The following is a 450,093-nucleotide window of genomic DNA, read 5'->3' on the forward strand; positions in this document are numbered from 1 at the left end:
TTCGAGAGGCTCCTGGATGCGCGAAAAGGAGACGCGACGGGGACCAGCGGGTACGGCGGAGGCGTTGCGCGAGGCTGCCAACAGATGTCCTTCCGGAGAGCACGGATGGAATCGAACTGCGCGCACGCCGAACGCCCCGGAAGAATCCAGGGCGTCAAGAGGCAGCGCGAGGGAGCAGCATAACGTAAATGAGAAACGGGTGTCTACTCATAAGATAGATGTCAACCTCGGTGCCGCCATCAGAATGGCACAGCGCGGGTGAACTCGTCAACTCTTACGGTTCGCGGCACGCAGTCGCATCCGTGCTCGGGACCGATGGCGGGGGTGACCGGTGTCGGCTTCACCCTTTTGCACCTGCGTACCGGAAGCCTTCTGTCGCCGATCGGGCGGCACATCACGGTCGACTTCGTCGCGCTCGTCCCGATCCCCTCGGCCGGCGTGGGTTCGTTCACACGCACTCGTCGGCGGGTCTCGGCCCGTGCGGCCGCCGGAGAGCGGTGACCGCACGGGCCCGTACGGGCTCCAGGTCGCTCTAGGTCCGGACCACGGCCACCGGGCAGTGCGCGTGGTGCAGCAAGCCGCGGCTGACCGAGCCGAGCAGCATCGAGCCCAGCGCGCCACGCCCGTGCGATCCCACCACCAGCAGGTCCGCCCGCCCCGACGCCTCGACGAGGGCGTCCACCGGCGTTGCCGAGACGTCGCTCTCGACCACTGTCACCTGCGGGTACCGCGCGTGGGCGGCCTCCAGCCTGTCGCCGACCACCTTGTGCTGGGCGGTGCGGAGCTCGTCCACGTCGTACGGGGCGTCCATGGCGAAGGCGGGCACCAGAAGCTGCCAGGCGTGCACGGCCCTCAGCGTGGCGCCGCGCAGGGCGGCCTGCTCGAAGGCGTAGGCCAGCGCCGGCTCGCACTCCGGCGAGTCGTCCACCCCGACCACGACCTCCCCGTACACCGGACGGTGCCCGCCGAGCACCACCACGACGGGGCAGCGGGCGTGTCCGGCGACGTGGGCGCTGACCGAGCCCAGCAGCGCGCCGGCGAACCCGCCCAGGCCGCGGCTGCCGATGACCAACTCGGTGGCCTCCTTCGCCTGCTCCTGCAGCACCGCGGCGGGCGTGCCCTCCACCTGCCGGGTCGTGACCTCGACCGTCGGCCGGCGCTCGTGGACGAGCGCCTCCGCCTCGCGCAGGGTCCTCGCCCCTTCGATCAGCAGCGCATCGGGCCGATCCGGAAATTTGCTGATTTGGTACGGCGTGCGGTCCACGGCATGCACGATCCGCAGCGGCAACCGCATGCGGAAGGCGTCGTTGGCCGCCCACTCCACCGCGGCCCTTGCGGTCACCGAGCCGTCGACTCCTACGATGATCATGGCGTCCTCCTTCGTCCGCGTCTCCATCCCATCTCGCCCGCACCTGTGCGGTGCAGGGCCGGAGGTCGGTCACGCGCAGGCCGAAGGACCCTGCCATCCCCGAGCCGGTGAGCAGCCGCACGCCACGTCCGCCGCCGCCGCCCGCACGGCCCAGGACAGGCAGCGGCGTTCGTGTCACCGGACCCGGGCCAGCTCCGCGAAAGTGCGAGGTGCGGCCAGGTCCGTCGCGGGCACCACGACGACCGGGCAGGGCGGCCCGGCCAGGCACGACCGCACGACCGCGCCCAGCCCGCCGTCGTCCCGCCGCGCCGCGGAGCCGAGCACCAGCAGGTCGGCCCCCTGCGCGTGTTGCGGGAGGACGGACTCCGGCCGGCCTTGGGCGAGCCGGGGCTCGACGGGGACGCCGGGGTGGCGGTCCCGCACGAACGCGGCCGCGCGATCCAGCGCCGCGGCCGCGCACTCCTGCTCGAAGGCGAGGTCGGCGTGCGGCGAGTACGGGGCGTACGGCGCTCTGTGGCCGAGGTGGCCTCCCCACGCGTGCACGATGACGAGCCGCCCCCGTGCCTCGGCGGCCTCGGCCGCCGCCCACAGCAGAGCGGCCTCCGATTCCGCGGTGCCGTCGGCGCCGACCACGATCTGGTGTGCTCTCATATCACCATCATCGAACGGCACAATCCGGTCATACACGGACGTTGTTCCATCATTACCGGCCTTTGGTCCGTGCCGTACCCGGAGACCGAGGCGGCTCATCACTTGGCGGGCTCCACATCCACGAGGCCTCGGCTTCGCGCGGCGGGGCGACCGACCGACCGACCGGGCAGGGTGCCCGGGAAACCTTCCGTCGCACTCGGTCATCTGTGCCAGATGACGTCGTTGGCGGTGGGTACGTATCCCGCGAACGGGGGTTGGCACCATGGAGATCCGACGAACGGCTTTGCCCCGGATCGGAACGCGGCACGACTGCACCACGCGGTCCGGACAACGGCTGGGCGTGGTCTGCCACCGCGACGGCCGCCGAGATCTGGTGATCTACGACCCGGACGATGCCGACCTCGCCGGTGAGACCGTCGAGCTGGACGGCGACGAGGCGAACGCGGTCGGGCGGTTGCTCGGCTCCCCATGCGAGGACCGAGGGCTCGGCGACCCTCATGGCACGGCCGAGGAACCGGTCAGCGTGAAGCTCACGATCGGGGACGGCTCACCGTACGCCGGCCGACCCATGGGGGAAGCGCGGGTGCGGACCCGTACCGGTGCCTCCGTCGTCGCGGTGGCACGCGCGGGCTCGCTCTTCATCAGCCCGGCCCCGGACTTCGTCTTCGCCCCCGGCGATCTGGTGGTCGTCATGGGCAGCACGGAAGGCATCAGCGCGGCGGCCGACATCCTGGCCGGAGGGTGACGACAGCCGCTACGTCCCTGAGCGGCCGGGACCAGCGGGCCCGTCGGAGCCCGCGGGGTATTCCTGCAGCGGAACGACGTCTCCGGCCCAGGCCGAGATGACCGGGGCGAGCACGCGCCACGCCTCTTCGGCCTCGTCGCCCCTGATGGACAGCGCGGCGTTCCCGTGCAGCACGTCCAGGAGAAGCCGGCCGTAGGGCGGGAGGCCGGGCGGCTCCATCCGCGCGGTGAGCGTGAGCGGTGCGAGGGTGCGCGCGCCGGAGCCGGTGCCGGTCAGGGCCAAGGTCATGCTCTCGGGTTCGAGCCCGAAGCTCAGCACGTTGGGCGCGGCCTCCCCGTTCTGCTCGAACGGCAGGTGGGGCACGGGCCGGAAGCGTACGGCGACCTCTTTGCGATCGTCCGCGAGCGCCTTGCCGCTGCGGAGCCGGAAGGTCGTGCCGGACCAACGCCAGCTTTCGAGTTCCAGCTCCACCTCCGCGAACGTCTCGGTCCGGCGCCGGGGGTCCACGCCGTCCTCCTCGACGTAGGAGGGGACCTCGCGCCCGCCGATCCGGCCGGCCAGATACCGGGCCCGGCGGGTACGGCGTACGACATCGTCGTCCGTGAAGGGCCGCACGGAGCGCAGCACGTCGATCTTCCGGTCGCGCAGATCGCGTTCGCCGAGGCTGAGCGGTGGTTCCATGGCGACCAGGCACAGGACCTGGAGCAGGTGGTTCTGCACCATGTCCTTGAGCGCGCCGACGCCGTCGTAGTAGCCCGCCCTGCCCTCCAGGGCGAGCGTCTCGTTCCAGACGATCTCCACCTCGGAGATGTGCGCGCTGTTCCAGATGGGCTCCAGCACGCGGTTGGCCAGCCGGCTGCCGAGCACGTTCTGGACGGTCGTCATGGCCAGGAAGTGGTCGACGCGGAACACCGCCTGCTCCGGCAGCACGCCGGACAGCAGCCGGTTCAGTTCCACCGCGCTGTCCAGGTCTTCGCCGAACGGCTTCTCCAGCACGAGCCGGCTACCCGGCGGCAGGCCCGCCTGGTGCAGGGCGGTGACCGTTCTGGGGAAGATCGCCGGTGGGAGGGCGAGGTAGACGGCGACGGGCCCGTCACCGGCGACGAGCGACGCGACGTCGGCGGCATCGGTGGCGTCCGCCTGCCGATAACGGACGGAGTCCGCGATCGCCTTCCTGACGTCGGCCGGCTCGGCCGGGCAGTGCCGTTCCAGCTGCGCGGCCGCCCAGCCCCGGAACTCCTCGCCGCTGCGCTCCCCCCTGTCGGCGCACGTCAGCTCGAACCGGTCGTCGAGGTGTCCGCCCGCTCGCAGGGCGGCCAGTGCCGGCAGGAGGTAGCGGGCGTTGAGGTCGCCCGTGGCGCCGAAGACCACGAGTCTGTTGATCATGTCGTGATACCCGCCTTCGCTCGTGCGAGGTTGACGCCGCTCGCGATGATCCCGATGTGGCTGAACGCCTGCGGGAAATTGCCCATGAACGTGCCCGTCGACGGCTCGATCTGCTCCGGCAGCAGGCCGAGCGGGCTCGCGCGGGCGCACAGCGAGGCGTACAGTTCCTCGGCCCGTTCGAGGTGGCCTTGCAGGATCAGGTTGTCGACCAGCCAGAAGCTGCACAGCAGGAAGGCGCCCTCGTCCCCGGGCAGGCCGTCGGGCGAGCGGTCGTGCAGGTACCGGTAGAGCAGGCCGTCACCGGCGGACAGGCGTTCGGCGATGGCCGCGGTGGTGGCCGCCATCCGCGGGTGGTCGGCCGGGATGACCTTCCGCAGCGGCAGTGCGAGCAGGCTGGCGTCGAGACTGCCGCCGCCGTCGAGGTGCTCGCTCAGGCACTGCGCCTTCTCGTCCCAGGACTGGTCGAGGATGAGCCCGCGCAACGTCTCGGCGGTGGCGCGCCACGTCGCGATCGGCCCGGACAGCCCGAGCCGCTCACCGATCGCCGCGGCCCGGTCCAGGGCCACCTGGCACATCCCGGCCGAGTAGGTGAAGACCCGGCCTTCGCCGCGGATCTCCCAGATGCCCTGATCCGGCTGCCGCCACGTGTGCGCGGCCGCCTCGGCGAGCTCCGTCAGGCCGTGCCACAGCGTGGGCTGCAGCTCGCGGCCGGGGAGCAGCCACTGGTCGGCGCAGTCGAGCACCTCGCCGTAGACGTCGTGCTGGCGCTGGTCGGCCGCCCCGTTGCCCCACCGCACCGGAGCGGAGCGCCGGTAGCCTTCCAGCTCCCCGTCCTGGACCTCCTCGGGTACGGGGTTGCCGCGGAGGGTGTACATGATGCGCGGGAGACCGCTCTGTTCGAAGGCGTCGAGGACCCAGCCGAGGAAGGCGTCGGCCTCTTCGTCGAAGCCGACCCGGCGCAGAGCGAACACGGCGAAGGCGGCGTCCCTGATCCAGGTGTAGCGGTAGTCCCAGTTGCGGACACCTCCGATCGGGGCGGGCAGCGAGGAGGTGGGGGCCGCGACCACGGAGCCGTTGACCCAGTCGTCCAGCAGTTTCAGCGTGATCACCGAGCGCCGGACCAGCGCTTCGTGCGGGCCGGTGTACGTGCAGGAGCGCATCCAGCGGCGCCAGGCGTCGGCGGTGTCCCGCAGCATCGCCTCGGGGTCGAACCGGTGATGGCGGTGGATGCGACCCCATGAGAGCACCAGGTCGAGCCGGTCTCCCTCGACCAGGTCGTGCTGGGTGCGCAGCCCGGTCAGCGGACGGTTGGAGCGCAGGTGCAGGCGCAGGTCGGGATGGCGGAAGGCACGTATTTCCAGGCCGCTGCCGAGGACGCGGGACTGCCCGCCGCCGCGCGGCGCCAGCTCCGCCCGCAGCCGTACGGCGCCGTTCAGGACGACGGCGGAGCGGACGAGCTCCGACCGGCCGCCGCCCGAGTCGTCGGTCAGGTCGGCGCCCGCCCGCAGGACCAGCGCGTCGGTGATCCTGACCACGCCGGTCGCGCCGCGCAGTTCGGTGACCAGCACCGCGGTGTCGGGCTCGTAGCGCTGCCTGGCCTCCCTCAGGTCCTCGACGGTCAGGGTGAAGTGCCCGCCGCCGGCGTGGTCGAGCAGGCCGCACAGCACGGGCTCGCTGTCGAAGCGGGGCAGGCACAGCCACGGGATCGAACCGTCCAGGCCGACCAGCGCGGCCGTCGCGCCGTCGCCGATGATGCCGAGATCCTCCAGCGGCAGGTAGCCGTCGAGCCGGCGGACCGGACGGAACGGCGGGTCGAGCTCAAGCATGCCGGCCTCTCAGAACCTGATCAGCACCTTCACGACGTCCTCGAGTTTCTTGTCCGACACCTCGAAGGCGCGCTCCATCTCGTCGAAGTGGAAGGTGTGGGTCGTCATCGGGGTGGGGTCGAGCCGCTTGCCCGCGAGGACGCGCAGCAGCCGCTCCATGCGCAGCCGGCCGCCCGGGCACAGGCCGGTCGCGATCGTCTTGTCGGCCATGCCGACCCCCCACTCGACGCGGGGGATGCGAACGAATTCGCCCTCCCCGTAGTAGCCGGTGTTGGAGACCGTGCCGCCGGGCTTGGTGATCTTGATGGCGGTCTGGAAGGTCGCGTCGGCGCCCAGGGCCTCGATGGCGGTGTCCACGCCCTGACCGTCGGTCAGGGCGAGAACGCGCTCGACGACGTCCTCGGTGGTGAAGTCGACGATCTCGTCGGCACCGTAGAAGCGGGCGAGCTTCTGTCTGCTCGGGACCGACTCGATCCCGATGATCCGGCCGGCGCCGCGCAGCCGGGCGCCGGCGGTCGCCATGAGGCCCACCGGGCCCTGCGCGAGGACGGCGACCGTCCCGCCGATCGGGATGTCGCCCTTCTCCGCGCCCATGAACCCCGTCGAGAGCATGTCGGCGCAGTAGACCGCCATCTCGTCGGGGACCTCGTCGGGGATCTTCGCCAGGTTGGCGTCGGCCTCGTTCACGTGGAAGTACTCGGCGAAGACGCCGTCCTTGATGTTGGCGAACTTGAACCCGCCGAGCGGCCCGCCGGACTGCGACGGGTGCCCGTTCTGGGAGGCGAGGTCGCCCCAGTCGGGGGTGATGGCGCCCACGAGCACCCGGTCGCCGGGCTGGAAGCCCCTGACCTGGTCGCCTGTCTCGTGCACCACGCCGACCGCCTCGTGACCGAGCGTCAGGTTCTCGCGGGGGCCGATGCCGCCCTTGACGGTGTGGGAGTCGGACGTGCAGATCAGGGCGTTGGTGGTCCGTACGACGGCGTCGAGGGGACCCGGTCGCGGGAGCGGCTTGTCCACGAGACCGACGTGGCCGATCTCCTTCATCACGAACGCTTTCATGTCGCCCCCGTAGCACGCCGCTGTCTCCGATACAGCCCGATACCCTCCCAGGCTCGGCGCCTTACGCCACATTCCTCGCTCCAGAGCACCTGCCGCCCAAGTGTTTGGCCTCTCGCACGGGTCGATGCCATCAAAGGGAAGGAACTTTAGGGACAATGCCCGAAATGCTCCGAATATCCTTGAGGCCTCCGAGGGTGGTCCTGGCCAGACCTAGTCACGAACGGGCCAGGTGAAGCCCTGGATCCGGCCTCCTTCCCGCGTTGCACTTCGGTGAGTACCCGACCATCCTCGGAGACCGAAATGTCCGCGCACCCGGCATGCACACCCAGCCAGCTCGACCAGTGCTGGATCCTTCCGTCCGAACCCCGGTCCGTCGCCCTGGCACGGAGGCTCACCCGCACCACACTGGCCGAGTGGCACGTGATGCCGGCGACGATCGACGACGCCACGCTCGTCGTCAGCGAACTCGTCACCAACGCCCTCAGCCACGCCCTGCCGCCCGTCACCTTCAGCCTCGGGCGGACGCCGGGCGGCCTGCGGGGCGAGATCACCGACCACGGCCCGCTCACCACGCTGGCGCCGCTCCCGGGCGGTTCCCTGGCCGCGTGCGGCCGCGGGCTCAAGATGGTCGACGATCTGACCGACCGGTGGGACGTCGACCGGAGCCCGGGGTGCGGCCGCAAGACGGTGTGGTTCGAGATGGCCACCGGCTGAGACGGATTCACCGGCGCAGGGCGGTCTCCCGCTTCATGTGCGACAGCTTCTCGGGATTGCGCACGGCGTAGAGCCCGGTGATGACGCCGTCGTCGACGCGCACCGCGATGACGGTCTCGATCTCGCCGTCGAGCCGGACGATCAGCGCCGGGTGCCCGTTGGCCTGTGCCGGCTCCATCGACACCGTGCGGGAGATCCTGCCGAGCCACTCGATCACCCGGTCGGCTCCCATGACGGGCTCCAGCGCGGCCCGCTTGATTCCGCCACCGTCGGTCAGGAGGACGACATCCGGCGCGAGCACGTCGAGCAGGCGTTGCAGATCGCCCGTTTCCACCGCCCGCTGGAACGCCTTGAGCGCGTCGCGGGACTCGGCCTGGGAGACGGCCCCGCGCGGCCGGCGGGCGGCGACGTGCGCCCGGGCCCGGTGGGCGATCTGGCGGACCGCGGCCGGGTTCTTGCCGACGGCTTCGGCGATCTCGTCGTAGTCCAGGCCGAACACCTCGCGCAGCACGAACACCGCCCGCTCGGTCGGCTGCAGCGTCTCCAGCACCAGCAGCATCGCCATCGAGACGCTCTCGGCGAGCTCGACGTCCTCGGCCACGTCGGGCGTGGTGAGCAGCGGCTCGGGCAACCAGGGGCCGACGTAGGACTCCTTGCGCCGGCCGAGGGTGCGCAGCCGGCTCAGCGCCTGCCGGGTGGTGATCCGGACCAGGTAGGCACGCTGATCCCGTACGGCACCGAGGTCGACCCCCGCCCACCGCAGCCAGGTCTCCTGCAGGACGTCCTCGGCGTCGGCGGCCGAGCCGAGCAGCTCGTAGGCGACGGTGAAGAGCAGGTTGCGGTGGGCGAGGAACGCCTTGGTCGCAGCGTCCGGGCGGTCGTCCTGGCTCATGTCCCCGCCGCGATCTTCGGGCGCGGTCGACGTGCCGGCCATGGGTGGCTCCTCTTCACTTTCCGACTGTGTCACCCATCAGACCCCGGGCCCCGCCGTTTTGTGACAGCCGTGCGCCGCCGGAGCCGCCTGCCTGTGGCGTACGTCACACGGGCGCGCTGTCACAAGGACCGGGCCGTCGGCATCTTGTGGTCGTTCACTGCGGCACACGACAAAGGAACGTCATGAGTTCAGCGCTTGAAACCCTTCGCCGTGACTTCGGCGGCGACATCATCGAACCGGGCGCAGCGGAGTACGAGGCGGCCGGCCGCTCGGTGCTGGCTTCCGGCAGCCCGGCCTACGTCCTGCGGCCCAAGAGCGTCGGCGACGTGCGAGCCGGCGTCAGGTTCGCCGCCGGCGCGGGGCTGCCGCTGTCCGTACGCGGCGGCGGCCACGCCTTTCCCGGCTTCGGCACCAACGACGGCGGCATCGTGATCGACCTCGGCGGACTCGCGAACGTGGAGATCGTCGACGGGGAACGTCACCTCGTGCGGATCGGCGGCGGCGCCACCTGGGGTCAGGTCGCGGCCGCCCTGGCCCCGCACGGCCTGGCGATCTCCTCGGGCGACACCAAGAGCGTCGGCGTCGGCGGGCTGACGTTGACCGGCGGCATCGGCTGGAAGGTCAGGAAGTACGGCCTGGCCCTGGACAACGTGGTCGCCGCCGAGCTGGTCACGGCCGGCGCAGAGGTCGTGCGGGCGAGCGCGGCGGAGAACCCGGAGCTGTTCTGGGCGATCCGCGGCGGCGGCGGCAACTTCGGGATCGTGACCGCCTTCGAGTTCGCGGCGCACCCGACGACGGACGTCTTCTACGGCAGGATCACCTTCCCGGCGGCGGAGGCGGCCACCGTGCTCCAGGGATGGGCGGACCACCTCCGCACCGCCCCCGAAGAGCTCACCTCCATCGCGAACGTGGCCAATCCGTTCGCCGGCGGCGCCGAAGCGCCGGTCGAGATCTGCGTCTCCTTCGACGGCGACGACCCGGGGCTCGCGGCCAAGGCGATCGACCCGATCCGGCGGCTCGGCACAGTGATCGACGACGATGTCGCGCTGACGCCCTATGCGGACACCCTGGTCGACGGCATGATCCCGCCGCCCGGCATCCGGCTCGTCACCCGAAGCGCGTTCGTCGGGAAGGAGTCGGTGGCCGAGGCCCTCGGGGTCCTCGCCGAGGTAGGGACCTCAGGGCGGCCGCCGGCCATCTCCGTGCGCAGCGTCGGCGGCGCGGTGTCCCGGGTCCCCGGCGACGCCACCGCCTACGCGTATCGCCAGGCGGAGTTGATGGTCGTCACCACCATCGTGGGTCCGGAGCCGGTCGTCGAGGCCGCGGGTCCCGCCCTGGCGGCGATCTGGCGGCGACTCGCACCGCACGTCAACGGCGCGTACGCGAACTTCCTCGCCTCCGCCGCCGAGGAGGACGTCGCCGCGATCTATCCGACGGAGACCTACCGGCGGCTGGCGGCGGTCAAGCGGCAGTACGACCCTGGCAACCTGTTCGCCGGCAACCACAACGTCCGGCCTCGGTAGGCTCCGCCGCCCTCATCGCGTCAGGGCCGATGCCGCCAGCGCCGCGAGTTTCTCCTCCGCCGGGGAGCCGGTCGGAGCGGTGTACAGCACGAGGAACAGGTCGGGGTCGGCGGTGGGTGCGAACGACTCCCAGTTGAGCGCCATCGTGCCCACCGCCGGATGGCGGAGACGCTTGACCCCGTACGTGCAGTACGTCACGCGGTGCTCGGCCCAGAAGCGGACGAACTCGGCGGACCGGGCGGTCAGCTCGTCGACCAGCTGACGCGGTCGGGGGCTGCTGCCGGCCCTGCCCAGCGCGCCTCTGAGCCAGGCCGTGGTTTCGATCGCGATGTCCTCCCAGTCGGCGAAGACGTCGCGGGCCCGCGGATCGAGGAACAACCAGCGGATCTCGTTGCGTTCGGCGAGGGGCATGGCGCCGAAGTCGGCCATGAGGACGGCGCCCATCCGGTTGATCGCCACGATGTCCAGGACCTCGGTCATCAACAGCGCCGGCACGGGGTCGAGCATCGTGAGCATGTCCCGCAGCGCGGCCCGCGGCCGGATCGGTGAGGGGCCCGGCGAATGCGCCGGCGTGTCACGGCGGCCGTTGACGAGCTCGCGCAGATGACGCAGCTCCTCGGAGGTGAGCCGCAGGACACCGGCCACCGCCTCCAGCACCTGGTCGGAGACGTTGCCGACGCGCCCCTGCTCCATCCTCGTGTAGTAGTCGACGCTGACCCCGGCCGCCAGGGCGAGCTCCTCGCGGCGCAGCCCCGCGACCCGGCGGCCGTTGGCGCGCCACGGCAGCCCCACGTCCCGCGGCGTCACCCGGGCCCTGCGGGAACGCAGGAACTCGCGCAGCTCATCCGGCTGCTTCATGCTGCCAGTATCGCATGTGCGCAGGTCAAGCCATGGGCCGCATCCGGACGCTCACCTCGGCGCGAACCGCCTGAGCCGCTCGCCGTACCCGCCGGCTTCGAGCACGGCGACGGACGGACCGGCGAGCAGCTGCAACTGCTCGATGACCTCCTGGAGCCGTCCCACGGCGCTGAGGGTGCGGCTCAGCAGCTCGTCCAGATCGACGTGGCCCCGGTTCAGCACGGCCTCCTCCAGCTCCGCGCGCAGGGCGGCGACCGGCGTACGCAGCGCGTGCGCGGCATCCGCGCCGAGCCGGCATTGCTCCTCCAGCAGGCACCGGGCGCGTTTCTCGGCCTCCTCGCTCCGGGCGAGCGCGGCGTTGATCGCGCGGACCAGCCGGGTCGCCGCGGCATCCGCCGCCTCCGTCATCCGCCGGCCGGTGTCGCCGTGGTTGATCAGTTCGAGCTCGCCTGCCATGGCGTCCAGCAGGTAGGTGCACGGTCGCGGCTCGGAGGTGCTGATGGCGCTCACGTCGATCCCCTTTTCCGATCACTGGGCTTCCGGGCGTCCCATGAGATGAAACGCCGGAAGTCATGCGCACGAGCGGCCGCAGCTGGCCTTCCGGTGACTAGGTCCGGCCAGGACCACCTTCCGAGCGTTCCGTACGTCTCGGCTTTCTGGACGACGGCGCAAGTAAGTCGGACTCAAGGCCATTCCACGTCCAGCCCGTGGTGGTTACCGTGACTGTCGTGACACGTATCAGCACACCTTTCGATGCCAAGACGACGGCCGCCGAGATCCTCGCCGGCGTCGACCTCACCGGACGCCGGATCATCGTCACCGGCGGCGCCTCCGGGATCGGCCTGGAGACCGCCCGCGCTCTACGGGACGCGGGGGCCGAGGTGACCGTGGCGACCCGCAACCCCGCCGCCGGCCAGCGGGCCATGGACCTGAGCGACCTCCGCTCGGTGCGCGCGTTCGTGGCCGGGTGGACCGGGCCGGTGCACGCGATCGTGGCGAACGCCGGGATCATGGCGCTGCCCACCCGCGAGGTCGCCGCCAACGGCTGGGAGCTGCAGCTGGCGACGAACTTCCTCGGGCATTTCGCGCTGATCGCCGGCCTGCGCGACAACCTCCGCCAGGCCGGCGACGCGCGGGTGGTCATGGTGAGCTCGGGCGCTCAGCTGCGCTCGCCGTTCGACTTCGACGACCCGCACTTCGAGCGCCGCCCGTACGACCGCTGGGTGGCGTACGCGCAGTCGAAGACGGCCGACGTGCTGCTCGCGGTCGGCATCGCCCGGCGTTGGGCCGCCGACGGCGTCACCGCGAACGCGCTCGACCCGGGCAGCATCCACACCAATCTGCAGCGGCACCTCGACGATGCCACCATGCGCGCGATGGGCGCGATGGACGACGAGGGAAACCTGCTGACCCCGGACCGTTTCAAGACCCCGGAGCAGGGCGCCTCCACCTCGGTGATGCTCGCGGCGTCCCCGCTGCTGGACGGCGTGACCGGCCGGTTCTTCCGCCCGGACAACCAGGAGGCCGACGTGGTGCCGGGCGGCCCCGACGCGACCGGCGGCGTCGCGGCCTGGTCCGTCGACCCGGTCGCCGCCGACCGTCTGTGGGACTACGCGGTCGAGGCAGCGCGGGAATGACGCGGACGTGCGGCGTGGGGGGTCAGCTGTGGAGTGGTCGTGGTCCTGGGTGGCGGCCCAGGCGGACAGGAGGCGGAGGGAGTCGGCGCTCGGCGCGCCGGGGGCCGCGGTGTAGCCGACGAGGGTGAGGCCCGTCAGGAACGCATGCCCGCGCCGTCGAGCAGGGCGGCGGCCGTCACGACGGCGAGTCCGTCGAGCGGCTGCGCCTGTACAACGGCGCGCGCCCCGCAACCGTCGAACACCACGGTCAGCTGGCGGGCCAGCAGGGCGGCGTCCCCGGCCCCGCCGCGTTCGGCCTCCCCCTGGAAGAACGCGGTCAGCGCGTTCTTGGCCCGGCGGGCGACCAGGCTCGCCGGATGCTCGGGCGACTTGACCTCCACGGCCGCCGCCACGAAGGGGCACCCCCGGAAGTCCGCTTCCGCCGTCATCACCTCCAGGCGTTCGAACACGTGCAGGATCCGCGCCCGCGGCGGGCGGTCGTCGTCGGCGGGCGGCAGCAGGAACGCCTCCGAGACGGGCAGCCTGCGCTCCAGGCTCGCCGCGACCACCTCGTCCTTGCTGCCGAACAGCTGGTACATCGAGCGTTTGGACACCCCTGCCGCGCGGCACAGCACCTCGACGCCCACGCCTACGCCGTCTCGGTAGAAGAGCTCTGCCGCGGTGTCGAGCAGGCGATCACGGGTCGAGGCTGGAGCCGCCTGCGTCGTATCCGTCATGTGCCAAGGCTAACCGCTCCGCTTGCCATCTGGAAACCGATCGGTTTACAGTGAGCTGGAAACCGATCGGTTTCCTTGCGTGGGAAGGTGTCTCATGACCAGCATCAAAGGCTCGGTGGCGTTCGTCAGCGGCGGCAGCCGCGGCATCGGGAAAGCCCTGGTGGAGCGGCTCTACGAGCGCGGCGCCGCGAAGGTCTACGCGACGGCCCGCGACCCGCGCGCGGTGACGCACCCCGACGCCGTCCCCGTGGCGTTGGAGGCCACCGACGCCGCCTCCGTGGCCGCGGCGGCCGCCCAGGCGCAGGACGTGACCATCCTGATCAACAACGCGGGCGCGGCGATCCGCGGCGAGTACCTCGGCCCCTCGATCGACGACGTGCGGCAGGAGTTCGAGATCAACTTCTACGGGCCCCTGCTCGCCACGCGCGCCTTCGTGCCGATCATCGAGCGCAACGGCGGCGGCCACATCCTCACCATGCATTCCGCCCTGTCCTGGTTCACCGACGGCACCTCCTACAGCGCCTCCAAGGCCGCCCTGTGGTCGCAGACCAACGCACTGCGCCTGCGGCTGCGCCCGCGCGGCATCGCCGTCACCGGGCTGCACGTCGGCTACGTCGACACGGACATGGCCGTGGGCGTCGACGCGCCCAAGGCGGACGCCCACGAGGTCGCCGCGCTCGCGCTCGACGGCATCGAGCAGGGAGCCCATGAGGTGCTGGCCGACGACGTCTCGCGGCACGTGAAGGCCGCGTTGTCCGCGGACCTGGAGGCCCTGTACCCGCAACTGGCAGAGTAGGGCCGAGGACGCAGGGCGGGGGAACGCTCAACCGGCGCCGGCCCGTGCGAGACTGACCTCAGGCATGTGACGTAGGCACGAAGGGGTTCGATCATCAGCAGCGATTCCTTCCCGCCCGATTCGCCACGACCGCCGCGCCGCCGCGTCGTCGAGTCCGCGATGTTGAACGCCCGCGACCACCGGCAGGCCGACGTCGCCCAGTGGACGTGCCCGCACGGTGAGCACGCCGGTGACGGCTGCGTCAGCTGCTACCACGCCTCCGCCGAGCCCGATCTGTCCCTGCCGCTGTGGGACGTCGCGGCGTGGTTCACCACCGCGCGGCCGATCCCGATCAGGGCCCTGCAGGACATCCACCGCCATGACCGCAGCTTCGCCCTCACCCAGCCGTCGACGCCGCTCGTCTACCTCCTGAGCGGCCAGGTGCGAGCGGCGGTGGCCGCGGAGGCGGTGGCGGGCGTCGTCGGGTTCCTGGTGCAGAACCGGCACGTCGTCGACGAGTTCACCGTCACGGAGATCCGCGCCGTACACCCGTGACCGGCTCCCGCGGGCAGGTCGGCCGGTGGTCGTAGTGCGGGAAGTAGGTCTCCCACTCCTGGGGCGACAGCCCGCCGCCGGCGCGTTCGCAGACGCGGGCCGCCGCACTGTCCGGGCTGATCTCGTACGTCTGCAGCGGCACGCGTTGTCCCGAGGCGTACACGGTGCGGCCATCGGGGCTGAAGGCCAGCGCGAGGATGTAGTCGCCGGCCGTCGGCAGGCTCGACCCGATCGGCCGGCGCGCGACGGTGTCCCAGAGCTGCACCGACTCCCTGCCTCTGGCGACGGCGAGCACGCGGCCATCGGGCGAGAACGCCAGCGCGGTGACTCCCGCTCCGGGCGAGGCGGCCGCGTCCGGTGGGGTCAGTACGCCGAGCCGCCGGGTGAGCCGGCCGTCCCACATGGCGACCCGTCCTGAGTCGTCGCCCGCGGCGAGGTGGCCGCCGTCGGGGCTGAAGGCCAGCACGCTGTTCTCCCCTGGGCTGCCGGAGCCCTTGACCGGCGAGCCGGACGGCAGGTGGACGACATGCCCATGGGTGGTGACCAGGACGCCGTGCCGCGGGTGGAACGCGGGTCCGTATCCGGTGACGCCACCGTCGACCTCGACGCTGGTCCGCCGCCGCAGATCCCACAGTCGCGTGGCGCCCGACGACAATCCCGCGAGGACCAGCAAGGACGCGGAGGTGGAGCCGAAGATCACCGCCCCGGCGGGCGAGCCGTCGTCGGGGACGGCGAACGTGTCCGTCACGCGCTGCTCGACGGTGTCCCAGAGGACGAGCCGCGGTGGTGGCTGATCGTCGTCGCCTCCCACCATCATGTACGCGAGCTTTCGCCCGTCCGGGCTGAACGCCAGCAACGGGGCACAGCCCCAGAAAGGATCCGGTTCCGGCGGGCAAGGGCTCCGCGGCAACTCGACAGGGCGTCGCCCGCTGTCCGGACGCCACATCTGGACGCGGACGTCGTCCGGATCGTTCCGGTGGTAGGCGCGCGCGAGGCTTGCGCCGCCGGGGCCGAAGACAGCAGCCACGGCGACGGAGTCGTGCCATTCCGCGGTGGTGGCCCTGCCCGGATGGAGCGTTCTGACGCTCGTGCTCTGGAGACCCGCGGGGCCTGAAAGGTAGCGGATCCAGTTCGCGTGCGGATCGACCCTCAGGTCGGTGGCCTGCTCACCGGCAAGGACGTGCCGGAACGCGGGCAGGTCAGGAGTGCCAGGGGCGGCGGATCGCCACAGCCTGATCTCGGAGTCGTCGGCGGTGACGACGAACACGCCGTCGGCGCTGAACCCGATGTCCCGCACGTCCGGGTGGCGGATGTGTCTCAGCTCCGCCCCGGAGCCGATGTCCCAGACGCGCACCTCGGACTCGGCGATGACCGCCAGCCCCCGGCCGTCGGGTGTGAAGCGCACGTGCTCGTACTGACACTGCCGGAGGGTGACCTCGGGCGCCCAGGGCGCGGTCAACCGGCGGCCCGCACGGACGTCCCACAGCTGCAGCCGCTCGCCGGGAACGCACAGCGCGAGCAGACGGTCGTCCGCGCTGAGCGTCGCGTCCGGGACGAGCCCGTCCGTCATGTAGCGGCCGTCGTTGCTGCTGAGCTCCATCGGGGCCCCGAGGCCCCATACGGTCGGTCGTGCGCGGACCCCCGCGGCGGCGTCCCGCGGGGTGCGCACCTGGAACAGGGTGCGCCGGTCGGCCGTGTCCCACACCTGGATCTCGTACCGGGAGCCGATGGCGCGATAGCCGATGAGGCTGCGCCCGCTCGTGCTCAACTCGGTCCCGTCGGTGACGACGCCCAGGGCCTTGTCGTCCTGGCGGGCGGTGGGCAGGTCCCACAGCCTCACCTCGCCCGCCGGTCCCACGATGGGCAGCCTCTGCCCGTCGCCTTTGAACGTGCCCGTCTCGTGCAAGCCGGAGCCCCGCAGGGAGGCGGTCCTACGGCGGGTCCCCACGTCCCAGACGGAGATCTCGGACGTGCCGACACTGGTCAGCGTGCGGCCGTCGAGGCTCAGGTGATGCCTGGCGTGTCGTTCGCTGACGGGGACGAAGGTGTCCTGCTGCCGCTGGCCGCTCGCGGTGAGCAGGGCCGAGCGGGTCTCCGGGAGGTCGGCCAGCTGCCAGGCGGCGAGGCTGAGCCGCATCGCCGTGACCGGGTCGAACTCGCGCAGGCTCTCGGCGACGCCGACGGCCTGGCGGGCGTCGGCCTCGCGCTGGCGCCGCTGGCCGATCTGGCTCTGCTGCCAGGCCAGCGTTCCCGTCACCAGGGCCAGGACCAGCAGCACCGACACGGCCGCGGTGCGCCGTCTCCTGCGGCGCCGTGCGCGGTCGTGAGCCGCGATTCCGGCGGCCAGGAACTCGTGTTCCAGCGGCGTGAGATCGCCGCGTCCGGCGAGGTGCTCGCGTGCGACGGACAGCCGCGTCCCGCGATACAGGGTGCCGGGGTCGCGGTCGAGCTCCAGCCAGGCGTTGGCCGCCTCCGTGAGGTGCCGCTGCAGCCGCATCCGCTCGCGGTCTTCCTCGATCCAGCCGCGCAGCCGGGGCCAGGCGGTCAGCAACGCCTCGTGCGCCACCTCGGCCCGGTCCTGCTCCACCGTGATGAGCCGGGCACCGGCCAGCCGCTCCAGCAGCAGCTCGTCCTCGGCCTGCGTCACCAGCTCGGCCCGTTCGGCCGGGCGGCGGGTCTCGGGGGCGTCCTGGCCAGGGGTGACCAGGCGCAGCATGAGGCGCCGTAACCGGCGCCGCTGGTCCTCCGACAAACCGGCGTAGAGCTCCTCCGAGGTACGGGCGATCGCCCCGTGGATGCCGCCGGCCGCCTCATAGGCGGCCGTCGTCAGCGCTCTGCCATGGCGGCGGCGCCAGGTTTCGAGCAGCACGTGGGACATCAACGGCAGGCCGCCGGGTTCGCCGTCGATCTCCTCGACGATGCGGGCGGTCAGCTGCCGCTCCACGATCAGCCCCGCGGCGGCGGCCGGTCTGACGATCGCCTCGCGCAGCTCCGCCCGGCTCATCGGGGTCATCAGGACGGTGGCGTCCTTCACCGCCTCGGCCAGCGCCCGGTGGCCGGCGCAGTGGCCGGCGAAGTCGGCGCGTACGGCGATGACGACCCGTGCGCCCGCGGCGGCGCGGGTCAGCAGCGCGTCGATGAACGCGGCGCGTTCGTCCGGCCTGCCTTCCAGGGTGAAGACCTCCTCGAACTGGTCCACGAGGATCGCGTCGTCATCCGGTACGGCTGGATGCCGTCCCGGCGTCAGCACGCTCACCGATCCCAGCTCCCTCAGGCGGGCCAGCAGCCCGGCGCGCAGCAGCGAGGACTTGCCGCTGCCGGACGGGCCGAGCAGCAGCACCACCCGATGCCGCCCGACGAGCGCGCAGAGTCGCTCCACGAGCGCGTCACGCCCGAAGAAGAGATCGTGATCGGTGTCCTCGAACCGGGCGAGCCCGCGATAGGGCGCCCGCGCCCCGGCCCGGTCGGCCGTGTGCTCCCGGCCGGCTTCGTGCCAGCGCTGCTCCCAGTCCTCCGGGTCCCCGCCGCAGGCCTGGACGTAGGCGAGGGTGACCGGCAGGGACGGCATCTTGTGGCCGGCGGCCGCCTGCGCCAGCGTCGCGGCCGCATAGTGCACCCTGGCGGCCATCGCCCGGTAGGTCGGGCCGCCGGCTTCCTGACGGAGCTTGCGTAGCTCGAACGCGAAACGTGCGATGGGCCCCTCGGACGGATCCAGCGGTTGCTCACGCCGCCCCACAGCACCCCCGACCAGCTCCGCAGATCAACTTTCACAAAAATAGGCATCCCTCACAGGGTCGGGCAAGACCACGATGTCGCCACTGAAGCCCTGGATCCAGACCGTCCCATCGGCTACGTGTCGACGACGTCGCGCGCCCGCCCCGGCTCGACGAGATCCCGTTGGCCACGGCCGAGGCGACCCGCTCCGTCCACCCCGCTCGTCAGCGCCGGCCCAGGCGCAGACACGCCCTTCTGAGGTCAGGGCCCGCCGGCCCCCGGGCCGGCGGGCCCTGACCTCACCCCCACAGTTCCTCGTCCAGATGGCGCTCGCGCCACTCCTCCGGCGGTTCGGCGAGCCAGTCGTGGCCGAAGATCGCGTACGGGGGGTGGGCGCATTCCAGCTCGTGGTGGCCCAGATATCGCATCAACGGCCGCCACAGCGGCCCGTTCGCCACGACCAGGTACGAGGCAGCCGTGCCCGGTTCGTGCAGCCAGTCGCGCAACAGCCGGGCCTGGAAGAGGTCCGTGATCGGGGACGGTCCGGCCTCGACGGCGGGGCGGATCAGGTGCCGCGCGACCGCGATGTGCAGGCCCTGGGGCACGGCCATGCGCCGGCTCACGTCCTCCCAGATGCCGGCGACGACGGGGTCCGCCTCCAGCTCCTCCCGCTGCGGCTCGCCCAGGGTGAGCCGGCTCATGAAGGCGCGCAGCGCCCCGGTCGTGCGGCACCGCAGCACGGAGAACGCTCCCGGCCGGCGGCCCAGCCAGAACCGGACGGACGCCGCCGTGCACTCGCCGTGGTGGTCGCGGGCCATGGTGACGAGCTCCTCGTGGTCGGCGGGGGTGACCGGCGATTCCCGCACGCCCGCGTCGCCGGCCTGCGAGACGTACCGGTTCACGACACCGCCGCGCCGGCGCAGGTGACCGATCGTCCGCATCACCGCGACGCTCGCCCGGGGTTCGCGGGCGTCGCGCAGGAGCCGTCCCATGACGTAGCGGCGGATCCGCAGGTGCATCTGCTCGTAGCCGACCGGGTCACGCCACCTCAGGTGGTGGTCGAGGGCTTCGCGCAGCACACCGTTGATCTCCAGGCCGTGGACGGCCGGCTCGACGTAGGCCTGCGCACGGAGCCAGTCGAACAGCTCCGCCGCCGGGCCGCCCGGCACCACCGCCCTGAGGAGGTCCTCGGTGGTGTGGCGCGCGTGCGCGCACACGTGCAGGGCCCAGCGATGCGCGGGCGTCGGCACGTCGCCGGTCAGCCGCGCGAGCACGGTGTCCACGACATACCGCGACGGCATGGCCGGCGTGTCCCTGCTGACCTCCGCGGCGAGCGACAGGGCGAACGGGTTGCCTGCCGCGAAGTCCACCAGGGACGTCCGCAGGCCGGGGTCGACGCCGCGGGCTTCGAGCAGCTGCGCAGACTCCGCGGCGGTGAGGGCGTCGAGGTGCCGGATCACGATCGTGCCCGACCAGGCCGGATCGGTGAGCCAGCCGGGGCTGGGCCCGTTCGTGCCCTCCAGCACGACGACCGAGCCACCGGGCAGCTGACGCAGGCACTCGTCGCGCAGCCACGGTTCGAGGTCGTCCAGCCGTTCGAAGGCGTCGACGAGCAGGACCGGGCCTTCGGCACCGGAGAGCTCCCGGGGGCATCGCCGGAAGCGCTCGCGCGCGTCGTGGGCCGAGCCGTCGAGGTGCCACACCCGCCGGCCGGCGGCGGTGGCGTCGGCGGCGAACGCGCGCAGCAGCGCCGACTTGCCGATCCCGGTGGGGCCGCGGACGAACAGCAGCGGAGACCCGCCGCCGCGGTCGTCGCGCAGCAGCTCCAGGAACGTGGCCCGCTCCGCGGCCCTGCCGACGAAGTGCCGGTCCGGACGTGCGCCTCCGCCGGTCCACGGAGTCGCGAACTCGTCGTGGTCGGCGTCGGCCCGCAGGATCCTCTCGTGGATCGCCCGCAGCTTCGGCCCGGGGCCGACGCCCAGCTCCTTGTCCAGCAGGTCGCGGACCATCCGGTAGGCCTCCAGCGCCTCCGCCCGCCTGCCGCCGCGGTACAGGGCGAGCAGGTAGATCTCGTAGAGCGGCTCCTCCAGACGGTTCAGCTCGATGAGCGGCGGGACCTCGGCCGCCACTTCGGCGTGCTCGCCCATGTCCAGCTGGAGCCGCAGCAGCTCCTGCGTGGCGGTCAGCTTCAGCCGCTCCAGCCGGTGCCGCTCGCGTTCGGCGGCCTCGCCGGGCACGCCGGCCAGCGCGGTGCCCGTCCACAGGCAGAGCGCCTGCTCCAGGCGTTTCGCCGCCACCATGAGGCGGCCGTCCGCGCGTTCGCGCCGGGCGGTCTCCACCAGCTCGTCGAACTCGCCGGCGTCCAGCGCGAACGACGACGGGTCGAGCATGTAACCGCCGGACCGCGAGGAGATCGCCGAGTCCAGGCCGTGCTCCGCCAACAGCCGCCGGATGCGGGAGACGTACGTGCGGATCACCGGTTCGCAGCTGACCGGCGCGCGCTCGCCCCACACTCCGTCGATCAGCTCACCGATCCCCACGAAGCCGCCGCCGTGGGCCAGCAGCAGCATCAGGACGGCCTGCTGTTGCGGCGATCCGAGATCCAGCCGCGTGTCCCCGCAATGAAGACCGGGCGGCCCGAGGATGGTGAACCGGGCCGAGACACCGGCCGGTTGTCCGATCACGATCGGGATGCGTCCCTTCAGGAGAGGTGGACCCGACGTGTGGGTCCGCTACATCCGGCAACGCTAGGCTCGCGCGGCCGGCCGCCGCGACCGTCACGTGACGCTGTCCGTGTACGTCACTCGCCCCCATGACGTACGCCTGCGGGGTCATCCGGCCGCCGCGGGAGCAGTCACTCCCCCAGCGTCCGCAACATGCGGGCGAGATCGGCCCGGGAGCTCGCCCCGAGTTTGGGGAAGATCCGGTGCAGGTGGGTGCCGACGGTCCGGTGCGACAGGTAGAGCCGCTGGCCGATCTCCCGGTTCGTCAGCCCCTCGGCGGCCAGTTGCGCGATGCCCAGCTCGTGCGGGGTGAGCTTCTCCCGCGCGTCGGGGCCCCGGTTCGGGCTCGACTCCCCCGCGCCGCGCAGCTCGCGGCGGGCGCGCTCGCTCCACGCGGCCAGGCCGAGCGCGTCGAAGGTCTCCCTGGCCGTACGCAGGTGCGCCCGCGACTCCACCACCCGGCGCCGGCGCCGCAACCATTCGCCGAACGCCAGGTGCAGCCGCCCGCGCTCGGCGGGCCACCCGGTCAGGTCGGCCCGCAGCGCGGCCGTGAACAGGGCCTCGGCCTTCTCGTTCGGGGCGAGCACGGCCCGCGCGTAGCGCAGCCCGATGTGCAATGCCGGCGACGGCGTCGACGCGGCCAGCGGCTCCAGCTCGCGCAGGATGCGGCGCATGGCGTCGGTCCGCCCGGCGCGTACGGCGGCCTCGGTGAGCTCCGCGACGCAGTAGGCGCGCAGGGCCAGCTGGTAGGCCGGGTCGGCGGGATCGAGCAGCCGGCTCAGCCCGGCGAACGCGTCGTCGAAGCGCCCTTCGCTCAGGGCCGCCAGGCCGCGCGCGAGCTGGACGGTGGCCAGGACCGGCCGGGCGCACGGCGCGAGCGCGAGGCGTTCCGCCTCGCCGGCGAGCCTCTGCGCCTCCTCGTGGTCGCCCCGCAACGCGGCGATCTCCGCCTGGACGGCCCTGGCCAGCCCGTACATGAACGGCTGGCCGGTCTCCTGGGCGAGCCTGGCGGCCTCCGCCGCGGCGGGCACGGCCGTGGCCAGGTCGCCGAGCCTGGCCCCGCTGCACGCCTGGACGGCCAGCGCCCGGGGCAGGAGCCCGAGCCGGCCCTGGGCGCGCAGGCCGGGCGCGGCCGCCACGGAGAAGCGGACGGCCAGGTCGAACGCCCCCACCTGCAGGGCCGCGCTGCCCAGGTAACGATCGACCTCGGGGTCCGCTCCGGCGGCCCCGGCCAGCGTACGGAGCCCGTCGAGCACGGCGGCGCCCCGCTCGAACGGCGCGACGTACGCGCTGATCGCGACCATGCGCGGATCGCCGCCGGGCAGGGGCAGCCGGTCGGCCACGGCCAGCAGCGCCCGGCGGGTGGCGGGGCCGGGTTCGGACCAGAAGCAGCGCATGGCGGCGCCCCACAGGATCCGCGTGGCCGGCTCGGCGTGTCCTTCCGCGGCGACCGAGGCGGCCAGCTCGGCGAGTTCCGGCACGCGGGAGACGTCCTCGCGCACGCCGTCCTCGAAGCCGCTGAGCAGCCAGGCGGCGGTGGCGCGCCGGCGCGGGGTGAGGTCGAGGGCCTGGGCGTCGCGCACCAGGCGTTCGGCTGTGTCGCGGCGGCCTGACTCGACCGCGAGCTCGGCCGCTCGCAGCAGCCTGCCCGCCCGCGGGCCCTGGCCTTCGCTCAGCCGGGCCGCCTGCTCCAGCGCCGCGACCGCCGCGGCGACCCCGCCTCTGCGCAGGGCACGGTCGGCGGCGCACTCCAGCTCGGCCGCCACGCTCTCGTCGGCGCCGCCGGTCGCGGCGGCCCGGTGCCAGGCCCGCCGGTCCGGCTGTTCGCGCAGCGTGCCGGCGAGGGCGAGGTGGGCCTGCCGGCGCTCGGCGAGCGTCGCAGCGGCCGGGACGGCCGCGCGGATCAGGGGGTGGCGGAACGTCACCGTGCCGGCGCCCAGCTCGATCAGCCGTGCCTCGACGGCCGGTGCGAGGATCTCCGGCTCGGCGGCCTGGCCCAGGAGCAGACCGGCGGCTGCGAGCGTCTCGGCCACCGAGTCGCTCTGGTTCAGCGCCGCGACCAGCAGCGCCGTACGGGCCGGCGCCGGCAGCGCGGAGATCCGGGAGGTGAACGTGCGCTCCAGCCGATCGCTCAGCGGCAGCACCGGGCCGGGCCCGGCGAGGTCCCCCACGGCGGCGGGGAGTTCGGTCAGCGCCAGCGGGTTCCCCGCCGCCTCCTCCAGCAGCCGCGCCCGCGCCTCCGGGGCGAGGCCGGGGGCGACCGAGCCGAGGACCTCGGCCGCGACCTCGTCGGAGAGCCGCCCGACGTGCATCGGTGTCAGCCCCGCGTCCCGCAGGGGTGAGCGCTCGTCCTCCCGGAGGGTGGCGATCAGTATGACAGGCTCGGACTCGATACGGCGCGCCACGAAGGCGAGGACGTCCACGCCGGCGCGATCCAGCCACTGCACGTCTTCGGCGACGACCAGCAGCGGCCGGTCAGCGGCCGTGTCGGCCAGCAGGCTCAGCGTGGCCAGCCCGACGAGGTAGGCGCTCGGCTCGCCCGGATCGGCGAGGTCGGCGCCCGGCCTCGCCGGGTCGGGGAGGCCCAGGGCGGTGTGCAGGGCGGTGCGCTGTGCGGCGGGGAGCGCGGCCGCGGTCGCCCGGATCGGGTACAGCAGCTGATGCAGGCCGGCGTAGGCGAGGTTCTGCTCGGCTTCCACGCCGGTCGTCGTCAGCACGCGGAAGCCGGCGGCCGTCGCCGCCGATACGGCGGTCTCGGCCAGCGCGGTCTTGCCGATGCCGGGCTCCCCGTGGATGAGGACGCCGCTGCGTTCTCCCGGCCGGTCGATGAGCTCGGCCAGGGTTTGCAGCTCGGTTTCCCGTCCGAAAAGCGACATGGTGCGGCACCCCCCGTTGTGTCCGCGTCAGTCCCCCGAGGGCGACACTACCGAAGTGGCCGGGGTACGCCGCGTCCCGGTGCCGAGCGGGGACGTATACGTTCCGCAGAGGCGATCCGGTGCGGACGTCGATCATTCGTCGACGTCCTGCTCCTAGGCTTCCCCCCATGCCGAACCACACCGACACCTCCGGTTTCCGCCGGCGCGCCACGGCGTGGCCGGCCGGGGCCGCCATCGTTGTCCGGTCCGGCGTCACGGCGGGTGAGCGGCCATGACGCTCGGACTCGCGGTGCCCTTCACCGACCCGGCCGCGCTGGTCGCGTGGGCTCGACGTGCGGACGAAGGTCCGTACGGCAGGATCGGCGTGGCGGACCGGATCGTGTACGACAATCCGGAGCCCATGGTCATGCTCGCCGCGATGGCGGCGGTGACCGGGCGGATCCGGGTGCAGTCGGAGGTGGTGCTCGCGCCCCTGCGCGACCCGGTGCTGCTGGCGAAGCAGAGCGCGACGCTCGACGTGTTGTCCGGTGGCCGGTTCACCCTCGGCCTGGGGGCCGGCGCGCGGGAGGACGACTTCCGCGCGGTGGGCGCCGACCACGCCACCCGCGGGCGGCGGATGGACGAGCAGCTGGCGACCATGTGCCGGGTGTGGGCCGGCGAACCGGTGGCCCAGGGGATCGCGCCGATCGGTCCGGCGCCGGTGAGCGAGGGCGGCCCCGAGCTGCTGTTCGGCGGGTTCGTGCCGCGGGCTCTGGCGCGGGTCGCCCATTGGGGCGCCGGTTACGCGTGCCCGGCTCCGCCGCGCTCCGCGGGGGCACTGTTCGAGCTGGTCAGGCAGCAGTGGCGGGACGTGGGCCGCCCGGGCGAGCCGCTGCTCGTCGCTCAGGTGAACGTCGCCCTGGGTCCTGAGTCCACGGTGGCGCAGGCGCGGGCGGCGCTGCTGCGCTATTACGCGTTCGCGCCGGACCTGGCCGAGCAGACGCTGCAGGCGATGGCGACCACGCCCGCGGAGATCCGGGCGATGGTCGCCGCCCATCGGGACCTGGGCGCCCACGAGGTGATGCTGAGCTGCTGGTCCGGCGACATCGAACAGGTCGACCGGCTCGCCGACCTGCTGGCGTGACCGCTCAGCCGCCCGCGGCGAGCGGGTGACCTCGACGGGCCGGGACAGGAACGGCGAACGGCCGCCGGGCAGGCGCCGGACCAGCCGGGCCCGGCTGCCACCTGTCGCCGTCGCACACGATCGGCGCCGAAGGGGGCCGCGGCCCTCCGGCTCGGGTTCCAGCCGGTCCCGGCACCAGCGCATCCATCCGTGCAGGAAGCCGTAGGCTGGACTGTCACGTCCAATCTGGAGGGGTCATGCGTCCGCTGACGCGCAAGGGTGCCGCGACGCGGCAACGCATCCTCGAAGGCGCGGCCACGCACATCCGCGAGCACGGTGTGGCCGACACGACGCTCGACGACATCCTGGCCAGGACATCGACGAGCAAGAGCCAGCTCTTCCACTACTTCCCCGGCGGCCGGGAGGAGCTGCTGCTGGCCGTGGCCCGCCTCGAGGCCGACCGTGTGCTGGAGGACCAGCAGCCCCAGCTCGGCGACCTCACGTCGTGGGACGCCTGGGAGCAGTGGCGCGACCGGGTCGTCGAGCGCTACCGCAGCCAGGGCAGCCAGTGCCCGCTCAACTCCGTCATGTCGCAGGTGCGCGGCAACACGCCCGGCGCCCAGGCCGTGGTCACCGAGCTGATGAACCACTGGCAGGCGGAGATCGCCGCCGGCGTACGGCACATGCAGGCCGCGGGCCAGATCGACCCGGGCCTCGACCCCGACCGGGCGGCGGCCGCGCTGCTCGCGTGCATTCAGGGGGGTGTGCTGATCCAGCTGTCCACCGGCCGCACCACGCACCTGGAGGCCGCCCTCGACATGGGCCTCGCCCACCTCCGAGCCGGCCGCCCACCGTCGTCCTGACGTCTCAGGTCTGGACTTGTAAGTCCATTTTTCGCCGCGCAAGCTGTGGTCCGCACAGTACGGCACGCCTGCGAACGGAGTAACACCCTCATGCCCGTGGACCACTACTACCTGCTCGGACGTTCGGGGCTGCGCGTCAGCCGGCTCGCGCTCGGCACGATGAACTTCGGCACCGGCGGCTTCCACGCCGCGTACGGCAAGACCGAGCAGGAGGCCCGCCCCATCTTCCGCCGCTACCTCGAAGCGGGCGGGAACCTCCTCGACACCGCCGACTTCTACACCGCCGGAGAGAGCGAGACCATCCTCGGCAACCTCATCGCGGAGGCCGGGGTGCGCGACCGGGTGGTGCTCACCACCAAGTTCACCAACAGCGTCGACCCCGCGGACCCGAACGCGGGAGGCAACGGCCGCAAGCACATGATCCGGGCGGTGGAGGCGTCACTGCGCCGCCTGCGTACCGACTACATCGACCTGTACCTGCTGCACACCTGGGACCGCATCACGCCCGTCGAGGAGGTCATGCGGACCTTCGACGACCTCACCAGGGCCGGGAAGATCCGCTACGCGGGCCTGTCGGACGTGCCGGCCTGGTACGCGGCCCGCGCCCAGACCTTCGCCGAGGCCAACGCGCTCGTCCCGGTGGTCAGCCTGCAACTGCCCTACTCCCTCGTCAACCGGACGATCGAGCTCGAACACGTCGACATGGGGCGCAGTCTGGGGCTCGGCATCACCGCGTGGAGCCCGCTCGCCGGCGGCTTCCTGACCGGCAAGTACCGGGCCTCCGACCAGGGCCTGGCCGGGGAGGGCCGGCTCGCCGGCGACGACCCGTCGGGTGGCTCCTGGACGGACCGGGACTGGCGGCTGCTGGCGGCGCTGGAAAGCGTCGCCGGCGAACTCGGCGTGAGCATGGCGCAGGTAGCGCTCAACTGGGTCGCCACCCAGCCCGGTGTCGCCTCGGCGATCGCCGGGGCGAGCAGCGCGGAGCAGCTCGACGCGAACATGGCGGCACTCGGCTTCGAGCTGCCGGCCGGCCTGCGCGCCAAGCTCGACGAGGCGAGCGCGGTGCCGCCTCCGTCGGTCTACCGCATGTTCACACCCGCCTACCAGAGCTGGTTGATCAACCCCGGCCTGAAGGTCGCCGACAAGCCCGCCGGCTACGCCCCCGCCGTACGGAACTGGGTGCCGGGCAGCGCCACCTGACGCCGCACGCCTGCGCACACGGGCACACCTCATAATGGGGAACCTTGGTGTGAAGGAGGAGGTCGGGTTGGTTCGTCCCACATCGGACGGCGGGACGGCCGGCCCTGCCGAACCGGTCGCCGGCCGCCGCGAACGCAAGAAGCAGGCCACCCGGGCCGCGCTCCGGGAGGCCGCCCTGCGCCTGTCCCTGCGCCACGGCGTGGAGAACGTCACCGTCGAGCAGATCGCCGAAGAGGCCGACATCGCGCTGCGCACTTTCTTCAACTACTTCTCCAGCAAGGAAGAAGCGGTCGTGGCGTCCGTGTCATCGGCCGCGCAGGAGCTCATCAGCCAGTTCAGAGCCAGGCCGCGGACGGAGACGGTGCTGCGGGCGTTCCGCGAGGCGGTGATGGTCGTCATGAACGAGAGCGACACGGCCGGCCGCGACCACATCCGGGCGCTGCGGCTGATCCGCTCCACGCCCACGCTGGTGCCCCAGCAGCTGGCCGTGCTCGCGGCCCAGGAGAGGGCTCTGGCCGAGGCGATCGCCGAACGCGTCGGCCTGCCCGTCGCGTCGCCCCGCGACTCGATCTATCCGGTCGTCTGCGCGGCCGCCGTCCTGACCTCGCTCCGCGTGGTCCTCGACCGATGGCTCCAGCAGCCGGCCGACCCCGACCAGCCGCCGGACATGACGGCGCTGAGCCGCCAGTTCGACGCGGCGATCGGCGAGCTCGCCGCGGGCCTGGACCGCCCGGGCCGCGTGAGCGGCTAGCCGCTCGTGGTGACCAGCGGGCCGGCGACCACGGCGAGCCGCAGCTTGGTCTCGTCCTCGCTGCCGGGCTCCGGAGTCATGATCACGATCTTGAACTCGGAGTCGCCGTCCGTCAGCACGTCGCAGTCCACCATGACCGGCCCGACCGAGGGGTGCTCGATCGTCTTGTGGTCCTCACGATGAGCGGCCACCGTGCCCATCGCCCACAGCTCGGCGAACCGTTCGTTGCCTGTGTTCAGTTCGCGGATCAGCGCCGCCAGGCGCGCGTCCTGAGGGAAGCGGCCGGTGGCGCGGCGCAGGTCGGACACGACGGCGACGTCGGCGACCTCCCCGTCCCGTTCGATCACCGGCCATTGCGCCAGGCGAGGCTCTGCGCCCACCGGGAACCTCTCACGGGCGAAATTCCGCAGCCGCGGCGGCGCCGACGACGGATCGCCCAGCAGGGCGGCCCAGCTGCGGTTCCACCAGATCAGCTGCCAGTCCGCCGCGAACACGGCGACCGCGACGTCTCCAAGCCGGGACAGCACGCGGTGAACGCCCGGGGGGATGTGGTCGGAGATCGCGCCGTCCGCCGGCGGGATGAGGTTGGCCAGCCGGTACAGGTGGTCCCGTTCGGCGACGGTCAGCTGCAGGGCCCGCGCGAGGGACGCGACCACCTGCGCCGAGGGCGTCGTGGCGCGTCCCTGCTCCAGGCGCACGATGTAGTCGACCGACACGCCGGCGAGTTCGGCGAGCTCCTCGCGGCGCAGCCCGGTCGCGCGGCGTGACCGGCCCACCGGCAGCGCCGCAGCCGACGGGGGCAGCCGATCCCGCCACGTACGGATCATCGCGCCGAGCCCGGCCCCAGGTTTCGTCGTCATGGCATCCATCTTCCGTCAGAACGCGACGTCGATGATGGTACTGCTGCTCCTACCGTCAAGGCGTCCCTGGCCGAACGCCTCAGGCGAAACCGACAATGGCCACATGACGATTACTTTCATCACCGGGGCGAACAAGGGGCTCGGCCGTGAGACCGCCCGCCGCCTCGTCGGCCTCGGCCACACCGTGCTGGTCGGCGCCCGCGATCCCGAGCAGGGTACGAAGGCCGCCGCCGAGCTCGGCGCGCGGTTCGTGCAGATCGACGTGACCGATGACGCGTCCGTCGCGGCCGCGGCCGCAGAGGTCGCCGAGCACGAGGGCCGGATCGACGTCCTCGTCAACAACGCCGGCGTCCACGGCCCCCTCGGCGATCCCGGCACGCTGACGGGCGCCGACGCCCTCAGCGTCTTCGACGTCAACGTCGCCGGTGTGGTGCGGACGACCACGGCGTTCCTGCCGCTGCTGCGCCGATCATCGGATCCGGTCATCATCAACGTCAGCAGCGGCATGGGCTCGCTCGCCTACACCCATGACCCGTCGCGGGCCGAGTCGTCGGTGGTCGCGCCGCTCTACACCGCCTCCAAGGCGGCGCTCACGATGCTGACCACCCAGTACGCCAAAGGCCTGCCGGACATCCGCGTCAACGCCGCCGATCCCGGCTACACGGCGACCGCCCTCAACGGGTTCAGCGGCCCGCAGACCGTCACCGAGGGCACCGACGCCATCGTCGGCCTGGCCATCGAGGAACCCGGCGCCGGCTCCGGTCGCTTCGTCGGCCGTACCGGTGAGATCGCCTGGTCCTGACGGCTCAACGAGGCGACGGCAGCACGGACAGCTCGCAGGGGTAGGAGTCGGCGGGGGCGCTCAGCACCCAGACGATCATCTCGGCCAGCGTCCGCGGCCGGATGCACGCCTCGGGATCGTACGGACGCCCGAAGGCACTCCTGACCTCGCCCAGCAGATCCGTCGCGGTCGCCCCGGGATAGACGGTGGTGACGCGGATCCCGTGGGCGGCCTCCTCCTCGCGCAGGGAATCGGCCAGCTCCCGCAGCGCCGCCTTGCTGGCCACGAACGCCGACCAGCGGGGGACGCCGGTCAACCCGGCCGAGGCGTTGACGAAGATCACATGGCCTCTGGACCGCCGCAACGCGGGCAGCGTCAGCCGTACCAGCTCGGCGGCGGAGGCCACGTTCACCGCCATCGTCCGCCGCCACGTCTCAGGGCCGGCGTCGGCGACGGCCTCGACGGGGGAAATGCCCGCGCAATGCACCAGCGCCTGCACCTCTCCCCATTCCCCGGCGCCGGCCAGCGTCTCGGGGTCGGCCAGATCGGCCTCGATCCCCCGTACGCCCAGCCGCCCGACGTCGCGCCCGACGGCGGTCACCTGATGCCCTGCCGCTGTGAGCGCGCCGACCAGCGCCGTCCCGATTCCCCCGGTGGCCCCGGTCACCAGCACATGTCCCATGACGACTCCCTCCGTGCCGCCTGATCATCGCAGAGGCGTGCGGCACGCGGTTCAGGCGCGGGCGCCGCCGTCGACGCGCAGGACCGCGCCGGTCACGTACGACGCCCGGTCGGACAGCAGCCAGGCGGCGGCCTGGGCGATCTCGTCGGGGTCGGCCGCGCGGCGCAGCGGGGTGTGCGCCGCGAGCCGCTCGCTGAGACCGGGCGAATGCGTTTCCCACGTGCGGATCATCTCGGTGGCCGTGTTGCCGGGGGCGATCGCGTTGACGCGGATGCCCTCGGGCCCGTACGTGATGGCGGCCGACTCGGTGAGGCTGTTGACCGCCCGCTTCATCGCCCCGTAGACGGGCAGCTCGGGGTTGCCCATCAGGCTGCCGACGGACGAGTTGTTGACGATGGCCCCCGTCCCCGCGGTGGCGCGGATGGCGGCGACCTCGGCGACCATGGCCAGCCACGGGCCCCTGAGGTTCACGGCGTAGACGTGGTCGAAGACGGCCTCGCTGACCTGGTCCATCGGGCCGGGCGGCGTGATGGTCGCGCCGTTGTTGAAGGCGACGTCGAGCCGGCCGTACAGGTCCACGACGCGGTCGACGGCGGCGCGCACGCTGGTCGCGTCGGCCAGGTCGCACACCACGTGGTCCGCGACGCCGCCGGCCGCCCGCACCTCCTCGGTCACCGCTTTCAGCTCCTCCTCGGTGCGGGCCGCGAGCAGCACCCGGGCGCCCTCCCGGGCGAACAGCCGCGCCGCGGCGGCGCCGATCCCGCGCCCCGCACCGGTGATGAAGGCGACCTTGTCTGCCAGCAGGCCCTGAGTGGTGAAGGTGTTGTCCATGTCTTCGAGCCTGCGGGACTCCGGGCCGCTCATCCAGGCATCGGCGGTACCTGGCTGGGCTCGGCGGGCGCCCGCGCATACTGGAAGGGTGGACAGACGAGAGCTGGCGGCCTTCCTGCGCAGCAGGCGGGAGCGGATCACGCCCGCCGACGTGGGTCTTCCCGCGGGGTCGCGCCGGCGCACGCCCGGGTTGCGGCGTGAGGAGGCGGCGCAGCTGGCCTTTATCTCGACCGAGTACTACACGCGGCTGGAGCAGGCCCGCGCCCCGCGCCCGTCGCGGGAGGTGCTGGCCGGGCTGGCGCGGGCGCTGCGCCTGTCGGACGCCGAACGCGACCACCTGCACCACCTCGCCGGCGCCCCGCCCGGCCCTCCGCCCGGGCCCTCCCGTGAGGTGCGGCAGAGCATCCTCGACCTGCTGCGGCGGCTGCCGCAGTCCGCCGCCTTCGTGATCTCCGCGACGTACGAGGTGATCGCCTGGAACGATCTGGCGGCCGCCCTCATGGAGGACTTCTCGGCCTTGTCGCGGCGCGACCGCAACCTGGTGCGCCGGGCGTTCCTCGGGCCGCACCCGCAGGGGCGGAGGTTGTTCGGGGTCTCGGACGCGGACGACTTCGCCCGCCTCGCGGCCCGGGATCTGCGCGCCGCCGCCGCCCGCTACCCCGACGACCCCGAGGTGGCCGCTCTGGTGGCCGAGCTTGTCGACGGAAGCGCGGAGTTCGCCCGGCTCTGGTCCTCTCACGACGTGTCCGCCGAACTCACCCTGCGCAAGACCTTCCAGAACCCGCTGGTCGGCCCGGTCACCGTCAACTGCGACGTCCTCGACATCACCGACCGCGACCAGCGGGTCGTCATCTACACCGCCGATCCCGGCTCTCCGTCGGAGGAGGCGCTGCGGCTGCTGTCGGTCGTCGGCACGCAGCGCATGGACGCGCCCCGCTGAGCGGCGCCGGTCACAGCACGCGGTAGTCGTCCGGATCGGGTCGGCGGGTTCTCTCCCAGTACTCCATGAGGGTGAACGGCCAGTTCTGCGAGACCCGGCCGAGGGCGTTCTTGTACCAGCTGTTCACTGTGGACGCCCCCCAGGCCCGTTCCCGGTTGGCGGCGTCGATCAGCTCGTTGTACGTGTCGTGCACGTCCTCACGGCACTCCAGCGCCCCGTGTCCGTCGCGCAGCAGCAGGCGCAGGCATTCCAGGATGTAGTGCGCCTCGCATTCGGAGAAGAAGATGATGCTGCCGTTGATCACGATGTTGGTGTTCGGCCCGTACATCAGGAACAGGTTGGGGAAGCCGGGCACGGTCATGCCGAGGTAGGCGCGGGCGTCGCCGTTCCAGCGCTTGTGCAGGTCCGCGCCTTCGCGGCCGGTCACCGTCATCGGCACGAGGAAGTCGGAGGCGGCGAACCCGGTGGCGTAAACGATGACGTCGGCGTCGTAGGTCCGCTCCGCGGTGACGATCCCGTGTTCGGTGATGCGGCTGATCGGGTCGGTGACGAGTGTGACGTTGTCGCGTTTGAGGGCGGCGGCCCACACGCCGTTGTCGCGCAGCATGCGTTTGGCGCCGGGCGGGTAGTCGGGGACGGCGGCGCGCAGCAGGTCCGGCCGGTCGGCGAACAGGTGCTCCAGGTACGCGGTGAGCAGGGCGCGGCGTTCGTCGTTGACCGCCGAGACCGCGCGCCGGCCCGCGGGCCAGGCGGGGTCGACGTACACGCTGGGCAGGCCGCCTTCGACGTTGGCGGTGAACAGCCAGAAGCGGTACCACTGCGCGTAGCCGGGCACGTGCCGGAACAACCAGCGCAGGCCGTCGGCGACGGGGTCGTGGTAGTGGGGCGTCGGCGCGAGCCATGGCGCGGTGCGCTGGAAGACGACCAGGCTTGCGGCGGTGCGGGCGATCTCGGGCACGAACTGGAACGCGCTGGCCCCCGTGCCGATCACGGCGACGCGTTTGCCGGTCAGGTCGACGTCGTGGTCCCAGCGCGCCGAGTGGAAGCTCGGCCCGGCGAAGTCGTCCCTGCCGTCGATGTCCGGGTAGCGGGGCCGGTTGAGCTGGCCCACCGCGGAGACGACGGCGTGGGCGGCGAGCACGTCGGTGCCGCCGTCAGGGGTCCGCACGCGTACCGCCCACGTGCGGGTGTCGTCGTCGAAGTCGGCGGACAGCACCTCCGTGCCGAATCGGATGTGCTCGCGGACGCCGGCGCTGTCGGCGAAGCGCCGGAAGTACTCCAGCAGCACGTCGCGGGTCGAGAAGTACGACGGCCATGCGTCGTGCTCGACGAACGAGTAGCCGTACAGGTGGCTGCTGACGTCGACGCGGCAGCCGGGGTAGGCGTTCTCCAGCCAGGTGCCCCCGACGTCGTCGTTCTTCTCCACGATCGTGTACGGGACGCCGGCCTGGCCCAGCCGGTGGCCGGCGAGCAGGCCCGACATGCCCGCTCCCACGATGACGACGTGGAACGGCCGGTCGGGGGCCAGGTCGTCCTTGTGCCACCGGGGTGCCGCCGGGTCGTCCGGGGCGGCGAGCTCGTCGAGCAGCAGCGGCAGGTAGCGGTCGGCGTCGCCGCCGGCCAGGAACCGCACGGCCCGCATCGTGGCCTCGCCGTCCGCCGGGTCCTGCCCGAGCGGGAGCAGTCCGTCGCGGGCGGCGGTGAGCGCGGCGAACGCCAGCGAGCGCGCCTCGTCCTGTTCCCGCGGCGTGTAGCCGCCCTGCGGCAGCAGCCTCTTGGCCGGGGACGGGCGCAGCCGCTCCGGCAGCAGCGCCGGATCCCCGGTGGCGGCGGCGAGCGCGGCGAGCAGCGACGGGAGCTCGGCGTCGAGGAGGGCCCGCCGGATGACGTCGTCGCCGTCGGTGATCGGTTCCGCGGCCCGGGTCACGCGGTCATCTCCGCCACGACGCCGCGCGCCGCGCGGACGGCCCCGACGACCTTCTCACGGGCACGATCGGCGGAGCGGGACACCCGGCTCCGGTGGAGGAGGTCGCGCACCCGGACACCGTCGCGCACGACGGCGGGCGGCAGCCCGCTCAAGGGGGCGGCGCGCTCTGGCATGGCGCGGATCTGCGGATCAAGAGGCATGAAGGCCCCTCTCCAGTAGCGGTTCACGCCTTTCCCGGCACGCTAGTACATTTTGGAATCCCGTTTCAAGAATGGTCAGCCGTTCGGCAGGATGACGGCGCGGCCGTGCACCTTGCCGTCGTGCAGCCGCGCGTACGCGTCAGGCGCCCGGTCCAGGGTGTAGGTCTCGACGTGGACCTCGACGGCGCCCGTCCGGGCGAGGTCGAGCACCTCGATGAGCTCGGCGCGGGTGCCCCAGTAGGTGGTGGTGACCGTCGTCCCGTACGGGAGCGCGCCGAAACCGACGGGAAGCCGCCCCCCGCCCAGCCCGGCGATCACGATGTCGCCGTCCAGGCCGGCCACCGCCCCGGCGAGGGCGACGGTCGCGGGGGCGCCCACGAAGTCGAAGACCGCGCGGGCTCCCAGCCCGTCCGTCAGCGCCCGGACGGCCGCCGCGGCGTGCTCGTCCGGCAGGAGCGTCTCGTGGGCGCCGACCTCGCGGGCCAGCGCCAGCTTGTCCTCGGAGACGTCGAGCGCGACGACCGTGGCGGGGCTCAGGGCGCGCAGGAGCTGCACGCCGACGTGGCCGAGCCCGCCGACGCCGATGACGACGGCGGTGCCGCCGGGCCTCAGCTTCGGCAGCGTGCGTTTGATCGCGTGGTACGGCGTCAGCCCCGCGTCGGTGAGCGGCACGGCCCGCACCGGGTCCAGATCGCCGAGCGGCACGAGGTGGCGGGCGTCGTCCACGAGCAGGTACTCGGCGATCGCCCCCGCCGCGCCCAGCCCCGGCGGGAAGATGCCCAGCCCGGCGGCCCGCGGGCAGTAGTTCTCCCTGCCCTCGGCGCACGCGGCGCAGAGGCCGCAGCCCCACGCGCCGTAGACGGCGACCGCGTCGCCCACCTGCCATCGGGTGACGCCCGCGCCCAGCGCGGCGACCGTGCCGGCGCCCTCGTGGCCGAGGACCAGCGGCAGCGGGAAGGGCAGCGCCTCGCCGGGCACGCTCATCACGGCGAGGTCGGAGTGGCAGACCCCGGCCGCGGCGACCTTGACCAGCACCTGCCCGGGGCCCGGCTCCGGATCGGGGACGGTGACCACTTCCGGCCCGCCGCCGTCGCCGCGGAAACACAGCGCTCTCATGACTCTCCTAGCGCGCCGAGTAGGCGCCGTCGACGAGGTGGTACCCGCCGTGGACGAACGACGCGCGCGGCGACAGAAGGAACGCCACCAGCTCCGCCACCTCCTCGGCGCGGCCGAGGCGCCCGGCGGCGTGCAGGCTCGCCAGCACCTGCTTGGCGTCCTCGCCCACGCCGTCCAGCAGCGGCGTCTCGATGAATCCCGGCCCGACCGCGTTGATCCGCACGCCCCGCGGCGCGTACTCCAGCGCGGCCGTCTTCGTCAGCCCGACGACGCCGTGCTTGGCGGCGACGTAGGCGGCCTGGCCGGGGAAGCCGTTGACGCCCAGGGCGGAGGACATGTTGACGACCGCGCCGCCGCCGCAGGCCAGGATCGCCGGCAGCTCGTGGTGCAGGCAGTAGAAGACGCCGTCCAGGTTCGTGGCGATCACCCGCCGCCAGTCCGCGAGGTCGTGGTCGCCGACGTGCCCGCCGGCGCCGGACACTCCGGCGTTGTTGACGGCCAGGTGCAGCCCGCCCAGCCCGTCCACCGTGGCCTCGACCGCGGCGCTCACGGACTCGGCGTCGGTCACGTCGACCGGCACCGCGAGCGCTCGCGCCCCTGCCGCGGTCAGGTCACGCACGGCCCGCTCGGCCCCCGCCTTGTCGAAGTCCGCGACCGCGACGGCCGCGCCCCCGGCGGCCAGGCGGCGGGCGACGGCCAGGCCGATCCCCGACGCGCCGCCGGTGACGAGGGCGGCGCGCCCCTCGAACTCCGTCGCGTACTCGCCGCTCGGCAGCGCCATGTGCACCTGCTTTCTCGGATGTCAGAACATGATCAGCGAGCGGATCACCCGGCCCGACGTCATGGCCGTGAACGCCTCGCCGACGCCGTCGAGGGTGATGCGCCTGCTGATCAGCCCGTCCAGGTCGAGCCGCCCGGCCCGCCACAACCGCAGCATGCGGACGAAGTCGGTGCGTACGTCGCCGGAGCCGTACACGCAGCCGAGCAGCCGCCGCTCGCCGGCGAACAGTTCCCCGGCGGTGAAGGTCACCTGCTCGGTGAAGCTTCCCGCGCCGACCACGACGGTGGCGCCGCCGCGCCGGGCGGCGTCCCAGGCCTGCCTGATGGTCGCCGAGCGGCCGACGACCTCGAAGGCGTAGTCGAACCCGCGCCCCTCGGTCAGCTCCTTGACCGCCTCGGCCAGCCCGTCCGCAGTGGCCGTGTGGGTGGCGCCGAAGCGCCGGGCGGCCTCCAGTTTCGCGGACAGGCGGTCCACGGCCAGCACGGTCGCGGCTCCGGCCAGCGCGGCGCCCTGGATGACGTTGATCCCGACGCCGCCGCAGCCGATCACCGCCACCGAGGACCCGGGACGCACCCGCGCGGTGTTGATCACCGCGCCGACGCCGGTCAGCACCGCGCACCCGACGACGGCGGCCACGTCGAACGGCACGTCGTCCGGGATCGGGACGGCGGCCCGAGCGTCCACCACGGTCTCCTCGGCGAAACAGCCCACGCCGAGCGCCGCGTGCGCCGGCCCGTCACCGAGGCCCAGCGTGGGCGCCGCCGTGGAGGCGCGGGCCGCTGTGCACAGGTTCGGCTGCCCGCCCAGGCAGAAGAAACAACTCCCGCACGGCGGGATCCAGGACAGGATCACGTGCGTGCCGACCGGCGGGCCGCTCACGCCCGGGCCCAGCTCGACCACCTCTCCCGCGCCTTCGTGGCCGGGCACCAGGGGCAGTTGCGCGGGCAGGGTGCCGTCGCACATCGACAGGTCGGAGTGACACACGCCGGCGGCGCGCAACCGTACCCGCACCTGGCCGGGGCCCGGCGGCCGCAGGGTCAGCTCGTCGCTCACCTCGACGGGCTTGCCCACTTCCCGCAGGACGACGCCTCGCATCGCGCCTCCCGGGCCTAGAGCTGGACGGTCGTGGTGGTGAGGAACTCCTCCAGGCCGAACCGGCCGTACTCGCGGCCGTACCCGGACTGTTTGAACCCGCCGAACGGGGCCAGGCCGTTGTGCGCGCCGTCGTTGACGCGGATCTGCCCGGCCCTGATGCGCCGCGCCACCCGGTGGGCGCGCTCGGCGTCGGCGCCGCGCACGCCGGCGGCCAGCCCGTAGGCGGTGCCGTTGGCGATGCGGACCGCCTCGTCCTCGTCGGCGTACGGCAGGATGACCAGGACCGGCCCGAAGATCTCCTCCTGGGCGATCCGCGACTCGGGGGCGACGCCGCTCAGCACGGTGGGCCGTACGTAGAAGCCGCGCTCCAGCCCGTCCGGCGCGCCGGGGCCGCCGGTGAGGGTGGTGGCGCCGTCCGCGGCGGCGGCGCGCAGGTGCTCGCGGACGCGTTCGCGCTGCACGGCCGAGACCAGCGGCCCCAGCCGGGTGGCCGCGTCGCGCGGGTCGCCCGGCGTGTACGTCTCGGCCTCCTCGGCCGCGATCCGCTCGGCCCGCGCCAGCCGCCCGCGCGGGATGAGCAGCCTGGTCAGCGCCGAGCAGGTCTGGCCGGAGTTCAGGTAGCACGCCGCCACGCCCTTGCGCACGGCGTCCTCGAAGGCCGTGTCGTCCAGGTCGTCGAGCAGCACGTTCGGCGACTTGCCGCCCAGCTCCAGCGCGGTGCGCTTCACCGTCGCGGCGGCCAGCTCGGCGACCCGCCGCCCGGCGCGGGTGGAGCCGGTGAACGACACCATGTCGACCAGCGGATGCGCCGCCAGCGCCTCGCCCGCCTCCGGCCCGACGCCGCACACCAGGTTGAACACGCCCGGCGGGAACCCCACCTCGTGCATCACCTCGGCCAGCGCGAACGCGTTGAGCGGGGTGACCTCGCTCGGCTTGAGCACCACCGTGCAGCCGGCGGTCAGGGCGGGAGCGACCTTGGCCGCGATCTGGTGCAGCGGATAGTTCCACGGGGTGATGGCGCCGACGACGCCGATCGGGTCCCGGTGGACCACCGCGCCGCCCAGCCGCTCCTCGAACTCGACGCTCGAGGCGACCTCCGGCATCGAGGCGAACGTCCTGATGGGCGCGCCCACCTGGATGAGCCGCGTCAGCCGCAGGGGCATGCCCAGCTCGTCGACGATGGTGTCCGTGAGCTGCTCGGCGCGCTTGTCCAGCGCGGCGGCGACGGCGGCGCAGAGCGCGGCCCGTTCGGCGGCCGGGCGCGCGGACCAGGCGGGCAGCGCGGCCGCCGCCGCCTCCACGGCCCGCGCGACGTCCTTGGCGTCGCAGCGCGGAACCTCGGCGATGACGTCCTCGGTGGTGGGATTGACCACGGGGATGACCTCGCCGCCGCTCGCCTGCACCCACTCGCCGTCGACATAGATCCGGTGCGGCATGCCCTCACCTCGGAAGATTCTAGATTCTCATTCTAGAAGGATTAGATCACGGTGTCCGCGAGCTGGGAAGACCCGTCCGCTCACCCTTGACAGAACAAATAAATGGATTTTCGATACCTGCAGGAAACGCATCACGGGTGTCCCGCCCGCGATGCCGGTCAACCGGGCGCGCAGCGGTGATCGCCCTCAAGGAGCCGCACCATGACCGTGGACGACCGCTTCGGCGACGACCTCCAGCGCACCCGCAGGCAACGGTTCCTCAGCGGCCACCAGAGCGAGATCGTCACCGATCCCGTCTCCGACTGGACGACCGACTTCTCCCACGTCGACCCCGAGTGGGCCGCGGACCCGTACCCGATCCAGGACGAGCTGCGGCAGCGCTGCCCGATCGCCCACACCGACCGGTTCGGCGGCGCGTGGCTGCCCACCCGCTACGACGACGTCGCCGCCATCGCCTACGACACCGAGCACTTCACCTCCCGCGCGATCATCGTCAGCAACATCCGGCCGCCCGCCGACCTGGCCCCGGTCGGCGGCGCGCCGCCGATCTCCTCCGACCCGCCGTTCCACCACGACGCCCGCAAGCTGCTGCTGCCCGCCTTCACCAAGAACGCCGTCGCCCGGCAGGAGCCCGGCACCAGGGCGTACTGCCACGCCCTCATCGACGCCTTCGACGGGCGCGACGTCGTGGACGCGGCCCGCGAGTACGCCAAGCAGATCCCGATGCGGGTCATCGCCGACCTGCTCGGCTTCCCGCAGGAGGACAGCGAGAAGTTCGGCGCGTTCGTCGAGAACACCCTGGAGGACATCAACGCCCCGGCCGAGGTACGCCTGCAGCGCATCACCAGGCTGTCGGAGTACCTGCTGGAGCAGATCCACGACCACATCGCCCACCCGCGCGACGACCTGACGTCCCACCTGCTCGACGCCGAGCTCCACGGGCGCAGGCTCGAGCCCGGCCACGTGCTCGGCACGATCAACCTGCTGCTCATCGCGGGCATCGACACGACGTGGAGCGCCATCGGCGCCTCCCTGTGGCACCTGGCCAAGACCCCCGCCGACCGCGAACGCCTGGCCGCCGAGCCGGAGCTGCTGCCGACCGCGATGGAGGAGTTCCTGCGCGCCTACGCGCCGGTCACCATGGCCCGGCTGGTCAAACAGGACATGCACTGGAACGGCGTGGACATGAAGGCCGACGACTGGGTGCTGCTGCCGTTCCCCGCGGCCAACCGCGACCCCGCGCAGTTCGACCGCGCCGGCGAGGTGGTCATCGACCGCGAGGTCAACCGGCACGCCGCCTTCGGCCTGGGCATCCACCGCTGCGTCGGCTCCCACCTGGCCCGCATGGAGCTGCGGGTGGCCCTGGAGGTGTGGATGGAGCGCATCCCCTCCTTCACCCTCGCCGACCCCGGCGCGGTCACCTGGGCGCCCGGCCAGGTCCGCGGCCCCCGCACCCTGCCCCTGCGCATCGGCTGACCACGAACGACACCCCCACAGCGACCCGAGAGCGGAGACCAGGGATGGCCCGACTGCTGCGCCCGTTCGCCGAGACCCGGCCCGAGGCACCCGCACTGACCGACGAGGACGGCGTCACCACCTGGCGCGAGCTGAACGAGCGCGTCGACCGCCTGGCCCGCGCGCTGCTCGACGCCGGGCTCGGCGCCGGCGACACCATCGCCGTCCACTCCGCCAACCGCCGCGAGTACTTCGAGGTCATGGCCGCCGCCAGCCACATCGGCCTGCGCTACGTCCTGGTCAACTGGCACTGGACCGCCGACGAGCTCCGCTACGTCCTCAGGGACGCCGGCGTGCGGGCCCTGTTCTCCGACCCGGCCTTCGCCGCGCAGGCGGGCCCGGCCGTGGACGGGCTCGACCTGCCCACGCTGATCTCCTTCGGCACCGGCATGCCGGGCTTCACCTCCTACGAGGGGTTCCTCGCCGCCGCCCCGGACGGCGAGCCGGAGGAGCAGGTGATGGGCGGCCCGATGTTCTACACCTCCGGCACCACCGGCCGGCCGAAGGGCGTCAGCCGCAAACGGCCCACGGCAGGAACCCCCGTCGAGGCCCTCAGCCTGGCCTCCGGCCACTTCGCGACGACGTTCTCCCTGCCCGGAGAGGCCCGCACGCTGCTGGCCGGCCCCGTCTACCACTCCGCCCAGTGGATGTTCTCCTTCCTGGCGCTGCTCGGCGGCAGCTCCGTCGTCATGCGCCGCTCGTTCGACCCCGCCGAGACGTTGCGCCTGATCGACCGGCACGCGATCACCAACGTGCACCTCGTGCCCACCCAGTTCGTCCGCCTGCTGCGCCTGGACGCCGCCACCCGGCGGTCCTTCTCCGGCGAGAGCCTCGTCGCGATCTGGCACGGCGCCGCCCCCTGCTCGCCCGAGGTCAAGCGCCAGATCATCGAGTGGATCGGCCCGGTCGTCAACGAGTACTACGGCTCCACGGAAGCGGGCGTCAACACGATCATCGACTCACAAGAGTGGCTGGCCAAGCCCGGCAGCGTCGGACGCCCGCAGCCCGCCACGGAGATCCACATCCTCGATTCCGACGGCGACCCGGTCAAACCCGGGCAGCAGGGCCAGATCTGGTTCCGCTACGCCAACGGCGACGACGTCGAGTACTGGGGCGACCCGGACAAGACCGCCTCCATCCACCGGGCCGGCCTGTTCACCACGGGCGACATCGGCTACTTCGACGAAGACGGCTACCTGTTCCTCTGCGACCGCACCATCGACATGATCATCAGCGGTGGCGTGAACATCTACCCGGCCGAGATCGAGAACGTGCTGATCACGCATCCGGCCGTCCGGGACGTCGCGGTCTTCGGCATCCCGGACGACGAGTTCGGCGAACAGGTCAAAGCCGCCGTCGAACTGGTGGACGGCGTGCGGGCCACCGACGGCCTGCCCGCCGAGCTGATGACCTTCTGCCGCGGCCTGCTGGCCGGCTACAAGGTGCCCCGCTCGATCGACTTCGTGCCGGAGCTGCCGCGCACCCCGACCGGCAAGCTGTACAAGCGCCTGCTGCGCGAGCCGTACTGGCAGGGCGTCTCCCGCCGGATCTGACCCGCCACCGCCACGTTCAGCCGGGCTCCACGGCGCAGGACGGTGCGACGGACGCACGGCCGCGAACGGGCATCGCGACCCGATGCACCTCGCCCACCCCGTCGGTGTCCGAGCGATCGCGGTCCATCTCGGTGAACAGCACGTCCACAGCCCCGCGGCCCAGCTCGTAGTGGGGCAACGCCACGGTGGTCAGCTTCGGCCGCATCCACGAGGCGATGGGATGGTCGTCGAAGGAGACGACGGAGACATCCGCGGGCACCTTGAGCCCGAAGTCGTCGAGCGCCTGGTAGGCGCCCATCGCGATCCGGTCGTTGAAGCAGATCAGCGCACGCGGCTTGGCGGTTCGCAGGAGGTCCCGCGTCGCCGCGAGGCCGTACTCCGGCTGCCAGTCGGGGCAGGTACGAGCGCCCGCCACCTTGACTCCCGCCTCGCCGAGCGCCTGTCTGATCCCGACGAGCCGCTCCACCGCCGCGACGCTCTCCGAGGGCACGTCGCGCAGGCCGGGACCGGCGCCGATCAAGTAGATGCCGTCGCGGTGGCCGGCGTCCAGCAGCACGCGGGCCGCGCAGCGGCCGGCCTCGACCTCGTCGGGCAGGACCGCGGGCAGGGGGAAGGCTGCTTGGGCAGCGCGTTGAGCAGCACGGCGGGCGCGGCCGTGACGCCTTTGGGCACCTTGATGGTCCTGGTGAACATCGAGGCCAGGATGAGCCCGTCCACCTGGCGGTCATGCATGGCCTGAAGCAGGAGGCGTTCGAGTGCGGCGTCGCCTTCGGTCTCACCGATGAACAGCATGAAGCCGCGGTCGCGGGCGGCCTCGAGCGCTCTGTTGATCATGTCACCGGCCAGTCGTGAGGTCGCGACGGTGTCGGAGACGAAGCCGATCGTCCGGGAGGTGCCCGTACGCATGCCCACGGAGACGATGTTGGGCCGGTACTGCAACTCGTCGGCGGCTCTCAGGAGCGGTTCTTCCAGGACCACCGGACGCTCACCGCGCTCGGCATGGGCAGCTTCGGCCCTGTCGATCTGCGAACGGGCTCACCGACGTACGGCCACATCCTGGCCACGCCGAAACCCGGCTGGGCCTGCACCGACGTCGTCTCCCCGCTGCGCACCGCGCTGAACGTCCCCGTCGCCCTGGACACCGACGTGAACGCCGCCGCGCTCGGGGAGTGGCGGCACGGAGCCGGACGGGGACGGGAGACGCTCGCCGGTCACACCAGGGCGGGGATCCGCGGCATGCGGAGGCGGCGCACGCACGAGCCGACTTCGGCGGAACCATCGCGCCGATGCTCAAGCTCACCCTGGACGGGATGGCCACGTCCGTCATCGCCGCTTCGGGCTGTGCCCGCGGAAACGTTTGACCTCCCCCCGTAGGTGAATGCGCGCTCACACTCTTGCTACTCTGCGATCGGCGTTTGAGAGCGGACATTCAAATATTCTGGGGGAACGATGCTCGACGGGTTTCGCGACGGCTACGCCGACGTCAACGGGACCAGGCTGCACTACGTCGCCGGCGGCGCGGGAGAACCACTCCTGCTCCTGCCGGGATGGCCGATGACCTGGTGGGAGTTTCACAAGATCATGCCCGTCCTGGCGCGGCGGCGCCGGGTGATCGCCGTCGACCTGCGCGGCATGGGCGACTCCGCCAAACCCGAGGGCGGATACGACAAAAAGACCATGGCCCGCGACGTGGCGGAGCTGGTCCGCCATCTCGGCCACGACCGCGTCGACGTGGCCGGCATGGACATCGGGGCGATGGTGGCCTTCAGCTTCGCCGCCAACCACCCCGAGCTCACCACCAAGGTCGCCCTGCTCGACGTGCCGCACCCGGACACGTTCTTCTACTCCTTCGGCGTGCTGCCCCGGCCGGACCAGCCGCACCTGTGGTGGTTCGCCTTCAACCAGGTCCGCGACCTGCCCGAACGGCTGCTGGAGGGCCGGTCCCGGCTGCTCATCGACTGGTGCGTGCAGAACATGGCCAAGGACCCGGACGCGATCAGCGAGCAGAGCCGGGCCGTCTACGCCGCCGCCTACGATCAGCCGGGCGCGATCCGGGCGGCCAACGGCTGGTACCAGGCGTTCGCGCAGGACATCGCCGACATGCAGACCTACGGCAAGCTCTCCGTGCCGGTGCTGGCGCTGGGAGGTCTCTACTACGAGGCGCTGCCGCTCGCGCTCTCGGACCGGGCCGACGACATCCGGTTCGTGCAGCTGGCCGGCGCCGGCCACTACCTGTCCGAGGAACGACCCGACGACGTCGCGAACGCGCTCATCGAGTTCTTCGGCTGATCTCCTGGCGAGGCGAACGGGCCGGCCTAACCCGGGCCACCGTCGTCCGCCGGTCGCCGATAGACGCCGTGCCACCAGGTCAGCGCCAGCTCGCGGGCGAACGCGGCGTCACGACCGGGGTCGCCGGCGGTGACGTGGTCGACGAGAGCCCGTTCGCCACCCATGACGATCACCCGGGCGGCGCTCTCCAGGTCGAGGTCGGCGGGGGTGCGGCCCGCGTCCTGCTCGGCGCGGAGCAGCGTGAGCGTCCAGTCCGTGAACTGGGTGAGTTCTCTGCCCCAGAAGTCACGCACCGTCGCGTCGTAGGCGGCGACCTCGGCGAGCGCCCGCCGCACGGCGGCGTGTTGGCGATAGACCCGCACCACCTGCGAGAAGACCTCCGCGAGAGCTTCGACGCCCTCCGACGGATGCCAGGCCGAGGTGACGTCGAAGGAGGAGCTCATGAGCTCGGTGGCCAGGCGCATGAGCAGGTCGACCTTGTCGCGGAAGTGGTTGTAGAAGGTCGAGCGGGCGACGCCGGCCTCGGTGGAGATCTGCTGCACGCCGAGCTCGGTGAAATTCGCACCGTCGATCAGGAGACGCTGGGTCGCGGCCAGGATCTCCGCCTCGGCCGAGGTGGGCCGGCCGACATTCGCGGTGCGTCGTCGAGTGATCGAAGGCATGTCCGGATCCTAGGCGTCTCGGCAACGTCCCTCACACTACAGCGCGTCTGGACATCGTGTAGCGTAATTTCCGGACACGATGTCCAGACGTGGCGATCGAAAAGTTGCCCGGTCGCCTGCCGGCGGACCGGACGGATCTGTTGGAAGGAATAGCTGGTGAAATATCGTCTGCTGGGACGTACAGGAGTCTGGGTCTCGGAGATCTCCCTGGGCACGATGACGTTCGGCGGCAAGGAACACCCGGTGTACCGCACTCATGGCGCACTCGGGCAGGAGGAAGTGGATCGCCTCGTCGGCACGGCACTCGACGCCGGGATCAACTTCATCGACACCGCCGACGTCTACGCCGACGGCGAGAGCGAGGAACTTCTCGGCCGCGCGATCGGGCAGCGCCGCCGGGACGTGGTGCTCGCCACCAAGCTGATCGCTCCGGTCGGGCCCGGGCCCAACGACCAGGGGCTTTCCCGCCTGCACGTGATGCGGGCCCTGGAGGACAGCCTGCGCCGGCTGAACACCGACTACATCGACCTCTACCAGATCCACAACCACGACCACCTGACGCCGATCGAGGAGACGCTGAGCGCGCTCGACGACGCGGTGCGGCAGGGCAAGGTCCGCTACATCGGCTCCTCCAACCTTTCCGCCTGGCAGATCAGCAAGGCGTTGGGCGTCTCCGCGCTGCACGACCAGGCGAAGTTCGTCGCCAATCAGGCGTACTACTCGCTGCTGTCTCGTGACGCCGAGCGTGACCTGGTGCCCATGGCCGAGGACGCGGGGCTGAGCCTGACGGTGTGGCAACCGCTCGCCGGCGGCTTCCTCACGGGCAAGTTCGACCGCGGCGGAGCCACCACCGAACCGGACTCCCGCCGAGCCCTGAACGGCTTCGACTTCGTGCCTTTCGACGAGGAGAAGGGCTTCCAGGTGCTCGACGTGCTGCGGGCCGTCGCCGCGCGGCACGACGTGAGCCCCGCACGGGTCGCCATCGCCTGGCTGCTCGCCCAGCGCGCCGTCACCAGCGTCATCGTCGGCGCCCGCAAGCTGGAACAGCTCACCGACAACATCGCCGCCGTCGACCTGACCCTCACCGAGCAGGACCTCGCCGAACTCGACGAGGTCAGCCGGTCGCCGCTCGCCTACCCCAACTGGATCCAGGGGTGGTTCGCTCCGACCCGGACCCCGGCCGGCAACCAGGCCTGACCAGGACGTCGAGCATCTCGGCTCCCCTCCCTACCGGATGCTCGGCGAACCCGCACCCGCCCTCAGGGGCTTTTTCCTCGTACGTCGAGTTGGCATGCTGAGTGCCATGAGCGTCGAGCAGCAGTTCGTGCGGATCCGGCCCATTCGTGAAGAGGACCGCCACGCCGTCATGGCACTCGCCCACCGGCTGACCGAAGGCGTGGCGGAATGGCGGGACCCTGAGGCGGTCGTGGAGGCGGCCAGGCAGTGGCTCGCCGGATCCCTCGCCTCGGCGCGGGAACAGCGCGGCGCCGTGTTCGTCGCCGAGACCGACGACGGCGTCGTCGGCGTGGTCTCCGTCAACACCCAGAAGCACTTCACCGGAACGGTCGACGCCTACGTCGGCGAACTGGCGGTCGCCCCGCACGCGGCACGCGGCGGGGTCGGCCGGCAGCTGATGGCCGCGGCCGAGACCTGGGCCCGCCGGCAGGGCGTGCGCCACCTGACACTGGAGACGGGCGCCGCCAACACGACCGCCCGCCACTTCTACGCGGCTCTGGGCTACCGGGAGGAGGCGATCCGCCTGACGCGCACCCTCGATGACGAGCCGGTAAGAAACGTGTCATGAGCCCCAAACGGCGTTGATCTTGTTGTGACTCGCCCGGTCAATGCTGGGCGGCAACCCCGACGCATATCGACGAGTCGGTCGAGCACTGGACGATCCTGGACGAAGAGCGCGACCTCCTCGCCGGCAAGCGCGGCGCCACCCGCCTCACCTTTGCGATCTTGCTGAAGTTCTACCGCCCGGAAGAGCCGATGGGTACGACCTCGGCCTGCGCCCGTGGGGCGGCATCCCGTAGCCCGGCGTGCCCGGCTTCGTGGCCACCCACCACCCCAGGGAGGACCTGCTCAGCGACAACGGCGGGACGTTCGCCTTCGACGGCCTGGAGGCCGCCATCCGTCGCGCCAGGCAGACCGCGGGCGACGAGCACGTCCTGGACATGGACGCGAACGTCGCCCGCGCCTGCTCGACGAGATCTGGCTGCACATCGCGCCCCTGCTGCTGGGCGGCGGCACGCGGCTGTTCGACGGGGAGCAGGTGGAGCCGCGGCGCCTCTCTTGCCCCCCGGCAGCGGATGATCGATACTGCCCATTACCGGGGGGAAAGCGCCATGCACCATCACCGTCCACGAGCAGGAGTGATCGCTGTGGCCCCTTCGCACCGCTACGTCCCCTCACGCCGCGACCTGCTGAGGTCCGGCATCTCGCTCGGCGCCGCCACGGGTGTCGCCGGCGTCGGCACCGCCGACGCCTCGACCGCCTGGGAACCGCCGCGCGCCCAGGGCGAGCGCAGCATGGTGAACGTGCCGTTCGAGGGTTTCGAGAACGTCCGGGTCGGGCTCATCGGCCTCGGCAACCGGGGCGGGAGCCAGGACGTGCGCTGGGGCGCCGTCTCCACCGTCACCGCCGTGTGCGACATCCGTCCGGAACGGGTCAGCCGCACCATCGCCCGCATCATGCAGCAGGGCTTCCAGGACGTCGAGCCGGTCGGCTACTCCGCGGGCGAGCAGGACTTCCTCAAGCTCGTCCAGCGCGACGACATCGACCTGATCTACATCGCCACCCCGTGGGAATGGCACTACCCGCAGGCCATGGCGGCCATGGAGCACGGCAAGCACGTCGCCGTCGAGCTGCCGATCTCCCCGCATCTGGACGAGATCTGGAGCCTGGTGCGCACGTCCGAGCGGACCCGCAAGCACTGCATGCTCCTGGAGAACGTCAACTACTTCCGTCCCGAGCTGCAGATGTTCAACATGGTCCAGGCGGGGCTCTTCGGCGACCTGCAGCACGGCTCCGGCGGCTACATCCACGATCTGCGCTGGCCGTACCTGTTCGGCGGCGCCTACCACCCCGAGCACTGGCGGCGGCGCTGGCAGACCCGGATGAACGCCCTGCACTACCCGATGCACGGCCTGGGGCCCGTCTCGGCCGCCATGGGCATCAACCGCGGGGACCGCTTCGACGAGCTGGTCGCCGTGGCCTCCGTACCCAAAGCGCTGGCCCTGTTCCGCGAGGAGGACCCGCGGGTGGCCCCGGACCACTCGTCCTGGCAGGACAGGCCGTACATCTCGGGCGACCGGCACACCTGCTTCGTCACCACCGCCGGCGGCCGGTTCATCCGGGTCGAGCACGACGTGAACTCCCCCCACCCGTACACCAGGGAGACCACGCTCACCGGCACGCGGGGGTCGATCGAGCTCGACAACGCCCGGGTCTACCTCGAATCGCTCGGCCACAACGACCACACGTGGCGGACCGGCAGCGCCTACACCGCCATCCGCCAGCAGCACGACCACTGGTTATGGCCGTTGCTGGAAGGGCTGGCCGACCAATACGGCGGGCACGGCGGCGGCGACTTCGTCTCCATCTTCCGCCTCGTCCAGTTGATGCGGCTCGGTATGACGCCCGACATCGACGTCTACGACTCGGCTGCGTGGTGCTCGGTGGTTCCGCTCAGCCACGAGTCGCTGAGGTCCGGCCGCCTGCGCCCGGTCAAGGTGCCCGACTTCACCCGCGGCCACTGGAAGGAGGCCCGCCCCACCTTCGACCGCCCGCAACCGGAGGACCCGCAGCTCAGGGCCGGTTCGACCGCCGGCCGCCGCGCCAGCGGGATCATCGAGCCGGGCAGCAGCGAAGCGAACGGGGACGCCGACCCCGCACCGGGCGCCCGCAGCGGCCAGGAAGGCGGCCGACCGGCCCTGGACGGCCAGTGACCGCGATCACCCGGAACTCCCGAGGCTACGGCGAACCGCCCACTCGGGGTGGGATCGGCTGCGGGAAGCACCACGTTCCCAGTAGAGCAGTGCTCCCGGCAGTGGGGCAGCGCTGTGGCTCTCGCCGTTGCGTGTCCCGCAGTTGTGGGGTGCGACCTCTCGGCAACCGCCCGAAATTCTTACTGGCACCCCTTGATGAGGAGCCGGGAAACGAGTGAGCCGCTCATTCGGCGGGGCAGACGGTGCCCGGCCCGGGGAGCTTCAGCTCGATCAGGTATCGGGTGGCGTGCCTGATCGGACACTGCTTGCCCGACAGATACATGACGTGCCCAGGCCCGTCATAGCCGACCGTGACCGAACCCGGGATCATCCTGGTGAAGCTTTCCGTGAGCGCCTGATCCCCCCACGTGCTGCCGACCCCCAACACCGGCGGCAGCCCACGAACAGGCAGCGGCCGTGACGGGTTGGCCACCTTCAGCGGCCAGCCCGCGCAGCCCAGCGCGTCGAACGACACACTCGCCAGGTTCGCCGAGATCTTCCCGGCCTCGCGACGGGCCTGCGTGAGCTCCGCGTAGCCGGTGTACCCGCGCTCGTCCGCGCACGTCATCGCGAGCGCCCCCGGCATGGCCCAGACACGCACATTGCCGAGCACCACATCGGCGAAACCGGACCCGTCCCCCTGCCGGGCCCGGTTTACCGCGTCGGCGAAGGCGAGCCAGCGGGTGTTCCCCGGCCCCGGGTCCCCGAATCCGGCGAAACCGAAGGTCTTCAGCCGCGATCCGGTCAGCTCGCCCTTCCCGAACTCCGGTGAGGTGACCGGGATCGGCCGGCGGTCGGCTTCCCGGGTGAGCTCGCGCCAGACCGCTCCGGCGTCCTCACCGTGCAGGGCACAGGCCGGGGTCGCCGAGCACCACGCCGTGAACCTGCCGAACACCTGCTCGGCGCGCGACAGGGCCAGCGACCTCTGCCGCGGCCAGCCGACGGTCTGGTTGACCACCCCGTCGACGTACAGGGCCCGGATGCGGTGCGGGAACAGCCGGGCGTACGCGGCCGCGGGTACCCCTCCGTAGGAGTTGGCCATGAAGCTCAGCCGCTCCTCGCCCAGCGCCCGGCGGACCGCGTCCATGTCCCTGGCCACCGACAGCGAATCCAGGTGCGCGAACAACCCGGTGCCGTCCTCGGCCCGGCACGCCTCGAACGCCCTGGTCATCTTCGCGGCCAGCGCCTCGTACTGCCTGCGGCTGCGGGGCTCGTCCGGCGACGTCCCGGGCCGCAGGCACGACGGGGGCAGCCGATCCTGCCAGACGGTGTTACGCGGGTTGTAGGCGACCAGGTCGAACCGTCCGCGCAGTTCGGTGAGATCGCCCGCGGCGTGTTTCAGGTCCTCGATCCCCTTCCTGCCCGGCCCGCCCGGAACGCCCAGCACGCTGCCGATCCGGCGGTCCGGCTCCGTGGCGGGCAGCCGTGCCAGCTCCAGCGGGATCTTCCGCCCGTCAGGCTCGGCCCAGTCCACGGGCACCTCCACCGCCGCGCACTCCATCCCGGCGGGAACGCCCTGCCCCTCGCACGCGCGCCAGCTCAGCCGCTCCTCGCCCCGGACGGCCGACGCCGTCGACGCCAGCAACACCGGCACCATCGCCGCGACCAGCCATCTGCTCATCCTCATGGCTCCAGCGTGCTCGCGCGGCCGCCCGGTTTCCTCCTCCCTCGGAACCGTTGCCGCGGCGGCGATCTGGGACCCCGCTCCTCCCCCTCCGGAAGGACCGGGGTCGGCGCAGGGTGCGCGGGGTCCCGGATTCGACGCGGGTCAGCTCCTCGGCGGCGGCAGCCGTCAACGACCCGAGGCACGCCCCCGGATCGCCTCGAACAGAGCCGAAGCCGACCGGCTCAACTCACGATCCACCGCGATCCTGCTGCCCCAATCCGCAGGACAATCAGCGAACGTCTCTCTCTCCCCCCCGCAACTCGCGCAGATCCACCCGCCCACGCCCCGCCAGCCGATGCCCCGCAGGACACGCCAACCGCATCGTCTGCCCCCCGATCGGCACCAGCCCCAACCCCGGCGCCACCGCCTCCGGAAGGGACACGAACGCCAGATCCAGCCGCCCCTCCCGCGCGTGCAACGCACTCGCCCCGCACCGCAACTCCACCGTCACCTCCGGATACTCCTCCCAAGAACCCGGCCAGCAACCGCGGCACACTCGCCCACGCCGGACGCTGCGACTGCAACGCACCCAGCCGCACCGTCCCGCGCGACCCACCTTTCAACTCATCGACGACCCCGCGTATCGACTCGGCGGCCACCAGCGCCCGCCGCGCCACCGGCAGCAACACCCGCCCCGTCTCGGTCAGCATCACCACATGCGTCGTCCGCTCGAACAACGCCACACCCAGCTCCCGCTCCAGGCTCCGCACAGCGGCCGACACCGCCGACTGCACCACATACAGCCGCTCCCCCGCCCGGGTTAACCCACCCTCCTCGGCGACCGCCACAAAAGCCGCCAGGTGACGAAGCTCCATCACCCATCGCGATAAGCGCCAACTAATCTCTTCATCTCCTGACACGGCCACCCCAAGCCACCATGGAGAACGCGGGACGACACCAGCACCCGGCCCGCGAGCACCAACGGGGGAACATGTATGGGGACATTTCACGAAGCCACCGCCGTCACCCTCCGCGGCCACGCCTACGAAACCGCTCTGGACCCACAATGGACCGTCGCCGGCAAACCCCACGGCGGCTACCTGCTCGCCACCATGACCCGCGCCGCCTGCCACAGCGCGGGCCCCCACCACCCACACCCCGCCACCGTCACCGCGGCCTTCCTCACCGCACCCACGCCAGGCCCCGCCGACATCCACATCGACCACCTGCGAACCGGCCACGGCACCACCCAGACCCGGGCCCGCCTCACCCAGAACGACACCCTCCACGTCGAAGCGCTCATCGCCCTCGAGCACCTGACCCACGACGGCCCCACCTGGTCAGGCCTCGAACCCGTCCACCTGCACGCCGAACACCGATGCCCACGCACCCCACCACGAGAACCCGGCGGAACCACCCCCGTGCCACTCATGGAAGTCATCGAGCAACGCCTCGACCCCCTGTCCGACACGCCGTCACACCGCGGATTCATCGCAGGCTGGCAACGCCTCGCCGACGGCACCGACTGGGACCCGCTCTCACTCCTCGTCGCCCTCGACCTCGTCCCGTCCGTCACCTACGACCTCGGCCTGCCCGGCCGCACACTCACCATCCAGTTCAGCGCCTACATCCGCCGCATCCCCGCACCCGGCCCACTCCGCTTCAGCATGCACGCCTCGGACATCACCAACGCCCGCATGGACGAAACCACGTACCTCTGGGACAGCGAAGACCGCCTCGTCGCCCAAGCCACCCAACTCGCCGCCATCCGCACGCCGGCATGAACAGAGAAGCCCCCGGCCTCATCCCGGCCGAGGGCTTCCCCTGTCATCAGTGATCGTTGCGCATCCTCGCGGATGCACTACCCACCCCACCGCGGTTACACCAGAAGGGGCCCATCAGGCCCCCTCTCCACGGTTCCGAAGAGCCCCGGCGAAGGGCACGCTGTTCCCACACGCAGGGCACACCCGCCCTTCACCACCGACCACGACCACAAGAACTCCCGAGGGGTGAACTCGTGAGCGCCGAACCGAGCCGACTGACGCTGACGGAGAGATCCGGCCTGAGCCGAGACCCCGAAGCGGTACGCGAAGCCCTGTACACACACCGCACCAGACTCGCCGGCCGGCTCGCCGAGCTCTCCCCCGCCGACTGGACGGCCCCCACCCGATGCGCCGAGTGGACCGTCCACGAAGTCGCCCGTCACCTCGTCGACGTCGCCGAGTTCCACGTCGCCTGCCTCACCGGCCGGCTGGTGCACAGCCGCTTCGGCGGCTTCCGCGAGTTCGACCCGACCTCGACCCCCGGGGAATGGCTGCGCGACTCCGCCGGCCGGTCACCGGAACAGACGATCGACGCGCTGGTCACGCTCACCGAGGCCGAACACGACAGCCTGGGCCGTCTCATCGACGCCGGCGCCTCCGCCACGGTGACCAGCCCCCTCGGCGGACGATGGCACTGGTCCGTGCTCTCCCTCCACATCCTCTGGGACGCGTGGATGCACGAGCGCGACATGTCCGCGACCCTGCGGGCCGGCCGGCCGCAGAGCGCCGCGATCCAGCGACTCGTCGCCCTCTACGGCCTGCTGGTCTCCGCCAGTGCCGCCGCGAGGTCCGGTGAGGTGCCCCAGGTGACCGTCCGTCTCGCCGGCAGCCCAGACGACATGTACGAAATTTCCGGCCCCCCGGGCGATGTGCGGGTCACCGCCGGAGCCACCTCATCCCCGCACCTCAGCGGTCCCTTCGAAGCGGTCCTGGAGAGCGTCGCCGGACGCGGGCCGCGCCTCGCCGAGGTCGTCGGCGTCTCGAACCCCGCGGTCGAGCACCTCTCCCGGCTGACGGCCATCATGAAGTAGCGGCGCGGGTCCGCAGGCGACGGGCGGAGCCCGTCCTTCGGTGATGTCGTGGACGGGTAGCCCGCAGAGGGCGCCTTTACATTGTAGATCCAGAAGACGACGCCGGCCCTGACCCGCCGATGGGGGTCAGGGCCGGCGTGCGGGATCACCAGGTCAGCGGCCGGTGTCCTTCGTCTTCACCTTGCAGGTGGCCGTGGCCGTCTTGGCCGGGTCGCTCACCGAGGCCGCGGTCAGCGTGACCGTCCCCGCGTGGGCGCTGTCCGGCGTGCGGGTCACGAACACCGGCACCTCCACCGACTCCCCGAACGCCGCCGTGGCGAGGTCGTTCGGCAGCTGAGCCTGCCAGCCCTCCCCCGCGGCCGAGGCCGACAGCCGGTAGACGTCGTTCTTCAGGTGCGCCCGCTCGTCCTGCGGGTGCAGCGCCGGATCGGTCGCCGCGTCCTTGCCGGTGTTGGTCAGCCGGAACGAGCAGTTGGTCGCGTGCGCCGGGGCCCCGCCCACGGGCTTGCCCTTCGTCAGCGCCACACCGCGCTGCTGCGGCCCGGCGCCCTCCGGGTTCTGCACGCCGATGACGTAGTGCAGCAGGCCCTTGTCGTCCTCGTAGTTGTCGAGGATGTAGAAGCGCAGGCCGTTGGCGGCGTCGACGTACTCGTTCTTGGAGCCCGAGTTCGTGCCGGCGTGGAACAGCGCGTCGTTGAGCTGCCGGTAGTCGCCGATCGTGCGCATCACCTTGGTGCCGTCGGGCCGCACGTAGTCGACCATGTCGATGTCCTCGGGATGCGCGTCCACCACCCACGTGAAGCAGTTGTAACCGCAGGTGGAGCCCTCCTCGCCGTCCTCGCCCGGCTCGAAGGTCTTGTTCTTGGCGATCAGCACGCCGTTGTCCGGCTGGAACGAGCCGTACCCGATCCGCTGCACCGTCTCCAGCGTGTAGTTCTTCCACTCGCCTGCGGGGCCGCCGCCGTCGCACAGCGGGTCGGTGCCGACGTCACACGCCGGCGAACGGTCGACCGGCGCGGCGCCGTCCAGCAGCACCTGGACGCCCGCCCGGGTGCCCTTGGGCAGCTCGCCCGCGTTCACCGCCCGGGCGACCACGTCCACGACGGCCAGGCCCGACTTCGCCAGCCCGTCGCGGTTGAGCCGCAGCACCGAGGAGTACGGGACGAAGCCCATCCCGATCTTGCTGCGCAGCGTCAGCTCGGCGCCCATCGAGGCGCCCTGCTGCGCGGGCACCTGCCAGCGGTTGTGCGGGCCGCCCGGACCGTTGAACGAGCCGCGGTCCATCATGTCCCACGTGCCGGAACCCGCCCGGTGGTAGGGCTGGATGTACGGGTTGTTGTTGTTGTCGCCGATGCTGAAGAAGAAGTGGGCCAGCTCGTGCGTGATCGTGCCCGAGCTCTCTCCCTGCCGGACCGTCGACTGGCCCCACAGCTGCGAGCCCGCCAGCCAGGACGTCCAGGGCACGTACCGGCTGCGCACGGCGTTGGGCTGCTCCGGGTTCGGGTTGCCCCAGATCTCGCGCGGCACGTCGTCCGGCGAGTTGAACTTCATCTCCCCGAACTCCTGCCACACCGAGGTCTCGTCGTAGCCGCCGTAGATGCGCAGCACCACGTCGAAGCCGCAGTTACGGGTGCAGTCGGCGTCCTCGTGCCAGAGCCGGTCGGCGTCGGTCTCCAGGCGGGTGCCGGCGCAGTTGTTGATGGCGGCCTTGTCGGCGACCGTCACCGCGCCGTCGAGGACGAGGTGCGTGCCGTCGGGGATGCCGGTGACGACCCGCTGCCCGGCGGGCGAGACCCCCGCGATCGTGATGAGGTCGCCGACCTTGAAGAACTTCGTCGAGGCCACCGCGAGGGTGGTCACGCCGTTCTGGGCGCCGGTGACCGTGGTGGTGCCGGGGCAACCCTCCTGGTTCGGCTGGCCGATGTCGTTGAGTCCGTACTGCGAGGAGTTCTTCGGCATCCGGTACGGCCCGAACGACGTGATCGAGGAGACGCCGATCTTGCCGCCGCTCTGCTCCATCCAGTACCCGTTGATGGTCTGGAAGTTGTTCACCGGGCTCGGCTTGTTGAAGAAGTCGGCGTAGAACTGCGGGACGTCGTCCCGGCTGACCGGGTCGATCTGCGGGTTGCCGAACGGGTCGGACTGCTTCGGCTTGGTGATCACGAACGGCTGGTCGGGGAAGTCGACCGCGACCAGCGCCACCCGCAGCGCCCGGTCGGTGGGGACCGCGCCGTCGGTGGCCCAGCTGACCCCGGGGATCGGCTTGTAGTCGGCCCAGGTCATGTCCTCCTGGTCCTGCACCCGCTGCGGGTCGATCGGCTGCATCGCGGGCGGGCTCCACGCAGCGGCGGTGGTGGCCTGGCTGGCCTGCGTCATGTTCAGCGATAGGACGAGTACGAGAGTGCCGAGCACCGCCAGGGTCTTGCTCGACATTCGTCGGGATGGACGGCGGCCGCGGTTTAAGAGCACAAACAACACCTTCCTCAACGAACCTGCCGACGCCGAACCCTACGGTCCGCCGACGCCCGCGTCACTGTGCAGATGCCGAAACCGCGCCGCCGGCCGTCCCGACGTATGTCGAGATTCCACGCTCCAACTGTTTGACGGAACGCATGATCCGGCACATACCCGGAGAACCTTCCTACGTCCGTCGAAAGCGGTGCGATGCTGTCGGAGCTGCAAACGATCGTGGACTCGCTGGCGAGCCGCGTCGGCCGTCCCGCGCTGATCGAGGACCACCGCCAGCGGGTCGTCGCCTACAGCGAGCAACTCGAGCCGATGGACGAGGTGCGCCGGATGTCGATCCTGCGCCGCCAGACCACACCCGAGGTCATCGCGTTCTTCAGGAAGGTCGGCATCACGCAGGCCAAGGGCGCGATCCGCACCCCGGCCTGCGACGAGCTGCAGATGCTGCCCAGGATCTGCGTGCCGATCCGCCACGGCGACATGCTGCTCGGCTACGTCTGGGTCATCGACGCCGACCAGTCGATGACCGCCGACGAGATCGCCGCGGTCTCCACCACCACCGACGACCTGGCGCTGGCCCTGTACCGCGAGAACCTCGCCGGCGAGCTGGCCTCGCAGCGGGAGACGGAGGCGATCCGGCTGCTGCTCGCCGACGAGCGCGACGCCCGCCGGCACGGCGCGATGACGCTGCTGGAGGGCGGCCTGCTCGCCGGCGGCGACGTCCCGACGGCCGCGGTGGTCGCGCGGCTGATCCTGCGCCCCCACGTACGGCTCGACGACCTGGCCCGCATCGCCCTGGAGCAGGCCCTCATCGCCAGCCGCCGCCGCTGCGGCCCCAAGGAGGCCGTGCACCTGGTGCGCTACGACCACGGCGTGCTGCTGGTCCACGACCGCGACGGCGCCGCCCTGGCCGTCGCCGAGCACCTCAACGACGCCCTGCAGACGACCATCCGGGGCCTGCACTGCGTGGCCGGCGCGGTGGTGGGCGTGGGCCGGCCGCGCGCCGAGCTGCCGGAGGTGCGCCTGTCCTACGACGAGGCGGCACTGGCCGCCCAGGTCGCCGTGCGGCTGCCCGCGGTCGGGCCGGTGGCCAGCTGGTCGCAGCTCGGCATCTACCGCCTGCTGTCGCAGCTGTCCGGCGAGGTGCTGAGCAACGCCGGCATCCATCCCGGCCTGGAGAAGCTGATCGCGGACCCGTCGAACCGGCCGCTGCTGGAGACCCTGGAGACGTACCTCGACCTGGCGGGCAACGCGCACGCCACCGCCGTACGGATGAACCTGCACCGCGCCTCGGTGTACTACCGGCTGCAGCGGGTCGAGCAGCTCGCCGGCACCGACCTGAGGAACGGCAGCGAACGGCTGTCGCTGCACATGGCGCTGAAACTGGCCCGGCTGGCAGGGCCGGCGTGACACCGGCCCTGCCACGGACGGATCAGGGCTCCGTGACCCTGTTCTCGAACGTCAGCGTCCGCGTCTGCTCCTGGTTGCCGTTGGCGTCCACGGAGCGGAAGTCGAGCGTGTGCGTGCCCTTGCGCAGCACCCGGAACGGCTCGCCGTAGGTCCTCCACTTCCCGCCGTCCAGCCGGTACTGGGTCCGGGTCACGCCGGAGCCCCAGCCGTCGTCCGCCGTGAGCGTCACGAACGGGTTGACGTACGTCTCACCCTGGCGGGGCGGCCGCTGGGTCAGCGCCGCCTCGGTCGTGGGCGGGTCGACCTCGATCGCCTTCAGCGCCGCCCGCACATCGGGCAGCGGGCCGATGTGCTCGCCCGCGGACGCCGAGCCCTGCGGGGTGCCGGTGCGCTTGAGCAGGTCGGCGATCTCCGCCGCCGTCCACGGCTCCTGCCCGGTGGCCTTCAGGTACGACTGGACGGCCACGACCGCGCCGGTGACGATCGGCCCGGCGCCCGAGGTGCCGCCGAACGTCCTGGTGTAGCGGGCGTTCACGTTGGCCGGGTCGGTGCCGCCCTGCAGGTTGCCGTTGCCGCCGGAGGTGACGATGTTGTGTCCCCAGCCCTGCAGGTCGAACCTGGAGCCGTAGTTGGAGAAGTTCAGCCGCTCACGTGCGGTGCTGCTGCCGGCGCCGACCATGATCGCGCCGGAGTCCTGGACGCTGCGGTCGAACCACTTGATGCCGTTCTGCAGGTACAGGTCGGAGTCGACGTTCTGGTTGCCGTTGCCGCCGGTCTCCACCACGGTGACGCCGAGCCCGTCGAGCAGCTTGATCGCGTCGAAGACCGACGGGATCCACTCCAGCGGGGCGTAGTTGCTGCCGCCGAGCGGGCCCGACGTCTGCTGCTCCAGCAGCACCGCGTCGCCGGGCGCGAGCGCGCCGAGCCCGGCCAGGTACGCCAGCGCCGCCCCCGGGCTCCACCGGGTGCCGCCGGAGGGCAGCGCCTGCGTGGGCGAGATGCCGTACATCGTGGCCTCGGGCACGCTGCCGGTCACGCCGTAGCCGTTGTCCTGGCCGACCAGCTCGCCGAAGACCGCCGTGCCGTGCTCGTCGGCGAAGCCCGTGTAGCGCGGGAACACCGAGCCGCCGAGGTCGCTGGACGCGTCGAGCCGCAGGTCCTCGTGGGAGACGTTCCAGTCGTACTCCAGGTCGACGATCTTGATGCCGGCGCCGCGGGCGCGCGGGTCCTGGTGGGAGAAGTCGGCGTCGATGCCCTGCGGCGCGGGCCGCAGGTAGCCCTGCTGCTCGCTGAAGTCGGGAGTCGCCGACGCCGATACCGACGCCGCTACCGACGACGGCGGCGGGGCGAGGTCGGGGGCCGGGTAGGCGAAGGCCACCTCGGGGAGCGCGCGCAGGTCGGCGACCGCCTGCTCCACGTCCACGTCGGCGGGCAGCACCACGGTGTACCAGGAGGCCATGTCGGGCACCGCCTCGCCGCGCGTCCTGGCCCTGGCGCTCGTGTCGTCCAGCTTCGCCACCGCGGCGCCGGGCAGCAGCGGCGTGACGGAGCGGGCGCCGTGGCGGTCGAGGACGGCCTGGACGGGGTCGAGGTCCTCGCCGCGGGCGCTGCGCAGGCTCTGGCCCGTGCCGCGGACCCGGAGCGCTTCGGTGAACTTGACCTCCAGGACGACCTCGGGCGTGACCGCGGCCGAGGTCGTGAAGCCCCGGCCGTCACCCAGGGACCCGGTCACGGTGAGCGCGTCGGTGCCGGGGCCGAGCCCGGCCCGGGCCAGCTCCTCCTTGTCGGCGTGCACGACGAGGTCGGCCCGCCCGTCGTGGTCGGTGTCGGCCGTGGAGGTGAGGTATCCGCCGTCGTCGCGGGCCACCGGCGCGCCGTCGCCCAGCCGGACGGTGGCCGGGTCGACCGCGGTGGCGTCCACGCCGTCCGCGCTCAGCAGCGTGACGGGGACGAATCCCGGCCCGGCGATGTTGACGCCGGCCGGCAGGACGGCCTTGATCGGGAGTGCGGGCGGGGTCGCGGCGTGCGCGGGCAGAGCCACGACAGCGCCGGCGGCTAAGGTTGCGAGGGCGGCCAGAAGAGCCGGACGTTGCGGCATGACGTATCCGTTCCATGCGAGGGGGGCTGGCGGGGGGTCGGTGCCGATGGAAAGGGGTCGGCAGCATCTAATCCCGAGCGGGCCGCGTCGCGCACTGGCGCATCTGACGGAAGAATCGACGCCCGGGACCTACCGTTGTCGAAAAGGTGTTCCCGGCCGATGAGACGCTCGGGTAGCTTGCTCGGCATGCCCGCATACCCGGCCAAGCCCGAGCCCGGCGACAAGGTCGCCGTCCTGTCCCCCGGCGCGGCGGCGCCCGCGATCTTCCCGGAGCCGTACGAGCTGGGTCTGGCCCGCCTGCGGGACGACTTCGGGCTCGTGCCGGTCGAGTACCCGACCACCCGCGAGCTCGGGGCGTCGCCGGCCGCGCGGGCCGCCGACGTCAACGCCGCCTTCGCCGACCCCGAGATCAGGGCCGTGCTCACCTCCATCGGCGGCGACGACCAGATCAAGGTGCTGCGTCACCTCGACCCCGACGTGCTCCGGGCGAATCCGAAGCCGTTCTTCGGCATCAGCGACAACACCAACCTCTGCAACTACCTGTGGAATCTGGGCATCGTGTCCTACTACGGCGGCACCGTCATGACGGTGTTCGGCCGCGGCGGCCGGATGAACCCGCAGGCCGAGCAGGCGGTGCGGGCCGCGTTGTTCACCCATGACGTCCACGAGCTGCGCCCCGCGGACTTCTACGGCGACGTCGACCAGGACTGGAAGAACCCCGCGCTGCTGGAGCACGAGCCCGACATGTTCCCCGGCGACGGCTGGCGGTGGCACGGCCCGAGCCGCGCGGTGACCGGCCCGTCCTGGGGCGGCTGTCTGGAGCTGGTCGACTGGAACCTGCGCGTCGGCACCCACATCCGCGAGCCCGCCGCCTACGACGGGTGCGTGCTGTTCCTGGAGACCACCGAGGAGCTCCCCGACGCGGGCTACGTCTACACCGTGCTGATGTGCATGGGCGAGCGCGGCCTGCTCGGCCGGTTCGCCGCGGCCGTCGTGGGGCGGCCCAAGGCGTGGTCGCTGGACTCACCGCTCCCGCCGGAGCGGAAGGCCGCGTACGCCGAGGCGCAGCGTGCGGCCGTGCTCCGGGCGTTCGCCGAATACAACCCGGACATTCCGCTCGTCCTCAACGTGGACATCGGTCACACCGATCCCCAGCTGGTCGTTCCGTACGGGGGCGAGATCACCGTCGACGCGCCCGCCGGCCGCGTCACCGTGCGGTACTGATCGACTACGGGCCCGCACCACCACTCCTGAGGACCTCGCCGAGTGGGAGAACGCTCCCCGCTGCCGCGGCCGGGCCTGGCACGAGCGCGCTCTGGCCGACCCGGCTCATCACGGTCCATCGGCCACGATGAGCCGGCGCGGGCTCAGCGTCAGCCGGCCTTGCCGTCGGTGACGATCCGGCCGCGCAGCATGGCCTCCATGACCTGCATGAAGCGCTGCGCGCGCGGCTCGCCGACGACGAACGGGTTCGACGCGCCGCCGCGGCGCAGTTCCTCCAGGCGTTGCAGGCCGTGGTCCGACATCAGGTGGTTGTTCAGCTCGACGTCCACGCGCGCCCGCCGCATGTGGGCGGCGAAGGCGAGGACGGAGGCCACGTACGTGCGCTTGTCCTCGGTCGCGGCCGGCGGGTTCGTCCCGCCCCACAACATCGCCGTGTGCGGCCGTCCCTTCCAGCGCACGGGGAAGATCATCGAGACGGTGCCCGGGGTGTGGCCGGGCGTGTGGTGGAAGGTCACGGTGGTGTCGCCGAGGGTCAGTCTCCGGCCGTCGGCGATGTCGAGGTCCGGGGTGAGAGCGCCGCCGGCGAGGGCCCGGTCGGCCTTGTGCATCATGACCCGGGCGCCGAACCGGCGGGCCAGGTACCCGGCGCCGCCGAAGTGGTCGCGGTGCCCGTGGGAGACGACCACATACTTGATCGCCGAGGGGTTCACCCCGACCGAGCGCAGCTGGGGGACGAGGATCTGCTCGGCTTCGTCCGCCGAGTTCAGCGCGTCGATGAGGATCACCCCCCGGGAGGTGACGATCGCGGTGGCCGACACCAGGGAGGTGCTGACCACCGCCACGTTGTCGAAGGTCCTCAGCGGCTTGGGCGCCTTCACCTGCGGCACCTCGGCCCCGGGAGACAGCGCCCTGATGAGGTTCCGCAGGACCGGGTCCTCGCCGGCCAGCCGGGCCGCCCGCTCGTAGTAGTCGGGAGCGCTCGCGGCCCGCGCCTCCGCCCGCCCTCCCGCGAGGGGCAGGAACAGGGCGCCGGCCAGCACGGCGCGGCGGGACGGGCTCGGCTGCTCGATGGGCATGCGGAGGTCACCTTCTTTCCGGTACGGCTTGTGGCACCGCCCAGCAGAGCAGAGCCGATCACGTGGCGTCCAATAGCGAGATCACCCGCGCACCGATAGAGGAGTCGATATCACCCCTGGTCGAACGATCACTTGGGACAGCAGTGAGCGCAGCGGTCGCGCGGCGGTGTCGGCGCACACTTCGCCGGGCGTGAGGGTGCTACGTGACCGTCATGGTGATCCCCGGCATCCTGCTCTTCGTCGGCTGGGCCGCCCTGGCCGACCGGATGCGCGCACGGTTCGACCGGTGGCAGGACAAGCGCTCCTCCGGATGCCGCACGACACTGAGCTGGATCGTCGGGACAGCCGGCTTCCTGCTCCTCCTGGACGCACTGCCGGACGAGATCGCCATCATGAGCCGGTGACCGCTCCGGCCTACCCGCGCCTGCCCAGTGACGCCAGGGTGTCGATCAGCCGGCCGACGCGGCAGTACAGGTGCGGCGGCAGGTGGGCGACCAGCGGGGAGTGGCGCTGGCCGAGCAGCATGACGAGCTGCCGCGGTGGCAGGTCGATGTAGCGCGGCAGGTTCTCGTACCAGCGGGCGCTGTAGCGGGCCGCCTTCTGGCTGACGCGGACCGCGGATCGGCGTGTACGGGCGTAGCGGCGCAGGCTCACCGGGACGCGCGGGTCCTCCATCAGCGCACCGGCCAGGCAGGCGGCGTCGGCCAGGGCCAGGGCGGTGCCGGCGCCGATGGAGTAGTGCGTGGTGTGCGCGGCGTCCCCGGCCAGGACCATGTTGTCGCGGTACCAGGCCCGGTTGGTCAGGGTGCGGAAGTGCACCCAGCGCGCGCCGCCCTGCCCCCCGCTCATCAGCGGATGCCCGTCCAGGACGTCGGCGAACAGCTTCTCCAGCAGGCCCAGGCAGTCGGCGTCGTTCATCTCGTGCAGACCGAGCCCCCTCCAGGTCTCCGGCGGGCACTCGACGACGCAGGTGCTGTGGGTGGTGCTGAACGGATAGCCGTAACACCAGATCCAGCCGTGCTCCGTCGGCACGAAGGCGAAGAGGAAGGACTCGAAGACCTTGGTGGTGCCGAGCCAGGTGTAGACGTTGCGCCCGGCCGCGAAGCGCGGGCGGAAGTGGCCGGCGTGCCGCTCGCGCAGCACACTGTTGACGCCGTCACCGGCGACGACGAGATCCGAGCCGGCCAGCTCCGTCTCGTCGGTGATCTCGTGCTCGAACTCGATGCGCACACCGAGGGAGTAAGCGCGCTCGGTGAGGATACGGAGCAGCTCGTGCCGGCCGATGCCGAAGCCGTCGTCCCAGCCCTCCACCGTCACGACCGCGCGGTCCTGCAGGTGCATCCCCCACGTCTCCCAGCGGACGGAGGCGTCCCTGATGGCGCACGCGGACTCCGGGTCGCTGTCGTAGAGGGCGTCGAGCAGCTCGGCCCAGTAGGTCACGCCCCAGCCGTACGTGGAGCCGGCCGGATTCCGCTCGTACACGGTGATGTCATGGGACGGGTCCGCCCCTTTCATCAGGATCGAGAAGTACAGACCGGCCGGTCCGCCGCCGACACAGGAGATCTTCACTGGAGCTCCCCACCATCACACATTGCGACAATATGTAACAGACTGTAGCAGCGAAGGTTGCCGGCTCCGTTGAGCCGCCGGTCAGGAGATGGCCAAGTCGAGGGCCTTATAGGGAAATACCGGCTTTCATGGTTCGGCTTGACTGTTGATCTTAGATGCACAAGATTGTTCGCGTCTTTCCAGACCATCCAAGGAATCCCATGAAGCGAACCATCGTCGGTGTCGCCGTGGTCGCGGGCCTGGTGCAGCTCAACGCCACCCCCGCGCAGGCAGCACCCGAGATCGACCCGGTCAAGGCACTCAAGACCGCGCTGGTACGCGGCCAGGCCGTCGACATCGTCGCCACCGTCAAGGCGGACTACGGCCACGGCGTCTCCCTCACCTCCGGCATGGACGGCACCATCGGGTTCGGCCCCCGAGGCGAGATCGCCTCCGACCTGTCCCAGACCCTGCGGTACAGCAAGACGGCGATCAGCAGCGCCAAGAAGCTCGGCCTCGGCGACGACGCCGAACTCCAGCAGACGCCCGTCAGGACGATCTCCTCCGCCGGCGACGACTACGTCTCCGGGCCCGTCGTCGACGAGGCCCTGCCCCAGGACACGAGCTGGGTGCGCTACCGCGACACCGACCTGCCGGCCAGCAACATGCTGCTCGAAGTCCTGGAGCCCGGCACGCTCAAGGCCCTGCTGATCTCCCGCACCTCCTCCAGCGACGGAGTGCTCAAGGGCACCATCAGGGCGGACAAGCTGGCCAAGGTGTCGCGTTCGTTCGCCTCCCGCTTCGGTAAGCCGTCGAAGGCCGCCAACGTCTCCTACACCCTCTGGTTCAGCGGCGACGGCCTGGTCGAGCGGGTCGCCGCCAAGGCCGTCCTGCCCTCCAGCGACGGCTCCCTCCGCGTCGAGTCCGACACCCGCTACTCCGGGTGGGGCCGCCAGGTCACCATCCTGCTGCCCCTCGAAGGCGACGTGATCGATCGGGACCAGCTCGGCGACAAGGCGCCACGCCAGGTGCCCGGCGTCTGGAGCTGACCGCTATCGTCGTGGCGCCGCACCACCGACAGCAACGAGGAACGCCATGACCGACGCAGCCCCGCAGGGACGCCTCCGGGCCCGCTCGCTGGGCGTCGTCGCCGGGGCGCTGCCCACCGGGCCGCTCAACGCGATCACCGACGTCGACGGCGTGCTGGTCGGGCACGCCACCGTCGACGACGGCGCCGATCTGCACACCGGGGTCACCGCCGTCGTCCCCCCGCGGCTCGGGCTGCCGGCGGCGGTCCACACCGGCAACGGGTACGGCAAGCTCGTCGGCTCGACCCAGGTCGACGAGCTCGGCGTGCTGGAGTCGCCCATCGTGCTGACGGCCACGCTCTCGGTGTTCCGGGCGGCCGACGCGGTGCTGACGTACCTGATGAGGCTCCGCCCGGACGGGCTGTCGTTCAACCCGCTCGTGGGAGAGACCAACGACGGGTTCCTGTCCGACATCCGGCGCCGGCCCATCACCGAGCAGCACGTCCTCGACGCCCTCGAAGGCGCCTGCGGCGGGCTCCCCGCGGAAGGCTGCGTGGGAGCCGGCACCGGCACGACAGCCCTGGGCTACAAGGCCGGGATCGGCACCTCGTCGCGGCGGCTCGTCGCCGACGGCGTCCCCGTGACGGTCGGGGCGCTCGTCCAGGCGAACTTCGGCGGCGTGCTCACCGTCCAGGGCACGCCGATGCCGGTGGAGGAGGTCCTGCCGGGCGTACGGCACGAGGAGCCGCCAGGAAACTCGTGCATGATCGTGGTCGCCACCGACGCCCCGCTCGACGCCCGCCGGCTCGGCCGCCTCGCCCGCCGGGCGATCTTCGCCATGGGACGTGTCGGAGCGTCGTACGCCCACGGGAGCGGCGACTACGCGATCGCCTTCACCACCGCGCCGCCACGACGCCCGCCGCTGCCCGACGACCGGCTCGACCCCGTCTTCGCCGCCGTCATGGACGCCGTCGAGGAGTCCCTGCTCAACTCCCTGTTCACCGCGACGACGACCACCGGCGTCCACGGCCACACCAGCCACGCGGTCCCCTACGACCGGCTCCCGATTCGCCCCGGCACGGACGGGTAGAGGCGGGGGCAGCAGCTCGGTGCAGGGGGAATCGGATGGACGTCGCACACCATCGTGCCGAGACCAACGGAGTCCGGCTCCATTACGTCACCGCCGGATCGGGCCCGGTCGTCCTGTGCCTGCACGGCTGGCCGGAAACCCACCGCGAATACCTGATCCTCATCGAACGGCTCGCCCACCGCTACCGCTTCATCGCCCCCGACCTCAGGGGCTTCGCCGACAGCGACAAACCGTTCAGCGGATACGAGCCCAAGACGATCGCGGCCGACATGCTCGGCCTGCTCGAAGCCGAGAACGTGGAGCGGTTCCACATCCTCGGCCACGATCTCGGCGGTCCGCCCGCCGTCGCGCTCGCCTACCTGGCCGCCGGCCGCGCCCTGTCGCTCGCCACGATCGAGACGCCCTTCTTCGGCCTCGACTACCCCGGCTACGTCGACCCGCGCGTCGCGTACTGGCACCTCGGCATGCACATGAACATGGACATCACCCGCTTCCTGGTCGAGGGACGCGAAGAGCAGTACCTGCGCCACTTCTTCCGCGACTTCGCCTACGACCCGACCGCGGTGCCCGAATCCGAGATCCAGGCGTACGCCATCCAGATGCGCCAGCCCGGCAACCTGCGCGCCAGCCTCAACCTCTACGGCTACATCCCGCAGATGGCCGAGCAGACGAAGGAGCTCACCGCCGAGAAGCTGACGGTGCCGATGCTGGCGTGGGGCGGCCGCACGTCGTTCGGCTCCCACTGCATCGACAGCGCCAACGCCATCGCGACGAACGCGCGGGGCGGGGTCATCGAACAGTGCGGCCACTGGGTGTTCCAGGAGCAGACCGATTTCATCTGCGACGAACTGGACCGGTTCTGGTCCGCTACGTGACGCCCTCGCGGTACGCGCCCTTCGCGGCAGGCTGATACATTCATGCGCATGTATGGTCGATGCGTCTTTTTCATGAGGCCTCGCAGCCGCGCCTGACGGCGCGGCACCGAGCACTCCTTGTCACGTGCCCGCCGTCCCGGCTGATCATCGCCGGGCGGCAGCTTCGTGCTGCCCGGCTCCGGAACGAGCTGCGGAGCGCACCGTGGAAACCACTCCCTCGACCCGTGAACTTCTCACCGACCTCACCCTGACCGGCCGCCTGCCCGCCGGCGCGGGCGCGCACATCCGCGCCCGCGGCATCCGCGTCGTCCTCGGCGGACGTCTCGTGCTGGCCGACGCCGACGCCACCATCTCCCACCGCTCGCGCACGGCCATCGTGGGCGAGAACGGCCGCGGGAAGAGCACCCTGCTGCGCGTCCTGGCCGGCGACCTCGCCCCCGACGACGGACACGTCGAACGCGCGGGCACCATCGGCGTGGTCCACCAGACCCTGCCCGCCCACGACGGCGAGACCGTCGCCACCCTCGTCGCCGAGTCCCTGCGCCCCGCGCACCTGGCCCTGCACGCCCTGGACCGGGCCACCAGCGGGCTCGAGAACGGCGACGCGGACGCCGACACCCTCTACGCCACCGCCCTCGACGCCGCCATGCGCCTGGACGCCTGGGACGCCGAACGCCGCATCGACCTGGCCCTCGACGGACTGCGCGCCTGCACCGACCGCGACAGGGAGCTCGCCACGCTCTCCGTCGGCGAGCGCTACCGCGTACGCCTGGCGTGCGTCCTCGGCGGCGGGCACGATCTCCTGCTGCTCGACGAACCCACCAACCACCTCGACGCCGACGGCCTCGACTTCCTGGCCGCCCACCTGTGCTCCCGCGCGGGCGGCCTGGCGATCGTCACCCACGACCGCGCGCTGCTGCGCGAGGTCGCCGACGAGTTCCTCGATCTCGACCCCAGCCGCGACGACCGTCCTCGCCGCTACGCCGGAGGCTACTCCGGCTGGCACGAGGGCCGCCGCCGCGAACGTGAACGCTGGGCCCAGGACCACGAGGCCCAGCAGGGCGAGCACACCAGGCTCACCCAGGCCGTGCACGAGGCCCGCGATCGGCTCAGCACCGGATGGCGACCCGACAAGGGCACCGGCAAGCACCAACGCCAGTCGCACGCGCCCGCGGTCGTCCAGAACCTCAAGCGGCGGCAGCAGCAGCTGGACGAGCACCGCGTGACCGTGCCCCCTCCCCCGCCGGCCCTGCGCTGGCCGCAGTTGCGGACCCGTCCCGGGACGCCGATCGTGCGCTGCGACGAGGTCACGGTCACCGGACGCCTGCACAACCCGATCACCCTCGACCTCGACGGCGGCGACCGGCTGCTCGTCACCGGGCCCAACGGCGCCGGCAAGTCCACGCTGCTCGCCCTCCTGGCCGGCGAGCTCACGCCGACCGGCGGGACCGTACGCCGCTCCGCCGGCGCCACGATCGCCCATCTCTCCCAGGAGGTGCCGCCGTGGCCGGCCGGACTGCAGGCGCACGAGGTCTACCGCGGGCACGCCCCCGAAGACGCCGAATCCCTCACCGCCATGGGCCTGCTCGACGCCGAGGCCCTGCGCACCCCCGTCGGGCGCATGTCGCACGGGCAGCGACGCCGCCTGCACCTCGCCCTGTGCCTGGCTCAGCGGCCTGACTTGCTCATCCTCGACGAACCCACCAACCACCTGTCCGCCCTGCTCGTCGACGAGCTCACCGACGCCCTGCGGACCACACCCGCGGCCGTCGTCGTCGCCACGCACGACCGCCAACTGCTCGCCGACCTCGCCGGATGGCCGGTCACGACCGTTTCGAGGAATCCGTGAGGCCCAGCGCCTTTACAATGTAGATCAGTAATTTGTGGTTGACTGATTTTCATCATCAGTCATCCGGTCAGGAGGCCTTGTGGCGGGAGTCTCGGAGCGGGGCGGGTCGCGCCTGCGGTACTGGTGGAACGGGCCGGAGAACGGCCCCGTCGTGGCGCTCACCCACGGCGCCACGATGGACCACCGCATGTTCGATCCCCAGGTGCCCGTCCTGACCGAGGCCGGTTACCGGACCCTCGCCTGGGACCTGCGGGGTCACGGCGAGTCGAAGCCGCTCGGTGAGACCCCGCTGACCATCGCCGACCTGGCGGGCGACCTGCTGGCGCTGCTCGACGAGGCAGGCGTCAGCCGGCCGGTCTGCCTCATCGGCCAGTCGCTCGGCGGCTATGTCGCCCAGGAGGCGGTCCTGAGCCGGCCCGAGCGGGTCGGCGCCCTGGTCGTCATCGGGTCGACGTGCACGACCATGCCCGTCGCCCGCTGGGAGGCGTGGGCGCTGAAGAGCTCGCCCTGGTGGTTCGCGGCGTGGCCGTTCGGGGATCTGCGGCGCCGGATGGCCGCCAGGACGGCCGAGACGCCGCGGGCCCGCGCCTACGCGTACGAGGCGATCGGGCGGCTGTCCCGGCGCGAGTTCCTCGAGGTGTGGCGGGCGGTCGCCGGAGCCGTACGGCCGCGGCCCGGCTACACCATCGAGCAGCCGCTGCTGCTCACCCACGGCGAGCACGACACGACGGGGAACATCGCGACAACGGCGCCGAAATGGGCGGCGAGGGACCCGAACTGCCGCTACGAGGTCATCCCCCGCGCCGCCCACAACGCCAACCAGGACAACCCTGCGGAGTTCAACCGGATCCTGCTCGAGTTCCTGCGGGAGCACCATCCCGTCGCCGGCCGCCGGTGACGCCCGGCCCGGCCGCCTCACCGGCTCCCATCGCCGCCCACGCGAGGGCGACGCCGGCCGTCCCGACCGGCTCCGTCACCGCGTCCTCTCGGCCTGCGTCACCGCCGGATGGGACAGAGCCGTTCACCGGACGGATCCCGCGAGCGCGTCGAGCATGTCCGCCCTGGCGGCGGCCGTTGCCCGTGCTCGCTCGTCGACCCCGTCCCGGTCGGCAGTGGTCTGTGCGCGGATCGTCCGGATGCTGAGCGCGCTCGCTTCGGCTTGGTAGCGGCCCGTGGCACGCGCGGCGGTTCGGCCCGAGCGGCGACGTACGTCTCGCCGCCAGCGGCGGCGTTCCGCGAGGTTCGCGAGGAGCGCCACCTCCTCCGGAGCGATGTGTCCGTCGCGTGCGAGAGCCGGCAGGGCCGCGACGATCATCTTCCCCTCGCGGTTGCGTAGGACGAGCGCCACGACCAGCATCGCAAGGAACACCGGCACCATCACGGCTCCGTAGATCTTGAAGATCAGCAACGGATCGCTCCCGGCGAGCCCCGCCCAATCCCATGCGCCGTGCAGGACGATCGCGACGAGCAGCCCGGCAAGGGCGAGTCCCACGCGTGCGCCTCGGCCGCGCTTGTTCGCGGCTGCGGCGATGCCGAGTCCGAACACGGCGACCATGAGCGGGTGGAAGAACGGCACCATCACCACGCGCAGGAAGAAACTGGCCCCGAGCAGGGCGATGGCGTCGAACGCGTCCGACGCGGCGAAGGTCGTGATGATGCGGCCGAAGTAGAGGATGTTCTCCGTGAACGAGAACCCCGCGCCGACGAGTCCGGCGTAGACGACACCGTCGAGCAGACCGGTGATCTGCTCGCGGCGACAGATCAGCAGCCACACCAGGAACAGGCCCTTGAGGACCTCCTCGGTGACCGGGGTGATCACCAGCGGGCGGAACCATGCGCCGAAGTCGGCACCCATGGTGGTGTCGGCGAGCGCTTGCAGCCCTTCTTGCGACCAGATCGAGCAGAAGGCCGCGAACGAGGCACCCCACGCGAACGCCGAGACCAGGCGGCGCGGACGCTCGCGCTCCCAGCGGTCGAGCCAGAGGAACGCGCCCACGATCGGGACAGCGACGAGGGCGGACAGCACGAGGCCGACGGCCACCCCTTCCCACCCGACCTGGCCGGCCACCCAGGCCACGGCCGCCAGCCATGCGGCAGCTGCCGGCACGGGCCAGAGGATCCACATCCGCCGTCGCTCGGATCTCAAGAACGCTCGCATTCCTGTTCCTTCTCCTCATCTCGACGCCGCCGTACGCGGCCGGCCTTCAGGAGACACCGTGCCGTTGCGGCATACTCAAGCCCGACGGTCGCGAGGCGCGGACGGGAGGGGCCGCATGGGCTGGAGCACGCGGGAGATCGCGCGGCTCGCCGGGACGACCCTGCGAGCCGTGCGGCACTATCACGAGATCGGCCTGCTCGACGAACCGGAACGGCTGCCGAACGGCTACAAGGTCTATCGCACCGAGCATCTGGTGCGGCTGCTGCAGATCCGCCGTCTCACCGGGCTCGGCTTCACACTCGCGACCATCGCGGCGATGGACGACGACTCCGAGCATCTCGAAGCGGCCCTGCGCGCAGTGGATGCGGAACTCGCCGCTACGATCACGCGGCTGGAGGAGGCGCGGGAGGAGATCGCCAGGCTGCGACGTCGACCCGTGCCGACCGATCTCCCTTTCGACCTGTCGGTTCCGGCGACCGCCGCCCGGCTGTCACCGGCGGACCGGTCGTTGTTCGCCGTGATCTCCCACGTGATCGACGACGACAACTCACCGCACTGGCAAGCTCTCTTGCAGGACTACGAGCCGGACGACGCGACCCGCGAGTTCGACGCGCTCCCGCCTGATGCCGACGAGGAGACACGCGAACGGCTCGCCCGACGCATCGCTCCGCAGATGCTCGCGCTGGTCGACAAGCACCCGGCGCCGCCACGGACCGTCGAGCGAGCGGCAGCCGGCACCATCGTCGAAGCGTTGCGCGATCTCTACAACCCGGCGCAGCTCGACGTGTTCGTACGCATCTGGAAATCGGCACGTCTGATCTGAGCCGTCTTCACCGGCGGACACCGGGAACGCCGCTCGATTTCGCCTTACGCGGCGCCACCGTGCTCATCGATCTCCCGCTTCCTCGGTGCACGATCCTCCGAAAGCGCACGCCAGTGGCCCGTGTTTGCCCGGGGGGTACCGGCGGTCAGTCGAACATGATGCGGCGCAGGACGCGGGACAGGTGGGTGGTCAGTTCGGCGGCGGTCATCGAGGCGAGCGGGCCGGCCCTGACGATGTAGCGGTTGAAGGCCACGCCGATCAGCTGCGTGGCCATCAGGTCCACGCGGACGTCCACGTCGTCGCCGTCCAGCACCGTCCGGTATGCCGCGACACTGCGCCGCTGCATCGCGGTGTAGAGGTCGATCGCGGCCCGCTCGTCGGAGGCGGCGCTGCGGACCAGGGCCACGAACGGGTCGTCGGCGGCGTTCGTCTCCATGCGCGCGACGAACGCCCCGGCCACCCGCTCGGGCAGGAACGCGGGGTCGCCCGCGACGACCTCGTCGATGTCGCGGGTGCCGGGCACGGCGCACAGGAACAGGCGTTCCTTGGACGTGAAGTGGCGCATGACGAGCCCGTGGGTGACCCCCGCCCGGCGGGCAATGTCGCGGATGGTGGCGCGGGCGTAGCCGCGCTCGGCGAAGGCCTCGCGGGCGGCCTCGAGGATCGCCACCCGGTGGGCGTCCGGATCGCGCCTGCGGCTGCGGGCCGGCTCGCCGGGGGGTGTCGCGTCCGGAGCAGAGGTCATGCCGCTAATGTACGCCTGGTCATTATCTGTGATTCGGGGGAACCACCATGAGCAACGCCCGCACCGAGCCCATGTCGATCATCGAGACGCGGCTCACCCACGACTTCCACCGCGAGGCCACGTCCTTGCTCGCGGACGCCGCGCGGCGCCCCGGCGTCCCGCTCCCCGCGGTCGCCGTGCTGCGCGACTTCCTGGTGGCCCAGCTGCATCACCACCACGAGAGCGAGGACGACCTGCTGTGGCCGCGGCTCGCGGCCGCCGACGCGCAGGTCGCGGCCGGGCTCGCCGGGCTGTCCGAGGAGCACGAGCAGCTGGACGCGTCCCTCGACGCCCTGGCCGCCGCCCCGGCGCAGGACGACGGCGACCGCGCCAAGCTGGCGGAAGCCGCGTCGGCCGTCCGCGACCTGGTCCACCGCCACCTGGAGCACGAGGAGCCGCTGCTGTTCGCGGCGCTGCGCGCCCACATGCCGGCCGAGGACTGGGCGGAGTTCTCGCGCCAGGTCATCGCCACCTCGCCGATGGACGCCGCCCACCTGCTGATCGGCTTCTTCGACCTGGTGGGCGACCCGCGCGAGGTCGAGCTGGTGCTCGCCGGGCTGCCCGAGCCCGCCCGCGCGGCCGTGCCGCTCATGCGCGCGCAGGCGGAGACCGACCTGCGCGTGCTCCGGGCGGCGAGCTGAAACCCGGAGGCGGGGTGGAGCGACGGGCGGGCGGGGAAGTAGCCTGCCGTCGGCGCGCCGAGATCACGGCGGCTCGATCGCTGGACAGGAGATCACCATGACCGACCGGGCAGAACAGACGATCCGCGAACTTCGCGCCGAGTTCGACGAGCTGGCCTCGATGGCGAAGGGGTTCGGCCCCGACGACCTGATCCGGCCGTCGGGCGCCTCCGAGTGGGACGTGTCTCAGGTGCTGAGCCACCTGGGCAGCGGAGCCGAGATCATGCTGGCCGCGATCGACGGCGCGGCGAACGGCACCGGCTCCCCCGGCATGGACGCCATCCGCGGCGTCTGGGCCCGCTGGGACGCCATGCCGCCCGCCGAACGGGCGCGGGCGTTCGGCACCGCCAACGAGGCGCTGCTGCGCCGCTTCGCGGAGTTCGACGCGCGGGCGCGTGAGGAGCTGCGGATCGAGCTGTGGTTCCCCACCGAGCCGGTGAGCCTGGCCTCGCTGACGGGGATGCGGCTGAGCGAGTTCGCCAACCACGCCTGGGACGTCAAGGTGGCCTTCGACCCGGCGGCGACGCTGGCCCCGGGAGCCGCCGAGCTGCTGCTCGACCAGGTCGGCGGCATGCTGGGGTTCGCCGCCAAGCCGGAGGGGCTGGGCGGGCGGCGGGCGTCCGTGGCCGTGCGCACCACGTCGCCCGACCGGTCGTTCGGGCTGGAGGTCGGCGAGGCGGTGCGGATCGGCGACGTCCCGGCCGAGCCGGACGCCGTGCTCACCGCGCCCGCCGAGTGGTTCGTGCGCCTGGTCTACGGCCGCCACTCCCCCGACCACACGCCGTCCACGGTGAGCCTCACGGGTGACGGCGTCACCGTGGACGACCTGCGCCGGGTCTTCCCCGGGTTCTAGGAGTCGCGGGCCTGCTCCAGCACGCGGGCCGCCTCCTTCTCGTAGAAGCCGCGGGAGGCCAGCACCACCAGACCGCCGAGCACCATGGGCACGATCAGCACGTACATGGCGGTGATGAGCGAGCCGGTGGCGTCGGAGGAGATGCCGACGATGAGCGGGCCGAACGCGGCGCCGAGGGTGAGCAGGAACTGCAGGACGGCGAAGCCGACACCGCGCGACTTGGCGCCGACCACGTCGGCGATGGAGGCCGTGCACGTCGGGATCGCGGTGGACGAGATCGCCGCGGCCAGGAACACGAGGGGCACCATGGTGTACGGCGAGTTCATGAGCAGGGCGCAGCCGAGCAGCGCCGACCCGACGGCGATGCCGGTGCCGCCGACCAGCAGGCGGCCGCCCTTGACCCGGCCGTGCAGCCGCTTGGCGATGCGGGCGCCGGCCACGGTGCCGGTCACCACGGCGATGATGGTGGTCGCGCCGGTGAGGCTGCTGGCCGCTCCGGCGCCCAGGCCGAAGGTGCGAACGAGGAGGGACGGCAGCCAGTAGTAGACCCCGCCGAGCCCGAGCGTGAGGATCATCACGCCGAGGGACACCATGATCAGGGTGCGGATGGCGAGGACCTCGCGTACCTGCGGCCAGAACGGCGGCTTCACGGCGGTGCCGGGCTCCGGGGCGGGGTCGGCGTCGATCGGGCCGGGCTGCGGCGGCACCATCCCGCCGGGTGGCGGGGCCTGCGCCGGCTCCTGCTTCCCGGCCGCGGCGGTGGCCATCATCCTGTCGATCACCCCGCGTTCCGGCTCGCGCAGCCGCCACACCAGGAAGGCGGTCAGCGCGCCCGGGATCGCCATCAGCAGGAACGCCGCCCGCCAGCCGAACGCCTGGCCGATGACGCCGCCCAGCAGGGTGCCGACGCCGCCGAGGTAGGTGGTCATGCGGGTCCAGCCGTACACCTGCATGCGGGTCGCGGCGGGGTAGAAGTCGGCGAGCAGGCTGCCGACGGCGGGGTTGTCGATGTTCTCGGCCGCGGCCAGCAGCACGCGCATCAGATAGAAGATGGCGAACCCGGCGGCCAGGCCGGAGCCGAGGGTGGCCAGTGCCCAGCAGAACACCACGATCGCGATGATCCGGGTACGGCTGTAGCGGTCGGCGAGATAGCCGGCCGGGAGCGCGACGGCGGCGGCGGCCAGGGCCGAGGCGGTCGGGATGGATCCGGCCGCGGTGTCGCTGAACCCCCACTCGGCCTGCACCAGGGGCAGCACGCCGGACATCAGGTTGGCCTCGATGCGGTCCACCATGCCGACGATGAACAGCACGATGAAGGGTCCCCATCCGAAGGGGTTGGGATCGGTGGGGCTGATGCCGTCGGGGGGTGGGGATCCGAGTCTGCGGCGTTCGCGGCTGACGGCCTTGACCATGTTTCTCCTCCGCTGTGGTGATCCCCGTGACGGCATGAGACTTCTAGAACTGTGTTCTAAAACACAGTTCTAGAGCGAGTGTCGTACATCACACCCGGATGCACCAGGGGCCAAATGTGACGGTGTGATAACGCGCACATTACGGAGGGGCGAGTCTTGGACCGGAGCCCACCAGATGCTCTACTTGCCGTAGTACTACTCGAAGTAGAGGAATGTGGATGCGTGTTCTCATCGCAGGAGCCGGGATCGCGGGCCTGGCCGCGGCCCGGGGCTTACTCGACGCCGGGCACGAGGTCACCGTGCTCGAACGGGCGCCGGCGCCGCGCGACAGCGGCTGCGCGCTGACACTCTGGAGCAACGGCACGGCCGTACTGGCGGATCTCGGCGTGCGGCTCGACGGATTGGGGCGGCGCATCGAGGCGCTGCACGTCAGCAGCGCGCGGGGGCGGCGGCTGATGGTGGTCGACACCGGCCGGCTGGAGGCCCGTTTCGGCGCCCCGGTGCTGGTCGTCCCCCGCCGGTCGCTGCTGGCCCGGCTCGCCGAGGGCCTCCCGGAGGGCACCGTGCGGTACGGCGCCGCCCTCACCCGCCTGCACGACGACGGCCGGTCCGTGCGCGCCGGGACCGAGGACGGCGCGGAGCACATCGGCGACCTGCTCATCGGCGCCGACGGCGTGAACTCCCGGGTGCGCGCGGCGCTCTTCGGCTCCGGCGACGGCGCGCACGCCCGCCCCACCGGCGCGGCCACCTGGCAGGGCCTGATCCGCGCGCCCTTCGACCTCGGCCATCGCGGCCTGCTGTTCATCGGCCGCCAGGGTCTGGTCGGACTGAGCCCGGCCGGCGACGGCCTGCTGCAGTGGCTCATCGACCTGCGCTCACGGCCAGGCGCCGAGCACCAGCACCCCGGCCGCGCGCTCGCCGCCCTCCGGAGCCGGTACGCGGCGTGGGCCTCCCCCGTCCCCGACCTGCTGGCGGCGCTGTCGGAGCAGGACCTGGAACTCTTCCCGCACCGCCGGCACCACGCCCCGCTGCGGATGCGGCGCGGCCGGTGCGCCCTGATCGGCGACGCGGCGCACGCGATGCCCCCGATCCTGGCGCAGGGCGCCGGCCAGGCGCTGGAGGACGTCGCCACGCTGCTGCGCGGCCTCGCCCGGTCGGATCCGGGTCCGGCGCTGCGGGAATACGAGCGCAGCCGCAGGTGGCAGGCGGCGCTGGCCTCCGAGGCGGCCACCCGGGGTGTCGCCACCGCCGGGCCGCGGACCCTGTTCCAGAGCGAACCCGCGCTGCGCGCCGCCGCCGCCCTGCCGGACCGCCTGGCGACATGGTCGTTCGGGATGCTGATCCGCGGAGTCAGCGACCGGCTCTGAGCACCGGAAAAAGCGGTAAAAGGGGGAAACGGGGGTTCGGGACAGGGTAGGTCGGGGTGGTGGGCAAAGACGCGCCGTACCCGATGCTCGACGTCACCGCCGCGGGCGTCGTCGAGCGGCTGAACGACGCCGCCCAGGAACTGCTCACCGGCGCGTCCCCCGGGGTGCCGCTGGCGCGCGCCGCCCCGGCATGGCTGGCGCAGGCCCACCGCGCCGTCGCGAGCGGCCGCGCCAGGCCCGGGGCCGGGCCGGCGCACGGGCCGGTGGGCGATCGGGTGTTCGAGGCGCATCCGCTGCACGCCGACGCCGATCGGGTCGTGTGGTGGCTGCTCGACGTCACCGGCCACCGGCGGGCCGCCGAGGCGCTGCGGACCGAACGGCAGTGGACCGGGTTCCTCGTCGAGGCCTCCCGCGAGCTGACCTCGTCGCTGAACCTCGACCGCTGCCTGGAGGCCGCGGCGCGCCTGGCGGCGCGGCACCTCGCCGACGCGGCGCTGGTGATCATGCCGATGGCGGGCCGGCGGCACCGGGTCACCGCCTGCGACCCGCACGGCAGGATCGTCCGCGAGGACCTCGGCGTCGACGTGCGTACGGTGCCGGGGCTGGACGGGGCTCTGCGGGCGTTCCCGCCGGTGCCCGCGCGCTGGATCGACCCGGCGCGGGCGCCCGGCTGGGTGCTGCGTGAGGAGTTCGGCGCGATCGGGTCGGCCGTGGTCATGGCGCTGCCCGGGCACGGGCTGCCGGCGGGCGCGCTGGTGCTGCTGCGGCGGCGCCGGCAGCAGGGGTTCGCGCCGCGTGAGGAGGTGTTCGCGCGGCTGTTCGCCGCCTGGGCGGGCGCGGCGATCTCCGTCGCCCGCCTGTACACCGAGCAGGCCGCCATCACCGAGACCTTGATGGCCGAGCTGCTGCCGCCCGTCGAGCTGCGGGTGAACGGGGCCGAGGTGGCGGCCCGCTACCGTCCGGCCGGGGTGGCCGAACTGGTCGGCGGCGACTTCTACGACGTGCACCCCGCCGCGGGCTCCGGGCGGGAGGCGCTGGTGGTGCTCGGCGACGTGGCCGGCAAGGGCCTGGAGGCCGCCGTGCTCACCGGGAAGATCCGCAACACCCTGCACGCCCTGCTGCCGATGGCCGACGACCACCACCGGGTGCTGGAGCGGCTGAACGACGTGCTGCTCGCCCGGGAGAACCCGACGCGGTTCGTCACGCTCGTGCTGGCGTCCGTGGCGCCCAGCGGTCCGCGGGTCGCGTTGCGGATCACCAGCGCCGGGCATCCGGCGCCGCTGATCCTGCGCAACGACGGGCGGGTGGAGGCCGTCGAGGCGGCGGGCACGCTGATCGGCCTGATCGGCTCGATCACCAGCTCGACGCAGGAGGTGCTGCTCGACCCCGGCGAGACGTGCCTGCTCTACAGCGACGGCATCATCGAGGCCAAGGGCGGCCCGTGCGGCGACGAGCTCTTCGGCGAGGAGCGGCTGTGCGAGAAGCTGCGCCACTGCGCCGGGATGCCGGCCGACGCCGTGGCCGAACGCGTCCAGATGCTGGCCTCGCAGTGGGTGGGCGGCGGCGAGCACGACGACATGGCGATCGTCGCGATCAGCGCGCCCCGGGGGGAGCGGACATGAGGATCGAGGAGCGCGTCGAGGCGTTGTGGGCGGCGGCGATCGCCGGCGACGAGTACGCGGCGGCCGACGTGGTGCTGGCCGCGCTGGACGCCGGCGTGCCCATGGAGAGCGTGCTGCTGGACGTCGTCGCGCCCGTGCAGGCGCGCGCCGGCCGCGAATGGGCCGCCAACCGCATCACGGTCGCCCAGGAGCACACCGCGACCGCCGTCAACGACCGCGTCCTCGCCATCCTGGCCCACCACCCTTCCGCCGGAACGCACATCGGCTCGTCCGGAGGGCGGGGGCGGGTCGTGGTGGCCTGTGTGGACGGGGAGTGGCATGCGTTCCCGGCGCGGTTGCTGGCCGAGGTGCTGCGGTTGCGGGGGTGGCGGGTGGACTACCTGGGCGCGCAGGTGCCGACGCCGCACCTGATCGCGCACCTGCACAGGATCGCGCCCGACGCGGTGGCGCTGTCCAGCTCGCTGGCCGTCCGCCTGCCCGCCGCGCACACCGCGATCACCGCGTGCCAGTCGACCGGCGCGCCCGTGCTGGCCGGGGGCGCCGCGTTCGGCCCGGACGGCCGCTACGCCCGCCTGCTCGGGGCCGACGCCTGGGCGCCCGACGCCCGCGCCGCCGCCGACCTGCTGGCCCAGGGGTTGCGGCCGCACCGGCCGGAGGCCGGGCCGCCGCATCTGCCCGGGCACGAGTACACCGTCCTCACCGAGCGGGCGCCGGACCTCGTACGGAACGTCATGGCCGACCTGGCCCGGCGCGTCCCCGAGATGGCCGGCTACACCAGCGAGCAGCGGAACCGCACCGCCGAGGACGTCGCGCACATCGTCGAGTTCCTGCGGGCCGCGCTCTACGTCGCCGACCCGGAGCTGTTCACGTCCTTCACCGGCTGGATGACGGGCGTGCTGACCTCACGCGGCGTCCCTGCGGGCGCCTTGTCGGCCGGCCTGCGGACGATCGCCGGCCGCCTGCCCGATCTCCCCCAGGCCCGCGAGATGCTGGAACGCGCCCGGGCGGCGCTGCGCGCCGGGACCCGGTGAGCGCGGCCCGCTTTGCCGCCGCCCTGCCGGGACATCGCCTGCCAGACACGTTTGCCCCATCGAGGCGTCAACAACACGCCAAGCAGTGGCCCCCGCCATAGCGACGACATAGCGCGCGACATACCGTCCTTTAATGGGCCAAAAGGGAGCTTCCCAGCAGAGGCCATGTGACATGGAGATGAAGCCGGAGACCAGCGACGCGGGCCCGGCCCCGGACACCCACGAGCCCGCCCCGGTCGGGGTGGCGGTGACCAGGGGCCGCGACCACCGGGTGATCTACGCCGACGTCGCCTTCCAGGGCGCGGTCGGCCTGCCCGGGCTGCCCCTCCAGGAGCTGCTGCGGCGGCTGCGCCGCGAGCACGCCGCGCTGCTCGACCAGGTACTGGACGGCGGACGGCCACTGTGGCTCCGAGACGTCGCTCTCGACCCGGCGGGCCGGCGGCGGCTGTCACTCCATCTGTCGAAGATGTCGCTGGCCGCCGGTGGCGACGGCGTGCTGGTGGTCGCCGTGGAGAACGCGGCGCCGGACGACTCCGTCGCGGAACGGCACAGGTTCCTGCAGCACTACCGGGGCCTCATCCAGGACGACGCGCAGATCGTGTGGGTGATGGCGCCACTCGGCCGGGTGATCGAACCCAGCCGGTGCTGGGAGGACGTGACCGGCCAGAGCTGGAAGGACTACCACGGCGACGGCTGGCTGCGGGCCGTCCATCCCGGGGACCGTCAGGCGGTCCGCAGGTCGTGGCGGCAGGCCGCGAGGCTCGGCCAATGGGAGCACGTCTTCCGGGTGCGGTCCGTGGACGGCCTCTACCGGCACGTCCGCGCCCGCGCCGTACCCGTGGACGAGCGTGATCCGCCGGTCGAGTGGGTCGGCACCTGCTCCGACATCGAGCAGGAGTGGCAGGAGGCCCGGCGCGGCAGGCTGCTGGAGCAGGCCGCCGCGGCGACGGCGGACATCGCCGGCCTGGACGAGGTGCTGCGCATGCTCACCAACGTGATCGTGCCCACCGTCCTGGACGGCTGCGGGATCTACCTGGTGCCCGACCTCGAAACCCGGCAGCAGCCGCTGGTCGCCGAGAGGTTCGTGAGCATCGTGCGCAAGGACCTCCGGCCGGAGCCGCAGCCGGGGACGGTGTCCTTCCCGCCGCACTGCGGGTTCGTGGAGGCGGTCATGACCCGCCGTCCGGTACACCGGGTCTTCCCTCAGGGCGAGCCGCCACCCGATCTGGCGCCACCCGGCGCGGAGGAGTGGTTCAGGCGGGTCGGGGCCAACAGCGTCGCGCTGGTCCCGGTGATCGTGGACGGTGCCGTGGCGGCCGTGCTGGACGCGGTGATCTGCGGCGACAAGGAGCCGATCACCGAGGCGGACGTCGAGCTGCTGCGGCGGATGCTCGACCACGCGCACGCCCACCTGAGCAACGCCATGCGCTTCCAGCGGACGCAGCGGGTGGCGCTCGCCCTGCAGGACTGCCTGCTGCCCGATCCCCCCGACGTGCCGGGGCTGGAGATCACCGCCCGTTACCGGGCGAGCGCCAGTGCGGTGGAGATCGGCGGCGACTGGTACGACTCCTTCATGCTGCCCGACGGCGCGGCCATCCTCACCATCGGCGACGTCGTCGGGCACGACCTGGCGGCGGCGGTGACCATGAGCCAGCTGCGCAACATGCTCAGAGGGCTCGCCATGGACCGCCGTGAGCCGCCCGGCGACATCCTGCGCCGCCTCAACATCGCCACCGAGTCCCTGTACTCCGACGGCACCGCGACGTGCGTCCTGGCCCGGCTGAAGGCCGACGACGGCGCGTGGGAGCTGGAGTACTCGGTGGCCGGACATCCGCCGCCGCTGCTGGTCACCGGCGACGGCACGGCGCGTTTCCTGAGGGGCGCGCGCAATCCGCTGCTCGGCATCGGCTACGACCAGCCCCGTACCAGCGCGGTCGCGGAGCTGCCGCCGGGCGGCACCCTGCTGCTCTACACCGACGGCCTGGTGGAGGTGCCCGGCGAGAACCTCGCCAGGGGTCTCGACCGGCTGCGCCGCCACGCCGCCGCCCTGGCCCGTGCGCCCGTCGGCGACTTCTGCGACGAGCTGCTCGTCCGGATGCCGCTGTCCATGAAGGACGACATCGCCATGATCGCCGTACGGCTGCCCGCGCCCTGAAACTCACACGTGCTTCCCCCAGCGATCAACCGCCCGATATGTACCGTTCGTCCCACTAGTTCACTCTGCTGGATTGACCAGCAACCGACAGAGGGTGCCCAACAAAAGGGGGACATATGCGTACATGGTGGAAGGTCGCGGTGGTCGCGGCGCTGGGCGGCGTGGTGGCGGCGGCCCCGAGGACGGCCAGGCGGTCGTCACCCACGACCGGCGGATCGACGGCCGCAAGTGCCAGGACACCGGCCCGGCCTTCGCCGGCGACCCGGAGTACCCGTACGCGGGCAAGCTCGTCAAGACGCTGAACCTCCGGCAGATCAGGACCCTCGACTGCGGCTCGCGGCCGCTGCCGGAGTTCCCCGGCCAGCAGGCCGCGCCCGGCGCGCGGATGCCGCTGCTGCGCGAGGTCTTCGACCTGGTCAAGCGCTATCGCGCCCACCAGGTGAAGCTGAACGTCGAGACCAAGGTCGAGGCGGGCGCGCCGCAGGAGACCGCGCCGCGTGAGCAGTTCGTCCAGGTGGCGGCGAAGGAGATCCGCGCGGCGGGGATGCTGCGGCAGGTCACCATCCAGAGCTTCGACTGGGGCGCCCTGATGCGGATGCGCGAGGTCGAGCCGCGGCTGCCGCTGGTGGCGCTGACCAACCCCGACTACCAGGGGGCGCCCGGCATGGAGGTGTGGCTCGGCGGGATCGACCTGGACGACTTCGGCGGCGACCCGCTGAAGGCCGTCAAGTCGTTCGGCGCCGGCGCCTTCTCCCCACTGCCCGGCTCGCCCGAGGGCAGCGGCGTCGGCGACCCGGAGTACCGGCCGTACGTGACCAAGGAGCTCGTGGACGAGGCGCACCGCCTGGGCCTCAAGGTCATCCCGTGGACCGCCGACGACGAGGCCACGATGAACGCGATGATCGACGCCGGCGTGGACGGCGTCATCACGAACTACCCTGACCTGCTGCGGAAGGTCATGGCCGAGCGCGGTTTCACGCTGCCGAAGGCGTACCGGCCGCACGGCAAGCGCTGACGACGAGTCAGTCCCCGATCGTGCCGCCGTCCCCCTTGCGGGCGGGGGCGAGCTCGCCCCGCGCGGGATGGAGGTGCACGGGTCCGTCCGGCCGGTCCGCGAGCGGCAGGCGCAGGACGAACCGGGCGCCCTTCGGTGAGTCCTCCACGCGCAGGGTGCCGTGGTGGGCGCGGGCGATGTCGCGGGAGATGGCCAGGCCCAGCCCGCTGCCGCCGGGATCACGGCGGCGGGAGTCGTCGAGCCGGACGAACCGCTCGAAGATGCGCTCACGGTTGGCCGGGGCGACTCCGGGGCCGTCGTCGGTGACCGCGACGACGGCCTGGTCACCGTCCTGCTCGACGGTGATCTCGACGGACGACTCCGCGTGCCGCTGCGCGTTGACCATCAGGTTGTCCAGGACACGGATGAGCTGCATCCGCGAGCCGCTGATCATCAGGCCGGTGGTGGCGCGGACGTTCATCGGCAGGCGGTGCGGCTGGAGCTTGACCTCGGCGGAGACGAGATCACCGAGGTCGATCGGCTCGGGCGGCGCGTCGGTGACCCGCAGCCGGGCGAGGACCAGCAGGTCGTTGACGATCGCCTCCAGCCGGTCGGCGGACGTCAGCGCGGTGCGGATCGTCTCGCGGGGATCGACCTCGTCGGGGTACGTCAGCGCCTCCTCCAGCTGCGTGCGCAGCCCGGCGAGCGGCGAGCGCAGCTCGTGGGAGGTCGTGGAGGCGAACTCGCGCTGCTGCCGTACGGCGCTCTCCAGGCGGGCGAGGGTCTGGTTGGCGGTGACGCTGAGCTGCGCGAGCTCGTCCCTGCCGGGAGGGACGGGCACCCGCAGGCTCAGGTCGCTCACGGTGATCTCGGAGATCCGCGCCCGGATGGCCTCGACGGGCCGCAGCGTACGCCCGACCAGCGCCCACGTGGTCCACGCCGCCACGGACACCAGCAGCAGGATCCCGCCGACGATGATGTGCTCCAGGCGGTGCGTGGACAGCACGGACGGCTCCGGCAGCCCGGCGAACACCACCCCCGCGTCCGCCTCGGGGGTCAGCCGGATGGCCATCAGCATCACGCAGTGGTGATCCTCGCCGCACTCGATGCGCCGCTGGAACCGGTCGTCGGGCGGGGGGCGCAGCGTGCTGAGCGGCACGGTGTCGGACGCGGCCTTGCTGGAGTCGACGACCCGCATGTGAGAGTCGACGATCTGGACGAGATCGACCGGAGGGTAGGCGGGCATGCGGTGCGGGACGATGCCGTTGCGTGCCGCCGCGCTCCACTGGCTGGCCACCCGTTCGGCCTGGTCGAAGGAGTCGGCCTGGACCTTGTAGCGGATCGTGAGATCGAGTGTCACACCGAGCAGCGTCAGAATGACCATTGAGAACACGGCCGCTACTACCGTGTACCGCGCCCGGATGGAGCGTGGCCGTGGCAGTGGTGACAATCCGGGTTCCTCCCCCGTCTTCCCCGTTCGGCGTCCTCGGCACCCCTCGGAGGTACCACACCATAAGGTGCGTATAAGGGACGTAGGGCCCCATAAAGGTGCAATAAGGACTTATATCCCCGAACCACTAGAGACGCATGACCATTCCTTGGCCAAGGAAGGGTCGAGATGAGCAAAGGACAAAGTCCGCCACCGGCCCCGCTCGGGACGCGTGACCGGATGAGCCGCAGGCGCACCCCCAGGTCCCACTACTCTCCCTTAGGACGGGTTTTGTGAGGGCGGAGGGATGAGTGACGGTCAACGGGGCGGCGGATCATCAGGCGGCGGATCATCAGGCGGCGGGCCCTCCGACGGGCAGGCGGGCCGGTGAGGCGGTCGGGCGGGTGCTCGGCACCCAGGCGGCCTCGCCGCTGTCGTTCTGGGTCGGCCTGGAGCCGGGCAAGGTCGTCCAGCTCGACGACGTGGTGGTGACCAGACGCGACGTGCCCGGCTACGGCCCCGTGCTGGTGGCGGGGGTGGTGACGACCGTGGAGGCACGCCACGAGGGCGCCGCGTACGACTCCGACGTCTTCCTGATCGCCGACGGCGCGCTGCCGGCGGCCGTGGTCGAGGTCGCCGAGGTGCGGGTGACGCGGGTCGAGCCGGAGGTGTTCGTGCCACCGCTGCCCGGCGCCAAGGTCTACCTCGCCGGCTCGGACGACCGCGACCAGGCGCTCTACTTCGACGTGATGGACCGCCGCATCCCCCTCGGGATGGGCCGCGACGGACAGCCGCTCTACGTGAACTTCGACTTCCTCGACGGCACCCGCGGCGCCCACGTGTCGATCTCCGGCGTCTCCGGCGTGGCCACGAAGACCTCCTTCGCCACGTTCCTGCTGTTCTCGATCTTCAACTCGGGGGTGCTGGCGGGCGAGGCGGCCAACACCAAGGCGCTGATCTTCTCCGTCAAGGGCGAGGACCTGCTCTTCCTCGACCACGACAACCTCCGGCTGGACGAGCGGGCCAGAGACGTCTACGGCCGGCTGGGGCTGCCCGCCAAGGCGTTCGGCAGCGTCCACGTGTTCGCGCCACCGCGCCCCGGCGACCCCAACGGCGTGCCGCACGTCGCCTCCCGCACGCAGGGGGTCAGCGCCTTCTACTGGACGCTGGTGGAGTTCTGCGAGGAGGAGCTGCTGCGGTTCGTCTTCGCCGACGCCGACGACGAGCGGGCCGGCTACTCCCTGCTGGTCGGCCAGGTCGCCGCGCGGCTGAAGGCGTGGGCCGAGCCGGTGGGCGACGGCGGCGCGGTCAGGGTGCGCGGCACGTCCTGCCGGACGTTCGGCGACCTGGTGGAGCTGCTGTCCGACGAGCTGCAGGAGGAGGAGGCCCGGCGCGAGTGGACGGGCGCGCAGACGCCCCTCGGCACGGTCAACGCCTTCCTGCGCCGGCTGCGCAGCGCCGTGCGCCCGCTGTCCCCGATCGTCCGCGGCGACCTGCCGTTCTTCCGCAACCACCAGGTGCGCACGTCCGACGCGCAGGTGTCGATCGTCGACCTGCACAACCTGCCCGAGCGGGCGCAGCGGTTCGTGGTCGGCGTGGTGCTGCGCGGCGAGTTCCACCGCAAGGAGTCCTCCGGCACCGCCCGGCCGCTGCTGTTCGTGGTGCTGGACGAGCTCAACAAGTACGCCCCGCGCGAGGGCGACTCCCCCATCAAGGAGATCCTGCTCGACGTCGCCGAGCGGGGCCGCTCGCTCGGCGTCATCCTCATCGGCGCCCAGCAGACCGCCTCGGAGGTGGAGCGGCGCATCGTCTCCAACAGCGCCGTCCGCGTCGCCGGCCGCCTCGACCCGGCCGAGGCCGCCCGCTCGGAGTACGGCTGGCTGCCTACGGCCGTCCGCGAACGCGCCACGATCGCCAAACCGGGCACCATGTTCGTCGCCCAGCCGGAGATCCCGGTGCCGCTGGCGGTGGTCTTCCCGTTCCCCGCCTGGGCGACCCGGCCCTCCGAGGCCGCGGCGCGACCGTCGGCCCGCACGACGGCCACGGGAGGCGACCCGTTCCAGGGCCTGCCCGGCGTCGAAGACGACATCCCGCCCTTCTAACCCCCAGGTGGTCTCGTGAAGATCCTGCACACCGCGGACTGGCACGTGGGCAAGGTGCTCAAGGGCCGTCCCCGCCTCGACGAGCACCGCGAGGTGCTGCGCGAGCTCGTCGGCGCGGCACGCACGCACGACGTCGACGCCGTCATCGTGGCCGGCGACCTGTTCGACACCTCGGCGCCGACGCCGGAGGCGCAGTCGCTGGTGCTCAACGCGCTCATGGCGCTGCGCGGCGACGGCCGCGACGTCGTGGTGCTGGCCGGCAACCACGACAACCCGCAGCTGCTTGAGGTCTACCGGCCCGTGCTGGGCAAGCTGGGGCTGCACGTGCTCGGCACGTTCCGGCGCCCCGACGCGGGCGGCACTCTCGCCTTCACCGCGCGCTCGGGCGAGCCGGTGCGCCTCGCGGTGCTGCCGTTCCTGTCGCACCGGTACGTCGTACGCGCCGCCGAGGTGCTCACCGGCACCGCCGCCGATCACAACCGCGACTACGCCTCCCGCGTCGGCGAGCTGATCGGCGCGCTCACCGCGGGCTTCCACGCCGACACCGTCAACCTGGTCACCACCCACGGCACGCTGCCGGGCGGCGCGTTCGGCGGGGGCGAGCGCGAGGCGCAGTCGATCTTCTCCTACTACTTCGAGCCGACCGCGTTCCCGCCCGTCACCCAGTACGCCGCCCTCGGCCACCTGCACCGCCGCCAGCAGATTCCCGGCCCTTGCCCGATCTGGTACAGCGGCTCGCCGCTGGCCGTCGACTTCGGCGAGGAGGGCAACACGCCGGGTGCGCTGCTGGTCGAGGTCACGCCGGGCCGGCCGGCCGTGGTGGAGGAGCTGGCGTTCGCCTCGGCCCGCCGGCTGCGCACCGTACGCGGCACGCTGGAGGAGCTGGAGGCCATCGAGCCGGGCGACGACTGGCTCAAGGTGATCGTGGAGGAGAAACCCCGCGTCGGCCTGGCCGACGACGTGCGCGGCGTGCTGTCGGGCGCCGTGGACGTCGTCCTGGACGAGCGGTTCAGGCCCGTTCCCGCCACCCGCAAGGCCGGCTCCCCCGACCGCAGCCCGCGCGAGCTGTTCCGCGAGTACCTGAACGCCACCGGCCGCCACGACGAGCAGGTGGCCACCCTGTTCGACCGGCTCTACGACGAGGTGACCGGCTGATGCGCCCCCTCCTGCTGCACCTGGACCACTTCGGCAGCTTCCGCGAGCCGGTGACCGTCGACTTCTCCGACACGGAGTATTTCGCCCTCGTCGGACCCACCGGCGCCGGCAAGAGCACCATCATCGACGCGATCTGCTTCGCGCTGTACGGCACCGTGCCGCGCTGGGGCCGGGAGAACGCCGTCGCCCACGCCCTGGCCCCCTCGGTCGCGGCAGGAAAGGTGGCGATGGTGTTCGACAGCGACGGCCGCCGCTACGGCGTGGCCCGCTCGATGGTGCGCGACGCCAAGGGGGCGGTGCGCACCAAGGAGGCCAGGCTCGACGAGCTCGACCCGGCCGCGCCGCTCGACCAGGTCTTCGACGCGGTGGTGCGGCCGATCGCCGAGGGTGAGAACGTCACCCCGGAGGCGCAGCGGGTGACGGGGCTTGAGTACCGGTTCTTCACCCAGTGCGTGGTGCTGCCGCAGGGCCGCTTCGCCGAGTTCCTGCACGCCGCGCCGCGCGAGCGGCAGGACCTGCTGGTGCAGCTGCTCGACGCCGACGTCTACGAGCGCATCCGGCAGAGCGCGGCCCGCGAGGAGGAGGCCGCCAAGCAGGCCGCCTCGTTCGCCCGCGACCAGCTCGCCAAGCTGTCCGGCGCCACCGACGAGGCCGAGCGGGAGCTGGCCGACCGGCTCGCGGCGCTGCGCCGGCTGTCCGACACCATCGGCTCCGACCTCGGCCTGCTGCGCTCCCGCGAGGACGACATCCGCCGCGCCGAGCAGGAGCGGGCCGCCGTCGCCGAGCGCCGGTCGGTGCTGGCGTCGCTGCGCATGCCCGCCGCGGTGCCCACGCTGGCCTCGGCCGGCCGCGCCGCCACCGAGGCGGCCGAACGGCTGGCCGCCGAGGTCGAGACCCTGGAGGCCGACGACCACGAGGCGTACGAGGAGCTGACCGCGCTGGGCGACCAGGGCGCGCCGCGCGCGGCGCTGGCCGCGCTGGACGCCCGCGAACGCCTGGCTGCCGAAGCCGCCCGCGCCCGCGCCGAGGCAGGCGCCGCGGCGGCGTCGCTCGGCGAGCTGGCCACCGCGCGGGAGACGGCCGAGCAGGCGCTGGCCGCCGCCGAGGCCCAGCGCGAACGCCTGCGCGACGCCCACGCCGCCGCCCACCTGGTCGCCCGGCTGGCCGTCGGGGAGCCGTGCCCGGTCTGCCGGCACCCGGTCGCCGAGCTGCCCCGTCACGACGCGCCCGCCGACATGCGCACCGCCGACCGGGCCCTGGCGGGCGCCCGCGAGCGGGCGGAGCGCGCCAGGTCCGCGCACGCCCGCGCCGAGACGTCGGCGTCCATGCTGGCGGCGCAGGCCGACCGGCTGGAGTCGGAGCTGGCCGCGCTGCCCGCCTCCGCCGACCGGGCCGCGCTCGAAGGCACGCTGGCCGCCATCGCCAAGGCCGAGGAGGTCGCCGGCGAGGCCCGCCAGGCGCTGCGGGCCGGCCGCGCCCGCCTCGACAAGGCGCGGGCCGCCGCCGCGCAGGCCGAACGCCAGGCCGAGACCGCCTGGCGCGACCTGGAGGCCGCCCGCGACCGGCTGCTCGTCTCCGGCCACCAGGACGACCCGCCGCCACCCCTCGACCGCGACGACCTGCACCGCGCCTGGACCGACCTGCTGGGCTGGCGCGACCGCGCCGCGCGGGCCGCCCAGGCCGCGCTCACCGAGCGCGAGGAGCGGCTCACCCGGGCGCGCGACCTGCTCGCCGCCCACCGCCGCCGGCTGACCGAGCGGCTGGCCGAGCACGGCGTGGTCGCACCTCCCGACGCCTCGCCCGACCAGCTCGGCGCCGCCGTCGCCACCGCCGTCGCCCGCGCCGACGCCGCCCTCGAACGCCTGCGCGAGGAGCGCAGGCGCGCCGCCGACCTCGAACGCCAGGTCGCCGCCAAGGAGCACGAGGCCAAGGTCGCCCACGAGCTGGCCCTGCGGCTGCGGGCCAACGCCTTCGAGCGCTGGCTGTGCGCCGAGGCCCTCGCCGTGCTGGTCGCCTCGGCCTCCGACACGCTGCGCGAGCTGTCCGACGGCCAGTACGAGCTGGCCCTGGCCGACAAGACCGGCGACATCGAGGTCATCGACTACGGCGAGGCCGGCATGCGGCGCAGCGCCCGCACGCTGTCCGGCGGCGAGACGTTCCAGGCCGCCCTGGCCCTGGCGCTGGCGCTGTCCGGCGCCGTCGCCCGCGGTCTCGACTCGATCTTCCTGGACGAGGGCTTCGGCACGCTCGACCCGGCGACCCTCGACACCGTGGCCACCACCCTCGAACGCCTCGCCGCCGGCCAGGAGCGCATGATCGGCGTCGTCACGCACGTGCCCGCCCTGGCCGACCGCGTGCCGGTGCGCTTCGAGGTCAGGCGCGACGGCAACGGCTCCCACGTGCGGAAGGCGGCCATCGCTCCATGACGGGCTTCACCGTCGACCCGTGGGATCCCGGCTACGCGGCCGCCCTCGCCGTCGAGAACCTCGCCGAGATGGGCTCCACCAGCGCCGAGCTGGTCCTCGACATCGAGCGGCCGGCCGGCGACTGGAAGCCCGTCACGCCCGGCCCCGGCGCGTCGGCCCCCGGCACGCTGCTGGTGGCCGACGGCGTGCGCAGGATCGACGCGCGGGTGTGGGTGCACGACCCGGACGCGCCGATGCCCGTGCCCGGCATCGCCGCCTCGTACGCGGCCGGGATCGTCCGGTGCGGGCCCGGCGGCGCCGACCTGGTGGACGTCCAGGTCAACCGGACGCTGATCTCGGCCTCGCCGCACGCGCCCGAGGTCAAGACCACGCACGCCACCTACCAGCCCGGCCGGGCCGCCGACGCGAGCTTCGAGGAGCTGTCGCTGGCGCTGCAGCGGCAGGTCACCCAGTTGGAGGTGGACCTGGCGGTGCGGCACCGCTCGCACGGCGACGACCTGCTGCTGGTGGACGGGCCGCTGCGGGGGCGTACGCACCTGCCGCGCACGGTGGGCTACATCAAGACGCACCACACGGCGTACCTGCCGCCGGCGCAGTCCGCGGTGGTCGGCGCGCTCGCCGCCGGGCAGCGCACACCCGTGTTCCTCATGGGCACGAGCTGGCGGCGGCACGCCTGGTACGTACGCCTGCCCGTCCAGTCGTCCGCGCCGTGGGCGGGCGTGGCGCGCTGCGAGGCCGGCGCCGACCTCGACCCGGCCGAGGCGGTACGGCTGGCCGACGCGGTCACCCTCGCCCTGCCGCCGCTGGCCGGCGTCGACTACAAGGACCCCCGTGCGCCGCAGAACCTGATCCCGATCGGCGGCCTGGAGAAGCTGCTGCGCCACCACCTGGGCGACGGCCGGCTGCTCTATCGCGCGCTGCGCACCGCGGCCGGATAGTCAGGGCTCGATCAGTCCGGCCCGGATGGCGTGGCGGGTCAGCTCCAGCCGGTCGCGCAGGCCGAGCTTGGCCAGGATGTTGGCGCGGTGCCGGTCGACGGTCTTGACGCTGATCACCAGCATGTCGGCGATCTCCTTGCTGGAGTGGCCCTCGGCGATGAGCTTGACGATCTCCTCCTCGCGCGGCGTCAGCACGGAGTCGGGGATCGTCTCGCCCTGCCGGTGACGCTGCAGGTAGTCGCGGATGAGCGCGGTGATCGCCCCCGGGTAGAAGAACGGCTCGCCGCGCATGGCGGCCCGGCACGCCTCCAGCAGGTCGCGGTCGGCCACCGACTTGAGCACGTACCCGCAGGCGCCGGCCTTGAGCGATTCGAAGAAGTACTGCTCGTTGTCGTACATCGAGAGCATGAGCAGCCGGATGCCGGGCGCGCGGCGGGAGATCTCGCGGGCGGCCTGGATGCCGGTCAGGCGTGGCATGGCGATGTCGAGGATGGCAAGGTCGACGTCGGCGCCGGCGTGGGTGGCCAGCTCGATCGCCTCGGCGCCGTCGCCGGCCTCGGCGACCACGGTCAGGTCGGGCTCGGCGTCGAGGATCATCCGCAGGCCGTGGCGCACCAGGGCGTGGTCGTCGGCGAGCAGGATGCGGGTCGCGGCGGTCACGACGACACCTTTCCGGTGGGAAGGGGAACGGTCAGCCGCACTTCGGTGCCGCCGCCTGGGCGGGCGTCGACGGTGAGGTCGGCGCCGATGAGCATGGCGCGTTCGCGCATGCCGCGGATGCCGGTGCCCTCCTCGATGGGGCCGCCGCGGCCGTTGTCGGCGATGCGCAGCAGCACGGTGCCGTCGCCGGCCGTCAGGGACAGCTCGGCGGCGGAGGCTCGGGCGTGGCGGGCGATGTTGGTCAGTCCTTCCTGGGCGATGCGGTAGATCACCAGCTCGGCCTCGCCGCCGAGGCCGGGCAGCCCCGGGTCGAAGCGGCGCCTCACGGGTACGCCGCTGACGTCGGTGAACTCGCCGGCCAGCTGGTTCATGGCGGCCATCAGGCCGAGGTCCTCCAGCACGCCGGGCCGCAGCCGCCGGGCGATGCGGCGTACCTCGTCGAGGCTGGCGCGGACGGTCTCCTGAGCGGTGCGCAGCTCCTCGCGCAGCTCGGCGGGGGCGCGGTCGAGGGTGCGCTTGAGCCCGAGCAGGACCACGGTGAGGCTCTGGCCGATCTCGTCGTGCAGCTCGCGCGCGATGCGCTGCCGTTCGGCCTCCTGGACGGCCAGCGCGTGGGCGGCGCTGGCGCTGCGCTCCGCCTCCAGCCGGTCGAGCATGGCGTTGAAGGTGGCGATCACCGCTCCGAGGTCGCCCGTCCCGCCCTGCGCGATGCGGGTCTTGGGACGCAGCAGGTCCACCCGCTCCATCAGCGTGGTCAGCGCGCTCAGCGGCGCCAGGCTGCGGCGCAGCAGGTACGCGTTCGCGGCCAGCATCAGGGCGAGCCCGGCGGCGAGGATCGGCAGCTCGGTCAGCAGCACCGGCGAGGACACCGTGGCCGGCGACAGCGCCAGCACCGTCAGCCCGGTGGTGAACACCAGCCCGTTGATGAGGGTGATCCGCCGGAACAGCGCCGAGGCCGTCGGACGCCCGCCCGCGTCATGGCGGGGTGCGGAGTACCTGGTCGCTGCAGCATTCATACCCTCCACCCTGCCCGTGACCAGCGGGTACTGTCCATCCGAGTCATCCCCCATACCGCACGCCGTCTCTACATGTCCGGCACCGGCCTGAATGGGTGGCAGCACCGATGGCGGAGGTGGGGTGTGGTCCCTGAGACTGGCGGGGGGATCCCCACCAGAACGAACAGAAGGGGCCCAGGCAGAAGGGGCCGGGAGAACACGCGTGACTTTGCAGCAGTTGTACGGCGTCCTGCTCGCCGGGGGCGTGGTCCTGCTGGCCTCGATCGCCGCCGCGCGCACCGCCACGCGGCTCGGGCTGCCGAGCCTGCTGCTGTTCCTGGCCCTCGGCCTGCTGCTCGGCGAGGACGTCCTCGGCATCGACTTCGACAACGCCCAGGCCGCCCAGACGCTGGGCACCGCCGCGCTGGCGATCATCCTGATCGAGGGCGGGCTGAGCACCCGGTGGAGCGACCTGCGCCGGATGCTGGCCCCGTCGGCGCTGCTGGCCACCTTCGGCGTGGCGGTCAGCGTCGTGGTCACCGCGGCGGGCGCGCACCTGCTGCTGGGCATGGAGTGGCGGCTGGCGCTGCTGCTGGGCGCCATCGTGTCCTCCACGGACGCCGCCGCGGTGTTCGCCGTGCTGCGGGCGCTGCCGCTGCCGCGGCGGCTGGCCGGCATCGTGGAGGCCGAGTCGGGGTTCAACGACGCGCCCACCGTCATCCTCGTGCTGGTCTTCAGCACCACGGCCGGGCTGCCCGATCCGGCGGACGTGGCCGGGCAGGTGGGCTACCAGCTGGCCGTGGGAGCCGTCGTCGGGCTGCTCGTCGGCCGGATCGGGGTGGCCGCCCTGCGGTACGTGGCCCTGCCGGCCAGCGGCTTGTACCCGCTGACGACGCTGGGGCTGGGCATCCTCGCCTTCGCCGCGGCCGGCGCCGCGAACGCCTCGGGGTTCCTGGCCGCGTACCTGGCGGGGATCGTGCTGGGCAACGCGGTGCTGCCGCACCGGGCCGCCACCCGGTCGTTCGCCGAGGGGCTGGCGTGGCTGGCGCAGATCGGCCTGTTCGTCATGCTGGGGCTGCTCGTCGACCCGAGCGAGCTCGGCTCGGCCGTGGTGCCGGCGCTGCTGGCCGGGCTGGTGCTGCTGCTGGTGGCCCGGCCGCTGTCGGTGGTGGCGTGCCTGGCGCCGTTCCGCGTGCCGCTGCGCGACCAGGCGTTCATCTCGTGGGCGGGGCTGCGCGGGGCGGTGCCGATCGTGCTGGCCACGTTCCCCATCGTGGCGGCCGTGCCGGGCAGCGGCACGCTGCTGAACCTCGTGTTCGTCCTGGTGGTCGTCTTCACGCTGGTGCAGGGGCCGACGCTGCCCGCCGTCGGGCGGTTGCTGGGGGTGGCGCGGGCCGACCAGCCGCAGGAGGTGGACATCGAGTCCGCGCCGCTGGACACGGTCGGCGCCGAACTGCTCACCGTGTCCGTGCCGCCCGGCTCGCGGCTGCACGGCGTGGAGATCTTCGAGCTGCGCCTGCCGAGCCCCGCCGTGGTCACGCTCGTCGTACGGGAAGGCCGGACGTTCGTGCCGGACGGCGGCACCCGGCTGCTCCAGGGCGACCAGGCGCTGATCGTCACCACCGGCGCCACCCGCACGGCCGTGGAGGATCGTCTGCGCGAGGTGGGCCGGGGCGGGCGGCTGGCCCGCTGGCACACGGCCACCTCCACAAGCCGGAACCCGCGCCCGCCTCGCCCCCGGCCCTCGTCCGGCGAAGCGGGCTCCCGGGGCCCGTCCGGCGAAGCGGACTCCCGGGCCTCATCAGGCGAAGCGGACTTCCGGGCCTCGGCCGGTGGTGCCGGCTCCCGGGCCGCAGCCGATGGGGCGCCTTCTCCCCCGCCGGACCGGACCGCCCGTTCGGAGCGGCCCGCCCGCCCTGAGGCCGCGCGACGTCCCGTGTCGGACACCGCGCGGCCCGGCGCACGCCCGAGGGGCCGAGGCGGAGAGTGAAGGGCTTCCCCCGGCGGCGCGTCCAGGACGGGCGCGTCAGGCGGTGATGAGGTCGGCGGCGCGTTCGGCGATCGCGATGACGGTCGCGTTCGGGTTCGCCGCGACGATCGACGGCATCACCGAGGCGTCCACCACCCGCAGGCCGTCGATGCCGTGGACACGCAACCTGGTGTCCACGACGCCGAACAGGTCGTCGCCGATACGGCACGTCCCGACCGGGTGGAAGTACGGCCCCGTCACGCTGCGCACGTAGGCCGCGAGCCCGGCGTCGTCCTGGACGGCGGCGCTGGGCAGCTCCTCCTTGCCCCGCCACCCGGCCAGCGCCTCGGCCTCGCCGACCTCCCGCGCCATCCGCAGCCCGGTCACCATCGTCTCGACGTCCCGCTCGTCGCCGAGGAAGTTGGGGTCGATCAGCGGGGCGGCAGCGGGGTCGGCGCCGGTGAGCCGGACGCTGCCCCTGCTGTGCGGCTGCATGAGGCTGAACCCGATCGTGTACCCGTGCTCGGGGCCGATCAGTGTCGGCGGGTGGTACATGATGTCCAGGAAGATCAGTTGGAGGTCGGGGGACATCAGCTCCGGGCGGGTGCGCACCATGGCGATGAGGTCGCTGTGCTGGTTGGCCGTCGGCGGGACGGGCTTGGTCGCGGAGTAGGTGATCCCGGCCAGCGGGTGGTCCTGGAGATTGCCGCCGACCCCCGGCAGGTCGGCCAGGACGTCGAGGCCGTGCTCGCGCAGGTGGGCGGCGGGGCCGATGCCGGAGAGCATGAGCAGCTGCGCCGACCCGATCGAGCCGGCGCTGAGGATGACCTCGCGTTCGGCCCGCGCGCTGCGGAGATCGCCGTTGATCGAGTACTCGATCCCGGTGCACCGGCCGTCCCTCACGACGACCCGGTGGACCAGCGCGCTGGAGATCACAGTGAGGTTCGGCCGGGTGAGGATCGGGCGCAGGTAGCCCTCGGCCACGGAGAAGCGCCGCCCGTCGACGATGTTCGTCTCCAGCCAGGCCACGCCCTCCTGGTGCTCGCCGTTCAGGTCGGGGGAGGTGGCGTAACCGGCCTCGACGGCGGCCTCGAGGTAGTCGTACGCGAGGGGGTGGCCGTTCCTGGGTGGCGCCACCGTCATCGGGCCGTCGGCGCCCCGGTGGCGCGGATCGCGCCCGGCTGCCCGCTCGGAGCGCTTGAAGTAGGGCAGCAGGTCGTCGTACGCCCAGCCGGTCGCGCCGTTCGCCGCCCAGGCGTCGTAGCTGCTGCGGTGACCGCGCAGGAACGCCATGGCGTTGATACTGCTGCTTCCCCCGAACACCTTGCCCCTGGGATAGGGGTGGACGACGTCCATCGTGCCGGACTGCGGCACGGTGACGAATCCCCAGTCGGCCGAGCTGCCGATCAGCGTGGGCCAGGCGGGCGGGACGGCCATCGACTCGGGACCGTCCGGCGTGCCGGCCTCCACGAGGAGGACCCTGGTCCGCGGGTCTTGCGACAGTCGCGCGGCGACCACACAACCGGCGCTCCCCGCCCCCACCACCACGTAATCGAAGGAGTGCATGTCTCTCCAGTCTCAGGTCCCCGGCGCTGGCCTCCCGTGCGAACCCCCGCAGGGCACGGCGAGGCAGCCGGGCGACGGGTGCCCCGTGCACCCGGATCTCCAGCCAAGCAGAGAGATCAACGTCATAGGAGGACGAGGATGCGCCCATCGTTCATAGGACCCGCAGAGCTACTCTTTGGGACGAACGGGGACGACAAGGCAGGTGAAATACGGTGAAAGCGGTCACGCTGGGGGAATTCCTGCGCACGCGGCGAGCAACGGTGGTGCCTGACGGGGAGGGCATCCCGGCCGCCCGGCGGCGGGTGCCGGGGCTCCGCCGCGAAGAGGTGGCACAGCGAGTCGGGATGAGCGTCGACTACTACACCCGGCTCGAACAGGGGCGGAAGATCGCGCCGTCGGAGAGCGTGCTGAACGCGCTCGCCGACGTGCTGCAGCTGGATCCCCCGGCCAGGGAGCACCTGTGGGACCTGGCGTGGGGGCACGCGGGTCCGGCGCGGCAGAGCGGTTCGGGGGTCCAGCACGTACGCCCGGGGATGCTGCGTCTCATGGAGTCGTTCGGGACGGTGCCCGCCGTGCTCACGGGCCGGCGGATGGACGTCCTGGCGGCCAACCGCACCGCGCGCGTGCTGCTCACCGACTTCTACGCGCTGCCGGCGCGCGAGCGGAACGCGGTGCGCTGGGCGCTGCTGTCGGAGGAGGCGCGCCGCAGCCACGAGGACTGGGAGAACGCCGTGGCGGGACTGGTGGGGATGCTCCGCATGGACGTCGGCAGGTATCCGGACGACCCGCGCACGGCCGAGCTCCTGCGCGAGCTGAGGGATAAGAGCGCGGTTTTCACCCGGATCTGGGACAACTGCCACGTGGCCACGAGCGTGGTCCGCGAGCGCAAGGCGATCGTGCACCCGGTCGCCGGCCGCATCAGCCTGGAGGTGGAGGTGGTGACCTTCCCCGAGGACCGGGACCGGTTCCTGCACGTGCTCTTCCCGGCCGCCGATCCCGCCTCCCAGGCGGCCATGCGCCGGTTGGAGGCGCTGGCCGATGTCTGAGCCTGGGGTTGTGAACCCCTTCTTCGTGCCGGGGCCGCTGTCTAGGCTGCTGCGGCAAGGATCCCCAGACGTGTCGGGACGCGCGGCGAACCCGGGAGGGCGGTGACATGGCACGACCGGAGATCGCGGTCATCGGGGCGGGGGCCATCGGCGTCGTCGTCGCGGCCGCCGCGGCCGAGAACGGCGGCCACGTGCAGCTGTGCGTACGCACCCGGCCCGAGCAGGTGGTCGTGGAGCGCGACGGCGAGCTGCACCGGCCGCCGCTCGACGTGGTCGGCGAGCCGGGCACGGCCAGGCCCGCCGACTGGGTGCTCGTGGCCACGAAGGCCCAGGACACCCCGGGCGCGGCGGCCTGGCTGCGCGCGCTCACCGGCCCGGACACCGTCGTGGTCGTCCTGCAGAACGGCGTCGACCAGCGCGAACGGCTGGCGCCGCTGCTGCCGCCGGACACCCCCGTGCTGCCCGCACTGGTCTATGTCAACGCGGAGTCGATCGCCCGCGGCCACGTGCTGCACCGCGAGAAGAACCTCGTGGAGCTGCCGCCGGACCCGGACGCCGAACGGTTCGCCGCGTTGCTGGCGGGCTCGGCGCTGTCGGTGCGCACGGTGCCCGACTTCACCACCGCCGCCTGGCGCAAGCTGCTCATCAACGTGGGCGCCAACCCGGTCACCGCGCTGACCCTGCGCCGGATCGGCGTGCTGCGCGAGCCGGAGGTCCGCGCGCTCGTCGAGGGCCTGCTCACGGAGACCGCGGCGGTGGGGGCGGCGGCCGGAGCGACGTTGTCCGGCGAGGACGTGGCGTGGGCGATGGCGTTCTATGACAGCCTGTCCCCCGACGCCGGGACGTCCATGTTGTACGACCGCGTCGCAGGACGGACGACCGAACACGAGGTGATCACGGGTGCGGTCGTCCGCCTCGGCTCCGCGCACGGCGTTCCGACGCCGCTCAACCAGACGCTGCTCACCCTGCTGCGCGCTCTGGAGATCAACGCTTCGGCCACAAGGGCGAGCTGAGCGCCGGTCAGCGGGCGTGGACGGGCTCCGGGGCGGCCAGCATCATGTGGCGGGCGACACCGGCCATCCAGACGAAGGTGAAGGCGATCACGGTCGGGTTCTTGATCGCGACCACGACGGCCGTCACCCACTCGCGCGCGTCTTCCGGGGCCAGCGCCTGGATGGCCAGGCCGGGCACGAGGTCGAAGAGCGCGAAGGCGGCGCCGAGGACGGCGAACTGGATCAGGAAGTCGGCCCGCCGGTGATCGACGAACCACGCGACCCGCTGCCGGCGTTCGCCGAGCCCGGCGACCTCGGGGTCGCGGACGAGGGCCAGGCGGCAGATCAGGAAGAGCAGCAGCGCGCGGACCGCGCCGGTGAGCACCTCGCCCGCGACGCCGGCGGCCGCGGGCAGCTCGTCTCCCCAGGCCACCGCGACGAACCGCTGCACCGTGGGGATCATGGACAGCCCGACGATCATGCCGGCGTGCCGTCCGTGGAAACGCAGCCCCCAGCGCGCCGACTCGCGGCTGAGGAGTAAGCCGGTACGTAGACTCATGCGACGGAGACTACTTCAATACAGTGAAATATTCACTTCATCGAAATACCGGAGGGCTGATGGACGGTGCGGAGCTGGGCCGGGAGCTGAGCACGGCGGTGGTGCTCTTCCACGAGGCGGTCGCGCGGCGGCTCGGCCTCAACGCCGCCGACCACAAGGCTCTGAGCATCATCACCAGGAACGGCCCGCTGCCCGCCGGGGCGCTCGCGGCGGAGCTGCGGCTGGGCGCGAGCGCGATCACCGCGCTGGTCGACCGGCTGGAGCGGGCAGGTTACGTACGGCGGGTGCCCGACCCCGGCGACCGCCGTCGCGTGCTCGTCTGCGCCGAGACCAGCGGGGCCCCCGACCTCGGCGCCATCTTCGCCGATCTCGGCCGCGAGATGAGCGCCCTCATGACGAAGTACGACGAGCGCGAGCTCACCGCGATCGCCGACTACGTCGTCAACACGATCGCCGTGCTCAAGGCCCAGACCGCGCGCCTGTCGGAGACCGAGTGACTCATCGGCGGGGAGCCGCCAGCTCGTCGCCGAGGGCGCTGCGGCGGTAGAGGACCTGACGGCCGTCGCGGGCGCGGGTGACCAGGCCGGCGGCGTACAGGACGCGCAGGTGCTGGGAGACGGCGCTCGGGGTGACCCGCACGCGGCGGGCCAGCTCCACCGTGGGCAGCGGCTCCTCGAGCAGTCGCAGCAGCCGCGCCCTGGGCGCGCCGAGCAGCGCGGTCAGCGCGGACGGGCCGGCGGACGGCGCCGCCTCCCACAGCGTGGCCACCCCGCGACTGGGGTAGACGAGCGACGGCGGCTCCCCCGCGCTGACCGGCGGGGCCGGCTTGTGGGCGAACACCGAAGGGATCAGCAGCAGCCCGCGCCCGGAGACGACGACGTGATGCCTGCCGATCATCTTGTCGATGTGCAGCACCCCCTCGTGCCAGCGCAGGTTGGGATGCATGTCGGCGAACAGCAGCCGCGCGCCGCCCAACGCGAGCTGCCGGGCGCGGTAGGTCATGTCGGCCTCCAGCAGCAGCCGCATCCGCTGCCACAGCGGCGCGACGAACGGCTCCCAGAAGCGCGCCAGCGCGTCGCAGACGGCGTCGCGGAGCCGGCCGGCGGCGGCGTCGTCCTCGGGGAGCGGCCCGGCCACGAGCGCGGCCTCCAGGTCGTGGCGGACGACGTGCGGGGCCGTACGCCGGACGATCGCGAGCTCCTCGTCGAAGGACGGCGCGAAGACGGCGGGCCGGGGTGTGAGGAAGTCGGGCAGCGCGAGCTTCTCCCCCACCACGGACACCAGCAGGGCGGCGTCGGCCGGGTCGAGCCGGGCGAGCGCCGACCTGCGCCACGGCAGGTGCAGTGCGTGGAGGCCGGGGTCGCGCAGGACCCGCAGGCTGAAGATCGTCTCGTGGAGCGGCGAGATCGCGAAGCGGGTGTCCGCGAGGTCCTCCACGCTGAGCTCGAAGCTGATCATCAAGCCGTACGCTACATCCATGGGCGGCCGGCGGACATCGCGCGCGGAACGATCTCGACGCCTTCGCGGGCATGACTACAGTGGGGCCCCGAGGGAAAGCAGAACGACGGGGGACGACGGGGGACACGGTGGATCTCGCTGAACTGGGGGCGTTCCTGAAGTCGCGCCGAGGCCGGCTTCGCCCCGACGACGTCGGCCTGCCGCCAGGCTCAAGGCGGCGGGTCCCCGGCCTGCGCCGCGACGAGGTGGCGCGGCTGGCCAGCATCTCCGTCGACTACTACTCCGAGCTGGAGCAGGGCCGCGGGCAGAACCCGTCCGATCCGGTCCTGCACGCGCTGGCCCGCACGCTGCGGCTCGACGGCGACGAGACCGACCACCTGTTCTACCTGGCGGGGCGGACGCCGCCGTTCGGCTCGGAGCCGCTGCAGACGCAGGCGGCGCTGCGCCAGCTCATGGAGCGGCTCGACGACACCCCCGCCATGGTGATCACCGATATGCACCAGGTCGTGGTGCAGAACCACGCCGCGCAGGTGCTGGTCGGGCCGCAGTCGGGGCTGAGCGGGATCGAGTCCAGCTTCATCTACCACTGGTTCACCGACCCTGACACCCGCGTGCTCTATCCCGCGGACGAGCACGACTACCACTCCCGGTTGCTGGTCTCCGACCTGCGGGCCGCGGTGGGCCGGCGCGGGCCCTCCGACCGGGTCAGCGGCGACCTGGTCCGTCACCTGCTGCGCGCCAGTCCCGAGTTCGCGGGGTTGTGGCAGGCGCGGGAGGTGAGGGTCCGCCACGAGGAGGACAAGCGGATCGTCAATCCGGTCCTCGGTGTCCTCCATGTCATCTGCAACAACATCATCACGGTCGACGCCGCCCAGCGGCTGCTCTGGTTCGTCCCGGACGACCCCTCGATCGTCCCGCGGTTGCGGGAGCTCGATCCGGCGCAGGTGTGGCGGCACACCCGTGGGCCCGCGTTCGGCAGGGTCCCAAGCTGGGGTTGACCACCCATGGCTGATCGTCTTCGGCGCGGTACGGGTGCGGCACGCTGGATGAGGCGGATCTGCGGGGCATGACCCCTGACATCCCAGAAGAACGGTGACCGGAGTCTCTCCGATCAGCTTTGGCCGAGGAGGAATCGATATGCGTGCAGCACTCGCCACCGCCGTGGGCGCCCCGCTGACTCTGACCGAACGGGACGTCCCTGAGCCGGGTCCCGACGAGGTCGTGGTGAAGGTGACGGCCTGCGGCGTCTGTTTCACGGACCTCAACCTGATCCGTGGGCATTTCCCGTTCGCGCGATTCCCGGTGATCCCCGGCCATGAGATCACCGGCACGGTGGCCGCAGTGGGCAGCGGCGTGTCGGGCCTGTCCGTGGGCGACGCGGTGGGCGGCCAGTTCTTGTACGACTCGTGCGGGCACTGTGACTACTGCGTCTCCGGCGACCAGATCCTCTGCCCGTCCAAGCGCATCACCGGCATTGTCAAGGACGGCGGCTACGCCGAGTACGCGCTGCTCAAGGCCGGCTTCGTGACGCCGCTGCCGGCCGGGCTCGACCCGGTGGCCGCGGCGCCGCTGATGTGCGCGGGGCTGACCGCGTTCAACGGCCTGCGCAGGGCGGGGGCCACGCCGAGCTCGCGGGTGGCGGTCGTCGGGGCCGGCGGCGTCGGCGCGCTCGCCATCCGGTACGCGCTCGCCATGGGCGCGCGCGTGGCGGTGGTCGGCCGCTCGGCGCGCGGCGAGGCGAGCGCCAAGGAGCTCGGCGCCGAGCTGTACATCGCCGGCGGCGAGACCGACGCCGCCGCGGCGCTCAAGGCGTGGGACGGCGGCGCGGACGTCATCCTGAACGCCGCCCCGTCCAACGCGGCTGCCGCGGCCGTGCTCGGCGGGCTCGCGCCCGACGGGACGCTCGTGCTCTGCGGCTACGACAACACGCCGCTCACCCTGCAGGCCCAGCCGATGGTGCTCAACCGGCTGCACGTGATGGCCTCGCCGTCGGGCTCGCCGCACGACACCCGCGACACGCTGGCCTTCTCCGCGCAGCACGGCATCCTCCCGCCGGTCACGCCGATCACCCTGGACGAGGCCCCCGCGGCGCTCGACGCCATGGCGAGCGGCGCCGGCGGCAACCGCCGTGTCATCACCTTCGACTGACACCACCCCGGCGACGGACCGCCCGTCAGGGCGGTCCCGCCGCCTTCACACCCGGCGACGAGGCACCTGCGTCACCGTCCCGTCGCCCCCCGCTGTCCTTCATGACACCGTTGGCGAAGTAGATCAAAAAGCAGCGGCCTCATGATCACATCCGCGATCATGGGGCCGCTATCGTTGTTCCTGCTCACGGATGGAGTCGTGGGTGTCGCTGCGTTCGACTGGTTCAGACCAGATCCCGGCCGCCACTCTGGCGGTGGCCCGGGCGGCCTTCCCGAACGGCAGCCTGGCGATTCGAACACGGGATGCGCTGGGCGTCCTATTTGAGGACGCGGACTTCGCGGCAGCCTTCTCCACCCGCGGTCGCCCGGCACTGTCCCCTGCCCGTCTGGCGTTGGTGTCGATCCTGCAGTTCGGAGAGGGATTATCCGACCGGCAGGCGGCCGAGGCCGTGCGCGCGCATCGACTGGAAGTACGCACTCGGGTTGGAGCTGACCGACGCCGGCTTTGACTACTCGGTGCTCAGCGAGTTCCGTGATCGCCTGATCACGGGATCGCTTGAACAGGGCCTGTTCGACACGATCCTGGAGCGTGCCGACACCGCCGGGCTGCTACGAGCCGGCGGCCGACAGCGCACCGACTCCACTCACGTGCTCATGGCCACGCGCACGATGAACCGGCTGGAGCAGGTGCACGAAACAGCACGAGCCGCTCTGAACGCGCTGGCCGTGGCAGCGCCGGATTGGCTGCTGACCCAGGCCGAACCCGGATGGTTCGACCGGTACGAGGCGCGCATCGAGGACTTTCGGCTGCCGAAGAACAAGGCCGAGCGCATCCAGCTCGGCCACGAGATCGGAGCTGATGGGTACGGTGTGCTGCGCGCGGTCTACTCGGAGAGCGCACCTGCATGGCTGCGCGACATCGCCGCGGTGCAGAACTTACGCCACGTGTGGATCCAGCAGTACGTCACCATCCACGATCACCTGCGCTGGCGGGCCCCTGACGAGCAGCCGCCAGGCACGATCCGCCAGATATCGCCCTACGACGGCGACGCCCGAACCGGAACCAAGCGCGACTCCCACTGGGACGGCTACAAGGTGCACCTCACCGAGACGTGCGACACCGACGCTCCACATCTGATCACCAACGTGATCACCGCCTCATCGCCCGGCAGCGACTACGAAGCCACCGAACAAGTCCACGAGGCACTGGCCACGCGTGAACTGACGCCGGCGGTGCACCTGGCTGACCGGGGCTACATGAGCGCCCACAACCTCGCGCGAGCAGGTCGCCGCGGCATCGAGCTGCTGGGACCGATGATGCCCGATAACGCCTGGCAGAGCGCCGAGGGCAACGGCTTTGCCGTCAGTGACTTCACCATCGACTGGGACAACCGCGTCATGATCTGTCCCGCCGGGGCCACCAGCTTGCCCTGGGTCAACGAGGTCGACCAGGGCGGAACTCCGGTCATCCGGCTGCGCTTTTCGATGCGTGACTGCAAGGACTGTCCCAGCCGCGACCTGTGCACCCGCGGGGCCAAAGGCCGGCGCATCACCCTGCGCCCACGGGAAGAGCACGAAGCCTTGCAACGCGCGCGGGTCAGGCAGAGCACCGACGAATGGCAGCAACGCTACGCCCACAGGCAAGGCATCGAGGGCACCATCGCCCAAGGCGTCAAAGGCTTCAGCCTGCGGCGGTCCCGTTACCGCGGGACCGCCAAGACCCATCTCCAGCATCTGCTCACCGCCGCAGCGATCAACCTTACGCGGATCGACGCGTGGCTGATGGGCGTGCCCCTCGCCCCGACGAGGACCTCACACTTCGCAGCGCTCGCTGCGTAGGCCGGGGTGCCGTTAGCCGCGTTAACTTTCGTAGGGGGTGCCGGGTGACGATCGGCAGATGAGTCACCCGGCTCGCCCCTGACAAGCTCACCGTCGTGAACACCTACTTTCCTGGACGGTGGATCGGTGGCGCGACGCTCGTCCTGGGCCCGGTCGTCCTGTGCGCCGGATACCTGCTGCGCTACCTGAGCACGATCACCGCTCTCACCCCTCAGCAGCAGGCCTGGGCCGAGGCGCAGCCGTTCGCCGCCTACGGCCAGCTCTTCGCCTACGCCTCGGATCCCGCCCTGCTCACCCTCGCCTACGCGATCTTCGCGCTGGGGGCGCTGGTGCTCTTCCCCGCTTTCGTCGCCCTGGCTCAGCGGGTTGGCGGCGGCCTCGCCTTCTGGGGCGCCACCCTGCTGGTCGCCGGGCTCTTCGCCCGCCTGTACTTCGCCGGTGCCGACCAGACCGCCTTCCAGCTCACCGAGGTCCTCGGACTGGACCAGGCGACGAACGCGATCATGAAGGAATACGTCGATATCTCCTACGGACCGTGGCGAGTACCGGTCTGGGCCTCGGTCGGCCAGTACGCGGGCTCGCTCCTCCTGGCCGTCGCCGCCTGGCGCTCAGGCGTCTTCGGCACCGCCCGCGCCGCGATGTTGCTGCTGGCAGGAGGCACGTGGATGGGCGTGCTGAAGGGCTCTTCCATCCCCGACGTGCTGGTCACCGGCCTGCTCTGCGTGGCCCTGGTCCCGCTGGGCGTGCGGATGCTGCAGGACCGGCTGACGGTTCCGGCCGGACGTCCGAAGTTGCTGAGCTGGTGAATGGACTCATCCATACCAAGCGGCGGACGTTCCATGCCCCTATGCGGCCCGTGACATGTCGACTAACGGCACCCCAGGGCACGAAACCCAATTCGCCAACAGCGTCCCTTCATCGGGCGGGGGAACGCGTCGCCGCGGGGGCCGGTCCTGCCCCGGCCCCGCTCGGCGGCGGATGTGTCGCAGCCCAGGGCCGAGCCTGCCCAGGCCCTGGCGGGCGACGCCGAAGAGCCGGTGACCGGCCGGGACAGACCTGACCCTTTTTGTCATGCGAGTGTCCTGCGAGGCCGCCATCCCGGCGGCCTGACCGGCCTGGGCCGGAACGGCGCCCGACCGGCGCCACCCGGGCCCGAGCGGGAGCGACACGCAAGCTCCCGAGAAGGCCGTCAACCCGCGCCTGCCGGTCACCGGGCGCCGGCCTGGAGCACGTCACCGACGCCCACCCGGGCCCGAGAACGGCGGCACGCCACCGCGAGCCGTTCTCCGGAGTGGGCACCAGGCACTGACCGAGCTGCGATCACGGTACGCGCCGCCGTCCCGACCGGCCCTTCCGTCGCCAGGTCATCCTCGGCCGGGCCGGTAGCGGAGACCGTCGATCAGCAGGCCGGCGAGCCGCCGCGCCTGCTCCCGCTGCTCCGGCGCGCCCGCCGCGAGCGCGATCCCGCTCAGGGTGATGAGCACGTCGTCCGCGTCCGCGTCCGCACGGATCTCCCCGGCCTCCCGTGCGGCGGTCAGCAGCCGGCCGATGGCCTCGTCGAGGAGCGTGCGGCTCTGCGCGTACGGGTCGCCGCCGGAGGCGATCACCGCGCGCAGCGCGTCGGCCATGCCGATCTTGGTGGTCATGTAGTCGAGGAACCGATCCATCCACACCCGCATGGCCTCCAGCGGCGGATGAGCCTCCAGCACGCCGGTGACCGCGTCGCACACGGCGGTCAGCTCGTTGCGGTAGGCCGCCTCGATCAGCGCCTCACGCGTCGGGAAGTGACGGTAGAGCGTGCCGATCCCGACCCCGGCCTCCTTCGCGACGAGGTTGACGCTCGCCTCGGGACCGTGCTCGGAGAAGGCGCGTACGGCTGCCGCCAGCACACGCTCGCGGTTCCTCTGCGCGTCGGCCCGCCGGGCGCGCGGAGGGGTGTCGGACATGCACGGTCTCCTTCTCTGCTTGCAAGCGGAGCATGCTCCGGATAATCTGGAGCGCATTCCGGAGCTTGCTCCGCTTATCTTATCGTGCCCGCGTGTCCGGGCACGGTTCCAGCAGAGGATCGCACCATGTCCCTTGTCACCACTCCTTTCGGCCCGAAGTCGACCACCGACGAGGTTCTCGCCGGGGTGGACCTGTCCGGCAGGCGCGCCGTCGTCACCGGGGCCGCCTCCGGCATCGGCGTCGAGACGGCCCGCGCGCTGGCCGCCGCCGGCGCGCAGGTCACGCTCGCCGTGCGCGATCTGGAGGCGGGGCGCGAGACGGCCGCCCGCATCACCGCGGCGACCGGCCGCGCGGACCTCACCGTGGCCCCGCTGGAGCTGACCGACCCCTCCTCGGTGGATGCCTTCACCCGTTCGTGGCAGGGCACCCTGCACATCCTGGTGAACAACGCCGGCATCATGGCGGTGCCGGACCTGCGCCGTACCCGTGAGGGGTGGGAGCTGCAGTTCGCGACCAACCACCTCGGCCACTTCCGGCTGGCGCTCGGGCTGCACGGCGCGCTGGCCGCCGCCGAGGGCGCGCGGGTGGTGTCGGTGAGCTCCAACGCCCACCGCAGGGCGCCGGTCGTCTTCGACGACCTCCATTTCGAACGCCGCCCGTACGAGGCGTGGGCGGCCTACGCCCAGTCCAAGTCCGCGAACGTGCTCTTCGCCGTCGAAGCCGCCGTGCGCTGGGCGGACGACGGCATCACGGCCAACTCGCTCAACCCGGGAGGCATCCGTACGGGGCTCCAGCGCCATGCCCACCTCACGCCGGAGATGCAGGCCGTTTTCGACGAGTACGAGTGGCGGACGCCCGAGCAGGGCGCGGCCACGTCCGTCCTGCTGGCCGCCTCACCGCTGGTCGAGGGCGTGTCCGGCCGCTACTTCGAGGACTGCGCCGAGGCCGCCGTGGCCGCGGGCCCCCACGTGGCGACCGGCGTGCAGCCGCACGCCGTCGATCCCGACGCCGCCGCCCGCCTCTGGAAGGTGTCGTCGGAGCTCCTGGGGCTGTGACGCCGCCGTAGAGTCGCGGCATGACCGGCCACGCACGGCCGCCGTGCCCGCGCCAGGCGGAGGCACAGAACGTGGGGGCTCCGCTGCCCAACGCGGTGCCGTTCCCCGTCGCATGGGACGGCACGACGTGGCGGTGCCCGTCGTGGCCGGCCTGATCGGCTGGGAGGATGTCCGGATGCGAGAGCTCGGTGAACTGATCGACGTGGCAGAGCCGGCCTGGCCGGTGTTACAGGAGGAGTTCGCCAGGACCTCCGTACCGCTGGAGGTCCTTCCCGGCGACCCCGGCCAGGGCCGCGCCTGCCTGCTGCAGCTGCAGGTGGGCGCCGGATCGGCGCTCGGCGCGATGGCTCTGCACTGCGGCGGGCTCGTGCTCGACGGCGGGTGGCTGCGGGTCTTCGGCGGCACGACGGCGGGCGCGCTGCCGGGGCTGGCGCGGGTGAACGGCTTCCCCGAGGCGTTCGACCCGGCGTGGCGTCCGCCGGACGGGCTGGTCGTGGCCCACGACGTGCTCGGCGGGGTCTTCGTGCTGAACGGGCCCGACCCGGCGGCGGCGGGACGCCCGGGCGTGCCGGGCCAGATGCTTTACTTCGCCCCCGACTCCCTGGAGTGGGAGGCCATGGAGATGGGCTACGGCACGTGGCTGACCTGGCTGCTGTCAGGCCGGCTCGACCTCTTCTACGACGGGCTGCGCTGGCCGGGCTGGCGCGACGAGGTCTCCGCCCTGGCCCACGACCAGGGCGTCGCCTTCTACCCCTTCCTGTGGTCGGAGGAGGCCATGGCCGACCTGGGGGGCGCCACCCGCAGCCCCGTCCCGATGCGGGAGCTGCTCGGGCTCAACGCGAGCTTCCGCGACCGGTCCGGGCTGCCGGGCCCCGGGTTTCTCGGCGACGTGTGAGGCCGCTCACGGCTCCCCGGCCGGCAGCAGGCCGGTGTGGTGCAGCCGCTCGCGGGCGGCGGCGATGGCCTCCGGGGTGGTGGCGAACACCTGGCCGGCCGCGTCCAGGCGGGCGATCACGCCGAGTGCCCGCAGCGGCTGGTGGTGGCCGTCGCGGATGCCGGAGACGTACACGGTGATGCCGCGGCGTTGCAGCCGGTCGATGGCGTCGCCGAGCACCAGGGCGCCGCTGGCGTCGATGGTCGTCACGCGCGACATGCGCAGGATGACCACGGCGACATGGGCGACCTCCGACAGCTCCAGCAGGAAGCGGTGGGCGGCGGCGAAGAACAGCGGCCCGTCCAGCCGGTAGGCGACGATGTGCTCGGCGAGCAGCTCGTGCTCGGCCTCGGTATGGTCCTGCGGCAGGTCAGGGCGGAGCGGCACGGTGTCCAGCCGGACGTTGCGCGCGATGGCCCGCAACGCGAGCGCGCCGGCGGCGATCAGCCCGAGGATGACGGCCTGGACCAGGTCGAGCGCCAGGGTGGCGACGGCGGTGAGCACCAGCACCACGGCGTCGCCCCGGGTGGAGCGCACCATGGCCTTGACCGAGCCGACCTCGACCATCCGGATCGCGGTCGCGAGCAGCACACCGGCGAGCGCGGCCAGCGGGATCCTGGCGACCAGGCCCGCGGCGGTGAACACGATCACGGTAAGGATCGCCGCGTGCGCCAGCGCGGCCAGCCGCGACTGCGCGCCGGAGCGCACGTTGACCGCCGTACGCGCGATCGCGCCGGTGGCCGGGACGCCGCCGAACAGCGGCGCCGCCAGGTTGGCCAGCCCCTGCCCGAACAGCTCCCGGTCGGGGTCGTGGCGGTGGCTGACGCTCATGCCGTCGGCGACCGCGGCCGACAGCAGCGACTCCAGCGCGGCCAGGGCGGCGACCGCGACGGCCGGGGCCAGCAGGGAGCCGAGGGCGGAGACGTCCAGGAAGGCCAGTGAGGGCGCGGGCAGGCCGGCGGGCAGCCGGCCGATCCTGGCCGCGTCCAGCCTGGCCAGCTCGGCGGTCAGGGTCGCGGCGACGACGGCGATCAGCGAGAACGGCACGGTGGGCCGCCACCTGCCGCCGGCCAGCATGAGCACGGCCACGCCGGCCGCGATGGCCACGGCCTGCCACTGCGGCTCGGCCAGGAAGTCGAGCACCGCCTGCCAGGCCACCGCCACCACCTGGTCGCCCTCCGGGGTGGGCACGCCGAGCGCGGCCGGGATCTGCTGCAGGCCGATCACGCAGGCGATGCCGAGGGTGAAGCCCTCGACCACGGGCGCCGGCACCAGCGCCATGTATCGGCCGGCCCGGGCCAGCGCCAGCCCGACCAGCATCACCCCGGCCAGCAGCCCCACCGTCAGGACGCCGGAGGCACCGTGTTCGTGCACGATCGGCACCAGCACCACGGTCATCGCCCCGGTGGGGCCGGACACCTGCAGGCCCGAGCCGCCGAACACGGCGGCGAGCGCCCCGGCGACCACGGCGGTGGCCAGCCCGGCCTCGGCGCCCAGGCCGGAGGAGATGCCGAAGCCGAGCGCCAGCGGCAACGCGACGATCGCGACGGTGAGCCCGGCCAGCAGGTCGCGGCGCGGGCGGCGTCCCATGGCGGCCAGGTCGTCGCGCGCGGGCAGCACGGCTCGCAGCCGGGCCAGGCCCGCCGCCATCAGGGCGCTCACCTGGCGCCGCTGTCCAGCTTCTCGGCCAGCAGCTCGCCCAGCAGCTCGTTCTGCCCGGACAGTTTCTGGGTGAGCAGCTCGCGCGCGGCCCGCAGCAGCTCGGCGACGCCGCCGCCGGCCAGCGCGTACACGACGGTGGAGCCCTCGCGCTGGGCGGTCACCATGCCGGAGCGGCGCAGGACGGCGAGATGCTGGGACAGGCCGGTGGCCTCCACCTCGATCTCGGCCAGCAGCTCGCGCACCTGCATGGAGCGGACCTGCAGCAACTCCAGCACCCGGATGCGCACGGGGTGACCGAGCAGCCGGAACAGCTCGGCCTTGGCCTCGTAGAGCGGGACGGACATCACGCGCTCAGGTCGTCCTTGCCGTCGGTGATGTCGCCGAGGTTGACGCCATGGGCGCGGGCGAGGCGCTGGACCTCGTCCCAGTCGTCCGCGGCCAGGAGCACGGCGTGAGCGTCGTTGTCACGGCGGGCTTCTCCCAGCGACCGCCAGACCGACCGTGCCCGCTCCCGGATCGCGGCCGCCACTGCAGTGGTCATGTCACCCCTTGTACTCGCTTTATCAATGCAATTACGAAACTTCGCAATTACGATACCCGCCGGGGAGGCAGCCCCTACGTCCGGGTACCTCCGGCAGACCTGGCCGTGACCCGCGATCACCGTCGACGGATCGATCACCGGATCAAGGCGCCGGACGCCGAAGCGGTGCCGGCGGCCGGCAAACCACTTGTCCGCCCTGCGCGCGGTTCAGCAAGATCGAGCATGCACGTGACACGGGAGCTGCTCGCCTACTACGAGCAGGACAGAGAGCACGACCGGTTGCGCGAGGGTCACGGCCGGCTGGAGTTCTGGCGCGCGCAGGACGTGCTGCGCCGCAGGCTGCCGCCGCCACCGGCCCGCGTGCTCGACGTCGGCGGCGGCACGGGGGTGCACGCCGAGTGGCTGAGCGCCGACGGCTACGACGTGGAGCTGCTGGACCCCGTACCTCTGCATGTGGAGCGGGCGGCGGCGCTGGCCGGGGTGCGGGCCCGGCAGGGCGACGCGCGGTCGCTGCCGGCGGCCGACGCGAGCGTGGACGCGGTGCTGCTGCTGGGGCCGCTCTACCACCTGGCCGAGCGGGCCGACCGGGTGCGGGCCCTGGCGGAGGCGCGGCGCGTCGTACGGCCGGGCGGTCTGGTGGCGGCCGCGACCATCAACCGCTACGCGGGCATCCACGAAACCGTCGGCCGGGGCAGCTACCTGCGGGACGACGAGCGCCGGGCGGCGCACGCGGCCGCCGCGGACGGGATCATGTTCTCTCCACGGCGCGGCTTCACCGCCTACTTCCACCATCCCGAGGAGGTGCCGGGCGAGTTCGCCGACGCCGGGTTGCCCGAGGTGGCGCAGTACGGGCTGGAGGGCGCGTTCTGGCTGATGGGCGACGTCGGCGACTGGCTCGACGATCCCGAGCGCCGGGCGCTGCTGCTGGACGCGCAGCGGTCCGTGGAGTCGGTGCCGTCGCTGCTCGGCGTCAGCGGCCACCTGCTGACAGTGGCGCACCGCCCCCGCTAGCACCGTGGCGCCGCGCCCGCCGGCGCCGTCCCCGCTAGCGCCGCGCCCGCCGGCGGCCGCCTGCCGAGGCCGGCGCGCAGCTCTCGGCCGGCCACTCGGCGACGACCTCGCGCCCCTGCGGGATCGCGAGGTCGAGCAGGCCGGGGAAGCGGGCGTCGAGGTCGTCGCGGCGCAGCCGGTTCAGCCGCCGCGTCCCCTCGTCGCGCTGGCGGATGACGCCGGCCTCGCGCAGGACCTTGAAGTGGCCGCTCTGGGTCGACTTGCTGACCGGCAGCGCGAACGTCGTGCACGCCAGTTCGCCGTCGGGCCAGACGTCGGCGAGCCGGGCGACGATGGCCAGCCGGATCGGGTCGCCCAGGGCGGCCAGCACGGCGGAGAACCGCAACTGGTCACGGCCGGGGTGGACGAGCTCTGTCGCGGTACGGCTGGCCATGCCGCCCAGCATACCCCTATGTTCGCATATCCCGAACATGTGTTATGTTCGGAAATATCGAACATGGGGAGGGAACAACGCATGACGTGTCGCGCAAGCCGATGGCGCGCCGTTCAGTCGTTCACCTGCGCGGTGGCCGTGCTCTGCCTGGTGGCCCTGCTCATCCGTACCCGCGTGCGCGCCCAGGGAGAGACCATGAACACGACCGCGCTCCGCACCGCCTACGACGGCCTGCTCGCCGTGGCCGAAGCGATCGGCGCCACCCCGCTCACCGCGGACGTGAGGTCCGCCGTCGACTGGACGCTGAGCCACGTCGCGCTCAGCGACCGCCTGCTCGCCGCCGCGGCACGCGACGTGCTGTCCGGCCGTCCGGTCACCGTCGACAACCGCGACGCGATGGACGAGGCCGCCATCGCGTCCCTGACCGGCTCGACCACCCACGCCGAACGCGTGGACCTGGTACGCCGCCACGCGGCCGGCCTTCGCGCCCTGGTCGAGGCGATGCCCGACGAGGCCGCCGCCACGCCCGTACGGATCCGCCTGGTGGGTCGCGACGGCCGGGCGCACCCCGACCAGCGGATCACGTGGAGCGAGCTGATCCGGCTTCGCGCCGAGGAGCACGTCCCCGGGCATGCCGCCCGGCTCAGGGCACTCGCCGCCGGAGGCGTGGGTCAGGAGCGCTCGGGCTCGTAGTGCAGGGCGGTGATCCCGCAGTCGAACGGGCGGGCGGCGACCAGGCGGAAGCGCTGCCGGCTGTCGGGGAAGACGGGCAGGCCGCCGCCCACGGAGACCGGGTTGACGAAGAGGTGGAGCTCGTCGATCAGGCCCCCGGCGATGAGGCCGGAGACGAGGGTCGCGCCGCCGTACGTGATGAGGTCACCGCCGGGGCCGCTCTTGAGCCGGTTGACGGTCTCCGTCAAGTCACCCCCCTCGACGACGGCGTTCTTCCACGGGGACTCAGTGAGGCTGCGGGAGATCACGACCTTGGGGGTGTCGTTCATCCAGTCGATCGACTTCTGGTCCTCCCCCTCCGGGCGGGACTCCCACGCCGGGATGAACCCCTCGGCGAGCCTGCGGCCCAGCACGATGCAGTCCACCGAGTCCGTCAGGGCGTCGACGTGGGCGTTCATGTCGTCGGTCCACGGCATCGTCAGCCAGTCCATCCGACCGTCCGGGCCGGCCAGGTAACCGTCGATGGTGGTCTGGACCTGGAGCTTCAGCTTGCGCATGGGGGTCGTTCCCTTCAGGTTGTGCGGTGCCTCATGTGCCTTCAGCGTCGCCGAGCCCTCTTACGGCGCCCTTACGGTTTCCTTCCCGCCCACCGATGCAGCCGGTGCAGTGATGCATCTGCTGTAGCATGTGGCGCCGTGGGCGAGGAGCCGGGGCGCCGGGAACGCAAGAAGCAGCGCACGCGCGAGGCACTCGTCGCCGAGGCGATGAGACTGTTCGAACAGCAGGGCTACGACGAGACCACCGTAGCCGAGATCGCCACGGCGGCCGACGTGTCCACCCGCACGTTCTTCCTGCACTTCCCCACCAAGGAGGACGTGCTGCTGGCCAACACGCAGGTGCGCGTCGACCTCGGCGCCGACGTGATCGCCGGCCGCGGCCCCGGCGAGAGCGCCGCCGACGTGCTGGGCCGGGCGATCGAGGAGATGATCGTCAACACCTGGAACACCGACCTGGCCAGCGGGCTGGCGGGGCTGCGGGCCGGCCTGCTCACCTCGTCCCCGGCCGCCCAGGCCCGGCTGCTGCAGCGTTTCCTCGCCGCCCACGCCGACCTCACCGAGGCGCTGCTGCGGGCGTACCCGGACGAACTCGACCCGATCGAGGCCGCCGCCCTGGTCGGCGCGGTGGTGGGCGCGGTCGGCGCCGCCGCCCTGACGAGCCTGCGCCACGGCGACCCGCCGGAGCAGGTCCGCGACGCCATGCGCCGGGCCACCGCCCTCGCCGTCCACCCCCGCTGACCGGCCCCCGGGACCGTGGCGAACCGCCGCGGGTACGCGGTCTCGTCGGGATGCACCAGCCGGCGCGGGCCAGGCTGTCGACCACCTGGGCCAAGGGGTGGCGGTCGCGGCCCTGCTCAAGCCGCAGGTAGTACGCGGTGCTGATGCCGGCTAGCAGCGCGACCTCCTCGCGCCGCAGTCCGGCCACCCGCCGCGGCCCGACGGAGGGCAGGCCGACATCCTCGGGACGGACCCGGTCGCGCCGGGAACGCAGGTGGTCGCCCAGCTCGCTCGCTCGTGCCCTGGGCTCCACGGTATGCGCCGGGCGCGTGGCGTTCCTGTCCCCGTCACCGCCACCCGCGAGGAGCGCCGGGGAGACTACAACCTTTCGCCCGCCGGGCAGCGTTGGGTACGGGCGAGAGGAGATCATCACCTTGGATCGTCACGACGGCTTCCGCGAGTTCGTGCTCGCCCGCCAGCAGGCGCTGATGCGGACGGCGTACTTGCTCACGGGAGACGCCCACCTCGCCGAGGGCCTGCTGCAGACCGTCCTGGTCAAGGTCGTGGGGCACTGGGCCAAGCTGTCGCGGTCCGGCAACCCCGAGGCGTACACCCGCAAGGCGCTGGTCAACCAGTACAGCTCGTGGCGGCGGGAGCGTTCCGAGCTGCCCAGCGCCGTGGTGCCCGACCGGGCCACGGGAGGCGACGAGTCAGCGCTCGACCGCATCGTGCTGCGCCAGGCGCTGGCCAGGCTCGCGCCCCGGCAGCGCGCCGTGATCGTGCTGCGCTTCTGGGAGGACCTCACCGAGGCGCAGACCGCCGACGTTCTCGGCTGCTCGGTCGGCACCGTCAAGAGCCAGACCCACCACGCGCTCGCCCGGCTGCGCGTGATCGCCCCCGAGCTGGCACACCTGCTGGACGATCCCGAGATCGTGGAGGTGGCCGGGCCTGTCTGACCGTACGGGCCGGTCCGACCGGCGCCCAGCGGCGCGACGGCCAGGACAGGCGACCGTCCCGTGCGCGGGACGCCGGGCAGCGGCGGCCACCACGAGGGCTCAGGAAGAGGGGCCACGCAGGAGGTCGGTGACCGTGCGGGCGCGCATCACGCCCGGGTGCAGCACCTCGGCGCGGGCGCGTGGCATGCCACCGGCCAGGGCGGCCTCGACGAGCGCCGCGGCCACCCACCGCGTGTCGGCGGGGCCGATGAGCGGCTCCCCCAGCGCACGCGTGCCGGACAGCTCCCGCAGCAGGGGCCGGACCGGCTCCGGGACGGGAAAGGCGACCAGGTCCCCGTGGCCGTCCCGCACGGTGAGGAGAACGGGCCCGCCGTCGTCGGCGATGCCGCGCAGGTCCTGCACGGTCAGGTCGGCCAGCGCCGCCACGGGAGCGCCGGTGGCCTCCAGCAGCGCCACGGCCACGGCCTCGGTGGCGCGCCCGCCGGCGGCCAGCCGGGCCACGCCCCGGCGCAGCAGCCGCCGGTCGTCGCGGGTGAGCGGCCGCGGCTCACCGGCCGGGTGGACGGCGTGGGACACGGCGCCGGTCCGCCAGGCGAAGGCGTAGAAGGACGACAACACGGCGCGCCTGCGGTTGACCGTCGCGCCGGACAAGGGCTTGCCCGGCCTGCGCACGCCCACGGTCAGGGTGCCGGTCAGCGCGGCGTCGCAGTAGGCGTCCAGGTGGGCGCCGGTGGCCGCGAGCGGGTCGAGGGCCGGTTCACTCGCGTTCAGCCAGCGCAGGAACGCCGCCAGCACCTGCAGGCGGGCCTGCCGCGCGGCGGCCGACGGCCGGTCGAGCAGCCAGGCCCGCACGACCTGCCTGGCCGCGGGGGTGAGGCCGTCGACCAGGTCGACGTCGGGGCCGGACACCTCTCCCCCGTCGCCGGGACGCCTGCGCGGCCGCAGCCCGGCGATCTCCCCTACGCTCTCCGGGGCTGGGGCGGTGTCGTCCGGGCGGGGCTGGGCCGGGGGCTGGGGGGAAGGTTCTGTCACGGTGTTCCTCGGCGACATGCTGGGGTGCTGGGCTGAGGGCTGATCTGGGGGCTGGTCTGGGGGCTGGTCTGAGGGCTGGGCTGAGGCCTGGACGGCGCTGGGTGGCGGCCGCTCCGGCGAAGACACCGGTAAGGCGTCCAGGACGGCCGTCGCCGCGCCGGGGGTGTCGGTTCGCGGCATGCTCAGCACGTGACCGTACCCGCCCTCATGGTGGGCGTCGAGGACGGGTCGGTGGCCGTCGGGCAGGCGGGAGCGCCTCGACGGCCTGTGCCAGGCAGTCCAATCATGATCTCGATCTTCTCACGGCATGCTGCGCCCGCGCGCGCTTCGCTACGATGATCGGCCATCTACCGGGAGCAAACGGGGAGATCATGGCGGACTTCGGCCTTCTGTGCGTACACGCCCATCCCGACGACGAGGCCGTCTGGACGGGCGGCGCCCTCGCCCGCTACGCCGACGAGGGCGCCAGGACCGCCGTGGTCACCTGCACCTGGGCCGAGGGCACGGTACGCGCCGCCGAGCTGGAGCGCTCCCTCGCCATCCTCGGAGCAGGCGAGCCGCGCCTGCTCGGCTACGCCGACGCGCGCAAGCCCGAGTCCGCGCCCGGCCGGCCGAGATTCCTCGACGTCCCGCTGGAGGAGACGATCGGCCGCCTGGTGGCCCACATCAGGGACGTACGGCCCGACGTCGTGCTGACCTACGACGGCTACGGCTCCTACGGCCACCCGGACCACGTGCACGCGCACCGGCTCACGCTGGCGGCCGCCGAGGCGGCCGGGTACGACCAGCTCTACCCGGAGGCGGGCGAGCCGTGGCGGCCGCGCGCGGTCTACCTGGCGACGATCCCGCGTTCGGTCGTGGTCTCGCACTGGCGGGCGGTGTTCGGCGACGACCCGCCGGCCGGCCAGGCGCTGCCCGGTGTCCCGGACGACCAGATCGGCGCCCATCTCGACGTGGCGGCGTGGGCCGAGCGCAAGTGGGCGGCCATGCACGCGCACGAGTCGGAGGTCGGCCGCGGCGCCTCGATGACCCTGCTGACCTCGCTGCCCGAGCCGGCCCGCGCGCAGCTGCTGGGCAACGAGTGGTACCGCCGGGTGTCCTACACCGGCGACGCCGAGGTCACGCTCGGCTGACTAGCCGCGCGGGGCGTACATGATCACTGCCACGCCCACCAGGCAGATCAGCGCGCCGGCGACGTCCCAGCGGTCGGGGCGGAAGCCGTCCACGACCATGCCCCAGGCCAGCGAGCCGGCGACGAAGACGCCGCCGTACGCGGCCAGGATGCGCCCGAAGTGCGGGTCGGACTGGAAGGTGGCGACGAACCCGTACGCGGCCAGGGCCAGCACTCCGGCGCCGATCCACAGCAGGCCGCGCTGCTCGCGCCAGCCCTGCCAGATCAGCCACGCGCCGCCGATCTCCGCGACGGCGGCCAGGACGAACAGGGCGATCGAGCGCAGCACGGTCATGCGGCTCACCCTAGGGGAGCCTCACGGTGGGCCGAGGTCGCGCCCGCACCGGCTCAGGCGGGGGCGTCGCCGGCGAGGAGCACCACCAGGGTCAGGGCGGCCGACGTCAGGAGCACCGCGCACAGCACCGCCAGTAGCTCGCGCCTGCTGGCCTGGGCGGCGAACCGTTGCGGCCCCTCCCGCTCGGCCCTTGCGGTGAACTCCTCCAGGCGCCGGGCCAGCCGTGATCCGCCGCGCCGCAGCTCCCGTTCGATCGCGGCCAGGATCTGCTTCTCCTGACGCGAGAGCCCCACGGCCGTCACTCCGTTCCCGCGGCCCCGCCGGTATGCGGGTGGTGCAGGTCGAAGGCGGGCCGTTCGGAACGGATGCGCGGCAGGCTGGTGAAGTTGTGCCGGGGCGGCGGGCAGCTCGTGGCCCACTCCAGCGAGTTGCCGAATCCCCAGGGGTCGTCCACGGTGACCTTCTTGCCGCGCCGCGCGCTGTACCAGACGTTGAAGAAGAACGGCAGCGTCGAGGCGCCCAGGATGAACGCCCCGATCGAGGAGATCAGGTGCAGGTCGGTGAAGCCGTCGACGGCGCTGTAGTCGGCGTAGCGGCGCGGCATGCCGGCCACGCCCAGCCAGTGCTGGACGAGGAACGTGGTGTGGAAGCCGATGAACAACATCCAGAACTGCAGCTTGCCGAGCCCCTCGTTCAGCATCCGGCCGGTCATTTTCGGCCACCAGAAGTAGAACCCGGCGAACATGGCGAACACCACCGTGCCGAACACCACGTAGTGGAAGTGGGCCACCACGAAATAGGTGTCGGTGAGGTGGAAGTCGAGCGGCGGCGAGCCCAGGATCACGCCCGTCAACCCGCCCAGCAGGAACGTGATCAGGAATCCGACCGCGAACAACATCGGCGTCTGGAACGTCAGGTGCCCCCGCCACATGGTGCCGGTCCAGTTGAAGAACTTCACCCCGGTGGGCACCGCGATGAGGAAGGTGAAGAAGGAGAAGAACGGCAGCAGCACCAGCCCGGTGCCGAACATGTGGTGCGCCCACACCGTCATCGACAGGCCGGCGATGGCGATGGTGGCGCCGACCAGGCCGACGTACCCGAAGATGGGTTTGCGGCTGAAGACCGGGATCACCTCGGTGATGATCCCGAAGAACGGCAGCGCGATGATGTACACCTCGGGGTGGCCGAAGAACCAGAACAGGTGCTGCCAGAGCATCGGGCCGCCGTTGGCCGGGTCGTAGACGTGGGTGCCGAGCTTGCGGTCGGCCTCCAGCGCCAGCAGCGCGGCGGCCAGCACCGGGAACGCCATCAGCACGAGCGTGCTGGTCAGCAGGACGTTCCAGGTGAAGATCGACATGCGGAACATGGTGAGACCGGGCGCCCGCATGCAGATGATCGTCGTGATGAAGTTGACCGAGCCGAGGATCGTGCCGACGCCCGCCAGCGACAGGCCCATCACCCACAGGTCCCCGCCGATGCTCGGCGTGAAGATCGCGTCCGACAGCGGCGTGTACGCGAACCAGCCGAAGCTCGCCGCTCCCTGTGGCGTCAGGAAGCCGGAGACGGTGATCAGCCCGCCGAACAGGAACAACCAGTACGACACCGCGTTCAGCCGGGGGAAGGCCACGTCGGGCGCGCCGATCTGCAGCGGCATGATGACGTTGGCGAAGCCGGCGAACAGCGGGGTGGCGAACAGCAGCATCATGATCGTGCCGTGCATGGTGAACAGCGCGTTGTACTGCTCGGCGTTCACCAGCTGCAGGTTCGGGTGGACCAGCTCGGCCCGGATGATCAGGGCCATGATGCCGGCGATGACGAAGAACAGGAACGAGGTGATCAGGTACAGGTAGCCGATCACCTTGTGGTCCGTGGTCGACAGCCAGTTCGCCAGCAACCGTCCCTTGCGGCCGGCCCTGAGCGGCGCCGCCGCGGATGTGAGCGGCTCGTCCGCGCGTGATTCGTCGATGCTCACCGGAGATCCCCCTGTGGTGCCGCCGGCGCTCCTCCCCGGAAGGTGCTCTGGCAGGTCAGCGCCACTACGATGTGTGCCTTACCCGTCACTCTCGGGTGATATGCCCCGCTTCAGGCAACCGTCCCACAAGCCCCGACTGTCCCGCATTTCCTAGTCGTACCGGGATGGGCCTTTCCGGATGCGCTCCGATAACCTCCAGAAACGTCCAGTTCGGGAGGTATGGGGTTGTCGGGGGTTGTCGCGGCGTTCGCCGCCCTGGTGTCGGTCGCCGTGCTCGGCTACGTCATCGGCGCCGTCAAGGTGCTGAGGGCCAGCGACGAGCTGGTGCTGTCGCGCCTCGCGTTCTTCGTGGCCACCCCGGCGCTGATGTTCGCCACCGTCTCGCGCGCCGACCTGGCGGCGCTGCTCTCCCCCGTGCTGCTGACCGAGGTCATCGCGGTGATCTGCACCCAGCTCGTGTTCGTGCTGGTGGCGAAGCTGGCCTGGCGGCGCGGCACCCGGCAGGCCACGATCGGCGCGCTCGCCTCCTCCTACGTCAACGCCGGCAACCTGGGCGTGCCCATCTCGCTGTACGTGCTCGGCGACGCCGCCCTCGTCGCGCCCATCCTGCTCTTCCAGCTCCTGGTGCTGACCCCGGGCGCCTTCCTCATCCTGGACAAGGGCTCCCGCTCGGCGCGGGCGGTGCTGCTGCTGCCGCTGCGCAACCCGCTCACCGTCGCCTCCCTGCTGGGCCTGGCGTTCGCGCTCACCGGGGTCTCGCTGCCGGTCACGGTCATGCGCCCGATCGAGCTGCTCGGCGGCGCGGCCGTGCCTGTCGCGCTGCTGGCCTACGGCCTGAGCCTGTACGGCTCCCGCAGCGCCCCCGCCGCCCCCGAGGAGGCCGGCGTCGGCAAGGACATCGCCCTGGCCGCCGCGCTCAAGGCGTTCGCCCAGCCCGCCGTCGCGTACGTGACCGCCCGCTTCCTGCTCGGCCTCGACGGCACCCCGTTGCTGGCCGCGACCCTGTTCGCCGCCCTGCCCACGGCCCAGAACATCTACGTGTACGCCGTCACCTACGACACCGGCCGGCGCATGGCACGCGGGACGATCCTGCTGACCACCGGCCTGTCCATCCCGATCATGACCGCGATCGGAGCCGTTCTCGGCTGACCCGGAAAATTTCTCCGGCACGGTGTCGATTCCGCGCCCGGGCGTTCGACGCGTTGGCGAGAACATCACGAGCGACGCCCCATGGAGGGACACGCCATGCAGAAGATCACCACGTTCCTGTGGTTCGACGACCAGGCCGAGGAGGCCGCCTCCTTCTACACCTCGCTGTTCGCGGACTCCCGCATCGTCGAGGTCCAGCGCCGCGGCGACGGCGAGCCGGCCATGATGGTCACGTTCGAGCTGACCGGCCAGCGGTTCCTGGCGCTCAACGGCGGTCCCGCGTACCGGTTCACCGAGGCGGTCTCCCTGTACGTCGACTGCGAGACGCAGGAGGAGGTCGACGAGCTGTGGGCCAGGCTGACCGAGGGCGGCGAGGACTCGCAGTGCGGCTGGCTGAAGGACCGCTGGGGCCTGTCGTGGCAGATCATCCCCCGCCGCCTGTCCGAGCTGCTGACCCACCCCGACCCGGCCACCGCCCAGCGGGCCGCGCAGGCGATGATGGGCATGCAGAAGATCGACATCAAGGCGCTGGAGCAGGCCGCCGGGGTCTGACCACGCTCGGCGGGGGCCTGGCCGGCCAGGCCCCCGCCCGCGGGCCCGGAGGCGACCCACTACCGTGATCCCATGGCGTCATGGGCTGAGCGGACGGTGTTCTGGCACGTCTACCCACTCGGGTTCACCGGGGCGCCCAGCGCGGCCGGCGGTCCCGTACGCCATCGGCTGCGCCACCTCGAGGCGTGGCTCGGCCACGCCGCCGAGCTGGGCTGCACCGCCCTCATGCTGGGCCCGGTCTTCGCCGCCGAGACGCACGGCTACGACACCGTCGACCACTACGTCCTCGATCCGCGTCTGGGCGACGACGCCGACTTCGACTCCCTGGTCGCCCGGGCCCGCGAGCACGGCCTGCGGATCGTCCTCGACGGCGTGTTCAACCACGTCGGCCGCTCGTTCGCCGGGGACCACGGGTGGCTCAGGAAGGGACCGGACGGCGCGTACGACACCTTCGAGGGGCATGGTCGCCTGGTCGCGCTCGACCACGGGCAGGAGGCCGTGCGGCGGCACGTCGTCTCGGTCATGGACCACTGGCTGAGCAGGGGCGCGTCCGGCTGGCGGCTCGACGCGGCCTACGCCGTGCCGCCCGAGTTCTGGAGCGCGGTGCTGCCGGAGGTGCGGGCCCGCCACCCCGAGGCGTGGTTCGTCGGCGAGGTCATCCACGGCGACTACGCCGATTACGTCACCCGCTCCGGCCTCGACTCCGTCACCCAGTACGAGCTGTGGAAGGCCATCTGGAGCTCGCTCAACGACCGCAACCTGTACGAGCTGGCGCACGCCCTGGGCCGGCACGACGACCTGCTCGCCACCTTCGCCCCGCTGACCTTCGCCGGCAACCACGACGTCACCCGCCTGGCCACCCGTCTGGACGACCCGCGTCATCTCGGCCACGCCCTGGCGGTGCTGTTCACCGTGGGCGGCGTGCCGAGCGTCTACTACGGCGACGAGCTGGGCCTGCGCGGGGTCAAGGAGGAACGCGAGGGCGGCGACGACGCCGTGCGCCCCGCCTTCCCGGCGTCCCCCGCCGAGCTGGACGGCTCGGGGCGGGAGGTTCTCGAGCTGCACCGGCGGCTGATCGCGCTGCGGCGGCGGCACCCGTGGCTGGCCAGGGCGCGCACGCGGGTCACCCACCTCGACAACCGCACCGCCGCCCTGCACACCAGCGCCGGCGGGCCGGCCCTGCACACCCTCCTCAATCTGGACGACAACCCGTACCGTTTCCCGCTGCCGGACGACGGCCCCTGGGCCGCGGGCGACGACGGCGATCCGGCCCTGGTGCCCGCCCACGGCTGGCGGGTCCTCACCACTCCCCCGGGCGCGGGAGAGCCTTGATGGCGCGGCGTGCGTCCATGGCCCGGTAGCCCTCGGCGGCCTGCTCCAGCGGCAGGGTGAGGTCGAAGACCCTGCCGGGGTCGATCTTCCACTTCCGGATCAGGTCGATCAGCTCGGGCAGGCCGGCGCACCGGGGCCGGGCCGCCGAGCAGGCTGACCTGGGCGGAGAAGAGCTCGTCGCCGCTGAGCGCGACGGTTGACGCCCACGAAACCGACGTGGCCGCCGGCGCGCGGCGCGGACGGCCTGCCGCATCGACTCCCACTCCACGGGCCTGCCCGCCGACGGTCTCACCCTCGTGGCGTACGGCACCACACCGCCCGCTTCCGGCCGGCCGTCCGCGGGCAGGGCTCGGCCTTGTCGAAGGACCTCCCTGCTTCCGGGGGAGTAGCACCGAATGACTCCGCCCGTACGACGACGCGGCCTGGTCGCGGCGGCGATAGTCGATGTCCCCTGACCACTTCAGAAGGGCATCTGACATGTCGTCTCTCATCCGTCACATCACCCCGGTCTCCCCCGACCGCGCCGACGGCGTGCTGGCCGAGGTGTACGCGCAGGTCGACGCCGAGTTCAGCAGCATCGGACCGGCGGTGATGATGATGTCCCCGGCGCCGCAGCTGATGGCGGCGGGCTGGTCGCTGATGCGCGAGGCCCAGCTGGCCGGGGACGTGCCGCCGGTGGACCGGACGGTGGTGGCCCTGGGGGCGGCGCGGGCCAACGGGCTGGCGTACGACGTCGAGGCGTACCTGTCGGTGCTGCGGCTGCTGGGCGAGGCGGAGCTCGCCGACGCGGTCGCGCGCTGGGAACGCCCGGCCGACGACCGGCTGGCGGCGCTGCTGAGCTGGGCGTCCTCGACCGGCGTGGCGGGCGGGGAGCCTGAGCCGTTCCCGGGCGGGCCGGTCGCCGAGCACGTCGGCACGCTGCTGTTCACGCACTTCGTGGACCGGGTGGCCGCCGCCATGCTGCCCCCGGGGCTGACGCCGGGCACCATGGACCCGGGTGACGAGCCCGCGTTCGAGGGCGCCCCGGTGCTGCACGGCCTGCGCCAAGCGCTGCCGCCCGGCACCACGCTCCCGCTGCTGGCGGGTCTGCCCGCCGGGAAGGAGCCGGCGTGGGCCGCCGGGCTGCCGATCGGCACCGCGTACGCCGCCCTGACGGCCACCGCCGCCCAGGGCGCCGGCCTCCTCTCCCCCGCGGCGTCCGAGACCGCCGAACGTGTGCTCGCCGACCACCGCGGCCGCCGCCTGACCGCGGACGCCTCCCCGGACGACACGCCGCCGGGCGGCCCGCTGGACGACGCGCTGCAGGGCTTGCCGGTGGCGGAACGGGCGGGGGCGCGCCTCGCGATCCTGGCCGGGCTGGCCCCGGAGACCATCACGGACGCGGAGGTCGCCGCCTGGCGGGCCACCGACCGCCGCCTCAGCGACCACTGCACGGTCCACCTGCTCGCGTACGGCGCCATGACGGCGGTCACCCACATCGAGTCCGACCTCACCCTCTGACCCACGGCGGATGCGGTGCGCCTCGCGCTTCGGTCGGCTGGGATGCTCCGGGTGAGCCGGGTGGCCGGTGGCCCTCGGGAGGGATGCTCCGGGGAGCGGTCTGGTCCGTTGCCCCAGCCGCGTCCAACGCAGTACGCAGAGACCGCAGCCCCACGCCCCTGCTGAAGGACCTCAGCCGAACGACGCAGAGCACCGCAGCCCCACACCCCTCCCTGAAGGACCTCAGCCGAACGACGCAGAGCACCGCAGCCCCGTACCCCTCCCGAAGGACCTCAGCCGAGGGACGGCCGGCTGGTGGAAATCATCGCCTTGGACCCGGATCGCCCCGGTGTGCGCGGTTAAGCTGATCGCTTAACTCATATATCGCGCAAAGGGAGACGAAGTGGCGCCTCTGCCGAAGGGCTCGGCCCTTGTCGTGGAGTCGATCGCGGACCAGCTCTACCGGATCCTCTGCCACCGGATCACCGGCGGGACCTACGTCCCCGGCTCCCGGCTCGACCCGCAGGCGATCGCGACGGAGTTCGGCGTCTCCCGCACCCCCGTCCGCGAGGCGCTCGCCCGCCTCGAACACGACCAGCTCATCGTCACCCGCCCCCGCTCGGGCACCTTCGTCGCCCGGCCGGGCGTCACCGACGCCCGCGAGGTCTGCCAGCTGCGCAAGGGCATCGAGTGGGTCGCCACCGGGATCGCGGCGAAGACGATGCCCCAGGATCGGATCGCCGACCTGCGCGACGAGGCCGTCGAGGCGCTGCGGCGCGCCGAACGCGGCGACTACGAGCCGTTCTTCGCCAGCGACAGCCGCCTGCACAACGAGATCGTCGCCGCCACCGGCAACGCCCGCCTGGTCAAAGCACGTTCATCCGCCGAGCCGTTCGTCCAGTGGCTGCGAGCGCTCGGCGCGACCGGGCGGCGCCGCGTCGCCGGCTCCACCCGGCGTCACCTGGAGATCCTCGACGCCATGGCCGCCCGGGACGTCGAGGCCGCCCAGCGCGCCGCCGCCGCGCACCTGGACGAGGTGGAGGAGCAGATGATCGCCGACCTGGGCTGAGCTCACAGCCCGTCCAGGAACTCGCGGACGGCACGGGCGAACCCGGCGGGATCGTCGTCGTGCACCCAGTGGCCGCAACCGGGGAACTCGCGCAGCACGGCGCCCGGCCGGCGTGCGGCCATCCGCCTGGCCAGCACGGTGGGCAGCACGAAACTGTCCAGGCCGTGGACGAGCAGCGCCGGGCAGGCGGAGCCGAGCCAGTCGGCCCACCAGTCGCCGACGAGCGCCCGCTGCGAGGCCATCATGTCGTCGAGGTCGAACAGCAGCCCCCATCCGTCGGGGCGCTCGACGGCGCTGTCCAGGAAGTAGCCGGCGTCGGGGATCCCGCGCGCCTCGATGGCCCGGCGCAGCGCGTCCAGCGTGGGGGCGCGGCGCGGCCAGTCGCTCACGTCCAGCACGGGGTCCGGCACGTCCGGCGGCCGGTTGACCGCCCCGCCCTCCTCCACGACCAGCGCCCTGACCAGCTCCGGGTGCCGGGCGGCCAGCCGGAACGCGACCACCCCGCCCATGGAGTGCCCGAGCACCACCACGGGCCCGGCCCCGAGATCACGCAGGAACGCGGCGGCGTCGGCCACGTACGCGTCCGGGCCGAAGTCGCCGTCGCGGCCCGAGTGCCCGTGCCCGCGCTGCTCCAGCGCGATCACCCGGTAACGCGGGCCCAGCGCGCCGGCCAGGTGCGCGAACATGCGCGCCCGCCCGAAGTGCCCGTGCAGCGCCAGCACGACCACGTCACCGGCGCCCGCGTCCAGCCAGGCCAGGCGCAGCCCGCGGACGGTCGCGTACCTCTCCGTCATGAACGTCATCGGACGGTCGCTCCTTTCGCCAGCCGCGAGCATAACGACCGTCATGTGAATGGCGCAAACAGTCGTCATGCGAATAGGCTGACCGCCCCGCAGTCCGACAGGGAAGGTGACGACGTGGCCAGGCCCCGCGATCCGCAGCGCCGCACCGAGCTGCTCGACGCGATCCTCGCCTACCTCACCGAGCACGGCATCGCCGGCCTGTCCCTGCGTCCCCTCGCCAAGGCTCTGGGCCACAGCACGTACGTGCTCACCCACCACTTCGCCGGCAAGGACGAGCTCATCAGCGCCGTCCTCGCCCATCTCGACCGGCGGCAGCAGGAACGCCTGGCCGCCCTGCCCCGGCCGGGCGAGACCGGCGGCGGCCTCGGCGACGTCGTCCGCGCCTCCTGGGCCTGGCACATCACCGAGGACCTGCCCATGGTGCGGCTGCTGCACGAGATCGAGGGCCTGTCCGCCGCCGGCCGCCTCACCGGGCCGTACGTGCCCAGGATGCTGGGCGAGCGCGCCGACTACGTGGCCGAGGTGCTGCGCGCCCACGGCGTGCCCGGCGACGTGGCGCTGCGCAACGCCACCCTGCTCAACGCCGCCTACACCGGCCTCCAGATCGACTACCTCACCACGGGTGACAAGGAACGCGTCGAGGCCGCCCTCGGCGCACTGGCCGACACCGCCGACTCCTGGACCCGCTGACCCCGGCCTCAGCCGTTCGCCGCGCGCCCGTGGAGCGCCGTGATGGCCAGGCCGTACCCGGCGATGCCCAGGCCCACGATGATCCCGGTCGCCACGGGCGAGATGTACGAATGGTGACGGAACGGCTCGCGCCGGTGGACGTTCGAGATGTGCACCTCGATGACCGGCAGCTCGACGGACTCGATCGCGTCGTGCAGCGCGACCGAGGTGTGGGTGAACGCGCCCGCGTTGAGCACCGCGCCGATCGACTCCCCCGCCTTGACCCGCGGCCCCTCCTCCTGGATCCAGTCGATCAGCTGCCCCTCGTGGTTGGACTGCCGGAACTCCACGTCCAGCCCCAGCTTCTCGGCCGTGCCGCGGCACAGGCGTTCGACGTCGGCCAGGGTGGCCGAGCCGTAGATCTCCGGCTTGCGCGTGCCGAGCAGGTTGAGGTTGGGGCCGTTGAGGACAAGCACCGAAGGCATGGAGTCTCGCTTCACGATCGTGCGGGCGCGCCGCCGGCGCGCTGACCTTGATGGAACCGCTTGCACCCTAACGACCCGCCGATCCCCCCGCCACCGCACGGACCCTCTTGTCGACGTATGCCACGATCCAGCTATCATCGCTATATGGCGATGAATCATGATCCGATGCTCGCGTCGAGTCCGGGGCGGCGTGCCGTGCTGCGGCACCGCATCCGGCTGCTGGTCGCCGCCACCATCGTGTACAACGTGATCGAGGCGGTGGTGGCCATCACCGCCGGCACCATCGCCTCCTCCGCCGCGCTGATCGGCTTCGGCCTCGACTCGGTCGTCGAGGTGGCCTCGGCCGCCGCGGTCGCCTGGCAGTTCTCCGCGACCGACCACGAACGCCGCGAGAGGACCGCGCTGCGGATCATCGCGGTGTCCTTCTTCGCCCTGGCCGCCTACGTCGCCTTCGACGCCGTCCGGGCGCTGCTCGGCGCCGGCGAGGCCGAACCCTCCACCCCCGGCCTCATCCTGGCCGCGCTGTCCCTGGCGGTCATGCCGTTCCTGTCGTACGCGCAACGCCGCGCCGGCCGCGAGCTCGGCTCGGCCAGCGCGGTGGCCGACTCCAAGCAGACCCTGCTGTGCACGTACCTGTCGGCGGTGCTGCTCGCCGGGCTGGCCCTGAACAGCGTGTTCGGCTGGGCCTGGGCCGACCCGCTCGCGGCCCTGGTGATCGCCGGCGTCGCGGTCAGGGAAGGCCGCGAAGCCTGGCGCGGCGACACCTGCTGCGCCGTCCCGACCACCTCCGCGCCGCCCTGCGATTGTTGCTCGTCCGCTCAGGAGGACCCGCGATGAGCGGGTCGTCAGTCTCCGGCGTGCCGCTGGAGCATCGCCTGGGTCAGGACGTCCCCGCCGATGCCCCAGCCGCCGTCGGCGACCTCCTCGACCAGGACCATGGTGTTGGCCCGGGCGCGCTCGCCGTAGATCTCGACGTACAACTCGGTGGCACGGGTGACGATCGTCTGCTTCCGCTTGTCGTCGAGGGTTCCGGCCGGGACCTTGAAGTTGGCGAACGGCATGGTGGCTCTCTTTCGATAGGCGCTCACGGGAAAACCGCCTGCGCTGTGCAGGCCGTCCAGCCAGAGTGGCCCGATGGGCCCGTCGCAGCCAGGGCGGCGCCCACCCAGGGGTTACGATCCCACGGCTACCGCCTTTACGGCGTAGATCTGCTCACGCGCGGTGATCATGAACCATCGGCATGTGATATGATCATGTGGTCATGACCCTTCATGACGATGCTCAGCCTCGCCTGGTGCTCACCGGCGACCCCGGCAATCCCGCCGTGCAGTTCGTCGCGGCGATGAACTCCGGCGATCCCGACGCGTTGGACCACGTCTACGAGGACGGCGCCGTCCTCGTGCCGGTGCCGGGCCACCCCGTCAGCGGTCCCGGCCTGGCCGCCGCCAACCGTCACCTGCAGGGCTTCGGCCTGCCGATCGAGGCCCGCCCGCGGCACGCGTACGTGGCCGGGGACATCGCCCTGCTCATCGTCGACTGGTCGATGCGCGGCACCGCGCGCGACGGCAGCGCGGTCGACCTGGGCGGCACCGCCACCGACGTCGTCCGCCGCGGCCCGGACGGCCGATGGCGCTACGTCATCGACAACCCGCACGGCACCGCGTGACCACCTGTCACGATCGTGAGTCCGCCAGGAGCCGGGACCGATCCACCTTGCCGGTCTGGTTCCTGGGCAGGGACGGCACGAACACCACGTCGCGCGGCACCTTGAACCCGGCCAGTTCCTCCTTGACGGCCTGCTTCAGCTCGTCCGCCGACAGCGTGACCCCTTGCCCGGCCACCACGTACGCGGCCAGTCGCTGCCCGAACTCCTCGTCCGGCACGCCGAGCACCGCCACGTCGGCGACGCCGGGGCGGCGGGCGAGCAGGTTCTCGACCTCCTGCGGGAACACGTTCTCGCCCCCGGAGACGATCATGTCGTCGTCGCGGCCGTCGATGAACAGCAGGCCGTGCTCGTCCCGGTGGCCGAGGTCGCCGGTGGCCAGCAGGCCGTCCTCCCCGCGCGGGGCCGTCCCGAACGTCAGGCCGCCGCCGACCAGAACCCGTCCCACCTCGCCGGCCGGCTGCTCGCGCCCCTCAGGCCCTTCGACGCGCACGGTCGCTCCGCGCGGCGGGCGGCCCACCGTCTCAGGGGCGGCCCGCAGGTCGGCGGGCGTGGCCAGGGCCGCCCAGCCGGCCTCGGTGGAGCCGTACAGGTTGTAGAGGACGTCGCCGTAGGCGTCCATGAACGCGGTGGCGAGGTCCGGCCGCAGCGCCGAGCCGCCGCAGAGCACCACGCGCAGGTGCGGCAGCCGCCGGGGCGGGAGGGCGAGCAGCCGCTGCAGCATCACCGGCACGGCGACCATGCTGCCCGCGCCGGTGCGTTCGAGCGCGTCGAGCACGCCCTGCGGGTCGAAGCGGCGTATGAGCACGACCGGGCAGCCGAGCACGAGCGCGACCGCGTACCACAGGATGCCGAGCCCGTGGAACAGCGGCGGCGCGACGAGCATCGGCTCCCCGCCGCGCACGGGCACGGTGGCCAGCATCGACACGAACGGCTCCGCCACCGCCCCCAGCGAGAGCCTGCGCGGGGCGCCCTTGGGCACGCCGGTCGTGCCGGAGGTGAGCAGCACCAGCCGCCCCGGCCGGCGGGGCCTCGGCGCGGGCGGCCCGCCCTCGCTCACCAGGTCGTCGAGGTCGCTGACGCGCGGTCCGCCGAACTGGACCCGCGCGAGGCCCGGGTCCGCGATGAGCACGTGGACGCCCTCGCGGCGCAGGATGTCCCGCAGCTGCGGCCCGGCCAGCCCGGTGTTGAGCAGCAGCAGGTCGGCGCCGAGTCGGGACACGGCCGCGGCGGCCGTGACGAAGCCGCGGTGGTTGGGCCACATGACCGCCACCGTTGTGCCCGGCCCCGCTCCGTAGCGGGAGCGCAGCCCGGCGGCCAGCGCCGCGGCGCGGGCGTCCAGCTCGGCGAACGTCAGCGTCCCGTCCTCGTCCAGCACGGCGGGCCGCTCCGGCCAGCGGGCAGCGGCCGCCGCCACACCCGCCGCGAGCGACACGTCGAAGGTCCGGTACGCCTCCACCACGCGGGCCAGCACGCCGGGCGGCAGCGGGCGCAGCAGCCCGTTGCGGGTGAGCGTGACAGCGGCCTCCATCCCGAAGCCGCCCAGCTCCATCAGCTTTCCGATCATGGGCTCATCAGGCCTTTCTTCCCCGAGACGAGGTACGCCTGCCCGCCCGCACGCCTCCGGAACCCGTCGCTCAGCGACGGCGGCGCGTCACTGCTGACCCGGCCGGCGCGCCGGGACGGGCGCGGGACCGTCCGTGCCGTCGGCGAAACGCCCGAGGACCCGGAAGGTCCATGGTGGCGGGCGTTCCCAGGTGCGGTGGAGCTGGGCGCTGACCTGGACACCTTCTGGGAGCGGGGCGCCGCGGACGGCCTGCGCGGCCGCCTGGCTCGGCCGCGGCGGCTGGGCCGCGCTCCGGCAACGCTCGGCCCGCCACCGCGGGCCCCACCCGAACCGGCCGAGGGGATCTCGCGGTCCGGCGGTGAGCTGCCTAGGCTGAGCGCATGGACATCGCCACGGCCGTCAAGCTCTGGGACGCGGACCCGGGCTGGCTGAACACCCCTTCCTACGGCATCCCCCCGCGCCGCGCGTTCGACGAGTTGCAGACCGCCCTGACCCAGTGGCGGCACGGAAGCAGCGACTGGAAACCGTGGGACGCCTCCGTCGGGCGCTCCCGTTCCGCGTTCGCCCGCCTGGTCGGGGCCTCCCCCGCCGACGTGATGATCAGCTCGTCGGTCTCCCAGATCATGTCCGTCGTGGCCACCGCCCTGCCGGCGGGCGCCGAGGTCGTGGCGCCGGAGGAGGAGTTCACCAGCAACCTGTTCCCGTGGATGGTCAGCGCCCGGGTCCGGACGGTGCCGGCCGACCGCCTCGCCGACGCGATCACCCGTGACACCGCCGCCGTCGCGTTCAGCCTGGTGCAGTCCGCCACCGGGTACGTCGCCCCGCTCGCCGACATCGTCGCCGCCGCCCGCGCCCACGACGCGCTGGTGATCGCCGACGGCTCGCAGGCGTGCGGCTGGCTGCCCGTGGACGTGGCGGGCGTGGACGCGCTGGCCTGCGCCGCGTACAAGTGGCTGATGGCGCCGCGCGGCGCGGCGTTCGGCTACCTGTCGCCGGGCCTGCGCGAGCGGATGCGCCCGCTGGCCGCCAACTGGTACGGCGGCGCCGACGAGGGCGGCTCCTACTACGGCCCGCCGCTGCGCCTCGCCGACGACGCGCGCGCGTTCGACCTGTCGCCCGCCTGGTTCTCGTACGTCGGCGCGGCCCCCGCCCTCGAACTGCTCAACGAGATCGGCGTGGAACGGATCCACGAGCACGACGTGACTCTCGCCAACCGCTTCAGGACGGGCCTCGGCCTGGAACCCTCGGACACCGCCATCGTCTCGGTCGACGCCCCTGGCGAACGCCTGGAGGCGGCCGGGATCAGGGCGGCCGTGCGGGCGGGCAAGGTCCGAGCCGGCTTCCACGTCTACACGACGACCGACGACGTGGACCGTGCCCTCAATGCCCTGACGTGAGCGTCAGGCGCTGCTGCCGGCGCCCCGGAGGTAGGCCACGGTCATCTCACCGACCATGCGGCGCAACCGTTCACGATGCTCGGGGGCGGTCATGTCGCGTCCGAACAGCGCCCCGAACGTGTGCTGGTTGGACACCCGGAAGAAGCAGAACGCGCTGATCATCATGTGCACGTCGATGGCGTCGGCCTCGGTGACGAAGTCGCCGGAGGCCCGCCCCGCCTCCAGGATGCGCGAGATGAGGTCGAGCACCGGCGCCCCGAGGTTGGCCAGCACCTCGGACGTGCGGATGTGCTCGCCCTGGTGGATGTTCTCGATGGCGACGAGCTTGATGAAGTCGCGGTGGGCGTCGTGGTGGTCGAACGTCAGCTCGGCCAGCGTGCGGATCGCCTCGACCGGCGCCAGGTGCTCGACGTCGACCGTGCGCTCGACGGCGCGCACCTCGGAGTACGCCTTCTCCAGCACCGCGACGTAGAGGCGCTCCTTGCTGCCGAAGTAGTAGTAGATCATGCGCTTGGTCGTGCGCATGAGCTCGGCGATCTCGTCGACCCGCGCCCCGGCGTAGCCGTGGCGGGCGAACTCGCTCTGCGCGACCGCGAGGATCTCCGCGCGGGTGCGCTCGGCGTCACGCCGGCGCGGCCTGTCGGCCGGCTGGGTGGCAGGCTGGGTGGCCGGCTGCGAGGTCATTCGCCCATAGTAATGACCGCTCGCGACACCGTACGGCGACCGGTCCCTTGACAGCCGCCGCGCGGCCCTGCAGCATTGCCGCGACATTAATTAACTATCTAGTACGTAAAACGCGGGTAATCGGCGCGTCGGGGGCCGCCGGACCGCGCTCACCGAGGAGAGCAACCGTGACCGACAGCTCACCGGACACCCCCCTGAGCCGGGGCACCCCCCGCAAGGCCGCCGTCGCCGCCTGGATCGGCAGCGCTCTCGAGTACTACGACTTCTTCATCTACGGCAGTGCCGCCGCGCTGATCTTCAGCAGGGTCTTCTTCGACGACTCCGACCCGGCCACCGCCACCCTGCAGTCGCTGGCCAGCTTCGGCGTCGCCTACGCCGCCCGGCCCGTCGGCGCGTTCATCCTGGGTCACGTGGGCGACCGGTTCGGCCGCAAGAAGATCATGGTGTTCACGCTGGTGCTGATGGGCGTCTCCACGTTCCTCATCGGCTGCCTGCCCACCCGCGACCAGATCGGCAACCTCGCGCCGGCGCTGCTGGTGCTGCTGCGCATCCTGCAGGGTCTGTCGGCGGCGGGCGAGCAGGCCAGCGCCAACTCGATGACCCTGGAGCACTCCCCGAGCGACCGACGCGGCTACTTCACCAGCTTCACGCTGAACGGCACGCAGTTCGGCCAGATCCTGGCCACGTTCGTGTTCATCCCGGTGGCGGCGCTGCCGGAGGAGCAACTGCTCAGCTGGGGCTGGCGGGTGCCGTTCTGGCTGAGTGTGGCCGTCGCGGTGGTCGGCTGGATCATCCGCAGGCGGCTGGAGGAGACCCCGGCCTTCGAGGCGGAGCTCGCCCAGGGCACCGTGCCGCGGATGCCGCTGGCGGTGCTGTTCCGCGACCACTGGCGCAGTGTGGTGCGCGTGGTGTGCGCGGCGCTCATCGCCACCGTCAGCACGATCTTCACCGTGTGGGCGCTCAACTACGCGACCAGCGACGAGATCGGCCTCGACAACGCCACGATGCTCTGGGTGAGCATCGCCGCGAACGCCGTCGCGCTGGTCGCGATCCCGCTGTGGGCCCGGCTGTCGGACCGGATCGGCCGCAAGCCCGTCTTCCTCGTCGGCGCGATCGGCAGCCCGATCATGATCTTCGCGTACCTGGCGGCGATCAACTCGCGCAACTACGCGCTGGTCTTCGTGGTCGGCATCCTGACGCTCGGCGTCGTCTACAGCGCCTCCAACGGCATCTGGCCGGCGCTGTACGGCGAGATGTTCAGCACGAAGGTGCGCCTGTCGGGCATGGCGATCGGCACCCAGATCGGCTTCGCGGTGGCCGGGTTCGCGGTGGCCTCGGCCGCGGGCATCGTCTCGCCGGAGGGCTGGCTGGGCCTGCGGGGCTGGGTCGGCGTGGGCGTCTTCACCGCCGTGCTCTGCGCGATCAGCGCCGTCGCGGTGGCCACGGCGCGGGAGACGTACCGTGTGCCGACCGAGGAGCTCGGCCTGCCCGCGCCACGCGAGCAGGCCCCGGCCCGAGGCTAGGCCGGGTAGGCGTGGGTCTCGGTGGCCTTCACCGCGGCCCACACCTGCCGGCCGGGGCTCAGGTCGAGGTCGGCGAGTGCGGCGGGCGTGATGTCGACGAACGCGGCGATGGGCCCGCCGAGGTGGACGCGGACGTTGTCGCCGTGGCGTTCGACGCCCTCGACGGCGGCCTGCCACAGGTTGCGCGGGCTGCCGTCGGGCCGGGTGCGGTAGAGCGCGACGGCGGCCGGCGAGAACGCCACGAACGCCGGCCCGTCGACCTGCTCGATCGTGCTGAAGAGCAGCTCGCCCACCTTGACGCGGGCCCCGTCGCCGCTCCCCCGGTACAGGTTGAGCCCGACCAGCCGCGCCACGTAGTCCGTACGGGGGCGCCTGGCCACCTCGGCGGGCCCGCCCTGCTGGACGACGGCGCCGTCCTCCACCACCACCAGCCGGTCGGCGAGCACCATGGCGTCGAGCGGGTCGTGCGTCACGAGCACGGTGGCACCGTCGAACCCGGTCAGGTGGCGGCGCAGCTGGGAGCGGATCTCCAGCCGGGTGTGCGCGTCGAGCGCGGCGAGCGGCTCGTCGAGCAGCAGCAGCCGCGGCCGTACGGCCAGCGCCCGGGCGAGCGCGACCCGCTGCGCCTGGCCGCCGGACAGCCGGCGCGGTTTGGCGCCGGCGTGGGCGGCGAGGCCGACGCGTTCGAGCAGGTCGGCCGCGACGCGGCGGGCCTCGGCCTTGGAGGCGCCGCGGCAGCGCGGCCCGAAGGCGACGTTGTCGAGCGCGGACAGGTGGGGGAAGAGCAGGTAGTCCTGGAACACCATGCCGATGGGCCGCCGGTCGGGGGGTTCGGTGTGCAGGGGGCGGCCGTCGAGGGTGATGTGCCCCTCCGCGGCCAGGCCGGTGAGTCCCGCGAGGGCGCGCAGGGCGGTGGTCTTGCCCGCGCCGTTGGGGCCGAGCAGCGCGACGACCTCACCGGGGGCGGCGTCGAAGGAGACGTCGAGCCGGAACGCGGGCCGGGTGACGACGAGCCGGGCGCTCAGGCCGGGCGCGGTCATGCGGCGTTCACCCACCGGTCGCGCAGGCTCGCCAGGATGACCACGGAGACGGCGAGCAGGACGAGACTGAGCACGATGGCGGCCTCCGGCTCGGTCTCCAGGGCGAGGTAGACGGCCAGCGGCATGGTGCGGGTGGTGCCGGGGAAGTTCCCGGCGAACGTGATCGTGGCCCCGAACTCGCCGAGCGCCCGCGCCCAGCACAGCACCGCCCCGGCCACGATGCCGGGGGCGACGAGCGGCAGGGTGACGCGGCGGAAGACCGTCCAGCGGGAGGCGCCCAGGGTGGCCGCGGCCTCCTCGTAGCGCTGGTCGGCCGCGCGCAGCGCGCCCTCCACACTGATGACGAGGAACGGCATCGCGACGAACGCCTCCGCGATGACCACGCCGGCGGTGGTGAACGGCAGCGTGACGCCGAACGCCGACTCCAGCCACTGGCCGACGAGCCCGCGCCGGCCGAGGACGAGCAGCAGCGCCACGCCGCCCACGACCGGGGGCAGCACGAGCGGCACGGTGACGAGCGCCCGCACCACCCGCTTGCCGGGCAGGTCGACCCGGGCGAGCAGCCAGGCGAGCGGCACGCCGAGCAGCAGGCACACGGCGGTCGCGATGGTGGCCGTCACCAGCGACAGACGCAGCGCCTCCAGGATCTGCGGCTCGCTCAGCCGCTGGAGCAGCGTCGGCCAGGGGGCCCGGATCAGCAGCCCGGCCAGCGGCAGCACGAGGAAGGCCAGCCCGAGGAGCGCGGGCACCACGAGCACCCACGGCAACCGCCCGGCGACGACACGCCCGCCGCCGCGGGACGTCGTCGTCATGGGGCCTCGAATCCGGCCTCGGCCAGCACGTCCTTGCCCTGCGGCGAGCGCACGAGCTGGACGAACTGCTTGGCGAGGTCACCCGCGGGTGCGTCGTCGAGCACCGCGATCGGGTAGTCGTTGACCGCCCGGTCGGCCTCGGGGAACGGGATGCCGCGCACCTCGCCGGCCGCCGCCAGCACGTCGGTGCGGTAGACGAGCGCCGCGTCGACCTCGCCGAGGCGGACCTTGGTGAGCGTGGCCTTGACGTCCTGCTCCAGCGTCACGGGCGTGACCCGTATGCCGGCGGCCTTGAGCGCCTGGGCGGCGGCGACCCCGCACGGCACCTGCTCGGCGCAGAGCGCGACCTTCACCCCCGGGTCGGCCAGATCGGCCGGCGTCCGGACCTTGGCCGGGTTGCCGGCGGGGACGGCGATCTCCAGCTTGTTGCGCGCGAACGTGACCGGCGCACCGGCCAGAGAGGCGTCGGTGACGGTCCGCATCGTGGCGGGGCTGGCCGCGGCGAACACGTCGGCCGGAGCACCCTGCACGATCTGCTGGGCGAGGGTCGCGCTCGACCCGAAGTTGAACGTCACCGCCGTGCCGGGGTGCGCGGCCTCGAACTCCGCACCGAGCCGGGTGAAGCTCTCGGTCAGCGACGCCGCCGCGAACACCGTCACCTTCCCGCCGCCGGACGCCTCCGCCCCGCACCCCGCGAGGGCGAGCGCCGCCGCGAGGGCCGTCAGCAGGACGCGTCTCACGAGGCGTTCCCCGCGCGCTCGCGGCCGGGGACCTCGACCACGACATTGGTGGACTTGATCACGGCCTCGGCCATGACGCCCGGCGCCAGCCCCAGCTCGTCGGCGGCCTGCCGGCTCATCAGCGACACCACGCGGTACGGCCCCGCCGCGATCTCCACCTGCGCCATCACCGCGTCCTTCAGCACGTCGGTGACGATGCCGCGCAGCCGGTTGCGGGCCGAGGACCGCCCGCTCTCCGGCGACTCCACCTGGGATCGGGCGAACGCGGCCAGGTCGGCGCCCCGCACCCGCCGATGGCCGTGCTCGTCACGCTCGGCCGCGAGCCGCCCGGAGTCGACCCACCGGCGCACGGTGTCGGCGCTGACCCCGAGCAGCGCCGCGGCCTCGCTGATCCTGAACGTCGTCACAGTCCACACCATACTCTCGCACAATCCACCCCAGAAGGGTCCAGGCCTCAGTATTCGCACCCCTATTCCGCCCACAGGCCTGGCACATACGCGCTCACACGCCGGGCGGCCCTCCGGTAGACTCGCGGGTGCGCAGCCGGGCGCATCCAGTCCGCGGGGCAGGGACGATCCCACCGGCAGCACCGCACACCTGGTCGACGGACCTCGGCCCGCAGACGCGGACACGGGCAGACGGAGGTTCGCCGTGCCTGACCTTCCCCAGCGCCCTTCCCTGCAGCACCTGCGCAAGCAGGCCAAGGCGCTCGCCCGCGCCCGTGGCGTGCAGCTGAGCCGGGCGCAGTTCGACCTCGCCCGCGACCACGGCTTCCCCAGCTGGCCGAAGCTGGTGGCGTACGTACGCGCGACGGGGCTGGAGGGAGTCGAACGGGCGCTCGCCCTGGCCGACGCCGACGCGCTCGCGGCGCTGCTGGCCGCCGAGCCCGAGGCGGCGACGGCGCCGGTCGGCGGGCTGCCGCCGCTGCTCGCGCTGCTACGGCACGGCACCGGCCCCGCCGAGCGCATCCGCGCGTGCGTACGCGTGCTGCTCGACGCCGGAGCCGACCCCGCCTGCCACACCGTCGAGTGGAACGGTGAGGGCAGGCGGAGCGCGCTGTTCGACGCCGTGGCGCGCGGCGACCTGGCTCTCGTCCGCCTGCTGCTCGACCGCGGCGCGCCGCCGGACGAGGACGCCTTCTACCGCGCCTGCGAGCACTCCGGCGGCGCGTTCCTCGACCTGCTCCACCGGCCGGGCTTCGAACGCCTGATCGTCCGCAAGCTGGACTTCGAGGACACGGCGGGCCTGCGCTGGTTCCTCGGCCACGGGGCCGACGTGAACGCGTGCCGCGCGCTGCACCACGCGATCGCCCGGGGTCGCGGCACGCCCGTGCTGACGATGCTGCTGGACGCCGGCGCCGACGTGAACCTGCCGTGGGACCGCTGGGACGTCGGCCGCCGCCCGCTCGCGCTGGCCGCCCGGTGCGGACACCTGGCGGCGTACGAGCTGCTGGCCGAGCGCGGCGCGCGGGCGGACCTCGACGCGGTGGACGCGGCGGTGCTGGCGGTGGCGCGCGGCGAGTCCGCGCGCCTGCCGGCCGCTCCCCCGCCGGTCCTCGGTGTGCCGGGCGGCGGCTCCGGCTGGCTGCTCGGGCAGTTCGCGCAGCTGGGCCGCACGGAGGTGGTGCGGGCGCTGCTGGACGCCGGCATGGCGGTGGACACCCGGGGCTGGAGCAACTTCACCCCCCTGGACCAGGCCGCCATGCACGGCCGGGCGCCGACCGTGCGGTTGCTCATCGAACGCGGGGCGGACCTCGACGACCGCGCCTTCGACGAGGAGGGCCCGACCCCGCTCGACTGCGCCCTGTGGGGCCTGCGCCACAACCGCGCCGCCGACGGCGACTACCTCGGCACGGTGGCCGCCCTCGTGGCCGCCGGCGCCCCCACCCGCCTGACCCCGCCGACCGGTGACGCCGCGATCGACGCCCTCCTGACAGGAGGAGGGACGGCGGGTCGCTCATGAGGTGGAAATCCGATTGCTGGGTTCTGTGCGGTCCTGAATAGTCGCGAGGATGGAACGAGAGTCGATCAGTCACATCGCTCACGGCGACCACCCCATCGCCGCTCCCCTCAGTGAGACCGCCGTGGAACGCCTGCTCGCCCGGGCGAAGCCGCCGCGCGGGGCGCGCATCCTCGACCTCGGCTGCGGCGAGGGCGCCTGGCTGACCAGGGCGCTGGCCCGTTATCCCGACGCGACGGCCGACGGGGTGGACGTCTCGGAGATGGCGCTCGCCGCGGCCGCCCGCGAAGCGGACCGCCGCGGCGTCTCCGACCGGCTCCGGCTGCACCGCACGCCCGCCGCCGACTTCGCCGCCGGGCAGTCGTACGACCTGGTGCTGTGCGTGGGGGCGACGCACGCGTTCGGCGGGCTGGCGCCGGCGCTCGCGGCCGTCCGCGGCCACCTCAGCCCGCGCGGCCTCGCCCTGGTCGGCGAGGGCTTCTGGGAACGCCCGCCCACGCCGGAGGCCCTTCGCCTGCTGGACGCCAAGCCGGAGGACTTCACCGACCTCGCCGGCACGGTGGAGTCCATGGAGCAGGCCGGTTTCGCCGCCGTCCACGGCCACACCAGCACCCCCGGCGAGTGGGACGCGTACGAGTGGTCGTGGACCGGCACCCTCACCTCCTGGGCGCTTGACCACCCTGGACCGGACGGCGACGCCGCCCTGGCCGCCGCCCGCGGCCACCGCGACATGTGGCTGCGCGGCTACCGGGGTGTGCTCGGGTTCGTCACCCTGCTGCTGCGCCGGGTGTGACGTCCTCCTCGGCCGGGTCGACGGCGAAGTTGTCGCGGAAGACCTTGGCGGGGTCGTAGCGGCGCTTGAGTGCGCGCAGCCGCCGCAGGGTGTCGCCGGGATAGGCCTCGTGCACGCGTTCCGGGCGCCGGTCGGTCTCGAAGTTGATGTACTGGCCGGAGAAGTGCGGCAGCAGGGCGTCCCAGGCGGGATCCAGGTCCCTGCGGCTGAGGCCGAACGCGACGAGCTGGAAGTTGGCCGAGCGGCCCGCGTAGGCGGTCGCGTCAGGGGCGACGTCCGACGCGGCGCCGCCCACCGACCGGATGTGGAAGAAGTACGTCAGCCCGCTGCGGACCAGCCGCGCCGCCGCCGCGGACAGCTCGGGTGTGAGGTGGTCGGCGAGCGCGGCGCGGGTCACCGGCTCCCCCTGGGCGTCGTGCGTGCCCGGCGGGACGTGCATGACCGCCGCGTACGGCAGCACCTGGATCGAGTAGTCGAGCAGGGGCGCGGTCGCGGCGAGGGGCTGCAACCGGCTGACGATCGTGTCGGCGTCGTCGGAGTCGACGACCGCCATCATCTGGGCGATGAGCGGCCGGCCCGGGCGGGGCCGGCCGAGGATGACCGCGCTGGTCACGTCGCGCGGCGCGGCCTCCATGGCGGCTCCCCAGCGTTCCAGGAAGCCCGCCGTGTCGGTGGCGTCCAGGACGAACTGGGCGAATCCCACGTCACCCACCTCGTCGACCTCGAACTCGAACGACGTGACGATGCCGAAGTTGGCCCCCGCGCCGCGTACGCCCCAGAACAGCTCGGGGTTCTCCTGCTCGTCGGCGCGCACCTGGGAGCCGTCGGCGAGCACCATCTCGACCGCGCGCAGGTGGTCGATGGTGAGGCCGTGCTCGCGGACGAGCCAGCCGATGCCGCCCGCGGTGGCCAGGCCGCCGACGCCGACGCCGCCGTAGTCGCCGGAGCTGAGCGCCCACCCGTGCGGGGCGAGCGCGGCGGCGACGTCGCTCCAGCGCGCGCCCGGCTCGATGCGCACGCGGCGGGTCTCCTTGTCGAGGACCTCGATGGCGTTGAGGCGGGAGACGTCGATGACGATGCCGCCGTTGTTGGTGGAACGGCCGCTGATGCCGTGGCCGGCGCTGCGGATCGACAGCTTCACCGGCTGCGTGCGGGCGAAGCGGATGGCGTCGCCGACCTCGGCCGGCGTGCCGGGCCGCAGGACCAGGCCGGGCGAGCCGCCGCGCAGGTAGGTGGAGCGCACGCGCGCGTACGCGGCGTCCCCGGGCTCGACGGCCGTGGCGGCCAGGGAGGCGGGGACGGCGTCGTAGTCGATGTCCTCGCGGCGCTTGCTCCGTACGAACGCGCTGCGCGCCGGCGCGGACTCCGCGACGCCGCGGGCCCGGCGTTCGCGGTCGACGGCCGTGCGCAGGACCGGTGCGACCTCGGCGGCGAAGCGCCGCACGGTCTCGGGGTCACCGGCCGCGAGGACGAACGTGGCGAAACCGGCGTCGAGGACGAGCGGGAGAAGGTCGGCGACCCACTTCTCGGGCGGGCCGGTCAGGAAGCCGCCGCGGTCCGCTGTGAAGCGGCCGGCGATCCGGGCCAGGCGGCGGATCTCGCGGGGGTCGCGTCCCGCCTCGGCCGCCGCCGCGTCGATCACGCGCTGCGCCGCCACCAGCTCCCCGAACCACACGCCATCCGGCACAGACCCGTCCGGCGCCGGGCCGGCCGCGGTGCCGTCCTCCGCGTGGCCGCCGGGGTGGGCCGGTGGGGCTCCGAGGGCGAGCGGGGCCGCCCAGCCGTCGGCCTGCCGGCCGGTCAGGCGCAGGAGGGCGGGGTCGGCGCCGTCGATCCACAGCGGGACGGTCCGGGACGGAGCCGGCCCGCGATCCGCGCCCGCCACCCGGTGGTGCTTCCCCTCGACGTACAGCGGCGACCGTTCGGAGGCCGACCAGATCCCCCGGATGACGTCGATCGCCTCCCCCACGGCGTCGGCGTCCGGCGTGTGCGCGGGGGCGAGGGCCAGGTCGACCCGGCCGGCCGCGAGGAGGTCGAGACTGGCCGCGGCGCGCGCCACGACGGCGGGGTTGCCGTCCCGCGCGGGGGCGGCGAGCAGCCGGACGCGGCTCGTCCGGCCGGCGGCCCAGCTCGCGAGCGTCCAGGGGTCGGCCTGCGCGGGCCCGCCGGAGAACGTGACGAGGTCGTAGCCGAGCTCCTCACTCAGCTCGGCCAGGTCGACGAGGTCCTCCAGCGCCTTGGCGCCGACGTGCTCGCCGGGGGTGAGCAGGACTCCGAAGCGTAGGGGGTGACCGTAGTCCATGATCAACGCACCGTCCCGCGCGCGGCGCGCTCCTTGGCCACCAGGTCGCGGACGAGCGGGGCGACCTCGCCGCCGAAGGTCCGGATCATGGCCGGGTCGTCGCCCATCAGGATGTACGACGAGAAGCCGTACTCGAGGGTCAGCACCGCGAGCTGCTCGGCCCACTGCTCCGGCGGCCCGGTCAGCAGCCCGTCTCCGGCGGCCCCGAAGCGCCCGGACACGTTGAGCAGGCGGCGGACCGCCGCGGGCTCCCGCCCGGCCCCGTCCGCGGCCTCGTCGATGATCGCGTTGGCCGCGGTGATCGCGTCGAGGCTCTCCATGTACGACAGCGACGGCAGCCACCCGTCGGCCTTGGCCCCGGTGAGCCGGAGCATCTTCGGCTTGTACGCCCCCAGCCAGATGCCGATGTCATGGGCGGGCGCCGGACCGCGTTTGGCCCCGGCGACCTGGTAGTACGTGCCGTCCACCCGGAAGCGCGACGTGTCGGACGGGTCCCACACGCCACGGATGATGTCGATCGCCTCGCTCAGCGCGTCCACGGCCTGGCCGGGGGTCAGCCGCCGGCCGCCCATGGCCTCGATGGCGTCCCAGAACCCGCCGGCCCCGAGGCCCAGCTCGAACCGGCCCCCGCTGAGCAGGTCGAGGCTGGCCGCGGCGCGGGCGAGCACGGCCGGCGGGCGGAGCGGCAGGTTGATGACATTGCCCGACAGGCGGATGCGCTCCGTCCGCGCGGCGACGTACGACAGCAGCGTCCAGGTGTCGAGGAAGGCCGCCTGGTAGGGGTGGTCCTGGAAGGTCACGAGGTCCAGCCCCGCGGCCTCCGACTCCTGCGCCAGGGCGACGACCTCGTGCGGCGTGGCGTTCGCCGGGGTGATGAACGACCCGAACAGCAGGTCGTGGCCGTAGTCAGGCATGCGCGCTCCTCCTCTGCCCCCACAAGGCAGATATGTTGTCCCGAAGAATATCCAATGCCAGACGATCGGCAGAACAGCAGGTTCTGTCCGGTTATTCCGGCCCGGTCATTCCACGGTCAGCGGCGAGTGCCGTCGGACAGCATCTCCTCGGCCACGGAGCACGGGTCGTCGGCGGGCTCGATGTCGCGCACGTCGCAGGCCACCCGCGTGAGCAACCTCCGGAACGTCGCCCGTTCGGCGGAGGTCAGCGCGCCGAGCAGGGCGTCCTCGGCGTCGTGGACGCGCCCTTCCAACTCCCGGAACGCGCGCTCGCCCTCAGGCGTGGCCACGATGCGGCGCCGGCGGCGGTCGGCCGGGTTGAGCCGCCGCTCCACGAAGCCCGCCCCCACCAGGTCGTCGATCAGATACGTCAGGACGGTCCTGTCGATGCCGAGATGGGCGGCCAGGGCCAGCTGGGTCGGGTGGTCGCCACCCACGACGGCGGCGAGCGTCTGGTAGCCCCGCGGCCCGTGCGGGAAGTCGCCGATCGCGGAGACCACCGAGCCGTGGTACGCGCGCAGCAGCACCCCGAGCGTCCAGCCGAAGTTCTCCGACACGTCGCGGGAGATTTCCTCAGGGGTGGTTTCTGGCCGCTCGCTGCTCATGCGCGCATCCTACCCATCGTCCGTGCGGCGTCAGATTTTCCGCCTGCCGAAAGATCTGTCACACCACACATCTCAAGGATGACTCGCGGTTCATCCTTGAGTCGGATGGACCTGTAAGACGTTCTGCTCAATGATCGGATTTTCCCGATGATTGGGCGTGATATGCGAAGAACAGCACTGATCCTCAGCCTCTTAGGCTCCCTCTCCCTGTCCCTCCTCCCCGCGGTCCCGGCCGCCGCAACGACCACGACCATCGCGTGGGCCCCGTGCCCCGAGGACGCCACGGCCGAGTGCGGCACGCTCACCGTTCCCGTGGACTGGGACGAACCGGACGGCGAGACGTTCGAACTCGCCGTCGCTCGCCGCAAGGCTACCGACCCCGAGGCCCGCGTCGGCTCCCTCGTGATCAACCCGGGCGGCCCCGGCGGGTCCGGCGTGAGCGCCGTGCTCGGCGGAATGGGCTTCACGCCGGAGCTCACCAGCCGCTTCGACATCGTGGGCTTCGACCCGCGCGGCGTGGCCCGCAGCCATCCGATCCTGTGCTCCCTGGAGCTCGCCAGGCAGGCCCCCGACACGCTGTCCATCGACAGCCAGGCCGACTTCGACGCGCTGCTGGCCCACAACGAGCGCTACCGGCAGGACTGCCGGGAGCGCACGGGCGCGCTGTACGACCACGTCGACACCGGCAGCGTCGTCCGCGACCTCGACGCCCTGCGCGCCGCCCTCGGCGACGACAAGCTCACCTACTACGGCATCTCGTACGGCGCCCTCATCGGCCAGCTGTACGCCGAGCGCTACCCCGGCCGGGTGCGCGCCCTCATGCTCGACAGCAACATGGACCACAGCCTCGGCACGAAGGCCTTCCTCGACACCGAGGCGTGGACCGCGCAGGACTCCTTCGACGAGTTCGTCTCCTGGTGCGAGGCGACCGCCTCGTGCGCGCTGCACGGACGCGACGTGCGGGCGGTGTGGAAGGAGCTGCTGGCCCGGGCCGACCGGGGCGAGCTGGAGTTCCCCGGCGAGCCCGGCCTCACGCTCACCAAGATGACTCTCGTCTCTCAGGCGTTCGGCGCGTTCTACGGGCCGGCGTACCAGCAGCTGGCCGAGCTGCTGGCGGCTCTGGAGAGCGGTGAGGGCACGGCGCGGGCGATCGTGACGCCGCCGGCCGCCGGCCGGCAGGAGCAGGTGATCAACGACTCCACCCGGATCTTCTGCCAGGACTGGCTGCTGCCCGTCCGCGACCACCGCGAGTGGGCGCGGCTGCTGGAGCGGTCGGCCAGGATCGCCCCGGACATGCTGGTCAGCGCGGCGGCTCACCCGATCACGGCGGCCTGCCTCGGCACGCCCGCCCCCATCCCGAACCCGCAGCACCGCCTGCGCGTGTCGGGCACGCCCACGCTGCTGCTCGGCAACGCCCTGCACGACCCCGCCACCGGCTACCCGTGGGCGGTCAACGCGGCGCGGCAGATCGGGCACGAGGCCAGGCTGCTCACGTACGAGGGCTGGGGGCACGGCATCTACGGCCGCGGTCCCTGCCCGACGGAGGCCATCGACGCGTACCTGACCTCGCTCACCGTGCCCGCCAAGGGCGCGCGATGCGAGGCCGTACCGCCCGCCGAGGTGAGCCCGCTGCGCGCCCGGCCGCTCCCGGGCCCGATGCCCGGGCTGCCCGGCTGGACGTACAACCTGTCGTAGGAGAACGGACACGGGAACGGCGCGTCGCACAGCGGCGCGCCGTTCCGCTGTGCACGGCGTGCATGGGGTTGATCCGCCGTTTGTTCAGAAGGCGGTCAGCCGCTGGGTGGTGCCGTGCACGGTGAACGAGATGTCCCCCGGGGAGTCCATGCCGCCGATGTCCACGGAGACCCGGCGTCGGCTCGTCAGCGAGCTCCGCTCGACAAAGTGCGAACGCGACGGCAACACTCGCTCAGGCGCAGGGCGGCGGCCGGCTCGGCGTTGCACAGACCCTGGCCGAGCAGCGTGAGGGCCTCGCGCTCGCGCGGCGTCAGGGCGGCCAGGTCTCAGTCGACGGCGGCGGGCGGCGGCGTAGCGTTCGACGAGGCGGCGGGTGATCGAGGGGGCGAGCAACGCGTCGCCGGTGCCGACCAGGCGCACGGCGGCGGCCAGGTGCTCGGGGGTGACGTCCTTGAGCAGGAAGCCGCTGGCGCCGAGGCTGAGGGCGGGGTAGACGTACCGGTCGAGGTCGAAGGTGGTCGGCATGATCACGCGGCAGTGCGGATCGTGGGCCGGCACCCGGCACGCCGCCTCCAGGCCGTCCATGACGGGCGTGCGGATGTCCGTCAGCACGACGTCAGGGGCGAGCCGGCGGGCCACCGCCACCGCCACGGCCTCGGCCCCGTCGACGGCCTCGCCGGCCACATCGATCCCACGGGCGGTGAGGATGAGCCGGAAGCCCGCCAGCTCCTGGTCGTCGGCGGCCATGGCACGGGAGGCCGACATCGTGATGCCCGCGTTCGTGATCGAGATGCCCGCATTCATGATCGAGGTCGCGCCGTCGCTCGTGCCGCTCGCGCCGGCGGGGGTCGCGGTGCTTGGTGCGTACGTGCCGGCGCGGTCGCCTGCGCGGCTCACGATCGCGACCGTCCTGCGGGGTGAGCGAATCGGCGTTCACACATCCGGTCGGCGCTCGGTAGATTAGTAAACGAATCAACATTTATTAATCGGAGGCACGCATGTCCGTACCCTTCACCTGCTCCGTGTTCATCGGCGTCAGCCTCGACGGGTTCATCGCGCGGGAGGACGGCGACCTCGAGTGGCTCGTCAGCCGGGGCGAGGCGGCCGGCGACGACCTCGGCTACGACGCGTTCATCGCCGGCATCGACGCGGTCGTGACCGGGCGCGGCACGTACGAGGCGGGGCTCTCCTTCGAGACGTGGCCGCACGAGGGCCGGCACTGCGCGGTGCTCAGCACCACCCTGGAGGAGGGCGCCGACCCGCGCGTCACCGTCTACCGCGACCTCGACTCGTGCCTGAAGGGCCTCACCGAACGCGGCGTCAAGGGCGTGTACGTCGACGGCGGCCAGGTCATCCGCACCTTCCTGCGGGAGGGGCTGATCGACAGGATGACGATCACGACCGTTCCGGTGCTGATCGGGTCCGGGCTGCCGCTGTTCGGGCCGGTGGGCGGCGACGTTCCGCTCGTGCACGTGTCCACCCGGACGTTCGGGGCGGGCGTCGTGCAGTCCACGTACGCCATCGAACGCCGGAAATAGCGGTATAGGCACAGGTCAGGCGGGTTTGTCGGAGCAGGGGGCCGGTGCAAGACTGGAACTGACGGAAGGGGGCACGTCATGATCGAGGTCAAGAGCATCGACAAGCCGGACGAACGCCGCGACTTCCCGAGGGGTCACCTGGAGCTGTGCAACCTCAGCGGCCTGACGTTCGCGGTGGCCACGTACGAGCCCGGCTGGCGCTGGTCGGAGTCGCTCCGGGAGATCAGCGGCACGGACTCCTGCCAGGTGCACCACTACGCGTTCGTCGCCACGGGACGCATGCGCATCCGCATGGAGGACGGCGCCGAATCCGAGGTGGGCCCCGGCGACGTCTTCGACTGCCCGCCGGGACACGACGCCTGGGTGGTGGGCGACGAGCAGGTCGTCATCCACGACTTCTCGGGCCGCATGACCGACTACGCCAAGGCCACCGGCGTCTGACCACGGGGACACCCACCCGGACGCACCGGGTGCCACGATGAGCGCCCGGTCCGGGACCGGCGCGCCCCTTCGCGACGAGGGCCGGAGGTGGGTACGCCGGCCGTCGTGGTGGAAGACGCCCAGGATCTCCGCCGGGCCGCGGTGCGCCCTGATGACGTGCGGGATCACGCGTCCACCGCGCGCTACGCCCGGTCCCTGCGGCGCATCCGGTCCCACCTCGACGACCAGGTGAGCGCCGACGACCCGGCCACACTCGACACCCTCATCGACAGCGACGGGCCCGTCGGCGTCCTGCGGCGCGACGACCTCACCGTCCGCACCACCAGGACCGCATGGCTGGCCGAGCGCCCTTGAGACAACGCCCTTCCTCGTCACGCAAAGGCCATGAGCGCCTGCGTCTGGCCGCCGCTCGTGAAACCCGGGCGGCGCCCTTCGCGGGGCGGCCGTACGGGTGGGACCTCCTGCCGGGCAGGGAATCCGCTCCGTGCCAAAATGCGCCCTATGTCTGTTTTTTCGGATTTTGCCTTTCGTCCTGTGCGCCGAGACGACATCGGTCCGGCGGCCGACCTGCTCATGCTGACGAGCGCCTCAGGCGTCCCGCACCACGTGACCCTCCAGTTGACCGCCGCCGAGGCCGGCGAGCAGGGCCACGCGTTCGTGGCGGAACGGGACGGCAGGATCGCCGGCGCGGCGCTCCTGTCGAGCGACCCCGTGTTCCCCGGTCTTGTCATCACGCTCGTGGCGGTCGCCGAGCCGTACCGCGGGCGAGGAGTGGGCGGCGCGCTGGCGGACCTGCTGGACGAGCGGCTCGCGCACGAGTCACTCCCCGCGTCCTGTCATCTCCGTGACGACCGGGCCGACGGCCGGCGTTTCGCCGAACGGCGGGGTTTCGCGGTGCAGGGCGACAACCTGGGATGGAGCTTCGACCTCGCCGCCGAGGACGGCACGCTCGAGACGCGGGCCCGCGAGGCGGCCCGCTCGGCCGGGGTGAGGATCCGCCGGGCCGACATGGTGACGGAGCCGGAGACCGTGCTGGAGTGCGCCCTGCGGTGCATGCCCGGCCTGCCGAGCGACCAGAGCGCCGATCCCGAGCAGGGGCGCCACTATTTCCCGCCCGACGCCATCCTGCTGCTGGCCGAGCAGGAGGAGCCGGACGAGAGCGCGCCGCGCGCCCTCGGCATCACGGTCGTCGCGCCCCGGATCGAGGGGGGCGTCTGGTACACGATGTTCACCGGGGTCGACGCCTCGTACCGGCGGCGGGGCATCGCCCGCGCGCTGAAGACGGAGGCGTTCCTGCGCGTCCGCCGCGCCGGCGGCCGGTCCGTGGTGACGCACAATCACGAGACGAACGAGTCCGTGCTCCGGCTCAACAAGTCGTTCGGCATGCGGCCGACGACCGGCTACTGGGACCTGCGGCGAGCACCGCTGAAGTGACGCGCCGGGGCGGGGGCGCGGCGGGCGCCCCCGCCCCTACAGCAGCAGGTTGATGACGACGGTCAGCACCACGGACAGCAGGATCGACACGGCGATCATCAGCAGGCACCCCACCCAGCCGCCGAGCGGCCGCACGTCCCAGTTCCCGAACCTCATGACCGGACGGCTACCCGGGCGAAGACCCGGTACGCGGCGGGCCACCTGGTCACGGAGGGTTCAGGTTCCGGTCATCCGGAAGGCGACGACGGGTCATCCCACCTCAGGACACTGCGCCCCATGCGTACCACCACTGCACTCTCCCTGGCGGCGGCGAGCCTGTCCGTCCTGTCGGCATTCCCGGCCGCTGCCGCATCCGCCCAGGTCAGGCCCTCCGGCCTGGAGCTGTCCCTGCTCGGCCGGTACTCCGCCGGCGCGGTCGGGGCCGGCGCGGCGGAGATCACCGCGTACGACGCCAAGACCCGGCGGGTCTTCGTGGTCAACGCGGAGCGGGGCACGGTGGACGTACTCGACCTGCGCGACCCGCGCAGCCCGCGCAAGGTCGCCACCCTCGCCACGCCCGGCGCCAACAGCGTGGCCGTGCACGACGGGCTGGTGGCGGTCGCCCAGCAGGCCGCGGACAAGACGGCCGCGGGCAGCGTCGCCTTCTTCCGGGCGTCCACCGGCGAAAAGCTGCGCCAGGTCACCGTCGGCGCGCTGCCGGACATGCTGACCTTCACCGAGGACGGCAGGAAGGTCGTCGTCGCCAACGAGGGCGAAGCCGCCTCGTACTGCGCCGGCGCCGTGAACGACCCCGAGGGCTCGGTCAGCGTCGTCGACGTACGCACCGGCGCCGTCCGCACCGCCCGCTTCACGGCCTGGAACGGCAAGGAGCAGCAGCTGCGCGCCGAGGGCGTGCGGATCAGCGGCCCCGGCGTGAGCGTCGCCCAGGACCTGGAGCCCGAGTACATCACCACCGAGAAGGGCACCGCCTGGGTCACCCTGCAGGAGAACAACGCCCTGGCCGTCGTGGACCTCGACCGGGCCGCCGTGCGCGACATCGTGCCGCTCGGGCTGAAGGACCACGCCAAGCCGGCCAACGCGTTCGACGCCTCCGACAAGGACGACAAGATCGACATTCGTCCACATCCCGTCAAGGGCGCGTACATGCCGGACGCCGTCGACCACTTCCGCAGCCGCGGCCGGACGTACCTGGTGACGGCCAACGAGGGCGACAGCCGGGAATGGGAGTGCCACGCCGACGAGGTACGGGTCAAGGACGCCGAGCTGTCGCCTGCGGCGTTCCCGGACGCGGCGCGGCTCAAGCAGGACTCCGAGCTGGGCCGGCTCACCGTGCTGGCCGACTCGCCCAAGGACGCGCAGGGCAGGTACACCGAGCTGCGGGTCTTCGGCGGCCGCTCGATCTCGGTGCGGGCCACCGACGGCTCGCTGGTGTGGGACTCCGGCAGCCGGCTGGAGCAGCTGATCGCGCGCGAGCTGCCCGGGCAGTTCAACTTCGACAACGAGGAGAACGACTCCTTCGACTCGCGCAGCGACAACAAGGGCCCCGAGCCTGAGGGCGTCACGGTCGGCACCGTACGCGGCCGCCCGTACGCCTTCGTGGGCCTGGAGCGGGTCGGCGGCGTCGCCGTGTTCGACCTGTCCGACCCGCGCGACCCCCGCGAGGCCGGGTACGTCAACACCCGCGACTTCACCGGCGACGTCGAGGCCGGCACCGCGGGTGACGTCGGTCCCGAGGGCGTGCTCTTCATCGACGCCCACGACAGCCCGACCCGCACCCCGCTCCTCGTCGTCGGCAACGAGATCAGCGGCACCACCGCCGTCTACGAGATCAACCCCTGACCGCCCCGCGCCGCCGGTCAGCTCTCGCGGCGGAGGGTGAACGTCAGGACGGTGGCGGCCACCGCTCCGAGCAGCACCACGGGGAAGGAGGGCGCGTACAACGGCGCGAGGTGGAGGAGGAGCGCCCCGGCGGCGGCACCGCACAGGAGCGCCGTCAGGCGGGCGAGGCCGCCCGCCACGCCTGCTCGTTCCGACGGGGTGCCGGTGAACGCGCCCACGACCCCGGTCAGGGTGCCGGTGAGGAACGTGGTCGACGCCGCCAGCATGCCCGACCCGAGAGACAGGGCGCTCTGCACCCCCATCGCCAGTGAGCTGAGCACGAGGAGCACCACCACCACGTCCTCGCCCGGCCGGCCGCCGGTGACGGCCCACGTCACCGCCACGCCGGCCAGCAGGAGGCACTCCCCCGCCGCGACGGCTCCGGCCCTGCGGCCCCATCCGCTGCCGCGGTGCGGCCGTCCGCAACGCAGGCCGACGTTGGCCGCCGCGACACCGGCGGCGTAGCCCACCACGGCGACGGCGGCCGCGAGCGCGAGCTCGCCGTCGCGCGTCGCCACGGCCCTGCCGACGTGCACCAGGTTGCCGGTGATGACGCCGGCGAACACGCCGCCCAGTCTCATCAGGCAGAACGCGTCCACGGCACCGGCCGCGGCGGCGAGCAGCAGGAGCAGCCACGAGACCAGCCGTCCGGGCACCAGGCCACTCCCGTGATCCACGGGTTCAGCCGGTGTGCCCGTTGGCGAGGCGGCGGTCGTACCACGACGGGGCTTCGTCGATCTGTCGCATGCACCAGGTGTGCCCCGTCACGCCCGTTCACGCACCCCTCGTCACGTACGGCGGCGGGCGCGGTAGGCGGTGGCCTTCGCGCGGTTCTGGCAGGAAAGCCCGCAGAACCGGCGGGAGGCGTTCCGCGTGACGTCGAAGAACACCAGCTCGCAACCGTCCGCCTCGCACGAGCGCAACCGCCGTCCCTGCCCCACCCCGATCACCATGGCGAGGGCCGTGCACGCGTCGGCCGCCCAGGCGTCGACGAGGTCCGTCCCGGGCCGGTGGAAGGCCAGCACCGGCGGGTCGCCGTGCAGGCTCGGCACCGCGCCGTGGCGGACCAGCGCCCGGTTCAGCGCCGCCACGTCGCCGCCGAAGGCCGGGTGAAGCTCCGCGGCCACACCGGCAAGACGATCGGCACTTTCCTCCGTCAATCGCACACGGCCCTCCCCCACCGCGGGGACGGGGGTCCAGTCGTGGCGGGTGAAGGCGGCTTCCAGGGCGGCGCGGCGGTCGGCGGGGTGCTCGACGGGACGGCCGCGCGCCTGCGTGACGTGCAGGGCGTTCACGAGGAGGACGGCGAGCCCCGCCCATCTGCCGACATAACTGTCTATTTGCGATTGACCAGTGATGCGCCACGCCTCTATCGTCACTGGCATAGCTTATCTAGACAGTGAGGAAAGCCGTGAGCGCATCGCCCGCACTTGCCCGCCGCATGTGGCACCAGCTTGAGCCCCTCCACGCCGTGCTCTACTTCGCCCCGCAGGCGTTCGAGGAGGCGGCGGCGCTGGGCTACGACGTGGAGTCACGCTGGCCCGCCTATTTCGCCTACCGCACCGCGCCTCTCGGCAGGACGGGCACCCACCTGGCCACGGCGGCGTACTACAGCTTCAGCCCCCGCATGGTGGCCGAGCACGTGCCCGCCGTCTGGGACGTCGCCGCCCCCGACAAGGTGCTGCGGGCCCGCGTCGAGGCGGTCGACCGCACCTACCGCGCGCTGCTCGGCGACGCGGTCGCCGGTGACGCCATGGCCGAGGCGGCCGAGCTCGCCATGAGGGCGGCGCAGAGCGTCCAGGCGGCGGGGCGCCCGCTGGCGGCGGCCAACCTCGACCTGCCCTGGCCCGGCGAGCCCCACATGGCGCTCTGGCACGCCGTCACCGTGCTGCGCGAGCACCGCGGCGACGGCCATCTGGCGGCACTGGCCGCCGCCGAGCTGGACGGGTGCGAGGCCCTGGTGTCGTTCGCCGCGATCGGCGCCGCGCCGGCGCCGAACTTCGCCGGCCGCGGCTGGAGCGAACAGGAGTGGAACGAGGCCGCGGAACGTCTCGCCGCCCGCGGGCTGGTCCACCCGGACGGCACCGCCACCGACGAGGGCCGGGCGCTGCGCGACCAGGTGGAGCGGATGACCGACCAACTGGCCGCCGAGCCCTGGCGGCGCCTCGGCGAGGAACGGGCGGCCCGCCTCGGGCAGCTGGTCGCGCCGTTCCTGGGCGCGGTCTTCGAGGCCGGTCTGCTGCCGATGACCAGCACCCTCGGCATCGCCACCGTCCAGGTCGCCTACTGAGCACCGGGCGGCGCGGATCAGGCGCCGGTCCGCCGATCAGCGGACCGGCAGAGCGTCACTGGCGGCCGTACTTCTTGTGCACGGCCTGCTTGCTCACGCCGACCGCGTCGGCGATCTGCGACCAGGCCAGCCCCGCCACCCTGGCGCGCCGCACCTGCACCGCCTCCAGGCGCTCGATCTCGCGGCGCAGCGCGGTCGTGGCGTGCAGGGCACGCAGCGGATCGTCGTCCTGCGCCTGCTTCATGAGGGCCGCCAGGTCGTTCGTCATGCACTAAAGGTAATCCAGCAGCAGTGCGTTGATCTCCTCGGGACGTTCGAGGGCGGGCAGGTGCCCGGCCCACTCCAGCTCCAGCAGCCGCGAGCGGGGCAGCTCGGCGGCCACGTGCCGGGCGCTCTCCCGGAAGTACGGCAGGTCGTGGCCGCCCGCCACCACCAGTGCGGGCACGTCGATGCCGGGCAGCGACAGCTCGCCCTCGGTCTGCTCGGGCTCCGGGTCGGCGGCCAGCTGCACCTCGAACGCGTGCCGCTGCATCGCCACCAGCCGCCGCCGCGCGTCGCCGGTCGCCTCGGGCCCGAGCAGGGTGCGGGCGTTCAGCTCCGCGGCCCCCTGGACGTCGCCCTGCTCCAGCAGCCGCCGTTCCTCCGCCCAGTACGCCCGCAGGTCCGGCGTGGGCTCCAGGTCGGCGACGGGGTTGAGCAGCACCAGCCGCCCGGCCAGCCCGGCCGAGGCGAGCTCCAGCGCCACCCGGGCCCCGCCGGACGCGCCGACCATGGCCGCCCGTGTTATCTCCAGCGCGGCCAGCACCTTGGCCACGTCGCCGGCGTCACCGTACGGCCCGTCCGCGCGGTAGGGCGTGCGCCCGTACCCGCGGAAGTCCACCGTGATCACCCGGAACCGCTCGGACAGCGCGTCCACCTGCGCCTGCCACATGCCGGAGTCTGCGGCCGTCGAGTGCAGCAGCACCACCGGCTCGCCCGCGCCCTTCTCGGCGTGCCAGATCCTCATCGCGACTCCACCGCCATCCGCACGCCGAGGCCGATCAGCAGCACGCCGGACAGCTGCTCCAGCCGCCGCCGGACCGCGGGCCGGCCCAGCAGGTCGCGGGCCTTGGCCACGGCCCAGATGAGGGCGCCGTACCAGAGCAGGTCGACCACCACCCAGACGACGGCCAGCGTCACGAGCGTCAGCGGCACGTTCTGCCCGGCGGGGACGAACTGCGGCAGGAACGCCATCGCGAAGACCGCCGCCTTGGGGTTGGCCAGGCACGTGCCGAGACCGGCCAGGTACGGGCCGCGCCACCCGGGCACCGCCTTGCCCTCGGGCGCGGGCGGCGCCCCCTCGCGGGCCTGCCACAGCGCCTGGGCCCCCATGACGACCAGGACGACGGCCCCGGTCACGCGCATGACGTCGTAGGCCACCTGGGAGGCCACGAGCAGCGCCGACAGGCCGAACGCGGCTGCCAGGCCCCACAGCAGGATGCCGGTCTCGTTGCCCAGGGTGGCGGCAAGGCCGGAGCCGCGGCCGGCGCGCAGGGTCTGGCGCAGGATGATGGCCGTGCTGACCCCGGGCACCATGGCCACCAGGACGCACGCGCCCGCGAACGCGAGAAGATACATGCCGTACATGCTGGCAGAACGCCTCGACGGATCGCGTCTGGTTATTCAGCCGTACAGCTTGGCCAGCTCCTCGACCGCCTCGCACATGAGCGCGCGCAGCTCCGGCGGCTCCAGCACCTCGACGCCGGCGCCCAGGCGCAGCAGCAGCCAGCGCGCGTGGGTGATCGACTCGACGGGCACGGTGAGCGTGGTCCAGCCCTCGGGGTCGGGCTCGCCGGCCGCGGCCAGTGCCGCGCCGACGACGTCCTGCCCCATGGTGTACGCCAGCAGGCTCTCCAGGCCGGGCGCGAGCTTGATGACGGCCTCGGCGGTGTACATCCGCTCGCGGAACTCCTTGGCGTACGCCCGCCAGAACTCGCCCAGGTCGAACCCCTCAGGCCGGGTGAACCGCCCGGGCAGCGTCTCCACGGTCAGGATCCGCGCCACCCGGTACGTGCGCGGCGAGCCGCCGGGCGGCGCGGCCACCATGTACCAGGACCCGCCCTTGAGCACCAGCCCGTACGGGTGGACCACCCGCTCGACCTCCTGGCTCCCCCAGCGCCGGTACGTCATGCGCAGCGGCCGCTGGTCCCACACCGCCTCGGACGCCTCGCCGAGGTGGGGCACGTCGTCGGCCGAGCGGTACCAGCCGGGCACGTCGAGCAGGAACCGCTCGCGCATCCGGGAGGCGTGGGAGCGCGGCTCGGGAGGCAGCGCGGCCAGCAGCTTCAGCTCGGCGTTGGCCGCGACCTCGGCCAGCCCCAGCTCGGCGGCGGGGCCGGGCAGCCCGGCCAGGAACAGCGAGGAGGCCTCTTCGGCGGTGAGCCCGTTGAGGCGGGTGCGGTAGCCGTCGAGCAGCCGGTAGCCGCCCGCCGGGCCCCGGTCGGCGTAGACCGGGACGCCGGCCGCCGACAGCGCCTCCACGTCGCGGTAGACCGTGCGGACCGACACCTCCAGCTCACGCGCGATCTCGGGCGCGGTCATACGCCCGCGTGTCTGCAGGAGCAGCAGCAGCGAGAGCAGACGGCTGGCACGCACCCCTCCATTATCGCCCCGCCGGCGGCGGCTCAGCCGAACTGCTGCCAGCCGAGCCTGATCACCATCGCCACGACCACGACCAGCAGCACGATCCGGACGAACGCCGCCCCGCGCCTGAGCGCCATGCGGGCGCCGAACTGGGCGCCGGCCACGTTGCAGACCGCCATGCCGAGGCCGAGCGCCCAGTGCACGTGCCCCTGCGCCCCGAACACCGCCAGCGCGCCGAGGTTCGTCCCGACGTTGATGATCTTGGCGGAGGCCGAGGCGGCGACGAAGTCGAGCCCGAGGATGGTGGTGAAGGCGATGATGAGGAACGTCCCCGTGCCCGGCCCCATGATGCCGTCGTAGAAGGCGATCCCCACGCCGGCCGTGGCCACGGCGGCCGCCACCCGCGGCCCGGTCCGCAGCCGCGGCTCCGGCACGGCGCCCATCGACGGCCGCAGCGTCACGAACACGGCCACGGCGACCAGCACCACCATGACGGCCGGGCGCAGCACCTCGGCGGAGATGGCCGCCGCAGCCCACGCGCCCAGCCCGGCGCTCAGCGCGGCGAGGGCGGCGCCGGGCAGCGCCACCTGCCGGTCGACCTTGGCGGAGCGCGAGTACGCGACGGCGGCGGAGGCGGTGCCGAACACCGAGGAGAACTTGTTGGTGGCCATCGCCTCGACCGTCGGCATGCCGGTCACCAGGAGGGCGGGAAGCTGCAGGAGACCGCCGCCGCCCACGACGGCGTCGACCCAACCCGCTGCGGCCGCCGCTGCCAGCAACACCAGAAACTGCTCCAGCGGCACGCGCCACTCCCCCGAAATCCCCCAATAAACCCCAAGAGTGTATAAGTCGGGTTTTAGTGGCTGGACACTGGGCGGATCACTCGGACTTCCCCAGCTCGGCGAGGTGGTCCTCGCTCATCGGAGCCCGTCCCGCCTCCACGTCGGCCAGCCGGGCGAGCAGGCCGCGCAGCAGCGGCACCGGCGTCCCGTCCGCCTCGGCCCGCGCCAGGACGGGCCGGTAGTGCTCGTGCACCTCGACCGGGCGGCGCCGCACGGCGATGTCGCGCCAGATGCCGCTGCGGTCCTTCGGCTGGGTACGCAGCCACGCCGTGAGCCGGTCGGTGGCCTCCTCCCGCGCCCGCTCGGGCGCACCCGGCGCGTACGCGGCGGCGTCGAAGGCGTCGAACGGCTCCAGCCGCAGGCCGAGCGCGCCCGCCACCGCGAACACCTCGGCCACCAGAGCGTGCATGAGCGGCCGGTGCCGGTCGATCAGGTCGGCCATCGGCGCGTCGGCCAGCGCGGTCGCGCTCAGCATGGCCCCGAACCCGAGCTTGGCCCACAGATGGCCGTGGACGTTGCCGGTGGCCTTCGCGCCGGCCCCGGCCAGGTCGGCGACCAGCCGGTCCACCCGCTCGCTGGAGCGCCCGTCAAGCTCGCCGATCACGAACGCCCCCAGCCCGCCGTCGCGCACGACGCCCGGCTCGACCACGTCGGCGAAGATGTTCACGAACGAGCCCACGACGCGTCCGGCGCCGACGTACTCGGCGATGAGCTGCTCGTTGAGCCCGTTCTGCACCGACACGACGTGGCCGCCGGGGTCGAGCCGGGGGGCGATCCAGGCCGCCGCCTCCGCCGTGGCCTGCGCCTTCACGCACAGGAGCACGCTGTGCAGCGGCCCGTCCACCTCCTCGGGGGTGGCCGCGCGCAGGCGGACGCGTTCGTCGCCCCCGGCCCGCCGCAGCACGAGGCCGTCGCGGCGGACCGCCGCCACGTGGGCGGCGTCGGCGTCGACGAGGAGCACCTCGTGTCCGGCCCGCGCCAGGTGGAAGGCGATGGTCCCGCCGATGGCGCCGCCGCCGACGATCGTGTAGGGGGCGTTCATGCGCGTTGTACCTCGCTCGTTCCGTTCCAGTGCAGGGGCAGCGCGGTGGTGCCCGCCGACGCCCCGCCGTCGACCCGCAGCACGGTGCCCGTCACCCACCCGGCCTCCTCGCCGGCCAGCCAGCGCACGGCCCCGGCGACGTCGGCCGGCAGCCCGCGCCGGCCGAGCGGGTTGGCCGAGACGGCGGCGGCGTACTCCTCGGTGACGGGGTTGGCGGGGCTGTCGACGGTGACGAAGCCGGGGCTGACCGCGTTGACGCGCACGCCGAGCGGGCCGAGCTCGACGGCCGCGGCCTTGGTGAGCATCTCCAGCGCGGCCTTCGACGCGCAGTAGTGGGCGGCGCCGGGGCGGGCGCGCAGGGCGGCTCCCGAGGCGATGTTCACCACCGCGCCGGAGCGCCCCTCGGTCGCGCAGGCCCGGCCGAAGGCGGCGGTGACCAGCATGGGGGCGCGGACGTTGACGTGCTGCACGCGATCCCACTGGGCGGCGGTCATCTCCAGGAACGGCGTCGCCGGGTAGATGCCGGCCGCGTTCACGACGACGTCCACCGGGCCGTGCTCGCGCCAGGCCCGTTCCACCAGGCCCGCGGCCTGCTCCGCGTCGGCCAGGTCGGCGACGATCCGCCCGGCGCCGGTGCGGGCGGCGACCTCGGCCAGGGGTTGCGGCCGCAGGTCCACGGCGGTGACGCGGTCGCCGGTCGCGAACAGCTCGCAGACGGCGGCGCCGATGCCGCTCGCCGCGCCGGTGACCAGGACGTGGCGGGTCATGTCAGCTCCTTTCCCCGGGTCTCGGGCATGGTGGCGTAGACGGCCACGCCGACGAGCGCGGCGGCGGCCACGTAGAGCCACACCTTGTCGCCGTGGCCGCTGGAGCTCAGCCAGGTGGTGACGTACGGGGCGGTGCCGCCGAAGATCGCGACGGCCAGCGCGTACGGCAGCCCGATCCCGGTCGTGCGGACCTCGGCGGGGAACTGCTCGGCCATGATCACCGCGCAGTTGGCGGAGTAGCCCACGAGGAACACCATGCCGACGAGCTCGATGGCCAGCAGCGAGCCGAACCCGCCGTCCAGGAACTGGAACGCCGGCCAGGCCAGCACCAGGAAGCCCACCGCGAAGGCGAGCATGGTGGGCTTACGCCCGACCAGGTCCGACAGCAGCCCGCCGAACGGCAGCAGGATCAGGAACACCAGCACCGCGATCGTGTTGGCCAGCAGCGCCTGGTTCAGCGGAATCCCGGTGGCCACATGGGCATATGTCGGCATATAGCTGACCCAGATGTAGTACAGCAGCGTCCCGGCGATCGTCACGCCCGCCACCCGCAGCGCCGCCCGCGGATGGTCCCTGACCATCGAGACCAGCGGGTTGGCGCGGGTGCGGCCGGACGACCGAACCTTGGCGAACGCCTCCGTCTCCGGCACCGAGACCCGCAGCCAGAGACCGACCAGCCCGAGCAGGCCGCCGAGGAGGAACGCGATCCGCCAGCCCCAGCTCTGCAGCGCCGCCTCGTCCAGCGTCGAGGTGAGCACCGTGCCGAGCGCGGAGGCGATCAGCACGCCGCCGCCCACCGAGACCTGCTGCCAGGAACCGGCGAACGCCCGCCGCCCGCGCGCCGCCGACTCGACGAGGAACGCGGAGGAGGTGCCGAACTCGCCGCCTGCCGAGAAGCCCTGGACCAGGCGGGCCAGCACCAGGACGATCGGCGCGGCGATGCCGATGGTCTCGTAGCCGGGGCAGATCGCGATGGCGAACGAGGCCCCCGCCATCAGCGAGATCGTCAGCGTCAGGCCCTTCTTGCGGCCGTGCCGGTCGCCGTACGCGCCGAGGATGGCGCCGCCGATGGGCCGCATGAGGAACCCGACGGCGAAGACGGCAAGGGTGGACAGCAGGCTCGCGGTGGAGTCGCCGGAGGGGAAGAACTGGCGGGAGAAGATCGAGGCGAACGTGGTGTAGATGGCCCAGTCGACCCATTCGACGGTGTTGCCGATCGCGCCGGCGACGATCGCCTTGCGCTGTGCGGGGGTCAGTTTGGTGGGGGCGGGGGAGGCGACCGTCATGCGTGCTCCAGGACGTAGTCGGCGATCTGGGCATGGGTGGCGTACCAGACGCCCTCGTGGGCGTCGATGTGCTCCAGCAACTCCGTGAGCGCGGCCATGCGGGAGCGGTGGCCGATGATGTGGGGGTGCATGGTGAGCTGGAACAGCCCGCCTTCGGCGTGGGCGGCGTCGAACTCGTCGCGCCAGATCCCGGCCACCTCGCGCGGCGGCGTGTACGGCCGCAGCGAGCCGTAGCGCTCCATCATCAGGTAGGGCGCGTCGTCCCTGATCCACTCCACGGGGATCTCCACGATGCCGGTCGGCTCGCCGCCGGCCAGCAGCTCGTACGGCTCGTCGTCGGCCATCAGCGAGGAGTCGTAGGTCAGGCCCAGCTCGCGGGTGATGGCGAGGGTGTGGTCGGAGAAGTCCCACGACGGGGTGCGGATGCCCACCGGGCGTGTGCCGGCCAGCCGCTCCAGCGTGTCGGCGGCGCGCAGGGCGAGCTCCCGCTCCTGCGCCGGCTCCAGCAGCATGTTGCGCTCGTGGATCCAGCCGTGCATCGCGACCTCGTGGCCGGCGGCGACGTAACCGCGCACCTCCTCCGGGTGCAGCAGCGCGGAGACGGCCGGCATGAAGAACGAGGCCGGGACGCCGAAGCGCTCCAGCAGGCGCAGTACGCGCGGGGCGCCGACGCGGGAGCCGTACTCGCCCTGGGCGAGTTTGCCGGGGCTGGTCTCGCCGTCGCGCAGCGGGATCGTCTCGTGGTCGGAGTCGAACGACAGCGCGACGGCGACGCGGGCGCCGCCGGGCCAGGTGCGGGGGCGCAGGCTGCGCCCGGCGCGGACCCGCTCGACGTGGCCGCGCCAGGTCTGCTCGTCCCACTGCCAGGGCTGCTGTTCGGTCATGATGCGGGGTTCTCCGTCCGTGCGGCGGGGGTGGGCGCCCACGCGCGTTTGAGCGTGGTCAGCTGGAGGGTCACGTCGGCGGCGCGCAGGCCGGGCAGGGAGCCGACGTCGCCGGTCAGGTAGCGGAACAGGCCGCCGTAGTGGCGCAGCGCCACCTGCGCGACCAGGTTGAAGCGGCCGGTGGTGGCCGACAGGTAGCGGGTCGAGGGATGCGCGGCGAGCTGCTGCCCCGCCCGCTCCAGCAGGCCGGGCTCGACCTCCAGCCAGAGCATGAACTCCACCGCGTACCCGAGCACCTCCGGCTCGGCCAGTGTGCGGAAGCGCAGGCAGCCGCGGCGCACCAGCGACTCGACCCGCCGTTTGGCGGTCGACTCGCTGCTGCCCACGGCCCGGGCCAGCGTCTTGTACGGCATGCGGCCGTCCTCGCCGAGCGCCTGGATGATCGCCAGCTCCAGCGCGTCGAGCCGCTCCGGCGTGCCCTCGCCGAGGCAGTCCTCGAACGGTGGCTCGGCCGCGTCGCGCAGCTCGGCGGTGGCCCGCTCGTCGAGGACGCCGGGGTTCCAGTCGTGGTTGGAGACGAACGTCCGCATGACCGCGTGCGTCTCGCTCCCGGTGACGCGGTCGCCGCCCGGCACGTCGGCCACCATGATCCGCCCGATGTCGGTGTGGGAGGGCACCACGAACTCGGCCACGCAGTCGGCGCTGCCCGACACCACCGTGACGAACCTGGCCTGCGGCCGGCCGGCGATCGCGGCGGCGACGTCGTACGTGGTGCCGGGCCGGCAGCGCAGCCGGCTCAGCACCGGCACGCCGAGCCCGCAGCGCAGGACGTCGGCCACGCCGATGACCTTCAGCAGCCCGCTGTCGCCGAGCAGGCCGGCCCGGCGGACGACGGTGGACTCGCTCGCGCCGACGAGCCGGGCGATGAGGCTCCACGGGGCCCGCCCGTTCAGCTGCAGAGCCGCGACGATCGCCCGGTCCAGCTCGTCGATCTGGCCGCCTTCTTGCATGGATTCCATGCTTACTGGCGGAATCCCTCAAAATCAAGGCAAAGCTGACTCGATCCCCACAATCCGCCCATATTTTGCCATCGGCACCAGGCACCAGAAAGGGGAGCCCCGTGCCCTGACCAGGACACGGGGCTCCCCTGGGGACCCGCCGCCGGAATCAGCGGCGAGCGGCGAGGGTGCGCTTCCTGGAGGCGTAGACGTCGTCGATCAGCCCGTACGTGCGGGCCTGCTCGGCCGTGAGGATGCGGTCGCGCTCGATGTCCTTCCTGATCTCCAGCACGCCCCGCCCGGTGTGCCGCGACAGGATCTCCTCCTGCTGGTCACGCATCCGCAGGATCTCCCTGGCGTGGATCTCCAGGTCGCTGCCCTGCCCGCGCCCGCCCTCGGTGTGCGGCTGGTGCAGCAGCACCCGCGCGTGCGGCAGCGCCGCCCGCTTGCCGGGCGCGCCGGCCGCGAGCAGCACCGCCGCCGCCGAGGCCGCCTCGCCGATGCAGACCGTGTGGATCTCCGGCCGGACGAACTGCATCGTGTCGTAGATCGCCGCCATCGCCGTGAACGACCCGCCGGGCGAGTTGATGTAGATGTTGATGTCCCGGTCGGGGTCGAGCGACTCCAGCGTGAGCAGCTGGGCCATCACGGCGTTGGCCACGCCGTCGTCGATCGGGGTGCCGAGGAAGACGACCCGGTCTTCGAACAGCTTGGTGTAGGGGTTCAGCTCGCGCACGCCGTAGGAGGTGCGCTCGGTGAACGACGGCAGGATGTAGCCGCTCATGTCAGTTCATCCCTTCGGCGATGTGGTCGACGATGCCGTACTCGAGCGCCTCCTGGGCGGTGAACCAGCGGTCGCGGTCGGAGTCGGCCTGGATGCGCTCGAGGGGCTGGCCCGTGTGGTGGGCGATGATCTCGGCCATCCGGCGCTTGGTGTAGAGCATGTTGTCGGCCTGGATCTGGATGTCGCTGGCCGAGCCGCCGATGCCGCCCAGCGGCTGGTGCATCACGACGCGGGCGTTGGGCAGGGCGTAACGCTTGCCCTTCGCGCCCGCCGACAGCAGCACCTGGCCCATGGAGGCGGCGAAGCCCATCGCCACCGTCGCCACGTCGCACGGAATGAACTGCATCATGTCGTAGAGCGCCATCCCGGCCGACACCGAGCCGCCCGGAGAATTGATGTAAAGAGTTATGTCGCGCTTGGGGTCTTCGGCCGCGAGCAAAAGCAGCTCGCCGCAGAGCCGGTTGCAAATGTCATCGTCGACCTCTTGCCCGAGGACGACGATGCGCTCCTTCAGCAGGCGCTGACTCAGCTGGTCAGGCCAGGCCGCGGCGCGCTGGGTCTCCGTCATGCCGGTCGCCTTTCTTCGCGGGTATATCCACGAAAAACGCTAGACCCACGCGCCGCGCATTCTGCAATCTTTTCGCTGGCGGCGCATTTCTCTAAGGGCGCATTACTCCCTCAGCGAATTTCCATCGACATGCAATCCCGAATATGAGAATGAACGCCCGGCCTACGGCCGCAGCCCGGCGCGCCGCATCAGCTCGCCCGCCGGCACCACCGTGGCCTCGGCCGCGCTCAGCCCGGTGGCGGCCAGGGCCCGGTCGACCAGGTGCAGCCCCACGGCGTACCCGGCCATGTCGGGGATGCCGCGCGGCTCCTGCCCGAAGTTTCGCATCGGGCCGTCCCCCAGCACGTACGCCGGCGTGTTGGCCATCCCCTCCAGGTCGAAGTCCGCCATGATCCGCGCATACGCCCGCTCGAACGCCTCTCCCCGCACCATCGACGACCACGGCCCCATGGCCTGCGGCCCCGACAGCTCCCGGACGAACGCCTCGGCCAGCCCCTCGGCCACGATGTGCTCGCCGACCGTCACCGTGGCCGGGTTCCACTCGACGGTCTGGTAGCGGACGTTGTGGTGGAGCTCGTGCACCGCCAGGTGCCCGATCCGGCCGATCACCTCGTCCGACGGCCAGGCCAGCAGGTAGAGCAGGCCCGGCAGGCCGCCCATGCCGTAGTAGCCGCCCGCGGTCGTCATCAGGTGCTCGTTGCCCGGGTCGCCGAGCACGAACATCACCTGCAGCCGCTCCGGCTGCGCCGCCCCGCTCAGCCGTGCGGAGGCGCGCTCCAGTTCGCGCCGCACCTGGCCGAGCACGTCGGACTCGATCATGCGCTGGACGGCGGCCGGATAGCGCGGGTCGTCGGCGTCGACCCGGAACCCGCCGCCCTGATGGTGCATGTGGAGGATGTCGCCGGGCATCGGGAGGACCTCGCTCATGGGAGCGAGCATCTCCCGCAGCGCGCCGGGCCGCTCGTCGAGAGGCCGGGCCAGCAGCGCGGCCGTCGCTGTCAGGGTGTCGTGAACGATGAGCTCCATGCCGCCCGACGCTAGAACCTCACGCTACGTCAGGCTCAAGCCGGCGTCACAGGTCCGATTCGCCGCCCGGCTCGTCACCCGGCGTCACAGGTCCGATTCGCCGCCCGGCTCGTCACCCGGCGTCACAGGTCCGATTCGCCGCCGCCCGGCTCGTCACCCGGCGTCCCCGGCGTGCCGGGCGCGCTCTGGCTCGGCGACTCCGACGGCGACGGCGACGGCTCCGGCTCGGGGGTCTCCGGAGTCGGCGGCGGCGTCGGCACGAACACCGTCGGCGGCAACTGCCGGGGCTGCGGCTCGCTGTCGCCGCGGCCGAGCACCATGAGCAGCAGGATCGCCACCACCAGGAGCAGCAGCAGGATCACCGCCAGCGCGGCCATCAGCACCCGCCTGCGCGTCTCGGTCAGCGGCGGCCGCCGCCGCACGCCCGGCAGCGCCGGCGCCCGGTCGGTCACCCAGAACGGCACGAAGTCCGGCCCGTGCGGCTCCCCGATGAACGTCCCGCCCACCATGACGGGCTCCAGGAACCGCTCGGCCCCCGGCCGGCCCGGCGCGTACGGCACCGCCACCCACGGCGCCCGCCCACCGTCGAAGGCCAGCACCTCGGGTGCGCCGTCGATCACCGCGCCGCGCCCCCGCGCCGGCCGCCCCAGCCAGCCGCGCACTCCCGACCGGTCGCGCCCACCCGCCTCCTTGACCGCGGCCAGGAACCGCTCGCGCGCCGCGGCGTCGAACGCGGCGCCGCGGGTGAGCACGGCAAGGGACACGGGCCGGCCGTCCTGGGCCTGGCCCAGGTAGACGAAACCGGCCGGCGCCGTCTGCAGGCGCGCCTGGACCACGAACGGCCCCAGCCGGGGAGGGTCGCCGTACTGCAGGGGACTTGCCACGTTTGCCATGAAAGCACAGACGTGGCGTCGTGCACGTTTGCGGCGCGTTTGGTGGAATGGCCTCTATGAGCGTCGCCGAAGAGTTGCCAGGCGGAAACGACGCGGCCCTGCTGCGTCAGAGTCTCGACGAGGTCCGGCGTGTCATCGTCGGCCAGGACCACATGGTCGAAAGGCTCATCGTGGCCCTGCTGGCGCGCGGGCACTGCCTGCTCGAAGGCGTGCCGGGCGTCGCCAAGACCCTCGCCGCCGCCACCCTGGCCACCGTCGTGGGCGGCACGTTCGCCCGGATCCAGTTCACACCCGACCTCGTGCCGAGCGACATCATCGGCACCCGCGTCTACCACCCGTCCAACGAGAAGTTCGACGTCGAGCTCGGCCCCGTGTTCGTCAACTTCCTGCTGGCCGACGAGATCAACCGCGCCCCGGCCAAGGTCCAGTCGGCGTTGCTGGAGGTGATGGCCGAGCGCCAGGTCACCCTGGCGGGCGTCACCCACCCGCTGCCCAAGCCGTTCATCGTGCTGGCCACCCAGAACCCCATCGAGTCCGAGGGCGTCTATCCGCTGCCCGAGGTGCAGCGCGACCGGTTCCTGTTCCGGGTGCGCGTGCGGCACCCGACCGCGCAGGAGGAGCTGCAGATCCTGCAGCGGATGAGCGTCACCCCGCCGGTCCCCGAGCGGGTGCTCGACCCGCAGCGGTTGCTGGCCCTGCAGCAGGCCGCCGAGGAGGTCTCGGTGCACCAGCTCGTCGCCGACTACGTGGTCCGCCTCGTCATGGCCACCCGCGCCCCCGCCGAGTACGGCCTGGCCGACCTGAGCGACACCATCGAGATCGGCGTCAGCCCGCGCGCCACCCTGGGACTGGTCTCGGCGGGGCGCGCCCTGGCGCTGCTGCGCGGCCGCGACTACCTGCTGCCCGACGACATCCGCGACGTCGCCGTGGACGTCATGGGCCACCGGCTCATGCTCACCTTCGACGCCCTGGCCGACGGCGTCGATCCCGAGCAGGTCGTCCGCCAGATCCTGCAGGCCGTGCCCCCGCCCCTCGTGGTCTGGAACCAGAACCGTTGACCATCAATGAGCTGACCACCACGGGCCGGCCGATGAACACCGCGGAGCAGGCGCTGCGGCGCCTGGAGCTCACCGTCACCCGCCGGCTGGACGGCCTGCTCCACGGCGCCCACCAGGGGCTGCTGCCCGGCGCGGGCACCGAGGCCGGCGACAGCAGGGTCTACGTGCCCGGCGAGGACGACGTGCGCCGCATGGACTGGGCGGTCACCGCCCGCACGACCATCCCGCACGTCCGCGACCTCGTCGCCGACCGCGAGCTGGAGACCTGGGCGCTCGTCGACCTGTCCCCCAGCATGGACTTCGGCACCGCCGACACCGACAAACGCGACCTGGTGGTGGCCGCCGTCGGCGCGATCGGCTTCCTGTCCAGCCGCCTCGGCGACAGGTTCGGCGCGTTCGTCATCCACGACGAGTACGTTCACCGTATGCCCGCACGCACCGGCCGCCCCGCGCTCTACGGGCTGCTGCACTCCCTCATGGACGCCCCGCGCGGCCGGATCGTGGACGACCCGCCCGACCTGGCCGAGGGCATCGAGATCCTGTCGGCCGCACGCAGGCGGCGGGGCATGCGGGTGGTCGTCTCCGACTTCCTCGACGCCCGCCCCGACCTCGACCCCGACACCGAACGCCCCTGGGAGCGCCCCATCAGGCGGCTGTCGGCCCGCCACCAGGTGCTGGCCATCGAGATCATCGACCCGCGCGAGCTCGAACTGCCGGACGTGGGCCGCGTCGCGTTCGCCGACCCCGAGACCGGGAACGTACGCGAAGTGCACCTTTCGCCCAAAGTGCGGCAAGCGTACGCGGAGGCCGCGGCCCTGCAGCGCGAGGGCACTCAACGGGCCCTGCGCAGGGCCGGCGTCGCGCACCTCGTCCTGCGCACCGACCGCGACTGGGTGTTCGACGTCGCGCAGTTCATCCTGCGCCAGCGCCGCATGAGCCACCTGTCCCCCAGGAGACCGACGTGACCGACGTGAGCAAGACGACGACCAGCCACGGGGCGGAGGCGACGCCGTGACGTTCCTCGCGCCCGGCTGGCTGTGGTTGTTCGTCCTGCTGCTGCTCCTGGTGGCCGGCTACATCATCGCGATGTTCGCCCGCCGCCGCTACACCGTGCGCTTCACCAACCTGGCCCTGCTCGACCTCGTCGCCCCCGCAGGGCCCGGCTGGCGCCGGCACGTGGCGCCCGGGTTGTTCCTCGTCATGATGGCGCTGCTGGTCATCGGCGCCGCCAAGCCCGCCGACCAGGTGCGCGTGCCGCGCGACCGCGCCACCATCATGATCGCCCTGGACGTGTCGCTGTCCATGGAGGCCGACGACGTCCAGCCCGACCGCATCAGCGCCGCCAAGGCCGCCGCGCAGGCGTTCGCCAAGGAACTGCCCGACCGGTTCAACGTGGGCGTGGTCTCCTTCGCCCGCTCGGCCAACGTGATCATCGCCCCCACCACCGACCACGAGGCCGTGGTCACCGCGATCGGCAACCTCAGCACCCGCCCCGGCACCGCGATCGGCGAGGCGGTCTTCAACGCGCTGGAGTCGGTCCGCTCGTTCGACCAGCAGGCCGCGACCGACCCGCCGCCGTCCGCGATCGTGCTGCTGTCCGACGGCGACAACACCTCCGGCCGCACGGTCACCGAGGCCATCGAGGCGGCCCAGCAGGCCCGCGTCCCCGTCTCCACCATCGCGTACGGCACCCAGGAGGGCACCGTCAACATCGACGGCCGCCCGGTGAACGTGCCGGTCAACAAGCAGACCCTGCAGTCGTTGTCCGACGGCACCAGCGGCCGGGCCTACACCGCCGAGTCCGGCAGCGAGCTGCGCGAGGTCTACGAGCAGATCGGCACCTCCCTCGGCTACCGGCTGGTCAGCCAGGAGATCACCCAGTGGTTCATCGTGGCCGCGATCATGGCGGGGCTGGTGGTGGCGGGCGCCGCGGTGCTCTTCGGTTCGCGGATCCCGTAACGTTTGGCGACGTGGCCCACTACTTCTCCGAGCAGCCGAAGACCGCGAGCAGGCCGGGCACGGTCGATCTGGTGCTGCCCGACCTGCATCTGCGGCTGGAGACCGACAGCGGCGTGTTCTCCCCCGAGCGCGTCGACGTCGGCACCCGCGCGCTGCTGGAGACCGTCCCGGCGCCGCCGCAGGAGGGCGACCTGCTCGACCTGGGCTGCGGCTACGGTCCCATCGCGCTGACGATGGCGTCGCGGGCGCCGGGGGCGACGGTGTGGGCCGTCGACGTGAACCGGCGGGCCCTGGAGCTGACCGAGCGGAACGCCCAGGCCGCCCGCCTTGACAAAGTAAGATCGGTACATGTCGATGAAGTGCCGGATGACGTGAAATTTCGGGCCATCTGGTCTAATCCTGCGATCCGTATCGGGAAGCAGGCCCTGCACGACATGCTCACCAGGTGGCTCACCCGGCTGACGCCCGACGGCGTGGCCTACCTGGTCGTCCAGAAACACCTCGGCTCCGACTCCCTGCAGCGCTGGCTCGGCGAGCAGGGCTGGCTGGCCTCCCGCGAGGCCAGCCGGGCCGCCTACCGCATCCTGAAGGTGACCCGATGAGAAGGCAGCTGCGCCCCACCGACGTCAAGCGGCTCAACCGCACCTGGCGCAGGAACACCGGCAACCGCCTCAGCCTGATCATCGAGTCGGTCACCGGCCCGTTCAACATCGGCTCGATCTTCCGCAGCGCCGCCGCGTTCGGCGTCGACCAGATCTGGCTGGCCGGCAACGCCACCCCGCCCACCAACCCCAAGGCGGGCAAGACCGCGCTCGGCACCGAGCGGCTGGTCACCTGGCACGAGCCGATGCCGGCCACCGAGGCCGTCAAGGCCGCCAGGGAGGACGGCTACGCGGTGCTGGCCATCGAGCTGACCGCCGAGGCCGTGCCGCTGCACCGGGCCGGCCTGGCGCGCGACGTGTGCCTGGTGGTCGGCAGCGAGGACCATGGCTGCTCCCCCGCCCTGCTCGACGCCGTCGACGGCGCCTGCTACATCCCGCAGGTCGGCCGGGTGGGCTCGTTCAACGTCGCCGTGGCGGCGGCCATCGCGCTGGCGGAGGCGCGGCGTCAGGAATGGCAGAATCTCCCCGATTCGTAACCTCACCGTTCACCCGGGAAGGGCATACTTCCTGTCGTGCCGATCCGCCGATTCGCCTTCCTCGACCATCCGGCTCCGCTGGCCTTCGCCCACCGCGGAGGGGCGCTGGAAGGAGCGGAGAACTCCATGGCCGCCTTCGAGCGGGCGGTCGAGCTCGGGTACGTCTATCTGGAGACCGACGCGCACGCCACCGCCGACGGCGTGCTGCTGGCCTTCCACGACCACACGCTCGACCGGGTGACCGACCGGCGCGGCCGCATCTCCGAGCTTCCCTACCGGGAGGTCAGGCACGCCCGCATCGGCGGGGTGCACGAGATCCCGCTGCTGGAGGACCTCCTCGGCACCTGGCCGGAGGCGCGCTTCAACATCGACGTCAAGGAGGCGGCCGCCATCGCGCCGCTGGCCGAGGCGGTGCGCCGCACCGACGCCTACGACCGCATCTGCCTGACCTCGTTCTCCGACGAGCGCCTGGCGCTGGCCAGGGCGGCGCTGGGCCGTGAGGTGTGCTCGGCGCTCGGGCCGCGCGGCGTCGCCGCGCTGCGCGCCGCCGCGACCACCTCCGGCTACGGCCGCCTGCTGGCAAGCCTGTCGCGCGCCGGGGTGCCCTGCGCGCAGGTGCCGATCGGCTTCCGCGGGCTGCGCGTCACCACGCGCGCCCTGGTCCGCACCGCCCACGCCATCGGCATGCAGGTGCACGTGTGGACCATCAACGACAGCGCGCGGATGGAGCGCCTGCTCGACCTCGGGGTCGACGGCATCATGACCGACGACCTCACCGGCCTGCGCGACGTGCTGCGACGGCGCGGCGTGTGGCATCCCGGCCGCCAGGTCGCCTGAGGGCACGACACCCTTCTCCGTAGACCCCCACCGGGCGGCCGCCTCCCCGGCCGCAGAGAGCGACACCAACGATGCCCGAACCCGCACCCCCAGCGGCTCTTGACGACTCACCCACGGCGCGCCGGCGCGAGCAGCGCGGCTGGTACGTCTACGACTGGGCCAACTCCGCCTTCTACACCACGGTCATCTCGGTCTTCCTGGGCCCGTACCTGATCCCGGTGGCCAAGACGGCGGCCTGCGCGCAGGACTTCCCGTCGGTGGCCTCCGCCACGTGCGTGGACACCTTCGACCAGCTGGCCGCCGCCAACCCCGGCCTCGGGTACGTCGACGTCTTCGGCGCCGACATCCGGCCGGCCGCGTTCTTCGGCCTGATCACGACGGTCGCGGTGTTCCTGCAGATCCTGTGGCTGCCCATCGTGGGGGCGCTGGCCGACCACACCGGCCGCAAGCGGGAGATGCTCGGCGGGTTCGCCTACCTCGGCGCGCTGGCCACGATGGGGCTGTTCTTCGTCGAGGGCGACCGCTACATGCTGGGCGGCGTGCTGTTCGTGCTGGCCAACCTGGCCTACGGCTCCTCGATCGTGGTGTACGACTCGTTCCTGCCGCAGATCTCCAGCGCGCAGGAGCGCGACGCGGTCTCCTCGCGCGGGTGGGCCATCGGCTACCTCGGCGGCGGCCTGCTGCTGGCGCTCAACCTCGTGCTGTTCCTGCAGCACGAGAGCCTCGGCCTGGACGAGGGCATGGCGGTGCGCATCTGCATGATGTCGGCGGGCCTGTGGTGGGCCACGTTCACGATCGTGCCGCTGCTGCGGCTGCGCAACCGGCCCGTGCCCCGGCACGAGACCACGGCGCTGGCCTCGGTCGGCGGCAGCTTCCGCCAGCTGTGGCGGACGCTGTCCGGGCTGCGCCGGTATCCGCTGACGCTGCTGTTCCTGGTGGCGTACCTGGTCTACAACGACGGCGTGCAGACGGTCATCGGCAACAGCGCGGCCTTCGCCTCCGAGGCGCTCAAGCTGGACCAGACCGTGCAGATCACCGCGATCCTCATGGTGCAGTTCGTCGCGTTCTTCGGCGCGCTGCTGCTCGGCCGGCTGGCCCGTACGTACGGCACCAAGCGGACGGTGCTGGCCAGCCTGGTGCTGTGGACGGTGATCGTGGCCATGGGCCTGTTCGTGGCCGAGGGGCAGGCGCTGCAGTTCTACCTGATGGCGTTCGCGATCGCGATCGTGCTGGGCGGCACGCAGGCGCTGTCGCGGTCGCTGTTCTCGCTGGTGATCCCGAAGGGGCGGGAGGCCGAGTACTTCAGCCTGCTGCAGATCAGCGACAAGGGGTCGGCGTTCATCGGCTCGCTGACGGTCACGATCGCGCTCCAGCTGACCAACAGCTACCGCATCGCCATCGTGTCGATGGTCATCTTCTTCGTCGTCGGTTTCGTGCTGCTGGCCCTGACGAACCTGCCCAAGGCCATCCGGGCGGCGGGCAACGAGGTGCCCGACCGCGTCTGACCGCGAGACGCCCTGCCGCCCAGAGTCGCCCGGAAGAACACGGTCACCGATCCATGGCGAGAGCACCGCTCTTGACAGGAGCGTGCGAACCGGAGAGCATTGCTCTCGTATTGGAGCGATGACCTCTTCAAGGAGCGCCGAATGGCCACCCGACCCGCACCCTTACTCACCGCCGCGGCCTTCGCCGTCGGCGGTGTGCTCTTCTTCCTCTATCCGGCGATCCGCCCCTCAGGCGACGACGCCATGGCGATGGCCTCCACCGGCTGGGTGGCCGGGCACGCCGCCGCCATGGCCGGGTTCGTGCTGCTCGGCCTGGCCGTGCTCGGGCTGCACCAGCTGCTCGGCGACCGCCTGTCGCTGCGGGCGGCGGCGGTGACCTGGGCGGGCGCGGGCCTGACGCTGCCGTACTACGGCGCCGAGGACTTCGGCCTGAACGTCATCGCCCAGCGCTCCCTGCGCGACGGCACGCCCGCGCTGATGGAGCTGGCCGAGCAGTTCAGGTACGGGCCCGTCGCGATGCCCATGTTCGCCGCCGGGCTGCTGCTGCTGGCCGCCGGGACCGTCATGGCGGCGGTCGCCGTGTGGCGCTCCGACGTGCTGCCGAAGTGGAGCGGGACGGCGCTCGCGGTGGCCTTCGTGCTGTTCGTCCCGCAGTTCTTCGGGCCGTACCCGCTGCGCGTGGCCCACGGCGCCCTCATCATGGTCGCCGGCCTCTGGATGGCGGCCGTCGTGGCCCGCTTCCGCGGATCGCCGGGCCCGTCGGCCGCGTAACCCCTGTACGGGCGGCCCATCAGTGATCTCGTGAAGAACCGAGGCCCGAAGCGAGATTGGATCACCTCACGGATGGGAATCCCATCACGGTACCAAGCGTTAACCACCGTGGGAGACAGACCCCCCACGCAAGGGGGCCCTGTAGGAGGCATTTAAACATGGGCGAGCGCGCGCTTCGTGGCACCCGGCTCGGGGCAACCAGCTACGAGAACGACCGTAACACGGATCTGGCCCCACGCCAGGAGGTGTCTTACACCTGTCCCAAGGGCCATCGCTTCGAGGTTCCGCTTGCCGCTGAGGCTGAGATCCCCGCGACGTGGGAGTGCCGCATGTGCGGCGCCACCGCGGTTCGCGTGGACGGCGAGCAGCCGGAGTCGAAGAAGACCAAGCCCCCGCGGACGCACTGGGACATGCTCCTGGAGCGGCGGTCCATCGAAGACCTCGAGGAGGTGCTCAACGAGCGGCTCGCAGTCCTGCGGGCCCAGCGTCGCAAGAGCGCCTGATTTCCTCTCACGGTGAAACCCCCGGGCAGCCCGCCCGGGGGTTCTGCTTTTCTCTCAGGCCTCTCAGCTGACCTCTCAGCTGACGAAGCTGACCTCTCAGCTGACCAGGGCCTGCGTCGCCGACTCCTTCAGCCGCGCGTTGGCCCACCGCACCTGGCGCAGCGTCTGCGGATGGCAGCGCTGGGCGAGCGCGAGCAGTTCGGCCTGCCGGGCGCCCTGCGCGGCCTGCGCCAGCAGCTCCCAGTCCAGCGACACCCCGGACGCCACCCTGTACAGGTGCCGCAGGTCGGCCAGCAGGAGCAGCGCGGGCTCGGGGCGGCGGCCCAGCCACTCCGCGGCTTTCTCCCGCAGCCGGTCCATCGGCCCGTGGTCGCCGGAGGGCGACGGGTCGAGGTCGAGCCCGTAGGCGCGGCCGATCTCGGCGAGGTCGCGTACGTGGTCGGCGCACCAGCGGGCGAGGTCGCGGGCGACGTGATACGTCTCGTGGTCGGCCTTGTGCCGCTCCGACATCCGCAGCAGCGCCTGCCGCAGCTCGTTCTCGGAGCGATGGAGTTCGCGCACCACCAGGTCGAGCTTCACGCCGCGCCTCCTTCCCGCACTCGGCCCGACACGCGGCCGGCTCCCGGTTCCTGTCCCGACTCCCCCGCCAGCGCCTGCGGGCCCCCGGTCGTGGCCGGCACGCCGGCGCCGGCGGGCCGGGCGGCCGCGGTCGTCGGCGCCGCGGACGGCCCGCCGGCGCCCGGCTCCACCAGCGTGACCCGGGCCGCGGCGGTCTTGAGGAGCGGCTGCTTGGAGACCGGGTCCCAGTCGGTGGCCGTCAGTTCGTTGGCCGCCCTGCCGGACCGCTCGTCCTCGGGCCGGTGCCCGCCGGGCCGGTCCCAGTAGCCGTAGTGGAAGGGCAGGAACACCACTCCGTCGCGCATGCCGGTCACCCGCAGCCGCGCCCGCACGGCGCCGCGCGACGTCGCCACCTCCACCAGGTCGCCCTCCGCGAGGCCGAGGCGGCGCGCGTCCGCGGGCGACAGCTCGGCCCACGGCTCCGGGGCCGCCCGCTGGAGCTGGGGCACGCGCGCGGTCTTCGTCCGGGTGTGGAAGTGGTAGACGGTGCGGCCGGTGATGAGCCAGAAGGGGTGCTCACCGCCGGGCTCCTCGTGGGCAGGCAGGTACTCGGCGGCCTTGATGATCGCCCTGCTGCCGGGGTTGAGCGCGCGGTACTCGGTGTCCGACAGGGGTGCGCCGGTGACGAGGTCGTGCCCGAAGTCCTCGCAGTCGCCGGGCGCGCTGCGGAACCGGCCGTCCGCGTACAGGCGCTCGGTGCCGCCCGGGTTCCGCGCGTCGCACGGCCACTGCACACCGCCGCCGCGGAGCAGTTCGTACGTCAGCCCGCTGTAGTCGCACGGCCGGCCCCGCGAGCACTCCTTCCACGCCTCGAACGCGCCCTCGGCGTCGTGCCACCTCACCAGCGGCGCGCCGTCCTTGTCCGTCAGCTCCAGGCGGCGGGCGAGATCGAGGAGGATGTCGAGGTCCGGACGGGCCTCGCCGGGCGGATCGACGGCCTTGTCCGACAGGTGGACCGTGCGGTCGGCGTTCGTCAGCGTGCCGGTCTTCTCGCCCCACGTCGCGGCGGGGAGCACCACGTCGGCCATGAGCGCGGTCTCCGACGGGAAGATGTCCTGGACGACGAGGAACAACCGCTCCTGCTCCAGGATCGACCGCACGCGGGCCAGCTCGGGCAGCGACACGGCCGGGTTGGTGCCGGTCACGTACAGGAACCGCAGCGAGCCCTCCTCGGCGTAGCGGAGCATCTGCATGACGTGCGTGGGCGGCGCGTAGTGCGGGATGACCATCGGGTCGACGTTCCAGACGCGGGCCAGGTCGCGTACGTGGTCGTCGTTCGACCAGTTCCTGAAGCCCGGCAGGTCGCCGTCGGCGCCGCACTCGCGGGTGTTCTGGGCGGTCGGCTGGCCGTTCATCTGCAGCACCCCGCAGCCGGGACGGCCGAGCATGCCGCGTACGAGGTGGATGTTGTTGACCTGGACGGCGGCGGCCGTGGCCTGGTGGGACTGGTAGAAGCCCTGCAGGACGGTGGACAGCAGCCGGTCGGCGGTGCCGATGAGCCGGGCGGCCTCCCGCAGGTCGTCCACCGGCACGTCGCAGAGGCGGGCGGCCTCCTCGGCCGGGAAGTCGCGCACCCGCTCGCGCAGTTCCTCGAAGCCGACCGGGTGCTCGCGGATGTAGCGCTCGTCGATCCAGCCGTTGGCGATGATCTCGTGCAGCAGGCCGTTCATCAGAGGCACGTTGGTGCCGGGCCGGTTGGCCAGGTGCACCGCCGCCGCGCGGGCCACGGCGGTCTCACGGGGGTCCACGCAGACGAGCCTGGGCGGGTTCGGGCCCGCGAGCCGGTCGAGGACCCGGCTCCACAGCACGCTCTGGGTCTCGGCCATGTTGTGGCCGTACAGGGCGATGACGTCGGCGTGGTCGACGTCGGTGTACGAGCCGGGCTGCCCGTCACAGCCGAAGGACTCCTTCAGCGCGGCCGCCGCCGTGGCCGTGCACAACCGGGTGTTGCCGTCGACGTGGTTGGTGCCGATGCCGCCGTGGGCGATGAGGGCCAGCGTGTAGTACTCCTCCAGGAACAGCTGGCCGGTGGTGTAGAAGCCGATGGCGCTGGGCCCCTGCTCGGCCAGGAGTTCCCTGGCGCGGCCGGCCACACGGTCCATCGCGGTGTCCCAGTCCGTCTCTACCAGGCGGCCGTGCTCGCGGACCAGCGGGCGGCGCAACCGGTCGGGGGACTGACCGGCCTGCCACCCGTACAGATCCTTCGGGCCGAGACGGCCGCGGTTGACACGGTCCCCGGCGCGCCCGCGGACCCCGGCGATGCGGCCGTCCTTGACGGCGATGTCGAGAGCGTCGCCGTTGCTGTGCAGGATGGTCGCGCTCGGCACCCAGCGATCCACGTCATGCTCGGCGAGCCCCGGTTCGAGGAAGGAGTCGACGCGCACCGGCCAGGTCTCGCCCGGCCCGTACGGCGTCCGCGTCCCCCAAGGCTCGGCGATCCTGTCGATCTGTGGCATGCGTCCTCCCGGGAGTCGTAGATCCCGGATCGCATGCCCGCGGACACCGGCCCCATACGTACACGGGGCGCGAGAAACCGGAGGAAAGACGTCAGGAGTCGCGGTCCTCGCGGATCACTTCACCGTGCACCACGCGCCCGCCCTGCGGCGCGCCCGCGTCCGGGGAGCCGGTGGACGGCGGAAAGCCCGCGGACGGCGGGAACATCCCGGCGTACGGGGAGGCGGCCGCCATGCGCTTGACGCGGCGCTGGAAGAACCACGCGCCCAGGCGGCGCATCGTCGGCCGGGTGAACGGCAGCACGCACAGGAACCCGAAGATGTCGGTGAAGAAGCCCGGCGTCAGCAGCAGCGCGCCGCCCACCAGCACGAGCCCGCCGTCGGCCAGCTCGCGGTCGGGCATGCGCCCGGTCTGCAGCGCGCTCTGCAGGGCGCGCCAGGCCCTGCGGCCCTCGCGCCGCACGATCCAGGCGCCCAGGAGGCTGTCGGCGATGAGCAGGGCGACGGTGAGCGGCCCGCCGATCACCGAGCCGATCTGGATGAGCAGCCAGACCTCCAGGACGGGGACGACCAGGAAGGCCAGGAAGAGCAGCAGCCGCATCATTTCCTCGTTTCCGCACGCGCGTGTCATGGAGAACAACGCGCGGACGCCCCGATGCGTTCCGGCGGCGAGGCCGTCGGTCAGTGGCGGTTGGCGCCTTTGATACGCCCGGGCAGGCCGGTGACGCCCCACAGGCCGATCCGCCACAACGCCTCGGACATGACCTTGCCGCTCATCTTGCTCTTGCCGACCGTCCGCTCCACGAAAGTGATCGGCACCTCCACCACCCGCAGCCCGTGACGGGACGTCCGCAGCGTGAGGTCGACCTGGAAGCAGTAGCCCTGCGACTCGACCCCGGCCAGGCCGACCTTCTCCAGGGTGGCGGCGCGGTAGGCGCGGAAGCCGGCGGTCGCGTCGCGCACCGGCAGGCCGAGCATGACGCGGGTGTAGATGTTGGCGCCCTTGGACAGCAGCTCGCGCCGCTGCGGCCAGTTGACGACCCGGCCGCCGGGCACGTAGCGGGAGCCGATCGCCAGGTCGGCGCCCTCCGCCACCGCCTGCAGCAGCTTGGGCAGCTCCTCGGGCTGGTGGGAGCCGTCGGCGTCCATCTCCACCAGCACGTCGAAGCCCTCGCCGAGGCCCCAGCGGAAGCCGGCGATGTAGGCGGCGCCGAGCCCCTGCTTGCCGGGCCGGTGCAGGACGTGCACCTGGTCGTCGTCGCCGGCGAGCCGGTCGGCCACCTCGCCGGTGCCGTCGGGGCTGTTGTCGTCGGCGATCAGCACGTGGGCGTCGGGCACCGCGGCCCGCACCCGCTCGACGATCGCCGGCAGATTGTCACGCTCGTTGTAGGTGGGCACGACGACGAGCACCCGGCCGAGAGTCTCCATCATCCGTCGTTCCTCATATCCGGTCGCCTCGCCGCCTGCCACGCCACACGGCGGCTCCCACCGCCGCCGCTCCCATCACCATCAATGCCCATTCGGGAAGGGCGCCCACCTTCGTGGCGATCGTTTCCTTCGTGCGCACCGGAACCGTCACCACGTTCATGTCCGCGACCAGCTCCTCGGTCTGCCAGGAGACCTTACCGTCAGGCGTGACGTACGCCGAGATCCCCGTCGTGGCGGCGGTCACCACGGCCCGGTTGTGCTCGACGGCGCGCAGTTTCGACATGGCCAGCTGCTGGGACGGCAGGTTGGACAGCGCGTAGCTGGCGTTGTTGGTCTGCACCACCAGCGGGGTGCCGCCGGCGCGCACGGTGCCGCGCACGGTGTCGTCGTAGGCGACCTCGTAGCAGTTGACCGCGCCGATCGTGACCGGGCCCAGCTTCAGGTCGCCCGGCCGGTTCCCCGGCACCGACTGCCGGCCCACCAGGTTGGCCCGCTCCGACAGCGCCAGCACGATGTCCTTGAACGGGGTGTACTCCCCGAACGGCACGAGGTGCTGCTTGTCGTAGTAGGCGCCCGGCCCGGTCACCGGGTCCCACACCAGGCTGCGGGTGGCGCGGTTCTCCTCGCCGATCGCCACGACGGCGCCGACGAGCGTGGGCACGCCGACGTCGCTCACGGAGTCCTGGATGATGGCGCGGGCGACCGGGTCGCGGTAGGGGTCGATGTCGGTGGAGTTCTCCGGCAGCACGACCAGGTCGGGCTTGGGCAGCCTGCCCTCGCGTACGGCCTGGGCCAGGCGCTTGGTCTCGTTGGCGTGGTTCTTCAGCACGACGGCCGGCTCGTCGCCGAGCGCGTACATGCCGCGGCCGGGGACGTTGCCCTGCACGATGCCGATGTTGACGCTGCGGCCCTCGTCGCCGTGTCTGGGGACGGCGAGCCCCAGCACGGGCACGGCCAGGGCGAGCGCCAGCGGCACGGCCCTGCGCACGGCCCGGCCCCGGGACAGAACGGCCATGGCCAGCAGCCCGCCGCTCAGGGCGACGGCGAACGACACCAGCGGCACGCCGCCGAGCGCGGCGTACGGGGTGAACATCGACTCGCCCTGGCTGAAGGCCGCCCGCGCCCACGGGAAGCCGCCGATCGGCACGAGACTCCTGGCCCACTCCATGGCGACCCACAGGCAGCCGAACCACAGGGGCCAGGCCCGCAGCCGGAACACGAGCGCGGCCAGGGACGCCATGGCGGCGTAGAAGACGCTCTCGATGCCGACCAGCATGAACCAGACGTCGTCACCGATCGAGCGCACCCACGCGAGGGTGGGGAAGAGGAAGACGGCGGCGGCCAAGTAGCCGAGCCAGGCGGCCCGCTTCGGGCGGGTGCCGTACAGGCAGGCCGCGATGAGGCCGATGCCGAGCGGGGCGCACGGCCACCAGTCGAGCGGCGGGAAGGCGGTGAAGAGCGCCAGCCCTCCGGCGACGGCCGCCGCGATCCTGCCGGGCAGCACCCACCGCGACTCGCGCTCCCCCGCGCCGGCCGAGGTACCGCCCTGGCCGGTGTCGCGGGACACGGGAGACGGCGCGTCGTCCTGGGCGCCGGCCGGGGGTGCGGGAGTGTCGCCCGCCGGGTCCGGCCCGGCCGCGGGGGGAAGGCTCGTGCTGTCCTGAACCACTCCGGGGTCTCCTCGCCACTTCGCAAAGCCTGCTTGCGAAAACGCTACCGCCCCGCGGCGGCGCTCAGGTCGGCGCCCGCGCCGGATGATCGGACGGGAACAGGCGGCAGGGTGATCCCGCTGCTGACGGGACCACCCGGCGCACAGGCGGGTCCTGCGCACGAGAACGGGAAGAGGGCCCGGAAACCCTTCGGACCGGACCCGTCTCGTCGGCGGCGAGCGCGGAATTCCGTTGTCTACTGGGCTCCCGGGCCCGTCCCGGGTCCAACCCCCCGCCCGGTTGGGGTGCCCCGACTCGACGGACCGACGGCCCTGCACCTGGCTGTGTGGACGAAGTCACGCTCCGTCACGGACGCAGGATCCGGCGATGTCAGAGACGGCCAACCGGCCAAGTCCCGTGCTGGACTGCGCAGCAAACTACCGACTCCACCTCAGATGTCAACCGTGTCCCGATCAGCAGAAACATCAAGTTTTCGCAGGTAGGACATGTTCGGCCGGTGGCTTTAAACCCGGTCAAACCCCATTTGCGGACAGCGTCGAACGGCTTGGCAAGTCCCGCAGAGCGTCCGACAGCGGCCCCTCGTGGACCACCCCGAGCCGCTGTGTCGCGCGCGTGAGGGCGACGTACAGGTCGCTCGGTCCGCGCGGCGACTGGGCGGCGATGAGGCCCGGCTCGGCCACGACCACCGAGTCGAACTCCAGGCCCTTGGCGTCGGCCACGCCGAGGACGGCGACCGGCGCGTCGAGGGCCTCCGCTCCCCCGGCCCGGCCCGCGCCCGGTCGTACGACCACGGCGCCGGGCACCGCGCCGGCGACCTGCTCACCCAGGTCGGGCAGCAGCGCGTCGGGCACCACGACGGCGACCTTGCCGCCCTCGCCGACCTCGGCCTTGACGATCTCGGGCAGCGCCGCCAGCGGCGCCGACCAGGGCCGCGCGCCGGACTCGCGCACCGACGTGGGCGCCTCCAGCGCGGGGTCGACGGTGGCCAGGACGCGGGCGGCCACCTCCATGAGCTCGACCGGCGTGCGGTAGTTGACCGTCAGCCGCTCCTGCCGCCAGCGCCCGGCGACGTACGGGTCGAGGACCTCGCCCCACGAGCGGGCCCCGGCCGCCGAGCCGGTCTGCGCGATGTCGCCGACGATCGTCATCGACCGGGTGGGGCAGCGCCGCATGACCGCCCGCCACGCCATGGGCGACAGCTCCTGGGCCTCGTCCACGATCACGTGCCCGTACGCCCAGGTGCGGTCGGCGGCGGCGCGCTCGGCGGTCGTCAGGCGGGGGCCCTCGCCGCGCTGGCGCTCGGCCAGCCGTTCGGCCTCCATGACGTCGGACAGCCCGGTCAGCTCCAGGACCTCGCGGGCGTAGGCGAGCTCGGCCTCACGCTCGTGCTCCTCGGCCTGCCGGGCGGCGGCCAGCTCCTCCTCGGCCTGGAGCGCGGTGGCGCGCAGCACCTGCTCGTCGATCTCGCCGAGCAGATCGGCGGCCTCGTCGAGCAGCGGCACGTCCGAGTCGGTCCACGGGCCGCCGTCGCGGCGCAGCAGGGCGCGCTCGCCGGGGGTCAGCGCGGCGGCCGCGTGGTCGAGGCGCTCCTGGGAGCCGTACAGACCGAGCAGGAGACGCTGGGGCGTCAGGTACGGCCACAGCCGGTTGAGCGCCGCCTTGACGACCGGCTCGGTACGCAGGTCCTCGCGCAGGTCGGCGAGGTCGTCCTCGTCGAGCAGCCCCTTGCCTATCTTGCGGGCCTGCTGCCTGGCCAGCGCGTTCAGCAGCGAGCGCACGAACACGGCGCGGGCCTGGTTGTGCGGCCGGCGCAACCGGGTGGCCTTGTTCTTCGCGGCGTCCAGCATGGCGCGGTCGATGGTGAGCGTGACGCGGCCGAGGGGCAGCTCGATCGGCTTGCGCGGCACCCGCTGCCGGTCACGGACGGCCTTGGCGATCACCTCGGTCATCCGCAGGTCGCCCTTGAGCGCGGCCACCTCGGGGCGTTCGCGGGCGGTGGCCGTCACGCCCGGGTAGAGCTCGCCGACGGTGGACAGCAGCACGTCGGTCTCGCCGAGCGAGGGCAGCACCTGCTCGATGTAGCGCAGGAACGTGAGGTTGGGGCCGAGGATGAGCACGCCGCGGCGCTCCAGCCGCTCCCGGTGGGTGTAGAGCAGGTACGCCGCCCGGTGCAGGGCCACGACGGTCTTGCCGGTGCCGGGGCCGCCCTGCACCACGAGCACGCCGTTCAGGTCGCTGCGGATGACGCGGTCCTGCTCGGCCTGGATGGTGGCGACGATGTCGCGCATGCGGCCGGTGCGGCGCTCGTCGAGCGCGGCCAGCAGCGCGGCCTCGCCGTTGAGCGTGGCGCGGTCGTCGTCGGTGAGTGCGTCGAGGTCGAGCAGGTCGTCGTCGACGCCCACGACGCTGCGGCCCTTGGTCTGCAGGTGCCGGCGCCTGGTCACGCCCATCGGAGCGGCCGGCGTGGCGCGGTAGAAGGGCTGCGCCACCGGCGCCCGCCAGTCGATGAGCAGGCGCTGCTGGTCGTCGTCGGTGAGGCCGAGCTTGCCGATGTAGAGGCGGCCCTCGTCGGTGTGGTCGAGCCTGCCGAAGACCAGGCCGCGCTCGACCGCCCACAGCCGGGCGAGGCGGGTGGCGTACATCTCGGCGAACGTGTCGCGTTCGGACCTGTTCTGCATCGTGCCGACGGCGCCGGCGGCCAGCACCTCCTTGAGCTGACTCTGGGTGCGCTCGCGCAACGTGTCGAGCCGCTCGTAGAGGCGGGTGACATACTCCTGCTCTCGGGCGAGCTCGGTTTGACGAGCCGCCACCTGACCATTAATGTGGTTAATGGGACACTCCGGGCCATTCTGCTTGTTGTTACGACAAACGATGACATTAGCATGCCCGTCGCGGCACTCCCATCACTTTCCCCTTTCCGGACGAGCGCTCGCACCCCTTGACCGGCCCGCACGGATCTTTTTATGGTCGTCTCCCGTATTAGGAAAGTTTCCTAATACTGACCCGACGGAGACGCCGTGACCGGACCGGTTCCGGGGACCCCCAGTCTGCTACGCGCCATCAATGATCGCGCCGCCCTGCGGGCCCTGCTCGAACGCGGCCCCCTGACCCGTCCCGAGATCGGCGCGCTCACGGGGCTGTCCAAGCCGACGGCGTCCCAGCTGCTGCTCCGGCTGCGGTCCGTCGGGCTGGTGGTGCTCGACGGCGTACGGGAGGGCCTGCCCGGCCGTACGGCGGAGGTCTACCGGATCAACCCGGCGGCGGCCTACGCCGGCGCGCTCGACGTCACCCCCGGCCGCATCCAGGCCCGGGTGGCCGACATCACCGGCACGGTCGTCGGCGAGCACACGCTGGTCACGCCGCATCCGCCGCGGGGCACGCTGGTCGACCGGCTCGCCGCGGCCCTGCGCGGCGCCCGCCCGCCGGACCGCCTGCGCCGCGTCGTGATCGGCGTGCAGGCCGCGATCGACCCCTCCACCGGCGCCCTGGGGTACGCCGCCGCCGAGGACGTGCCCGGCTGGCAGATCCCCGGCCTGGTCCCGGCGCTGAGCACGGGGCTCGGCGTCCCGGTGGACGTGGAGAACGACGTCAACCTCGCCGCCGTGGCCGAGCGGGCGCACGGCGCCGCCCGCGGCCGGGCGGACTTCGTGCTGCTCTGGGCCGACCAGGGCATCGGCTCGGCGATCGTGCTGGGCGGGCGGATGCACCGGGGCGCGACCGGCGGCGCGGGCGAGGTCGGCTACCTGCCCGCCCCTGGCGCGCCGACGGCCCGCGAGACCGGCCGTTACGGCCGCCACGGCCTGCAGGCGCTGACCGGCGGGGCCGCGGTGCTGGAGGTGCTGCGCTCGTACGGCGTGCCGGGCGCGGACTTCCGCCAGGCGGTCGCCAACGCCGCACGGGAGGCCGAGGGCAGGTCGCTGGCGGGGTTGCGGGACGTGGCCGCCCGGCTGGCCGTGGGGCTGGCCGCGATCACCTCGGTCGTCGATCCCGCGCTGATCGTGCTGACCGGCGGCGTCCCGCTGGCGGGCGGGGAGCTGCTGCGCCGGCTGGTCGAGGAGGAGCTGCACGCGCTCACCATCCCGCGGCCGCCGGTCCGGCTGTCCGCCGTCGGCGGCAATCCCGTCCTCGCCGGGGCCCTCAGTGTCGCACTGGACGCCGTGCGGGAGGACGTGCTCGGCTCGCCGGTCCCCGCGTGAGGAGCCTAGGCGCCCAGGCCACGCCCACGAGGAACGCGGCCGCCGGTCGGCGTCGGCGTACCCCGCCACGGCCGCTGGGTTCGCCGTTCCACAGGACGTGGAACGGCACGGCCGCGACGGCTCCCACGTCGCCCTCATCCGGCGTCCTGGTCTACAGGTCGACTCGGCCGCGTGGACCCGCTCCGCGCCCTTACGGATCGTGACGCCGAATGTGATCACCCTCGGGGCCCGGTCAGGCGATGCCGTCCTGCCGGGCCTCCGGCTCGCCGGCCTCCTCGGAGGGAGCCAGCTCAGGGGCGCGGTGCTCGTACGGGGTGCTCAGCACGACGGTGGTGCGGGTCGAGACGTTGGCGGAGGCCCTGATCTGCTGCAGCAGGTCCTCCAGGGCCACCGGCGAGGCCACGCGCACCTTGAGGATGTAGCTCTCGTCGCCGGCCACGCTGTGGCAGGCCTCGATCGCCGACAGGTGCGCCAGCCGTTCCGGGGCGTCGTCGGGCGCCGCGGGGTCGATCGGCTTGATGGACACGAACGCGGTCAGTGGCAGCCCCACCGCGTCGTGGTCGATGATCGCGGCGTAGCCGCGGACGACTCCGCGCTTCTCCAGGCGGCGTACGCGCTGGTGGACGGCCGACACCGACAGCCCGGTCTCCCTGGCCAGGTCGGTGAAGCTCATGCGGCCGTCGCGGGCCAGCAGCGTGACGATCCGGCGGTCGATCTCCTCCATCGGTCAAAGGTAGCCGGTCATGGTCATGACATGGTCCCGACCGGGGCGACGCCCCTGCGCATCGCGTGCTCCATCAGCGTGATGAGCACCTCTCTGCCCGAGTCGCGGCGCCGGGCGTCGCAGCGCACGACGGGGATGCCGGGCTCCAGGCCGAGCGCCGAGCGCACCTGCCCGACCGTGAACGGGTCGCTGCCCTCGAAGCAGTTGAGCGCCACGATGAACGGCTGGTCACGCTTCTCGAAGTAGTCGACCGACGGGAAGCAGTCTTCCAGGCGGCGGGTGTCGGCCAGCACGACGGCGCCGAGCGCGCCCAGCGCCAGCTCGTCCCAGACGAACCAGAAGCGCTCCTGGCCCGGGGTGCCGAACAGGTACAGCATGTAGTCGTTGCGCAGCGTGATGCGGCCGAAGTCCATGGCCACGGTGGTGGCGAGCTTCCGCTCGACTCCGGACAGGTCGTCGACCTGGGCGCCGGCCTGGGTCAGAGCCTCCTCCGTGCGCAGGGGACGGGTCTCGGAGACCGCGCCCACCATGGTGGTCTTGCCGGCGCCGAACCCTCCCGCGATCAGGACTTTGACGGCGGTCGGCAGCCGCCAACGGTCATGACGACCGAATTCCATTCAGCACCGCCTGTACATTTCCGCGCATGTACAACCCCACCCCTGAGGTGCCGTGGTCAGTGGTATGTGTCAAGGCGCGTCGAGATCCACTTGCCTGGCACCGAGACACCCTAGCAACGCCACATTTCCCACTCAAGCCGCAGTTCTTTACAAGAATGAAATGTCCCTATTTGTCGCTTTAAGCGTGGCAGCTGAACGTACCAAGAAGTTAAAAGTCAAGAGAGCCTGTCAAGCTAGGACCACCGCAACCCCGAAATTCCGGTGAACCCGGCACTGAACCCCATCTGCCGCTGCAGGTAGGCGGCCGTCCGAGGGCTGTGCTCGCGGATCTGCCCGACGAGGGCGTCCGCCTCGCGGGCCAGCCGCTCCATCTCCGCGGTCACCTCGCCGCGGCTCACACCCAGCGCCAGCACGTTCAGGTCGCCCCAGCTGACGTCCCTGCGATAGGAGGCCACGTCGCCGAGCAGGAGCAGGTAGCGCTGCACGTGGCCGCTGACGGCGCGCAGCTCGTCCAGGTGGGCCCTGGCCCAGTCGTCGGCGGTGTAGATCCAGTGCGAGACGTCCACGAAGCACGATCCCCGGCTGTCCGCGTTCTCCAGGAAGCGGTCCAGCGTCGGCAGGGCGCCCGAGTCGCGCCACACCCACGCCCTGGCCATGCCCGCCAGCGTCCGGGCGAGCTGGTCACGCCAGAGCCCCCGCAGGTCGTGGAAGGCCTTGACGGTGGCCAGCTCGTCGCGCAGGTCGGCGAGGAAGCGGGTGATCGCCGAGCGCGGCACCGCCCCGTCCGCGACCGACAGGCACTCGCGGGTCAGCCGGTCGACCTGCTCCCGGGTGGTGGCCGTGTGGTCGACCAGCCGGTCGAGGGCGGCGACCCACAGGGCGGTCCGGTTGAGGATCTTCAGCCGGTCGGCGGCGGCCCAGGGGGCGCTGAAAGCGGAGGCCAGCGTGAGGGCGGTGAAGAAGTCGCTGCGGAAGGCCGCCGCGGGGAACAGCCCGCCGTACATCTGGGCGCAGCGCCGCAGGTCCCTGCCGCACTCGGCGGCCAGCGCGCACGTCCGCCCGAGCGCGTACGCCTCGCCCAGCTCGTCGTCCGGCATCTAGGGCCGCTCGATCTGCTCGCGGATCATGGGCGAACGACCCCCCATAAACGGATATACACCTGTGGCGGGAATTGTTTCATGATCACGTACTATCGATCAAGGTATCAGCAGCGTGACTGATCAGTCCGTTTCGCTCCCCGTGACCGACAGCTCCGCGCCGAGGCGGCCCCAGACGGCCGTGGCGTCGTCGTGCGGCTTGCCCTGCACCGGTCCCCTGGCCGTCTCCAGCTCGCGCACGGCGCCGATCACCGCCGCCGGCCCGCGCTCCGCCAGCAACGCCAGGACGGACGCCCAGCTCCACCCGTACCACTCGACCAGCCGGGACACCCCGTCGGTGAAGACTCCGGCCCCGCGCAGCGCGCCGGCGTCCACCTCGCCGGTGACCGCCTCGCGGGCGGCCTCCGGGCGGGCCGCCGCCACCCAGAACCCGCCGGGCGCGTTGCGCATCCGGCGTACCAGCTCCACGCTGTACGGCCGCCCGCCCGGCAGCCGTTCCAGCCGGTCGTCGGCCACCACCCGCAGCCCGCCGTCCGCGAACGCCAGCACCACCGGCGAGTCGCCCAGCACGAGGTACTCCAGCCGCCCGGAACGAACGCGCACCATGGCCACGGTCGCGGACGGCGAGTCGGGGTTGCCCAGGTCGCAGGTGCCGGCGTGGGCCCGCGCCGTGCGTTCGATGGCCGCCTCCAGGATCGCCGCCGGCGACCCGCCGTCACCGACCGACAGCGCGGCCGCCAGCTCGCCCCCGAGCCGCCCCACCAGCCACGCGACGTCGTGGACGCACCCGGACTCGACCCCGCCGGCCGCCGTGGCCCCGTCGAGCACGACGATCCAGGACGGCCCGGCCACCACCAGGTCCTCGTTGGGCCGCCCGGACCCGGGCCGGGTGGCGTACCTGATCTCCGCGAACATGACAGCGACTCTGCCACGGCGCCCAGGGTGGCGGCGTGACAGCCCTCCAGCGCGCCCTCAGCGACCCGCCCCTGCGCCCGCTCCCGCCCGAGGCGGCCGGGCTGCTGCGCGACCTGGACGCCCCGCCCCGCCCGGCGGCCCACCTGCGCGCCGTCCACGACGCCGCCTGCGAGATCCTCACCTGGCTGACGGCCCGCCATCCGGAGGTCGCCGTGGACGGCGACGCCGTGCGCCACGGCGCCGCCACCCACGACATCGGCAAGTGCCCGCACCCGGGCGAGCTGACCGGCCCCGCTCGGCGCACGAACGCGCCGGCCACCGCCTCCTGCCGGCCCGGGGCGTCCCGGAGCGGCCGGCCCGCTTCGCCCGCACCCACGCTTCATGGACCGCGCCGGGCACAACGTTGGAGGACCACCTGGTCAGCCTGGCCGACAAGGTGTGGAAGGCGAAGCGCGAGCCCGGCCTGGAGCGGCTGGTCGTCGACCGGCCGGCCGGCTCGTGAAGCCGGCCCGTGAAGCCGGCCCTGGAGTCGGCGCTGCCCCGGCCTGGCAGGTGTTCATGGAGTTGGACGACCTGCTCACCGGCGCATCGCCGGCCGCGCCGACGCCCGGCTCGCCTTCCAGAACGGCTATCCCGTCAGATGACCACCAGCTCGCGCGTGGTGTTGTTGAGGCGCTCGACGCCGTCCTCGGTGCACACGACGATGTCCTCGATGCGGGCGCCGTGCCGGCCGGCCAGGTAGATGCCCGGCTCCACCGAGAACGCGAACCCGGCCTCCAGCGGCTCGCCGTTGCCCGCCACGATGTACGGGTCCTCGTGCCCCTCGATGCCGATGCCGTGGCCGGTGCGGTGGATGAAGTACTCGCCGTATCCGGCCGCGGCGATGACGTCGCGCGCGGCGGCGTCGATCGACTCGCACGACACCCCCGGCCGCACGGCCGCGCAGGAGGCCTCCTGGGCGCGGTGCAGCACCTCGTAGTACGCGGTGAACTCCGCGGGCGGCTCGCCCACGCTGTAGGTGCGCGTGGAGTCGGAGCAGTAGCCGTTGGGCAGGTGGCCGCCGATGTCGACCACGACCGGCTCACCGGCCTGGATGACGCGGTCGGAGACGTCGTGGTGCGGGCTCGCGCCGTTGGGCCCGGAGGCGACGATCACGAAGTCGGCGGCGGCGTGCCCGGAGGCCAGGATCGCCTCGGCGATGTCGCGGGCCACCTCCCGCTCGGTGCGCCCGGCCCGCAGGAATTCCGGCACCTGCCGGTGCACGGAGTCGATCGCCTCCCCCGCCTGGCGCAGCGCGGCCACCTCGGCGGGCGACTTGCGCATGCGCAGCTCGCGCAGCACGCTGCCGGCCAGCACCTGCTCGGCGCCCGGCAGCGCGTCGCGGAAGCGCAGCGACGCCATCGCCCACATACGGTCGGCCAGGCCCACCTTGGCCGCCCGGCCCAGCCGCGCCGCGGCGATCGCGTACGGGTCGTCGGTCTCGTCCCACGCCACGAACTCCAGCCCCAGGCGGGAGGCCGGCGAGGCCTGCGCGGCGGGCAGCTCCAGCCGGGGCACCATCATGTACGCCTCGCCGGAGGCGGGCACCACGAGGCACGTCAGCCGCTCCAGCTGCTTGGCGTCGTAACCGCTGACGTAGCGAAGGTCGGGACCGGGCGTCAGCAGCAGGGCGTCGAGGCCGGCCTTGGCGGTGGCCTCCTGCACGGCGGCCAGACGGGACACGGGATACAGGTCTGAGGACGTCACAGGCTCAATCTACTCGTAATCGCGCCGCCTAAAATCCGCGAAAAGGACTTACAACACGGCCGTCCAGCACCACGCTCCGCACATCATCGACCACGTAGTGTGGGGCCAATTGTCCAGTTCCACTGCGCTTTGAGAGTGAGACATGGTCGACGTCATTGGCGCGGCGGGGCTGCTCGGGGCCGAGACCGACGCCGAGATGCTCGCCGTACGGCTGGCCCACGCCCAACGGCTCGGCAACATGGGCTGGGCGGAGTGGCACCTGCACACCGGCGAGACCACCTGGTCGGAGCAGGTGTACGCCATCTTCGGCCGCGACCCGGGCCAGGGCCCGATCGCCCTGCCCGACCTGGCCGGGCACGTCGAGCCCGGCGACGCCGCCACGCTCGACCGGCTGCTCTGGTCGGTGCTGCAGGGCGAGGAGCAGGTGCACGCGGAGTTCCGCATCCGGCGCGGCCCCGGAGACCTGCGCGACCTACGGGTGGTGCTGGAGCCGCTGGCCGGCCCGGGGGGCCCGGTCGGCATGCACGGCGTCATCCAGGACATCACCGGCCGCCGCCGCGCCGAGCGCATGGTCTCGGAGTCGCGCCGCCAGCTCCTGGAGGCCCGCGAGCAGGCCGCCGAGGAACGCCACGTCATGCTCGCCCTGCGCGAGGCCATCCTGCCCGCGCCCGCCGGCTGCCTCGATCTGCCGAACACCGGCATCGCGGTGCGCTACGTGCCCGCGGAGAAGACCGCGAACCTCGGCGGCGACTGGTTCGAAGCCGCCCAGGCCGCCGACGGCCGCCTGCTGCTGGCCATCGGCGACGTCTCCGGCCACGGCCTGCCCGCGATCGCGCGCATGGCCCAGCTGCGCCACGCCCTGGTGGGCCTGGCCATGACCGGGCAGGCCGCCAACCGGCTGCTCGACTGGCTGAACGAGCTCGTCCTGCACCAGCTCACCGACACCACCGCCACGGCGGTCATCGGCCACCTCGACCCGGAGACCCGGGTGTTCGCCTGGGCGCAGGCCGGCAACCTGGCGCCCATCCTGGTGCGCGACGGCGCGGCCGCCCATCTCGGCCAGCCGCGCGGCGTGTTGCTCGGCGCCGTCTCCGGGCGGCCGTACGAGCTGGCCACGACGCGGTTGCTGCCCGGCGACGTGCTGCTGATGTTCACCGACGGGCTGGTCGAGCGGCGCACCCGCGACATCGAGGCCGGTCTCGCGCTGGCCCTGGCCGCCGCCCGCCGGATCCGGGGCGAGGATCTCGACGGCGGGCTCGACCGCCTGCTCGCCGACATCGGCGGACCCAACCCGGAAGACGACGCGTGCCTGCTCGGGGTGGGCATACTGGGCTAGTGCTGATGCTTCTGGACACCCCGTCCCTCTACTTCCGCGCCTTCTACGGCGTCCCGGAGTCGATCAAGGCTCCGGACGGCTCCCCCGTCAACGCGGTACGCGGCCTCATCGACATGATCGCCACCCTCGTGCGCACCCACTCCCCCGCCGAGCTCGTGGCCACCATGGACGCCGACTGGCGGCCGGCGTTCCGGGTCGCGGCGATCCCGACGTACAAGGCGCACCGGGTGGCCGAGGGCGACGCCGAGGAGGTGCCCGACGCGCTCGTGCCGCAGATCGCGGTGATCCAGGAGGTGCTCGACGCCGTCGGCATCGCCCGCCTGGAGTCGCCCGGCTACGAGGCCGACGACGTGATCGGCACGCTCACCCATCAGGCCTCCGGCGCGGTCGACATCGTCACCGGCGACCGCGACCTGTTCCAGCTCGTCGACGACTCGCGGCCGGTGCGCGTGCTCTACACCGCGCGCGGCATCCGCAACCTGCAGATCGTCGACGAGGCGTTCGTGACCGCCAAGTACGGCATCCCCGGCCGTTCGTACGCCGACTTCGCCACGCTGCGCGGCGACCCCAGCGACGGCCTGCCCGGCGTGCCCGGCGTCGGCGACAAGACGGCCGCCGCCCTGATCACCCGCTTCGGCACGCTGGATGCGCTGCTCGACGCCCTCGACGCGGGCTCGGCCGACGGCTTCCCGGCCGGCAGCCGCACCCGCCTGGCCGCCGCCCGCGACTACCTGCGGGCCGCCCCCGCCGTCGTCGCGGTGGCCCCCGACGCGCCGCTGCCCGCCGCCGACCTGACGCTGCCGGCCAAGCCACGCGACCCGGAGGCGCTCGTCCGCCTGGCCGACCGTCACGGTCTCGACAGCCCGCTCAACCGCCTGCTCGACGCCCTGGGCGGCTGACCCTCAGCCCGCCAGGAACGCGCGCACGGCCTGCTGCGCGGCCTCGGTGAGGCGGGCGTGCACGAGCGCGTTCTCCTCGCGGTCCGTACGCACCTCCACCACCCGCGGCCCCTCGCCGCGCAGCGCCTTGGGCAGCTCGCTGACGTCGCCCACCAGCGTGTACGGCGTGCCCGTCGCCGCGGCGACGTATCCGAGCTCCACGCCGTGCGGCGTGCCGAAGACCCGCTCGAACGGGTCGCGCACGGCCGCCTGAGGCAGCAGCGAGAAGATGCCGCCTCCGTCGTTGTTGACCACCACGAGGCACAGGTCGGGCCGCGGCTCGCGGGGCCCGAGCACGAGCCCGTTCTGGTCGTGCAGGAACGACAGGTCGCCCATCAGCGCGTACGACGGGCCGTTGTGGGCCAGCGCCGCCCCCATCGCGGTGGACACCAGCCCGTCGATGCCGGAGGCCCCCCGGTTGGCCATGAGCCGCAGGCCGCGCCGGGGCCGCATGGCCTGGTCGAGGTCGCGGATCGGCATCGAGGAGCCGCAGAACAGCAGCGAGCCGTTCGGCAGGGCGTCCGCCAGGTCGCGGGCGATGCGCGGCTCGCTGGTGCCCGACAGGTCGAGCACCTCGTCCACCGCTCCTCTGGCCGCCCGGTCGGCCTGCCGCCAGGCGTTCAGCCAGCTGTCGTCGCCCGCGGCGACCGGGATCTCCACGGCCTGCGCCACCTGCGTGGCCGAGCGGGTCGGGTCGGGCCAGCGGTCGAGGCCGGGCGCCACCACGATGTGCTCCCCGGCCTGCCGCAGCCAGGCCAGCAGCGGCTTCGACAGCCCGGGGCGGCCCAGCGTGACGACCACGTCGGGCCGGTAGGCGCCGGCGAACTCCGGCGTGCCGAGCAGGTGGTGGTAGGTGGAGATGGCGTGGTCGCCGTAGCGCCCGCCGCCGTTCGGCTCCGACAGCACCGGCCAGCCGGCCATGCCGGCCGCCGCGACGTAACGGCGCACGTTGGCGGCGCCGTCGCCGACCACGAGCACGCCGCGCCGGGTGGGCGGCAGGTGCAGGGCCACGGGCGGCGGCGCGACCCGGGCGCGCACCCAGGGCCCGCCCGCCGCGCCTTCGAGCGGCTCGCTCCAGCTCGGGTCGCCGTCCGGTATGAGCGGCTCCCTGAAGGCCAGGTTGAGGTGGACCGGGCCGGGGTCGTACGGGCCGGCGGCGCGCTGGTAGGCGCGGCAGGCCAGCGACCGCCAGTAGGCCACCTGGCCGGGCCGGTCCTCCGGCACGCCGACCTCGGCGAACCAGCGGGCCGCGGCGCCGTACAGCTTGAGCTGGTCGATCGTCTGGTTGGCGCCGGTGCCGCGCAGTTCGGGCGGCCGGTCGGCGGTCAGCACGAGCAGCGGCACGCCGGACTCGGCGGCCTCGATCACGGCCGGGTGGAAGTTGGCGGCGGCGGTGCCGGAGGAGCAGATCAGCGCGACCGGCCGCTCGGAGCGCCTGGCCAGCCCCAGCGCCAGGAAGGACGCCGAGCGCTCGTCGATGCGGACGTGCAGCCGCACCCGCGACTCGGCGTGCAGCGCCATGGCCAGCGGGGCGGAGCGGGAGCCGGGCGCCAGCACCACGTCGGTCAGGCCGCAGCGCACCAGCTCGTCGATCAGCACCGTGGCGAGCGCGGTGGCGGGGTTCAACGTGACGCCTCCTGCATCCGGCGAAGCCACTGGGGAGATTCGATCTCAAATGCCGACAAATGCTGAAAATTCACCGGGGGACGGCGGACCGCCAGCTCGCCGTTCACCGGCACCAGCGAGTCCTCCACGACGTCGCCCGCAAGCAGGGACATCGTGCCGAGCCCGCACGCGTACGGCAGCGACGGCAGCGCCGCCGCCAGCGCCACCCCTGCGGCCAGCCCCACGGACGTCTCCACGGCGCTGGAGACGACCGCGGGCAACCCGCACGCCTCCACCACCCGCAGCGCGTCGCGCACCCCGCCGAGCGGCTGCACCTTGACCACGGCGATGTCGGCGGCCTCGGCCGCCCGCACCCGCAGCGGATCCTCCGCCCTGCGGATGGACTCGTCGGCCGCGATCGGCACGTCGCACGCCCGGCGCACCGCCGCCAGCTCCTCCAGCGTTGCGCACGGCTGCTCGGCGTATTCCAGGTCGAAGCGGTCGAGCCGTTTGAGCCGCCGCACGGCCTCGTCGACCTCCCAGGCGCCGTTGACGTCGACGCGCAGCTTGCCCGAGGGGCCCAGCGCGTCGCGTACGGCCTCCACCCGGGCCACGTCGTCGTCGAACGTCTGGCCGCGCTCGGCCACCTTCACCTTGGCCGTGCCGCACCCGGAGCGGCGCACGATGTCGTAGGCCTGCTCGGGGTCGACCGCGGGTACGGTCGCGTTGACCGGCACGCGGTCGCGCACCGGCTCCGGCCAGCCCTCGAACGCCGCCTCACGGGCGCACGCCAGCCAGCGGGCGCACTCGCGCGGGCCGTACTCGGGGAACGGCGAGAACTCGCCCCACCCCGCCGGGCCGTGCAGCAGCACCCCTTCCCTGACGGTCTGCCCCCGGAACCGCGTACGCATCGGGATGCGGAAGACCACGGGAGAACGCGTCACGACCCTCCCTGCGCCTGTGTTCGAAACTGTCGCCACTAACCTTACGAGCATGTGGAGGAACCCGTCGCATCCGGACCGCCCGCTGCACGCCCTCGTGCGGCCTCCGGGCCCCGCCCTCTTCACGGCGATCCGCGATGCGCTCGACGGCGACGGCCCGGCCGTGCTCCCGCTGTCACCCGGCCACTCCATCGGAGCGATCGCCTCGCTGCGCCCCACTCACGCCGACGGCGAGGCGCTCGACGGCGGCGCCGGCGTCCCCGATGACGTCGCGGTCGTCATCGCCACCAGCGGCAGCACCGGCGCCCCCAAGGGCGTGATGCTGTCGGCCACGGCGCTGCGGACCTCCGCGGCGGCCTCGCTGCGCCGCGTCGAGGCCTCGAAGGGCGATCGCTGGCTGTGCTGCCTGCCCGTCGCCCACGTCTCCGGCCTGCAGGTCCTCGTCCGGGCCCTGCTGTCAGGGAGCGAGCCGATCATCCACTCCGGCTTCGACCCGCACGCGGTGCTGTCCTCGGGCGCCGACCACGTCTCGCTCGTGCCGACCCAGCTCCACCGGCTGGTCGAGCTCGGAGCCGACCTGTCGGTGTTCAGGACGATCCTGCTCGGCGGCGCCGCGCCCCGTGCGGGGCTGCTCGATCAGGCCCGCGACCTCGGCGCACGGATCGTCACGACGTACGGGATGAGCGAGACGTGCGGCGGCTGCGTGTACGACGGCCTGCCCCTTTACGGCGTAGATCTCAAAATCGGCGACGACGGCCTGATCAGGATCTCCGGGGCGGTGCTGTTCTCCGGCTACCGCTTCGCCGACCCGCCCATGCCGCTGGACGGCGGCTGGTTCGTCACCTCCGACCTGGGCGAGCTCCACGGCGGCCGGCTGCGCGTGCTGGGCCGGGCCGACGACGTCATCAACACCGGCGGCGAGAAGGTCGTGGCCGGCGCCGTGACCGCCGTCCTCGCCACCCACCCCGAGGTGGCCGACGTGGCCGTGATCGGCACGCCCGACCCCGAATGGGGCGAGGCGGTCACCGCCGTCGTGGTCCCCGTCACGCCCGACACGCCCCCCACGCTTTCGCAATTGCGGGCATATTGCCGCGATAGGCTTCCCCCGCATGCGGCGCCCCGTGGCCTGCGGCTGGTTCCCCGGCTGCCTCTGCTGCCCAACGGCAAAACCGACCTGATGCGCCTGAGGGCAGGAACCTGACGAGTTGCGGCTGCGTCATAGAGGGAGAAGGAGGGAGCCTTTTATGGACGAGACCCGCAAGATGTGGGCATCCGCGGCCATCGTCGGCGTGATCGTCGTCGGGGGAGCCTCAGTCGCGGCGGCCGCTTCGGCGGGCAAGCTCGACCAGGTGGCGAGGGAGACCCGGGCCGTGGTGGAGAAGGCCCCGCAGGGCTCGACGACCCCGTCCGCAGGGCCGTCCGAGGACGACATCGTCGTCTCGACGCAGGTCAACCCCAACCCCGGCGAGGTCCTCGAACACTGGACCGACGAGCGCATGGAGCACGCCGAGCCCATGCCGATGCCGGTGATCACCTTGGACGAGGAGCAGCTCGCGGAATAAGTCCGGGCCGCGCACGGTTGGCATAGTGGGCGTTCTGTCCCTTTTTTTACCCTGCAACGTGCGCACGGGAACAAATGACGGCGATTGGCGTTATTGCTACTGGTGCGCCGTGCGAGCAACGAAGCCGCCCCACCACAACAAGCCTGATCGCTTCGACTCCGTACGGAGGAGGTGTCCTCATGCCCAGAACCGCCGTGGCGACCCCACCAGCAACTCTCGACCAGCTCCTTGAACGAGGGCGAGCCCAGGGTCACCTTTCTCTGGCGGAGCTGCGTGACGCGTTCGCGAAGACCGGCATCAGCCCCTCTGAAGGCCGCACCATCCTGCGGGAACTGTCAGAGGCCGGCGTGAGCCTGGCCGCCGAGAACGAGGCGTCCGCCAGCACTGCCCCCAGGAAGACCAGCCAGAAGAATACGGCGACGACCAAGAAGACCTCGCGCTCGAAGACTACCGGCCGCAAGGCCGCGGAGGCAAAAACCGCCGACGCCGCCAGGGGCGTCACCCCATCGGAGCCCAAGCCCGAGCACCTCGAGGACGTCCCCGACGACGTGGCGCTCACCGAGGACGTCGACAACGAGCAGATGGACCTCGACGACACCCAGTCCGTCATGGGCGACTCGGTGCACACCTACCTGAAGTCCATCGGCCGCCGCACGCTGCTCACCGCGGCGCAGGAGGTCGAGCTGGCCCGCCGGATCGAGGCAGGCCTGTACGCCGAGTACAAGCTGGAGACCCACCCCGACCTGCCGGACTCCCTCAAGGACGACCTGTACATGGTCGTGGAGGACGGCAAGGAGGCCAAGGACCACATGCTGGAGGCCAACCTCCGCCTGGTGGTCTCGGTGGCCAAGAAGTACACCGACCGCGGCATGTCCCTGCTGGACGTCGTCCAGGAAGGCAACCTGGGACTGATCAGGGCGGTGGAGAAGTTCGACTACACCAAGGGCTTCAAGTTCTCCACGTACGCCATGTGGTGGATCAGGCAGGCCATCCAGCGCGGCTTCGCCGACTCGGCGCGCACCATCCGGCTGCCCGTGCACGTACTGGAGATGCTGTCGAAGCTGTCGCGGATCGAGCGTGACATGCACCAGCGCCTGGGCCGTGAGCCCACGCCCGAGGAGCTGGCCGTCGAGCTCGACAAGACCCCCGACCAGATCGAGGAGCTGCTGCGCACGAGCCGCCAGCCGATCTCGCTGAACGCCACGATCGGCGAGGACGGCGAGACCACGATCGGCGACCTCATCGAGGACGTCGACTCGCCGGAGGCGTCGGAGATCGTCGACCGCCAGCTGCTGGGCGACCAGCTGCGGGGCGTGCTCGACAACCTCTCGCCGCGCGAGTCGAAGATCATGGCTCTGCGCTTCGGCCTGGTGGACGGCAAGCCGCACACCCTCGACGAGATCGGCAAGCACCTGGGCCTGACCCGGGAGCGGATCCGCCAGCTGGAGAAGGAGTCGCTCTCCAAGCTGCGCCACCCGAGCAACACGCGCCCGCTGCTCGACTGGGCCAGCTGAGACACCGAAGAGCCCCGGCCTCCCCGGCCGGGGCTCTTTCGCGTGCTGGGACGCTAGCGGGTGGCGGGGACCGGGCGCGGGATCCTCGGGATGCCCCACATCCGGTTCTCCTCGCGCAGCGTGCGCAGCCGCTCGACCTCGGAGGTCCACATGGCCCCGGCCGGCGTGGCCTTGGCCTTGCGGCGCGCGATGCGGTCGTCGTAGGACTTCACGCCGAACGTGGCCCGCTGGCCCGCCTCCGCCGCCCGCAGCGCCTCGGTCAGCGCCTTGTCGAAGGCGATGCCGGCGGCCATCAGCTCGAGGTCGTCGGCCCCGGCCGCACGCAGCTCACGCAGCGTCGCCTCGGCCTCGCGGGCCTTGTCGAGCAGCTCGGGGAACCCCTTGGAGATCTCCTGGTCCGCGTGGTAGCGGACCTCTGCCTCCCGGCTCACCCGCGGACGGAAAAACGCCATCGAACCGGCCCCTTCACGCTGTACGTTCACTCGTTCACCGGCAAGAGTACGCCGTCGCGCGACACGGGCGGAAATCGCCCTGGAGCGACCGCCTTTACATAGTAAGATGATCACCATGCCCGCCAAACGACCGTCCGTCCCCCTCTCCCGCGAGCGCATCATCGAGGCCGCGCTCCACATCGCCGACAGCCAGGGCCTGCGCCGGCTCACCATGCGCCGCCTGGGCGACGCCCTGGAGGTGGAGGCCATGGCGATCTACCACCACCTCCCCCGGGGCAAGGAGGCGCTGATGGACGCCCTGGCCGAGCACGTCACGGCCGTCCACGTCGAGCCGGGCCCCACCTGGCAGCAGACGGCCAAGGCGTGGTGCAGGGCGGGCCGTGAGCTGCTGCGCGAGCATCCCGGCGTGCTCGCGCTGGCGCTGACCAAGCCGCCCAAGGGAGCCACCGCCGTGGCCGTCAGGGAGCAGACCGAGCAACTGGCCGAGGCGGGCCTGGACAACGCCGCCGAGGCCGTACGCGCGCTGCGGGCGTTCGTGTTCGGCAGCGTGGCCGTCGAGGTGCAGCAGTCCGGCTGGGCCGACCCCGCGGTCGACCAGTGGGTCAGGCGGGACGAAAGAGCCGATATGGACTTCGAGCGCGGACTCGACGCTTTGCTCAAGGGATTGCAAACGTGATGCGCGTGTCGCGCTTGGCCCGTTATCCTGCATAAGGCACGCTGTGTCAAAGGTCACACGTTCCGGGGATCCTCCTGTAACAGTCAAAAGGGGCTATGTCCGAACGCGTGGCACGCGTCGCACACTTGCCAGGAACAACCCGAGCCAGGCTCCCACCCCAGGTCACCGGGAGCACCCACGAGATATCCGGAGGCACGATGATGTGCCCGCACGACCCACCCTGTCCGGACGCCGAGGCACCGGACCGTGAGGCGGCACGCACCCTCGCCTGCCACCCCGAGCAGGGGTGGAGCCTTCTCTGCAACGGCGTCGTCCTGTTCGAGGACACCGGTGAGCTGCTGCCCAGCGGCATCGTCATCGCGCCGCACCGGCCCGTGGCCGGCGCGGTCTGACTCACCCGGAGGCGATCCCGGCTACGCGTAGCGGGTGATCCACTCCGCCACGATCTCACCCACCCGGGCGGGGTCACGCTTCAGGTCGTGCCCCTCCCCCGGCAGCACCACCAGGCGCGCGGCGTCCTCGGCGTCGGGCACGCCGAACGGGTCACGGTCCCCGTTGACGACCAGCACGTCCACTCCGGCGCCGCGCAGCTCGCCGGCCCGGGAGCGATCCGGCTTCCCCGGCGGGTGCAGCGGGAAGGCCAGCGCCACGACCGCCGCCGCGCCGACCGCCTTCGCCGTACGGCAGGCGACCCGCGCCCCGTTGCTCCGCCCGCCCTGCACGACGGGCAGACCGGGCAGGCGCGTACGCAGCTCGTCCAGGACGGCCTCCCACGCCTCGTCCTGCCGGGCCGGCGAGCCGGGCGCCCGCGCCCCCGCCACCCGGAACGCCTGTGTCACCCTGGCCACGCTGGCGCCCACGGCGAGCGCGGCGTCGCGGACGGCCAGCAGGTCGGGAGCGTCGACGCCGCCGGCCGACCCGTGGGTCAGCACCAGCAGCAGCCGCGGCCGCGCGGCCTCGTCGATCTCGACCAGCGCCGGCCCCCGCGGCGTCATCACCTGCATGCCAGCACCGTACCTGGGGAGGATGCCAAGTTGGCTCTCAGGTCTGATGACGGCGAGGCTCCCAGGCTGGATGATGCACTCATGCCAGACACACGCCCGCTCCGGGACGAGCTGCAGGCCACTCTCGACGCGCGCCGCGACCTCGGCCCCGACTACGAGCCCGCGCTCATCGACTCGTTCGTCGACCGCATCGACGCGACGATCACCGCCCGCGTACGCGCGGAGCTCGACCACCACGGGGCCGCCCCGCGCAGGAAGCCGCCGGCCTCGCAGCTGATCCCGCTCGCGCTGGGCTCGATGGGCCTCGGCATCCCGCTGACGGCCATCGGGGCGGCGCAGGCAGGAGGGGTCGGCCTGTTGATCGTGTGGCTGGCGATCGTGGTCATCAACGTGGCCGCCGCGGTGGCGATCATCCGCCGCCCCTGAGACCGGTCAGGCGTCGCGCTGGTAACGCAGCCGCACCTCCGCGGCCAGCGTCTCGTCCTCGTGCTCCAGCCCGTACGTCCAGACCCGGTCGGCGTCGTCGGCGCGCCCGCGCAGCGGAAGCGTGCGCGCCAGCAGCTCGATCGCCAGGGCGCCCGTGCGCGGGTCGGCGCCGTCCTCCAGGCTCTCGGCGAACTCGGCGCAGGCCAGCTCCAGATGCGCGATGCCGAGCTGGACGCGCAGCCCCGGCATCTCGTCCGCGGGCGCGAACTCCAGGGCGTCCAGCAGCACCTCGGCGGCCGCCCCCGGCTCGCCGTGCTCCATCATCAGGTCCGCGAGCTGCTGCGCCGCGTGAGCGCCGACCCCCTCGTCACCCGCCTCCATGCTCGTCTCCATGGCGGCGCGGAACTCCCGCTCGGCCTCCTCCAGGTTCTGCGCCCGCACGGCCAGCCGGGCCAGCGCGAGGTGGGCCAGCGGCACGTACGCGGCCGTGCCGACGCCCAGCACGGCCTGCCAGGCGGCCCTGGCCTGGTCGTCGCGCCCCTCGCGTTCGAAGCCCTGGGCGAGGTGGCAGGCGGCCTGGGCGGCGAACTCGGGATGCCCGGTGGCCAGCGCGGTGCGGGCGGCGGCCCTGGCGGCCTCGACCTCGCCGCGTTGCTCCAGCACCACGGCCAGCCCGACGGCGGCCTGCGCCCGGTCGGGCTCCTCGTGGTCGGCGGCGAGCTCGGACAGGATGGCGGCGGCGCCCTCGAGGTCTCCGCGTTCGGCGAGCAGGCGGGCGGTGTCGAGGGGCGAGGTCTGCAGCTCTGATGACGTCAAGGAGGCTCCTCGGGGCGACGGTCGCCCCGAGCCTAACGATTTCCGGCGATCATGTCTGCCCACTTGCCGCCGAAGGACTGGCCGGATCGGTCGGCCCCGGCCGGTCCTTCGGCGCGCGGGCTCAGTCCTCGTACGCCTCGAGGGGCGGGCAGGAGCAGACCAGGTTGCGGTCGCCGTAGGCCTGGTCGATGCGGCGCACCGGCACCCAGTACTTCCCGTCGCGCAGCGAGGGCACCGGGTAGGCCGCCTCGCTGCGGGTGTACGGGTGCGGCCACTCGTCAGCGGTGACCGCCGCGGCCGTGTGCGGGGCGTTGCGCAGCGGGTTGTCGCTCTTGTCGTAGTCGCCGGAGGCCACCTTGGCGATCTCGCCGCGGATGGCGATCATGGCGTCGACGAACCGGTCGAGCTCGCCGAGGTCCTCGCTCTCGGTCGGCTCGATCATGAGCGTGCCGGCCACCGGGAACGACATGGTCGGCGCGTGGAACCCGTAGTCGATGAGCCGCTTGGCCACGTCGTCCACGGTGACGCCCGTCTCCTTGGTGATCTGCCGCAGGTCGACGATGCACTCGTGCGCCACCAGGCCGCCGCGGCCGGTGTAGAGCACCGGGTAGTGCGGGGCCAGGCGCCTGGCCAGGTAGTTCGCCGACAGGATGGCCTGCTCGGTGGCCGCCTTGAGGCCCTCGCCGCCCATCATCCTGGCGTACGCCCACGAGATCGGCAGGATGCCCGCCGATCCGTACGGGGCCGCCGAGACCGGACCGACCGGGGCGCCGTCACGCAGCGGGTGGCCGGGCAGGTAGTCGGCCAGGTGCGCGCGCACCGCGACCGGGCCGACGCCGGGGCCGCCGCCGCCGTGCGGGATGCAGAAGGTCTTGTGCAGGTTGAGGTGGGACACGTCGGCGCCGAACGCGCCCGGCTTGGCCAGGCCGACCAGGGCGTTGAGGTTGGCGCCGTCGACGTACACCTGGCCACCGGCCTCGTGCACCTTCTCGCAGATCTCGGTGATGGTCTCCTCGTACACGCCGTGCGTCGACGGGTACGTCACCATGATCGCCGCGAGGGCGTCACGGTGCTTGGCGATCTTGGCGTCGAGGTCGGCTAGGTCGACGTTGCCGTTGTCGTCGCAGGCCACGACGACGACCCGCATGCCGGCCATGACGGCGCTGGCGGCGTTCGTGCCGTGGGCGGAGGACGGGATGAGGCAGACGTCGCGCTCACCCTGGCCGCCCGCGCGGTGGTAGGCGCGGATGGCCAGCAGGCCGGCGAACTCGCCCTGGGAGCCGGCGTTCGGCTGGATGGAGACGGCGTCGTAGCCGGTCACCTCGGCCAGCCAGCTCTCCAGCGTGCCGATCAGCTCGCGATAGCCCTCGGACTGCTCCTCCGGCGCGTACGGGTGGATCGCGGCGAACTCCGGCCAGGTGATGGGCTCCATCTCGGTGGTCGCGTTCAGCTTCATCGTGCAGGAGCCGAGCGGGATCATGGAGCGGTCGAGGGCGATGTCCTTGTCCTGGAGCTTGCGCAGGTAGCGCAGCATCGCCGTCTCGGAGCGGTACTGGTGGAAGACGGGGTGCGTGAGGTAGTCGCTCTCGCGCAGCAGCGTGTGAGGCAGCGCGTCGGCGGCGCCCTCGATGTCCACACCGGCGGCGGGCGCGCCGAAGGCGGCCCACACCTTGGCGATCTCGGCGGCGCCGGTCTTCTCGTCGCAGGAGACGGAGACGTGGTCGGCGCCGGCCTGCCAGAGGTTGACGCCCCGCTCGGCGGCGGCGGCCACGACCTCGGCGGCCCGGCCGGGCACGCGGGCCAGCACGGTGTCGAAGAACTCGTCGTGCACGACCTCGACCCCGGCCCGGCGCAGCCCGTCGGCCAGGACGACGGCGTACCGGTGCACCCGGTGGGCGATGCGGCGCAGGCCCTCGGGGCCGTGGTAGACGGCGTACATGCTGGCGATGACGGCGAGCAGGACCTGGGCGGTGCAGATGTTGCTGGTGGCCTTCTCGCGGCGGATGTGCTGCTCGCGGGTCTGCAGGGCCAGCCGGTAGGCGGGGCCGCCGTCGGCGTCCACCGACACGCCGACCAGGCGGCCCGGCAGCTGCCGCTGCAGCCCCTCGCGTACGGACATGTAGGCGGCGTGCGGCCCGCCGAACCCGAACGGCACGCCGAACCGCTGCGAGGAGCCGATCGCGATGTCGGCGCCCAGCTCCCCTGGGGCGGCCACGAGCGTCAGGGCCAGCAGGTCGGCGGCGGCCACGACGAGCGCGCCCGCCTCGTGCGCGGCGACGGCCACGGCGCGGAAGTCGCGCACCCGCCCGGAGGCGCCCGGATACTGGACGAGCACGCCGAAGCACTCGGGCAGCTCGCCGTCCAGCGCGTGCTCCACGAGGGTGATGCCGAGCGGCTCGGCGCGGGTGGCCAGCACGGCCTTGGTCTGCGGCAGCGCGTCGGCGTCGATCACGAACACCGAGCTCTTCGACTTGCCCGCCCGGCGGGCCAGCGTCATGGCCTCGGCGGCGGCCGTGCCCTCGTCGAGCAGCGACGCGCCGGCCACCGGCAGGCCGGTGAGGTCGGAGACGACCGTCTGGAAGTTCAGCAGCGCCTCGAGACGGCCCTGCGAGATCTCCGGCTGGTACGGCGTGTACGCGGTGTACCAGCCCGGGTTCTCCAGCAGGTTGCGCCGGATGACGGCGGGCGTGACGGTGTCGTAGTAGCCCAGGCCGATCATGGAGGTGAGCACGCGGTTGCGCCCGGCCAGGGCGCGCAGCTCGGCGATGGCCTCGGCCTCGCCGATCGCGGCGGGCAGCTTGAGGCTGTCCTTGGCCCTGATGGCCTCGGGCACGGCCACCGCCACCAGGTCCGCCACGGACTCGAAGCCGACGGCCTCGAGCATGCGCTGCTGCTCGGACTCCGAGGGCCCGATGTGCCGGGACGAGAAGGGCGGTGCGGTCAGGTCGGTCATGGAGGTGCCTCCCGAGGCTATGGAGACCGGCGCCAGGGCGCGGGCGAGTGCCGGATCTCCCCCTCTGTCAACGGGACCTGAGAGCTTCACCCCGGTGGGGCTTGCACCGTCGGTGAGGCGCGTCTGGCGAACGCGCCTGCTTTCCAGAGTTGCCTCGCCCAGCGGTACCGGATGCCTGAGAGATTCCGGGGAGGGTTGCTCCTTCGGCGCCCCGGGATCAGTGCCCGGGGACTCTCCCGCACGGGGTCGTCAGCCTTACCCGTCCTAGATTACTACGGTGCGCCGGGATGGTGAGGATCGGCCGGGTTCGCCGGCCTGTCGCGGGAGCCCGGATCAGCCGATGCGGCGCGCGCGGCGCCGGCGGGCGAGTTCGTCAGCGGGGTGGTCGGCCGGGACGGTGTCCTCGACCGCCGCGCGTTCCCCCGGCAGCTCCGCGAGGGAGCCCTCGACCTCTCGCCAGACCCGGCCGAGCGCGATGCCGAACACGCCCTGGCCGCCCTGGAGCAGGTCGATCACCTCGTCTGCGGAGGTGCACTCGTAGACGCTGACGCCGTCGCTCATGAGGGTGATCTGCGCGAGGTCGGCGACGCCGCGGTCACGCAGGTGCTGCACGGCCGTGCGGATCTGCTGCAGCGACACTCCCGTGTCGAGGAGCCGCTTGACGACCTTGAGCACCAGGATGTCGCGGAAGCTGTAGAGGCGCTGCGAGCCCGAGCCCTGTGCGGCCCTTATCGTGGGCTCGACCAGGCCCGTGCGCGCCCAGTAGTCGAGCTGCCTGTAAGTGATGCCGGCCGCCGCGCAGGCCGTCGGCCCGCGGTATCCGATGTCGTCCGGCAGCGTCGCCGGCTGCTCGTCGAAGAGCAGGCCCTGCTCCCCGGCACGCTGCCGCGCACTCTCGCGCCGCACCGGATCTTCCTGGCCGGCCGTCTTACCCTCGCCGCTGCTGACCGCCACGCGGACCTCCGGCTTTCTCTCATCCCGTGGCCTGATCTGGGGGTTGGTAAAGTGCGGCCACGGGTTTCACTTGCACCGTAGGACCGTGACCATGCTCAGTCAACGATCCGGCTCGGCGCGTCGTGAAGCGTAAATGCACTGAAATACCTACCCCGCCCGGCCGAAGTCCTCGGGAGTGATCGTGTCAAGGAACTCCCTGAACTTCTCCACCTCGTCCTCCTGGTCGTCGGGGATGATCACGCCCGCCTCCTGCACGACCTCCTCGCTGGCGAAGATGCGCGCCCCCGTGCGCAGGGCGAGCGCGATGGAGTCGGACGGCCGGGCGCTGACCTCCACGCCGTTGGAGAAGACGAGATCGGCGAAGAAGATGCCGTCGCGCAGCGCGACGATGTTGACCGCCCGCAGGCCGACGCCGAGGGCGCTCAGCACGTCGCGGAACAGGTCATGAGTGAGTGGCCGCGGCGGCGGCTCCTCCGCCTGGGCGAGGGCGATGGCCGTGGCTTCGGTCATGCCGATCCAGATGGGCAGGAACCGTTCCCCGTGTGCCTCCTTGAGCAAGACGATCGGCTGATTTGTGGGCATCTCAACTCTTACGCCCACGACCTCCATCTGCAACACGGGCTGCTCCGTAATCCTGACCGGTCACCCGGCACAGCTCTTCGAACATCGCTTCTGGCTGAATGGCTCTTCGTTTCAACGTAACACCCGCAGGGCCCGGAATGTGCCCCCGCCTCCCAGCTCGCCCCGGCCTCAACCTCCGAGGACCGACCGGACTCCCGTGCGCACAAGGGACGCGTGCAGATCGAGCAGGAGCGTGGACAGCTCCCTCGCCGCCTCGTCGGCCTCGCCGATGGCGCCGGGGGCGCGCCGCTTGAGTATGGGGGCGACGGTCTGCTCGACCAGGCCGCACTCGCGCTCGGCCGCCGCCTTGACCGCGCGCAGGTGGCGGGCGTGCAGGCCGAAGCGGGACAACGAGCCGACGGTGCGGGCCACGGTGAGGGCCTCCTCGTCGTAGCGGCGGGCCACCGGGGCGAGCAGGCCGTAGTCTTCGAGCTCCTCGAGGGTCTCCTCGTCGATGCCGGCAGCCTCCAGCAGCTCGGCCCGGCTGAGCCTGACCTCCTGCTTGTCCTGCAGCACGCGGGGGCGGCCGAAGCTCTCGGCCATCTTGTCCTTGATCACCCGCAGCGGCAGGTAGTTGTCGCGCTGCTCGGTGAGGATGAAGCGGAGCTGCTCGACGTGCAGGTGGGTGAACTTGCGGAAGCCGGACGGGCTGCGCTCGGGCTCGATCAGGCCCTCACCCTCGAGGAACCGGATCTTGGAGACGGTGACATCGGGGAACTCGCCCTGCAGCAGGGCGAGCACCTCCCCGATGCTCATGTGCGAGCGTGCGGCCTGTGAGCTCATGCCGCCTCCCGCAACGGCTCCCCCGCTGGGGACGTCTCCATGGGTCGCTCACTCCGCCCGCTCATGCGCCTGGGTTGCCGCGCATCAGGAAAAGAAGGCGGAACTTGCCGATCTGCACCTCGTCTCCGGAGTGCAGCGGAACCTCCTCGATCCGCTCGCGGTTGACGTAGGTGCCGTTGAGGCTGCCCACGTCGCGCACGGAGAACTGGCCCCCGCGGTGCCGGTAGAACTCGACGTGGCGGCGGGAGACCGTGATGTCGTCGAGGAAGATGTCGCTCTCCGGGTGGCGCCCGGTCGTGGTCAGGTCTTTGTCCAGCCTGAAACGGCTGCCCTGGTTGGGGCCCCTGGTCACCGTGAGCAACGCCGCGCCGGGCGGGAGCTGCTCGACGAGCGCCCGCTCGGCCAGGAGCATGTCGCCTGTCTCAGCCTCGTACGCCTCGATTCCCGCGACGGAGATCGTCGACGTGGTGTCCCCGGAGACCTCGGGTCTGGTCAGCGGTGACCCACAGCGGGAACAGAAACGGGCATCCTCGGGGTTGGCGTGCCCGCACTGCGTGCAGTAGACGCTCGGCATCGATCGGCTCGGCCTCCTACCGCGAAGACACGGTGCTTTCGGGCGCGCCTGCCTTCGCTCTTTCACGTTTGCGAATGCCGCAACTTACGCTGATCAGCGGCAAAGGTCAAGGCGGGGCGCTGGACTCGGGTGTCGGACGCAGACAAAGTTACCGCTGCGCCCGCCCCGTGGTCCATGCCGCCGCGCGTTTCAACATTACGATCTTGCGGCACTCCGCGCGCACGTCGCGGGCATGGATTTTTCCGGGATCAGGTGGCGGCCTGCTCGACGATGCGGGCCCAGCGCTCGAGCAGGGTCTGGGCGGCGTCCACGTCCCACGCCTCGGCCCACAGGTCGGTGACCGGCTCGGCGGCGGCGGGCAGCACGAGCACCCAGCTGCCGTCGTCACGGGCCACCCGGACGCCGTCGGTGGTGTCGATGCGGCAGCCGTCGGGCTCGGCCTCGGCGGCCTCCATGACCGAGCGCATGACGGCGCCCTTGGCCGCCCACGGCGTCGGCACGGCGCGTTTGAGCAGCTTGACCTCCGGGATCCGCGCGTCGATCTGGCTGAGCGACAACCGGGTGCGGGCGACCAGGCCGAGCAGCCGCATGAACGCGGCCAGCCCGTCGATGGCGGGGCTGAACTCCGGGACCACGAAGCCGCCGCGCCCGTCGGCGGCGAAGATCATGTCCGGGCCGGCGGCCGCCGAGGTGAGGGCGTCGAGCGAGGTGGTGGTCCACTGCACCTGGACGCCGTGGAAGCGGCAGACCTGCTCGGCGACCCGGGTCGTGGTGACCGGCAGGGCCACCCGGCCGCCCTGGCGTTCGGCGGCGACCAGGTCGAGCACGACGAGCAGGGCGCGTTCCTCGCTGATCAGCTGGCCCTTCTCGTCGACGAGGGCGATGCGCTCGCCGACCGGGTCGAACCGCACGCCGAACGCCGCCCGCGAGGAGCTGACCAGCTCCGACAGGCGTTGCAGGTCGCGGCGGCGGCCGGCCAGCGTCTCGGTGGGCGAGACGTCGTCGAGGCGCGCGTTGACGGTGAGCACCTCGACGCCGACCCGCCCGAGCAACGTGGGCAGCACGAGCGAGGAGGTGCCGCCGGCGCAGTCGACGACCACCTTCATGTCGCGTACGCCGCTCACGCCGACGTGGGTGAGCAGCTCGTGGGTGTAGTCCTCGACGGCCCTGGACGGGTAGGTGAGCTCGGCGATCTCGCCGGGGAAGGCGCGGCGGAACTCCTGGCGGGAGAAGACCCGCTCCAGCTTGCGCTGGGCGGCCGGCGGCAGGTCGGCGCCGCGGCCGTCCATGATGACGATGTCCACGCTCTGCGGGTCGCCCGGGGTGGTGCGCAGGGCGATGCCGCCGGCCGCCGACTCCCTGGCGGTGTGGAAGCGGGTGACGGGCATCGGGGCGGCCTCGAGGTCGAGCACGTTGATGGCGCTGGCGGTCAGCGCGGCGTTGACGGCCCGCTTCAGCGCCCTGGCGGCCAGCGAGCAGTCGCGGGAGGTGACGACGTGGGCGCCCTTGCGCAGGGTGGTGGCGTACGCGCTGGCCAGGCGGACGCAGAGCTCGGTGGTGATCTCGACGTTGACCAGGCCGCTGACGCCGCGCGGGCCGAACAGGTTGCGCTGGCCGCGCGACTCCCAGATGACGCTGGTGTTGACGACCGCGCCGGCCTCGATGGTCTTGAACGGGTAGACCTTGACGCCGCTGGAGACGTACGCTTCGGCCTCGATGACGCACTCGTCGCCGATGACGGCGTTCTCCTCGATGCGGGCGCCGGCCATCACGTCGGTACTCTTGCCGATGACGCAGCCGCGCAGGTGGGCGCCGGGGCCGAGGTAGACGTTGTCGTGGACGACCGCGCGGTGCAGGAAGGCGCCCTCGCGGACGACCGCGTTGTTGCCGAGCACGGTGTACTCGCGCAGCTCGGCGCCCGCCTCCACCTTGGCGTAGTCGCCGACGAGCAGCGGGCCCTTGAGCACGGCGTCGGGGTCGACCGAGGCCGAGTCGGCCACCCAGACGCCCGGGGAGACCTCGAAGCCGCCGATGTCGAGCTGGACCTTGCCCGACAGGGCGTCGGCCTGGGCCTTGAGGTAGCTCTCGTGGGTGCCGACGTCCTCCCAGTAGCCGTCGGCCACGTAGCCATAGATGGCGGCGCCGCCGGCGAGCAGGGCGGGGAAGACGTCGGCGGACCAGTCGACCGGCACGCCCTCGGCGACGGCGTCGAGGACCTCGGGCTCCATGACGTAGATGCCGGTGTTGACGGTGTCGGAGAAGACCTGGCCCCACGTGGGCTTCTCCAGGAAGCGCTGCACGCGGCCGGAGTCGTCGACGATGATGATCCCGAATTCGAGCGGGTTGGGGACGCGTTTCAGGCCGATCGTCACCAGCGCCCCATTTTCCCGATGAAAACGGATCATGTCGGACAAATCAATATCCGTCAGGGCGTCGCCGGAGATGACGAGGAATCGGTCGTCGCGGAGCCGGGCGGCGGCGTTCTTGACGCTTCCCGCGGTGCCGAGGGGGACGTCCTCGGTGGCGTACTGGAGATGCATGCCGAGCTCGTCGCCGTCGCCGAAGTAGTTGCGCACGAGGGCGGCGAGGAACTGCAGCGTCACCACGGTCTCGGTCACGCCGTGCCGCTTGAGCAGGCGTAACACGTGTTCCATGATCGGGCGGTTGGCCACGGGGAGCAGGGGCTTGGGCTGGTTGGCGGTCATCGGACGCAGCCGAGTGCCCTCCCCGCCCGCCATGACGACCGCCTTCACCCGATCACTCCTTCTTGGCCGCGGTTACGAGTTGTCGCACCTGTACCACATACAGCACCCCCGCCCACCAGTACAGGCCCGTTCCCCAGAGCGCGAATGCCCACCCGACGATCTGGGCTATATCGGCATACCACCCAGCATGGGAGCCAAGGAAGAGGAGCGGGAAGGCGTACATGAGGTTGAACATGGCCGCCTTGCCCAAAAAATGCACCTGAAGTGCCCTATATCCGTATTTGCGGAGTACGAGGATGGAACATCCGACGAAGGCCTCGCGCAGGAGGATGGCGGCGACGAGCCACCAGGGGATGATCTCGCGCACCAGCAGCGCGAAGATCGTGGAGAAGACGTAGAGCTTGTCGGCGGCCGGGTCGATGAGCCGGCCCAGGCGGCTGGTCTGGTTGAACGCGCGGGCGATCTTCCCGTCGAGCCAGTCGGTGAAACCCGCCACCGCGAGCACGCCGATGGCCCAGCCGTCCTCCCTGGGCCCGAGCACGAGCCAGAGGAACACGGGCACACCAAGCAGGCGCAGGAAGCTCAGCAGGTTGGGGACCGTCCAGATACGGTCCTCGGCGGAAGTTTCACTCACGCAGCAGACCCTACTGCGTGGAACTCGGTCTCAGCGGTCTCGGATGGGCACATCTGTTCCATCCGTTTCCGCAGGTGGTGTCCGGTTTTCTGACCGGGGTGGGTCAGGTGCGGAGGAAGTCGTGCGTGCGGCCTTTCTCCTCGAAACCGAGACGGGCGTAGAAGCGGCGGGGCCAGCCGGCGGAATCGGCCACCAGGAAGATCAGTTCGGCTCCGGCGGCCGCCGCGAGCATGGCCGCCATCAGGGCCCGCGCGTATCCCCTGCTGCGGTGCCGCTCGGTGGTGAAGAGGTTCTCGATCTGGGCGACGCCGCTGTGGACGTACAGGTCGGCGCGGGCGGCGATCTCACCCTCGGCGGTGCGGATCGCGTGGAAGCCGACCGTGCCGGCGCCCCGCAGCCGTGCCTCGGCCCGCCGGGCCAGCTCGTCGATCACGTCGGCGGGGGCCTGCGGCAGCGTACGGCGCCAGTCCCGGCGCAGCACCGGCACCAGCTCGTCGAGGCCGAGCCGCTCGGCTCGCGGCGGATCCTGGGGGGCGTCGCCGCGGAAGGCCATGACCAGGTTCGTCTCGTGTGCGTAGCCGGCGGCGGCGAAGGCGGGAGCGAGCGCCGTGCCACGGCGGTCTTCGTGAACGCACACCAGCCGGTGCGCGCGCTCGGCCGGCACCTCATCGGCTGCGGCGAGCAACCGCCCGGCCGCATCGTCGCCCGCCGTCCGGCCCCTGAGCTCGGTGTCGTCGGCCGCTGTCCGCACCATGAGCTTGTTGTCGTCGTACGAGCCGGGGAAGCGGTCGTCGAGCACCGCGAAACCGCCGGGCGCCGGCACCACGCGAGGGGCCTTGCGACGGGCGAAGTCGTGCAGGAAGCCGACGGCGCGGGCGAGGCCGACGGCCCGGGCGGGCTCATCCACGCGGGGCGGCTGCGCGTACGGCCCTCAGGAACGCCTTGATCAGGGTGGAGTCCTTCACTCCCGGGGACGTCTCCACCCCGCTGGAGACGTCGACGCCCCAGGGATCGGCGGCGGCGATGGCCTCGGCCACGTTGGCCGGGTCGAGGCCGCCCGCCAGCATCCACTGCCCCGAGGGGCGGCCGCGCACGGCGGACCAGTCCCACGGCTGACCGGAGCCGGCGTGGGGGGCGTCGACGATGAGCAGGTCTTCGTCGTAGGCCCCGCAGCCCAGGTCGGCCTGGGCGTCCACGGCCCGCACGAGGCGGACGCCGAGGTCCTTGAGCGCGGTGAAGTCGCCGTGGGGGTGGCGGCCGTGCAACTGGACGCCTCGCACCCCGGAGGCCAGCGCCGCCGCGCGCACGGCCGCGGGGTCCTCCCCGCGGAACACGCCGACGGTGAGGACGTGTGCGGGCACGAGGGCGGCCAGCTCGGCGGCCCGCTCGGGCGTGACGCGGCGCGGGCTGCGGGTCATGACGACCCCGACGGCGTCGGCTCCGGCCTCGACGGCGGCGGCGACGTGTTCCGGCTCGCTCAGGCCGCAGATCTTCACATACACGCCTCCGACCTTAGCGGCGGCGGGCGGCCGCCGGTGACCACGCCCAGATCAGCACCGCGGTGATGAGACCGAACAGCGCCACCCCGTTGGGCACGTGCGCGCCGAGCCACATCCAGGTGACGTGCTGGGCGCCGCCGATGAGGAACAGCGCGACGCTGGCCAGCGCCGGCCAGCCCGCCCCGCGTCCGGGACGCCAGACGAGCACCGCCAGCACGGTCTGGACGAGGGCCAGCAGATGCACGACCATGCCGGCCATGAGGTGGCTCTCGAGCATCGAGTCGGACTCCACCGACTGGCCGGCGAACGAGGCGGCCACCAGCAGCGCAGCCGCGTGGGCGGTGACGGCGACGCGCAGGCCGTAGAGCAGCCCGGAGGAGACCTGGCCGCCCGGCTCGGTGCGGGGGGCGGCGGCGGTTTCTCGCATGATGATCCTTTCGGGGACTGTCAAGGACCACATGGTCGCCGCGCGGACCCCGGCCGGTCGTCAGCCTGGGGGATGACCCGCCGCTACACCTCCGGGCGGACCCGCCCCGATCAGCCGCCGCGTCTGGGGCGTACGGGGCGGAAGGAGGCGTCGACGAGGCCGGTGCGGTGGGCGACGACGGCGGCCTGGATGCGGTTGCGCAGGCCCAGCTTCTCCATGGCCGCGGCGATGTGGGTCTTGACCGTGGTGACGCCGACGTGCAGCTCCTCGGCGATCTCCGCGTTGGACAGGCCCGTGCCGACCAGGGCGAGCACCTCCAGCTCGCGCTCGGTCAGCCCCGGGGGCGCCGACGGGGCGGCGGCCTGCTCCTCCGCGTCGAGGAAGCGCTCCACGACGCGGCGCAGCACCGACGGGGCGAGCAACTGCTCGCCGGCCGCGGCCCTGCGGACGGCGTCGACCATGCGCTCGGGGTCGTCGTCCTTGACCAGGAAGCCCACGGCGCCGGCGCGCAGCGCGGCGTAGACGTTGCCGTCCTCGGCGAACGTGGTCAGCACCACGATCCTGACGCCGGGCCGGGCGGCGAGCACCCGCCTGATCGCCTCCAGGCCGTCGACCCGCGGCATGCGCAGGTCCATGAGGATCACGTCGGGCAGGTGGCGCTCGGCCAGGCGCACGGCCTCGGCGCCGTCCTCGGCCTCGGCCACGACCTCCATGTCGCCGGTGGCCTGCAGCAGCATGCGCACGCCCGCGCGGACGAGCGCCTGGTCGTCGGCCACGAGCACCCGGATCACGCGGCGCTCCCCGAGGGCAGGCGGCTGGGCAGGTGGGCGGCCAGCAGCCAGCCGCCCTCGCCGTCGGGGCCGGCGCTGAGGGTGCCGCCGAGGGCGCGCACCCGCTCCCGCATCCCGGCCAGACCGCGCCCGGAGGAGGGCAGCCGTTCGACGGCCGTGGGCGGGCGGCCGTTGCGGATCTCGACCTCCAGCCCCTCCTGCGTGGGGACGACGGAGACGCGGACCCGGGTGCCGGGGCCTGCGTGTTTGAGCACGTTCGTGAGTCCTTCCTGGACGATGCGGGCCGCGGAGGCGCGGGCGATGAGCGGGGCCTGGTCGGCGGCCGGGTCGAGGTCGAGGTCCACGACGAGGCCGGCGGAGGCCATGCGCTCGGCGGACTCGCGTACGACGTCGGCGGGGTTGGCCGGCAGGTCGGGCTGACGATCGGGGTCGCGCAGCAGGTCGAGCAGGTCACGCAGGTCCTGCAGGACCTGGTGGCCGGTCTCGCGGATGTCGTTGAGCGCGTCGGCGACGGGGCCGTCGGGGGCGGTGTAGCGGGCGGCGCCGGCGCGCAGCACCATCGCGCCGACGTGGTGGGCGACGATGTCGTGCACGTCGCGGGCGATGCGTTCGCGTTCGGCGAGCTGGTCGGCCCGCACCTGGGCGACGGCGGCGCGCGCGGCCTCCTCGGCGCGCAGCCGCTCCGCGGCCACCGCGGCCCTGCGCACGCCGAGGTAGCGGCCGATCGCGATGGGCGTGGCGACCAGCGACATCAGCACGCCGACGCGGAAGGCGGTGATCTGGGTGTCGTCGCCGACCACGGCGATGGCGCTCAGCAGGCAGCCGGTCAGGTACGCCGCGACCGTCCACGGCCACGACTGCACCCGCATGGCGAACACGCCGATCGCGATGAGCGTCAGGATCACGCACGTGTTGACGGCGTCGTCCAGATAGGTGTCGGCGCAGACCAGCAGCACGCCCTGCAGCAGGAAGACCAGGCCGGGCAACCGGCGGGCGATGCCCAGCGACAGGCCGCCGACGACGGCGAGCAGGCCGACCACCCAGACGGGCAGGCTGCCGGAGTGCCAGGTGGTCCACGTGCTGAGCACGGTGATGGCCACGCCGCCGGCCGCCAGCAGCGCGTCGGGGGTGACATCGCGCTCGTCGAGGCGTTCGGCGGAGCTGCGCAGGTACGCGCCCAGCACGGCGGGGAAGACGGGCAGCAGCACGGAGTACACCCACATGTTGCCGGTGGGCGCGGCGCCGGGGTCGGCGACGTTGAGCGCGGTCGCGACGATCGTGGCGACGACGGCGAGCGCGGTGGCCCGCGCCTTCGAGCGGAATCCGGCCACGCCGAGCGCCACGCACACGAGGATCTGCGCGGTGTTGGAGGTGAACGAGCCGATCTGGTCGGTGAGGGCGAGAAAGGCGGCGAGGTAGAGGGTGACCGGGACCGGCCAGCGGCGTACGAGACCCATGGGCAGGCCGACCAGCAGCGCCATCGGGATGTTCGCCTCGGCGGGCAGGAATGAGGTGTCGCCCGCGTTCGCCGTGGTCAGCAGGTCGAGGCTCATTCCCGAGGCCGCGAGCAGGACGTCCAGCGGCACACCACGCCAACGCATGGACACAAGGTATCCGCCGGGCGTGACCGGCTGATCCCCCGCGCGGAGGACCCCGCCTCCTCCAAGTGGCCGGACATCCGCCCGGAGGGTGGAGCGATCTACCCCGATCTTGCTCTACGTTCGGGTCATGTCGAACGACACCGCAGTTTTCCTCGGACAGTTCCTGCGCTCCCCCGGCACCATCGGCGCGGTCGCTCCCAGCTCCCGCCGCCTGGCCGCGGCCGTCTGCGCGCCGATCCCCGAACGCGGCGAGCCCGTCGTGGTCGAGCTCGGGCCCGGCACGGGCTCGTTCACCTCCGAGATCCAGCGGCGGCTGGGCGGGCGGGGCCACCACCTGGCCGTTGAGCTCAACGACAAGATGGCGCGCCTGCTGTCCGAGCGTTTTCCCGCCGTTGACGTCGCGCACGCTGACGCGGCGAAACTGAGCCAGTTGCTCGGTGAGCGCGGGCTGCGCTCGGCCGACGTGGTGGTGAGCGGGCTGCCTTGGGCGGCGTTCCCCGACGGGTTGCAGCGGGATCTGCTGACGGCGGTGACGACGTCCATGACGCCGGGGGCGGCGTTCACGACGTTCTCCTACATCCACGCCATCCCGCTCAGCTCGGCGCGGCGTTTCCGCGCGCTGCTGGCCGAGCGGTTCGAGGAGGTCGTGCACGGGCGTACGGTCTGGCGCAACACTCCCCCGGCCTTCGTCTTCACCGCACGTCGTCCCCGCTGACCGCACCGGATGGGGGTCCGGCCGCCCGATCGGCGCCTGGATCGGGTGGCCGTACCATCGCCGGGAAGCTCCCTGCTCAACTCCCTGGCGGGTGTTGTCCCGGGTGTCGCGGCGGGCTCATGAGCCCTCTCGTGCCCCCGGGCGTTCGGGTGGCTGACCTCCTCCTCGGCCGTCTCAGCGGATCCACCGTCATGAGGGCTCGCCTACCCGGGTGCGGGGGAAGCACACGCGCCGCTCAGCCGAACGACGGCGGCCGCTTCTCGCGCAGCGCGCGCACGCCTTCGGCCACGTCAGGGCCGGTGAAGCCGAGGAACTCCATCGCCAGGGAGGCGTCGAACGACGGGCCGGCCAGGCGCAGCCAGTTGTTCAGCGAGTATTTCGTCAGCCGGATGGCCTCCTGCGCGCCCGCGGCCAGCCTGACGGCGATCTCCATCGCCTTGGCGGGCACCTCGTCGTCGTCGACGCACAGGCTGACCAGCCCCATGCGCTCGGCCTCCTCGCCCGTGACGGGCTCGCACAGCAGCAGGTGGTATTTCGCCTTGGCCAGGCCGCACAGCAGCGGCCAGACGATCGCGGCGTGGTCGCCCGCCGCCACCCCGAGGCGGGTGTGGCCGTCGATGATGCGGGCGGTGCGCCCGGCGACGGAGATGTCGGCGAGCAGCGCGACGGCCAGGCCCGCGCCGACGGCCGGGCCCTGGATGGCGGAGACGATCGGCTTGGAGCAGTTGAGCACGTTGTAGACGAGGTCGCGCGCCTCGGCGAACACGCGCAGCCGGGTGGCGTGGTCGCGGGTCATCTCCTCGATCATCGACAGGTCGCCGCCGGCCGAGAACGCCCGCCCCTCCCCCGTGACGAGGATCGCCCGGACGGAGTCGTCGCGGTCGGCGTCGCGCCAGACCTCGCTCAGCTCGCGGTGGGCGGTGGCGTCGACGGCGTTGAGCCGGCCCGGCTCGCTGATCGTCACCCGCAGCACGCCCTCGGCCGGGGTGTCGGTCCTGAGCTTGGCGTACGGGCCCGTCACCAGGCCTCCCGCAGCCGGCGGGCGACGTAGTCGCGGGCCTCGGTCGCCTGGTCGAACAGGCCGGGCAGGACGAAGAAACTGTGCACCGCGCCGTCGAACCTGCGCAGCTCGGCAGGCACCCCCTCCTCGGCCAGCCGGTGGGCGTAGCGCTCGCCCTCGTCGCGCAGCACGTCGTATTCCGCCGTCACGACGGTGGCCGGGGCCAGGCCGGACGCGTCGGGCAGGCGCAGCGGCGACAGGCGCGGGTCGGCCGGGTCGGCGCCGGGGGCGTACTGGCGGGCGAACCAGGCCATCTCCTCGGCGTCGAGGCCGTAGCCCTTGGCGAACTCGGCGTAGCTCGGCGTGTCCATCGCCACGTCGAGCACCGGGTAGACGAGCACCTGGTGGGCCAGGCGCAGCCCGGCGTCGCGGGCCTGCCAGGCGGCCACGGCGGCCAGGTTTCCGCCGGCGCTGTCGCCGATCACGGCCACGCTGCCGTTGCTCTGGTAGAAGGCGGGCCGGGCGAAGATGTCGCGCACGACCGTCCAGGCGTCGTCGGCGGCGGCCGGGAACGGGTCTTCGGGGGCCAGGCGGTAGTCGACCGACACGACGACCGCTCCGGTGCGGATGGCTAGGTCGCGCCCGGCGGCGTCGTTGCGCTGGACGCTGCCGAAGACCCAGCCGCCGCCGTGGAAGTAGACCACGACGGGCAGCGGCCCGTCGCCGGGGTCGGCGCGGTAGATGCGGACCGGGACGCCCTCGGCCAGCTCGTCGCGGACGAGCGGCAGCTTGGTCAGCGGGCCACGGTGGAGCGCCAGGGCGTCGCGCGCGCGCATCTCCCGGATGGCGGCCAGGTCGAGCGTGGCCAGGTCGGCGTTGAGATCCGACGGATACCGGGCGAGGTGATCGCGCGCCTGGGGGTGCAGCGGCATGATCGAAGCCTATCGGGCCGCCTCGACGAACGCATCGAAGAGCCGATTGTCGTCACCGCGCTCGGGGTGCCACTGGACGCCCACGCCGAAGCGGTGGCCCTGCAGCTCGACGCCCTCGACGATCTGGTCGTCGGCCCAGGCCACGGCCAGCAGGCCGCTGCCGAGGCGGCGTACGGACTGGTGGTGCGGCGTGGCGACCTCGACCTTGTCGCCGACGGCCTTGCCGAGCTTGCTGGAGACGCTGACCTGGATGGTGTGGCCGCCGCCGGGCTCGGCGTGGCGGTCGTCGCCGAGCACCTCGGGCAGCCACGGGATGAGCGTGCCGCCCTGGGCGACGTTGAGGACGTGCATGCCGCGGGCGATGGCCAGGATCGGCACGTCGGCGCGGACGGCGGCCCTGGCCAGGGCCAGCTCGAACCGGTCGCGGTGGGCCTGGGGCTCGGGCACCCGCTCGTCGGGCTCGCCGTTGTAGGTGTCGGCCCCGACCTCGACGCCGCCGGCCAGGACGACGCCCCGCAGGCCGCGTACGTAGTCGTCGACGGCGTGCGAGCCGAGCGGTGGCAGGACCACGGGCGCGCCCCCGGCACGCGAGACCGCCTTGGCGTAGGAGGGCGGAGAGAGCACGGCCTCGCGGACCCAGTCTCCCCAGCGGGCGGCTTCGAAGTAGGCGGTGATTCCGATCAGGGGTCGGGACATGCGGTCTCCAGGGGGCATGGTGGAGTTCGCGCCGTCACCGGCCGGACCGGGGCGGCGGGCACACGCCCCATCATGGCGCACTCTCTTTCCCGATGGTCACCCCTCCCAAAGATCCCTTGGCTCCCGCAGGGCACTACTTCCGGCTTTCGTCCCTTTCTCCCCCTGAGCGCGAAGATCCCGCTCGGGGAAGGCGGGCGGCGGTGCCGGCGATCAGGCGAGTGCGGACCGAGGCGCCCCGTGGGGCGGCCGAGGGCGCCGGCGAGCCACCAGGAGGCGTCCGTGCGCGGCGAGGGCGAAGAGTCGCGCCCCAGGCGACCCGCCGGGGATGCAGGATCAATCGCCGGGCAAGCGAGTGATGGAAACCGCTTTCACGCGACATTTCCGCTTGTCGGCCCATGTTTCGACCAATGCGATGGTCATTCACATTTTCCGGCGATAAATGACCGAAGGGCGGCTGCGGATAATCACAGCACCACTACGGATAGTTCGGCTTCGCACCTTATTGGGGTGAAACGGTTGTGACACGCCATCAGTGGTGTAACACTCACTTTCGAGCGCAGGGCATATGCCGGGGTGGGGCCCGGCGCTCACGACCCGGAGCCGTCAGGGAGGTGGAACGACAAGACCGGAACGCGTTTCCGGTCAAGGGGTGGGATTGGAAATATGTCGTTGAATCCGCGCCTGGTAAAGGAGAGTTTCTCCGTCGTCGAGCCGCAGGCCGCCAAGGCCACGGCCTACTTCTACGGCCGGTTGTTCGCTGAGAGTCCGCATCTGCGTGGCATGTTCCCGCCGGCGATGGACATCCAGCGCGACCGGTTGTTCAGCGCGCTGACGCGCATCGTGTGGAGCGTGGACAGTCCGGACGGCATGGCGGCCTATCTCGGGCAGCTCGGCCGGGACCACCGCAAGTACGGCGTGGTCGCCGACCACTACACGGCCGTCGGCAACGCGCTGCTCGCCACGATCCGCCGCTTCGCCGCCGACGTGTGGACGGACGAGATCGAGGCCGCCTGGGTGTCGGCGTTCGCGGCGGCGGCCGACGCCATGATCCGCTCGGCCGAGCAGGACGCCGGGGTCTCCCCCGCCTGGTGGCTGGCCGAGGTCGTCGACCACGAGCCGCGCCACCGCGACATCGCCGTCCTCACGCTGCGGCCGACGCAGCAGCTGCCGTACACGCCGGGGCAGTACGTCAACGTGCAGACCGCGCGCTGGCCCCGGGTCTGGCGGACGTTCTCCATCGCGAACGCGCCGCGCCCGGACAACACGATCAGGCTGCACGTACGCGCCGTACCGGGGGGCTGGGTCTCCACGGCGCTGGCCCGGCACACCCGCATCGGCGACACGGTCATGCTCGGGCCGCCGATGGGCACGATGGCGCCGCGCGAGAACAGCGAGCGCGACGTTCTGTGCGTGGCCGGCGGCACCGGGCTGGCCCCGCTGAAGGCGATCATCGAGGGGATCATCGACTCCGGCCGCCGGCCCAACATCCACCTGCTGTACGGCGCCCGCACCGCCGACGAGCTGTACGACCTGCCCGACCTGATCAGGATGGAGTCGTCGTTCCCCTGGCTGCGGGTGCTGCCGGTGGTGTCGGACGAGCCCTCCTACGACGGCATGCGCGGCCATCTGCCGGAGGTGACCCAGCGCTTCCACTCGTGGGCCGAACACGACGTGTACGTGTGCGGCCCGACCTCCATGGTCAACGAGACCGTACGCCGGCTGCAGTCGGACGGCGTGCCGCTGTCGCGCATCCACCGCGACGTCGTCCCTGACGAGCGCGCCGTGTAGCCCGCCTTCGCACGAGGGGGTCGCCGCTAGTTCCTGCGGAACGCCTGGGCGGTCTCCTCGTCGTTCGGCCAGAAGGTCTCGATCGCCAGCTCGGAGACCGTCACGTCCACCGGAGCGCCGAACGTCGCGATCGTCGTGAACATGGACAGCACCCGGTCGCCGGCCGCGATCCGCAGCGGCACCAGGATGTCGCCGGGGCCGGGCACGTGCGCCACGTTCAGGTCCACCCCGGGGTAGGTGTACGAGGCCAGCTCGTCGTGCAGCTCGGCCAGCCGCCCGTCGCCCGACACCTCGGCCTGGCGGCGCAGCTGGTGCAGCAGGTGGGCGCGCACCTCGGCCAGGTTGAGCAGCCTTCCGCCCATCGCCTCCGGGTGCAGCGACAGGCGCATCACGTTGACCGGCTCCTCCAGCAGCTCGGCCGGCACGCCCTCCATGAACATGGCCGCCGCCCCGTTGGCCGCCACCAGGTTCCACGCCGCGTCCACCACGAGCGCCGGGTAGGGCTCGTGCCCGGCCAGGATCTTGTCGAGCGCCTCGCGGACGACGCGCATCTCGCGTACCTCGTGTTCGGGATAGACGGGGGCGAACCCGGCGACCACCAGCAACCTGTTGCGGTGCCGCAGCGGCACCTCCAGCTCCTCGGCCAGCTTCACCACCATCTCGCGGCTCGGCCGGGCGCGGCCGGTCTCCAGGAAACTGATGTGGCGGGCCGACACTCCCGCCTCGATGCCCAGGTCCAGCTGGCTCACCCGCCGCCGTTGCCGCCACGACCGCAGCAACGCACCGAACGACTCCTCTTCCACGGCGACAGCACTCATGCCGGGCACGCTATCGGCCCGCGGGGAAGAGCCGCGATTACCTCACAGGTCATGCCGCCTCGTTCTCCGGGCGGTGCGGAATCGCCCAGTCCTCGGTTACTGTCGGTGGCGCGTGGCACGATGGCCGCAACCGAACATGGGAGCGTGCTATGAGTGACGCAGTGCTCGCGATCGGCACCAGAAAGGGCCTGTTCCTGGCCCGCTCGACGGGCGGCGGCCCCTTCGAGATCCAGCCGATCCAGTTCTCCACGGTCGCGGTGCCCTCGGTGGCGATCGACACCCGCGGCGCCACCCCCCGGCTCCTGGCCGGCATCGAATACGGCCACTTCGGTCCGTCGGTCATGTATTCGGACGACCTCGGCCAGACCTGGCAGGAGGCGGAGCGCCCGCCGATCGCCTTCCCCGAGAAGACCGAGACGACGCTCACGCGGGTCTGGCAGATCACGCCCTCACCGTCGGAGCCCGACGTGGTGTGGGCGGGCGTCGAGCCGGCCGCCCTGTTCCGCTCCGAGGACGGCGGCGTCACCTACGAGCTCGTCGAGGGCCTGTGGGAGCACCCGCACCGCGAGCGGTGGGAGCCGGGCGGCGGCGGCCTGTGCCTGCACACGATCGTCCCCCACCCCACCGACCCGCGCACCATCGGCATCGCGGTCTCGGCCGCGGGCTTCTACCGCTCCTTCGACGGCGGCGTGTCGTGGGAGGCGGCCAACCAGAACATCCGGGCCCCGTTCATGCCGGAGGGGCAGCAGTACCCCGAGTTCGGGCAGTGCGTGCACAAGGTGTGCCTGCACCCGTCCCGGCCCGGCCGTCTCTACCTGCAGCACCACTTCGGCGTCTACCGCAGCGACGACTTCGGCGGCACCTGGAAGGACATCGGCTCGAGCCTGCCGTCCGACTTCGGCTTCCCGATCGTCGTCCACCCGTCGCGGCCCGGCACCGTCTACGTGCTGCCGCTCCACGCCGACATGGACCGCACGCCGGTGGGCCACCGCTACCGCGTGCACCGCAGCGACGACGAGGGCGAGACGTGGCAGCCGCTCGCCAAGGGCCTGCCCGACGAGCCGGTCTACGCGACGGTGCTGCGCGACGCGATGACCGCCTCGGAGGCGGGGGTGTTCTTCGGCACGCGCGACGGCGAGGTCTACTGCTCGCGCGACGACGGCGACACCTGGTCCCAGGTCGCCCGCCACCTGCCCGACGTCCTCACGGTCCGCGCGGCGGTCCTCTAGCCGTTGCCTTCCTCCTCGGGCTCCTCGGGGGAGTCCGTCCCACGCCACCCTCAGCCCTGCCCACAGGGCTCCTCCTCCGGGGCAGGGGAATGCCCGTGGGCCGGGCTCTCTGCCGTACGGCTGCCGGTCCGGATCCGACGGCGGAGGCCGGTGTGCCACGCCGAGGGCCGGTGTTCCCGGCTGGTCCGACCGCGCCGGCCGAGGTACCCGGCTGGGCCCGCGGTGGGGCCTGCGTGCCTGACCGCGGCGACGATGTGGGCCGGTGTGCGGCTCGCGCGTTCGGCGGCACTGTCGGTGATGGGCTCGGGCGGCGTCAGCGTTCGCCGTGCTGCTCCGCAGGTGTCCGATTCCTTCCTGGCCTGTCGAGGGCCAGGGTTCCACGGAGGTGTTCGATGACGGGACCGGTCACGATGGTGGTCTTCGTGCTGCCGAGCGTGCTGCGGCGGTGGGTGAGCGGGCACACCGAGGTCAAGGTCTTCGCCGTGAGCGCCGACCGCGACTCCCCGCCCACCCTGGGCTCGGCCCTCGACACGCTCCGCCGTACGCACCCTCTGCTGGAGGAGCGGCTGCGCGACGAATACGGCCGCATCCGCCGCCACATCAGCATGATCGTGTGCGGCGAGAACGCCCGCGGCGTCGGCGGCCTCGACTGCGCCCTTCCCCCGGGCGCCGAGGTCTACGTCCTGCCCGCCCTCGCTTAGGAAAGCGCCTGGGGAAGCGCCCAGGAGCAGCGCCTGCGACCGGCGCCTACGACCAGCGCCCGAGACCGGCGCCCGAGACCGGCGCGCCGAGACCGTCAGACCTTGCGCCAGCCCGGGATCCAGGCGCCGTCCTCGACGACGTAGTCGCCGAAGAGGGCGGGCGCCTCGACGCGCATGAGCTCGCCGATGCGCTGGAAGAGCATCCGGATCTCCTCTTCGGCGCCGGCGGCGGTGCGGGCCTCGATCGTGTGCCGCAGCGTGCGCACGTTGGCGGTCCACACGAGCCCGGTCGCCACGCCCTCGGGGGCGAACCTGCGCATGAACGACGTGCGGTGCTTCTTCTCGGAGAAGTTCACGCCCTCCTCGTCAAGCCCGAAGTGCTCGGCCATCCACAGCTGGAACTGCTCCAGCTGCTCCAGCACGGCGGAGGCGCGCTTCATCAGCTCGTCGTCGGCCTGCGCCCACTCGGGGAACCAGAACGGCAGCTCCTCCAGCCGGACGAAACGCATCGACTCCTGCGAAATGGCCACCCCTGGGCGGTGACGGACCAGTTCGTGCGTCAGCACGCGGCTCACGTTGTGGAGCACGAAGCTGAAGCTGATGTGCTCCAGCACCGAGCCGTGCGCGCTGGCGAGGATGTTACGCAGGTAGTCGTCCTGGTTGTCCCTGATCCTGACCACGTTGGGGTTGAGGCCGGGCTCGAAGGAGCGGTAGCAGAGCCGGCCGGCGAACTCGGCGAGGTTCTGCGCGTCGAGGTCACCGCGGTCGAGCCGCTCGAGCCAGCTCTCTCCCCCGACCTCGCGGAGGTAGCGGGCCAGCTCGTCGTAGTCGAGCGCCGGACGGGCGACGATGAAGACCTCGGGTTCGACAGTGCGCATTGGGGAGCCCCCGCTCGGATCGGCAGTGTGACGGCCCAAGCAAACCAGGTCACGGCCATGAGCGCGACTCAGGCGCCCGGCGCACACACCAGCGTACCGGGGCAGGCGGGCGGCGGCGCGGGCCAGGTCACAGGCGGTAGACGCGGCGGGCGTTGGCGGAGCCGATCATGTGGGCGACGCGGGCGGCGTCCGCGGCGCTCCATTCGCCCTGGGCGAGCCGGGAGCCGAGGGCGGCCGCCAGGGCGCGGCGGTAGGACAGGGCGGCGAGGTAGGCGGTCTCGGCCAGGCCCCGGCAGCCCGAGCTGAACAGCTGTTTGTGGAACGGCGCCAGCTCCAGCAGCTCGTCCATGACCCGGGCCGAGGCGGCGGCGGTGTGGGGCAGGGCGAGGCCGACGTCGACGTACACGTGGGGCAGCGCGCCGGCGAGGTAGGCGGCCTGGCGGTGGTACGGGTAGCAGTGCAGCAGGATGATCGGCACGCCGAGCGGTTGCAGCTGCCGGGCGAACGCGCCCAGCCGGGCGGGGTCGGCGCGGTGCGGCTCGGCCGGCGCCCGCCCGCCGAAGCCGGTGTCGAACTGGACCGGCAGCCCACGTTCCCTGGCCACGTCGATCGCGCACCACAGCAGGTGGCGCAGCAGGACGGGGTCGGTGAGCGGCTCCTTGGGGTCGGCCAGGCGCCGGTTGGCGGCCGCGATGACCGCTCCCCTGGTGGGCCTCGCGGGGTCGAAGTCGAGGCCGTGCAGGGCGCCGATGACGGTCTTGAGCCCGACCGCCCGGGCGGCCCGCGCGGTGAGCTCGTCGCCGAGGCCGTCGAGGTAGTCGACGGCGATCTGGGCGGTCTCGGCCACGTCGCGTTCGATGCGTTCGATGCGGACGAGCTCGTCGGCGGCGGCCCCGCCGTGGCGGCCCATCTCGGCGGCGGTCAGCGTCTCGACGTCGTCGGCGGCGGTGTCGATGAGGAACGCCACCACCCCCGCCTCGCCGAGCAGGCGCCGGTTGACCTCAACGGCGCCGAGCTCGGCCCGGCGGGCGAGGTAGACGGCGGGCGGCGCGTGCGGATCGAGGTCGAGCACGGGCGCGCACCAGCGCCGTACGGCCACGCCGAACGGGGTGTCGAAGCGGGTGGTGCCGGGCGGCGCAGAGGCGGCGCCGTCGCCGATGAGCAGCTCGAACTGCGCCCGGCTCAGGTCGTCGCGCCGCACCCCGTGACAGTGGTGGTCGACGAGCGGGGCGAGCAGCGCGTCACGCACCGTGCCGGGCAGGTCTACGGGGAGCATGCGGAGACTCTAGGGGAGCTCCGCACGCCCCCGCCCGCGTTTTACCTACCTGCGGGACAGACGCAGCACGTTCGCGATGATCTTCGCTCCGGCGCCGCCCTCCTGGGTCAGGATCGACTCCGGGTGGAACTGCACGGCGTAGCGGCGGCGCCGGACGTCCTCGATGGCCATGACGTTGCCGTCGGGGGTGAGGGCGGTCGGGGTGAAGCCGACCACGCCGGGCCGCTTGGCGTGCAGCGAGTGGTAGCGGGCCGCGGTGAACTCCGGCGGCAGCCCGTCGAGCAGCGCGCTGTCGCCGAGCCGCGCGACCCGGCCGCGCTTGCCGTGCTCGGGGTAGTCGAGCAGCTCGAGCGTGCCACCGGCGTGCTCGACCATGGCCTGCAGGCCCAGGCAGACGCCGAACACCGGCAGGTCGCGGGCGTAGATCTGGTCGAGCAGGGCGGAGATGCCGAAGTCGGTCGGCCAGCCGGGGCCGGGCGAGAGCACCACGAGGTCGGGCGCGATCTTGTCGAGCATGTGGACGGGGAAGCCGTGGCGCAGCGTCACGACGTCGGCGCCCTCCTGGCGGAAGTAGTCGGCCAGGGTGTTGACGAAGGAGTCCTCGTGGTCGACCAGGAGCACCTTCAGGCCCAGGCCGGGCTGCTCGCGGGGCTCGGCCACCGGCACGGAGTCGGGCCGGCCGACCGCCGCGAGGGCACCGAGCAGGGCGCTGGCCTTGAGCTCGGTCTCGCGCTCCTCGGCCTCGGGGTCGGAGTCGAACAGCAGCGTCGCGCCGGCCCTGACGGTCGCCACGCCGTTCTTGACCTGCGCGGTACGCAGGGTCAGGCCGGTGTTCATGGAGCCGTCGAAGCCGATGAAGCCGATGGCGCCGCCGTACCAGCGGCGGGTGGTGGCCTCGTGGTCCTCGATGAACTGCATGGCCCACGTCTTGGGGGCGCCGGTGACGGTGACGGCCCACATGTGGGTGAGGAAGGCGTCGAGCGCGTCGAACTCGGGGCGCAGCCGGCCCTCGATGTGGTCGACGGTGTGGATGAGCCGGGAGTAGAGCTCGATCTGGCGGCGGCCGATGACCTTGACCGTGCCGGGGACGCAGATGCGCGACTTGTCGTTGCGGTCGACGTCGGTGCACATGGTCAGCTCCGACTCCTCCTTCACGCTGGACAGGAGGGTGCGGATGGCCTCGGCGTCCTCGACCGGGTTGCTGCCGCGGGCGATGGTGCCGGAGATGGGGCAGGTCTCGACGCGGTCGCCGCTGACCCGGACGTACATCTCGGGTGAGGCGCCGACCAGGTGCTCGCCTTCGCCGAGGCTGATGATGAACTCGTACGGGGCCGGGTTGCTCCTGCGCAGGCTGCGGTAGAAGGCGGACGGGTCGGCGCAGGGGGCGTGGAAGACCTGGCCGGGCACGACCTCGAACAGGTCGCCGCGCTTGAACTTCTCCTTGGCCGCGGCGACGACCTTGGCGTATTCGCCTCTCTCCGGGTTCTTCGGCAGCTCGCCGGTGGCCGCCCGGGGCAGGGTCTCGCCGGTACGCTCCAGGCCGCGCGTGCTGACGCCGTCGACGGTGAACTCGTAGCGGAACTCGAGGCTGGTCTCGCGCTGCCGGTCGATCACCACCAGCCGGTCGGGCAGGTGGAGCACGAGGTCGCGCTGGTCGCCGGGGCGCAGGAGCTCCTGCCGGATGGGCTCGAACTGGAAGGCCAGGTCGTAGCCGAAGGCGCCGTAGAGGCCGAGGTGGGGGTCGTCGCCCTTGAAGGCGGCGATGACCTCGCGGATCGCGGTGAACACGGTAGGCCGGCGGCTGCGCATCTCCTCCGGCAGCAGGTCCTCCGACTCGGGCACGTGCACCTCGACGCGGTCGGCCGTGGGCTCGGTGAGCGGCTTGCCCGCGGCCAGGAGGCAGGAGGCGACGGCGGGCAGCACGATCCGGCCGCGCTCGTTGAGGGCCGTCGCCGCGATGGTGCGGCCCTTGGCGACCAGCTCCAGGCACGGGTCGACGTAGCCGAAGGCCCATCGGCTGTAGCGGCCCGGGTAGTCCATGCCCGAGGAGAAGGCGCCGCCGCGCCGCTCGCCGAGAGCCGTGACGATCTCTTCCAGGGCGGCTTCGTCGACCTCGCGTGACTCGCGTTCGACGCCGATGCCCCCGGCGGTGGTATATCCGCTCGTCGCCATTTCCTGCCCCTTACCACGTCAAATGATCGAGCCCCGGGGCGGACACGAGAAAGGCCGCCATCCGGGGCGGCCAGTCCGTCGAGAATGCGAAACCCGCGCCGCCTAGGAGCGGCGCCACCACTGGAGCTGAGCGTGATTTCGCATGCGTTCCACACTAACCGCCCCACCATGATCGCGCAACGCGACCCGCCACCCCCATGGACGTATTTCAATACAGAGCTGTACTGTATTGAAATATGACCTCTTCGGAAGGAAGCCTCGAGGTGGCCGAGACCGCGGCGTTCAGGCTGCCCCGCGACCGGCCCACGCCGTTCGATCCGCCCGCCGGGCTCGCCGGGCTGCGCGAGATCACCCGCCTCAGCTACACCGACGGCCACCAGGGCTGGCTGGTGACCGGTTACGCACTGGTGCGCGCGGTGATGGCGGACCCGCGCTTCAGCGCCCGGGCCGAGCTGCAGCACATGCCCTTCGGGCCCGCGGGGCCCCGGCGGCCCGCGCCGCCCGGGATGTTCCTGTCGACCGATCCGCCCGAGCACACCCGCTACCGCCGTCTGCTCACCGGCGAGTTCACCGTGCGCAGGATGCGGCTGCTCACCGAGCGCATCGAGCAGATCACCCGCGCACACCTGGACGCCATGGAGCGGCAGGGCCCGCCCGCCGACCTGGTCGAGTCGTTCGCGGCGCCGATCCCGGCGGTCGTGATCTGCGAGCTGCTCGGCGTGCCGGAGGACGAACGGGGCCGGTTCCTGGCCCACGCCGTCACGCTCACGCGGGGCGACCGCCCGCAGGAGGAGATGATGGCGGCGGTGACGGCGATGGTCGCCCACATGCGGGAGCTGGTGGCGGCCAGGCGGGCCAGGCCGGGCGACGACGTGCTCAGCGGGCTGACCAGGAGCGACCTCACCGACGAGGAGCTGGCCAACATCGGCTTCATGCTGCTCGGCGCCGGGCTGGACACCACCGCCAACATGATCGCCCTGGGCGCGTTCCTGCTGCTGTGCCGTCCGGACGAGCTCGCCGTGGTCCGCGCGGACCCGGGGCACACCGATCAGCTGGTGGAGGAGCTGCTGCGCTACCTCGCGATCACCCCCTTCCTCGTCCGGACCGCGCTGGAGGACGTCGAGCTGGGCGGCGAGCCGGTGCGCGCCGGGGAGACGGTGACCCTCTCGATCACGTCGGCCAACCGTGACCCCGCGCGCTTCCCCGATCCCGACCGGTTCGACCCGCTGCGCCCGGCCGGCGGACACGTGGGCTTCGGCCACGGCGTGCACCAGTGCCTGGGCCAGCAACTCGCCCGGGCCGAGATGAGGGCGGCGTTCCCCGCGCTGCTGGCCAGGCTCCCGTCGCTGCGGCTGGCCGTCGAGCCGGAGCAGGTGCCGCTGCGTACGGACACGCCCATCTACGGGGTCCACGCCCTTCCTGTCACCTGGGAGTAGGCGAATAGACTCGCGGCGGCGGTACGACGACGAGCAGGGGGCGGAGGCATGACCGGGGCGACGCGAGCACCACGCCCGGCCGGCCGCCCGCGCAGCCAGGAGGCCGACGCCGCGATCCTCGCCGCCGCGCTCGATCTGCTCATCGAGCTGGGCGCGCAGCAGCTCAGCATCGAGCAGGTCGCCCGGCGGGCCGGGGTGACCAGGGCGACGGTCTACCGCAGGTTCGCCGACAAGACGGCGCTGCTGGTGCGGGCCCTGGAGTGGAACGCCCACGCGTACAACCCCGGCTTCACCGGCTGGCGCGACGTCGAGGACATGATCGCTGACTGGGCGGCCTACCTGGTGTCGCCGCGGCACCGCCGGCTGCTGCGCCGCCTGTGGGGCAGCGTCGACGACTATCCGGAGCTGATGGCGACGTACCGGCCGCTCAAGGGCGGGCAAGGGGCGGCGGCGGTGGACGAGATCCTGCGCCGGGCCCGCGACGCCGGGCGCCTGCCCCAGGACGCCGATCTCGACGCGGTACAGGAGATCCTGCGCGGCGCGGTGTTCAGCGTCGCGCAGGACTCCGACGACGACGCCGAGCGGATCACGGCGTACTTCATGACGATCCTGAAACAGACCGGGTACCGGGCAGTGACAAGGGACCGGGAGAGAAATTAGCCTCGGCGTCCATGGGACCGCCCTGGGCCTGGCGGCCCGTCGCCGCGATCGCCGTGCTGCTGTTCGCGATCCTGCTGGCGCTGAGCCCCGGCTACGGATACCACCGTGACGAGCTGTACTTCCGCGTGTTGTCGGAGCATCCGGCCTGGGGGTACGCCGACCAGCCGCCGATGACGCCGATGCTGGCCGGTGCGGGGATCGCGCTGTTCGGCGACACGGTCACGGGGATCAGGGTGTTCCCGGCGCTGGCGGCCGCGCTGCTGGTGGCGCTGGTGGCGCTGATCGCGCGGGAGCTGGGCGGGGGCCGGGCGGCGCAGGTCATGGCGGCGGCGGGCACGGCGACGGGGGCGTACACGCTGATCTCGGGGCACACGCTGCTGACGGTCAGCTTCGACCTGCCGTTGTGGGCGGCGGCGATCCTGTTCATGCTCAGGGCGCTGTCACGGGATCAGCCGCGCTGGTGGCTCGCGGCGGGCGCGGTCGTGGGGCTGGCCACGTACAACAAGCACCTGATCGCGCTGCTGGTGCTGGGGCTCGCGGTGGGGCTGGCGGCCGTGGGGCCGCGGCGGACGCTGGCGAGCCCGTGGTTGTGGGCCGGGGCGCTGCTCGCGGCGGTGATCGCGGCCCCGAACCTGGTCTACCAGGTGGCCAACGACTGGCCGCAGCTGGCGATGGCGGCGGCGCTGAGCGCGGACGAGGGCGCCGAGATGCGGATGCTCTTCGTTCCGATGCAGCTGGTGTTGTTCGGGCCTGTCGTGCCGGTGATCGCGGCGTTCGGGTTCGTCCGGCTGTGGCGTGATCGGCGGGTTCGGGCCCTGGCCGTGGCGTACCCGGTCGCGGCGGTGGTGACGCTGGTGACCGGAGGCCGGTTCGACTACACGGGCGGGCTGATCTTGCTGCTGTTCGCGGCGGGGTGCGTCGGCGTCGTGGCGGCGGCCCGTACCCGGCTCGCGGGCGCGTTCCTGGCGGTCGGCGCGGCGGGGTCGGCAGTGCTCGCGCTGCCGCTGGTGCCGGTGGCCGCGCTGGCCGGGACGCCGGTGCCGGCGATCAACGAGGTGGCTCGGGAGTCGGTCGGCTGGCCGGCCTTCACGGCGGCGGTCACCGGGGTGCGCGACTCGCTGCCGCCCGCCGAGCGGGACCGCGCGGTGGTCCTGACGGGCAGCTACGGCGAGCACGGCGCGCTGCGCCTGGCCGGGGTGCCACGCGTCTACTCCGGCCACAACGAGCTCTGGCACCACGGCCCTCCCCCGGCCGGCGGCGTCACCGCGATCCTGGTGAACGTCGGGCCGCGCGGGCGGGCGCTGTTCGGCTCGTGCGCGGAGCGGGCACGGGTGGACAACGGCGTCGGCCTGGAGAACGAGGAGCAGGGCATGCCGGTGCACCTGTGCCGCGAACTGCGCCAGCCCTGGGCGACAATCTGGCCTATGTGGCGACATTTCAGCTGACCAGATTTCATTTCCTTGAGTAAAGTAACGTTTTACGTTTGCTATTGCTTTGCTGACACGTTCTCTTCACTCTTCTCGGCAGAGGCGTAAAGATCACCTGCCTCCCTCTGCCGTGAAGGAGAGCCCGTGCCCCACACCCTCCGCCGGCGCGCGATCCTGACCGGGATCGTCACCGCCGCACTGTTGTTACCCCAGGCGGTAGCACAGGCGGCGCCCGATCCGGCCAAGATCGACGCCGCTGTCCAGGCGCAGCTGGACCAGGACGACAAAGCCACCTTCTGGGTCCGGATGAAAGGGGACGCCGACCTGAGCGGCGCCCGCCGGGCCGTCACCAAGGACGCCAAGGCCGAGCAGGTCTTCGAAGCCAAGACCGAGCACGCGCGCACCTCCCAGGCCGGTGTGCGCAAGCTGCTCGACTCCCGCGACGCCGACTACACGCCGTTCTGGATCGTCAACGCGGTGCGGGTGACGGCCGGCGAGAAGCTCGCCGCCGAGATCGCCGCGCTGCCGGAGGTCGAGGGCATCGAGCCGGTGCGCACGCTGTCGGTGCCCAAGCCCGACGCCGGCCCCGCCGAGCCCAGGGTGAACGCGGTGGAGTGGAACATCGACCGCGTCGACGCCCCGCGCGTCTGGGACGAGCTGGGCAACCGCGGCGAGGGCATCGTGGTCGCCAACATCGACACCGGCGTGCAGTTCGACCATCCCGACCTGGCGGCGTCGTACCGGGGCAGGAACCCGGACGGGTCGTACACGCACGACTACAACTGGTTCGACCCGGCGGGCGTCTGCTCGCCCGGGGTGCCGTGCGACAACAACGGTCACGGCACGCACACCATGGGCACGATGACCGGCGCCAACGGCATCGGCGTGGCGCCGGGCGCGACGTGGATCGCCGCCAAGGGCTGCGAGGTCAACACCTGCACGGACGCCTCGCTGCTGGCGGCCGGGCAGTGGGTCCTGGCCCCCACCGACCTGAACGGCGGGAATCCCCGCCCGGATCTCGCGCCGCACATCGTCAACAACTCCTGGGGCGGCGACGGGTTCGACCCGTGGTACAAGCCGACCGTCGAGGCGTGGGTCGCGGCGGGCATCTTCCCGGCCTTCTCCAACGGCAACGAGGGACCGGCCTGCGACACCAGCGGCTCCCCCGGCCAGTACGAGATCTCCTACAGCGCCGGCGGTTTCGACGTGAACAACGCGCTGTACGCCCGTTCCAGCAAGGGCGAGGGCGAGAACGGCGAGACGAAGCCGAACATCGCCGCCCCCGGCGTCAACGTGCGCTCCTCGACCCCCGGGAACACCTACGCCAGCTACACCGGCACGTCGATGGCCTCGCCGCACGTGGCGGCCACGGTGGCGCTGATCTGGTCGGGCTCGCCGGGCCTGGAGGGCGCGGTGGCGGCCACCCGTCCGCTGCTGGACAGCACGGCGATCGACGTCGCGGACACCGGCTGCGGCGGCACCGCGCAGGACAACAACATCTGGGGCGAGGGCCGGCTGGACACCTACGCCGCCGTGCGGGCCGCTCCGGACGAGGGCCTGGGGCGGCTGTCCGGCACGGTGAGCGCGGGCGGTGAGCCCGTCTCCGGGGTGACCGTCACGGTGACCGGCCCGCTGACCCGCAGGGTCGTGACGGGCGCGGACGGCGCGTACGCCCTGCCGCGCCTGCTGCCGGGCGCCTACCGGCTGACCGCGGAGAAGTTCGGCTACGACAGCGCCACCGCGGAGATCACGATCGCGGCCGACCAGGAGGCGAGCGCCGACGTTCCCATGACCGCGCAGGCGGCGGGCACGGTGTCCGGCACGGTGACGACGGCGGGCACGCCGGAGCAGGGCGCGACGGTCGCCGCGGCCGGGACGCCGGTGAGCGCGGTGACCGACGCCGCCGGCCGCTACAGCCTGCGGCTGCCGCACGGCGCGTACGAGCTGGAGGTCACGCCGGTCTCGCGCTGCTCCAGCGGCGCCACGGCGGAGGTCACGGTGGGCGGGGACGTCGTGCGGGACATCGAGCTGCCGCTGCGCGGCGACGACTTCGGCTACACGTGCGTGAGCGGCCGGCAGGAGTACGTCGCGGGCACCGAGCGGCTGACGCTGACCGGCGACGACGAGGCCCAGCAGATCACGCTGCCGTTCCGGGTCCCGTTCTACGGCACCGGGCACGACCGGGCCTGGATCGGCACGAACGGATACCTCACGTTCGCCGAGGGGCGGGTGACGACCGGCGGCAACGGGCGGCTGCCGAGCACCGGCATCCCGAACAACGCGGTCTACCCGTACTGGGACGACCTGGTGGATGCGCAGGCCGGGATCTACACGGCGGTGACGGGCACGGCGCCGCGCCGGACGTTCGTGGTCGAGTGGCGCGACGTCACCTTCTACAACGAGACCGGCCAGCGGGTGTCGTTCGCGGCGCTGCTGGGCGAGGACGGCTCGATCGGGTTCCGGTACAAGGACATCGAGAGCGAGCGCGACCAGGGCTCCAGCGCCACCGTCGGCGTCGAGAACGCGACCGGCGACGACGCCCTGCTGTACTCCTACGAGGAGGCGGCGCTGTCCAGCGGGCAGAGCCTGACGTTCACCGCGAGCAGGCACGGCCTGGTCACCGGCACGGTCACCGACGCCAACGACGGCGACCCCATCGCCGGGGCGGCGGTGCTGATCGGCGACGCTGCCACGTTCACGACCGGCGAGGACGGCGCCTTCTACGGGCAGGTGCCGGCCGGCGACTACGAGGTCGTGGTGTCCAAGGAGCACTACGGCACCTTCACGCAGGCGGTCACGGTGGCCCCGGCGTCGGTGACGCGGATCGACACGGCGCTGGTCACCGGCCGGGTGAGCGCGTCGGCGGCGGAGCTGACGGTCGTCATGCCGGCCGGGCAGAGCCGTACCCGGACGCTGGAGCTGACGAACCTGGGCGCGCCGACGCCGTACACGGTGACGGGCGGGCCGTGGTTCTCCGTCACGCCGGCCGGCGGCGAGCTGGACCGGGGCGAGTCGGTGACCCTGGAGGTCGAGGTGGCCAGCGACGGGGTCGCGCCGGGGACGTTCCGCGAGGGCACGCTGGTGGTCGAGTCGGCCAGCGGCCGGCAGCCGGCCATCGAGGTGGCGGTGACGGTCGTGGTGCCCGAGCACCAGGTGGCCGTGGACGTGGGCGCCTCGCGGAGCTTCCTGGACAGCGCCGGTGACACCTGGACGCCCGACCGGCGCTACACCCAGGGCGGTCACGGCTACGTCAGCACGTCCAGCCGGGCGCGGAGCACGTCGAGGACCATCTCCGGCACCCCCGACCAGGGGCTGTTCCGGACGGCGCGGGAGGACATGCTGGAGTACCGCTTCGACGGCGTCCCGGACGGCGTCTACACGGTGGAGCTGGACTTCGCCGAGATCGAGAACACCCGGATGGGCAAGCGGGTGTTCGACGTGCTGGTCGAGGGGCAACTGGCGATCCCGGCGCTCGACCTGGCCCTGGAGGCGGGCACGTACACCGCGGTGACCAGGCAGTACACGGTGGAGGTGACCGACGGGCAGCTCAACGTGCGCTTCGCGAGCCGGCAGGGCGCGACGCTGGTGAACGCCGTGCGCGTCTCCGAACGGCCCGACCGCACGGCCCCGTAACGGCAGGAGCCCGTCCCGCCCTTCGCGGCGGGGCGGGCTCTTCCGTGTGGCGGGCCGTCGTCGGGCCGGGTTCGTCCGTACGCATCCGCGCCTGTCCGGCAGGCGAAGAAAGGGGACAAGACGACACCCCCAACACGAGGAGATCTCATGCGCAAGCAACTGGCGCTCGCCGCCGCCGTGCTCGGCGCGGGCGCGATCCTGGCCGCGCCCGCCGAGGCCCAGCACCGTTGCGACGTCCCGGGCCCGCAGACCTGGCAGCGGGCCGCGGGTCACCGGGCTGACCACCCGGGGCGAGCTCGTCGTCTTCGACGCCGGCGCCCCGCGGGCCGTCGACCGGGTCGGCCGGATCAGCGGCCTGCGGGGCGACCGCAGGGTCGTCGGCATCGACCACCGGGTGCAGGACCGCAAACTCTACGCCGTCGGCGACCGCGGCGGCGTCTACACCCTGGACGGCAGGGCGCGAGCGACCAAGGTCTCACAGCTCACCGTCCCGCTGTCCGGGCGGCGGTTCGGCGTCGACTTCAACCCGGCGGCCAACCGGCTGCGCGTCATCAGCGACACCGGGCAGAACCTGCGCCACAACATCGACGACCCGGCCGGCGCTCCGGCGAGCGGCGTGACGGTCCGTGACGGGGCGTTGACGAACCCGGCCGTACCGCCCGCCACCAGTGGGAAGACCGCGACCGGCGTGACCGGCGCCGCCTACACCAACAACGACCTGTCCGCGGGCACCGCGACGACCCTGTTCGACCTGGACACCATGACCGACCAGGTGTCCGCGCAGTCGCCCGCCAACGCCGGCAACCTGGCGCCGACCGGGAAGCTCGGCGTGAACGCGGCGGCCGACGCCGGGTTCGACGTGCACAGCCGGCTGCGCGGGGGCGTGACGGTGGCGAACACGGCGTACGCGACCATCAGGTCCGGCGGCGCGTACCGCTTCTACCGGATCGACCTGCTCACCGGTGGCGCCGTGGCGGTCGGAACGTTCCCAGCGGCCCATCAGGTCAGCGACATCGCGGTCCGGCTCGGCTGAGCGCCCCCGGGTTCCGTCGGGCGGGCCGGATCTGTTACTGGTTGGTACATGAGACGTGTGCGGCTGGAGCGGAATCTTCGCGTGCCGATGCCCGACGGCGTGACGCTGCTGGCCGACCACTACGCCCCCGGCCACGGCGGGCCGGCGCCCGTCATCCTGGTGCGCTCGCCGTACGGGCGGCGCGGGATGTTCGGCTGGTACTACGGCCGCGGCTTCGCCCGGCAGGGCTTCCACGTCGTGCTGCAGAGCTGCCGCGGCGGATTCGGCTCCGGCGGCCTGCTCGACCCGCTCGGCGACGAGCACGACGACGGCCTGGCGACCGTGGCGTGGCTGCGCAAGCAGCCCTGGTACGGCGGCTCGTTCGCCATGTTCGGCCCGTCCTACCTGGGCTACGCGCAGTGGGCGATCGCGCCGTACGCCGGGCCCGATCTGAAGGCCATGGCGTTGCAGGTCACCGCCTCGCAGTTCCGGGACGCCGCGTACGTGGGCGGCGCGTTCGCGCTGGAGTCGGCGCTGAGCTGGACCACCCTGACCGACGGCATGTCGCGCCGGTTCGGCGTCGCGGCGGGCTTCACCGCGCCCCGGCTGACCCGCCGCGCGGTCCTGTCGGGGCGGCCGGTGGCCGAGCTGGACGTGGCCTCGGCCGGGCGGCCGCTGCGTTTCTACCGCGACCTGCTGACGCATCACGCCGACCCCGCCGCGCCGTACTGGGAGAAGAGGGACTTCTCCGCGAAGGTGGGTGAGGTCGACGCGGCGGTCACCATGCTGGGCGGCTGGTACGACGTGTTCCTGCCGTGGCAGCTGAAGGACTACGCGGCGCTGCGGGCGGCGGGGCGTCGGCCGTACCTGACGATCGGGCCCTGGTACCACGTCGACTCGCGGCACGGGAAGCCGTCGATGGCCGAGGCGTCGGCCTGGTTCCGCGCGCATCTGCTCGGCGACTTCTCCGGGCTGCGGCCCGACCCGGTGCGGATCTACGTGACGGGCGCCGGGGAGTGGCGCGACTACCCCGACTGGCCGGTGCCGGGCATGTGGGAGCAGCGCTGGCACCTGCAGCACGGGTTCGGGCTCGGGGTGGAGGCGCCGCGCGAGTCGGGGCCCGACCGCTTCCGCTACCACCCGTCGCATCCGACACCGGTGATCGGCGGGCCGGTGCTGCTGGCCGACTCCCGGCCGCGCGATCAGCGGCGGCTGGAGCAGCGCCGTGACGTGCTGGTCTACAGCTCCCCGGCGCTCGACGCGGACGTGGAGGCGATCGGGCCGGTCCGCGCGGAGCTGTTCGTCCGCGCCGGCACGCCGTACGTGGACGTGGTGGTACGGGTGTGCGACGTGCACCCGGACGGGCGGTCGCTGAACGTGTGCGAGGGGGTGCGCCGGCTCGGCCCCGAGGACGGGGCGGACGGCGTCCGGCGGGTCGAGGTCGATCTGTGGCCGATCGGGCACCGGTTCCGGCGCGACCATCGGATCCGGGTGCACGTGGCGGCGGGGGCGTACCCGACCATCGCCCGCAATCCCGGCACGGGCGACCCGCTGCCGAGCGGCGGGCGGATGGTGCCCGCCGACGTCGAGGTGTTCCACTCCCCCGGCCGCCCGTCCGCGGTGGTGCTTCCGCTGTGCGCGCCTCGCGGCTGATGTCGCTGGTCCTGCTGCTGCAGACCAGGGGTGGGATGACGGCGGCGGAGCTGGCCGGGGAGCTGGAGGTCTCCGAGCGCACGGTGCACCGTGACGTGGTCGCGCTGTCGGCGGCGGGTGTGCCGGTGTACGCCGACCGGGGCCGGGGCGGCGGCTACCGGCTGCTGGACGGCTATCGCACCCGCCTGACCGGGCTCGACCGGGCCGAGGCGGAGGCGCTGTTCCTGTCGGGGGTGCCGGCCGCGCTGCGCGAAATGGGGCTGGAGGAGGTGGCGGCCACGGCCCGGCTGAAGGCCGCCGCCGCGCTATCCCCCCGGCTGCGCGACGCGCCGGCCGTCGCGGCGCAGCGCTTCCACCTGGACGCGCCGGGCTGGTTCGCGGGCGACGACCCGCCGCCGCCCGCGCTGGCGCCGCTGGCCAGGGCGGTGTGGAACGACCGGCGGGTGGCGGCCGTGTACAAGGACGCCGAGCGGGTGCTGGAGCCGTACGGGCTGGTGCTGAAGGCGGGGGCCTGGTACCTGGCGGCCCGGCTGAAGGAGCGGTTCCTGATCTTCCGGGTGCACCGGTTCGGCGAGGTCGCGCTGCTGGACGAGCCGTTCGAGCGGGATCCGGGCTTCGACCTGGCGGCGTACTGGAAGGAGCGGTCGGCGGCGTTCACCCGTTCGCTGCTGCGGGACGTCGTCACGCTGCGGCTGAGCGAGCGCGGGGTGCGCATGCTGCGGCACATCGCCGACCCGGCCGCGCTCGCCGACGCCCTGGCCTCGCTGCGGCCCGACGGGACCGTGCGGCTGGCGGTGGAGTCGGTGGAGGTGGCGTACGCGCAGGTGCTGCGGTTCGGGCCGGAGGCGGAGGTGCTCGGCCCGCCGGAGCTGCGGGCGATGGCCGCGCGGGCCGCCGCCCGGATGGCCGCGCTCTATGGGGATCAGCCATAGGCCTCCGGCCGCGTCCGGGATCAGCCGTAGGCCTCCGGGACGGCGGCCGGGATCAGCGGTAATCCTCCCAGCCGGCCTCGCCGCCCTTCTCCCGCACTTCGGTGATGTACCGCCAGACCTGCGGGCGGCTGCCGTCGGCGTCGGTGACGCCGTACGCGGCGGCGAGGTCGCCGCTGGTGACGGAGCCGCCCGTCCACCGCCGCCGGTCGGGGTCGCGGGCGAGGGCGGCCACGCCGCGGCCGGTGTAGAGCGGCGTCTCGGAGACCATCCAGGTCGGATCCGCTTCGGCCGCGCGCCAGTTGTCCTCCGTGACGCCGAAGTTGTCGAGCATCGCCTCCGAGCGCAGGAAGCCCGGAGTGACCGCGACGGCCGTGCCGCCGTGCGGGCGCAGCTCGTGCGACCAGGCGAACGCCAGCCGGTTGACCGAGGTCTTGGCCAGGTCGTAGTAGACGTTGTCCCGGTAACGCGTCTCGTTGAACTCCTTGGTGCCGTCGGTGACCTCGACGACCAGGCCGCCCTCGTGCTCGACGAGGAGAGGGAAGAGGTGGCGGCTGGTGATGATGTGGGTGTCGACGGCCAGCCGGAGCAGCCTGAGGCCCTTGGCGAGGTCGTGTTCCCAGACGGGGGTGTCCCACTCCCACAGGGGGTCGCCGCCCCACACGTCGTTGACCAGCACGTCGAGCCGGCCCTGCTCGCTCCTGACGCGGTCGGCCAGCTCGGCCACCTGGGCCGGGTCGAGGTGGTCCGTCCGCACGGCGATGCCGGTGCCGCCGGCCGCGGTGACCAGCTCGGCGGTCTCCTCGATGGTCTCCGGCCGGTTCAGCTCCGAGCGCGCCTCGCGCGTGCTCCTGCCCGTGCAGTAGACGGTCGCGCCGGCCTCGCCCAGCGCGACCGCGATGCCTCGTCCGGTTCCGCGGGTCGCTCCCGCCACCACAACAATCATGCGGCCGATCGTGCCAGGGAAAGCCGACATCTCCTGTCATCTTTCCCGGCGGGTTCGCCGTTCGGCGCGGCTGAGCGACCATTCGGCGATCACGCGCTGACCGCGGCCGCCTCGCTGTGGTTAAGGTGCAGGTTGCGGATCGTGCGGCCTTCAGGAATGCGTCTCACATATCGAGATAAGCCTCATATTTTAGGCCAAACCGTAATATGCACGACATTGGGGTTAATAACCCCGTAAAGCTAACCTCCCTCCATTGACTACACGTCAGGAGACGGTGACATCCGGCTCCTGATCCACTCATCGGAGGGTCGATGACTACCGGGGAACCCGGGCAGCCGCGTACCGACCGCAGCCCGTGGAACTGGCTGCTGGTCCTGCCGATCGTGCTGCCGCTGCTGACGTTCCTGTACAACGCCGACGAGCCCCGCCTGCTGGGCTTCCCGCTCTTCTACTGGCTCCAGATCGCCTTCATCGTGGTCGGCGTCGCCACCACCACGCTCGTCTACAGGATGACGAAGTGAGCGCGCACACGACCGAGCTGGTCGTCTTCGTCGTCCTGTTCCTGATCGTCAGCGGCATGGGCTTCGTGGCCGCCCGCTGGCGCCGCCCGAACGACCTGGCCAGCCTGAACGAATGGGGCCTGGGCGGGCGGAGCTTCGGCTCCTGGATCACCTGGTTCCTGGTCGGCGGCGACCTGTACACCGCCTACACCTTCGTCGCGGTGCCCGCCCTCGTCTTCAGCTCCGGAGCCCTGGGCTTCTACGCGCTGCCGTACACGGTCGTGGTGTATCCGCTGGTCTTCCTCGTGCTGGCGCGCATGTGGTCGGTGTCGCACGTGCACGGGTTCGTCACGCCGGCCGACTTCGTCCGGGCCCGCTTCGGGTCCCCGACGCTGGCCCTGGTCATCGCGATCACCGGGCTCGTGGCGACGATGCCGTACATCGCGCTGCAGCTCGTCGGGATCGAGGCGGTGCTCAAGGCGATGGGCATCACCGGGCACCTGCCGATCATCATCGCCTTCGCGATCCTGGCGGCGTACACCTACCAGTCGGGCCTGCGCGCGCCGGCCCTGATCGCGTTCGTGAAGGACTCGCTGATCTACATCGTGATCCTGGCGGCGGTCATCTACATCCCGGCGCAGCTGGGCGGCTGGGACTCGATCTTCGACGCGGCCAAGGCCAAGTTCGACGCGACGCCGAACCCGAACGACGGCATCGCCCTCACCGCGGCCAACCAGCTCCAGTACATCACGCTGGCGTTCGGCTCGGCGCTGGCGCTGTTCCTCTACCCGCACAGCCTCACCGGCGTGCTGGCCTCCAAGAACCGCAACGTCATCAAGCGGAACATGTCGGCCCTGCCCGCCTACAGCTTCCTGCTGGGCCTCATCGCCCTGCTCGGCTTCATGGCGATCGCCGCCGGGACCAAGCCGGTGACGACGGACGGCAAGGCCGACACGAACACGATCGTGCCGGTGCTGTTCGACCAGATGTTCCCCGACTGGTTCGCCGGCGTCGCCTACGCCGCCGTCGGCATCGGCGCGCTCGTCCCGGCCGCCATCATGTCGATCGCGGCGGCGAACCTGTTCACCCGCAACATCTACCGCGAATACATCAACAAGGACGCCACCGACGCCCAGGAGGCCAACGTCTCCAAGCTGGTGTCGCTGGTGGTCAAGGTGGGCGCGGTGCTCTGCATCCTGCTGCTGGACCCGCAGTTCTCGATCGACCTGCAGCTCATCGGCGGCGTGATCATCCTGCAGACGCTGCCTTCGGTGGCGCTGGGCCTGTACACGCGCTGGTTCCACAAGGGCGGCCTGATCGCGGGCTGGGCGGCCGGCCTGGCGGCGGGCATGTGGATGCTCTACCTCATCCCCAACCCGGCCAACGGCAAGCAGCACTTCGGCGGCTCGGCGTTCGGCCTGCAGAACCTCGGCTTCGACACCACGATGACGATCTACGCCGGGTTCCTGGCGCTGGCCGTCAACCTGGTGGTGGCGGTGATCGGCACGCTGATCTTCCGCGCCGCCAAGGTGGCCGACGGCGAGGACGCGACCAGGCGCGGCGACTATTTCGCCGACGAGGGCGACCCCGACGTCAAGGACCTGGACCTGGCCGGCTCGCACTGACCCCGCCGGCCCGCCCTCCCACGGCGGGGGCGGGCCGTCAGTCGCGGGTGAGGTGACCGGGATTGGCGACCTCCAGCTTGGCGCGTACGGCCTGCTCCAGCACGGCGAGGAGCGGGCCGTCGTCGGGCACGCGGCCGTCGCGGATGGCGGCGGCCAGCTCGGCGTCGTCGGCCACGCCCAGCTCGGCCAGGCGGGCGGCGTGCTCCGCGGCCTGCGCCGGGCCGAGCTCCAGCTCCCGCTCGACCATGCCGAGCACGTTCACCGCCACCCGGGTGTGGTAGCGGACCCGGCCCTCGACGGCCGGCAGCACGTCGCTCTGGAGGAAGTCGCGTACGGCGGCCACGAGCTCGGCGGCGGTGGGGACGTCATGCGGTTCGGTGCGCGTCACAAGCACCTCATTAGCAGAGTAGGAGCCTGATCCCAAGACGGAATCGTCCAGGGGTCGGAGGATTCGCCGGATTTCGCGGGTGAGGGTGGCAGGGTGACCATCAAAGCCCTCCTGAGCCTCGCCCTCGCCGCGGCGCTCATGCCCGCGGTCCCCCATGCGTCCGATGCCTTACATGAGTGCGCCCGCGCCGAGACGCGGTGCGACGGCACGCTGCCGGTCCCGCTCGACTGGGACGACCCCGCCTCCGAACGCATCGAGGTCGCCTTCGCCTGGATCCCCGCCGCGAAGGCCGCGACCGGCACCATCCTCGCCAACCCCGGCGGCCCGCTGCCCGCGCTGCCCGGCGTGCCACGCGTCCAGCAGGCGCTCGGCCCGGCGCTCGACCACCGCAACCTCCTCGTCGTCGACCCGCGCGGCCTGGGCGAGTCGTCCCCGCTGCTCTGCCCGGGTCTCAACCTCGCCGAACCGGACACCATCGCCGCCTGCGCGGCCCACCTGGGACCGCGCGCCCGCTTCTTCACCGCCGACCAGGCGGTCCACGACATGGACGCGGTACGCCGGGCGCTCGGCGCCGGCCCGGTCACCTTCTACGGCAACTCGTACGGCACCGTCTACGCCCAGGCGTACGCCGCCCGCCACCCGGAGGGCCTGGCCGCGGCGTTCCTGGACAGCACGGTGATCACGTCGGGGGACGGCTACGCGCAGTGGCCGCTGCGCTCCCGGCCGGACCTCCTCGACGTCGTCTGCGAGCGGTCGCGGGCCTGCCGCGCGCTGCCCGGCACGCCGGGCCGCACCTACGCGCGGCTGGTCGCGCACCTGCGCGGGCATCCCGACCCAGAGGTGCCGCTGATCACGCTCAGGGCCGTGGAACGCGTGAGCGAGCCGGTGTTCGGCCGGGAGCTGAACGCCGCGGCCACCGCCTACCTCGCCGGCGATCCCGAGCCGCTGCGACGGCTGACCCGCGCGTTGTCCGGCGCTCCGAGCCAGCCGATCGAGGGTGCGCAGTGGGCCGGTTACCTGGCCTACCGGTGCGGTGACGGAGGCTTCCCGTTCGACCGGGAGGCGGGTCCGGACGAGCGGCTGGAGCAGCTCGCCGCGCACCACGAGCGGGAACGGCCGCTGGCCCCGTACACGCCGGCCGACCTGGGTCTCGACGTGCGGGCCACCCTGGAGTTCTGCGTGCGCTGGCCGACGCCACGTCCCAGCCCGGTGCTGCCGACCGGCGCGGACCTGCCGGACGTGCCGGTCCTGGTGGTCGGCGGCGACTTCGACACGCACACGCCGGCGGAGGTGGCGCGGGCGATGCGCGTCTTCCCCGGCGCGACCTTCGTGCGGGTCCCCTTCGGCACGCACAGTCTCGCCTGGGGCGCCGGCGCGGCCGGAGAGTGCGTGCGCGCGGTGCTGCGGTCGTTCGTGACCCGCCACCGGGTGCCGGACGTGCGGTGCGACGCGGAGAACTACCGGGCGACCGGGGCGTTCCCGCGGTCACTGGGCGAGGTGGCACCGGCGCCCGTGCCGGGGCTGGACGCGGGGCGGCGGCGGGTGCTCGCGGCGGCGTTCGCCACCGCGGCCGACGCCGTGGCGCGGCGCAACCCGGACAACCTGGTCCACGCACTCATGACGGAGCAGCCCGGGTTGCGGGGCGGCCAGGTCGCCCTCGGGGACGGGGTCATCACGCTGGACCGGGCCGTCTTCGTGCCCGGGGTGGCGGTGAGCGGGCGGATCACGCTCACGCCGGACGGTCGCGCCGTCGCCTCACTCGAGGTCTCGCGGGCCCATCGGGTCGAGCTGTCGTGGACGGCGTTCACCCCGCACGGGCGTCCGGCCGTGTCGGGCACGTTCGACGGGACACCGTTCGCGTTCCGCCGCTGATCGAGATTTCAGGATTTATCTGGGTTAGATCATGTAACGGCTAGTCTGCGGCCATGCACACCGCCTCGCCCCTCGCCCCGTCACCTGTGCTCAGTCCCAGGCTCATCCACGCCGAGCTCTTCGTCGTGTTGTCGGTCTCACTCGGCGCCAGTGGGCTGCTGGCGTTCGTCCGGCTGATCGGGGCGCTGACCGCGCCGCGTGAGCTGCAGGGTCAGCAGGCCGTGCTCGTCGGGTCGATGGCGCCCGGCAGGCCGTGGCTGGACCTGACGCTGCAGCTCGTCCAGATCGCGATCGCGGTGGCGCCGGTCGGGCTGGTGGCGTACCTGCTGGCGCGCTCGGGCGAGTCGATGCGCACGATCGGGACCGACTTCCGGCGGCCGGGCTCCGACCTGGCCCGCGGCGCGGTGCTGGCGGCGGCCATCGGGGGCTCGGGGCTGGCGTTCTACCTCGCGGTCTGGGCGCTCGGGGTGAACCTGACCGTGGTGCCCGGCGCGCTGCCCGAGGTGTGGTGGCAGGTGCCGGTGCTGCTGCTCGCGGCGGCGCAGAACGGGGTGCTGGAGGAAGTGATCGTCGCCGGCTACCTGCTGCACCGGCTCGGCCAGGCCGGCTGGGGGCCGTGGAAGGCCATCGTGGTGTCGTCGCTGCTGCGCGGGTCGTACCACCTGTATCAGGGGTTCGGCGGGTTCGTGGGAAACGTGGTGATGGGGCTGGTGTTCGGGTGGGCGTACCGGCGGTGGGGCCGCGCGATGCCGCTGATCGTCGCCCACACCCTCATCGACGCCGTGGCCTTCGTCGGGTACGCCTTCCTGCACGGCAGGGTCAGCTGGCTGCCGTGAACCCGTTGACCCGGCCCCGGATCCATATTGAGATCGTTTCATGAGCTTCGCCGTGCCCGAGAGCGTACGCCCGATCCGTGACGCGGTGTACGCGTTCATGACCGAGCGGGTCGAGCCCGCGGAACCGGTGCTGCACGCGGGCGGGCCCGAGGCCGCGGCGCTGCTGGGCGAGCTGCGCGCGCAGGCGAAGAAGGAGGGCCTGTGGGCCCTCGGCCACCCGCGTGAGCTGGGCGGGGGCGGGCTGCCGTTCCTCGACTACGTCTACGTCAACGAGGTGCAGGGGCGCAGCGAGTACGGGCAGCTGGCGCTGGGGACGTACACGCTGCAGGACTCGCTGATGCTGCACGAGCACGCCTCCCCCGAGCAGCGCGAGCGCTTCCTGGCGCCGCTGGTGCGCGGCGACATCTCGCCGAGTTTCGCGATGACCGAGCCGGGCGTCTCCAGCAGCGACCCGACGCAGATCACCACGTCGGCCGTGCTCGACGGCGACGAGTGGGTGATCAACGGGCACAAGTGGTTCACGACCGGGGCCTCGCGGGCGGCGTACACGACGGTGATGTGCCGGACCGAGCAGGACGCGCCCCGGCACCTGGCGTTCTCCATGATCCTGGTGCCGACGGACACGCCGGGCTACACGATCGTCCGCGACACGCCGGTGCTGGGCCTCGGCGGGGCGCACTGCGAGGTGCGCTACGAGGACGTCCGGGTGCCCGCCTCCAACCTGCTCGGGGCGCGCGGCCAGGGGTTCGTCATCGCGCAGAGGCGGCTCGGCCCCGGGCGCGTCTTCCACTGCATGCGCTGGCTGGGGCAGGCGCAGCGGGCCTTCGACCTGATGTGCCGCAGGCTGCACGAACGGCAGGCGTTCGGCGAGCCGCTGGCGGCCAAGCAGCTCATGCGGCAGCACGTCTTCGACTCCTACACCGAGATCCAGTCCGCGCGCCTGCTCACCCTGCACGCCGCCGAGACGATCGACGCGGGCTCGCAGGCCAGGGTCGAGATCGGGGCGATCAAGGTGGTGGGTGCGCGGATGCTGCACAACGTCATCGACCGCGCCATCCAGGTGTACGGCGCCGCGGGGCTGACCCCCGACACGCCGTTGGAGCGGATGTACCGGCACGCCAGGGCCGGCCGCATCTACGACGGTCCCGACGAGGTGCACATCGACGCGGTCGGGCGGCGCATCCTGGGTGCGTACGCGGCGGGCGGCGGCTGGGAGTTCGGCCTTCGATGACCGATCTGCTCGCGATCGTGCGTAAGGCGCTCGGCGACGGGGCGGCGATCGCGTCCAGCACGCGGCTGCCCGGCGGCGCCTCCCGCGAGACCTGGGCCCTGGACGCCGTCACCCCCGGCGGGGGACGGCACGAGCTGATCCTGCGGCTGGACTCCCCCGGCGCGCCTCCCGAGGGCGGCGGGGCGGCCGGGTGGGGGCTGGCGGCCGAGGCGCGGCTGATGCGGGCCGCGGCGGGCGCCGGGGTGCCGGTGCCGCGGATCGTGGCCTGCGGGGAGACGTACATCCTCATGACGCGCGTGCCCGGCGAGACGATCCCGCGCAAGATCCTGCGCGACGACGCGTACGCGGCGGCCCGGCCGCGGCTGGCCCGGCAGTGCGGGCAGGCGCTGGCCGCGATCCACCGGATGCCGCTGTCTTCGGTGCCCGACGACGGCGGGCAGGATCCGCTGCTGCGCTGGCGCGACGTGCTGGACCAGCTGGGCCAGCCGCATCCGGTGTTCGAGCTGGCGCTGCGCCGGCTGGCCGCGACCCGGCCGCCCGGCGGTCGCCGGACGGTCGTGCACGGCGACTTCCGCAACGGCAACCTCATCATCGGTCCCGAGGGGATCAGGGCGGTGCTCGACTGGGAGCTGGCCCACGCCGGCGACCCGCTGGAGGACCTCGGCTGGCTGTGCGTGAAGGCGTGGCGGTTCGGCTCGCCGCTGCCGGTGGGCGGCTTCGGCGGCTACGACGAGCTGATCGAGGGGTACGAGCGCTCCGGCGGGCAGCTGGTCGAGCGGGAGGCGCTGCGCTGGTGGGAGACGTTCGGGGTGCTCAAGTGGGGCGTCATCTGCGTCATGCAGGCGATGCGGCACCTGCGCGGCGGCGCGCGGTCGGTCGAGCTGGCCGCGATCGGGCGGCGGGTGTGCGAGACGGAGTGGGACCTGCTGAGCATGCTGGACGAGCTGCCGCGCTCATCACGGCGCTGATCACGGCGCTGATCAGCTGGGCCGCCGCAGGGCCCGCCTCAGCGGCGAGAGCAGGAGCAGCACGCCGAGCAGCGCGTACAGGCCGGTGACCCCCGCCAGGGTGCCGGGCGGCTCGCCGACCTCCGCGCCCGGCAGGGTGCCGGCCAGGCCCATGGCGGCGTCGAGGTCGAGGGCGAACAGCGTGCCCGTGGCGGCGAGCGGCACGCCGCAGGCGAGCGCGGCGGCGGGCCAGGCGGTCAGCAGCGTGACGAGGACGGCGACCGCGGCGAGGTAGCCGAGCCCGGCGGGCGCGGGCGCGAAGGCGGCGTTGCCCGTGCGCAGGGCTCGGGCGGCGGCTTCGGCGAGGGAGCAGAGGGGCACGAGCGCGGCCAGTCCGGCGACCGCTCCCAGCAGGTGACGTACGCGCTCATCCATCCCGCTCACCGCCTCCTTCCTGCGCAGACCTTATCCGGCGGGCCCCGGCGGGGAACGGGATTTCAGCCGGGCAGGGCCGCCACGGCGACGATGGCCGTGTTGATCGCGATGTGCGTGACGATCGCCGGCCACAACGCGCCGGAGCGGGCCCTGATCCAGCACAGGATCGACCCGATCACGGCGACGGCGGCGATCGCGACCGGGTCGAGCGCGATCCCGCCGTCGCCGACGTGCACGCCGTGGCCGATCGCGAACACCGCCGTCACGATGACGCCGCCCCACCCCATCGGCGCGCCGAACACCCGCCAGGGGCGGCCGAAGACGTGGTCGAGCAGCGCGAGCAGCGCTCCCCGCCACAACAGCTCCTCGGTGGTGCCGGGCAACGTGAGCTGGAACAGCAGGTTCTCGAACGTCGGGCCAGCCGTCGCGACGCCGTTCGCCCAGTTGAGCAGTGTGTAGAGCAGGACGGTGACGACGGCGGTGACCGCCACCGGCCGCGCCGAGCCGGGCGCCGTGCGCACGGTCAGGCCGGAGCGCTCGCGCAGGACGGGGCCGGCCAGCGCGAACAGCAGCGTCACCATGGCCAGGTCGATCAGCCTGCCCTGCCAGTTGCGCTCCAGGCCGCCGAAGAACCCGAGGTCGGGCGTCCCGATGAGGCCGAAGGTGGTCAGCGCGGTCAGCCCGGCGGCGACCAGCAGCGGGCGCGGGCCGTCCACCCGCCGGGCCAGCACGGCCGGCACGGTGAGCGCCAGGCCCGGCAGCAGGAGCGTGGCGGCGAGGATCGCCGCCACGCCGAGCCGCGCGCCGACCTCGCCCGGCCCGGCCACCACCAGGGCGAGCGCGGTCACCGCCGCGAACGGCGCGCACGCGAACGCCAGCGCCCGCCCTGGGACGTGTGGGCCCGTGTCGACCGCCGGCATCGTCGGGGTCGTCATCGCCCTCCTCCGAAAAGCCGGTCGGCGTTACACCGCCGGCCTCGCCCGCCGGGTGGCTCGTCCAGGCGAACGGCCGCGGCCCTGGTCACCCCACGAGATTACGGCGGTGATCTCCTGGCCGGGAAGCCCCGGGACCACCCGTCAGGGGAAGTCCTTCGGGTTGATGGGGCTGGTGGTGGCGTTGCCGCCCCTGACCACGTTGAGGGTGAGGGTCCAGACCCGCGCCGCGGTGGCGGTCGTGACGTACGTCAGCCGCCGGTCGAAGCGCTGGTAGACGGCGCTGCGGGTGAAGCGGCCCTTGGAGGTGCTGAAGCGGTAGCCGGTGGTGAAGTAGATCCGGTACGTGCCGTCCCTGACGTCCTTGATGCTCGCGGTGGAGCGGGCTCGCACGTAGATGCTGATCGCCTTGGTCTTCCCCCTGACCAGGGTGACCACGCCGTCCTTCGCGGTGCCGTTCTTGATCGTCAGCCGGCCCAGGCCGCCGCTGTAGCGGTCGTAGATGATGCGGCCGTTGGCGGGGCGGGCCGCGGCGGCGCTCTGGGACACCGCGACGCCGGCCCGCTCCGTCGTGGCCGTCGTGGCCGCGTTGGCGGGGACGGCGGTCAGTAAGCCGCCGGCCAGTGCGACGGCCGCGACGACGCCGGTCTTGCGGGGGGTTCGTTCGAGAAATCTCATTACGTGAACATCTCCTTGCCATGGTCAGCGCCCCACCATAGAAGATCTCCAACGCTTGAGACAGCCGTTATTCACTGAGACCCAGAAATAGAAAAGGGCATTTCCCTCCTTTCGGGGCGAAATGGCACGCGCATATAGCGCGATATTTCAGGATGAGGGGGCTGCCGGGGTCTCAGCCGGCGGTCTCGCACTCGCGCAGCCGGCGTCGGAGGTGGGCCCGTTCCGGCTCGGTGCCGGCCAGGGCGAGCGCCTCCCGGTAGGCCGCCGCGGCCTCGCCCGCGCGGCCCAGCCGCCACAGCAGCTCCGCCCGCGCGGTCGCGTACGGCGGGTAGCCGCGCAGCCGCGGCTCGCCGGCCAGCTCGCCGAGCAGCGCGAGCCCCTGCTCCGGGCCGTCGCGCAGCGCCACGGCGACCGCCCGGTTGAGCGCGATGACCGGGGAGGGGTCGATGCGCAGCAGCACGTCGTACAGCGCCACGATCTGCGGCCAGTCGGTGGTCGCGACGTCGGCGGCCTCGTCGTGCAGGGCGGCGATCGCGGCCTGCACACCGTAGAAGCCGGGCGGGCCGCCGGTGAGCGCGGCGACCACCAGGGCCTGGCCCTCCTCGATCATCGTGCGGTCCCAGCGGCCGCGGTCCTGCTCGTCGAGGAGGACGAGCCCGCCGCCGGGGCCCGTCCTGGCGGCGCGCCGGGCGTGGATCAGCAACATCAGCGCGAGCAGGCCGGCGACCTCGCGTTCGCCCGGCAGCAGGCGGCGCAGGATGCGGGCCAGCCGGATCGCCTCCTCGGCCAGGTCGAGCCGCTGGAGGTCGGGGCCGGAGCTGGCGGCGTACCCCTCGGTGAAGATCGAGTAGATCACCTGGAGCACGCCCGGCAGCCGCTCGGGCAGCTCGTGCGGATCCGGCACGCGGAACGGGATGCGCGCCTGGCGGATCTTGTTCTTGGCGCGGACGATCCGCTTGGCCATGGTGGCCTGCGGAAGCAGGAAGGCACGGGCGACCTCCGGGGTGTTCAGCCCGGCCAGGCAGCGCAGGGTCAGCGCGACGCGGTCCTCGGCGGGCAGCGCGGGGTGGGCGCAGGTGAAGAACAGCTGCAGCCGCTCGTCGGGCAGCTCGCCGCCGGGATCGGCGGGCGGCGCGCCCGCCGCGCGCTCGGCCTCCACCTGCAGCAGGGCCAGGCGGGCGGCGTACGCGCGGTCGCGGCGCAGCCGGTCGACGGCCCGGCGCCTGGCCGTGGTCATCAGCCAGGCGCCGGGCTTCCGCGGGACGCCGCTCGCCGGCCAGTGGACCAGGGCCGCCTCGATCGCCTCCGAGGTGACCTCCTCGGCCAGGTCGAGGTCGCCGAAGCGGCGTACCAGCGCGGCGAGCAGCCGGCCGCGTTCCTCGCGGAAGATCGCCTCCACGGAGGAGCCGACCGGAGCCGCGGCGGCGGGATCGGGGGCGGGCCGGTCCACGGCTCAGACGTCGAACTCGGCGACCGGACGGATCACGACGGAGCCGGCGCGGGCTCCCGGGCAGCGGGCCGCCCAGTCGAGCGCGACGTCGAGGTCGGGCACGTCGATGACGTAGAAGCCGCCGAGGACCTCGCGCGTCTCGGCGAACGGCCCGTCGGTGACCGTCCGGCCGCCCGAGGAGTCGACGCGGACCGCGGTGGCGGTGGTCAGGTCGGCCAGCGACTCACCGGCGACGAAGACGCCCGCCTCACGGACGGCCTTGTCGTAGGCGGCCCAGTCCTCGAACGAGGGCACGTCGCACTCCGGGGTCTCCGCGGCGGGGGCGTTGATGAGCAGCATGTACTTCATGGTCGTTCTCCTCTGTCGTCGTGCGGCGGGGTCGCCGTCGCCCTGTCCACGAACGGGACGGACCGAGAAGGACACACTCCCAGAAATTTTTCCCTCCGATTTTCCTCGGTTCTCCCGGGGGGATCAGTCAGGGGCGCACGAGAGGCGGATGAGCGGGCGCCCTCCTCCGGTCGCCCGCCGCGGCCGATGTTCGGGCCCTGATGTCAGCGGGGGTGGGCGGCCAGCTCCTGCAGGCGCGCGATCCGGTCGGCGATGGGCGGGTGCGTGGAGAACAGCCGCCCGAGGCCGCCGCCCCGGAACGGATTGGCGATCATGAGGTGCGACGTCGAGGAGAGCCGGCCGTTCTCCGGCAGCGGGAGCTGTCGGGTGCCCGCGTCGATCTTCCGCAGCGCGCTCGCCAGCCCCAGCGGGTCTCCCGTCAGCCGGGCGCCCGACTCGTCGGCCTGGTACTCCCGCGCCCGCGAGATCGCCATCTGGATCAGCGCGGCGGCCACCGGCCCGAGCAGCATCATCAGCAGCGCGCCGAGGACGCCGGGCCCGTCGTCGTCACTGCCACCGCCGCCGAAGAACCCCACCATGTACGCCAGATACGTGATCATCGTGGCCAGGGCGCCCGCCACGGACGAGATCAGGATGTCGCGGTTGTAGACGTGCGACAGCTCGTGCCCGATGACCGCGCGCAGCTCGCGCTCGTCGAGCAGCCGGCTGATCCCGTACGTGACGCAGACCGCGGCGTGCCGCGGGTCGCGCCCGGTGGCGAAGGCGTTGGGCTGCATGGTCGGTGCGACGTACAGCCGCGGCATGGGCTGCCCCGCCTGCGCCGACAGCTCGCTCACCATCCGGTGCAGGGCCGGCCACTCCCCCGGGCCGACCGGCTGGGCGCGCATGGACGACAGCGCGATCTTGTCGGAGAAGAAGTACGCGACGGCGTTGCTCACGAGCGCGACGAGCACGGCGATCTGGATCCCCGCGCCGCCCCCGAGCCACCAGCCGACCAGGATGATCAAGGCGGACAGGGCGCCGAGCAGGACCGCCGTCCGCAGACCGTTGTGGCGCATGGCATCCTCCCTTCCGAACCCCTCCCCCTACCCGGGATCCGGGCTCGCGATCCCGCGAACTACGCCCCGTTTCATCACCGTATGTCGGGTATGGGGCTGTCGCGCGGAGGGAGCACACGGTCAGGTGTGTGAGCTGGGGCTGACCCGTTCTCCTCGCGGGACGTAACCGGGTAGTGGGGGCCGCCGATCGTGTCGGCGGCCCCCACGGCGTGTTCCGGCCACGAATGATGAACAGAATCGACGAAACATTCGCTTAACAGATCTTCCTTCCTACGATCGGGGGGCCGCGTCGCAGTGAGGCGCGGCGTGACGAAGGAGGACCACTTCCGTGGACATCAGCCAGGCCCCTGGCCGCATCCCCCGCACTCCCCTCAGATCCCCGTTCCGCCGGCGCGCCGCGGCGGGCTCCGTGATCATGGCGTCCGCGCTCATCGCGCCCATGCTGATGGCGCCCGCCGCGTCCGCGAGCGCGGCGACGGGCCCCGAGGTCGCGCCCTGCCCGGCCGAGCTGGCCGACCAGGCCACCTGCTACGGCGGGCAGGACGCGAACGGCGCCTACTACACGATCGCCGTCCCGCGCGACTGGAACGGCTCCCTGGTCGTGCACGCCCACGGCGGCCCGGACCTCACCGAGTCCTCCGACCCCGAGCGCAGCCCCGAAGACCTGGCCCGCTGGTCGGTGATGGTCCGCGAGGGGTACGCCTGGGCCGGCTCGGCCTACCGCCGCGGCGGCTACGGCACCCGGATGGCCGCCGAGGACACCGAGAACCTGCGGCGGCTGTTCGTGAAGACGTTCGGCGAGCCGAAGCTGACGTTCGCGCACGGCCAGTCCTGGGGCGGGAACGTCGCCGCCAAGGTCGCCGAGATCTACGGCCGGCGCTACGACGGGGTGCTGCTCACCAACGGCGTGCTGGCGGGCGCCACCCGCGGCTACGACTACCGGGTGGACCTGCGGGTGGTCTACCAGTACTACTGCCGCAACCACCCGCGCCCGTCGGAGCCGCGGTATCCGCTCTGGATGGGCCTGCGCGAGGACTCGACGATGACGACGACCGGCCTGCGCGCGCGGCTGCGCGAGTGCACCGGCTACGACCTGCCGCCCGCGGAGCGTACGGCGGAGCAGCAGCGCAACCTGGACGACATCCTCGCGGTGACGAAGATCCCCGAGCGGACCCTCGAGTCCCACCTGCGCTTCGCCACCTTCACCTTCCGCGACATCGTGCACAACCGGCTCGGCGGCCGGAACCCGTTCGGCAACCAGACCATCCGCTACACCGGCTCGCACGACGACGAGGCGCTGAACGCCGGGGTCGAGCGGTTCTCGGCCGACCCGTCGGCGGTGCGGGACCTGTCGTTCGACAGCGACGTCACGGGCGCGGTGCCGATCCCGGTGCTGACCATGCACGCGATCGACGACCCCACGGCGTTCGTCGAGCACGAGTCGGCCTACCGGGCCAGCCTGCGGGGCGCGGGCGCCGGCGGCCGGCTGGTGCAGACGTTCACCCGGGAGAGCGAGCACAGCGAGCTGAGCACCGCGGAGTACGCCGCCGTGATGTCGGCGTTGTCGTCGTGGGTGCGCACCGGTGACAAGCCCACGCCCGCGTCGGTGGCGGCGTCCTGCCCGACGTTCGACGCGGCCTACGGCACGGGCTGCTTCTTCGATCCCGCGTTCGTCCCGGGTGACTACGCCTCGCGGGTGCTGCCGCGTCCGGGCGCCCGCCACTGGCCGGCGCTGACGGCGGCGCAGGAGCGGGCGTGGGCCCGGCGCGGCGGCGTCGGCATCGCTCCGTAAAGGACGCCTGCAGGAGACGCCCCGTGAAGACGCCCGGCCCGGGGGTTCGCAGGCACCCGGGCCGGGTCAGCCCTCGCCCGCGCGCGGGTCGAGGACGAGCGTGGTCTGGCGGTCGGCGGCGACCTGGAGCGTACGCAGCCGCAGCAGGGCAGGGTGCTCCTCGATCAGGCGCGCGGTGTTGGCCAGCGAGCGCAGCGCCGCCGCCTCGGCCCGCGCCTCCTCCAGCGCCGCCTTGCCGCGCTCGCGCGCGACCACGGCGTCCATGGCGGCCCGCCGCAGCTCGCCGGGCAGCATGAGGTCGCGTACGCGGACGTCGGAGACCTCGATGCCGAGCTCCGTGACCGCCGCCTGGACCGGCTCCGTCAGCCCGTCGGACAGCGCGGACCGGTCGGCGAGCGCCGCCTCCAGCGTCAGGCCGGAGACCCGCTCACGGACGGCGTCCTGGAGGGTCGCGTACAGGAACTGCTCGGGCGCGGCGGCGGCGCCGGTGAAGGCGACGACGTCGGCGATCTTCCACCGCGCCGTCACGGTGACCCGGACGCTGACGCCGTCGGAGGTGAGGACCTCCTGGCCGGGCACGTTGAGCAGCCGGGGCCGCAGGTCGACGGTGAGCAGGGTCGTGCGCCGGGCGCGGTGACGGTGCCGGCCCGGCTCCAGGACGCGGCGCAGCCGCCCGTCCACGTACATCAGGACGCGCTGCCACTCCATCACGGTCACGTGTGCCACTGCGTACCTCCGTCGGGGCGGGAAGAAGACGGCCCCCGGGGACCGCCGGCGGCGCGGCGGGGACCTCCCCGGGCCGCCCGGGGGCGGGCGGGAGTCCGCAGGGCCTCGCCGTCGTGTGCGATCGCCCGGGGGCCGCCCCAAGAGGAGTCGAACCTCGGGTCTGGTAAGACCTTGCCAGGAATGGCCCCGATGCGCGGAACGCTCTCCGGCGATGCCGGTGCGCCGCTGTCCTGGGCCTTCGTGTCCTCACGTTAGCCCGGCGCCGCGTACGGCTCCACCGGTTTTCCGTCGGCTCAGGCGAGGGTGTCGATCCAGCGTTCGAGGCGGCGTCCCTCCGCCTCCATGAGGCCGGGGTCGCGGAAGGTGTTGGTCAGCAGCGCCGCGCCCTGGTACGCCGCCAGCAGGGCGACGGCGAGCTCACGCGCGTCGTCGCGTCCCATGGCCGCGAACTGGCCCTCCGCCCAGTCGAGCAGCCGCGCCATGACGCCGGCGACGGCCCGGTCGAGGCCGTCGCCGCGTTTGTCGAGCTCGGAGGCGAGGCTGCCGGTGGGGCAGCCGTGCCGGGCGGTGAGGTCGCGCTGCTCCACCCAGCCGCGCAGCAGCGCCTTCAGCCGTTCCTGGGGGGTGGCCAGCGGCTCCAGGGCGACGATGAGCGACTCCAGCTCGCGGGCGTGGGAGTCGATGGCGGCCTCGATGAGCTGGTCCTTGGTCTTGAAGTAGTAGTAGACGTTGCCCACCGGGACGTCGGCCGCGCGCGCGATGTCGGCGAGCGTCGTCTTCTCGACCCCCTGCTCGTGGAGCACCCGTACGGCGGCCCCCGCCAGCCGCTCCCGCTTCCCCGCCCGCTTTGAGTCAGTCACCTGACTGACTATAGACAGCCGACCGCCCCGCCCGCTATGGTCACCCAACTAAGTCAGCCAACTAACTGAGGACCTTCATGCACATCCGGCACGTGCTCGGCTCCACCATGGCCCACCGGGAGCTCGGCTCCGGCGCTCCCGTCGTCTTCCTGCACGGCAACCCCACCTCCTCCCACCTGTGGCGCGAGGTCATGCCCGCCGTCGCGCACGGCCGCCGCCTGGCCCCCGACCTGATCGGCATGGGCGCGTCCGGCAAACCCGCGATCGGCTACTCGTTCGCCGACCACGCGCGCTACCTCGACGCCTGGTTCGACGCCCTCGGCCTGGAGGACGTGGTGCTCGTCGGGCACGACTGGGGCGGCGCCCTGGCCTTCGACTGGGCCGCCCGCCACCCGGGCCGGGTGCGCGGGATCGCCTTCACCGAGGCCGTCGTCAAGCCGATGAGCTGGGAGGAGCTCCCCGAGGGCGGCCGGGAGACGTTCCGGGCGATCAAGACGGAGGGCGTGAGCGAGACGATGATCCTCGACGGCGAGGACCACCTCCGTCAGGGGCTGCCCGCCACCATGGCGACGCCGCTCGCCGAGCAGGACGTGGCGGCGTACCTGCGGCCGTACCCGACGCGAGAGAGCCGGGTTCCGCTGCTGCGCTGGGCCCGGTCGCTGCCGCTGGGCGGGCAGCCCGCCGACGTCGTGGCCAGGATGGAGGAGTTCGGCCGGTGGGCGGCGGCAAGCCCGGAGGTCCCCAAGCTGCTGATCGGCTTCCGCCCCGGGCCGGGCACGATGTGGACACCGGAGACGATCGCCTGGTGCGCGGCCACCATGGCGTCCCTGGAGATCGCCGAGCACGACGCCGTCGCCGGCCACCACACCCCGGAGGATCAGCCCGCCGCCATCGCCGCCGCCGTCTCGGAGTGGATCGTCGAGCACGGCGGGTAACCCCGCTGTGACCTGCGGCGACTCTGCGTGCGAGACTCGTTGCACGGGGATTTCCCGTCCCGGCGAAAGGCCGCAACTCGGGGGAAGCCGCCATGCACGACGTCCACGACGAGGGCATCAGCGGGCTGGCGTTCGAGGTGCTCGACCCGGCGCCGGTGGCCATCGCGGTGACCAGGGGCCCCGACCACCGGCTGGTGTACACGAACGCGACGTACCGGACGCTGTTCGGCGACTGCGTCATCGGGTCGCCGCTCAGGACGGCGTTCCCCGGGCTCGCCGAGCGCGAGCACCTGCTCCTGTTCGACGCGGTGTACACGACGGGCGCGCCGGTGGTCCGCACGGGCGCGCCCGTCCCCGACACGCTGACCGGCCCGACCGGCGGCGAGCGGTACTTCACCTTCAGCCTGTCCCGGATCTCCTTCGACGGCGGCGCGCACGGTGTGCTGGCCGTGTTCATGGAGGTGACCGAGCAGGTCGAGGTGGCGCGGCGGCTGCAGGAGGTCGCCGACGAGCGGCGCCGCATCCTGCGCCGCTACCACAGCCTGATGCGCGTCAGCGCGGACGCCATCTGGGTGACCGACCCCGAGGGCAAGGTGATCGTCCCGAGCCCCGGGTGGGAGCGGGTGACCGGCCAGACGTGGGAGGAGTACCGCGGTGCGGGCTGGCTGGACGCCCTCCACCCCGACGACCGCCCGCTCACGATCGAGTCCTGGGCACGCACGATCAACGACCCGGAAACGCCGTGGGAACGCGTCTACCGCCTGCGCACGGAGGACGGCGGCTACCGCCATTTCCTGGCGCGCGGCGTCCCGGTGCGGGAGGACGGCCACCTGGTGGAGTGGGTCGGCACGGCCAGCGACATCGAGGACCAGTGGCAGGGGCAGCGCCGCAGGCGGCTGCTCGACTCCGCCGCCGCGGCGACGTCCGACCTGACGAGCGTGGACGAGATGCTGAACGCGCTCGCGAACGTCATCGTGCCGGAGCTCGCCGACGGCTGCGGCTTCCACTGGGTGATCGACCTGTCCGAGGACCTCTCGCGCGGCGGCGACTTCCTGCTGGAACGCGTGGCGACCGCCGTGCGCGACGGCCTGCCGCGGCTGCCGCCGTTCAGCGAGGAACGCCATCCGCCGGACGGCAGGCTGGCGCGCGCCATCCGCCGCCGGCGGCCGTTCCGCAAGACGTTCCCTCCGGGAGAGCCTCCGGCGGATCTCGTGCCCAGGGGGACGCGGGTGTGGCTGGAGACCACCCGGGGTCACTGCGTCGCGGTCGTGCCCGTCGTGGTGGACGGGGCGGTCGCCGCCGTGGTGACCGCGTCCATCTGCGGCGACCGGCCGCCGATCGGCCAGAGCGACCTGGCCCTGCTGCGCGAGATGATCGACCAGATGCACGACCGGCTGAACAGCGCGATGCGCTTCCAGCGCACCCACCGCATCGCGCTGGCGCTGCAGCACAGCCTGCTGGCGGAGCCGCCGCGCGTGCCCGGCCTGCAGATCACCGCCCGCTACCGGGCCAGCCCGACCGCCGCGGAGGTGGGCGGCGACTGGTACGACTCGTTCGTGCTGCCCGACGGGGCCACCGTGCTGGCCATCGGCGACGTCGCGGGCCACGACCTGCGGGCCGCCGTCGCGATGGGCCAGCTGCGCAACATGCTCAGGGCCCTGGTCGTCGACCGTCAGGAGCCGCCCGGCCACATCCTGGCCCGGCTGAACGCCGCGATGAAGACCCTCTACGCCGAGGAGACGGCCACGTGCGTGCTGGCCCGGGTCGAGCGCCGCGCCGGCGGGCACGCGCTCAACTACTCGGTCAGCGGGCACCCGCCGCCGCTGCTGGTCACCGCCGAGGGCAGGACGTGTTTCCTGGAGGGCGCGGCCAACCCGCTGCTCGGCATCCCGTACGACAGACCGTGCACGTCGGCGCGGGAGCCGCTGCCCCCCGAGAGCACGCTGCTGCTCTACACCGACGGCCTGGTCGAACGCCCGGGCGAGCACCTCGACAAGGGCTTCGACCGGCTGCGCGAGCGGGCCGCGGCGTTGTGCCGGGCGCCGCTGGACAGGTTCTGCGACGACCTGCTGAGCTTCCTGCCGCGCAAGGCCGACGACGACGTGGCGATGATCGCCCTGCGCCTGCCCGCCGGCTCAGAGACCGGCTGAGGAGGCGCTGAGCGGCGCTGAGGCGGCGCTGAGGCGGCGCGGTCAGCCTTCCTCGCTGCGGTTCATGTCGTGCTGGGCGAAGAGCTCGATCAGCACCCGGACCGGCAACCCGGCCTCGGTCGGGTAGCGGAACGCGCGGTCGAGGTTGAGGCTGTAGCGGTTGCGCCGGCCGACCTTGTCGCGGTGGAGGTAGCCGGCCTCGTACAGGTCGCGGACGATGCCCTGCACCGCGCGCTCGGTGATGCCGATGCTGGCGGCGATGTCGCGCAGGCGGATCTCGGGATCTCGGGCGATCTCCACCAGCACGCGGGCATGGTGGGTCAGGAAAGTCCACCGGGACGGACGGTCATCGGTCACACTCACGGCCTTCGCCTCCATCCCCGGTCGCGGGCCCGTCGTGCCGGAGCGCCGGGGAGCCTGCAAACTCTCGTTAACCGAAAATCCTATGACGAACCGGCTTTCCGGTAACCATCGCCCTGGCCGTAGGGTGCGCGGGCGCCCGGCGGGGCCGCCAGCCGGTGGCCAGGGCCACGGCGAGCAGCAGCTCGGCGAGGTCCCCTCCGTAGTACATGATCTCGGCCGCGCCCCGCCGCTGCTCGTCCGGTACGGGCAGGTCGACCAGGAGGCCGGCGTACATGAGCTGTGACAGAACGGCGTGCACCGCGATCGCCACGCCGAGCACCACCAGCCGCGCCGGCACCGACGGGCGGCGGGGGGCGGGGTCGGGCCCGGCGATCACCCACGCGAACAGGCAGCCGGACAGCAGGAAATGCGCGTGGACCGCCTCGTGCAGCCAGGCGTTGCCGGCCGTGTGCCGGTAGAGCGGCGTGCAGTACAGGACGACCATGCCGCCGACGCTCAGCACCAGAGCGGTGACGGGGTTGGCGAGGACGTGCAGGGGGCGGCCGCGCAGCAGCGCCCCGAGGCGGCGGGCGCGGGCCGCGGGCAGTGAGCGCAGCAGCAGCGTCATCGGCGCGCCGAGCACCAGCAGCAGCGGCGCCAGCATGCCGATGAGCAGGTGTTGCAGCATGTGGGCGCGGAAGTCATGTGCGGCGGCCGCGGCGACGGGTCCCGCCGCCGCGGCGGCCACCAGCACCGCGCCGGCCGCGAACGACGCCGTACGGCGGCCGCGCCACCCCCGCGGGTCCCGCCGCAGGCGGACCGCCAGCAGGAGGTAGCCGGCCGCCGCCAGGAGCGTCGTGAGCAGGACCGGTGGCACCGCGGCGGAGGCGTGAGCGTGGTGCGTCACGGCGCCGGTTCGCGGTCACGGCACAGGTCGACCGGACCGGCCGAACGCTGCAGCGCCCAGCCGGCGGCGACCAGAATCGCGCCGAGCAGCAGGAAGCCCAGGTCCCACCAGAGCTGGTACGGCCCCGTGCGGACGTGGTGGATGCCCAGCAGGTGGTGGTCGACCACGCCCTCCACGAGGTTGAACAGCCCCCATCCGACGAGGGCCCACCCCCACAGCGCACGCGAGCGCCACACCCGGCCGCGCGAGCCGGTGACGCGGGCGTAGAGCAGGCCGAGCCCGGTGAGCACGGCCAGCCAGGTGACGGTGTGGAACAGGCCGTCCCACAGCGTGTTCATGCGCAGGCCCGGCACGGTGTCGGGCGAGTAGAAGCGGATGCCGGCGTTGTCGGTGTCGGTGCTGCTCAGCATGTGGTGCCACTGCAGGACCTGATGGAGCAGGATGCCGTCGACGAAACCGCCAAGGCCGACGCCCAGGATCGTGCCGGGCAGTGCGATGCCGTTCCGGTCCGCCACGTCAGGGTTTCTTGCCCATGGTCTGGCGGATCACGTCGCGGACCCGGTCCATCATCGCGACCGGCGTGCCGACGAGCAGGTTCTTGGTGGCCGACTCGGTGCCGGGGTGCGGATGGGTGGGCGCCATGGCCTCGGCCGCCTTGACCCCGGCGGCCATCGAGCGCCGCTCGGCCTCGCTGGTGTGGGCGCGCAGCTGCAGGAACTCGTAGCGCTCCTCGCTGCGGGCGTGCGCCTCCACGGCTGCGCGCAGCATCAGGAGGTTCTCCATGAAGTCGGGGGCGGCGGGACCGGCCTGGTCCATCCGGCTCAGCAGCTCCTTGGCCTCGTTCTCCTCGGCGAGACGGTCGTCGATCACCGCGTCGCCGCCGTCGATCTTGCGGCGGGCGTACGGGTGGACGATCTCCTCCTCGGCCGTCTCGTGCACCGCCAGCAGCCGGACGAGCCGGGTGAACGCCTCGGCGCGGTCCTTGGCCGACGCCTGCTCGACCTCGTCGAACAGGTCCCTGATCATGGCGTGCTGGGCCTGGAGCAGGTCGATGACGTCGGTCTCCCCCATCGTCTCCGGCGCCGTCCTCTGAGCGGTCATGTCAGCTCCCTCCATCGGGTACGGGCGTGGCCTACCCGAAAGACGACGGCACACGCTCGCGTACAGGCCGGCGGTCAAGACCCTTACCAAGTCCGGACATTCGGGCGAGAGGGTCCAGAGACTGACCCGGGAAGCCTCGGGTAGGGCACGCCGTCGCACACACAAGCAGCGCGAAGGAGCGCATTCATGACCTTCAACCCACTCCGCGAGCGGGGCATCCCGCTGGACAAGCAGCTGCGCAACTGGCGCGAGCTGAACGTCACACCCATCGACCCCGACCACGCCGACCCGTACACCCGCTGCCGGATCATCACCATGAACGGCATCGAGGTCGAGGCGATCATGTTCAGCCACCACCTCGCCCGGCACTGCCCGGACACCGAGCTGAAGCAGCAGCTCGCCCGGGTGCGCTACATCGAGGCCCAGCAGCAGAAGACCGTCAACTGGCTGCTGCCCGGCCTGGCCTCGGTGCTGGAGACCACGCTCGCCTACGAGCAGGTGGCCGTCGACCTGACCGCCTGGGTCGCCCGCATGGAGCCGGACCCGTACCTGCAGCAGGCCTACCAGTTCGGCGTTCTGGAGGACTTCGACCACCTCTACCGGTACGCCAACCTGTACGAGATGATCGAGCACCGCAAGGCGGAGAAGATCGTCGACCAGCTCACCGAGGTCATGCCGGGGCGGCCGACGTACCTGCACCACCGCGACCCCATGGACAACGTGCGCCAGCCGTACGACCGCAACAACACCGCGCCGATCAGCAAGCTGCACGCGCTGACCATCATGGCCGCCGAGCAGCAGACCATGAACTTCTACATGAACGTCGGGCCCATGTACATGGAGCCCATCGCGCGCCAGCTCTACCAGGAGATCGGCCTGGTCGAGGAGGAGCACGTCACCCACTACGAGTCCCTCGTGGACCCGGGCGAGAGCTGGTGGGAGATGCTGCTCAACCACGAGTACAACGAGTGCTACCTGTACCACTCGTTCATGGAGACCGAGAGTGATCCCAAGGTGAAGAACATCTGGGAGCTGCACCTCAACATGGAGCTGGAGCACCTGCGGCTGGCCGCCGAGCTGTTCAAGAAGCACGACGGCCGCGACCCCGAGCAGGTGCTCGCGCCGGAGCTGCCCGCGCCGGTGACGTTCGAGCCGAACAAGGCCTACGTCCGCGAGCTCATCGCCACCCAGATCGACTACACGACGCTCGGCACCGGCTACGTGCAGGAGGCCCACGAGCGGTTCGAGAAGATGCAGGAAGCCATCATGGGCGGCGAGAAGGCGCCCTCGGAGCGGATCATCGACGACAACCGCGAGCGGTCCGGCCGTGAGTACCGGCTGCAGACCGAGGGCGACCACCCGGTGCGCAGCCTGCAGATGCAGCGCTGAAGCCTTGTCCCGCCCCCCGGCGTGGCGGCGCGCCCGAGCGCGCCGCCGACCCACCGCGAGGGGCTCTCGGCGGTGGGCCGGTTCAGGTGGGACGACGGTGGATGCCGACCAGGTGGCCGTTGTGCCGGACCTGCGCCGCGGCGTAGGGGCACATCGGGCGCGTCACGTACGACTCGGCGATGGTGTGGGCGTCCGCCCGGTCGACACCCCAGCCGATCGTGTGCCAGCGTGCCTGGCCGTCCTCGGCGGTGGTGTCCAGGACGGCGATCTCGAACAGTTCGGCGGCGGCAGGAGGCGTGCAGGGGACGCGGGCCGGCGCCTCGCCCCGGCCCGGCGCTGTCGCATGCTCCATGGGGGATCTCCTTCCGATCTCTCGATCTCGACCCGCACATATGTGCCCGATCGCGCGCCGGTCACTCCTATCCCGCCCGTCACCTGGACACGCGGCGGCGGAGGATCCGGCGGGTTAGGTTCTGGGCATGCGTTCCTCCGGTACGGGCCCCGGGCCCATCACTCCCGACGGTTCCCCGGTCGACTTCTACAGCCTGCTGCGGGCCGGTGACGAGCCTGGCGTCGTGGCCCAGGTGACGCCGCCCGGCGGCGCGATCCTGGAGCTGGGCGCGGGTGTCGGCCGCGTGACCCACCCGCTCGTCGACCTCGGCTTCGACGTGGTGGCCGTGGACGAGTCCCCCGAGATGCTCGCCCGCGTACGCGGCGCCCGCACCGTCCTGAGCCGCGTCGAGGACCTGCGGCTGGAGCGCCGCTTCGACACCGTCATGCTGGCCTCGCAGCTCGTGAACACCGTCCACGAGCCGACGCGCCGCGCCCTGCTGGCGACGTGCGCGCGGCACGTCAAGCCCGGCGGCCGCGTGCTCGTCCAGTGGATGCCGGCCGAGGCGCACGACCGGTGGCACGCGGGCATGGGCCGCACCGACGGCGACGTCTCGATCTCGATGGCGGCCGTCGAGGAGGTGTCGCCGGGGGTCTTCCAGGCGACCATGCGCTACGCGTACCTGGACGACGAGGGCGACGAGAGGGTGTGGACCCAGTCGTTCTCCTCCAGGCGGCTCACCGACGACGAGCTGGCCGCCGCGTTGGAGGCCGAGGGCCTGCGGCTGGAGCGCTTCCTCACCGAGGACCGCACATGGGTGGCCGCGGCGCCCGCCTTTACATCGTAGATCTACAAATATACCTCGATATTGCGAAATTACTGGAAAATAGTGGGACTGTTGGTACGCTCGCCGCCATGGGTGACCGGCTGGACGAGCTGGAGCGGCGCATCGACGGGCTGCGAGCCGCCGTACGCCGGGCGATGCGGGCCCGCGACGGCGCCACCGCCCGCGTCCTGCGCGCCGAGCTGCGCAGCGCCGAGCGTGCCTGGGACCAGCTCGTCAGCGGCGAGCAGTCGCCGGCGAAGCGGGAGCCGCTGCCCCTGGTCACCGTGCGCGAGCAGGTGCACCAAGGGCTGCGCCTGCTCGGCGCGACCGCCCAGCCGCGGCTGATCGTGGCGGTCGGCGACGCGTTCTTCGGCGGCACGCTGCGCAGCGACCGGCTCACCAGCCTGCGCAGGGACGAGGAGCGCTCCTTCCGGTCCTCCCCGTTCGGGCGGCCGTACTACCTGTGCGCCGCCCTGACCGACCGGCTGTCGGCCGCCCGCGGCCTGCTCACGCTCAGCACCTGGCCGCTGGAGCGGCGCGTGGTCGGGCCGCTCAGCCCCCGCGTCGATTTCCTCACCTGCGCCATCGCGGTGGCCGGGCAACGCGGCGGCGACGAACGGGCGGTGCGGTTACTCATCCGGATGGCGAGGAACATCCCCGGCGCCACCGACGGCGGCCTGGGCCCGCCCGACCCCGAGCGGGTCATCGCCGCGGCCAGAGCCGAGCTGCGGGTGCACGCCGAGCGCGACACGCGCGACCGGGCCGAGCTGGCACGACGCGCCGCCGCGCAGCTCGATGACGCGGCCCGCCTGTTCGGCGCCGCTACGCTGAGCACGATCACGAAGGAGAAGGCGAAGTGACCGGCTTGATGCGCGAAGGCGACCCCGTGCGCCGGCTCGAGGTGCTGCGGGGCACGACGCCGCCGCGGCCGCACGACGCCCGCGCGATCGCGGCGCTGGCCGCCAACCCGGGCTGCTCCCGCCGGGCCCTCATGGACGGCGCCGGCATCGACAAGGACGCCGCCGCCCGCCACCTGGGCTTCCCCGCCCCGTTCGGGCAGTCGCCGTTCGCGATCACGCGCGGCAACGCGTTCGAGACACTGGTCAAGGCCGACGGGTGCGCGGAGCTGCTGCGCATGCTGCGCGAGCTGCTCGGCCTGCCGATCGCCGAGGTGGCCTACCACGACGTCGAGAACGTCGGCGCCCACCTGCGCCACGCGCACACCAGGGCGCTGATCGACCGCGCCGCCCGCGACGGCGGCGAGGGAGCGCCGTCGCCGGAAGCAGGAGCCGGGGCGACGGCTCCGCCGGCGACCGAGACCGCCGGGCCGGGCGAGGCCGTGAGCACCGCCGGCACGCTCTACGACCATCCCCTGCTCAGCCTGCGGATAGCCGGCCACACCGCGTACCTGGAGCCCGATGTGGTGGCGTTCCAGCTCGGCGGCCGTTTCCGCATCGTGGAGATCAAGTCGTTCCCGGTGATCGACGGACAGGCCGACCCGTCGTCGGTGGCCGCGGCGGCGCGGCAGGCCGCGGTCTACGTGCTGGCGCTGCGCACGATGCTGGAGGAGCTGGGGCACGACCCGCTGATGGTCGCGCACGACGTGATCCTGGTCTGCCCGGAGAACTTCGCCAACCGCCCGGTCGCGACGCTGGTCGACGTCCGCAAGCAGCTGGCCGTGCTGCGCCGCCAGCTCGACCGGATGACCACGCTCGACCGCCTGCTCGACGGGCTGCCCGACGAGCTGACGTTCGACCTGCGGCCCGACGAGGACGGCCGGCCCACCCGTCCGGTGGCCGAGCTGTCCGACGCGCTGCGCCGCACGACCGCCCGCTACGCGCCCGACTGCCTGTCGACCTGCGACCTGTGCTTCTTCTGCCGCGACGAGGCCCGCCAGGAGGGCGCCTCCGACCTGCTGGGCCGGCAGGTCCGCGACGAGCTGGGCGGAGTCGCCTCGGTGGCCGAGGCGCTCGGCCTGGCCGACGGCACGCGCGATCCGGCGGAGGGGCAGGAGGAGATCGCCCGCCTGCTCCGCAACGCCGAGCGCCTGCGCAGGGAGTGCCTGACGTGAGGACGACGGCATGAGCCTGCTCACCTCGCTGGCCCGGCTGCGCGCCCTCGACGAGGGGATCGCGCAGCCCGTCGCGACCGTGCGGCACTGCCATCTGGCGGAGCGGCCGATGGTGTTCATCCCGCTCAAGCTGTCGGGCGAGGCGGCCGCGCCGCTGGCCGCGATGCTCGGCACCGACCGCGGCGATCCGCGCCTGCTCGTGGTGCCCCAGCCGCGCAACCGCGACCTGCGCTTCGCCTGGGCCGCGGAGCTGGCCGGGGTGCTGCTGCCGTACGTCGAGGGGTTCCTGGGCGACACCGAGACGGTCGAGCGCAGGAACGCCGACCCCTACGAGCGGACGGTCGACGCGCCGCAGATCATCGTGCCGAACCAGGGCGGCATGGCGTTCGTCCGGCTGCTCGGCCGCTCGACGCGGTTCCGCCGGACCGACGGGCCCTATCCGGTGCCGGAGTCGGTGCCGCTGCTGGGGCGGTGGCTGACGTACTTCGCCGAGCGGGCGGCGTACCCGGGGTCGTCGCTGATGCTGGCGGCGACCGACGAGCTGGGCCGCCACTGGGCCAGCGGGCAGAGCTCGCTGGAGGACGCCAACCTGGCCGCGCTGATGTCCTGGATCACCACGGGGCCGAGCGACGACGCGGAGGACCCGCTGGTCTGGCCGCCCGCCGGGCCCGCGACCGATCCCGGCTTCGACGCCGAGGTGCTCGCGCCCGCGATCGAGGGCGGGTCGCCCGAGCGCGTCGCCGAGGCGCTGCGCACCCAGCTGGAGCCCACCTGGCGGCTGATGTGGCAGGCGGTCGACCTACTGGCCGGGCTGCCGGAGGGGGCGAGCGTGGCGCAGCGGTGGGAGCAGGACCGCGGCTCGTTCAGCGGGATGGCGGCGCACGTCGCCGAGGGCACGCCGCCGCAGGCCCGCCGCGACGGCGCGGTCGCCGCCGCGGCCAAGCTGGCCCGCATGGAACGCGCCCAGGCCGCCTACGACGTGCAGCGCGCCTACGACGACCCGCTGGTGATGGCCGAGTACCGGCTGACCGGGGAGGCGTTCGCGGGCGAGGTGATCGAGACCGTCCCCGACAACGTCGAGGGCGAGGGCCGTTCCCGCAAGCTCCGCCCGCTCGTGGTGATCAAAACCGACGATCCGGTACGCCTGGCGCCCGGCACCTCGCTCGGCACTCCGCAGCGCCGCACGCAGGGGGCGGAGCTGGTGTCCGCGGACGACGGCCTGGTCACCGTGAAGATCACCAAGGGGATGGGCCGCGGCAGGACGGCCGCTCCAGGGGCCGTGCCGGAGGTCGGCGAGCGGGTCTGCTACACCTCGCTGACCGACGACTTCCAGGGCTCCCCCTCGCTGCCCGAGTCCGAGGCCACCCCGTGGACGCACGGCGGGCCGCCCCAGGAGTACACCCCCGACGACGAGGACGCGCAGGAGGAGTGGTCGTGACCGACAGTCCGGAGCAGGTCATCAGGAACGTCCTCGCGGACCTGCCCCGGCATCGCGGCGTGGTGGTCGACTCCCCGCCCGGCGCGGGCAAGTCCACCCTCGTCGTGCGCGCGGCCGCCCACATCGCGGCCACCGGCGAGCCGCTGATGATCGTGGCCCAGACGAACGAGCAGGTCGACGACCTGGTGGCGCGGATCTGCGACAAACATCCCCATCTGACCGTCGGCCGCCTGTCCGCGGGCGGGTACGTGCCGCCGCTGCGCATGCTGGAGCTGCCCGCCGTCCGGGTCGGCACCCGTATCCAGGACCTCGGCGACCCCGACATCGTCATCGCCACGGCCGACAAATGGGCGTGGATCGGCGAGCGGGTGTGGCCGTGGGCGATCGTGGACGAGGCGTACCAGATGCGCTCCGACAAGCTGCTGCGGATCGCGGGGCTGTTCGAGCGGGCGCTGTTCGTGGGCGACCCCGGGCAGCTGGATCCGTTCTCGATCGTCGACGGCGACCGGTGGTCGGGGCTGTCGTGGGATCCGCTGCAGAGCGCGGTGTCGGTGCTGCTGCGGCACAATCCCGGCCTGCCGGTGCACCGGCTGCCGGTGTCGTGGCGGCTGCCGGCGTCGGCGGCGCCGGTGGTGTCGCAGGCCTTCTACCCGTTCACCGGGTTCCGGTCGGGCACCGGCCCCGGTGACCGGTGGCTGGAGCTGACGGCCGGCGGCATGGGGACCGTGCACGACCGGGCGCTGGAGGAGGCGGCCCGGTCGGGGTGGGCGCTGCTGGAGCTGCCGAACCGGCACACCGTGCGGACCGACGGCGAGGCCGTGCAGGCGGTCGCGCTGCTGGCCCAGCGGCTGCTGCAGCGCGGCGCGGTGGCGGGCTCCGAGCAGGGCGAGCGGCCGGTGACGGCCGACCGCATCGCGGTCGGCGCGGCCCACCGCGACCAGGTGGCCGCCATCCGGGCCGCCGGCCTGCCGCCGGAGATCACCGTCGACACCGCCAACCGGCTGCAGGGCCGCGAGTACGACGTGACGATCGTGCTGCACCCGCTGTCGGGCCGCCGCGACGCCACGGCCTTCCACCTGGAGTCGGGACGGTTGTGCGTGCTGGCCTCGCGGCACCGGCACGCGTGCGTGGTGGTGGCCAGGGCGGGCATCGCCGAGCTGCTGGACGCCCACCCGTCGGCGGAGCCGGTGCAGCTCGGCGTGCCGGTGAAGTTCCCCGACGGGTGGGAGGCCAACCAGGCGGTCCTGGAGCACCTGTCCCGGCACCGCGTCTGACGTTCGGCCGTTTCAGATGCGGCGCTGCCAGACGTCGATGGACAGCACGCGCCGCATCCCCGCCGACTCGTACAGGCCGACCGCGGGGGTGGCGTTGGCCGAGTCGACGTGCAGGATCGTGCCCCTGCGGCCCCGGGCCGCGTCGGCGGCGAAGGCGTGCCGCAGCAGGAACCGCCCGAGCCCCCTGCCCCGGAAGTCCGGCAGCACGGCCAGCGCGGCCACGTAGCCGCACTTCTCGTCGTCGGCGAACTGGTCGTTGCCGATGATCACGCCCGCGGGACGGCCGTCGATCCTGGCCAGCGTGAGCTGGCTCCAGTCGTTCTTGCTCATCGCCTGCCTGCGGGCGTGCCACTGCTCGTACGTGGTCGGCACGAAGCCGAAGTGGTCGGCGAACCCCTCCTGGTGCACCCGGTAGCCCTCGCGCCGCACGTCCTCGTCGTCGCCGCTGTCCACGGTGAGACCGGCCGGCGGCTCCGGCGGCAGGGCGGCGCCGTGGTGGTCGATGCGCATGCGGTGGAAGCTGGTGCCGGGCTCGAAGCCGTGCTCGGCGGCCATGGCCCGCTTGGCGTCGTCGGTGGCGTAGACGTCGATGTGGACGGTGACGCAGTCGTGGCCGCGCTCGGCGGCCAGCTCGCGGGCGCGGCCGAGCACGCGCCCCCACAGGTCGCCGGCCGGCCCCTCGGCTCCGGGGCGGACGACCACCTCGGCCTCGACCAGGTCGCTGTCGCCGACGGCGAGCGTGCGGGCCCAGCCGTCGAGCCGGCCGTCCTCGCCGTACGCCAGCCAGCCGTCCTTGTCGGGGTCGAAGCCGGGCGCGGCCAGCTCGTCGGCGACGTCGTCCAGGGTCAGGTCGGGGGCGCCGACGACCGCGGTGTCATAGGCCGCGACGAGTTCGTGGATGGCCGCGGCGTCGTCGGGGCGCGGCCGGCTGATGCGATGCATGGTGGGATTGTCCAGAAAAACCCATGCCATTGCCTCCGGTTTTCCGGCCGGCCCGCCCGCCGTGTGGTCACGGGCGTTTACCTGCCGACCGGTAAGCATAGAATGGGATGAATCACTAACGGTCTCGACGAACAGGTGCACAGTGCGGGAAGACACGCGAACCCGGATCCAGCAGATCGCACTGAGGCTCTTCACCGAACAGGGATATGAAGCGACCTCGCTCCGGGAGATCGCCGAGGAGCTCGGCGTGACGAAGGCCGCACTTTACTATCACTTCAAGACCAAGGACGACATCGTGGCCAGCCTGGTCGAGTTGCGCCTCGCCGAGGTGCGGGAGCTGCTCGACTGGGCGCGCGGCCGGCCGAAGACGCCGGAGATGCGGCGGGAGCTGCTCGACCGCTACGCCCGCAACCTCAAGGAGTCGCGCCATCCGCAGGTGCTCGGTTTCCTGGAGCGCAACCAGACCGCGCTGCGCGACCACCCGACGGTCACCCGGATGCGCGAGACCGTCCTCGCGCTCACCGCGGAGATGAACGAGCCGGGCGCCACGCCGACCGAGCGCATCAGCCGCTCGCTGGCGTTGTTCGCGCTGCACGCGGGCAAGTGGATGACGCCGATGGACGACCTCGGCGAGGACGAGATCGACAAGGCCTCGATGGAGGTCGCCACCCGGCTGCTGGAGCCGTGACGCTGCGTGATGCGGAGCTTTCTGACACCAGGCCTTGACCAGATGATTGGGACAGGCCATCACGGGCAGAAGGCAGACACGCATCCGATAGGCGAGGAGGCCCAGTGGAGGCTACGATAGCGCTCCGCCTGCCCAGGGATGCGGCGAGCGTCCCGATGATCAGGCAGATGCTGGACGGCACGTTGCGCTCGCTCGGCGTCGAGCCGCAGATCCGCGATGACATCGAGCTCATGCTCACCGAGGCGTGCTCCAACGTGATCAAACACGCGGGCCCCAGCGATGACTACACCGTCAGCGCGTCGGTGCACGACCACCTGTGCGTCATCAAGGTGGTCGACACGGGCAACGGTTTCGACCCCCGTAAGGTGCTCGAGGCCGAGGAGGGCAACGAGCACGGGCGCGGTCTGCAGATCATGCGGGCGCTCGCCGACGACATCCGGTTCACCAACAGACGCGAGCACGGTGCCGTGGTCTGCCTGGAGAAGCACCTGCGCTACGCGCCGGGTGCGGCAGGCCGGCACCTCATGGCGACCTAGGCCCCGCCCCCAAGGGGCCTGGACCAGCCGGGGCCTGTACGCGGTCGGATCTTCCGCCGGCGCGGTCAGGCCCCTGCCGCCTGGTCGATCAGCTCCTTGACGAGCGACACGGCGACCTGTGCGGCCCGGTCGCCGCCCGGATGTGCCGCCGCCGTGTGCAGCCCTTCGACGATCAGCCAGATCCGCTCCGTCAGGAGGACGGGGTCGGCGACGTTCAGCTCGGCGACGAGGCTCTCGATCCGTTCCCGGGTGTCGAGCAGGTACGCCGTCGCGATGCGGCCGGGCAAATCGTCGTGGTCGGCCACCTCCGCCAGGTAGTTGCGGAAGGGGCAGCCTCGGTAGCCGGGCGACTGCACACTCAGGGCCGTCGCCTCCATGAAGGCGATCAACCGGGCCGAGGGGTCGTCTCCGGCGCGCCGGCCGGCTTCCTCCCACCGGCGCAGAAAAGCCTGTCGCTCGCGCTCCAGGTACGTCGCGACCAGCTCGGTCTTGCTGGAGAACTCGCGGTAGAGCAGGTTCTTGCCGCACTCCGCGTGGTCGATGATCTGCTGCATCCCCACCGCCTGCACGCCGTGGTCGTAGAACAGCGTGGCGGCGGTGTCGAGAATCCGCTCGCGTGTGCCGGGCGCCGGCTTACGTGCCACCTCTGATCACCTCCTGCGCCCATGCTAGCGGACCGATCAGTCCGACACGTTTTGACTTCGCGGCGAGCCCCGGTCCATGATGGGACCGATCGGTCCCGGACCGATCGGTCCGCTCAGATCGTGCGGACATCGACGACGCCGCCACCACGCGTGCCGGCGGAACCGACGGGAGAACACATGTCCGGAGTGCTCGTGGGCAAGACCGCCGTGATCACCGGAGGGTCCACCGGAATCGGCCTGGCCACCGCCCGCCGTTTCCTCAAGGAAGGCGCCTCGGTCGTCATCGCCGGCCGGCGCCGGGCCGAGCTCGACCAGGCCGTCGCGGACCTGGGAGGCGACGTCGTCGCCGTCCAGGCGGACGTGTCCAAGGCCGACGACCTCGACCATCTCTACGCCCGCGTGGGCGAGACGCGGGGACGCATCGACGTGCTCTTCGCGAACGCCTCGATCGCCCAGCCGCAAGGCCTGGACGCCGTCACCGAGGACCTCGTCGACCGCCACCTCGACATCAACGTCAAGGGGCTGATCCTCACCGTCTCCAAAGCCCTCCCGCTCATCCCCGACGGTGGCTCGATCATCGTCACGTCCTCCGCCGACGGGGTGAAGGGCGGTCCTGGCCGCAGCGTTTACTCGGCGACCAAGGCGGCGGGGCGCAATTTCGTCCGTTCGTGGCTCCAGGAGCTCGCCGGCCGGCGCATCCGGGTCAACGCGGTCAGCCCCGGTTACACGGAGACCCCGGGCCTGGCGAACCTCGCCGGAGACCTGAAGGTGTCCGAGTTCTACGGCCGGCTCGCGGCGCAGATGCCGGCCGGCCGCAACATCCAGCCGGACGAGGTCGCCGCCGCCGTCACCTTCCTGGCGTCGGACGACGCCGGCGGCATCAACGGCATCGACCTCGCGGTCGACGGCGGATTCGCTCAAACCTGACAGGCCGCTTCGTTCAGGCGGATGAGACGTCTGGCCGGATCGGACGCCTGGGAACCGGAAGCGGTGGTCACCGCGCCGCCGGCAGTGGCTCCCGCCGGAACCGGCCCGCAGCAGACGTCAGAAGGTCGCGGAATCGCCGGGACGCAGGTCGACGAGCACACCGGGCAAACCTGCTTCCGCGAAGGCTCGTACCACGTCGTCCGCGCCCTGGGTGAGGTGCGCCCAGCCGTCCTGGTGCGCCGGGACGACCGCGCGAGCGCCGAGCAGGGCCGCCGCCCTGGCGGCCAGATCCGCCGTCAAGGTGAGGAACACGTCACCACGCACCGCGATCTTGGCCGCGCCGACGTTCAGGACCGCGACCTCGATCGCGGGGAACCGTTCCGCGACAACGGCTACGACATCCAACGAGGCGTTGTCGCCGCTGATGTAGACGGTGGGCCGGCCTTCGGCCTCCAGCACGAAGCCGACCACCGGGCCGTTGCCCAGACCCACCTCCGGTGAGCCGTGCAGCGCCGGCACCGCGGTGACGCGCGCGTCACCGACCTCGGCGTGTTCGAACGGCCGGAGCCCCGTCGCGGGTGACCCGAGGCGAGCCGCTCCCGCCGCCGTCGTGAACACCCGCGGCGCCTGCCGTGTGTATGCGCGCCCGGAAACGTCAAAATTGTCGATGTGGTGATCGTGGGAGACCAGCACCACGTCGACCGGACCCAGCTCCTCCGGGGTGGCGACCGGGCCGGCCAGTTTGGTCGCGGTGACCGGACCGTTCCGATAGCTCCCCGGCCCGTCGAAGGTCGGGTCCACCACATACCGCCGGCCCGCGTAGTCGATGACGGTCGTCGGCCCGCCGATGGCCCGTACGGTCACCTCGTTCACGTTCTTCTCCCTGTTCATGCGGTCATTCATGGGTGCGGCATGCGTCGCGTTCCAGCTGGCGCCGGTAGGCGGTGAGCCTGCCGGTACGGCCGACGGTCAGGGCTCCGACGAGCTTTCCCGCTCGGTGGTAGCCGACCTCCAGATGCCGGCCCGCGAGGTCGTGCTCGTGGACGCGCACCTCGTCCGCCAAGGCGGGCAGGCCCACCGACCGGATCCGGGCGTCGTGCAGATCGGACCAGAAGGTGGGGACGCCGGTGAACGGGCGAGGATCGTCCGGCTTCAGCAAGGTGTGCGCGGCCGCGGTGCCCTGCTCCACGGCGTTGGACCAGTGGCCGAGGACGATCGGAGCGCCACCGGCGAGGCGGTGGGGTACACGGGCGACATCACCGGCTGCGACCACGCCCGGCACGACGGCTCCGTCGGCGGTCAGGGCGCGCAAGTGGATGTCACAGCGCACGCCGTCGCCGATGTCGAGGCCGGAGCCGGCCAGCCAGGCGGTGGCGGGTGCCGCACCGAGCGCCAGGACGGCCACGTCCGCGGGCAGCTCGCTGTCGTCGGACAGGCGGACGCCGGTGAGACGTCCACCGGTGGCACGGAACTCCGCCACCGTGGTGCCGGTACGCAGGTCGATGCCCGCCCCGCGGTGCAGCTCGGCCACGTACGCGCCGGGGCCCGCTCCGATGGCCCGTTCGAGGGGCTGACCGGCGGCCTCGACGAGGGTGACGTCGACGCCGCGCGCACGGGCCGCGGCCGCGATCTCACCGCCGAGGAAGCCCGCGCCGACGACGACGAGCTTGTGCCCCGGGAGGAGTTCGGCCCGCAGCCTCAGTGCGTCGTCCCTGGTCCGGAGGGTGAGGACGCCTCTTTCCGGAAGCCTGCGCGGGTCGTGCCAGCCACGGGCCGTCGAGCCGGTCGCGATGAGCACGCCGTCGTAGGCCAGGCGGGTGCCGTCGCCGAGGGTGACCGTCCTCCTCCGTGTGTCGAGGTGGACGGCCGGCCGGCCGAGCTCCCATCGCGCGTCGAGCCCGTCCGGCATCGGCAAGGCGTTGTCCGGTACCAGGTCCGCCGTCAGTGTCCGTTTGGACAGCGGCGGCCGGTCGTAGGGGAAATGGGGTTCTTCCCCCACGATGGTGAGGCTGCCGGTGAAGCCGTCGGCGCGCAGGGCCTGCGCGGCCCGCAGGCCGGCGAGCGAAGCTCCGACGATCACCAGCCGCCCGGTCGTCGCGCTCACCGGGCGCTGATGGTGATGGCGCGGACGGGACAGCTCGCCACGGCCTTCTCCACCTTGTCGCGCAGGGCGTCGGGAGGGGCGGCGTCGTACACGAGGTAGTCCTCGTCGTCGAAGGAGAAGACTTCGGGCGCGGCGAAGACGCACTGTCCGTGGCTTTCGCAGACGTTCATGTCCACGGTGATCTGCACTGGGTGGCTCCATCACGGGGTCGAGAGGGACGGCGCGTCGAGGCGGGAGCGCTCAGCGCACCGGCGGGTTGAATCGGGAGTAGCCGGGGGCGCTCCATCGCAGGGGGCTCGCGGCGGAGATCTCCCGCACCGCTTCGATCGAGAACTCCACCAGGCGTTGAGCTCCGGGGATCCGCGCGGTCCGCGCCTGATCCCACAGTGTGCGGGCCGTTCCCGTGAGGTGCAGGGCGGAACCCGTTTCCCAGCCTGGGAAAACGATGCCGGCGGCGGGGTTGAGAGCCAGGTTGCCCAGCGTCAGGAACATGGCGTTCCCCACGTAGTCGGGCCAGCGGAGCAAGGTGGGAGAGAGCACCTGGACGAAGCCGGGGTTACCGCCCCGGTGTGAGGCGTCCGCGTCTCCACGGTCGGACGTGGTGGCGATGAAGAAGGTGTCCGCCGCGCGAACGGTCTGCTGCTGGGCGACGCTGAGTGCCGCGCCGTCGGTGACGGTGCGGGTGGGAGCCGGTTCGGCGTCGAACTCGAGGAAGCGATAGTTCCGCTTCTGCAGGTACTTGGGGCAGTTCGCGATGACCTGATCGATGTCGACGCGCAGGCCACCGTGCCCGGTGACGGCGCGGCCGTTGACGCGCATCCGGCGCCGGGTGGCGGGTTCGACAGCGATCATGCCCACCTGGACGGATCGCCGATGTCCGGCCAGGACGTCTGCAAGGGGGTCACCGGGCAGCGGAAGCGCGTCGACGGTGAGGACCCGGGGTGTGGGCGTGCGGAGGAACCCCGGCGGGCCGGTCAGCTGACTCGCCCAGACCCGGCCCGTGGCGTCCCCCCCGCCGACCACGATCATCGGCTGCTCGGCGAGGAACGCCGCGGCCACCTCCGGTATGGCCTCACCGATACCGCCGAGGGAGAAGCGCGCCTGGTCGCTGAGCTCGGCACGGTCCTGTACCGCGATTTCCCCGCTGTGGTAGGTGGCCACGGCGATCCTCTCTTCCGTCAGTCGTGCGGCCGCGTGGCCGCTGATCTCTTCAAAAAACCGGATCTTTTAGAAGAATCCGCAGGTCGGAGCGCCGGAGACGGGAGCAGCGGCAGGGTCCGCGCCGGTGGGCGCGTAGATCTCCAGGCGGGTGCCGTCGGGGTCGGTGAAGTAGATGCCTCCGGAGACGCCGTTCTCGCCGTGCGGGACCACGCCGTCGTAGGCGAACTCGGCGCCCAGGCCGCGCACCACTTCCGCTGCCGCATTGACCTCCTCGATGGTGTCGACCTGGAACGACAGGTGGTGCAGGCCCGGGGTGTTCGCGCTGAACGTGCCCTCGCTCTGCTGCCACAGGGTGACCAGCAGGTGGTCGTCCCTTCCGAGGAAGGCCCAGCGGCGGTCGCTCTCGGTGCCTTCGGCCATGACCTCGAAGTCGAAGACCTGGCGGTAGAAGGCGAGCGAGCGGTCGAGATCGGTGACATTCAGACCGACGTGCCCGGTCACCAGCTTCTTGATCGTGCTCAAAGTCATCACATGTCCTTGGTCGAGGCCGCGAGGCGCTCTCGCAACCATTGAAAGTGACTTTAGGGGTTAGGTTTGCGGCCGTCAACCTGTGATCTCCAGATGACCGGTTAGAATGGACGCGTCAGTGCAGTACAGCCCCTGGAGGACCAGCCCCGTGGCGCCGAACACCACAGCGGACCCCCGGCCTCTCACCGGTGAGCCGCTCTCGATCGACCTGCTCAACACTCGGTGGATCGACGCCGCCGGCCGTCATGACCTGCTGGACAGCGTCGATGGGCTAGCGGTCTGGCTCGGCTCCGCCCCGGTGCGCCAAGCCTTGGGCGGCATGGTCGCTTCCGTCGACGAAGACACGCGTGCGCGGTTGCTGCAGGCGAGGACGGCCCTGGACGGCCTCGTCCGCACCGTGCCCGCCTTCACCGACGATGCGCTCCAGGCGGCGAACGCCGTGCTCGCTCACGGCCGGATCCGCCGTTCGCTGCGACCGAGCGGCCCGGCCACCGACGTGCAGGTCGATCTGCCGTCCTGGGGGCCGGCGTGGGTGGCGCTCGAGGACTTTCTCCGGCTGCTCGCCGATCGGCCCGAACGCATCAGGCACTGCGCGAACGCGGAATGTGTCCTGCACTTCTACGACGTGTCGAAAAACGGCACGCGTCGCTGGTGCTCCATGGCCGGCTGCGGCAACCGCGCCAAGGCCATGCGTCACTACGAACGCACCAGCCGCGGCTGATCAGGGGCCACCGGTGCCGCTCCGCAGGGCCGGACGCCGGAGCCGGGGTCAACGCCGCCTCCGTAGGCGAGGCCCGCGCACCGACCGCACGCTGATCAGCGCATCCGGGCCCCTGACAGGCGTGTACCTCATGGCGCGACGGCCGCCGAAGAGGTGGATCGCATCCTCGGCGACCGTGGCGGGCGGGGCTGGGACCGGCCGGGCCGAGTGGCGGTGTCGCCCCCGCTCCACGGTGAATGGCCCACCACAGGAATGCCGTTGTGGTGGGCCACCGCGGTGACAGGATCCTTCGCCGGTTCCGGTGGATCGGCTCCCGGTCGGACACCGCGCCTGCGGTATCAGCTCGAATCCGAGACCACTGAGCGGATATGGCGGCGTGCGTGGCCGGCGCCACCCGTCCTGACCGTGATCAGAGGCCGGAGCGCAGCCGTCAACCGGTGATCTGGCGCTGCAGCTGGAAGAGCTCCTCGACGTGCCGCATCTCGGTGATCCTGCCGTTGACGACGCGCATGATGTCGATGCCGGCGAAGGAGACGGAGCGGCCCGTGGCCGGGGTGCCGAACCAGTCGCCGGTGTGCGTACCTGTCATGCGCCATTGGGTGACCGACCAGCCCCCGGGCTCGCTGTAGTAGACCACCTCGTGGCGCGTACCGGTGAAGGCGTCACGGACGGCGGCGACCAGCATGCGCATGCCCTCGACGGGAGAGGCCGCGGCGAGGATCGGGTTGTGGTCGACCAGGTCGGCGGACAGGACCTCATCAAGGGCTGCGACGTCCCCTGTGTCGAACATCGTGTACAGGCGCGTGACGACGGCACGCTGTTCAGTGATCGCGTTCATGGATTCGTCCTGACGGGTTGGAGTGCTCGGAGAAGAACGGAGTGCCTCGGCCGATCAGCTGCCCGCACCATCGGCCGGGAACGCCTCGGATCCGGGAGTGAGGAGCCGCTCGACGTACTTCGCGATGACGTCGACTTCGAGGTTGACCGGGTCACCAGGCCCCTTGATGCCCAGCGTGGTCAGGGCGAGGGTGGTGGGGATGAGACTGACGGTGAAGAAGTCCGGCCCGGCATCGACGACCGTGAGGCTTACGCCGTCGACGGTGATCGAACCCTTTTCGACGACGTAGCGGGCCACCGAGGCGGGCAGCGAGATCTTGACGACCTCCCAGTTGTCGGAGATCTTGCGCTCCACGATCGTGCCCGTGGCGTCCACATGGCCCTGGACGATGTGACCGCCGAGGCGGTCGCCGACGGCCACGGGCCGCTCCAGGTTGACCCGGGAGCCGGGCCGCAACGCGCCGAGACTGGAGCGTTCCAGGGTCTCGGCCATCACGTCGGCGGTGAACTCGCCGTCGCCGAGGTCGACGACGGTGAGGCAGACGCCGTTGACGGCGATCGAATCGCCGTGTTCGGCGCCTTCGGTGACGACGGGGCCGCGCAGCCGGAAGCGGGAGGAGTCGTTGAGCTTCTCGACGGCGGTGACCTCACCCAGCTCTTCGACGATGCCGGTGAACACTTCAAGCTCCTTCAAGGTTGTCGCAGGTGGTGGTGGCTCGGGGAGCCGTGCCGCGCTCCCGGCCCGGCGGGCCGTGCTCGATGTTCGGCCAGGCGGGCCCTCAGCGCTGCGCGCGGGCGGCCGAGCCGTGGACGCGCCGTCCGTCACTCGAACGTGACGTCTTCCATGTCGATGGACACGATCAGCGGCTCTTCCATCACGTTGCCGTCCTCACCGATCAGGTGGACGCGGCGCCTGGTCGGAACCATGATCCCATCGAATTCCCGGTGTTCCGAGGAGTAGTGCGCCGCCGGGCCGGCGTTGGCGCCGAGCACTTCGGTCACGTAGTCGTGCCGTCGGATGAGCCCGTCACCGTCGATGTAGTACGTCTGTTCCTTGCTGTGGGTGGCGATGTGGTCGGGGAAGACCACCTTCAACCGGCGCCAGGTCTGACCGTCTCCCCGCCATGGCTCCAGCTCTTCAGCCTGGAAACCCGGCATCGCGAACGAGAACGGCTCGGTCAGGTAGGTCCACATCGCGTACCCGGTGAAGTAGGCCAGGTGCAGCCTGTCCCACGGCGTGTCGAGGTCGTGTCCGGCGAACGCGTCGCGGGGATCACGCCGCTCCTCGACCACGTCCCCGGCGTCGGTCTCGACGGCGACGCGGTCGGCGGCGAAGGAGCTGCGCAGCCCCGGTCCGCCGAACGGGGACTGACGGACGAACCGGCGGTGGATGTCGACGTGTGTGATCACGTCCTTCATGACACCGCCCTGTCCCTTCAGCGCCCACAGCCCACCACCGGTGAGGTGGTGCGCCTTGACGGACGTGAACGCGTTCCACCGGTCCAGTCCGCCGTGCGCGGCGATCACACGATCTATGAGCTCATTCATGGCAAGTCGTCCCTTCGCTCTCGAGAGCAATATGACCGGTCGTCTCATCGCTGTCAAACTGCCGTCCGCTCGCGCACGACCAGGAGGAGCTGGCGGCGGAGCAGGACGTGGCGCGTCATGCCGGCGAGGAACGCCGCTGGCACACGCGTGGCGGCGGTCAGCGCGCCTCCGCCGTGAGGCCGGCGCATCCGGCGGGCGGCCATGACACAACGCGCCCGGAATAATATGACCAGTCGTCTTGGAATCAAACATGGTCTATGGCCGATAGAGCTTTACGAACTCGATCACTCGTGATAGGCACGTAATCGGCGAAGCACCAAAGACCATTACGGCCTTGCAAGACCAGGAGAACCAGCGACATGAGTCACCTCATCCTCACGGCCGTAGGCGGCGACCTCGGCGAGACCGTCTCTCTCAGCAACGACTCCCCCCGACCGGCGACGATCTGCTCATCGCCGTCGAAGCCGCCCCCGTCAACAACGCCGACGTGCTCTTCGCCGCCGGCTGGTTCGGCGTCTACCCGGATGTCCCCGCCGCGCTCGGCGCCGAGGGCGTGGGGCGCGTGATCGAGGCGGGCCCCCAGGATGTGCCGATCGAGGAGACGATCGGCGCGCTCGGTGAACTGGTCACGGCGGGTTACGTCCGGGCCATCGGCCTGTCGGAGGTCAGCGCCGGCACACTGCGCCGGGCCACGCCATCCATCCCGTCGCCGACGTGCAGATCGAGTACTCCCTCTGCTCCCGCGGCATGGAGCGGGAGATCCTCCCGGCACGGGAACTGGGCGTCACCGTGACAGCCTACGGACCTCTGTCGCGGGCTGCTCTCCGGCCACTGGTCCGAGGCACGACAGCGGCGGCTGTCCCCCGAGGACTTCCGCAACGCGCTGCCCCGCTTCCAGGGGGCCGACCTGCCCCACAACCTCACGCTCGTCGACGCGCCCCGCCGGACGGCGACGGCGTACGGCGTCACCGTGGCCCAACTGGCCGTCGCGTGGGTCGCCGCGCAGGGCCCGGACATCGTCCCGCTCGTCGGGGCGCGCACCAGGCGCCGGCTGGCGGACGTTCTGGGTGGCACGGCGGGCGACCTCGATCCGGGCGCGTTCGCCGCCGCCGAACAGGCCGTATCACTTGGCGCGGTGGCCGGCGACCGCTCCATGGCACCGCTTCTCGCCCTTCTCGACAGCGAACGGCCGTGAGGCCGGCCACCCCGGGCCCTTCACCGGCGAGGAGCTGACAACCGCCCGGGGTCTCGCGGCCGCCTGAGTCGGGGCGTCACGACACCGGCTTGGCGGCAGTTCGCGACGTGCTCTTGCGTGCCCGGTACGCGGCCACGTTCGCACGGTTGCCGCACAGGTCGTAGGAGTGCCAGCGCTGCGTACGACTGCGGGTGGCGTCATAGAACACGGCCCGGCACCGTTCGTTCCCGCAGACCCGGATACGCGACCAGGTGTCGTCCTGAACGAGTCGCGCCACGACCGCGGCGATCCGGCCGACCAGCGGGTGGCCTGTCACCTGCCGCAGTGCCACCTCGCCGCCGGAGAACACGTGCCGGAAGGTCACGCTCTCCACCGTGGCGGTAACCGCCTCCCATCCCCGGGCGGTGTGCTCCTCGTCAGCCCCCTCGACAACCGTCATGAGGGCGGAGCGCAGTGCCCGGACGGCGTCGAGCTGCTCGTCCGACACCTGCTCCCCGCCGGACAGACCGAACGGCCCGAGAATCCGCCACGCCGACTCCGGATCGTCCAGCGTGTCCGGCAACACGGGCGTCGCGTGCGGGCGGGAGTTGAGCAGCGCGACAAGCGCCGGCGCCCCGGCTGGAACCCGCACCCCCGTCCTGCCCTCGGTCTCTGCACCGGACATGCGCCACCACTCCAAGCAACATGGGCTATCATCTAAAGATCATTACGAATGCACGTCCATGGTACTCGGGTGAGCATCCATCGCCTAGGCGAATGACGCGCATCGCCGACGAAGACCCGCGGCGACGCACGACGAACTCGAACTGCCGCCGCCTGCTGGGGATCAGGCCTCGCTCCCCGCCGTCCAGGCTCGGGCACTGAGCGCGGGCGAATCCCTCCGTCCTCCGCTCCGTTCAGGCCTCGGTACGCGTGCGGCGCTCCGCCGTCACCGGGAGGTGGAGCCTGGAGCGGTGGGAACCCGCGCCGCTCCTTCCCTGTCCGCTCCCGCGTCCGGCCGGGCGGGCGCCCCCGAGCGTCAGCCGCCGGCGTACCAGGGGGACGTTCCCGCTCAGGTCCGCCCGCAGGCGGTCGGGCACGGTGTCCCCGCTGAGCTTCAGCGGCAGCCGGGGCTCCCCCTGTGACAGGCGCTGCGATCGGCGCTGTGATCGGCGCCGGGTCAGCCGGAGCCACAGCGGGTGCCAGCGGACCAGCGTGGCCGCTGTAGCGAGCAGTGCGGCCATCGTGACGGCCGAGATGAGCAGCACGGCGAGGACCACGAGGATGGCGACGATCATCAGCGAGGCGATCGTGCCGAGCACTGTCAACATTCAGCGCAAGATGCCCGCCACCCAGCTTTTTATGCCAATAAATGGGGATAGATCACGGTTACTCCGCCCCACCGTTCATCGGGTCGAGCCGTCCGGGCAGGAGATCCAGCCGGCGCAGGATCACGCCCTCGCGCAGCGCCCACGGGCACACGTCGAGCCGCTGGACCTCGAACAGGTCCATGACCGCGTCGGCGACCAGGGCTCCGGCCGCCAGCTGCATGGCGCGGCCCTCGGACACGCCGGGGAGCTGACCGCGTTCGGCGGAGCTCATGGTGGTGAGTTTCACCGCCCACTCGGCCATGGCCTCGCGCGAGAGCGAGCGTGAGACGTACAGGCCCTCGCTCGACGGCGCCGCCCCGGCGATCCTGGCCAGCTGCTTGAACGTCTTGGACGTGGCGACGGCCCGGTCGGGCACGCCGTACCTGACCACGCCGCCGACCGTGCGGGCGATCTCGGTGCGTACGTGCCTGCGCAGTTTGCGCACTTCGTCGGCGGACGGCGGGTCGCCGGTGAACCAGTCGCGCGTCAGCCGCCCGGCGCCGAGCGGCAACGACACGGCCATGTCGGGCTCCTCGTCCACTCCCGCGGCGATCTCCAGCGAGCCGCCGCCTATGTCGAAGGCCAGCATCCGCCCCGAGGACCAGCCGAACCAGCGCCGCACGGCCAGGAACGTCAGCCTGGCCTCGTCACGGCCCGACAGCACCTGGATGTGCACGCCGCAGCGGGCGTCGATCTCGGCCAGCACCTCCTCGCCGTTCGGGGCCTCCCGTACGGCGGAGGTGGCGAAGGCGACGAGGTCCTCCACACCCTTGTCCTCGGCGAGCCTGACGGCCTCCGCCACGAAGTCGCCCAGCAGTTCGATGCCCGGCCTGCCGAGCTGGTTGTCCTTGCCGAGGTGCTCGGTCAGTCGCAGCTCGACCTTGTGCGAGTAGGCCGGAATCGGGCGGGCGCCGCGGTGAGCGTCCACAACCAGTAAATGAACGGTGTTCGAACCGATGTCCAGCACGCCTAGTCGCATGGGAAAACGCTACCGGTCTGCCGCTTTCACGGCGAAACGGAGGTGGAAGTGGTCGAGCGTGCCGGGCATCGCGCCCTCCAGCCGCACCGACGGCCGCAGCTCGCGCTCGCGCAGGATCGCGCCCAGCAGCGTCGCGGCGGTGAACAGCACCAGCTCCTCCCCCGCGCAGCGCGCGAACCCGGCGCTGAAGGGCACTCCCGCCCACGTGTCGCCGCCGTCCACCCAGAGCTCGGGCCGGTAGGAGGAGCCGGGCTCGGCCCGGTTGACGTACGGGCTGTAGATCACCACCAGCGTGCCCTCGGGCGCGCCCCAGGGGTTGGGCCCGATGACCTCGCGCAGAATGGCGATCGTGGTGGGCCAGAGCCGCAGCGACTCCAGCACGGCCGCGCGCAGCAGGTCGTGGACGGGCGGGGCCGGATGGCCGGCGAGCAGGGCGAGCGCCCGGTAGACGGCCATGGCGACGGCGTCGAAGGCGAACAACCAGTGCGGCACCTGCCCGTCGGCGTGCACGTCGGCGGGGGCGTGCGCGGCGGCCAGCGTCGCCGCGAGGCTGCCGGGCTCCGCCCGCGCCAGGTGACCGCGCAGCCGGCGCAGGAAGGCGGTGCGCACGTCGGTGCGCTGCCCGCGCAGGGACGACCAGTTGGCGTCGCGGCGCAGCCGGTCGAGCTGCCGGACGAGGGTGACGTCGTCGCGGGCGCCGTCGCCGAGCACGATGCGGCGCACGAGCCGCCAGTGCGCGGCGTGGAAGACCTGCCAGGTCAGCACGCCCTCGCGGGGCAGCGTGGCCGCCTCCTCCTCGACGACGCGGGCGAAGGGGCGCAGGTCGGTGGAGAGCACCTCGTCGTTCAGCGACCGCCGCCGCTGGCGCAGCCCGTGGTCGGGCGTGATGAGCACGCCGTCGGGCTGGAAGTGGGCGAGCGCGCCGCGCTTCTCCCGGGTCGCCGGGGTGAACGCGCGGTCCTCCAGGACGGCCAGCACGTCGTGCGAGGCCAGCGGCAGCACGGCGTGGCCGCGCCCCGGCACCGGCACCAGCAGGGGCGCGTCGCCGTGCTCGGCGCGCAGCCGGCGCAGCAGCCGGACCGCGCGGCCGTCCGCGTCGGCGAGCGCCGCCAGACGCACCATCGTGGGCCTGCGTACGACGACGCCCTGGGCCAGCGCCGGCAGCGCCAGCGTGGTGGCCACGGCCAGCGCCTGAGCGGGCGTGACCCGGGTCGGCCGGGTGATCGTGGGCATGCCGCAGGCACTACCCTTCCATGGTGTCATGACACGTTTGGGGGATCTTTGAGCGCTTGCTGTGGCCCGAGCAGAGACTCCGCCCCGGGACCGTTCCCGGCGGTGGTGGCGACTCCCGCGCGGCGGACGGCGCCGCGCGGCATGGTACGCATCCCGGGCGGAACGTTCCTGATGGGCGGTGACGACCCCGACGGGCGTCCCGAGGACGGCGAGGGGCCGGTCCGCGAGGTCCGTCTCGAACCGTTCCTGATCGATCCGGCGTGTGTGACGAACGCGCAGTTCGCGACGTTCGTCAAGGAGACCGGGTACGTGACCGAGGCCGAGCGGTTCGGCTGGTCGTTCGTGTTCCGGCAGTTCGCCACGCGCGGCGTGATGGACGCCACCGTGCCGGACGCGCCCTGGTGGGTGGGCGTCGAGGGCGCCTCGTGGCGCTCGCCGGAAGGCCCCGGCTCCTCGATCGGCGACCGGCAGAACCACCCGGTCGTCCACGTGTCCTGGAACGACGCCGACGCGTACGCGGCGTGGGCGGGCAAGCGGCTGCCCACCGAGGCGGAGTGGGAGATGGCGGCCAGGGGCGGCCTGGAGCGCAAGCGCTACCCGTGGGGCGACGAGCTCGCGCCGAAGGGCCGGCAGCGGTGCAACATCTGGCAGGGCCACTTCCCGACCGCGCCGAGCAAGGGCACGATGCCGGTGAAGTCGTTCCCGCCGAACGGCTACGGCCTCTACAACGTCGCCGGCAACGTCTGGGAGTGGACCGCCGACTGGTGGGACACGACGTGGGAGCCGTACGCCGAGAACCCGGCGGGGCCGGCGCAGGGCACGGCGAAGGTGATCCGCGGCGGGTCGTACATGTGTCACGACTCCTACTGCAACCGCTACCGCGTCGCGGCGCGCACGATGAACACGCCCGACTCCTCGACCGGGCACACCGGCTTCCGTTGTGCGGCCATACTCTGATCGCATGTCACGAACCCTGCGACTGCTGATCACCGGCGGCGGCACCGGTGGTCACACCTACCCGGCCCTGACCACGCTGGCCGCCGTGCAGCGGCGTCAGGTGCCGCACGACGTGCTGTGGGTCGGCACGGCCGGCGGCCTGGAGGCGCGGATCACGGCCGAACACGGCATCCCGTTCAAGGCGATCACCACCGGCAAGCTGCGCCGCCGCCCCAACCTCAAGGAGCTCGGCACCAACATCGCCGACGTGTTCCGCATCCCGGTCGGGGTGTTCCAGGCGATCGGGCACGCGGCCCGCTTCCTGCCCGACGTGGTGCTGTCGACCGGGGGCTACGTGGCGGTGCCGATCGGGGTGGCGGCCAAGCTCATCCGCCGTCCGCTGGTGATGCACGAGCAGACGACCGTGGTGGGCCTGGCCAACCGCATCCTGTCGCGGCTCGCGACCCGGATCGCGCTGTCGCACGAGTCGTCGCTCGACCACCTGCCCGCCGCGGCGCGGGCCAAGGCCGTGGTGACGGGCAACCCGATCAGGCCGGAACTGCTGCAGGGCAACCGGGCGGCGGCCTACGACCTGTTCGGGCTGACGTTCGAGGTGCCGCTGATCTACGTGACGGGCGGCGCGCAGGGCAGCAAGCAGATCAACACGCTGATCGCGGAGATCCTGCCGCGGCTGCTGGAGCACGCCCAGGTCGTCCACCAGTGCGGGCCCGCGTGGATCGACCAGATGCGGGCCGTGGGGCTGCCTCCGGAGCTGGCCGACCGCTACCACCCGGTGCCGTACGTCGGGAGCGAGCTGGCCGATCTGTTCGCCGCGGCCGACGTGGTGATCTCGCGCAGCGGCGCCGGCACGGTGTCGGAGCTGACCGCGATCGGCCGGCCGTCGGTGCTGATCCCGCTGATCCCGACCGGCGGCGACGAGCAGCGCAAGAACGCCCGCTACCTGGCCGCGGCCGGGGCGGCTCGGGCGCTGCTGGAGCCGCACCCCACGGGCGAGATGGTGCTGGCGGAGCTCATGCCGCTGCTGGCCGACCCGGAGCTGCGGCACACGATGGGGCAGGCGGCGGGCAAGCTGGGCCGGGTGGACGCCGCCGACGCCCTCTGCGACCTGCTGCTGCAGACCGCGGGCTACGCGGGCCCCGGGTCGAGGTAGCCGAACGCCTCGCGGGCGGAGCTCATGCTCCGCCGCAGCGCCCGTTCCAGCCGGTCGGCGTCCTCCGCGAGGCGGTCCAGCTCGGGCACGGCGGAGACGTCGGCCCCCGTCTCGGCGACCAGCTCCTCGTAGCGGTGCAGCCGGCCGCGCAGCTCCTGGATCTGGTGGTGGGCCGTGTACGCGCGCTCGGCCTCGGCGACGTTGATCGCGTACCGCTCCAGGGCCTCCACCCTGGCCAGCACGGCCGCCTCGCTGCTGTCGAGCGCCCTGGCCAGGGGCTCGGCCACGGCCGCCACCTCGGGGGTGAGCCCGCGTGAGACGGTCTCCCGGTGCTGGGCCCGCAGGTCCGACAGCTTGGCCAGCAGCCGGGCGATCTCCCACTCCTGGGCCGGCAGCATGACCGCGTTGCGCACGTCGTCGAGCAGGCCGTCGGCGTTGACGCGGGAGCCGGTCACGGTCGCGATGGCGCGCTGGGCGCGGGCGAGCAGCCGCCGGGAGGACTCGTCGAGGTCCTCCAGGAGGACGTAGCGGCCCTCGTACCAGCGCAGGTGCTCGTAGGCCTGGCGGTCGTGCTCGTCCTGCTCGTCCTCGGGGGCGTCGTTGTGCACGAACACCACGATCATCAGGGGCAGGCCGAGCAGCAGGAGCAACATGCCGACGCCGCGGCTCAGGCCGCCGATGCCCAGCATCAGGCCGAACAGAGCGACCGCGCCGAAGGCGACGACCGCGCGGTAGCGGGTGCCCGACAGCACCCGCCTCGGCTGGGGCGCCCAGCCGCGGCGCATCTTGAGAAGCACCAGCCGGCTCTCCCTGAGCAGCTGGGCGTCGTCCGGCGGTACTCCGGGGTCTACCACGACATCCGCCACGAACCGGATCCTAAGCGAAGTCAGTCATGTAGATGGCGGAAAGCTTCGTGCGCTGAACTGACACTGTCACGTAATGCCTGCTCAAGACGGTCGGCATCGTCGGACAAACTGCTCAGCTCCGGCACGGCCGAGCCGTCGGCGCCGGACTCGGCGAGCAGCTCCTCGTAGCGCGGCAGCCTGGCGCTGAGGCGGGCGATCTGCTTCCCGGCGCGGTAGGCGCGCTCGGCGTCGGCCACGTGGCCGGCGTAGCGCTCCAGGGCCTCGACGCGGGCGAGCACCGCCTCCTGGCTGCTGTCCAGGGCGTGGGCGAGCGGCTCGGCCACGGCCGCCACCTCGGGGGTGACGCCCTCGGAGACGATGTCCTGGTGCTCGGAGCGCAGCTCCGACAGCTTGGCCAGCAGCCGGGCGATCTCCCATTCCTGGGCGGGCAGCATGACCGCGTTGCGGACGCCGTCCAGCAGGCCGTCGGCGTTCACGCCGGAGCTCATGACCTCGTCGATGGCCGCCTGCGCGCGCGACATCAGGGCCCTGGCGGGCTCGTCGAGCTGCTCGCGCAGGACGTAGCGGCCCTCGTGGCGGCGGGCGGTGTCGTACACGTCGGCCTCCAGCGTGTGCCGCCGCTCGACCTCCGCGTCGGGCCGGGGCCGCAGCAGGACGCCGACGACGAGCAGCGCCGCGAGCGTCATGATCACCGCGAAGGGCGGGTAGCGCTCGGCGAGGAACAGCGCCAGGCCGTACACCGCGGCCGCCACGGCCGCCGCGGTGGCCGCCAGCCGGACGGTCGCGTCGGCCACGGACCTGGAGCGCTTGTACGCGGGCGCCCATCCCACGTGGATGCGCACGAGCAGTTTGCGGTTGTCGCGCAGGAGGGCCGCGGCGTCGTCGGGCACCGCCGGATCGACTATGAGCTTCGCCTGGCGTCCGGGCACGTCGGTCAGCTTTCGAGATAGCGGAACGCTTCATGAGCCGAACGGACACTGCGTCGTAAGGTGCGCTCCAGCGTGTCGGCGTCCTCGGACAGGCGGTCGATCTCGGGGACGGCCTGGGCGTCCGCGCCGGACTCGGCGAGCAGCTCCTCGTAGCGCGGCAGCTTGGCGCGCAGCTCCTCGATCTGGGCGCGGGCGTGGTAGGCGCGCTCGGCCTCGGCGACGTGGCCGGCGTAGCGCTCCAGGGCCTCGACGCGGGCGACCACGGCGGACTCGCTCTCGGCCAGGGCCCGCTCCAGCGGCTCGATGACGGCGGCCACCTCGGGCGCGATGCCCCGGATGAGCAGGTCGCGGTGTTCCATGCGCAGCGCCGACAGCTTGGCCAGCAGCCGGGCGATCTCCCACTCCTGGGCGGGCAGCATGATGGCGTTGCGGGCGTCGTCGAGCAGGCCCTCGGCGTTGACGTGGGAGCGCAGCACCGACCCGATCGCGCGCTGGGCCCTGGCCAGCACCTTCCCGGCCTCATGGTCGAAGTCGTCGTGCAGCAGGAAGCGGCCGTCGTACCAGCGGGCCTGCTCGTAGACGGTGCGCTCGTGCGGACGGTCGTCCTCGGGGACCTCGCTCATGGAGGCGATCTTGACCAGGACGACGAAGACGTACATGCCGAGCAGGATGAACCCGGCCGGTGCCAGCGGGCCGGCGAGCAGCACGGCCATGAGCGCGATCATGACGGGGGTGGCGGCCAGTAACACCGCGCCCGAGGGGCCGCGGCGGCGCGGCTCGGCCGCGGCGGCAGGGGGCACCCATCCGGCTCTGATCCTGGACAACAGCGGGGCGTTGGCACGCAGCAGTCCGGCAACCTCCGGCGGCACCGCCGGATCGACGACCACACCCACGTTCTGTCCTGGCACCCTGGCGCCCCCAACGCTCGTGATGTTCGGATATTACGTAACATTCCTCCTGAGTGTCAGCCTCCGCAAGGCCAGTCCGGGGAACCACCAGTTGCGCGCACCGAGCACTTCCATGACGGCGGGCACCAGGACCAGGCGCACCACTGTGGCGTCGACCAGCACCGCGACGGCCAACCCGACCCCCATGACGCGCAGCGCGCGGTCGTCGAAGGCGCCGAAAGCGGCGAAGACACAGAACATGATCGTGGCGGCGGCGGTGATGACCCTGGCGGTCTTGGCGAGACCCGCGGCGACCGCGCGGCCGTTGTCGCCGTCCTGAAGGTACTCCTCCCTGATCCGCGACAGCAGGAACACCTCGTAGTCCATCGACAGGCCGAACGTGACCGTGAACAACATCATCGGCACCCATGCGTCGATCGGGCCCTCCGTGCCCAGGCCCAACACGTCGAACTGGAAGACGGCCACGATGACGCCGTAGGCGGCGCCGATGGACAGCAGGTTCACCGCGATCGCCTTGACCGGCAGGACGAGACTCCTGAAGACGGGGGTGAGCAGGGCGAACGCGGCCAGCAGCACCGCCCCGACCACCCAGGGGAGGCGTTCGGCGGAGTGGCGGGCGTAGTCGAGGGCGGCGGCGGTGGAGCCGGTGACGAGCACCCGCTCGGGCAGGTCGGCGCGCAGCCGCCGAATGAGGTCCTCGGTGCGCTCGTCCTGCGGCCCGGTGCCGGGGACGACGATCGCGGCCCGCTCGCCCACGGGGAACGCCCGCGCGACCCCCGGCACACCGGCCGCCGACGCCACCGCCCTGTCTCGGTACGCCCACGCGTCGCCGTCCGAGGCGGTCGTCTCGCCGTCTGGGGGTGCCGCCTCGCCGTCCTGGGCCGGCGCGTCGGTGGCCGGCGCGACGGCCAGGATCAGCGGGCCTGCCATGCCGGGGCCGAACCCCTGGGCGAGCAGGTCGTGCGCGCGGCGGGTGGTGTCGGTGACGGGACGGTCGCCGGGGTCGGACCAGCCGACCCGCAACTGCGTCGCGGGCAGGGCGAGCGCGGCGAGCGCCGCCAGCGCCGCCAGCGCCGCCGTCCACGGCCGGCGCTGGACCACCCGGCTCCATCGGTACGCCAGCGGTGTGCGCTCGGCACGGCGTGGCAGTGAGAACCGGTCGATCCCCGTGCCGATCATCGTGAGCAGGGCGGGCAGGAGGGTGAGAGCGGCGAGCATCACCATGAGGACGCCGCAGCCCGCGGCAAGGGCGATGCCGCCGCCGAGCGACGGGCCGAGGAAGAGGATGCCGGACCCGGTGACGATGACGATGATGCCGGCGAAGAACACGGACCTCCCCGCCGTCCGCATGGCCTCCACAACGGCCCTCTCGACGCTCCCGGCGTTCCGGGGCTCTCCCTTCTGGGCGGGGGGCGGCGGGTCGGCCAGGGCGGTGCGGAAGCGGGTGACGATGAGGAGGGCGTAGTCGATGCCGACGCCGAGGCCGAGCATGATCGTGAGGTAGACGCCGAAACCGGGCGTGGGGACGAGGTGGCCGAGCACCGACAGCAGCGCGACGCCGCAGGCCACCCCGATCACGCCCACGACGAGCGGGAGCACGGCCCCGATCAGCGAACGGAACGCCACCAGCAGCACCACCGCGGCGGCCAGCAGCCCGAGGCCCTCCGTGAGGCCGCCGGGGGTGGAGTCGGCGAAGTCGGCGCCGGACAGCTCGGCGGTCACACCGGCCGCCCGGAAGCCGTCGCGCAGCTCGCCCAGCTCTCGGATCGCGGCCTCGTCCGGGTAGTCGAGGGGGATGGAGGCGACCGTCCCGTCCGCGGAGACGCGCCGGTCACCGGTGAGCACGCGAACGCCTGGGACGGCGTCCATGCGGGTGAGCAGGCCGGTGACGGGCCCGCGTACCGCGGCGGAGTCGACCCCGGACGGGGCGGAGACGACGAGGGCGCCCGGCGGCTCGACGGGGGCGGCCCCGCCGAGCAGATCGGCCGCCTGCTGGCTCTCGGATCCCGGGAGGGTGAAGTCGTCGTCCGCGGGGCCCGGCCACGCGGCGGCGGCCGCGATGAGGGCCGCGGACAACGCCAGCCACAGCACGACCACGAGCCGGCGGTGGCGGATGCAGAAGCGAATCATGCGGCGACCGTAGGAACGCGGGCCGCTCCCGGTCGTCCGCCCACCGCGGGCGAACGCCTACGCCACCCGCGGTACCCCGTCACCGTCCAGGACCTCCCCACCGGACTCCAGGAACGCCCCGGGACGTCTCGGCCCGCCGCCGGGGAAGTCTCAGGCGGAGCCTCCGGGGCGGATGAGGCCGGTTTCGTAGGCGATCACGACGAGTTGGGCGCGGTCGTGGACCGACAGCTTGGCCATCATGCGGTTGACGTGCGTCTTCACGGTGAGGGGGCTCATGAGGAGCTCGTCGCCGATCCGCGCGTTGGTGAGGCCGCGTCCGACGCGCGCCAGTACTTCGCATTCGCGCCCGGTCAGCGCGGCCAGCCGGCGGTCGTCGGGGGCGGCGGGGCGGGCGGTGAACTCCTCGATCAGCCGCCGGGTGACGCCCGGCGACAGGAGGGCGTCGCCTCGGGCGGCGACCCGGACCGCGTGCCGGATCTCGGCCGGTTCCGCGTCCTTGACGAGGAAGCCGCTGGCACCGGAACGGAGCGCCTCGTAGACGTACTCGTCGAGGTCGAAGGTGGTGACCACGACGACGCGCAGGCCGGCGGCGGTCAGGGCGCGGGTGGCCGCGAGGCCGTCGAGCTCCGGCATGCGGACGTCCATGAGCACCACGTCGGGGCGGAGCTCTCCCGCCAGGCGGACGGCCTCGGCGCCGTCGGCGGCCTCGCCGACCACGGTCAGGTCGGCTTCGGTGTCGAGCAGCGCCCGCAGCCCGGCCCGGACGAGGGGCTGGTCGTCGGCGAGCAGGACCGTGATCACGCGGGCAGCCGGGCGGTGACGCGGAACCCGCCCGAGGGGCCGTTCCCGGTGGCCAGCAGGCCGCCGACGGCGGCGACGCGTTCGGCCATGCCGGTCAGGCCGTGCCCGCGCGGGGCCCGGCTGCCCCGGCCGTCGTCGTCCACCCGCACGGTCACCGCTCCCTTCTCGTACGTCAGCGTCACCGCCGCCGTGGTGGCGCCGGCGTGGCGCATGGTGTTGGTCAGAGCCTCCTGCACGACACGGTAGACGGTCAGATCGGCGGCGGGTGGCAGATCGCGGCGCTCCCCCTGGACGTCCAGGGTCACCGGCAGCCCGGCCGTCCGCAGGAGTGCGGGCAACCGCGCGACCCCGGGCAACGGATCCCGTCCCTCCCTTGGGTTCCCCCGATCCCGATCCGAAAGCCCGTCCGGCCGCGCCACGTCCGCCTCGCTCCCGGGGGACGACAGGGGGTGATCAGCGGCGGGCGGGCGCAGGACGCCGAGGACGGCCTTCATTTCCGCCAGTGCCTGTCTGCTGGCGGAACGGATCACCTGGAGGGCGGCGGCGGCCTCCGGCGGGCCGCCGGCCCGTTCGACGGCTTCGGCCGCGACGGCGGCGTGCAGGGCGATCACCGACACCGTGTGGGAGGTGACGTCGTGCAGCTCTCTGGCCACCCGCAACCGCTCCTCCTGCGCCCGCCGCAGCGCCTCCTCCTCGCGGGTGCGCTCGGCCTCGGCGGCGCGCCGTTCGACCTCCGCCGTGTACGCGCGTCTGGCCCGCGACACCTCCGCCGGTTGGGCGGCGAGCAGGACGAGCAGCGCCCAGACGGTGGCGGCGATGGTGACGTCGGTCTCGGCGCGGGCGAGCGCCGCCGCTCCCGGCACCGCCGTCAGGAACGCCGCGCCCGCCCACCCGGCCGCCCGCCGCCCGGCGGCGAGCGCCGAGAACAGCGCGATCAGCGCGGGCACCGCCCACAGCGCGATGGCGTACCCCAACGTGAAGATCACCGCCGCGGCCCCCGCGGACACGGCCAGCGCCGCCTCCGGCCGTCTGCGCCACCACGCCAGCCCGAGCACGGTGGCGGTCAGCAGCGCGTACCCGAGCGGGTCGAGGGGCCGGGCGGCCGGCTGGTTGCCGTAGGCCATGAACGTGGAGAAGAAAACGGCCACCGCCATGACGCAAACCAGGGCCATCGTCTTCACACCTGCACGGTAGTGCGCCCCTTCCCCGCAGGGCGATACTCCCCCCGCGGTACCCGGGTACGGCGGACGCGGGTGATCCGGTGCGTCAGGCCCGGCGGGAGGCGACCTTCCTCGCGACGGCGGACGCCGCGCGCCGGACGGCGGACGCCACGTGCCGCAGCGCGGGTGCCGCGGCCACGCAGGCCGGCGGGATGGCGGGGACGACGTAGCGGTGGTCGAAGTCGAGCGCCGCGACCGGCCCGACGAGCAGGACCATCGCCAGCGACCATGGCAGCAGCGCCGGACCGCGCCGCCGCAGCGCGCCCAGTCCGCCCACCACCAGCAGCACGGCGAGCAGGGGGCCGTGGAGCAGCCATGGATACCGGTAGGCGGCCAGGATCGACGCGTACGGCTCCACCGAGCGCATGCCGCGAATGTCGGGGTCGTACTCCCGTCTGACCTCGCCGACGAGGGCGTGCTGCTCGGGCAGCGGCCACGCGCCGCGCGGGAACGACGTATGGGCGCGCACCCGCTTCGGGTGGGCGACCGGCTCCCAGGTGAAGGCCAGCGAGGTGTCCCGGACGACCTCGCGCAGGTAGTCGAGCGGCTGGGCGGCGATCGTCCGCAGGGCGAACGACCGGGCCGGCCCGTTGTGGGAGAAACGGTCGCCGGGCAGGAGGTTGAGCGAGGAGCGGGGGTGCCAGACGTACTCGGAGGCGGCGTCGGTGACGGTGCCGTTCGGGCAGAGGGCGGCCTCGGCGGGCGGCGGCTTGACGATCGAGCAGTCGGCGAAGGTCATGGTGCGGGCCCACAGGGCGACCCCGTCGGAGCCGGTCAGGGCGAATCTGCCGTGGTGCTGGGCGTACCAGCCGGCGTAGGCGGCCAGCGGCAGCGCGCCCGCGAGCAGCAGGGCCGCGGTCCTGCGCCACGGCGTGCGGCGTACCAGCAGCCAGAGCGCGGCCACGCCGATCAGCGGAACCGCCGCGGTGCGGGTCAGCCCCGCCAGGGCGAGCAGGACGCCGGCCGCCGCGGCCACCCGGACGGACACCTCGGGCCGCCAGGTGAGCACCAGCAGGGCCGCCGTCACCAGGACGATCACCTGCAGGTCGGACAGCACGGCGTGTTCCAGGCGCAGGAACGCCGGGTCGAACAGCACCGGCACGGCGGCCGCTGCCGCCGCCCAGCCGGGCAACGACCAGCGGCGCAACAGCGCGTAGACCATCACGCCCACGCCGACCCCCAGGGCGTGCTGGACGCCCGCGATCAGCTCCACGCTGCTGAACGGCCGCAGCAGCCAGAGGAACCACGAGTATCCCGCCGGGTGGAAGGTTCCCTGCGGGCGCAGGTGGACGGCGGCGTCCAGGTACGTGAAGGAGTCGTACCAGTAGAGCTGGGCGGTGTCGTAGCCCAGCATGACGAGCACCCGCAGTGCGACGGCCGGGATCAGCACCCACCAGAGCGCCCGATGGCGCGTGGGCGTCCCGATGACGGGGCCGTCCGTGTGCGGCCGCGTCGTGACGGCTGTCATGCGTCCCCCTGAGACGCGGGCCGGGCGGATCCCGGCCGTGGGGAGGCAGTTCAGCCGGTGGCGGATAACGCCGGCGTCACCGAAAGTGGTTATGCGCGCGTTATGCGATCTGGTCCACACTGGTGGCTCTTTGTCGTCTGTCTTGGGGGTACGGGTGCGTGTTCTCGTGGCCGAGGACGAGCGGATGCTCGCCGACTCGATCGCCGAGGGTCTCAGGGGCGAGGCGCTGGCCGTCGACGTCGCCTACGACGGCGACGCGGCGCTCGAGCGCCTGGGCGTGCACGAGTACGACGTGCTCGTCCTCGACCGTGACCTGCCGGGGACGCACGGGGACGAGGTGTGCCGGGCGGTCGTCGAGCGCGGCCGGCTGGTCAGGGTGCTCATGCTGACCGCGGCGGGCGACGTCCGCTCACGGGTGGCGGGGCTGGCCCTGGGTGCGGACGACTACCTGCCCAAGCCGTTCGCGTTCGAGGAGCTGGTGGCCCGGGTGCACGCGCTGGGCCGCCGGTCCAGGCCGGCGGACCCGCCGATGCTGGAGCGGGCGGGGGTGCGGCTGGACCGGGCGCACCGGCAGGTGTTCCGCGACGGCCGGTACGTGCCGCTGGCGCGCAAGGAGTTCGGCGTGCTGGCGGAGCTGCTGCGGGCCCAGGGGGCGGTGGTCTCGGCGGAGCTGCTGCTGGAGAAGGTGTGGGACGAGCACACGGACCCGTTCACGAACACGGTGCGCACCACGATGGTGAAGTTACGCAAGAAGCTCGGCGAGCCCCAGGTGATCGTTACCGTGCCGGGATCGGGGTATCGCATCCCATGAGTGTGCGCCTGCGTTCCGCACTGGCCTGCGCGGCGGTGTTCTTCGTGCTCTCCGGGCTGGTCGTGGCCGGCCTCTATCTCGTCGTGCGGTCGAGTCTCGAATACCGGGGCTCGCTCCTCACCCCCGACTTCGTCCGGGTCACGCGCGACCACCACCTGTACTACGCGCCGCGGTATTCCGACGGGTACGAGCTCGCCCGCGGCTTCGCCATGCGCGTGCGGAGCACCTACCAGGACGACGTCCTCGGCGACGTGCGCACGTTCGGCTGGATCGCGGTGGCGGCCGGGACGGCCGCCGCGTTCGGGCTCGGCTGGCGGTCGTCGGGCCTGGTGCTGCGCCCGCTCAGGAAGGTCACCGAGACCGCGCGCAGGGTGGCCCAGAGCCACGACCTGACCGAGCGCATCGGCCACCGGGGCCCCCGGGACGAGGTCGGCGAGCTGGCCGACACCTGCGACACCATGCTGGAGCGGCTGGCGCGCGCGTTCGACGGGCAGCGGCGCTTCGTCGCCAACGCCTCCCACGAGCTGCGCACACCCCTGACGATCAACCGGACGCTCGTCGACGTGGCCGTGCGGCGGCAGGACGCCACCGAGGACGTCAAGCGGCTGGGCGAGTCGCTGCTGCTGGTCAACGCCCGGAACGAGCGGCTCATCGACGGGCTGCTGGCACTGGCGGAGGGCGAGCGGGCCGTGCTGGACCGCCGGCCGTTCGACCTGTCGGACGTGGCCGAGCACGTCCTCGACCAGACGGCGCAGGAGGCGGCCGGGCGGCAGGTGACCGTGCACCGGCTGCTCGACCCGGCCCCGACGGCGGGCGAGGCGGTGCTCGTCGAGCGGCTGGTGCAGAACCTGGTGGAGAACGGGATCCGGCACAACCATCCCGACGGGGAGGTGTGGGTGACGACGCGGCGGCGGGCCGACCGGGTGGAGCTGCTGGTGGCCAACACCGGGCTGCAGGTGCCGCCGTACGAGATCGAGACGATCTTCGAGCCGTTCCGGCGGCTGCACGGCGACCGGCTCGGCTCGGAGCGGGGCAGCGGCCTCGGCCTGTCGATCGTGCGGGTGATCGCCGACGCGCACGGCGGCACGGTGACGGCGAGCCCTCGGGACGAGGGCGGCCTGACGATCACAGTGGAGTTGCCCGCCGAGCCGGCATGACATCCGTCGTCCGGGCGCCACGGCCGGCCCTCCGCCCCGGGCGGCACGCACGCGTGGAGTCGAGGGCCCGGGGGCAGTCAGTCGAGGCGGCGCGGGTCGCCGGGGAGAAGGGCGTCCTGGTGGATCTCCCACAGGGCCGATTCCGGGATGCCGGCCTTGACGAGCTGGTCCCAGGTCGAGAGCCGGTCGGCCGGGTCGGCGAGCAGGGCCTCCAGCAGGGGCCGCAGCTCGGCCCGGTCGGCACCCTCCTCGCGCCACAGCGCGCCGAGCGCCCGGTGCAGGGCGGGCGTGCGGACGCCGGCCGTGCGCAGCAGCTCCTCCAGGATGCCGGCGCGCTCCCGGTACGGCAGTGACCGACCCTCCCCCACCGCCCGCAGCAGCAGGTCGAGCAGCCTGCGGTGGCGGGGGGTGTGGCCGGTGGCGACCGCGACGACCACGTCTCCCATGGCGCCGGCGTCCGCGTCCGCCCCGAGCACGACGTCCTCCACGCCGTCCGCCATGATCCGGCGGGCCGCGAGGGCGGTGACGAGCCCGTCCCAGCCCTCCTGCCCGAGCTGTCCCTTCCACAGGTACGTCAGCGACGACCACCGCTCCAGATGGTCGGGCCCGCGCAGGATCGACGAGACGGTGACCGGCTGCTCGGAGGCGGCCACGATGAGGAGGGTGAGGTTCGCGGAGTAGGCGGCCAGGCGGCGGGTCATCGTGTGCCGTACCGGGCGGAACCCGGTGAAGTGCCGCCGCGGCCGCTCGTGCAGGGAGCGCCGCAGCAGCCCGGCCAGCTGGTCCGCGCAGCGGGCACGCACCGCCGAGGGCACCTCGTCCAGCAGCTCCAGGATGAACCCGACGGTCGGCCCGCGCTCGGCCAGGCACGAGTGGGACGTGACCGCGTACAGCAGGTCGTCGTCCACGGCCTGCACGAGGGCCAGCGGCTCGTCGCCGACCAGGCGGCGGCGCCGGTCGAGGTCGCGTACGGCGTACAGGGTCAGCCAGGCCACCAGGAATTCGGCGAACGTCGAGTGCAGGAAGGCGTGGCCGTTGCGGCGGACGAAGAAGAACCGCTCGGTGGCCCGGCGCGCCCAGTCGACGCGCGGCTCGTCCTCGCCGGGGTCCTCCTCGCCGCCGTGGCACAGGGCGGGCAGATCCCGGTTGAGCGCCTCGTCGGTGATGACCTGGCTGCCGCGCGCCAGCATGGACAGCGCCACCGCGCCGAGCAGGACGAGCTCCTGGTCGATCGCCACCCGATGGGCGCCACCGGTCTCGCGTTCGGTGTAGTCGCGCAGCAGCACCTCGTACAGGCGGGAGCGGGCCAGGGGGCCGTGGTCGTGGTGCAACGCGTTGCCGCCGGCGTCGTAGAGGGCGAGCAGCAGCAGGAGCAGCGGATGGCGGGCCATCTCGCCGTGCACGAGCGCCGCCTCGGCGGTCAGGGGCTTGAGGTCGCGGCGGGCGAGCAGGGCGCGGTTGGCCTGGTCCCAGATGTCGAGCCACTGGCGTACCTGGTCGTCGTCGAACGGCCGCAGCTGCAGCGCGAGCAGCCCAGGAGGGAAGCGGATGCGGTCGGCCACCACCGTGCGGCTGGTCACGATCACCGCGACGGGACGCCCGTGGCCGGCCTCGGCGGCCTGGAACTCGCGTACCCGCTCCAGGTAGTCGTAGCGGTGGACGCCGCCCTGGACCAGCTCGTCGAAGCCGTCCAGCAGGATCACCGGCATCGCGCCGTCGCCGGCCGCCACGAGGTCGGCGTAGGCGACCTTCTCCCCCAGCACGGCGGCGACGGCCTGCTCGATCTGCTCGGCGACGCCGGCGCGGGCGCGTACGCCGCCGAGCTCCACCCGTATGGGCAGGAACTCCGAGCGGGCCAGGCGCGCGGCGAGCACCTCGGTCAGCTTGGTCTTGCCCGAGCCCGGCTCGCCCAGCACGAGCAGCGGCGCCTGCGTGGCCCGCAACGAGGTCAGGTGACCCACCAGGAACGCCTCCGGGTCGGGCAGCAGCCGCCGCTCCTCCCACCAGACGCGGTCGGCGGGCGCGGACTCGCGGGTGAGCTCCGCCACCCGGCAGCGCGGGCTGAGGTAGCCCTCGCCGAGCAGCGGCAGCGAGACGTCCTCGGGCAGCTTGCCGGCCAGCAGCAGCGGCTGGTCGAGGGCGTTGGCGGCCATCCTGACCCGGTGGATCAGCGGCTGGTCCCCGACGCGGGGCGGGGCCAGCTCGGCCAGCAGCCAGGCGACCCGCGACAGCGCCGTGGCCCGCTGGGGGCGATCGGTGACCAGGCTGCGCACCCCGAACTCGTGGCTGTCGAGCGCCAGCGACCGGTAGTCCTCGTCGTAGGTGCGCAGGGCCCGGGCGGGCGGTCCCTCGGCGAGCAGGCGGGGCAGCAGGAGCCGCTCGTCGGCGCTCAGCTCGTCCCAGACGGACAGGCCGCCGACGTATCCGGCCACGGCCTCGGACATGCGCAGGAAGACGCGTTCGACCTCCTTGCGGGTGTCGGCGTACGGCACGTGCGGCTCCGGCGTGGGCAGGCGCTCCAGCAGCAGCGCGGCCACCAGCCGGGCGAACCTCTCGCGGGTGGGCACGCCCCGGGAGATCGTCTCGCCGCGGTCGAGCCGCTCCAGCGTGAACGGCAGCCGCGCCTCGCCGAGCGCCTCGAAGTACGCCGAGACGACGATGACGGCGTGCGCCGCGGCCAGCCGCTGGGTGCGGGTGAACCGGTCGACGCCGCGCCTCGGCTCCGGCATGCGGCGGACGACGTCCTCGCCGAAGGCCACGATGGCCTCGCGCATGTCGCGCAGGCTCGTCGTGGCCAGCTGACCGCTGCCGGCCAGGGCGTATCCGGTGCGGGCCGCGGTCGAGGCGAACCCGACGACCTTGACGAGCCTGCCGTCCTTGCAGCCGAGGATCCTCAGGGCGTCGGCGTAGCTCGGGGTCTCGATCATGGCCTGCTCCCGGGGGACTGGGGATGTCCCATCATGCGTTGTAAGCCCCGATTGCGGAGGCGCCTTCGCGAGACGATCTCATGTCCCTTTCATGGCGTCGGCGATCTCCGGCAGCGCCGCCGGGTCCTCGATCGTGGACGGCGCCTCGTACGGGCGGCCGTCGGCGATGTCGCGCATCGTGGCGCGCAGGATCTTGCCGGAGCGGGTCTTCGGCAGGCGGGCGACCACGACGGCGCGGCGGAAGGCGGCGACGGGGCCGATGCGTTCGCGCACGAGGGCGACGAGCTCGCGCTCGACCTCCTCCTGGTCGCGTCCGGCGCCCGCCTTGAGCACCACGAAGCCCATCGGGACCTGACCCTTGAGCGAGTCGGCGACGCCGATCACGGCGCACTCGGCCACGTCGGGGTGGGCGGCGACGACCTCCTCCATCGCGCCGGTCGACAGCCGGTGGCCGGCCACGTTGATCACGTCGTCGATGCGGCCCATGACGTAGAGATAGCCGTCCTCGTCGAGGTGGCCGCCGTCGCCGGTCAGGTAGTGGCCGGGGTAACGCTCCAGGTAGGAGCGGGTGAAGCGGGCCTCGTCGCGGAAGAGGGTGGGCAGCGCGCCGGGCGGCAGCGGCAGCTTGACGGTGACCGCGCCCTCGACGCCGGGCGGGCAGTCGCCGCCGTCGGAGTCGAGGACGCGCACGTCCCAGCCCGGCACGGCCTTGGTCGGGGAACCGGGCTTGACGGGCAGCCGCTCGATGCCGACGCAGTTGGCGGCGATCGGCCAGCCGGTCTCGGTCTGCCACCAGTGGTCGATGACGGGGATGCCGAGCAGGTCGGAGGCCCAGTGATAGGTGTCGGGGTCGAGGCGCTCGCCGGCGAGGAAGAGGTAGCGCAGGCTGGACAAATCGTGCTTTTTCGCGAAATCTCCGGATGGGTCCTCTTTTTTGATGGCGCGGATCGCGGTCGGCGCGGTGAACAGCGTGCGCACGCCGTGCGTGGCCACCACCCGCCAGAACGCCCCGGGGTCGGGGGTGCCGACGGGCTTGCCCTCGTACAGGACCGTCGTGCAGCCCGCGAGGAGCGGGGCGTAGACGATGTAGGAGTGGCCGACCACCCAGCCCACGTCGGAGGCGGCCCAGTACACCTCGCCGGGCGCGGCGCCGTACACGTGGGACATGCTCCAGTGCAGCGCGACCGCGTGGCCGCCGTTGTCGCGGACGACGCCCTTGGGCGAGCCGGTGGTGCCGGAGGTGTAGAGGATGTAGAGCGGGTCGGTGGCGGCCACGCTCACGCAGCCGGCCGGCTCGGCGCCGGCCACCGCCCCCGCCCAGTCGAGGTCGCGTCCGTCGCGCAGCTCGGCCGCGCACTGCGGCCGCTGCAGGATGACACACCGGTCGGGCGCGTGCCCGGCCTGCTCCAGCGCGGCGTCCAGCAGCGGCTTGTACGCCACCACCCGCGCCGGCTCGATGCCGCACGACGCCGAGAGCACCACCTTGGGCCTGGCGTGGTCGATCCGCACGGCGAGCTCCCTGGCCGCGAACCCGCCGAACACCACCGAGTGCACCGCCCCGAGCCGCGCGCAGGCCAGCATGGCGACCACGGCCTCGGGCACCATCGGCATGTAGATCACCACGGTGTCGCCGGCCGTCACACCGAGGTCGCGCAGCATGCCTGCCGTCCTCGCCACCTCGTCGAGCAGCTCGGCGTAGGTGTAGGCGCGGGTGGTGCCGGTGACCGGGCTGTCGTAGATCAGCGCCGCCTGCCCGGCCCGGCCCGCCGCCACGTGCCGGTCGAGGGCGTTGTAGCAGGTGTTCAGCCGTCCGTCGGGGAACCACCGCCCGTCCGCGTACACGGTGGCGGGCGCCTCGTCCCAGGAGATCCCGAGTGCCGCCTCGCCCCAGAACGCCTCGGGCCGCTCGATGCTGTGCCGGTAGGTGTCGTCGTAGCCGCTCACTTCTCGATCAGAACAGGCGGTCCCCCATGGCGCAAGATATGACGGGTGAGCGAAGACATGATCCTTTCCGTGGTGGTGGGATCCCGTGCGTACGCGCTGGAGACGGACGCCTCCGACACCGACCGGCGTGGCGTGTTCGCGGCCCCCACCGCCGCCTTCTGGCGGTTGGACAAACCGCCCACGCACCGGCACGGGCCGCTGCCGGAGCAGTTCTCGTGGGAGGTCGAGCGTTTCTGCCGCCTCGCCCTCGAAGCCAACCCCACCGTTCTCGAGTGCCTGTGGTCGCCCCTCGTGGAGGTGGTCACGCCCGCCGGGCGGCGGCTGCTCGGCCTGCGGGAGGCGTTCCTGTCGCAGCGGGCGCACCGGTCGTTCGCGGGCTATGCCGAGGACCAGTTCCGCCGCCTCGATCCGGAACGGCCGAAGTGGAAGCAGGCCATGCACATGATTCGGCTGCTGCTGAGCGGCCTGCACCTGGTACGGCACGGCGAGCCGTCGGTGCGGGTCGGGGAGCACCGGGAGCGGTTGCTCGCCATCCGGCGCGGCGAGGTGCCGTGGGCGGAGGTGGACGCTTGGCGGGCTGCCCTGTCGGCGGAGCTGGCCGCCACCCCGAGCGTCCTGCCGCCGCTGCCGGACCGCGAGCGGGTGGATGAGTTCCTGGTCGGCGTACGGAAGGAGTTCCTGTGACGGCGTTGCCGGGCTGGCTGCCGGAGATCCCGGGCGGGCAGCCGTACCCGTCGGTCTTCGCGACGGTGAGCGGGGCCCATCTGTACGGGTTCCCCTCGGCGGATTCCGACGTGGACCTGCGGGGAGCGCACGTCCTGCCGGTCGCGGAGGTGGCGGGGCTGCGCGACGGCCCGGCGACGCTGGACCGTACGTGGACGCGCGACGGCGTGGAGGTGGACCTCGTCACCCATGACGTGGCCAAGTTCTGCCGGCTGCTGCTGGGGCGCAACGGCTACGTGCTGGAGCAGTTGCTGTCGCCGCTGGTCGTGGCGTCCTCGCCGGTGCACGAGGAGCTCGTCGCGCTCGCCCCCGGGTGTGTGACCCGGCACCACGCCCACCACTACCTCGGGTTCGCGCGCACGCAGTGGCGGCTGTTCGGCAGGAGCGGCGAGCTGAAGCCGCTGCTGTACACCTTCCGCGTGCTCGCCACGGGCACGCACCTCATGCGCACCGGCGAACTGGAGGCCGACCTGACCCGCCTGTACGAGTACGGGCCCGCGTACCTGCCGGACCTGGTCGCGGCCAAGCGGGCGGCCGAGCACGTCGCCGCGCCCGCCGGGCTGGACCCGGAGCCGGACGTGGCGCGGATGACGGCCGCGCTGGAGGAGGCGCGGGAGGCGTCGCGACTGCCCGAGCGGGCCACGTCCGGGGACGCCCTGCACGACGTCGTCGTCCGCGCCCGGCTCGCGGACGGGCAGAATCGCTGACGTGGACCTGGTGGGCAGGCGGCACGCGCTCAGCGCGGTCGCCGAGATGCTGGCGGCAGGCTCCGGAGCCCTGGTCGCCGAAGGGCCGGCCGGGATCGGCAAGAGCCTCCTGCTGCAGGAGGCGGCGGGGCTCGCGCGGGCGCGCGGCATGACGGTCGCGTACGCACGCGCCACCGAGCTCGACCGCGTCGCCCCCCTCTCCACCCTCCTCCGAGCCCTCGCCCGACTCGGCACCCCCACCCCGGCCAAGCCCCATGACCCCATCGACCACCCCCCGGCCGAGCCCCCCGGCCGGACCGGCCACCCGGCCCACCGCGGCCCGGCCGGCCACCACGACCCGGCCGATCAGCACGGCCCGCTCGGGGGGCGTGACGGCAGCGCGCCCGGTGAGCACGACGGCGGCGTGGTCGGTGGGCGGGGTGGCGCGGTGCCGGGTGTGCGGGGCGGTGGGGTGCCCGCGGGGTTCCCGGCCGTCGAGCGGGCCGGGGCGATGATCGGGCGGGCCGCCCTGACGCGGCCGGTGGTGGTCGTGCTGGACGACGCGCAGTGGGCCGACGAGCTGACCTGCCTGGCGTTACGGCACCTCGTCCCGGAGCTCGCCGGGTCGCCCGTGGTGTGGCTGCTGGGGCGGCGGCCGTTCCCCGCGCAGACCGCGGTGGACGCTCTCCTCGCCGAGGGCGCCCGGCGCGTGACGCTGCCGCCGCTCGATCCCGGCGAGGCGGCCGCGTTCTGCGCGCGGCTGCTCGGGGCCGAGCCTGGCCCGTCGGTGCTGGAGCTCGCGCGGGCCGGCGGCGGCAACCCGTTCCTGCTGGCGGAGGTGCTGAACGGGCTGCGAGCGCAGGGCCGGATCTCCGTGACCCGCGGCATTGCCGAGGTCGCGGGGTCCGAGCTGCCCGCCGGATTCGGCGCGGCCGTCGGACGGCGGCTGCGCGACCTGCCCGCCGAGGCGCGGCGGCTGCTGGAGGCGGGCGCGGTGCTGCGGCGGCCGTTCACCGTGCACGAGGCCGCCGGGCTGCTCGGCGCGCCGCCCGGCGCCCTGCTCGCGCACGTGGAGGCGGCCGTACGGGCCGGCGCGCTGGTCGGGGACGGTGACCGGCTGACGTTCCGGCACGACCTCATCCGGGAGGCGGTCTACGACGGCCTCCCTGCGGCGGTCCGGGCGGCGCTGCACCGCGAGGCGGCCGCCGTGCTGCGGCGCGAGGGCCGGCCGGCGGCCGAGCTGGCCGAGCACCTGCGGCACGGGGCGCGGGCGGGCGACGTGGCGGCGATCCGGGAGTTGCGGGCCGCCGCCGAGGACATGACCGCCGTCGCGCCGTCGGCCGCCGCCGACCTCATGCTGCGGGCTCTCGAACTGGCGGCGCCCGCCGCCCCGGGCACACCCGCCGCGGATGAGCGCCCAGGGCTGGCGGCAAGGGTGGTGCGGCTGCTGGCGTCGGCGGGGCGGCTCGCCGAGGCGCGCGAGGTGGCCGACGCGCGTGACGTCACCATCGGGCCGGCCGAGGCGGCAGAGGTGGCGCTCGGGCTGGCGGAGGCGCTCAAGCACGCCGGTGACGACCGCGGCGTCATCCGCCGCACCGCCCGGGCGCTCGCCCTGCCCGGTGTGCCGGTGCGGGAGCGGGCTCGGCTGCTGGCCGTACGCGCGCACGCGCTCGTGATGTCCGGCCCGTTCGACGCGGCCGACCGGGCGGCGGACGCGGCGGTGGCCTCCGGAGAGGCGTTCGCGCAGGTGGTGGGGTTGCAGGCGCGTTCGGCGGTGGCGCTGTTCCGAGGCGATCCCGAGGGCGCGCTGCGGCACGCCGCGCGGGCGGTGGCGCTGGCGGACGCGGCCGGCGGCGAGGCGGCGCACCGGCATCCCCGGCTCTGGCTGGGCGCCGCGCTGGCGGCCCTGGACCGGTTCGAGGAGGCGGAGGAGACGTACGCGGTGGTCGAACGGGAGTCCGGACGCCTCGGCACGGCCTGGTCGTCGCCGCTGCTCCACCGCTTCAGGGCCGGCCTGCTGCTGGCGGCCGGACGGGTGGACGAGGCGGCGGCGGAAGCGGAGACGGGCCTCCGCGTGGCCCGCCGCCTCTCCGCCCCGGCCCTGACCCCGGTCCTCCTCGGCGTGCTCGGCCAGGTCGCACTCCTGCGCGGGGACCTGCAAGCAGCGCGTGCGTACGTGGACCGCGCCCGCGACCTGACCGGCGACGTACCCACCCTCGGGCCCGGACTCCGGCCCGGACTCGGGCCCGGACTCGGGCCCGGCCTGGTGCCCGCCGAACTGCACTGGCGCCGCCTCCTCCTGGACGCCGCCACCCCACTCACATACCCCCGCCCGGCGCCCGGCCCGACTGACCCGATCCCACCGACCGGCCCGTTCACGGAGGACGGGACGCCCGCTCGACGCCAGCGGGCTCAGGCGTGGGCAGGGGCGCTGGCGTACCTGGTCGTGCTGGAGCCGTGGGAGGCGGCGCGGCTGCGGGCGGTGCCGGGGGTCCGTGAGTTCGTGCGGGACCTTGCCCGGCGCAATCCCGGCATCAGGTCATTCACGGCCTCGGCCGCGCACGTCGAGGGGCGCCTGGAGGAGGCGATCGAGCTGTACCGCGCGGGGCCGCGCCCGCTCGGGCTCGCGGCGGCGCTGGAGGAGGCGGGCCGGCACGCCGAAGCCCGCGAGGTGTATCAAAGGTGCGGCATCTCCCGGATCCCTTCCCCGGCCGAGGGGATGGTGCCGGGCGGCGGCGGACGGGAAGGGCCGGACGGCGTTCGTCCTGAGGGGCAGGGCGGCGGTCAGCCTGAGAGGCCGGACAACGACCGGCGGGAAGGGAGGGGCGACGGTGGGAGCGGGCCCGCCTCCGCGATGGCGGGCGCTGACGTCTCTGCGCCACGGGCCTCCGGGTGGGCGGCGTTGACGCCGGCCGAGTTGCGCGTGGTGCGGCTCGTCGCGCAGGGCATGACCAACCGGGAGGTGGCAACGGCCCTGTTCCTGTCGCGGCACACGGTCGACAGCCACCTCCGCCACGCCTTCGCCAAGCTGGGCGTTCACCGCCGGGTGGAACTCACCCGCCACGTCCTCACCCACGAACACCCGGACTGACCCCGGAAGTCACGCCGGTGACGGGTCACCCGAGCGGGGAGATGGCTCGTACAGGCGTCGCGCTTCGTGCGGCACGAGCGCTTGCGCGGCCATCTCCACCAGCCCGGAGATCTCGCCTTTCGCACCTGCGAGCGCGGCCGCCCGCACGTCAACCCACAGCAGATCGCCCGGTCCGGCGCGCGAACGTTCTCCGGGGCGGGGCGGCGGGAGCGGGTGCCGGCTCCCGGCGGGCAGGCCGACGTCGACGGACGCCCGCGCGTGGGGGCACGCGGTGGCCGGCCGCCTGGGCTTGCTGTGCAGAGGCGCGGCGGGACGCTCGGCGACATCGATGCCGAGGCCCAGAACACTTAAGTGAATACTTGACTATTGGGTGAGCAAGGACAGACACTTAAGCAACTGCTTAAGTGTCTGTGGACGGGATGTTTCCACGCCCTGGCCGACAGGCGCGGACGACGGAAGAAGGACCGGCATCATGACGAGCAACCGCTGGCGAGTGCTTGCCCTGCTGGGGACGGCGTTCTTCATGACCATCCTGGACGGCACGAGCCTGATGTCAGCCCTGCCGGCCATCGAGCGCGACCTGGAGCCGTCCGGCCCCGTGATCCAGTGGGCGGTAACCGCCTACGCGCTGGCCTTCAGCTGCCTGCTCCCGCTCTCCGGCCGGGTCGCCGACCTGCTGGGGCGCCGCAAGGTATTCCTGGCCGGGGTGGCGCTGCGGGTGCCGGCCTCGCTGTTGTGCGGGCTGGCGCCCTCTCTCGAGGCGCTGGTGGCCGCCCGCGCCCTGCAGGGCATCTCCGCGGCGATCATCGCCCCAGCCGCGCTGTCGATGCTGGTCAACGCCTTCCCTGAGGGTCCCGAACGCAACAGGGCACTCGGCGTCTGGGGCGGGCTCGGCGGGTTCGGCGCCACCGCGGGCCTGCTGCTCGGCGGGCTCCTCACCGACACGCTCGGTTGGCAGTGGGTCTTCTGGATCAACGTCCCCGTGGGGGCGGCGGTGCTGCTGCTCGCCCCCTTCCTGCTGAGCGAGAGCCACGCCCGCACCCGCGGGTTCGACCTCGCCGGCGCCCTGACCATCACGTCGGCCCTGGCCCTGCTGGTGTATGTCATCACCCGGGTGCCGGAGAGCGGCTGGGCCGGCGGTCCGCTGGTGGCCGCGGCGGCGCTGGCCGGGCTGTTTGTCGTGATCGAACGGCGCTCGGCGGCACCGTTGCTGCCGCTGCGCCTGCTGCGTTCGCGGGCGCTGGTCGGCGGGAACCTGCTGCTGCTGATCGCCGGAATGACCGTCGACGGCATGCTGATCATGCTCACCGCGCACGTGCAACAGGTGCTGGGCTGGCCGGCGGCGCTCTTCGGCCTGACGACCGCCGCGATGACCGTGGCGTCGGTGGCCGGCCAGCGCGTGGTGACCAGACTCGGGGTGCGGCCGGTAGCCGCCTTCAGCACACTCCTGCTGGGCGTGGCCTGCCTGATGCTGACCCGGCTTTCGGCCGACGGCTCCGTCGTCCTTCTGCTCATCGCCCTGGTGGTGTTCGGCACAGGGATGGGCATCGCCGCCGTGTGCGCGCAGATCGCGTGCTCTGAGCGGCGTCGCCGAACGGGACTCGGGCGTGGCCGCCGGACTCAGCGACACCTCCTTCGCCATCGGCACCGCGCTCGGCGTGGCCATCTGCTCCACCGTCACCATCAGTGGTGGAGCCATCGACGGCCCGACCGCGCCGGGTCTCGCCTCCGCGCACCACACCGCGTTCACCACCGCGGCGCTCTTCGCCGCGGCAGGCCTGCTCATCGCCCTGACCCTGCTCGGCAACCGCGCCGGCCGTGCGCATTCGCCGCGCCATCGCCCCGACTCCGCCGACTCCCCCGACTCCGCCGGCTCCCTCGACGACCAGCCTGCACGCGCCGTCCCCTCACGCAGCACGCGTTGACCACGACCTGCTCGCGTGTCGGGACGGCGGCGACCGGTGGTCCCGGCTCCGCCTCGGCGATCGTGCCGTACGCGGCGGCCACGCGCTCGCGCTGGTCGGCGGGAAGCCGGGCCGCGGCCTCGCGGCAGGTGGCCGGGGAGCTGGATGGCGACCGCCCGCCGGCCGGGTCGCTCAGCCCGTCCAGGAACATCACCAGGTCCTCGTCGTCGCCCGCCACGATGCGGTCGAGAACCTCCGGCCAGGGAGTCACGCGGCCACCTCGGTGCACCGATACGCAACGCCGTCCTGCTGGGTGAGACCAGGGCAGGCATGCTGGTGTGATGGCGATTCATTCGCTGCCCACGCAGCCACAGGCGGAGCCGTACGAGATGATCGCCCGCCTGTCACCGCCGCACCTGCGTCCGTACGTGCTGGGGTGGGCCGGCTTTCGCATCCGGGAGAGAGCGCCCGCCGACCCCAGCCGGATGTTGCCGCTCAACGCGGCCACCCTGATCATCGACTTCACCGGCATGGGCCCGATCGTCACCGGTCCCCGTGCCACCGCGACCTTCTCGGCCCACACGCCGTGGCGTCACGGGGTCGCGGTCGGGCTCACCCCCGCCGGGATGTCGGCGCTGACAGGGACGCCCCTACGCGAGGTGGCCGGCACGACCGTGCGGCTGGAGCACCTCCTCGGCAACCGTGCCGAGGAGCTGACCGGCCGGCTGATCGCGTCGGCGAGCTGGGCGGACCGCTTCCGCCTGCTGGAGGAGCGGCTGACGGCGTGGCTGCGCCCCGACGCCGGCCCCGACGGCCTGATCATGCACGCCTGGCGGCGGCTGCAGGAGCCGGCCGGCCCGCCCACCATCGGGTCGCTCGCCGGCGAGCTGGGCGTCAGCCGTCGTTATGTCGAGCTCGGATTCCGCCGGGTGGTGGGCTTGTCGCCCAAGACGGTAGCCCGCATCGCCCGGTTCGAGCGGACGGTGGACACGTGGAGGCGGCCATCGGCCACCCTGCACGAGGCCGTCGCCTGCGGTTACGCCGACCAGCCGCACCTCACCCGGGAGATCCGGGCGATGGCGCAGATGACACCGAAGCAGCTGTTCGCATTCGTTCAATACACCGATCGGCTCGCCGGTTAGCGTGACTTTCCGCTCCGGACCGAACGAGTGCCGGGGAGAGGAAGGGGCAACACGTCATGGCAGGCGTTCTCGCGGTCGATCCCACCCTCGCCGACTTCGGCAAGGACCCGCTGTGGATCACCATCGTCAAGGCCGTGATGCTGTTCCTCTTCCTGGCACTCGGAGTCGTGTTCGGGGTCTGGTTCGAGCGCAAGCTGATCTCGCGGATGCAGCACCGTCACGGCCCCAACCGGGCGGGCAGGTTCGGGTTGCTCCAGTCGGTGGCCGACGCGATCAAGATGGGCCTGAAGGAGGACATCTTCCCGCGGACCGTCGATCGGGTGTTGTACCTGCTGGCGCCTGTGATCATGGTGGTGCCCGCGTTCCTGGGGTTCTCGATCGTGCCGTTCGCGCCGATGGTCAACCTGTTCGGCGTGCAGACGCCGCTGCAGCTGGTCGACCTGCCGGTCGCGGTGCTGTTCATGCTCGCGATGGGCGCGGTCTCCGTCTACGGCGTGGTGCTGGCCGGCTGGTCGTCGCGCTCGCCGTACGCGCTGCTCGGCGGTCTGCGGTCGGCGGCCCAGGTGGTCTCCTACGAGATCGCGATGGGCCTGTCGTTCGTGGCGATCTTCCTGTTCGCCGGGACGCTGTCCACGTCGGAGATCGTGGCCGCGCAGGAGCAGACCTGGTTCGCGGTGCTGCTGATCCCCTCGTTCCTCATCTACGTGATCTGCATGTTCGGTGAGGCCGCCCGCATCCCGTTCGACCTGCCCGAGGGTGAGGGCGAGCTGGTCGGCGGCTTCCAGACCGAGTACTCCTCGTCGCTGAAGTTCGCCCTGATCATGATGGGCGAGTACCTGCACACCTTCACCGCCTCGGGCATCGCCGTGACGCTCTTCCTGGGCGGCTGGCGGGCGCCGTTCCCGATCTCGTTGTGGGAGGGCGCGAACGTCGGCTGGTGGCCGGTGTTGTGGTTCTTCATCAAGTTCGTCCTGACCTTCAGCTTCATCGTGTGGGTGCGGGCCTCGCTGCCGCGCGTGCGCTACGACCAGCTGATGTCGCTGGGCTGGAAGGTGCTGATCCCGGTCAACCTGGCCTGGATCCTGCTCGTGGCGGCGGTCCGCAACGTGGTCGTCAACGAGGGCAACAAGACGGTCGGCATCGCGCTCGGCGCGGTGATCGTGATCGGTGCGCTGGCCATCTGGATGCGGTTCGACACCGTCGACCAGCGGCGCAAGGCGGCCAAGAAGGCACAGGTGGACGCCGAGTTCGAGGAACTGTCCAACGAGCCGACGGCCGGCGGCTTCCCTGTGCCGCCGCTCGACCTGCCGCACTACCACGGCGTTACCCGGCCGTGAGCGCCGCGATCCGCCGCCGGCAACCCGACGCGACGCCTGCGCCCCCACGCCGGTTCGACGCCAAGGTTGCGCGTGACGGCCACCGATGGTCGCAGTCATGACGCCTTGGCACGGATCCATACAGGCGGTTTCACCCTCGACGCGGCCTGTTCTGGTCTCCCGGCCGGGACAGCGTCGCGCGCTCGTCTTCGGCTGGCGACCGGCTCTGTACGCGACGCGCGCCGATCGGCGGGAGTCACTGGCGGAGGTGGGGCAGGAGGGCTTCGACGTCGGCGGGCGGCAGGTGGAGGGCGAGCTCGGTGGTGAGCCGGCGGGTCAGGTCGGGGGCGGTCGTGAAGGTGTGGTCCTGGAGTCGGATTCGGGCGTCGGCCGTCGTGCGCTGAACCAGCACGTGGCGGGTGAACGGCGAGTGGGGGTTGCGGGAGACGTAGAAGTTCGCCACCTCGAAGTCGCTCGGGAAGTGCGGCTCATCGGGCCGGAACGCGTACAGCTCCGTCTCGCCCGTGTGCAGGACCCAGAAGCCGTCGTCGCGGCCGAGCCGCCACCGCCAGGGCCCCGACTCCAGGGTCGCGCCGTCCTCGAACGGCATGGGCGCGACCAGCCCGTCCCCGCCGAAACCGACGTCCGCCAGCCAGGTGCGGCCGTCCGCCTGGACGGTGAGCGTGGCGTGCGAGCGGGGCAGGTGGCGGCGGCCGAGGCGGATGCGGGCCAGGTGGCGCGTCACGGTGAAGCCGAGCCGTTCCAGCGCGGCGGCGAACAGCAGGTTGTGCTCGTGGCAGTAGCCGCCGCGCCCGCCGGTCACGAGCTTGTCCTGCAGGCTGCCCAGGTCGAGGAGGATCTCCCTGCCGAGGATCACGTCCAGGTTCTCGAACGGGATGGCGCGCACGTGCGCCAGGTGCACGGCGCGCAGGGTACGCGCGTCGGGGGTGCGCGGCCCGCCGTAGCCGATCCGGGTGAGATAGGCGTCAAGGTCCAGCTTGTCGATGTCCCACATGTCGATGTCCCACATGGGGTCAACCCTGGCCGGTACGGCGGGCCGCGCGCATCACGCGTTCACGGGATTAGCCGACAGAACCAGACGGATGGCGAAATTTCGGTATCCGGCGCGTTCGAAGGCCCGCGCCATCGGCACGTTGCCCGCGTCCGTGTCGGCCACGATCCGCTGCACCCCGCGCGCGGCGTGGCAGCGGGTGATCTCGCCGAGCAGGTCGTCGACATAGCCGTGGCCGCGCCGCTCCGGCACGACCCCGAGGTAGCCCACGACGGGCCCGCCGTCGTTGGCGGACGGCAGGGCCACGCCGACCAGCTTCCCGTCCCCGTCGTACGCCAGCCGCCACCACGCCCGGTCCCCCGGCATGGAACGGTAGTCGCGCACGTCCTGCCTGGCCTGTTCCGTCGGGTCGGTGGTGAGGAGGGCCTGGCGGGTGTGGAAGTCGAGCGTCCCGGCCGCCACCCGGCGGAAGGCCGCCACGAACGCCTCGTCGTCGTCATCGCCACGGAACTCCAGCCGCCGCGACGGCTCGGGGACTGGCCCGTCGTCGGCCGTCCAGGCGTAACGCAGGCGTTCGAGCTCCTCGGTGAGCCCGGCGCGCCCGGCGGCCTCCCACCGCCAGGCCACGGCGGCGGCCGTGGGGGCGTCGCGCCAGCCGTTCGTGACGAAGACGTGGTACTCGGGCGCCTCGCCGTACGCGGCGTGGGCGCGTCTCAGAAGTTCGGCGGCCACTTCGACGCGGTCGGCGGCCGAGGGGTGGACGTACAGGCAGTCCAGCGCGAGCGGACGGTCGCCGTCCGGGAAGTCCCACCAGACGGCGCGGGCGAGAATCTCGCCGCTCCGCTCGTCCTCGGCCAGCCAGATGCGGTCGAGACGGTAGTTGCCGCTGTCCAGGTACGACAGCAGCCGGCCGGGATGCGCCCAGCTGATCGATTCGTCGACGACGCAGCCGAGCAGGCGGTCTAGGTCGTCCTTGACGGCAGTACGGAAACGCATGCTTCCTCCGAGAAGCAGAAGCGGGCGCGGCGAGCGCCCGGGAACGAGCGGTACATCACAGCGCCTCCTTTCTTCCGACTTTTCGGTTTCAGCAGCACTTTAGCCGAAATCTCGCGACAGGATGGGCGGGTGAGCTCCTACGACGACTACACGCTGCCCCTGCAGCCCCCGGTCCGGTTGCCCGACGAGGCCACGCTCGCGGCGGCCGTGCGCGCCGCCCCTCTCGCCGCCGAGCTGAAACCGGAGGGCGACGACGCCGCCGTGCTGGCCGCCTGGACGCAGCACTGCCGCGAACGGCTCGCCGCCGACGAAGGGCTGCTGCTCGAACTGATCAGGATGTACCTGTCGCGGGAACCGCTCAAGGAGGCGGCGCCCGAGACGCTCACGGGCCTCGGCCTGGTGCGCCAGGAGGAGCCGTACACGCTGAGCTGGCTCGGCCTGTGGGCGGCGCGTCTGATCATCGCCGAGACCACCGGGCAGGACATCCCGGTCATGGGCTCCTTCGCCGACGCCGACGCGGCGACCCTGCTGCACGCCCTGCGCTCCTACCCGCGGACCGAGCGCGCCGAGGAGCTGGAGGGGTGGCTGAAAGGCCGCGAGCGGGCCGCGGCGGCGTTCGAGATCGCCTCGGTGATCGGCGAGGTGAGCCCGCTCAGCCGCGCGGTCGGCGTGGAGCTGCTGGCCTCCAGCCTCGGCGACGAGGGGCGGCTGGCAGTGTCCGGGTTGATCGGCGAGCCCCGGCTGGGCGCCGTGATCGCCGCCAGGATCGGGCGGGAGGACCGCCGGCCTGCCCCGGAGGAGCTCGCCTGGGTGCTGGTGGACATGGCGGCGGCACTGCTGGAGTTCGGGGGCGAGACCGGCGAGGTGATCGAGTCGGTCGCCATGGGGATGGACGCCGAGGAGCAGGCCGGGACGATCGCCATCCTCGCGTTCGGCGACCATCCGTGGACGGCGGGGGTGCTGCGCGTCTTCATCGACCACCACCCCGACGAACGGGTCGCCTCCGCCGCCCGCAAGGCCCTGCGCCGCCTCCACGGCCTGGCGGACCTGCGCGCCTGATTCGGCACGATCGCCCGGCGGTAGAGTCGTAGTGATGACGAATCATGTGATCTCCCCTCAGACCGGGATGCTCGGCGACGCGTACGCCTGCGCCTGCGGAGCCGTGCTGGCCGAGCGGATGACGGCGGAGGTGCACGCCGCGGACAACGGCCTCTGCTCGGTCTGCCTCGGCTCGACCGAGGAGGATCTCGCTCCGGGCCTGCGGCGGCCGTGCTCCTCCTGCGCCGGGACGGGCCGGCGCGGGGAACAGGTCACCTGGCAGCTCGCGCACGCCGAGGCCGAGCACCTGATCACGATGACCATGGTGCGCGGCGTCGTGGAGCGCTTCGACGGCCCGTTCCGCCTGTCGGAGATCGCCGACGCGGTCAGGGACGGGCTGGGTCTGCCCCCGGGGCGGTTGCCGGTGGGGCCGCGGGTGCGGGACCTGTTGCTGCAGTTGCAGGCCGTGGGTGAGATCACCATGTTGTCGGCCCCGGACGAGATGGTCGGCACGGACATGGTGATCTACCGCGACCCGCAGTGGCAGCGCGCCCACACCCTCGGCCTCTGACCGGACGCGCCGCACGGATCTCCGAAGGCACGGCTCCCCGAAGGCACGGCCCCCCGAAGGCACGGATCTCCGGAGGCACGGGCCTCCGAGAGCGCGGCTCTCTAGCCGGCCCGGCAGATGATCTCGCCGTGCAGGAGGGAGAGCCAGCCGTCCTCGGCGGCGGCCCACTCCAGCCAGCCCTCCGAGATGCGCCGCAGGTCCGCCTCCGTGGCGGCGCCGGTCGCCAGGGCCTGCTCGGCCATGGCGGAGCTCAGCACGCGCTCGGCCCACATGCCGCCCCACCAGGCGCGGTCCTGCGGGGTGGCGAAGCACCAGGTGGACGAGGTGGCGGTGACGTCGGTGAAACCCGCCGCGCGAGCCCAGGAGAGCAGCCGCCGCCCGGCGTCCGGCTCGCCGCCGTTGCCCCGCGCGACCCTCTGGTAGAGCGCCATCCATTCGTCCAGCGCGGGCAGCCGCGGATACCACGCGAAGGCCCCGTAGTCGCTGTCGCGCACGGCCACGTATCCGCCGGGCCTGGTCACCCGGCCCATCTCGCGCAGCGCCCGCACCGGGTCGCCGACGTGCTGGAGCACCTGGTGGGCGTGGACGACGCAGAACGTGTCGTCGGGGAAGTCCAGCGCGTGCACGTCGGTCACGGCGAAGTCGACGTTGTCCAGCCCGCGGGCGGCGATCTCGGCCCTGGCCAGGCCGAGCGCGTCCTCGCTCACCTCGGACGCCGTGACGTGGCCGACCCGGGCCGCCAGGTCGGCGGTGATCGTGCCGGGCCCGCTGCCGACGTCGAGCAGCTTCATGTGCGGTTTCAGGTGCGGCAGCAGGTACGCGGCCGAGTTCTCCGCGGTGCGCCAGCGATGCGAGCGCAGCACGGACTCGTGGTGGCCGTGCGTGTAGACGGCGTCCATCGGCAAACCCCTTCGCTTCTTTCCGATCACGCCACCCTAACCGCATCTCACCATATAAGAAACAATGTCTTGATATATGAGACATGCCGGATCATCCGCCCTCCGCTCGTACACTTGTCGCGTCGACATGGAGGGAGAGTCGTGGGAGAGGTCCGGCCGATCGTGCACGTGGGCGACCCGGTGCTGCACAACCCGTGCGACCCGGTCACCCGCTTCGACGACGAGCTTGCGGCGCTGGTCGACGACATGTTCGCGAGCATGTACGCCGCGGAGGGCGTGGGCCTGGCCGCCAACCAGATCGGCGTGCCGCTGCGCGTGTTCGTCTACGACTGCCCCGACGACGACGGCGAGCGGCACCAGGGCGTGGTGGTCAACCCCGAGCTGGAGCTGCCCGGGCTGGGCGAGCGGCGGCTCGACACCGGCGACGAGGGCTGCCTGTCGGTCCCCGGCCAGTACGCGCCGCTCCCCCGCCCCGACCACGCCACCGTGCGCGGCTTCGACGCCGCCGGTCAGCCGGTCACGGTCGAGGGCACCGGGCTGCTCGCGCGCTGCCTGCAGCACGAGACCGACCACCTCGACGGTCACCTCTACATCGACCGGCTGCCGGCCAAGCGCCGCAAGCAGGTGCTGGCCGCGTACCGGGAGACGCTCTCCACTAAAGCGGACATTTCACCGCTATAGTGGAGGACATGGACGGCGAAGGGGTGCTGTCCAGCGGGCTGTCCATGGCCGAGCTGGGCATGCGGATCCGCGGCGAGCGGCGGGCGCGCGGGCTGTCCATCGAACGGCTGGCCGAGCTCAGCGGCATCAGCCGCAGCATGGTCTCCGAGGTCGAGCGGGGCGCCAAGACGCCGACCGTGCTCGTGCTCGACCGGCTGGCCACGGCGCTGGGCACGTCCGTCTCCCGGCTGCTGGACGAGCCCGCGCACGAGGCGGTGCGGGTGCTGCGTCACGCCGAGCAGCGGGTGCTGCGCGACCCGTCCGGCTGGGAGCGGCGCGTGTTGTCGCCGGTGCTGGCCGACGTGGAGTTCGAGTTCATGCGCACGACCATCGGCCCGGGCGTGGACGCGGGCGAGTTCGCGCCGCACGCGCCCGGGTCGCGGGAGTACCTCGCCGTCGAGCGCGGCAGCCTGCGGCTGACGATCAACGGCAGGCCGTACGCCCTGGCGGCCGGCGACTCGGCGTACTACCCGGGTGACTGCCGCCACTCCTTCGCCAACGACGGCACCACCGACTGCGTCTACTACCTGGCCATGGAGCTGGGCGGGGTCGGGCAGCACGACATATGGAAGGACACGCCCGATGGATGAGCTGCGCCTGGCCGGAGCCAAGGCGGCCGAGATCATGGCCGACCACCTCGCGGGCGTCGCCGACCGGCCGGTCTGGCGGCCGGTGCCCGGTGACGAGCTCGCCTGGCTGACCGGGCAGGACCTGCCCGAGGAGGGCCGCCCGCTCGACGCGCTGCTGGAGGACGCGCGTGAGCACGTGCTGCCGTACCCGATGGGCAACGGGCACCCGCGGTTCTTCGGCTGGGTGAACTCGCCGCCCAACCCGGCGGGCGTCGTCGTGGAGCCGCTGGCCGCGGCGTTCAACCCGAGCTGCGCGGGCGGCGACCACGCCGGGCCGCACCTGGAGCGGGCGGTGGTGCGCTGGCTGGCCGGGCTCGTGGGCTTCCCGCACCCGCCCGGCGGGGGGCTGCTGACCAGCGGGGCGTCGATGGCGACCGTGATCTGCCTGGCCACCGCCCGGCAGCGGGCGGCGCTCGCCGACGGATGGGACGCCCGCGAGGAGGGTCTGTCCGGCCGCCCGGCCATGGTCATGTACGTCACCGAGGAGGGCCACAGCTGCCTGCACAAGGCGGCCCAGCTGCTCGGCCTGGGCGCGCGCAACGTGCGGACGGTGCCGGTGGACGCGGCGTACCGGATGGACGTGGCGGCGCTGCGGGCCATGGTGGCCGAGGACCTGGCGGCCGGGCTGCGGCCGTTCTGCGTGGCGGGCAGCGCGGGCACCGTCAACTCCGGCGCGGTGGACCCGCTGGACGAGATCGCCGACGTCGCGGACGAGCACGGGCTGTGGTTCCACGTCGACGGCGCCTACGGCGCGCTCGGCATCCTGGCCGACGGCGCGGCGCCGCACTACGCGGGGCTGGAGCGGGCCGACTCGCTGGCCCTCGACCCGCACAAGTGGCTCGGCGTGCCCGTGGGTTGCGGCTGCGCGCTGCTGCGCGACCCGTCGGCGGCGCGGGCGGCCTTCAGCCTGGTGCCGTCGTACCTGGTGGACGAGAACGCCGGTGACCTGGGGTGGTTCGCCGAGTACGGGCCGGAGCAGACCCGCCCGTTCCGGGCGCTGAAGACGTGGGCCACCATGTCGTACCTGGGCCGGTCGGGCATCACGCGCCTGGTGAACCACACGACGTGGCTGGCGCGGCGGCTGGCCGAGCTGGTGGCGGAGGCCGGCGACTTCGAGCTGATGGCGCCGGTCACCACCTCGATCACGGCCTTCCGTCACACGCCGGGATCCGGCGACCTGGACGCGCTCAACCGGGCCCTGCCGGTGGCGGTGCAGCGGCGCGGCAACGCCTTCATCACCGGCACGCGGCTGAGCGGACGCGACGCGCTGCGGGCCTGCTTCCTGCACCCGGACACCACCGAGCAGGACCTGGTCGTGCTGCTCGACGAGATCAGGCTGGCGGCCAAGCGGCTCTGACACCGGATGCGGGCCGCGTCGTGATTCGCCCATCGACCCGGGTAGAGGGTGCGCTGACCGATCTACCAGGAGGATCTCATGGCGAAGACCGTCGCAGATGTGATGACGTCGCACCCGGCGTGCATCGAGGGCGATCAGCCGGTGTCCGTCGCGGCGGCGCTGATGCGCGACAACGACACCGGAGCGATCATCGTCAACGACAACGGTCGCATGCAGGGCATCGTGACCGACCGCGACATCACGGTGCGGGTCATCGCCGACGACCGCGGCCCGGACACGCCGGTGCGTGAGGCGTGCAGCCCGTCGATCGAGGCCGTCGGCCCCGACACGAGCATCGACCAGGCCGTGCAGCTCATGCGCTCGCACGCCGTGCGCCGCCTGCCGGTGGTCGAGGACGGCCGCGCGATCGGCATCGTGAGCCTGGGCGACCTGGCCGTCGAGCGCGACCCGAGCTCGGCGCTCGCGGACATCTCGGCCGCCGAGGGCAACCGGTAACGTGGCCGTGTGGTCACCGTCGAGGACGTACGCCAGTTCGCGCTCACGCTTCCGCGCACGTCGGAGCACCTCATCCGCGACCGGGTGAAGTTCCGTGTCGGCAGGATCGTCTACGTGGCGTTCTCGCGCGACGAGACGCTGATGGGCTTCGGCTTCCCGAAGGAGGAGCGGGCGGCGCTGGTGGCGGCCGAGCCGGAGAAGTTTCTGCTGCCACGCGAGTCGGACCTGCGGTTCAACTGGGTCGTGGCACGGCCGGCCGCCATCGACGCCGCCGAGATGCGTGAGCTGGTGCTCGACGCCTGGCGGCTGTGCGTGCCCAAGAAGGTCCGCCTGGAGCAGGAGCGCGCCGCCCTGCCCTAGGATCGGCCGCCGCCCTGCGCCAGGCGGTGCTCCCCGGCGCGGGCCGGGGTGACCTGCCACGGCCTCTAGCTCAGCCGGTCGACGCCGAGGCCGCTGATGATGAGGCGTTCCTTGCGGTTGCCGAGCAGGCGGGCCGTCCAGTCGACGAAGCCGCCGTCGCCCACCTCCAGGCCCTTGCCGTAGACCTTGAAGCAGAGGCCCTTGTAGTAGCCGCGCCCGCCGCTGCGCCCTGGGTCCGGAGCCGCGTCGAGCTCCGCCGCCACGCGCTCGAAACGCTCGTCCAGAACGGTGACGCGCGCCTGCGGATCGGCCTCCCCGCAGGCGCGTACGGCGGCGGTCATGATGGCCAGGTGCTCGGCCGCGTGCTCGCGCTCGAACGCCAGGTCGCCGGTGTCGCGCCCGGCGGTGACCAGGGCGAACAGGGTGAAGTGGGCGTAGGAGGCGGCGCCTTCGACCTGCTGGGCGCGGACGACGCGCTGCACGGCGGCCAGGCGCACCGGGCGGGAGGGGTCGGCACGGCGGCGCACCGCGGCCTCCAGGGCGAGGGCGTTGGTGGGATCGGCGGCCACCTCGCTATTCCTGATGGTGCTGACCACGTTGTTCTGGTCGACCGGGCCGAGCACGGCGTGGGTGCCGAGCGGCGCGACCGGCGCCGGCGTGATCAGCTCGACGTCGTCCGGCAGCACGGACAGCACCGCGTCCTCGGCGCGCCGGAGCCGGGCGAACGGGATCGGCGCGGGGGCGACGAAGCGGTCGTGACCGTAGCGGCGCAGCACGTCGGCCGGCGACAGGCGGCGCGAGCGGCGGCGCATCACCTCCAGCAGCAGCGTCGTGAGGTCGGCGCCGGACAGCCGTTCGGTCAGGGCGTCGAGGACGCCGGGGCCGCCTGCCTGCCGTAGCACCCGGGACAGAGGGGTTGATCGCTTGTCCATTCCCCACGACTATCAGTCATCATGACGCGTATCGACTGGGTTTCCTGGCACGACCACTACGACGAGCCCGGCTCGTCACTGGAGCGGCGGCTGCGCGCGGTGCGGCGGTGGATCGGGGTGGCGCTCGACGAGGGAGCCTCCGACGTGGTCAGCCTCTGTGCCGGGCAGGGGCGCGACCTGCTGCCGGTGCTGGCCGCGCATCCACGGCGCGGGCAGGTCCGGGCGCGCCTGGTGGAGCTGGACGCGCGCAACGTCGCCGAGGCCGGGCGCAACGCCCCGGAGGGGGTCGAGGTGGTGTGCGGTGACGCCGCGATGACGGACGCGTACGCGGGGGCGGTGCCGGCGGACCTGGTGCTGGCGTGCGGGGTGTTCGGCAACATCACCGACGACGACGTCCGCCGTACGGTCGCCACGCTCCCCCAGTTGTGCGCCCCCGGCGCGACGGTGATCTGGACGAGGGGCCGGCACGAGCCCGACCTGGTGCCGGTGATCTCGGGCTGGTTCGAGGACGAGGGCTTCGAGCAGGTGGCCCAGGAGGGCGCCGAGTACGGCTACGGCATCGGCGTCCACCGCTACGCCGGCCCGCCCGTGCCGCTGGAGCCCGGCGTGCGGATGTTCTCCTTCGTCGGCTAGGGCATGCGGGCGCCGCCCGGCCCGGGCGGCCGAGGCTGTGCTTCGTCCCGCGTGCTCGCCCGCTGCTCGCAGCCCTCCGCCGGCGACAGGCGGCGGGCCCGGCTGTCAGGCGGTCACGTGACGGTAGAGGTCGCGGGTGAGCGTGGTGATGCGCTTGACGGAGGCGTTCCACGTGCCGCCCGCCGGGTGGGCGGTGAGCAGCGCCATGACGTAACGCTCGCCCTTGCCCACCAGCCCGGACGTGTACAGCACCGGCCGCCCGTAGTCGGGCACGCCCGACCCGGTGGCGCGCTGCGCGATCCACGAGATGGGCGCCCCCACGGCCCTGGCGTCGCCGCCGCACTTGACGGGCGGCGTCGTGCCGAACCCGGACCAACCCTGCTTGACCGCCCACGGCCGCGGCACCGCGTCGGGGATGCCGAAGGTCTGGTCGAAGCCGTCGGTCCCGCACGGGGCGGCCTTGCGCAGGTGGCCGAGGATCGTGTCCCTGACCCTGGGCTCGGCGCGGTCGAGCAGGTAACGGTAGGTGCGCACGATGTCGTACGCGCTCAGCGACGTGTAACCCCAGAACCCTGGCTTGGCGGCGGGCGGCGGCGTGGTGTCGGCCAGGCCCAGCTTGCGGGCCGTCCTGACGATGATCTGCCCCTTGCCGAGGCGGTCCCAGAAGGCGGAGGCGGCGTCGTCGTCGCTGGAGCGCAGCATGATCTGCAGCGACTTGGCGTCGGCCGGCGGCACGCTCTCGCGCCGCTCCAGGTAGTCGATCGCGATGAGGATCTTCACGACCGAGGCCGAGCGGTACTTCCGGTGCGCGTTCCGGGTGGCCACGATCTTGCCGGCGTGCCGGTCGTACACCACCCAGGCCGCGGTCGTGCCGGCCGGGACGCGCGGCGGCTGCACCGTCGCGGAAGCCGCGGGGAGCGCGGCGGCGTGGGCGGGCGTCGCGAGCGCGGCGACGAGCAGGGGCACGGCGGTCAGGGGTGTCGTTCGCACCCGCCTATACCTACCAGATCTTGGCACGACACTCTTGACCGCTCAACGAAAACGGGTATAAACACAGAGGAAACCAACTCGAAACGGTGGTGAATCAACATCATGTACGCCGAGGAGCGGCAGCAGGAGATCCTGCGGAGGGCGCGGGCCGCGGGCCGTGTCGACGTGGTGACGCTGGCCGCCGAGCTCGACGTGACCACCGAGACGATCCGCCGCGACCTGACCGCGCTGGAGCGGGCGGGCGTGCTGCGCCGGGTGCACGGGGGCGCGATCCCCGTCGAACGGCTCGGCTTCGAGCCCGCGCTGGCCGCCCGCGACGAGGTGATGACCGCCGAGAAGGAGCGCATCGCCAAGGCCGCGCTGGCGGAGCTGCCCGAGGACGGGTCCGTGATCATCGACGCGGGCACCACCACGGGCCGCCTGGTCCAGGCGCTGCCCGCCGACCGGGAGCTGACCGTCGTGGTCAACTCCCCGCCGCTGGCGACGGCCCTGGCCGCCCGCGCCAACCTGCACGTGATCATGCTGGGCGGGCGGGTGCGCGGCAAGACCCTGGCCACGGTCGACGACTGGGCGCTGCGCCCGCTGGCCTCGGTCAACGTGGACGTCGCCTTCATGGCGACCAACGGCTGCTCGCCGGCCCGGGGCCTGACCACGCCCGACCCGGCCGAGGCGGCCATCAAACGGGCCATGGTCGAGGCGGCGCAACGCAGCGTGCTGCTGGCCGACCACACGAAGTTCGGCAACACGTACCTGGCCACGTTCGCCCAGCTGAGCGAGATCGACGTGGTGATCACCGACACGGGGCTGGACACGGGGCTGGCCGCCGACGTGGCGGCGGCGGGCCCGGAGGTGATCCGCGCGTGATCCTCACCCTGACCCTCAACCCCAGCCTCGACCGCACCATCGAGATCTCCGCGCTCGACCGGGGCGCGGTGATCCGCGCCGCCACCGCCCACCTCGACCCCGGCGGCAAGGGCGTCAACGTCTCGCGGGCGTTGCTCGCCAACGCGGTCGCCTCACGGGCCGTGGTGCCCTACGGCGGCGACGAGGGCAGGCAGCTCGTCGGCCTGCTGGCCGCCGAGGGGCTGGACATGGTGACCGTCCCGGTGAACGGGCGTACCCGGTCGAACGTCACGCTCGCCGAGCCCGACGGCACCATCACCAAGATCAACGAGCCCGGCACGGCGCTGTCGCCCGGCGAGCTCGACACGATCGCCGAGGCCGTGCTGTCCGCGGCGCACGAGGCGGACTGGGTGGTCGCCTCCGGCAGCCTGCCGCCCGCCGTGCCGGCCGACGTCTACGCGCGGCTGTGCCGCAGGTTCGCGGGGGCGGGCATCCACATGGCGGTCGACAGCAGCGGCCCGGCGCTCGAACACGCGCTCGGCGCCGCGCCCGCACTGGTCAAGCCCAACCTGGAGGAGCTGTCGGCGGCCACCGGCATGCCGATCACGTGCCTGGGCGACGTGGCCGCGGCCGCGGCCGAGCTGCGCGCGGCCGGCGCGCGGGCGGTGCTGGCCAGCCTGGGCGCCGACGGCGCCGTCCTCGTCGAGGACGACGGCCTCTGGTACGGCGAGGCGCCCGTGACCGAGCCGCGCAGCTCCGTCGGCGCAGGCGACGCCATGCTGGCGGGTTTCCTGGCCGCGGGCGGCCGCGGCCCGGCGGCCCTGGCACAGGCACTGGCCTGGGGCTCCGCCGCCGTACGCCTGCCCGGCAGCCGCATGCCGGGACCGTCCGACATCGACCCGGGCCGTGTCGCCGTCGGCCCGCCCGACCTCGCGCGACCGCTCTCCTCGCCCGCCCTGCCCGCACCGGCGCACCTCCCCTGAGCCGGCGGCTGATTTCTGCTCATCCCCGAAGGAGCACGTCCATGGCCGACACCTACACACCCCCGGTCACCGGAACCGGGGTCAAGGCCACCATCCAGCGCATCGGCGGCCATCTGGCCGGCATGATCATGCCGAACATCGGCGCGTTCATCGCCTGGGGCCTGATCACCGCGCTCTTCATCCCGACCGGCTGGCTGCCCAACGAGACGCTGGCGCAGATGGTCGACCCGATCATCAAGACGCTGCTGCCCGTCCTCATCGCCTACACCGGCGGCCGGATGGTCCACGGGCAGCGGGGAGCGGTCGTCGGCGCCGTCGCGGTGATGGGCGTCGTGGTGGGCACGGACGCGCCCATGTTCCTCGGCGCCATGATCATCGGCCCGCTCACCGCCCTGATCCTGAAATATGTGGACAAGTTCACCGAGGCGCGGACCAAGGCCGGCTTCGAGATGCTGGTGGACAACTTCTCCGCCGGCATCGTGGGCGGCGCGATGGCCGTGGCCGGCATGCTCGCCATCGGCCCGGTCGTCGAGACCGTCACCACCGCCGCGGGCAACGCGGTCGAATGGCTGGTCCACAACAACCTGCTGCCGGTGGCGTCCGTGCTCATCGAGCCCGCCAAGGTGCTGTTCCTGAACAACGCCATCAACCACGGCGTGCTCAGCCCGCTGGGCGTGGCCGAGGCCGCCGAGCAGGGCAAGTCGATCCTGTTCATGCTGGAGTCGAACCCCGGGCCGGGGCTCGGGCTGCTGCTGGCGTACCTGCTGTTCGGGCCGCGCACGCTGCGGCCGAGCACGCCCGCCGCGATGATCATCCACTTCTTCGGCGGCATCCACGAGATCTACTTCCCGTACGTGCTCATGAAGCCCCGCCTCATCCTGGCCGTCATCGCGGGCGGCGCGGCCGGGGTGTTCACGTTCATCGTCACGGGGGCCGGCCTGGTGGCCACCCCGTCGCCGGGCAGTATCTTCGCCTACCTCGCGGTCACCCCGAGGGGCGGCTGGCTGGGCTCCGGCCTGGGCATCATCGTGGCGACGGGCGTGTCGTTCATCGTCGCCGCGGTCCTGCTCGGCTTCGGCCGGGGCGAGAAGGCGGAGCCCGAGGCCACCGAACCCGACACCACCGAACCCGCCACTGTCGAGCCCGCCACCGTCGAGCCTGCCACCGCCCAGCCAGACAGCACCAAGTCCGTCAAGTCCGACACCGCCGAGCCGAACACCGCCGAGCCCGGCACCGCATCCACCACCGCGCCCGTCACCAGGGAGGCCTGAGCCATGGCCGGCATCGACAGCAAGGACATCCACAAGATCATCGTGGCCTGCGACGCGGGCATGGGCAGCAGCGTGATGCTCGCCTCCACGCTCAAGAAGCAGCTCAAGGGGACCGGCGTCACCGTCGAGCACACCCCGGTCGACTCCATCCCGGCCGACGCCGACGTGGTGCTGTGCCACTCCGGCCTGGCCGCCCGGGCGCGGGCCGCCGCCCCGGGCAAGCCGCTGGTGGCGTTCCAGATCTTCCTGGGCGACCCGGCGGTGACCAAGCTCGTCGACGCCATCAAGAACGGCGGCACGGTCGATGCGTGACGACCTGCTCGACCCGCGCGCCGTGCTGCTGCACGAGAGCGCCCCCGACCGCGACGCGGCCATCCGCCGCTGCGGCCGGGCGCTGGTCGAGGTCGGGGCGGTCGCGGAGCCGTACGTCGAGGCCATGCTCGACCGCGAACGGACCATCTCGACCTACGTCGGCGAGGAGGTGGCCATCCCGCACGGCACCGCCGCCTCCAAGGAGGACGTCAAGCGCGACGCGATCTGCGTGGTGCGCTTCCCCGGCGGCGTTGACTGGGACGGCGAGCGGGTCACCCTGTGCGTCGGCATCGCGGCCAAGGGAGACGGGCACGTTCCGCTGCTGGCGGAGCTGGCCGAGATCCTGCTCGACCCCGACCGCGCCAGGACGCTGCGCGAGGCCACCCAGGTCTCGCAGATCATGAAGGAGCTCACATGAAGGTCGCCAGATTCCACGCCCCGGGCGACATCCGCATAGAGGACGCCCCCGAGCCCGTCGCGGGCCCGGGAGAGCTGAAGATCAGGGTGCGCAACTGCTCGACGTGCGGCACCGACGCCAAGATCCACAAGCACGGCCACCACCACATCGTGCCACCGCGCGTGATGGGCCACGAGATCGCCGGCGAGGTCGTCGACACGGGTGCGCGGGTCCAGGTGATCGCCGCGATCCCGTGCGGGCGGTGCGAGGAGTGCCGGCGCGGCCGGCAGACGATCTGCCCGAACCAGGAGTCGATGGGCTACCACTACGACGGCGGCTTCGCCGAGTACATGATCGTCCCGGCGAAGGTGCTGGCCGTGAACGGCGTCAACGCCATCCCGGACGGCGTCGGCTTCGCCGAGGCGTCGGTGGCCGAGCCGCTGGCGTGCGTGCTCAACGGCCAGTCGCTGGCCCGCGTCGGCGCGGGGGACGACGTGGTCGTCATGGGCGCGGGGCCGATCGGCTGCCTGCACGTCCGCCTGGCCCGGGCCCGCGGCGCGGCCCGCGTCCTCCTGGTGGACGTCAACGCCGAGCGGCTGGCGATGGCCGCCGAGCTCGTCCGCCCTGACGCGGTCATCGACTCCGACCCGGTGGAGCAGGTGCTCAAGCTCACCGGCGGCCGGGGCGCCGACGTGGTGATCACGGCGGCGGCGTCGGGCGCGGCGCAGGAGCAGGCGGTGCGGATGGCGGCCCGGCAGGGGCGCGTCAGTTTCTTCGGCGGCCTGCCGAAGGACGATCCGGTCATCGCGCTCGACTCCAACCTCGTGCACTACCGTGAGCTGACCATCGTCGGCGCGAACGGCTCCAGCCCGGCGCACAACGCCGAGGCGCTGCGGCTGGTGGCCGAGGGCGCCGTGACGGTGTCCGACCTGATCACGCATCGGCTGGAGCTGGAGCAGGTGCTCGACGGCATCGACCTGGTCAGCCGGGGCGCGGCCATCAAGGTAACCATCGAGCCGTAGAGGAGGCGCTCGACATGGCACAGCGTACGGTGACCGTGGCCTCGGCCAGCGGCCTGCACGCCCGTCCCGCCAAGCTGTTCGTGCAGGCGGCGATGAAGGCGGAGGTTCCGGTGACGATCCGGGCCGGCGAGAAGACGGTGCCGGCGAAGAGCATGCTGGGCGTGCTGTCGCTGGGCGCCGTCCACGGCACGGAGGTCACCCTGGAGGCCGACGGCCCGGGCGCCGAGGAGGCCCTCGACACCCTGGCCGCCCTGCTGTCCCGCGACCTCGACGCGGAAGACCCCGCCCATGCCTGACACCCTGGCCGGGCTCGGGGTGAGTCAGGGGCGGGCGGCCGGGCCGGTGGTCCGGATGGCGGGGCCGCCGGCGCTGCCCGCGCCCAGGCCCGTCACCGACCCCGGTGCCGAGACGGCCGCCGTCGGGTCGGCGCTGGAGGCGGTGGCCGCGGACCTCACGAGGCGGGCCGCGACCGCGCAGGGCGAGGCGGCGGAGATCCTGGAGGCGCTCGCCATGATCGCCGACGACCCGACGCTGCGCGAGGACGCCGAGACCCGGGCCCGTGACGGTCTCGACGCCGCCCACGCCCTCGACGCGGCCTTCGCCCAGCACCGCGACGCCCTGTCGGCGCTCGGCGGTTACCTCGCCGAGCGGGCCGCCGACCTGGACGACCTCAAGCACCGGGCGGTGGCGTTCACGCTCGGCCTGCCGATGCCGGGCCTGCCCGCGCCCGGTCACCCGTACGTGCTGGTGGCCGAGGACCTGTCGCCCGCCGACACGGCGGGCCTGGGCCCCGACGTGCTCGCGCTCGTCACGGAGCGCGGCGGCCCGACGAGCCACACGGCGATCCTGGCCCGCGGCCGCGGCCTGCCCGCCGTCGTGGCGTGCCGCGGCATCGGGGACGTCCCCGACGGCACGCTCGTCGGCGTGGACGGCGCCACCGGCGAGGTCGCCGTCGGCCTGACCGGCGAGCAGGCCGAGCTGATCCGGGACCGCGACCGCGCCGAACGCGCCCGCCTCGCCGCGAGCCAGGGCCCGGGCAGGACCGCCGACGGCCACCCGGTCAAGCTCCTGCTGAACATCGGCTCGGCCGCGGACCTCGTTCCCGACGGCGAGGGCGTGGGCCTGTTCCGCACGGAGTTCCTGTTCCTCGACCGCAAGCAGGCGCCGCCGTTCGAGGAGCAGGTGGCCGCCTACGCCGAGGTGCTGGGCCGGGTGGAGAGCGTCATCGTGCGCACGCTGGACGCCGGCACCGACAAGCCGCTGCCGTTCCTCGGCCTGCCGGAGGAGCCGAACCCGGCGCTCGGTGTGCGGGGGCTGCGGGTGGAGCGCCTGCTGGACGGCGTCCTGGACACCCAGCTGGAGGCGATCGCCGAGGCGGCGAGGGCGACGGGCGCGCAGGCGTGGGTGATGCCGCCGATGGTGACCACGGTGGAGGAGGCGGCCGCTTTCGCGCGGAGCGCCCGCGCCAAGGGCATCGCCAAGGTCGGCGTGATGATCGAGGTCCCGGCGGCGGCGCTGCGGGCGCGGGCGTTGCTGCGGGAGGTGGACTTCCTCAGCATCGGCACGAACGACCTGGCCCAGTACACCTTCGCCGCCGACCGCCAGCACCCCGCCCTGGCCGACCTGCTCGACCCGCGCCAGCCCGCCCTGCTGGAGCTCATCGCCATGTGCGCGGCGGCGGGCACGGAGGCGGGCAAGCCGGTGGGCGTGTGCGGCGAGGCGGCCGGCGACCCGGCGCTCGCGCCGCTGCTGGTGGGCCTGGGGGTGACAAGCCTGTCGATGGCGCCGGTGTGCGTGCCCGCCGTACGCGAGGCGCTGGCCGGGCTCACCTTGCGGGAGTGCCGCGAACGCGCCCGCGCCGCCCGGGAGTGACTAGCCCGGCCAGTACGGCTCCACCCGCCGGGCGGCGGCCACGATGGCCGAACCGTCCAGCGGGGCGAACGTCAGGTCGATGCCGCCGAGGGGCCACTCCATGGCGAGCTCGAAGGTCTCCTCGGGCGGCAGCGGCCACAACCACAGCGCGGACGCGTGCACGTGGACCTCGTCGTTCACGCGTACCGCCACCGCGCTGGGGAACCAGCTCAGCCGCGGGCCCGGTGGGGGCTCCTGCCCGGGACGGAGATCCCAGCTCATGCCGACGGTGGTGGCCTTGGTGCCGTCGGCGTAGCGAACGCCGAAGCGCAGCAGCCGGTCCGGCAACCGGTCACCGCCGCGCGACATGACGTGCGCCATCGGGAAGACCGACATGTGCAGCTCCCAGGCGTCATCCGGCGAGAGTTCAGCCTGCCGTACCAGGATCTCCACGTCGATCGAGCAGCCGCTCGTGTACGCCCGCACCGCGGGCACGGCGACGGCCACGTTCGTGCTGCGCGCCGCCACGACGCCGGCCTGCACGACCACGCCCATCTCGTCGGCGGGCGGCGCGAACCACGCCGGCAACCCCGTCCGCGCCCGCGGCGGGGGGCCGGCCATCTGCTCGCCCGGCGGCGGCGGCTCGAAGAACATGTCCTCATCCTCCCCGACACCCCCACCTCCGGCCAGGCCCATCCATCGACCGGCCGCGCTCGACCGGTCAGGCGGCGGGTTCGGGGTTGTGGGCGCGCAGGTGGAGGGTGTCGTTCTGGACGTCCACGGTGACCTTGCCGCCTTCCTGGACCTCCCCGGTCAGGAGAAGCGTCGACAGGCGGTTGTCCAGTTCGCGTTGTACGGTGCGGCGCAACGGGCGGGCGCCGAACTCGGGCTGGTGGCCGCGGCGGGCCAGCCAGTCCTTGGCGGCGTCCGTGACCTCCAGCGTCACGTCCTGGCCGCGCAGCCGCTGACGGGTGCGTTCCAGCAGCAGGTCCACGATCTGGCGGAGCTGGCCGGGTTCGAGGCGCTTGAAGATGATCGTCTCGTCGATGCGGTTGAGGAGCTCCGGGCGGACGGAGTGCCGCAGGAGATCCATGAGCTGGTTCTCCAGCTGGGGCGAGTCGGCGGGGGCGTCCAGGATGAGCTGGGCGCCGATGTTGCTGGTCATGATGACGATGGTGTTGCCGAAGTCGACCGTGCGGCCCTGGCCGTCGGTCAGGCGGCCGTCGTCGAGCAGCTGCAGCAGGATGTTCATGACGTCGGGGTGGGCCTTCTCGACCTCGTCCAGCAGGACCACCCCGTGCGGGCGGCGGCGTACGGCCTCGGTGAGCTGGCCGGCCTCCTCGTAGCCGACGTAGCCGGGCGGGGCGCCGATGAGGCGGGAGACGGTGTGCCGCTCCTGGAACTCGCTCATGTCGACGCGCACCATGTGGTCCTCGCCGCCGAACAGGGCGGCGGCCAGGGCGCGGGCCAGCTCCGTCTTGCCGACGCCGGTCGGGCCGAGGAACAGGAAGCTGCCGATCGGCCGGTCCGGGTCCGACAGGCCCGCCCTGGCCCGGCGTACGGCCTCGGCGATGGCGTTGACGGCCTCGTCCTGGCCGATCACCCGCTCGTGCAGGTGCTCCTCCAGGCGCATGAGCCGGTCGCGTTCCTGCTGGGTGAGCTGGGTGACGGGGATGCCGGTGCGGCGGGAGACGACCTCGGCGATGTCCTCGACCATGACCTGCGGGACGGACTCGTCGCCGTGCCTGGCCCGCTCCAGCTCCGGCCGGAGCTTGCCGATCTGCGTGGTCAGCTCCTTGGCCCGGTCGAAGTCGTCGGCGGCGACCGCCTGGTCCTTGTCGCGGCGCAGCGCCTGCAGGCGTTCCTCCAGCTCGCGTACGTCGGCGCCGGGCGTGCGCGAGCGCAGCCGCACCCGCGCGGAGGCCTGGTCCATGAGGTCGATGGCCTTGTCGGGCAGGAAGCGGTCGGTGATGTAGCGGGCCGACAGGGTGGCGGCGGCGTCCAAGGCCTCGTCGGTGATGCGGACCTGGTGGTGCGCCTCGTAGGCGTCGCGCAGCCCGGCGAGGATCTCGACCGTCTCCTCGACGGTCGGCTCGGCGACGAGGACCGGCTGGAAGCGGCGTTCGAGCGCGGCGTCCTTCTCGATGTGCTTGCGGTACTCGTCGATGGTCGTGGCGGCGACGACGTGCAGGTCGCCGCGGGCGAGCGCGGGCTTGAGGATGTTGGCGGCGTCCATGCCGCCCTCGGCCGCGCCGGCGCCGACGAGGGTGTGCGCCTCGTCGATGAAGACGATGACCTCGTCGGCGTGGGCGCGCACCTCGTCCACGACCTTCTTGACGCGCTCCTCGAACTCGCCTCGGTACTTCGTCCCGGCCACCATGCCGGTCAGGTCGAGGGCGACCACGCGGCGGTCCTTCAGGGTGTCGGGCACGGCGCCGTTCACGATGCGCTGGGCGATCCCCTCCACGATGGCGGTCTTGCCGACGCCGGGCTCGCCGATGAGGCACGGGTTGTTCTTGGTACGGCGGGAGAGCACCTCGATGGCCTGCTCGATCTCGTCCGCGCGGCCGACGACGGGGTCGATGGCGCCCTGCCGGGCCGCCTCGGTGAGGTCGCGGCCGTACTCGTCGAGCGACGGCGTGCCGGTGTCGCGCGGGGCGGGGCCGCCGCGGGCCGGACCGGCGAGCATGGCCCGCTGCAGCTCGTTCGCGGAGACGCCCTGCTCCTGCAGGAGGCGGGCGGCGCCGGAGTCGGGGTTGGCGGCGAGCGCGAGCAGCAGGTGCTCGGGCCCGATGTACGACGACTGCAGGGCCCGGGACAGCCGCTGGGCGTCCAGCAGGGCGCGCTTGGCCGCCGGTGAGAGCGTCGAGGGCGGCTCGGCGGCGACGCGGGGGCCGGCCGTGGCGTCGACGCGGTCGCGCAGCCGGGCGGCGTCCGCGCCGGCCGTGCGCAGGATCGCCTGCGTGGCGTCGTCCTCGATCAGCGCGCCGAGCAGGTCGAGCACGTCGAGGTCGGCGGCCCCGCGGCGCGCGGCCCCTTCGAGCGCGCGGGTCAGGACCTCGCGGGCGGAGGCGCTCAGCAGCCGGCCCACGTCCACGCGGTGGACGCTGGGCCGCGACGGCGGCCAGCCCTCCATACCGCCGAAGACCCGCCCCGTGAGCTCTTCGAAGCCACGGAACGGGTCTCCCCCGAAGAACGACCTGAACGGCATGTCGGACATCTGGCGCCCCCTCGCACTCAGGGGACATCTAGCCGTCCGTGCCGAAAGGCATAGCCAGTGGCCGGCAAAGTCACGGGCGGCGGCGCAGCCTCGCGTCGGCGAGCTCGGGCGGCTGCCAGCCGGCGTCGGCCGGGTTGAGCGTGACGCCCGGCGGGACGATCTCGTCGATGCGGTCGAGCACGTCGTCGCTCAGCCGCACCTCGTCGGCGCCGAGCTGGCTCTCCAGGTGTTCCATGGTCCGCGGCCCGATGATCGCCGAGGTCACCGCGCGGTGCCGCAGGGTGAACGCGATCGCCAGCTGGATCAGGGTGAGCCCGGCCTCCTCGGCCAGCCGGGCGAGCTGCTCGACGGCGTCGAGCTTGCGCTGGTTGGGCTCCAGCTCCAGGTCGTAGCGCTGCGGCAGCCGCTCTGCGCGGCGCGTGCGCGGCAGCTCCTGGCCCTTGCGGTAGCGGCCGGTCAGCCAGCCGCCGGCCAGCGGGCTCCAGACGATGACGCCCATGTCGTATTTCTCGGCCACGGGCAGCACGTCGGCCTCGATCCCGCGGACGAGCAGGGAGTACGGCGGCTGCTCGCACACGAACCGCTCCAGCGGGCGCCGCCGCGCGGCCCACTGCGCCTCGACGACCTGGTGCGCCGGGAACGTGGAGCTGCCGAGGTAGCGGACCTTGCCCTGGCGGACGAGGTCGGTCAGGGCGCCGAGGGTCTCCTCGACGTCGGTGTGCGGGTCGGGACGGTGGATCTGGTAGAGGTCGATCCAGTCGGTGCCGAGGCGGCGCAGGCTGTTCTCGACGGCCTGGAAGATCCAGCGGCGGGAGTTGCCGCGTTCGTTGGGGCCCTCGCCCATGACGCCGTGGCACTTGGTGGCCAGCACGACCTGGTCACGCTTGCCGGACTTGGCGAGGGCGCGGCCGACGTACTCCTCCGACTGGCCGCGGGCGTAGACGTCGGCGGTGTCGATGAAGTTGACGCCGGAGTCGAGTGCCCGGTCGATGATGCGGGCGGACTCGTCGGGGTCGGGGTTCCCCCATCCGCCGAACATCATCGCCCCGAGGCAGAGGGGGCTGACTTGGAGACCGGTACGTCCGAGTACGCGATATTCAGTCACGCCTCTCACTCTGTCGCAACGAGCTCGATGATGGGAGTGTCGCCGGAGACGAGTTCGAGCGTGCGGTGGACGGTGCCGGGGTTGTCGAGCAGCGCCATGATGACGGCGGCCACGTCGTCGCGCGGGACGGAGCCGGGCGGCACCTCGGGGGCCAGCCGCACGAGGCCGGTGCCGGGCTCGTCGGTCAGGCGGCCGGGGCGCAGGATCGTCCAGGCGAGGTCGCGGCGGCGCAGGTCGTCCTCGGCCTCCGTCTTGGCCCTGATGTAGGCGGCCCACACCTCGTCGCCGCCGGCGGGCGGCTTGCCGGCGCCCATGGAGGAGATCTGGATGAACCGGCGCGCGCCCGTGCGTTCGGCGGCCTCGGCGAGCAGCACGGCGGCGCCGCGGTCGACGGTGTCCTTGCGCGGCGCGCCGCTGCCGGGCCCCGCTCCTGCGGCGAACACGACGGCGTCGGCGCCCTCGACGATCCGGGCGACCTCCTCGGCGCTCGCCTTCTCCAGGTCGCACACCACGGCCTCGGCGCCGGTGGCCTCGACGTCGGCGACGTGGGCCGGGTTGCGCACCAGCCCCACCGCACCGGACTTGAGCCGGGCGGCCAGCCGCAGCGCGATCTTCCCGTGGCCCCCCGCGATGATGATCCGCATGCCTGCCATGGTGTCATGGACGGGTGGAGGACTTCCCCGAGGCCCCGGCGCCCCGCGTTCCTCTCCATCTCGGCGGCACCCTGATCGACGGCGTCTCCCGGGCAGATCGACGAGCCGCCCCGCGTGGCGGGCTCGGCATCGGGCTGCTGCCGGGAGGGTATGGCAGGGACCGAACTGGAACGGGCGGGCGCCTTCCGGGTGCACGCCGATCCGGCGGACATGCTGGACCGGCTGGAGGAGCTCGGCGCACGGCGGAGCGACTGACGGGAATATCCCTCCGAACTCGGAAGCTGGACCATCCGTATTCCCCATAGAGGAGCTGAGATGGACTTGGCAGATATCGGCGTCACCGGCCTCGCGACCATGGGGCGCAACCTGGCCCGCAACCTGGCCAGGCACGGGTACGCGGTGGCGGTGCACAACCGCTCGCACGGCCGTACGCAGCAGCTGGTCAAGGAGTTCGGCGGGGAGGGCACGTTCGTGCCGTCCGAGGACCTCGCCGGGTTCGTGGCCTCGCTGAAGCGCCCGCGACGGGCGATCATCATGGTGAAGGCCGGGGCCGGCACCGACGCGGTCATCGACCAGCTGGCCGAGCTGATGGAGCCGGGCGACATGATCGTCGACGGCGGCAACGCGCACTTCCAGGACACTCGGCGGCGCGAGGCGGCGCTGCGCGAGAAGGGCCTGCACTTCGTCGGCACCGGCATCTCCGGCGGCGAGGAGGGCGCGCTGCTCGGTCCGAGCATCATGCCGGGCGGGTCGAAGGAGTCGTGGGAGGCGCTCGGCCCGATCCTGCAGGACATCGCGGCCCAGGTCGACGGCGTGCCCTGCAGCGTGCACGTCGGCCCCGACGGCGCCGGCCACTTCGTGAAGATGGTGCACAACGGCATCGAATACTCCGACATGCAGCTGATCGCGGAGTCGTACGACCTGCTGCGCCAGGCGCTGGGCGCCTCGCCGGCCGAGCTGGCCGAGGTGTTCAGGGAGTGGAACCGGGGCGAGCTCGACTCCTACCTGATCGAGATCACCGCCGAGGTGCTCGACCAGGTGGACGCCGAGACGGGCAAGCCGTTCGTGGACGTCGTGGTGGACCAGGCCGAGCAGAAGGGCACCGGCCGCTGGACGGTGCAGAGCGCCCTCGACCTGGGCGTGCCGGTGACGGGCATCGCCGAGGCCACGTTCGCGCGGGCGCTGTCGGGCCACCCGGAGCAGCGGGCCGCGGCGGCGTCGCTGGCGGGGCCGAAGCTGTCCGGCGTGGGCGGGCGCGAGCTGATCGAGGACGTGCGCCAGGCCCTGTACGCGTCCAAGATCGTCGCGTACGCGCAGGGGTTCGACCAGATGGCGGCGGCCTCGAAGGAGTACGGCTGGGACCTCGACCTCGGGGCGATGGCCACGATCTGGCGCGGCGGCTGCATCATCCGCGCCAAGTTCCTCGACCGCATCCGGGAGGCGTACGACGCCAACCCGCAGCTGCCGACGCTGCTGGCCGACCCGACGTTCGCCGCGGCGCTGGAGGCGGCGCAGGAGTCGTGGCGGCGGGTGGTGACCACGGCGGTGCAGACCGGCGTGCCGACGCCCGGCTTCTCCTCGGCCCTGGCCTACTACGACGCGCTGCGCCGCGACCGCCTGCCGGCCGCGCTGGTGCAGGGGTTGCGCGACTTCTTCGGCGCGCACACCTACCAGCGGGTCGACAAGGAGGGCGCCTTCCACACCGACTGGTCGGGCGACCGCACCGAGAGCCCGGCCTGACCGCTCAGCGCGTGCCGCGCATCGGAGGGTTGGCGACGGCCGTGACCAGGCAGAAGCCGATCGGCCCCGCCGTGTCGTGCATCGTGACCTGGCCGGTCGCGACGCCGTCCGCGCTCGCGTGCCCGGTGGCCTCCAGGCCGACGAGCTCGCCCTCGGGCAGCCGGGCCAGCGTGAGCGTGTAGTCGGCGTTGATGAAGCGCAGGCCGTCGGGCTGGGAGTTGCTCAGCGGGCTGGCGAAGTCGGCGGCCAGCGCGGCGCGCACGAGCGGGGTGAGCGGCTCGTCGTCCACCAGCGGGTGCGTCTCGCGCATCCACACCCGGCCGGGCCCCGGCAGGCTCCAGCCGGACAGCTGCCACAGCTCGAACGGCGGGATCCAGCCGCCGCGGCCGGGGGCGGGCGGCCCGGAGGGGGGCTGCTCGTCCCACGGGGGCGTGGTGACCGTGCGCTCGCCCTCGGGCTGCTCACCCTTGCGCAGCAGCACGGCGGAGACCCGGCCGATGGCCCCCTGGGAGGTGGAGATCACCGCGTCGGCCACCCGGATCCGGCGGCCGTCCCTGACCAGGGTGGTCTCGACGGCGACCGGCAGCAGCGGGCTGTTGCGGAACAGGTCGACGGTCAGCCGGGCGAAGAGCAGGCCCGGCTCGCCGTGACGTTCCTCCAGCACACGGGCGGCGAGCCCGCCGAGCAGGCGGCCGTGCAGCATGTCGGGGGACCAGGGGCCCCGGGCGTGGGGGGCGGGGACGAACTCGTCCCCCTTCTGCGTGAAGAACGCTGACGACGACACAGAATGAGATTCTAGACGATTGCTCAGGAGGAGAGCAGCCGGTGCCCGAGCGCGTGCACGTGCTCCTTCAGCTCGGGCGGGTCGAGCACCTCGAAGCCGACGTCGAGGAAGGCCACGATCACGGCCATGAGGCGCAGGTCGTCGCCGCGCAGCGTGAGCACGCACCGGTCGTCGCCGGCCGGTTCGACCGTGCCGCTCGTGCGGCCGGTGATCCGTTCGGCGGGGGCGTGCAGCAGGAAGCGGCCCTCGACCGGCCACATCTCGTGCGCCAGACGGTGTTGCAGCCAGGCGGCCACGTCGGGCGCGGGCGGCTCGCGCGGGGCGAAGCGGGGGCCGTTGGGGGTGCGCAGCCGGATCCGGTCGGCGCGGAAGGTGCGCCAGTCGCGGCGGTCGGCGTCCCAGGCGACGAGGTACCAGCGGTGGCCCCTGGCGACGAGGCTGTGCGGCTCGGCCCTTCGCAGCGCGGACTCGCCGTTCTGGCCGGTGTAGTCGAAGCGCAGCTGCTCGCGGTCGCGGCAGGCGGCGGCCATGCGGCTCAGCACGTCGGCGTCCACGGTGGGGCCGTCACGGTTGACGCGCACGGTGTGGGTCTGCAGGGTGTTGACGCGCCTGCGCAGCCGCTCGGGCAGGACCTGTTCGAGCTTGGCGAGCGCGCGCAGTGACGTCTCCTCGATCCCGGTGACGGTGCCGCCCGCGGCGGTGCGCAGGCCGAGCGCGACCGCCACGGCCTCCTCGTCGTCCAGCAGCAGCGGCGGCAGCCGGGCTCCCGCGCCGAGCCGGTAGCCGCCGGCGACGCCCGGCGTGGAGTGGACGGGGTAGCCGAGGGCGCGCAGCCGTTCGATGTCGCGGCGGACGGTGCGGTGGCCGATGCCGAGCCGCTCGGCCAAGTCGGCGCCGGACCAGTCGCGCCGGCTCTGCAGGAGGGACAACAGGCGCAGGAGCCGCGCCGAGGTGTCGAGCATCGTCCCATTGTGGCCCGAATCTGACCGCATGACTCCCTAACGTGCCTGGCATGAAGGACATCGACGCATTCGTCATCGACCTACCGCAGGAGCGGCTCGACGACCTTCGGGACCGCCTGGCCCGCACCCGCTGGCCGGACGAGCTGGAGGGGGCCGGCTGGTCGTACGGGGTGCCGCTGGAGGCGGTGCGGGAGCTGTCCGCGTACTGGAGGGACGGGTACTCCTGGCGCGCGCACGAGGCGCGGCTGAACCGGCTGCCGCAGTACACGACCGAGATCGACGGGCAGCGGGTGCACTTCGCGCACGTGCGCTCGGCGCGGCCGGACGCGCTGCCGCTGCTGCTGACGCACGGCTGGCCGAGCACGTTCGCGGACTTCTCGTACGTGGCCGGGGAGCTCGCGCGCGACTTCCACGTGGTGATCCCGTCCATCCCGGGGTTCGCGTTCTCCGGGCCGACGCGGGTGCCGGGCTGGGGCGTGCGCCGGATCGCCGCCGCGTGGGCGGAGCTGATGAGCAGGCTCGGGTACGACCGGTTCGGCGTGCAGGGCGGCGACTTCGGCTCGCTCATCTCGGCCTCGGTCGCCCGGCGGGCCCCCGGCCGGGTGGCCGGAGTCCACCTGAACGCCTCCGTCACGGCCTTCCCCAGCGACGACCTGTCCGGGCTGACGGAGGAGGAGAGGGCGCGCGCCGCCGGCGTGGCGGAGTGGCAGGAGGTCTCCGGGTACGCGGTGATCCAGGGCACCAGGCCGCAGACCCTGGCCTACGCCCTGGCCGACTCGCCGGCCGGGCAGCTCGCCTGGCACCTGGACGCGTTCGCCTCCTGGGGCGAGGACGTCAAGGGCGTCTCCCCCGACGACGTGCTGACGAACGTGTCGATCCTCTGGTTCACCGGCACGGCCGGCTCGTCCGGCCGCCTGTACAAGGAGAGCGGCCCCGACTGGGCTCCCCCGGCCGAGCCCGACCCGACTCCGACCGGGTTCGCGGTCTTCCCCGGCGATTCGACGGTGCGGCGCTACGCCGAGCAGGTGCACAACGTCGTGCACTGGTCGGAGTTCCCGGAGGGCGGCCACTACGCCGCCCTCCAGGCCCCGGCGTCGCTGGTCGCCGACGTCAGGGCGTTCTTCTCCGGGCTGGTCTAGGACGCGGCCATGAGGCAGAACGGGTGGCCCTCGGGGTCGAGGACCACGGTCCAGTCACCGCCGCCCGGTTGGAAGTCCGGGACGGTGGCGCCGAGGGCCACCAGTTCCTTCACCGCGGTCTCGACGTCGGGCACCGTGAAGTCGAGGTGCGCGTGCTTGCCGTCGGCCGGCCAGCCCGGGCCCCGGTAGCCGTCGACCCGCTGGAAACCGATGGTGACGGGCCCGCCTTCGAGGGCGGCGTACCCGCCGTCGCCGGTGACCTGCCATCCGGTCAGCCTGGCGTAGAAGCCGGCCAGCGTGGTGGGCTCGGCGCAGTCGATCACGAGAGAGGCGATGGTCGTTGTCATGCCTCCACCCTGCCGGTGAGCGCCCCCGCGGTTCTTGAACATCCTTGCGCTCGTCCGCGGCGGGCGGAACTGTCGCAGGCGCGGTGTAGCGTCCGGCGGATGCGTTGCTCCACATCCGTGGCCCGGGGTTCCGGGTTCCGGGTCGACACCGTGACCTGCCTCGACGACCACCGGGGGTGGTCGTCCGCCGAGGTGGAGAACCACTACCGGGTGGTGCTGGTGCGGCGGGGGACGTTCCGGCGCATGGCCGACGGCCGGCGTGCCGTGGCCGACCCAACGATGGCCTACCTCGCCGTGCCGGGGGTCGAGGAACGCTTCGCCCATCCGGCCGGTGGCGACGTCTGCACGGCGTTGACGCTGGCTCCCGCGTTGTGGCGGGCGATCATCGGCGACGGACCCGGCCGGCCGGCCGATCTCGCGTTCTACGTCGACGCGCGGCTCGACCTCCTCCACCGCCGCCTGCTGCGGACCGCGCGCGACGACGACACGGCGTTCGAGGTGGTCGAGGCGATGTTGCCGCTGGTCGGCGCCGCCACGGGCGGCCCGGCCGGAGGCCCGCGATCCGCGGGCGGCCCGGCCAGGGCGCGGACGAGCGCGGCGGCGGTGGTCGATGCCGCGCGTGAGGCCATCTCCGCCGACGTCCCCGAGGCCGCGGGGCTGGTGTCGCTGGCGGAGATCCTGGGGGTGTCGCCGTACCGGCTCAGCCGGGCCTTCACCCGGGAGCTGGGCGTCTCCCTCACCCACTACCGCAACCGGGTGCGGGTCGGCCGCGCGCTCGACCGGCTGGAGCAGGGCGAGCCCAGCCTGGCCGCGCTTGCCGCCGACCTCGGCTTCGCCGACCAGGCCCACCTGACCCGCACGATCCGCCGCCACTGCGGCGAGACCCCCGCCGCACTCCGCCGCCTCCTCGCCGCCCAGCACACCGGCTGACTCACCCCCCACCCGCCGCAGTTGGTTGCCGTCCCTGGAGGTTGAGGAGTGCCGTCTCCGGGAGTTGAGGAGGTGGTGGGGTGGGGGCTCGGGGTCCTCGTGGTGGGCGGGGGGTGCCGTTCTGTCGCGGGGTCTTGCCACGTGTGGCCGTGAGTCGATCTGCCCTAGGCTCCCGTTCCATGGATGGCCCCTACACCCCCCGTTATCCATGGGCTGAGCGTCTTCACGCCATGAGCGGCACCGACCACGAGTTCTCCACCGGTATGGCCTGCCCGCCCGAGTGGCTGGGCGCGGCCCCCGCCGGTCGGGTGAAAGTGGGGGTGAGTGGCTCTGTGAGGGTTCGGGGTCGTAGGCTCCCCCAATGCGTGATCTAGGTGAGGACCCCAGGCCCGCTCGGGGCGCGGTACGCGAGATCCATTCCCTCGGCGGGGCCGCCACTCTGGCCTACTCCCCCGACCTCGACGGCCTGGCCGATCCCGGCGAGATCGTCTGGGCGTGGGTGCCGTACGAGGAGGACCCGTCCCGGGGCAAGGACCGGCCGCTGCTGGTCGTCGGGCGGACCGGGCGCAGGCTGGTCGGCGTGATGCTCTCCAGCAAGGGCGAGGACGGGCCCGACTGGGTGGAGCTGGGCGCGTGGGGGCGGGACGGCCGCGTGTCGTACGTCCGGATCGACCGGGTGTTCGTGCTGGACGAGGACGACATCCGGCGCGAGGGCGCGGTGCTCGACGGCGAACGCTTCGCCCGGGTCGCGGCCCGGCTCATGAAGACGTACGGCTGGGGCGCCGGCTAGGAGCCGGCCGGCGGGGGCGGCGGCGCCTCCGGAGGCGGGCGGGGGTGCGCCCGGAGGCGGATGAGGCGGGTGGCGGTGCGCCCGCCGAGCGGCTAGCGCGGGAAGACGGCCGCCAGTGAGGGGATGCGGGCGCGGTAGCCGTCGAGCAGGCGCTGGGCGGTCGAGACCGAGTCCACCAGCGGGTGCAGCGCGAACGCCTCAACCGCCAGCCGCGACGAGCCCGACAGGGCGGCCTCGATGACGGTCTGTTCGACGGCCTTGACCTGCTGCATCAGCCCCAGGAAGCGGCCAGGCAGGGGGCGGGTGGCCAGCGGCCGGACGCCCGAGCCGTCCACGGCGCACGGGATCTCCACGACCGCCTCGGCGGGCAGGCCGGGCACCGCCGCGCCGTTGCGCACGTTCAGGATCATGGTGGACGGCTCGCCGCGCGCGATGGCGGCCATGAGGGCGAGCGCGATGCCCTCGTAGCCGCCGGCCTCCAGGTCGGCGGCGTCGCGTTCGCCGGCCTCGGCGGTGTCGCGGGCCTCGGCCATGTAGCTCTCGTCGCGCTCCCGGCGCGCCCGCCGCCAGGCGGCCAGCGCCTCACCCGGACGGGCGCGCACGTCGGCGTAGAAGCGGTCCTGCTGGCCCAGCAGCAGTTCGCCGCGGGTGCGCCCGGACAGCGCGGCCACCGCCTCGCGGGTGAAGTAGTAGTAGTACAGGTACTCGTTGGGCAGCGCCCCGAGCGTGCGCACCCAGTCGGGGCCGAGCAGCCGCGCCTCCTCCACCCGGCGCAGCGCCGCGTCGTCGGCCAGCAGCTCCGGCAGCACGTCGCGCCCCTCGTACGTCAGCCCGCACAGCCAGCCGAGATGGTTGAGCCCCACGTAACCGGGCGACACGCGCGCCGGGTCGACACCGAGCGCGGCGGCGGCCCGGCGCACCAGCCCGATCGGTGAGTCGCAGATGCCGATCACCCGGTCGCCGAGCACCCGCCGCATGGCCTCGGTGATCATCCCGGCGGGGTTGGTGAAGTTGATCACCCAGGCGTCCGGGGCCACGGTGGCGACCCGCTCGGCCACCCGCATCGCGACCGGCACGGTGCGCAGCCCGTACGCGACGCCGCCGGGGCCGGTCGTCTCCTGGCCGACCAGGCCCAGGTCCAGGGCCACCCGCTCGTCGGCGGTGCGCCCGGCCAGCCCGCCCACCCGGACGGCCGAGAAGACGAACGCGGAGTCGCGCAGCGCGGTGTCGAGGTCGGTGGTCGTGCGCACCCGGGGCGGGTCGTCGTGGCCGGCGGCCAGCCCGCGCAGCACGTGGGAGACGGCCTCCAGGCGTTCCTGCGACACGTCGTGGAGGACGACCTCCTCCACGCGAGGCTTGGCGGTGTCGCGCAGCAGCGCGCCGTACACGAGCGGGACCCGGAAGCCACCGCCGCCGAGAACGGCCAGTCTCATCGTCGCCCTTTCATACGAGCAGGACCTCGGCGCCCGCGGCCGCGCAGGCGCGCAGCGTGGCCGGGTCGGCGCCCTTGTTCGTGACGAACGTGTCGACGTCCTCGGGGCCGCACACGCGCAGTGCGCCGGTGCCGGGGAACTTGTGCCGGTCGGCCAGCAGCACCACCTGCCGCGCCGCGGTGATCATGGCGCGCTTCAGCGGCACCTCGGCGAGCGTGGTGTCGACGAGCTGCCCGTCGGGGCGTACGCCGCTGGCGCCGAGGAAGGCCCGGTCGGCCACCACCTGGGCGAGCGCGGCCTCGGTGAGCACCCCGACCAGCGAGTGGTACGGCCGCCGCAGCATGCCGCCGAGCAGCAGCAGTTCGACCTCCGGGTCGGCGCGCAGCACGTCGAGCACGGCGAGGCTGGAGGTGACCACGGTGACGCGGCGGCCGCGCAACCGGCGGGCCAGGCGCATCGTGGTGGTGCCGATGTCGAGCAGCACCACGTCGCCGTCGCGGACGAGCTCCGCGGCGCGGGCGGCGACCGCCTCCTTGTCGTGCTCGTCGGTGGCCACCACCTCGGCGAAGGGCCGCACGGTGTCGGCGTCGACGGTGATGCCGGAAGGGGGGAGCGCGCCGCCGCGCACCCGCCGCAGCGTGCCGTCGCGGTCGAGCACCTCGAGGTCCCTGCGGATGGTGGACGGGCTCACGCCGAGCTGGCGCGCCAGATCGCGGACGCTGGTGGCTCCCGAGCTGCGGACGCGGCGGGTGATCTCGGCATGCCTCAGGGGCTGGAGCACGCCCGGATTCTATCAGTCAGTTTTGCCCAGAAGTAAGCAGATTGCTCCATATGCTCGCGTGAAACACTTGCAGTGTGCGAGCAAACGTGCAAGATTGCGCACATCTCGATGTGTCGAGGAGGTCCCGTTCCCGTGTCTGCCCAGGCGTACGACCCGCTCGCCGGCCAGCGGACCCCGGAAGGGCCGCAGTTCGACGTCTTCCTGGCCGGCACTGTCTTCCTGGACATCATCTTCACCGGCCTGCCCGCGATGCCAGAAGCCGGCACCGAGATCTGGGCCGAGGGCATGGGCTCGTGCCCCGGCGGCATCGCCAACCTCGCCATCGCGACCAGCCGGCTGGGGCTGCGCACGTCGCTGGCCGCGGCGTTCGGCGACGACGACTACGGCGACTTCTGCTGGCGCACGCTGGAGGAGCAGGAGGCGGTGGACCTGACGCGCTCGCAGCGCTTCGAGCACTGGCACTCTCCGGTGACGGTCTCCATGGCGGTCGAGCGCGACCGCAGCATGGTGACGCACGGCCACCCGCCGCCCATGCCGGTTTCGGAGATGATCGGCACGCCGCCCCGCTCCCGCGCGGTGATCGTCTCGCTCTCCCCCGACGAGCCGCTCGGCGGGCCCGGCGCGTCCAGCTGGGCCGAGCTGGCGCACCGCGAGGGGGCACTGATCTTCGCCGACGTGGGCTGGGACCCGTCCGGCACGTGGTCGCGCGCGCTGCTCGACCAGCTGTCCATCTGTCACGCGTTCATGCCGAACGCCACCGAGGCGATGGCGTACACGGGCGCCGACACCCCGCGCGACGCGCTCTACACGATCGCCGACAAGGTGCCGCTGGCCGTGGTGACCGACGGGGCCAACGGCGCGATGGCGATCGACTCGACGACCGGCGAGGAGGCGTTCGTGCCGGCGCCGCGGGTGACCGCGCTGGACCCCACAGGGGCGGGCGACGTCTTCGGCGCCGGCTTCGTGCTCGGCACGCTGTGCGAGTGGCCGCTGGACGACCGGCTGGCCTTCGCCGGGGTGTGCGCGGCGCTGGCGGTGCAGCAGTTCGGCGGCTCGCTGGCCGCGCCCGGCTGGGGCGACATCGCCGACTGGTGGCACGAGGTGCGCGCCTCGGCCGGCCACGGCGGCGCGTACGGCAGCTCGCTGGCCCGCCGATACGCTTTCCTCGATCGACTGGTGCCGACGGTCCCGGTCGGGGCGGTGCGCCGTGCGGCCGCCACGATCGCCCGCTACGCCGACGTCGGCATGGCGCCGCCCGCTTCGGGGAAGCAGCCGGAGCGAGACCCCGCGCGCGCCGAGGACGACCCCCCGCCGGAGGGCCCGGACACGCCTCGCGCGCCAGCGCAGAAGGAGTAAGACATGACCGCCCAGCCGCGCGCATCCAGGACACTCCCCCTGTTCGCCGCGATCACCGCGATCACCACGGCCCTGGCCGGGTGCGCGCCCGGCTCCTCCGCCCCGCCCGCCTCCCCCTCGGCGCAGCCGAGCGCGTCCGCCGTGCGCACCGACGCCGCCGCGCTGGGCGACGTCACGCTCACCGTCTGGGACCAGGAGGTGCGCGGCGGCCAGGCCGCCCAGATGGAGCAGCTGAACAAGGCGTTCCAGGAGAAGTACCCCAACATCAAGCTCAACCGGGTGTCCCGCTCGTTCGACGACCTCAACACCACGCTGCGGCTGGCGCTCAGCGGCAACGAACCCCCTGACGTGGTGGAGGCCAACAACGGCCGCTCGTCGATGGGCGCGTTCGTCAAGGCCGGTCAGCTGCGCCCGCTGGACGCCTACGCCGAGGCGTACGGGTGGAAGGAGCGCTACCCCGAGTCGGTGCTGCGCTACTCCCGCTACAGCGCCGACGGCAAGCTGTTCGGCGAGGGCAACCTGTACGGCCTGCCGCAGGTCGGCGAGGTCGTCGGCGTCTTCTACAACCGCGCCAAGCTGACCGGGCTGGGCATCCAGCTGCCGAAGACCTGGTCCGACCTCGAGACGGCGCTGGCCACCGCCAAGGCGGAGGGCGAGGTGCCGCTGCAGTTCGGCAACCTCGACAAGTGGCCGGCCGTCCACGTGTTCGGCACCGTGCAGAGCCGGGTCGTCCCGGCCGAGCAGATCAGCACGCTCGCCTTCGGCCGCAGGGGCGCCACGTGGAACACGCCGGAGAACTCCCAGGCCGCCGAGCAGCTGGTGAGCTGGGCCGAGAAGGGCTACTTCGCCGACGGCTTCAACGGGCAGGGCTACGACGCCGCCTGGCAGGCGTTCGGCAAGGGCCAGGGCGTCTTCATGATCGCCGGCACCTGGCTGCTGGCCGACCTGCAGAAGGCGCTCGGCGACGACCTGGGCTTCATGCTGCCGCCCGGCTCCACGGCCGACGCGCCGCCGGTGGCGACGGGCGGCACGGGGCTGCCGTTCGCGATCACCGCCAAGAGCCCCAACCCGGACGCGGCGGCGGCGTACATCGACTTCATCACCAGCGCCGACGCGATGAAGGTGCTCGCCGACACCGGCAACCTGCCGGTCGCCGACACCGCCGACCAGAGTGTCCCCGACGGGCCGCAGAAGGACGTCTTCACGGCGTTCGGGACGGCGAGCGCGGAGAACGGGCTGGTGCCGTACCTCGACTACGCCACCCCGACGTTCGCCGACACGCTGGGCGCGGCGCTGCAGGACCTGCTCGCCGGGAAGGCGACCCCGCAGGAGTTCCTCGGCACGCTGGAGGAGGACTACAAGACCTTCGCCGAGAGCAACGGTTGAGCTCCAAGCCACGCGCGGCCGGCCCTCCGGGAGAGCCCCGCCGCGTCGCCTACCTGTACCTGCTGCCGGCGTTCGCGATCTACGCGGTGTTCCTGCTCTACCCGATCGGGCGCGCCGTGCAGATCTCGCTGTACGACTGGGACGGCCTGACCCTCGGCACCTGGGCGGGCCTGGACAACTACGTGGCCATCGTCGCCGACGATGGGCTGCGGGCGGCGTTCGGGCACGCGCTCGTGCTGATCGTGTTCTACGCGCTCGGGCCACTGGTCATCGGCCTGGCGCTGGCGGCGATCCTGCACCACGCCAAGGTGCGCGGCCTCGGGTTCTTCCGCACGGTCGTGTTCCTGCCGCAGGTGATCGCCATGGTCGTGGTGGCGGTGGCCTGGCGGCGGGTGTACGCCCCCGACGGCTCGCTCAACGGCCTGCTGAGCGCGCTCGGCCTCGACGTGCTGACCCGCGGCTGGCTGGGCGACTACACCTTCGCGCTGCCCGCGGTCGGCGTGGTCGGCACGTGGTTCGAGACCGGGCTGGTGACGGTGCTGCTGCTGGCCGGGATGAGCCGCATCCCGCCGGAGCTGTACGAGGCCGCGCGGCTGGACGGCTGCGGCGCGGTGCGGGAGTTCTTCGCGGTCACGCTGCCGTCGGTGCGCGGCGAGATCGCGGTCGCCCTGACGCTGACGGTGATCGCCGCGCTGCGCACGTTCGACCTGGTGTACGTCACCACGCGCGGCGGCCCCGGCACCTCGACGACGGTGCCGTCGTACGAGGTCTACCACCGGGCCTTCGGGCTCGGCCAGGTCGGCTCGGCCGCGGCCGTCGGGGTCACCCTCACCGTGGTCATCTTCGCGATCTCGTTCGGGATCAACCGGTTCGCCGACAGGAGGGTCTCGTGATCTCGCGCGCCGAGCGGGCGGCCAACTACGTCATCCTGACGGTGTTCGCGGCGTTCGCGCTCTACCCGATCATCGTCATCCTGTCGGCCGCGCTGGGCCCCGCCGACGCGGGCGGCACGGCCGGGCTGGCGAACTTCGCGGCGGCGTGGGAGATCGGCCGGTTCGGCACGTACCTGCGGACCAGCCTGGCGGTGTCGGCGTTCGTCGTGGTCGTGAGCGTGGTGTTGTCGATCATGAGCGGGTACGCCTTCGGCACGATGCGCTTCCGCGGCAGGACGGCGCTGTTCTACCTGTTCATGCTCGGGATCATGATGCCGAGCGAGGCCATCGCGGTGCCGCTCTACTTCGACCTGCGCACCCTGGGGCTGACCGACACGTTCTGGGCGATCTCGCTGCCGCAGGTGGCGCTGTCGGTGGCGTTCGGCACGTTCTGGATGCGGGCCTACTTCCTGGCCTCGAACCGGGCGATCGTGGAGGCGGCGCGCATCGACGGGGCGTCGAGCTGGCGCATCCTTTGGCAGGTGCTGCTGCCGCCGGCCCGCCCCGCGGTCGTCACGCTGACCGTGCTGGTCTTCATGTGGACGTGGAACGAGTTCCTCATCCCGCTGATCATGGTGACCAAGGAGTCGCTGCGCACCGCGCCGCTGGGGCTGGCCTTCTTCCAGGGGCAGTACACCTCCGGCTTCACCCTGCTCGCGGCCGGCTCCGTCATCGTGGCGACGCCCGTCGTGATCTTCTATCTGTTCCTCCAGCGTCACTTCGTCCGCGGGCTGCTCCAGGGGGCGGTCCGCGAGTAACCACCCGGAGGTTGGATGCGTATCAGAACACGGGCGGCGGCACTGCTGGCGAGCGCGGCGGTCGCGCTCGCCGGACCGACGGCCGTCCCCGCCGCCGCCCATGAGCCCGCCGATGAGCCCGCCGGCGGGCGCGCCGCGCCGGTCGACCTCGACGCGCTGTTCGTCGGCGCCCATCCCGACGACGAGGCGTCCACGCTGTCCACGCTCGGCCAGTGGAACGAGGAGCACGGCGTGCGCACCGGCGTGATCACCGTCACGCGCGGCGAGGGCGGCGGCAACGCGGTCGGCCCGGAGGAGGGCCCGGCGCTCGGCCTGCTGCGCGAGGCCGAGGAGCGCGAGGCCGTCGGCAAGGCCGGCGTGACCGAGGTGTTCAACCTGGACGACGTCGACTTCTACTACACGGTGAGCGCGCCGCTGACCGACCAGGTGTGGGGCGGCGACACGCTGGAGAAGGTCGTCAGGGTCGTCCGCCAGACCAGGCCCGAGATCCTGCTGACCATGGACCCGGCGCCGACGCCGGGCAACCACGGCAACCACCAGGAGGCGGCGCGGCTCGCCGTCGCGGCGTTCTACGCGGCGGCCGACCCGAAGGCGTTCCCCGAGCAGATCAACGGGGAGGGGCTGAAGCCGTTCGCGCCGGCCCGGGTGCTGACCGGCGGGGCCCGCGGCACCTCGCAGACCGGGCCCGACTGCGCCTCGACCTTCCGGCCGAACAACCCGGCGCAGAACGTCTTCGGCGTCTGGAGCGGACGCGCCTCGGCGAGCCGGGGCACGACGTGGGCGGCCGTGGAGCGCGAGGCGCAGCGCACGTACGCCTCGCAGGGCTGGGCGTCCTTCCCGGACGTGCCGGCCGACCCGGCGCGGCTCGGCTGTGACTTCTTCACGCAGGTGGACGCGCGGGTGCCGTTCCCGGAGCCGGGCACCCCCGCGGCCGCCGCGCCGACGGCGATCCTCGACGGCTCGCTGACCAGGCCCGCCGGTACGACGCCGCTCGGCACCCTGCTCACCCTGGAGACCGGCGCGTTCGACGTGCGGCCCGGCACGCCGTTCGAGGTGGAGGTGAGCGTGACGGCGCCGCCGCGCGAGCCGCTCGGCCGGTCGTCGGTCGCGCTGCGCCTGCCGGAGGGCTGGCGCGTCGAGCAGGGCTCCCGTGACCTGGGGCGGCTCGCCGCCGGGCGTACCCGGTCGGCCACGTTCACGGTGACGCCGCCGGAGGGGGCCGCCGGGCGGGCCAGGATCGCGGCGGCGCTCACCACCGAGCGGGGACGCGGCCACACCGACCGGCAGGTCGAGGTCAGCCCCGCCGTGCGGGCCGCGCAGCAGCCGCTCCCCCAGGTCGCCCAGTACGCGGAGTGGACCGCCGACGTGGGCGTCCCGCAGCTGCGGGGGCTGGTCACGCCGGTGCTCACGCTGCCCTCGGGCGGCAGCCGCGAGATCGGCGTCGTGGTCACGAACGTCAGCGACACCGCGCAGTCCGGCGCCGTCCGGCTGGAGCTGCCCGCCGGGTTCACCGCCGACCGCGCCGAGGCCCCGTACCGCGACCTCGCCCCCGGGGCGGAGACGACGGTGCCGTTCACGGTGACGAACTCCGACCCGTCGCTGAAGACGTCCAACGAGGGCGGCGACTACGCCTACACGATCACCGTCACCAGTGGGGACGGCTCCAGCACCAGCAGGCCGGCCCTGGAGCTGGTGCCCGCGGCGACCGTGCCCGAGGCCGCCGCCGCGCCCGCCGTGGACGGCAGGGAGGGCGAGGGCGAGTACGCCGGGCCCGCTCTGGACGTCTCCCGCCTGTGGGAGGGCAGCGCGTGCTCGTCGGCCGCCGACTGCTCCGGCACGGCCAAGGCCGCCTGGCACGACGACACGCTGTTCCTCGTCGTCCACGTCAGGGACGACGTGCTCGGCACGCGCCTGGACGCCTCCGACTGCAAGCGCCACTGGCGCACCGACTCCGTGGAGGTGGCCGTCGACCCGCGCGGCGTCTCCGAGAACACCTCCACGACGTTCAAGGCGGCGGTGCTGCCGGTGACGGCCGAGGGGCCGCCGTGCCACCTGCGCGACGCCGACAACCGGCAGGGGCCGGGTGAGGAGACGGCTCCGGGGATGCGGGTGGCCTCGACGGTGTCCGAGGGCTCGTACGTGGTGGAGATGGCGATCCCGATGGAGGTCCTGCCCGGGGCCGTCGACCCCGACCGGTTCGGGCTGAACATCCTCGTGTACGACTCCGACACCCAGGACAAGACCGGTCAGACGCGGATCGGGTGGTCGACGTGGGGCGGGGTGCAGGGCGACCCGTACCGGTGGGGGGCGGCCGCGCTGACCGGCTACCGTCCGCCGGCGGACCGGCCTGAGACGCCGCCGGAGCCGGTGATCCCCGACACCGCGCTGTCCAGCCTGGACTCGCCGCAGTCGCTGGAGCAGGCGGTACGCGTCGACCTGCCGCCGGCCGGCGGCCCGGCGGCCGGACCGGCGCGGACGGGCGAGGCCGTCTCCGCCACGGCGGCCGAGGACGGCGAGGGCGCCGAGGGCGCCGAGGGCGCGGTGCAGGTCAGGGTGCGCGCCGCCGCGCCCGGGCGGGCGCACCTGTTCGTCCGCGACGCCCACGGCACGGCGGGCAGCCGCGTCGTCACGGTGTCCCGCCGGGGGACGACGACCGTGGAGGTGCCGCTGACCCGCGCCGTGGGTGATCGGGCGACGGTGGTGGCCGGCTGGCAGGCACGCGACGGCGGCGGCACGGACGCCTCCCAGGTGCCCGTCCGCTGACCGCGGCGCCCGGGCCGGCGCGGTGATTCGCGCCGGCCCGGGCCACGGGATGGGGCCCGGGCCGGCGCGACGGTTACGGGCGGTCGTCGCCGGGGCGGCGGTGCGGGAAGGGCCACGGGTTCGGGCGGCAGCGGCCCAGCGACTTCGACTGCTGCGTCATGACCGGGGCCAGGCGGCCGGGGCCCGGGCACGGGCGGTGACGGTGGCCGAGGCCGTGGCCGACCTCGTGGCTGATCACGTAGTGGCGGTAGGCGTCGAGGTCGTCGCCGTACTGCCGGACGCCCTTCGCCCAGCGCAGGGCGTTGATGATCGAGCGGCGGCCGTTCCAGCAGGACAGCTCGCCGCCGGTGCGCAGCGGCTTGCACTCGCGGTCGGTCAGGCGGGGGCTGGACAGGGCGACGCGCAGCCGCACCGGCGGGCGGTCCACGCGGCGGAAGCGGCCCCAGCCGCGGATGTCGTTGAGCGTCCGGTGCACCTCGTCGGCGAACGAACGCGGGTCGAACGGCAGTCCGTCCTCCATCTCGACCAGGTATCGGATCACCTTGCCCCGGCCTGGCCTGGCGGGGGCCTCGCCGCGCACGACGGTGTAGCGGCCGGAGGCGGAGTGCGGCACCCGGAGTTTCTCGTGGTCGCGTTTCCCGGGCGCGAGCGGCGGGGGCGGCGGAGGCAGGGTCGGCGGCAGCTTCGGCGGCGGGACGTAAGCCGGCGGCCCTGAAGGTCCTGAAGTCTCCGAAGCCCCGGGCGGCCCTGGCGGCGCGGTGCCGCACGCGGCGGCGGCCAGGATCAGGACCAGCAGTGCGAGCAGCGGCATGTGCGTCCTCCCCACGGTGTCACGGTGGGGAGGGATCCGATGTTACGTGCCCTTGTTGTCGCACTTCGCGGACAGGGTGGCCATTTTTCAGGGAATTGGCGGTGCGTAGGGCGTTATATCGATCGGTGGCGTTTCGCCGAGGGCCAGGTCGGCGGCGATGGCGCCGGTGAAGGGCCCGGCCGTCAGCCCGTACGCGCTCAGGCCCGTCGCCACCACCACGCGGCCGGTCACCGGGCCGATGAGGGCGGGGCCGGGGGCGTACACCGGGCGCAGGCCCACCCGCGTCTCGACGACCGTCGCGTTGTACAGCCCCGGCGCCGTCCGCAGCCCCGCCTCGATCACCTCGTCGAGGCCGCCCATGGTGACGCGGGGCGCGAAGCCGACGTCCTCGACGGTCGCGCCGATGACGATGCGGGAGTCGGGGAAGCCGAGCAGGTAGGGGCCGTTCCTGGGCAGGATGATGGGCCACCAGGCGGTGTCGACGCCCTCCATGCAGACGTGCAGGATCTGGCCGCGCCGGGGGAAGACCGGCAGCGCGACGCCGAGCGGCCGGCACACCTCGCCCGTCCACGCTCCGGCGGCCACGATCACCGCGTCGGCCTCGACCGGGACGCCCTCGCCGGTGAGCCGCCGGGCGGCCGTGACCGCTGGCGGCTGCGGGGCGGCCGGGTCGAGCGGCCGGCTCTGCCGCCACGACCCCGCTTCCTCGCTGGTCTCCGCCTCCGGCAGGGGGCACGCCGCCGCGTCCTCGGCCGCCGTCGCGTGCACGATCACCTCGCCGGCGGGGGTGAGGCGGGCGGCGCCCGTACGGATCCGGGCTCCCCCCTCCAGGGCGGCGCGCAGGAGGGCGGCGCGCACCGCGTCGCCGTCGACCCGGGCCGCGCCGGGCACCAGCAGCGCGCTCAGCGTGTCGGACAGCGGCGGGAACAGCTCGGTCGGCGTCGTGACGTCGGTGACCTCACCCATCTCCGGCGCCTCGTCGTAGCGGCGGCGCAGCAGGCCCCGCACCGGCTCCAGGTCGACCGGCTCCTCGGCGACGAGCAGGGCGCCGACCTTGGCGTACCCGATGTCCTCGCCCAGCTCCCCCACCAGGCCCGGGTAGCGGCGGGCGCCCTCGCGGGTCAGGCGGTACCAGGCGTCGTCCTCGGCGTGGTCGACCCATGGGCAGACGATGCCCGCGCTCGCCGGCGTCGCCGCGCCCGGATACCCCCCGTCGACCACGGTCACCTCTGCGCCGCGGCGGCTCAGGTAGTAGGCCGCGGCCGCCCCCACGATGCCGCTTCCGATCACCACTACACGCATGGCCTCATGCTCTCAGCTCGGGTGAACCGACCCGATGACCGGGATCCCGCACTTTGCCCGCCGAACACCCTTTGCCGCCGGACACCCCTTTGCCCTGAACGCCCATGGCCGCCGAACGCCCATGCCCGCCGGACACCCGGCCACGCCGACCCCGGGATCCTCCCGGCGAACCGCCCGACATGTCGGTCATGTCCGGCTTACGGGTTTATGGTCAGCGCATGGACATCGCCGTCACCAGGATCGGTCTGCCCTGCCCGGTCCGCGTGGCCGCATCGGACGGGACCACCGTCTGGTGCGCGGTGCCCGGCGGGCTGCGCGCGTACACCGCCTCGGGCACCTTTCTCAGGGACATCTCGCTCCGCGACGCCCTCCCCGTCCGGCAGCCCCTGCCGGACGCGCTGCCGGACGCGCTGCCGGAGGACGGGCCAGCCCAGGAGCTCCATGGAGGTGGGCCGCGGGTCTCCCTGAAGAAGGGCGACGCCCGGGAAGGCTTCCTGACGACCGGCGACACCCTGGAGGGCGGCGTCTTCCCAGCCGGGCCGGAGTTGCGGTCGCTGGCGGCCGTGCCCGGGACGGTGAGCGGCACGGCCGGCGTTCCCGGCACGCTGGCCGAGACCGTGGTGGTGCCCCGGTCGTTCGCCGGGCAGGCGCCCGCGAGCCCGTTGTCGGCGGCGAACCCGCTGTCCAGGGGGACGCTGGCGGCCACGACCGGCGACCGCGTCCTGTGGTTCGGAGCCGGCCCGCCGGCGCAGGCGCCGTTCGACGGGCGGGTGGTGGCGGGCGGCGGCGAGATCTGGGCGGTCGGCGACGGGCTGGCCCGCAGGCTGATCGGTCCCGGCCGGCTCGGGGAGCCGGTGGAGCTGCCCGGCCTGGACCGCTGCGCCGTCGAGGGGGAACGCCTGTGGTGGACCTCCCGGCACGACACCCTGCTCCGCGGCGGCCCCGACGAGGTGGACCTCGGGGAGGGCGAGCGCGGGGCCATGGCCGTGTGCGCCGGCTCGGTGTGGATCAGTGCGCGCGGGGGGCTGCGGCGGGTGTCGGCCTGGTCGGGCGAGCCGCGCCGGTTCGTCGGGACTCCTGAGGGGCCGGTGCCGTTCCTGGTGTGCGCGAACGGCGTCCTGGTGGGCGGCGGCCGTGACCTGTTCGCCCTCTCCCCCGCCACCGGCGTCCTGCGGGTGATCGAGTTAGGGTTGGACGCGCCTCTCGGGCTCCTCATCGCGGCCGGCAAACACGTCTGGGCGTTCCCCGCCGGCCGCCCGGAAGCCCTCGTCGTCACCTGACTCACGCATAGTCGTCCTCGTCGTAGCGCTCCAGGTGGAGGAGGGCGCGGATCTTCGCCGCCGGGGCCTTGCCGTCGTGGCGGACCGCGTTCAGCACCTGCTGGACGAGCGCGTCGCGGCTCTGGGCGCGTGCGGCCATGAGCCAGTGGCGTTGCGCTCTGCCGGATTCGGCGGTGAGCCGGCGCGTCGGCCCGCGCACCGCCGCGGGCCACGGGGTGCCGGTCAGCCGCCGGATGTGCGCCTCGTTCGCGGTGGCGACCTGCGCGGCCCGGCGGCGCAGCTCAGCGACCGGCCGGCCGCCGTTGATCGCCTGCTCCAGCCGTTCCAGCGCGACGTTGTACGGCCGCACGATGCCCAGATAGCGCCGGGCCGCCTGCTCGACGGTCAGCGCGGCCCGCGACACGCGCGGCGACGGGGTGGGGGAAACGGGGCTCGCGGCCGTGGGCGAGACGCGGACGGAATCGACCGGCGGCGACACGCCGGCGGGGGTGCCCGAACACCCGGCGACCAGGGCGGCGACCACCAGGGTCACGAGAATCATGCGCACAGGTCCGCAATTGAGCCACTGAGCCATCATGGTGTCAAGGTCGCCGCGCATGAGCGTTTCGCCGGGGGTTGCCGGGCGGCGCCGGCCAGGCGACCGATAGGTTCGTCGGGCCGGAGAAGGTCGCCGCCCTGGTGACGTGGCTGGCATCCCCGTATGCCGCGAGCGTCGGCGGCGCGGCGATCACCACGGCCTGACCTATCGGGAATCCCGCAGGGCGGGAAGGGGACCTCTCAGGGAGTGTGGGCGATGGCAGGAATGCGGACCGCGTGGCGGATCGTCGCGGGCGGCGCTGCTCTGGCCGCGGCCGGCTGGGCGATGCGCGAGGTACCGGCCGAGCTGGGCGTGCGGCCTCTGACGACGGGGCCGGACCGGGCGGCGCGGATACGGCGCTCGCCGCAGTTCGTGAACGGCGCTTTCGTCAACCCCATGCCCGACCCGCCCAGACCGGCCACGAGCGTCCTGGACGAGCTGTCCGGCAGCAGGCGGCGCCGTCCCCACGGATTCGTCCCGCTGCGGGTGCCGCCGTCCGACGAGCCGCCCGCCGACGGCCTGCGCGCCGTCTGGTACGGCCACGCCTCGACGCTGGTGGAGATCGAGGGCAAGCGGGTGCTGTTCGACCCGGTCTGGAGCAACCGGGTCTCCCCCTCGCAGTTCGTCGGCCCGAAGCGGCACCACCCGGTGCCCGTGGAGCTCGGCCAGCTGCCGCCGATCGACGCCGTCGCGATCTCCCACGACCACTACGACCATCTCGACATGGCGACCGTGCGCCATCTGACGTACACGCAGAAGTCGCCGTTCGTGGTGCCGCTGGGTGTGGGGGCGCACCTGGAGCGGTGGGGCGTGCCGGCGTACCGGATCGTCGAGCTCGACTGGGGCGAGGAGGCGCAGGTGGCGGGGTTGCGGTTCGTCGCCACGGCGGCCCGGCACTTCTCCGGGCGGGCCTCCTTCGCGGCGAACGACACCCTGTGGGGATCGTGGGTGGTCGCCGGGGCGGCCAAGCGGGTGTTCTACGCGGGCGACTCCGGCTACTTCGCGGGCTACAAGGGCATCGGCGCGGCGCACGGGCCGTTCGACCTGACGCTGATGCCGATCGGCGCGTACGGCCCCGCGTGGCCCGACACCCACATGACGCCGGAGGAGGCGGTAACCGCGCACCTCGACCTGGGCGGCAGGCTGCTGCTGCCGGTGCACTGGGCGACGTTCACGCTGGCCCTGCACCCCTGGGCCGAGCCGGTGGAGCGGTTGTGGCGCGAGGCCAAGGCGCGCGACGTCTCGATCGTGGTGCCTCGTCCGGGCGAGGCGGTCGACACGGCCGCCGTGCCGCCGGTGGAGGACTGGTGGGAGATCTCCGCCTGAGCGGGGTCGCGTACAGTCCTACCGTGAGCAATCTGGAACGCGACCCGCGGGAGATCCGCTGCGCCGCCGAGGCGGGCGCGGGCAGTGAGGTGCTGACGGGGCGTGAGGTGCCGCTGGGCGGTCCGCGCGCGATGCTGGTGAGCCGGACGCTGCCGCACGTGCACCGGCGCATGATCGGCGCGTGGTGCTTCGTGGACGCGTACGGGCCGCAGCGGGCCGCCATGCGGGTGCCGCCGCACCCGCACACGGGCCTGCAGACGGTGAGCTGGCTGTTGGCGGGCGAGGTGCTGCACCGCGACAGCGTCGGCACCCTGCAGGAGATCCGCCCCGGGCAGCTGAACCTCATGACCGCCGGGCGCGGCATCGCGCACTCGGAGGAGTCGCCGGAGGCCGTGCTGCACGGGGTGCAGCTGTGGGTGGCGCTGCCCGGCGAGCACCGCCACGTCGGGCCGGGCTTCGAACACCATCCGGCGCTGCCGGTGGTGTCCGGCACGGGTTTCGAGGCGACCGTCGTCATGGGATCGCTGGCCGGGGTCACCTCGCCCGCGACCGCCTACAGCCCGCTCGTGGGCGCCCAGATCGCGGTCGGCGGGGTGTGCGAGGTGCCGGTCGACCCGGGGTTCGAGCACGGGCTGCTGCTGCTCGACGGCGAGGTGGCCGAGCTGGAGCCGGGGGCGCTGACGTACCTGCCGCCCGGGCGGTCGCGGGTGCGGCTGTCGGGGCGCGGGCGGGTGCTGCTCATCGGCGGGGAGCCGTTCAAGGAGGAGATCGTCATGTGGTGGAACTTCGTGGGCCGCTCACACGACGAGATCGCCGCCTTCCGCAAGGAGTGGATGGAGGGCGAGGGCTTCGGCGCCGTCGAGGGGTACGACGGCGAGCCGCTGCCCGCGCCCGTCCTGCCCGGCACGCCGCTCAAGCCCCGCGGCCGGGTCCGCTAGTCATCTCACCGGGTTCCGTCGCAGGGCGGGTTCGTGGTGGTCAGGGCTTCGTGGGCGGCGCGGAGGCGGGCGGCGTCGGGTTTGGTGACCGCCCGGTCGTACGTCATCAGGCCGTTGATCTCGGTCTCGACGTCGGTGGTCTGGGTGTAGACGGCGGCGCTGAGCCGCTCGCACGACTGCAGCCGCCGGATCTCCTCGATCATGGACACGTACCGGGCGGTGAGTGCCTCGGGGTCGGGCTCGGCCGCGTACCCCCAGCCGCCGCCGGACCAGGTGTGGCCGACCACCGGCAGGCTGAGGCCGCCGTACTCGCCGAGGACGTTCGCCCGGCCGCCCGACGGCTTGCCGGGGTTGCCGGGGCCCGGGTAGATGTGGAAGTCCTTGATGTCGCCGTTGCCGCCGTCCACGGCGCCGCAGCAGTTGACCCCGCTCATGTTGTTCACCAGCCGTGACGGGTCCCAGCTCTTGACCAGGTCGGCGATGCGGGCCTGGTCGTACTGGCCCCAGCCCTCGTTGAACGGCACCCACATGACGATCGACGGGCTGCTGCGATGCTGGTCGACCATCTCCTTCAGCTCGGCCTCGAACTGCGCCCGGCCGGTGGTGCGGAAGGCCGACGGCATGTCCTGCCACACCAGCAGGCCGAGCTTGTCGGCGTGGTGGTACCAGCGGTCGGGCTCGACCTTGACGTGTTTGCGCACGGCGTTGAAGCCGAGGGCCTTGGTCTGCTCCAGGTCGTACCGCAGGGCCTCGTCGGTGGGGGCCGTGTAGCCGCCGTCGGGCCAGAATCCCTGGTCGAGGGGGCCGATCTGGAAGACCGGCCGGCCGTTGAGCAGGATGCGTTCGCCGGAGACCGCGATGGATCTCATCCCGAAGTACGACTCCACCCGGTCGTTCCTGAGCCTGACCTCCAGGTCGTACAGATGGGGGTCGTCGGGTGACCACAGCCGGGGGTCGGGCACGGGGAGGCGGAGCTCCTCGCCGACCGGGCCGCGTACGGTGCCGACCACGCGCCGGCCGTCCCTGGCGATCACGGTGGCGGTGCCCGGTGAGCCGTGGACGGTGACGTGCAGCGCCTCGCCGCGCAGGTCGGGCACGGTGTCCACACGGTCGATCCGCTGGGCGGGGACCGGCTCCATCCAGACGCTCTGCCAGATGCCGGAGACGGCGGTGTACCAGATGCCGCTCGGGCTGAGCCGCTGCTTGCCGATCGGCTGGGCGCCCTCGTCGGTCGGGTCGTACACGCCGACGACCAGCTCCTGCGGGCCGCCGCCCCGGAGCGCGGCGGTCACGTCGGCGGTGATGCGGTCGTAGCCGCCCTTGTGCTCGGCCACCCGCTCGCCGTTGACGTAGACGGTGGCGTGCCAGTCGACGGCGTCTAGGTGCAGCAGCAGCCGCTCGCCGCGCCAGGTGCGAGGCACCTCGAACGTCCTGCGGTACCACATGCGTTCCTCGTGCCGCCCGACGCCGGACAGCTGCGACTCCACCGCGAACGGCACCACGATCCGCTCGGGCAGCTCCCGGCCGACGGGCGCGGCCTCTCCCTCCTCGGCGGGGGCGAACTGCCAGGTGCCGTTGAGGCTGCGCCAGCGGTCCCTGACGAGCTGCGGCCTCGGGTACTCGGGCAGCGGGCCGTCCGGATCGACCTCCGCGGCCCATCGGGTGCGCAGGACGTAGGTGGAGGCGTTGACCACGGGGACGTAGGTGTAGGCGGGCAGCGGCGTGCCGTCCGCGTACGTGATGCCGCCGCCGTCGTACGCGGTGCGGACGGTGTTGCCCGCCTTGGCGGGAACCGGATGCCGCAGTTTCAGCTCCACGGTCTGCGGCGTCCGCAGGACGGCGGAGGTCACCGGCCAGGCGGCGCCGCCGACGGTGAGCGCCAGCCGCTCGGCCGCGTCTTCGGGCAGCGGCGCGAGCGGCGCGCCGAACGTCAGCGTCGCGACGTCCCCGGCCTCGTCGAGCCGGGCGTCGCGGGGGCCGGGGGGCTGGAAGTCCTCGGGCACGGTGAACGCCTCCGTCGGGACGACGGCCTTCGGCACGCTCGGGCTCTGCCAGCGCAGCCGCAGGTGGGCGCCGCCGTGGTGCTCGAAGTACTCGACCTTGACGTCGTACTTCCTGCCCGCCTCCAGGGCGATGGGCTCGCCGGTCTGCTCGACGTCCCAGTCGTCCACCCAGTGGTCGATGATCAGCCGCCCGTCCACCCAGAGGCGGAACCCGTTGTCGCCGATCATCGAGAAGGTGTACGTCTCGGAGCGCGGGACTTCGATCTCGCCGGTCCACCGGACGGTGACGTCGTCCTCCCTGCCGGTCAGCTCCCGGAACACCGGGTTCAGGTCGGCCAGGTCGAGGGCGGGGTCGACGACGCTCGCCTTGAGCTCGGCGAAGTCGAACCTGCCCGCCGCCGAGGCGAGGTAGTAGTCGCCGCGCAACCCGTTCCGCTCGGCGGCGGGGGCGGCGGAGGCGGACGGCGTCTGTCCCACCAGGGACGACAGGGAGAGAAGCACGGCCAGCAGTAACGCGAGGCGCTCACGCGACACCGGAGGGGTCCTTTCGGGGAGGCTCCGATCAAGGGTGCTTTGCGACCTTCAGTAAGCACCCGTTGAGCCAACCGGTCAATAGACCGAAATGTGCGGATGGTCGTAGTGGTTGGCCGTGGTGCCGCCGCGGTCGGACATCGTGCGCCAGGAGCCCGTTCCGACGTGCCAGATGCGCTGGCGGTAGATCACGTACATGATGCCGAGCCGTTCGGCGTTCTTGACGGCCCAGGCGGCGATCTGGTCGCCGCGCCGCAACTCGGCCGCGGACGGCATCGCGCCGCCCCGGCTCAGCATGAAGTCGCACGCCCGGCCGAGCGGGTGCTCGCCACCGTCCTGGATCGGCCGGTAGCACCCGATTCCGTACGGCACCTCGAACCGGTCCCCGATGAGGTTCCTGACCAGGCGCATCCTGGGGGTGATGTTGTCGGGGCCGTCGGGCAGCTGCGGCACCCACGTCCCGTCGGGTCGCCGGATCCCGGGCGCGGTGTAGAGCAGGTCGATCCTGTCCTTGACCTTCTCGATCTGCTTCTCGGCCTTCTCCCTGCGTTCGCCCAGGTCCTCGACGGTCCGCCGCAGGTCCTTCGCGCGGGTCTCGGCCTCTGCGCTCGCCTGCCGGTGGGCGTTCCTGACCTCGGCGTAGCCGCGCACCCTGGCGTCCTGGACGTCGACGAGGTGCTGGGCGAGCGCCATCCGGTCGAGCAGCGCCGACGGGTCGCGGTTGCCGGTCAGCATGGCCGGCTGACTCGGCTCGCCGCCGACGTACTGGGCGACGGCCATGGCTCTGAGGCTGGTGGAGTGGCTGTCGTAGACCTCCTGGGCGGTGGCCAGCCTCTCACGCGCCGCCTTCTCCGCCTTCTCGGCCTTCTGGTGGGCGATGCGACCGGCGTAGTAGTCCGTGATGAGCTTGTCGGCGTCCTTCTGGAGCACGGACAGCTCCTTCTTGAGCCGCTTCACCGTCGGTTTCGGTTCGGCCTGCGCCGGCACCGCCGTAACCAGGAGCACGGCGGCGAGCGTGGTCACGGCCCGCCATACCGCCACTCTTCTCCTCACCCCGGACGCGCAGGGCAGGTTCCGGCCATGAGCTTTTCAGGCCAGAGGGCGCCCTCTATCGGACGCACGATAGTAGGAGATCGGCCGCCTTTGCCTGTATTTCACGACTTTTCGGCGTCGCGGCCCTTTCGTACCCTGCGGACGACGATCTGGCGGGCGAGCAGCATGGATCCGGGCACCACCGCGAACCCCAGGAGGCTGGAGCCGAGGCCCACGCCGATGCCGGCGTCCACCAGTCCGCCGCCTCCACCGCCTTCGCCGCCCTGACCGCTTTCGCCGCCGAGCACCGGCAGGTCGAGCGAGACGCTGACCGAGACCGACAACAGCGGTTCGCGGGCCGGCGGGGCGGGCTCGGGCGGCGGGGGCGGCGCCTGCGTGGCGGGCGGCGGCTCCTCGCCGCCGCCGGGCGGGCCGCCGGGCGGGCCGTCGGGCGGGCCGTCGGGCGGGCCGTCGGGCGGGCCGTCGGGCGGGCCGTCGGAGGGATCGTCGGGCACGTCCACGGGCGGCTCTTCGGGCGGGTCGGTCTCCGGGGGCGAGGTCGTGGACGGCGGGCCGCTCGGCTCCGGCCGCTGCGTGCGCGTCGGTACAGGCGCGCGGGTGGGCGCGCGGGTCGGCTCCCGGGTCGCCGGCCCGCCGGTCGGCCGGCTCCGGGGCGGCGCCACGTTCCGCACGGGCGCGCGGCTCGGCGGCCTTGCGTCCGTCACGGGCGGCGTGACGGCCGCAGGTGTGGCGGCCTCGCTCGGCGTGGGCTCCGGCGACGGCGTCCGGGACGCCGCCGGAGACGGCGTGGGCGGGGCGGACGTCGTCGCGGGCGCGGCGGGCGCGACCGCGGTGCCGGGCGGCAGGGCGCTGCCGCTGCTCCGCCCCGGCGGCTCGCTCCAGATCACGAACGCCGACGTCACCGCGGCAGCGGTCGCGAGCACCAGCCCGCCGGTCACGGCGAGCTTGCCCGCGGGCGTGAGCGCGTTGTGGAACAGGCTCGTGACACCGCCGTCGCCGCCACCGCCCGGCACGGGTCGCGGCAGCAGGGCGGCCAGCGGCAGGGTCAGCGTCGCGAGCCCGGCCCGGCCGCGCGGCTCCCATTCCTCGCCGTACGCGGCCCGCGCCGCCTCCTCCAGCTCGGCCAGGAACGCCTCGGCCGACTCCGGGCGTTGCGCCGGCTCCTTGGCCAGGCCGTGCCCGACCAGGGGGCGCAGCGGCTCGTCGATCTCCTCCAGCGGGGGCGGGAGGTGCAGGTGCTGGTAGGCGAGCGCGGCGATGTCGTCGGCGTGGAAGGGGCGGTGGCCGGTCAGGCACTCGTAGCAGACCAGGGTGGCGGCGTACACGTCGGTCGCCGGGCCGGCCGGGGCGTCGTCCCACTGCTCGGGGGCCATGTACGCGGGGGTGCCCACGCGGGGCGCCGTCTCGCCCGCGCGCGCCGCCACGCCGAAGTCGACGAGCTTGCTGTCGCCGTCCGGGGTGACCAGGACGTTCTCCGGCTTGAAGTCGCGGTGCACGACCCCGCGCCGGTGCGCCTCGGCCAGCCCGAGCAGCGCGCCCTTCAGCACGACGAGCGCGGCCTCGGCGCCGGTAGGTCCCTCGTGCTCCAGCAGCCGCCGCAGGGTGACGCCGTCGACCAGCTCCATCACGATGACGGCGTCGTCCTCGCCCTCGGTGTAGTCGAGCACGCGGGCGGTGTGGGGGCTGTCGATCTCGCGGATGAGCTCCGCCTCCGCGCGGAACGCCGCCACGAAGGCGGCGTCCGCGCGCAGCGTCTCGGACAAGTGCTTGATGGCGACGACCAGACCGTCGGAGTCGCGTACGGCGAGCATGACCCGCCCCGTTCCCCCGTGGCCGAGTTCCCGGATCTCGGTGTAACCGGGAACGTGCATACGGACCTCCTGACCGGATAAAGATCCTTATGTCAGGAAGCTAGCCGGTGTCACGGCCTGTGTCGACCCCCTTCGTGTGCGTTACCAAGCCCCGCCGCGATCGATATCTTTCCGCTCTTTATAGTAAGTTCGTGTCGATAACTGACCATTTGCGCCATTGGCTGGGCGCGTGGCCGCCGCGCGAGAAGCTGCAGGTCACCGGCTCGGACCGGCGCACCGAGCCCGGCTGGGACGGTCGCGTCCACCCGGCCCTGGGCGTCGGCACGCCGGACGGCGCGGTGCTGTCGGTGCCGCCCGAGCACGTGGCGCGGGTGGCCGCCGCGACCTCGCCGCGGCAGGTGCCCGCGCTCGTCGGGTACGCCGAGCGCGGCTGGTTCGAGGGCGTCTTCCGGTGGACGACGAGCCCGGCCCCGCTGGAGGACGCCGGGCAGTGGGTGCCCGCCACCGCCCCCGGCGTGCCGGAGTGGCTGTGGCCGTTCGGCGGGGAGGTCCTGGTGGCCGTGGACCCGGAGACCGGCGAGCACCTGGCGGGGGTGGGGATCAAGCGCCACGACCCGTACGGGCACGAGCTGGCGGTGGTCACCGAGCGCGGGGTGCGCGGGCGCGGGCTGGCGCGGCGGCTGGTGGCGCAGGCGGCCCGGCGGGTGCTCGACGAGGGCGCGGTGCCGACGTACCTGCACGCCGTCACGAACACCGCGTCGGCGGCCGTGGCACGGGCGGCGGGCTTCCCCGACCGCTCCTGGACCGCGTTCGGCGTCGCGGAGAGCTGAGACGCGGTCAGGCGGCCGGCCGGGAAGGACGCGCGGCCAGGTGCTCGCGGACGTTGCGGGCCGCCTCGCGACCGGCCCGGTTGGCGCCGATCGTGCTGGCCGAAGGCCCGTAGCCGACGAGCTGCAGCCGGGGCTCCTTGACGACGCGCGTGCCGTCGACGCGGATGCCGCCCTGGGGCTCCCTGAGTCGCAGGGGCGCGAGATGGTCGAGCGCCGAGCGGAACCCGGTGGCCCAGACGATCGTGTCGGCCGGGACGAACCCGCCGTCGTCCCAGGCGACGCCGTCCGCCACGATGCGGTCGAACATCTGCAGCCGTTCCAGCGCCCCCTTCGCCAGCGCCTCCCTGAGGGCGACGCTGTAGCGCAGGCCGGTCACGCTCACGATGCTCTGCGGCGGGAACCCGGCGCGTACGCGCTCCTCGACCTTGGCGACGGCCGCGCGCCTGGCCTGCTCGCCGAAGAACTCCTCCTCCAGCACGGGCGGCCGGCGCGTCACCCACGTGGTGGCCGCGGCGACGCCCGCGACCTCGGACAGTACGTGCATCGCCGAGGCGCCGCCGCCGACGACGACCACATGCCGCCCCGCGAACTCCTCCGGCCCCCGGTACCACGCGTAGTGGAGCTGCCGCCCGGCGAAGGAGCCGCGGCCCGGGTAGTACGGCCAGTACGGGCGCGTCCACGTGCCGGACGCGTTGACCACGGCCCGCGCCGCCCACGCGCCCGAGCCCGACTCCACGACCAGGCGCTCCCCGGGCCCGCGCCGCACCGCGGTGACCCGCACCGGGCGCAGCACGTCGAGCCCGATCGCGCGCTCATAAGCGGCGTAGTAGCCGGGGACGACGTCGGCGGCCGGCCGCCGCCCGTCGCCGCCGGGCGGGCGGCGGACGCCGGGCAGGTCGAAGATGCCGTGCACCTTCTCCATGGTCAGCGAGGGCGACCGGTGCCGCCACGCGCCGCCCGGCCCGTCGGCCGCGTCGAGCACGACCGGCTCGTACCTGAAACGCCGCAGGTGGTAGGCGCTGGACAGGCCCGCCTGCCCGGCGCCGATGACCACGACCTCGCTCTCCTCCACGGTGATCTGCAACCGCGACCGCGCCCGGGCTCTTCCCGTCATCCCGACGGGGCGGGCGCCGTCGAGCCGCGCACCACGAGTTCGGTGGCCAGCTCCACGTGGTGGGAGTCGACCTTCTCCCCCGCCGCCAGGCGCAGCGCCGTGCGCAGGGCGACACCGCCCATCTCGCGCAGCGGCTGGCGGACGGTCGTCAGCGGCGGCGAGGTCACCTGCGCGATCTGGGTGTCGTCGAAGCCGACGATGCTGAGATCCTCGGGGATGCGCAGCCCGCGCGCCCTGGCCGCCTCCATGATGCCGACGGCCATCTCGTCGCTGCCGGCGAAGATGGCGGTCGGCGGCCGGGGCAGGTCGAGCACGGCCGCGCCGCCCTCCACGCCGTCGTGGTAGCGGAAGTGGCCCGAGCGCACGTAACCGGGCAGCACCGGCGCGCCCTCCGACTCCATGGCGGCGCGGTAGCCGTGCAGGCGCGCCTGGTTGCAGCCCGCCGTGGCCGGGCCGCCGACGTAGGCGATGCGGCGGTGGCCGAGGGAGAGCAGGTGGTGGGTGGCGGCCAGGCCGCCGGCGAAGTTGGTCGACCCGATGCTGGTGACGCGGGTGCGCGGCAGGTTGAGCGGGTCGATGAGCACCAGCGGCAGTCGCGCCCTGGCCAGGGCGGCCGGCTGCCCGGCGTTCATCTGGCTGGTCACCGCGATGAGCGCGCGCCGGCCCGCGGCGACCAGCTCGCGGGCCCAGGCGGTGGTGCGGTCCACACCGTTGCCGATGCTGACCACGATGCCGACGCCCACCTCCGCCCCGGCCGCCACGGCGCCCTGGACGATCTCGGTGGAGTAGGCGTTGAGGTCGGCGTCGAACTGGAGCTCGACGGTGGCGAGCCCGGTGGCCTCGCGGCGCGGCGCCGGGGCGACGTAGTCGTGCTCGCGCAGCACCGCCTGCACCAGCGAGCGGGTCGCGGGCGAGACGTCGCTGCGGCCGTTGAGCACCTTGGAGACGGTCGCGACCGACACGCCGGCCGACGCGGCCACCGTGGCCAGCGTGGCGCGTCTAGGACTCGCCGGCATCGGCACCCCCCTGCGATCGCGCACCAGGACCGATCTCCACAGGTGTCACGAGTCTGCGCTCGTGTCCGACGTGCCGGAGGGGGCCGGTCAGCCGTACGACGCCGCGGCACGGCAGGTCGGCCGCGGACGTGCCGACGAGCACCTCGACGTCGCCGGGCTCGATGATCCGCCGCAGGTCGCGGCCGGTGAACGCGGTGCGGTCCGCGTGCACCAGGAAGCGCACCCGCGTGCTCTCACCCGGCTCCAGGCGGACCCTGGCGAACCCGGTCAGCTGCCGCACCGGCCGGGTGACCTGGGCGAGGACGTCGTGCAGGTAGAGCTGGACGACCTCCTCGCCGGCCCGGCCGCCGGTGTTGCGCACGGTGACGGAGGCGGTGAACTCGCCGTCGGTCGGCACCTCGGTGTCGCTTAGTTCGAGGTCGCCGACCTCGAAGGAGGTGTAGGAGGAGCCGTACCCGAAGGCGAAGAGGGGGCTCGGGTCGAGGTTGCTGATGCCGTGGCTGTCCGCGCCCAGGGGCGGCTGCAGGTACGTGCCCGGCTGCCCGCCCGGGGTGCGCGGGATCTGCACGGGCAGCCGGCCCGCAGGCTGGACCCGTCCGGACAGCACGCCGGCGATGGCCGCGCCGCCCTCCTCGCCGGGCATGAAGGCCTGCACGAGCGCGGCGGCTCGCTCATGGACCTCGCCCAGCGCGTACGGGCGGCCGGAGACGACGACCACGACGACCGGCGTGCCGGTGGCGGCCAGCTCGGCCAGCAGGTCGGCCTGGACACCGGGCAGCCGCAGGTCCTCGGCGTCGCAGCCCTCACCGGAGGTGCCCTGCCCGAACAGGCCGGCCAGGTCGCCGACCACGGCCACGCACACGTCGGCGTCGCGGGCGGCGGCCAGCGCGGCGGCGAAGCCGGAGCGGTCGTCGCCGCGCACCTGGCAGCCCTTCTCGTAACGGATCTCCGCCTCCGGCAGCTCCTCGCGCAGCGCGTCGAGCACGCTGGGCGCCGCGATGCCGAGGCCGAGGCCGGGGTGACGGGGCAGCACGTGGTTGGGGAAGGCGTAGCAGCCCATGAACGTGCGGGGGTCGTGCGCGCCCGGCCCGACGACGGCGACCCGGCCCGGCGCGGCGCGGCCCTCGCCGAGCAGCGGGAGCGCGGTGCCGGCGTCGAGCAGGATGACCGAGCGCTCGGCCAGCTCCCTGGCCAGGGCGCGGTTGGCGGGCGAGTCGAGGTCGACGGCCTCGGCCCCGGTGACCGAGCCCTCGGGCGACCAGCCCGGGTCGAGCAGACCCTGCTCCACCTTCTGGGTGAGCAGGCGGCGGACGGCTCGGTCGATCAGCGACTCGGGCAGCTCACCGCGGCGCACGCGCTCGGCGAGCTGCTGGCCGTAGCCGAGGGTGTCGGGCAGCTCGACGTCGATGCCGGCGGACAGCGCCTGCGCGCCCGCCTCTGCGGGGTCGGCGGCGACGCGGTGCATGGTGGCGAGGAACGGGACCGCCCAGTAGTCGGAGACCACCGTCCCGCCGAAGCCCCACTCCTCGCGCAGCACCTCGGTCAGCAGCCAGGGGTCGGCCGCGGCGGGCACGCCGTCGACGTCGGAGTAGGAGTTCATCACCGAGCGCGCCCCGCCGAGCGCGATCGCGGTCTCGAACGGCGGCAGGATCATGTCCATCAGCTCGCGGCGGCCCATCGGCACGGGGCCGTGGTTGCGGGCGGCGCGCGAGGCGGAGTAGCCGGCGAAGTGTTTGAGGGTGGCGATGATCCCGGCGCTCTCCAGGCCGCGGACGTACGCGGAGCCGAGCATGGCGACGAGGTGCGGGTCCTCCCCCATGGTCTCCTCGACCCGGCCCCATCGGTAGTCGCGGACCACGTCGAGCACCGGCGACAGCCCCTGGTGCACGCCGAGGGCCCGCATGTCGCGGCCGATGGCGGCGGCCATCCGCTCGACCAGCTCGGGGTCGAACGTGGCCGCCCACGCGATGGCCGCCGGGTAGACCGTGGCGCCGTAGGCGGTGAAGCCCGTCAGGCACTCCTCGTGGACGATGGCGGGGATGCCCAGCCGGGACCGCTCGACGACGGCCCGCTGCAGGCGGACGAGCTCCGCGGCGCCCTCGGCCGGAGTCACGGGGGCGCTGCCGTAGACGCGGGTCAGGTGGCCGAGCCCGTGGCGGACGGCCTCCTCCAGGGGCACCGTGCCGGAGGCGGCGAAGACGTCCTGCATCGGCGCGACGTTGAGCGGCTCGGCGCCCGGCTCGGGCTCCGGCTCCTGCATGTCGTTCCCGATCCACCGGCTGCCGAGCTGGCCGACTTTCTCCTCCAGCGTCATCTCGGCAAGGAGCGCCTCGACTCGGTCGGCCACGGGTCGCGCCGGGTCCTGCCACGGGCGCAGGGCCCGGTCCGCCGACGGGGTCCGATCTAGAGCCGTCATCTACTTTGCTCTCCTTAAAGAAGTGCGGTGCTGCTAGAAGTTTTCGAAAATGTTTCGACGCCGATGCACGACCACCACGCGGTTGTCCCGCCGCTCCAGCCTCCGACGAAAGGCCCGCGCGAAAGTACCTTACACGTGACCCACCAGATATCCAGCGGCATCGTGATCAACAAGGTCTTGACACACCAATTGCCGAAACCTAGATTGGCGAGCCACTCGGTCATGTCGAAAATGTTTCGGTGATCTGACATCAGGAGGACACGACCAGTGGCCCCGGCGACGCGCCGGGCCACGGCCGGCGGCCACCGCATCCGATGATCAACGAGCCGCGCCCCAGCCCGCGGCACTCGAGTACGGAGATCAGCGTGGAGTCCAGGACAACGTCTCGCCGCACTTTCCTCAGCCTCTCCATGGGCCTGCCCCTGGGAGCCACCCTCGCTGCCTGCGGCAGCCCCGGACCTACCCAGGCCGGCGCCGGCGGCGGCAGCGGCAGCGGGGAGGCCCCTGCCGGCAGCGCCACCTACTGGTACCTGTCGACCGAACCGCAGGAGGGTGTGCGCAGGCGCACCATGGAGCGGTTCAACAAGGCGAACCCCAACGGGCAGATCGTCGGGACGACCTTCCAGAACGACGCCTTCAAGACCAAGATCAAGACCGCGATCGGCGCCGGCCAGGCGCCCACCCTCATCTGGGGCTGGGGCGGCGGCACGCTGCGCAGCTACGTGCAGGCGGGCCAGGTCGACGACCTCACCTCGTGGTTCGACGAGAACCCGGCCGTGAAGGACCGGCTGTTCCCGTCGTCGTTCGGCGCGGCCACCGTCGACGGCAAGATCTACGCGATGCCGTGCGAGACGATGCAGCCGATCGTCCTCTACTACGACAAGCGCGCGTTCGACAAGATCGGCGCCAAGCCGCCCGAGTCGTGGGGCGACATCATGGCCCTGGTGCCCAAGTTCAACAACGCCGGCATCGCGCCGTTCTCGCTCGGCGGCCAGTCGCGCTGGACCAACATGATGTGGCTGGAGTTCCTCTTCGACCGCATCGGCGGCCCGGAGGTGTTCCAGGCCGTCTTCGACGGCGAGAAGGACGCCTGGTCGAACCCGGCCGCCATCGACGCGCTCACCAAGACGCAGGAGCTCGTCAAGGCCAACGGCTTCATCAAGGGCTTCTCCTCGATCACCGCCGACTCCAACGCCGACCAGGCGCTGCTGTACACCGGCAGGGCCGCGATGATGCTGCACGGCGGCTGGACGTACGGCGGCATGAAGGAGGACGGCGGCGACTTCGTCTCCGGCGGCAACCTCGGCTACATGAACTTCCCGCCCGTCGAGGGCGGCAAGGGCGACCCCGGCAACACCGTCGGCAACCCCGGCCAGTACATGTCGATCTCCTCCAAGGCCACCCCGGAGCAGAAAGAGATCGCCAAGAAGTTCTTCGCCACCGAGCTGATCAGCGACGCGTCGGTCAAGGAGTGGGTGGGGACCGGCGCGGTGCCCATCGTCAACGGCGCCAACGCCCACTTCGCCGGGTCCGAGGACGCCGACTTCCTCAACTTCGTCTACGACATCGCCGCCAACGCCAAGACCTTCGGCCAGTCGTGGGACCAGGCGCTCAGCCCGACCGCGGCCGAGGTGCTGCTCGACAACATCTCCAAGCTGTTCCAGCTCTCGATCTCGCCGCAGCAGTTCACCGAGAACATGAACGCGGTCATCGGCAAGTGAGCGCGATAGCGACTTCCGCCACGGCCTCCGCGAAAGCCGGGGACGACAGGAGCCGTGGCGGCTCGCTCTCCTGGATGGCCATTCCGGCGCTGGTCTTCTTCGCCGCTTTCGGCGTGATCCCGCTGGCCGGCGTCCTCGTCCTCAGCTTCACCTCCTGGGATGGCCTCGGCGCCATCAACTTCGCGGGCTTCGACAGCTGGCGGGCGGTGCTGTCCGATCCAGGGCTGCCGCACGCGCTGTGGATCACGTTCCTGGTGATCGTGGCCTCCTGGGCGGTGCAGACGCCGGCGAGCATCCTGCTCGGCGTGTTCCTGGCGGGTCAGCAGCGCTACCGGGCCGTGCTGTCGGTGCTGTACTTCATCCCGCTGCTGCTCAGCTCCGCGGCCATCGCGATCACGTTCAAGGCGCTGCTCGACCCGAACTTCGGACTCGGCGCGGGGCTGCGGCTGCCGCTGCTGACGCAGGACTGGCTGGGTGAGCCGTGGCTCGCCTTCGGCGTGGTGATCTTCGTGGTGTCCTGGCAGTTCATCCCGTTCCACTCGCTGATCTACCAGGGCGGGGTGCGGCAGATCCCGCGCACCATGTACGAGGCCGCCGAGCTGGACGGCGCGGGCCGGGTGCGCATGTTCTTCAGCATCACGCTGCCGCAGCTCAAGTACACGGTCATCACGTCGTCGACGCTCATGGTCGTCGGCTCGCTGACGTTCTTCGACCTGATCTGGGTCCTGACGGCCGGCGGCCCCGGCGACGCGACGCGGGTGCTCGCCCTGGACATGTACAAGCGCGGCTTCCAGGCGAACCTGATGGGCCCGGCGAGCGCGATCGCGGTCATCCTGGTCCTGGTCGGCCTCGCCCTGGCGTTGTTCCTGCGCCGGCTCGGCGGGCGCGACAACAGCCACAGCCAGCTCGAGGGGATGTGACGATGGCGACGACCATCCTCAGCAGCGGCCCGCAGGGCACGGCCTCGGCCCCGTCCGGGCGGCATCGCGACCGCCGCAGGGGCGGCGCACGGCCCAACTGGCTGGCGGGCCTGATCAGTTGGTTCTGGCTGGCGATCGTGATCGTGCCGATCTACTGGATCGTCATCACGAGCTTCAAGTCGCAGAGCAACTACTACATGGAGAATCCGCTCGTACCGCCGGCTGAGCCGACACTGGCCAACTACCGGATGGTCATCGAGGCGGACTTCCCGCTGTACTTCGTCAACAGCCTGATCGTCACGATGGGCGCGGTCATCCCCGCGGTGCTGGTGTCGTTCATGGCGTCGTACGCGATCGTGCGGGGCGGGTCGGGACGGTTCCTGCGGTGGACGAACTCGCTCTTCCTCATGGGCCTGGCCATCCCGCTGCAGGCGACGATCATCCCGATCTATCTGATCATCATCCGGCTCGGGATGTACGACACGCTGTTGGGGATGATCCTGCCGTCGATCGCGTTCTCCATCCCGCTGTCGGTGCTGGTGTTGTCGAACTTCCTGCGCGACGTGCCGAAGGAGCTGTTCGACTCGATGCGCATCGACGGCGCCACCGAGACGCGCATGTTGTGGCGGCTGGCGTTCCCGCTGACCCGCCCGGCGGTGGTGACGGTGACGATCTACAACGCGCTGCAGATCTGGAACGGGTTCCTGCTGCCGCTGGTCCTCACCCAGAGCCCCGACAGGCGGACGCTGCCGCTGGCGCTCGCGGAGTTCCAGGGCGAGTACACCATCAACGTGCCGGCCGTGCTCGCCTCGGTCCTGCTGTCGACGCTGCCCATCCTGGTGCTGTACGTCGTGGGCCGCCGCCAGCTGCTCAGCGGTCTGACCGCGGGCTTCGGCAAGTGAGAGCCCCCGTGAGAGCCCCCGTGAGCTCCGGCTCGTGCCGGGCCAGGTGCTCGATGTCGACGCGGTAGCAGCGGTCGTCACCGCGGGCGACGTGGGCGGCGAACGCCTCGTCGCCCGCGGCGGCCCGCTCGTGCATGTGGCGGACCAGATGGTCGAGGCGGGCGCGCGCGGTCCTCACCAGCGCCCGCCGGTCGCCGTCGCCGAGCCCGTACGCGTCGGCGAACAGCCGCAGCCGCCGCGTCTGCTCCGCCACCGGGCGGGCGCCGGCGTGGCCGGGGTCGCCGAGCGGCACGAACCGGTAGGCGGCGTAGGCGACGTCCCAGACGCGGGGGCCGGGGTGGGCGGTGTCGAAGTCGATGAACGCGACCGGCCGTCCCTCCCGGAACACGCAGTTGTACGTCGCCACGTCGCCGTGGCAGATCACCTGCGCCGGCTCGACGGGCGGGAAGTACCAGACGGCGTCCGGCGGCGCGGCGAAGCCGGCGGTGGCGTCGTGGTAGTCGCGCAGGAGCCGGGCGGCGGCCGTCAGCGCGCCGTCGGCCTTGGCCCAGGCGGGCAGCGGGTAGCCGGCGGTCTCCCCCGGCACGAAGTCGAGGACCTCCCGCCCCTGCTCGTCGAGGCCGTGACAGCGGGGCGCGCCGGTGAACCCGCGCTCGCGCAGGTGGCGCAGCAGCGCGTGCACGGCCGGCGTCCACGGCCCGGCGGGGCGGCGCACGGTGTCGCCGGCCCTGACCACGTGGTTGACGCCGCCGCCGGTCAGCACCTCGTCGCCGGTCACCGCCACTCCCCATCACGTCGGACCCGCCGGCCAGTGTGCCACGCGGCCCGGCCCGCTCGAGCGCCCTTTTTCTCCTGGGCTTACGCCGAACATCCAGGTGAGGCGGATACAACCAGGCGTCATGGACGCCCCCGTGGTGCGCGTGGTGGACGACGAGCCCGCCATCCGCGAACTCCTCACCGACGCCCTGTCGCACGGCCGCGTCGGGCACGCGGGCGCTGAGCACGTCCGCCGCGACCGCCCCGACATCGTCCTGCTGGACATGATCGGTTCGCGGTGGCGCAGCGGCTGGGCCCGGACCCACGCCCTGAAGGCAAGGTTCCTCGCCGACCCGCCGGCGATGTGGTCATCGGGCTCGGAAGGCCACGGCGGTGGCCGAGGTGATCACCGTCACCACGACGACCGTGAGCAGGACGGTGCCCAGCGGATTCACCCGCCGCGCCGGCGGTTCGGGGCGCTTGAACAACGCCCGCGCGACCGGCGTCTCCTCCCGCGTCGGCGTGACGGCATCCGGCACCCGAACCGCCCCCGCGAACGGCACGGCCCTCTGCCCTCCACCACGCGGACACTCCCCGACCTGGACCGACCCCCCGGCCCGAGCCGGTCCGGCGCCCTCGGCCGATCGCCCGCTCCGGGCCTGGCCCGCGCACACGCCGCCGGGATAGATCGTCACCCGGGGCAGCGTGATCTTGGGCGCCACCCGCCGCTTCCCGCCCGGCACGGCGATCGACACCCTGGGGCCGGGCGAGCGACGTACCGACACCTTCGGCACCTCCACCGTCGGTCCCACCCTCACCCCCTTCGGCGGCACCGGCCGCACCGGCCGCACCGGCGCCCGCCCCGACGGCACGGGCACCCCCGCGACCCCTTCAGGCACCCGCCCCGGCCCCACGGGAGCACGTGCGGGCCCCCTCGGCACCCGCACAGAGGGCACCGTAAGCCGCGCGGAGCCTCTGGGCGCCCGACCCGACGATGTCGGCACCCGGGCCGCGCCCTCCGGCGCCCGCACGGGCCGCGCCTTCTGACCCGCCATCCCTGGGACCCGGTCACCCCATCCGTGATCGCTCCGGGACGGCGTGTGGGCGGTGGCGCCGGTGGCGCCGGCGGGGCCGGTGGCGATGAGGGCGAGCAGCGCGGTGGCCAGGAGGAGCGGCGCGCGTCCGACCCCCACCGTCACATCCCCCCGGCGATCCGGGCGAAGTCCTCCAGCGCCCCACGGAACGCCTCTGGCCCGACCGCCAGCGGGCCGGTGAAGACGTGCGAGATGTCCCACGACAGATAGACGCCGAACCCGAGCAACCCCGCCGTCGCCACCAGAGGCAGGATCACCGGCCCACGCGGCCTGGCCCCGGCGAGGAACGGGAAGACGACGACCAGCAAGCCGGTCAGGATCGTCAGAGGGAGCAGCCCGGCGGGCGGGCTCGCGTCGGCGTCGGCGGTGCGCAGGGCGCGGGCGTTGGACATGACGCTGAGGTGGTGCAGGACGCCGGCCTTGGCGTCCTCCTCCTGACTGTCGCGCGGTTCCATCGCGTGGACCCGTCCGCGCAGGTCGTCGAGCCGCTCGGCACCGACCGGGTGCATCTTGCCCTCGGCCATGAGCGGCCACTCGTCGCGCACCACGAACGCCACGTAGTCGCGCAGCCCCTTGCGGACCTCCTGGGACGCCGTGTCCGGCAGCTCCGAGGCGGCCCAGTAGGCGTCCACCGCCGCCTGGCTCTCGGCGTGGGTGTTGAGCCGCGCGGCGTCGGCGGTCGTCCACGGCACGATGACCGCGATGGCGAACACCAGCAGGAACATCGCCGACAGCATCGCGCCCGCGTGGGCGGCGGACGGGCCGGCCGGGTCGCGGTCGTCGCCCGCTCTCCTCACCCCCCTGAACGCCAGCGCGGTGAGCGCCACCACGCCCACCGCCGCCACGATCGAGAGCGTGTACGCCACCATGAAAATCTCCCGAAACTGTTGTCGATACGCAGCGTCACATTACTATCACGCAGCGCAATGATGGCGTCAGGCCAGGAACGGTAAAGTCCCGGGCAAGGTTCGCGGCCCGCCGCCCGGCGATGGACCGAGCCGCCGCCGGGCGGCCCCCGTCTCCGGGCCGGGGTGGACGGATTGCGGTTGCTGACAAGCGCGCCTCACAAAATGTCCAGTCGATCGCTGATATTTCGGAAATGTCGGGGACCATGGACGGCGTGAATCTCAACGGCCGCAAATTCGTGATGGTGAGCTCGACCGCGAGCACGGTGAACCCCGACAGTCCGACGGAGTTCGAATACTGGGAACGCGACGAGGTGGTGTGGGGCGGCTACACCGGCGACACCGTGACCCACGGCCGCTTCGTCGGCACCCGCGACGGCGACCAGGTGTCCATCTCGTACGCGCACGCACTCGTGGCCGGCGGCAAAGCGGGCGGCCGCAGCACCAGCCGCATCGAGACCGGCGACGACGGCCTCCTGCGCCTGGTGGAAGAGTTCACGTTCGAGGGCGACGACACCCCTCACGTCAGCGTGTGCGTCGAACGCCCGTGACCGTGATCAGGGCTTCTGTCCCCTCGGAGTGAGGTCGGTGGGTCAGGCCGGCCGTCGTGGCACGTCCCGCCGGCCGGCCCCTTCGGCGTGCCCGCCCGCGGTCAGGGGTTCTGTCCCTTCGGCAGGGTGGGCGACGGACAGAGGCCGTGACCGCCGGTCGGGTTCGGTGGGTCAGTCGTCCTTGCGGAGGGCGTTGCGGCCTTCGGCGGCGCCCACGAAGCGCATCTTGCCGAGGGGTACGTCGCCCTGCGTCTCCTGGGCAGTACGTCGCGCGGGGCGGTGGGCGGGATCGCGGTCGCTCGGCAGCACGTACGGCCGTTTGAGCACCTCGTCCAGGATGAAGACGGTCTCCGTGGCCTTGACCGCCGGGATGTTGGCCAGCCGGTCGGTGACCATGGTGTGCACGGCGGCCACGTCGGCCACCCGGACCTGGATCATGGCGTCGTGCTGCCCGGTGGTGATCGCGCAGTACTCGACCTCGGGCATCCTGGCCAGTTCCGCGCGGAACTGCTTCCACATCTGCTGGCGTACGGTGACGAAGATCAGCGCGGTGATGCCCAGCCCCGCCCGCACGTGGTCGATCTCGGCGGTGAAGCGCTTGATGGCGCCGTCGGCGCGCAGCGCCTCGAAGCGCGTGTAGGCGTTGGCGCGGGAGATGCCCACCCGCTCGGCCAGCGCCGCGACCGAGATCCTGCCGTTCTCGCGCAGGACCTCCAGGATCTTCATGTGGACGTCGTCCAGTTCGAGACCGATGCCGATCCGTCCAGCCTGACCGCCGCCGCCACTCCCATTTCTGGAAATTTCACTCATCATTACCTCATCGCGCTCGATATACGTCTCGGTGACCGCACGGTGCCTGGACGATCTGCCCGACAATCCTGGACATCTTTCTGCCGAACGTCCAATTTGGAGGACCCTCATGGCGACCCGCTCGCAGACGGCGGCTGTGCTGCTCGCCGGTGCACTCGCCCTCGCCGCCTGCGGAAGCGGCGGCACTCCCCAGGCCCCGGCCGCCTCCGGGAGCAAGACCCTCGTCATCGACACCTCCTTCGACCTCAAGACGGCCGACCCGGGCCGCACGTACGAGCCGACGGGGCTCATCGTCGGCAAGGCGGTCTACGAGACGCTGCTGACGTTCGACGGGGCGGACGTGACGAAGCCGATGCCGGCGCTGGCCGAGTCGTACGAGCTGTCCGAGGACGGGAAGACGCTGACGCTCAAGCTGAAGCAGGGCGCCACGTTCGCCGACGGCGCCCCGGTGACGGCCGACGACGTGGTGTTCTCGCTCACGCGCGTACGCGACATGAAGGGCACGCCGTCGTTCCTCCTGGACGGCGTCGAGGTGGCCAAGACGGACGAGTCGACGATCACGCTGACGTCGCAGGCGCCCAACCCGGCGCTGCCGTTCATCCTGCCGAACCCGGCGCTCGGCATCATCAACAGCAAGCTGGCCCAGCAGCACGGCGCGACCACGAACCCGCAGGACAAGGCCGAGCAGTACCTGAACTCCTCCTCGGCGGGGTCGGGGCCGTACCAGATCGAGTCGTTCAACGTCAGCAGCCAGGTCACCCTCAAGGCGAACCCCAAGTACCACGGCCCCAAGCCCGCCTACGAGCGGGTCGTCATCCGCAACGTCGAGGCCGCCACGCAGAAGCTGAACGTCTCACGCGGCGACAGCCAGATCGCGCTCAACCTGTCGGGCGACCAGGTCGCCGGCATGCCGGCGACGCTGCAGGTGAAGAAGACCGCCTCGGCGAACGTCATCTTCCTGCTGGCCAACCAGGACTCCGCGATCAGCCAGACCACGCCGAACGCCAAGTTCGTCGAGGCCGTGCGCAAGGGCGTCGACTACGCGGGGCTGCTGGAGCTGGCCGGTGAGGGCTCGACCCTGGCGCCGGGCGTCATCCCGTCGCAGATCCTCGGCGCGCTGCCCGCCGGCCAGGCGCCCGCGCGCGACCTGGAGGGCGCCAAGGCGGCGCTGGCCGAGAGCGGGCTGAGCAACCCGACGGTCAAGCTGGAGTACCCGAGCGAGCTGACCGTGAACGGCCTGTCGTTCCAGCCGCTGGCCGAGCGCATCCAGGCCAACCTCAAGGAGGTCGGCATCACGGTGGACCTCCAGCCCGCGCCCGTCACCACGGCCCTGGACAACTACCGCAACGGCAAGGAGGAGATGGGGCTGTGGTACTGGGGTCCGGACTACCCCGACCCCAGTGACTACCTGGTCTTCCTGCCCGGCAAGACGGTGGGCCTGCGGGCCGGCTGGAAGGAGGGCTCGAACAAGGAGCTCGAGGAGGCCGGCGACAAGGCCGCGGCGGCGATCGGCGACGAGAACCGTGCGGCCGCGTACGCGGACGTGCAGAACAAGCTGAACGCCGAGGGGCCGTTCATCCCGCTGCTGCAGCCGAGCCAGAACATCGTGACGGCGGCCTCGGTGACCGGGCTGGAGTACCACCCGGTGTGGACGGTCGACATCGCCGACCTCGGCGTGAAGTAGGAGCCGCAGGTGTCCGACACCACGGGCCCGCCGCCGTCCGGCGGCGCGGGCCCGTCCTCCACGCGGAAAGAACCCCCGCCGTCCGACGGCGCGGGCCCGCTCGCCACGCGGAAGAGCCGCAGGCGGGGGGCGCATCCGCTGGCGCGGTTCCTCGTCCGGCGGGTGCTGCTCGCCGTGCTGATGGCGTGGGGCATCACGCTGGTGACGTTCGTGCTGACGAACCTCGTGCCCGGCGACCCGGTGGCCGCGAACCTCGGCCAGCGGGCGCTGGGCGACCCGGCCATCGTCGCCCAGTGGCGCGCCGAGCACGGCCTCGACCAGCCGCTGTGGCGCCAGTACCTGCTCCATCTGCAGGGCCTGCTCCAGGGCGACCTCGGCACGAGCCAGCAGAGCCACCGCCCGGTCAGCCAGGACCTGGCGGAGTTCGTCCCGGCGACGCTGGAGCTGGCGGGCGCGGCGATCCTGGTCTCGCTCGTGCTGGGCGTGGCGTTCGGCGTCGTGGCGGCGCTGCGCCGTGACCGGCTCTCCGACCACGCGCTGCGGGTGCTGAGCCTGATCGGCATCTCGGTGCCGACGTTCTGGCTGGCGCTGATGGCGTTCTACGTGTTCTTCTACCGGCTGCAGCTCACCCCGGGCAGCGGGCGGGTGGACGCGGCGCTCGGCCTGGCCCCGGCGGTGACCGGGATGCAGACGGTGGACGCGCTGCTGGCCGGCCGCTGGGACATCTTCTCCTCCGCCGTCGCCCACCTGGTGACGCCGGCGCTGGTGCTGGCGCTGTACACGATCGGCCTGCTCACCCGCTTCACCCGCTCGGCGGTGCTGGAGGTGCTGGGGCAGGACTACGTGCGTGCCGCCCGTGCCAAGGGCCTGCCCGGCCGGGTGGTCCTCTTCCGTTACGTCCTGCGCTCGGCCCTGGTGCCGATCATCACGGTGGCGGGCCTGGCGTTCGGCAGCCTGCTGTCCGGCACCGTGCTGGTCGAGGCCATCTTCGCCTGGCCCGGCATCGGCCAGTACGCGTACAAGAGCGCCACCACCCTCGACCTGCCCGCCGTCATGGGCGTCGGCCTGGTGGTCGGCGTCGTCTACCTCGTCATCAACCTGGTCGTGGACGTCCTGTACGGCGTCATCGACCCCCGAGTGAGGCTCCATTGAGACGGCGAGACCCCCTGGCCCGCAAGGGGCTGCTGCGGCGGCTGCCCGAGGCGTGGCGGCAGCCGCTGGCCGTCGTGGGCGCGGTGCTGGCCGTGGCCTGGCTGGTGATCGCGCTGGCCGCGCCCGTCCTGGCGCCGCACGACCCGCTCGCCCAGGACCTGCCCCGCCTGGCGCCACCGGGGCCGGACCACTGGTTCGGCACCGACCAGCTCGGCCGCGACATCCTCAGCCGGGTCATGTACGGGGCGCGCGTGTCGATCCCGCTGACGCTGCTGCTGGTGGCGTTGTCGGTGCTGATCGGCGGGCTGCTGGGCGCGTGCGCGGGCTACTTCGGCCGCTGGGCCGACGAGACGATCATGCGGGTGGCGGACCTGGTGTTCGCGTTCCCGACCGTGATCCTCGCCATGGTGGTGGCCGCGGCGCTCGGCCCGAGCCTGGCGAACGCGGTGCTGGCCGTGCTGGTCGTCGCCTGGCCTTCCTACGCGCGGGTGACGCGGGGGCTGGTGCTCGGGGTGCGGGAGCGGGAGTTCGTGCTGAGCGGGCGGCTGCTGGGCTTCTCGGCGTGGCGCTCGCTGCGGGTGGACGTGCTGCCGAACGTGACCGGCCCCGTCCTGGTGCTGGCCACCCTGGACATCGGCACCGCGCTGCTGCTGCTGTCGGGCCTGTCGTTCCTGGGCCTGGGCGCCAAGCCGCCGTCCCCGGAGTGGGGGGCGATGGTGGCCTCGGGCGTGGAGGTGTTCGACAGCTGGTGGGTGGCGACGTTCCCGGGCCTGGCGATCCTGACCGTGGTGCTGGCGTTCAACTTCCTGGGCGACACGCTGCGCGACGCGCTGGACCCGCGTACCGCCCGCGCGATCAAGGAGCGTGCGCTGTGACGCTGGACATCAGCGGGCTGAAGGTGTCGATCGGGGGCAAGGAGATCCTCGGCGGCGTCGACCTGCGGCTGGCGGCCGGGCGCGTGCACGGGCTGGCCGGGGAGAGCGGGTCGGGCAAGACGATGACCGGCCTCGCGGTGCTCGGGCTGCTGCCGCACGGCGCGCGGGTGTCGGGCTCGATCCGGCTCGGCGAGCGGGACCTGCTGACTCTGCCGCCCAAGGAGCTGAACCGGGTGCGCGGCGGCGAGGTCGCCATGGTCTTCCAGGACCCGGCGACGAGCCTGCACCCGATGCTGACGATCGGCAGACAGCTCACCGAGCACATGCGGCACCACCTGAGACTGGGCCGGGCCGAGGCGAAGGCGCGGGCCGTCGAACTGCTCGGCAAGGTCCGCATCCCGGGCCCGGAGGAGGCGTACGGGCGGTTCCCGCACCAGTTCTCCGGCGGGATGCGGCAGCGCGTCGCGATCGCCATCGCGCTGGCCTGCTCGCCGAAGGTGCTGATCGCCGACGAGCCGACGACCGCGCTGGACGTGACCGTGCAGGCGGGTGTGCTGCGGCTGCTGCGCGGGCTCTGCGACGAGCTGGGCCTGGCGGTGCTGCTGGTGACGCACGACCTCGGCGTCATGTCGGCGGTCGCCGACGAGGTGAGCGTGATGAAGGACGGACTGGTCGTGGAGTCGGGGCCGCGCGGCCAGGTGCTGCGCGAGCCGGCGCACGCCTACACCCGGTCCCTGCTGGACTCCCTACCGGATGCGGAGCTGCGATGACCCTGCTGAGCATCGACGACCTGGTCGTCGAGCACCGCTCCCCCGGCCGTCCCGTCGTGCGGGCGGTGGCCGGGGCCAGCCTGACGGTCGGACCAGGGGAGGTCGTCGGCCTGGTGGGCGAGTCGGGGTGCGGCAAGTCGACGCTGGCCCGGGCCGTGTGCGGGCTGAACCCGATCACCGAGGGCTCGATCACGTTCGACGGGGAGCCGGTCACGCCGCTCGGGCTGCGGCGCAGACGGCTGATCGGCATCCAGATGGTGTTCCAGGATCCGTACGCGTCGCTGAACCCCCGGCGGCGGGTGGGCGACCAGATCGCCGACGGGCTGCGTACCGTGCGCGACACCGCCACCGCCCCCGCCGACCTGCTGGAACGCGTCGGACTGCCGCGCGAGTTCGCGGGGCGGCACCCGCACGAGTTCTCGGGCGGGCAGCGGCAGCGCGTCGCCATCGCGCGGGCGCTGGCGGCCCGGCCGCGGCTGCTCATCGGCGACGAGCCGATCTCCGCGCTGGACGCCTCCGCGCAGTCGCAGGTGGCCCGGCTGATGCGGGACCTGGCCGTGGAGTCCGGGGCGGGGTTGCTGTTCATCAGCCACGACCTGTCGGTGGTCCGGCTGATCGCCGACCGGATCGCGGTGATGTACCTGGGCCGGATCGTCGAGGTCGGCGACACGGCGGAGGTGTGGGCGGACCCGCGCCACCCGTACACCCGCGCGCTCCTGCGGGCCGTCCCCAAGCCGGACGGGCTCGGCGTGCTGCCCGCCGAGCTGCCCGGTGACGTGCCGGATCCGGCGAGCCCGCCGGGCGGGTGCCGGTTCCATCCGCGCTGCCCGCTCGTGATGGACGTGTGCCGCGAGAAGGACCCGGACTTCGGCCCGGTCGCCTGCTGGCTGCACGACCAGCGGTGACCACCGTTCCCCCGCGTTCCCCCGAAGGAGAGAACCCCTGACGCAGGACCACCCGGCACCCTCACCCGAGCAGAGCCCCGAGGCACCGGCCGCTTGTCTCCCGCTCCCTTCCTTCCTGGAAGGAGACAAGCCCGTGGGGCGGGTGGTGGCCGTCCGGGAGGGGATGGCGCGGGCCGGGGTCGACGCGCTCGTGTTGCGGCCCTCTCCCGACTACCGGTTCCTGGGCGGGCGTGGGGGCGCGTACCTCGTCGTCACCGCGGACGTGGTGGCGGAGACCGGAGATCCGGCCGCGCTGGTGCCCGAGGGGGCGCGGCGGGTCGGTGTGGACCCCGAGATGCGGGTGCGGGAGCTGTTCGGGCTGGCGATCGAGGCCGACTTCGTGCCCGCCTCGTCCGTGCTGGCCCCGCTGCGGCTGCGCAAGGAGCCGTACGAGATCGCGGCCATCGGGCGGGCGGTCGCCGCCGCCGAGGCGGTGCTCCGGCAGGCGCGGGAGCTGGCCTGGTTCGGGGCGACCGAGCGCGCGATGGCCCGCCGGCTGCGCGTGCTGATGGCCGAGTCGGGCTGCGAGGAGGTGCTGGCGGTGCGGGTCGCGGCCGGCGAGCACACGGCCGTGCCCGCGCACGTCCCCGGCGAACGGGTGATCAACCCCGGCGACGCGCTGACGGTGTCGGTGTGCGGCCGGTGGGACGGCTACTGCGCCGAGGTCGCGCGCGTGTTCGCGGTCGCCGAGCCGCCGGAGGACTTCGAGGCGATGTACTCGGTGGTGCCTGCCGCGCACGCCGCCGGTCTGTCGGCGCTGCGGCCGGCCGTCCCGGTGACGGAGGTGGCGAGGGCCGTCGCCGAGGTGGTCGACGGCAGCGGGTACGGCCGCTTCGCCGCGGCGCACGTGGGCCGGGGCATCGGCCTCGGGCACGACGAGGGGCCGCGGCCCGGCGAGGACACCGTGCTGGCGGCCGGCATGACGTTCTGCCTGGAGCCCGCGATCTACGTGCCCGACCTGTTCGGCGCCCGGGTGGCCGACGTCGTGGCGTGCACCGCCGCCGGTCCGGTCGTGCTCGGCTCCAGCCCGCACACCCTGCACGTGCTCGAACGCTGACCCGACGCGGGCCCCGTCACGAACGGCCGCGACGGCGCCGTATCACGGCCACCGCTCCGGCCACGGCCACGATGCCGACGAAGACGGGCACCGCCACGCTGGACGTGGTGGAGACCAGTGACCGTCCCATGGCCACGCCGCCGAACACCCACAACGACGACCACAGGAGCGCCCCGGCCGCGTCGGCGAGGGCGAACCTGCCGTAGCCGACCCCGGCGACCCCCGCGGCCGCGGCGACAAGCGTACGGATGCCGGGCACGAGCCGCGCGACCACGAGCACCCACAGCCCGCGCTCACGGACGAGGCCGGTCACCCGGTTCCAACGGTCCTCTCCGGCTTTGCGGACCGGGGCGCTGCGGGCCAGGGCCGGGCCGAAGCGGCGTCCGAGGAGGTATCCGGCGTGGTCGCCGAGGAAGGCGCCCAAAGCCACGGCCGGCCAGGCGCCCAGGACAAGCCCCTGACCGCTCAGCGCGAAGGCGCCGGCGGCCACGACCGTCTCGCCGGGCACGAACGCCCCCAGCCCGAAGGCGGCCTCGGCGAACGAGGCGGCGAACATGATCAGAACGAGGGTGGGGCCGTGCTCGGACGCGAGGTTCAGCAGGTCGGTGACAGCCGAGGTCATGGCGGTAACGCTAGGAACCGCACCGGCGGCCCGATCAGTCCCTTCGGTGAGCCGCCGGAGTTCACCAAAGTGACTACTGCCCGCGCCCGGCGGCCCGCTAGCGTCACGGGCATGCAGGATGAGACCGTCCGGAGGCTCTGGCTCCCCGTCGTACTCGCCGCGGTCGCCGGCACCGCGGCGGGCGTCACCACCTCGGGTGGTCCGGGATGGACGGTGCTGGCCGGCGTGGCCCTGAGCGCCGGTCTGGTATGGGCGGTACGTCCGGCGTCCGTGCCGGCGATCGCACCGGCCGTCCTCGTCGTGACGGCGGCCATCGCCGGTGCGGCCGGCGCGGATCAGTCCTTGGAAGGTGCCGTCCTCGGCACGGTGGCAGCGCTGGGGATCGCCGTCGTCGCGGCCTTGCCGGCGGGAATCGGCGCCGTCGTACGGCAACGGGCCGCGCACCGGCGGCAGGGGTGGGAACTCGCCCGTGCCGTGGCCGCCGAGGAGGAGGCCCGCGTCGAGAGCGCCGTCGCCCAGGAGCGCGCCACGATGGCCGGGGAGGTCCACGACCGGCTCGGACATCAGCTCACGCTCATCGCCGTCCGGCTCGGCCGGATGACGCTGGACCCGGACGTACCGGCCCCCATCAGGGACACGATCGAGGAGATCCGGGCCGACGCCGCCGACGCCGCCGCCGAGCTGGGCGAGACCGTCCAGTTCCTGCGGGCCGGATCAGCCCGGGCGCCGGCGGTCCAGCCGCTCGGCGAGATCGTCGAGAGTGCCCGCCGATCCGGCCTGCGGATCACCGCGACGCTGGCCGAGGGCCTGGAGGGGCGGCTGGGCGCACACGCCCGGGCCGCCGTGGAACGGGTGGTCACCGAGGCGCTGACGAACGCCGCCAAGCACGCCCCCGGATCGGCGATCACGGTCGAGGCGGACATCGATGACGGCATCGCGACCGTGACGGTACGGAACACCCCCGATGCGAGCACCGCTCCCGCGCCGCCGCCGGGACATGCGAGCACCGCCGAATCGCCCGCGCCGTCGTCGCGACATGGGCTCGCATCCCTGCGCCACCGGCTGGAGATCCTCGGAGGGCGGCTGGACGTCGAACGCGGGCGGGGTTTCGTCCTGCGCGCCTGGGTGCCGGCCGACGCGGCGCCGTCGCCGGCGCCGAACCGGACGCAACAGGTCGTCCTCCAGGAACGTGCCATGGCCGAACGGGCCCGCCGCACCCGGCGGCTGGCCTGGACGGTCCCGGTGGCGCTGTCCGGGGCGGCGGTGACCCTGGCGGTGTCCTATTTCGTCTACGTCACCGCGTTCTCCGTGCTGTCACCGGGCGAGTTCTCCCGGATCCGGATCGGCATGGACCAGGCCGAGGCCGAGGAACTCCTGCCGTCCGTGGAGATGCTGGACGCGCCGCGCGACGTGCCGGCGCCCCGACCCGGCGAGACGTGCCGCTTCTACGAAGCCTCGCTGAGCTTCTTCGCCCGCGACGACGTCCACCGCGTATGCTTCGGCGACGGAACCGTGGCCACCGCCGACCTCATTTCCGCACCTTGAGGAGCCGTCCTCGCACATGACCGAGCTCCCGCCCGTGCAGGACGAGGTACGGCTCATCGTCGCCGATGACGATGACCTCGTACGGGCCGGAATCGTGGCGCTCCTGCACACCGATCCGGCGCTCGCCGTCGTCGCCCAGGCCGGCGATGGGCACGCCGCTCTCGACGCCGTCCGCCGTCACCGGGCCGACCTCATGCTCCTCGACATCCGCATGCCCGGCCTGGACGGGCTGCGCACGCTGGAACACCTGCGCCACGAACATCCCCTCTTGCCGGTGGCGATGCTCACGACGTTCACCGACGAGGGCTACATCGCCGACGCGGTGAGCCTGGGCGCGCTGGGATTCCTGTTGAAGTCCGACGGCCCCCGCGAACTCATCACCGCGGTCAAGGCCATCGCCGCCGGCCACGCGGCGTTCTCCCCGCGGGTCGCCCGCTGGCTGGTACGCGCGGAGGCGACGGCCCGCATCCGCCGCGGTCGTTCGGCCCGGACCCTTGTCGACACCCTCACCGCGCGCCAGCGCGAAGTCCTCGCCGAACTGGCCACCGGCGCCTCGAACGCCGAGATCGCCCGGCGGCTGCACCTCACCGACGGAACCGTCAAGCAGTACCTGCGCGGCCTGTTCGACCGGCTCGGCACCGAGAACCGGGTGCAGGCCGCCATCCTCGCCCACGAGGCCGGGCTCCCCGAACAGCACGACACGCGGTCCTGATTCGAGCCGCGCACGGCCGCGGTCTCGTCCTCCACAGCCGGAAACCCTGAACCCGGCGGCCGGAGGCGGCGGCCGGTCGCGTACGGTGGCAGCGTGATCGAGGTCAGGGAGCTGCGCGAGACGGCGGAGTTCCAGCGGGTGAACACGCTGTTCGACGACATCTGGCACTTCAGCCCCGCCGAGCCGCCCGTCACCCTGGAGCTGATGCGGGTCCTGTCGCACATCGGCGGATACGTGGCCGGCGCGTTCGACGGCGACCGCCTCGTCGGCGCCTCGGTCGGGCTGCTCGCGGCCGGCGGCGTCCTGCACTCCCACGTGACCGGCGTGACCGCGGGCGGCGCCGGGCTGGAGCTGAAGCTGCACCAGCGCCGCTGGGCCCTGGAGCGCGGCATCGACCGCGTCACCTGGACCTACGACCCTCTCGTACGCCGCAACGCCCACTTCAACCTGGCCAAGCTGGGCGCACGGCCCCAGGAGTACCTGCCGTGCTTCTACGGCGTCATGGAGGACGCGATCAACCGCGGCGACGAGTCCGACCGCCTGCTGACCGTCTGGCCGCTGACCGCGCCGCACGTCGAGGCCCTCGCACGACGGGAGGCCCGCGCGACGCCGGTGCCGCGGGACGCGGCGGTGGCGCTCGCCGACGAGGGCGGACGCCCGGTGCGCGGGCCGGCGGACGCCGAGACCGTGCTGGTCGCGGTGCCCGCCGACGTCGAATCCCTGCGCCGTACGGACCCGGGCCTCGCCAAGGCGTGGCGGCTGGCCGTCCGCGAGGTGCTCGGCGGCCTCATGGCGGAGGGCCGCCAGGTCACGGGCTTCGCCGGCCGCTCCTGGTACGTCGTACGGAAGGCGTGACCGCGCGCGGACCGCGGTGACGAGGGCTACCGGCGTGAGGGCTCCGGGGGCGCGTTATGGTGAAGCATTCTTCGCCGGTCAACCCCTCCCGGGCGCGGGTGGCCCGGGTCTTCCCCCGCACGAGAAATGGATGGTCAGCATGGTTCGCACGCCGGAAAGGCGGGTCGCCGTGTTCGGTGCCGGTTACATCGGTCTGGTGACCGGCGCCTGCTTCGCCGAGCTGGGCCACCGGGTGGTGGTCCGCGACATCGACCCGGAGAAGGTCGCCCTCCTGCGGTCCGGTGAGGTGCCGATCTACGAGCCCGGGCTCGGCGACATGATCGCCCGCAACAAGGAGCGCCTGACGTTCACGCTGGATCTGGAGGAGACGCTCGACGGCGCCGAGATCGCGTACGTCTGCGTGGACACCCCGCCGTCGGCCTCCGGCGACGCCGACCTGTCGCGGCTGTGGTCGGTGGTGCGGTCGCTGGAGGGGGCGGCCCATCTGAAGGCCGTGGTGGTGAAGTCGACCGTGCCGGTGGGCACCGGCGCCCGGGTGCGGGCCGCGCTCGACGAGGCTGGGCTCTCCCACGTCGGGTACGCCGCCAACCCCGAGTTCACCGCCGAGGGGCGGGCGGTCGACGACTTCCTGCACCCCGACCGCGTCGTCATCGGCGCCGAGGACGACGCCACCGCCCGCCTCATCGAGGAGCTGCACGCCGGCGTGGACGGCCCCGTCGTGGTGATGGACGTGCGGTCGGCCGAGATGGTCAAGCTGGCCTCCAACGCGCTGCTCGCCACGAAGATCAGCTTCATCAACGAGATCGCGACCCTGTGCGAGAAGACCGGCGCCGACGTCGAGGAGGTCGCCAAGGCCGTCGGCCTGGACCACCGGCTCGGCCCCCACTTCCTGCGCCCGGGCATCGGCTGGGGCGGCTCCTGCTTCCCGAAGGACTCCGAGGCGCTGCGGCAGCTGGCCAGCAACACCGGCTACCACCTGCAGCTGCTGTCGGCCGTGATCGAGGTCAACAACCTGCAGAAGCGCCGGGCGATCCAGACGCTCAAGGAGGCGCTCGGCACGCTGACGGGCATGCGGGTGGCGCTGCTGGGGCTGACCTTCAAGCCGGGCACCGACGACATGCGGGAGGCGCCGAGCACGGTGCTGGCGGCCCGGCTGCTGGCCGAGGGGGCCGAGGTGCGCTGCTGGGACCCGATGGCCAGGCCGCCCGCGGCCGAGCCGTGGTCGTCCACGACCCGCCACGAGACGCCGGAGCTGGCGGTCGAAGGCGCGGACGCGGCGATCCTGGTCACCGAGTGGCCGCAGCTGAAGGAGGCCGACTGGGCGCACGCGGCCGCGGTGATGCGCCGCCCGGTGTTGTTCGACGGCCGCAACCTGCTCGACCCGGCCGCGATGCGGGCGCTCGGCTTCACGTACATGAGCGTCGGCCGCCCGTAGGCCGCCAGGGAATAATCCGTTGCCGTGCGGCGCTGATCGCCGCACTATGGTCATCATGTTCCGGTACGCCCACCTCGCGACGCCCGCACTGCCGGGCGCGCTCGGGCGTGCCTGCGACGGCCTGGAGCGCTGACCTCTTCCCGTAAGTCCTGAAGTGACCCGGCGGGGGGAGGTTGTCGGCCCTGACGGGTCACGCATTCTTCAGGCTTCGAGAGAAGGAACCATGGCCAAGCAGGCCTACGTACGCAACAAGCCGCATCTCAACATCGGCACGATGGGCCATGTCGACCACGGCAAGACCACGCTGACCGCGGCCATCACGAAGGTGCTGGCCGCGCGCGGGCAGGCGACGTACACGCCGTTCGAGCGGATCGACCGGACCCCGGAGGAGGCCTCCAGGGGGATCACGATCAACATCTCGCACGTCGAGTACGAGACCGACACCCGGCACTACGCCCACGTGGACATGCCGGGCCACGCCGACTACGTGAAGAACATGATCACGGGGGCGGCGCAGCTCGACGGCGCGATCCTCGTCGTGTCCGCGCACGACGGGATCATGCCGCAGACCAGGGAGCACGTGCTGCTCGCCAAGCGGGTCGGCGTCGAGCACCTGGTCGTGGCGGTCAACAAGGCCGACGGCGCCGACCCGGAGCTGACCGACCTGGTCGAGCTGGAGCTGCAGGAGCTGCTGTCCGAGCACGGGTACCGGGACGTCCCGATGGTGCGGGTGTCCGGGCTGCGGGCGCTGGAGGGCGACCCGGCCTGGACGGCGTCGGTCGAGGCGCTGCTGCGCGCGGTGGACGAGCACATCCCCGTGCCGGTGCGGTACGTGGACGCGCCGTTCCTCATGCCGGTGGAGAACGTGCTGACGGTCACCGGCCGCGGCACGGTCGTCACCGGGGCGATCGAGCGCGGCACGGTGCGGGTCGGCGACACGGTCGAGGCGGTCGGGTTCGGCGACGGGTTCTCCGCCGTCGTGACGGGCGTGGAGACGTTCGGCAAGACGATGGAGCGCGGTGAGGCCGGCGACAACGCGGCCGTGCTGCTGCGCGGCGTGCGCCGCGAGCAGGTGCGGCGCGGCATGGTGCTCGCCGCGCCGGGCACGCAGCAGGCCCTGGGGTCGTTCACCGCCCGGGTGTACCTCCTCACCGCGGAGGAGGGCGGGCGGCGCAGGCCGATCGCGTCGGGTTACCGGCCGCAGTTCTACCTGCGCACGACCGACGTGCCCGGGGAGCTGACGCTGCCCGACGGGCTGGACGCCCGGCCGGGTGACACCGTGGAGGTGACGGTGCGGCTGGGCAAGGCGGTGGCGCTGGAGGCCGGCCTCGGCTTCGCCGTCCGCGAGGGCGGCCTCACGGTCGGCGCCGGCACCATCCTCACCGCCCCGGCTTGACCTCGCGGACCCGGCCCTGATGGAAGGGGCCGGGTCCCCTCCACCCCCCGCCCGCTCGATTGCGGGCAACCGTCCGGCGCCGTCGCGTGATGGGGCGAGGCGGGTTCGCCGGCTCGCCCCCACCGCACGGCGGGGTCAGGAGGGGTCGAAGCGGAGGCGGAGGGTGGCGCGGCGGGCCATGAGGTTGTACGCGGGGAGGGGGCCGGGGCCGCAGGTGGCCGTGCCGATGCCCTGGTGGGCGAGGTCCAGGTGGAGGTGGACCCGGTCGCCGGGCACCAGGTCGGGCCGGTGGCGGGCGCGGGCGAGCTCGTCCGTGCTCCACGGCCGGGCGGTCAGCCCGAACGTCGGCTCGCCCGACACCCGGAACGCCCCGAGGTCGGCCCAGCGGACGTCGGCGCGGTGCCCGTTCTCCTGCGGGTGGACGTACGGCGTCTGGAGCTCCTCGACGGTGGCCGACCAGCGGCCGATCCGGGCGGCCATGCCGGTGTCCGGGTAGACCTCACCGGGGCCGGGCCCGAACCAGGTGACCCGGTCCACCGCGGCGCGGGGCAGCGACATGGTGATCCCGAGCCGCGGGATCGGGTCGTACCATTCGCCGTCGGGCTCGATGTCCAGGATGAGCCGGAGCCCGCCGTCGAACGTCCACCGGTACGTCGCCCGCATGCCGAGGTCGGTGGCGGCCGGCGCGACCCGGGTGCGGACGGTGAGCCCTTCGCCGAAGGAGACGTCGTCCACCCGGTGGGTGAGCCGGTGCAGGCCGAGCATGCGCCACTTGCGTTCGAGGCCGCCGTACCGGTCGTTGTCGGTCGGCGCGCGCCACAGGTCCAGCCGGGGGCCTTCGACCTCCACCCCGAACAGCCGGGTCAGCCGCCCGGTGGCCGCGTCGAACGCGCACCCGCCGGCGGTCACCTCGCCGGCTTCACGCGCGAAGGCCGACACGGCCACCCGGGCGTGGGCGCCGGCGCGGGATCCGTCGCCGGCGGTGGGCCGGGGCTCGGGGCGGGCCAGCAGCGCCTGAGCCCAGGCCACCTCGTGGCCCGCCGTCGCCCACGGCAGGTCGCGGGCCAGCACGGCGCGTACGGTCAGCCATCGCTCCCCGGCGGGCCCGTCCGCCGTGTCGGGCAGCTTGCACTCGCCGCCCGCGGCGGGCACGTCGAGCCGGTGCTCGGCGACCGTCTCCCCCTCGACCTGCACCGTGGCGACGAACTCGAGGTGGGACAGGTCGGTGTAGCCGTAACCGTTGACGACGCGGACGATGCCGTCGCCGAACTCGATCCGCACCGGCTCGAAGACCTTCTTCAGGTCGAGCAGCCCGGGTGACGGCGTCCGGTCGGGGAAGACGAGGCCGTCGATCACGAAGTTGCCGTCGTGCAGGGGCTCGCCGTAGTCGCCGCCGTAGGCGTAGCCGAACTCGGGGTGGGCCAGGCCGTGGTCGATCCACTCCCAGACGAACCCGCCGGCCAGGCGCGGGTAGCGTTCGAACAGCTCCTGGTACTCGGCCAGGCCGCCGGGGCCGTTGCCCATGGCGTGGGCGTACTCGCACTGCAGGAACGGCATCGCCCGCCGGCGCGCGTCCAGCGCGGGGTCGTCGAGCGGGTCCTCCTCGTAGCGGCCGATGGCCTCGACCTCGGCGTGGGAGGCGTACATGCGGGAGTAGACGTCGGTGTGCGCGCAGGACCGGTCGCCCTCGTAGTGCAGCGGCCGGGACGGGTCGCGCTCGCGCGTCCAGTCGGCCATGACGGCCAGGTTGCGGCCCACGCCGGCCTCGTTGCCGAGCGACCACATGATGACGCTGGGGTGGTTCTTGTCGCGTTCGACCATACGGCGCATGCGGTCGAGCAGCGCGTCGGCGTAGCGGGGGTCGTCGGTGGGGTTGCCGCGCCAGCCGACCTCGCCGAAACCGTGGGTCTCCAGGTCGCACTCGTCGACGACCCACAGGCCCAGCTCGTCGCACAGGTCGAGGAAGGCAGGGTGGGGCGGGTAGTGGCTGGTCCTGACGGCGTTGACGTTGTGCCGCTTCATGAGCAGCACGTCCTCGCGCATCGTCTCGTACGGGACCGCGCGGCCGTGCTCCGGGTGGAACTCGTGCCGGTTGACGCCCTTGAGCAGCAGCGGCCGGCCGTTGGCGAGCAGCACGCCGTCCTCGATGGAGATCGTCCGGAAGCCGATCCGCAGCCGGACCGTCTCGTCTGGGCAGGTCACCACGGCGTCGTACAGGCGCGGGGTCTCGGCCGTCCACGGCTCGGCGTCGACGGTGACCCGCGCGCCGGGTTCGAGGCCGGTGACGCCCAGTTCGGGCACGCTGAGCGTGCCGGAGCCCGCGAAGCTCAGCGTGCCGCGACCGGCTTCGTAGGAGGCGTGCACGAAGACGTCGGCGGTCGAGCGGGTGAGCGTCACGTCGCGGAAGATCCCCGGCAGCCACCACATGTCCTGGTCCTCCAGGTACGTGGCGGCCGACCACTGGTGCACGCGTACGGCCAGCACGTTGCGCCCGGGCCGGAGATGGGGCCCGGCGTCGTACTCGGCGGGCAGCCGGCTGCCGGTCGAGTGGCCGAGCTCGTGGCCGTTGAGCCAGACCCGGGTGAAGGAGTCGGAGCCCTCGAACCGCAGCCTGCCGCCCGTCCAGTCGCCCGGCAGGTCGAAGACGCGGCGGTAGTCGCCCGTCGGGTTCTCGTCGGGGACGTGCGGCGGGTCGACGGGGATCGGATAGACGACGTTCGTGTACGCCGGCGTGCCGTGGCCGTGCAGGACCCAGTGGGACGGGACGGGGAGTTCGTCCCACGAGGAGTCGTCGTAGCCGGGGTCGGCGAAGTCGGCGGGGACGTCCGCGACCGGCGAGAGTCGGAAGCGCCACGTCCCGTTCAGATCGAGGGCGGGGGCGTCGGAGCGGAGGAAGGCCCGGGGTTCGAGGCGTCCCGAACCGGGGGCGAAAGTTTCGAGATCCATCGCCGCCGAGCCTAGAGGTTCGCGGCGGTTTCGTCATGGATGAGTTTTGTGTCCCGCTGGGTGGCCGTCCGCGGCGAACCTGCTGGGCGAGGACGCCTCCAGGTAACCCGCCAGGAGGGCCTCCGCGACCGCCGCCACGCTGTCGTCGCCGGGCAGGAAGGCGGGGCTGTGCAGCCCGGCCTCGGTGTCCACGCCGACGAACATCATCAGGGACGGCGCCACCTCGCCGTAACGGGCGAAGTCGTCGGCGCCGCACGAGCGCAGCTCGTCCGTGACGTCCCACCCGTGCTCGCGCAGCCGCTCTCCCGTTCGCACGGTCAGCGCCGGGTCGTTGATCAGCACCGGCTCCCCGGGCCGGATCTCGACCTCGGCCGTGCAGCCGTACGCTCGGGCGGTGTCCTGCACGACCTCGGTGAACCGTTGGTGCAGCCGCTCGCGCCAGGCCGGCGACATCGTCCGCATCGTGCCCCTGGCGGTGGCCTCGCGGGGCAAGGCGTTGGGCGCGGTTCCCGCGTTCACGGTGCCGAACGTGACCACGGTCGGCACCATGGGGTCGGCGGCCCGGCTGACGAGGTGCTGGGCGGCCACGATGACCTGCGCCATGGCCAGCACGGGGTCGCGGGTGAGGTGCGGGTAGGCCGCGTGCCCCTCCACACCCGTCACAGTGACCGTGAACTCGTCGGCCGAGGCGTTCACCGCCCCCGGGGTGCAGGCCACGGTGCCCTCCGGCAGCAGCGGCTGGACGTGCGCGCCGATCATGGCCTGCACCCGGTGCCGTTCGAGGACGCCGGAGCCGACGACGTCGAGCGCCCCCGACGGCTGGGTCTCCTCGCGCGGCTGCAGCACCACCAGCAGCGGCGCCGTCCCCACGACCGCGTGCGAGCCCGCGCGGGGTTCGGCGCCGGCGAGGGAGGTGGCGCGGGGCTCGGGGGTCACGAGGGGCGGCGTGCGGGACTCGGATGTGGCGCGAGGCTCGGAGATCGTGCGGGCCAGGGCGCGGGCGAGTGCGACCGCGGCGGCCAGGTGGACGTCGTGACCGCAGGAGTGCATGGCGCCGTTGGTGGCGGCCCACGGCACCCCCGTGCGCTCGTCCATCGGCAGCGCGTCCAGCTCCCCGCGCACCGCCACGGCCGGTCCCGGGCCGCCGACCCGCACCACGGCGCCCGTGCCGGCCACGCGTTCGGCGTCCAGGCCGGGCAGGGCGCCGAGCACCCGTTCGAGGGTCGGCCTCTCGTGGCCGGACACGCGCGGCCAGGCGTGCAGCTCCCGCCGCAACGCGATCGCGGTCGGCAGTTCCCTGTGCAGCGCCGCCCGCAGCGCCGTCTCCGCATCCGCGCGGCGACCGTCTACCTTCACCTGTTCTCCACCCTCACCTGCTGTCCTCCTTCACCTGCCGCCCTCCTTCACCTCGTGCGCATCCCCATGGGTTCCACGGCCCCCAGCCCGTAGACGCGGCGGGCGTTCTCGGCGCCGACCATGGTCGCGACGCGCACCGCCTGCGCCGGCGACCACTCCCCCTCGGCCACGAACCCGCCCAGCACCCGCGTCATCGCCCGCCGCCACAACATCGCCCCCAGGTAGTGCAGCTCGGCCGGCCCGAACCCGTCGGAGGAGAACAGCAGCTTGGCGAACGGCGCCACCTCCAGGCTCTCGGCCACCAGGGCCTCGGCCCGCGCCCCCGCGTAGCTCACGCCCAGCCCGACGTCGAAGAAGACGTTCGGGTACGCCTGCGCGAGGAACCCCGCGTGCCGGTGGTACGGGTAGCAGTGCAGCAGCATCAGCGGCACCCCGGTGGGCTCGGCCAGCTCGACGAGACCGCGCAGCAGCAGCGGGTCGGAGCGGCGCAGGTCGATGTCGGGGTCGCCGTAGCCGACGTGGAACTGCAACGGCAGCCCGCGCTCGATGCCGGCCCAGACGAGGTAGCGCACCAGCACGGGGTCCGTCAGGCGCCCGCCCCCGGCGGCCAGCCACCGCCCGGCGGCGTCCGTGACCTCCTCGGGAGTGGGCGGCGCGGGGTCGAAGTCGAGCCCGCAGCGGTAGGCGGCGACGGTCTTGAGCCCGCGCGCCGTACGGGTGCGCTCCCACAGCTCCTCCTCGAACCGGCGCGAGAACGCCCCCGCCTCGCACCCGGCGGCGGCCACCTCCTCGGCGACCGTCTCCAGGCGGACCACCTCGTCGGCGGGGACGCCGCTCACCTCCGCCATCCCGGACGGCCCGAGCAACTCCCCGGCCCGGTAGCCGGTCTCGACGAGGAAGTGCCCGATCCCGGCGGCGCCGAGCAGCGTCCTGTTGGTCTCGGCGGCGCCGAGCCGGGCGCGCCTGGCCAGGTACTCCTCGGGCGCGCAGAACGGCTCCAGCTCCAGCAGCGGGGCGCAGTGGCGCAGGATGGCGTAGCCGACCTGGGAGTCGAACTGCGTCATCCACTGCGGCACGGGCCGGTCCGACTCGGTGATCAGCTCCTCGAACGCCGTGCGCGACAGGTCCTGCGTGGACGCGCCGTGCACGTGGTGGTCCACGAGCGGCAGCTCCTCGATGACGAAGGCCAGCCCGCGGGGCACGAGATCGAGCTCCATGGACATCGGCTGCCCCTCCCCCGGTGTTTCCACGATCTCGTACCCGATGCCCCTTCCCGCGACCCGCGGGGACGAACACGGGAGGGCCCCGCGGGACGGCATTCGTCCGGCGGGGCCCCAGGGGTGGTCAGGCGGCGGCCTTGGCGGTCAGCGCCACCTGGGCCCGCTTCGTGACGCCGTTGACCGTGACGGCGACCGTGACCTGGCCCGGGCGCAGCGCCGTGAGCGTGCCCGCCCGCGGGTCGAGGACGGCGACGTGCCACGGCTTGGCCGTCTTGCGCGAGCCGACGTGCAGGTTCGGCGAGCCGGACCACGAGACCGACACCGGGTACGCGGCCGGGACCGTCCGGCCGGCCTGCTCGACGGCGGCCGTCACCGGGGCGGGGGCGCCGACGGCGGCGGTCGCGGGGGCCGTCAGGACGAGGTCGTCCACGTGCGGGCGCACCTGCGTGCCGATCCAGTCGGGCGCGTCGGCGAACCAGTTGCGCCTGACGTGCTCGGCCTCCTTGGGCGTCACCGGGTCGACGCCCCACAACGACCAGCCGGTGAACCCGCCGTCGTCCGGCGCGGTGGCGGGGTTCTTGCCGGAGTTGCCGTTGACGAAGTACGGCACCGCGTCCACCCGGTCGGCGTGGAACGTCCCGACGTGCGCCCCGATGTAGGCGGCGCCCTTTCCGGTGGTGCGCTGGAAGTCGGCCAGCCAGCCCTCCACGAGCGCGGCCTCCTTACGGTCGCCGAGCTGGCTCGCCTTGCCGGGCGTGGGGTCGCGCGGCGGCACGTGGAACAGCACCGCGACCGACCCGATCGCGTCGTCCTTCGCGGCCTCGTCCAGCTCGGAGCGGAGCTGGGCGACCTGGTCGAAGCCGCCGCCGCGCAGGCTCAGCCGCGAGGTGTCGAGGGTGACGAACCGGGTGCCCTTGTGGTCGAAGGTCGTGTACGTGTCGCCGAAGACGGCCCGGAAGTTGGCGATGTCGCCGCCCATGACCTCGTGATTGCCCGGAATGTAGTGATATTTCACCGTTCCGCCGAGTTCTTCGTCGAGGATGCGCTTGGCCAGCGCGAAGTCCTCGGGCGACGCCTCGTCCACCAGGTCACCGTTGATCACCAGGAAGTCCGGGTTCGCCGCCTTGATCTCGCGCAGCGTGCGGCGCGCGTTCTTGACCAGGTCGCTGTCGGGGTTCCTGGCCACGAACTGGGCGTCCGACATGACCGCGAACTTCCACGGCATCTTCGCGACCTCGTCCCTGAGCACCGGGTCGGCGACCTCGGGCGCGGCCGGGGCCTCGACGGACGGCGGCACCTTGGCGACCAGGCCGTCGATCATGATCTCGTTGGTGTAGCTCGCGGCGGCCTTCGTCTCGGCCACGTAGAAGCGCCGCAGCTTGAGCGGGTAGTTGACGCCGGCCGGCACGGTGAACTCGACGTAGCGCCAGCCCGTCCACGTCAGGTAGGGGCCGCGCAGGATCTGCGACTGGCCGAGCGCGTCGTAGAACTCCAGGCTCGGCCACTCGCCCTTGCCGGTCGAGTGGATCCACAGCCCGAACGCCTGCGGCTGCCCGTCGACCACGATCTGCTCGGGCGGGCCGGCGTACGCGGCGCGGGTGGCGGTGGAGGTGGAGAAGTCGTAGGACAGCTTCAGCCCGCCGCCGCTCTGGCCGGGCGCGGCCGACAGGGAGCCGGTGGCGCGGGCGGCGGAGAACGTCCACCGGGCCGCGTCCTCGAAGTCGGCGACCGGCCTGGACTCCATCCCGACGGTCACCGGCACGGCGGTGGTGAGCTTGCCGACCTTGGCGGTGATCAGGCCGGAGGCGGTGTCCTGCCTGGCCTTGACGGTGAAGTAGCCCTGCTCGGCGGCGGTCACCTCGAACAGGCTCTCGTCGTAGTCGAGCTCGAGGTCGGCGGGCTCGACGGGCGCGGAGTTGCCGTTGCGGTCGTAGCCGACCACGCCGAACGTGGCGGTGCCGTCCTTGCCGGCCATGCCCAGCCGGTCGGCGGTGGTGCCGAGCCGCTCCAGCGGCTGCAGCACGGTGAGCTCGATGGTGCCCTCGGCCTTGCCGCGAGAGGCGGTGACGGTGGTCCGGCCGGGCACGAGGGCGTGGAACCTGCCGTCGCGCACGACGCCGTGCACCATGGGGGTGGCCCGCCACGACGGCTTGCCCGCGGCGGGGCCGTACATCTCGTCGTAGCCGGCGGCGGTCAGCCGGCGGGTGAGGCCGGGGAAGACGCGGTCGGGACGGCCGCCCGCCACGGGCGCGACGCCGGGCGCCTTGGCCGGGTCGCTCGCGGTCTCCACCCAGAAGCCCTTCAGCTCGCCGCTGCCCTCGGGCGCGTACAGCGCGAGCCCGTTGGGGACGTGGCGCTCGCCGCCGTCGGAGGGGCTGTTCTCGACCTGGACCTCGGCCGAGCCGGGCTCGCGGGCCAGCATCGTGGACGAGCCGCCGCCGTCGAGGTTGAGCGCGTTCGCCGCGCCGAGGTCGACCATCATGGCGGCCAGCTCGTTCAGGGTGACGCCGCGGCTGTCGGCCTGGCGGCCGTCCACGGTCAGCAGGTGCATCTTCCTGCCGTCGGCGGAGAAGCCGACGGCGGTGCGCGGGTGGGCGGAGGCGTCGGTGGAGTTCTGCACGACGCCGTCCTTGACCAGCACCCAGTTGCCGCCGACGGCGGCCTCGACGGCGCCGCCGTCCGCCGGCTTCGGCTGGTACGTCACGTCGACCTTGTCGCCTGCCCTGAGCGCCGCCAGCGCGGCCGCCCCGGCGTCGCGGCCCAGCAGGATCGACGTGCCGGCCGGGATGGGGCCGGTGCCGGCGGCCGTGCGCACCTCGGAGACGACGCCGTCCGTCAGCACGACCTCGGTGACGGCCGAGGCGCCCTCGACGGCGCGGGCCCGGTTGTAGGAGCCCCACAGCGGCGTGAACAACCCCACGCCGTCGCGCTGGATGATCTGGTTGAACTGGGTGAGCGCGATCGGCGAGCCACCGGCGGGGGTGGCGGTGCCCTCGAAGAACATCTTGATCACGCGGCCGACGCCGTCGCCGCTGACCGCGACGGCGTTCTCGTGGCCGGCGACCGGCGACTGGATGAGGGTGCCGTCCTGCACGCCGATGCCCTGGGCGGCGCCGGAGTTGTTGATGTCGAAGAAGTCGCCGTTGACGGCCGCGACGGCGCGCGAGCGGGTGGCCGGCCCCGACAGCGGCTCGGTCCTGGAGACCTCGCCGGAGAAGACGTAGTCGGCCTCGGCGCTGCCGAGGTCGGCGGTGAGCGCGTCGGCGCGCAGCCAGCCGAGGGCGTCGTAGGTGTCGAACGAGGTCAGCGAGATGCCGGGGGCGACCGGCCGGGTCGTCTTGGCCGTCTCCAGTCTCGGCTGGGCGGCGGCGGCCCGGGCGAGCAGCGTGGAGGACTCCGGATAGGACGACGCTTCGAGCGCGTCCTCTGCGGGCGGTGCCGGGTCGGCCTGTGCGGGCGCGCTCAGCGCCAAGGGGGCTAACAGGAGCGCGGAGGCCAGGATTCTGAGGGTCTGCACGACCAGACTCAATCGCCCGCGGATATAACTTTCAAGACTTGAGGGTGAACTAAAACTAAATTTCAGATCTTGCCCGCCACCGCGCGCCGAGGGCTTCCGGGAAGGCGGGGGAATCGGGGCACGTCACCGGGCGCGACGGGGTTCGCGGGCCGGACGCGGCGCCGGGGTGGCCGGGTCGGAGGCGGGGCGATCGGGCGGCGGGTCAGGCGGTGGCGAGGCGGGAGAGGGCCTCGGCGTACGGGGGGTCGAGCCAGTAGTCGGAATGCCAGCGGCACTCGGGGAGCGGCTCGCCGGGGCCGGGCAGCGGCGGGTCCCAGCAGAACCGGTCCACGCCGGCGTCCGCGCGCTCCGGGTCGCCGCCGGCCAGCGGGTCGGCCGTGGCGAAGACGGGCCCGCCGATGGGGTCGCTCAGCCGGTAGAGGTTGCACCAGGTGACGGAGTCGCGTACGGCCGACAGCCCCGCCGCGCCGAAGTAGGCGGGGAAGAAGGGCGCGTACAGGCGGCCGAGCGGCGAGCCGTGGGTCAGCAGCCGGACCCGCCCCCGCAGCTCGGGCCGGAGCTGCAGCACGAGCGCGGCGGCGATCACGCTGCCCTGGCTGTGCCCGGACAGCACGACCTCGTCCCGGTCGGTACGGGCGAGGCGGGCCACCCGCCCCATCAGCTCGGGGATGACCCGCTCGGTGTAGCAGGGCGGCGCCAGCGGATGGATGGCCCGGGGCCAGAAGGTGCAGATGTCCCACAGGATGCCGACCGTCCTGCGCAGCCGCGAGTCGATGTACGTCCGCCGCCCGACCAGCACCAGCCCGACGACGATCGCCACCATGGCCCAGCTGCCGATCGAGGCGAGCAGCCCCGCGACGCCCCCGTCGGGCGTGAACAGCCCCAGCCGGTAGATCACGGTCACCGCGGCGAACCCGGCCACGCCGAGCCCGGTGAGCACCGCCACCACGAACCCGATCCGGTCGGTCAGCGTGGCCAGCGCCCACTTCCCGGCGACCTCCCGCGCGTCGCTCACCTCTCCGTAGTACGGCTCCAGCAGGGGCGCCAGCCGCTCCGCCTCGGCCGTGCGGTGCGCGTTCAGCACGCAGGCGACCACGACGGCGCCGAGCACCAGCAGCGGCACCAGGGCGGCCGTCCACCAGACCGCGTCGTCGAGGAAGAGCTTCCTGCCGAGCGGGCCGGCGCCGGCGCCGGCCGTGGTGGCCGCCACGCCGAAGAACGAGGCGGTCCAGAACAGCACGCCGAGCGCGAGCACGTTCGCGCTGCCCACGGCCACCATCAGCGCGAACCAGGCGGCCAGCCCGCCCATCGCGCGCCGCTCGCCGGGCCTGCGGCCCCTGCGGGCCAGCACGGTGACGGCGGCGAGGATGAACACCCCGAGCGCGATCATGAGCGCGTACTCCAGCACGCCGACGCCCACGCCGGGGAGCTGAGGCGTGTACGGTCCGGGCGGCAGGCCGGCCAGCGCCGCCCCGGCGGTGACCAGGAACACGACCGGCGCCGCCACCCGCAGCGCCCGGATCGCGCGCCCCAGCCAGGCGGGCTCGGGCCCGCCGGTGTACGGGTCGAGCCGCCGCGCGGTCGCCGGCAGCACCACCAGCACGGCGGCGGCGAGCTGCACGCCCGCGTTGCCCGCGGTCAGCGCGAACCCGACCGGCGTGTGCGCGAACGGCGCGGACACCGCCAGCCCGATGGAGGCGATCGCGAACGACACGTGCACGACGCGCAGCCGCCACACGGGCGTGCGCCCGTGCCACAGGCGCGGCTGCCCCAGCAGCACACCGCCGCGGCCGGTGCCGCGGAGCTCCTCCGGCGCCACGTCCGTGCGCTCGTCGCGGCGCCAGGTACGGCGGGCGATCCACCACAGGACGACGACGGCCAGCAGCGGGACCAGCGCGGTGACCGCGAGCCGCTTCGACGGCTCGCCACCCCACAGCGCGCCCAGCCAGTGCACCCAGACGGGGGCGGTGTCGAGGGTGCAGGCGCGGCCGGCCGCGGTGCACTGCCAGCCGACGAGGTCGACGCTGGCCCGGGTGACGGCGCCGACGAGCGTGCCGGTGAGCAGCAGGCCGAACAGCCGCTGCGCCGCCTCCGTCAGGTGCCGCAGCCGGTCGGCGCCCGGCGGCCTGGGCAACATGAAGTACGACAGGTTGGCCAGCGCGAACGGCAGCAGCAGCAGCCACAGCGCGATCGTCCGCCCGCCGGAGGTGAGGTTGCCCCACGCGTAGGCCTCGCGGCGGCGCACGCCGGGCACGTCGGGGTGGTCGCCCGCCGGTTGCCCGGCGGCCCACCAGCGGCGGTAGAAGCCGGTGGTGCCGTCGCCGGCCACGAGCCGGGGGTGAGGGTGGTTGAGTATGCCGGCGGGCGGGGTGCCGGACACGCCGTGGACGCGTAGCTCCGTGACACCTCCGCAGGTCCGGTCGAGGAATCCGTCCATGTCACAAGGGTGGAACCGCAATCTCAATTACGTACAGTTACTAATTGGTTACGCATTTGATATGCGTCATGACTTTACGGATCCGCATGGCCCGCCGAGCTGAGGGAACGAGGACGGCTGTCCGGGGTGCCGCTCGCCGAGGGGGCGAAGAGCCTGAGTGACCACATCGAAGGCGCCGGCCTGAGCGGGGCGGCGGCCCACTGGATCGACCGCGCGACGGTGGCCTGGCGGGCCGATCCGTCGCTGCGGCACGGCCTGGCCTTCAGCGCGACCGGCGGCATCGCGCCCGACCCGGCGAGCCCGGACGGGCTGGGCGGCGCGCCGCGGCTCATCCGGCTCCAACCGGGCGCGTTCGGCGAGGAGCACAAGCGCCGGTGGCCGCACCTGGCCGGGTACACCGCGCTCACGGTGGACCCGCGCGACGCCGGCCTGGCCGCGCGGGCGCTGCGCGGCCAGGTCGTGGCCGCCGCCTGGGACTCCGGCGGCACCCTGCGGGAGGCGACCGGAGTGCAGATTCCCGGCGTGCTCGACGACCTGTACGCCGCGGCCGCCACCGCCCCGCTGGGGCCGGGCGGCGGGATGTTCCCGAGGCTGTCGGTGTGGGCGCCGACCGCGCAGAGGGTCGAACTGGCCCTGTACGGCTCCCGCCGCACCGTGCACCCGATGCGCCGCGACGACGCGACCGGCGTGTGGTCGGTGCGCGGCCTGCCCACCTGGTACGGCCGCGCGTACGCGTACCTGGTGACCGTCTACTCCCCCGCCGCCGGCGCGGTGGTGACGAACGAGGTCGCCGACCCGTACGGCGTGCTCGTCACCCCGGACGGCGGGCGCGGCGTGCTCGTCGACCCCGGCGCCGCCGCGCACCGGCCGCCGGGCTGGGACCGCCTGGCCAAGCCCGCCCCGGTGCCGCCGGAGCGGGCCGTGGTCTACGAGCTGCACGTGCGCGACTTCTCCGCCTCCGACGCGAGCGTCCCGCAGGAGCTGCGCGGCACGTACGCGGCGTTCGGGCTGGACAGCCGGGGGACGCGCGAGCTGCGGGCGCTGGCCGCCGACGGGGTGACGCACGTGCACCTGCTGCCGGTGTTCGACTTCGCGACCGTGCCCGAGCGCGGGGCCGACCGCGTGGAGCCCGAGTGCGACTTCGCCGCCCTGCCGCCCGACTCGGAGCTGCAGCAGGAGTGCGTCGCCCGTACGGCGGCCACCGACTCCTACAACTGGGGCTACGACCCGCTGCACTACACGGTGCCGGAGGGCTCGTACGCGACCGATCCGGACCGGCGGATCAGGGAGTTCCGCGGCATGGTCGCCGCGCTCAACCGGGCCGGGCTGCGCGTGGTGATGGACGTCGTCTACAACCACACGCACTCCACCGGCGTGCTCGACCCGATCGTCCCCGGCTACTACCACCGGCTGCTGGAGGACGGCGCGGTGGCCACCTCCACCTGCTGCCCGGGCACCGCGCCGGAGCACCTCATGACGGGCCGGCTGGTGGTGGACTCGGTGGTGGCCTGGGCGCGCCGGTACAAGGTGGACGGCTTCCGCTTCGACCTCATGGGCCACCACCCGAAGGCGAACATCCTGGCCGTCCGCCGCGCCCTCGACGCGCTCACGCCCGCCCGCGACGGCGTGGACGGCCGCTCGATCCTGCTGTACGGCGAGGGCTGGGACTTCGGTGAGGTGGCCGGCGGCGCCCGGTTCGAGCAGGCGACGCAGGCCGGCATGGCCGGCACCGGCATCGGCACGTTCAGCGACCGGATGCGCGACGCGGTGCGCGGCGGCGGCGCGTTCGACTCCGACCCGCGCGTGCAGGGGTTCGGCTCGGGCCTCGCGGGAGCGCCGAACGGGTCGCCGGCCAACGGCACGCCGGAGCAGCAGCGGGCGCGGCTGGCGCACTACTCCGACCTGATCCGGGTGGGGCTGACCGGGAGCCTGGCCGACTACGTGCTGCCCTCGGGCGTGAAAGCCCGCGACCTCGACTACAACGGCGCGCCCGCCGGGTACACGACCGCCCCCGGGGAGGCGGTGACGTACGTGGACGCGCACGACAACGAGACGTTGTTCGACGCGCTGGCGTACAAGCTGCCGCAGGACACGCCGATGGCCGACCGGGTGCGCATGCAGCTGCTGTCGCTGGCCACGGTGCTGCTGGCGCAGGGGACGGTGTTCGTGCTCGCGGGCTCGGAGCGGCTGCGTTCGAAGTCGCTCGACCGCAACTCCTACGACTCGGGCGACTGGTTCAACCGGCTGCTGTGGGACTGCGCGCAGGGCAACGGCTTCGGCGCGGGCCTGCCGCCCAGGGCCGACAACGAGGCCCGCTGGCCGTACGCCCGGCCGCTGCTGGCCGATCCGGCGCTGCGGCCGGGTTGTGAGGCGATCGAAGCGTGCCGCGCCGGGTTCGGGGAGCTGCTGCGGATCAGGTCGTCCTCACCGGCGTTCGCGCTGGGGTCGGCGGAGGAGGTACGGCGGCGGCTGACCTTCCCCGGCTCGGCGGAGGGCGTGATCGCCATGCACGTCGACACCGCCGGCCTCGACCCGCGCTGGACGTCGGTCACCGTGGTCTTCAACGCCACGCCGTACCCGCAGGTCCAGGGCGTGCCGGCCGCGGTGGCGCCGCATCCGGTCCAGGCGGCCTCGCGCGACCCGGTGGTGCGGGAGTCGGCGTACGACCCGGGCGCGCGCACGGTGAGCGTTCCCGCGCGCACGGTGGCGGTGTTCGTCGGGACGGGGGTGTCTGCGTGTGACCCCGCGGGGTAGGGGGAAGCCTTATGGGGTAGCCCGCACATCACTGGCATCGAGCCGCATGACGGCACAAACTGGATAGACGGCGATCGCGTGGAGCAGTGGAGCACCCGTGGACAATCACCTTGATCACATGCCGGTTCTTTCCCGCGGCAGGCACCGCAACCCCAAGCGCGGTGCCTGCTTCATGGAGCTGGCCTCCTACCTGGCCGGTGAGCGGTGGAGCGACCACCCGTCGTGCACCCACCCGCTGCTGGCCGCACTCGCCCGCCTCGTCAACGACAACACCAGTGACGAGAGCCGGTCCAAGCTCGTCCGGCTGGTGCCGTCCATCATCGGGCTGACCAGCGACGACCTCCGGGTGGACGCGCGGATCGCGCTGCGCTGCGCCACCACGGCGCTGCCGGTGGCCGCCGCCGAGCGCCAGCTCGCGCTGGCGGTCTCGGTGCTCGCCGCCGAGGAGATGCTGGCCCGGCTCGACGGCGCGCCGTCGGGGCGGATGAGCGAGCGGAGCCGGCGCGCCATGGAGGAGGTGCCGCACGCGGCCGAGCAGGCCAGGCGCTTCAGCCGGGCCGCCCGGATCACGGAGAAGGGCTTCCGCCGGTACGCCGCGCCCAACGCGGTGCAGCTGTCGGTGGTGGGCATCGTGCAGGCGTGCATCGACGACCCGGACGCGCTGCTGCGGCAGCTGCTGGCGGACGCGATCGCCGACTGCACCGCCCTGATCCGCGTCCCGGAATCGACCGCCCCGGCCGGCACCACCCTCCCCGCCCACGCCTGACCGCCTCGGACGCCGGCACCCGCGCTGAACCCGCCGGGGTCATGGGGCGTGGGCGAGGACCTTGGCGAGGGCTTCGGCGATGTGGGCGGCGTTCGCGGGGTCGTCCATGAGCATCGACTGGCGGACCCAGAGCACGTCGCGGGCGGCGGCCTCCGCGGCCGGGCAGGGCTCCACCCGGGCGCCCGCCTCGACCAGCGCCGCCATGCCGCCGAGCGGCGGGTAGCCGCCGTCGAGCGGCACGCCCTCCGCCGCCATCGCCGCCAGCGCGAACGACCGGTCGAAGGGCACGTGCACGCGGAGCATGAGCAGGTGCCGCGAGTCCAGCGTCGTGCCCGCCGGCTGCGGCACCACCGTCACCGGCCGCCCCGCCGCAGGGCCGGCCGCCGGTGGGGCGTCGGGCCACGGAACGGTGGCGAGCTCGCGTTCGACGGCCGCGCTGAAGGCGTTCCTGCGGTCGATCTCCTTGTCCAGGCGGTCGAGCCAGGGCAGCAGGAGGGCGGCCTGGATCTCCGTCAGCCGGAGGTTCCAGCCGAGGCCGGGGTGGCCGTACCACTCGCCGCCACGGCGGCGGCCGAGGTTGCAGACCGACCAGACGGCCTCGTGGACGTCCTCGTCGCGGCAGACGACGAGGCCGCCCTCCCCCGCCGTCATCGCCTTGCTCGCCTGGAAGCTGTAGACGCCCGCGTCGCCGAGCCCGCCGACCGGCCGGTCCCGGTACGTCGCGCCGTGCGCCTGGGCCGCGTCCTCCACCACGGCCAGGCCGTGGCGGGCGGCGAGCGCGTTCAGGGCGTCCATGTCGGCGGGGCTGCCCGCCAGGTGCACCGGCATGATGGCGGCCGTGCGGCCGGTGACCGCCGCCTGCGCCGCCTGCGCGGACAGGTGCAGGTCGGCCGGGTCGACGTCCACGATCACGGGGGTGGCCCCGGCGAGCAGCACGGCCGTGGCCGAGGCCACGAACGTGTACGCCGGCACGATCACCTCGTCGCCGCGTCCCACGCCCAGGCCGCGCAGCGCCGCGAACAGGCCCAGGGTCGCGTTGCCCACGGTGACGCCGTACGGGACGCCCGAGCGGCGCGCGAACTCGGCGGCCAGCTCCGCGCAGGCCGTGCCGCCCTGCGTGGCGCCCCACAGGCCGCTCTCCAGGACGGCGGTGACCCGTTCGCGCTGGGGATGGTCGAGCGGCGGCGGCCAGGACGGCCAGGGCGCGGTGCGCACGGGGGTGCCGCCGTGGATGGCGAGCGTCATGGGAGACGTCCTTCCAGGATGCGGGCGAGGTTGCCGCCGAGGATGAGGGCCCGGTCGGCGTCTTCGAGCGGGGCGAGGACGACGCGGCCGAAGCCGGTCCGCAGGTCGAGGAAGCAGGAGTCGGAGCCGTAGACGACGCGGTCGGCGCCGATCAGGCCGGCCAGGCGGGCGATCCACCGCCCGGTCATCTTGGAGCCGCAGATCTCCAGGAACACGTTCGGGTACGGCCCCGCCAGCTCGGCGGCGCGGTGGAAACCGTTCTGCCACAGCCCGGCGTGCCCGAGCAGCAGCGGCACGCCGGGGTGCCGCCGGGCGACGGCGGCGAACTGCGCGGGGTCGCTCCACGGCGAGCCGGTCTGGCCGTGGGCGAGCACGGGCAGGCCGAGCTCCCAGACGGGGTCGTAGCGGCGGTCGTCGAGGGCGCACTCGTGCACGTCCGGATGGATCTTGACGCCCCACACGCCCTGGTCGGTCAGCCGGTTGCGCTGGTGGGGGTTGTACACCTGCCAGACGCCGATCCGGCCGGGGTGGCGTTCGGCGGCGGCGAACGCCAGCCGGTTCCCTTCCTCGGCGGAGGGGCCGACGGCGAGCAGGTGGCTGATCCCGATCGCGTCGATGCCGAGGCGGTCCATGAGGGTGACCATGCCGTCGGCCGACGGGTCGGGGATGAGGAAGTCGGGCCAGGTGCCGAGGTGTCCGTGCGCGTCGAGGATCATCGGGCGCTCCCGAGGAGGCTGCCACCGGCGGCGATCAGGTCGATGTCGGCCTGGGACAGCTCCAGGTGGTCGAGCAGGAAGCGGGGGCCGCAGTCGTCCAGGACGGGGGCGCCGGTGCCGAACACCAGCCGCTCGGCCCCGAAGCGCCCGGCCAGCCATTCGACGCCGCGCTGGGTGTTGACGGTGCCGATCTCCACCCAGAGGTTCGGGATCTCGGCCATGAGCTCGGCGACGGCGCGCAGCCGCCGGTAGCCGGGGTTGAGCAGCAGCAGGCGCTGCCCGGGCAACATCCGGGCGAGGGCGAGCAGTTCCTTCGGGGAGGTCTCGTCGAGCTCGACGGCCGCGGTGACGCCGAGCTGCGCGAGCAGGCGGACGGCGGTGGGCCCGGTCAGCTCGAAGCGGTGGCGGGCCGGGCAGAGCCGGACCATGGGCACGTCCCGGTCCGGCACGGGCTCGCCCGCCGCCGGCAGCAGCACGGGAACCGGCAGCAGCCGCGGGTCGCGCAGGGCGAGCAGCGCCTCGTTTCCGGCGCGGACGTCGGAGTAGAGGCTGAGGGTGTGGGTGACGCAGGCCCGATGGATGCCCAGCCGGTCCATCTCGGGCCGCGGGTCCTGGGGCAGGTCGTCGAACGGCACGGGCCCGACGAGCCGGTGGACGTCCATCACTAATTCCGGCACAGACCGAAATTAGCCGCAACCCTGAGCGCCGGTCAAGGTGCGCTTGCCGGATTTTGGCCCAGACCGTAATGTGCTGTCCGCCACGAGTCAAGGGAGGCGGACGTGACCGCGTTCGACGCGCGCAAGCTGGTCGGCGACCTCGAGGTGACCCTCGACGTGGACGTGCTGGTCGGCGCCCACCCCGACCGTGACGGGCCGCCGGGCACGCCGGGGTCGGTGCTGGACGTCCTGGCCGCCCACCGTATCCGCTCGGGCGCGGTCGCGTCACTGCGGGCCGCCCTGTTCGACGTGCCCTCAGGCAACGACGAGGTGCTGGCGCTCGACGGCGTCGTCCCCGTCGGCGCCGTGGACCTGCGCGACCCCCTCGGCGCCGTACGCGAGATCGACCGGCTGGCGGAGCTGGGCGTGCGGGCGATCAGGCTCTTCCCGGACGAGCAGGGCGTCGAGGCGGGCTTCCCGTCGGTGCGGCACGTCGCGCGGAAGGCGGCCGGGCTCGGCCTGGTCGTGCTGACCGGCGGCGACGTGCGGAGGTTCTGGCAGCCGTTCGCCGGGCTGGAGGCGACGGTGGTCTTCCTCGACACGCACTTCTACCACTTGGGCGACTTCCTCGTGGTGGCCGCCGACGAGCCCGGGTTCCACACCTCGACGCGCCTGCTCAACTCCCCCGACGCGCTGGAGACCGTCCCGCCCGACCGGCTCCTGTACGGCTCGCGCACCCCCCACTACGAGCCCCTCGTCCCCCTGCTGCGCCTGGCGACCAGCGGGCTCAAGCCGGACGAGATCGCCGCCGTGGCGGGCGGCAACGCGAGGAGGCTACTCGGATGATCATCGACGTGCACGCCCACTGGGGCCCGTGGTTCTTCACGATGGACGTGGCCGCGGCCAACCTGACGGCCATGGACCGCTACGGCATCGACCTCGCGATCGTCTCGGCCACCGAGGCGGTGATCTACGACGCCCGTGCCGGCAACCGGGCCCTGGCCGGCTGGCTGACGGGTCAGGACCGCCACCTCGGCTACGTCACCGTCAACCCCCGCCGCCCGGCCGACGCCGAACGCGACCTGCGCGAGTACCTCCCCACGGGGAAGTTCGTCGGGGTCAAGATCCACACCGACTACACCGGCTCGCCCGCCTCCTCGCCGCAGACACGCGAGGCGCTGGCCATGGTGGCCGAGGCCGGCGTGCCGGCGCTCGTCCACACCTGGGGCGCCACGGTGCTGGACCTCGCCGAGGTCTGCCGCGACACGCCCGGCCTGCGCGTCATCGCGGGCCACATGGGCGCCGACGGGTACGCGTACGCGATCGAGGCGGCGCGCGGGTGCGACCGCCTCTATCTGGAGCCGTGCTACTCCCACGCCCCGGCCGGGCGGGTGGCCCGGGTGGCGGCGGCGGTCGACCGCACCCGGCTGCTGTTCGGCACCGACTCGACCCTCATCGACCCGGCCTCGGCGTTCGGCGCGGTCGCGGCGGCGAACCTGGACGAGGAGACGGCCCAGCTCGTCGCCTGGCGCAACGCCGCCCGCCTCTTCGGCCTGGACCTCACGCCCTAGCGCCCGCTACGCCGTACCCGCTCCGACCTGCCCGTTACGACCTGCCCGCTACGACCTGCCCGCTCCGACCTGCCCGTTACGCCGCCGCGGCGAGCACGGCCGCGCGCTCCGGCTCCGGCAGGCCGGGGCCGTACGGGTCGAAGGCGTGGGACTCGGGGATCAGGCCCTCGGCGGCGGCCAGCCAGAGCATGCGCTGGACATACCCCTCCATGGGGGCGGTGAAGGTGGCGGCGGCCAGCCGGTCGAGGCGCGCGGACGCCTTCTCGAAACCGCGCAGGTCGTCGCCCTCGAACGCGCGCAGCACCGCCGCCGTCGTCTCCACCGACGCCGCCGCGATGCCCACGAGCGCCGCCTGCGCGCCCCACAGCAGCGAGGGGCCGAACATCCGGTCCTCTCCCGTGATGGCCAGCCGGCCGGTCTCGCGGGTGAGCGCGATCGTGCGCTGGCAGCCCATCGCGTCGGACAGCAGCGCCGTCTTGAGCCCGGCGACGCCCGGATGGCGCAGGATCTCGCCGAGCGCGGCGGGCGGGCAGGGATCGGTGTACAGGTCGAACGCGATCATCGGCAGCCCGGCGGCGGCCCATACCGCCTCGTGCAGCGCCGCCCGGTCCCCCTGGGACGGGAACACCAGCACGCCGTCGGCGCCCAGCTCGGCGGCGACCCTGGCCTCCTCGGGGGCGGCTGACCGGCCGCCGCCGACGCCCGCGATCACGGGCACGCCCGTACGGCGGGCGCGGGCGATCAGCCCGGCGCGGACGTCCGGGGCCAGGAAGGGACCGCGGCCGGTGTGGGCGAGGACGGCCAGGGCGTCCGCGCCGGAGGCGGCCAGACGGCGGAAGTACGCCTCCGCGACATCGAGGTCCACCTCGCCCGACCTCGTCATCGGCGTCGCCGCGGCGGCCACCAGGGCGCCGCGCAGGCGGTCACGCAGCCGGGCGGCCCCCGGATCGATCGGCGTGCTCATCAGTTGCTCCCCTCACCGGACGTTCCGGGCGACCAGCGTAGGCCGTACGGAACCGGCGAAGGGAGCACCCTACTTCAGTCCGGTCATCGCGATGCTGTTGACGAGGTAGCGCTGCAGCAGGAAGAACACCACCAGGCAGGGCACCGCCGAGACCGCCGCCGACGACATCAGCGTCGCCCACTGCAGCTCCTCGGTCTTCAGCACCGTCAGGCCGACGGTGAGGGTACGGGTGGCGTCGCTCTGCGAGATCACCAGCGGCCACAGGAAGTCGTTCCAGTGCCACAGGAAGACGAACACGCCCAGCGTGGCCAGGATGGGCTTGGTGAGCGGCACCACGATCGTCCAGTAGACGCGCAGCTCCGAGGCGCCGTCCACCTTGGCGGCGTCGAAGAGCTCGTCGGGCAGCCCCATGATGAACTGCCGCATGAGGAAGACCGCCTGCGAGTTGGCCAGCGTCGGAACGATCAGCCCCCAGAACGTGTCGGCCCCGCCGAGGTCGGAGACGAGCACGTACAGCGGGATGAGCGTGGCCTGGAACGGCACCATCATCGTGGCGATGAACGTCCACAACATGGCGTCGCGGCCGGGGAAGCGTTTCTTGGCGAAGGCGTAGCCGGCCATCGACGCCGTGAGCAGGATGATCACCACGGAGACGACCGAGTAGATCAGCGAGTTGAGCGTCCATGCGGTGAACCCCGACGCGCCCAGGATCTGCGTGATGTTGTCGAACGTGAGCGCGTCGGGCCACTGCACGGGCACGGTCGGCGCGCCGCGCGGCGAGAGCGCCACGATGATCATCGCGATGAACGGGCCCAGGGTCAGCAGCGACATGACCGACAGCAGCGCGTACAGCGCCCATGTGCGGGCCCGTCCGCGGGCGGGCCGGCGCGGCGCGGCGGCCCGCCCGGCGCGGGCGGCGGGGCGCGTGGCCGTCAGCGTCATGTGTCCTCCTTGCCGACGATGCGGCGCTGGATCAGGGCGACGACCAGCACGACGGCGAAGAGCACCATGCCCCAGGTGGCCGCGTAGCCGAACTCCCAGAACCGGAAGCCGCGCTCGAAGATGCCGTAGATGAGGGTGTAGCTGGCCTTGGCCGGGCCGCCGCCGGTCATCACGTAGATGGTGTCGAAGACCTGGAACGAGGAGATCGTCTCGATCACCAGGACGAAGAAGAGCGCGGGCTTGAGCAGCGGCAGCGTGATGCTGCGGAAGCGCTGCCAGGCGCTCGCGCCGTCCACCGTGGCCGCCTCCAGGTACGTGCCAGGGATCGCCTTGAGCCCGGCCAGCAGGATCAGCATCGAGTAGCCGAAGCCCTTCCAGCAGGAGACGACGGCGAGCGCGGGCAGCACCAGGTCGGCCCGCTCCATGAACGCCACCGTCCCGATGTCGATCTTGGCCAGCAGGCCGTTGAGCAGGCCGTCGATCTCGTAGATCCAGCGCCAGATGATGCCGGCGAAGACGAAGCTGGTCACGTACGGCAGGAAGAGGATGCCGCGGAACAGGCCGCGCAGGAAGACGACGGCGTTGAGCAGCAGCGCGGTGCCGAGCGAGACCAGCACGACGAGCGGCACGTAGATGGCGGTGTACACCAGCGTGACCCGGAGGCTGGACCAGAAGTTCGGGTCGTTCACGAGCCGGACGTAGTTGTCGGCGCCGGTGAAGCTCCACTCGCCGCCGATGTTCCAGTTCGTCAGGCTCATCCCCGCCGCCCCGAGGGTGGGGAAGATCCTGAACATCAGGAACAGCACGAGCATCGGCAGGACGAACAGCAGTCCCGTGATCGGATCACGCAGGCGGTGACGCACCTGGTTTCACACCTTTCGAGAAGACGGGCTGGTCAGCTGCCGCTCGCCAGCAGCTCGTTGGCCTCGGCGGCGGCGGCGTCGAGGGCGGTCTTCGCGTCCTCCTTGCCGATCAGGGCCGCCTGCACGTGCGCGCCGACCATCGCCATCACCTGGCGGGCCTTGGGGTGCGTGTCGCCGGGGAAGGCGAACTCCAGCGCCTTGGCGAACTGCTTCGAGGTCTCCGACTGGTCGGGGATGGTCACGTCGGTGCGCGCCGAGTAGAAGCCCGACTCCTTGGCCAGCGCCGCCGCCACCTCGGGTGAGGCGAGGTAGCCGGCGAACTTCTTGGCCGCGTCCTTGACCTCGGAGTGCTTGGCCAGGACGAGGCCGCCGGGGATGCCGAAGGCGACCCGCTTCCTGCCCTCCAGGGGCAGGCCGATGCCCACGTTCTCGGGGCCGATGGCGGCGCCGAGCTGGTCGGCCTGGAGCGCCGTGGCCGCGTGGTACATCGCCGTCTTGCCGGCGGCCAGCGGGCCGCCCTCGATGTCGTTGCCCTTGCTGGCGGTGTTCTCCGGCAGGCCGCCGGCGGCCTTCAGGTCGAGCAGCAACTGCAGGCTGTCGATCCCCTCCTGGCTGTTGACCGTCACGCTCTTGCCGTCCGGGGAGAACACCGAGCCGCCGTTGGCCCACAGGATCGGGTAGAAGCTCTGGTTCAGCGCGTCGGGCTTGCCCGGGTAGTCGAGGACGGCGACGCCCTTGGCGGCCAGCTTGGGCGCGGCCTCCTTCAGCTCGGCGAGCGTCTCGGGCGCCTTGGCGACGCCCGCCTCCTCGAAGAGCTTCTTGTTGTAGATGGGCGCGGTGATCGTCTGGTAGATCGGGACTCCGTAGAGCTTGCCGTCCACGGTGAGCCCGCTGAGCGAGTTGGGCAGGTACGCCGCCTTGTCGGGCGCGACGACGTCGTCCACGGGCTCGAGCGTGCCCTGCTGGGCGTACTGCGGGATCTGGTCGGGGCCGAGCACGACCAGGTCGAAGCCCTTCCTGGAGGCCAGGGCGGTGGTGACCTTCTCCTGGCGGCCGTCCCAGGGCTGCTGGTCGATGGTGACGTCGATCGTGGGGTTCGCGGCCTCGAAGTCCTTCTCGACCTTGTCCCAGAACGTCTTGTTCTTGGCCACGTCGCTGATGACGGGATACATCCAGAGGGTCACCGCGCTCTTGTCCGAGCCCGAGCCACCGGACCCGCATCCGGCGATCACGGCGCTCATAGCGGCCACGATTCCGGCTGCCGTTGCCTTCCTCATCGGTGGCGTCCTTTCATGAATACCGGTCCTGACCGAAACCTAGTTATTCGGAGCGGAACGGGTCAATGGGTGATACATGAACGTAACTAGGGCAGGTTCGGGTAGCTCGCCACCGCCCGCGCGACGGCGTCCACGTGTTCCCGCGTGTAGCGCTCGTTCCAGTCGATGACCACGAGGGTGGCCTCGACCAGCCGCTCGGCCTCGGGGCAGGCCGCGGGGCGGTAGCCCTCCAGCGGGTAGGCGGAGCTCCCGTAGACCGGCCGGCCCCACAGCGGGGCCCGGTTGAGGGGTTCCTGGAGATAACCGGCCCGCGCCGGGATCCCGGCCGCGCTCAGGTGCGCCGCCAGCCCGGGGGCGTCGCCGCCGGGCAGCACGAGCGGGAAGAGCCACCAGGCGTGCCCGTCGGTGCGGGGCAGGCGGATCACCGCCTCGCCGGGCGCGTCCGCCTCCGCGACGCCGTCCAGGCCGCGCAGGGCCTCGACGAGCAGGGCGGCGGTGCGGCGGCGGGACTCCACGACCCCGGGCAGCTTGGTCAGCTGGGCCCGGGCCACGGCGGCCTGGAGCTCGGTCATCCGGTAGTTGAGGCCGAGGCTCTCGTGGGAGCGGCCCGCGGCCCGGTCCCAGCCCTTGTCGGCGAACAGCCGCATGCGCCGGGCCAGCTCGTCGTCGTCGGTGAGCGTCAAACCGCCGTCGCCGCAGGTGATGTGCTTCCACTGCTGCAGGCTCAGGGTGCCGACGTGGCCGGCCGTGCCCGCGTACCGGCCGCCGGGCAGCTCGGTGAGCCACGCCTGGGCGCAGTCCTCGATCAGCGTGAGTCCGTGCTCGTCCGCCAGCGCGCGCAGCTCGCCGACGCGGGCGGGGACGCCGAACAAGTGGACGGCCATGATCGCCCGTGTGCGCGGCCCGATGAGCCGCTTCACGGCGTCCGGGTCTAGGGTGCCGTCGGAGGGATCGACATCGGCGAAGACAGGAACGGCGTTCTGCGCCAAGATGGGGGCCACGGTCCCGAAGTCCGTGATCGGGGTCGTGATGATCTCGTCTCCGGGGTCGGGCGCCGCCGCCACCACCGACAGGTGCAGCGCCGCGGTGCCGGAGCTGCACGCGACCACGTGGCGGGCGCCGTACAGGTCACCGATCTCGCGTTCGAGCGCCCGCGCCTCGGTCCCCCAGACGGAGCTCAGCATGCCGGAGCGGACCACCCGTTCCAGCGCCGCCGTCTCCTCGTCGCCGAGGGTGCGGCCGGCGGGTTCGGCCATGTTGGGAAAATGCAGAGTCACCAGTTAACCTTTCGGTCTAGACCGTAATAAAGAGGAGGCGCGGGTGGGTATCGTCATCGGAGTCGTCGGCCCCCACGATCTGGTCGACGACGTCGCGGCCACCTGCGAGGAGCAGCCGGGCGTGAGCACGCTCAGGCTCGACTACGACCACGAGTCGCAGGCCCCCGCGATCGTCGAGGGGCACGCCTCCTCCGTCGAGGGGTGGCTGTTCACCGGCATCGTCCCGTACATGCTGGCCCGCAACGCCGACGTGCTCTCGCAGCCGGCCGCGTTCGTCGACTACTCCGGCGCCACGCTGCTCGGCGCCCTGGTACGGCTGCAGCACGAAGGCCACGACATCACCCGCCTGTCCATCGACACCATGTCCCCCGCCGACGTCACCACCACGTTCGTCGAGGCGGGGCTGCCCACCGACCGCCTGCGCACGCTCGGCTACCGGCCCGACGCGACCTCCAAGAAGGTCATCGCCTTCCACCGGCGCGGCCCGGCCCACCCGGTGATCACCTGCATCAGCTCGGTGCACGAGGCGCTGCGCGAGGAGATGCACGTGCTGCGGCTGGCGCCGTCGGTGCACTCGGTCCGCGTGGCGCTGCGCCAGCTCCTGCTGACCGCCGAGGGCCAGGCGCAGGAGGACGCGCAGATCGCGCTCGGGCTGGTGGAGGTGGACGGCGAGGAGGGCCTGCTGCGTGAGGCCGGCGCGCTGGGCGGCACGCTCGCCGCCTTCCGCGGCGGCACCCACCTGCTGGTGACCACGCGGGGCCCGCTCAACGACGCGACCGGCGGCTTCACCGGGCTGCCCATGCTGGCCCGGCTGGCCGCGCACAGCGCCGTGGCACGGGTCGGGTTCGGCCTCGGGCGCAGCGCCGCCGAGGCCGAGAGCCTGGCCCGGCGGGCGCTGGCCCGCGCGCGGCGCATCGGCGACGTGGCCGCGGTGCTGTCATTGCGCGCCGACACCGACATCGTGCTGGAGTCGGTGGCCAGCGCGCCCACGGGCACGCAGAACCTGTCGGTGCTCGCCCGCCGGGTGGGCCTGTCGGTGCCGACCCTGGAGAAGCTGCTGGAGGCCCGCGAGGCGGCCGGCGGCGCCGCGCTGACCACCCGCGAGATCGCCGAGCGGCTCGCCGTCCAGCAGCGCACCGCCCGGCGCATGCTGCACCGGCTGGAGCTGGCCGGGCTGGCCGAACGCACCGGCAACCTGACCAGCGGCTCCAGCGGCCGACCGCTCACGCTCTACCGCCTCACCCTCTAGGCCAGCCATCGGTCCAGGCCCTCGGCCACGAACTCGTCGTCGCGCAGCCACGGGTACGCCGCCCAGACACGGTCGATCTCCGCGAGCTGCCCCGGCGACAGCTCCTCCTCCGGGTCCAGGCACCAGCGGCCCGCCAGCAGTCCCTGGCGGCGCAGCACCTCGTGGATGCCGGGGATGCAGCCCCGGAAGCCGTTGGCCGAATCGAAGATGGCGGCGTTGGCGTCGGTGAGGTGGCCGTCGAGGCTGAGCAGCCGGCGCACCGCCGCGTCGTCGCCGGAGCGGGCCAGCGTGGCCTGCTCCAGCAGCTCCACCGCCCGCCGGACCCACACCGCCCACTGGCCGAGCAGGCCGCCGACGAACTCCACCTCGACCTCGCGCCCGTCCACGATCACGCGGTGGGTGGTGATGAGGTCGGCCAGGATGTGGTCGTCGTTGCCGGTGTAGAGCGCCACCTCGCCGGCCCGGCCCGCGCGTACGACGCCGTGCAGCACGTCGAGGGTGCGGTAGCGGTCGAAGGGGGCGACCTTGATGCCCACCACCGACTCGATCGAGGCGAGCCGCGTCCAGAAGTCGCGCGACAGCGGCCGGCCGCCCACGGCGGGCTGCAGGTAGAAGCCGATCACCGGCAGCACCTCCCCCACGGCCCGCGCCCGCTCGACCAGCCCGTCCTCGTCCAGCTCCCGGTACGGGCTGAGCAGCACCATGTGGTAGCCGAGCGACCGGGCCAGCTCCGCCTCGGCCACGGCCCGCTCGGTGGGCCCGGTCACCCCGGCCACCAGCGCCACCGCGCGCGGGAACTCCGCCGCCGCGTCGGCGGCCAGCTCCAGCACCGGCCGCAGCAGGCCGGTGCCGTGGATGGCGAACTGCGTGGTGTGCACGCCGACCGCCAGCCCGCCCGCGCCGGCCTCCACGTAGTAGCGGGTCAGGGCGCGCTGGCGGCGCTCGTCCAGCTTCCGGTCCTCGGTCAGGGCCAAGGGATGGGCCGGGATCACCAGACCGCGTCTGAACAGGTCCCGTACGGACGTGTGCGCCTGCGGAGCCGTGCTGAGCACGTGAGGTCCCCCTTTGTCGTCAGAAGTGAGCACGCGGGTCAGAACCGCCCGTCGCGGCGATCGAACTTGGTGGGCTTGCCGAGCAGCGGCCCGCCCTCGGCGACCCAGCGCGCCGTGTGCTCGATGAGCTCGGCGGGGGTCAGCTCCGGGTAGCCGAACAGGCCGTGGCAGCGCGAGGCGTTGGACAGCAGCGCCGTGGGCGCCTCCTCGCCGGTGAAGACCGGCTCCTTGCCGAGCACGTCGCCGAGCGCCTGCGCCGCCTGCCGTACGGAGATCAGCTCGGGGCCCGTGACGTTGAGCACGTACGGCGGCGTGCTCGCCAGCAGCAGCGAGCGCAGCGCGACCTCGTTGGCGTAGCCCTGCCAGACCACGTTCACCTGGCCCGTGGTCAGGTCGATCGGCTCACCCGCCAGCACCTTCTGGGCGAGGTCGACGAGCACGCCGTAGCGCAGCTCCACCGCGTAGTTGAGGCGGATCAGCGACATGGGCGTGCCGGCCGCCTCGGAGAAGTGCGTCAGCACCCGTTCCCTGCCGAGGCAGCTCATCGCGTAGTCGCCGACCGGGCCGACGGGATGGTCCTCGGCGCAGCCGCCGCCGGCGACGGGGACCAGCGGGTAGACGTTCCCGGTGGACAGCGCGGCGATCCGGCTGCCGGCGAACCGTTCGGCCACCCGGCCGGGCAGGTACGTGTTGGTGAACCAGGCGGTGTGCTCGCGGCCGTGGGTGCCGAACTTGGCGCCCACCAGGAACACCACGTTGGGCGCGTCCGGCAGCTCGCGCAGCGCCCGGTCGTCGGCGACGTCGGCGGCGACCACGGTGGCGCCGGCGGCGCGGAGGTCGTCCGCGAGCCCCGGCTCGGAGAAGCGCGACACCGCGATGATCCGCCGGTCGCCGCGGGTGGCGTTCAGGGCCAGCCGCACCAGGCTCGGGCCCAGCTTGCCGCCGGCGCCCAGGATCATGATGTCGCCCTCGAGCCTGCCGAGATCGCCGACGAGCCCGGCACCGGGCCGTGCCAGCCGCTCCTCGAGTTCCGCTGTCGTCCGCACGCGGTCTCCTCCATCCGTTATTTACGGTCCAGACCGTAACTGGGCAGGAGTCCGGCTGTCAACGGGGGGGCGGGCTGCTCAGGCGCGTTCGCGCGCGCGGACGAGCACGTCGAGCACGGCCCTGGTCTGGCTCCACGGCACCGGGCTGGGCGCGCCGCCCACCATGGCGAGGAACGCCTCGATCGTCCCCTCGTAGCCGAGGCCCTTCACCGGGTCGTCGCCGGGCTCGATCACGATCGTCTCGGTGGAGTCGCGATGGTGCAGGGTGACGGTGTAGGACTCCGAGGCGGAGACGCCGAGGATCTCGACCGTGCCGGTGACGCCGTCGTCCCAGCGCAGCGCCAGCACGCCGGTGTCCTCGGAGCGCAGCGTCGTGTAGTGCCGTCTTGCCCCGGCGGCGCCGGCCAGCCGCACGGCGGGGCCGAGCAGCGCCACCAGCAGCTCCACCCCGTGAACGCCCATGGTCACCATCGTGCCGCCGCCCTCGCCGGGCGTGTCCTGCCAGGCGTTGTAGCCGTTCGCCCACAGGCCCACGTCGTGCCGTACGGTCGCCCGCACGGCCAGCAGCTCGTCACGGTCGACGCGCGCGCCGGCGAAGGCCGGGGCGAAGCGCAGCACCGAGCCCGACAGCACGCGGTCGTGGATCGGCAGCCGGTCGAGCTGCTCCAGCTGGGCGCGGGTGGCGGCGGCGGGCTTGTTGACGAAGCAGGGCGCGCCCGTCTCCAGCACCCTGGCCAGCGCCCGCGGGACCTGCGGGTTGGGCACGGTCAGCACCACGCCGTCGGGGGCGCCGGACAGCGCCTCCTCCAGGCTCGCCGCCACCTTCGCGCGGGGGTGCTCGTCGGTGAAGCGCCGCAACCGCTCCGGGTCCTGCTCCCAGACGACGAGGTCGGCGTGGCGGGCCAGGGTGCGGGCGTCGGTGTAGGGGTGGCTGGTGGCGAGGCCGGCCAGAGCGATACGCACGGCTGTCTCCCTTTCATGCACGTCTGCCAGAAATGCCAAACATCATCCCAGCGCCTCGGCCGTTCCCGGGGATCACGGGTGTTGACAGTCTCGCGATCCGCTGATTACGGTCGGGTCCGTTACTGGTGCTATCCGAGGTCCATCCTCACGCTTCACGCATTTCAGGTGTGACCGTAATCCAGAAACCCGTCGGGAGCCCCATGTCCTGGTTACGCCGGCTTCTCGTCCTGCCCGCCGCCGCGGCCCTCCTTCTCACGGGGTCGCCGCCTGCCGCCCACGCCCAGACCGCGCCATCGCGCTGCGGCCCCACCGGCGGCCCGATCACCTCGTACGGACCCGCGAGCGTCACCAACGCGCTCGGCAACGCCGTGTTCGTCGGCGACACGCTGTACGCCGTCACCCGCGGCCTGTCGCCCAACGTGGTCGGCGCGTACGACACCGCAGCGGACGCGGTGACCGCCCACCACGACATCCCCACCGGCATCGGCGCCTGGGCGATGACCAAGGTCGGCACCGACGTCTACGTCGGCACGCACGGCCCCGCCGACCTGTACAAGCTGGACACCCTCACCGGCCAGGTGAGCGAGGTGGCCTCCTTCGAGGACACCTACGTCTGGAACATGGCCGCCTCCCCCGACGGCAAGGTCTACCTCGGGATGTCCCCGACGGGCCGGGTGGTGGAGTACGACCCGGCCTCCGGCGCCACCCGCGACCTCGGCGTCGCCGTCCAGGGCGAGGAGTACGTCCGGAGCATCGCCGCCGACGACACCACCGTCTACGCGGGCGTCGGCAGCCACGCCCACCTGGTCGCCATCGACCGCGCCACCGGCGTCAAGCGCGAGATCAGCCCGCCCGAGCTGGCCTCCCGGGATTTCGTGGCCAGCATGGCGATGAACGACACCCACCTGGCGATGGGCATCTCGTCGCAGGGCGAGCTGCTCGTGCTCGACAAGGACGACCCGGGCGACTACCGGATCGCCGCCGCCCCCGGCGAGAAGTACGTCACCTCGGTGGCCTTCCTCGGCGAGCACGTCTACTTCACCGGCCGCCCCACGGGCACGCTGTACCGCTACCACCTGGAGACAGGTGAGGTGGAGGCGCTCGGGGTGCCGTACCCGGAGGCGGGCACGCAGGTCCTGCACGCGCACGACGGCAAGATCTGGGGCACCCAGGACGGCGCGGTCTTCGTCTACGACCCGGCCACCGGCGAGCTGGAGTACCGCAACCTCGTCGCCCGGGGCATGCGCGCCGGCCCCGAGCAGCCGATGACCGTCTTCTCCGACGGCACGTACGTCTACGTTTCCGGCAAGGGCGGGATGCAGGTCCACGGCCCCGACGGCGAGTCGCGCCGCGTCGGCATGCCCGGCGAGCCCAAGTCCATGGCCCTCGTGGACGGCCGCCTGTACCTCGGCGTCTACACCCAGGCGCTGCTCTACGGCCACGACCCGGGCAGTGACGAGGCGAGCCTGCTGACCGGGATCGGCAACCGGCAGGACCGGCCGCGCGACATGGCCCACGACGCGGACACCGGCCTGATCGCGATCGGCACCCAGCCGGAGCCCGGCCAGGAGAACGGAGCCCTGTCGCTCTACGACCCGCGCACCGGCGAGCTGGACGTGCGCCGTCCCGTCGTGCCCGACCAGAGCGTCTACTCGGTGGCCGCCGCCGAAGGCGTCGCCTACCTCGGGACGTACATCCAGGAGGGCTTCGGCCTGCCGCCCAAGACCTCCACCGCCCGGCTGGCCGCCTATGACCTGCGCGAGCGCAAGCTGCTCTGGCAGATGGAGCCGGTGCCTGGAGCGGCCTTCGTCGCCGACGTCGTACGCCATCGCGGCCGCCTCTACGGGGTGACGGACACAGGCGTGCTCTTCGAGGTGGACCCGGCACGCCGGCAGGTGACGAGGACCACGAAGGTCGGCGCGTTCGGCGGCGACCTGGTGATCCAGGCCGGTCAGGTGTACGGCGTCTCAGGCGAAACGGTGAACAAGGGCGACCGGGTCTACCGGGTGGACCTGCGCGCCTTCACGACCCACACCGTCGCCGACGGGCTGGCCGGCGACTGGTTCGACGGCGCCAAGCTCGCCGCCGACCACTGCGGTCTGTACACGCTGCGCGGGCGCGACCTGGTCCGGATCGACACCCCCCACGGAAGGAACTGAGCATGCGCTTGACCACGATCCTGCTGGCGGCCCTGTTATTCGGTACGGGCGCCCCCGCGGCGCTCGCGCAGGACGAACCGCGGCCGCCCGTCGGCACGGTCACCGACTTCGGCGTCCAGTCGACGGCGCTCACGGTGTTCGAGGGCTTCTTCGGCGCCGACACGACCGGGCGTCCCGTCGTCTACAGCGTCCAGATGGGCACGCCCGGCGTGCTCGCCGTGGTCGACCCCGTCACCCGCGAGCACCTGCACACGGCGACGATGGCCGACTCGTCGGGCGCCTGGGCCGTCACCCAGGCCAGTGACGGGTCCGTGTACACGGGCAGCTACCCGAACGCGCACGTCTACCGCTACGACCCGCAGAGCGACGAGATGACCGACCTGGGCGCGCCGGTGCCCGGGCAGACCGTGCTCTACGGGTTCCAGCCCGGCGAGGACGGCAAGATCTACGGCGGCACCTACCCGGGCGCGCACGCGTTCTCGTACTCGCCGTCCGAGGGCTTCCGCGACCTCGGCGTCATGTACGAGGGCCAGCAGTACGTCGTCGACGTCGCCGTCGACACCGAGCGCGAGGTGCTGTGGGCCGCCATCGGCTCCGCCGGCCACCTGGTCAGGATGGACCTGCGGACGGGCGAGAAGCGCGACATCTGGCCCGAGGAGCTGCGCGGCGACGCGAACTACCCGGCGGACATCAACCTGGTCGGCGGCAAGCTGTTCGTCAAGCGCAACAAGCTCGACGGGATCGTGCTCGACCCCGACACCGGCGCGGTGCTGGCGCGCGACTTCACCATCAGCTCGCGCGGCACCACCCGCGTGGCGGACGGCTCGTACGTCTACTTCACCTCCGGCACGACGCTGTGGCGCTACGACCTGACGACCGACACCCCCGAGCCCGTCCCCGGCCCCGTGACCGCGGGCGGTCCCGGCGTGGGCTGGGGCTTCGTGGACGGCCGGCTCTACGGGCTGATCGGCAACTACGCGCAGGACGCGCTGTCGTACGACCCGGCCACGGGCGCCTCGGAGCGGTTCAAGCTGCCCTTCCCGGCCCAGCCGATCGACATCAACAACGTCAGCGCCGGCCAGGACGGCAAGATCTACACGAACCTCTACATCAACGGCACCGTCGCCACGCTCGACCCGGCCACGGGGAAGGTCACCGAACTCGGCCGGGTGGCGCAGACCGACGGCTGGTTCTGGCACGAGGGCACGATGTACCTCGGCACCTATCCCAACGGCGCCGTCCTGGAGTACGACCCGTCGCAGCCGTTCAGGAGCGGCAGCAACCCGCGTGAGCTGTTCCGCCTCATCGGCGACGGCCAGAACCGCCCGCACGCCTTCGCCGCCGCCGCAGGCAAGCTGTACGTCGGCACCACGCCCGACTACGGCCTGTGGGGCGGCGCCCTGACGGTCTACGACTTCGCCACGGGCGAGCATGACGTGATCAAGCCGCCCGTCGCCGACCAGGGCGTGATCTCCCTCGTGGCGCGCGGCGGCACCCTGTGGGGCGGCACGACGATCAACGGCGGTGGCGGCACCACCCCGAAGGCCGACGAGGCCAAGATCTTCACCTTCGACCTGGCCACCGGCACGAAGACGTCGGAGTTCGTGCCCGTGCCGGGGGCGGACTCGATCACCTCGATCGTGGAGGGCCCGGACGGCCTGCTATGGGGCCTGGCCGACGGCGAGCTGTTCGTCCTCGACCCGGACACCTCCGAGGTGCGGCGCCGGGTGGACCTGCCCGGCGGGTACGGCGGTGTCCAGGACGAGCTGCACGTCAATCCGGACGAGCACGTCTACGCCTCGCTCGACGGTCACCTGCTGCGCATCGACCCCCTGTCCATGGACGTCACCGAACTGCGGGAGGACGGGACGTACCGCTCCAGCCAGGACGCCGCGGGCAACCTGTGGTTCCGCAGCGGCGTCAAGGGCGTCAACAACGCCGTGCAGGGCGGCGCCCGGCTGCTGCGGTACACGCCGCCCGCGGACGCCTGCGCCGGCTCCGACCTGTCGCGCGAGGTGACCGTCAAGGACGTCGGCAGCGGCGTGCCCAACCGCTACCGTCCTGACGGCTGCACGATCGAGGACCTGATCGAGGACGAGGATCACACGGGCTCCGGCCTCGTGGGTCACGTCGGCAAGGTCGTCGGGCAGCTGATCACCGCGAAGGCGATCACCGCCGCCGAAGGCACGGAGCTCATCGAAGCCGCCCGCCGGGCGAGCTGACCCACCCACGCAGTGATCGGTCGGCCATCGCGCGATCATCAGGTGTTCGTGAGAACAACCGGAGATCGCGCGGTGGCCACCCGCGCGACGGTGCGGCCCTCGACGGTCCCACGGCCTCAGCGCTCACCTGACGGGTGAACGCGGCCCTGCACGAACTCCCCTTGTTCCGCACGGAGCTGCATGGGCGGACAACAAGCGCGCAGCGATGGCCCTGGGCTTGCGACAGCCCCAAGGGCGTTTGCGCAGCTCAGGCAAGCCTTCCCTTCGTTGCGGATCTTGGGCCACTTATGCCACATTCAAGGCAAGAGATGGCAAAACGGGAGGATTTTCATGACCATCGAGCTCGCCCGGCCGTACTCCCCCGAGCAGCACCACAGCCACCGGGACGTCACCGGCGGCTGGCTGCGGCCGGCGGTGTTCGGGGCGATGGACGGGCTCGTGTCCAACTTCGCGCTGATCGCCGGCGTGGTCGGCGCGGCCGGGGCCGGGCGGGGGGCGGTGCTGGCCGGGTTCGCCGGGCTGGTGGCCGGGGCCTGCTCCATGGCGGCCGGCGAGTACACGTCCGTGAAGTCGCAGACCGAGCTGATGCGCGCCGAGATCGCCGTCGAGCGGCGCGAGCTGGCCCGCAACCCCGTGGGCGAACGGGCCGAGCTGGCGGCGCTCTACCGCTCGCGCGGCCTCGACCCGGAGCTGGCCGAGCGGGTGGCCGAGGGCCTGTCGGCCGATCCGGAGCAGGCGCTGCGGGTGCACGTGCGCGAGGAGCTGGGCGTCGATCCTGACGACCTGCCCTCGCCGCGGCTGGCCGCGGTGTCGTCCTTCTGCGCGTTCGCCACGGGGGCGCTGGTGCCGCTGGCGCCGTTCCTGTTCGGGGCGTCGGGCCTGCTGGTCGCCCTGTTGGTGAGCATGATCGCGCTGTTCGGGTTCGGAGCGGCGGTGGCGGTGATGACCGCGCGGCCGTGGTGGCTGGGCGGGCTGCGCCAGCTCGTCCTCGGCATGGGCGCCGCCGCCGTGACGTTCGGCCTGGGCCACCTGCTCGGCGTCACCGTCTCCTGACCCCGCCACCCGGCACCGGCAGGAAACGCTGCTTGGCGAACTGGTGCCGCAGCGTGCCGTCACCCGTGGTTCGGAGCGCCGCCCATCCAGCGACACTCCCGCCGCGTGACGGGTTACCGGCGGGTGAGGGCGACCGCCGCGTGACCGGCGACCGCCGCGTGACCGGCGGGTGACCCGTTACGGGCGGGTGACGGTGGCCAGTCGGATGCCGAGGCCGATGAGGGCGGCGCCGGTCAGGCCGTCGACGGCCCGGCGCACGCCCGGCCGGGCGAACACCTTGCGCAGCGTCCCCACGACGCCCGCCACGAGCAGGAACCAGGCGACCGTGCCCGCCAGCGCGACCGCCGACAGCACCAGCGTCTCCCCCATGCCCGCGCCCGAGCTGACGAACTGCGGCACCAGGGCCACGAAGAACAGCGCGGCCTTGGGGTTGAGGACGTTCGTGAGCAGTCCTTCGGCGAACGCCGCCCACGGCCCCCGTCTGACGGCGGCGGCGGTGTCGAGCTCCAAGGCGCCGCCCCCGCCCAGGGCCGCGCGCAACGACCTGACGCCGAGGTAGAGCAGGTAGGCCGCGCCGACGACCTTGACGACGGTGAACGCCGCCGCCGAGGCCGCCATCAGCGCCGCGATGCCGGTGGCCGCCGCCACCACCCAGGCGGACACGCCGACGGCGATCCCCACGGCTGCCGCCATGCCGTGGCCCCGGCCCGAGATCGCGGAGCGGCGTACGACGACGGCGAAGTCGGGCCCCGGCGACATCGCCCCGAGCAGCACAATCCCGCCAAACGCCACGATATGCGTCATAGAGGTCATGGCGGCCACCGTACAAGGACGCGTCCCTCGGGCACCACGGCCGAACGCTCCCACGTCCACGTCGGCACGGTGATCATCTCCGCCGGGCGGTCGAGCGGCACCGGCGTGTCGAGCAGCGCGGAGCACGGGCTGAGCGGCAGGCCACCCCCCGGGATGACCACGGTGTCGAGCGGGGTGCGGCAGGTCGCCCCGTCGGGCTCGTCCCGCTCACCGGGCACCCACGCGGCCTGCCCCGAGAAGGCGACGTACGCCAGCGCCCCACACGGCGCGGCGCCCGAGTGGCGCAGCGTGCCGGCGGGCAGCCAGCCGTGCTGCCCGGGCGTGAGGACGACGCCCGAGACGTGCAACTCGCCGGTCAGCAGCACGAGCTCCTCCCCCGCCAGGTAGCGGCCGCGCTCGTGCCGCGCCCAGCCGGGCGGGAAGCGGACGAGCGCCGCCGAACCGCCCAGCCGGGCCAGCCGCACCGGGAGGTTGGACCCCGGGATCAGGAAGGGGTGGCCGGGCAGCTCCGCGTCGTCGAGCAGGTCGATCAGCACGGCCGTCGGTCAGCGCCTGCGGCGCCACTTCTTGAGGATGGTGCGCAGCGTCAGCAGCAGCACGACCGCCACGAACTGGCCGCCGAGCACGATGCGGTTGACGTCGATGGCGGGCCGCCAGATCGCGTCGCCGTCCTTGAGCACGAAGACCCCCGCCGGGGTGGCGCCGAACCCGTAGCCGCCCCCGCTGCCGTCGCCCTGCTCCCCCTTCTCGCTCTTGCCCTGCCCCTGGCGCCCGCCGCCGCCCTGGGCGATGCGGGCGACGGGGATGACCACCACGTCGCCGTGGCGGACGGGCTCCCCGAAGACACGTTTGACGGTCGCGACGTCCTTCGACTGCTCCACCATCTCCATGATGTCCATCCCGCCATCGTCACCCGGAGGACCCGCCCGCGTCGATGCCGTATCGGTCGAGGATCAGTCGAAGGTGGTGGAGATCTCGTGCCAGCCGCCCGGCGGGATGTCCTGCGCCGGCTGCGGCCCCCACGAGCCCCTCGCGTACACCAGCGGCGGGTCGGGCAGGTCGAGCACCGGCTGGACGATCCGCCACGACTCCTCCACCAGGTCGAACCTGGCGAACCTGCGCGGGTCGCCGCTGACGGCGTCGGCCATGATGCGCTCGTAGGCCGCCTCCAGGGGCCCGAGCACCTTGGTGAAGTCGACGCTCACCGGCACCGGCCGGGTGCGCTGCCGGCCCGGCTCCTTGGCCAGCAGGTCGAACGTCACGCCCGCGTCGGGCTGCAGCCGGAACCTGATGAGGTTGGGGCTGTCGGGGGCGCCGCCGTTGGCGAACATCGCCACCGGGGGGCGGCGCAGCTCGGCGACGATCTCCAGGTCGGTCATCGGCATCGCCTTGCCGGAGCGGATGCACCACGGCACCCCGGCCCAGCGCCAGTTGTCGATGTAGGCGCGCAGCGCGACGTAGGTCTCCGTCGTGGAGCCGGGACGCACGCCCTCGGTGTCGAGGTAGCCGTCGTACTGGCCCCGGACGACGTCGGCGGGCGAGATCGGCTGGACCGCGCGCAGCACCCGCCACTTCTCGTCGAGCTGGGCCCGGGCGTCCTTGGACGGCGGCGCGTCCATGGCCAGGATGGCCAGCAGCTGCAGCAGGTGGTTCTGGACGACGTCGCGGATGGTGCCGTTGGCGTCGTAGAAGCCGCCGCGCTCGGTGACGTCGAAGTCCTCGGCCAGGGTGATCTGGACGCTGCGGATGTAGGAGCGGTTCCAGATGGGCTCCAGCAACATGTTGGCGAACCGGAACACCATGAGGTCCTCGACCGGCTCCTTGCCCAGGAAGTGGTCGACCCGGCGCAGGTGGTCCTCGTCGAAGTACTTGAGCAGCTCGGCGTTGAGGGCGCGGGCCGAGTCGAGGTCGTGCCCGAACGGCTTCTCCACCACGAGCCTGGCCTCGCGGTTGAGGCCCTCGCCCGCCAGCCCCTCGGCGACCGAGGCGAACAGCGACGGCGGCACCGCGAGGTAGTGGACGAGGAAGCCCTTGCCCTCGGCCTCGTCGCGCAGCCGCGCGAAGACGGCGGGGTCGCCGTAGTCGCCGCTGACCAGCCGAAGGTTGCCGGCCAGCTTGTCGAACGCCGCGTCGTGGACCCCGCCGCAGGCCGCGCGGACGTGCTCGCGCAGCCCGTCGAGGTCGAGGTCGGTCCTGGCCACGCCGATGATCGGCAGGTCGAGCCGCCCGTCGGCCGTCAGGCGGTAGAGGGCGGGCAGGATCATCTTGCGCGCGAGGTCGCCGGTGATGCCGAACAGGACCAGCGCGCCCGCCTGCTCAGACACGCCGCCCCCGCAGCTCGCGGTAGCGGCGGATGAGCTGCTCGGTCGAGGCGTCGGGGAAGGATGTCGGCGGCGCGTCGGAGGTGAGCGCGGGCGCCAGATCGAGCGCCATCTTCTTGCCCAGCTCGACGCCCCACTGGTCGAAGGAGTCGACGCCCCAGACGGTGCCCTCGACGAAGACGACGTGCTCGTAGAGGGCGACGAGCTGGCCCAGCGTGGACGGGGTCAGCTTCGGCGCGAGGATCGTGGAGGTGGGGCGATTGCCCGGCATCACCTTGTGGGGCACGATCTCGGGCGCGGTGCCCTCGGCCGCGATCTCGTCGGCGGTCTTGCCGAACGCCAGCGCCGTGGTCTGGGCCAGCAGGTTGGCGGTCAGCTGGTCGTGCATGCCCTCGCGGTCGTCGTGGGGCTCGGCGAAGCCGATGAAGTCGGCCGGCACGAGCCTGGTGCCCTGGTGCAGGAGCTGGTAGAAGGCGTGCTGGCCGTTGGTGCCCGGCTCGCCCCAGAAGATCTCGCCGGTCGCCGCGGTGACCGGGGTGCCGTCGGCGCGCACCGACTTGCCGTTGGACTCCATCGTGAGCTGCTGCAGGTAGGCGGGGAAGCGGTGCAGCCGCTGGCTGTAGGGCAGCACGGCGCGGGTCTCGGCGCCGAAGAAGTCGGTGTACCAGACACCGAGCAGGCCCATCAGCACCGGCATGTTGGCCTCGAACGGCGCGGTGCGGAAGTGCTCGTCGACGGTGTGGAAGCCGGCCAGCATCTCGCGGAAGCGCTCGGGCCCGATGGCGATCATCAGGGAGAGGCCGATCGCGCCGTCGTACGAGTAACGGCCGCCCACCCAGTCCCAGAAGCCGAACATGTTGTCGGTGTCGATGCCGAACTCGGCGACCTTGGCCGCGTTGGTGGAGACGGCCACGAAGTGCTTGGAGACGGCGTCGTCGCCGAGCGCCTCGACCAGCCAGCGGCGCGCGACGCGCGCGTTGGTGAGCGTCTCGAGCGTGGTGAAGGTCTTGGAGCTGACCACGAACAGCGTGGTCTCGGGGTCGAGCCCGGCGAGGTTGCCGGTGATGTCGGCCGGGTCGATGTTGGAGACGAACCGGGCCGTGATGCCGGCGTCGGCGTAGTCGCGCAGCGCCTCGTAGGCCATGGCGGGGCCGAGGTCGGAGCCGCCGATGCCGATGTTGACGACGGTCTCGATGGGCTTGCCGGTGGCGCGCCGCCACTCCTTCGAGCGCACCCGGCCGGCGAAGGCGCTCATCTTGTCGAGCACGGCGTGCACGTCGGCCACGACGTCCTGGCCGTCGACGGCCAGCTCGGCGTCGCGGGGCAGCCGCAGCGCCACGTGGAGGACCGCGCGGTCCTCGCTGACGTTGATGTGCTCGCCGCGGAACATGGCCTCGATGCGCTCGCGCAGCCCGGCCCGCTCGGCCAGGGCCACCAGCAGGTCGATGGTCTCCTGCGTGGCTCGGTGTTTGGCGTAGTCGAGGTAAAGGTCGCCGGCGGTCACCGTCATGCGGCCGGCCCGGCCCGGGTCCTCCGCGAACAGCTCGCGCAGATGCCTGCCCGCGAGCTCCTCGTGGTGTTTGCCCAGGGCCGCCCACTCCTGGCTCTGGGTGATGTCGCCGTTCACGCGTCCTCCTAGAGTCCCCTGACCGGCTGATGCGCCGGTCCCATCGTCCCGTAACCCCGTACCCCGGCAGGTTGATTCCGCGCACGACGGAGCCGATTTTCAGTGGGATTCGCGGCCCACCCGGTCGCCGCTCGACCCGACGAGGAAGTCCAGATCGGCGCCGCGGTCGGCCTGGGTGACGTGCTCGACGTACAGCCGCTCCCACCCGCGCGCAGGCCGGGCGTGGCCGGTCGTGACGGGCTCCCTGGCGGCCAGCTCGGCCTCCGGCACGTCCACGTCGAGCCGGCGAGCGGCCACGTCGAGCACGATCGGGTCTCCGGTGCGCACCCTGGCCAGTGGCCCGCCGGCGGCCGCCTCGGGCGCGGCGTGCAGCACGACGGTGCCGTACGCGGTGCCGCTCATGCGGGCGTCGCTGATGCGGACCATGTCGCGCACACCCTTCTCCAGCAGCCTGGCGGGCAGCGGCAGGTTGCCGACCTCGGGCATGCCGGGGTAGCCGCGCGGTCCGCAGCCGCGCAGCACCAGCACGGAGGTCTCGTCCACGTCGAGGTCGGGCGAGTCGAGGCGGGCGTGCACGTCCTCGACGCTGTCGAAGACGACGGCCCTGCCGCGGTGGCGCAGCAGCTCGGGCGAGGCGGCGGCGGGTTTGATCACGGCGCCGTCGGGCGCCAGGTTGCCGCGCAGCACGGCGATCCCGGCGTCGGGCAGCAGCGGTGCCGCGCGCCGCCTGATGACGTCCTCGTCGAGGATCTCGGCGCCGGCCAGGTGCTCGGCCAGGGGCCGCCCGGTCACGGTGATCGCGGACGGGTCGAGCAGGTCCTCGACCTCCTTGAGCACGGCGGCGAGGCCGCCGGCGCGGAAGAGGTCGTCCATGAGGTGCCGCCCCGCGGGCTGCAGGTCCACCAGCAGGGGCACGCCGGAACCGGTGCGGTCGAAGTCGTCCAGGGTGAGCTCGACGCCCAGCCTTCCCGCGATGGCGAGCAGGTGGACGACGGCGTTCGTGGAGCCGCCGACGGCGGCCAGGGTGACGATGGCGTTCAGGAACGAGGCCCTGGTCATCACGTGGCTCGGGCGGCGGCCCGCCTTGACCAGCTCGACCGCGAGGCGGCCGCTCTGGTGGGAGCGTTCGAGCAGGCGGCTGTCGGCGGCGGGGGTGCCGGCGGTGCCGGGCAGGGTCATGCCGAGCGCCTCGGCCACGCAGGCCATGGTGGAGGCGGTGCCCATCGTGTTGCAGTGGCCGCGGCTGCGGATCATGGACGACTCCGACTCCAGGAACGCCTCGCGGGAGAGCGTTCCGGCGCGTACCTCCTCGCTGAGGCGCCACACGTCGGTGCCGCAGCCGAGCGGGGCGCCCCGGAAGTGGCCGGTCAGCATGGGACCGCCGGGCACCACGAGCGCGGGCAGGTCCACCGAGGCGGCGGCCATGAGCAGGGACGGGATCGTCTTGTCGCACCCGCCGAGCAGCACCACGCCGTCGATGGGGTTGGCGCGCAGCATCTCCTCGGTCGCCATGGCGGCCAGGTTGCGCCAGAGCATGGCCGTGGGGCGCACGTTCGTCTCCCCCAGGGAGACGACGGGCAGGTTGAGCGGCACGCCGCCGGCCGCCCACACGCCGTCCATGACGCTGCGGGCGACCTCGTTCAGGTGGGCGTTGCAGGGAGTGAGGTCGGAGGCGGTGTTGGCGATCGCGATGTGCGGTTTTCCGCCCTCGAACGCCTCGCGTGGCAGCCCCCGCCGCATCCACGCCCGGTGGATGTAGGAGTTGCGGTCGTCCCCCGAATACCAGTGCGAACTCCTGAACCCCATATGCGGCAGCTTATCCAGCCTGAGGGGGATTCAGCACGGCGTGTGGGGAAGCAGCAGGGGATGGAGCACATCGACGCGTACTGGCGGGCGGCGAACTACCTGTCCGTCGGGCAGATCTACCTGCTGGACAATCCGCTGCTGACCGAGCCGCTGCGGCCCGAGCACATCAAGCCGCGTCTGCTCGGTCACTGGGGGACGACGCCCGGGCTGAACTTCTGCTTCGCCCATCTCAACCGGGTGATCCGCGAGCGGGACCAGGACATGATCTACATCTGCGGCCCCGGGCACGGCGGCCCGGGGGCGGTGGCGCACGCGTGGCTGGAGGGGTCGTACTCCGAGCGTTATCCGGACGTGTCGCAGGACGCGGAGGGCATGCGGCGGCTGTTCCGCCAGTTCTCCTTCCCCGGCGGCATCCCGAGCCACGCCGCGCCGGAGACGCCTGGGTCGATCCACGAGGGCGGCGAGCTGGGATACGCCCTCACGCACGCGTACGGCGCGGCCTTCGACAACCCCGAGCTGGTGGTGGCCTGCATCGTGGGCGACGGCGAGGCCGAGTCGGGCCCTCTGGCCGCGAGCTGGCACTCCAACAAGTTCCTCGACCGCCGCCGCGACGGCGTCGTGCTGCCCATCCTCCACCTGAACGGCTACAAGATCGCCAACCCGACCGTGCTGGCCCGCATCCCCGAGCAGGAGCTGCTCAAGCTCATGGAGGGGTACGGCTACCGCCCCCACCTGGTGGGCCCCGACCACGCGGAGATGGCGGGCACCCTGGACACCGCGTTCGAGCAGATCGCCGCGTACAAGGCGGGCGACGCCGACCGGCTGCCGATGATCATCCTGCGCACGCCGAAGGGCTGGACGGGGCCGCGCGAGGTGGACGGCAAGCCGGTGGAGGGCACCTGGCGCGCCCACCAGGTGCCGCTGGCCAAGGTCCGCGAGAACCCGACCCACCTGGGGATGCTGGAGGAGTGGATGCGGTCGTACCGGCCGGAGGAGCTGTTCGGCTCCGAAGGGCGGCCGGCGCGGGAGATCCGCGAGACGGTGCCGCACGGCACCCGCAGGATGAGCGCCAACCCGCACGCCAACGGCGGCGAACTGCTGGAGCCGCTGCGGCTGCCCGACTTCCGCAGGACGGCGATCGAGGTCAAGTCGCCGGCCTCGCAGTCGAGCGAGCCCACGCGGGTGCTCGGCGGGTGGCTGCGCGACGTGATCGCCGCCAACCCGGCCACGTTCCGGCTGCTGGGCCCGGACGAGACCGCCTCGAACCGGCTGTCGGACGTCTTCGAGGTCACCGACCGGGCCTGGAACGCCGAGCTGCTGCCGACCGACGAGAACCTGGGCGCGGGCGGCCGGGTCATGGAGGTGCTCAGCGAGCACCTGTGCCAGGGCTGGCTGGAGGGTTACCTGCTGACCGGCCGGCACGGGCTGTTCAACTGCTACGAGGCGTTCATCCACATCATCGACGCGATGTTCAACCAGCACGCCAAGTGGCTGGAGTCGTCGCAGAAGATCCCGTGGCGGCGGCCGGTGGCGTCGCTGACGTACCTGCTGTCGTCGCACGTGTGGCGGCAGGACCACAACGGCTTCAGCCACCAGGACCCCGGCTTCCTCGACGTGGTGATCAACAAGAAGGCGTCGGTGGTGCGGGTCTACCTGCCGCCGGACGCCAACACGCTGCTGTCGGTGGCCGACCACTGCCTGCGCTCGCGCGACTACGTCAACGTGATCGTGGCGGGCAAGCAGCCGGTGCTGGACCTGTTCACGATGGAGGAGGCGATCGCGCACAACACGCGCGGTCTCGGCATCCTGCCGTGGGCCTCCACCGACGACGGCACCGAGCCGGACGTCGTGCTGGCCTGCGCCGGCGACGTGCCGACGCTGGAGACGCTGGCCGCCGCGGCGCTGCTGCGCGAGCACCTGCCGGAGCTGAAGGTGCGCGTGATCAACGTGGTCGACCTCATGCGGCTGCAGCCGGCGACGGAGCACCCGCACGGCATGTCGGACGCCGAGTTCGACACGCTGTTCACCGTCGACAAGCCGGTCATCTTCGACTTCCACGGCTACCCGTCGCTCATCCACCAGCTCACCTACCGCCGCCACGGCCACGGCAACATCCACGTGCGCGGCTACAAGGAGGAGGGCACCACGACGACACCGTTCGACATGGCGATGCTCAACGACATCGACCGCTACCACCTGGTCATGGACGTCATCGACCGCGTCCCCGGCCTCGGCTCCAGGCAGGCGCATCTGCGCCAGCGCATGAGCGACGAGCGGCTGCGGGCGCGCCAGTACACCCGAGACCACGGCGAGGACCCCGCGGAGATCAGAACGTGGACATGGCAGGCCGCATTCTCGTCCTGAACACCGGCTCCTCGTCCATCAAGTACGAGCTCGTGGACATGCGCACCCGCGAACGGCCCGCGCGCGGACTGGTCGAGCGCATCGGCGAGGAGCAGGGCAGGCTCGTCCACCACGCGGGCGACGCTCCCCCGTACGAGCGGCGGGAGCACTTCGCCGGGCACGACGAGGGGCTGGCCGCGGTCATGGAGGCGTTCCGGACGACCGGGCCGGAGCTGGACCCGGTCGCGGTCGGGCACCGGGTGGTCCACGGCGGCGACCGGTTCGACCGGGCCGTGCTCGTCGACGACGGCGTGATCGCCGCCATCGAGGAGCTGGCCCCGCTGGCGCCGCTGCACAACCCGGTCAACCTGGCCGGCATCCGGGTGGCGCGCGAGGCGTTCCCCGAGGTGCCGCAGGTGGCGGTGTTCGACACGGCGTTCCAGCTGACGCTGCCGCCGGAGGCGTACACGTACGCGGTGCCGCGCGAGTGGCGCGAGCGGCTCGGCGTGCGGCGCTTCGGCTTCCACGGCACCTCCTGCGCGTACGTCTCCCGCCGCGCCGCCGCCTTCCTCGGCCGCGACCTGGCGGAACTCGACCTGATCGTGCTGCACCTGGGCAACGGGGCCAGCGCGACCGCGATCTCCGGCGGGCGCAGCGTGGACACCTCCATGGGCCTGACGCCCCTGGAGGGGCTGGTGATGGGCACCCGCTCGGGCGACGTCGACCCCGCCCTGCCCGGCTACCTCGCCCGCGTGGCCGGACTGGACGCCGAGCACGTGGAGAACCTGCTCGGCCACCAGGGCGGGCTGCGCGCGCTGGCCGGCACCCTGGACATGCGGGAGGTGCGGGCCCGCGACGACGCCGAGGCCCGCCTGGCGCTGGCCGTCTACACGCGGCGCATCCGCAAGTACGTCGGCGCCTACTACGCGCTGCTCGGCCGGGCTGACGCGATCGTGTTCGCCGGCGGCGTGGGCGAGCACGACGCCGCCACCCGCGCCGAGTCGCTGACGGGCCTGGAGCGGCTCGGCATCGCGGTGGACCCGGCGCGCAACGAGGCGCCCTCGCAGGAGGAGCGCGCGGTGTCGCCGCCGGGGGCCGAGGTGGCGGTGCTGGTCGTCCCCACGGACGAGGAAGGGGAGATCGCCCGCCAGGCGCTCGACCTCATCACCCGATCCGCCGGGGACACCTGATGATGCGCGCTCGGGAAAGGCGGACCCATCCTGGCGGAAAGTAACGGCTCGAGTGCGGCAGGGTACACCTTGGAGGGGTAACTCGTTGGTAGGGTGTCCGGAAATGTGCAGCTCTGGACAGGTGGGATAGGTGGAGGTCGAACAGACAGCACTGCCCGGGATCGGCCTGAGGCATGATTTCACCACGCGGAGAGGGCAGCGGGTGGGGGTCATCTCCCACCGCACCGGCCGCCGCGACCTGGTGATCTACGACAAGGACGATCCTGACGCGGTCTGCCACACGGTCAAGCTCAACGACGAGGAAGCCGACGCGCTCGCCGAGCTGCTCGGCGCGCCCCGCATCGTGCAGCGGCTCAACCAGCTCCACCAGCAGGTGGCGGGCCTGGTGAGCGTGCAGCTGCCGATACCGGCGGGCTCCCCGTACGCCGGCCGCCCCATGGGCGACGCCCGGGTGCGGACGCGGACGAGCGCCTCGATCGTGGCCGTGGTCCGCGCCGGGCAGGTGTTCGCCAGCCCCGGCCCCGAGTTCGTGTTCGACGCGGGTGACGTGGTGGTGGTCGTCGGCAGCGAGGACAGCACCGCCGATGTCGCCGGCATCCTGGCAGAAGGGTAGGGCCGCGGGTTGCACCATACCGCGGTCATTTTTCTGGAGTTCGGTGCTGTCGTCCTCGGCTTGGGCGTGCTCGGCGCGCTGGCCCTGCGCGTCGGCATCTCCCCCATCCCGCTCTACCTGATCGCCGGGCTGGCGTTCGGCACGGGCGGCGTGCTGCCGCTGGCGACGAGCGAGGACTTCATCTCGGTCGGCGCCGAGCTGGGCGTGGTCCTGCTGTTGCTCACCCTGGGCCTGGAGTACAACGCCGACGAGCTCGTGACGAGCCTCACCAGCAACGCCCGCGCGGGCATCGTCGACCTGGTGCTCAACGCGGCGCCGGGCGCGATCATCGCCTTACTCCTGGGCTGGGGGCCGGTGGCGGCCGTCGCCATGGCGGGCGTCACGTACGCGACCTCGTCGGGCATCACCGCCAAGGTGCTGTCCGACCTCGGATGGATCGGTAACCGCGAGACGCCGACGGTGCTGTCGCTGCTGGTCTTCGAAGACCTCACGATGGCGATCTACCTGCCGGTGCTGACGACCATGCTGGCCGGGCTGAGCCTGGTGAGCGGGGCCATCTCGGTGGGCATCGCGCTGGCGACGGTGAGCGTGGTGCTCGTCCTGGCGCTGAAGTTCGGGCGCTTCATCGAGGCGTTCGTGCGCAGCCCCAACTCCGAGGTGCTGCTGCTCAAGGTCGTCGGGCTGGCCCTGCTGGTGGCGGGTCTGGCCCAGCAGCTGCAGGTGTCGGCCGCCGTGGGCGCGTTCCTGGTGGGGATCGCGCTGTCGGGTCAGCTGGCCGAGGACGCGCGGGCGCTGCTGGCACCGCTGCGCGACCTGTTCGCGGCGATCTTCTTCGTGTTCTTCGGCCTGCAGACCGACCCGGCGAAGATCCTGCCGGTGGCCGGGCTGGCGGCGCTGCTGGCCCTGGTCAGCATGATCACGAAGCTGCTGACCGGCGCGTACGCGGCCAAACGGGCGGGCATCGCCAGGGCCGGACGCGCCCGCGCGGGCATCGCGCTGATCCCGCGCGGCGAGTTCAACATCGTCATCGCCGGTCTGGCCGTGGGCGCGGGCGTCCACCCCGACCTGGGGGCGCTGGCGGCGGCGTACGTGCTGATCCTGGCGGCGTTCGGGCCGCTGGCGGCCAAGCTCGTGCAGCCGTTCATCACGGCCATCGCGAAACGGGCCTGAACGGGCGATCGGCGCGCGGAAGCGGCGGGTTCACCGCGAGAATGGCGGTGTGCTCGCCGCCGAACTCACCCCCGCCGAACTCACCCCCGCGGAGCAGGCCGTGGCCGACGCCGTACCACGCGGGCGGAAGGCGGATCTGCGGGCGGGGGATCCCGCCGCCGACTCCCCCGCCCGCGCGGACTCCTGGGGCGCCGAGCGGGTCGTCCGGGCGGACGTGCTGGCCGGGCTGCTGCTCGCCGAGTACGCCGGGCCGGCCGACAAGCCCGCGCTGCGCCTGGCCGGGGCCCGGATCACCGGGCGGCTCCACCTGGGCTTCGCCGAGGTGGGCTTCCCGGTCACGTTCGAGGAATGCGCCTTCGACCAGCCGCCCGATCTGTACCAGGCCCGCACCCGCTTCCTGAGCTTCGCCGACTCGCGACTGCCCGGCCTGGTCGCGTCCAACCTCCAGGTCGAGGGCAATCTGCGGCTGAACGGCTGCCACGTCACCGGCGAGGTGCGCCTGCACGGCGCCCGCGTCACCGGCAACCTCACGCTCAGCGGCGCGCGCCTCGAGCACCCCGGCGGCGTCGCGATCAACGGCGAGCAGCTCGACGTCGGCGGCGACCTGCGCGCCGAGGACGGCTTCGCCTGCCACGGCGAGATCGTCCTCACCGCGGCCAGGATCGGCTCCGCGGTGCGCCTCGACGGCGCGCGCCTGCGGGCGCCCGGCGGGCTCGCGTTCGGCGCGTCCAACCTGGACGTCCAGGTGGGGCTGTTCGCCCGGCGGATGGAGGTCGACGGCGAGGTCCGGCTGCGCCATGCCCGCGTCGGCGGCCCGCTGACGCTGCGCGGCTCGCGGCTGCGCAATCCCGGCGGCCTGGCGGTGCGCGGGGGCGGGCTGAACGCCGAGGGCGGCCTGTTCCTGTCGCTGGTCGAGGCCGAGGGCATGGTGCGGCTGGAGGCGGCGAGGATCGGCCGCACGCTCGGCCTCGACGGCGCGCTGCTGCGCCACCCCGGCGGCGTGGCGCTGGCGGGCGACGGCCTGGCCGTGGACGGCTCGCTGCTGGCCCGCGAGGGCATGGCGGCCGAGGGCGAGATCAGCCTGTGCGACGCCTCCGTCACCGGGTCCGCCCATTTCGAGGGCGCCCGGCTGGCCAACCCGGGCGGCGCCGCCCTGTCGGCCAACGGCATCACGGTCGGCAAGATGCTCAAGCTCTGCGACGGCTTCTCCGCGCGCGGGCGGATCCGGCTGACCAACGCCCAGATCGGCAGCCGCCTGTGCTTCGACGACGCCACCCTGGAGACGCCGGGCGGCGAGGCGCTCAAGTGCTGGCGGTTGGAGACGCGCGAGCTGGCGCTGCGCACCGCCGAGCCGGTCGTCGGGAGGGTCGACCTGCGCTACGCCCGCATCGGGGTGCTGCGCGACAGCCCCGCCGTGTGGCCGGGCGAGGTGTGCATGGACGGGCTGGCGTACGAGGTGCTCGAACCCGTGCTGCCGGCCGCCGAGCGGCTCAGGTGGCTGCGCCGCGACCCGGACGGCTACCTGCCGAACGCCTACGAGCAGCTGGCCGGCATGTACCGGCGGCTGGGCAGCGACGCCGACGCCCGCGACACGCTGCTGGCCAGCCAGCAGCGGCGCCGCGCCACCCTGCCGTGGTACGCCCGCTTCTGGGGCCACCTCCAGGACGTCACCGTCGGCTACGGCTTCCGCCCCCTGCGCGCGGCGGCGTGGCTGGCGGCGCTGCTGGCCGTGGGCACGGTGGTGTTCACGCGGGTCGAGCCGCCGGCGCTGAAACCCGGGGAGGCGCCGCACTTCAACCCGTTCGTCTACACGCTCGACCTGCTGCTGCCGATCATCGACTTCGGGCAGGAGCGGGCCTACAACCCGGGTGGCGCGACGCAGTGGCTGGCGTACGGGCTGATCGCGGCAGGGTGGGTGCTCGCCACGACGATCGCCGCCGGCCTCACCCGCTCGCTGCGGCGGGCGTGAGGCTCAGCCGTTCACCGCGCGCAGGGCGCCGGGGCGGCGGCCGGTGAGGTGGTCGAGCGCGGCCGCGGTGGCGGCGTCGGCGGCCACGTACACGACGATGCGCTGCTCGCCGTCGGACAGGTGGAGCTGCTCCCTGGCCAGCCGCAGCTCCCCGGCCTCGGGGTGGGCCAGCCGTTCCACGGGCGCGGCCGGTGGGGGCGCGGCCGGCGCGGCCATCCGGGAGGTGAACTCCTCGCCGGCCGCGAACGCCAGCTCGGCGGTCAGCTCGGCCGCGTAGTCGTCACCGGGGGCGTTGTCCAGCTTGAGCGCCGCGGCCTGCTCGTCGGCGACGCGGCTCCAGTCGGGGAAGGCGATCCTGGCGCGGGAGTCGGCGAACACGTACCTGATGAGGTTGGGATCGTCGCCGTCGAGCAGGCCGACAGGGCCGTACACGCGCTGGAAGGCCGCGGTGCGCGCGAGCACGTCGCCGATCCGGTTGAGCAGCACGGCGGGCGCGGGGTCGAGGCCGTCGAGCAGCGCCCGCACGGTCGGGCGCACCTCACGGGACGGCGCCCGCGCCGGCCCGGGGCACAGCGCGTGCCCGCCGCCCGCCACCTTGGCCAGCAGGCGCAGGTGGACGCGCTCCTCCGGGGTCATGCGCAGGGCTCCGGCGAGGGTCGCGAGCACCTGCGCGGACGGGTTGCGGTCGCGCCCCTGCTCCAGCCTGGTCAGGTATTCGACGCTGACCCCGGCCAGCGTGGCCAGCTCCGCCCTGCGCAGCCCCGGCGTGCGCCGCCGTGGTGCGTCGGGCAGGCCGACGTCTGCGGGTTTGACGGACTCGCGGCGGGCGCGCAGATAGGCGCCGAGCTCGTTGTCGGTCACGCCCCGAGTGTACGGGGCCGCCGCGCGCTCATCATGGCCCCGCGGGGGCCAGTATGGGCGCGGTCTCCCTCGCCCGGCGGCCGACCGTCAGGGTGGGGGCATGACGACCATGCGTTACCGACTGCTCGGGCCGACCGGGCTGCGCGTCTCGGAGCTGTTCCTCGGCGCGATGACGTACCAGGAGTTCTCGCCGGAGGTCCGGCGCGTCTTCGAGCTGTACGCCGAGGCCGGCGGCAACGTCGTGGACACGGCCTCCATGTACGGCGGGAGCGAGGACGTCGTCGGCGAGCTGCTCCAGGGCCGCCGCGACCGTTTCGTGCTGGCCACGAAGTACACCGGCAGCCGCGACCGCACCGACCTGAACGCCGCCGGCAACCACCGCAAGAACCTCACCCTGTCGCTGGAGCAGAGCCTGCGCCGGCTGCGCACCGACTACATCGACCTGTACTGGGTGCACGTCTGGGACCGGCACACTCCGGTCGAGGAGACGATGCGGGCGCTCGACGACGCGGTCCGCGCCGGGAAGGTGCTGTACGCCGGGATCTCGGACGCCCCGGCGTGGGTCGTCAGCCGGGCGAACACGCTGGCGGAGTGGCGCGGGTGGACGCCGTTCGCCGGGTTGCAGGTGCCGTACAACCTGCTGCGGCGGGATGTGGAGCGGGAGCTGCTGCCGATGGCGCGGGCGTTCGGGATGAGCGTGGCGGCGTGGGGGGTGCTCGCGCACGGGGTACTGTCCGGCCGGTACGCCGAGCCGGGTGCCGCGGCGTCGCGGGTGTCGCCCGACTCGATCAGCGGACGTGACCGGGCCGGGGTGCGGGTCGTGATCGAGGTGGCCGGCGAGCTGGGCGTCACGCCGGCGCAGGTCGCGATCGCGTGGGCGCTGCGGCGCGGGGTGCACCCCATCCTCGGGACGAGCAGCGCCGAGCAGCTCAAGGACGACCTGGGCGCCCTGGAGGTCGAACTGCCGGAGGAGGTGATGCGCCGGCTGGAGTCGGCGGTGGACTTCGAGCTGGGCTTCCCCGGCGATTTCATCGCCGAGGCCGACCGCAGCCCAGCCTTGTACGGCGACGCCCTCCCCCGCCTCACCGGCCGCTGACCCCGGGGGGGTCGGCGCAGGGTGGTGGCGGTTCGCCGGAGGGTGGGAAGGAAGGCGAGCACGCGGGCGCCGCGGTGGCGGCGGTGCTCGTAGGTCTCCGCGCCGCGGTCCGCGAGGAGTTCCCGCAGGCCCTCCTCGTGGCGGGCGAGCACCTACCGCCGCGCGCCCGCCTGGCCCGCTCAGCCGGCATCCGGCTCCGCGGGCTTGCGGCGCGAGCTCCTGAACAGCACGAACGCCCCCAGCACGACGAGCAGCGCGAGGCCGCCCCAGATCCACCCGGGCACCCCCGGCTGCGCCGCGGCGCTCTGATCGGCCGCCGTCGCGGCGCTGCCCACGTCCGAGGGAGCGGCGGACGGCGGAGCCGCCTCACCGGTGGGAGTAGCCCGCGGCGAGGGAGTTCCCTTCACCCGGAACGGGATCTCGCCCTCGATGGGGTGCCCGTCGGACGACACGACCCGCCAGCCGATCGTGTACGCGCCCGGCGCGAGCGGCTGGGGGACGTCGGTGAGCACCTTCGGCCCCTCGAGCCGCGGCTTGCCGAGCGGGACCTCCTTGCCGGCGGCGTCGTGCAGCACGACGAAGGGAAACCTGACGCTCGCGCTGTATTCGAGCTCGATCTCCGCCACGGAGGCGACCTGCGCGTCCTTGGCGGGTGAGCTGCGCTTGAGCGCGTCGTGAGCCGACGCCGGCGACGCGGGACAGGTGAGGACGGCGGCGCAGACGAGCGCGGCCAGCCCTCCCCCGAGCAGCCGCCGTGACAGAAATGCCATGATCGAATTCTCCAGAACGATCTCCCGGACGTGAACGGCGTCCGGATCGGGCCGACGGACGGAACCGGCACGCCCGCACCCGCCCGGACGCACACCGGGCGGGACGGGCGTCAGGCCCGGACGGGCGGGCCTCGGCGGGAGATCGCGGCGGAGACGCTGGCACCCGCGAGAACAGGGGCGTCGTACGGGACGGCCGGAGCGGGGATCGGGCCGGCGGCGGCGCCGGCCGGGAGGGCGGCGAAGAGCCGGATGGCCGGGCGCGGGGCGCCGTACAGGCGGATCATCAGCCACAGCGCGCTCTCGCCGCGGTGCAGCCACCACGCCGTCAGCGCCGCCAGCGTGAGATGGACCAGCGCCATCCCGGGCGCCGGATGCCCGTGCCCGTGGGCGGTGACGTCGCCGGGCGCGAGCCGGTCGAAGAGCTGGTGCAGCGCCGTCTGCGTGCCCACGGTGGCCGCGAGCACGGCGGCCGGGCCGCGTTCGCGCCCGTTGATCGCGTACGCCAGCGCGAGCACTGTGAGCACGGCCACCAGGCAGGCCCCGAGCGGGACGCGGCCCCCACCGGCGAGGGCGTGACCGGCGGCCGACACCGCGCCGCAGGCCGTCGCGAACACGACGGCCCTGGACAGGCGCAGCACCGCTGACGCCGCGGATGGCGCGCAGGACACAGTCGCCATCCTTCCACACACTTCAGGATTGAACGGCTGATGCGCGGGCAGCGGACTTGGATGGACACCGCCTTGAGCGCCGGCCAGGACCTGGAACAGCGGGTCCGCAGGGAGCTTACGGACGCGGGCTTCACGGTCGACGCCTCCCCGGTCTCCGCGGACGGCGGGCTCTCCGTCTGGCACGACCCCGCGCGCGGGGTGGTCGTCGCCTGGGACGTGGCCGCCGGGCAGCTGATCAGGTACGGCACCGTCCGGGCCGCGGTGCGGCTGGCCCTGCGCGCCGTGCTGATCGCGGCGGGCCATCAGGTCGAGGAGGACCGTAACGGCCTGGAGCTGGTCGTCACCTCTTGACGCGGCGCAGCGGCCGGCCGACCTCATGCAGGTGGCGCAGTGCCTGTCCCCACGATTGCAGCAGGCCGCATTCGGCGTAGGCGACGCCGAGCGAGGCGCAGTAGGAGCGGACGATGGGGCGGGCGCGGTACAGGTTCGCGGACGGCATGCTCGGGAACAGGTGGTGCTCGATCTGGTAGTTCAGGCCGCCCAGCGCGACGTCCATCAGCCGGCCGCCGCGGACGTTCCTGGAGGTGAGCACCTGGCGGCGCAGGAAGTCCAGCTCGTCCTCGGCGGTGAGCACCGGCATGCCCTTGTGGTTGGGGGCGAACGTGCAGCCGAGGTAGACGCCGTAGCAGGCCTGGTGCACGACCAGGAACAGCAGCGCCTTCGGCGGCGGCAGGACGGCGAAGACCGCTCCCAGGTACGCCAGCACGTGCGCCGACAGCAGCAGCCCTTCGGTCGTGCGGCCCTTGAGCGAGGGGCGGCGCTGCGCCCGGAAGCTCGCCACCTTCAGGTTCAGCCCTTCGAGGGTGAGCAGCGGGAAGAACAGCCACGCCTGCCACGGGCCGATGACGCGGGCGACGCCCCGGCTGGCCTCGGCCTGCTTCTGCGACCACAGCAGGACGTCGGGAGAGACGTCGGGGTCGTGGTCCTCGTGGTTGGGGTTGGCGTGGTGGCGGGTGTGCTTGTCCATCCACCAGCCGTAGCTGAGCCCGACGGCCAGGTTGCCGGCGATGAGCCCGGCGATCCGGCTGGTCCGCCGCGACCGCGAGATCTGCCCGTGCGCCAGGTCGTGGGCCAGCAGCGTCACCTGCGCGAACGCCACCGCCAGCAGCACCGCGACCGGCAGCTGCCACCAGGAGTCGCCGATCACGGCGAAGGCCGCCCACGTTCCCGCGAAGAGGGCGGCCACCAGGCCGATCCGGACGGCGTAGTAGCCGGGCCGCCGCTCCAGCAGCCCCGCCTGGGCGATGCGGCGCGACAGCCCCGCGTAGTCGCTGCCCCGTCGCGCCGCCGCCGGGGCGGGGGACGTATCTGCCACAGTCACGTTGTCTCCGATGCCGAGGGGTCAGGGTCCCTCCTCAGCATCGCGAGCGGCGGGCGCCGGCGGACCCCCGCTGTCACCCGTCCTCGTGGTAGTGCGTGCCCTACCTTGTGGGCACCCCCGCCGCCTGGGGCTGGGCCGGACTCAGCGTGGGGCATCGGACGACCTCACCAGGTGGGGAACGGCGAGCGGCGGGGGCGCGGCTCGGGGGACGTCCCGCCTCAGGCGGGCTGCAGGACCGGCACCTCGCTCTCGCCGAAGATGTGCAGGTCCGCGCGGAAGGCCGCGAGGTAGGCCGCCCGGTCCCGGAACGTGGCGGCGAGCGCGTCGCCGTAGTCGATGAGCTGCCGGTGGGCGTCGCGGCGGGGCTCGTAACGGGCGTGCAGCAGCCGGTCGAGCAGCACCGGGTCGCCCGCGGCGTCACCGATGGCGTCGGCCAGGATCTCGGCGTCGTGCAGCGTGTAGCTCATGCCCATGCCGGTCATCGGGTGGCAGGCGAACGCGGCCGAGCCGAGCAGGGCGGCGTTGCCGCGGTGGTAGGCCCCCACCCGCAGCGACGAGACCTTGATGCGCTGCCAGTGCGCCGGCTGGAGCATGTCGAAGGCGTCGGGGCTGTCGGTGACGAACTTCTTGAGCTGGTCCAGCAGGACGGGGATGCCGTCTTCGAAGATGGCCCGGTCGTCCTCGGGCGGCAGGCCGACGAACACGCGGGCCTCGTCGCGGTTGAGCGGGTACAGGTAGGCGAGCCAGCCCTCGGAGCTGAAGTAGAGCCGGTTGAGCTGGGCGACGCTCGCGGTGAGCGGCACGGTGGCGGCGCGCATGATCAGCCGCTCGTACGGTGTCATGACCTGCTCGACGCCGAGGGCCTCGCGCACGGCGGACCGGGCGCCGTCGGCGCCGACCACGACGCCGGGCCGCAGCCGCCGCCCGTCGGTGAGGGTCAGCTCCTCGACCTGGTCGCCGTCGGTGGCGATGCCGGCGACGCTGGCGTCGAACCAGAACTCGACGCCCTCCATCGCGCACGAGGCGTAGATGAGCTCGACCAGGTCGCGGTAGGGGCGGATGAGGTAGCCGCCGTCGGGGAAGCGGCACTCCTGGATGAGGTCGCCGTCGTGGTAGTAGCGGATGGTGTCGCGCCTGAGGCCGTGGCGCCCGGCGAGGTCCGCCAGGCCGTGCCGGGCCAGCACGCGCAGCCCCGGGGGTTTGAGGAAGTCGGCGCCGGCGCTGGGGACCGAAGGCCCCTGCTCGATGACGACGACGCGCCTGCCGCGGCGGCTGAGGAGCAAGGCGAGGAAGCAGCCTCCGAGCCCGGCGCCGACGACGGCTACGTCGCACGATGTGGTTGCCATGACGAGAGCCCTTCTGAATGGTTCAACTAGTTCGTGTGCCCGCGGGTCCCGGCGAGAGGCCCGGGTTCGGCCGCGCGCGGTCGCGGTACGCGGTCCGTCCGGGGGTCGACGGCCGTACGCGGGTCCAGCACCGTCCGGGGGTCGACGGCCGCGCGCGGTTCCAGCGCCGTCCGGGGGTCGGTGACCGGGGTGCGCGTTTCGGCCGGCAGGAGCGCGTCGGCCTCGGCCGCCACGGTGGCGAGCGTCATGCGCAGTTCGAGCAGCAGGCGGCGCGGCACCTTCACCATCACGTCGTCCGGATCCGGCCGCGTCTTCGTGATCTTGGTCAGGGCGAGCGCGCCGATCAGCACGGAGATCGCCACGCACAGCGCGATCGCTCCGGCCAGGCCGGCGAAGGGGCCGGTCATGAAGAACGGGTGGTCGATCACCACCGACACCACCGCGACGCCCACGGCGCCGCCCACCATGCGCGCCATGGTGGCCGCGCCGACGGCGGAGGCGTACTGGTGGGGCCGGGCGGCGAGGGTGGTGGCGACGGAGGTGCCGGGCGCGAGCGCCCCGACCCCCATGCCGACCACGACGCTGGCGATCAGGCCCCACACGGTCGGCCCGGTCTGCACCAGCACGAGCACGCACGCCCCGCCGCACAGCAGCGAGCCGGCGTAGATCAGCCCGTACGGGCCGACCCGCTTGATCAGGCGCCCGGCGAGGACGCTGGTGAGGACGACGGCCACCGACGTGGGGGTCAGCCACATGGCCACCTCCAGCATCGGATAGCCGAGGTGCAGCAGGTAGAGCGGCTGCACGGTCAGCAGCCCGTACGACAGGGCGCCGAAGCCCCAGGTCGCCAGCCAGCCCCAGACGAACCTGGGCCGCCGCCACAGGGCCAGGTCGATCGCGGGCAGCCGGTGGTGCCTGGCCTGCGCGAGCGCGCCGCCGAGCAGGGCGAGCGCCGCCACCGCCAGCCAGAGCACGTCCATGCCCCAGTCCATGGCCTTGGAGATGGCCAGCACGATGACCGCGATGCCGGCGGCCAGCAGCCAGGCGCCGAGCACGTCCGGCCGGCCCTTGGCCTGTGTGCGCCGGCCCGGCGGGAGCGCGGCGCAGGCGACGAGCAGTGCGACGCCGATGACGACGTCGGGGATGAACAGCGCCCGCCAGCCGACGGTCGCGGCCAGCCAGCCGCCGCCCGCCTGCATGAGCAGGCAGCCGAGGCCGGAGGCGGAGCTCCACAGCGCGATCGCGCCGCGGCGCTGCGACTCCGGCAGCTCGCCGAGCAGCAGCCCGAGACTGGCCGGGATCATGGCCGCGGCTCCGGCGCCCTGGACGGCCCGTGCGGCGAGCACGAACGACCAGGATTCGACGGTGACCGTGGCGATCCCGCCCAGCACGAACACCACGAGCCCGACCGCCAGCACCCGGCGGCGGCCGAACAGGTCGGCCCAGCGGCCCGCCGTGGCCAGCAGGGCCGCGATGGGGATGAACGCCGCGCTGGTCAGCCAGACCAGGTCACCGAGCGGCATGCCGGAGCCGGCCGGCGTGTAGCGCAACACGCCGACGGCCAGGGTGGTGGCCGTGGTGTCGGCCATCACCGTCAGCATGACGCCGGCGCCGACCAGGCGCAGCATCACTCCGTGACGCCGGGTGAGGCCGGCTGTTCCCGCCGCGCCGGCGGCCGCTGGTGACGAACGCACGTGGGTCCTCCTAGGAAAGTGACTTCCGCCGGACGGCGGAGCGGGGCGAGGGGTGGGGTCAGGCGCCGTAACGGCCGGGCGAGATCAGGCCGTCGGGGTCGAGCGCCGTCTTGATCCGGTGCAGCATGCCGAGGCCCGCGGTGCTGGTCTCGGACCAGACGGCGGCGGCGGCGTGGTCGATGTCGGAGCGGTAGATGGCGCAGCCGTGGCCCCGCAGCAGGGCACTGCCGTCGCTGCGGAGCTGGTGCGCGCGGTGGGCGCCGGACGGCGTACCGCGGTCGAAGAAGATCTGCATGACGCCGTTGGCCAGGTGCCTGCCGACGAGGTTCCACTCGGCCATGAGGGCGGTGGTGTGGGCGTCGACGGCGGTCTGGAGCGCGGCGATGATCTGGTCGGTCTTGGCGGCGTCCATGGGCATCAGCGGCAGCAGCGCCAGGAAGCCCATCGCGCCCTCGTCGATCTGGTCGCAGGAGGTCACGCCCAGCGCGTGGTGCACGCCGAGGCAGGTCGGGACGCCCTGCGCCATGAGCGCCCGGGCGTACATCGGGTCGTCGGGGCCGATCTCCGCCGCGTCGACCACGCGCAGCGCCTCGGCGCCCTCGACGCCGACCAGCGACTTGCGCAGCAGCTCCTCGGCGAGCTCCACGGTGGCGTCGCTGCCGAGCAGGGTCCCGAGGACGGTGAACAGGCTCGGGTCGACGCCGGCCGGCAGCGTCCAGTCGCCGTGGGAGGGGGCGAGCGACAGCTCGCGGATGCGCATCAGGCCGTCGGCGGGGTTGCCGCCGCGCAGGAAACCGGTGACGGCGCCGAGCGCCGCGCCGGCCTGCCCGCGGGGAAGGCGCCCGTGCACGAGGCCGATGGTCTGCGGGCGGGGCACCAGCGAGACGGCCATGGCGGTGACGACGCCCAGGTTGTGCTGGACGAACGCCTGCGTCAGGTCCGGCCCGGCGACCCGCCCGTGGTAGCGGCCCGCGGAGTCGAGGCCGCCGGTGGTGACCACGCTGCCGTCGGCCAGCACGGCCTCCAGCCCGGCCACGTCGTGGACGCGGGAGCGTACGCAGCCGTCGCCGCGGTCGAGCGCGTTGCCGATGACCGACGTGTCGGCGCACGAGGCGGTGACGTTCAGCATCCATGGGGTGTCGCGCAGCACGGCGGCGAGCTGGGCCTGGGTGACGCCCGGCTCGATGACGGCGTAGCCGGCCTCCAGGTCGAGGCTGCGGATGCGGTTCATGCCGCCGAGGTCCACGACCACGTTGTCGTCGGTCACCGGCATGGCCGAGCCCATGCCCCAGTTCCTGCCGGTGCTGACCGGGTACAGGCGGCGCTTGGCCGCCGCGGCCTGGCGGACGAGGGCGCGTACCTCGTCCAGGGTGTGCGGTGTCTCTATGCCCGCCACGGAGCGCGGCTGGTGACCCCCGACGTCACGCGACCTCAGCTCCACTCGCGACAGTCCCTGCATGATTCTCCTCAAAGGGTGCGGTCTCGCTTTTTCCGGCTCCCGTTCCGGGAGCCGCCGGGGCACACGTCAGGCGGTGTGCTGCAGTAGGTCGTCGATCGAGCCGATGGCCTGGTTGGACATCTCACGGATGTCCAGCAGCCGCTGCTCGGCGAACGGCTCGGGCACGTCGTGCGCCGCGAAGTCGCGCGCACCCTGCGGGGTGACCTCGTGCAGCACGTACGGGTGCCGCCGGGCGTGTTCGGTGTCTCGGTGCTCGCGCCCGGGGCGGGCGGGCAGGTGCGGGGGGGTTCGCATGACGGGGCTCTCCTACCGGACGGTGGGGTTTTCCGGGGTACCGCTCGCCGTTGAGCGGCGGGGGTCAGCGCGCGGCCTCTCCGAGGCCGGCGTGCCCGGCCCGGGGAGCGACGGTCGCGGGGATCACCCGCGGCCCGCCGTGGTTGATGACGCTCGCGGCGATGCGGCGCTCCGCCAGCCCCATGTGGGGACGGCCGGCACCGGTGGAGCCCGGCCGTGCGGCGGCCGAGCTGCGGATGAGGGAGCTGGCGTGCACCCAGTGGCGAGACTCCGCCAGCACCTCGCGCTGGGCGCGGCGCAGGTCGGAGTGCCGCGCGTAGTGTTCGCAGACGCCTCCGGCGAGCACCCGTGCCATGACGAGGTGCTCTTCGCAGGCGGCCGCGACCTTCCCCTCCAGGCCGATGACCTGGGCGAGGAGCAGTTGCAGGTGCGCCAGGCCCGAGCTGCGCTCGAACCCGTCGAGCTCGGCCAGCCGCGCGGGCCAGCGCAGCCGCCGCTCGATCGAGGCGCAGACGTCCGCGACGACCTGGCCGATGGACAGCGCGGCCAGGTCCTCCGGGCCGCGGCCGTCGAGCTGCACGGCGCGCTGCGCGGTCGGCTCGTAGTCGGCGAGCCGGCGCAGGCCGCTCTGCAGCAGGCGTACCCGGTTGTGCAGGCAGGCGGCGCTCCAGCCCAGCACCAGCAGGCGGTCGGCGTCGGCCTCGCAGTGCCAGCCGACCAGCGCCACTTCGCGGGCCATGCGGTGGTGGAGCACCCATGACTCCGGCCCGCCGACCGGCGCCGGGGTGTCGATCCACACCTGCAGGCCGCCCGGGGGCAGCTCGGCGACACCGACGTCGGTGCCGGGTGGCGCGACTCTGGCGCAGATGCGGTGGACGACCCGCTGCTGCGCCGCGGTCTCCGGCGCCATGGGCACCGGGGCCGGCAGCACCCGCTCGGGGGCCACTTGCGCCCTTGGCTCGATGCTCATCTGGGCCACCTCCAGACCCGCGGGTCCTGTCGATGTGCGTAAATTGACACTTAATGGTGCCGGTCCTGATCGTCGTCAGGCGGAGCTCTTCTGTCAACTGTCACTTAACGAATCCAGTATGGATCGCGTGGCGCGGCCCGGCCCGGGGTAGTGAACCGGCGACTTCACTCGCGTGAATCCCGTGTTACGGCGCGTGGTTGATCTAGAGTTCCGAACGGCGTTGGTGGTGGCGTACGACAGTCGAGGAGCGAGCCCGTGCGGGTGGCCGGAGCCGTGGTCACGGCCGTGTCGATGGCCGCGGGACCTTTCACGCCGCCGGATCCGGCGCCGGCCGGGGCTCCGTACTGCGTGTTGGCGGAGGACTTCACACCGGCCGGGGCAGACGGGTCTTACCTCATCGATACTGCTTCCTCACTGGAGTGGATCCACCCCCATCCCGCTCCCGCCCGGCGGGAGCCCTCGGCCTCCGAGCGGCTCGACTTCGCCGGGTTCCCCAACGTGTCGGTCCTCGACGTGACCGGCCCGCGCGGCGTCCCGGAGCAGAAGGTGATCACCACCTACGCCACCAACGTCGACCAGGTCGTCACCCTCACCAACGCGGCGGCGGTCTCCGACGACGGCGGCGTCACCTTCGGCCCGCCGGACGGGACGCCGCTGCGCGAGTCGCCGATCGAGCTGCACGACGGCCGGTTCTTCGCCACCGAGTACTATCCGGCCCGCACCGGCCCGCACACCGCGCGGCTGGGCGTGCTGACCTCCTCCGCGCTGGAGGACGGCGAGAGCTGGCTGCGTTCGGCGGCCACCCTGCACACGCCCGGCGACCTGCTGCCCGGCGGGGCCGCGTACGGCGCCCCGATCCAGCTCGCCGACGGCACGATCCTCATCACGCTCTACGCCCGCTACACCGACACCGGCACGTACCAGGCCGAGGTGTACGCCAGCGACGACGGCGGCGCCACTTTCCACCGGCGCGGGGTGATCGCCCGGCCCGCCGGCGGGTTCTGGTTCACCGAGGCGAGCATCGAGCAGACGCTGGACGGCAGTCTGCTGGCGGTGCTGCGGCGCGACGGCGGCCAGTACGCGACGCTGCACCAGAGCCGCTCGCGCGACGGCGGGCGCACCTGGTCGCCGGTGCGCGAGGTGCGCTTCGCCGGCATGGACTGCGTGGTGCGCGGCGTGGCGCCGCGGCCGCTGCTGACGCCCGGCGGTCTGCTCGTGCTGAGCGCGGGGCGGCCGGACACCTGGCTGGCGGTCTCCCCCGACGGGCTCGGCGAGGAGTGGACGGAGCCGCGGGTGACGTACCACAACCGCGACGGGATCTGGGACACGCACGGCTCGTCCGGCTACACCGGCCTGGCGGCGGTCGGGCCGCATCGGCTGATCCAGGTCGTCGACAACTGCAAGCTGCCGGGGGTGAGCGCCGACGGGACGCTCAACGAGACCGCCTGCCCGGCGCACGGCAGGTTCGAGCACGGCGGCTGGTACGCGATCAAGCGCCTGCTGTTCACCGTGGCCACGCCCGGCCACAGGGTCGACCTCGACGCGCTGCGCCGCAGCGGCGACCTGCGGATCGCCACGACGATGCGCTGGTCGAGCCCGTACCGCGCGCGGACGAACCCGGCGGCGGCGATGGACGGCAGCACGGGGTACTGGTCGAGCGCGGTGGCCCCCGGGCGGGGGCGTTACGAGCTGCACTTCGAGCGGCCGTACCGGCTCAGCCGCATCGGCCTGAGCCTGCGCCCCGGGCATCCGGCGGGGGCCCGGGTTTACGTGTCCGCCGACGGGCGCTCCTGGGGCGAGCCGGTCGTCACGATCCGCGACAGGACCGACCACGCGATGCGGTACGACGCCATCGGCCGCACCGCCCGGCACGTCAGGATCGTCACCGAGCCGACGCGCGACTGCGACCCGGAGATCGGCGCGTCGTGCAGCATGCTGAACGAGGTCGAACTGTATTCCTGAATTTCTCCGCACGCCCCGGAAAGACAGATTGTCCCGGCCGTGCGAACCTGCGCCTTCCGGCCTCCCGCGGGTAAATTCCGATAAACGCTTGGCGCCGCACCCGCATTCGCGTCACACTCCGGCCGCGTGCCTATTACGCGTTCCTGCGGTGCCGCGAAATCGTGTGCTCGCTGAATGCGTCCGCGGAGGTCCTTTCCGGTACCCCCGCGCGACGCGTTCGCGCCCCCCGGCGCGAGCCTCACCGTCTCGGCGGAGGCTCTTTGCCGCGGCCGAACAGCTTTTTGTCGCCTCTGGTGTCGGCTCTGGTGTCGCCCTCCTCGTCGATCTGCAGGCGCTCCTTGCGCACCTGGCCCTCGACGGTCTCCTCGTGCCGGATCTCCTGCTTGCGGACGTGCACGCGCTCGACCGGCCGGGTCTCCTTGCCGACGACCGGGCGCTCCTCGTGCAGGATGAGCTGGCGGTCGTCCTCGCCGATCTCGTACGTCCCAGTGACCTCGCCCTCGCGGATCGGCTCGCGCTCGATCACGATCTCCTCGTGGGAGAGCGGGACTGTTTCCTGGACGCTTTCGGTCTCGACGTACTTGTGCAGCCGCACGCGGCCCTTTTCGCGGCTTTCCTTGCCGATGTGGAGCTGCTCCTCGTACCGGATCATCTCGATGTCGCGGTCCTCGGCGAAGCCTTCGCGGGTTTCGCCGGCCACGCCTTTGCCGGTGGGCTCGTACGGCCTCTCCCCCGGCTTCTCGGTGAACCGCCCGGCGGTCGTCCCGGCGGTCGTTCCCGCGGTCGTTCCCGCGGTGCCGGCGGTCTCCGCCGTGGTTCCGGCGGCGCCCTGTTCGCCGACGCGCTGGCGCGGGATGGTCGACGGCTGCATGCCGTAGTACCGGTAGAGGTCGGCCTCCTCGTCGAGGTTCAGGCGGTCGTCCACGTCGATGTTGGGCGCCCCCTTGATCATCTCTTTGTCGTAGGGGACCCGGATCTCCCCGCCCGAGCGGCGAGCGCTGGCCAGAGGCACGAAGGTCTGCTTCATCCCGAAGAACCCCGTGCGTACGGTCACCCACTCCGGCTCGCCCGTACGGTCGTTGAGATAGACCTGTCCCACCTTGCCGATCGATTGCCCGTCCGACCCCACCACATGGCAGTCGAGCAGGTTACGGATCTCTGTTTGCATAGCCACGACGATCCCCCTGATGTGTTCGTCCTGGTTCAAAAGGGACGAATACCCCAAATCGCTATACCGGCACACAGAAGCAGGGCAGTTTTCTGTCAACTGCCCTGCCCGCAATAAAAGAGCGTTTTGCGGCATTACATGCGAAATACGGGTCAGGGAAGGGCGCTGCCCAGGCGGAGGCGGACGCGGTCGCCCTGGCGGATGACCTCGCGAACGGTCCAGACGCGTTCGCCGATCACCGTGCCCTTGGCGGTCATGTAGCCGCCCACGCGCAGCAGCGGCCGGCCCGCGTGGTCGCGCAGCAGCTGGGCGCGTGCCTCGGACTCGTCGCCGAACACCACGAGGAAGTCGACGGTGTCCGCGGGTGCGTCCAGGAGGAGGCCGGGGTGGAGGTGGGAGTAGGGGACTTCGACCAGAAGTTCGCTCACGGTCAGGCGTCTACCCAACGTGCCCGGCATCACCGGTGAAAGTGGGACGAGATAGCACTTTCCATCCCGATGATGTGAAATATCAGCATCGTTTCTACAGGTTGGAGAACCACGTGCCCCTGTTCGACCTGCCGCTGGAGGAGCTCCGCGGTTACCGTCCCGACCGCGACGAGCCCGCCGACTTCGACGCGTTCTGGTCCGCGACCCTGGCCGAGGCCGGGGAGTTCGACCTGGCGGCCGAGTACGTCCCGTACGACCTGCCCTTCGCCAGTGTGGACGTGTTCGACGTGTCGTTCGCGGGGTGGGGCGGGCACCGGATCAACGGCTGGTTCCTGCTGCCGCGCGGCGCGCAGGACCCGGTGCCGTGCGTGATGCATTACATCGGCTACGGCGGCGGGCGCGGCTTCCCGAAGGACCATCTGATGTGGCCGGCCGCGGGGTACGCGGTGTTCGTGATGGAGACGCGCGGCCACGGCGGCGCCAGCGCGCACAGCCCCGGCTCCACCGGAGACCCGCACGGCAGCTCGGGCCCGCAGGCGCCGGGCATGATGACCCGCGGCATCCTCGACCCGGCCGACTACTACTACCGGCGCGTCTTCACCGACGCCGTGCGGGCGGTCGACGCGGCGGCGGCGCATCCGGCGGTGGACGCCTCCCGGATCGTGGTCTCGGGCGGCAGCCAGGGCGGCGCCATCGCGCAGGCCACCGCGGCGCTGCACCCGGGTGTGCGGGCGGCGCTCGTCGACGTGCCGTTCCTGACGCACTTCCGGCGGGCCGTCGAGATCACCGGGCGGGACCCGTACCAGGAGCTGGTCAGGTTCCTCGCCGCCCGGCGCGACAGCGGCGAGCAGGTCTTCCGCACGCTGTCGTACTTCGACGGGCTGAACTTCGCCGCCCGCGGGCGCGTTCCCGCGCTCTACTCGGTGGCTCTGATGGACGACGTCTGCCCGCCGTCGACGGTGTTCGCCGCGTACAACCACTGGCAGGGGCCCAAGGAGATCACCGTGTGGCCCTGGAACAACCATGAGGGCGGCGGCGGCTACCAGACGGAAGAGCAGCTGCGCTACCTACGCAAGCTGCTCGGCGGGAGCTGAGTGAGGGCCACCGCCGTGCCGGGACGGGCGATCCCGGCACGGCGGCGCCTCGTCACGCTTCTTTCTCTGTGACCAGGAACGACACGCTGCCCTGCGCGTCGGCTCCGGCGTCCAGAGACTTGTCCTCCAGAACGGTCGCGGCCACGGGGTCCAGGTAGACCCGCGCGCCTTCGGCCTCGACGACCGCGTCCGCCGGCTCCGGGGCGGTCGCGAGGGTCAGGGTGAGCGAGTTGGCGCCCTCCCCCTGAGACGAGATGCGGATCCCGCTCTGGGAAGGCTCGGGCGCCGTCGCGGTAAGGTCACGGATCGCCTGAGCGGCGTTAGCTGTCAGGGTGAGCACTAGGGCTCCTCCTCACGTTCGAGTACATGAGTTGCCTGCCATGCCCACCCGTCCTCACCTCAATCCTTCTTGACCGTTTCTTTACCGACGCTTCACGGGAGAACCCGGCGTGGACAATGGAGGGATGGACCTCACGGCACGGCGGCGGGCCATGGTGGCGGCGCTGCGCGAACGCCTCGCCATCAGCGAGCCCGTGGCCGAGGCCATGCTGGCCGTGCCGCGTCACCTCTTCCTGCCGGGCGTCGACCCCGAGCACGCCTACCGCGACGAGGCCATCGTCACCAAGCGCGACGCCGGCGGCCTGCCCATCAGCTCGTCCTCGCAGCCGCTCATCATGGCCGTCATGCTCGACCAGCTCGGCGTGGAGCCGGGGCACCGGGTGCTGGAGATCGGCGCCGGCACCGGCTACAACGCGGCCCTGCTGGCCCGGCTGACCGGGCCCGGCGGCCACGTGGTGAGTCTCGACCTCGACCCCGACACCGTCGACCAGGCCCGGCGGCACCTGTCGGCGGCCGGGTCCGGGCAGGTGGAGGTGATCTGCGCCGACGGGGCGGAGGGTCATCCGGCCGGGGCGCCGTACGATCGGCTGATCGCCACGGTCGGGGTGTGGGACCTGGAGCCGGCGTGGCTGGAGCAGCTCCGCCCTGAGGGGCGGCTGGTGGTGCCGCTCGACCTGCGCGGCGTGCAGGTGTCGGCGGCCATGGAACGGGCGGACGACCACTGGGTGAGCCGGTCGGTGGCGCCGTGCGGGTTCATGCGGATGCGCGGGGCGGCGGCCGGCCCCGAGGTGGTCAGGGTGGTGCGCGAGGATCCGTACCTGTCGCTGGTGCTGCCCGAGCGGCGCGAGATCGGCGACGTGGCGGCGGCGCTCGACGCGGAGCCCTGCGAGATCGTCATCCGGCAGGAGGAGCGCGGCTCCGTGTTCGACGTCCACGTGGGGGTGTCGCTGTGGCTGGCGCTGCACGAGCCCCGCTGGTGCACCGTGGCGGGCAAGCTCGGGCGCGGGTACGGCGGCACGGCCGGCATCGTCGAGGGCGACGCCGTCGCGCTGCTCACCCTGGAGGACGGCGCCCTGCTCGCCCGCGGCTACGGGCCCGGCGCCGATCGGCCGGCGGCCGACCTGGCCGCGCACGTCCGGGCGTGGGACGCGGCGGGCCGACCGAGCGTGGACGACCTGCGCGTCGAGGCCCACCGTGGCCCGGTGCCGGGAAACCCTGTGGTGATCGAGAAACGCCACACGACCCTGGCCCTGAGCTTCGCCTGACGGCTGCCGCGATCAGCGGCGGCGGCACAGCGAGGGGTCGAGCAGGGCGGGCGGGGTGTCGAACTTCTCGTGTGCGGCCAGGTCGGTGCCGGGTGCGACGATCGTGTCGATGGCGTCGAGGACGTCGGCGGGCAACACCGTGTCGGCGGCGGCGAGCTGCGCGGTGAGGTGGTCCAGCGTGCGGGGGCCGATGATCGCGCCGGTCACGGCCGGGTGCGCGGTCACGAATCCGAGCGCGAGCTGGATCATCGTCAGACCGGCCTGGTCGGCGACCTCGGCCAGCCTCTCGACCGCGTCGAGCCGGGCGCGGTTGGACGGAATGGACAGGTCGAAGCGTTCCGGCATGAACGCCGAGCGGTTCGTGGCGACCTCCCGGCCCTCGCGGACGGCGCCCGACAGCCAGCCCGAGGCCAGCGGGCTCCACACCAGCACGCCGAGCCCGTACTGCTCGGTCACGGGCAGGACGTGGGCCTCGACGCCCCGCTGCAGGATCGAGTAGCTGGGCTGCTCGGTGACGTAACGGCCGAGGTGGTGCTCGCGGGCGGCCCACTGGGTCTGCACGAGGCGGTAGGCGGGGAAGGTCGAGGTGCCGAAGTAGCGGATCTTCCCCGCGCGCCGCAGGTCGGTCAGGGCCGACAGCGTCTCCTCGTCGCTCGTCGCCGGGTCCCACCGGTGGATCTGGTAGAGATCGACGTGGTCGACGCCGAGGCGGCGCAGGCTGTCGTCCAGCGCGGTGACCAGCCAGCGGCGCGAGCTGCCCCGGTGGTTGGGCTCGTCGCTCATCGGCATGCTCGCCTTGGTGGCCAGCACGACGTCGTCGCGGCGGCCGGCGACGGCCTTGCCGACCATCTCCTCCGACTCGCCGCCGCTGTACATGTCGGCGGTGTCGATGAGGTTGATCCCGGCTTCGAGGGCGGCGTCGACGATGGCGGTGGCCTCGGCCTGGGTGGTGCGCCCGATCCGGCCGAAGTTCATCGCGCCGAGCGCGAGAGTACTGACCTGTACGCCGGTGCGGCCCAACGTGCGGTATTGCATGGTGTCTCCTCCATGGGGTGAAGCCTGGCGTCAACGCACGGCTTGGACGCCGGTGCGCCGCTCTGGCATCATGAACAAACGGAACAAGGTCCCGCTTGACGATACGGAACGTTGTCCCGTTTAGCAAGCTCGAGCGCGGAGGGAACGGCACGGTGAACGACAGCGATACCACCCGGCCCAAACGGGCGGACGCCCGGCGCAACAAGGAGACCCTGCTCGACGCGGCCACCGAGGTCTTCGTCACCTCCGGCGTCGAAGCGCCGGTACGCGACATCGCGGCCAAGGCCGGCGTCGGGACGGCCACGATCTACCGCCACTTCCCGACCCGGGCGGATCTCATCATCGCCGTCTACCGGCACCAGGTGGAGGCGTGCGCCGAGGCCGGCCCGTCCCTGCTGGAGAGCAGCCGGAGCCCGCACGCGGCGCTGGGGCGATGGATCGACCTGTTCGTCGACTTCCTGGTCACCAAGCACGGTCTCGCCGCCGTGCTGCAGTCCGACGACGCCGGCTTCCGGACGTTGCACACCTATTTCCTCGACCGGCTCGTGCCCGTGTGCGCCCGGCTGCTCGACGCCGCGGCCGGCGCCGGCGAGATCCGCTCCGACGTGGACGCCTACGCGCTCATGCGCGGCGTCGGCAACCTGTGCATCGGCGCCGAGACCGACCCGCGCTACGACGCGCGCCGCCTGGTCGAGCTGCTCATCGCCGGGCTGCGCCGGCCTCACTAGAGGTGCGGCAGCCGCCCGCCTCGGCGCCGGACACCTGCCAGTCCGCGCCGGGGAACGGGCTCATGAAGGAGGTGAGCAGGTCCACCGCGTAGTCGGGCGCCTGACCGCCGAGGTCCAGCAGGGAGACCATCTGGGGGCCGTCGGCGCCGCGCAGCGTCAGGGCGCCGCCGGACGCGCGGGCGGCGAAACCCGGTTGGGCCGCGACCGTGACACAGGCCAGGCCGACCCCGGCCGCCCTGATCTCCTGCCGGGCCCCGATCCGCCGCATCCGCTGGTCGTAGCGGCGCAGGTCGAGCGAGTCGGACGGGCCGATGCGCACCGATTCACGGAAGACGTCGTCGCCGATCTCCCGGCTCAGCCGGACGTCGAGGCGGATGTCGGGCCGCAGGTCGACGCCGGTCGCGGCGATCCTGAGGCTGCCGTAGCCGCCCTCGAAGCCCGGGGTGACGTATCCGAGCGCCGGGGGCGCCTTCAGGCCGAACGGGATCCGGCCGGGCCGCACCCGCAGCCAGGACACCCGCCGGGCCTCCAGCGACACGTCCCGCACCACGCTCCTGGCGAGCGCGAACCGGCCGCCGACGTGGTAGGTGAGGAACCCGCCCGTGTACGGGACCTCCTTGCGCACCGCGACACGCTGCGGCGCGACCGGGTCCACCCTGAGCCCGGCGTGCAGCGTGACACGTCCGGTCGGCGCGGGCCGGGAGACCAGGTCGAGCGACCGGTCCGGGTTGAGACGGATCGTGGTGTCGGCGGCCAGATCCTCGACCGCGAGCGACACGTCTCCGAGCCGGCCCGTCGGGTCCACCAGGCGGCCCTCCACCCCGAGGCTCCCGTCGAGCGTGCCCGCCCCTCCCTCGGCCTTGTACGTCACCGCCGGCACGCCGAGCCCGGCCGCCGAGGCGTCGGCGTCCACCCCGAAGGCGGCGGGCACGTCGGCGAAACGCAGCGCCCCGGTGCCCCTGCCCGGCACGGTGACCTCGGCGGTGAGCTCGCGCACGGCCGCCGAGTTACGGACGCGGACGCGGGTGCGCGCGCCGTACGCGCCGTCCACCGCCACGGCGGCGGGCACCGGGTCGATCGCGACGTGACCGCGCACCCCGCCCGCCTCCGCCCGCACGTCCAGCGCGCCCAGCGTGGCGGCGGGCTCGATCCGGTACGCCGCCCGCACGGCGTTCCCGCCCGCGCCGAACGGCCCGAGCGACATGCGGGTGATCGTGGACGGCAGCCCGGTCAGCGTGGCGCCGGCCTTGACCGGCACGGGTGACAGGACGCCGCTGTCCAGGTAGACCCCGAGGCTGCGCCGCCTGGGCCGGAAGCCCGAGAAGGTGAACGTGCCGGCCGCCGGGTCCACCGACACCTGCTCGGGCAGGCCGCGTACGTCGAGGTGGGCCTGCAGGCCGAAGCAGCCGCGCCCGGGGAGGCAGAACGCGCCCGGCGCGCAGCCCGGCGACCCCTCGCGGCACGCGCCGTCCACCAGCGACACGCCGTCCGGCACGGCGGGGGCGGAACGCATGCGGGCGAGGGCCGCGCTCTTGCCGAGCCAGGCGCGGGCGCGCACGTCCAGGCGCGAACCCGAGTACGTCAGCCGCCCGCCCTCCGACGAGACCGCCAGCCTGCCGGGCAGGGGCCCGAGCGTGCCGGCCAGCCCGAAGCGGTCGTCGCCCCTGGTGACGTCGGCGTCCACGGCGAGCGTCTGGCGGGCCGCGCGGAAGGCGGCGGCGAACCCCTGCGCGGACGGGCCGAACTCCACGTGCGACAGGCCCTTGACCTGAACGCTGGCGTCCAGGTCGCCGCTCGCCTGATCGTGGTGGGCCGCGAGGTGCGGCCCGGTCGGCGCGGTGGCGCCGTCGTGGTTGGTGAAGGCCAGCGCCGCCGATCCGACCGGGCCGGACAGGCCGCGGAAGCGGTACGACGCCGGGTTCCACGAGGCGTCGAACCGGGCCGGGACGCCGCGGACCTCGGCGGTGGCGCGGACGTACCGGCCGCCCATGGTGCCTCTGGCGAGGGCGGAGACGGCGGTGACGGGGGCGTCGGCGGTCCAGGTGAGCGTCCCGGGCGCGGCGACGAGCTCGGCGTGCTCGCGGAGGCCGTCGATGCGGGCGCGGACGTCCTCGCCGGAGGGTCCAGGCTTTTTATCCGCATAAATCCGTATCTGGCGGAGTTCGGCGGTGGTCGTGACCTTGACGGACGAGCGTTCGCCCAGCTCCCACGCGGCCGTCACGTCGCCCCGCACGCCGAGGACGGTGCCGTCGATGACCGGCCCCGACCCGAGATCGGCGTACGCGGCCCGCAGCCGGTCGATCGCGCCGGACGCCCGGTAGGCGGCCGTCCCCTTGGCGGGGTCGAGGGTGACGTCCACGGTGGCGGGCGTGTTGGAGAGCTCCACGCGGGCCAGGCGGGTGCGGTCCACGCTGGCGGCGCCCACGAACGACCGGCCGGCGGAGGCCAGGTCGAGGTGGGCGTGCGGCCTGGAGCCGTACGCGACGTCGAAACCGGACACGTCCGTCAGCAGGGCCGAGACGCCCAGCGCGGCGCCGTCCTTGATCATGGTGACGTGGGCGCCGCTCGGGGCGGCGAGGGCGCCTCCACGGCGCTGCAGCACGACGGCGAACCTGCCGACCGGTGAGCTCGCCGTGTGCGTGACGCGGTGCGCGGCCAGGTCGTTGGCCAGGCGCAGCCGGGCGGGCAGCTCGCTCAGCTCGGACTTCAGCACGGTCCCGGCCGCGTCGGAGTACAGCAGGCGGGCGGCGCCGGCGGGCGCGGCCGCGTCCACGGTGAGGGTCTGCCCGGCGTCCGTGGTGGTGTAGCGGGCGTTGAACGACCGGGGGACGCGCTGGAGCTCGACGTCGGTCACCCTGGTGAGGCGGCCGTCGCGGTAGGTGAAGTCGTGCACGTGCGCGTCGCCGGCCGGTGCGGACCCGGTGAAGGCGACCCGGCCGCCCGACAGCCGGACCTCGGCGCGGGCGGGCATCCGGTCGA

413 protein-coding genes, 5 pseudogenes and 2 riboswitches (1 of these 420 only partly in view) are annotated in these 450,093 nt (G+C 72.8%); of the genes and pseudogenes, 200 read left to right on the forward strand and 218 right to left on the reverse strand.

All coding sequences use genetic code 11. The features are described from left to right. Positions 1 to 532: 532 nt before the first annotated feature. On the reverse strand, positions 533 to 1,369 hold the full coding sequence (locus ACIBP6_RS12450) for a universal stress protein (RefSeq protein ID WP_397051540.1): 837 nt from the start codon (positions 1,367 to 1,369) through the stop codon (positions 533 to 535). 174 nt (positions 1,370 to 1,543) lie between these two features. Next, complete coding sequence (locus tag ACIBP6_RS12455; protein ID WP_397051542.1) at positions 1,544 to 2,020, reverse strand: universal stress protein; 477 nt, start codon at positions 2,018 to 2,020, stop codon at positions 1,544 to 1,546. A 262-nt stretch (positions 2,021 to 2,282) separates the two neighbouring features. On the opposite strand from ACIBP6_RS12455, the gene ACIBP6_RS12460 reads away from it, so the two are divergent. Beyond that, positions 2,283 to 2,765 carry a cation:proton antiporter regulatory subunit gene (locus tag ACIBP6_RS12460; protein WP_397051544.1) on the forward strand — a complete coding sequence of 161 codons (483 nt, stop codon included), beginning with the start codon at positions 2,283 to 2,285 and terminating at the stop codon, positions 2,763 to 2,765. Positions 2,766 to 2,774: 9 nt separating this feature from the next. Here the strand turns inward: ACIBP6_RS12460 and ACIBP6_RS12465 are convergent, their stop codons facing one another. From ACIBP6_RS12465 to ACIBP6_RS12475, 3 genes are read right to left on the reverse strand one after another with little or no spacing between them, the layout of a single operon-like run. Then, entirely contained in the window at positions 2,775 to 4,151 is a 1,377-nt protein-coding gene (locus tag ACIBP6_RS12465) for a glucose-6-phosphate dehydrogenase (protein ID WP_397051546.1), read from the reverse strand. Further along, positions 4,148 to 5,977 (reverse strand): glycoside hydrolase family 15 protein, encoded by a 1,830-nt coding sequence (locus ACIBP6_RS12470; protein ID WP_397051548.1) that lies wholly within the window; start codon positions 5,975 to 5,977, stop codon positions 4,148 to 4,150. The genes ACIBP6_RS12465 and ACIBP6_RS12470 overlap by 4 nt, the downstream gene beginning before the upstream one ends. A gap of 9 nt (positions 5,978 to 5,986) precedes the next feature. Further along, entirely contained in the window at positions 5,987 to 7,036 is a 1,050-nt protein-coding gene (locus ACIBP6_RS12475; protein WP_397051550.1) for an NAD(P)-dependent alcohol dehydrogenase, read from the reverse strand. 300 nt (positions 7,037 to 7,336) lie between these two features. Here ACIBP6_RS12475 and ACIBP6_RS12480 point away from each other — a divergent pair, with 300 nt between their 5' ends. After that, positions 7,337 to 7,750: an ATP-binding protein gene (locus ACIBP6_RS12480; RefSeq protein ID WP_397051552.1), complete on the forward strand. Its 414-nt coding sequence runs from the start codon at positions 7,337 to 7,339 to the stop codon at positions 7,748 to 7,750. Between the two features lie 7 nt (positions 7,751 to 7,757). Here the strand turns inward: ACIBP6_RS12480 and ACIBP6_RS12485 are convergent, their stop codons facing one another. Continuing rightward, positions 7,758 to 8,684 carry an RNA polymerase sigma-70 factor gene (locus ACIBP6_RS12485; RefSeq protein ID WP_397051554.1) on the reverse strand — a complete coding sequence of 309 codons (927 nt, stop codon included), beginning with the start codon at positions 8,682 to 8,684 and terminating at the stop codon, positions 7,758 to 7,760. Positions 8,685 to 8,866: 182 nt separating this feature from the next. Between ACIBP6_RS12485 and ACIBP6_RS12490 the strand changes: the two genes are divergently transcribed. Next, positions 8,867 to 10,207 carry an FAD-binding oxidoreductase gene (locus ACIBP6_RS12490; protein ID WP_397051556.1) on the forward strand — a complete coding sequence of 447 codons (1,341 nt, stop codon included), beginning with the start codon at positions 8,867 to 8,869 and terminating at the stop codon, positions 10,205 to 10,207. A 12-nt stretch (positions 10,208 to 10,219) separates the two neighbouring features. Here the strand turns inward: ACIBP6_RS12490 and ACIBP6_RS12495 are convergent, their stop codons facing one another. Next, complete coding sequence (locus ACIBP6_RS12495; protein ID WP_397051558.1) at positions 10,220 to 11,065, reverse strand: helix-turn-helix domain-containing protein; 846 nt, start codon at positions 11,063 to 11,065, stop codon at positions 10,220 to 10,222. Between the two features lie 51 nt (positions 11,066 to 11,116). After that, positions 11,117 to 11,575 (reverse strand): histidine kinase dimerization/phospho-acceptor domain-containing protein, encoded by a 459-nt coding sequence (locus ACIBP6_RS12500; RefSeq protein WP_397051560.1) that lies wholly within the window; start codon positions 11,573 to 11,575, stop codon positions 11,117 to 11,119. A gap of 218 nt (positions 11,576 to 11,793) precedes the next feature. Here ACIBP6_RS12500 and ACIBP6_RS12505 point away from each other — a divergent pair, with 218 nt between their 5' ends. Further along, positions 11,794 to 12,702, forward strand: a complete 909-nt coding sequence (locus ACIBP6_RS12505) for an SDR family NAD(P)-dependent oxidoreductase (RefSeq protein WP_397051562.1) — start codon at positions 11,794 to 11,796, stop codon at positions 12,700 to 12,702. Positions 12,703 to 12,836: 134 nt separating this feature from the next. Here ACIBP6_RS12505 and ACIBP6_RS12510 read toward each other — a convergent pair whose 3' ends face one another. Beyond that, a complete protein-coding gene (locus ACIBP6_RS12510; RefSeq protein ID WP_397051564.1) occupies positions 12,837 to 13,418 on the reverse strand; it encodes a TetR/AcrR family transcriptional regulator in 582 nt (193 codons plus the stop codon). 94 nt (positions 13,419 to 13,512) lie between these two features. Between ACIBP6_RS12510 and ACIBP6_RS12515 the strand changes: the two genes are divergently transcribed. Then, a complete protein-coding gene (locus ACIBP6_RS12515) occupies positions 13,513 to 14,214 on the forward strand; it encodes an SDR family oxidoreductase (RefSeq protein WP_397051566.1) in 702 nt (233 codons plus the stop codon). Positions 14,215 to 14,373: 159 nt separating this feature from the next. Continuing rightward, on the forward strand, positions 14,374 to 14,748 hold the full coding sequence (locus ACIBP6_RS12520) for a hypothetical protein (RefSeq protein ID WP_132614365.1): 375 nt from the start codon (positions 14,374 to 14,376) through the stop codon (positions 14,746 to 14,748). Here ACIBP6_RS12520 and ACIBP6_RS12525 read toward each other — a convergent pair. The 3 genes from ACIBP6_RS12525 to ACIBP6_RS12535 all read right to left on the reverse strand — a co-directional run bounded on the left by ACIBP6_RS12525 (position 14,720) and on the right by ACIBP6_RS12535 (position 24,061). Continuing rightward, entirely contained in the window at positions 14,720 to 18,484 is a 3,765-nt protein-coding gene (locus tag ACIBP6_RS12525; RefSeq protein WP_397051568.1) for an nSTAND1 domain-containing NTPase, read from the reverse strand. The two genes, ACIBP6_RS12520 and ACIBP6_RS12525, sit on opposite strands and share 29 nt — an antisense overlap. A 277-nt stretch (positions 18,485 to 18,761) precedes the next feature. Next, a complete protein-coding gene (locus ACIBP6_RS12530; protein ID WP_397051570.1) occupies positions 18,762 to 21,146 on the reverse strand; it encodes a BTAD domain-containing putative transcriptional regulator in 2,385 nt (794 codons plus the stop codon). Positions 21,147 to 21,316: 170 nt separating this feature from the next. After that, positions 21,317 to 24,061: an ATP-binding protein gene (locus tag ACIBP6_RS12535; protein ID WP_397051572.1), complete on the reverse strand. Its 2,745-nt coding sequence runs from the start codon at positions 24,059 to 24,061 to the stop codon at positions 21,317 to 21,319. A gap of 271 nt (positions 24,062 to 24,332) precedes the next feature. Between ACIBP6_RS12535 and ACIBP6_RS12540 the strand changes: the two genes are divergently transcribed. The 4 genes from ACIBP6_RS12540 to ACIBP6_RS12555 all read left to right on the forward strand — a co-directional run bounded on the left by ACIBP6_RS12540 (position 24,333) and on the right by ACIBP6_RS12555 (position 27,977). Beyond that, the gene (locus ACIBP6_RS12540) at positions 24,333 to 25,184 is read left to right on the forward strand and encodes an LLM class flavin-dependent oxidoreductase (RefSeq protein WP_397051574.1); all 852 of its coding nucleotides are present in this window, start codon (positions 24,333 to 24,335) and stop codon (positions 25,182 to 25,184) included. A 236-nt stretch (positions 25,185 to 25,420) separates the two neighbouring features. Beyond that, positions 25,421 to 26,026 carry a TetR/AcrR family transcriptional regulator gene (locus tag ACIBP6_RS12545; RefSeq protein ID WP_397051576.1) on the forward strand — a complete coding sequence of 202 codons (606 nt, stop codon included), beginning with the start codon at positions 25,421 to 25,423 and terminating at the stop codon, positions 26,024 to 26,026. A 96-nt stretch (positions 26,027 to 26,122) separates the two neighbouring features. Further along, the gene (locus ACIBP6_RS12550) at positions 26,123 to 27,226 is read left to right on the forward strand and encodes an aldo/keto reductase (RefSeq protein ID WP_397051578.1); all 1,104 of its coding nucleotides are present in this window, start codon (positions 26,123 to 26,125) and stop codon (positions 27,224 to 27,226) included. Positions 27,227 to 27,293: 67 nt separating this feature from the next. Next, positions 27,294 to 27,977: a TetR/AcrR family transcriptional regulator gene (locus tag ACIBP6_RS12555; protein ID WP_397051580.1), complete on the forward strand. Its 684-nt coding sequence runs from the start codon at positions 27,294 to 27,296 to the stop codon at positions 27,975 to 27,977. On the opposite strand, the gene ACIBP6_RS12560 is transcribed toward ACIBP6_RS12555, so the two are convergent. Next, the gene (locus tag ACIBP6_RS12560; protein WP_397051582.1) at positions 27,974 to 28,837 is read right to left on the reverse strand and encodes a helix-turn-helix transcriptional regulator; all 864 of its coding nucleotides are present in this window, start codon (positions 28,835 to 28,837) and stop codon (positions 27,974 to 27,976) included. The genes ACIBP6_RS12555 and ACIBP6_RS12560 overlap by 4 nt on opposite strands. Positions 28,838 to 28,940: 103 nt before the next feature. Here ACIBP6_RS12560 and ACIBP6_RS12565 point away from each other — a divergent pair, with 103 nt between their 5' ends. Beyond that, positions 28,941 to 29,639 (forward strand): SDR family NAD(P)-dependent oxidoreductase, encoded by a 699-nt coding sequence (locus ACIBP6_RS12565; protein ID WP_397051584.1) that lies wholly within the window; start codon positions 28,941 to 28,943, stop codon positions 29,637 to 29,639. A gap of 4 nt (positions 29,640 to 29,643) precedes the next feature. Here the strand turns inward: ACIBP6_RS12565 and ACIBP6_RS12570 are convergent, their stop codons facing one another. Together ACIBP6_RS12570 and ACIBP6_RS12575 are read right to left on the reverse strand one after the other, a co-directional pair. Beyond that, a complete protein-coding gene (locus tag ACIBP6_RS12570; RefSeq protein ID WP_397051586.1) occupies positions 29,644 to 30,300 on the reverse strand; it encodes an SDR family NAD(P)-dependent oxidoreductase in 657 nt (218 codons plus the stop codon). A gap of 51 nt (positions 30,301 to 30,351) precedes the next feature. Then, the gene (locus ACIBP6_RS12575; RefSeq protein WP_397051588.1) at positions 30,352 to 31,131 is read right to left on the reverse strand and encodes an SDR family NAD(P)-dependent oxidoreductase; all 780 of its coding nucleotides are present in this window, start codon (positions 31,129 to 31,131) and stop codon (positions 30,352 to 30,354) included. Between the two features lie 88 nt (positions 31,132 to 31,219). Here ACIBP6_RS12575 and ACIBP6_RS12580 point away from each other — a divergent pair, with 88 nt between their 5' ends. Next, complete coding sequence (locus tag ACIBP6_RS12580) at positions 31,220 to 32,071, forward strand: helix-turn-helix transcriptional regulator (RefSeq protein WP_397051590.1); 852 nt, start codon at positions 31,220 to 31,222, stop codon at positions 32,069 to 32,071. A 10-nt stretch (positions 32,072 to 32,081) separates the two neighbouring features. On the opposite strand, the gene ACIBP6_RS12585 is transcribed toward ACIBP6_RS12580, so the two are convergent. The 6 genes from ACIBP6_RS12585 to ACIBP6_RS12610 form a co-directional block, all read right to left on the reverse strand. Beyond that, on the reverse strand, positions 32,082 to 33,998 hold the full coding sequence (locus tag ACIBP6_RS12585; protein WP_397051592.1) for a flavin-containing monooxygenase: 1,917 nt from the start codon (positions 33,996 to 33,998) through the stop codon (positions 32,082 to 32,084). After that, positions 33,995 to 34,198 (reverse strand): hypothetical protein, encoded by a 204-nt coding sequence (locus tag ACIBP6_RS12590; RefSeq protein ID WP_397051594.1) that lies wholly within the window; start codon positions 34,196 to 34,198, stop codon positions 33,995 to 33,997. Before ACIBP6_RS12590 ends, ACIBP6_RS12585 begins: the two co-directional genes overlap by 4 nt. Positions 34,199 to 34,273: 75 nt before the next feature. After that, entirely contained in the window at positions 34,274 to 35,314 is a 1,041-nt protein-coding gene (locus ACIBP6_RS12595) for an NAD(P)-dependent alcohol dehydrogenase (RefSeq protein WP_397051596.1), read from the reverse strand. A 7-nt stretch (positions 35,315 to 35,321) separates the two neighbouring features. Continuing rightward, the gene (locus tag ACIBP6_RS12600) at positions 35,322 to 36,095 is read right to left on the reverse strand and encodes an SDR family NAD(P)-dependent oxidoreductase (RefSeq protein WP_397051598.1); all 774 of its coding nucleotides are present in this window, start codon (positions 36,093 to 36,095) and stop codon (positions 35,322 to 35,324) included. Positions 36,096 to 36,116: 21 nt separating this feature from the next. Beyond that, entirely contained in the window at positions 36,117 to 37,190 is a 1,074-nt protein-coding gene (locus ACIBP6_RS12605; RefSeq protein ID WP_397051600.1) for a Zn-dependent alcohol dehydrogenase, read from the reverse strand. Between the two features lie 14 nt (positions 37,191 to 37,204). After that, positions 37,205 to 38,626, reverse strand: coding sequence for an aldehyde dehydrogenase family protein (locus ACIBP6_RS12610; protein WP_397051602.1), 1,422 nt, complete (start codon positions 38,624 to 38,626; stop codon positions 37,205 to 37,207). Between the two features lie 201 nt (positions 38,627 to 38,827). Between ACIBP6_RS12610 and ACIBP6_RS12615 the strand changes: the two genes are divergently transcribed. Together ACIBP6_RS12615 and ACIBP6_RS12620 are read left to right on the forward strand one after the other, a co-directional pair. After that, entirely contained in the window at positions 38,828 to 40,102 is a 1,275-nt protein-coding gene (locus ACIBP6_RS12615) for a cytochrome P450 (RefSeq protein ID WP_397051604.1), read from the forward strand. Between the two features lie 44 nt (positions 40,103 to 40,146). Further along, positions 40,147 to 41,694, forward strand: coding sequence for an AMP-binding protein (locus tag ACIBP6_RS12620; protein ID WP_397051606.1), 1,548 nt, complete (start codon positions 40,147 to 40,149; stop codon positions 41,692 to 41,694). Positions 41,695 to 41,710: 16 nt separating this feature from the next. Here the strand turns inward: ACIBP6_RS12620 and ACIBP6_RS12625 are convergent, their stop codons facing one another. Next, on the reverse strand, positions 41,711 to 42,301 hold the full coding sequence (locus ACIBP6_RS12625; protein ID WP_397053376.1) for a substrate-binding domain-containing protein: 591 nt from the start codon (positions 42,299 to 42,301) through the stop codon (positions 41,711 to 41,713). Further along, complete coding sequence (locus ACIBP6_RS12630; protein ID WP_397051608.1) at positions 42,211 to 42,672, reverse strand: hypothetical protein; 462 nt, start codon at positions 42,670 to 42,672, stop codon at positions 42,211 to 42,213. Before ACIBP6_RS12630 ends, ACIBP6_RS12625 begins: the two co-directional genes overlap by 91 nt. Positions 42,673 to 42,693: 21 nt before the next feature. Between ACIBP6_RS12630 and ACIBP6_RS12635 the strand changes: the two genes are divergently transcribed. Together ACIBP6_RS12635 and ACIBP6_RS12640 are read left to right on the forward strand one after the other, a co-directional pair. Beyond that, entirely contained in the window at positions 42,694 to 43,068 is a 375-nt protein-coding gene (locus tag ACIBP6_RS12635; protein ID WP_397051609.1) for an ROK family protein, read from the forward strand. 75 nt (positions 43,069 to 43,143) lie between these two features. After that, complete coding sequence (locus ACIBP6_RS12640; protein WP_397051611.1) at positions 43,144 to 43,983, forward strand: alpha/beta fold hydrolase; 840 nt, start codon at positions 43,144 to 43,146, stop codon at positions 43,981 to 43,983. 26 nt (positions 43,984 to 44,009) lie between these two features. Here ACIBP6_RS12640 and ACIBP6_RS12645 read toward each other — a convergent pair whose 3' ends face one another. Next, positions 44,010 to 44,645 (reverse strand): TetR/AcrR family transcriptional regulator, encoded by a 636-nt coding sequence (locus ACIBP6_RS12645; RefSeq protein ID WP_397051613.1) that lies wholly within the window; start codon positions 44,643 to 44,645, stop codon positions 44,010 to 44,012. 156 nt (positions 44,646 to 44,801) lie between these two features. Here ACIBP6_RS12645 and ACIBP6_RS12650 point away from each other — a divergent pair, with 156 nt between their 5' ends. The 3 genes from ACIBP6_RS12650 (at position 44,802) to ACIBP6_RS12660 (ending at position 48,595) form a co-directional block, all read left to right on the forward strand. Beyond that, a complete protein-coding gene (locus ACIBP6_RS12650; protein ID WP_397051615.1) occupies positions 44,802 to 45,842 on the forward strand; it encodes an aldo/keto reductase in 1,041 nt (346 codons plus the stop codon). A gap of 106 nt (positions 45,843 to 45,948) precedes the next feature. Further along, a complete protein-coding gene (locus tag ACIBP6_RS12655) occupies positions 45,949 to 46,449 on the forward strand; it encodes a GNAT family N-acetyltransferase (protein WP_397051617.1) in 501 nt (166 codons plus the stop codon). 238 nt (positions 46,450 to 46,687) lie between these two features. Then, positions 46,688 to 48,595: a Gfo/Idh/MocA family protein gene (locus tag ACIBP6_RS12660; protein WP_397051619.1), complete on the forward strand. Its 1,908-nt coding sequence runs from the start codon at positions 46,688 to 46,690 to the stop codon at positions 48,593 to 48,595. A 223-nt stretch (positions 48,596 to 48,818) separates the two neighbouring features. On the opposite strand, the gene ACIBP6_RS12665 is transcribed toward ACIBP6_RS12660, so the two are convergent. From ACIBP6_RS12665 to ACIBP6_RS12675, 3 genes and pseudogenes are all read right to left on the reverse strand, one after another. After that, positions 48,819 to 50,261 (reverse strand): alpha/beta fold hydrolase, encoded by a 1,443-nt coding sequence (locus tag ACIBP6_RS12665; protein ID WP_397051621.1) that lies wholly within the window; start codon positions 50,259 to 50,261, stop codon positions 48,819 to 48,821. A gap of 268 nt (positions 50,262 to 50,529) precedes the next feature. Next, entirely contained in the window at positions 50,530 to 50,856 is a 327-nt protein-coding gene (locus tag ACIBP6_RS12670) for a LysR substrate-binding domain-containing protein (protein WP_397053378.1), read from the reverse strand. An 85-nt stretch (positions 50,857 to 50,941) separates the two neighbouring features. Continuing rightward, positions 50,942 to 51,115, reverse strand: a pseudogene (locus ACIBP6_RS12675) (LysR family transcriptional regulator); the annotation flags it as partial. A gap of 120 nt (positions 51,116 to 51,235) precedes the next feature. Here ACIBP6_RS12675 and ACIBP6_RS12680 point away from each other — a divergent pair. Further along, positions 51,236 to 52,024 (forward strand): thioesterase family protein, encoded by a 789-nt coding sequence (locus ACIBP6_RS12680; RefSeq protein ID WP_397051623.1) that lies wholly within the window; start codon positions 51,236 to 51,238, stop codon positions 52,022 to 52,024. Positions 52,025 to 52,257: 233 nt separating this feature from the next. Continuing rightward, positions 52,258 to 53,094 (forward strand): maleylpyruvate isomerase family mycothiol-dependent enzyme, encoded by an 837-nt coding sequence (locus tag ACIBP6_RS12685; RefSeq protein ID WP_397051625.1) that lies wholly within the window; start codon positions 52,258 to 52,260, stop codon positions 53,092 to 53,094. Positions 53,095 to 53,247: 153 nt separating this feature from the next. Here ACIBP6_RS12685 and ACIBP6_RS12690 read toward each other — a convergent pair whose 3' ends face one another. Next, positions 53,248 to 55,527, reverse strand: a complete 2,280-nt coding sequence (locus tag ACIBP6_RS12690; protein WP_397051627.1) for a peptidase M6 — start codon at positions 55,525 to 55,527, stop codon at positions 53,248 to 53,250. Positions 55,528 to 55,782: 255 nt separating this feature from the next. On the opposite strand from ACIBP6_RS12690, the gene ACIBP6_RS12695 reads away from it, so the two are divergent. Next, complete coding sequence (locus ACIBP6_RS12695) at positions 55,783 to 56,970, forward strand: PucR family transcriptional regulator (protein WP_397051628.1); 1,188 nt, start codon at positions 55,783 to 55,785, stop codon at positions 56,968 to 56,970. Positions 56,971 to 56,992: 22 nt separating this feature from the next. Here ACIBP6_RS12695 and ACIBP6_RS12700 read toward each other — a convergent pair whose 3' ends face one another. Continuing rightward, positions 56,993 to 59,068: an OmpL47-type beta-barrel domain-containing protein gene (locus ACIBP6_RS12700; protein ID WP_397051630.1), complete on the reverse strand. Its 2,076-nt coding sequence runs from the start codon at positions 59,066 to 59,068 to the stop codon at positions 56,993 to 56,995. Positions 59,069 to 59,254: 186 nt separating this feature from the next. Here ACIBP6_RS12700 and ACIBP6_RS12705 point away from each other — a divergent pair, with 186 nt between their 5' ends. Next, positions 59,255 to 60,292: a S66 peptidase family protein gene (locus ACIBP6_RS12705; protein ID WP_397051632.1), complete on the forward strand. Its 1,038-nt coding sequence runs from the start codon at positions 59,255 to 59,257 to the stop codon at positions 60,290 to 60,292. Positions 60,293 to 60,441: 149 nt separating this feature from the next. On the opposite strand, the gene ACIBP6_RS12710 is transcribed toward ACIBP6_RS12705, so the two are convergent. After that, positions 60,442 to 61,368 (reverse strand): MBL fold metallo-hydrolase, encoded by a 927-nt coding sequence (locus ACIBP6_RS12710; RefSeq protein WP_397051634.1) that lies wholly within the window; start codon positions 61,366 to 61,368, stop codon positions 60,442 to 60,444. A gap of 203 nt (positions 61,369 to 61,571) precedes the next feature. Between ACIBP6_RS12710 and ACIBP6_RS12715 the strand changes: the two genes are divergently transcribed. After that, complete coding sequence (locus tag ACIBP6_RS12715; RefSeq protein WP_397051635.1) at positions 61,572 to 61,772, forward strand: hypothetical protein; 201 nt, start codon at positions 61,572 to 61,574, stop codon at positions 61,770 to 61,772. A 10-nt stretch (positions 61,773 to 61,782) separates the two neighbouring features. Here the strand turns inward: ACIBP6_RS12715 and ACIBP6_RS12720 are convergent, their stop codons facing one another. Beyond that, positions 61,783 to 62,937, reverse strand: a complete 1,155-nt coding sequence (locus ACIBP6_RS12720) for an FAD-dependent monooxygenase (RefSeq protein ID WP_397051637.1) — start codon at positions 62,935 to 62,937, stop codon at positions 61,783 to 61,785. A 200-nt stretch (positions 62,938 to 63,137) separates the two neighbouring features. Here ACIBP6_RS12720 and ACIBP6_RS12725 point away from each other — a divergent pair, with 200 nt between their 5' ends. The 5 genes from ACIBP6_RS12725 to ACIBP6_RS12745 all read left to right on the forward strand — a co-directional run bounded on the left by ACIBP6_RS12725 (position 63,138) and on the right by ACIBP6_RS12745 (position 68,656). Continuing rightward, positions 63,138 to 63,965, forward strand: a complete 828-nt coding sequence (locus tag ACIBP6_RS12725) for a hypothetical protein (protein ID WP_397051639.1) — start codon at positions 63,138 to 63,140, stop codon at positions 63,963 to 63,965. Positions 63,966 to 64,011: 46 nt separating this feature from the next. Continuing rightward, positions 64,012 to 65,034: a P1 family peptidase gene (locus ACIBP6_RS12730; protein ID WP_397051640.1), complete on the forward strand. Its 1,023-nt coding sequence runs from the start codon at positions 64,012 to 64,014 to the stop codon at positions 65,032 to 65,034. A gap of 35 nt (positions 65,035 to 65,069) precedes the next feature. After that, positions 65,070 to 65,909, forward strand: a complete 840-nt coding sequence (locus tag ACIBP6_RS12735; RefSeq protein WP_397051642.1) for an alpha/beta fold hydrolase — start codon at positions 65,070 to 65,072, stop codon at positions 65,907 to 65,909. A 202-nt stretch (positions 65,910 to 66,111) separates the two neighbouring features. Further along, entirely contained in the window at positions 66,112 to 67,758 is a 1,647-nt protein-coding gene (locus ACIBP6_RS12740; RefSeq protein ID WP_397051644.1) for an ABC-F family ATP-binding cassette domain-containing protein, read from the forward strand. Between the two features lie 79 nt (positions 67,759 to 67,837). Then, a complete protein-coding gene (locus tag ACIBP6_RS12745) occupies positions 67,838 to 68,656 on the forward strand; it encodes an alpha/beta fold hydrolase (protein ID WP_397051645.1) in 819 nt (272 codons plus the stop codon). 123 nt (positions 68,657 to 68,779) lie between these two features. On the opposite strand, the gene ACIBP6_RS12750 is transcribed toward ACIBP6_RS12745, so the two are convergent. Beyond that, positions 68,780 to 69,865, reverse strand: coding sequence for a PrsW family intramembrane metalloprotease (locus ACIBP6_RS12750; RefSeq protein WP_397051647.1), 1,086 nt, complete (start codon positions 69,863 to 69,865; stop codon positions 68,780 to 68,782). A 166-nt stretch (positions 69,866 to 70,031) separates the two neighbouring features. On the opposite strand from ACIBP6_RS12750, the gene ACIBP6_RS12755 reads away from it, so the two are divergent. Continuing rightward, positions 70,032 to 70,739, forward strand: a complete 708-nt coding sequence (locus ACIBP6_RS12755; RefSeq protein ID WP_397051649.1) for a MerR family transcriptional regulator — start codon at positions 70,032 to 70,034, stop codon at positions 70,737 to 70,739. A 145-nt stretch (positions 70,740 to 70,884) separates the two neighbouring features. Here the strand turns inward: ACIBP6_RS12755 and ACIBP6_RS12760 are convergent, their stop codons facing one another. Then, positions 70,885 to 71,484, reverse strand: coding sequence for a TetR/AcrR family transcriptional regulator (locus ACIBP6_RS12760; RefSeq protein WP_397051651.1), 600 nt, complete (start codon positions 71,482 to 71,484; stop codon positions 70,885 to 70,887). 47 nt (positions 71,485 to 71,531) lie between these two features. Here ACIBP6_RS12760 and ACIBP6_RS12765 point away from each other — a divergent pair, with 47 nt between their 5' ends. Beyond that, positions 71,532 to 72,164, forward strand: coding sequence for a hemerythrin domain-containing protein (locus tag ACIBP6_RS12765; protein ID WP_397051653.1), 633 nt, complete (start codon positions 71,532 to 71,534; stop codon positions 72,162 to 72,164). Between the two features lie 97 nt (positions 72,165 to 72,261). Next, positions 72,262 to 73,056, forward strand: coding sequence for a maleylpyruvate isomerase family mycothiol-dependent enzyme (locus ACIBP6_RS12770; protein ID WP_397051655.1), 795 nt, complete (start codon positions 72,262 to 72,264; stop codon positions 73,054 to 73,056). Here the strand turns inward: ACIBP6_RS12770 and ACIBP6_RS12775 are convergent. Further along, positions 73,053 to 74,468 carry an MFS transporter gene (locus ACIBP6_RS12775; protein WP_397051656.1) on the reverse strand — a complete coding sequence of 472 codons (1,416 nt, stop codon included), beginning with the start codon at positions 74,466 to 74,468 and terminating at the stop codon, positions 73,053 to 73,055. The genes ACIBP6_RS12770 and ACIBP6_RS12775 overlap by 4 nt on opposite strands. 218 nt (positions 74,469 to 74,686) lie before the next feature. Here ACIBP6_RS12775 and ACIBP6_RS12780 point away from each other — a divergent pair, with 218 nt between their 5' ends. The 5 genes from ACIBP6_RS12780 to ACIBP6_RS12800 all read left to right on the forward strand — a co-directional run bounded on the left by ACIBP6_RS12780 (position 74,687) and on the right by ACIBP6_RS12800 (position 81,658). Further along, on the forward strand, positions 74,687 to 75,835 hold the full coding sequence (locus ACIBP6_RS12780) for an FAD-dependent oxidoreductase (protein ID WP_397051658.1): 1,149 nt from the start codon (positions 74,687 to 74,689) through the stop codon (positions 75,833 to 75,835). Between the two features lie 56 nt (positions 75,836 to 75,891). Beyond that, positions 75,892 to 77,457 carry a PP2C family protein-serine/threonine phosphatase gene (locus tag ACIBP6_RS12785; protein WP_397051660.1) on the forward strand — a complete coding sequence of 522 codons (1,566 nt, stop codon included), beginning with the start codon at positions 75,892 to 75,894 and terminating at the stop codon, positions 77,455 to 77,457. Further along, positions 77,454 to 78,488: a B12-binding domain-containing protein gene (locus ACIBP6_RS12790; protein ID WP_397051661.1), complete on the forward strand. Its 1,035-nt coding sequence runs from the start codon at positions 77,454 to 77,456 to the stop codon at positions 78,486 to 78,488. Before ACIBP6_RS12785 ends, ACIBP6_RS12790 begins: the two co-directional genes overlap by 4 nt. 172 nt (positions 78,489 to 78,660) lie before the next feature. Next, positions 78,661 to 80,643 carry a SpoIIE family protein phosphatase gene (locus tag ACIBP6_RS12795; RefSeq protein ID WP_397051663.1) on the forward strand — a complete coding sequence of 661 codons (1,983 nt, stop codon included), beginning with the start codon at positions 78,661 to 78,663 and terminating at the stop codon, positions 80,641 to 80,643. 124 nt (positions 80,644 to 80,767) lie between these two features. Further along, entirely contained in the window at positions 80,768 to 81,658 is an 891-nt protein-coding gene (locus ACIBP6_RS12800; RefSeq protein WP_397051665.1) for a glycerophosphodiester phosphodiesterase family protein, read from the forward strand. Positions 81,659 to 81,665: 7 nt separating this feature from the next. On the opposite strand, the gene ACIBP6_RS12805 is transcribed toward ACIBP6_RS12800, so the two are convergent. After that, the gene (locus ACIBP6_RS12805) at positions 81,666 to 82,997 is read right to left on the reverse strand and encodes a sensor histidine kinase (protein ID WP_397051667.1); all 1,332 of its coding nucleotides are present in this window, start codon (positions 82,995 to 82,997) and stop codon (positions 81,666 to 81,668) included. A 380-nt stretch (positions 82,998 to 83,377) separates the two neighbouring features. On the opposite strand from ACIBP6_RS12805, the gene ACIBP6_RS12810 reads away from it, so the two are divergent. From ACIBP6_RS12810 to ACIBP6_RS12825, 4 genes are read left to right on the forward strand one after another with little or no spacing between them, the layout of a single operon-like run. Next, the gene (locus ACIBP6_RS12810; RefSeq protein ID WP_397051669.1) at positions 83,378 to 85,168 is read left to right on the forward strand and encodes an ATP-binding protein; all 1,791 of its coding nucleotides are present in this window, start codon (positions 83,378 to 83,380) and stop codon (positions 85,166 to 85,168) included. 15 nt (positions 85,169 to 85,183) lie between these two features. After that, a complete protein-coding gene (locus ACIBP6_RS12815) occupies positions 85,184 to 86,323 on the forward strand; it encodes an exonuclease SbcCD subunit D (protein WP_132615440.1) in 1,140 nt (379 codons plus the stop codon). Next, entirely contained in the window at positions 86,323 to 88,749 is a 2,427-nt protein-coding gene (locus ACIBP6_RS12820) for an AAA family ATPase (RefSeq protein ID WP_397051671.1), read from the forward strand. The genes ACIBP6_RS12815 and ACIBP6_RS12820 overlap by 1 nt, the downstream gene beginning before the upstream one ends. Then, positions 88,746 to 89,687, forward strand: coding sequence for a hypothetical protein (locus ACIBP6_RS12825; RefSeq protein WP_397051673.1), 942 nt, complete (start codon positions 88,746 to 88,748; stop codon positions 89,685 to 89,687). The genes ACIBP6_RS12820 and ACIBP6_RS12825 overlap by 4 nt, the downstream gene beginning before the upstream one ends. Here the strand turns inward: ACIBP6_RS12825 and ACIBP6_RS12830 are convergent, their stop codons facing one another. Both ACIBP6_RS12830 and ACIBP6_RS12835 read right to left on the reverse strand, forming a co-directional pair. Then, entirely contained in the window at positions 89,688 to 90,347 is a 660-nt protein-coding gene (locus ACIBP6_RS12830) for a response regulator (RefSeq protein WP_132615443.1), read from the reverse strand. Beyond that, positions 90,344 to 91,363, reverse strand: coding sequence for a HAMP domain-containing sensor histidine kinase (locus ACIBP6_RS12835; RefSeq protein WP_397051675.1), 1,020 nt, complete (start codon positions 91,361 to 91,363; stop codon positions 90,344 to 90,346). The genes ACIBP6_RS12830 and ACIBP6_RS12835 overlap by 4 nt, the downstream gene beginning before the upstream one ends. A 202-nt stretch (positions 91,364 to 91,565) precedes the next feature. Between ACIBP6_RS12835 and ACIBP6_RS12840 the strand changes: the two genes are divergently transcribed. Then, a complete protein-coding gene (locus ACIBP6_RS12840) occupies positions 91,566 to 93,332 on the forward strand; it encodes a potassium/proton antiporter (RefSeq protein WP_397051677.1) in 1,767 nt (588 codons plus the stop codon). A gap of 36 nt (positions 93,333 to 93,368) precedes the next feature. Here the strand turns inward: ACIBP6_RS12840 and ACIBP6_RS12845 are convergent, their stop codons facing one another. Beyond that, positions 93,369 to 94,877 (reverse strand): GMC family oxidoreductase, encoded by a 1,509-nt coding sequence (locus ACIBP6_RS12845; RefSeq protein WP_397051679.1) that lies wholly within the window; start codon positions 94,875 to 94,877, stop codon positions 93,369 to 93,371. Positions 94,878 to 95,089: 212 nt separating this feature from the next. Between ACIBP6_RS12845 and ACIBP6_RS12850 the strand changes: the two genes are divergently transcribed. Then, positions 95,090 to 95,923 (forward strand): helix-turn-helix transcriptional regulator, encoded by an 834-nt coding sequence (locus ACIBP6_RS12850; protein WP_397051681.1) that lies wholly within the window; start codon positions 95,090 to 95,092, stop codon positions 95,921 to 95,923. A gap of 107 nt (positions 95,924 to 96,030) precedes the next feature. Then, positions 96,031 to 96,936, forward strand: coding sequence for a 2-dehydropantoate 2-reductase (locus ACIBP6_RS12855; RefSeq protein ID WP_397051683.1), 906 nt, complete (start codon positions 96,031 to 96,033; stop codon positions 96,934 to 96,936). A gap of 7 nt (positions 96,937 to 96,943) precedes the next feature. Here the strand turns inward: ACIBP6_RS12855 and ACIBP6_RS12860 are convergent, their stop codons facing one another. After that, the gene (locus ACIBP6_RS12860) at positions 96,944 to 97,474 is read right to left on the reverse strand and encodes a hypothetical protein (RefSeq protein ID WP_397051685.1); all 531 of its coding nucleotides are present in this window, start codon (positions 97,472 to 97,474) and stop codon (positions 96,944 to 96,946) included. Between the two features lie 59 nt (positions 97,475 to 97,533). On the opposite strand from ACIBP6_RS12860, the gene ACIBP6_RS12865 reads away from it, so the two are divergent. Beyond that, positions 97,534 to 97,971: a MarR family winged helix-turn-helix transcriptional regulator gene (locus ACIBP6_RS12865; protein ID WP_397051686.1), complete on the forward strand. Its 438-nt coding sequence runs from the start codon at positions 97,534 to 97,536 to the stop codon at positions 97,969 to 97,971. A 1-nt stretch (position 97,972) separates the two neighbouring features. Here ACIBP6_RS12865 and ACIBP6_RS12870 read toward each other — a convergent pair whose 3' ends face one another. After that, complete coding sequence (locus ACIBP6_RS12870) at positions 97,973 to 98,932, reverse strand: ArsR/SmtB family transcription factor (RefSeq protein WP_397051687.1); 960 nt, start codon at positions 98,930 to 98,932, stop codon at positions 97,973 to 97,975. Between the two features lie 128 nt (positions 98,933 to 99,060). Here ACIBP6_RS12870 and ACIBP6_RS12875 point away from each other — a divergent pair, with 128 nt between their 5' ends. The 4 genes and pseudogenes from ACIBP6_RS12875 to ACIBP6_RS12890 all read left to right on the forward strand — a co-directional run bounded on the left by ACIBP6_RS12875 (position 99,061) and on the right by ACIBP6_RS12890 (position 103,724). Continuing rightward, positions 99,061 to 99,930, forward strand: coding sequence for a helix-turn-helix transcriptional regulator (locus ACIBP6_RS12875; protein WP_397051688.1), 870 nt, complete (start codon positions 99,061 to 99,063; stop codon positions 99,928 to 99,930). 139 nt (positions 99,931 to 100,069) lie between these two features. Next, entirely contained in the window at positions 100,070 to 101,080 is a 1,011-nt protein-coding gene (locus ACIBP6_RS12880) for an alcohol dehydrogenase catalytic domain-containing protein (RefSeq protein ID WP_397051689.1), read from the forward strand. Between the two features lie 202 nt (positions 101,081 to 101,282). Continuing rightward, a pseudogene (locus ACIBP6_RS12885) lies at positions 101,283 to 102,918 on the forward strand (IS1182 family transposase). A gap of 95 nt (positions 102,919 to 103,013) precedes the next feature. Further along, positions 103,014 to 103,724, forward strand: a complete 711-nt coding sequence (locus ACIBP6_RS12890) for a hypothetical protein (RefSeq protein WP_397051690.1) — start codon at positions 103,014 to 103,016, stop codon at positions 103,722 to 103,724. A 558-nt stretch (positions 103,725 to 104,282) separates the two neighbouring features. On the opposite strand, the gene ACIBP6_RS12895 is transcribed toward ACIBP6_RS12890, so the two are convergent. Further along, positions 104,283 to 104,864: a TetR/AcrR family transcriptional regulator gene (locus ACIBP6_RS12895; protein ID WP_397051691.1), complete on the reverse strand. Its 582-nt coding sequence runs from the start codon at positions 104,862 to 104,864 to the stop codon at positions 104,283 to 104,285. 126 nt (positions 104,865 to 104,990) lie between these two features. On the opposite strand from ACIBP6_RS12895, the gene ACIBP6_RS12900 reads away from it, so the two are divergent. Continuing rightward, positions 104,991 to 105,920 carry an SDR family NAD(P)-dependent oxidoreductase gene (locus ACIBP6_RS12900; RefSeq protein WP_397051692.1) on the forward strand — a complete coding sequence of 310 codons (930 nt, stop codon included), beginning with the start codon at positions 104,991 to 104,993 and terminating at the stop codon, positions 105,918 to 105,920. A 112-nt stretch (positions 105,921 to 106,032) separates the two neighbouring features. Continuing rightward, the gene (locus ACIBP6_RS12905) at positions 106,033 to 106,815 is read left to right on the forward strand and encodes a DUF2625 family protein (RefSeq protein ID WP_397051694.1); all 783 of its coding nucleotides are present in this window, start codon (positions 106,033 to 106,035) and stop codon (positions 106,813 to 106,815) included. A gap of 6 nt (positions 106,816 to 106,821) precedes the next feature. On the opposite strand, the gene ACIBP6_RS12910 is transcribed toward ACIBP6_RS12905, so the two are convergent. From ACIBP6_RS12910 to ACIBP6_RS12920, 3 genes are read right to left on the reverse strand one after another with little or no spacing between them, the layout of a single operon-like run. Continuing rightward, positions 106,822 to 108,504 carry a SulP family inorganic anion transporter gene (locus ACIBP6_RS12910; protein ID WP_397053380.1) on the reverse strand — a complete coding sequence of 561 codons (1,683 nt, stop codon included), beginning with the start codon at positions 108,502 to 108,504 and terminating at the stop codon, positions 106,822 to 106,824. An 8-nt stretch (positions 108,505 to 108,512) separates the two neighbouring features. Next, positions 108,513 to 108,860, reverse strand: coding sequence for an ArsR/SmtB family transcription factor (locus ACIBP6_RS12915; RefSeq protein WP_132615454.1), 348 nt, complete (start codon positions 108,858 to 108,860; stop codon positions 108,513 to 108,515). Continuing rightward, the gene (locus tag ACIBP6_RS12920; protein ID WP_397051696.1) at positions 108,860 to 109,057 is read right to left on the reverse strand and encodes a hypothetical protein; all 198 of its coding nucleotides are present in this window, start codon (positions 109,055 to 109,057) and stop codon (positions 108,860 to 108,862) included. Before ACIBP6_RS12920 ends, ACIBP6_RS12915 begins: the two co-directional genes overlap by 1 nt. 222 nt (positions 109,058 to 109,279) lie before the next feature. Between ACIBP6_RS12920 and ACIBP6_RS12925 the strand changes: the two genes are divergently transcribed. After that, positions 109,280 to 110,068 carry a class I SAM-dependent methyltransferase gene (locus ACIBP6_RS12925; protein WP_397051698.1) on the forward strand — a complete coding sequence of 263 codons (789 nt, stop codon included), beginning with the start codon at positions 109,280 to 109,282 and terminating at the stop codon, positions 110,066 to 110,068. 34 nt (positions 110,069 to 110,102) lie between these two features. Here ACIBP6_RS12925 and ACIBP6_RS12930 read toward each other — a convergent pair whose 3' ends face one another. Next, positions 110,103 to 110,501, reverse strand: a complete 399-nt coding sequence (locus tag ACIBP6_RS12930; protein ID WP_397051700.1) for an ArsR/SmtB family transcription factor — start codon at positions 110,499 to 110,501, stop codon at positions 110,103 to 110,105. A gap of 81 nt (positions 110,502 to 110,582) precedes the next feature. Here ACIBP6_RS12930 and ACIBP6_RS12935 point away from each other — a divergent pair, with 81 nt between their 5' ends. Continuing rightward, the gene (locus tag ACIBP6_RS12935; RefSeq protein WP_397051702.1) at positions 110,583 to 111,194 is read left to right on the forward strand and encodes a hypothetical protein; all 612 of its coding nucleotides are present in this window, start codon (positions 110,583 to 110,585) and stop codon (positions 111,192 to 111,194) included. Here the strand turns inward: ACIBP6_RS12935 and ACIBP6_RS12940 are convergent. Continuing rightward, positions 111,173 to 111,730, reverse strand: a complete 558-nt coding sequence (locus ACIBP6_RS12940; protein WP_397051704.1) for a dihydrofolate reductase family protein — start codon at positions 111,728 to 111,730, stop codon at positions 111,173 to 111,175. The genes ACIBP6_RS12935 and ACIBP6_RS12940 overlap by 22 nt on opposite strands. Positions 111,731 to 111,868: 138 nt before the next feature. On the opposite strand from ACIBP6_RS12940, the gene ACIBP6_RS12945 reads away from it, so the two are divergent. Then, entirely contained in the window at positions 111,869 to 112,468 is a 600-nt protein-coding gene (locus tag ACIBP6_RS12945; RefSeq protein ID WP_397051706.1) for a TetR/AcrR family transcriptional regulator, read from the forward strand. 73 nt (positions 112,469 to 112,541) lie between these two features. On the opposite strand, the pseudogene ACIBP6_RS46825 reads toward ACIBP6_RS12945, so the two are convergent. Continuing rightward, positions 112,542 to 112,877, reverse strand: a pseudogene (locus tag ACIBP6_RS46825) (helix-turn-helix domain-containing protein); the annotation flags it as partial. A gap of 4 nt (positions 112,878 to 112,881) precedes the next feature. Between ACIBP6_RS46825 and ACIBP6_RS12955 the strand changes: the two are divergent. Beyond that, positions 112,882 to 113,403, forward strand: coding sequence for a SigE family RNA polymerase sigma factor (locus ACIBP6_RS12955; protein WP_397051708.1), 522 nt, complete (start codon positions 112,882 to 112,884; stop codon positions 113,401 to 113,403). 99 nt (positions 113,404 to 113,502) lie between these two features. On the opposite strand, the gene ACIBP6_RS12960 is transcribed toward ACIBP6_RS12955, so the two are convergent. Continuing rightward, a complete protein-coding gene (locus ACIBP6_RS12960) occupies positions 113,503 to 114,435 on the reverse strand; it encodes a hypothetical protein (RefSeq protein ID WP_397051710.1) in 933 nt (310 codons plus the stop codon). Between the two features lie 371 nt (positions 114,436 to 114,806). Here ACIBP6_RS12960 and ACIBP6_RS12965 point away from each other — a divergent pair, with 371 nt between their 5' ends. Next, positions 114,807 to 115,568, forward strand: a complete 762-nt coding sequence (locus ACIBP6_RS12965) for a PIG-L family deacetylase (protein WP_397051712.1) — start codon at positions 114,807 to 114,809, stop codon at positions 115,566 to 115,568. On the opposite strand, the gene ACIBP6_RS12970 is transcribed toward ACIBP6_RS12965, so the two are convergent. From ACIBP6_RS12970 to ctaD, 3 genes are read right to left on the reverse strand one after another with little or no spacing between them, the layout of a single operon-like run. Next, positions 115,569 to 115,901, reverse strand: coding sequence for a YnfA family protein (locus tag ACIBP6_RS12970; protein ID WP_397051714.1), 333 nt, complete (start codon positions 115,899 to 115,901; stop codon positions 115,569 to 115,571). Positions 115,902 to 115,954: 53 nt separating this feature from the next. Beyond that, positions 115,955 to 116,194, reverse strand: coding sequence for a DUF3040 domain-containing protein (locus ACIBP6_RS12975; RefSeq protein WP_165970184.1), 240 nt, complete (start codon positions 116,192 to 116,194; stop codon positions 115,955 to 115,957). A 5-nt stretch (positions 116,195 to 116,199) separates the two neighbouring features. Then, positions 116,200 to 117,873: an aa3-type cytochrome oxidase subunit I gene (gene ctaD, locus ACIBP6_RS12980; protein WP_397051716.1), complete on the reverse strand. Its 1,674-nt coding sequence runs from the start codon at positions 117,871 to 117,873 to the stop codon at positions 116,200 to 116,202. A gap of 225 nt (positions 117,874 to 118,098) precedes the next feature. Between ctaD and ACIBP6_RS12985 the strand changes: the two genes are divergently transcribed. From ACIBP6_RS12985 to ACIBP6_RS12995, 3 genes are all read left to right on the forward strand, one after another. Continuing rightward, positions 118,099 to 119,022: an AEC family transporter gene (locus tag ACIBP6_RS12985; RefSeq protein WP_397051718.1), complete on the forward strand. Its 924-nt coding sequence runs from the start codon at positions 118,099 to 118,101 to the stop codon at positions 119,020 to 119,022. A 96-nt stretch (positions 119,023 to 119,118) separates the two neighbouring features. After that, positions 119,119 to 119,574 carry a VOC family protein gene (locus tag ACIBP6_RS12990; RefSeq protein WP_397051720.1) on the forward strand — a complete coding sequence of 152 codons (456 nt, stop codon included), beginning with the start codon at positions 119,119 to 119,121 and terminating at the stop codon, positions 119,572 to 119,574. Between the two features lie 72 nt (positions 119,575 to 119,646). Further along, the gene (locus ACIBP6_RS12995; protein WP_397051722.1) at positions 119,647 to 120,906 is read left to right on the forward strand and encodes an alpha-amylase family glycosyl hydrolase; all 1,260 of its coding nucleotides are present in this window, start codon (positions 119,647 to 119,649) and stop codon (positions 120,904 to 120,906) included. Here the strand turns inward: ACIBP6_RS12995 and ACIBP6_RS13000 are convergent. Then, a pseudogene (locus ACIBP6_RS13000) lies at positions 120,875 to 121,165 on the reverse strand (IMP dehydrogenase); the annotation flags it as partial. The gene ACIBP6_RS12995 and the pseudogene ACIBP6_RS13000 sit on opposite strands and share 32 nt — an antisense overlap. A gap of 218 nt (positions 121,166 to 121,383) precedes the next feature. Between ACIBP6_RS13000 and ACIBP6_RS13005 the strand changes: the two are divergent. Next, positions 121,384 to 122,406, forward strand: coding sequence for a hypothetical protein (locus ACIBP6_RS13005; protein ID WP_397051724.1), 1,023 nt, complete (start codon positions 121,384 to 121,386; stop codon positions 122,404 to 122,406). Between the two features lie 382 nt (positions 122,407 to 122,788). Further along, a complete protein-coding gene (locus tag ACIBP6_RS13010; protein ID WP_397051726.1) occupies positions 122,789 to 123,454 on the forward strand; it encodes a GntR family transcriptional regulator in 666 nt (221 codons plus the stop codon). A gap of 2 nt (positions 123,455 to 123,456) precedes the next feature. On the opposite strand, the gene ACIBP6_RS13015 is transcribed toward ACIBP6_RS13010, so the two are convergent. Beyond that, positions 123,457 to 124,257 carry an alpha/beta fold hydrolase gene (locus ACIBP6_RS13015; RefSeq protein ID WP_397051728.1) on the reverse strand — a complete coding sequence of 267 codons (801 nt, stop codon included), beginning with the start codon at positions 124,255 to 124,257 and terminating at the stop codon, positions 123,457 to 123,459. 114 nt (positions 124,258 to 124,371) lie between these two features. Here ACIBP6_RS13015 and ACIBP6_RS13020 point away from each other — a divergent pair, with 114 nt between their 5' ends. Continuing rightward, positions 124,372 to 124,947: a TetR/AcrR family transcriptional regulator gene (locus tag ACIBP6_RS13020; protein ID WP_397051730.1), complete on the forward strand. Its 576-nt coding sequence runs from the start codon at positions 124,372 to 124,374 to the stop codon at positions 124,945 to 124,947. 8 nt (positions 124,948 to 124,955) lie between these two features. On the opposite strand, the gene aroQ is transcribed toward ACIBP6_RS13020, so the two are convergent. Further along, complete coding sequence (gene aroQ / locus ACIBP6_RS13025; protein ID WP_397051732.1) at positions 124,956 to 125,411, reverse strand: type II 3-dehydroquinate dehydratase; 456 nt, start codon at positions 125,409 to 125,411, stop codon at positions 124,956 to 124,958. 144 nt (positions 125,412 to 125,555) lie between these two features. Between aroQ and ACIBP6_RS13030 the strand changes: the two genes are divergently transcribed. Further along, positions 125,556 to 126,248 (forward strand): cation diffusion facilitator family transporter, encoded by a 693-nt coding sequence (locus tag ACIBP6_RS13030; protein WP_397051734.1) that lies wholly within the window; start codon positions 125,556 to 125,558, stop codon positions 126,246 to 126,248. 8 nt (positions 126,249 to 126,256) lie between these two features. Here ACIBP6_RS13030 and ACIBP6_RS13035 read toward each other — a convergent pair whose 3' ends face one another. Further along, positions 126,257 to 126,472 carry a tautomerase family protein gene (locus tag ACIBP6_RS13035; protein ID WP_397051736.1) on the reverse strand — a complete coding sequence of 72 codons (216 nt, stop codon included), beginning with the start codon at positions 126,470 to 126,472 and terminating at the stop codon, positions 126,257 to 126,259. 200 nt (positions 126,473 to 126,672) lie between these two features. Between ACIBP6_RS13035 and ACIBP6_RS13040 the strand changes: the two genes are divergently transcribed. Continuing rightward, positions 126,673 to 127,077: a YybH family protein gene (locus tag ACIBP6_RS13040; protein WP_397051738.1), complete on the forward strand. Its 405-nt coding sequence runs from the start codon at positions 126,673 to 126,675 to the stop codon at positions 127,075 to 127,077. 7 nt (positions 127,078 to 127,084) lie between these two features. Here ACIBP6_RS13040 and ACIBP6_RS13045 read toward each other — a convergent pair whose 3' ends face one another. Beyond that, positions 127,085 to 128,641 carry an AMP-binding protein gene (locus ACIBP6_RS13045; RefSeq protein ID WP_397051740.1) on the reverse strand — a complete coding sequence of 519 codons (1,557 nt, stop codon included), beginning with the start codon at positions 128,639 to 128,641 and terminating at the stop codon, positions 127,085 to 127,087. Between the two features lie 380 nt (positions 128,642 to 129,021). Between ACIBP6_RS13045 and ACIBP6_RS13050 the strand changes: the two genes are divergently transcribed. Then, a complete protein-coding gene (locus tag ACIBP6_RS13050) occupies positions 129,022 to 130,038 on the forward strand; it encodes an aminotransferase class V-fold PLP-dependent enzyme (protein WP_397051742.1) in 1,017 nt (338 codons plus the stop codon). Between the two features lie 3 nt (positions 130,039 to 130,041). Here the strand turns inward: ACIBP6_RS13050 and ACIBP6_RS13055 are convergent, their stop codons facing one another. Beyond that, a complete protein-coding gene (locus ACIBP6_RS13055) occupies positions 130,042 to 130,722 on the reverse strand; it encodes a TetR family transcriptional regulator (RefSeq protein WP_397051744.1) in 681 nt (226 codons plus the stop codon). Between the two features lie 167 nt (positions 130,723 to 130,889). On the opposite strand from ACIBP6_RS13055, the gene ACIBP6_RS13060 reads away from it, so the two are divergent. Then, positions 130,890 to 132,245 (forward strand): MFS transporter, encoded by a 1,356-nt coding sequence (locus ACIBP6_RS13060; RefSeq protein ID WP_397051746.1) that lies wholly within the window; start codon positions 130,890 to 130,892, stop codon positions 132,243 to 132,245. On the opposite strand, the gene ACIBP6_RS13065 is transcribed toward ACIBP6_RS13060, so the two are convergent. Genes ACIBP6_RS13065 through ACIBP6_RS13080 form a run of 4 tightly spaced genes read right to left on the reverse strand, consistent with a single transcriptional unit; the run spans position 132,242 to position 135,244 of the window. Next, complete coding sequence (locus tag ACIBP6_RS13065; RefSeq protein WP_397051748.1) at positions 132,242 to 133,285, reverse strand: ABC transporter ATP-binding protein; 1,044 nt, start codon at positions 133,283 to 133,285, stop codon at positions 132,242 to 132,244. The two genes, ACIBP6_RS13060 and ACIBP6_RS13065, sit on opposite strands and share 4 nt — an antisense overlap. Next, positions 133,282 to 134,097 carry an ABC transporter permease gene (locus tag ACIBP6_RS13070; protein WP_397051750.1) on the reverse strand — a complete coding sequence of 272 codons (816 nt, stop codon included), beginning with the start codon at positions 134,095 to 134,097 and terminating at the stop codon, positions 133,282 to 133,284. The genes ACIBP6_RS13065 and ACIBP6_RS13070 overlap by 4 nt, the downstream gene beginning before the upstream one ends. Next, positions 134,094 to 134,837 (reverse strand): molybdate ABC transporter substrate-binding protein, encoded by a 744-nt coding sequence (gene modA / locus ACIBP6_RS13075; RefSeq protein ID WP_397051752.1) that lies wholly within the window; start codon positions 134,835 to 134,837, stop codon positions 134,094 to 134,096. The genes ACIBP6_RS13070 and modA overlap by 4 nt, the downstream gene beginning before the upstream one ends. After that, entirely contained in the window at positions 134,834 to 135,244 is a 411-nt protein-coding gene (locus ACIBP6_RS13080; protein WP_397051754.1) for a molybdopterin-binding protein, read from the reverse strand. The genes modA and ACIBP6_RS13080 overlap by 4 nt, the downstream gene beginning before the upstream one ends. Positions 135,245 to 135,488: 244 nt before the next feature. Between ACIBP6_RS13080 and ACIBP6_RS13085 the strand changes: the two genes are divergently transcribed. Next, a complete protein-coding gene (locus tag ACIBP6_RS13085) occupies positions 135,489 to 136,799 on the forward strand; it encodes an ankyrin repeat domain-containing protein (RefSeq protein ID WP_397051756.1) in 1,311 nt (436 codons plus the stop codon). Positions 136,800 to 136,848: 49 nt separating this feature from the next. Continuing rightward, positions 136,849 to 137,589, forward strand: coding sequence for an SAM-dependent methyltransferase (locus ACIBP6_RS13090; RefSeq protein WP_397051757.1), 741 nt, complete (start codon positions 136,849 to 136,851; stop codon positions 137,587 to 137,589). On the opposite strand, the gene ACIBP6_RS13095 is transcribed toward ACIBP6_RS13090, so the two are convergent. From ACIBP6_RS13095 to ACIBP6_RS13105, 3 genes and pseudogenes are all read right to left on the reverse strand, one after another. Continuing rightward, a complete protein-coding gene (locus ACIBP6_RS13095) occupies positions 137,564 to 139,891 on the reverse strand; it encodes an LLM class flavin-dependent oxidoreductase (RefSeq protein WP_397051759.1) in 2,328 nt (775 codons plus the stop codon). The genes ACIBP6_RS13090 and ACIBP6_RS13095 overlap by 26 nt on opposite strands. Positions 139,892 to 139,902: 11 nt before the next feature. Continuing rightward, positions 139,903 to 140,805, reverse strand: a pseudogene (locus tag ACIBP6_RS13100) (LLM class flavin-dependent oxidoreductase); the annotation flags it as partial. A 116-nt stretch (positions 140,806 to 140,921) separates the two neighbouring features. Next, the gene (locus ACIBP6_RS13105) at positions 140,922 to 141,449 is read right to left on the reverse strand and encodes a MarR family winged helix-turn-helix transcriptional regulator (RefSeq protein ID WP_397051761.1); all 528 of its coding nucleotides are present in this window, start codon (positions 141,447 to 141,449) and stop codon (positions 140,922 to 140,924) included. Between the two features lie 162 nt (positions 141,450 to 141,611). On the opposite strand from ACIBP6_RS13105, the gene ACIBP6_RS13110 reads away from it, so the two are divergent. Further along, complete coding sequence (locus ACIBP6_RS13110; RefSeq protein ID WP_397051763.1) at positions 141,612 to 143,144, forward strand: alpha/beta hydrolase; 1,533 nt, start codon at positions 141,612 to 141,614, stop codon at positions 143,142 to 143,144. 84 nt (positions 143,145 to 143,228) lie between these two features. Here ACIBP6_RS13110 and ACIBP6_RS13115 read toward each other — a convergent pair whose 3' ends face one another. After that, positions 143,229 to 144,041, reverse strand: coding sequence for a response regulator (locus ACIBP6_RS13115; protein WP_397051765.1), 813 nt, complete (start codon positions 144,039 to 144,041; stop codon positions 143,229 to 143,231). Between the two features lie 101 nt (positions 144,042 to 144,142). Here ACIBP6_RS13115 and ACIBP6_RS13120 point away from each other — a divergent pair, with 101 nt between their 5' ends. The 5 genes from ACIBP6_RS13120 to ACIBP6_RS13140 all read left to right on the forward strand — a co-directional run bounded on the left by ACIBP6_RS13120 (position 144,143) and on the right by ACIBP6_RS13140 (position 148,396). Next, complete coding sequence (locus ACIBP6_RS13120) at positions 144,143 to 144,682, forward strand: dihydrofolate reductase family protein (protein WP_397051767.1); 540 nt, start codon at positions 144,143 to 144,145, stop codon at positions 144,680 to 144,682. A gap of 78 nt (positions 144,683 to 144,760) precedes the next feature. Next, on the forward strand, positions 144,761 to 145,123 hold the full coding sequence (locus tag ACIBP6_RS13125) for a cupin domain-containing protein (protein WP_132613727.1): 363 nt from the start codon (positions 144,761 to 144,763) through the stop codon (positions 145,121 to 145,123). Between the two features lie 87 nt (positions 145,124 to 145,210). Further along, complete coding sequence (locus ACIBP6_RS13130) at positions 145,211 to 145,477, forward strand: hypothetical protein (protein WP_397051769.1); 267 nt, start codon at positions 145,211 to 145,213, stop codon at positions 145,475 to 145,477. Between the two features lie 180 nt (positions 145,478 to 145,657). Beyond that, positions 145,658 to 146,557 carry a GNAT family N-acetyltransferase gene (locus ACIBP6_RS13135; RefSeq protein ID WP_397051771.1) on the forward strand — a complete coding sequence of 300 codons (900 nt, stop codon included), beginning with the start codon at positions 145,658 to 145,660 and terminating at the stop codon, positions 146,555 to 146,557. 276 nt (positions 146,558 to 146,833) lie between these two features. Next, positions 146,834 to 148,396, forward strand: coding sequence for a choice-of-anchor I family protein (locus tag ACIBP6_RS13140; RefSeq protein WP_397051773.1), 1,563 nt, complete (start codon positions 146,834 to 146,836; stop codon positions 148,394 to 148,396). 17 nt (positions 148,397 to 148,413) lie between these two features. Here ACIBP6_RS13140 and ACIBP6_RS13145 read toward each other — a convergent pair whose 3' ends face one another. Both ACIBP6_RS13145 and ACIBP6_RS13150 read right to left on the reverse strand, forming a co-directional pair. Then, positions 148,414 to 149,112, reverse strand: coding sequence for a DUF1275 family protein (locus tag ACIBP6_RS13145; RefSeq protein WP_397051775.1), 699 nt, complete (start codon positions 149,110 to 149,112; stop codon positions 148,414 to 148,416). 111 nt (positions 149,113 to 149,223) lie between these two features. Further along, positions 149,224 to 149,730, reverse strand: a complete 507-nt coding sequence (locus ACIBP6_RS13150; protein WP_397051777.1) for a CGNR zinc finger domain-containing protein — start codon at positions 149,728 to 149,730, stop codon at positions 149,224 to 149,226. A gap of 146 nt (positions 149,731 to 149,876) precedes the next feature. Between ACIBP6_RS13150 and ACIBP6_RS13155 the strand changes: the two genes are divergently transcribed. After that, complete coding sequence (locus ACIBP6_RS13155; RefSeq protein ID WP_449594558.1) at positions 149,877 to 150,725, forward strand: SCO6745 family protein; 849 nt, start codon at positions 149,877 to 149,879, stop codon at positions 150,723 to 150,725. A 55-nt stretch (positions 150,726 to 150,780) separates the two neighbouring features. Here ACIBP6_RS13155 and ACIBP6_RS13160 read toward each other — a convergent pair whose 3' ends face one another. The 14 genes from ACIBP6_RS13160 to ACIBP6_RS13225 all read right to left on the reverse strand — a co-directional run bounded on the left by ACIBP6_RS13160 (position 150,781) and on the right by ACIBP6_RS13225 (position 162,437). Then, the gene (locus ACIBP6_RS13160) at positions 150,781 to 150,993 is read right to left on the reverse strand and encodes a hypothetical protein (protein ID WP_397051781.1); all 213 of its coding nucleotides are present in this window, start codon (positions 150,991 to 150,993) and stop codon (positions 150,781 to 150,783) included. Positions 150,994 to 150,996: 3 nt separating this feature from the next. Continuing rightward, positions 150,997 to 151,731, reverse strand: coding sequence for an alpha/beta fold hydrolase (locus ACIBP6_RS13165; protein ID WP_397051783.1), 735 nt, complete (start codon positions 151,729 to 151,731; stop codon positions 150,997 to 150,999). Next, positions 151,728 to 152,342 (reverse strand): LysE family translocator, encoded by a 615-nt coding sequence (locus tag ACIBP6_RS13170; RefSeq protein WP_397051785.1) that lies wholly within the window; start codon positions 152,340 to 152,342, stop codon positions 151,728 to 151,730. Before ACIBP6_RS13170 ends, ACIBP6_RS13165 begins: the two co-directional genes overlap by 4 nt. A gap of 45 nt (positions 152,343 to 152,387) precedes the next feature. Beyond that, positions 152,388 to 153,359 carry a helix-turn-helix transcriptional regulator gene (locus ACIBP6_RS13175; RefSeq protein WP_132620722.1) on the reverse strand — a complete coding sequence of 324 codons (972 nt, stop codon included), beginning with the start codon at positions 153,357 to 153,359 and terminating at the stop codon, positions 152,388 to 152,390. Positions 153,360 to 153,388: 29 nt separating this feature from the next. After that, a complete protein-coding gene (locus tag ACIBP6_RS13180) occupies positions 153,389 to 154,150 on the reverse strand; it encodes a TSUP family transporter (RefSeq protein WP_397051787.1) in 762 nt (253 codons plus the stop codon). Positions 154,151 to 154,226: 76 nt separating this feature from the next. Then, complete coding sequence (locus ACIBP6_RS13185; RefSeq protein ID WP_397051789.1) at positions 154,227 to 155,231, reverse strand: ketopantoate reductase family protein; 1,005 nt, start codon at positions 155,229 to 155,231, stop codon at positions 154,227 to 154,229. After that, positions 155,228 to 155,998, reverse strand: a complete 771-nt coding sequence (locus ACIBP6_RS13190) for an SDR family NAD(P)-dependent oxidoreductase (RefSeq protein WP_397051791.1) — start codon at positions 155,996 to 155,998, stop codon at positions 155,228 to 155,230. Before ACIBP6_RS13190 ends, ACIBP6_RS13185 begins: the two co-directional genes overlap by 4 nt. Then, complete coding sequence (locus ACIBP6_RS13195) at positions 155,995 to 157,284, reverse strand: MFS transporter (RefSeq protein WP_397051793.1); 1,290 nt, start codon at positions 157,282 to 157,284, stop codon at positions 155,995 to 155,997. Before ACIBP6_RS13195 ends, ACIBP6_RS13190 begins: the two co-directional genes overlap by 4 nt. Further along, positions 157,281 to 158,168: a polysaccharide deacetylase family protein gene (locus ACIBP6_RS13200; protein ID WP_132620732.1), complete on the reverse strand. Its 888-nt coding sequence runs from the start codon at positions 158,166 to 158,168 to the stop codon at positions 157,281 to 157,283. The genes ACIBP6_RS13195 and ACIBP6_RS13200 overlap by 4 nt, the downstream gene beginning before the upstream one ends. Further along, positions 158,165 to 159,178, reverse strand: a complete 1,014-nt coding sequence (locus ACIBP6_RS13205; RefSeq protein WP_397051795.1) for an Lrp/AsnC family transcriptional regulator — start codon at positions 159,176 to 159,178, stop codon at positions 158,165 to 158,167. Before ACIBP6_RS13205 ends, ACIBP6_RS13200 begins: the two co-directional genes overlap by 4 nt. 157 nt (positions 159,179 to 159,335) lie before the next feature. Further along, complete coding sequence (locus tag ACIBP6_RS13210; RefSeq protein ID WP_397051797.1) at positions 159,336 to 159,950, reverse strand: ATP-dependent Clp protease proteolytic subunit; 615 nt, start codon at positions 159,948 to 159,950, stop codon at positions 159,336 to 159,338. Between the two features lies 1 nt (position 159,951). Beyond that, entirely contained in the window at positions 159,952 to 160,518 is a 567-nt protein-coding gene (locus tag ACIBP6_RS13215) for a ClpP family protease (protein WP_397051799.1), read from the reverse strand. Between the two features lie 162 nt (positions 160,519 to 160,680). Further along, positions 160,681 to 161,544: a DUF2268 domain-containing protein gene (locus tag ACIBP6_RS13220; protein WP_397051801.1), complete on the reverse strand. Its 864-nt coding sequence runs from the start codon at positions 161,542 to 161,544 to the stop codon at positions 160,681 to 160,683. 122 nt (positions 161,545 to 161,666) lie between these two features. Beyond that, positions 161,667 to 162,437 (reverse strand): hypothetical protein, encoded by a 771-nt coding sequence (locus ACIBP6_RS13225; protein WP_397051803.1) that lies wholly within the window; start codon positions 162,435 to 162,437, stop codon positions 161,667 to 161,669. 56 nt (positions 162,438 to 162,493) lie between these two features. Here ACIBP6_RS13225 and ACIBP6_RS13230 point away from each other — a divergent pair, with 56 nt between their 5' ends. From ACIBP6_RS13230 to ACIBP6_RS13270, 9 genes are all read left to right on the forward strand, one after another. Next, on the forward strand, positions 162,494 to 163,495 hold the full coding sequence (locus ACIBP6_RS13230) for an AAA family ATPase (protein WP_397051805.1): 1,002 nt from the start codon (positions 162,494 to 162,496) through the stop codon (positions 163,493 to 163,495). A 32-nt stretch (positions 163,496 to 163,527) separates the two neighbouring features. Beyond that, positions 163,528 to 164,460, forward strand: coding sequence for a DUF58 domain-containing protein (locus ACIBP6_RS13235; RefSeq protein WP_397053381.1), 933 nt, complete (start codon positions 163,528 to 163,530; stop codon positions 164,458 to 164,460). Between the two features lie 46 nt (positions 164,461 to 164,506). Continuing rightward, positions 164,507 to 165,454, forward strand: coding sequence for a VWA domain-containing protein (locus ACIBP6_RS13240; protein ID WP_397051807.1), 948 nt, complete (start codon positions 164,507 to 164,509; stop codon positions 165,452 to 165,454). An 11-nt stretch (positions 165,455 to 165,465) separates the two neighbouring features. Next, on the forward strand, positions 165,466 to 166,056 hold the full coding sequence (locus tag ACIBP6_RS13245) for a class I SAM-dependent methyltransferase (protein WP_397051809.1): 591 nt from the start codon (positions 165,466 to 165,468) through the stop codon (positions 166,054 to 166,056). Then, positions 166,053 to 166,592 (forward strand): TrmH family RNA methyltransferase, encoded by a 540-nt coding sequence (locus ACIBP6_RS13250; RefSeq protein ID WP_397051811.1) that lies wholly within the window; start codon positions 166,053 to 166,055, stop codon positions 166,590 to 166,592. The genes ACIBP6_RS13245 and ACIBP6_RS13250 overlap by 4 nt, the downstream gene beginning before the upstream one ends. Positions 166,593 to 166,628: 36 nt before the next feature. Further along, positions 166,629 to 167,429 (forward strand): glycerophosphodiester phosphodiesterase family protein, encoded by an 801-nt coding sequence (locus ACIBP6_RS13255; protein WP_397051812.1) that lies wholly within the window; start codon positions 166,629 to 166,631, stop codon positions 167,427 to 167,429. 71 nt (positions 167,430 to 167,500) lie between these two features. Next, positions 167,501 to 168,934: an MFS transporter gene (locus ACIBP6_RS13260; protein ID WP_397051814.1), complete on the forward strand. Its 1,434-nt coding sequence runs from the start codon at positions 167,501 to 167,503 to the stop codon at positions 168,932 to 168,934. 141 nt (positions 168,935 to 169,075) lie between these two features. After that, positions 169,076 to 169,705, forward strand: coding sequence for a hypothetical protein (locus ACIBP6_RS13265; RefSeq protein WP_397051816.1), 630 nt, complete (start codon positions 169,076 to 169,078; stop codon positions 169,703 to 169,705). 158 nt (positions 169,706 to 169,863) lie between these two features. Then, positions 169,864 to 170,208 carry an RNA polymerase-binding protein RbpA gene (locus tag ACIBP6_RS13270; protein ID WP_043625492.1) on the forward strand — a complete coding sequence of 115 codons (345 nt, stop codon included), beginning with the start codon at positions 169,864 to 169,866 and terminating at the stop codon, positions 170,206 to 170,208. Positions 170,209 to 170,304: 96 nt separating this feature from the next. Here ACIBP6_RS13270 and ACIBP6_RS13275 read toward each other — a convergent pair whose 3' ends face one another. The 6 genes from ACIBP6_RS13275 to ACIBP6_RS13300 all read right to left on the reverse strand — a co-directional run bounded on the left by ACIBP6_RS13275 (position 170,305) and on the right by ACIBP6_RS13300 (position 179,055). After that, positions 170,305 to 170,787, reverse strand: coding sequence for a hypothetical protein (locus ACIBP6_RS13275; protein ID WP_397051818.1), 483 nt, complete (start codon positions 170,785 to 170,787; stop codon positions 170,305 to 170,307). After that, positions 170,784 to 173,282 (reverse strand): molybdopterin oxidoreductase family protein, encoded by a 2,499-nt coding sequence (locus ACIBP6_RS13280; RefSeq protein WP_397051820.1) that lies wholly within the window; start codon positions 173,280 to 173,282, stop codon positions 170,784 to 170,786. The genes ACIBP6_RS13275 and ACIBP6_RS13280 overlap by 4 nt, the downstream gene beginning before the upstream one ends. A gap of 91 nt (positions 173,283 to 173,373) precedes the next feature. After that, entirely contained in the window at positions 173,374 to 173,880 is a 507-nt protein-coding gene (locus tag ACIBP6_RS13285) for an FxsA family protein (RefSeq protein ID WP_397051822.1), read from the reverse strand. Between the two features lie 80 nt (positions 173,881 to 173,960). Next, positions 173,961 to 174,710: a polyprenol monophosphomannose synthase gene (locus ACIBP6_RS13290; protein ID WP_397051824.1), complete on the reverse strand. Its 750-nt coding sequence runs from the start codon at positions 174,708 to 174,710 to the stop codon at positions 173,961 to 173,963. A 10-nt stretch (positions 174,711 to 174,720) separates the two neighbouring features. Further along, the gene (gene lnt / locus ACIBP6_RS13295; RefSeq protein ID WP_397051826.1) at positions 174,721 to 176,376 is read right to left on the reverse strand and encodes an apolipoprotein N-acyltransferase; all 1,656 of its coding nucleotides are present in this window, start codon (positions 176,374 to 176,376) and stop codon (positions 174,721 to 174,723) included. Positions 176,377 to 176,889: 513 nt separating this feature from the next. Next, positions 176,890 to 179,055, reverse strand: a complete 2,166-nt coding sequence (locus ACIBP6_RS13300) for a HelD family protein (protein WP_397053383.1) — start codon at positions 179,053 to 179,055, stop codon at positions 176,890 to 176,892. A 339-nt stretch (positions 179,056 to 179,394) separates the two neighbouring features. Here ACIBP6_RS13300 and ACIBP6_RS13305 point away from each other — a divergent pair, with 339 nt between their 5' ends. Beyond that, positions 179,395 to 180,573 carry an ROK family transcriptional regulator gene (locus ACIBP6_RS13305; protein WP_397051828.1) on the forward strand — a complete coding sequence of 393 codons (1,179 nt, stop codon included), beginning with the start codon at positions 179,395 to 179,397 and terminating at the stop codon, positions 180,571 to 180,573. A gap of 232 nt (positions 180,574 to 180,805) precedes the next feature. Here ACIBP6_RS13305 and ACIBP6_RS13310 read toward each other — a convergent pair whose 3' ends face one another. The 4 genes from ACIBP6_RS13310 to ACIBP6_RS13325 all read right to left on the reverse strand — a co-directional run bounded on the left by ACIBP6_RS13310 (position 180,806) and on the right by ACIBP6_RS13325 (position 183,926). Further along, the gene (locus ACIBP6_RS13310; RefSeq protein ID WP_132608941.1) at positions 180,806 to 181,297 is read right to left on the reverse strand and encodes an Lrp/AsnC family transcriptional regulator; all 492 of its coding nucleotides are present in this window, start codon (positions 181,295 to 181,297) and stop codon (positions 180,806 to 180,808) included. A gap of 23 nt (positions 181,298 to 181,320) precedes the next feature. Continuing rightward, positions 181,321 to 181,914: a GTP-binding protein gene (locus tag ACIBP6_RS13315; protein ID WP_397051830.1), complete on the reverse strand. Its 594-nt coding sequence runs from the start codon at positions 181,912 to 181,914 to the stop codon at positions 181,321 to 181,323. Positions 181,915 to 182,147: 233 nt separating this feature from the next. After that, entirely contained in the window at positions 182,148 to 183,011 is an 864-nt protein-coding gene (locus tag ACIBP6_RS13320; RefSeq protein WP_397051832.1) for a terpene synthase family protein, read from the reverse strand. A gap of 123 nt (positions 183,012 to 183,134) precedes the next feature. Then, entirely contained in the window at positions 183,135 to 183,926 is a 792-nt protein-coding gene (locus ACIBP6_RS13325) for a protein phosphatase 2C domain-containing protein (protein WP_397051834.1), read from the reverse strand. A gap of 35 nt (positions 183,927 to 183,961) precedes the next feature. Between ACIBP6_RS13325 and ACIBP6_RS13330 the strand changes: the two genes are divergently transcribed. Next, positions 183,962 to 184,441 (forward strand): hypothetical protein, encoded by a 480-nt coding sequence (locus tag ACIBP6_RS13330; RefSeq protein WP_397051836.1) that lies wholly within the window; start codon positions 183,962 to 183,964, stop codon positions 184,439 to 184,441. 121 nt (positions 184,442 to 184,562) lie between these two features. Here ACIBP6_RS13330 and ACIBP6_RS13335 read toward each other — a convergent pair whose 3' ends face one another. Next, positions 184,563 to 185,672, reverse strand: coding sequence for a M24 family metallopeptidase (locus ACIBP6_RS13335; RefSeq protein ID WP_397051838.1), 1,110 nt, complete (start codon positions 185,670 to 185,672; stop codon positions 184,563 to 184,565). A 142-nt stretch (positions 185,673 to 185,814) separates the two neighbouring features. Between ACIBP6_RS13335 and ACIBP6_RS13340 the strand changes: the two genes are divergently transcribed. Both ACIBP6_RS13340 and ACIBP6_RS13345 read left to right on the forward strand, forming a co-directional pair. Continuing rightward, positions 185,815 to 187,008, forward strand: a complete 1,194-nt coding sequence (locus ACIBP6_RS13340) for a PP2C family protein-serine/threonine phosphatase (RefSeq protein ID WP_397051840.1) — start codon at positions 185,815 to 185,817, stop codon at positions 187,006 to 187,008. A 5-nt stretch (positions 187,009 to 187,013) separates the two neighbouring features. Further along, on the forward strand, positions 187,014 to 187,907 hold the full coding sequence (locus tag ACIBP6_RS13345) for a 5'-3' exonuclease (RefSeq protein WP_397053385.1): 894 nt from the start codon (positions 187,014 to 187,016) through the stop codon (positions 187,905 to 187,907). A gap of 3 nt (positions 187,908 to 187,910) precedes the next feature. On the opposite strand, the gene menD is transcribed toward ACIBP6_RS13345, so the two are convergent. Both menD and ACIBP6_RS13355 read right to left on the reverse strand, forming a co-directional pair. Next, entirely contained in the window at positions 187,911 to 189,572 is a 1,662-nt protein-coding gene (gene menD / locus ACIBP6_RS13350) for a 2-succinyl-5-enolpyruvyl-6-hydroxy-3-cyclohexene-1-carboxylic-acid synthase (RefSeq protein WP_397051842.1), read from the reverse strand. Further along, complete coding sequence (locus tag ACIBP6_RS13355) at positions 189,569 to 190,462, reverse strand: o-succinylbenzoate synthase (RefSeq protein WP_246074432.1); 894 nt, start codon at positions 190,460 to 190,462, stop codon at positions 189,569 to 189,571. Before ACIBP6_RS13355 ends, menD begins: the two co-directional genes overlap by 4 nt. 82 nt (positions 190,463 to 190,544) lie before the next feature. On the opposite strand from ACIBP6_RS13355, the gene ACIBP6_RS13360 reads away from it, so the two are divergent. The 3 genes from ACIBP6_RS13360 (at position 190,545) to ACIBP6_RS13370 (ending at position 193,568) form a co-directional block, all read left to right on the forward strand. Then, positions 190,545 to 191,693 (forward strand): AMP-binding protein, encoded by a 1,149-nt coding sequence (locus tag ACIBP6_RS13360; protein WP_397051844.1) that lies wholly within the window; start codon positions 190,545 to 190,547, stop codon positions 191,691 to 191,693. 43 nt (positions 191,694 to 191,736) lie between these two features. Next, positions 191,737 to 192,054 carry a hypothetical protein gene (locus ACIBP6_RS13365; protein WP_397051846.1) on the forward strand — a complete coding sequence of 106 codons (318 nt, stop codon included), beginning with the start codon at positions 191,737 to 191,739 and terminating at the stop codon, positions 192,052 to 192,054. Between the two features lie 179 nt (positions 192,055 to 192,233). After that, positions 192,234 to 193,568 (forward strand): RNA polymerase sigma factor, encoded by a 1,335-nt coding sequence (locus tag ACIBP6_RS13370; protein WP_397051848.1) that lies wholly within the window; start codon positions 192,234 to 192,236, stop codon positions 193,566 to 193,568. A gap of 53 nt (positions 193,569 to 193,621) precedes the next feature. On the opposite strand, the gene ACIBP6_RS13375 is transcribed toward ACIBP6_RS13370, so the two are convergent. Then, positions 193,622 to 194,020, reverse strand: a complete 399-nt coding sequence (locus ACIBP6_RS13375; RefSeq protein ID WP_132608931.1) for a hypothetical protein — start codon at positions 194,018 to 194,020, stop codon at positions 193,622 to 193,624. A gap of 115 nt (positions 194,021 to 194,135) precedes the next feature. Here ACIBP6_RS13375 and ACIBP6_RS13380 point away from each other — a divergent pair, with 115 nt between their 5' ends. Next, positions 194,136 to 194,696 carry a TetR/AcrR family transcriptional regulator C-terminal domain-containing protein gene (locus tag ACIBP6_RS13380; protein WP_397051850.1) on the forward strand — a complete coding sequence of 187 codons (561 nt, stop codon included), beginning with the start codon at positions 194,136 to 194,138 and terminating at the stop codon, positions 194,694 to 194,696. 200 nt (positions 194,697 to 194,896) lie between these two features. Further along, entirely contained in the window at positions 194,897 to 195,088 is a 192-nt protein-coding gene (locus tag ACIBP6_RS13385) for a DUF5999 family protein (RefSeq protein ID WP_132608962.1), read from the forward strand. 21 nt (positions 195,089 to 195,109) lie between these two features. Here ACIBP6_RS13385 and ACIBP6_RS13390 read toward each other — a convergent pair whose 3' ends face one another. Continuing rightward, entirely contained in the window at positions 195,110 to 195,700 is a 591-nt protein-coding gene (locus ACIBP6_RS13390; protein WP_397051852.1) for an alpha/beta hydrolase family protein, read from the reverse strand. A gap of 81 nt (positions 195,701 to 195,781) precedes the next feature. Here ACIBP6_RS13390 and ACIBP6_RS13395 point away from each other — a divergent pair, with 81 nt between their 5' ends. Beyond that, a complete protein-coding gene (locus ACIBP6_RS13395; RefSeq protein ID WP_397051854.1) occupies positions 195,782 to 196,126 on the forward strand; it encodes a hypothetical protein in 345 nt (114 codons plus the stop codon). A 6-nt stretch (positions 196,127 to 196,132) separates the two neighbouring features. Here ACIBP6_RS13395 and ACIBP6_RS13400 read toward each other — a convergent pair whose 3' ends face one another. The 13 genes from ACIBP6_RS13400 to ACIBP6_RS13460 form a co-directional block, all read right to left on the reverse strand. Continuing rightward, positions 196,133 to 196,942, reverse strand: a complete 810-nt coding sequence (locus tag ACIBP6_RS13400; protein WP_132608927.1) for a tetratricopeptide repeat protein — start codon at positions 196,940 to 196,942, stop codon at positions 196,133 to 196,135. A gap of 121 nt (positions 196,943 to 197,063) precedes the next feature. Further along, on the reverse strand, positions 197,064 to 199,895 hold the full coding sequence (gene gcvP / locus ACIBP6_RS13405; RefSeq protein ID WP_397051856.1) for an aminomethyl-transferring glycine dehydrogenase: 2,832 nt from the start codon (positions 199,893 to 199,895) through the stop codon (positions 197,064 to 197,066). Positions 199,896 to 199,952: 57 nt separating this feature from the next. After that, a riboswitch (glycine riboswitch) is annotated at positions 199,953 to 200,047 on the reverse strand. Continuing rightward, positions 200,048 to 200,144, reverse strand: a riboswitch (glycine riboswitch). Between the two features lie 84 nt (positions 200,145 to 200,228). Further along, positions 200,229 to 200,849, reverse strand: a complete 621-nt coding sequence (locus tag ACIBP6_RS13410) for a MerR family transcriptional regulator (RefSeq protein ID WP_111175690.1) — start codon at positions 200,847 to 200,849, stop codon at positions 200,229 to 200,231. 147 nt (positions 200,850 to 200,996) lie between these two features. Next, a complete protein-coding gene (locus ACIBP6_RS13415; protein ID WP_090771501.1) occupies positions 200,997 to 201,467 on the reverse strand; it encodes a bifunctional nuclease family protein in 471 nt (156 codons plus the stop codon). Between the two features lie 132 nt (positions 201,468 to 201,599). After that, positions 201,600 to 202,253, reverse strand: coding sequence for a transcriptional regulator FtsR (gene ftsR, locus ACIBP6_RS13420; protein ID WP_397051858.1), 654 nt, complete (start codon positions 202,251 to 202,253; stop codon positions 201,600 to 201,602). A gap of 61 nt (positions 202,254 to 202,314) precedes the next feature. After that, the gene (locus tag ACIBP6_RS13425) at positions 202,315 to 202,827 is read right to left on the reverse strand and encodes an FHA domain-containing protein (RefSeq protein ID WP_132608925.1); all 513 of its coding nucleotides are present in this window, start codon (positions 202,825 to 202,827) and stop codon (positions 202,315 to 202,317) included. 248 nt (positions 202,828 to 203,075) lie between these two features. Next, a complete protein-coding gene (locus tag ACIBP6_RS13430; protein ID WP_397051861.1) occupies positions 203,076 to 205,580 on the reverse strand; it encodes a sugar phosphate nucleotidyltransferase in 2,505 nt (834 codons plus the stop codon). 4 nt (positions 205,581 to 205,584) lie between these two features. After that, positions 205,585 to 206,166 (reverse strand): CDP-alcohol phosphatidyltransferase family protein, encoded by a 582-nt coding sequence (locus ACIBP6_RS13435; protein WP_397051863.1) that lies wholly within the window; start codon positions 206,164 to 206,166, stop codon positions 205,585 to 205,587. A gap of 103 nt (positions 206,167 to 206,269) precedes the next feature. After that, positions 206,270 to 207,073 carry a GNAT family N-acetyltransferase gene (locus ACIBP6_RS13440; protein ID WP_397051865.1) on the reverse strand — a complete coding sequence of 268 codons (804 nt, stop codon included), beginning with the start codon at positions 207,071 to 207,073 and terminating at the stop codon, positions 206,270 to 206,272. Further along, a complete protein-coding gene (locus ACIBP6_RS13445) occupies positions 207,066 to 207,668 on the reverse strand; it encodes a phosphoribosylanthranilate isomerase (protein WP_397051867.1) in 603 nt (200 codons plus the stop codon). The genes ACIBP6_RS13440 and ACIBP6_RS13445 overlap by 8 nt, the downstream gene beginning before the upstream one ends. 10 nt (positions 207,669 to 207,678) lie before the next feature. Further along, the gene (locus ACIBP6_RS13450; protein WP_397051869.1) at positions 207,679 to 208,092 is read right to left on the reverse strand and encodes a hypothetical protein; all 414 of its coding nucleotides are present in this window, start codon (positions 208,090 to 208,092) and stop codon (positions 207,679 to 207,681) included. Between the two features lie 110 nt (positions 208,093 to 208,202). After that, entirely contained in the window at positions 208,203 to 208,883 is a 681-nt protein-coding gene (locus ACIBP6_RS13455) for a response regulator (protein ID WP_132608920.1), read from the reverse strand. Then, a complete protein-coding gene (locus ACIBP6_RS13460) occupies positions 208,880 to 210,484 on the reverse strand; it encodes a sensor histidine kinase (protein ID WP_397051871.1) in 1,605 nt (534 codons plus the stop codon). The genes ACIBP6_RS13455 and ACIBP6_RS13460 overlap by 4 nt, the downstream gene beginning before the upstream one ends. Before the next feature lie 127 nt (positions 210,485 to 210,611). Here ACIBP6_RS13460 and ACIBP6_RS13465 point away from each other — a divergent pair, with 127 nt between their 5' ends. Continuing rightward, entirely contained in the window at positions 210,612 to 211,199 is a 588-nt protein-coding gene (locus ACIBP6_RS13465) for a class I SAM-dependent methyltransferase (protein WP_132608919.1), read from the forward strand. A 235-nt stretch (positions 211,200 to 211,434) separates the two neighbouring features. Here the strand turns inward: ACIBP6_RS13465 and ACIBP6_RS13470 are convergent, their stop codons facing one another. The 3 genes from ACIBP6_RS13470 to ACIBP6_RS13480 are packed head-to-tail and all read right to left on the reverse strand — an operon-like array spanning position 211,435 to position 213,827. After that, entirely contained in the window at positions 211,435 to 212,220 is a 786-nt protein-coding gene (locus ACIBP6_RS13470) for an enoyl-CoA hydratase/isomerase family protein (protein WP_397051872.1), read from the reverse strand. Next, a complete protein-coding gene (locus tag ACIBP6_RS13475; RefSeq protein WP_397051873.1) occupies positions 212,217 to 213,131 on the reverse strand; it encodes an alpha/beta hydrolase in 915 nt (304 codons plus the stop codon). Before ACIBP6_RS13475 ends, ACIBP6_RS13470 begins: the two co-directional genes overlap by 4 nt. Before the next feature lie 9 nt (positions 213,132 to 213,140). Beyond that, entirely contained in the window at positions 213,141 to 213,827 is a 687-nt protein-coding gene (locus ACIBP6_RS13480) for a gamma-glutamyl-gamma-aminobutyrate hydrolase family protein (RefSeq protein WP_397051875.1), read from the reverse strand. A 663-nt stretch (positions 213,828 to 214,490) separates the two neighbouring features. Here ACIBP6_RS13480 and ACIBP6_RS13485 point away from each other — a divergent pair. Beyond that, positions 214,491 to 215,615, forward strand: a complete 1,125-nt coding sequence (locus tag ACIBP6_RS13485) for a globin domain-containing protein (RefSeq protein ID WP_397051877.1) — start codon at positions 214,491 to 214,493, stop codon at positions 215,613 to 215,615. Positions 215,616 to 215,641: 26 nt separating this feature from the next. Here ACIBP6_RS13485 and ACIBP6_RS13490 read toward each other — a convergent pair whose 3' ends face one another. Beyond that, positions 215,642 to 216,433, reverse strand: a complete 792-nt coding sequence (locus ACIBP6_RS13490) for a helix-turn-helix domain-containing protein (protein ID WP_397051879.1) — start codon at positions 216,431 to 216,433, stop codon at positions 215,642 to 215,644. 149 nt (positions 216,434 to 216,582) lie between these two features. On the opposite strand from ACIBP6_RS13490, the gene ACIBP6_RS13495 reads away from it, so the two are divergent. Together ACIBP6_RS13495 and ACIBP6_RS13500 are read left to right on the forward strand one after the other, a co-directional pair. After that, the gene (locus ACIBP6_RS13495) at positions 216,583 to 217,662 is read left to right on the forward strand and encodes a WD40/YVTN/BNR-like repeat-containing protein (RefSeq protein ID WP_397051881.1); all 1,080 of its coding nucleotides are present in this window, start codon (positions 216,583 to 216,585) and stop codon (positions 217,660 to 217,662) included. A gap of 392 nt (positions 217,663 to 218,054) precedes the next feature. Then, positions 218,055 to 218,363, forward strand: a complete 309-nt coding sequence (locus tag ACIBP6_RS13500; RefSeq protein WP_397051883.1) for a hypothetical protein — start codon at positions 218,055 to 218,057, stop codon at positions 218,361 to 218,363. A 95-nt stretch (positions 218,364 to 218,458) separates the two neighbouring features. Here ACIBP6_RS13500 and thyX read toward each other — a convergent pair whose 3' ends face one another. From thyX to ACIBP6_RS13515, 3 genes are all read right to left on the reverse strand, one after another. Beyond that, positions 218,459 to 219,241, reverse strand: a complete 783-nt coding sequence (thyX, locus tag ACIBP6_RS13505; RefSeq protein WP_132608913.1) for an FAD-dependent thymidylate synthase — start codon at positions 219,239 to 219,241, stop codon at positions 218,459 to 218,461. A 127-nt stretch (positions 219,242 to 219,368) separates the two neighbouring features. Then, positions 219,369 to 220,517 carry an amidohydrolase family protein gene (locus tag ACIBP6_RS13510; RefSeq protein WP_397051885.1) on the reverse strand — a complete coding sequence of 383 codons (1,149 nt, stop codon included), beginning with the start codon at positions 220,515 to 220,517 and terminating at the stop codon, positions 219,369 to 219,371. 45 nt (positions 220,518 to 220,562) lie between these two features. Beyond that, positions 220,563 to 222,689: an anthranilate synthase component I gene (locus tag ACIBP6_RS13515; RefSeq protein WP_397051887.1), complete on the reverse strand. Its 2,127-nt coding sequence runs from the start codon at positions 222,687 to 222,689 to the stop codon at positions 220,563 to 220,565. 236 nt (positions 222,690 to 222,925) lie between these two features. Here ACIBP6_RS13515 and ACIBP6_RS13520 point away from each other — a divergent pair, with 236 nt between their 5' ends. The 7 genes from ACIBP6_RS13520 to ACIBP6_RS13550 all read left to right on the forward strand — a co-directional run bounded on the left by ACIBP6_RS13520 (position 222,926) and on the right by ACIBP6_RS13550 (position 233,442). Continuing rightward, positions 222,926 to 224,125 (forward strand): cytochrome P450, encoded by a 1,200-nt coding sequence (locus ACIBP6_RS13520; protein ID WP_397051889.1) that lies wholly within the window; start codon positions 222,926 to 222,928, stop codon positions 224,123 to 224,125. Positions 224,126 to 224,173: 48 nt separating this feature from the next. Continuing rightward, positions 224,174 to 224,785, forward strand: a complete 612-nt coding sequence (locus ACIBP6_RS13525; protein ID WP_397051891.1) for a TetR/AcrR family transcriptional regulator — start codon at positions 224,174 to 224,176, stop codon at positions 224,783 to 224,785. An 11-nt stretch (positions 224,786 to 224,796) separates the two neighbouring features. Next, entirely contained in the window at positions 224,797 to 226,230 is a 1,434-nt protein-coding gene (locus ACIBP6_RS13530) for a glycosyltransferase family 39 protein (RefSeq protein ID WP_397051893.1), read from the forward strand. A gap of 126 nt (positions 226,231 to 226,356) precedes the next feature. Beyond that, on the forward strand, positions 226,357 to 229,845 hold the full coding sequence (locus ACIBP6_RS13535; protein WP_397051894.1) for a S8 family serine peptidase: 3,489 nt from the start codon (positions 226,357 to 226,359) through the stop codon (positions 229,843 to 229,845). Between the two features lie 46 nt (positions 229,846 to 229,891). Beyond that, the gene (locus tag ACIBP6_RS13540) at positions 229,892 to 230,878 is read left to right on the forward strand and encodes a DUF4394 domain-containing protein (protein ID WP_397051896.1); all 987 of its coding nucleotides are present in this window, start codon (positions 229,892 to 229,894) and stop codon (positions 230,876 to 230,878) included. A gap of 48 nt (positions 230,879 to 230,926) precedes the next feature. Beyond that, on the forward strand, positions 230,927 to 232,510 hold the full coding sequence (locus ACIBP6_RS13545; protein ID WP_397051898.1) for a CocE/NonD family hydrolase: 1,584 nt from the start codon (positions 230,927 to 230,929) through the stop codon (positions 232,508 to 232,510). Further along, positions 232,492 to 233,442 carry a helix-turn-helix transcriptional regulator gene (locus ACIBP6_RS13550; protein WP_397051900.1) on the forward strand — a complete coding sequence of 317 codons (951 nt, stop codon included), beginning with the start codon at positions 232,492 to 232,494 and terminating at the stop codon, positions 233,440 to 233,442. The genes ACIBP6_RS13545 and ACIBP6_RS13550 overlap by 19 nt, the downstream gene beginning before the upstream one ends. Before the next feature lie 52 nt (positions 233,443 to 233,494). Here the strand turns inward: ACIBP6_RS13550 and ACIBP6_RS13555 are convergent, their stop codons facing one another. Continuing rightward, complete coding sequence (locus ACIBP6_RS13555; RefSeq protein WP_397051902.1) at positions 233,495 to 234,385, reverse strand: SDR family oxidoreductase; 891 nt, start codon at positions 234,383 to 234,385, stop codon at positions 233,495 to 233,497. A 311-nt stretch (positions 234,386 to 234,696) separates the two neighbouring features. Between ACIBP6_RS13555 and ACIBP6_RS13560 the strand changes: the two genes are divergently transcribed. Then, entirely contained in the window at positions 234,697 to 234,906 is a 210-nt protein-coding gene (locus ACIBP6_RS13560) for a DUF3311 domain-containing protein (RefSeq protein WP_111183040.1), read from the forward strand. Further along, positions 234,903 to 236,510, forward strand: coding sequence for a monocarboxylate uptake permease MctP (gene mctP, locus ACIBP6_RS13565; protein ID WP_397051904.1), 1,608 nt, complete (start codon positions 234,903 to 234,905; stop codon positions 236,508 to 236,510). The genes ACIBP6_RS13560 and mctP overlap by 4 nt, the downstream gene beginning before the upstream one ends. A gap of 37 nt (positions 236,511 to 236,547) precedes the next feature. Here mctP and ACIBP6_RS13570 read toward each other — a convergent pair whose 3' ends face one another. Next, positions 236,548 to 236,898 (reverse strand): DUF6285 domain-containing protein, encoded by a 351-nt coding sequence (locus tag ACIBP6_RS13570; RefSeq protein WP_132608904.1) that lies wholly within the window; start codon positions 236,896 to 236,898, stop codon positions 236,548 to 236,550. 93 nt (positions 236,899 to 236,991) lie between these two features. Between ACIBP6_RS13570 and ACIBP6_RS13575 the strand changes: the two genes are divergently transcribed. From ACIBP6_RS13575 to ACIBP6_RS13590, 4 genes are read left to right on the forward strand one after another with little or no spacing between them, the layout of a single operon-like run. Next, positions 236,992 to 238,770 carry an alpha/beta fold hydrolase gene (locus tag ACIBP6_RS13575; RefSeq protein ID WP_397051907.1) on the forward strand — a complete coding sequence of 593 codons (1,779 nt, stop codon included), beginning with the start codon at positions 236,992 to 236,994 and terminating at the stop codon, positions 238,768 to 238,770. Between the two features lie 53 nt (positions 238,771 to 238,823). Next, positions 238,824 to 239,606, forward strand: coding sequence for a CPBP family intramembrane glutamic endopeptidase (locus ACIBP6_RS13580; RefSeq protein WP_397051909.1), 783 nt, complete (start codon positions 238,824 to 238,826; stop codon positions 239,604 to 239,606). 40 nt (positions 239,607 to 239,646) lie between these two features. Further along, positions 239,647 to 240,837, forward strand: a complete 1,191-nt coding sequence (locus ACIBP6_RS13585) for an acyl-CoA dehydrogenase family protein (protein ID WP_397051911.1) — start codon at positions 239,647 to 239,649, stop codon at positions 240,835 to 240,837. Next, positions 240,834 to 241,805: a phosphotransferase family protein gene (locus ACIBP6_RS13590; RefSeq protein ID WP_397051913.1), complete on the forward strand. Its 972-nt coding sequence runs from the start codon at positions 240,834 to 240,836 to the stop codon at positions 241,803 to 241,805. The genes ACIBP6_RS13585 and ACIBP6_RS13590 overlap by 4 nt, the downstream gene beginning before the upstream one ends. 12 nt (positions 241,806 to 241,817) lie before the next feature. On the opposite strand, the gene ACIBP6_RS13595 is transcribed toward ACIBP6_RS13590, so the two are convergent. The 6 genes from ACIBP6_RS13595 to htpX form a co-directional block, all read right to left on the reverse strand. Beyond that, the gene (locus ACIBP6_RS13595; RefSeq protein WP_397053427.1) at positions 241,818 to 242,228 is read right to left on the reverse strand and encodes a hypothetical protein; all 411 of its coding nucleotides are present in this window, start codon (positions 242,226 to 242,228) and stop codon (positions 241,818 to 241,820) included. 53 nt (positions 242,229 to 242,281) lie between these two features. Then, positions 242,282 to 243,154 carry a CPBP family intramembrane glutamic endopeptidase gene (locus tag ACIBP6_RS13600; RefSeq protein WP_397051915.1) on the reverse strand — a complete coding sequence of 291 codons (873 nt, stop codon included), beginning with the start codon at positions 243,152 to 243,154 and terminating at the stop codon, positions 242,282 to 242,284. Positions 243,155 to 243,295: 141 nt separating this feature from the next. Then, positions 243,296 to 243,829 (reverse strand): hypothetical protein, encoded by a 534-nt coding sequence (locus tag ACIBP6_RS13605; protein ID WP_397051917.1) that lies wholly within the window; start codon positions 243,827 to 243,829, stop codon positions 243,296 to 243,298. Positions 243,830 to 244,001: 172 nt separating this feature from the next. Beyond that, positions 244,002 to 245,279 carry an RNA polymerase sigma factor gene (locus tag ACIBP6_RS13610; protein ID WP_397051919.1) on the reverse strand — a complete coding sequence of 426 codons (1,278 nt, stop codon included), beginning with the start codon at positions 245,277 to 245,279 and terminating at the stop codon, positions 244,002 to 244,004. Positions 245,280 to 245,282: 3 nt separating this feature from the next. Next, positions 245,283 to 245,627 (reverse strand): YciI family protein, encoded by a 345-nt coding sequence (locus tag ACIBP6_RS13615; protein WP_397051921.1) that lies wholly within the window; start codon positions 245,625 to 245,627, stop codon positions 245,283 to 245,285. A gap of 203 nt (positions 245,628 to 245,830) precedes the next feature. Next, positions 245,831 to 246,685 (reverse strand): zinc metalloprotease HtpX, encoded by an 855-nt coding sequence (htpX, locus tag ACIBP6_RS13620; protein WP_397051923.1) that lies wholly within the window; start codon positions 246,683 to 246,685, stop codon positions 245,831 to 245,833. Positions 246,686 to 247,013: 328 nt separating this feature from the next. Between htpX and ACIBP6_RS13625 the strand changes: the two genes are divergently transcribed. Then, on the forward strand, positions 247,014 to 248,477 hold the full coding sequence (locus tag ACIBP6_RS13625; RefSeq protein WP_397051925.1) for a DUF6351 family protein: 1,464 nt from the start codon (positions 247,014 to 247,016) through the stop codon (positions 248,475 to 248,477). Between the two features lie 66 nt (positions 248,478 to 248,543). Here the strand turns inward: ACIBP6_RS13625 and ACIBP6_RS13630 are convergent, their stop codons facing one another. Beyond that, entirely contained in the window at positions 248,544 to 249,203 is a 660-nt protein-coding gene (locus ACIBP6_RS13630; RefSeq protein WP_397051927.1) for a slipin family protein, read from the reverse strand. A gap of 293 nt (positions 249,204 to 249,496) precedes the next feature. After that, positions 249,497 to 250,063: a TetR/AcrR family transcriptional regulator gene (locus ACIBP6_RS13635; RefSeq protein ID WP_397051929.1), complete on the reverse strand. Its 567-nt coding sequence runs from the start codon at positions 250,061 to 250,063 to the stop codon at positions 249,497 to 249,499. Between the two features lie 77 nt (positions 250,064 to 250,140). On the opposite strand from ACIBP6_RS13635, the gene ACIBP6_RS13640 reads away from it, so the two are divergent. Next, on the forward strand, positions 250,141 to 250,998 hold the full coding sequence (locus ACIBP6_RS13640; RefSeq protein WP_397051931.1) for a haloalkane dehalogenase: 858 nt from the start codon (positions 250,141 to 250,143) through the stop codon (positions 250,996 to 250,998). A 92-nt stretch (positions 250,999 to 251,090) separates the two neighbouring features. Continuing rightward, the gene (locus ACIBP6_RS13645) at positions 251,091 to 253,148 is read left to right on the forward strand and encodes a SpoIIE family protein phosphatase (RefSeq protein WP_397051933.1); all 2,058 of its coding nucleotides are present in this window, start codon (positions 251,091 to 251,093) and stop codon (positions 253,146 to 253,148) included. A gap of 42 nt (positions 253,149 to 253,190) precedes the next feature. Here ACIBP6_RS13645 and ACIBP6_RS13650 read toward each other — a convergent pair whose 3' ends face one another. From ACIBP6_RS13650 to ACIBP6_RS13665, 4 genes are all read right to left on the reverse strand, one after another. Then, a complete protein-coding gene (locus ACIBP6_RS13650) occupies positions 253,191 to 253,511 on the reverse strand; it encodes a MarR family transcriptional regulator (protein ID WP_397051935.1) in 321 nt (106 codons plus the stop codon). Positions 253,512 to 253,578: 67 nt separating this feature from the next. Beyond that, positions 253,579 to 254,397 (reverse strand): cytochrome c oxidase assembly protein, encoded by an 819-nt coding sequence (locus tag ACIBP6_RS13655; protein ID WP_397051937.1) that lies wholly within the window; start codon positions 254,395 to 254,397, stop codon positions 253,579 to 253,581. Then, positions 254,394 to 254,912, reverse strand: a complete 519-nt coding sequence (locus ACIBP6_RS13660; RefSeq protein WP_397051939.1) for a DUF2243 domain-containing protein — start codon at positions 254,910 to 254,912, stop codon at positions 254,394 to 254,396. The genes ACIBP6_RS13655 and ACIBP6_RS13660 overlap by 4 nt, the downstream gene beginning before the upstream one ends. Before the next feature lies 1 nt (position 254,913). Beyond that, positions 254,914 to 255,498: a hemerythrin domain-containing protein gene (locus tag ACIBP6_RS13665; protein WP_397051941.1), complete on the reverse strand. Its 585-nt coding sequence runs from the start codon at positions 255,496 to 255,498 to the stop codon at positions 254,914 to 254,916. A gap of 186 nt (positions 255,499 to 255,684) precedes the next feature. On the opposite strand from ACIBP6_RS13665, the gene ACIBP6_RS13670 reads away from it, so the two are divergent. After that, complete coding sequence (locus tag ACIBP6_RS13670) at positions 255,685 to 256,887, forward strand: hypothetical protein (RefSeq protein ID WP_397051943.1); 1,203 nt, start codon at positions 255,685 to 255,687, stop codon at positions 256,885 to 256,887. An 82-nt stretch (positions 256,888 to 256,969) separates the two neighbouring features. Here the strand turns inward: ACIBP6_RS13670 and ACIBP6_RS13675 are convergent, their stop codons facing one another. Next, positions 256,970 to 257,239: a hypothetical protein gene (locus ACIBP6_RS13675; RefSeq protein WP_132608886.1), complete on the reverse strand. Its 270-nt coding sequence runs from the start codon at positions 257,237 to 257,239 to the stop codon at positions 256,970 to 256,972. A 127-nt stretch (positions 257,240 to 257,366) separates the two neighbouring features. On the opposite strand from ACIBP6_RS13675, the gene ACIBP6_RS13680 reads away from it, so the two are divergent. The 5 genes from ACIBP6_RS13680 (at position 257,367) to ACIBP6_RS13700 (ending at position 262,827) form a co-directional block, all read left to right on the forward strand. Next, the gene (locus ACIBP6_RS13680; protein WP_397051945.1) at positions 257,367 to 258,065 is read left to right on the forward strand and encodes a class I SAM-dependent methyltransferase; all 699 of its coding nucleotides are present in this window, start codon (positions 257,367 to 257,369) and stop codon (positions 258,063 to 258,065) included. Positions 258,066 to 258,133: 68 nt separating this feature from the next. Beyond that, complete coding sequence (locus tag ACIBP6_RS13685; protein ID WP_397051947.1) at positions 258,134 to 258,904, forward strand: hypothetical protein; 771 nt, start codon at positions 258,134 to 258,136, stop codon at positions 258,902 to 258,904. Further along, positions 258,901 to 260,115: a hypothetical protein gene (locus ACIBP6_RS13690; RefSeq protein ID WP_397051949.1), complete on the forward strand. Its 1,215-nt coding sequence runs from the start codon at positions 258,901 to 258,903 to the stop codon at positions 260,113 to 260,115. The genes ACIBP6_RS13685 and ACIBP6_RS13690 overlap by 4 nt, the downstream gene beginning before the upstream one ends. Before the next feature lie 10 nt (positions 260,116 to 260,125). Next, positions 260,126 to 261,553, forward strand: a complete 1,428-nt coding sequence (locus tag ACIBP6_RS13695) for a hypothetical protein (RefSeq protein ID WP_397051951.1) — start codon at positions 260,126 to 260,128, stop codon at positions 261,551 to 261,553. Then, positions 261,550 to 262,827, forward strand: coding sequence for an AAA family ATPase (locus ACIBP6_RS13700; protein ID WP_397051953.1), 1,278 nt, complete (start codon positions 261,550 to 261,552; stop codon positions 262,825 to 262,827). Before ACIBP6_RS13695 ends, ACIBP6_RS13700 begins: the two co-directional genes overlap by 4 nt. Positions 262,828 to 262,839: 12 nt before the next feature. On the opposite strand, the gene ACIBP6_RS13705 is transcribed toward ACIBP6_RS13700, so the two are convergent. Beyond that, entirely contained in the window at positions 262,840 to 263,769 is a 930-nt protein-coding gene (locus ACIBP6_RS13705; RefSeq protein ID WP_397051955.1) for a GNAT family N-acetyltransferase, read from the reverse strand. 142 nt (positions 263,770 to 263,911) lie between these two features. Here ACIBP6_RS13705 and ACIBP6_RS13710 point away from each other — a divergent pair, with 142 nt between their 5' ends. Then, a complete protein-coding gene (locus tag ACIBP6_RS13710) occupies positions 263,912 to 264,457 on the forward strand; it encodes a TetR/AcrR family transcriptional regulator (RefSeq protein WP_397051957.1) in 546 nt (181 codons plus the stop codon). A gap of 104 nt (positions 264,458 to 264,561) precedes the next feature. Beyond that, entirely contained in the window at positions 264,562 to 264,993 is a 432-nt protein-coding gene (locus tag ACIBP6_RS13715) for an ATP-binding protein (RefSeq protein WP_132608878.1), read from the forward strand. Positions 264,994 to 265,058: 65 nt separating this feature from the next. Here the strand turns inward: ACIBP6_RS13715 and ACIBP6_RS13720 are convergent, their stop codons facing one another. Continuing rightward, positions 265,059 to 265,637 (reverse strand): TetR/AcrR family transcriptional regulator, encoded by a 579-nt coding sequence (locus ACIBP6_RS13720; protein ID WP_397051959.1) that lies wholly within the window; start codon positions 265,635 to 265,637, stop codon positions 265,059 to 265,061. A gap of 177 nt (positions 265,638 to 265,814) precedes the next feature. Between ACIBP6_RS13720 and ACIBP6_RS13725 the strand changes: the two genes are divergently transcribed. Next, positions 265,815 to 266,564: an SDR family NAD(P)-dependent oxidoreductase gene (locus tag ACIBP6_RS13725; protein WP_397051961.1), complete on the forward strand. Its 750-nt coding sequence runs from the start codon at positions 265,815 to 265,817 to the stop codon at positions 266,562 to 266,564. 117 nt (positions 266,565 to 266,681) lie between these two features. Here the strand turns inward: ACIBP6_RS13725 and ACIBP6_RS13730 are convergent, their stop codons facing one another. From ACIBP6_RS13730 to ACIBP6_RS13750, 5 genes are all read right to left on the reverse strand, one after another. Next, positions 266,682 to 267,455: an MBL fold metallo-hydrolase gene (locus tag ACIBP6_RS13730; RefSeq protein WP_397051963.1), complete on the reverse strand. Its 774-nt coding sequence runs from the start codon at positions 267,453 to 267,455 to the stop codon at positions 266,682 to 266,684. 4 nt (positions 267,456 to 267,459) lie between these two features. Beyond that, positions 267,460 to 268,668 (reverse strand): NAD(P)/FAD-dependent oxidoreductase, encoded by a 1,209-nt coding sequence (locus ACIBP6_RS13735; protein WP_397051965.1) that lies wholly within the window; start codon positions 268,666 to 268,668, stop codon positions 267,460 to 267,462. Beyond that, complete coding sequence (locus tag ACIBP6_RS13740) at positions 268,665 to 268,856, reverse strand: ferredoxin (protein ID WP_132608877.1); 192 nt, start codon at positions 268,854 to 268,856, stop codon at positions 268,665 to 268,667. Before ACIBP6_RS13740 ends, ACIBP6_RS13735 begins: the two co-directional genes overlap by 4 nt. 52 nt (positions 268,857 to 268,908) lie before the next feature. Next, entirely contained in the window at positions 268,909 to 269,829 is a 921-nt protein-coding gene (locus tag ACIBP6_RS13745; RefSeq protein WP_397051967.1) for a pyridoxamine 5'-phosphate oxidase family protein, read from the reverse strand. A 66-nt stretch (positions 269,830 to 269,895) separates the two neighbouring features. Further along, on the reverse strand, positions 269,896 to 270,357 hold the full coding sequence (locus ACIBP6_RS13750) for a VOC family protein (protein WP_397051969.1): 462 nt from the start codon (positions 270,355 to 270,357) through the stop codon (positions 269,896 to 269,898). A 148-nt stretch (positions 270,358 to 270,505) separates the two neighbouring features. On the opposite strand from ACIBP6_RS13750, the gene ACIBP6_RS13755 reads away from it, so the two are divergent. Continuing rightward, complete coding sequence (locus ACIBP6_RS13755) at positions 270,506 to 271,078, forward strand: CGNR zinc finger domain-containing protein (RefSeq protein ID WP_397051971.1); 573 nt, start codon at positions 270,506 to 270,508, stop codon at positions 271,076 to 271,078. Positions 271,079 to 271,508: 430 nt separating this feature from the next. Here the strand turns inward: ACIBP6_RS13755 and ACIBP6_RS13760 are convergent, their stop codons facing one another. The 3 genes from ACIBP6_RS13760 to ACIBP6_RS13770 form a co-directional block, all read right to left on the reverse strand. Next, positions 271,509 to 271,916 (reverse strand): ester cyclase, encoded by a 408-nt coding sequence (locus ACIBP6_RS13760; protein ID WP_397051973.1) that lies wholly within the window; start codon positions 271,914 to 271,916, stop codon positions 271,509 to 271,511. A 54-nt stretch (positions 271,917 to 271,970) separates the two neighbouring features. Further along, positions 271,971 to 272,594, reverse strand: a complete 624-nt coding sequence (locus ACIBP6_RS13765; protein WP_397051975.1) for a riboflavin synthase — start codon at positions 272,592 to 272,594, stop codon at positions 271,971 to 271,973. 143 nt (positions 272,595 to 272,737) lie between these two features. Continuing rightward, positions 272,738 to 273,463 carry a hypothetical protein gene (locus tag ACIBP6_RS13770; RefSeq protein ID WP_397051977.1) on the reverse strand — a complete coding sequence of 242 codons (726 nt, stop codon included), beginning with the start codon at positions 273,461 to 273,463 and terminating at the stop codon, positions 272,738 to 272,740. A gap of 334 nt (positions 273,464 to 273,797) precedes the next feature. Here ACIBP6_RS13770 and ACIBP6_RS13775 point away from each other — a divergent pair, with 334 nt between their 5' ends. Both ACIBP6_RS13775 and ACIBP6_RS13780 read left to right on the forward strand, forming a co-directional pair. Continuing rightward, positions 273,798 to 274,256: an aldo/keto reductase gene (locus ACIBP6_RS13775; protein WP_397051979.1), complete on the forward strand. Its 459-nt coding sequence runs from the start codon at positions 273,798 to 273,800 to the stop codon at positions 274,254 to 274,256. 63 nt (positions 274,257 to 274,319) lie between these two features. Then, positions 274,320 to 274,658: an aldo/keto reductase gene (locus ACIBP6_RS13780; RefSeq protein ID WP_397053388.1), complete on the forward strand. Its 339-nt coding sequence runs from the start codon at positions 274,320 to 274,322 to the stop codon at positions 274,656 to 274,658. A gap of 76 nt (positions 274,659 to 274,734) precedes the next feature. Here the strand turns inward: ACIBP6_RS13780 and ACIBP6_RS13785 are convergent, their stop codons facing one another. The 4 genes from ACIBP6_RS13785 to ACIBP6_RS13800 form a co-directional block, all read right to left on the reverse strand. Next, positions 274,735 to 275,322, reverse strand: a complete 588-nt coding sequence (locus tag ACIBP6_RS13785) for a CGNR zinc finger domain-containing protein (RefSeq protein ID WP_397051980.1) — start codon at positions 275,320 to 275,322, stop codon at positions 274,735 to 274,737. Positions 275,323 to 275,554: 232 nt separating this feature from the next. Beyond that, positions 275,555 to 275,968, reverse strand: coding sequence for a hypothetical protein (locus ACIBP6_RS13790; RefSeq protein ID WP_397051982.1), 414 nt, complete (start codon positions 275,966 to 275,968; stop codon positions 275,555 to 275,557). 58 nt (positions 275,969 to 276,026) lie between these two features. After that, positions 276,027 to 276,986, reverse strand: coding sequence for a Ppx/GppA phosphatase family protein (locus tag ACIBP6_RS13795; RefSeq protein ID WP_397051984.1), 960 nt, complete (start codon positions 276,984 to 276,986; stop codon positions 276,027 to 276,029). Positions 276,987 to 276,995: 9 nt separating this feature from the next. Then, positions 276,996 to 278,219: a cytochrome P450 gene (locus tag ACIBP6_RS13800; protein WP_397051986.1), complete on the reverse strand. Its 1,224-nt coding sequence runs from the start codon at positions 278,217 to 278,219 to the stop codon at positions 276,996 to 276,998. 141 nt (positions 278,220 to 278,360) lie between these two features. On the opposite strand from ACIBP6_RS13800, the gene ACIBP6_RS13805 reads away from it, so the two are divergent. Beyond that, positions 278,361 to 279,176, forward strand: a complete 816-nt coding sequence (locus ACIBP6_RS13805; protein ID WP_132620282.1) for a formylglycine-generating enzyme family protein — start codon at positions 278,361 to 278,363, stop codon at positions 279,174 to 279,176. A 4-nt stretch (positions 279,177 to 279,180) separates the two neighbouring features. Then, entirely contained in the window at positions 279,181 to 280,326 is a 1,146-nt protein-coding gene (locus ACIBP6_RS13810) for a UDP-N-acetylglucosamine--N-acetylmuramyl-(pentapeptide) pyrophosphoryl-undecaprenol N-acetylglucosamine transferase (RefSeq protein WP_397051988.1), read from the forward strand. Here ACIBP6_RS13810 and ACIBP6_RS13815 read toward each other — a convergent pair. From ACIBP6_RS13815 to ACIBP6_RS13845, 7 genes are all read right to left on the reverse strand, one after another. Beyond that, complete coding sequence (locus ACIBP6_RS13815; RefSeq protein WP_397051990.1) at positions 280,302 to 281,192, reverse strand: hypothetical protein; 891 nt, start codon at positions 281,190 to 281,192, stop codon at positions 280,302 to 280,304. The genes ACIBP6_RS13810 and ACIBP6_RS13815 overlap by 25 nt on opposite strands. A gap of 20 nt (positions 281,193 to 281,212) precedes the next feature. Continuing rightward, entirely contained in the window at positions 281,213 to 282,121 is a 909-nt protein-coding gene (locus ACIBP6_RS13820) for a hypothetical protein (protein ID WP_397051992.1), read from the reverse strand. A 5-nt stretch (positions 282,122 to 282,126) separates the two neighbouring features. Next, entirely contained in the window at positions 282,127 to 283,014 is an 888-nt protein-coding gene (locus ACIBP6_RS13825) for a hypothetical protein (RefSeq protein ID WP_397051994.1), read from the reverse strand. Positions 283,015 to 283,062: 48 nt separating this feature from the next. Continuing rightward, positions 283,063 to 285,159: an MMPL family transporter gene (locus ACIBP6_RS13830; RefSeq protein WP_397051996.1), complete on the reverse strand. Its 2,097-nt coding sequence runs from the start codon at positions 285,157 to 285,159 to the stop codon at positions 283,063 to 283,065. A 150-nt stretch (positions 285,160 to 285,309) separates the two neighbouring features. Further along, complete coding sequence (locus tag ACIBP6_RS13835) at positions 285,310 to 285,960, reverse strand: response regulator (protein WP_397051998.1); 651 nt, start codon at positions 285,958 to 285,960, stop codon at positions 285,310 to 285,312. Further along, positions 285,957 to 287,132 (reverse strand): sensor histidine kinase, encoded by a 1,176-nt coding sequence (locus ACIBP6_RS13840; protein WP_397053390.1) that lies wholly within the window; start codon positions 287,130 to 287,132, stop codon positions 285,957 to 285,959. The genes ACIBP6_RS13835 and ACIBP6_RS13840 overlap by 4 nt, the downstream gene beginning before the upstream one ends. Before the next feature lie 94 nt (positions 287,133 to 287,226). Then, entirely contained in the window at positions 287,227 to 288,648 is a 1,422-nt protein-coding gene (locus ACIBP6_RS13845) for a hypothetical protein (protein WP_397052000.1), read from the reverse strand. A 154-nt stretch (positions 288,649 to 288,802) separates the two neighbouring features. On the opposite strand from ACIBP6_RS13845, the gene ACIBP6_RS13850 reads away from it, so the two are divergent. Together ACIBP6_RS13850 and ACIBP6_RS13855 are read left to right on the forward strand one after the other, a co-directional pair. After that, positions 288,803 to 289,459: a response regulator transcription factor gene (locus ACIBP6_RS13850; protein ID WP_397052002.1), complete on the forward strand. Its 657-nt coding sequence runs from the start codon at positions 288,803 to 288,805 to the stop codon at positions 289,457 to 289,459. Beyond that, complete coding sequence (locus tag ACIBP6_RS13855) at positions 289,456 to 290,616, forward strand: sensor histidine kinase (RefSeq protein ID WP_397052004.1); 1,161 nt, start codon at positions 289,456 to 289,458, stop codon at positions 290,614 to 290,616. Before ACIBP6_RS13850 ends, ACIBP6_RS13855 begins: the two co-directional genes overlap by 4 nt. A 77-nt stretch (positions 290,617 to 290,693) precedes the next feature. On the opposite strand, the gene ACIBP6_RS13860 is transcribed toward ACIBP6_RS13855, so the two are convergent. Further along, positions 290,694 to 293,543: an NACHT domain-containing protein gene (locus ACIBP6_RS13860; protein WP_397052006.1), complete on the reverse strand. Its 2,850-nt coding sequence runs from the start codon at positions 293,541 to 293,543 to the stop codon at positions 290,694 to 290,696. A gap of 78 nt (positions 293,544 to 293,621) precedes the next feature. Beyond that, positions 293,622 to 295,487, reverse strand: coding sequence for a propionyl-CoA synthetase (locus ACIBP6_RS13865; RefSeq protein ID WP_397052008.1), 1,866 nt, complete (start codon positions 295,485 to 295,487; stop codon positions 293,622 to 293,624). A gap of 45 nt (positions 295,488 to 295,532) precedes the next feature. Here ACIBP6_RS13865 and ACIBP6_RS13870 point away from each other — a divergent pair, with 45 nt between their 5' ends. The 6 genes from ACIBP6_RS13870 to nuoH all read left to right on the forward strand — a co-directional run bounded on the left by ACIBP6_RS13870 (position 295,533) and on the right by nuoH (position 304,370). Beyond that, positions 295,533 to 296,171 (forward strand): nucleotidyltransferase domain-containing protein, encoded by a 639-nt coding sequence (locus ACIBP6_RS13870; RefSeq protein WP_397052010.1) that lies wholly within the window; start codon positions 295,533 to 295,535, stop codon positions 296,169 to 296,171. After that, positions 296,168 to 296,917, forward strand: coding sequence for a nucleotidyltransferase domain-containing protein (locus tag ACIBP6_RS13875; RefSeq protein ID WP_397052012.1), 750 nt, complete (start codon positions 296,168 to 296,170; stop codon positions 296,915 to 296,917). The genes ACIBP6_RS13870 and ACIBP6_RS13875 overlap by 4 nt, the downstream gene beginning before the upstream one ends. A gap of 1 nt (position 296,918) precedes the next feature. Beyond that, positions 296,919 to 299,987, forward strand: coding sequence for a helix-turn-helix transcriptional regulator (locus ACIBP6_RS13880; RefSeq protein WP_397052014.1), 3,069 nt, complete (start codon positions 296,919 to 296,921; stop codon positions 299,985 to 299,987). Between the two features lie 472 nt (positions 299,988 to 300,459). Continuing rightward, the gene (locus ACIBP6_RS13885; protein ID WP_397052016.1) at positions 300,460 to 302,208 is read left to right on the forward strand and encodes an MFS transporter; all 1,749 of its coding nucleotides are present in this window, start codon (positions 300,460 to 300,462) and stop codon (positions 302,206 to 302,208) included. A gap of 24 nt (positions 302,209 to 302,232) precedes the next feature. After that, entirely contained in the window at positions 302,233 to 303,033 is an 801-nt protein-coding gene (locus tag ACIBP6_RS13890) for a helix-turn-helix transcriptional regulator (protein WP_397052018.1), read from the forward strand. Positions 303,034 to 303,089: 56 nt separating this feature from the next. After that, positions 303,090 to 304,370: an NADH-quinone oxidoreductase subunit NuoH gene (nuoH, locus tag ACIBP6_RS13895; RefSeq protein WP_397052020.1), complete on the forward strand. Its 1,281-nt coding sequence runs from the start codon at positions 303,090 to 303,092 to the stop codon at positions 304,368 to 304,370. 235 nt (positions 304,371 to 304,605) lie between these two features. Here the strand turns inward: nuoH and ACIBP6_RS13900 are convergent, their stop codons facing one another. Together ACIBP6_RS13900 and ACIBP6_RS13905 are read right to left on the reverse strand one after the other, a co-directional pair. Next, positions 304,606 to 305,379, reverse strand: a complete 774-nt coding sequence (locus ACIBP6_RS13900; RefSeq protein WP_397052022.1) for an arylamine N-acetyltransferase — start codon at positions 305,377 to 305,379, stop codon at positions 304,606 to 304,608. Between the two features lie 36 nt (positions 305,380 to 305,415). Next, entirely contained in the window at positions 305,416 to 306,357 is a 942-nt protein-coding gene (locus ACIBP6_RS13905) for a GNAT family N-acetyltransferase (RefSeq protein ID WP_397052024.1), read from the reverse strand. Positions 306,358 to 306,486: 129 nt separating this feature from the next. Here ACIBP6_RS13905 and ACIBP6_RS13910 point away from each other — a divergent pair, with 129 nt between their 5' ends. Together ACIBP6_RS13910 and ACIBP6_RS13915 are read left to right on the forward strand one after the other, a co-directional pair. Then, a complete protein-coding gene (locus tag ACIBP6_RS13910; RefSeq protein WP_397052026.1) occupies positions 306,487 to 307,416 on the forward strand; it encodes a hypothetical protein in 930 nt (309 codons plus the stop codon). A gap of 34 nt (positions 307,417 to 307,450) precedes the next feature. Continuing rightward, a complete protein-coding gene (locus tag ACIBP6_RS13915; protein WP_397052028.1) occupies positions 307,451 to 307,966 on the forward strand; it encodes a hypothetical protein in 516 nt (171 codons plus the stop codon). Between the two features lie 101 nt (positions 307,967 to 308,067). Here ACIBP6_RS13915 and ACIBP6_RS13920 read toward each other — a convergent pair whose 3' ends face one another. After that, positions 308,068 to 308,865 carry a class I SAM-dependent methyltransferase gene (locus ACIBP6_RS13920; RefSeq protein ID WP_397052030.1) on the reverse strand — a complete coding sequence of 266 codons (798 nt, stop codon included), beginning with the start codon at positions 308,863 to 308,865 and terminating at the stop codon, positions 308,068 to 308,070. 141 nt (positions 308,866 to 309,006) lie between these two features. Here ACIBP6_RS13920 and def point away from each other — a divergent pair, with 141 nt between their 5' ends. From def to ACIBP6_RS13945, 5 genes are all read left to right on the forward strand, one after another. Then, positions 309,007 to 309,546 (forward strand): peptide deformylase, encoded by a 540-nt coding sequence (gene def / locus ACIBP6_RS13925; RefSeq protein ID WP_397052032.1) that lies wholly within the window; start codon positions 309,007 to 309,009, stop codon positions 309,544 to 309,546. 8 nt (positions 309,547 to 309,554) lie between these two features. Next, positions 309,555 to 310,175 (forward strand): helix-turn-helix domain-containing protein, encoded by a 621-nt coding sequence (locus ACIBP6_RS13930; RefSeq protein WP_187368229.1) that lies wholly within the window; start codon positions 309,555 to 309,557, stop codon positions 310,173 to 310,175. Next, the gene (locus tag ACIBP6_RS13935) at positions 310,168 to 311,571 is read left to right on the forward strand and encodes a pyridoxal phosphate-dependent decarboxylase family protein (RefSeq protein WP_397052034.1); all 1,404 of its coding nucleotides are present in this window, start codon (positions 310,168 to 310,170) and stop codon (positions 311,569 to 311,571) included. The genes ACIBP6_RS13930 and ACIBP6_RS13935 overlap by 8 nt, the downstream gene beginning before the upstream one ends. A 78-nt stretch (positions 311,572 to 311,649) precedes the next feature. Continuing rightward, positions 311,650 to 312,066 carry a CBS domain-containing protein gene (locus ACIBP6_RS13940; protein ID WP_132616816.1) on the forward strand — a complete coding sequence of 139 codons (417 nt, stop codon included), beginning with the start codon at positions 311,650 to 311,652 and terminating at the stop codon, positions 312,064 to 312,066. 9 nt (positions 312,067 to 312,075) lie between these two features. Next, entirely contained in the window at positions 312,076 to 312,426 is a 351-nt protein-coding gene (locus tag ACIBP6_RS13945; RefSeq protein ID WP_397052036.1) for an MmcQ/YjbR family DNA-binding protein, read from the forward strand. A 65-nt stretch (positions 312,427 to 312,491) separates the two neighbouring features. Here the strand turns inward: ACIBP6_RS13945 and ACIBP6_RS13950 are convergent, their stop codons facing one another. After that, entirely contained in the window at positions 312,492 to 313,358 is an 867-nt protein-coding gene (locus ACIBP6_RS13950) for a hypothetical protein (RefSeq protein WP_397052038.1), read from the reverse strand. Between the two features lie 21 nt (positions 313,359 to 313,379). On the opposite strand from ACIBP6_RS13950, the gene ACIBP6_RS13955 reads away from it, so the two are divergent. Beyond that, entirely contained in the window at positions 313,380 to 313,991 is a 612-nt protein-coding gene (locus tag ACIBP6_RS13955) for a class I SAM-dependent methyltransferase (protein ID WP_397052040.1), read from the forward strand. Positions 313,992 to 314,096: 105 nt separating this feature from the next. Here the strand turns inward: ACIBP6_RS13955 and ACIBP6_RS13960 are convergent, their stop codons facing one another. Further along, the gene (locus tag ACIBP6_RS13960) at positions 314,097 to 314,981 is read right to left on the reverse strand and encodes a hypothetical protein (protein WP_397052042.1); all 885 of its coding nucleotides are present in this window, start codon (positions 314,979 to 314,981) and stop codon (positions 314,097 to 314,099) included. Between the two features lie 102 nt (positions 314,982 to 315,083). Here ACIBP6_RS13960 and ACIBP6_RS13965 point away from each other — a divergent pair, with 102 nt between their 5' ends. Genes ACIBP6_RS13965 through ptsP form a run of 8 tightly spaced genes read left to right on the forward strand, consistent with a single transcriptional unit; the run spans position 315,084 to position 321,681 of the window. Then, entirely contained in the window at positions 315,084 to 315,845 is a 762-nt protein-coding gene (locus tag ACIBP6_RS13965; protein ID WP_397052044.1) for a DeoR/GlpR family DNA-binding transcription regulator, read from the forward strand. Beyond that, complete coding sequence (pfkB, locus tag ACIBP6_RS13970; protein WP_132616804.1) at positions 315,842 to 316,807, forward strand: 1-phosphofructokinase; 966 nt, start codon at positions 315,842 to 315,844, stop codon at positions 316,805 to 316,807. Before ACIBP6_RS13965 ends, pfkB begins: the two co-directional genes overlap by 4 nt. Positions 316,808 to 316,848: 41 nt before the next feature. Beyond that, positions 316,849 to 318,078: a mannitol-specific PTS transporter subunit IIC gene (gene mtlA / locus ACIBP6_RS13975; RefSeq protein WP_397052046.1), complete on the forward strand. Its 1,230-nt coding sequence runs from the start codon at positions 316,849 to 316,851 to the stop codon at positions 318,076 to 318,078. Between the two features lie 3 nt (positions 318,079 to 318,081). Next, positions 318,082 to 318,390 (forward strand): PTS sugar transporter subunit IIB, encoded by a 309-nt coding sequence (locus tag ACIBP6_RS13980; protein ID WP_223190434.1) that lies wholly within the window; start codon positions 318,082 to 318,084, stop codon positions 318,388 to 318,390. Beyond that, entirely contained in the window at positions 318,383 to 318,808 is a 426-nt protein-coding gene (locus tag ACIBP6_RS13985) for a PTS sugar transporter subunit IIA (protein WP_132616802.1), read from the forward strand. Before ACIBP6_RS13980 ends, ACIBP6_RS13985 begins: the two co-directional genes overlap by 8 nt. Continuing rightward, positions 318,805 to 319,809, forward strand: coding sequence for a zinc-binding dehydrogenase (locus tag ACIBP6_RS13990; protein ID WP_397052049.1), 1,005 nt, complete (start codon positions 318,805 to 318,807; stop codon positions 319,807 to 319,809). Before ACIBP6_RS13985 ends, ACIBP6_RS13990 begins: the two co-directional genes overlap by 4 nt. A 14-nt stretch (positions 319,810 to 319,823) precedes the next feature. Then, positions 319,824 to 320,105, forward strand: a complete 282-nt coding sequence (locus ACIBP6_RS13995) for an HPr family phosphocarrier protein (RefSeq protein ID WP_132616798.1) — start codon at positions 319,824 to 319,826, stop codon at positions 320,103 to 320,105. Continuing rightward, the gene (gene ptsP / locus ACIBP6_RS14000; RefSeq protein WP_397052051.1) at positions 320,098 to 321,681 is read left to right on the forward strand and encodes a phosphoenolpyruvate--protein phosphotransferase; all 1,584 of its coding nucleotides are present in this window, start codon (positions 320,098 to 320,100) and stop codon (positions 321,679 to 321,681) included. Before ACIBP6_RS13995 ends, ptsP begins: the two co-directional genes overlap by 8 nt. Here the strand turns inward: ptsP and ACIBP6_RS14005 are convergent, their stop codons facing one another. The 4 genes from ACIBP6_RS14005 to ACIBP6_RS14020 form a co-directional block, all read right to left on the reverse strand. Further along, positions 321,682 to 322,314, reverse strand: coding sequence for a hypothetical protein (locus ACIBP6_RS14005; RefSeq protein ID WP_397052053.1), 633 nt, complete (start codon positions 322,312 to 322,314; stop codon positions 321,682 to 321,684). A 67-nt stretch (positions 322,315 to 322,381) separates the two neighbouring features. Further along, a complete protein-coding gene (locus ACIBP6_RS14010; RefSeq protein WP_397052055.1) occupies positions 322,382 to 324,880 on the reverse strand; it encodes an ATP-dependent Clp protease ATP-binding subunit in 2,499 nt (832 codons plus the stop codon). Positions 324,881 to 324,950: 70 nt separating this feature from the next. Next, positions 324,951 to 325,985: an aldo/keto reductase gene (locus ACIBP6_RS14015; protein ID WP_397052057.1), complete on the reverse strand. Its 1,035-nt coding sequence runs from the start codon at positions 325,983 to 325,985 to the stop codon at positions 324,951 to 324,953. Between the two features lie 5 nt (positions 325,986 to 325,990). After that, positions 325,991 to 326,629: an NAD(P)H-binding protein gene (locus ACIBP6_RS14020; protein ID WP_397052059.1), complete on the reverse strand. Its 639-nt coding sequence runs from the start codon at positions 326,627 to 326,629 to the stop codon at positions 325,991 to 325,993. Between the two features lie 324 nt (positions 326,630 to 326,953). Here ACIBP6_RS14020 and gndA point away from each other — a divergent pair, with 324 nt between their 5' ends. Beyond that, positions 326,954 to 328,378: an NADP-dependent phosphogluconate dehydrogenase gene (gene gndA, locus ACIBP6_RS14025; RefSeq protein ID WP_397052061.1), complete on the forward strand. Its 1,425-nt coding sequence runs from the start codon at positions 326,954 to 326,956 to the stop codon at positions 328,376 to 328,378. 4 nt (positions 328,379 to 328,382) lie between these two features. On the opposite strand, the gene ACIBP6_RS14030 is transcribed toward gndA, so the two are convergent. After that, on the reverse strand, positions 328,383 to 329,162 hold the full coding sequence (locus ACIBP6_RS14030; protein WP_397052063.1) for an acyl-CoA thioesterase domain-containing protein: 780 nt from the start codon (positions 329,160 to 329,162) through the stop codon (positions 328,383 to 328,385). A 23-nt stretch (positions 329,163 to 329,185) separates the two neighbouring features. Next, positions 329,186 to 330,124 carry a helix-turn-helix transcriptional regulator gene (locus ACIBP6_RS14035; protein ID WP_397052065.1) on the reverse strand — a complete coding sequence of 313 codons (939 nt, stop codon included), beginning with the start codon at positions 330,122 to 330,124 and terminating at the stop codon, positions 329,186 to 329,188. Between the two features lie 50 nt (positions 330,125 to 330,174). Between ACIBP6_RS14035 and ACIBP6_RS14040 the strand changes: the two genes are divergently transcribed. After that, on the forward strand, positions 330,175 to 331,263 hold the full coding sequence (locus ACIBP6_RS14040) for an epoxide hydrolase family protein (RefSeq protein WP_397052067.1): 1,089 nt from the start codon (positions 330,175 to 330,177) through the stop codon (positions 331,261 to 331,263). Here the strand turns inward: ACIBP6_RS14040 and ACIBP6_RS14045 are convergent. After that, positions 331,260 to 331,610, reverse strand: coding sequence for a VOC family protein (locus tag ACIBP6_RS14045; RefSeq protein WP_397052069.1), 351 nt, complete (start codon positions 331,608 to 331,610; stop codon positions 331,260 to 331,262). The genes ACIBP6_RS14040 and ACIBP6_RS14045 overlap by 4 nt on opposite strands. 99 nt (positions 331,611 to 331,709) lie before the next feature. On the opposite strand from ACIBP6_RS14045, the gene ACIBP6_RS14050 reads away from it, so the two are divergent. Together ACIBP6_RS14050 and ACIBP6_RS14055 are read left to right on the forward strand one after the other, a co-directional pair. Beyond that, positions 331,710 to 332,540: a helix-turn-helix domain-containing protein gene (locus ACIBP6_RS14050; RefSeq protein ID WP_397052071.1), complete on the forward strand. Its 831-nt coding sequence runs from the start codon at positions 331,710 to 331,712 to the stop codon at positions 332,538 to 332,540. Positions 332,541 to 332,901: 361 nt separating this feature from the next. Continuing rightward, positions 332,902 to 333,330, forward strand: coding sequence for a type II toxin-antitoxin system PemK/MazF family toxin (locus ACIBP6_RS14055; RefSeq protein ID WP_397052073.1), 429 nt, complete (start codon positions 332,902 to 332,904; stop codon positions 333,328 to 333,330). 92 nt (positions 333,331 to 333,422) lie between these two features. On the opposite strand, the gene ACIBP6_RS14060 is transcribed toward ACIBP6_RS14055, so the two are convergent. Both ACIBP6_RS14060 and ACIBP6_RS14065 read right to left on the reverse strand, forming a co-directional pair. Next, positions 333,423 to 334,763 carry a 6-phospho-beta-glucosidase gene (locus tag ACIBP6_RS14060; RefSeq protein ID WP_397052075.1) on the reverse strand — a complete coding sequence of 447 codons (1,341 nt, stop codon included), beginning with the start codon at positions 334,761 to 334,763 and terminating at the stop codon, positions 333,423 to 333,425. A 10-nt stretch (positions 334,764 to 334,773) separates the two neighbouring features. Continuing rightward, entirely contained in the window at positions 334,774 to 335,544 is a 771-nt protein-coding gene (locus tag ACIBP6_RS14065; protein ID WP_397052077.1) for a DeoR/GlpR family DNA-binding transcription regulator, read from the reverse strand. A 132-nt stretch (positions 335,545 to 335,676) separates the two neighbouring features. Between ACIBP6_RS14065 and ACIBP6_RS14070 the strand changes: the two genes are divergently transcribed. Genes ACIBP6_RS14070 through ACIBP6_RS14090 form a run of 5 tightly spaced genes read left to right on the forward strand, consistent with a single transcriptional unit; the run spans position 335,677 to position 342,739 of the window. Next, complete coding sequence (locus ACIBP6_RS14070; protein WP_397052079.1) at positions 335,677 to 336,900, forward strand: PfkB family carbohydrate kinase; 1,224 nt, start codon at positions 335,677 to 335,679, stop codon at positions 336,898 to 336,900. A 3-nt stretch (positions 336,901 to 336,903) separates the two neighbouring features. Next, positions 336,904 to 338,286, forward strand: a complete 1,383-nt coding sequence (locus tag ACIBP6_RS14075) for an extracellular solute-binding protein (protein ID WP_397052081.1) — start codon at positions 336,904 to 336,906, stop codon at positions 338,284 to 338,286. Further along, a complete protein-coding gene (locus ACIBP6_RS14080; RefSeq protein WP_397052083.1) occupies positions 338,283 to 339,179 on the forward strand; it encodes a carbohydrate ABC transporter permease in 897 nt (298 codons plus the stop codon). Before ACIBP6_RS14075 ends, ACIBP6_RS14080 begins: the two co-directional genes overlap by 4 nt. After that, the gene (locus ACIBP6_RS14085; RefSeq protein ID WP_397052085.1) at positions 339,176 to 339,976 is read left to right on the forward strand and encodes a carbohydrate ABC transporter permease; all 801 of its coding nucleotides are present in this window, start codon (positions 339,176 to 339,178) and stop codon (positions 339,974 to 339,976) included. Before ACIBP6_RS14080 ends, ACIBP6_RS14085 begins: the two co-directional genes overlap by 4 nt. 15 nt (positions 339,977 to 339,991) lie before the next feature. Beyond that, on the forward strand, positions 339,992 to 342,739 hold the full coding sequence (locus ACIBP6_RS14090) for a sugar-binding protein (protein WP_397052087.1): 2,748 nt from the start codon (positions 339,992 to 339,994) through the stop codon (positions 342,737 to 342,739). Positions 342,740 to 342,812: 73 nt separating this feature from the next. Here ACIBP6_RS14090 and ACIBP6_RS14095 read toward each other — a convergent pair whose 3' ends face one another. Both ACIBP6_RS14095 and ACIBP6_RS14100 read right to left on the reverse strand, forming a co-directional pair. Then, positions 342,813 to 343,550: a DUF3152 domain-containing protein gene (locus ACIBP6_RS14095; protein ID WP_397052089.1), complete on the reverse strand. Its 738-nt coding sequence runs from the start codon at positions 343,548 to 343,550 to the stop codon at positions 342,813 to 342,815. Between the two features lie 87 nt (positions 343,551 to 343,637). Continuing rightward, complete coding sequence (locus tag ACIBP6_RS14100) at positions 343,638 to 344,852, reverse strand: NAD(P)/FAD-dependent oxidoreductase (protein ID WP_397052091.1); 1,215 nt, start codon at positions 344,850 to 344,852, stop codon at positions 343,638 to 343,640. Between the two features lie 218 nt (positions 344,853 to 345,070). Here ACIBP6_RS14100 and ACIBP6_RS14105 point away from each other — a divergent pair, with 218 nt between their 5' ends. Beyond that, complete coding sequence (locus ACIBP6_RS14105) at positions 345,071 to 346,132, forward strand: hypothetical protein (RefSeq protein ID WP_397052093.1); 1,062 nt, start codon at positions 345,071 to 345,073, stop codon at positions 346,130 to 346,132. Position 346,133: 1 nt separating this feature from the next. On the opposite strand, the gene ACIBP6_RS14110 is transcribed toward ACIBP6_RS14105, so the two are convergent. Next, positions 346,134 to 346,673 carry a hypothetical protein gene (locus ACIBP6_RS14110; RefSeq protein WP_397052095.1) on the reverse strand — a complete coding sequence of 180 codons (540 nt, stop codon included), beginning with the start codon at positions 346,671 to 346,673 and terminating at the stop codon, positions 346,134 to 346,136. A gap of 252 nt (positions 346,674 to 346,925) precedes the next feature. Here ACIBP6_RS14110 and ACIBP6_RS14115 point away from each other — a divergent pair, with 252 nt between their 5' ends. Together ACIBP6_RS14115 and ACIBP6_RS14120 are read left to right on the forward strand one after the other, a co-directional pair. Next, complete coding sequence (locus ACIBP6_RS14115; protein WP_397052097.1) at positions 346,926 to 348,035, forward strand: MBL fold metallo-hydrolase; 1,110 nt, start codon at positions 346,926 to 346,928, stop codon at positions 348,033 to 348,035. Between the two features lie 23 nt (positions 348,036 to 348,058). After that, positions 348,059 to 348,973 (forward strand): pirin family protein, encoded by a 915-nt coding sequence (locus ACIBP6_RS14120; RefSeq protein WP_397052099.1) that lies wholly within the window; start codon positions 348,059 to 348,061, stop codon positions 348,971 to 348,973. A gap of 5 nt (positions 348,974 to 348,978) precedes the next feature. Here ACIBP6_RS14120 and ACIBP6_RS14125 read toward each other — a convergent pair whose 3' ends face one another. From ACIBP6_RS14125 to ACIBP6_RS14135, 3 genes are all read right to left on the reverse strand, one after another. Beyond that, positions 348,979 to 351,510: a PA14 domain-containing protein gene (locus ACIBP6_RS14125; RefSeq protein ID WP_397052101.1), complete on the reverse strand. Its 2,532-nt coding sequence runs from the start codon at positions 351,508 to 351,510 to the stop codon at positions 348,979 to 348,981. Between the two features lie 75 nt (positions 351,511 to 351,585). Beyond that, positions 351,586 to 352,548: a coiled-coil domain-containing protein gene (locus tag ACIBP6_RS14130; RefSeq protein ID WP_397052103.1), complete on the reverse strand. Its 963-nt coding sequence runs from the start codon at positions 352,546 to 352,548 to the stop codon at positions 351,586 to 351,588. A gap of 113 nt (positions 352,549 to 352,661) precedes the next feature. Beyond that, complete coding sequence (locus ACIBP6_RS14135; RefSeq protein ID WP_397052105.1) at positions 352,662 to 354,431, reverse strand: serine/threonine-protein kinase; 1,770 nt, start codon at positions 354,429 to 354,431, stop codon at positions 352,662 to 352,664. Between the two features lie 131 nt (positions 354,432 to 354,562). On the opposite strand from ACIBP6_RS14135, the gene ACIBP6_RS14140 reads away from it, so the two are divergent. Then, on the forward strand, positions 354,563 to 355,201 hold the full coding sequence (locus tag ACIBP6_RS14140; RefSeq protein WP_397052107.1) for a GNAT family N-acetyltransferase: 639 nt from the start codon (positions 354,563 to 354,565) through the stop codon (positions 355,199 to 355,201). Between the two features lie 7 nt (positions 355,202 to 355,208). On the opposite strand, the gene ACIBP6_RS14145 is transcribed toward ACIBP6_RS14140, so the two are convergent. From ACIBP6_RS14145 to ACIBP6_RS14155, 3 genes are read right to left on the reverse strand one after another with little or no spacing between them, the layout of a single operon-like run. Continuing rightward, entirely contained in the window at positions 355,209 to 356,315 is a 1,107-nt protein-coding gene (locus ACIBP6_RS14145) for an FAD-dependent oxidoreductase (RefSeq protein WP_397052109.1), read from the reverse strand. Continuing rightward, on the reverse strand, positions 356,312 to 357,331 hold the full coding sequence (locus ACIBP6_RS14150; protein ID WP_397052111.1) for a LacI family DNA-binding transcriptional regulator: 1,020 nt from the start codon (positions 357,329 to 357,331) through the stop codon (positions 356,312 to 356,314). Before ACIBP6_RS14150 ends, ACIBP6_RS14145 begins: the two co-directional genes overlap by 4 nt. Further along, positions 357,315 to 359,747, reverse strand: coding sequence for a beta-xylosidase/alpha-l-arabinosidase (locus ACIBP6_RS14155; RefSeq protein WP_397052113.1), 2,433 nt, complete (start codon positions 359,745 to 359,747; stop codon positions 357,315 to 357,317). Before ACIBP6_RS14155 ends, ACIBP6_RS14150 begins: the two co-directional genes overlap by 17 nt. A 365-nt stretch (positions 359,748 to 360,112) precedes the next feature. Between ACIBP6_RS14155 and ACIBP6_RS14160 the strand changes: the two genes are divergently transcribed. From ACIBP6_RS14160 to ACIBP6_RS14170, 3 genes are all read left to right on the forward strand, one after another. Beyond that, complete coding sequence (locus ACIBP6_RS14160; protein ID WP_397052115.1) at positions 360,113 to 361,468, forward strand: extracellular solute-binding protein; 1,356 nt, start codon at positions 360,113 to 360,115, stop codon at positions 361,466 to 361,468. Positions 361,469 to 361,542: 74 nt separating this feature from the next. Then, the gene (locus ACIBP6_RS14165; RefSeq protein ID WP_397052117.1) at positions 361,543 to 362,388 is read left to right on the forward strand and encodes a carbohydrate ABC transporter permease; all 846 of its coding nucleotides are present in this window, start codon (positions 361,543 to 361,545) and stop codon (positions 362,386 to 362,388) included. A 2-nt stretch (positions 362,389 to 362,390) separates the two neighbouring features. Beyond that, positions 362,391 to 363,290, forward strand: a complete 900-nt coding sequence (locus tag ACIBP6_RS14170; RefSeq protein ID WP_397052119.1) for a carbohydrate ABC transporter permease — start codon at positions 362,391 to 362,393, stop codon at positions 363,288 to 363,290. Here the strand turns inward: ACIBP6_RS14170 and ACIBP6_RS14175 are convergent. Continuing rightward, a complete protein-coding gene (locus ACIBP6_RS14175; protein WP_397052121.1) occupies positions 363,259 to 364,068 on the reverse strand; it encodes a phosphotransferase in 810 nt (269 codons plus the stop codon). The two genes, ACIBP6_RS14170 and ACIBP6_RS14175, sit on opposite strands and share 32 nt — an antisense overlap. Positions 364,069 to 364,414: 346 nt before the next feature. Next, positions 364,415 to 364,609, reverse strand: coding sequence for a hypothetical protein (locus ACIBP6_RS14180; RefSeq protein WP_397052123.1), 195 nt, complete (start codon positions 364,607 to 364,609; stop codon positions 364,415 to 364,417). Between the two features lie 142 nt (positions 364,610 to 364,751). Here ACIBP6_RS14180 and ACIBP6_RS14185 point away from each other — a divergent pair, with 142 nt between their 5' ends. Continuing rightward, positions 364,752 to 365,093 carry a hypothetical protein gene (locus ACIBP6_RS14185; RefSeq protein WP_397052125.1) on the forward strand — a complete coding sequence of 114 codons (342 nt, stop codon included), beginning with the start codon at positions 364,752 to 364,754 and terminating at the stop codon, positions 365,091 to 365,093. A 148-nt stretch (positions 365,094 to 365,241) separates the two neighbouring features. On the opposite strand, the gene ACIBP6_RS14190 is transcribed toward ACIBP6_RS14185, so the two are convergent. Further along, positions 365,242 to 366,009 (reverse strand): bestrophin-like domain, encoded by a 768-nt coding sequence (locus ACIBP6_RS14190; protein WP_397052127.1) that lies wholly within the window; start codon positions 366,007 to 366,009, stop codon positions 365,242 to 365,244. 251 nt (positions 366,010 to 366,260) lie between these two features. Here ACIBP6_RS14190 and ACIBP6_RS14195 point away from each other — a divergent pair, with 251 nt between their 5' ends. Beyond that, positions 366,261 to 366,596, forward strand: coding sequence for a hypothetical protein (locus ACIBP6_RS14195; protein ID WP_246075598.1), 336 nt, complete (start codon positions 366,261 to 366,263; stop codon positions 366,594 to 366,596). 171 nt (positions 366,597 to 366,767) lie between these two features. On the opposite strand, the gene ACIBP6_RS14200 is transcribed toward ACIBP6_RS14195, so the two are convergent. Then, positions 366,768 to 367,409 (reverse strand): Lrp/AsnC family transcriptional regulator, encoded by a 642-nt coding sequence (locus ACIBP6_RS14200; protein ID WP_342776315.1) that lies wholly within the window; start codon positions 367,407 to 367,409, stop codon positions 366,768 to 366,770. Between the two features lie 106 nt (positions 367,410 to 367,515). On the opposite strand from ACIBP6_RS14200, the gene ACIBP6_RS14205 reads away from it, so the two are divergent. The 6 genes from ACIBP6_RS14205 to ACIBP6_RS14230 all read left to right on the forward strand — a co-directional run bounded on the left by ACIBP6_RS14205 (position 367,516) and on the right by ACIBP6_RS14230 (position 373,888). Next, on the forward strand, positions 367,516 to 369,090 hold the full coding sequence (locus tag ACIBP6_RS14205) for an ABC transporter substrate-binding protein (RefSeq protein WP_397052129.1): 1,575 nt from the start codon (positions 367,516 to 367,518) through the stop codon (positions 369,088 to 369,090). A gap of 9 nt (positions 369,091 to 369,099) precedes the next feature. Further along, a complete protein-coding gene (locus tag ACIBP6_RS14210; RefSeq protein ID WP_397052131.1) occupies positions 369,100 to 370,242 on the forward strand; it encodes an ABC transporter permease in 1,143 nt (380 codons plus the stop codon). Then, the gene (locus ACIBP6_RS14215; protein ID WP_246075574.1) at positions 370,239 to 371,117 is read left to right on the forward strand and encodes an ABC transporter permease; all 879 of its coding nucleotides are present in this window, start codon (positions 370,239 to 370,241) and stop codon (positions 371,115 to 371,117) included. Before ACIBP6_RS14210 ends, ACIBP6_RS14215 begins: the two co-directional genes overlap by 4 nt. After that, on the forward strand, positions 371,114 to 371,887 hold the full coding sequence (locus ACIBP6_RS14220) for an ABC transporter ATP-binding protein (protein ID WP_397052133.1): 774 nt from the start codon (positions 371,114 to 371,116) through the stop codon (positions 371,885 to 371,887). Before ACIBP6_RS14215 ends, ACIBP6_RS14220 begins: the two co-directional genes overlap by 4 nt. Further along, complete coding sequence (locus ACIBP6_RS14225) at positions 371,884 to 372,792, forward strand: ABC transporter ATP-binding protein (RefSeq protein WP_397052135.1); 909 nt, start codon at positions 371,884 to 371,886, stop codon at positions 372,790 to 372,792. The genes ACIBP6_RS14220 and ACIBP6_RS14225 overlap by 4 nt, the downstream gene beginning before the upstream one ends. A gap of 133 nt (positions 372,793 to 372,925) precedes the next feature. Next, complete coding sequence (locus ACIBP6_RS14230) at positions 372,926 to 373,888, forward strand: M24 family metallopeptidase (RefSeq protein ID WP_397052137.1); 963 nt, start codon at positions 372,926 to 372,928, stop codon at positions 373,886 to 373,888. Between the two features lie 16 nt (positions 373,889 to 373,904). On the opposite strand, the gene ACIBP6_RS14235 is transcribed toward ACIBP6_RS14230, so the two are convergent. After that, positions 373,905 to 374,510, reverse strand: a complete 606-nt coding sequence (locus ACIBP6_RS14235) for a DedA family protein (protein WP_397052139.1) — start codon at positions 374,508 to 374,510, stop codon at positions 373,905 to 373,907. A gap of 111 nt (positions 374,511 to 374,621) precedes the next feature. Between ACIBP6_RS14235 and ACIBP6_RS14240 the strand changes: the two genes are divergently transcribed. The 5 genes from ACIBP6_RS14240 to tuf all read left to right on the forward strand — a co-directional run bounded on the left by ACIBP6_RS14240 (position 374,622) and on the right by tuf (position 380,453). Next, a complete protein-coding gene (locus ACIBP6_RS14240; RefSeq protein WP_397052141.1) occupies positions 374,622 to 376,055 on the forward strand; it encodes a sensor histidine kinase in 1,434 nt (477 codons plus the stop codon). Between the two features lie 16 nt (positions 376,056 to 376,071). Beyond that, positions 376,072 to 376,767: a response regulator gene (locus ACIBP6_RS14245; protein ID WP_397052143.1), complete on the forward strand. Its 696-nt coding sequence runs from the start codon at positions 376,072 to 376,074 to the stop codon at positions 376,765 to 376,767. A 93-nt stretch (positions 376,768 to 376,860) separates the two neighbouring features. Further along, on the forward strand, positions 376,861 to 377,622 hold the full coding sequence (locus ACIBP6_RS14250) for a GNAT family N-acetyltransferase (RefSeq protein WP_397052145.1): 762 nt from the start codon (positions 376,861 to 376,863) through the stop codon (positions 377,620 to 377,622). Between the two features lie 130 nt (positions 377,623 to 377,752). Beyond that, the gene (locus ACIBP6_RS14255; RefSeq protein ID WP_397052147.1) at positions 377,753 to 379,057 is read left to right on the forward strand and encodes a UDP-glucose dehydrogenase family protein; all 1,305 of its coding nucleotides are present in this window, start codon (positions 377,753 to 377,755) and stop codon (positions 379,055 to 379,057) included. Between the two features lie 223 nt (positions 379,058 to 379,280). Further along, entirely contained in the window at positions 379,281 to 380,453 is a 1,173-nt protein-coding gene (gene tuf, locus ACIBP6_RS14260) for an elongation factor Tu (protein WP_397052149.1), read from the forward strand. A 135-nt stretch (positions 380,454 to 380,588) separates the two neighbouring features. Here tuf and ACIBP6_RS14265 read toward each other — a convergent pair whose 3' ends face one another. The 5 genes from ACIBP6_RS14265 to ACIBP6_RS14285 all read right to left on the reverse strand — a co-directional run bounded on the left by ACIBP6_RS14265 (position 380,589) and on the right by ACIBP6_RS14285 (position 391,929). Next, the gene (locus ACIBP6_RS14265; protein ID WP_397052153.1) at positions 380,589 to 383,399 is read right to left on the reverse strand and encodes a glycoside hydrolase family 2 TIM barrel-domain containing protein; all 2,811 of its coding nucleotides are present in this window, start codon (positions 383,397 to 383,399) and stop codon (positions 380,589 to 380,591) included. 33 nt (positions 383,400 to 383,432) lie between these two features. Continuing rightward, entirely contained in the window at positions 383,433 to 384,755 is a 1,323-nt protein-coding gene (locus tag ACIBP6_RS14270) for a M20 family metallopeptidase (protein WP_397052155.1), read from the reverse strand. A 47-nt stretch (positions 384,756 to 384,802) separates the two neighbouring features. Continuing rightward, positions 384,803 to 385,978 carry an amidohydrolase family protein gene (locus ACIBP6_RS14275; protein WP_397052157.1) on the reverse strand — a complete coding sequence of 392 codons (1,176 nt, stop codon included), beginning with the start codon at positions 385,976 to 385,978 and terminating at the stop codon, positions 384,803 to 384,805. Between the two features lie 121 nt (positions 385,979 to 386,099). Beyond that, positions 386,100 to 389,492, reverse strand: coding sequence for a phosphodiester glycosidase family protein (locus tag ACIBP6_RS14280; RefSeq protein WP_397052159.1), 3,393 nt, complete (start codon positions 389,490 to 389,492; stop codon positions 386,100 to 386,102). A gap of 202 nt (positions 389,493 to 389,694) precedes the next feature. Continuing rightward, positions 389,695 to 391,929, reverse strand: a complete 2,235-nt coding sequence (locus ACIBP6_RS14285; protein ID WP_397052161.1) for a hypothetical protein — start codon at positions 391,927 to 391,929, stop codon at positions 389,695 to 389,697. A gap of 126 nt (positions 391,930 to 392,055) precedes the next feature. Here ACIBP6_RS14285 and pulA point away from each other — a divergent pair, with 126 nt between their 5' ends. Beyond that, positions 392,056 to 394,683: a pullulanase-type alpha-1,6-glucosidase gene (pulA, locus tag ACIBP6_RS14290; RefSeq protein ID WP_397052163.1), complete on the forward strand. Its 2,628-nt coding sequence runs from the start codon at positions 392,056 to 392,058 to the stop codon at positions 394,681 to 394,683. 118 nt (positions 394,684 to 394,801) lie between these two features. Next, a complete protein-coding gene (locus tag ACIBP6_RS14295; RefSeq protein WP_397052165.1) occupies positions 394,802 to 395,449 on the forward strand; it encodes a hypothetical protein in 648 nt (215 codons plus the stop codon). A 39-nt stretch (positions 395,450 to 395,488) separates the two neighbouring features. Here the strand turns inward: ACIBP6_RS14295 and ACIBP6_RS14300 are convergent, their stop codons facing one another. The 3 genes from ACIBP6_RS14300 to ACIBP6_RS14310 are packed head-to-tail and all read right to left on the reverse strand — an operon-like array spanning position 395,489 to position 398,087. Beyond that, on the reverse strand, positions 395,489 to 396,694 hold the full coding sequence (locus ACIBP6_RS14300) for a DegT/DnrJ/EryC1/StrS family aminotransferase (RefSeq protein WP_397052167.1): 1,206 nt from the start codon (positions 396,692 to 396,694) through the stop codon (positions 395,489 to 395,491). Then, complete coding sequence (locus ACIBP6_RS14305) at positions 396,691 to 397,410, reverse strand: amidohydrolase family protein (RefSeq protein ID WP_132618015.1); 720 nt, start codon at positions 397,408 to 397,410, stop codon at positions 396,691 to 396,693. Before ACIBP6_RS14305 ends, ACIBP6_RS14300 begins: the two co-directional genes overlap by 4 nt. Next, complete coding sequence (locus ACIBP6_RS14310; RefSeq protein WP_397052169.1) at positions 397,407 to 398,087, reverse strand: amidohydrolase family protein; 681 nt, start codon at positions 398,085 to 398,087, stop codon at positions 397,407 to 397,409. The genes ACIBP6_RS14305 and ACIBP6_RS14310 overlap by 4 nt, the downstream gene beginning before the upstream one ends. 102 nt (positions 398,088 to 398,189) lie before the next feature. Here ACIBP6_RS14310 and ACIBP6_RS14315 point away from each other — a divergent pair, with 102 nt between their 5' ends. Then, positions 398,190 to 398,912 (forward strand): amidohydrolase family protein, encoded by a 723-nt coding sequence (locus ACIBP6_RS14315; protein ID WP_397052171.1) that lies wholly within the window; start codon positions 398,190 to 398,192, stop codon positions 398,910 to 398,912. Continuing rightward, a complete protein-coding gene (locus ACIBP6_RS14320; protein WP_397052173.1) occupies positions 398,909 to 399,637 on the forward strand; it encodes an amidohydrolase family protein in 729 nt (242 codons plus the stop codon). The genes ACIBP6_RS14315 and ACIBP6_RS14320 overlap by 4 nt, the downstream gene beginning before the upstream one ends. Before the next feature lie 76 nt (positions 399,638 to 399,713). Here ACIBP6_RS14320 and ACIBP6_RS14325 read toward each other — a convergent pair whose 3' ends face one another. From ACIBP6_RS14325 to ACIBP6_RS14345, 5 genes are all read right to left on the reverse strand, one after another. After that, positions 399,714 to 400,601: a dihydrodipicolinate synthase family protein gene (locus ACIBP6_RS14325; RefSeq protein ID WP_397052175.1), complete on the reverse strand. Its 888-nt coding sequence runs from the start codon at positions 400,599 to 400,601 to the stop codon at positions 399,714 to 399,716. 69 nt (positions 400,602 to 400,670) lie between these two features. Further along, the gene (locus tag ACIBP6_RS14330; protein ID WP_397052177.1) at positions 400,671 to 401,543 is read right to left on the reverse strand and encodes a carbohydrate ABC transporter permease; all 873 of its coding nucleotides are present in this window, start codon (positions 401,541 to 401,543) and stop codon (positions 400,671 to 400,673) included. Then, entirely contained in the window at positions 401,540 to 402,406 is an 867-nt protein-coding gene (locus tag ACIBP6_RS14335; protein WP_132618010.1) for a carbohydrate ABC transporter permease, read from the reverse strand. The genes ACIBP6_RS14330 and ACIBP6_RS14335 overlap by 4 nt, the downstream gene beginning before the upstream one ends. A 32-nt stretch (positions 402,407 to 402,438) precedes the next feature. Further along, positions 402,439 to 403,647, reverse strand: a complete 1,209-nt coding sequence (locus ACIBP6_RS14340) for an ABC transporter substrate-binding protein (RefSeq protein ID WP_397052179.1) — start codon at positions 403,645 to 403,647, stop codon at positions 402,439 to 402,441. A gap of 122 nt (positions 403,648 to 403,769) precedes the next feature. Next, on the reverse strand, positions 403,770 to 404,960 hold the full coding sequence (locus tag ACIBP6_RS14345; RefSeq protein ID WP_397052181.1) for a DegT/DnrJ/EryC1/StrS family aminotransferase: 1,191 nt from the start codon (positions 404,958 to 404,960) through the stop codon (positions 403,770 to 403,772). 43 nt (positions 404,961 to 405,003) lie between these two features. Here ACIBP6_RS14345 and ACIBP6_RS14350 point away from each other — a divergent pair, with 43 nt between their 5' ends. After that, positions 405,004 to 406,209, forward strand: a complete 1,206-nt coding sequence (locus ACIBP6_RS14350; RefSeq protein ID WP_397052183.1) for a hypothetical protein — start codon at positions 405,004 to 405,006, stop codon at positions 406,207 to 406,209. Here ACIBP6_RS14350 and ACIBP6_RS14355 read toward each other — a convergent pair. The 3 genes from ACIBP6_RS14355 to ACIBP6_RS14365 form a co-directional block, all read right to left on the reverse strand. Further along, positions 406,206 to 407,261 carry a dihydrodipicolinate synthase family protein gene (locus ACIBP6_RS14355; protein ID WP_132618008.1) on the reverse strand — a complete coding sequence of 352 codons (1,056 nt, stop codon included), beginning with the start codon at positions 407,259 to 407,261 and terminating at the stop codon, positions 406,206 to 406,208. The genes ACIBP6_RS14350 and ACIBP6_RS14355 overlap by 4 nt on opposite strands. Before the next feature lie 38 nt (positions 407,262 to 407,299). Then, positions 407,300 to 408,307 carry an NAD-dependent epimerase/dehydratase family protein gene (locus tag ACIBP6_RS14360; RefSeq protein ID WP_397052185.1) on the reverse strand — a complete coding sequence of 336 codons (1,008 nt, stop codon included), beginning with the start codon at positions 408,305 to 408,307 and terminating at the stop codon, positions 407,300 to 407,302. 78 nt (positions 408,308 to 408,385) lie between these two features. Continuing rightward, positions 408,386 to 409,270 carry a Gfo/Idh/MocA family protein gene (locus ACIBP6_RS14365; protein WP_397052187.1) on the reverse strand — a complete coding sequence of 295 codons (885 nt, stop codon included), beginning with the start codon at positions 409,268 to 409,270 and terminating at the stop codon, positions 408,386 to 408,388. Between the two features lie 200 nt (positions 409,271 to 409,470). Between ACIBP6_RS14365 and ACIBP6_RS14370 the strand changes: the two genes are divergently transcribed. The 3 genes from ACIBP6_RS14370 (at position 409,471) to ACIBP6_RS14380 (ending at position 414,704) form a co-directional block, all read left to right on the forward strand. Beyond that, positions 409,471 to 411,429: a hypothetical protein gene (locus ACIBP6_RS14370; protein ID WP_397052189.1), complete on the forward strand. Its 1,959-nt coding sequence runs from the start codon at positions 409,471 to 409,473 to the stop codon at positions 411,427 to 411,429. Positions 411,430 to 411,431: 2 nt separating this feature from the next. Beyond that, positions 411,432 to 413,651 (forward strand): hypothetical protein, encoded by a 2,220-nt coding sequence (locus ACIBP6_RS14375; protein ID WP_397052191.1) that lies wholly within the window; start codon positions 411,432 to 411,434, stop codon positions 413,649 to 413,651. A gap of 330 nt (positions 413,652 to 413,981) precedes the next feature. Next, complete coding sequence (locus tag ACIBP6_RS14380) at positions 413,982 to 414,704, forward strand: VIT1/CCC1 transporter family protein (RefSeq protein ID WP_397052193.1); 723 nt, start codon at positions 413,982 to 413,984, stop codon at positions 414,702 to 414,704. A gap of 177 nt (positions 414,705 to 414,881) precedes the next feature. On the opposite strand, the gene ACIBP6_RS14385 is transcribed toward ACIBP6_RS14380, so the two are convergent. From ACIBP6_RS14385 to ACIBP6_RS14410, 6 genes are all read right to left on the reverse strand, one after another. Further along, positions 414,882 to 415,496, reverse strand: a complete 615-nt coding sequence (locus tag ACIBP6_RS14385; RefSeq protein WP_397052195.1) for a LysE family translocator — start codon at positions 415,494 to 415,496, stop codon at positions 414,882 to 414,884. A gap of 17 nt (positions 415,497 to 415,513) precedes the next feature. Next, positions 415,514 to 416,053 carry a hypothetical protein gene (locus tag ACIBP6_RS14390; protein WP_397052197.1) on the reverse strand — a complete coding sequence of 180 codons (540 nt, stop codon included), beginning with the start codon at positions 416,051 to 416,053 and terminating at the stop codon, positions 415,514 to 415,516. Positions 416,054 to 416,062: 9 nt separating this feature from the next. Continuing rightward, positions 416,063 to 416,416 carry a spore germination protein GerW family protein gene (locus ACIBP6_RS14395; RefSeq protein WP_397052199.1) on the reverse strand — a complete coding sequence of 118 codons (354 nt, stop codon included), beginning with the start codon at positions 416,414 to 416,416 and terminating at the stop codon, positions 416,063 to 416,065. Positions 416,417 to 416,470: 54 nt separating this feature from the next. Continuing rightward, a complete protein-coding gene (zwf, locus tag ACIBP6_RS14400) occupies positions 416,471 to 417,841 on the reverse strand; it encodes a glucose-6-phosphate dehydrogenase (protein ID WP_397052201.1) in 1,371 nt (456 codons plus the stop codon). After that, positions 417,834 to 419,465, reverse strand: coding sequence for a glucose-6-phosphate isomerase (gene pgi, locus ACIBP6_RS14405; RefSeq protein WP_397052203.1), 1,632 nt, complete (start codon positions 419,463 to 419,465; stop codon positions 417,834 to 417,836). Before pgi ends, zwf begins: the two co-directional genes overlap by 8 nt. Before the next feature lie 99 nt (positions 419,466 to 419,564). After that, entirely contained in the window at positions 419,565 to 421,271 is a 1,707-nt protein-coding gene (locus ACIBP6_RS14410) for an IlvD/Edd family dehydratase (protein ID WP_397052205.1), read from the reverse strand. A 60-nt stretch (positions 421,272 to 421,331) separates the two neighbouring features. Here ACIBP6_RS14410 and ACIBP6_RS14415 point away from each other — a divergent pair, with 60 nt between their 5' ends. The 5 genes from ACIBP6_RS14415 (at position 421,332) to ACIBP6_RS14435 (ending at position 428,556) form a co-directional block, all read left to right on the forward strand. Continuing rightward, on the forward strand, positions 421,332 to 423,635 hold the full coding sequence (locus ACIBP6_RS14415; protein ID WP_397052207.1) for a phosphoketolase: 2,304 nt from the start codon (positions 421,332 to 421,334) through the stop codon (positions 423,633 to 423,635). Beyond that, positions 423,611 to 424,804, forward strand: coding sequence for an acetate/propionate family kinase (locus ACIBP6_RS14420; RefSeq protein WP_397052209.1), 1,194 nt, complete (start codon positions 423,611 to 423,613; stop codon positions 424,802 to 424,804). The genes ACIBP6_RS14415 and ACIBP6_RS14420 overlap by 25 nt, the downstream gene beginning before the upstream one ends. 130 nt (positions 424,805 to 424,934) lie before the next feature. Beyond that, the gene (locus ACIBP6_RS14425; protein ID WP_132619022.1) at positions 424,935 to 425,417 is read left to right on the forward strand and encodes a cation:proton antiporter regulatory subunit; all 483 of its coding nucleotides are present in this window, start codon (positions 424,935 to 424,937) and stop codon (positions 425,415 to 425,417) included. Positions 425,418 to 425,426: 9 nt separating this feature from the next. After that, entirely contained in the window at positions 425,427 to 426,587 is a 1,161-nt protein-coding gene (locus ACIBP6_RS14430) for a cation:proton antiporter (RefSeq protein WP_397052211.1), read from the forward strand. A gap of 49 nt (positions 426,588 to 426,636) precedes the next feature. After that, on the forward strand, positions 426,637 to 428,556 hold the full coding sequence (locus ACIBP6_RS14435; protein ID WP_397052213.1) for a hypothetical protein: 1,920 nt from the start codon (positions 426,637 to 426,639) through the stop codon (positions 428,554 to 428,556). A 3-nt stretch (positions 428,557 to 428,559) separates the two neighbouring features. Here ACIBP6_RS14435 and ACIBP6_RS14440 read toward each other — a convergent pair whose 3' ends face one another. Next, positions 428,560 to 429,417, reverse strand: a complete 858-nt coding sequence (locus ACIBP6_RS14440) for a helix-turn-helix domain-containing protein (protein WP_397052215.1) — start codon at positions 429,415 to 429,417, stop codon at positions 428,560 to 428,562. 109 nt (positions 429,418 to 429,526) lie between these two features. On the opposite strand from ACIBP6_RS14440, the gene ACIBP6_RS14445 reads away from it, so the two are divergent. Then, positions 429,527 to 430,513: an aldo/keto reductase gene (locus ACIBP6_RS14445; RefSeq protein WP_397053392.1), complete on the forward strand. Its 987-nt coding sequence runs from the start codon at positions 429,527 to 429,529 to the stop codon at positions 430,511 to 430,513. 179 nt (positions 430,514 to 430,692) lie between these two features. Here the strand turns inward: ACIBP6_RS14445 and ACIBP6_RS14450 are convergent, their stop codons facing one another. Together ACIBP6_RS14450 and ACIBP6_RS14455 are read right to left on the reverse strand one after the other, a co-directional pair. Further along, positions 430,693 to 431,283: a copper resistance protein CopC gene (locus tag ACIBP6_RS14450; RefSeq protein ID WP_397052217.1), complete on the reverse strand. Its 591-nt coding sequence runs from the start codon at positions 431,281 to 431,283 to the stop codon at positions 430,693 to 430,695. Between the two features lie 110 nt (positions 431,284 to 431,393). Continuing rightward, complete coding sequence (locus tag ACIBP6_RS14455; protein ID WP_397052219.1) at positions 431,394 to 431,951, reverse strand: hypothetical protein; 558 nt, start codon at positions 431,949 to 431,951, stop codon at positions 431,394 to 431,396. Positions 431,952 to 432,011: 60 nt separating this feature from the next. On the opposite strand from ACIBP6_RS14455, the gene ACIBP6_RS14460 reads away from it, so the two are divergent. Continuing rightward, positions 432,012 to 432,302, forward strand: a complete 291-nt coding sequence (locus ACIBP6_RS14460; protein ID WP_397052221.1) for a hypothetical protein — start codon at positions 432,012 to 432,014, stop codon at positions 432,300 to 432,302. Here the strand turns inward: ACIBP6_RS14460 and ACIBP6_RS14465 are convergent. The 6 genes from ACIBP6_RS14465 to ACIBP6_RS14490 all read right to left on the reverse strand — a co-directional run bounded on the left by ACIBP6_RS14465 (position 432,292) and on the right by ACIBP6_RS14490 (position 439,095). Next, on the reverse strand, positions 432,292 to 433,332 hold the full coding sequence (locus ACIBP6_RS14465) for a fatty acid desaturase family protein (protein ID WP_397052223.1): 1,041 nt from the start codon (positions 433,330 to 433,332) through the stop codon (positions 432,292 to 432,294). The genes ACIBP6_RS14460 and ACIBP6_RS14465 overlap by 11 nt on opposite strands. 218 nt (positions 433,333 to 433,550) lie before the next feature. Continuing rightward, entirely contained in the window at positions 433,551 to 434,678 is a 1,128-nt protein-coding gene (locus ACIBP6_RS14470; protein WP_397052225.1) for an FAD-dependent oxidoreductase, read from the reverse strand. Between the two features lie 26 nt (positions 434,679 to 434,704). Beyond that, on the reverse strand, positions 434,705 to 436,372 hold the full coding sequence (locus ACIBP6_RS14475; RefSeq protein ID WP_397052227.1) for an MFS transporter: 1,668 nt from the start codon (positions 436,370 to 436,372) through the stop codon (positions 434,705 to 434,707). Positions 436,373 to 436,430: 58 nt separating this feature from the next. Then, positions 436,431 to 437,831, reverse strand: a complete 1,401-nt coding sequence (locus ACIBP6_RS14480) for an FAD-binding oxidoreductase (RefSeq protein WP_132619004.1) — start codon at positions 437,829 to 437,831, stop codon at positions 436,431 to 436,433. A gap of 66 nt (positions 437,832 to 437,897) precedes the next feature. Beyond that, positions 437,898 to 438,125, reverse strand: coding sequence for a hypothetical protein (locus tag ACIBP6_RS14485; RefSeq protein ID WP_397052229.1), 228 nt, complete (start codon positions 438,123 to 438,125; stop codon positions 437,898 to 437,900). A 64-nt stretch (positions 438,126 to 438,189) separates the two neighbouring features. Beyond that, the gene (locus ACIBP6_RS14490; protein WP_132623048.1) at positions 438,190 to 439,095 is read right to left on the reverse strand and encodes a hypothetical protein; all 906 of its coding nucleotides are present in this window, start codon (positions 439,093 to 439,095) and stop codon (positions 438,190 to 438,192) included. Between the two features lie 255 nt (positions 439,096 to 439,350). On the opposite strand from ACIBP6_RS14490, the gene ACIBP6_RS14495 reads away from it, so the two are divergent. After that, the gene (locus ACIBP6_RS14495; protein WP_397052231.1) at positions 439,351 to 441,057 is read left to right on the forward strand and encodes an exo-alpha-sialidase; all 1,707 of its coding nucleotides are present in this window, start codon (positions 439,351 to 439,353) and stop codon (positions 441,055 to 441,057) included. Between the two features lie 238 nt (positions 441,058 to 441,295). Here ACIBP6_RS14495 and ACIBP6_RS14500 read toward each other — a convergent pair whose 3' ends face one another. Then, entirely contained in the window at positions 441,296 to 442,225 is a 930-nt protein-coding gene (locus tag ACIBP6_RS14500; protein ID WP_397052233.1) for a DUF2382 domain-containing protein, read from the reverse strand. A gap of 152 nt (positions 442,226 to 442,377) precedes the next feature. Next, entirely contained in the window at positions 442,378 to 442,653 is a 276-nt protein-coding gene (locus ACIBP6_RS14505; RefSeq protein WP_397052235.1) for a hypothetical protein, read from the reverse strand. Positions 442,654 to 442,766: 113 nt separating this feature from the next. On the opposite strand from ACIBP6_RS14505, the gene ACIBP6_RS14510 reads away from it, so the two are divergent. After that, positions 442,767 to 443,747 (forward strand): acetylxylan esterase, encoded by a 981-nt coding sequence (locus tag ACIBP6_RS14510; RefSeq protein WP_397052237.1) that lies wholly within the window; start codon positions 442,767 to 442,769, stop codon positions 443,745 to 443,747. Between the two features lie 52 nt (positions 443,748 to 443,799). On the opposite strand, the gene ACIBP6_RS14515 is transcribed toward ACIBP6_RS14510, so the two are convergent. Beyond that, positions 443,800 to 444,087, reverse strand: coding sequence for a Fe-S cluster assembly protein HesB (locus ACIBP6_RS14515; protein WP_132623040.1), 288 nt, complete (start codon positions 444,085 to 444,087; stop codon positions 443,800 to 443,802). A 124-nt stretch (positions 444,088 to 444,211) separates the two neighbouring features. On the opposite strand from ACIBP6_RS14515, the gene fxlM reads away from it, so the two are divergent. Continuing rightward, positions 444,212 to 445,351: a methyltransferase, FxLD system gene (gene fxlM, locus ACIBP6_RS14520; RefSeq protein ID WP_397052239.1), complete on the forward strand. Its 1,140-nt coding sequence runs from the start codon at positions 444,212 to 444,214 to the stop codon at positions 445,349 to 445,351. Positions 445,352 to 445,363: 12 nt separating this feature from the next. On the opposite strand, the gene ACIBP6_RS14525 is transcribed toward fxlM, so the two are convergent. Continuing rightward, entirely contained in the window at positions 445,364 to 446,386 is a 1,023-nt protein-coding gene (locus tag ACIBP6_RS14525; protein ID WP_397052241.1) for an aldo/keto reductase, read from the reverse strand. Positions 446,387 to 446,538: 152 nt separating this feature from the next. Between ACIBP6_RS14525 and ACIBP6_RS14530 the strand changes: the two genes are divergently transcribed. Next, on the forward strand, positions 446,539 to 447,114 hold the full coding sequence (locus tag ACIBP6_RS14530; RefSeq protein ID WP_397052243.1) for a TetR/AcrR family transcriptional regulator: 576 nt from the start codon (positions 446,539 to 446,541) through the stop codon (positions 447,112 to 447,114). Here ACIBP6_RS14530 and ACIBP6_RS14535 read toward each other — a convergent pair. Beyond that, positions 447,086 to 450,093, reverse strand: the 3' portion of a protein-coding gene (locus ACIBP6_RS14535) for a hypothetical protein (RefSeq protein ID WP_397052245.1). It continues 1,075 nt past the right edge of the window; 3,008 of the gene's 4,083 nt are visible here — the last part of the coding sequence; its start codon lies beyond the right edge, outside the window; its stop codon occupies positions 447,086 to 447,088. The genes ACIBP6_RS14530 and ACIBP6_RS14535 overlap by 29 nt on opposite strands.

It is taken from the genome of Nonomuraea terrae, assembly GCF_044465245.1.
Taxonomy (GTDB): Bacteria; Actinomycetota; Actinomycetes; order Streptosporangiales; family Streptosporangiaceae; genus Nonomuraea; species Nonomuraea terrae.

Excerpts from the sequence above, each read along its gene's own strand:
- ACIBP6_RS14490 (WP_132623048.1), bottom strand. The coding sequence starts at position 439,095 with ATGAGCATCGAGCCAAGGGCGCAAGTGGCCCCCGAGCGGGTGCTGCCG.
- ACIBP6_RS13580 (WP_397051909.1), top strand. The coding sequence starts at position 238,824 with ATGCACACCGCCTCGCCCCTCGCCCCGTCACCTGTGCTCAGTCCCAGG.
- ACIBP6_RS13840 (WP_397053390.1), bottom strand. The coding sequence starts at position 287,132 with ATGGCCCTGGTTTGCGTCATGGCGGTGGCCGTTTTCTTCTCCACGTTC.
- ACIBP6_RS13360 (WP_397051844.1), top strand. The coding sequence starts at position 190,545 with ATGTGGAGGAACCCGTCGCATCCGGACCGCCCGCTGCACGCCCTCGTG.
- ACIBP6_RS14370 (WP_397052189.1), top strand. The coding sequence starts at position 409,471 with ATGTCCTGGTTACGCCGGCTTCTCGTCCTGCCCGCCGCCGCGGCCCTC.
- ACIBP6_RS14330 (WP_397052177.1), bottom strand. The coding sequence starts at position 401,543 with ATGACGCTGACGGCCACGCGCCCCGCCGCCCGCGCCGGGCGGGCCGCC.
- ACIBP6_RS13965 (WP_397052044.1), top strand. The coding sequence starts at position 315,084 with ATGTACGCCGAGGAGCGGCAGCAGGAGATCCTGCGGAGGGCGCGGGCC.
- ACIBP6_RS13325 (WP_397051834.1), bottom strand. The coding sequence starts at position 183,926 with ATGTTCGCGGAGATCAGGTACGCCACCCGGCCCGGGTCCGGGCGGCCC.
- ACIBP6_RS12755 (WP_397051649.1), top strand. The coding sequence starts at position 70,032 with ATGGGCTGGAGCACGCGGGAGATCGCGCGGCTCGCCGGGACGACCCTG.
- ACIBP6_RS13855 (WP_397052004.1), top strand. The coding sequence starts at position 289,456 with ATGAGTGTGCGCCTGCGTTCCGCACTGGCCTGCGCGGCGGTGTTCTTC.
- ACIBP6_RS12645 (WP_397051613.1), bottom strand. The coding sequence starts at position 44,645 with ATGCCTTCGATCACTCGACGACGCACCGCGAATGTCGGCCGGCCCACC.
- ACIBP6_RS14420 (WP_397052209.1), top strand. The coding sequence starts at position 423,611 with ATGGCAGGCCGCATTCTCGTCCTGAACACCGGCTCCTCGTCCATCAAG.
- ACIBP6_RS13045 (WP_397051740.1), bottom strand. The coding sequence starts at position 128,641 with ATGATCGGAAAGCTGATGGAGCTGGGCGGCTTCGGGATGGAGGCCGCT.
- ACIBP6_RS13395 (WP_397051854.1), top strand. The coding sequence starts at position 195,782 with ATGCCAGACACACGCCCGCTCCGGGACGAGCTGCAGGCCACTCTCGAC.
- ACIBP6_RS12605 (WP_397051600.1), bottom strand. The coding sequence starts at position 37,190 with ATGCGAGGCGTCGTCCTGCGGGAAGTGGGCAAGCCCGTCGAGGTGAGC.
- ACIBP6_RS13090 (WP_397051757.1), top strand. The coding sequence starts at position 136,849 with ATGGAACGAGAGTCGATCAGTCACATCGCTCACGGCGACCACCCCATC.
- ACIBP6_RS12510 (WP_397051564.1), bottom strand. The coding sequence starts at position 13,418 with ATGACGGATACGACGCAGGCGGCTCCAGCCTCGACCCGTGATCGCCTG.
- ACIBP6_RS12905 (WP_397051694.1), top strand. The coding sequence starts at position 106,033 with ATGGGACGGCACGACGTGGCGGTGCCCGTCGTGGCCGGCCTGATCGGC.
- ACIBP6_RS13310 (WP_132608941.1), bottom strand. The coding sequence starts at position 181,297 with ATGGAGGAGATCGACCGCCGGATCGTCACGCTGCTGGCCCGCGACGGC.
- ACIBP6_RS13110 (WP_397051763.1), top strand. The coding sequence starts at position 141,612 with ATGCGAAGAACAGCACTGATCCTCAGCCTCTTAGGCTCCCTCTCCCTG.
- ACIBP6_RS13460 (WP_397051871.1), bottom strand. The coding sequence starts at position 210,484 with ATGCGTTGGCGTGGTGTGCCGCTGGACGTCCTGCTCGCGGCCTCGGGA.
- ACIBP6_RS13585 (WP_397051911.1), top strand. The coding sequence starts at position 239,647 with ATGAGCTTCGCCGTGCCCGAGAGCGTACGCCCGATCCGTGACGCGGTG.
- ACIBP6_RS14255 (WP_397052147.1), top strand. The coding sequence starts at position 377,753 with ATGGTCAGCATGGTTCGCACGCCGGAAAGGCGGGTCGCCGTGTTCGGT.
- ACIBP6_RS13030 (WP_397051734.1), top strand. The coding sequence starts at position 125,556 with ATGGCGATGAATCATGATCCGATGCTCGCGTCGAGTCCGGGGCGGCGT.
- ACIBP6_RS13555 (WP_397051902.1), bottom strand. The coding sequence starts at position 234,385 with ATGATTGTTGTGGTGGCGGGAGCGACCCGCGGAACCGGACGAGGCATC.
- ACIBP6_RS12835 (WP_397051675.1), bottom strand. The coding sequence starts at position 91,363 with ATGAATGCTGCAGCGACCAGGTACTCCGCACCCCGCCATGACGCGGGC.
- ACIBP6_RS12780 (WP_397051658.1), top strand. The coding sequence starts at position 74,687 with ATGCGTGTTCTCATCGCAGGAGCCGGGATCGCGGGCCTGGCCGCGGCC.
- ACIBP6_RS13520 (WP_397051889.1), top strand. The coding sequence starts at position 222,926 with ATGACCTCTTCGGAAGGAAGCCTCGAGGTGGCCGAGACCGCGGCGTTC.
- ACIBP6_RS13885 (WP_397052016.1), top strand. The coding sequence starts at position 300,460 with ATGACGAGCAACCGCTGGCGAGTGCTTGCCCTGCTGGGGACGGCGTTC.
- ACIBP6_RS12855 (WP_397051683.1), top strand. The coding sequence starts at position 96,031 with ATGGCACGACCGGAGATCGCGGTCATCGGGGCGGGGGCCATCGGCGTC.
- ACIBP6_RS12475 (WP_397051550.1), bottom strand. The coding sequence starts at position 7,036 with ATGAAAGCGTTCGTGATGAAGGAGATCGGCCACGTCGGTCTCGTGGAC.
- ACIBP6_RS12765 (WP_397051653.1), top strand. The coding sequence starts at position 71,532 with ATGAGCAACGCCCGCACCGAGCCCATGTCGATCATCGAGACGCGGCTC.
- ACIBP6_RS13560 (WP_111183040.1), top strand. The coding sequence starts at position 234,697 with ATGACTACCGGGGAACCCGGGCAGCCGCGTACCGACCGCAGCCCGTGG.
- ACIBP6_RS13425 (WP_132608925.1), bottom strand. The coding sequence starts at position 202,827 with ATGCCGAGCGTCTACTGCACGCAGTGCGGGCACGCCAACCCCGAGGAT.
- ACIBP6_RS13265 (WP_397051816.1), top strand. The coding sequence starts at position 169,076 with ATGGCCACCCGACCCGCACCCTTACTCACCGCCGCGGCCTTCGCCGTC.
- ACIBP6_RS13900 (WP_397052022.1), bottom strand. The coding sequence starts at position 305,379 with ATGTGGGACATCGACATGTGGGACATCGACAAGCTGGACCTTGACGCC.
- ACIBP6_RS14040 (WP_397052067.1), top strand. The coding sequence starts at position 330,175 with ATGAAGGACATCGACGCATTCGTCATCGACCTACCGCAGGAGCGGCTC.
- ACIBP6_RS12965 (WP_397051712.1), top strand. The coding sequence starts at position 114,807 with ATGGCGGACTTCGGCCTTCTGTGCGTACACGCCCATCCCGACGACGAG.
- ACIBP6_RS13800 (WP_397051986.1), bottom strand. The coding sequence starts at position 278,219 with ATGCCCACGATCACCCGGCCGACCCGGGTCACGCCCGCTCAGGCGCTG.
- ACIBP6_RS13770 (WP_397051977.1), bottom strand. The coding sequence starts at position 273,463 with ATGAATGAGCTCATAGATCGTGTGATCGCCGCGCACGGCGGACTGGAC.
- ACIBP6_RS12465 (WP_397051546.1), bottom strand. The coding sequence starts at position 4,151 with ATGATCAACAGACTCGTGGTCTTCGGCGCCACGGGCGACCTCAACGCC.
- ACIBP6_RS12560 (WP_397051582.1), bottom strand. The coding sequence starts at position 28,837 with ATGACGACGAAACCTGGGGCCGGGCTCGGCGCGATGATCCGTACGTGG.
- ACIBP6_RS14300 (WP_397052167.1), bottom strand. The coding sequence starts at position 396,694 with ATGACGCTCGCCATCCACGGCGGCACCCCCGTGCGCACCGCGCCCTGG.
- ACIBP6_RS14320 (WP_397052173.1), top strand. The coding sequence starts at position 398,909 with ATGATCATCGACGTGCACGCCCACTGGGGCCCGTGGTTCTTCACGATG.
- ACIBP6_RS13705 (WP_397051955.1), bottom strand. The coding sequence starts at position 263,769 with ATGCATCGCATCAGCCGGCCGCGCCCCGACGACGCCGCGGCCATCCAC.
- ACIBP6_RS12470 (WP_397051548.1), bottom strand. The coding sequence starts at position 5,977 with ATGCTTGAGCTCGACCCGCCGTTCCGTCCGGTCCGCCGGCTCGACGGC.
- ACIBP6_RS14340 (WP_397052179.1), bottom strand. The coding sequence starts at position 403,647 with ATGAGCGCCGTGATCGCCGGATGCGGGTCCGGTGGCTCGGGCTCGGAC.
- ACIBP6_RS12455 (WP_397051542.1), bottom strand. The coding sequence starts at position 2,020 with ATGAGAGCACACCAGATCGTGGTCGGCGCCGACGGCACCGCGGAATCG.
- ACIBP6_RS14005 (WP_397052053.1), bottom strand. The coding sequence starts at position 322,314 with ATGTTCTTCGAGCCGCCGCCGCCGGGCGAGCAGATGGCCGGCCCCCCG.
- ACIBP6_RS13005 (WP_397051724.1), top strand. The coding sequence starts at position 121,384 with ATGTCGTCTCTCATCCGTCACATCACCCCGGTCTCCCCCGACCGCGCC.
- ACIBP6_RS14055 (WP_397052073.1), top strand. The coding sequence starts at position 332,902 with ATGCGTGATCTAGGTGAGGACCCCAGGCCCGCTCGGGGCGCGGTACGC.
- ACIBP6_RS13365 (WP_397051846.1), top strand. The coding sequence starts at position 191,737 with ATGGACGAGACCCGCAAGATGTGGGCATCCGCGGCCATCGTCGGCGTG.
- htpX (WP_397051923.1), bottom strand. The coding sequence starts at position 246,685 with ATGCGCCACAACGGTCTGCGGACGGCGGTCCTGCTCGGCGCCCTGTCC.
- ACIBP6_RS13050 (WP_397051742.1), top strand. The coding sequence starts at position 129,022 with ATGGACATCGCCACGGCCGTCAAGCTCTGGGACGCGGACCCGGGCTGG.
- ACIBP6_RS12845 (WP_397051679.1), bottom strand. The coding sequence starts at position 94,877 with ATGCACTCCTTCGATTACGTGGTGGTGGGGGCGGGGAGCGCCGGTTGT.
- ACIBP6_RS12825 (WP_397051673.1), top strand. The coding sequence starts at position 88,746 with ATGACGGGCTTCACCGTCGACCCGTGGGATCCCGGCTACGCGGCCGCC.
- ACIBP6_RS13465 (WP_132608919.1), top strand. The coding sequence starts at position 210,612 with ATGTCGAACGACACCGCAGTTTTCCTCGGACAGTTCCTGCGCTCCCCC.
- ACIBP6_RS14205 (WP_397052129.1), top strand. The coding sequence starts at position 367,516 with ATGGCGACCCGCTCGCAGACGGCGGCTGTGCTGCTCGCCGGTGCACTC.
- ACIBP6_RS14525 (WP_397052241.1), bottom strand. The coding sequence starts at position 446,386 with ATGCAATACCGCACGTTGGGCCGCACCGGCGTACAGGTCAGTACTCTC.
- ACIBP6_RS13600 (WP_397051915.1), bottom strand. The coding sequence starts at position 243,154 with ATGACGACCCCGACGATGCCGGCGGTCGACACGGGCCCACACGTCCCA.
- ACIBP6_RS13300 (WP_397053383.1), bottom strand. The coding sequence starts at position 179,055 with ATGCAGAACAGGTCCGAACGCGACACGTTCGCCGAGATGTACGCCACC.
- ACIBP6_RS14190 (WP_397052127.1), bottom strand. The coding sequence starts at position 366,009 with ATGGTGGCGTACACGCTCTCGATCGTGGCGGCGGTGGGCGTGGTGGCG.
- ACIBP6_RS13500 (WP_397051883.1), top strand. The coding sequence starts at position 218,055 with ATGACGGGACCGGTCACGATGGTGGTCTTCGTGCTGCCGAGCGTGCTG.
- ACIBP6_RS14110 (WP_397052095.1), bottom strand. The coding sequence starts at position 346,673 with ATGATTCTCGTGACCCTGGTGGTCGCCGCCCTGGTCGCCGGGTGTTCG.
- ACIBP6_RS14020 (WP_397052059.1), bottom strand. The coding sequence starts at position 326,629 with ATGCGGATCATCATCGCGGGGGGCCACGGGAAGATCGCGCTGCGGCTG.
- ACIBP6_RS12930 (WP_397051700.1), bottom strand. The coding sequence starts at position 110,501 with ATGGCCAGCCGTACCGCGACAGAGCTCGTCCACCCCGGCCGTGACCAG.
- ACIBP6_RS13995 (WP_132616798.1), top strand. The coding sequence starts at position 319,824 with ATGGCACAGCGTACGGTGACCGTGGCCTCGGCCAGCGGCCTGCACGCC.
- ACIBP6_RS12895 (WP_397051691.1), bottom strand. The coding sequence starts at position 104,864 with ATGTCCGACACCCCTCCGCGCGCCCGGCGGGCCGACGCGCAGAGGAAC.
- ACIBP6_RS14035 (WP_397052065.1), bottom strand. The coding sequence starts at position 330,124 with ATGCTCGACACCTCGGCGCGGCTCCTGCGCCTGTTGTCCCTCCTGCAG.
- ACIBP6_RS13205 (WP_397051795.1), bottom strand. The coding sequence starts at position 159,178 with ATGCAAGAAGGCGGCCAGATCGACGAGCTGGACCGGGCGATCGTCGCG.
- ACIBP6_RS12900 (WP_397051692.1), top strand. The coding sequence starts at position 104,991 with ATGTCCCTTGTCACCACTCCTTTCGGCCCGAAGTCGACCACCGACGAG.
- ACIBP6_RS13340 (WP_397051840.1), top strand. The coding sequence starts at position 185,815 with ATGGTCGACGTCATTGGCGCGGCGGGGCTGCTCGGGGCCGAGACCGAC.
- ACIBP6_RS13380 (WP_397051850.1), top strand. The coding sequence starts at position 194,136 with ATGCCCGCCAAACGACCGTCCGTCCCCCTCTCCCGCGAGCGCATCATC.
- ACIBP6_RS13450 (WP_397051869.1), bottom strand. The coding sequence starts at position 208,092 with ATGCGAGAAACCGCCGCCGCCCCCCGCACCGAGCCGGGCGGCCAGGTC.
- ACIBP6_RS13235 (WP_397053381.1), top strand. The coding sequence starts at position 163,528 with ATGAACACCGCGGAGCAGGCGCTGCGGCGCCTGGAGCTCACCGTCACC.
- ACIBP6_RS13220 (WP_397051801.1), bottom strand. The coding sequence starts at position 161,544 with ATGGAGCTCATCGTTCACGACACCCTGACAGCGACGGCCGCGCTGCTG.
- ACIBP6_RS12760 (WP_397051651.1), bottom strand. The coding sequence starts at position 71,484 with ATGACCTCTGCTCCGGACGCGACACCCCCCGGCGAGCCGGCCCGCAGC.
- ACIBP6_RS12495 (WP_397051558.1), bottom strand. The coding sequence starts at position 11,065 with ATGAAGCAGCCGGATGAGCTGCGCGAGTTCCTGCGTTCCCGCAGGGCC.
- ACIBP6_RS12600 (WP_397051598.1), bottom strand. The coding sequence starts at position 36,095 with ATGGCGCTGCCGAGCGGCGAGTACGCGACGGAGTTCGAGGGGCGCGCC.
- ACIBP6_RS14500 (WP_397052233.1), bottom strand. The coding sequence starts at position 442,225 with ATGCAAACAGAGATCCGTAACCTGCTCGACTGCCATGTGGTGGGGTCG.
- ACIBP6_RS13120 (WP_397051767.1), top strand. The coding sequence starts at position 144,143 with ATGTCCGTACCCTTCACCTGCTCCGTGTTCATCGGCGTCAGCCTCGAC.
- ACIBP6_RS13830 (WP_397051996.1), bottom strand. The coding sequence starts at position 285,159 with ATGATTCGCTTCTGCATCCGCCACCGCCGGCTCGTGGTCGTGCTGTGG.
- ACIBP6_RS12770 (WP_397051655.1), top strand. The coding sequence starts at position 72,262 with ATGACCGACCGGGCAGAACAGACGATCCGCGAACTTCGCGCCGAGTTC.
- ACIBP6_RS14090 (WP_397052087.1), top strand. The coding sequence starts at position 339,992 with ATGCGTATCAGAACACGGGCGGCGGCACTGCTGGCGAGCGCGGCGGTC.
- ACIBP6_RS12610 (WP_397051602.1), bottom strand. The coding sequence starts at position 38,626 with ATGCCGCACCGGATCTATGTCGACGGCGAGTGGGTGCAGGCGAGCGGC.
- ACIBP6_RS14135 (WP_397052105.1), bottom strand. The coding sequence starts at position 354,431 with ATGCACGTTCCCGGTTACACCGAGATCCGGGAACTCGGCCACGGGGGA.
- ACIBP6_RS13980 (WP_223190434.1), top strand. The coding sequence starts at position 318,082 with ATGGCCGGCATCGACAGCAAGGACATCCACAAGATCATCGTGGCCTGC.
- ACIBP6_RS13070 (WP_397051750.1), bottom strand. The coding sequence starts at position 134,097 with ATGACGACGACGTCCCGCGGCGGCGGGCGTGTCGTCGCCGGGCGGTTG.
- ACIBP6_RS14105 (WP_397052093.1), top strand. The coding sequence starts at position 345,071 with ATGGACATCGCCGTCACCAGGATCGGTCTGCCCTGCCCGGTCCGCGTG.
- ACIBP6_RS12820 (WP_397051671.1), top strand. The coding sequence starts at position 86,323 with ATGCGCCCCCTCCTGCTGCACCTGGACCACTTCGGCAGCTTCCGCGAG.
- ACIBP6_RS12515 (WP_397051566.1), top strand. The coding sequence starts at position 13,513 with ATGACCAGCATCAAAGGCTCGGTGGCGTTCGTCAGCGGCGGCAGCCGC.
- ACIBP6_RS13195 (WP_397051793.1), bottom strand. The coding sequence starts at position 157,284 with ATGACGGTCGCCTCCCCCGCCCCCACCAAACTGACCCCCGCACAGCGC.
- ACIBP6_RS13785 (WP_397051980.1), bottom strand. The coding sequence starts at position 275,322 with ATGTCCGGTGCAGAGACCGAGGGCAGGACGGGGGTGCGGGTTCCAGCC.
- ACIBP6_RS14470 (WP_397052225.1), bottom strand. The coding sequence starts at position 434,678 with ATGGCAACCACATCGTGCGACGTAGCCGTCGTCGGCGCCGGGCTCGGA.
- ACIBP6_RS13670 (WP_397051943.1), top strand. The coding sequence starts at position 255,685 with ATGACCTTCAACCCACTCCGCGAGCGGGGCATCCCGCTGGACAAGCAG.
- ACIBP6_RS13750 (WP_397051969.1), bottom strand. The coding sequence starts at position 270,357 with ATGACTTTGAGCACGATCAAGAAGCTGGTGACCGGGCACGTCGGTCTG.
- ACIBP6_RS13795 (WP_397051984.1), bottom strand. The coding sequence starts at position 276,986 with ATGCGACTAGGCGTGCTGGACATCGGTTCGAACACCGTTCATTTACTG.
- ACIBP6_RS14095 (WP_397052089.1), bottom strand. The coding sequence starts at position 343,550 with ATGCCGCTGCTCGCACTGCTGGTCCTGATCCTGGCCGCCGCCGCGTGC.
- ACIBP6_RS13525 (WP_397051891.1), top strand. The coding sequence starts at position 224,174 with ATGACCGGGGCGACGCGAGCACCACGCCCGGCCGGCCGCCCGCGCAGC.
- ACIBP6_RS14380 (WP_397052193.1), top strand. The coding sequence starts at position 413,982 with ATGACCATCGAGCTCGCCCGGCCGTACTCCCCCGAGCAGCACCACAGC.
- ACIBP6_RS13940 (WP_132616816.1), top strand. The coding sequence starts at position 311,650 with ATGGCGAAGACCGTCGCAGATGTGATGACGTCGCACCCGGCGTGCATC.
- ACIBP6_RS14410 (WP_397052205.1), bottom strand. The coding sequence starts at position 421,271 with ATGGGGTTCAGGAGTTCGCACTGGTATTCGGGGGACGACCGCAACTCC.
- ACIBP6_RS13475 (WP_397051873.1), bottom strand. The coding sequence starts at position 213,131 with ATGCCGCTGCACCCCCAGGCGCGCGATCACCTCGCCCGGTATCCGTCG.
- ACIBP6_RS12870 (WP_397051687.1), bottom strand. The coding sequence starts at position 98,932 with ATGATCAGCTTCGAGCTCAGCGTGGAGGACCTCGCGGACACCCGCTTC.
- ACIBP6_RS14115 (WP_397052097.1), top strand. The coding sequence starts at position 346,926 with ATGGCAGGAATGCGGACCGCGTGGCGGATCGTCGCGGGCGGCGCTGCT.
- ACIBP6_RS12860 (WP_397051685.1), bottom strand. The coding sequence starts at position 97,474 with ATGAGTCTACGTACCGGCTTACTCCTCAGCCGCGAGTCGGCGCGCTGG.
- ACIBP6_RS12995 (WP_397051722.1), top strand. The coding sequence starts at position 119,647 with ATGGCGTCATGGGCTGAGCGGACGGTGTTCTGGCACGTCTACCCACTC.
- ACIBP6_RS14450 (WP_397052217.1), bottom strand. The coding sequence starts at position 431,283 with ATGGCATTTCTGTCACGGCGGCTGCTCGGGGGAGGGCTGGCCGCGCTC.
- ACIBP6_RS13215 (WP_397051799.1), bottom strand. The coding sequence starts at position 160,518 with ATGACGGAGACCCAGCGCGCCGCGGCCTGGCCTGACCAGCTGAGTCAG.
- ACIBP6_RS12920 (WP_397051696.1), bottom strand. The coding sequence starts at position 109,057 with ATGACCACTGCAGTGGCGGCCGCGATCCGGGAGCGGGCACGGTCGGTC.
- ACIBP6_RS13890 (WP_397052018.1), top strand. The coding sequence starts at position 302,233 with ATGGCGATTCATTCGCTGCCCACGCAGCCACAGGCGGAGCCGTACGAG.
- ACIBP6_RS13545 (WP_397051898.1), top strand. The coding sequence starts at position 230,927 with ATGAGACGTGTGCGGCTGGAGCGGAATCTTCGCGTGCCGATGCCCGAC.
- ACIBP6_RS13390 (WP_397051852.1), bottom strand. The coding sequence starts at position 195,700 with ATGCAGGTGATGACGCCGCGGGGGCCGGCGCTGGTCGAGATCGACGAG.
- ptsP (WP_397052051.1), top strand. The coding sequence starts at position 320,098 with ATGCCTGACACCCTGGCCGGGCTCGGGGTGAGTCAGGGGCGGGCGGCC.
- tuf (WP_397052149.1), top strand. The coding sequence starts at position 379,281 with ATGGCCAAGCAGGCCTACGTACGCAACAAGCCGCATCTCAACATCGGC.
- ACIBP6_RS12620 (WP_397051606.1), top strand. The coding sequence starts at position 40,147 with ATGGCCCGACTGCTGCGCCCGTTCGCCGAGACCCGGCCCGAGGCACCC.
- ACIBP6_RS13055 (WP_397051744.1), bottom strand. The coding sequence starts at position 130,722 with ATGACCTCGCAGCCGGCCACCCAGCCTGCCACCCAGCCGGCCGACAGG.
- ACIBP6_RS12450 (WP_397051540.1), bottom strand. The coding sequence starts at position 1,369 with ATGATCATCGTAGGAGTCGACGGCTCGGTGACCGCAAGGGCCGCGGTG.
- ACIBP6_RS12535 (WP_397051572.1), bottom strand. The coding sequence starts at position 24,061 with ATGTCGCTTTTCGGACGGGAAACCGAGCTGCAAACCCTGGCCGAGCTC.
- ACIBP6_RS12730 (WP_397051640.1), top strand. The coding sequence starts at position 64,012 with ATGACCGACGCAGCCCCGCAGGGACGCCTCCGGGCCCGCTCGCTGGGC.
- ACIBP6_RS14305 (WP_132618015.1), bottom strand. The coding sequence starts at position 397,410 with ATGATCCTCGACGCGCACGGACACCTCGGCACCTGGCCCGACTTCCTC.
- ACIBP6_RS12800 (WP_397051665.1), top strand. The coding sequence starts at position 80,768 with ATGGTGGAAGGTCGCGGTGGTCGCGGCGCTGGGCGGCGTGGTGGCGGC.
- ACIBP6_RS12640 (WP_397051611.1), top strand. The coding sequence starts at position 43,144 with ATGCTCGACGGGTTTCGCGACGGCTACGCCGACGTCAACGGGACCAGG.
- ACIBP6_RS13270 (WP_043625492.1), top strand. The coding sequence starts at position 169,864 with ATGGGCGAGCGCGCGCTTCGTGGCACCCGGCTCGGGGCAACCAGCTAC.
- ACIBP6_RS13790 (WP_397051982.1), bottom strand. The coding sequence starts at position 275,968 with ATGTTGACAGTGCTCGGCACGATCGCCTCGCTGATGATCGTCGCCATC.
- ACIBP6_RS13695 (WP_397051951.1), top strand. The coding sequence starts at position 260,126 with ATGAGCCTGCTCACCTCGCTGGCCCGGCTGCGCGCCCTCGACGAGGGG.
- ACIBP6_RS13320 (WP_397051832.1), bottom strand. The coding sequence starts at position 183,011 with ATGCCGGACGACGAGCTGGGCGAGGCGTACGCGCTCGGGCGGACGTGC.
- ACIBP6_RS14060 (WP_397052075.1), bottom strand. The coding sequence starts at position 334,763 with ATGAGACTGGCCGTTCTCGGCGGCGGTGGCTTCCGGGTCCCGCTCGTG.
- ACIBP6_RS13290 (WP_397051824.1), bottom strand. The coding sequence starts at position 174,710 with ATGATGGAGACTCTCGGCCGGGTGCTCGTCGTCGTGCCCACCTACAAC.
- ACIBP6_RS14045 (WP_397052069.1), bottom strand. The coding sequence starts at position 331,610 with ATGACAACGACCATCGCCTCTCTCGTGATCGACTGCGCCGAGCCCACC.
- thyX (WP_132608913.1), bottom strand. The coding sequence starts at position 219,241 with ATGCGCACTGTCGAACCCGAGGTCTTCATCGTCGCCCGTCCGGCGCTC.
- ACIBP6_RS14010 (WP_397052055.1), bottom strand. The coding sequence starts at position 324,880 with ATGTCCGACATGCCGTTCAGGTCGTTCTTCGGGGGAGACCCGTTCCGT.
- ACIBP6_RS12790 (WP_397051661.1), top strand. The coding sequence starts at position 77,454 with ATGAGGATCGAGGAGCGCGTCGAGGCGTTGTGGGCGGCGGCGATCGCC.
- ACIBP6_RS13605 (WP_397051917.1), bottom strand. The coding sequence starts at position 243,829 with ATGAGATTTCTCGAACGAACCCCCCGCAAGACCGGCGTCGTCGCGGCC.
- ACIBP6_RS13140 (WP_397051773.1), top strand. The coding sequence starts at position 146,834 with ATGCGTACCACCACTGCACTCTCCCTGGCGGCGGCGAGCCTGTCCGTC.
- ACIBP6_RS13165 (WP_397051783.1), bottom strand. The coding sequence starts at position 151,731 with ATGAGGATCTGGCACGCCGAGAAGGGCGCGGGCGAGCCGGTGGTGCTG.
- ACIBP6_RS14395 (WP_397052199.1), bottom strand. The coding sequence starts at position 416,416 with ATGGACATCATGGAGATGGTGGAGCAGTCGAAGGACGTCGCGACCGTC.
- ACIBP6_RS12880 (WP_397051689.1), top strand. The coding sequence starts at position 100,070 with ATGCGTGCAGCACTCGCCACCGCCGTGGGCGCCCCGCTGACTCTGACC.
- ACIBP6_RS14375 (WP_397052191.1), top strand. The coding sequence starts at position 411,432 with ATGCGCTTGACCACGATCCTGCTGGCGGCCCTGTTATTCGGTACGGGC.
- ACIBP6_RS14170 (WP_397052119.1), top strand. The coding sequence starts at position 362,391 with ATGGCGACGACCATCCTCAGCAGCGGCCCGCAGGGCACGGCCTCGGCC.
- ACIBP6_RS13730 (WP_397051963.1), bottom strand. The coding sequence starts at position 267,455 with ATGAACAGGGAGAAGAACGTGAACGAGGTGACCGTACGGGCCATCGGC.
- ACIBP6_RS13615 (WP_397051921.1), bottom strand. The coding sequence starts at position 245,627 with ATGAAGTACATGCTGCTCATCAACGCCCCCGCCGCGGAGACCCCGGAG.
- ACIBP6_RS13640 (WP_397051931.1), top strand. The coding sequence starts at position 250,141 with ATGCACATCCGGCACGTGCTCGGCTCCACCATGGCCCACCGGGAGCTC.
- ACIBP6_RS12565 (WP_397051584.1), top strand. The coding sequence starts at position 28,941 with ATGACGATTACTTTCATCACCGGGGCGAACAAGGGGCTCGGCCGTGAG.
- ACIBP6_RS13950 (WP_397052038.1), bottom strand. The coding sequence starts at position 313,358 with ATGGACAAGCGATCAACCCCTCTGTCCCGGGTGCTACGGCAGGCAGGC.
- ACIBP6_RS14460 (WP_397052221.1), top strand. The coding sequence starts at position 432,012 with ATGGACACCGCCTTGAGCGCCGGCCAGGACCTGGAACAGCGGGTCCGC.
- ACIBP6_RS13345 (WP_397053385.1), top strand. The coding sequence starts at position 187,014 with ATGCTTCTGGACACCCCGTCCCTCTACTTCCGCGCCTTCTACGGCGTC.
- ACIBP6_RS12480 (WP_397051552.1), top strand. The coding sequence starts at position 7,337 with ATGTCCGCGCACCCGGCATGCACACCCAGCCAGCTCGACCAGTGCTGG.
- ACIBP6_RS14485 (WP_397052229.1), bottom strand. The coding sequence starts at position 438,125 with ATGCGAACCCCCCCGCACCTGCCCGCCCGCCCCGGGCGCGAGCACCGA.
- ACIBP6_RS13035 (WP_397051736.1), bottom strand. The coding sequence starts at position 126,472 with ATGCCGTTCGCCAACTTCAAGGTCCCGGCCGGAACCCTCGACGACAAG.
- ACIBP6_RS12775 (WP_397051656.1), bottom strand. The coding sequence starts at position 74,468 with ATGGTCAAGGCCGTCAGCCGCGAACGCCGCAGACTCGGATCCCCACCC.
- ACIBP6_RS12460 (WP_397051544.1), top strand. The coding sequence starts at position 2,283 with ATGGAGATCCGACGAACGGCTTTGCCCCGGATCGGAACGCGGCACGAC.
- ACIBP6_RS12935 (WP_397051702.1), top strand. The coding sequence starts at position 110,583 with ATGACGTGTCGCGCAAGCCGATGGCGCGCCGTTCAGTCGTTCACCTGC.
- ACIBP6_RS12520 (WP_132614365.1), top strand. The coding sequence starts at position 14,374 with ATGTTGAACGCCCGCGACCACCGGCAGGCCGACGTCGCCCAGTGGACG.
- ACIBP6_RS13680 (WP_397051945.1), top strand. The coding sequence starts at position 257,367 with ATGCGTTCCTCCGGTACGGGCCCCGGGCCCATCACTCCCGACGGTTCC.
- ACIBP6_RS12635 (WP_397051609.1), top strand. The coding sequence starts at position 42,694 with ATGGGCAGCTTCGGCCCTGTCGATCTGCGAACGGGCTCACCGACGTAC.
- ACIBP6_RS12910 (WP_397053380.1), bottom strand. The coding sequence starts at position 108,504 with ATGGCGGCGGGCCTGGCCCGGCTGCGAGCCGTGCTGCCCGCGCGCGAC.
- ACIBP6_RS13095 (WP_397051759.1), bottom strand. The coding sequence starts at position 139,891 with ATGGACTACGGTCACCCCCTACGCTTCGGAGTCCTGCTCACCCCCGGC.
- ACIBP6_RS12710 (WP_397051634.1), bottom strand. The coding sequence starts at position 61,368 with ATGCCCATCGAGCAGCCGAGCCCGTCCCGCCGCGCCGTGCTGGCCGGC.
- ACIBP6_RS14075 (WP_397052081.1), top strand. The coding sequence starts at position 336,904 with ATGACCGCCCAGCCGCGCGCATCCAGGACACTCCCCCTGTTCGCCGCG.
- ACIBP6_RS14200 (WP_342776315.1), bottom strand. The coding sequence starts at position 367,409 with ATGATGAGTGAAATTTCCAGAAATGGGAGTGGCGGCGGCGGTCAGGCT.
- ACIBP6_RS13225 (WP_397051803.1), bottom strand. The coding sequence starts at position 162,437 with ATGGCAAACGTGGCAAGTCCCCTGCAGTACGGCGACCCTCCCCGGCTG.
- ACIBP6_RS13515 (WP_397051887.1), bottom strand. The coding sequence starts at position 222,689 with ATGGCGACGAGCGGATATACCACCGCCGGGGGCATCGGCGTCGAACGC.
- ACIBP6_RS13490 (WP_397051879.1), bottom strand. The coding sequence starts at position 216,433 with ATGAGTGCTGTCGCCGTGGAAGAGGAGTCGTTCGGTGCGTTGCTGCGG.
- ACIBP6_RS14445 (WP_397053392.1), top strand. The coding sequence starts at position 429,527 with ATGCGTTACCGACTGCTCGGGCCGACCGGGCTGCGCGTCTCGGAGCTG.
- fxlM (WP_397052239.1), top strand. The coding sequence starts at position 444,212 with ATGGACCTCACGGCACGGCGGCGGGCCATGGTGGCGGCGCTGCGCGAA.
- ACIBP6_RS12595 (WP_397051596.1), bottom strand. The coding sequence starts at position 35,314 with ATGAGAGCGCTGTGTTTCCGCGGCGACGGCGGCGGGCCGGAAGTGGTC.
- ACIBP6_RS14285 (WP_397052161.1), bottom strand. The coding sequence starts at position 391,929 with ATGGACGGATTCCTCGACCGGACCTGCGGAGGTGTCACGGAGCTACGC.
- ACIBP6_RS12570 (WP_397051586.1), bottom strand. The coding sequence starts at position 30,300 with ATGGGACATGTGCTGGTGACCGGGGCCACCGGGGGAATCGGGACGGCG.
- ACIBP6_RS13725 (WP_397051961.1), top strand. The coding sequence starts at position 265,815 with ATGTCCGGAGTGCTCGTGGGCAAGACCGCCGTGATCACCGGAGGGTCC.
- aroQ (WP_397051732.1), bottom strand. The coding sequence starts at position 125,411 with ATGCCTTCGGTGCTTGTCCTCAACGGCCCCAACCTCAACCTGCTCGGC.
- ACIBP6_RS13530 (WP_397051893.1), top strand. The coding sequence starts at position 224,797 with ATGGGACCGCCCTGGGCCTGGCGGCCCGTCGCCGCGATCGCCGTGCTG.
- ACIBP6_RS13760 (WP_397051973.1), bottom strand. The coding sequence starts at position 271,916 with ATGAACGCGATCACTGAACAGCGTGCCGTCGTCACGCGCCTGTACACG.
- ACIBP6_RS13930 (WP_187368229.1), top strand. The coding sequence starts at position 309,555 with ATGGACGGCGAAGGGGTGCTGTCCAGCGGGCTGTCCATGGCCGAGCTG.
- ACIBP6_RS13280 (WP_397051820.1), bottom strand. The coding sequence starts at position 173,282 with ATGCCACAGATCGACAGGATCGCCGAGCCTTGGGGGACGCGGACGCCG.
- ACIBP6_RS13160 (WP_397051781.1), bottom strand. The coding sequence starts at position 150,993 with ATGACGAACGACCTGGCGGCCCTCATGAAGCAGGCGCAGGACGACGAT.
- ACIBP6_RS13065 (WP_397051748.1), bottom strand. The coding sequence starts at position 133,285 with ATGACCGCGCCCGGCCTGAGCGCCCGGCTCGTCGTCACCCGGCCCGCG.
- ACIBP6_RS14275 (WP_397052157.1), bottom strand. The coding sequence starts at position 385,978 with ATGTCCATGGAGCTCGATCTCGTGCCCCGCGGGCTGGCCTTCGTCATC.
- ACIBP6_RS12970 (WP_397051714.1), bottom strand. The coding sequence starts at position 115,901 with ATGACCGTGCTGCGCTCGATCGCCCTGTTCGTCCTGGCCGCCGTCGCG.
- ACIBP6_RS14415 (WP_397052207.1), top strand. The coding sequence starts at position 421,332 with ATGGAGCACATCGACGCGTACTGGCGGGCGGCGAACTACCTGTCCGTC.
- ACIBP6_RS13370 (WP_397051848.1), top strand. The coding sequence starts at position 192,234 with ATGCCCAGAACCGCCGTGGCGACCCCACCAGCAACTCTCGACCAGCTC.
- ACIBP6_RS14325 (WP_397052175.1), bottom strand. The coding sequence starts at position 400,601 with ATGAGCACGCCGATCGATCCGGGGGCCGCCCGGCTGCGTGACCGCCTG.
- ACIBP6_RS13200 (WP_132620732.1), bottom strand. The coding sequence starts at position 158,168 with ATGACCGAACAGCAGCCCTGGCAGTGGGACGAGCAGACCTGGCGCGGC.
- ACIBP6_RS12540 (WP_397051574.1), top strand. The coding sequence starts at position 24,333 with ATGACGCTCGGACTCGCGGTGCCCTTCACCGACCCGGCCGCGCTGGTC.
- ACIBP6_RS13675 (WP_132608886.1), bottom strand. The coding sequence starts at position 257,239 with ATGGAGCATGCGACAGCGCCGGGCCGGGGCGAGGCGCCGGCCCGCGTC.
- ACIBP6_RS13990 (WP_397052049.1), top strand. The coding sequence starts at position 318,805 with ATGAAGGTCGCCAGATTCCACGCCCCGGGCGACATCCGCATAGAGGAC.
- ACIBP6_RS14155 (WP_397052113.1), bottom strand. The coding sequence starts at position 359,747 with ATGACGGCTCTAGATCGGACCCCGTCGGCGGACCGGGCCCTGCGCCCG.
- ACIBP6_RS13860 (WP_397052006.1), bottom strand. The coding sequence starts at position 293,543 with ATGATCGAGACCCCGAGCTACGCCGACGCCCTGAGGATCCTCGGCTGC.
- ACIBP6_RS13810 (WP_397051988.1), top strand. The coding sequence starts at position 279,181 with ATGTCACGAACCCTGCGACTGCTGATCACCGGCGGCGGCACCGGTGGT.
- ACIBP6_RS12590 (WP_397051594.1), bottom strand. The coding sequence starts at position 34,198 with ATGCCTCTTGATCCGCAGATCCGCGCCATGCCAGAGCGCGCCGCCCCC.
- ACIBP6_RS14480 (WP_132619004.1), bottom strand. The coding sequence starts at position 437,831 with ATGCAGGGACTGTCGCGAGTGGAGCTGAGGTCGCGTGACGTCGGGGGT.
- ACIBP6_RS13170 (WP_397051785.1), bottom strand. The coding sequence starts at position 152,342 with ATGTATCTTCTCGCGTTCGCGGGCGCGTGCGTCCTGGTGGCCATGGTG.
- ACIBP6_RS12490 (WP_397051556.1), top strand. The coding sequence starts at position 8,867 with ATGAGTTCAGCGCTTGAAACCCTTCGCCGTGACTTCGGCGGCGACATC.
- ACIBP6_RS13155 (WP_449594558.1), top strand. The coding sequence starts at position 149,877 with ATGTGGCACCAGCTTGAGCCCCTCCACGCCGTGCTCTACTTCGCCCCG.
- ACIBP6_RS13955 (WP_397052040.1), top strand. The coding sequence starts at position 313,380 with ATGACGCGTATCGACTGGGTTTCCTGGCACGACCACTACGACGAGCCC.
- ACIBP6_RS12690 (WP_397051627.1), bottom strand. The coding sequence starts at position 55,527 with ATGTCGAGCAAGACCCTGGCGGTGCTCGGCACTCTCGTACTCGTCCTA.
- ACIBP6_RS12865 (WP_397051686.1), top strand. The coding sequence starts at position 97,534 with ATGGACGGTGCGGAGCTGGGCCGGGAGCTGAGCACGGCGGTGGTGCTC.
- ACIBP6_RS13665 (WP_397051941.1), bottom strand. The coding sequence starts at position 255,498 with ATGACCGCTCAGAGGACGGCGCCGGAGACGATGGGGGAGACCGACGTC.
- ACIBP6_RS12545 (WP_397051576.1), top strand. The coding sequence starts at position 25,421 with ATGCGTCCGCTGACGCGCAAGGGTGCCGCGACGCGGCAACGCATCCTC.
- ACIBP6_RS13905 (WP_397052024.1), bottom strand. The coding sequence starts at position 306,357 with ATGCGTTTCCGTACTGCCGTCAAGGACGACCTAGACCGCCTGCTCGGC.
- ACIBP6_RS12705 (WP_397051632.1), top strand. The coding sequence starts at position 59,255 with ATGCCCGCATACCCGGCCAAGCCCGAGCCCGGCGACAAGGTCGCCGTC.
- ACIBP6_RS13375 (WP_132608931.1), bottom strand. The coding sequence starts at position 194,020 with ATGGCGTTTTTCCGTCCGCGGGTGAGCCGGGAGGCAGAGGTCCGCTAC.
- ACIBP6_RS13210 (WP_397051797.1), bottom strand. The coding sequence starts at position 159,950 with ATGAGCGGCTACATCCTGCCGTCGTTCACCGAGCGCACCTCCTACGGC.
- ACIBP6_RS13260 (WP_397051814.1), top strand. The coding sequence starts at position 167,501 with ATGCCCGAACCCGCACCCCCAGCGGCTCTTGACGACTCACCCACGGCG.
- ACIBP6_RS13805 (WP_132620282.1), top strand. The coding sequence starts at position 278,361 with ATGGTACGCATCCCGGGCGGAACGTTCCTGATGGGCGGTGACGACCCC.
- ACIBP6_RS12735 (WP_397051642.1), top strand. The coding sequence starts at position 65,070 with ATGGACGTCGCACACCATCGTGCCGAGACCAACGGAGTCCGGCTCCAT.
- mtlA (WP_397052046.1), top strand. The coding sequence starts at position 316,849 with ATGGCCGACACCTACACACCCCCGGTCACCGGAACCGGGGTCAAGGCC.
- ACIBP6_RS13015 (WP_397051728.1), bottom strand. The coding sequence starts at position 124,257 with ATGACGTTCATGACGGAGAGGTACGCGACCGTCCGCGGGCTGCGCCTG.
- ACIBP6_RS12680 (WP_397051623.1), top strand. The coding sequence starts at position 51,236 with ATGGGGACATTTCACGAAGCCACCGCCGTCACCCTCCGCGGCCACGCC.
- ACIBP6_RS13495 (WP_397051881.1), top strand. The coding sequence starts at position 216,583 with ATGAGTGACGCAGTGCTCGCGATCGGCACCAGAAAGGGCCTGTTCCTG.
- ACIBP6_RS13185 (WP_397051789.1), bottom strand. The coding sequence starts at position 155,231 with ATGAACGCCCCCTACACGATCGTCGGCGGCGGCGCCATCGGCGGGACC.
- ACIBP6_RS13250 (WP_397051811.1), top strand. The coding sequence starts at position 166,053 with ATGAGAAGGCAGCTGCGCCCCACCGACGTCAAGCGGCTCAACCGCACC.
- ACIBP6_RS14225 (WP_397052135.1), top strand. The coding sequence starts at position 371,884 with ATGACCCTGCTGAGCATCGACGACCTGGTCGTCGAGCACCGCTCCCCC.
- ACIBP6_RS12485 (WP_397051554.1), bottom strand. The coding sequence starts at position 8,684 with ATGGCCGGCACGTCGACCGCGCCCGAAGATCGCGGCGGGGACATGAGC.
- ACIBP6_RS12665 (WP_397051621.1), bottom strand. The coding sequence starts at position 50,261 with ATGAGGATGAGCAGATGGCTGGTCGCGGCGATGGTGCCGGTGTTGCTG.
- ACIBP6_RS14150 (WP_397052111.1), bottom strand. The coding sequence starts at position 357,331 with ATGCCGGCGAGTCCTAGACGCGCCACGCTGGCCACGGTGGCCGCGTCG.
- ACIBP6_RS13315 (WP_397051830.1), bottom strand. The coding sequence starts at position 181,914 with ATGGAATTCGGTCGTCATGACCGTTGGCGGCTGCCGACCGCCGTCAAA.
- ACIBP6_RS12700 (WP_397051630.1), bottom strand. The coding sequence starts at position 59,068 with ATGCCGCAACGTCCGGCTCTTCTGGCCGCCCTCGCAACCTTAGCCGCC.
- ACIBP6_RS13685 (WP_397051947.1), top strand. The coding sequence starts at position 258,134 with ATGGGTGACCGGCTGGACGAGCTGGAGCGGCGCATCGACGGGCTGCGA.
- ftsR (WP_397051858.1), bottom strand. The coding sequence starts at position 202,253 with ATGAGCTCACAGGCCGCACGCTCGCACATGAGCATCGGGGAGGTGCTC.
- ACIBP6_RS14165 (WP_397052117.1), top strand. The coding sequence starts at position 361,543 with ATGGCCATTCCGGCGCTGGTCTTCTTCGCCGCTTTCGGCGTGATCCCG.
- ACIBP6_RS13985 (WP_132616802.1), top strand. The coding sequence starts at position 318,383 with ATGCGTGACGACCTGCTCGACCCGCGCGCCGTGCTGCTGCACGAGAGC.
- ACIBP6_RS13920 (WP_397052030.1), bottom strand. The coding sequence starts at position 308,865 with ATGGACGCCGTCTACACGCACGGCCACCACGAGTCCGTGCTGCGCTCG.
- ACIBP6_RS13645 (WP_397051933.1), top strand. The coding sequence starts at position 251,091 with ATGCACGACGTCCACGACGAGGGCATCAGCGGGCTGGCGTTCGAGGTG.
- nuoH (WP_397052020.1), top strand. The coding sequence starts at position 303,090 with ATGGCAGGCGTTCTCGCGGTCGATCCCACCCTCGCCGACTTCGGCAAG.
- ACIBP6_RS13485 (WP_397051877.1), top strand. The coding sequence starts at position 214,491 with ATGTCGTTGAATCCGCGCCTGGTAAAGGAGAGTTTCTCCGTCGTCGAG.
- gndA (WP_397052061.1), top strand. The coding sequence starts at position 326,954 with ATGGACTTGGCAGATATCGGCGTCACCGGCCTCGCGACCATGGGGCGC.
- ACIBP6_RS12795 (WP_397051663.1), top strand. The coding sequence starts at position 78,661 with ATGGAGATGAAGCCGGAGACCAGCGACGCGGGCCCGGCCCCGGACACC.
- ACIBP6_RS14050 (WP_397052071.1), top strand. The coding sequence starts at position 331,710 with ATGCGTTGCTCCACATCCGTGGCCCGGGGTTCCGGGTTCCGGGTCGAC.
- ACIBP6_RS14145 (WP_397052109.1), bottom strand. The coding sequence starts at position 356,315 with ATGACGGGAAGAGCCCGGGCGCGGTCGCGGTTGCAGATCACCGTGGAG.
- ACIBP6_RS13285 (WP_397051822.1), bottom strand. The coding sequence starts at position 173,880 with ATGCGGCTGCTGCTCTTCCTGGCCTTCCTGGTCGTCCCCGTCCTGGAG.
- ACIBP6_RS13125 (WP_132613727.1), top strand. The coding sequence starts at position 144,761 with ATGATCGAGGTCAAGAGCATCGACAAGCCGGACGAACGCCGCGACTTC.
- ACIBP6_RS14235 (WP_397052139.1), bottom strand. The coding sequence starts at position 374,510 with ATGACCTCGGCTGTCACCGACCTGCTGAACCTCGCGTCCGAGCACGGC.
- ACIBP6_RS14240 (WP_397052141.1), top strand. The coding sequence starts at position 374,622 with ATGCAGGATGAGACCGTCCGGAGGCTCTGGCTCCCCGTCGTACTCGCC.
- ACIBP6_RS13190 (WP_397051791.1), bottom strand. The coding sequence starts at position 155,998 with ATGACCCGCCACGTCCTGGTCACCGGCGCGGCGAGCGGCATCGGCGCC.
- ACIBP6_RS13935 (WP_397052034.1), top strand. The coding sequence starts at position 310,168 with ATGGATGAGCTGCGCCTGGCCGGAGCCAAGGCGGCCGAGATCATGGCC.
- ACIBP6_RS14265 (WP_397052153.1), bottom strand. The coding sequence starts at position 383,399 with ATGGATCTCGAAACTTTCGCCCCCGGTTCGGGACGCCTCGAACCCCGG.
- ACIBP6_RS13845 (WP_397052000.1), bottom strand. The coding sequence starts at position 288,648 with ATGACAGCCGTCACGACGCGGCCGCACACGGACGGCCCCGTCATCGGG.
- ACIBP6_RS13105 (WP_397051761.1), bottom strand. The coding sequence starts at position 141,449 with ATGAGCAGCGAGCGGCCAGAAACCACCCCTGAGGAAATCTCCCGCGAC.
- ACIBP6_RS13480 (WP_397051875.1), bottom strand. The coding sequence starts at position 213,827 with ATGTCCCGACCCCTGATCGGAATCACCGCCTACTTCGAAGCCGCCCGC.
- ACIBP6_RS14245 (WP_397052143.1), top strand. The coding sequence starts at position 376,072 with ATGACCGAGCTCCCGCCCGTGCAGGACGAGGTACGGCTCATCGTCGCC.
- ACIBP6_RS13385 (WP_132608962.1), top strand. The coding sequence starts at position 194,897 with ATGTGCCCGCACGACCCACCCTGTCCGGACGCCGAGGCACCGGACCGT.
- ACIBP6_RS13915 (WP_397052028.1), top strand. The coding sequence starts at position 307,451 with ATGACGAATCATGTGATCTCCCCTCAGACCGGGATGCTCGGCGACGCG.
- ACIBP6_RS13040 (WP_397051738.1), top strand. The coding sequence starts at position 126,673 with ATGACCCTTCATGACGATGCTCAGCCTCGCCTGGTGCTCACCGGCGAC.
- ACIBP6_RS14100 (WP_397052091.1), bottom strand. The coding sequence starts at position 344,852 with ATGCGTGTAGTGGTGATCGGAAGCGGCATCGTGGGGGCGGCCGCGGCC.
- ACIBP6_RS13510 (WP_397051885.1), bottom strand. The coding sequence starts at position 220,517 with ATGCTCCCCGTAGACCTGCCCGGCACGGTGCGTGACGCGCTGCTCGCC.
- ACIBP6_RS12915 (WP_132615454.1), bottom strand. The coding sequence starts at position 108,860 with ATGTCCGTCCCGCTCTACGAGGCCAAGGCCGAGCTGTTCCGGCTGCTC.
- ACIBP6_RS12655 (WP_397051617.1), top strand. The coding sequence starts at position 45,949 with ATGAGCGTCGAGCAGCAGTTCGTGCGGATCCGGCCCATTCGTGAAGAG.
- ACIBP6_RS13590 (WP_397051913.1), top strand. The coding sequence starts at position 240,834 with ATGACCGATCTGCTCGCGATCGTGCGTAAGGCGCTCGGCGACGGGGCG.
- ACIBP6_RS12940 (WP_397051704.1), bottom strand. The coding sequence starts at position 111,730 with ATGCGCAAGCTGAAGCTCCAGGTCCAGACCACCATCGACGGTTACCTG.
- ACIBP6_RS13230 (WP_397051805.1), top strand. The coding sequence starts at position 162,494 with ATGAGCGTCGCCGAAGAGTTGCCAGGCGGAAACGACGCGGCCCTGCTG.
- ACIBP6_RS12615 (WP_397051604.1), top strand. The coding sequence starts at position 38,828 with ATGACCGTGGACGACCGCTTCGGCGACGACCTCCAGCGCACCCGCAGG.
- ACIBP6_RS12725 (WP_397051639.1), top strand. The coding sequence starts at position 63,138 with ATGAAGCGAACCATCGTCGGTGTCGCCGTGGTCGCGGGCCTGGTGCAG.
- gcvP (WP_397051856.1), bottom strand. The coding sequence starts at position 199,895 with ATGACCGACCTGACCGCACCGCCCTTCTCGTCCCGGCACATCGGGCCC.
- ACIBP6_RS12990 (WP_397051720.1), top strand. The coding sequence starts at position 119,119 with ATGCAGAAGATCACCACGTTCCTGTGGTTCGACGACCAGGCCGAGGAG.
- ACIBP6_RS13355 (WP_246074432.1), bottom strand. The coding sequence starts at position 190,462 with ATGCGTACGCGGTTCCGGGGGCAGACCGTCAGGGAAGGGGTGCTGCTG.
- ACIBP6_RS14295 (WP_397052165.1), top strand. The coding sequence starts at position 394,802 with ATGCCGGTTCTTTCCCGCGGCAGGCACCGCAACCCCAAGCGCGGTGCC.
- ACIBP6_RS12925 (WP_397051698.1), top strand. The coding sequence starts at position 109,280 with ATGCACGTGACACGGGAGCTGCTCGCCTACTACGAGCAGGACAGAGAG.
- ACIBP6_RS12575 (WP_397051588.1), bottom strand. The coding sequence starts at position 31,131 with ATGGACAACACCTTCACCACTCAGGGCCTGCTGGCAGACAAGGTCGCC.